Here is a 449250-nt window from a genome sequence, read left to right as displayed (position 1 = left end):
GAGCGCCCGCCCGGAGCCGTCGGCGTGGTTCAGGGTGCGCCAAGTCGCGCTCCGCCACTCGTCCGTGGCGACCAGACCGAGCGCCGCGGTCCAGAACGCCTCCGCGCGGGGCACGTCCGTGACGCCGATGACGGGGACACCGAGTCTCAACATGGTCCGAGCCTACGTACCGCGCGCAGCGTACTGCGCGATCCCGTGGCCGAGCGACCAGTCGGCGGACGTGTTCTCGGTCAGGGTGACGAAGACGTTCCGGGGTTCGGTACCCGCGTAGGTCTCGGCGAGTTCGGCGATCCGGCGGTACAGCGCCTGCTTGCGCTCGCTCGTCCGGCCCGCCCGGAGGGTGATCGCCACGAAGACGATGCCCTCGTCCCGGTGCACCCCGAGATAGTCGTCGTACCGCAGCGCGCCGCGGGCGCCGTCGTGTCCGGTGAGGACCTGGAAGCGGTCGTCGTGCGGGATCCCGAGCGTCTCGACCAGGGCGTCGTGGACGGCACGGCCGAGCGCGTCGAGGCGGTCGGCGTCGGTGCCGTGGGCGTCTATGCGGACGAAGGGCATGCGGGCATCTCCCGTTCGGGCGGGAGGGGTTCGGCGTCTGGAGGTTCGGCGCATGGACGTCAGCGGGCGGCGTGGTGGGCCCGCGACGGCCCCTCGAAGGGCAGGTGGTCGTGCGCGTCGCGTACGCGGACGGCGCTCACCACTGGCGCCCCCGGGGCAGCCGCTCCCGCTCCGGTGCCGAGATGTGCAGCACCTGGAAGACGTCGCCCGCCACCCCGTCCGGCGCCTCGTCGGCGTGCAGCGAGAAGTGGACCAGCTCCCATCGGCCGGTGTCCACGACCGCCGCCGCGAGCAACACGCCGTCCCCGGCCGCCAGTCGCCCGGTCTCCCGCACCGCCTCCGCCGCCCACTCCGACAGGGGCACCCCCTCCGGTACCGGCCGCCGGCGTCGTACGGCCACCCGCGCGGGGGAGTGGGCGGCGCCGCCCTCCTCGTAGGCCAGGCCCGTCCACTGCCGGACCGCGGGCCGGCCGAAGTCGTCGGCGGGCCGCTGGAAGGCGCCCTCCCAGAGGAAGGAGTTCATGCCCTCCACGGTGCGCCACAGGTAGAACGGCGCGTACTGGTTGACCGGCGAGCCGTGCACCCCGCGCTCCCGCATCAGATACGCCTTGGCACCTAGACCGGGCCAGTCGTCGAGGAGGTGCCCGGTGCGGGCGACCCGTTCCCGGACGACGTCCATCGCGTAGTCGGCGGGCAGGGTGAACTCGTACTGCATGGCGTGCATCGGCGGGGCTCCTCACCGGGCGGGGGCGTCGTGCGGGGACAGCAGGGCCAGCAGTCCCCGGACCGCTGCGTCGAACGCGGTGGGGGAGCCGGACGCGCGGGCGAGGACGTAACCGCCCTGGACGGTCGCGACGACGGCCGCCGCGGTCTCCTCGCCGTCCAGTGAGGGCGCGAACTCGCCCTGCGCCCTGCCCTCCTCGACGATCCGGGCGATGCGCTCCCTGAGCCAGTCGAGCGTCTCGTCGACGGGTGCGCGCAGGGCGTCGTCGGCGATCACGTCCGGGTCCATGGTCAGCCGCCCCACCGGGCAGCCGCGCAGCACCTCGCGCTCGCGCCGCAGATAGCCCGCGATCCGCTCGTACGGCGTGCCCGGACCGTCCAGCACCCCCGCGGCGGTGGCCCGCATCTCGTCGGCGGTCCGCCGGATCGCGGCCAGCGCGAGATCGGGCTTGCCCTTGAAGTGGTGGTACATGCTGCCCTGTCCGGCGCCGGCCCGCTCCAGGATCGCCTTGGGGCTGGTCCCCACGTACCCCCGTTCCCACAACAGCTCGCGGGTGGACTCGATCAGCCGCTCCGAGGTGCTCATGCATCCACTGTACATACTAGTAGTTACAGAGATCGAGGCGCAGGACACCCTAAGTTGGCGGGGGAGGAAGCAGGCCCGGACGGCGTACGTACTCCCCGCGGGGTACGCACACTGCCGCTGGCCGTACGACGACCGGGACCCGCCTCGGGGACGACGCTCGAAAGCGACACGAACGACACCGCCACCGAGGAGTTGGACGACATGGAGACCCTGGCACACTTCGGCGACGGCGGGCCCGGCCCCTGGATCCTGCTCTTTCCGCTGATCTGGGCGCTGGTCATCGGCGCCGGCATCACCCTGCTCCGCCGCACCGTGTGGCGCGGGCGCCGCGGACCCGGACGGTCCACCGTCGAGGACAACTCGCCCATCACCGTACTCGGCCACCGCTTCGCCTCCGGCGAGATCGACGAGGACGAGTACTGGCGCCGGCTCTCCGTGCTGGACGAGCAGTTCGGCCGGACCCGCAAGGGTGGTGCGGCATGACCACGACGACCGTCACCGGGGCCGCCGCCCGGGTCGTCGACGCCGTGAAGGTGTACGGCGGTGGCGACACCGCCGTACGCGCCCTGGACGGGGTGAGCGTGCACTTCCCGGCCGGCCGCTTCACGGCGATCACGGTGCCCTCGGGCTCCGGCAAGTCGACCCTGATGCACTGCGCCGCCAGACTGGACACGCTCACCTCGGGCACCGCCCGCATCGGCGACACCGACCTGAGCACCCTCGACGACCGACGCCTCACACTGCTGCCCCGCGACCGGGTCGGCTTCGTGTTCCAGGCCTACAACCCCCGACGCTGACCGTCGCCGAGAACATCACCCTCCCGCTCGACCTGGCGGGCCGCCGCGGCGACACCGAGTGGGTCGACGCGCTGATCGACGTCGTCGGACTGCGCGACCGCCTCCACCACCGGCCGGCCGAACTCTCGGGCGGCCGGCAGCAGCGCGTCGCCGTGGCCCGTGCCTTCGCCGGGCAGCCGGACGTGGTCTTCGCCGACGAACCCACCGGAAACCTCGACTCCCGCTCCGGAGGCGAGTTCGCGGGCGACGTCGCCGTCAGCGCCCCCGTCCTTCGGCGCGAGCGGCAGCGGCCTCAGTCCGCGACTGGCCGACGCCGTCCAGCGGCTGCCGGGGGTGGACACCGCCGTCGGCCTCGGCCGGGGCGTCGCGGAAGTCGAGGGGGAGGGGCGGGCGTTGACCGTCACGGACCCGGTCGCGCTGGAGCGCACCTTCGACCTGGGCACCGTGCACGGGTCACTCGGCTCCCTCGGCACGGACGGCATCGCGATCACGGAGAGCGAGGCGGCGAAGCGAGGGCTGACCACCGGCGACACGGCACGCCTGACCTTCACCGACGGCCGCGCCGAGACCTTCACCGTCCGCGCCCTCTACGGGCAGTCCGAACTCGTCGGCGACCACGTCATCACCCGCGCCGCCTGGGCTCCCCACCGCACGCAGGACTCCGACATGCTGGTGGCCGTCGCCCTCGCGGACGGCGTGTCCACGAACGCCGGCAAGGCGGCCGTGGCACAGGTCGCCGACCGGTACGGCAACCACCGGCCGAGGACTGCGCGTACTCGTCGCGCGTCTGCACCTCGGGGGGTGTAGGTCCCGCGCGCACGCGCGCCTCGGATGTTCCACGCGGGCTACGGCGTGGGGCACCCCGCACGGGCACGCTCCCCGCGGGCACGGGCACGGGCACGGGCACGGGCACGGGCACGGGCATGGGCATGGGCACGAGCACGAGCACGGGGCCGGACACGGGCACCGGCACCCACACCCCCACCCCCACCGAACCCACCGGGTACCGGACCCGCACCGCACGGCCCCCGGCAGCGAAGGGTCACCGCCCGGTCAGCCGGCAACGGCCGACCGGGCGGGAGCGGGTTGGGGGCTGCCCAGATCGACCGCGTGCTCGGTCTCCGCGAACACGGCGGCCGGTACCTCCTCGACCAGGCGGCGCGGCGGGCGCGCGGCGGTGACCGGAGCCAGGCCGCCGCACGTCGGCAGCGTGAACCAGACGACCTTGCCGGACTCGCCGTCCGGCCGGGCGCCCCAGCTCTCGCTCATCGCCGCCACCATGGCGAGCCCGCGCCCGCAGGTGGCGAGGGGCTCGGCGTCGTCCACGACGGGCAGGCGCGGATCGTGGTCGCGCACCGAGACGGTGAGCCGCTCCAGCAGCAGCTCTATCTCCACGGTGCAGGTCTTGTCCGGCCGGGCGTGCAGGTGGACGTTGGTCAGCAGCTCCGTCACGCCGAGCGAGGCCCGGTCGATCAGGGAGTGCATATGCCAGTAGCGCAATTGCGCAGATACGATTCTGCGGACCTGGCCGATCCGCGACGGCAGGGCTTGCAGCTCCACCGTGCAGTGTCTGCTTGGGTGAGTGATCACGGCTGCGACTCCCCGACATAGAGGTCCGGAAGAACACGGAGTTCGGATCCAGCAGGGCGCACGCGGCGCGCCGCCGCCTGCTGTCATGGCCGGCGGGCTGGTTCGCAGCGTTATCGCCGGTAAACCCAGAGTGACGTGAGACCAGCGTGACGCAAGGGGTGAGGCACCGCAACTTACGGACATCTCAACGGTGATGTCCGGCCGCCCTGTGCACGGCCTCGATGAAACGGCGGGCCGCGGGCGGGCCCGGCTCACCCGGCGCGGGGTCCCGCTCGCCGAGCGTCAGCAGGTACCGCTTGCCGTTGAGGTCGGCGAGGGCCCGGTCGTGCGGGCCGAACCAGGGGCGCGAGGCCCGTACCGCCTGCACCGGCGCGCTGTCGATCTCACTGCCGTAGCTGGTGAGCAACTCGACCCTGCCATCGCTGATCCGGACCGTCCCGGCCCGGGTGAGTGAGCGCAGCCGTTTGCCGATCCGCACTCCCGTGGCCCTGAACTCCGGGTCCGCCATGCCGTCGCCCCCTCGCGCGCGCGTCGGTCGTCCCACCCGCTGGCAGTCTGCCCGCACCGCGCGTCGAGCACCAGTACGCACCCTCTCTTTCCGGGGTCGTCCGGAGCACTCGCGCGAATGCGCCCCCACCGCGCGTGCCGACGTGCCCCAGGGGTGCCTTTGAGCCGCCCAAAGGTGTGTTTATGCAGGTGAGAAGCGTGTGGAAGATGTCTATGATCGAGGCGTCGGCCGCCCGGCACGCCGTCGGCGCGCAGCGTAAGGAGCCTCCTCGTGAGCACCACCCCGCAGACCCGCACCGGCGCCACCCTGGACGTCGACCACAGCGACGCCGGCTATCGGGCATGGCTGAAAGAGGCCGTGCGCAAGGTCCAGGCCGATGCGAACCGCTCGGCCGACACCCACCTGCTCCTCTTCCCGCTCCCCGAACGGTGGGGCATCGACCTCTACCTCAAGGACGAGTCGACCCACCCGACCGGCAGCCTCAAGCACCGCCTGGCCCGCTCGCTCTTCCTCTACGGCCTGTGCAACGGCTGGATCCGCCCCGACCGTCCGGTGATCGAGGCGTCCAGCGGCTCCACGGCCGTCTCCGAGGCGTACTTCGCGAAACTGGTCGGCGTGCCCTTCGTCGCCGTGATGCCGCGCACCACGAGCACGGAGAAGATCCGCCTGATCGAGTTCCACGGCGGACGGTGCCACTTCGTGGACGACTCCCGCCGGATGTACGAGGAGTCCGCCCGTCTCGCGGCCGAGACCGGCGGTCACTACATGGACCAGTTCACCTACGCCGAACGTGCCACCGACTGGCGCGGCAACAACAACATCGCCGAGTCGATCTTCAGGCAACTGCGGCTGGAACGGTTCCCCGAACCGGCGTGGATCGTCGCCACGGCCGGCACCGGAGGCACCTCGGCGACGCTCGCGCGCTATGTGCACTACATGCAGTACGACACCCGGGTCTGTGTCGCCGATCCGGAGAACTCCTGTTTCTTCGAGGGCTGGACCACCGGCGATCCGGACGTCGCCTGCGACCGCGGCTCACGGATCGAGGGCATCGGCAGGCCCCGGATGGAACCGAGCTTCGTGCCCGGCGCGATCGACCGCATGATGAAGGTCCCGGACGCGGCGAGCGTCGCGGCCGTCCGCGCCCTGGAGCAGGCCATCGGCCGCAAGGCGGGCGGTTCCACGGGCACCGGGCTGTGGAGCGCGCTGAAGATCGTCGCCGAGATGGTGGCCGCGGGACGCCGGGGCAGCGTCGTGACGCTGCTGTGCGACCCGGGGGACCGGTACCTCGACAAGTACTACTCGGATGCCTGGCTCGCCGAACAGGGCCTCGACATCGGCCCGTACACGACCGCGATCGAGACGCTGCTGCGCACGGGCACCTGGCCCGACTGACTCCCGCCGGACGGGCCCTAGGACCGGGTCAGCCGCCGGTCCAGCGCGGTGACCGCCCCCCGGAAGGACCGCGCCAGCCCGGGGCGTGCCCGGCCCAGCACGAAACGGAACAGGGCCGTACCGTCCGCCGCGAAGGTCCACCGCACGCGCGTGCCCGTCCCGGCCGGCGCCAGCCGCCACTCCTCGGCCATCGCCCGGGCGCCGGGCGCGTTGGTGACGTCCACGCGATAGGCGTACACCTCGGGCAGCTCCGCCGTCAGGACCGTCTCGACGAAGCGCGTCCCGCCCCGGAGCCGGACCTCGCGCCCCGCGTCCTCACCGATGGGCCGGGCGAACGTCACCGCCGAGAACCACGTGGGCCAGCCCGCCACGTCCTCGGCGAGCGCGCGGAAGACCGCGTCGGGAGCGGCGGAGATCTCCCGCGCGAAGACCAGACGCACCGGCGCCGTCTCGACGAAGTCGAGACCCACCGGACGCAGACGGTGAGCCATGGACACAACCCCCTTGTACGCGGCGGCGCATGCGGACGATCGGCCGAGTGGCGCCACCATAGCCGGGGGTGCGTCCGGTGTCAGCGGGGCCTGACGGGAGGGACCCGGCACGCGAGGCGCGGGGCGTCACGGACGCCGGGCCGGGAGCGACGCGCGGAGTCCGCGTGTCCGGATCAGTCGGTCGTCGGCTCCGGCTCGCCCGCCACGACCAGCCCGAGGTGCTCGGCGACCTCCGCGCGGGCGTCCGCCGACAGGCCGCCGTCGGTCACCAGCGTGTCCACCTGCTCCAGCGTCGCGAAGGAACTCAGGCCCACGACACCCCACTTGGTGTGGTCCGCGACCACCACGACCCGCCGCGCCGACTGCACCAGCCGCCGGTTGGTCTCGGCCTCCGCCAGGTTCGGCGTGGACAGGCCGGCCTCGGTCGATATTCCGTGCACACCGAGGAAGAGCACGTCGAAGTGGAGCGTGGCGATCGCCTGGTCGGCCACCGGGCCCACCAGCGAGTCCGAGGGTGTGCGCACACCGCCGGTGAGCACCACCGTGGCCGCGCCCGGCCGGGTCCCCGAGGTGCGCTGCGCCACGTGGAACACGTCGGCCACCCGCACCGAGTTCGTGACCACCGTCAGGTCCGGCACGTCCACCAGCCGGTGCGCGAGCGCGTACGTCGTCGTACCGCCGGACAGGGCGATCGCGGCACCCGGCGCGACCAGCTCGGCCGCGGCCCGGGCGATGTCCTCCTTGGCCGTCGGCTCCAGACCCGACTTGGCCTCGAAGCCCGGCTCGTGCGTGCTCGCCTCCGCCACCGGGACCGCGCCGCCGTGCACCTTCTCCAGCACACCCTGCCGGGCCAGCGCGTCCAGGTCACGACGGACCGTCATGTCCGACACGCCGAGCTTGCGGGTCAGCTCGTTGACCCGGACTCCGCCCCGGCGGCGCACCTCGTCGAGGATCAGGGCGCGCCGCTGCTCCGCGAGGAGGTTCGGATTCTCACTCACGTACGCTTCGGTCCTTTCGCCGCAAACCGTCCGACCCGCCGCCGCACGCGCTCTGATGAGGACTTCTCCCCGCACCCGTGCGCGGACGTCCCATCCTCGCACGCCGCACCGCCGGCCGCGCCACCGCCCGCCCGTCGCGCACATGTCACCCCTGTCTCGTCATGGCATCACTCGTCACACGGTTCGGGGAGATTCCGTGCCGAAGGGTGTGCGGAGCCCGTCGAACGGAGATCCTTGTGCCCGCACGGACAGAGCCGACGGCGCGTCACGGGGGAGTGCGGACAGTGGAACAGGCCGAACAGCGGGACGGGAGATCCGGCACCGCCCTGGAACTCCTGGTGCACGGAGTGGGCGGCACCACGCCCGCCGAGATGCTGGACGACCCGCGGACCGTGCGGATCACCGGCGACCACGTCGCGGCCGTCTTCCGGCGCGCGGAGGACGTCGACGCGGAGTCCCGGCCCGAGGACTACCGCGGCCGGCCGGTGCCCGAGGCCTACGTCTGGTGCAATCTCACCTCCGGCAACGGCACCCGCGCCCTCTGGCTGCTGCTCCTGCCGTTCATGGTGGTCAACCTCGCCCACTGGATGCGGCCCGCCGCGAGCGGCCGGATCCGCACGGTACGGCTGTACGGGCTGCTGGTGCGGCTCGCGGGGCTCACCCTGACGGTGCTGCTGGTCGCCGCCGCCTGCGAGGTCGCGCTCGACCTCGTTGCCTGGCAGTGCGCGGGCACGCGCGTGTGCGCCGAGCGCCACTCCTGGGTGGGCTTCCTGTCTCCGGTGGTCTCCGACGGCGGCTGGTGGAGCGCGCCCGGCCGCAGGCTCGCCCTCGCGGCCGCGGTACCCGCCGCCCTCACCGGTCTGCTGTGGTACCTGTCGCTGCGCACCTGGCGGGCGTACGAGTCCCAGCAGCCGATGGACCGCGAGTCCGACCCCGAGGAGGGCCCCGGCCACACCGCCCTCGGCCGGCCCGGCTTCTGGTACGGCCGCCGCCTGGTGGCCCGGCTGCGCGCCGCGCACACCGCCGCCGGGCTGCTGACCATCGCGGTGGCGGTCGGTGCGCCCGCGGCCCGCTTCGACCGCCGGCCGGGCGGACCCGCGGCACTGGACACGCTGGGATGGCTCCTCCAGGTCGCACTGGCCGCCGGTGCCGTCGCCGTGGTCGTCGTGGTCTGCCGTCGGGGCCGCAGCGAGAACCGCCTCGACCGGCGCCTCGACCGCCACCTCGTACGGCGTCTGCCGCTCGCCGCCCTCGTCCTGTTCGTCCTCACCCTGCTGTACGGCGGCTGGGACCGCCCGGGGTGGGCGTCGGCCGGCCGGCTCTCCGGTGACATGGCCTTCGGCGGCATCGCCCTGACGCAGGGCCTGCTGGTCATCGCCCTCGCCGTGGTCGCGCACCTGCTCCACCGCAGCCTCCCCGACGCCCGCGCGGCGATCCTCGGCCTCGGCGGACCCGCCGTCGTCATGCTGGCCTGCGCTCTGGGCGGCTTCATGTCCGGCGGCGTCGCCCAGCGCGTGTCGGACTGGATGGACGGCACCGGCACCTTCCTGGACGGCCCGCCCGTCCTGCTGACCTGGCAGGCGTCCGTCATCCCGCCGCTCCTCGTCGTAGTGCTGCTGCTGTGCGCCGCGCTGGCCCGGCACACCTGGGGCCTGGCCCGCGCCGAACGGGACGCCGTGGAGGGCGACCTCGCGGGGGAGGCCGGGGATCCCGGACGCACCCGGCGCATCGCGCTGGCCCGCGCGACGGCCACCCTCACCGACCGGGCGCCGCTGCTCGTCGCCATCACCTCCGCCGCCACCCTGCTGCTGGGCGCCGGAGCGCTGGTGGGTGCCCTGACGACCGACCAGGTGCCCGGTGAGGCGGCGCGCGGCACGTACGCCGTCGTGCACGGTGCCGCGCAGACCGCGCAGGCCCTGGGCTCCTGGCTGATCGGCCTCGGCTTCATACTGTTCGTGACGTGGGGCAGGCGCGCCTACAAGGACGCCTCCGCGCGGCGCACCATCGGCATCCTGTGGGACGTCGGCACCTTCTGGCCGCGCGCCGCCCACCCCTTCGCACCGCCCTGCTACGCCGAGCGCGCCGTGCCCGACCTGACCTGGCGGATGGCGACCTGGACCCGCGCCACCGGCGGACGGCTGGTCATCTCCGGGCACTCGCAGGGCAGCGTCCTCGCCGCCGCCGCGTCCTGGCAGCTGGAGCCGGCCGCCCGCAGGCGGGTCGCCCTGCTCACCTACGGCTCACCACTGGAGCGGCTGTACGGCCGCTGGTTCCCGGCCCACTTCGGACCGGAGGCGCTCGCCTCGCTGCACCGGGAGGTCGACTGCTGGCGCAACCTGTACCGCCGCACCGACCCCATCGGCGGACCGGTGCGGTTGCCCGGCGACTCGGGCCCCGCGGTGGACCGCGCGCCCCTCAAGGACCCGCTGACGTACGGACGCACCGAACTCCATCCGCTGCCCGCGCCGGTCCTCGGCCACTCCGACTACCAGGCCGACCCGGTCTTCGCCGAGGAGCGCGGACGGCTGCTGGCCCGTCTCCGACCGGAGGTGCCGGCGCCCCGCCACACCGGGGGCCCCACGTCCGTTCCGGCGGCGGACGACGCCACCGGGGCCTGCTAGGGGCCTGGCCGGCACGCGGGGTCTGGCGCGCCCATCTGCGGCGTTGTCGTCGGTTGCTGATCAGGCGCCGCCACTTTCCTGCGACCTGATCCGCCGGACAGGCCCTGGCGCTCCCTCGGCCGTCCGGGCGCCGGGTCCGTCACGGCAGCTCGGGCAGGTCGTCGGCGAACAGCAGGGTCAGGTCGTCCGTGCTGGGATCGGCCAGCTGGGCCACCCGGCTCGCGTGCCGTTCCACCATGGCCTCGAAGGTCTGGCGGGCGGTGCGGCCGTTGCCGAAGGCAGGGCCCTTGGGGATCGCCGTGAAGTACTTCGTCAGCGCCTCGGCCGTGCCGGTGGCCAGCCGGTACTCGTGCTCGTCGGCCTGCTGCTCGACGATCCGCAGCAACTCGTCGGGGCCGTAGTCGCCGAAGGTGATGGTGCGTGAGAAACGCGAAGCCACCCCCGGGTTGACCGACAGGAAGCGCTCCATCTCGGCCGTGTAGCCCGCGACGATCACCACGACCGAGTCGCGCTGGTCCTCCATGAGCTTGACCAGCGTGTCGATGGCCTCCTTGCCGAAGTCCCGGCCCGCGTCCTCGGGGGAGAGCGCGTACGCCTCGTCGATGAACAGCACCCCGCCGTGCGCCCGCTGGAACGCCTCCTGGGTGCGGATCGCCGTGGAGCCGATGTGCTCGCCGACCAGGTCCACCCGGGAGACCTCGACCAGGTGCCCCTTGTCCAGCACACCGAGGGAGGCGAGGATCTCGCCGTACAGCCGGGCGACCGTCGTCTTGCCGGTGCCCGGGGAGCCGGTGAAGACCAGGTGCCGCTTGACCGACGCGGCCTTCAGGCCCGCCTGCTGCCGGCGTCGGCCCACCTCGATCATGTCGGTCAGGGCCCGCACCTCGCGCTTGACGCTGTCCAGGCCGACCAGGGCGTCCAGTTCGCCGAGCACCGCCTTCGAGGTCCGCGCGGGCTCCTGCGGGGCGACGGCCGCGATCAGGGGCTCCTGCTCGGTGGTGCGCTGCCCGGGGATCGAGCCCAGCAGCCCCGGGGACTGGCTCACCGTCTGCACGACCGGCTCCGCCGGGGCGGTCGCCGCCGCGCCGCCGCTCTCGTCGCTGGTGCAGTCCTCGACGAGCGGACCGGAGTCGTACGCGCTGTCCGGGCCGCCCTCCGCGAACTCGTACCCACCGCGCGCGCACCGCTCCGTGCGGCACTTCTTGAGCGTCGTACGGCAGCCGTCGATCACGTGGAAGCCGTAGCCCGCGCTGCCGGTCACCCGGCAGTTCAGGAAGCTGCCGCGGCCGCCGGCCGACACGTAGACACCGGCCTCCGAAGGGGAGTCGACCGTGCAGCGTTCGATCGTGGGGTCGGCGCCCTTGGTGACTATGACGCCGGTGCGGTTGCCGTCCAGCGTGCAGTTGTTGAGGGTGCCGCCGCTGCCGTGGTCGCGGAACCACGCGCCCGTGGCCGCGTCCCGGATGCGGCAGTCGTCGAGCTGAGCGGTGGCGCCGTCGCTCACCGACACCGCCGTGTTGCGCACCTGGGACAGGTCGCTGTCGACGACGTCCGCGCGGGAGCCGCGGTCCAGGACGAACAGCGCGTCCGGTACGTCGTGCACCCGGCAGGAGTCGAGCACCGCGGTGGCGCCGTCGCTGACCCACACGGCCGGGTAGTCGCCCGTGCTGTCGAAGATCTCGCACTGGTTGGCGTCCACCCGCGTGCCCGGGTCCCACACCGACAGGCCGTTGCGGCCGAACTGCCGCACGGTGGTGCGGGTCAGGGTGAGGACGGAACGGGAGCGCAGATCGACCGCGTTCTCCGGGATGTCGTGGATGCGGCAGTCGGCGAGGGTGAGCACGGCGTCCGTGTCCAGGGTGACGCCGTCGCCGGTGGTGCGGTGCACGTCGCAGTCGGTCAGGTGCGCGGTGGCCCGGCCCGTGACCTGCACTCCGCTGCCCCGGACCTCGTACACCTCGCAGCCCACGGCCTCCAGCGCGGAGCCCTCGCCCGTCGCGGTCAGCCCGGAACCGGCGGCATGGTGCACGCGGCAGCGCTCCAGCCGGGGATGTGCGCCGGAACGCACCGCGACGCCCGCCTGTCCGGCCGAGACGACCTCGCACTCCTCGAACACGCCGCCCCCGCCGTCCAGCACGGCGATGCCGACACCGGCCGGATTGTCGACGACGCAGCGTCGCACCGTGGGCCGCGCGCTGCCGCGCACCTCTATCCCGGAGGCGGAACGCGCGACCACTCTCAGGCCCAGCAGCTCCGGCGTACCGTCCTCGACCAGCACCGCGGGCGCCGCCGCGTCCTGGCCCTCCACGTGCAGGTCCTGGATCACCGCCGAGGCGCGCACGGTCAGCGGGACGCCGTCGACGGGCGCGATGCGCACCGAACCCTGGCCGCCCTCGGGTCCGCGCAGGGTCACCGCCCGCTGGACGACGAGGTTCTCCCGGTAGGTCCCCGGGGCGACGGTGAGGACGTCACCCTCCGCCGCGGCCTCCAGGGCGGCGGCGAGCGATGCGTACTCACCTGTGCGGCGCCGCCACCGCGAGGTGCCGGTGTGCGTCACCTGGACCGTGCCCTGTGCCATGGCGTTGCTGTGCCCCCACCTCGTCGTACGCGGGTTGTCGCCGATTCGCTTCGGCCGGTCCACCGTAGCGTGCGCGCAGGTGGTGAGTTGACCGGAGCCGGAAGCCCGTCAGCTGCCCGTGCCGGTCCTGCCCCAGTCCGGGCCCGCCCGCTCCCACTCCCGCTCCCAACGCGCGTACCGGCCGCGGACCATGCGCCGGACGGCTGTGCGCCGGCCGGCCTCGACCAGGGCCGCCGCCGCCACCGCGGCGCCGATCCCGGCGAGCACGGCGTGCGTGGCCGCCGTCGCGCCGTCCAGCGGGCGGGCCACCGCGCGTCCCCGCTCGTCCGTCCACAGCCCGAAGCGGTCGCCGGGGCCGGGGTCGTCGATGCCGACCGTGACGGAGCCTTCGTGCCGGGATCCGTCCGGACCGGTCCAGTCGGCGAGGACGCGGCTGCGCAGGCTCTCACCGGCGCCCTCCGGGTCGACGGACAGGGTGGAGCGCTCCAGGGGACGCACCACGATGGCCGTCACCCGGTGCCGCGACTCGTGCTGTTCGCGCACCGACCGCTGGAGGGTGTCCTGGGCGGCGCCGCCCGCGAGCACGCCGAGCAACGGCGCCACGGACAGGATGAGCAACAGACCCGCCAGTGCCACCCATGCCTCGGCCAGGTCGGTCGCGCGGCACAGCGGATTGCGCCGCCAGCGCCACAGCCCCCGGATCGCCCGCACGTCCGCCCCCTTTCCTGCTCCCCGCCACCCCCCGGCCGGCCCGTCCCGGCCTCATTCTCATGAACGTCTCACAAAGCCAAACGCCCGGAGCGGGGAACGGGTTCCCGGCTCCGGTCCGGTGTCCTGATCCCGCCGCCGGGGCGTGGCACGTCAGCCGACGATCCGCACCGGGTCGCCGACCCGGACCGTGCCGCGGCCCACCGGGACCAGGTTCTGCCCGAAGACCAGCTTGCCGTCGACACGGCGGTGCCGCCCGAGGGTGTGCAGGGGCTCCGCTCCGCGTCCGGCGGTGGCCTGGTCGGTGGTGGTCACGACGCAGCGCCCGCAGGGTTTGGCGACCCGCAGGACGACCTCGCCGACCGTGACGCGGGACCAGCCGTCCTCCGCCCACGGTTCGGTGCCGGAGACCACCAGGTTCGGCCGGAAGCGGCTCATGGGCAGAGGTCCGTCGGCGGCGTGCGGGCCGCCCGCGATCAGGGAGTTGAGGGCGTCCAGGGAGGCCGTCGTCGTGAGCAGCAGCGGGAAGCCGTCGGCGAAGGTGACGGTCTCGCCCGGCAGCGCGTACCGGGGGTCCACGGGCCGGCGGGTCGCGGGATCGTCCAGGTGCACCAGCCGGACCTCCGCCCCGAGGAAGGCGCTGCACCAGTCGTGCGCGGCCGCGTCGTCCGCGGGCAGCGCCTCGACCTTGTCACGGAAGAGCAGCGCCGGGACGGTGACCGTCCCGCGCGGCACCGGCACCGTGAGCGGCTCCATGCCGGGTGCGGACAGCCGGACGCCGCCGCCGGGCAGAAGCTCGGCGGCGGCCAGGGCGAGGCGCGGCTGCTTGCGTTGCGTGACGACCTTTCCCCCGTCGTCGATCAGCATCCAGCGTCGGTCTCCGGCCGGCCCCCAGGGCTCCATGACGACCTCCCGGAGCGACAGGCTCCGGAACGACTTGACCGGATGGACGTGGATCGACCGCAGTCGCGCGTTCCCCATGACGCCATCGTGCCAGGTGGCACGGACGATCCCGGGGACGGCTCAGTAGCCGCGGTACTGCTGCTGGTTGTACGGGTCCTGGTACGGCGCGGGGGCCGGCCGGGGAGTCGCGGGGCGCATCGCCTCGTAACCCGCGGGGCCGGGCGCCGCAGGGCGGGGCTGCTGCTGGTACTGGGGACCGGGGTACCCGCGCGGTGCGGTCGCCTGCTGGGGGATGTACGCGGCGGGGGCCTGCTGCAGGGGCGCGGGCTGCGGCGCCTGCTGCGGGTAGCCGTAGGAGGACTGGGAGGGACCCGCCGGGAGGGCGGGCAGGGCGGACGGGAGCGCGGGCAGATGACTGCTCGGCACGTCGTACGCCGCGGGGACCCGGATCGGGGCGATCTGCGGGGTGCCCCGTTCGGCCACGAGCGAGTCGTAGATCGGGGTGTCCGGGAAGGAGGCGGAGTAGTAGCCGCCGCCATAAGTGGAGCGGGGGGAGGTCATGGCCATAAGTTAAGCCCACGATGTGCTGGTTGGGGAGACCGATAAGAGGGTTGTTTTCCGTGTCCGCACTGACCCGGTACCCCCAATGCGAGCGAACTCGGCAAAATAGGGCGTCACGCCGCGCGTTTTTGAGGTAAAGGCCGTGTTCCGAGCGGGTTACCGGCGGTTGGCCGAACATCTCGCCGGACCTCTCGTCGCACTCCGCGCGTGGGACGGACGGCCGGGAGAATAGGTTGGGCGCGGAGAACACGACGAAGCGCCGGGAAGCGGCCCGGTGACACCTGATGGGGGCAGACATGTCGATGTCGAAAGGATCGAACACCCCGGTGCCGACGACGGCGCTGCGGGTCGAACTGGGCTGGCGATCCGGCCCCTCAGTCCCCGACGCGGACGCGTCCGCCCTGCTCCTGGTGGGCGGAAAGGTGCGTTCCGACGCGGACTTCGTCTTCTACAACCAGCCCGCGCACTCCTCCGGCGCGGTCCGGCACGAGGGCAAGCGGGACGCCGGTGGGCGGGTGACCGACAGCCTCCACGTCGACCTCGCGCGCGTGGAGCCCGCGATCGAGACCGTCATCCTCGCCGCCTCCTCGGACGGCGGCCCGTTCGGACGGGTCCCGGACCTCTACGTCGAGGTGCGCGACGCGGCGCGGAACACCGTGGTGGCCCGCTTCGACAACCCGGGCGCGACCGTGGAGACGGCCTTCGTGCTGGGCGAGTTCTACCGCCGCCAGGGCGCCTGGAAGTTCCGCGCCGTCGGTCAGGGTTACGACAGCGGGCTCGAGGGTCTGGCCACGGACTACGGCATCTCGGTGGACGAACCCCAGCAGGCACCCGCGCCCGTTCCGCCGGCCCCCGCGGTCACGCCGCCCCCACCGCCCTCCGCGGCACCGCCCGCTCCTCCGGTCACGCCTCCCGCCGTCACCACCCCGCCCCCGCCCCCGACCGCGCCGCCGTCCGCCGCGCCGGTCCGGCTGACCAAGGTCACGCTCACCAAGGCGGCGCCCTCCGTATCGCTGACCAAGCAGGGCGGCACCTCGGGGGCGCTGCGCGTCAACCTCAACTGGCAGGTGCGCAAGCAGTTCTCCGGCTGGGCCCGCAAACTGGGCCGCCCGGTCGCCATGCACGACGACCTCGACCTCGACCTGTGCGCCCTGTACGAACTCAACGACGGCAGCAAGGGCGTGGTCCAGGCACTCGGCAACGCCTTCGGAGCCCTCGACCGGCCGCCGTTCGTCCACCTCGACGGCGACGACCGCACCGGCGCGGTCTCCACCGGCGAGAACCTCACGGTCAGCCTCGACCACCAGCAGTACTTCCGGCGCATCCTCGTCTTCGTGACCATCTACCAGGGGGCCCGCTCCTTCGCCGACCTGCACGCCACGGTCACCCTCCAGCCGCAGTACGGCGCCCCGGTCGACTTCTCGCTCGACGAGTGCACCGTGCCCTCCACGGTGTGCGCCCTCGCGCTGATCACCAACACCGGAGGCGACCTCGTCGTACAGCGCGAGGCCCGGTACCTGGTGCCGGAACGCGGCGTGAGCCCGCAGCGCACCGTCGACCATGCCTACGGATGGGGCATGAACTGGACCCCCGGCCGCAAGTGACGGAGCCCGTCCGGCCCGTCAGCCCTCGTCGGGCACGACGTCCGGACGGGCGTAGGTGCGGCCCTTCCATGCCGCACCCCGCCCCCGGTAGTGCTGCACCGCCGAGTCGACCGTCATCAGGAGATAGAGGAACGCGGTGAACGGCAGCAGGGGAGCGAGCCACAGCGGCTGCCGGTAGTGGCGCACCATCGGCGCGTACGTCCCCGCCATCACCAGCCACGCGGCGCCCCCCAGGACAGCCGCCGCCGTCTCGCCCCGCACCGCGCCGACGACGACCGCGAGCGGCGGCACCAGGTACACGAGGGCCAGCCCGGCCACCGTGCCGGCGAGCACCAGCGGGTTGTGCCGCAGTTGCGCGTACGCGCTGCGCGCGACCATGCGCCACAGGTCGCGCAGCCGCGGGTAGGGACGCACGCTGTCCGCCCGCTCGGCCAGGCCCAGCCAGACGCGCCCGCCGGAGCCCTTGACCGCGCGGGCGAGCGCCACGTCGTCGATGACGGCGTGCCGGATGGCGTCCGGAATCCGCGCCCGTTCGGCCGCCCCGGTCCGCAGCAGCACACAGCCGCCGGCCGCCGCCGCGGTCCTCCCCCGGCGCCCGATCCACCGGAACGGATAGAGCTGCGCGAAGAAGTAGACGAAGGCGGGCACCACGAGCCGCTCCCACCCGCTCGCCACCCGCAGCCGCGCCATCTGGGAGACGACGTCGAAACCGCCGGTGCCGGCCGCCGCCACCAGCGCGCGCAGACTGTCCGGCGCGTGCGCGATGTCGGCGTCGGTCAGCAGCAGGTACTCGGGCTCACGCGCGCGTGCCAGGGTGATGCCGTGCCGCACCGCCCACAGCTTGCCCGTCCAGCCGGCGGGCGGCTCACCGGGCGAGGCCACGGTCAGCGGCAGCCCCTCGTGCCGCCGGGCCAGCTCGCACGCCAGCTCACCCGTGCCGTCGGTGCTCCCGTCGTCGATCAGGAAGACCTCCGCCCGCCCCGGGTAGTCCTGGGCGAGCAGCGACGGCAGGCTCGCGGGCAGAACCACCGCCTCGTCGCGCGCCGGGACGACGACGCACACCGAGGGCCAGACACCGGGTTCCTCCCGGGCCGGCAGTCCGACGTCCGTACGCCAGAAGAAGCCCCGCGCGAACAGCAGCCACAGCCAGGCGGCGAGGGAGAGTGCGGATACGACGGTCACCGGGGTCATCCACGCGTCGGCGCTCACGTGCGCAGTCTGCCCCACGCCACCGGCCCTCGACCGCGCATCGTCTATGGTGGCCGGGTGAAGATCGCGCTCATGGACTCCGGAATCGGTCTGCTGGCGGCAACCGCCGCGGTACGGCGCCTGCGACCGGACGCCGATCTCATCCTCTCCCTCGACCCCGACGGCATGCCCTGGGGTCCGCGCACCCCCGAGGACCTGACCGGCCGGGCCCTCGCGGTGGCCGAGGCCGCCGCCGCGCACCGGCCCGACGCCCTGATCGTCGGCTGCAACACCGCCACCGTGCACGCGCTGCCCACGCTGCGCGCCCGCCTGGAGCCCGCGCTGCCCGTCGTCGGCACCGTACCGGCGATCAAGCCCGCCGCGGCCGGTGGCGGTCCCGTGGCGATCTGGGCGACCCCCGCCACCACCGGCAGCCCCTACCAGCGCGGCCTCATCGCGGACTTCGGCGGCGACGCGACCGTCACCGAAGTGCCGTGCCCGGGGCTCGCGGAAGCCGTCGAGTACGCGGACGAGGCGGCCATCACCGCGGCCGTCGCCGCCGCGGCGGCCCTCACCCCCGACGAGGTAACGACCGTCGTCCTGGGCTGCACCCATTACGAACTGGTCGCCGAGCGCATCCGCGCCGCCGTGCAGCGCCCCGGCGCCCCGCGGCTCGTGCTGCACGGCTCGGCGGGCGCGGTCGCCGCCCAGGCGCTGCGCCGGATCGGCGCCCACCCCGACCCCGGCGCCCCGGCCGAGGGCACCCTCACCGTGCTGCTCAGCGGACGTGAGGGCACGCTGCCCGCGCCCGCGCTGGCCTACGCCGAGGGCAGGCTCCTGCGCGCGGTCACACCGGCCCGCTGACCGGGCCGTCCGCCCGGACGGACCAGTCACCCAGCGCGACGAGGTACCCGCGCAGCGAAACATGAGTAACCTCATAGCCATGAGGCATCGCCACGGCGAGACCATCCCGCAGCCGGACATCTGGACCGGACGTGCCACCAACCGGGTCCAGTGGTTCCTGGCGCTCATCGGCGCGGCCTGCATGGCGCTCGGCATCGCCCTGGCCGTCGACTCCGCCTGGGAGTCCGGCGTCGTCCCGCTCACCATGGCGGTCGTCGGCTGCATCGCGGCGGGACTGCTGGTGCTCTTCGGCACCCTCGCCTTCGTACACGTCGCGCTGCGGGTCGACGAGGACTGCCTCGAAGTGCGCTGCGGCCACATCGGCCTGCCGCGTCGGCGCATCCCCCTGTCCCACGTCGTCGGGGCCGAGTTCGCCCCGCACGTCACCCCGCGCCACTGGGGCGGCTGGGGCTACCGCTGGCGGCCCGAGAAGGGCACCGCCGTGGTGGTGCGGCGCGGCGAGGGCCTGATCCTCAAGCTGGGCGACGGGCACACCTTCACGGTCACCGTGGACGACGCGGAGGCGGCCGTCCAGGTCATCACGGACCGGCTGCGCCCGAAGGCACCCGAGCAGCCCGCGCACTGAGCGCACCCTCATCGGCGAGCGGGCGGGACGTGGCCAGCCCCGCGAGGAGCCCCGCGCCCACCGACACCGCCGTGAAGCTCAGCGCGTTGCCGACGGCGGCGATCGCGGCCAGGGCGGTGAGAGCCACGCCGGCGGTGAGGACGACCGGCGTGGGCCGCGGCGAGCGCCACAGCGCGTACAGCACCCAGCCGAACGCCGCGCCCAGCAGCACCACGCCCACGACGCCCTGTTCGGCGGCCTGCTGCCAGAGCGCCGAGTGCGGCCCGCCGTCCGGCACCGGCATTCCGGCGGCGGTCGGACTCAGCGCGCCGAAGCGCCCCGGGCCCGCGCCGAACACCACGTCCGCGCGCAGCAGCTCCAGCGCGTCGCGCCACAGCTGCACGCGATGGGCGGTCAGCTGCCCCTCCAGGGAGGCGGCGAGACCGTCCGGTACCCATGCGCTGAGGACCATCCACCCCAGGCCCGCCACCACGCCCGTGGCCCCACCCAGCCCGGCGATCCCCGCGCCGCGGGGCGTCCGGCCGGCCGCGAGGGAACACACCAGCACCACGGCACACGCGACGCAGCCCACGGCCGAACCGATCGCCGCCGCGGCCACGGCGATCCCGACGGCCTGGCAGCCGCAGCGCCACCCGCACGACGGCCGCCCGGGCGGCCCATGCCCCGCAACACGCGGCACCCGCCGACAGCGCGAGCAACGCGGCGGTCGCACCCGCGTGCCCGAGCGGTGCGGTGATCCGCGGTCCCGGCGCGAGATGCGGGACCGCCACCGTGAGGGCCAGCCCGGTCAGCGCCGCGGCCGAGGGGGCGGCGACCGGGAGCAGCGCCCCGCAGATCCGCCCCGCGGCGTAACCGGCGGCCACGGCCAGCACGGCGAGCAGCACGCCCTCCGGGCGCCCGTCGCGCGCCGCCGCGGTGATCAGCGACCAGGACGCGCACGCCCCGAGGATCACCACCCCCGCGGTGTCGGCACCGCCGCGTCTGCCGCCGTCGGCGTCAGCCGTCCTCGCGGCGTCCGCGGACGCCGTCCCCCTCGAACCCACCGCGTCCCCCGCCCCCGTCGCCCCCGACCTGACGGGCCCCGCCGCCCGCCCGGCGACCGAGGCTCGGACACACCGTAACGGCTGGTCGGCGAAGTGTGGACGGCTCGGCGCCCGGTTGTGCCGAAACGACACGGCATCGGTCGGCGGCCACCCGTCGGCCATGTGCGGGCCGTCCGCATGCCGCCGCGGACCGTGCTGTCGGGGGTTCGGTCACCCGCCGTACACTCCGGGGGGTGACAGCCACCGCAACCTCCGTCGGCGAGCCGGACCGGACGCAGCCGCAGCCCACGCCCGCCTCCCGGCTCACCGCACGGCTCCTGCGCCTCCTCCCGGCCGCCGCAGCCGCGCTCTCCGGAGTACTGCTCTACGTCAGCTTCCCGCCGCGCACCCTGTGGTGGCTGGCCCTGCCCGCCTTCGCCGTCCTCGGCGGGGTGCTGCGCGGCCGCGGCTGGAAGGCGGGCCTCGGCCTCGGCTACCTCTTCGGCCTCGGCTTCCTGCTGCCGCTGCTGGTGTGGACCGGTGTGGAGGTCGGCCCCGGCCCCTGGCTCGCCCTGGTGGCGATCGAGGCGCTCTTCGTCGCGCTGGTCGGCGCGGGGGTCGCCGCGGTGTCGAAGCTGCCGGGATGGCCCGTGTGGGCGGCGGCGCTGTGGATCGCGGGGGAGGCCGCACGCGCGCGCGTGCCCTTCGAGGGGTTCCCCTGGGGCAAGATCGCGTTCGGCCAGGCGGACGGCGTGTTCCTGCCCCTCGCCGCGCTCGGCGGCACGCCGGTGCTCGGGTTCGCGGTCGTCCTGTGCGGCTTCGGCCTCTGCGAGGCGGTGCGTCTCGCCGTTCGGGCGCGCCGGGCCGGCGAGGTACGGCGTGGCGCGGCGGCGGTGGCCCTCGTCGCGGTGGCCGTCCCGGTCGTGGCCGCCGTCGCCGCCCGCCCGCTGGTCAGCGACGAGGCGGAGGACGGCACCGCGACCGTGGCGGTGATCCAGGGCAACGTGCCGCGCGCGGGCCTCGACTTCAACGCGCAGCGGCGGGCCGTACTCGACTATCACGCGCGGGAAACGGAACGCCTCGCCGCCGAGGTGAGGGCGGGCCGGGTGGACCGCCCCGACTTCGTGCTCTGGCCGGAGAACTCCTCGGACATCGACCCCTTCGCCAACACCGACGCGCGCATGGTCATCGACCGCGCCGTCAAGGCGATCGGCGCGCCCGTCTCGGTCGGCGGCGTCGTCGAACGGGACGGCAAGCTGCTCAACGAGCAGATCCTCTGGGACCCCGACAAGGGCCCCGTCGACACCTACGACAAGCGCCAGATCCAGCCCTTCGGCGAGTACCTCCCGCTGCGCTCGCTCATCGGGGCGATCAACGACGACTGGACCTCCATGGTCAGCCGGGACTTCAGCAGGGGCACCGAGCCCGGCGTCTTCTCCATGGCGGGCACCGAGGTCGGCCTGGTCACCTGCTACGAAGCCGCCTTCGACTGGGCCGTGCGCTCCGAGGTCACCGACGGCGCCCAGATGATCTCCGTACCCAGCAACAACGCGACCTTCGACCGCAGCGAGATGACCTACCAGCAGCTCGCCATGTCCCGCGTCCGCGCGGTCGAGCACAGCCGGACCGTCACGGTCCCGGTGACCAGCGGCGTCAGTGCGATCATCATGCCGGACGGCCGGATCACCCAGAAGACCGGCATGTTCGTCGCGGACTCCCTGGTCCAGGAGGTGCCCCTGCGCTCCTCCGAGACCCCGGCCACCCGGCTGGGCGTACTCCCCGAGATCGCTCTCGTGCTGGTCGCGGCGGGCGCGCTGGGCTGGGCCGTCGGCGCCGGTGTGCGCGGGCGACGCGCCCGTGACGTGTAGCCGTACGCCCGTCGCACGCCCCGTGACACCGCCGGGAGTGGCCGGCGTGGCCCGTTAGGGTCGTTCGCATGGCTACTCCCGACTTCATCCTCGACCTGCGCGCGACGGCCGGACAGCAACTGCTCTGGCTCCCCGGAGTCACCGCCGTCGTCTTCGACGACGAGGGGCGGGTGCTCCTGGGCCGGCGGTCCGACAACGGGCGGTGGTCACTGATCGGAGGCATCCCCGAGCCCGGCGAGCAGCCCGCCGCCTGCGCGATGCGCGAGGTGGAGGAGGAGACCGCCGTCCGGTGCGTCGTCGAGCGGCTGGTCCTCGTCCAGGCGCTGAACCCCGTGACGTACGACAACGGGGACGTCTGCCAGTTCATGGACGTCACCTTCCGCTGCCGGGCCGTGGGGGGTGAGGCCCGGGTCAACGACGACGAGTCGCTGGAGGTGGGCTGGTTCGCCGTGGACGCGCTGCCGGAGCTGGGGGAGTTCGGGCAGGTCAGGATCAAGCAGGCGCTGTCCGACGCACCCACATGGTTCGACCCCACTGCCCCCTACTGAAGTATGGGGCGTGCCCACATGGGGAGCGGGGCGGGCGCTGCCTAGGGTCGGGGACATGACCTCGTCCAGCGTCCTCCCGGCCCCCCACGCCTCCTCGCTCGACCTCGACGGCCGCACCGCCCTCGTCACCGGCGCCGCCGGGGGCATCGGCCGTGCCTGTGCCCTGCGCCTGGCCGCCGCCGGGGCCCGGGTCAGAGCGGTCGACCGGGACGCGGCGGGACTGGACGCGCTCGCCGAGAGCAGCACCGACCTCGCGGGCAGCGTCGTGCCCCAGGTCCTGGACCTGACCGACCTGGACGCCGCCGAACGGGCCGCCGCCGGCACCGACCTCCTGGTCAACAACGCCGGGATCCAGCTGGTGCGGCCCATCGAGGAGTTCCCGCCGGACGTCTTCCACACGGTGCTCACCGTGATGCTGGAGGCGCCCTTCCGCCTGATCCGCGGCGCCCTGCCGCACATGTACGGGCAGGGCTGGGGCCGCATCGTCAACATCTCCTCCGTGCACGGCCTGCGCGCCTCCGCCTACAAGTCGGCCTATGTCGCCGCCAAGCACGGCCTGGAGGGCCTGTCCAAGACCGCGGCCCTCGAAGGCGCCGCCCACGGCGTCACCTCGAACTGCGTGAACCCCTCCTACGTGCGCACCCCGCTCGTCGAGCGGCAGATCGCCGACCAGGCCCGGGCCCACGGCATCCCCGAGGAGCAGGTGCTCACCGACGTGCTGCTCCAGGACAGCGCCGTGCGGCGGCTGATCGAACCGGACGAGGTCGCCGAGGCGGTCGCGTACCTGTGCGGGCCGCAGGCGTCCTTCGTCACCGGCACCTCACTCGTGCTGGACGGCGGCTGGACGGCGCACTGAGCCCGGTCCCGGCCCGCGCACCGGCCGGCCCGGCGGCGGCCCCTGTGGACGGGGTTGTCCACAGGGCTGCCGGGACGACCGGGCGATGGGGAATCCTGTGAGCATGTCCCGCGATCACCTGCAGTCCACCGAGCGCCCGGCCGAGGGCGCCGGAGCGCCGGCCGGCGACGCCGTCGTCCCGGCGTCCGCCGCCGTCGAGACGCCGTTCCTGGAGCTGCTGGCCCGGGGCGCGTCCGCCGACGCCTACGAGCAGCCGGTCCTGCTCGCCCGCGCCGAGGGAGGACCGGCCGACCGGATCGACGCGCTCGACCGGGCCAAGCAGCTCGCGCTGCGCGTGCGCTCCGAGCTGGAGGGCCGGCGCAGGCGGGAGGCGGAGCTGTCCGCGCTGTTCGAGACGGCCCACGACCTCGCCGGACTGCGCGACCTGGACGCGGTGCTGCGGGCGATCGTGCAGCGGGCCCGTTCCCTGCTCGGCACCGACGTGACCTACCTCAGTCTCCACGACGCGGCCCGCGGCGACACCTACATGCGGGTCACCGAGGGCTCGGTCGCCGCCCGCTTCCAGCAGCTGCGGCTCGGCATGGGGGAAGGGCTCGGCGGCCTCGTCGCCCAGACCGCCCGGCCCTACGTCACCGACGACTACTTCAAGGACGCCCGCTTCCAGCACACCCGCACCATCGACGCGGGCGTGAGCGACGAGGGCCTGGTCGCCATCCTCGGCGTCCCTCTCCTGCTCGGCCACCACGTCATCGGCGTGCTCTTCGCCGCGGACCGGCGGGCCCGGGTCTTCGAGCGCGAGCAGATCGCCCTGCTCGGTTCCTTCGCCGCCCTCGCGGCCGCCGCCATCGACACCGCCAACCTGCTCGCCGAGACCCGCTCGGCCCTGGCCGGCCTGGAGCGGGCCAACGAGATCATCGGGGACCGCAGCGCCGTCATCGAGCGCGCCTCCGACGTCCACGACCGGCTCACCGAGCTGGTCCTGCGCGGTGGCGGGGTGCACGACGTGGCCGCCGCCGTCTCCCAGGTCCTGGACGGCACCGTCGAGTTCACCGAGGCGGGATCGGCGCCGGCGAGGGCCCTGGAGGTGTCCCGCGCCGAGGGACACGCGGTGCGGCACGAGGACGACTGGATCGCCGCCGTCGCCGCCGGTGACGAACTGCTCGGCGCCCTGGTCCTGCGCGGCCACCCCGGACTCGACCCCGTCGACCAACTCACCCTGGAGCGGGCCGCGATGGTCACCTCCCTGCTGTTGCTCGCCCGCCGCTCCGCCGCCGAGGCCGAGCAGCGTGTCCGCGGCGAGCTGCTCGACGACCTGCTCGACGCCCGCGACCGCGACCCGCGCCTGCTGGGCGACCGCGCCCGGCGGCTCCGTGCCGACCTGGCCGCCACACACGTCGTGCTCGCCGCCCGGCTCGACACAGCGGCGTCCGACGCCGACCAGGAGGCGGACGCGCGCAGGCGCCTGTGGGCCGCCGCCTCCCACCTCGCCGCGACCCGGCACGGCCTGGCCGCCGCACGGGACGGCGGCACGGTGCTCCTGCTGCCGCTCGACGCCGGTGACGGGGCCACGGACCTGGCCCGCCGCACCGCCCGGCACCTCGGCCGGGCCGTCCACGAGAGCGTCACCGTCGGCGCCTCCGCACCCGTGGAGGACCTCGCCGCCCGCCCCGACGCCGTCGCCGCCGCCTACGCCGAGGCCCGGCGCTGCCTCGACGCCCTGGGCCTGCTGGGCCGCTCCGGGGACGGTGCCGCCGCCGAGGACTTCGGCTTCCTGGGCCTGCTGCTGGCCGGCGAGCAGAACGTCTCGGGTTTCGTCGAGCGCACCATCGGCCAGGTCGTCGCCTACGACGAGCGGCGCGGCACCGAGCTGCTGCACACCCTCGACGCCTACTTCGCGTGCGGCATGAGTCCGGCCCGCACCAAGGACGAACTCCACGTCCACGTGAACACGGTCGCCCAGCGCCTGGAGCGCGTGGGCCGCCTCCTGGGCGACGACTGGCAGAGCCCCGACCGCGCACTGGAGATACAACTGGCCCTCAGACTCCACCGGCTGTCGCTCCCGGCACAGCACTGACCCCGCACGCACGGGCGTACGGGGTCGGTAGCGGGCGGTGGGCCGGGCTCAGACTGAGCGCGCCCCCTGCGCACGGGAGGCCTTGACCGACCCGTCCTCGTCCTCGGGGGCCGACACGGGCTCCGCGAGGTCGCGGTGGCGCGTCTCCTTGGCCACGCCCACCGCGACCAGGGTCAGCAGGACGGAAGCGATCACGTAGAGGGAGATCGGGGTGGAGCTGTCGTACTCGGAGAGCAGCGCGGTGGCGATCAGCGGCGCCGGAGCACCGGCCGCGACGGAGGCGAACTGGGCGCCGATCGACGCCCCTGAGTACCGCATCCGGGTCGCGAACATCTCGGAGAAGAAGGCGGCCTGGGGCGCGTACATGGCGCCGTGCAGCACCAGCCCCACGGTCACCGCGAGCAGCAGACTGCTGAAGTCGCCGTGGTCGATCAGCATGAAGAACGGGAACATCCACAACCCCACGCCGGCCGCGCCCAGCAGATACACGGGCCGTCGGCCGATGCGGTCCGACAGCGCGCCCCAGGCCGGGATGGCCGCGAAGTGCACCGCCGAGGCGATCAGGACCGCGTTGAGCGCGGTCTGCTTGGAGACGTCGGCCGCGGTGGTGGCGTAGACGAGGATGAAGGCGGTGATGACGTAGTAGCTGATGTTCTCCGCCATGCGCGCGCCCATCGCGATCAGTACGTCGCGCCAGTGGTGCCGCAGCACGGCGACGACGGGCATCGGTTCGGCCTTCGCCTTGCGCGACTCGGCCTGCGCCAGCGCCTGCTTGAAGACGGGCGATTCGTCGACGGACAGCCGGATCCACAGACCGACCATGACCAGTACGCCGGAGAGCAGGAACGGTATCCGCCAGCCCCAGCTGTTGAACGCGGAGTCCGACAGCACGGCGGTCAGCAGCGACAGCACACCCGTGGCCAGCAACTGCCCCGCCGGCGCCCCGGTCTGCGGCCAGGACGCCCAGAACCCGCGCCGCCGCGCGTCCCCGTGCTCGGACACCAGCAGCACGGCGCCGCCCCACTCACCACCGAGGGCGAACCCCTGGACGAGCCGCAACACGGTCAGCAGCACGGGAGCGGCCGTGCCGATCGTCGCGTGGGTGGGGAGCAGCCCGATCGCGAAGGTCGCACTGCCCATCATCAACAGGCTCAGGACCAGCAGCTTCTTACGTCCGAGCCGGTCACCGTAATGACCGAAGACCAGGGCACCCAGCGGCCGCGCGGCGAAGCCGACGGCGTACGTCAGGAACGAGAGCAGCGTGCCGACCAGCGGGTCGGAGTCCGGGAAGAACAGCTTGTTGAAGACGAGGGCGGCGGCGGAGCCGTAGAGGAAGAAGTCGTACCACTCGATGGTGGTGCCGATGAGGGATGCGGCGACGATGCGCTTGAGGTTGTTCGGGGCTGGTGGAGCGGCTGCGGGCGACGACATCGGCACCACTTCCTGGGGATCAACGGGGACGTTTGCGTGTCGCCACACCGTAGGAATTCGCAGGTCAGGCGCACATGTGGCGGGGCAACATAGTTCGCGGGTCGGCTATGCGTGCGGCCACCATGCCAGCTCGTGGCAAGACGGTTCAGGGGCATGGCGCGCGCCCGGGCGCGGTGCGCTTCTTCACACCTCGGACGCAGGAGAGCGGCCGGCGCTGTTACTCACTTTCGGGTGAACGCTCTCGAGGTGTCGGGGTGGCGTGCCGTGGCGGTCTCGGCTCTCGGCCCAACGGACACAAGGGGACACGTGCTTCAGTGGCGTCAACACAGTGCATTCGGCACATACATGCCCAATACAGTCGAGGGTCACCGGGATGTCGGTGGTTGGTAACACCGTTCACGTCGTCTCCACGAACCGGTCGACCGGCCCGCAATCTGTGAGGGCACGGCCGACCGGCCGGGCAACGCGCCACGCACCACCACCCCGGGGCCTGGATCCCGGGGCAGGCGGTGCCCGCACAAAGCAGGGGGAACCTGTGTCGAAGTCCATCACCGCCCGCCGCCTGACCGCCGGCGCCCTCGCCGTCGGAGCCCTGACCGCCGCACTCGTGGTGCCGGCGTCAGCCGCCGACCACCAGCGCCAGCGGCCCGGCATCGAGATCACGGACGTCCAGTACAACGCCCCGGGCCGTGACAACCGCTCCAACCGTTCCCTGAACAAGGAATGGGTGGAGATCACCAACAACACCCGCCGCGCGGTCAACCTGAACGGCTGGACCCTCAGGGGTGAGGACGGCCACCGCTACACCTTCCGCCACTACCGCCTCGACGGCCGCGCCACCGTCCGCGTCCACACCGGCGAGGGCCGTGACTCCCGCACCGACGTGTTCCAGGACCGCCACAACCACGTGTGGGGCAACCGCTCCGACACCGCCACGCTCCGCAACGACCACGGGCGCTTCATCGATGACAAGTCCTGGGGTCACCACCGTCACGGCGGCCGCCGCTGACGACCGGACCCACCGCTGACCATCACAGCCGGTAAGGAGCCCGCCATCCTTGAAGGGGTGGCGGGCTTCCGCTCGTTCCACTGGCACGCCACCCGCCGAGGCTCGGGCCGTCGGCCGCACGGATTCACCCATCCTGGTTGGCGGCTTTGGGTCTGACCGCACGGCTCCGCGAGCCTCACAATGGCCAGTACATGACATTGGAGGCCGCTGTGGCTCGCACGCGTTCCGACCGCCCCTCGCACGTCACCGTTACCGCCGCCGTTCTCCTGGCCCTGCTGCTCGGCTGGACCGCCGTCCTCGGCCCGGTGGCGGACGCCGCGCCGCGGGAGAGACCGGCCGCCTTCGCGGTGCGCGGCGGCGACGTCCTCTACAGCGCGGGCGCCCGCTGCACCGTCGGGTTCAACGCCCGTTCCGGATCCGCCGAGTACGCGCTGTTGTCGGGCCGGTGTGCGCAGACGGCCGGCACCTCCTGGTACGCCGACGCCGCCCTCACCGTCCCCGTCGGGGTCACCGCGGGGGTCAGCTTTCCCGGCAACGACTACGCGACCGTCCGGTACACCGGCACGACGGTCGCCCGTCCGGGCGAGGTCTCCCTGGGCGCCGGGGCGGGCACCCGCGACATCACCGCCGCGGCCCACCCCGTCGTCGGCCAGTCGGTCTGCCATGTCGGACGCACTACCGGACACCGTTGCGGGATCGTCCAGGCGGTCAACGTCACGGTCAACTACGGCGGAGGGAGCGTGAGCGGTCTCTTCCGGTCCAACGTCTGCTCCGAACCCGGAGACGTGGGCGGCCCGGCCTTCTCCGGCACCACCGCGCTGGGCATCATCGTCGGCAGCAGCGGCAACTGCGGCTCGGGAGGCTTCACCTACTACCAGCCGGTGGTCGAGTGGCTGTCGGTGTACGGACTGAGCATCTACTGACCGACGCCACCCCGACGCGCACCCACGCATTGCGGCGAGACGTCCCGTCTCGTATAGTGGGGTCATGGCTTTCCTCTTCTTCGTCTGAGTCCGGGCACGGCCCCTGCCGCCGCTTCTGCTGCCCGTAGACCCCTCGATTCAGCAGGGAAAGACCCATGCGCGACCGCGCTCGTACCGTGCTGCCCACTGCCGTCCCCGCGGTGGCGCAGCTGTCCGTCAAGTCCGTCACCAAGTCCTATGGCACCCGGACCGTCCTCGACCAGGTCTCCTTCACTGTCCGGCCCGGCGAGAAGGCCGCCGTCGTCGGTGAGAACGGCTCCGGCAAGTCCACCCTGCTCCGGCTGCTCGCCACGGCCGAGACGCCGGACGCCGGGGAGGTCACCGTCCGTTTCCCCGGCGGGACGGGCCATCTCGCCCAGACCCTCGACCTCGACGCCGACTGCACCGTGCAGGACGCCGTCGACCTCGCCCTGACCGAACTGCGCGACATGGAGCGAAGGCTCCGTACCGCGGAGGAGTACCTCGCCGACGCGACGGACGAGCAGCTGGCCGCATACGGCGAGCTGCTGACCGCCTACGAGGAACGCGGCGGATACGAGGCGGACGCCCGTGTGGACGTCGCCCTGCACGGGCTCGGGCCGGCGGGGATCGCCCGGGAGCGCCCGCTCGGCTCACTGTCCGGCGGCGAGCAGTCGCGCCTCGCCCTCGCCTGCGTCCTGGCCGCCGCTCCCGAACTGCTGCTCCTGGACGAGCCGACGAACCACCTCGACGCGACGGCCGTGCGCTGGCTGGAGGAACACCTGCGCGCACACCGCGGCACCGTCGTCGCGGTCACCCACGACCGCGGCTTCCTGGAGCGCATCGCCACCACGATCCTCGAGGTCGACCGGGACGAGCGCACCGTGCGCCGGTACGGTGACGGCTGGGACGGGTATCGCGCCGCGAAGGCCGCCGCCCGGCGCGGAGCGGAGCAGCGGTACGCGGACTGGGTCGAGGAGATGGCGCACGCGCAGGAGCTGCTGGAGGCCGCGGGCAGGCGGCTGGCCAGCACCGGCCGCGACCCGAAGCAGGGCTTCGGCAAGCACCGCCGTTCCAGCGAGGCGAAGCTCGGCGGCCAGGTGCGCTCGGTGCGGGAGCGCTTGGACCGGCTGCGGCGCAACCCGGTGGCCAAGCCGCCCGTACCGCTCCGGTTCACGACGGCGCCGCCGTCGGCGCTCGGCGGCCCGGTCCAGGGCACCCTCGCCGAACTCGACGACGTACGGGTCGGGGAACGGCTGCGCCTGGACGGGCTCCTGACGATCGAGCCCGGAGGACGCCTCCTCGTCACGGGCGGGAACGGCGCGGGCAAGACGACGCTGCTCCGCGTCCTGGCGGGCGATCTGCGGCAGGACGCCGGTACGGCGCGCCGGCCCGCCCGCATCGGTTACCTCGCCCAGGAACTGCCCACGCGGGCCACGCGGCTGCCACTGCTCGCCGCGTTCGCCGCCGGGCGGCCCGGACCGCCGGAGGAGTACGCCGAACAGCTCCTGTCCCTGGGGCTGTTCCGCGAACAGGACCTGCTCGTGCCTGTCGCCGCCCTGTCGGTGGGGCAGCAGCGGCGCCTGCAGATCGCGACCCTGGTGACCCGGCCCGCGGACCTTCTCGTCCTCGACGAGCCGACCAACCACATCGCACTCGACCTGGCCGAGGACCTGCAAGCGGCGCTCGCGGCGTACCCGGGGGCAGTGGTCGCGGTCTCGCACGATCGCTGCTTCCGGGCGCGTTTCGAAGCCGAGCATCTGGAACTGCACGCCGGCCGCAGACGCTGACCGGTCGTCGCGTACCGGCGCGGGCCGGGCCGCACGGTCAGGTCACGGCGCGGATCGAGCGGCCCGCCCAGGACGGCGCCGGTTCGGTCAGCTCCGAGAAGCGGTGCCGGACCGCGTCCGGGAACTCGGCGGCCCGGCCCGCCCGCTGGTCGACGTGGACCGCGAGCAGTTCGGTCGTCGCCACCGGGGCCGCGTCGGGCATCGGCTCCGACCCCGGTTCGGAGACCACGTGCATCTCGTGCACGAAGCGCGCCTTGCGTTCCGCCGCGCCCAGCACGCGGGTGCGGATGGCCAGGTGGGTGGCCTCGGGCACCTCCTGGAGATAGCGGACGTGGGACTCGACCGTGTAGAGGGAACAGCCGGTGGACTCGCGGTAGCCGGAATCCAGCCCCGTCTCGATCATCAGCGCGTCCGTGGCGTGACCGAAGACGAGGACGTAGAACGCCTCGCTCATGTGGCCGTTGTAATCGACCCACTCCGGGCGGACCGTGCTGTGGAACAACGGGAGCTTCGTCATCGGGGGTTCTCCTCGCGGTCCAGGCGGCCGGTGGCGCGCAGCACTTCGACGACACCCCGGTCGCGTTCGGCCACCAGGTCCGCGATGGAGCGGCCGTCCGCCGCCTCGTCGCAGCCCGCCACCACGGCGTCGTACAACTCCTTGTCCAGCTCCGGCGCTTCGAGGCGCGTCCACGGCGACTTCAGGGACGGGCCGAAGTGGTCCAGCATGTGCGCCATGCCGCCCTCGCCGCCCGCGAGCGCGAACGTCAGCATCGGTCCCATCACCGCCCAGCGCAGCCCGGGGCCCTCGGTGATCGACAGGTCGATGTCCCGGACCGTCGCCTCGCCGCTCGCGACCATGTGCAGCGCCTCGCGCCACAGGGCCTCCTGGAGGCGGTTCGCGATGAAGCCCGGTATCTCGTTGTCCATCGTGATGACGGACTTCCCCGCGACCTCGTAGAAGCGGGAGGCCCAGGCGACGGCCGTCGCGTCGGTGTGCTCGCCGCCGACGACCTCGACCAGCGGGATGAGATAGGGCGGGTTGAAGGGGTGCCCGACGACCAGGCGCGACGGGTCCGCGGCCGTCGTCTGCATGTCGGTCATCGGATAGCCGGAGGTGGAGGAGGCGATGACGACGCCGGACGGTGTCGCCGCGTCCAGGCGGGCCAGCAGATCGCGCTTGAGGTCGAGCTTCTCGGGCGCGCTCTCCTGGACGAACTCGGCCTCGGCCACGGCCTGTTCGAGGGTGTCGGTCACGGTGAGGCGGTCGGTCGACGCGCCCTCGGCGAGGCCGAGCGAGGTGAGCGTCGGCCACGCCGCGTCGACCAGGCGGCGCAGTCGCTGTCCGGCGTCGGGCGCCGGGTCCCAGGCGGTCACGTCGTAGCCGCGGGCCAGGAAGTGGGCGACCCAGCCGCCGCCGATGACTCCGGCGCCGACGCAGGCGACCCGGCGGACGTGCTCCGGCGAGGTGAACTCCGGTGATGAGGTCATGAGAGGGATCCTTCGTCGTGGCGGCGGGCTACTTGCGCGGCTTGAGGCCGAGAGCGGCGCGGGCCTCGTCCGGTGTCGCGACGCGTGCGCCGATCGACTCGGTGATGGTCACGGCACGCTCGACGAGCTGGGCGTTGGTCGCCTTGTTGCCCTTGCCGAGGTAGAGGTTGTCCTCCAGGCCCACGCGGACGTGGCCGCCGAGCAGGATGGACTGCGCGACCCACGGCATCTGCATCCGGCCGAGCGCGAAGCTCGCCCAGCGCGCGCCGTCCGGCAGCATGGTGACCATCGACTGGAGCACTCCGGGGTCCGCGGGGGCGCCCCACGGGATGCCCATGCACAGCTGGAACACGGTCGGGTCGTCGAGCAGCCCCTCCGCGAGCAACTGCTTGGCGAACCAGAGCTGTCCGGTGTCGAAGATCTCCAGTTCGGGCCGCACGCCCAGCTCCTGGATGCGCCGCGCGCCCGCACGCAGCATGTCGGGCGTCGAGACGTAGAGGTTCGAGCCGTCGCCGAAGTTGAGCGAGCCGCAGTCCAGCGTGCAGATGTCGGGAAGCAGGTCCTCGACGTGCGGGAGGCGCTCCAGACCGCTGACGAGGTCGGTGCCGGGGAGGTGGGTGAGCGGGTCGTCCGGGTCGATGACCAGGTCGCCGCCCATGCCGGCGGTGAGGTTGATGACGACGTCGGTGCCGGTCTCCTTGACGCGTTCGACGACCTCCCGGTACAGCTTCGGGTCGCGGGACGGATCGCCGGTCTCCGGGTCGCGTACGTGGATGTGGACGACGGCTGCTCCGGCGGCGGCCGCCTCCACGGCGTTCCTGGCTATCTGCTCCGGGGTGACGGGGACGTGGGGGCTCTTGCGAACGGTGTCGCCGGCGCCGGTGAGCGCGCAGGTGATGATGACGTTCTCGGTCATGGGCATGGGGGCCTCCCGAAATTCTGGCTTCCGTGACTGCTGGAGCTAGTCGGCCAGGATCGTGTGCGTGACGTGTGTGGTCAGTGCCGCGTGCATCGCGTCCGCGGCGCTGTCGGACGACGGTCCGCTCACCGAGAGGACGTGCGTCGCCAGGCCGTCGATCAGCGCGGTCAGCGTCAGTGCCGCGGCCCGCGGATCGACGTCGGCGCGGAACACGCCCTGTCCGACACCTCGGCGTACGACGTCGGCGACGGTCTCCCGCCACTGCCGGTAGTACTCGGAGTGAAGTCGGCCCACTCCCGTGGAGCGCGCGGCCTCGGCCCACAGGTCGAGCCAGACCGCCCACTGGCGGCGCTGCTGCGCGGTGCGGGGGGTCTGCAACGCGATGAGCTGGCGCAGTTCCGCCGCCGCGTCGTCCGCCTCGGCGAGACGGGCGGCACGGCGCGCGGTGTCCTCGTCCATGCACCAGCGCACGGCCGCTTCCAGGAGTTCGGCGCGGCCCGGGAAGTGGTAGTGGATCGCGGCGCTGCTGGTGGCGCAGGCGCGGGCGATGTCCGCGACCCGCACCGCGTGGAATCCGTGCTCGGCGATCAGCCGGACCGTCTCGCGGACGATCTGCAGCGGCCGCCCGCCCTGGACGTCGGCGACCGGCGCGGTCTCCTTCGCGAGGGGCCGGGTGCCGAGCAGCCAGCCCGCGTCGACCCGGCCCTCGTCGGTGATCCGTGCCAGCTCCGCGGCCGTGAAGCGGCGGGTGCCGCTCAGCGAACGCGAGAGCTTGGACGGATCCATGACGACACGGCGCGCGAACTCGCGCTGGCTGACGCCCGCGTCCGCGATGACCTCACGGACGCGGGCGGCGGTGTCGGCGGCAGGCGCGCCTTCGATGACGTCGTCGGTTTCCACGGGTCACGACCCTAGGGGCGTGTTGCGAAAAACTCAACAGCGGCAACGACTCACAGCGTGCTGACGTCGTTGTTGAGGTTCTGATTAATGGGTCAGTCAGTGGAAGGTGACGGTGAGCTGCGCCGCGGAACCGGGCGCGACGAAGACGTACCCGGTGGAGCCGGGGGCCTGCGTGAATCGGAGCCTCAACTGGGTGGTGCCGGTCAGGTCGAGAGCGCTCAGGCCGGGGCCGGAGAACTCCGTGGAGGACGCGGTGCCCGAGGTGAACCGCGGGACGGCGGCGACCCCGGTCGCGGTCGGGGACGCCGACCAGTCCGCGGGTTCGATCGTGCACGCGCCGAGGCAGCCGGTCTGCGCGTCCACCGCCAGGGAGTTGGCGGCGGGGTTTCCCCACGGATCGCCGCTGCCGCCCGCGTGCGTGACGGACAGCCTGGCACTGTCGACGACCGCGTCGTCGGGGAGCGAGGAGGTGTCGAAGGAGAGCACCGCCCGGTTGTGCCTGCCGTCCGCGCCCCGGCCCACGCCCAGCCCGTAGAGGGACTCCAGCGTGCCGACCGCCGGACCGGCGCCGTCGGCGCCCGCCTTGACGTAACCGTCGCGGCTGCCGTCGTTCGCCAGGGTCACCGTCCGCGTACCGGGGTCCGGGTCGGGATCGGTGCCCGCGTCGAGACCCCAGAACCGCGTGATGTGGTGCGCGGCGCAGATGTTCACGTCGAGGACGTAGGCGGCGGCCCGTCCGCACTGGCCGCTTCCGCTGCCCGGGTCGACGGGCTGGCCGTGGCCCATGCCGGTGATCTCGAACGACTCGACGACGGGGCGGCCCGCGGCGTCCTCGTAGACCAGGTGCGGGTAGCCGCCGACGGTGTCCGAGGTCTCGGGGGTGGTGTCGGTGCCGTGGACGTCGGTCCACTGCTCGACGAGTTCGCGCCGGTTCACGGGTGCCACCGTGGTGTCGGTGGTGCCGTGCCAGACGGACAGGGTCGGCCACGGGCCGTCGTGGGACGAGGCACCGCGCACCAGATCGCCCCACTCCGCGGGCGTCCGGTCCGAGCCGGGGCTCATGCAGCCGAAGGCCTGGGTCAGGCTCGTGGCGCACCGCGACGGGATCCCGGCGACGACCGCGCCGCCGTCGAACCGGTCGGGGTACGCGGCCATCATCGCGGACGTCATGGCCCCGCCGGCCGACAGCCCGGTGACGAACGAACGATCCGCCGCCACCGCGTTGTCGGCGCGCATCCGGTCCATCATCTGGACGATGGAGAGAGCCTCTCCGGAGCCGCGCGAGGTGTCGCCGTTCTCGAACCAGTTGAAGCACGAGTTGGCGTTGTTCGAGCTGCGCTGCTGGGGGAGCAGCAGCGCGAACCGCAGACGGTCGGCCATCTCCGTCCAGCCCGTCTCGTCGTCGTAGGCGGCCGCGTTCTGCGTGCATCCGTGCATCGCGACGACGAGTGGACGGCCTGCCGGGAGGCCGTCCGGGACGTACCGGAACATCTGCAGGTTGCCGGGGTTGGAACCGAACCCGGTCACCTCCTGGAGGCCGGCCGCGCGGGCGCTTCCCGAGGGTACGGACAGGAACGCCGCCGCGGCGATCAGCACGGTCAGCAGGGCCGCCCAGGCGCGGACGCCGCCGCGCTCCGCCGGCATGGCTGGGGGATGGGTGTGGGGCATCGCAACACTCCTACGGCACGTGGGGGTTTGTGACGCGGGTCTCAACTGCTGGCTGGACAGTAGGACCGGGCTCCCGCCGCGACGACCGGTGCGGACCACATACGGCGCGCTCGCTCCCTGTGTCAGGTGCACATGCCGTACCCGACCTCACCGTGCTCCGTCGGCCCCCGGGCACCGGCATGGCCTTCGAAACTGTCGGACGCGATCGATAACGAATTGAGTCCGCGCCTGCACGGCCATTGACCAAGATTCCCGTCTGACTTTACTGTCCGACACCATGAGCTTTCGGTGACGGCACCGAAACTTTCGAAAGGCAGACGATGAAGAAACGTGCGCGCTTGCCCGGACTCGTCGCCACCGCCGCGACGCTCGCCCTGGCGCTGAGCCTGTCGGCCTGCGGCGACGGGAACGGCGGGGCGTCGTCCGACGACGGCAAGATTCATGTTCTGGTCTACGGGGACGCGAGCAACAAGGTCGAGCAGCAGATCGTCGACACCTTCAACAAGACGTCCGACGTCAAGGCCGTGCTCGACACCATCCCCGGTGCCGACTACCAGACGAAGCTCCAGACGATCATCAACACCCCGCAGGCCCCGGACGTCTTCTTCAACTGGGGCGGCGGCAGCATCAAGCCGTTCGTCAAGGCGGACCTGCTGCTGCCGCTCGACGACTTCATCAAGAAGGACCCGGACCTGGAGAAGAAGTTCCTCCCGTCCGTCTTCGAGAGCGCCGTCGTCGACGGCAAGCCGTACGGCGTACCGATGCGCGGCACCCAGCCGGTCCTGCTGTTCCACAACAAGAAGGTCCTCGACGACGCGGGCGTCCAGCCGCCCAAGACCTGGGACGAGCTGCTCGCCGCGGTGGACAAGCTCAAGGACGCGGGCGTCACCCCGATCGCGCTCGGCGGCGGCGACGTCTGGCCCACCCAGATGTGGTTCCAGTACCTCTACGACCGCATAGCCGGTCCGGAGCTGTTCGCCAAGGCCGTCGGCGGCGACAAGAGCGCCTGGGAGAGCGCGGACAGCAAGAAGGCCCTGGACATGATCAAGGAGCTGGTCGACACCGGCGCCTTCGGCAAGAACTACGACTCCGTCAAGTACACCAACGGCGGCTCGGTCCAGCTCGTGGCCTCCGGCAAGGCCGGTTTCGAGCTGATGGGCTCCTGGTACTACTCCCAGCAGCTCACGGACCACAAGGAGTTCGCCGAGAAGGACCTCGGCTACACCACCTTCCCGTCCGTCGAGGGCGGCAAGGGCGACCCGGCCTCCGTGGCCGGCAACACCAACAACTACTACTCGGTGATGAAGAAGACCAAGCACCCCGAGGCGGTCGCCGAGTTCCTGAAGCTCATGTACTCCGACGAGTTCGTCAAGGCGCAGCTGGACATCGGCAACCTGCCGACCACGACGAACACCGACAAGTTCATCGACAGTTCGGGCACCCCCGAGTACTCGCGCTTCCAGTACGACCTCGTGTCCAAGGCCCCGTCCTTCCAGCTGTCCTGGGACCAGGCGTATCCGCAGAAGGCCAGCTCGGACCTGCACAAGGCCGTCCAGCAGTTCTTCAACGGACAGCTCGACACGGACGGCTTCATCAAGGCCATGCAGGCCCTCCCGACCGACTGACGAACGGCCCATGACCACACAGACCACGAGCGCCCGGCCCGGCTTCGTCTGGGCGCTGCCCGCCGCAGTGTTCTTCGCCCTCTTCGCGATCGTGCCGCTGATCATGGTGGCGGTGCTGTCCTTCATGAGCTGGGACGGCATCAGCCCGCCTGAGTTCGTCGGCACGGACAACTGGTCGCGCCTCGCCGACGACCCGGTCATGCTGAACAGCGTCTGGCTGACCCTGCTACTGACCGCGCTCGGCGTGGCCCTCCAGACCCCGCTGAGCATCCTGCTCGGCGTCTGGGCCGCCGGGCACCAGCGCAACCGCGCCGTCCTGTCGGTCATCTACTTCATCCCGCTGCTGCTGTCCGCCACGGCCGTGTCCGTGCTGTGGCGGGCGCTGCTCGACCCGAACTTCGGCATCCCGGCCGACGCCACCTGGCTGTTCGGCGACGGCAACCTGTTCGGTGAACAGGCCACCGCCATCGGGGTCCTCGCGTTCGTCAGCACGTGGCAGTTCACCCCGTTCCACACGCTGATCTACCAGGGCGCCGCCCGCGCCGTGCCGCAGGTGCTGTACCAGGCGGCGGAGGTCGACGGGGCGGGCCGCTACCGGCAGTTCTTCCACATCACACTGCCGCAGCTGCGCACCGCCATGATCACCTCGATGATCCTGATGATCGTCGGCGGCCTGACCACGTTCGAGACGGTCCTCATCCTGACCCAGGGCGGCCCCGGCACCGACACCACCATCAGCGCCTACTACATGTACGACAAGGCGTTCAAGAGCTTCGACTACGGCACCGGCTCCGCGATCGCCCTGGCCCTGGTCGTCGCGGCCACGGTCGTCTCGCTGATCGTCGTCCGGGTCTCCGGCTACGACAAGATGCGCAGTTCCATGGAGGGTGTGTCATGAGGCGCCGACCGAACTACCTGGCCGGCGCCGGCTCGTTCGTCTGGCTTCTCCTGGTCGGCCTGCCGCTGTACGTGCTGCTCGCCGCGACCCTGCGCACCCGGCAGGACTACGCCGACAACGGCCCGGTGTCGATACCCGACAGCTTCACCCTGGACAACTACACCGGCGCCTTCGACTCCGGCTTCGGCCGGTACTTCCTCAACACCCTCGTCGTCACGGCCTGTGTGGTCGGCCTCGTCCTGCTGCTGGTCCCGCCCCTCGCCTACGCCATCGTGCGCAGCCGCGGCCGGGTCACCTCGGCGGTCTTCCGGCTCTTCCTGCTCGGCCTCGCCATCCCCGCCCAGGCGGTGATCGTGCCGATGTTCTACCTGATCAGCGAGGCCGGGCTGTACGACAACCTGCTCGGCGTCATCCTGCCCACGACCGCGTTCTGCCTCCCGATGTCGGCGCTGATCCTCAGCGGCGCCATGCGGGACATATCCCCGGAACTGTTCGAGGCCATGACCATGGACGGCGCCACCCCGCGGCGCATGTTCTTCCAGCTCGTGGTGCCGCTGTCGCGCGGCGGACTCTCCACGATCGTCGTGTTCTCCGCCCTCCAGGCGTGGAACGGCTTCCTGTTCCCGCTCGTCCTGACCCAGTCCGACGCCACCAAGGTCGTCACCCTGGGCCTCTACAACTTCCAGACCGAACACGGCATCGACATCCCCGGCCTGCTGGGAGCCGTCGTGCTGTCCATGGTGCCCGTCCTGCTCGTCTACCTGTTCGCCCGTCGCGCCCTGGTCCAGGGCCTGATGGGCGTCGGAGGAAAGTGACCCACAACGTGGCGGTTGAGACCCACCCCGAAATCCCCCTCTGGAACGACCCCGCCCTCTCCGTCACCACCAGGGTGTCCGCGCTCATCGAGGCGATGACCCCCGAGGAGAAGATCGCCCAGCTGTACGGCGTCTGGGTCGGCGCGTCCGACGAGGGCGGAGACGTAGCCCCCCATCAGCACGACATGGAGGAGGCGGTCGACCTCGACGCGCTCCTGCCCACCGGGCTGGGCCAGTTGACCCGGCCCTTCGGCACCGCCCCCGTCGACCCGGCGCTCGGCGCGCTCTCGCTGCTGCGCACCCAGGCCCGCATCGCCTCGGCGAACCGCTTCGGCATCCCCGCCGTCGCGCACGAGGAGTGCCTGGCGGGCTTCGCGGCCTGGGGCGCGACCGCCTACCCCGTCCCGCTGTCCTGGGGCGCCACCTTCGACCCGGACCTGGTGCACCGCATGGCGTCCGCCATCGGCCGCGACATGCGGTCCGTCGGCATCCACCAGGGCCTCGCACCCGTCCTGGACGTGGTGCGCGACGCCCGCTGGGGACGGGTCGAGGAGACCATCGGCGAGGACCCGTACCTCGTCGGCACCATCGGCACCGCCTATGTGCGCGGCCTGGAGGGCGCCGGTGTCGTCGCCACCCTCAAACACTTCGCCGGCTACTCGGCCTCCCGCGCCGGACGCAACCTCGCGCCCTCCCCGATGGGCCCGCGCGAGCGCGCCGACGTCCTGCTGCCGCCCTTCGAGATGGCGATCCGCGAGGGCGGCGCCCGGTCGGTGATGCACGCCTACACCGACACCGACGGCGTCCCCGCGGCCGCCGACGAGGACCTGCTCACCGGGCTGCTGCGCGACACCTGGGGCTTCGACGGCACCGTCGTCGCCGACTACTTCGGCATCGCCTTCCTCAAGACCCTGCACGGCATCGCCGCCGACTGGGCGGAGGCCGCGGGTGCCGCCCTGCGGGCGGGCGTCGACATCGAGCTGCCCACCGTCAAGACGTTCGGCGCGCCCCTGGTGGAGGCGGTCGCCGCCGGCCGGGTCCCCGAGAAGGTGATCGACCGTGCCCTGCGCCGGGTGCTCACCCAGAAGGCGCTGCTCGGGCTCCTAGACCCGGACTGGAACCCGGTGCCCGCCGCACTGGACGGCGCGGACCTGGACGACCCGGAGGCCCTGCGCGGCCGGATCGACCTGGACGGGCCCCGCAATCGCGAACTGGCCCGCACCGTCGCCGAGGAAGCGGTCGTGCTGCTGAGCAACGACGGCACACTGCCCCTCGTCCGGCCGCGCCGCATCGCCCTGGTCGGACCCAACGCCGACGAGCCCACCGCCGTACTCGGCTGCTACTCCTTCCCCCAGCACATCGGCGTCCACCACCCCGCCACCCCGGTCGGCATCGACCTGCCCACCCTGCGCGCCACCCTGGCCGCGGAGTTCCCCGACACCGAGTTCACGCTCGCCCGCGGCACGGGCGTCGACGACGGCGACGTATCCGGCATCCCCGAGGCCGTCCGCGCGGCCGGGGAGGCGGACGTCGTCGTCGCCGTCCTGGGCGACCGCGCCGGACTCTTCGGACGCGGCACCAGCGGTGAGGGCTGCGACGTCGAGTCGCTCACCCTGCCCGGCGCCCAGCAACGGCTCCTCGACGCCCTGCTGGACACCGGCAGGCCGGTCGTCACGGTGCTGCTGGCGGGCCGGCCCTACGCGCTGGGCCGGGCTGTGACGGAGGCCGCCGCGATCGTGCAGTCCTTCTTCCCCGGAGAGGAGGGGACCACCGCTCTCGCGGGCGTGCTCAGCGGGCGTACCGGTCCCTCCGGCCGGCTGCCGGTCAGCGTGCCCCGCGGCGCCGGTGCGCAGCCGACCACCTATCTGGGGGCGCGGCTCGCCCACGCAAGCGAGGTGTCCAGCATCGACCCGACGCCCGCCTTCGGCTTCGGGCACGGCCTCACGTACACCACGTTCGCCTGGAGCGACCTCGCGGTGGACGTGGAACAGGCGCCCGCCGACGGCGAGTTCTCGCTGGCGCTGACCGTCCGCAACACCGGCGAACGGCACGGCACGGAGGTCGTCCAGCTCTACCTGCACGACCCGGTGGCCTCCGTCGTCCAGCCGGTGCAGCGTCTCGTCGGCTACACCCGGGTGCCGCTGGCGCCCGGCGAGGCCCGCAGGGTGCGCGTCGTCGTCCCGGCCGACCTCGCCTCCTTCACGGGGCGCGACGGCCACCGGGTCGTCGAACCCGGCGCGCTGGAGCTGCGGTTCGCCGCGTCCAGCACCGCGCCGCCCCTGACGGCGACGGTCACCGTCACCGGTCCGCCACGGCGGGTCGACCACACGCGGCGGCTGCACGCGGTCTTCGGGCAGGAACCGTCGGCGGGCGGCTGAGGCGCCCGGGTCAGCCGCCCCGCAGCACGTCGAGCGCCTGGAGCGCGACATGGAGTTCGGTGCGCTGCTCGCCGGACTCCAGGTCGCGCCCGAGCAACCGCTCGATCGTCCGCAGCCGTTGGTAGACGGTCTCCCGGGACAGCCCGGCCGACCGGGCGGCGACGGTCTTGTTGCCCGCGGCGTCCAGGTAGCCGCGCAGGGTCGTCACGAGGTCGGTGCCGTGCCGGGCGTCGTGGTCGAGCAGCCGGCCCAACTGCCGTTCCGCGTAGTCCTGGACGCGGGTGTCGTCGCGCAGCGCGAACAGCAGCCGGCCCAGGCCGATGTCCGCCCGTTCGTGGAAGGAACGGTCCGGCGGCGGGGGCCGGCCCGGCTCGGTCGCCTCGGCCACCCGGGCCGCCTCGCCGAAGGAACGCGCGACGCCGTCGAGATCCGGGGCGGGGGAGCCGACGCTCACGACCGCGTCCGGAGCGGCGTCCAGCACGCCTCGGCTCAGCCGCTCGACGGCCTCCCGCCAGGGCGGCGACGGGCGCAGCGCCAGCATGACGCCCAGGCGGGTGGGGGAGAGCAGGCCGACCAGCGCCCGCGACCCCGACGTGCTCAGCTCCTCGGACAGCCGGGACTCGGCCGTCGCCGCGTCCGCCTCTCCCGGGAGGTCCGCGAGTACGGCGACGAAACGGGCGTCCGCCGCGGGCAGCCCGAGGGCCGCGACCCGGGCGCGCGCGTCCGCCGGGGAGCGGTGGCGCCGCTCGGCCAGGTCCCGCAGGGCGGTGCGGTGGGCGGTGCGCTCCCAGGGCGTGGAGTGGGTGAGACGGGCGATGGTGAGGGCCATCGCGGTCCGCTCCAGCACGGTGACGTCCTCGGGTCCGAAGGCCCGGTCCCCGCCGGGCAGCATGGCGACCCGCCCCCAGCCCTCGCCCTGGTACTCCACCGGGGCCACGAGCCATCCCTCGGGACCGGCCAGGCCCGTGCGGTCGGTCGCCGGTGTGGTCCTCGAGCGCCGCTCCCACCCGGTGAGCGCGGCCTGCGCCGTACTGCCCGAGGGCTCGCAGACCAGGGCCCGGTGGACCAGGTTCTCCAGCACGACCGTGCGTCCGCTCATCTCCGCCGCCGCGCGCACCACGTCCTGCGGACCGGCGCCGCGCAGAGTGAGCGCGGTGAACGCCTCGTGGACCCGCTGCGTCCTGCGCATCGCGTCCGCCTGGCCGCCGAGGATCAGCGCGTGGACGACCTGCGTGACCTCCAGGAAGTTGACGTCCCGCGCGAGCGTGACGAGGGGCAGCCCGCGCGCCCGGCACGCCTGGACCAGGGCGTCGGGCGGCCGGTGGTACCGGCGCACCAGCTCGATGACCAGGGCGGCGGCACCGACGTCGGCGAGTTCGTCGACGTAGCGGCGTACCCCCGCCGGGTCCTCGGGCAGGGGCATGCCCGTGGTGAGGACCAGTTCGCCGCCCTTGAGGAACGACGCCGGGTCCGTCAGCTCGGTGACGTGGACCCACCGGACCGGGCGGTCCACGCGGTCGGCGCCGGTGACCACCCGCGGCTCGCCCCCGGCCAGCACCGGCAGGGCCAGCACGTCCGCCACGGTGGGCGGACCGCCCTCCGGGCCCGGGTGCCGGTCCTCGCTCACGGTGCCTCCCTGTGCCCCCTGGTCACTCTGACAAGCCTCCTTGACCTGCGCAAGAGCGCCCGGCGGGTCGCGCGGGCGCGGTCCGGCGGCGCGCAAGGCGCCGGACGGTTGACACATCGTCCGGATACCGGGCTCGCGCCGGACAGATCACGCGTTGGCGGGCCCGCCCCGGCGGGAAGGCTCGGGGCACCGCAGCAGACCGACGATCACGCCGGGAGACGAGCATGACCGCACTGTCGCCGCACCTTCGCCAGGCCACGCCCGTGGTGGCCGTCCGGGGCGAGGGCGTCCACATCCATGGCGAGGACGGCCGCCGCTATCTGGACTTCACCGCCGGTATCGGCGTCACCAGCACCGGACACTGCCACCCCAGGGTGGTGGCCGCCGCCCAGGAGCAGGTGGGCACCCTGGTCCACGGCCAGTACACGACCGTCATGCACCAGCCGCTGCGGCGCCTCGTCGACAAGCTCGGCGAGGTCCTGCCGACCGGTCTGGACAGCCTCTTCTTCACCAACTCCGGCAGCGAGGCGGTGGAGGCGGCGCTGCGCCTGGCCCGCCAGGCCACCGGCCGCCCCAACGTGCTGGTCTGCCACGGCGGTTTCCACGGCCGCACCGTGGCCGCCGCGTCCATGACCACCTCGGGCACCCGCTTCCGGTCCGGCTTCTCGCCGCTGATGAGCGGCGTGGTCGTCACCCCCTTCCCGACCGCATTCCGCTACGGCTGGGACGAGGAGACCGCCACCCGCTTCGCCCTCCAGGAACTGGACTACACCCTCCAGACGATCACCTCGCCCGCCGACACCGCCGCCGTCATCGTCGAGCCGGTCCTGGGCGAGGGCGGCTACGTCCCCGCGACCCGCGCCTTCATGGAGGGCCTGCGCGAGCGCGCCGACCGCCACGGATTCCTGCTGATCCTGGACGAGGTGCAGACCGGCGTGGGCCGCACCGGCCGGTTCTGGGGCCACGAGCACTTCGGTGTCACCCCCGACGTCCTGATCACCGCCAAGGGCCTGGCCAGCGGCTTCCCCCTGTCCGCGATCGCGGCCTCCGAGGAACTGATGGCCAGGGCCTGGGCGGGCTCGCAGGGCGGCACGTACGGCGCCAACGCGGTGGCCTGCGCGGCGGCCTGCGCCACCCTCGACGTCGTCCGCGACGAGAAGCTGGTGGAGAACACGGAGGCGATGGGCGCGCGCCTGCGCCGCGGACTGGAGGAGGTGGCGGCCCGGACGCCCGCCATCGGGGACGTCCGGGGCCTGGGACTGATGCTGGCCAGCGAGTTCGTCACCGAGAACGGGGACCCGGACCCCGGGACGGCCGCCCGGGTCCAGCGGGCCGCGGTCGACGAGGGCCTGCTGTTGCTGCTCTGCGGAGCCTGGAACCAGGTGGTCCGGATGATCCCCGCGCTGGTGATCGACGAGACGGCGGTCGACGAGGGCCTGCGGGCCTGGTCCGCCGCCGTGGAGGCCGGCACGTCGGGGGTGGCGGACCGGTGAGCCGACGACCGCCGTCGTCGTGAGGCGGGCAGGCGCTCCGGTGCGCGCGCCGGCCGGGTCCGGCCGTCGAGGCCGGGCCGCCGGGCGCGGCGGACCGGGTTCGCCTGCCGAGGCCGGCACATCGGAAGCGGCCGACCGGTGACCCGACGGCCGCCCGCCCTCGCGAGGAGGGCGGGCGGACCGAGCACACGCAGACCGAGCCCGGCCTCGGGCCGGGCGACCAGGAGGGACCCCATGACCGACACACCGACCCAGCTGTTCATCGGCGGCGCGTGGACGGACGCGGCGGACGGCGCCGTCCTGCCGGTGGACGACCCCGCGACCGGCGAGACCGTCCGCCACGTCGCCGACGCCGGACCCAAGGACGCCCGGCTCGCCGAGGACGCCGCCGTCCGGGCGCAGGAGGCGTGGGCCCGCACGGCACCGCGGGCGCGCAGCGAGATCCTGCGCCGCGCCCACGAGATCGTCCTGGAGCGCACGGACGAACTCGCCCGTCTGATGACCTCCGAGATGGGCAAGCCGCTGGCCGAGGCCCGGGGCGAGGTCGCCTACGCCGCCGAGTTCTTCCGCTGGTTCTCCGAGGAGGCCGTACGGATCGACGGCGGCCACGGCCTCCTCCCCGACGGGCGCAACCGCATGCTGCTCTCCCGGCGCCCGGTCGGGCCCTGTCTGCTGATCACCCCGTGGAACTTCCCGCTCGCCATGGGCGCCCGCAAGATCGCCCCGGCGATCGCGGCCGGCTGCACGATGGTGCACAAGCCGGCCCCGCAGACCCCGCTCTCCAGCCTGGCCCTGGCCGCCATCCTCAAGGAGGCCGGACTGCCGGACGGCGTGCTGAACGTCGTCCCGACCTCCAGGGCGGGAGAGGTCTGCGAACCGCTGCTGCGCGGCGGCCGGATCCGCAAGCTGTCCTTCACCGGCTCGACCGCCGTCGGACGGCTGCTCCTCGCGCAGTGCGCGGACACGGTCGTCAGGACCTCGATGGAGCTGGGCGGCAACGCGCCGTTCATCGTCTTCGACGACGCGGACCTGGACGCCGCCGTGGACGGCGCGATGATCGCCAAGATGCGCAACATGGGCGAGGCGTGCACCGCCGCGAACCGCTTCTTCGTGCACCGCCCGGTGGCCGAGGAGTTCTCGCGGCGGCTGGCCCGGCGGATGGAGGCGCTGGTGGTGGGCCCCGGCACCCGGGACGGCGTCGACGTGGGCCCCCTCATCGACGCCGCCGGACGCGCCAAGGTCGAGGAACTGGTCGCCGACGCGGTGGAGCGCGGCGCCCGGGTGCTGGTCGGCGGCCGAACACCCGAGGGCCCCGGCTGCTTCTACCCGCCCACCGTGCTCACCGACGTCTCCCCGGACAGCGCGCTCATGGACACGGAGATCTTCGGCCCCGTCGCGGCGATCCTCACCTTCGACGACGAGGACGAGGTGGTACGCCGGGCCAACGACACCCCCTGGGGCCTCGTCGGCTACCTCTACACCGAGGGCCTGGACCGCGGCCTGCGGGTCAGCGAGCGCCTGGAGACCGGCATGGTCGGCCTCAACACCGGCCTGGTCTCCAACCCGGCCGCCCCCTTCGGCGGCGTCAAGCAGTCGGGCCTCGGCCGGGAGGGCGGCAGGGTCGGGATCGACGAGTTCCTGGAGTACCAGTACGTGGCGCTGCCGACCCGGTGAGGAGGAGACTGAGCACCAGGCTTTGCATGGTCATGCGTCATCATGCATACTCTTCCTATGTCCAAGGTCCTCACCTCCCTTCCCACCGGCGAGCGCGTCGGTATCGCCTTCTCGGGCGGCCTCGACACCTCGGTCGCGGTCGCGTGGATGCGTGACAAGGGCGCCGTGCCCTGCACGTACACCGCCGACATCGGCCAGTACGACGAGCCCGACATCGCCTCGGTGCCCGACCGTGCGAAGACCTACGGCGCCGAGATCGCGCGCCTGGTCGACTGCCGTGCGGCGCTGGTGGAGGAGGGCCTGGCCGCGCTCACCTGCGGGGCGTTCCACATCCGCTCCGGCGGGCGCGCCTACTTCAACACCACGCCGCTCGGCCGCGCCGTCACCGGCACGCTCCTGGTGCGGGCGATGCTCGAGGACGACGTCCAGATCTGGGGCGACGGCTCCACGTTCAAGGGCAACGACATCGAGCGGTTCTACCGGTACGGCCTGCTCGCCAACCCGCAGCTGCGGATCTACAAGCCGTGGCTGGACGCGGACTTCGTGACCGAGCTGGGCGGCCGCAAGGAGATGTCGGAGTGGCTCGTCGCCCACGACCTCCCCTACCGGGACTCCACCGAGAAGGCGTACTCCACCGACGCCAACATCTGGGGCGCCACCCACGAGGCCAAGACGCTGGAGCACCTCGACACCGGCGTGGAGACCGTGGAGCCGATCATGGGCGTGCGGTTCTGGGACCCGTCCGTCGAGATCGCGGCCGAGGACGTGACGATCGGCTTCGACCAGGGCCGCCCGGTCACGGTCAACGGCAAGGAGTTCGCCTCCCCGGTCGACCTGGTGATGGAGGCCAACGCCATCGGCGGCCGGCACGGCATGGGCATGTCCGACCAGATCGAGAACCGGATCATCGAGGCCAAGAGCCGCGGCATCTACGAGGCTCCGGGCATGGCACTGCTGCACGCCGCGTACGAGCGTCTGGTCAACGCCATCCACAACGAGGACACCCTCGCCCAGTACCACGCCGAGGGGCGGCGCCTGGGCCGGCTGATGTACGAGGGCCGCTGGCTCGACCCGCAGTCGCTGATGATCCGGGAGTCGCTGCAGCGCTGGGTCGGCTCGGCGGTCACCGGCGAGGTCACGCTGCGGCTGCGGCGCGGTGAGGACTACTCGCTCCTCGACACCACGGGCCCGGCGTTCAGCTACCACCCCGACAAGCTGTCCATGGAGCGCACCGAGGACTCCGCGTTCGGCCCGGTCGACCGGATCGGCCAGCTCACCATGCGCAACCTCGACATCGCCGACTCGCGCGCCAAGCTGGAGCAGTACGCCGGGCTCGGCCTGATCGGCACCGCCAACCCCGCCATCGGTGCCGCCCAGGCCGCCGCGACCGGGCTGATCGGCGCCATGCCGGAGGGCGGCGCCGAGGCCATCGCCTCGCGCGGCCAGGTCTCCGCCGAGGACGAACTGCTCGACCGCGCCGCCATGGAGTCCGGCACGGACTGATCCGTCCCCTCCGGGGGACCCCGCACCGGCAAGGGCCGGCCCGACGCCTCACGGCGTCGGGCCGGCCCTTCTGTTTCTCACCTCCGTGCACGACTTGCGTGCCCGACGAGCTTCGAACCGCCCATCCGCGCCCGTCGGTTCATCCTTGCGCAGCTCAACGCGTCGCAAGTGGGACGCAAGCTGCGCAAATGAATTACGTGCCAACTCCCGCCTCAACCACGACCGTTGACAAACCGGTGACGCGCTAGAAACCTGATGACGCACTTTCCGCAAAGAATCGACTGTCCTGCTCAATTGGCGCGCAGGATCGGTGCTCTCCCTCCCTGCCGGACTGTCGCGCTCCCCGCCTCCCCACGGAACAGAGGACCCCCATGAGATGGAGATCTCTCGGCCGACGGTCGCTGCCCGGCGCCGCCGTAGCCGGGCTGATGACGGTCGGGCTGCTGCCGCTGCCCCTGGCCGCCACGGCGCAGGCCGCCCCCGCCAAGGCCGCCGCCGACGTCAACCTGGCCCTCGGCCGCCCGGCCAAGGCGGGCGGCTCGCACGGCGCCTACCCGGCGGGGAACGCCACCGACGGCACCCAGGCGACCTACTGGGAAGGCCCGGCCGGTTCCTTCCCCCAGTGGCTCCAGGTCGACCTCGGCACCGCCCGCGACGTCGACCGGGTGGTCCTCAAACTGCCCGCCGGCTGGGAGAGCCGCAGCCAGAGCCTCTCCGTACGGGGCAGCACCGACGGCTCCACCTTCCGCACCCTCGCCGCCGCGGACGCGCGGGCGTTCAGCCCCGAACGCGCCAACACCGTCGCCGTCGACCTCGGTACCTCCACCGACGCCCGCTACATCCGCGTCGACATCACCGGCAACACCGGCTGGAACGCCGCGCAACTGTCCGAACTGGAGGTCTACGGCGACGAGACCGACCCGGGCCCGCCGCCCACCGGCACCAACCTCGCCCGCAACAAGCCGGTCGAGGCCACCTCGTCGACGCAGTCCTACGTCGCCGCCAACGCCACCGACGACTCCACCTCGACGTACTGGGAAGCCGCGGGACACCCGGCCGACCTCACGGTCAAGCTGGGCGCCGACGCGGACGTCAGCGGCGTCGTGGTCAAGCTCAACCCCGACCCGGTGTGGGCCGCGCGGAGCCAGAGCATCCAGGTCCTCGGCCGCGCCCAGGGCGCGAGCGGGTTCACCTCGTTGCGCGACCGCGCCGACTACGCCTTCAGCCCCGGCCAGGCCAACACCGTGAGCATCCCGGTCAGCGGCCGGATGGCCGACGTGCGGCTCAGGTTCTTCTCCAACACCGGGGCGCCCGGCGGACAGGTCGCCGAGTTCCAGGTCGTCGGCACCGCCGCGCCCGCGCCCGACCTCACGGTCACCGGCCTCGACTGGTCACCCGCAGCGCCCTCCGAGCGCGACGCGGTCACCGTGAACGCCACGGTCCGCAACGCCGGCACCGCGCGCTCGGCCGCGACGACCACCGAGGTCACCGTGGAGGGCACGGCCGCCGGCAGCGCCTCCGTCCCCGCGCTCGACCCGGGCCAGTCCGCCGAGGTCGCCGTCTCCACCGGCACCCACGCGGCGGGCAGCTACGCGGTCGCCGCGGTCGCCGACCCCCGCGACACCGTCGCCGAACTCGACGACACCAACAACAGCCGCACCGCCGCCGACCGGCTGGACGTCGGCCGGGCGCCCGGACCCGACCTCGAGGTGCGGTCCATCACCACCAACCCGGCCAACCCGGCCGTGGGCGCCGACGTCTCCTTCACCGTCGCCGTGCACAACCGCGGCACCAGCTCCGCCGCGGCCGGCTCGGTGACCCGGATCCAGGCCGGCTCCACCACCCTGAACGGCACCACCGGCCAGGTGGCCGCCGGAGCCACGGTGAACGTGCCCGTCAGCGGCACCTGGAAGGCGACCGGCGGCGGCGTCACGCTCACCGCGTCCGCCGACGCCACGAACGTCGTCGCCGAGACCAACGAGAACAACAACGTGCTCGCCAAGTCCCTCGTCGTCGGACGCGGTGCCGCCGTGCCGTACACCGAGTACGAGGCGGAGGACGGCCGGTACGACGGCACACTGCTCACCTCCGACGCCAAGCGGACCTTCGGACACACCGACTTCGGCACCGAGTCCTCGGGCCGCGAGTCCGTCCGGCTCGACTCCACCGGCGACCACGTCGAGTTCACCTCCACCACGCCCACCAACTCCATCGTGGTGCGCAACTCCGTCCCCGACGCCCCGGGCGGCGGGGGAGCGGACGCCACCATCAGCCTCTACGCGGACGGCCAGTTCGTGCAGAAGCTGAACCTCTCGTCCAAGCACAGCTGGCTGTACGGCAGCACCGACGACCCCGAGGGCCTCACCAACCGGCCCGGAGGCGACGCGCGGCGCCTGTTCGACGAGTCCCACGCCCTGCTGGGCAAGACCTTCCCGCAGGGCACCCAGTTCCGCCTGCAGCGCGACGCGGGCGACACAGCCGCCTTCTACGTCATCGACCTGATCGACCTGGAGCAGGTCGCGCCCCCGGCGGCCAAGCCGGCGAACTGCACCTCCATCACCCAGTACGGAGCCGTTCCCGGCGACGGGATCGACGACACCGACGCCATCCAGCGCGCCGTCACCGCCGACCAGAACGGTCGGATCGAGTGCGTCTGGATCCCGGCCGGACAGTGGCGTCAGGAACAGAAGATCCTCACCGACGACCCGCAGAACCGCGGCCAGTTCAACCAGGTCGGCATCCGCGACGTCACCATCCGCGGCGCCGGGATGTGGCACTCCCAGCTCTACACGCTGACCCCGCCGCACGAGGCCGGCGGCATCAACCACCCGCACGAGGGCAACTTCGGCTTCGACATCGACGACAACACCAAGATCTCGGACATCGCCATCTTCGGCTCGGGCACCATCCGCGGCGGCGACGGCAACCACGAGGGCGGCGTCGGACTCAACGGCCGCTTCGGCAAGGACACCAAGATCACCAACGTGTGGATCGAGCACGCCAACGTCGGCGTCTGGGCCGGCCGCGACTACTCGAACATCCCCGAACTGTGGGGCCCCGGCGACGGCCTGGAGTTCACCGGCGTACGCATCCGCAACACCTACGCCGACGGCGTCAACTTCGCCAACGGCACCCGCAACTCCACCGTCTACAACTCGTCCTTCCGCAACACCGGCGACGACTCGCTCGCCGTGTGGGCCAGCAAGTACGTGAAGGACACCTCCGTGGACGTCGGCCACGACAACCACTTCCGCAACAACACCGTCCAGCTGCCCTGGCGGGCCAACGGCATCGCGGTGTACGGCGGTTACGGCAACACCATCGAGAACAACGTCATCTCCGACACCATGAACTACCCCGGCATCATGCTCGCCACCGACCACGACCCGCTGCCCTTCTCCGGACAGACCCTCATCACGGGCAACGCCCTGCACCGCACGGGCGGCGCGTTCTGGAACGAGGACCAGGAGTTCGGCGCCATCACCCTGTTCGCGCAGGGCCAGGACATCCCGGGCGTGACCATCCGGGACACCGAGATCCTCGACTCGACCTACGACGGCATCCAGTTCAAGACGGGAGGCGGTGCGATGCCGGACGTGAAGATCACCAACGTCCGCATCGACAAGTCCAACAACGGTTCCGGCATCCTCGCGATGGGCGGTGCCCGCGGCAGCGCGACGCTGACCGACGTCACGATCACCAACTCGGCGGAGGAGGACGTCACCATCGAGCCGGGCTCCCAGTTCAGGATCAACAGGTAGCCCTGACACACCCCCCGGCCCGGCGACGCGGAGTACCACCGCGTCGCCGGGCCCCTGCCGTTCACGCCCCCGGCGATCCGTCCCGCACGGGCGTGTTCCGGGCGTCGCGCAGCCGGTCCGGCGACCGTTCGACGGGGGCGCGGGCGTCGTCCTCCAGCCGTTCGGCGTTCAGCTCCTCGACCGCGCCCAGCGCGTCGCCGATCGTCGCGTAGTCCACGGCGATGAAGTTGACGGGTCTGCCGCGCTGCCGCTCGCAGTTGTGCGCCCGCTCCAGCACCCGCTCCCGGGAGTTGACGGTCCCGGCGTCCAGCCGCAGCCCGCCGCCGGCCGTGACGAAGTGGTTGAGCAGGAACAGCCGCTTGTCCGAGCCGCCCCGGTTCGGCACGCAGGACATCTCGTCCGGGCTGCGGAAGGCGAAGGGCGTCTCCATGCCGTACCGGTAGAGGTTTCGGTACCAGGGCGCGGGGCCGTCCGCCTGCTCCGCGAACACGACCAGCCGCCGGCCGCTGTCGATCATGTCCTTGAGCTTCGGCCAGGGGCGGTCCGGGTCCGGGTCCGGCCGGTACAGCAGATCGGCGAGCCCGGCCTGGAGCAGGGCGTTCTGGGTCGTCACCGGGTCCACGCCGTCCTGGAGGATCAGGGTGACCACCTCGGTGGGGTTGTCCCGCAGCCAGTCACCGATCTGGCCCAGCGTGGGCACCAGTTCCAGCGCCCCGGCGCCGCACACCGAGTGGCACAGCCACAGACCCGGGTGCGGCGGGTTCACCCGCTCCAGGAGCCCGGTGAGCCGCCGGCGCAGGTCGGGGGAGAAGTCCGAGGTGCTCAGCCGGTCCGCGACCTCCTCGGGCCGTTCCCACTGGTGGGTGTCGAGCAGCAGGACGCGCACCCCGGCGCCCAGCTGGCCGACGATGTCCGGGTCCTGCAGCGGCCCGATGAACCGGTCCGCCGTCGTGGCCATCGCGTTGTGCGAGGCGAGCTGGGCGATCTCGTCGTAGCGTGCGTCGCACAGCTCGGCGCTGCCCTGGCAGATGCGCGGCGAGGAGCCGGTGATCGCCACCGGCGCCACCATCGTCCCGACGAGCGCGCAGGCGGTCACGGCGAAGGTCAGCGTCGGACCGTGCCGGGGATCGGTGAGGACCGGCACGCTGGGCCGGGTCTCCCAGACCCAGCCCACCAGGATCAGCAGGGCGCCGGCGGCGAGCAGGATGACGGCGACGACGACGGCGGTGGTCAGGAGCCGGTCGAGCGCGGTGGCCTGGACGTCGGCGAGCAGACCCGAGGCAGCCGGGGGCCACGAGGGCGGCCGGCCGAACAGCGCGTCCCCCAGGGTGAGTCGCAGTCCCAGCACCGTCAGCGCCAGCAGCGCCGCGGCGGCCGCGGGTGCCCAGCCCAGCGGCATCAGCCGGCGCCTGGCGGGCCCGGGCGTGGAGAGCCACAGCAGGGTGAGCGCGGCGGCGCCGAGCACGGCCGCCGCCGGTTCCACCACCTCCTGGAAGAGCCGGGTCACCGACCGGGCGCGGTCCACCGGAGCCAGCGCCTCGGCGGCGGGGTCGACGTCGGCCGAGACGACCCAGGTGCCCTGCCGCGCCTCCCTCAGCAGTTCGGCGGCGGCGTCCCGGACCTGGTCCGTCAGGACGACCGGCGCGATCGCGGCCAGCGCCGAGGCGAGGTCCCCGCGGTCCAGGGCCGTCTGCACGCTGGGCCTCAGGTCCGCGCGCTCGGCGCTCGGCAGCAGGGGCATCAGCGCGTCCGTGGCCGCGACCGCCTGGCTGTGCGAGAGCGGCAGCGACGGCAGCCCTTCCAGCGGTGCCTCACCGGCCACCACCCGCGCCGCCAGTTCGGACATGCGCTGCACGAAAGCCTGGAAGTCGGGTTCCGACCGCTCCTGGAGAGCGGCGACGGCATCACCGAAGTAGGCCTGGCTGAGCCGTTCGACGTTCGCGACCACGGGCTCCAGGTCGACCGTGATCCGCAGCCGTTCGCGGTCGCCCTCCAGGTAGTGGACCACCTCGGCGATCTGACGGTCCCCCATGGTCCGCAGGGTCTCCGGCGGGATCACGACCTTGAGGTTCGAGGTGACGGTCGACTGCGGCACCGGCAGCCGGTCCAGCAGCTCGCTGGTGAACGGCGTACTGCCCGGGTCCACCAGTACCTCGTCGTAGAACCGCTGGTAGGCCCGTTCGTCCTCCAGCACCTGCCCGTAGAACCCGGGGTCGAGCACCGTGCTGCGGATGACGGCCGCCGCGGCCAGGACGGTCAGGCTCAGCACCGCCACGCACCAGGTGAGGACCCCGACCCAGGGGGAGCGCCGAACCAGTGCGTCCATGGAGCCATTCTCGTTTCAGCCGGCCGTCGTGCCACGCGGGGCGTCCGGGCGGGAACGCCATCACACGCATGCCCGGGCCGCGGCCGGCTGATACCCGAGGGGGCGGCGGGAACCGTGTCCCACCGCCCCCTCGCGCGTACTCCGGATCAGACGGCCGGGGCCGGGTACGTCGGGTACTCCACCCCGGAGACGTGCTGCACGACGCGGACGACCTGGCAGGAGTAGCCGAACTCGTTGTCGTACCAGAGGTAGAGGATCGCGTTGTCGCCCTCGACCTTCAGCGCTCCGGCGTCGACGATCGAGGCGTGGCGCGAGCCGATGAAGTCGCTGGAGACCGCGTCGGGCGCGCTGATGAAGTCGATCTGGCGTTTGAGCGGCGAGGTCAGCGACACCTCGCGGAGGTGGTCGAGGACCTCCTCGCGGGTGGTCTCGCGGGCGAGCTGGAGGTTCAGGATCGCGATCGACACGTCCGGCACGGGCACGCGGACCGAGCTGCCGGTGATCCGCGCCTTGAGGTCCGGGAGCGCCTTGGCGACGGCGGAGGCGGCACCCGTCTCCGTGATGACCATGTTCAGCGGCGCGCTGCGGCCGCGGCGGTCCGACTTGTGGTAGTTGTCCAGCAGGTTCTGGTCGTTGGTGAACGAGTGGACGGTCTCCACGTGGCCGCGCTGCACTCCGTACTCGTCGGCCATCGCCTTCAGCGGCGGCACGATCGCGTTGGTGGTGCAGGACGCGCAGGACAGGATCCGCTCGTCCGGCTTGATGGTGTCGTGGTTGACACCGTGCACGATGTTGGGGACGTCGCCCTTGCCCGGGGCGGTCAGGACGACCTTGTCGATGCCGGGACGCAGGTGTTTCGACAGGCCCTCGCGGTCACGCCACTTGCCCGTGTTGTCGATGAGGATGGCGTTCCTGATGCCGTACGCCGTGTAGTCGACCTGCGAGGGGTCGTCGGCGTGGATCACCTTGATCGCGTTGCCGTTGGCGAGGATCGTGCTGCTCTCCTCGTCGACGGTGATGGTGCCCTGGAACTGCCCGTGCACGGAGTCGCGGCGCAGCAGCGAGGCGCGCTTGACGAGGTCCTGATCGCCACCCCCGCGGACGACGATGGCGCGCAGCCGCAGGCCGTTGCCCGAGCCGGCCTTCTCGATCAGCAGGCGGGCGACGAGCCGGCCGATGCGGCCGAAGCCGTAGAGGACGACGTCGCGCGGCTCGCGGCGGTCGATCTTGTTGGCGCCGGTGGCCCCGGCGACGGCGTCGGCGGTGAACTCCTCGACGGTGAGTCCGCGGTCGTCGCCCTTGTAGGTGGCGGCGAGCATGCCGATGTCGATCTGCGAGGGACCGAGGTCGAGCGTGGTGAGTGCCCGGAGGAAGGGCATCGTCTCGGTGACCGACAGTTCCGCGCCGGCGATCTGGCGGGCGAAGCGGTGGGTCTTGAGGATGCTGACCACCGACTTGTTCACCAGGGAACGGCTGTGCAGCAGGATCGTGACGTCCTGCTCCCGGTGCAGCTTCCCGATCATCGGGATCATCGATTCCGCGATCTCTTCGCGGTTCTTCCAGTTGGTGAACGAGTCGTCGTTGACAGTCACGTCTCTATCTTTCGAGCTAGGCGGCGCTCATATGCTAACCCGACCACTCCGTTGATCGATCAAGTGGGCCCCCGTGCGATCAGATGAGTGCGCTTTCCGGGGCGCTTGCCCGGGGGGACGGGCGGGGGAAGGGTGGTGCCCATGCACTCGACCCGCGTCTCCCGTCACGTGAACGCCCCGCGCTCCGCCGTGTACCGCGCGCTGCTCGACCCGGCGGCCGTCGCCGCCTGGCGGGTCCCGGACGGCATGACCGCCCGGGTGCACGCGTTCGAGGCCCGTGCGGGCGGCGCCTTCCGCGTGTCGCTCACCTACGGGGCGCCGACGGGCACGGGCAAGTCCGCCGCGCACAGCGACACCTACCACGGGCACTTCGCCCGCCTCGTGCCCGGCGAGCAGGTCGTGGAGGTGCTGGAGTTCGAGTCCGCCGACCCCGCGTTCCAGGGCCGGATGACCATGACCACGACGCTCACCGACGCGGGCGGCGGCACGGAGGTGGTCGTCGCCCACGACGGTCTGCCCGACGCGGTGTCGGCCGAGGACAACGAGACGGGCACGCGGATGGCGCTGGCGAAGCTGGCCGCACTGGTGGAGACGGCCGAGCGGAAGGAGTGAGTCCGGCACCCGCGCCGCACATGATTGCGCCGTGGATGATCGGGTACGCGAGTCTGGACCGCGTCCGTGCCCATCGTCCGCGCGGGCCGTAGACCGCCGCTATCAGGGAATCTGCCATGGAGACACCCGCGAACGACCAGCCCGTGACGCCCGCCCAGCGTGCCCTGGACACGCTGGCCGAGAACACCGAGGACACCGTGGCGCTCGACACGCTCGCGAGCAGCGACGTCCTCGTCCCCGTGCCCGACGACACGAACGACCAGGAGGCCACCGACCCCGGCATGCTGGCGCTGCCGGTGCTGGAACAGCAGGGCGGCCGTCAGGTGGTGCCCGTGTTCACCTCGGAGCTGGAGATGGCCGACCTGCTGCCGTACGTCTCCCGCTACCGGATGGTGCCGCTGGGCGCTCTCGCCGCGCAGTGGCCCGCCGACGACCTGTCGCTGTCCATCGACGCCGGTTCGGAGCACCGGCTCACCCTGACGTCGGACGGCGTACGCAGCCTGCTGGCCCGCCCCTGAGCCGACCCGGCCTCCGCAACGCCATGCGCATCGCGGATGGCCGCCTCGACGACTTCCGGCGCGCCGTCGCGCGAGCGGTGGCGTTTCGCCGACGGACGTCCTGGCGGCCCTGAACAGCCCCGGGGGCGCGTCCTGCCCTCTCGCCGTCCGGCCCCGCCTCGACGCTCGACCCGGCTCCAGTCAGGGACGAGGCTCGTCGTCGTCACCGAGCATGCGGGACAGTACGGCCCGCTGCAGCGGCAGTACCTCGCCGTGCAGCTCGCGGCCCCGGCGGGTCAGGGCGACGTACACACCGCGCCGGTCCTCCGCGCACATCGTGCGCTCGACCAGGCCGTCCTTCTCCAGCCGGGCGATGAGCCGGGACAGCGCGCTCTGGCTCAGGTGGACCCGGCCGACCAGGTTCTGAACCCGGCACTGGGCGCCCTCCTCCGGCCCCTCCGTCACGAGGAGGTCGAGCACCTCGAAGTCGCTCGCCCCCAGACCGTGCGGATGCAGCGCGCGGTCGATCTCGCACATGGTGCGCGCGTGCACGGCGAGGATGTCCCGCCACCGTTCCTCGAGCCGCAGACCGGCCGTCCTGACTGCCATACCTGCACGGTAGCACCGGAAGGCCCGTTCGTTGAGAGTGCAACTAGTGCGCGTGCAAGAAACGCGTGCAAGAAGCCGCCTGGGCATCGACGGGTCGGGTACCGGACAAGGAAGGGGACTCCCGGACAGCGGGACCCCGGCTGCGGGACAGTGGACGGACAGGGGCGGGCGGGCCCGACGGAGGGAGGGCGAGATGCCGAGGACCCCCGGGCACGGTACGCGTCTCGACATCCTGGAATGGCTCAAGGATCCGGTCGCGCACTTCCCGCCCCAGCGCTGCGTGAACGCGGCCACGCACGGCGTCCCGTCCGGCCCGGTCGCCGCGAAGCTCGGCGTGCCCCGCCGGGTGGCCGAGACCCACCTGACCCTGCTCACCCGCCTCGGCCTGCTGCGCACCCGCAGGATCCGCGGGCGGACGTACTACCGGCGCGACGAGGTGCGCATCGCTGAGGTGGCCCGGATGTTCGAGAAGGGCTGGTAGCCGGGCTACCCTGGCCCCGCCGTCGAGCGAGCGGGAGGCGTACGACCATGACGCAGGGGTGGCGTGTCCAGGCACCCGTCGTCGCGGTCGTGGCCCTCGGCGGAGGTGCCGGCGCCGCAGCCCGCTACGCCGCCGCCCTGTGGTGGCCGACGCGGAGCGGCGGTTTCCCCTGGACGACCTTCTGGGTCAACGTGGCCGGCTGTGCCGCCATGGGCCTGCTCATGGTCGCCGTGACCGAGGTGTGGGACGTCCACCGCCTGGTCCGGCCCTTCCTCGGCACCGGGGTGCTCGGCGGTTTCACCACCTTCTCCACCTACGCGGCGGACATGCGCGGGCTGCTCGCGGACGGCCACCCGGGCACCGGTCTGGCCTACCTCGCCGCCACCCCGCTCGCGGCACTCACCGCGGTGTGGCTCGCCTCGTGGGCGGCCCGCCGGACACCGAAGCGGAGGCGGAGCCCCGGATGAGCTGGCTGCTGGTCGTCGTGGGCGGCATGGCCGGAGCACCCCTGCGCCACCTCACCGACCGCGCGGTGCAGTCCCGGCACGGCTCGGCCTTCCCCTGGGGCACCTTCACCGTGAACGTCGTCGGCTCCCTGGTCCTGGGCCTGGTCACGGGTGCCACGCTGGCCGGAGCCGCGGGATCCGACCTGCGCCTGCTGCTCGGGACCGGGCTGTGCGGCGCCCTCACGACGTACTCGACCTTCTCCTACGAGACGCTCCGCCTCACCGAGACGGGCTCCCGCCTCTCGGCCGCGGTCAACGTGCCGGCGAGTGTGGCGGCCGGCCTCGCGGCGGTGTCCGCGGGGGTGACACTCGCCGACGCGCTCCGAGCGTGACGGGGGTGCTCGCCCGCGTGTAGTAGGAAGTGGGTCTCATGAGCGCCATCAGCATCGGTCAGGCCATCGTCCTCGGAGCCGTCGAGGGGGTGACCGAGTTCCTGCCCGTCTCCTCCACCGGCCACCTCAAGATCGCCGAAGGGCTGATGGGCATCCCGGTGGACGACCACTCCGTCATCGGCTTCTCGGCGGTCATCCAGGTCGGCGCGATCGCCGCCGTGCTCGTCTACTTCCACAAGGACATCGCTCGGATCCTCTCCGCGTGGGTGCGCGGGCTGCGGGACCGGGAGGAGCGGTACCACCACGACTACAAGTTCGCCTGGTGGGTCATCTGCGCGACGATCCCGATCGTCCTGGTGGGCCTGGCCGCCAAGCCGCTGATCAAGGGCCCGCTCGCCTCCCTGTGGGTGGTGGCCGGCTCACTGATCGTCGGCAGCGGGGTGATGTGGGCGGCGGACCGCACCGGCCGGCACAAGCGGGGCGAGGACGACACCTCGTTCAAGGACGCCATGCTGGTCGGCGGCTCGCAGATCCTCGCGCTCCTCTTCCCCGGCTTCTCCCGCTCCGGCGCCACCATGTCGACCGCCCTGATGCTCGACCTCGACCGGGTCGCCGCCACCCGGCTCTCCTTCTTCCTCGGCATCCCGGCCCTGACCGGCGCCGGTCTGTACGAACTGAAGGACGCCCTGGGCGCGGGAGCGGGTGCCGCGCCCCTGGTGGTCGGCACCCTCGTCTCCTTCGTGGTGGCCTACGCCTCGATCGCCTGGCTGCTGAAGTTCGTCACCAAGCACTCCTTCAACGCCTTCGTCGTCTACCGGATCGCGGTCGGCGTCCTGCTGTTCGGGCTGCTCGGCGCGGGCGTGCTGCAGAGCTGACCGCCACCGCGCTCAACGGGCGGCGCGCAGCGGTTCCCCGACGCTCCGCATGTGCCGCAGGGCTTCGCGGTGCGAGGCGAGCAGCCCCGTCTGGTGGTACGGGACGCCCAGCTCGGCGCAGTACGCCTCGGTGACGGCCTGGGCCTCGGCCAGCGCGGGGGTCGGCATGCTGGGGAAGAGGTGGTGCTCGATCTGGTAGTTGAGGCCGCCCATGAAGGCGTCGACGAACACACCGCCGCGTACGTTGCGGGAGGTGAGGACCTGGCGGCGCAGGAAGTCCAGCCGCGTGCCCTCCTCGATCATCGGCATGCCCTTGTGGTTGGGTGCGAAGACCGAGCCGAGGTAGATCCCGAACAGGCCCTGGTGCACGGCTATGAAGGCGAGCGCCTTGCCGGGGGACAGCAGCGTGAACAGTCCGCCGAAGTACAGGACGAAGTGCGCGACGAGCAGCGACCCCTCCACCGCCGGCCGTTTCATGGACGGGCTGCGCAGCGCCTTGAAGCTGTTGAAACTCAGGTTGAGACCTTCCAGCGTCAACAGCGGGAAGAACAGGGCCGCCTGGTGCTTCCCGACGAAGCGCGGCAGCCCCTTCGCCCTGCTCGCCTGGCCCCGGGACCAGACGAGGATGTCGGGGGAGACGTCCGGGTCCTTCTCCTCGTGGTTGGGATTGGCGTGGTGGCGGGTGTGCTTGTTCATCCACCAGCCGTAACTCATGCCCAGCAGCAGGTTGGCCACCAGCAGTCCACCGGCCTCGCTGGGGCGCCGGCGGGTGAAGACCTGCCGGTGGGCGAGGTCGTGGGCGGCCAGTCCGAGCTGGCCGAAGACGACGGCCAGCGCCGCCGCGACCACCAGCTGGCTCCAACTGTCCCCCAGGGTGACGAAGGCGGTGACACCGCCCGCGAGCGCGAGGGCGACGGCACCGAAACGCACCGTGTAGTACAGCGGGCGGCGCCGGAGCAGATCCGCGTCGGCCATGCGCCGGGAGAGTTCGGAGAAGTCGCTGCCCTTCTCGCGTCGCTGTTCCCGTCCGCGCGCGGGGGATTTCTCGATGAGCATCGTTGGATTGGCCATGCTGTTCAGTATGTGAACGCGCTACCGGCCGCAGAATGGCGTCCGCCCCCGGAACAGGGGTGAGGCCAGCACCACCCCCGTCCCGGGGGCCCTCCTCCCGCTTCTCGTCAACTCCCGTCGTCACGCACGAGTTTGAGCCGAAGCGCCAGCGCCACGGCGCCCGCGCCGAGCCCGGCGACGCCGAGGATGGCGCCGGTCTCCGGCCAGCCCGGCTCGTGCTCGGCGGCCCGCGTCGACGCGACCGCCACGGGCGCCGCCGCCTCTGAGCCCGGCTGGGGCCGGTCGTCCGGGGGCGTCAGCGAGCCCACCGGCTCGACCAGACCGGACGCCTCGAAGCCCCAGTCGAGCAGCGAGCGGGTCTCCTCGTACACGGCGTGGCCGCCGCCCTCCTGCGGGTTCATCACGGTGACCACCAGAGTGCGCCCGTCGCGGTGGGCCGCCGCGATCAGCGTGTTGCCGGCGTTGCTGGTGTAGCCGTTCTTGACGCCGATGAGCCCCGGGTACGGCTCCACGCCGTCCGCTCCGGTGAGCAGGCGGTTGGTGTTCATGATTCCGTACGCCTCCCCGTCCCGGCCGGGGAAGAGCGCGTCGACCTTGCCGCAGTACCGTGCGAAGTCCGGGTTGTGCAGTCCCGCCCGTCCGAAGACCGCCAGGTCGTACGCCGACGACACCTGGCCCGGCGCGTCGTAGCCGTCGGGTGAGCGCACATGGGTGTCGAGGGCGCCGAGGGCACGGGCCTCGGCCTGCATCCGGGCGGCCGTGGCGCTCCAGCCGCCGGTGAGCGAGGCGAGGACGTGCACGGCGTCGTTGCCGGAGTTGAGGAAGACCCCGTTCCACAGGTCGGAGACGCGGTATGTGCGGCCCTCGGCGACACCGACCAGGCTGCTGCCCGGACCGATGCCGGACAGCTCGTCCGCGCTCACCTCGTGGCGGACGCCGCCCGGCAGGACCGGCAGCACGGCGAGGGCGAACAGCGTCTTGAGGGTGCTGGCAGGAGGCAGCGGACGGTGCGCGTCGTGGGCGGCCAGCACGTCGCCGCTCTGGGCGTCGGCGACCACCCAGGACAGTGCGGAGACACGGGGAACCTCCGGGGCCTCGGGGCCGGGCCGGACCTGCGTTCCGGAGCCGTACAGCGCCGCGGATCGGGCCATCGGGCCGGGCACGCCCGGTGGCCCGGGGTCCGGCTGTCCCGTGCGGGCGGCCGCGGCGGCGGGCATGAGCGTCAGCAGGCCTGCCACGCAGAGCACGCAAGTGGATCGAGCCGCCCGGGATGAGAATCCGATAGTCATACCGCAAACGTAGGAACGAATGCCCGAACCGCCGCGCTGCCCGGGGCGAGTCGCGCGCGCGTGCACCCGTTCGCCGTAGAACGGGGTGTCTCGGCGGGGCGGGGGCCCGGCGGGCCGGGCGGGGTCAGCCGGCCGGCAGGGTGGGCTGGACCTGCCGCAGGAACGCGGCGTTGTCCGGGGTCTGGCGCATCCGCTCCAGCAGCGTCTCCAGGCCCGACTGCCCGTCCCGCGCCGCCAGCGCCCGCCGCAGCCCGCGCGCGGCGGTGGCCTCGGGGGCGGACAGCAGGAGTTCCTCGCGCCGGGTGCCCGAACCGGCCATGTCCACGGCCGGGAACACTCTGCGGGCGGCGAGTTCCCTGCTCAGCCGCAGCTCCATGTTGCCGGTGCTCTTCAGCTCCTCGAAGTAGAAGTCGTCGGCGCGCGAGCCGGTCTCCACCAGGGCGGTGGCGAGGATGGTGAGGGAGCCGCCCTCCTCCGCCTTGCGGGCCGCGCCGAAGAACCGCTTGGGGCCGATGAGCGCCCCGGCGTCGACGCCGCCGCTGAGCGTACGGCCGCCCGAGGGGGAGGCGTTGTTGTGCGCCCTGCACAGCCGCGTGAGGGAGTCGAGCAGGATGACGACGTCCTCACCGGCCTCGACGAGCCGCTTGGCGCGCTCGATGACGAGTTCGGCGAGCGCGATGTGCTGCTTGGCGCTCTGGTCGAAGGTCGAGGCGTACACCTCGCCCCGCACCGACCGGCGCATGTCGGTGACCTCCTCGGGCCGTTCGTCGAGCAGCACCACCATCAGCCGGGACTCGGGGTGGTTGCCGGCCACCGCGGCGGCGAGCTGCTGGAGCAGGACGGTCTTGCCGGTCTTGGGCGGGGCCACGATCAGGCCGCGCTGGCCCTTGCCGACCGGTGCGAGCAGATCGGTGACGCGCCCGGTCAGACCGGCCGCCCGGTGTTCGAGCCGCAGCCGCTCGTGCGGGTGCAGCGGGGTCAGGTCGTGGAAGTGCCGGCGGCCGTCCCGGCCGTCGGGCGTACGGCCGTTGACGCGGACGACGTCGGTCAGGGTGCGCCGGTCGCCGCGCACGCCCTCGACCAGGTCGCCCTTGCGCAGGCCGTGCCGGCGGATCAGGGCGGGGGAGAGGGCGAGGTCGTTCGGCTCGGGCTGGAGGCTCGCGCCCCGCAGGCGGCCCTTCCCGCCCGTCTCGATGTCGAGGACGCCGCTCGCGATCTCGGCCGGGGACTGCTGTACAGGGGGGTGTTCGAGTGTGGTGGTCATGTGGTCGGTCCTTTCGAGGACACCTGGGCATGGGACATGCGGAAGGAAGGGGAGAGCCGTGCGAGGGGTCGGACGACACGCCTCCGGACGGCGGGAACAGCACCTCGGTGACTGCGGGTACGAAGACCCTGCTCACGAGGTTGTGCTGAGAAGCGGACGCGCCGGTCGCATCGCGACGGGCGGGTCGGCGAACCGAAGGAACTGGCACCGGCGCCCCATCGGGGCGTACACAAGTGCTGACCGCACCGTACCACGGGACGTGGTGGGGGGCACGGGAATGGGACGAACCTGCGTCCCACACCCGTCAACGCCGCCGGTGCGGTCCCTGTTCCGGCTTCCGTGATTCCGTGTTCCGCATGTGCCGGGCCGGACTCAGCCGGCCGTACCCGCCTGCGCCTCCTGCGCGATCCGCTCGAACTGCGCGGCCATGGCCGCCTGGAGCGCCTGGGCGCCCGACAGCGGACGCACCATCACCGTCAGCTCGTCGATCCGGCCCGACTCGTCCAGGTGCAGGAAGTCGCAGCCGCCGATCTCCCGGTCGCCCACCCGTGCCGAGAAGACCAGCGCGTGGTCGCGGCCGCCCTCCTCGCCGATGACGCGCTCGTAGCGGAAGTCCTCGAAGACGCGCTCGACCGCGCGCAGGATCGCCGCCGTGATCGCCTTGCCCCGGTAGGGCTTGAACACGACGGGGCTGGTGAAGACCACGTCCTCGGCCAGCAGTGCTTCGACGGCGTCGATGTCGTGCGTCTCGACCGCCGCGCGGAATGCCTGCATCGCAGCCACCTCCTAGTAAAATAATTGAATAGGTGCGGAGTAGATTAGTCCGTTCTTGCTAGCGTGTCGACATGTCTCTCAAGTACGCCGTCCTGGCCGCTCTCCTGGAGGGGGAGGCCTCGGGCTACGAACTGTCCAAGGTGTTCGACGTGTCGCTCGCCAACTTCTGGCCCGCCACGCCGCAGCAGCTCTACCGGGAGCTGGAGCGCCTGGCGGGCGACGGGCTGATCGAGGCACGGACGGTGCAGCAGGAACGCAGGCCCACCAAACGGCTGTTCTCGCTCACCGGGGCCGGGCGGGAGCGGCTGGGTGCCTTCGCCGTCGAGCCGACCCGGCGCCCCACCGCCGTCCGCGACGAGTTCCTGATCAAGATGCAGGCGATGGACGGCGCCGACCCCGACGCCGTCCGCGCGCTGGTCGAGGAGCGCAGGGCGTGGGCCCTGGGCAAGCTCGCCCGCTACGAGCGCGTGCGCGAACGCCTCCTGGACGGGCGCACGGAGGAACGGCACCTCCGCGAGGCCGACCGCGTCGGGCCCTACCTCACGCTGCTCGCCGGAATCACCTTCGAACGGGACAACGCCCGCTGGTGCGAGCGCGTCCTCACCGTGCTCGACGAACGGCGTGCCCCGGCCGGGCCCGCCGGGCGGCCCCAAGGGCCTGTCTGACCATTCCCTCCCCCAGCCTCCGGCCGGGGGGTGCCCCAGCCCCGCGACGCCTGGCACGCCGAGAGCACGCACCTGACGCCGCCGCGAGGCCGCCCTCCGGGCGATGACGGGAATCGTCGGACAGCCCCCTAGGCTGAGCCGATGTTCAGCCCCGAAGGCCCCACCCTGCGCGAACTCGCCGTCCAGGCACTGTCGTCGGTCGAGCGCGGCTACGACCTGCTCGCCCCGAAGTTCGACCACACCCCCTACCGGACGCCGGACCGGGTGCTCGACGCCGTGGCCTCGGCGCTGGCCCCGATGGGACCGTTCGGCGCCGGGCTCGACCTGTGCTGCGGCACCGGCGCGGGCGTGGACGTGCTGGCCCGGGTGTGCCGGGACAGGGTGACGGGGGTCGACTTCAGCGCGGGCATGCTGGAGGTCGCCCGTCGGCGCCCCGCGACTCCGGGCCCCGAGGTCTCCTGGGTGCGCGCGGACGCCCGTGCGCTGCCGTTCGGCGCCGAGTTCGACCTCGTGGTGAGCTTCGGCGCGTTCGGGCACTTCCTGCCCCGGGAACTGCCGGGCCTGTTCGGCCAGGTGCGGTCCGTGCTCCGGCCGGGCGGTCGCTTCGCCTTCCCCGTGGTCGCGCCGCCCCGCCCCGGCTCTCCGGGGTACTGGACGCTGCTCGGCTTCGACGCCGCGATGCGGGTGCGCAACGCGCTGTGGCGGCCGCCCTTCGTCATGTACTACCGGACGTTCCGCCTCGGGGACGTCGGCCGGGAACTCGCCCGCGCGGGCTTCCGGGCGGAACTGCACGCCCTGCCCGAGTTCGGCCGGCGACCCGACGGCAGCCCACGGGTCCGGCTGGTCACGGCCCGGCGTACGGCGTAGTGGGCGGGGCTCATCCCGCGGCCGGCAGCGTGAACTCGTAGACCAGGGCGTCCTGTCGGGCGTCCACCAGGAGCTCCGTGATCTCCAGGGGCCGGTCGTGCTGATCGTGCACCCGGCGCACGACCCGGACCGAGGCCGCGTCCGTGAGCGGGGTGATGGTGTCCCGGTGATGCAGGGTCAGGCCCGCCCTGCGCATCCAGTCGTAGGCCCGCCGCAGCTGGGCCGAGGCGACGCCGTCGGCGCGGTCGCGGTAGCGGGCCAGCTCCTCGACCTCGGCGAGCGCGACGGCCGAGAACGAGGTCACGGCCGTCCGCCGCCCGCTTCCGTCGGCGGTCGCCGACGCGTAACGGTGCACCAGCGTCGGACGGCCCGGTACCAGCCCCAGCGCCGCCGCGTGCTCGGGCGGCGGCGCCTCCCAGGCGACGGTGGCGCGGTCGCCCGTACGGGGCTCGGCCGGTCGGGCGCCCACCGGGAAGGCGAGCGGCGCCGGACTCCCGGCCGGCGGTCCGGGGAGGGCGGCGTGACTGCCCCGGCGGTCGGTGGTCAGCAGACCGTCCCGGCGCAGCACGTCCAGGGCCTGCCGGACGGTCTCCCGGCTCACGCCGAAGTGTTCCGCCAGCCGGCGCTCGCCGGGCAGCCGTTCGCCCGGCGGGACGGTGCCGTCGTGCAGTTCGCCGAGCAGTCGTGCCGCCACCCGCCAGTACAGCGGCCGGTCGTCGGCGAGAGGGTCGTCGTGCGGGGTGGTGCGGTCCATGCCGCGCCTCCTGGAGGTGACGTACGGTAGCCGTGCGGGCTCGGTGCGCCACCAGGAGTACCATTGGTCTAAACCAGCAGGGAAGGCCGGTCCGCCGGTTCGGCCGAAACACCACCCGCGCCTACGGCGGCGTACGGCCTCCGCCGTGACCGCCGTGTCCGAAACCGCGCCGCCTCCACCCGGGACAGCGGCGCTCAGGCGTACGAGCGCAGCCAGCGCACCTTGGCGGCCTGCTGGAACGGTCCGCCGCCCTCGTGGTCGTTGAAGTCGTACACCTCGATCGCCTTGTCCTCGTGCGCCCAGGCGTTGAACGCCGCGAAGACGGTGGACGGCGGGCAGGTCTGGTCCTCCAGGGCCGCCGAGAACAGGGCCGGCGCCCGGCCCCGTGCCGCGAAGTGCACGCCGTCGAAGTAGGACAGCGTGCGCAGCGCGTCCTCGGTCCGGCCGCGGTGCGTCTTCAGGTACAGGCCGACCTCGCGGTAGGGATGCCGGTCGGTGATCGTGGTCGCGCGCGGGAAGTCGCACAGGAACGGCACGTCCGGGGCGACCGCCACCAGGTCCGGCACCAGACCGCCCACCGCGAGCGATATCCCGCCGCCCTGGCTCCCGCCGAGCGCGACCGTGCGTGCCGGGTCGGTCAGCGGGTGGGAGCGGGCCGCCTCGACGGCGCGGACGGCGTCGGTGAAGACCCGGCGGTAGTAGTAGTTCTCGGGGGCGTCCAGGCCGCGGGTCAGGAAGCCCGGGTAGGCGGGCGCGCCGCCCACCGGGTCCGCGGTCCCGCCGCCGCCGCCCCAGCCGCTGCCCTGGCCCCGGGTGTCCATGACGAAGTGGGCCCGGCCCGTGGACGCCCACAGCAGGTGCTCGTGCGGCAGCCCGCGCCCGCCGCCGTACCCGACGAACTCCACGACCAGCGGCAACGGTTCCTCCGCCGCGGCCGGCAGCGTCAGCCAGCCCTTCACCGGGTGGCCGCCGAACCCGGCGAACGTCACGTCGTACACCCGCACCGTGGACAGCCCCGTGTCGACCGGCTCGAATTGCGCGTCCACGTCGTGCTCGCGGGCTTCCTGGAGCGTCTTGGTCCAGAACGCGTCGAAGTCCTCCGGCTCGCCCGACGCGCTCCGGTACGCCCGCAGTTCGTCGAGCGGAAGATCGAACAGGGCCATCGGGAACCGCCTTTGCGGGAGCACGTGCCGGACCGTACGGATGATCACACCGTACGTGAGGGGCCGGGAGGCGGACCAGAGCGCGGGCGGGAAGCCGTCAGGCCCCGCGGTGCGTCCACTGGGGTTCGGTGCGGGCCCAGTCGCGGTCCCACTCGTTCATCCGGCGCCTGAGGGTCACCCCGCGCACCGCGCGGTGCAGCAGGAGCACCGTGAGGCCGGTGCCGATGGCGGAGAAGGAGCCCACGGTGGCGCTGTGCTGCCAGATCTGGGCGCCGTCCGACGGCGGCGGCACGCTCCGCCCCCGCGAGTCCAGCCACACGTCGACCCGGTCACCGCGCCGGGCGTCGGCCGGGACCCGCGCCGTGGTGCTCCGCTCCGTGCCGTCCGGCGTGCTCCAGCGGACGGTCGTGCGGTACGAGTGCTGCCCGTCGAGCTGGGCGGACGGCAGGGTGCCGCCGGTGTCGCCGGCCACCGCGGCGCTCACGCGGTGCCGGTCCGCCCGCTGCTCCGCGACGATCGCCTTCGCCTGGCCGTAACCCCACCAGGCGGTGGCGGCCCCGAGCAGGGGGGCACCCACGAACAGCAGCAGGGCGACGACCAGCAGGGTCCAGGACTCGACGACGTCCGACCGGCGGCGCAGCGGATTGTGCCGCCAGCGCCAGCCACGCACCCGGGTTCGCATGTCGACCTCCCCGCGATCACCGCGACCCGGGAGGCGGACGGACGTCCATGACGGGCGGGGAACCCCCGCGCCTCCGGGTCGCGCCAGTGTGCGAGTGCCCGTACTGGACTGGTACCCAGTCCGGCGGGCCTCGCCCACCCTCACGGCGAAGTTCCGCCGCGGCTCAGCCGAAGCGCTCGATCCGGATGCGCTCCACCGGCTGGCCCCCGGCCACCAGCAGCCGTGACGCGTGCTCGGCGAACGAGTTCGATCCGCACACGTAGGCCTCCCAGCCCCCGGCGGGCGGCTCGGACAGCAGCGCTGCCAGGTGCGCGGCGGTCAGCCGGCCCACGGGCGTCCCGGCCGGGGCGCTCCGGGTGAAGACGGGGGTGGTCTCCGGGCCGAACTCGTCCGCGTAGATCAACTCCTCGGGGCCGCGCGCGGACACCAGCATCCGCAGCGGCACCGTCAGCCCCCGCGCCCGGTGGTGCCGGACCATGGACATCAGCGGGACGACGCCGGAGCCCGCGCCCAGCAGCAGGGCGGGACGGTCGCCCGGCCAGGCGAAGAAGCCGCTCAGCGGGCCGCGCACCTCGATCCGGTCGCCGGGCCGCGCCACCGTGTGGAACCAGCCCGACACCTCCCCGTCCGCCACGTGGTCGAGGGTCAGCTCGATGTGCCCGGAGTCGTCCGGCGCGGACGCCAGCGAATAGTGCCGCTGGGCCGCGTACCCGTCCTCGGCGGTGAGCCGGACCATCAGGTGCTGGCCCGGCAGATGGCCCGCCCAGCCGGGCACGGCGAACCGGAAGGTGGACGCGCGGGGCGTCTCGCGCCGGATCTCCGTGAGCGTGGCCGGCTGCCACGCCCCGGCCACCAGGCCGTTCACCTCGATGCGTCCGGGCACGGCGAACCGCGTGGGGGGCATGCGGGCCCCCGCCGTGTGTGTGGCCGTCTCAGTCACCGGAGTACCGCTGCTCCTCCCAGGGGTTGCCGCGCGCGTGGTAGCCGTTCTGCTCCCAGAAGCCCGGCCGGTCGTGGTCGAGCAGCTCCAGGCCCGCGAGCCACTTCACGCTCTTCCAGAAGTACAGGTGCGGCACCACCAGCCGCACCGGGCCGCCGTGTTCGGGGGCGAGCGGACGCCCCTCGTACTCCCAGGCGATCCAGGCCCGGCCGCCGGTCAGGTCCGCCAGCGGCAGGTTCGCGGTGTAGCCGGTGTGCGCGTAGGCCACGGCGTGCGTGGCGGACGGCAGCGGACGGACCGCCTCCAGGAAGGCGTCCAGGGACACGCCCCCGAACCGCACGCCGAACTTCGACCAGCCGGTCACGCAGTGGATGTCGCCCTCGTACGCCGAGGCGGGCAGCCGGCGCGCCCCGGTCAGGTCCCAGGTGCGCTCCTCGGCCACGAGACCGCCCACCCGGAAGGTCCAGTCGGCGGGGGCGAGGTCGGGCGTGACCTCGGCGGACAGCACGGGCCAGTCGTCGCCCGCGTCGTACTGGCCGGGCGGCAGCCCCGGCCGGTCGACGCGCGGGCGCCCGGCGAAGCCTCGGGTGGTGTTCATGCGGTGGGGCCTTTCGGGCCGCTGCGGGAGGTGCTCGCGGCCTGCGTGATCAGTGCGTACGCCGTCAACGGTACGTGTTGGCCGGCGTTCCCCGGTCCGGGTCCTCGCCCCGCGGACCGCCCCGCCACGCGTTGTACCGCTCCAGATACGCGGCGAAGCGGATCAGGTCCTCGTCGGGCCAGTCGGCGAGCCGCTCGCGGAAGGCCGCCCGGCGGCTCTCGGTGACCTGCGCAAGGATGCGCCGCCCGGCTCGCGTCAGGTGCAGGACCTGCACGCGCTGGTCCTCGGTGTCCGGACGCCGCTCGATCAGCCCGGCCCGCTCCAGCGCGGACACCTGGCGGCTGACCGTGGACTTGTCGAGGGCGTAGTGGGCCGCCAGGTCGGTGGCCCGGCAGCCGTCCCGCTCCTCCAGGTGGCCGAGGAGTGTGTACGACACCAGCGACAGCTCGGGATGCATACGCCCCGCCGAGGCGCGGGCGCGGCGGGCGAAGGCCGTCATCTCGCGCTGGACGGTCTCCACGGCCGCGTCCGCCGCGGCATCGGGCATCTCGGCAGCCGTCACAGGTCCTCCCTCGCATCGCTGGTTGCAGAGTACAACTTGGGGTAGTGTGACCGTCGGCCGCGGACCGTCCCGGCCGCCGGACGTCTGGGAGGTGAGACCCATTACCGCTGTGTCGACCCGGGTGCTCTCACCTCACGGCAGCACGGTCGCCGCGAACGGCTGACCGTCGAGAGCGCCCTTCGGTTCCCGAAAGGCTCTCGGCTCCCATGGCCTCGTCCTCTCCCGCACGCCCCTCGCTCTCCGCCCCCTCGCGTTCCCCCCTGCCCTCCGTGCCCTGCCCGTCGCGTGACGGGGTCGTCGCCGCGCTCCGCACCGCGGGCTGCGTCTTCGCCGAGGACGAGGCGGCGCTCCTGATGGCCGCCGCCCGCGACGCCGGTGAACTCACCGCCCTGATCGACCGCCGGGTCTCCGGGCTGCCCCTCGAACTCGTCCTCGGCTGGGCCGAGTTCCGCGGCCTGCGGGTCGCCGTCGCCCCCGGTGTCTTCGTCCCCCGCCGCCGCACCGAGTTCCTGGTCGACGAGGCCCTCGCCCACGCGCCGCACGCGTCCGTCGTCGTGGACCTGTGCTGCGGCTCCGGCGCCGTCGGCGCGGCCCTGGCCGCCGCGCTGGACCGGCCCGAGGTGCACGCCGCCGACGTCGACCCCGCCGCCGTGCGCTGCGCCCGCGGCAACCTCGCCGACGCGGGCGGCCGGGTGTACGCCGGTGACCTGTTCGACGCGCTGCCCGAGGCCCTGCGCGGCCGCGTGGACATCCTCGCGGCCAATGTGCCCTACGTCCCCACCGCCGAGGTGGCCCTGCTGCCGGCCGAGGCCCGCGACCACGAACCGCTGGTCGCCCTCGACGGGGGCGCCGACGGACTCGACGTGCTGCGCCGCGTCGCGGCCGAGGCGCCCCGCTGGCTGGCGCCCGGCGGCTGCCTGCTGGTCGAGACGAGCGAGGCCCAGGCACCCGCCGCGGTCGCCGCCTTCACCCGCGCCGGAATGACGACCCGCGTCGCGGTCTCGGAGGAGCTGTACGCCCACGTGGTGACAGGCGTACAGGACTAGGGGGATCCGTTTGGATCTTGCCGGGGTCGGAGGGTCTGGCACGCACATCCGCGGCGTTGTCGTCGGTTGCCAGGGCTCCGCCCTGTCGCCCTCCTCCGCCTTGCAGCTGCACGCGCCAGACCCCGCTCGGGCCGGTTGCAGGGCGCCGTTGCCTGGGGCCGGCCAGATCCAAACGGCACCCCTAGGGGTGCGGCACCTCTAGGCGGGCGGCGTGGCGCGGGCGATCAGCAGGGCCACGTCGTCGGAGTTCTCCGGCTCGTGCAGGGTGCGCAGGAGCTGGTCGCAGACCTCCTCCAGGGGGCGGTCCGGGCCGTCCAGCAGCGCCAGGAGGGCGTTCAGCCGCTCGTCCAGGGGGTGCCGGCGGGTCTCGACGAGGCCGTCGGTGTACAGCACCAGCCGGTCGCCCGGCTCCAGGGCGACGGCGGTCGTGGTGAACGGGACGCCGCCCACCCCGAGCGGCACCCCGGTGGGCAGGTCCAGCAGCTCCGGCGGGTGCCCGGCCCGCAGCCGCACCGGCGGCAGGTGCCCCGCGTTGGCGATCAGGCACCGCCTCTCGTGCGGGTCGTGCACGGCGTAGACGCAGGTCGCGATGGCCTGGTCCAGGCCCGCCGTGGTGCGGTCCAGGTGCTCCATGAGCAGCGCCGGATCCAGATCGAGGGCGGCCAGGGTGTTCGTCGCGGTCCGCAGCCGCCCCATCGAGGCCGCCGCCGCGATGCCGCTGCCCATCACGTCGCCCACCACGAGCGCGGTCTTGCACCCCTCCAGCTCGATCACGTCGAACCAGTCGCCGCCGACCTCGCTGGTGGCCCCGGCCGGCTGGTAGCGCGAGGCGACCTCCAGGCCACCGGTCACCGGCGGATGGCTCGGCAGCAGGCTGCGCTGGAGGGTCAGGGCGGTGGTACGGGCGTTCTGGTACCAGCGGGCGTTGTCAATCTGCAGCGCGGCCCGCGCGGCCAGCTCCTTGGCCAGCAGCAGATCGTCCTTGCCGAACGGGAGCGGGTTGGCGGTCCGCTTCAGGTCCAGGGCGCCGAGCACCTCGCCCCGCGCGATCAGCGGGACGGCCAGGTACGAGTGCACGCCCGCCCGGCGCAGCAGCTCCACCGCCTCCGGTGAACGGGCGATGCGCTCCAGGTCCTTCCCGGTCACCCGGGCCACCCACACCGGCCGCCCGCTGCGCACGCACTCGGTGACCAGGCGGTCCGGTCCGTACCGGGCCACCTGGCCGGGCCGGTCGGCCGCCGTGAGCGCGTCGGGGGCGTCGTCCGCGTGCACGGCCAGCGCCCTCATCACGGCAGGTTCGGCCGGGCCCAGGTTGCTGCGCCGGCCCTCCACCACGGCCTGGAGGAGATCCACGGCGGCGACGTCGGCGAGGCCGGGCACGGCCACGTCGGCCAGCTCGTGCGCGGTGCGGTCCAGTTGCAGCGTGGTGCCGATCCGGGCGGAGGCGTCCGCGACCGCGGCCAGCCGGCGCCGCGCGGCCTCGGCGCTCACCCGGTACTGCTCGGTGACGTCCACGACCGAGACGGCCACGCCCAGGACCGTGCCGAGCGCGTCGTCCAGCCGGTACAGCGAGACGGACCACGCGTGGTCCTCGTCCGGGTCGGCGGGCGTCCGTCCGGTGGTGGGCTTGTCGATCACCGGCTGCCCGGTCTCCAGCACCTCCCGTGCCGCGGCCTCCATCTGGGCCGCGTCCACCTGCGGCAGCAGCTCGTGGGTCCTCCGGCCGATGTGGTCCTCGGCGGGGATGCCGTTGATCCGCTCCAGGGCCGGGTTGACCGAGACGTACCGCAGGTCGGTGTCCAGCACCGCCAGTCCGACCGGTGACTGTGTGATCACCCGTGAGGAGAGCGCCAGGTCGCGCTCCAGCCGCCGCACCGTCGACTGGTCGGCCGCGAGCCCCAGCGCGTAGACGTCCCCGCGGTCGTCCAGCAGACGCATGTTGCGGAACTCGACCAGTCGGGTGCCGCCGTCCTTGTGCCGGACCGGGAAGGCCCCGGCCCAGCTGCGGCCGGTCCGCATGACGTCGGTGAACAGCTTGACGACCAGGTCGAGGTGGCGTTCGTGGACCATGATGCGGGCGGCGTACTGCCCCAGCGCCTCCTGTGCGGAGTATCCGAACAGCTCCTCCGCCTGCGGACTCCACAGCACGATCCGGCCCTCGGCGTCCAGCACGACCGAGGCCACGCTCAGCAGGTCGAGCAGTCCGCTGGGCCGCACGGGGCCGCGCGGCGACGCGTCGCCCTCGAACCCGGCAGACCCGGCTGTACTCATCCCACGCCCCGCCTTCACCGTTCCGCGCGGCACGCCTTCCTGATGCCGACTCCCTTGTTCTACCGCGTTCCGTCGCGCACAGGGCCGATTCCGAGCGGCTCCGCGGACTCCTTCCAGCATCTCCCGGCCCGGCGGTGACCGCCGCACGAACCGCGTCCGGAGTTGGTCTGTACATGCCCGGGCCGGCGGTCCAGACTGTGCGCCGAACGCGCTCGCCCCGTCCTTGCCGCCCGCCCCCCACCGAGGAGCCTCCATGCCCCTGCGCGCCCGGCAACGTTGTCACACCGTCCTGACCGGACTCGCCGCCCTCGCCCTCTCCGCCGGCCTCGCGGGCCCTGCGGCCGCCGCCGGCACCTTGGCCGAGTCGTCCGCGGCCGACACCTGGACCGAGGTCGGCTCCGACCGCGCCGACCCGCTCACCGAGAGCCAGGGCCTGGCCTCGGTCGAGGTCCCGGCAGGCAGCCCCAACCGCTACACCGGCATCGGCACCATCCCGCTGAACCTCAGCACGCGGGGCTGGAACCACGTCGGCGACCCCGACGCCTCCTACGACGGCCACTACATCGAGCCGTACCAGCGCGACGACGGCAACACGAAGATGTTCCGCGTACAGGAGCCCGACGGAAGCTGGGCGGAGTACGTGCACACGCTCAGCCCCGGTGAGGCGCGGAACAACTCCTGGTCCGCCGTCTCACCGGACGGCCGGTGGATGCTCTCCGGCGAGTGGGGCACCATGGACCGGCTGCTGGTCTTCCCGACACCCGGCGTCAATCCGGCCACCTCGCCGTCCGCGAACCTCCCCCAGGCGGCCACCGTGCGTCTGGACCACGCCGTGCGCGACGTCCAGGGCTGCGACTTCCTCGACGCGACCACCCTGCTCTGCTCCTCGGACGACCCGGCGGGCACTCTCTTCGGCATCACCAAACCCCTGCTGCGGATCGACCTGTCCGCCGCGCCCAACGGCACCGCGGACGTCTCCGGCCACGTCACCGCCTTGCGGCAGCTGCCCCTGCGCAGCGCCTGTTCCGGCGACTTCGAGACGGAGGGCATCGACTACGACCGCCGCACCGGCACCCTGCGCGTGATCGTCGTCTCGCCGGGCTTCTGCGTGCTGACCGACAGCAAGACCTACCGCTTCACCCGGTAGTGCCCGGCACCAGGTGGTGCTTTTCTGGTGGTATGGCCGCGAGAGGAGCGATCACGATGGACGCTGAGCGACTGCATCCGGAATCCGTCTCCGTGGAGCTGAGCGGGTGCAGCAAGGAGGACGCCCGGACCGTGTTCGACGCGCTGTGCGCGTGCTACGGGTCGGACCGGCACGCGGGCGACGTGACCCGGGAGTACCACGAGGTCCGCCCGACGGTGTGGCTCGGCACCTTCGACGTGGCCGACGCGCACCGGGGCGAGTGCGACCCCGCCCGGCTCCGGGAGTCCGTGGAGGCCGACGTACAGGGCGGCTACTGGGCGATCGAGAGGTTCCGCACCACCCTGGACTCCCTGTTCGCCGTGCGCGACCTGAGCACGGCCTCCGGGGACCAGGAGCGCGAGCTGCACGTACGGCTCGAGAGCCGCTGAGCCGACCGGGACCCGCCGGTGCGGCGGTGTGGTGTGCGCCGCCTCTTTGTGCAACTAGTTGCACAAAGAGGCGGCCGTCCTCTACAACGGAGGCACCACACCCCGCACGGAGGCGCCCCGATGAGCCGCTACCCCCACCTGCTGAGCCCGCTCGACCTGGGCTTCACGACGCTCCCCAACCGGGTCCTGATGGGCTCCATGCACGTCGGCCTGGAGGAGGCGGAGAACGGCTTCGAGCGCATGGCCGCCTTCTACGCGGCCCGGGCCCGCGGGGGAGTGGGCCTGATCGTCACCGGCGGCATCGCCCCCAACGACGAGGGCCGCCCCTACCCGGGCGGTGCCAGGCTCACCACCGAGGACGAGGCCGAGCAGCACCGCGTCGTCACCGACGCGGTGCACCGCGAGGGCGGCCGCATAGCCCTGCAGATCCTCCACTTCGGCCGCTACGCCTACCACGCCGACCTGGTCGCCCCGAGCGCGCTCCAGGCGCCGATCAGCCCGCACGTGCCCCGCGAGCTGACCGACGCCGAGATCGAGCGCACCATCGACGACTACGTCCGCACCGCCCGGCTGGCGCGCGGGGCCGGGTACGACGGCGTCGAGATCATGGGCTCCGAGGGCTACCTGATCAACGAGTTCATCGCCGCGCGGACCAACCACCGCACCGACCGCTGGGGCGGCTCGTACGAGAACCGGACGCGTTTCCCCGTCGAGATCGTCCGCCGGGTGCGCGAGGCGGTCGGCGAGGACTTCATCGTCGTGTACCGCCTGTCCATGCTCGACCTGGTGCCCGGCGGCTCCACCCTCGACGAGGTCGTCACCCTCGCCAAGGCCGTCGAGGCCGCCGGAGCGACCATCATCAACACCGGCATCGGCTGGCACGAGGCCCGCATCCCCACCATCGCCACCTCCGTGCCGCGCGGCGCCTACACCTGGGTGACCAGGCGCCTGATGGGCGAGGTGACGGTGCCGCTCGTCACCACCAACCGCATCAACACCCCCGAGGTCGCCGAGCGGCTGCTCGCCGAGGGCACCGCCGACATGGTCTCGATGGCCCGCCCGATGCTCGCCGACCCCGACTTCGTCGCCAAGGCCGCCGCCGGCCGCCCCGAGGCCATCAACACCTGCATCGGCTGCAACCAGGCCTGCCTCGACCACACCTTCAGCGGCCAGATCACCTCCTGCCTGGTCAACCCCCGCGCCTGCCACGAGACCGAGCTGGTCCTCGCCCCGACCCGGCGGCGCAAGCGCGTCGCGGTCGTCGGCGCCGGACCCGCCGGGCTCGCCTGCGCGGTCAGCGCGGCCGAACGCGGCCACGAGGTCACCCTTTTCGACGCCGCCGGCGAGATCGGCGGCCAGCTCAACGTGGCCCGCAAGGTCCCCGGCAAGCAGGAGTTCGACGAGACGCTGCGCTACTTCCGCACCCAACTGGCCGCGCACGGCGTCGACGTACGCCTCAACACGCGGGTCGCGGCCGACGACCTCACCGGCCACGACGAGGTCGTCGTCGCCACCGGCGTCACGCCCCGCACCCCGGACATCCCCGGCATCGACCACCCGAGCGTCGTCGGCTACCTCGACGTGCTCCGCGACGGCGCCCCCGTCGGCGACCGGGTCGCCGTCCTCGGCGCCGGCGGCATCGGCTTCGACGTGGCCGAATACCTCACCGACGGCGGCGACAAGGCGCACGAGGACCCGTCGACGTACTTCCGCCTCTGGGGCGTCGACATGGACTACGCCACCCCCGGCGGTCTCGCCGCGCCCGAGCGCCCCGCGCCGCCGCGCGCCGTCCACCTGCTCCAGCGCAAGACCTCCAAGGTCGGCGCCGGGCTCGGGAAGACCACCGGCTGGATCCACCGCACCGAGCTGAGGCAGCGCGGCGTCACCATGGTCCCGGGCGTGCGCTACGACCGGATCGACGACGCCGGACTGCACGTCACCGTCGGCGACGAGTCCACCGTCCTGGAGGTCGACACGGTCGTGCTCTGCACCGGACAGGAGCCCAGCCGCGGCCTGTACGACGACCTGATCGCCGCCGGTCGCAGCGCGCACCTCATCGGCGGCGCCGACGTGGCCGCCGAACTGGACGCCAAACGCGCCATCAAGCAGGGCACCGAACTGGCGGCGGCGCTGTAGCGGCCGTCCGGGCGGCCCGCGGCATCCCTAGGATGTGCACATGTCCCTCCCGCACGCGATCCTCACCGCCCTGGTCGAAAAGCCGTCGTCCGGGCTGGAGCTGACCCGCCGGTTCGACCGGTCGATCGGCTACTTCTGGTCGGCGACGCACCAGCAGATCTACCGCGAGCTGGGAAAGCTGGAGGGTGAGGGCCTGATTCGCGAGCTGCCCGGGCGGCAGCCGGCCCGCGGGCAGAAGAAGTCCTACGAGGTGCTGCCCGCGGGCCGCGAGGAGCTGGCCCGTTGGACCGCCGTACCCCAGGACCCCAAGCCCCTGCGGGACACGATGCTGCTGCGCCTGCGGGCCGCCGCCGTGGTCGGCACCGCCGGTGTCGAAGAGGACCTGCGTCGCCATCTGGACCTGCACGAGCGGCAGTTGGCGGAGTACCGGCAGATCGAGGAGCGGGACTTCCCGCCCGGCAGGGACAGCGCCGAGGACCGGCTGCGGCACCTGGTGCTCCGGGCCGGCATCGACCTGGAGACCTTCTGGACGGGATGGCTCAGGCACGCGCTGGCGGAGTTCGCCGAGCTGCCCGCCGAGGGAACCGGGGCTCGGGACCGGTAGGACTCAGAACCGGTAGGGCTTCGCGCGGCGGCGCAGGAACCAGGCCGCGCCGATGACACCGGCCCCCACCAGCGCGCCGCCCGCCACCAGGGTCGCGGTGCCGTAGTCCTGGATCGCCCCGCCCAGGCCGCCCATGACACCGCGCGGCGACGCGGACGGCGACGGAGTGGCCGAGCGGCTCGGGGACGGGGAGGGCGCCCTGGAGACGATGACCGTCTGGGTGCCCGCGGTGCTGTTGTTCGAGCACATGACGATCACCGTGTAGGTGCCCGGCGAGATGCCCGACCAGGCCGCCGACTGCCCGGAGCTGGTGCCGGACAGCGCCACCTGGCGCCCCTGCGCGAAGTCGCGCTGGCTGCTGGTGAGCAGCGAGGCGGTGCCCCAACTGCCGTTGAGCTGGGCGCAAGCCGTGGTGGTGACCGACACCGTGGTCCCGGTGGTGCTCACCGAGATGCCCGGCCCCGCGAGAGCCGGCCCGGCGGCCAGGGCGACGGGCAGCGCGGCGGCGGCTGCCGCGGTCAGGCCGGAGCGGAGAAACGGCGAAGAGATGCGCATGTGGACTGCCCTCCGGCGGCACGGTCGGCGGCACATCCCTTGCGTCGCCGAGATCGGGAACGCCCGTGTCCCCTCAGTGGCAGCCAACAGCGCGGCGGCCGCACCCGCATGCCGAGCGCGACCGCCCAGGTGACGCGCCGCCCGGCCCGGGCCGCACCGAGGTCAGCCGCCCGCGCCCAACGTCACCTTCCGTTCCTCCGAGAAGCCGCCCCAGGTGCCGTCGGCCAGCCTGGCCCGGACCCGCACCCGGTGCGTGACACCGGCCTCCCGTCCCGCGTAGAAGCTGTACTCGGCCAGGTCGCGCGGCGCTTCGGCCCCGTAGACCAGGGAGGTCGCCGGACGGCCGTCCAGGTGGATCTGGTACTCGGTGACCGGGCCGTCCGTCCGCGGCGGGACCCAGGTCAGGTCGAGGTAGTACGCCCCGTCGGCGAGATGGGAGGCCGCGCGCAGACCGGTGGGCGCGGAGGTGCGGCCGTCGTCCGACCCCGGGGTGGCGAGCCGGACGACCGCGCTGGCGGGGGAGAGGTTGTCGGCGGCGTCCCGCGCCCGCACCGTGAAGGTGTAACGGGTGCCCGGCCGCAGCCCCGTGACGACGGCCGCCGTCTGGGCGCCGCCGACGCTGTGCACCTTCGTGCCGCCCTGGTAGACGTCGTACGACACCACCTTGCGGTCGTCCTTCGCGGCCGACCAGGTGAGCTGCACGGCCCGGCCGCCCGCCGCCCGGCCCTCGGCGCCCTCCGGGCGGGTGGGGGCGGAGGCGTCGGTGACGGCGGCCGGCGTGGTGGCCCTCACCTCCCGGCTGCGCGGCCCGAGCCGCCCGTCGGCGTCGCGCGCCCGGACGGTGAAGGCGTACGCCGTCGAGGGGCGCAGCCGGGTGACGTCCACCATGCGGTCGGACGCCGGTACCTCCTTGACCAACCTGCCGCCGCGGTACACCTCGTAGCTCTCGGCCCCGTCCAGCGCGTTCCACATCACGTGCACGGTCGTCGCGCTGCCCGCCTCGGCGGTGACGCCCATGGGCACGCCGGGCAGCCCGCCGCCCTCCCCCTCCCCGCCCGAGCCCGTGCCCGTGCCGCAGGAGGTCAGCAGGACGACCGTGCCGCAGAGCAGGGGCAGGGCGCACCGGCGCAGGAACACGCCGGGGGCGGCGGTGGGAGCGGGGACAGCGGGAACGGGTACGTCTCGCACGGCTCAGCCTCCGGTGGGGCGTCGGTCCGATTCGATGCGACGGCAATGGTCCGGACCAATATGACGCCCGTGACGCGATCACATCAAGAGGGGCGTCGCCGGGTTACGTATGCTGAGTCACCTGAGGGTCGAACTCCGGGGGATTCCGGGCGGGTTCGGGCCGGAGGCACGGACCGCTGTCGTCGCAGATCCCGTGCCGGCACGGGTGGCCGGGCGCGCCGGGAGCCGTAACAGGTCCCGGCCCGCCCGCCCCCGGTCGCACCCCCGAGGCGGGCGCGGAGGACAGGGACGTGCACCGTCTGGCCCTGTGAAAGGTGGTCGCACGGCCGAATCGGGGACACATGGGACCGAGTGCCCGCCCATGTCCCCCAGGAGAGGCCACATCGTGCGTGTCCAGTCGCTGACGCTGGTCGCGGCCAGTGCCGCCCTGATCGCTCCCACGGCGTTCCCCGACGCTCCGCACCCGCTCCGCGCCGACCTCCCGGCGCACCACCTGGCCGACGTCCGGTCCCAGGACGTCCCGGGGCGCGCGAACCGGTCCGGGGTCCGGATCGGGCCGGTCCCGGACCGTCCGAAGGGGCACGGGCGAGAGGCGCCCGTCCGTGCGGCCGACCTGCTGGCCGAGGTACGCGACTGCACACCCGTCTCGCGCGGGCGCTACCGCAAGGACTCCGGGACGCCGGCGGACATCCCGGTCTGCGGCAAGCGCGATGCCGTGTACTGGAAGGCCGACCTGGACGTCGACTGCGACGGGGTGCCCGGCGACCGGTGCAACAGCCGCAGCGACCCGCACTTCAGCCCCGCCACCGCGTTCACCCGGTCGGACGGCCGCCCGCTGGACGCCGAGCACCTGCCCTACGTCGTCGTGCCCGAGCCGAGCGACGTCTGGGACCACCGCGAGGACGACGTGCGCGGCGGATCGCTCGCCGCCCTCGTCCACGGGGACCGGGTGCGGTACGCGGTCGTCGGCGACGTCGGCCCGCGCGACCTCATCGGCGAGGCGTCCTACGCCGCCGCGAAGGCGCTCGGCGTCCCGGCCGACCCGCACGGCGGCGGCGCGGCGTCCGACGTGACGTACATCGTCTTCAAGGGCAGCCAGGTCGAGCCCATCGAGGACCTGGCGGCCGCTGAGAAGGAGGGGGAGCGGCTGGTACGGGAGTTCATGGGCGACGACTGAGACCGGGACGACCGACGGCCGCGCACCGCGCCGCGGCGGCCGGGCTCCCCCGACCGCCCCGGCGCAGGACCTAGGCCTTCCGGTAGGAGTACGCCTCGGCGGCGGCCGCCTCCACGGCCGCGAGGTCGGCGCCCGTCGAGGCCGTCACCACAGCGGCCACCGCGCCCTCGACGAACGGCGCGTCCACCAGACGGGTGTGCGCCGGGAGTTCGTCGCCCTCGGCCAGCAGCGCCTTGACGGTGAGTACCGCGCTGCCGAGGTCGGTGAGGACGGCGACGCCCGCACCCCGGTCCACGGACGCGGCGGCCGCCGCCACCAGCTCGGAGCTGGTGCCGAACTCGCCGGACGCGGTCCCGCCCGCCGGGGCGACGGGGACGGCCGCGCCACCGCCCGACAGCGCCTTGGCCAGCTCCGCCACGGACGCGGCGACCGCGGCGCTGTGCGACACCAGCACGATCCCGACCAGCTTCTCGTCACTCACCGGCCGCCTCCTGCAGTGCCGCGACGAGCAGTGCCGCCGAGGTGGCGCCGGGGTCCTGGTGCCCGATGCTGCGCTCGCCGAGGTAGCTCGCCCTGCCCTTGCGGGCCTGCAACGGCGTGGTCGCCTCGGCCCCCTCCTCGGCCGCCGTGCGCGCCGCGGCGAACGAGTCACCGAGGGCGTCCACGGCCGGCACCAGGGCGTCGATCATCGTCTTGTCGCCCGGCGCGGCACCGCCGAGTGTCATGACGGCGTCCACGCCCGTCCGGAACGCCTCCGCCAACTGCTCCCGGCTGACCTCGGGCGCGTCCCCGAGTGACTTGCCGGTACGGCGCAGCAGCGTCCCGTAGAGCGGCCCCGAGGCACCGCCGACGGTGGAGATGAGCCGGCGCCCGGCGAGGATCAGGACCGCGCCGGGAGTGTCCGGAGCCTCCTTCTCCAGCGCGGCCGCCACGTCCCTGAACCCCCGCTGGAGGTTGCTGCCGTGGTCGGCGTCGCCGATGGGCGAGTCGAGGGCGGTGAGCCGTTCCGCCTCGCGGTCGACGGACGCGGTGGTGACCGTCATCCAGCGGCGGAAGAAGTCGGCGTCGAGCACAGTGTCTCCTTGCCTGGTAGGTACGTTGCGATCCCTTCCCCGTCCACCGTCACATGCCCCACCTCAGTCCGGGGGTGCTCACCGGCGCGTCCCACAGTCCGAGCAGCTCCTCGTCGATCTCGCACAGGGTGACGGAGGCGCCCGCCATGTCGAGCGAGGTGACGTAGTTGCCGACGAGCGTACGGGCGACGGCGACCCCGCGCCCGCGGAGGATGCGCTGCACCTCGGCATTGAAGCCGTACAGCTCAAGGAGCGGCGTCGCGCCCATGCCGTTGACCAGCACGAGGACCGGGTTGCGCGGCGCGAGGTCGGTGAGGACCGCGTCCACGGCGGCCTCGGCGATCTCGCCCGAGGTCATCATGGGACGCCGCTCACGGCCGGGCTCCCCGTGGATGCCGATGCCCAGTTCCAGTTCACCCGCCGGGAGGTCGAAGGTCGGGGTGCCCTTGGCGGGCGTGGTGACGGCGCTGAGCGCGAAGCCGAAGCTGCGGGAGCTGTCGTTGACCCGCCGGGCGAGCGATTCCACCTGCTCCAGCGGCCGTCCCTCCTGTGCGGCGGCCCCGGCGATCTTCTCCACGAACAGCGTCGCCCCCGTGCCGCGCCGCCCGGCCGTGTAGAGGCTGTCCGTCACCGCGACGTCGTCATTGACCAGCACCTTCGCGACCTGGATGCCCTCGTCCTCGGCCAGCTCGGCGGCCATGTCGAAGTTGAGCACGTCACCGGTGTAGTTCTTGACGACGAACAACACCCCGGCCCCGCTGTCCACGGCCGCCGCGGCCCGCACCATCTGGTCCGGCACCGGCGAGGTGAACACCTCACCCGGACAGGCCGCCGCGAGCATCCCCGGGCCCACGAACCCGCCGTGCAGCGGCTCGTGCCCGGACCCGCCCCCCGACACCAATGCGACCTGCCCCGCCACGGGCCCATCCCGCCGCGCGATCACCCGGTTCTCGACATCCACGGCCAGCTCCGGATGGGCGGCCGCCATACCGCGCAACGCGTCCGCGACCACGGTCTCGGGGACGTTGATGAGCATCTTCATGGGTACCTCCTGGGAAGCCTGACAGGCCAGTCGTTGACCTGCGTATGCGGGTTCTGGCAGCGCTGATGCCGACTCAAGGCTGACGTCGGTGCCGGCGTGTCAGGTCGGTCGGACGGTCGGGCGCGGCGTGGTCAGGATGCCGCTGTCGGCAGTATCGGCCTTGCGGCAGCGAAGGTCACGCGCGAGAACGGTATGGGCGCGCCTCGGTCGCCCAGCCGACGTACCCGGTCACCCTGGCGCCTTGCTGCCGATTCCCGGGTACCGACGAGGGTGTCATCGCCTGCTTCGGCGAGAGCGGCGGGGGGACGCCCAGTGGTGTAGGTCAGCCTCGACGCCGAGGCAGGGCCGCTCGCGCTCGGACTGGCGGGGTCGAGGCTGTGTCCGGTGGCTCCGTGGTGGCGGGACGCCCCCGGACGGACCGCCGGAGAACCCCAGGCAGTCGCCGACGAGTACCGGGAGAACGTGCCCGACCTCGATCAGCGACGTGACCGCGCGGCCCGGGCGCTCGGCCTCGACCCGGCCGATCCTCCGTGACCGGTGTCCGGTCGGCCAGTCGTCCCAGGACCCGACCGCATCCAGCCCGCCGGCTGCGACCGGTCAGAGTCCGGTGAGACGGTGCGCTCATGGCTGATCCGGTCGGCCGGGTGGTACACGGACGTGGCCTCACTCGGTGCGCGGGTGATCCGCTCCTTTCAGGAAGACCTACCCGCCCAGGCCGTCAGTGCCCGAGCACGCTCGTCGCCGCGCGCGCCGGCGTCGGTGGTGCGGGTGGCCCACGCGACGTGACCGTCGGGGCGTACGAGAACCTCGTTCACCCCGACGAGGTCCGCGTGCTCGTCGTGCCGGGTGGCGGTGAAGGCCGTGACCCGCGAGCCCCAGCCCGCGTCGACGGCCTCCCGAAGTGCCGGGTCGCCGGTCAGGGACAGCAGAACGAAGCGGCCCTGGGGGAGCAGTTCGTAGACCCGCGTCGCCTGCGAACCGGCGGCGGTCAGCCCGATGTCGGGCATGCGCCGCCCCACCAGCGGATCGGCGCCCGGGGCCGCCGGTGGATATCCGGTGCCGAGCGCGGAGACCTGATCGGCGAGCAGGCGGTTGACCTCCGCCATGCCCAGCAGCTGGTCGAGGAGTTTCCGCAGGGCCGCGGCCGGGCGCTGGTACTGCTCGACGAGTGCCAGCTCCGCCAGCAGGGTCTGGACCTCGGTGTTCTCGGTGACCGACTGCCCGACCGGCCGGCGCTCCGCGTCGTAGCTGTCGAGCAGCCCCGGTGGCGCCCAGCCGTTGACGACGGCCGCCAGCTTCCAGCCGAGGTTCATGGCGTCCTGGAGACCGGTGTTGAGGCCCTGGCCCGCCGCGGGGAAGTGGATGTGGGCGGCGTCTCCCGCCAGCAGGACGCGTCCCGAACGGTAGCTCTCCGCGAGCCGGGTGGCATTGCCGAAGCGCGACAGCCAGCGGGGCTCGGCGACCCCGCAGTCGGATCCGGTGATCCGGGTGAGCGACGCACGGAACTCCTCCAGCGTCACGGGCTCCCCGGCCGGCACCCGCATCCGCTCCGGATCCAGGTAGACGACCCGGGTGAGTCCTCCCTCGAGCGGCGCGACGAGTACGCCACGGGCCCGTGCGACATCGAGGGCGCCGGGCCGTGGGTCGACGACCGCGACGTCCCCGAGCACCCCGGTCAGCGTCTCGTCGGTACCGGGGAAGCCGATCCCCGCGGCCCGCCGTACGACGCTGCGGCCACCGTCGCACCCGACCGCGTACCGGGCGCGCACGGTCTCGGTGCCGCACCCCGGACCGCGCACTTGCATCTCGACCCCGTCGCCGGCCTGGCTCACGCCGAGGGCCTCGTATCCCCGGCTGATCGCCACACCCAGCTCGTGCGCCCGCTCCTCCAGGATCGCCTCGGTGCGCGCCTGGGCCAGGAAGAGGCTGTAGCCGTGCCGGGAGTCGAGAGCGCGGAAGTCCAGTTGTGTCCGCAGCCCGGCGAAGTGCCAGCCCGGCACGGTCCGGCCGAGCGGGAGGAACCGGTCGAGCAGGCCCCGCTGGTCCAGCAGTTCCACACTGCGCGGGTGCAGGCTCAGCGCCCGCGAATCGCGCTGCGGCTCGGTGCGGCGCTCGATGATCCGGATCCGTACGCCCGCCAGTGCCAGCTCGCAGGCGAGCATCAGCCCCGTCGGGCCCGCGCCCACGACGATCACGTCGGTGTTCATCGGAGTTGTCCTCCTCTATTTAATGAACGGTGTTCACGTGAACGCCGTTCACTATAGTGAGGTGCATGAGCTCCCCGTCAAGCCCGACCAGGGGCCGGCCCGCCCGGCTCGACCAGGCCCGCACCGTCCAGACCGCTCTCGACCTGCTGAACGAGTCCGGTCTCGACGCGCTGACCATGCGGCGGCTCGCCGATGCGATGGGCGTCCGGGCCGGTGCGCTGTACCGCTACTTCGCGACCAAACAGGATCTGCTCACCGCGATGGCCGAGCGCATGGTCGACGGCGTCGCCGACGCCGCCGGGCCGACGGGAGACGGCGACTGGAACGAGAGAGCGGCGCGCCTCGCCCGCGCGCTGCGTACGGCCCTGCTCGCCCATCGCGACGGCGCACGCGTCTTCGCCGGTACTCACTCGACCGGCCCCAACACCCTGGGCTTCGCCGACAGCTTCGTCGGCGAGCTGCGCGAGGCGGGCTTCGGCGACGGCGAAGCGGCGCGGGCGCTCTACGCGGTGACCAACTTCACCGTCGGACACACCCTGGAGGAACAGGCCGCCGTCCAGCCCGGGGCCGGAGGGCCCGCCGATGCGGGCGCCCTGCGCGAGGCGGTGGTGACAGGGACGTATCCGCACCTCGCTGCCATCCTGCCGGTGCTCACCAGCACGGACTTCACGGCACACTTCGAGTTCGGCCTGCGGCTGCTCCTGGACGGACTGCGTGCCGTCCGGCGGTGAGCCCCGTGAGGTGACCCCAGACCGTCCGCGCCGGGAGAGAATCACTCAACTCGGCGCCGTGCACCGCCCGTCGTGCCCCCGAGTGAACCCATCCGGTCACCGAAACCTACGACCTGGGCGAGGAGGCCTTCAGCGACCCCAGCAGCGGCACCGTCAGTGAGATACGCGCGGTGGTGCCCCGCCCGAGCACCGTGCGTGGACAGCTGCCACTGGTGGTTCTCTCCCACGGGTCTTGGTACGCGTGCACCGATCCCGACGCCCAACAGTGGCCCCGCGAGAGCGGCAGCAATACCTCGACGACGCCGAGGGACGCTCCTCCGCACCGGCCTACTCCGTCTCGCTGCACGACGGCAACCACGATTTCTTCAACACCCGATGGCCCCCCTGCCCCACTGGGCGAGGACGACAGCACCTGCCCGAAGCGCGGACTCGCCCCTACGACTCACCAGGACGCCTTCACCGCATACGCCACGGCATTCTTCGAGAAGCACCTCAACGACAACCCGAGGGGCGAGCACCTGCTCACGGGCAGGCGGCCTCTCCCCGGCGTGAAGTCGACGACTCGCTTGGTCGAACCGGTCACTCACTGACCCATGGGGGGAAGGTCACTGAGGGGAGGCGAGTGGTGCAGGGACGGCTGTGTCGTTCGTGAACGCGTCCAGGATGCGTTCCGCCGCCAGGGTCGCGGTCAATCCGCCCTCCCTCACCTGCTGTTCGAGCCGCGGAGCCAGAGACCGGACGGCCGGGTCGGCGTGCAGGCGGCCCAGCAGTTCGTCGCGGACCATGCTCCAGACCCAGTCGACCTGCTGGGTGCGGCGCTTGGCGGCGAGGCGGCCGGTGGAGTCCAGCAGGGTGCGGTGCTGCTCCAGGCGCTCCCAGACGGTGTCGAGTGCCGTCGACTCGCGTGCGCTGCAACTGAGCACCGGCGGCGTCCAGAAGGCGTCCTTGCCGTGCATGAGCCGCAGGGCGCCCGCCAGTTCACGTGCCGCCGTGCGGGCGTCGCGCTCGTGTGGCCCGTCCGCCTTGTTGACGGCGATCACGTCCGCGAGTTCCAGCACGCCCTTCTTGATGCCCTGCAACTGGTCGCCGGTGCGGGCCAGGGTGAGCAGCAGGAAGGAGTCGACCATGTCGGCGACGGCCGTCTCGGACTGGCCCACGCCGACGGTCTCCACCAGCACCACGTCGTAGCCGGCGGCCTCCATCACCACGATCGACTCGCGGGTCGCCTTCGCGACCCCGCCGAGCGTCCCCGCGGTGGGGGAGGGGCGGACGAACGCCGCCGGGTCGACGGCCAGGCGTTCCATCCGGGTCTTGTCGCCGAGGATCGATCCGCCGGTCCGGCTCGAGGACGGGTCGACGGCGAGGACGGCGACCCGGTGGCCGAGCCCGGTCAGCATCGTGCCGAAGGCGTCGATGAACGTCGACTTGCCGACACCCGGCACGCCGCTGATCCCGATCCGCCGGGCCGTGCCGCTGTGCGGCAGCAGTTCCGTCAGCAACCGCTGCGCGAGCGTACGGTGTTGGGGACGGGTGGACTCGACGAGGGTGATCGCACGGGCGACGACCGCGCGCTTGCCGTCCAGGACGCCCTTGACGTAGGCGTCGAGTTCGAGGGCCATCACGTCACCGGCTCACAGCTCGCCGTGTCCGAGACCGGCCGCCAGCCGTCCCACCAGGTCACGGGCCGCGTCCGGGATCACCGTGCCGGGCGGGAACACGGCCGCCGCGCCCATCTCCAGCAGGGTCGGCACGTCCTGCGGCGGGATCACCCCGCCGACGACGACCATGATGTCCTCCCGCCCCTCCTCGGCGAGCGCCTCGCGCAACGCCGGGACGAGGGTGAGGTGCCCGGCGGCCAGGGACGACACCCCGACGATGTGCACGTCCGCCTCGACCGCCTGGCGGGCCACCTCGGCCGGGGTCTGGAACAGCGGGCCGACGTCCACGTCGAAGCCGAGGTCGGCGAAGGCGGTGGCGATGACCTTCTGGCCGCGGTCGTGGCCGTCCTGGCCCATCTTGGCGACCAGGATGCGCGGCCGACGGCCCTCGGCCTCGGCGAAGGCGTCCACCACCGCCCGGGTGCGTTCCACGGCCGGCGACTCGCCCGTCTCGTTGCGGTACACACCGGAGATCGTACGGATCTGACCCGCGTGCCGCCCGTACACCTTCTCCAGGGCGTCGCTGATCTCCCCCACGGTCGCCTTCGCACGAGCCGCGCGCACCGCCAGCTCCAGCAGGTTGCCCTCGGCGCCGGCGGCCCGCGTGAGCGCGTCCAGCGCGTCCCGGCACGCGGTCTCGTCCCGCTCCTCGCGCAGCCGCCGCAGCTTGGCGATCTGCCGGTCGCGCACCGAGGAGTTGTCGACCTTGAGCACCTCGATCTGCTCGTCCGAGTCCACCCGGTACTTGTTCACGCCGATCACCGGCTGCCGCCCGGAGTCGATCCGCGCCTGGGTGCGGGCGGCGGCCTCCTCGACCCGCAGCTTGGGGATGCCCGCGTCGATGGCCTGCGCCATGCCGCCCGCCCGCTCGACCTCCTGGATGTGCTGCCAGGCGCGGCGCGCGAGGTCGTACGTCAGCTTCTCCACGTAGGCGCTGCCGCCCCACGGGTCGATCACGCGGGTCGTGCCGGACTCCTGCTGGAGCAGCAGCTGGGTGTTGCGGGCGATGCGCGCGGAGAAGTCGGTGGGCAGCGCGAGCGCCTCGTCGAGGGCGTTGGTGTGCAGGGACTGGGTGTGGCCCTGGGTGGCGGCCATCGCCTCCACGCAGGTGCGGGTGACGTTGTTGAACACGTCCTGGGCGGTCAGCGACCAGCCGGAGGTCTGCGAATGCGTACGCAGAGACAGCGACTTGGCGTTCTGCGGGTCGAACTGCTTCACCAGCTTGGCCCACAGCAGCCGGGCCGCCCGCAACTTGGCGATCTCCATGAAGAAGTTCATGCCGATCGCCCAGAAGAACGACAGCCGGGGCGCGAAGGCGTCGACGTCCAGGCCCGCTTCACGCCCGGCCCGGATGTACTCCACCCCGTCCGCGAGGGTGTACGCCAGCTCCAGGTCGGCCGTCGCGCCCGCCTCCTGGATGTGGTAGCCCGAGATGGAGATGGAGTTGTAGCGGGGCATCCGCTGGGACGTGTACGCGAAGATGTCGGAGATGATCCGCATCGACGGCTTCGGCGGGTAGATGTAGGTGTTGCGGACCATGAACTCCTTGAGGATGTCGTTCTGGATGGTCCCGGCCAACTTCTCGGGCGGCACGCCCTGTTCCTCCGCCGCCACGATGTACAGCGCGAGCACCGGCAGCACGGCGCCGTTCATCGTCATCGACACGGTCATGCGGTCCAGCGGGATGCCGTCGAACAGCTGTCGCATGTCGTAGATCGAGTCGATCGCCACGCCCGCCATGCCGACGTCGCCGGTCACCCGCGGGTGGTCACTGTCGTAGCCGCGGTGGGTGGGCAGGTCGAAGGCGACCGACAGGCCCTTCTGCCCTGCCGCCAGGTTGCGGCGGTAGAACGCGTTGGACTCCTCGGCCGTGGAGAACCCCGCGTACTGACGGATCGTCCACGGCTGGTTGACGTACATCGTCGGATACGGGCCGCGCAGGTACGGGGCGACGCCCGGGAAGGTGTCCAGGAAGTCCAGACCCTCCAGGTCCTGCCCGGTGTACAGCGGCTTGACCGTGATCTGCTCCGGCGTCTCCCAGAGCAGGTCGTCGCCGTCGGCGGCCTTCTTCACGGCCGCACGCCACTCGTCGAGGGCGTCGGCGTCGGAGGTCGGAGCCCCCAGCTCGATCGCGGAGAAGTCGGGGATGGACATCAGGACACTCCCATGCGGTCGAGGGTGGCGGACAGCACGGCGACGGCGTCGCAGCCCGCGAAGACGTAGGTGTCCACGCCCGTGTACGGCCCCGGTCGGCCCGCGAGGAACACGTGCTCGGCGCCCGCCTTGCGCAACGCGGCGGCGGTGGACTCGGCCTGCTCCCCGTACAGCGCGTCGCTGGAGCACAGGCACACCTCCCGCGCCCCGCTCTCACCGAAGTCCCCTTCGGTGACGGTTTCGATGCCGCCGGCCTGGAAGAGGTTGGCGGCGAAGGTGAGCCGGCCGGTGTGGGCGGCGGCCGGGCCGAGCGCGGTCAGGTGGACACGGGGCCGGGCGCCGGTCGCGGCCAGGTGGGCGTCCGAACGGGCGCGCAGCGCCTCGAACGCCTCGTCCCGCCGCACCCGGGGCAGGCCCCCCGACGGAGGTTCGGGCGCGGGCTCGCGCACGACGGGTTTCTCGGCCAGGTGCGGGAACTCGCTGACCCCGGTGACCGGCTCCCGTCGCTTCGCCAGCTTCGCGCTGCGTACGGCCCAGGTCTCCGCCAGCCGTTCGCCGACCGTGCCGGAGCGCAGGGCGGCCGCCTGCCCGCCCGCCCGCTCGATGTCCTGGAAGAACGCCCAGGCGGCGTGGGCCAGTTCGTCGGTCAGCCGTTCCACGTACCAGGAACCGCCCGCCGGGTCGATCACCCGGGTCAGGTGCGACTCCTCGATCAGGATGGTGGAGGTGTTGCGGGCGATACGGCGCGCGAACGCGTCCGGCAGACCGAGCGCGTGGTCGAAGGGCAGCACGGTCACGGCGTCGGCGCCGCCCGTCCCGGCGGCCAGGGCGGCGACCGTGGTGCGCAGCATGTTCACCCACGGGTCGCGGCGCGTCATCATCACCGTCGAGGTCACCGCGTGCTGCACCTGCGCGCCCTCGCGCGGCGCGCCGCAGACCTCCGCCACGCGCGCCCACAGCCGGCGTGCGGCACGCAGCTTGGCGATGGTCAGGAACTGGTCGGCGGTCGCGGCGTACCGGAACTCCAGTTGGGTCAGGGCCTGCGCCGTGTCCAGTCCGGCCGCTGTCAGGTCGCGCAGATAGGCCAGGCCCGTCGCCAGGGAGCAGCCCAGCTCCTGCGCGGCCGAACCACCGGCCTCGTGGTAGGGCAGCGCGTCCACGGTCAGCGCCCGCATTCCGGGGTGGCGCTCGGCGCACAGCCGGGCCAGCTCGGCCACGGGCGCGGTCTCGTACGACCTGCCGGTACGGGCCTCGTGGCCCAGCGGATCGCCGCCGAGGTTGCCCCGCACGGTGTCCGCCGGGACGCCCCTCTCCTCGTGCAGGCGCAGCAGGGCACGCGCGGCCGGCTCGAAGGCGTCGCCCGCCTCCAGGACGACGGGAGCCAGGTCGAGGTGGACGCCGTCGAGGGCGCGGTCGAGCGCGGTGACCGGGATGCCGGCGGACGCGCCGACGACCAGCCACAGGGAGGTGACACCGTTCTCGAGGTCGGTCATGACCGACGCTCCCTCGGCCACGGTGTGCCGCTGGCGCACGTCCCAGCCGCCGATGCGGGCGGCCTGGGCGCGGCCGCCGCGCACGAAGGGCGCGAGGCCCGGCAGACCGGGGTCGGGGGCGGCGTCGCGCGCGGTGTACAGGGGCCGTACCCGCAGGCCGTCCTCGAGCGCGGTGGACAGGGCGTCCTCCGCCTCGTCGTCCGGCACCTCCCTGCCCGACTTGCGCAGCACGCCCGCCACCAGGTGCTGCCACTGCTCGTGTGTCGCGTGAGGGAACTCGGCTGCGAGGTCGAGTCCGTCGTCAGGCAGGAGCGTCATGCTCGGATGTTAGGTCAGGCGGGCAGACGAGCAGCAGAGGGAGCGGTTGTGACCTTGTTCTCTCCGCGTGTGTGACATGAGCCGCTCACGCACCCACTGGCCCGCCCACCCTCACCGGGACACGGCGGGGAGGTCGGTGAGGGCCGGATGACGCGGTGAGAGGAGGGCGACGGCGTGGGTGACGGTCGTCTTCCCTCCGGCGGGGATGGTTGCCCAGAGCGATGTGCCGCGTCAATGGGGCCGCGCCGCCCTCGGAATCGGTGCCTCTTGCGCCGCCGCTGACTGTCAACCGACGGCCCTCCGATTCCCGTTCCTCGCCATCTCCGCCGGGAACGTGCGTGCCCCGGCGTGTTCGACGGCACCGCCTACCGTCCGAGCCGGAACTGTGGCTTCCACCACAGCCAATGTGATCTTGCCCTGATGAGATGGCCGGATGCTCGGTTTCCTCCTCCGGCTCCTGCCCTTCTGGGTCCGTGAGCCGCTGTTCATCGTGGTCGGGGCCGTTTTCGGCGTACGCCTCGTGCATCTCGCCCTCCGCGACGACGAATGGGTGTTGGCCGGGATCGGCGCGGTGTTCCTCGTGTTCACCGCGGTGCGCGTCCACACGGTGGTCCGTGCCCTGCGCGCCCGCCGGAACCCGGGCCCGGCGGTCTCGGCAGACGGGACGGCGACCGCCGCCCCTGTCCAGACGCAGGCGCAGGCGCAGACTCACGCTCCAGCAGTGCAGCGCCCCACCCCGTCCGCGCGGGAGAAGGAACCCAACGCGTGGGCGCAGGCCTTCGCGGCCGTGGCCGTGTTCGCGGCGCTCGGGGCCGCGGTGTGGCTGGGCCCGCGTCTGCAGCCCTCCGAGAACGACAGCACGCCGCAGGCCGCCTCGTGTTCGAGCGGGGAGGGCGAGAAACTGCCGAGCGCCTACGCGAAGCACCCCGAGGCGGTGACCGGCGACGAACTGTGCAAGGCGCTCAACGTCTCCGACCTGGCCCAGCTCCTGGGAACGCCCGCCGAGACCGCCACCGTGGCGTCCGGCACGAGCAACACCGCGCCCCTGACCGACGGGAAGGTCGCCCAGCCGGAGGCCGAGGTCCAGTTCGACACCTACACCGTGAACGTCTCGGCCACGTACAACAAGCTGTCGATCGCCCAGTACGTGAACCTGATGAAGTACGGCGAGGAGACGGACGTGAAGACGCTCGTGGTCCTCGGCCGGCCCGCGGTCCTCGCCTCGGATCACACCATGAAGATCGAGATCAATCTCGGGAGCGGCGGATCCGGCGGACCGGTCGAGCAGGGCCCGCTGGCCAGAACGCTGTCCGTGGCCTTCGACGCGAAGGACCGGGGCGGCTACTTCGACATCACCGTGTGGAGCACGACCGGAGCCCTCCCGGACGACAGCGCCCTCCTCGGTATTGCCAAGAGGATCCTCCCGACGATCCCCGAACGGAGCGTGTGACGGGCGGTCGGGGAGCGCAGCGGTGTGCATCGGTCTCGTCCGCGTCCCGGGCCCCGGAGACCTTGCAGTACGGCGTCCATCGCACGGGCGAAGGGGCCGGGTCGACGCACCGTGGACGATGACGGCCGACCCGGAAGGCAACGAGTTCCGCGGCCTCGGCCGAGGCTGACAGGCACTCCGCCGGCTCGCCACGGTGATGCGGCAGCGCGCGGCGCCCGGGCGCCGCGCGACAGCGACACCGCGGTTCAGGCCGCGAAGTGACCGCCTGGTGGGGAGCCGGCCGGCCTTGACTTGTCTCGTTGCCGGTGGGCGAGCATGGTTCGGCCGGGTCGCGCTGCGCGGCTTCGGCTTCGACGACGGTGTCGCAAACGTCAGTTACTGGGTGCTTCCGGACGCCCGCGGTCGCGGTGTCGCGACCTCGGCGGTGGCAGCAGTTTCAGCCTGGGCGTTGGTCGTGGTCGGTTTCCACCGCCTGTACCTGGAGCATGCGACGCGCAATCACGCCTCCTGCGCGGTCGCCACCAAGTCCGGCTACCCACTCGAAGGAACCCAGCGCCGTGCCGCCGTGCACGACGACGGCCGGCACGACATGCATCTGCACGCCCGAATCCAAGGTGTGAGAACTACCTGGCAGTGTCAAGTAAATCTCGCACTGCCAAAGCCCCTTGCTGCCTGGCTACCTTCAGGGCCACACCCCCGCCACCCGCGCGGGCCCAGGGTTCGCGCCGTCAGAATGCAAGGAGAAAGTGCGTGTTTGAACGCATAGCCGAATTGGCGATCCGCCGGTCCCGGCTGGTACTCGTCATCACCGCCGCGGCCGTGGTGCTCATGGGAGTTCTGGGCGCCGGCGCGTTCGGCAAGCTCCTGCCCGGTGGCTTCGACGACCCGTCCTCCCAGTCCAGCAAGGCCAAGGCGGTCATCAGCGACGAGTTCGGCGGGGAGTCCAACCTGGTCCTGCTGGTCCGGGCCCCCGAGGGCGGCGTCGACGCCGAGGCCGTCAAGCGGCAGGGCGCGAAACTGGCTGCCGACCTGAAGAAGGAGGACACGGTCGCGAACGCCGTCTCGTACTGGGACACGGGCAACCCGGACCTCCGTTCCAAGGACGGCAGCCAGGCCATGGTGCTCGCCCATGTGAAGGGCGGTGACACCGAGGAGCGGGAGAACGCCAAGGAGATCATCGACGAGTACACCGGTGCGAAGGGCGCCGGGCTCACCGTCGAGGCCGGCGGCACCGCTGCCGTGGGCGACGACATGGGGACCTACTCCTCCGAGGACCTCGTCCTCGCCGAGGCGATCGCGCTGCCCCTGACCCTCCTGCTGCTCCTCCTCGTCTTCGGCAGTGTGGTCTCGGCCCTGCTGCCGCTGGTCATCGGGCTCATCGCGATCGTGGGTACGTTCGCGGAACTCTTCCTCCTCGGCAGCGCCACCAGCATCTCCATCACCGCCACCAACCTGACCACCGCCCTGGGGCTCGGCCTCGGCATCGACTACGCGCTGCTGATGGTCAGCCGGTTCCGCGAGCAGCTCGCCAAGGGTGCGAGCGTGGACGACGCCGTCCGGCACACCGTGCACACCGCGGGCCGCACGGTCGCCTTCTCCGCCGCCACGGTAGCGGTCGCGCTCGCCGCGCTGCTGGTGTTCCCGCAGTACTTCCTGCGCTCGTTCGGGTACGCCGGGGTCGGTGTCGTCGCCATCGCCGCCATCAGCACCCTGTTCGTGATGCCGGCCCTGCTCAAGGTCCTGGGGCACCGGGTCAACAAGGGTCAGCTGCCCTGGGCGAAGAACGCGAGGCGGCAGGAGTCCCGGGTCCCCTTCTGGGGTCGGCTGGCCCGTACGGCCATGCGGCGTCCCGCCCTCACCGCGCTGCCGGTGCTCGCGGTGCTGCTGCTGGCGGCGAGCCCGCTGCTGGGCATCACCATCGGCATCGCCGACGAGCGCTCCCTGCCCGAGGACGCCAAGAGCCGCCAGGTCTCGGCCGCACTGGAGAAGAACTTCAACGGCAGCGACGCGGCGGCCATCCACGTGGTCATGGACAAGGCGGTCGACAGGGCACCGCTGGACGCGTACGCGGGCAAGCTCTCGGAGCTCGACGGCGTGGTCCGCGTCGAGGCGTCCACCGGGACCTACACCGGCGGTCGGGCCACGGCGCCCGGTCCGCGCAACACCGCGCTCGGCCGCCCCGAGGCGCAGCGGATCAACGTGGTGAGCGACCTGACACCGATGTCGGACGCCGCCCAGGACCTGGTCAAGGACGTGCGCGCGGTCGATGCGCCCGAGGGGACGGGCGCCTTGGCGGGCGGCAGAGACGCCGCACTGGTCGACTCCAAGGACTCCATCACCAGCCTGATTCCGCTGGCCGGCGGCCTGATCGCCCTCACCACCTTCATCCTGCTGTTCCTGTTCACCGGCAGCGTGGTGCAGCCGCTGCGGGCGCTGGTGCTCAACATCGTCAGCCTGGGAGCGGCCCTCGGCGTCATGACGTGGATGTTCCAGGACGGCCACCTCTCCGACCTGTTCGGCTTCACGCCGCAGCCGATGGAGGTGTCGATGACGCTGCTGATGTTCTGCATCGCCTTCGGCCTCTCGATGGACTACGAGGTGTTCGTCACCAGCCGGATCAAGGAGCTGCACGACGAGGGCGCGGACAACGAGACCGCGGTGGTCAACGGGCTCGGGCACACGGGACGCATCGTCAGCGCGGCGGCCTGTCTGCTGGCGGTGAGCTTCTTCGCCTTCGGGACGGCCGGCATCAGCTACATGCAGATGTTCGGGCTGGGCAGCGGACTGGCCATCCTCATCGACGCCGTCGCCGTCCGCGGCGTGCTCGTGCCCGCCGCGATGCGCGTGCTCGGCCGCTCGGCCTGGTACGCGCCACCGTTCCTGCGCAAGGCGCACGACCGCTTCGGCCTCAGCGAGGGCGGCCACGAGCCGGCGAACCTGGCACGGCGGACGTACGAGAAGGACCCCACGGGAGTCTGATCCCGGCGCCGGTGATCACCCCGGCGGTGCCCGGTCCCGGCAGTGACAGTCGTGTCACTGCCGGGACCTTCGTCCTCCGCGTCCGCGGGGCGTGTGCGGGCAGCGGATGCGTACCCCGGGTGTCTGCAGGAACCTGGAACCATGACAGAACCGCTCGTACCCCCTCAGGAGACCCCTCCCGTCGAAGGCTCCACGGCGGAGGCACACGAGGAGCGCCCAGACGGCGGTATCTGGGAGCACCCCCGGATCTGGACGTGGATCATCCTCATCGGTGCGGCGATCTTCGCCGGCTACTTCGTCGCCCGCGCCGTGTCACTGATGTGACCGGCTCCGTCCGTCAGCCGAAGTCGTCGGGGACGATGCGGAGCTTCTGTGCGATGCGCGCGAGGGCCTTCTGGTCGGTGGTGTTGAGCGAGTCGAGGACGACGCGGCGTACGGAGCGCAGGTGGGTGGGGGCTGCCTGGTCCACGGTGTCGAAGCCGGTGTCGGTGAGTTCGGCGAGCGTGTAGCGGCCGTCCGCCGGGTCCGGGGCCCGTACGATCCAGCCCCGCTGTTCACAGCGTTTGACGACGTTGGACAGGCGGGAGAGGGACCCGCTGGCGAGGAAGGCGAGTTCTCCCATGCGCAGCTTGCGCTGCGGAGCCTCGGAGAGGTGGCTGAGTACGAGGTACTCGAACAGGGTGAGGCCGTGCTCCTGCCGCAGCGGCGACTCCAGCTTGCCGGGCAGCAGCAGGACGAGGGAGATCAGCCCCGTCCACGCCGCCTTCTCCTGTTCGTCGAGCCATCGCAGCTCCTGATCGTCCTCGTGTTCTCCGGTGCCGCCCACGGGCCCTCCCGTCATCACTTTGCGCTTGAAGTCATCGCTTGCTAGTCTCACTTTACGCGTGAAGTCATGCGGTAGGAAACGCGGCCCTGCGGGCAGGAAGAAGGACCACCATGAGCACCGTCACTTTCGGCATCACTCCGGGCTTCGGTGAGAAGCTCCACGAGGCCCTCGGCTACAGCGGAGCCGTCCGCGTCGGCGACCGGGTGGAGATCTCCGGTCAGGCCGGGGTGGACGACGATCTGGTCATCCCCGACTCGCTGGAGGACGAGATCGTCCAGGCCTTCGACAACGTGGAGCGCACGCTCGCCACGGTGGGCGCGACGTGGAAGGACGTCATCCACGTCAACTCGTACCACAAGGTCGCACCGGGCGACGACGTCATCGGCGACGACCACAACAGGGTGATGGCCGAGCAGTTCCGCCGTCGCCTCGGCGGCCGCGCGCCGATCTGGACCGAGACCGGCGTCACCGTCCTCGGCCTCGCCGCCATGCGCGTGGAGATCCGCGTCACCGCCATCGTCGGATCCGGGGACTGAACGGTGAGGCACCGCGCTAAGCATGCTGCTCCGTGTAGTGCCTCCGGAGCAGGTCCGTTCCCCAGTCGTGGCGGACGTGGCGCCAGACCGAGTGGGCGTGGTTGCCGTCGTCCTGGGTGTTGTCGTACTCGATGAGGAAATCCGGGGCGCGGACGCAGTAGTAGTGCCGGTCGCCGGGGACGAGGCCGCCGGCCCAGGCGAAGGAGACCGAACCCAGTCCGCGGGTCACTGCGTCCGACCAGCACTCCTGCGCGTAGGCCGCGGGCGCGCGGTCGAGATAGCGGCGCACCAGCGACTCCAGGAGGCGCTGCTGACCGGGCCTCATGCGGTCGTGGGTCAGGCCGTCCGGCAGGACGGCCGGATCGGCGAAGGGATCGTCCCGGGTCAGGATGTCGTCCGGCGGCGTGGCGGCGAAGACCGCCTCGGCCCGCGCACCGCCGTCCAGGCCCGTGATCAGCTCCCTGGCCAGGTCTTCCTCCGGGCCCAGGAGCCGGCGGCCGGCTTGGGGGCCGCTGCCGACGCGGGCCGGTTCCGAGCCGACGAAGTGCGGCGTCACCCGGATCCCGACCGCCGTGACCAGGACGTGCACCGCGAGGTGGTGGCCGTTCATCCGCCAGCCCCACGGTTCGTCGCCGTCCGGGTCGCCGAGCAGTCGCACCCAGTAGCGGTCCGCGCCGACGGACCCCTGCTGGGCGCGGCGATGCCGTTCCACCTCGATCGCCCCGCGCGCCAGCTCCGCTCCCGGCACGCTGTGCGCCGTGGCCAGGAGCGCGTCGACCGCCTCGCGCTGCCCGGCGTCGAGCCCTTCGGTGGAGAGCCCGGGGCGCGGGCCCGGCAGGTAGGTCCACTCGCGCAGCTCCGGCGCGTCCAACCGGTCGGGCCCTGAGCGCAGTTCACGCACCTGCTCCGGCTCCAGGGCGGCCAGCAGCACATGCGCCGCCTCCCGCATCCCGGAGGCGATGTGCTTCGACGGCATCTCGCCCACGCTTCTCCTCCCGCTGACGGCCACACGGCCGACGACGGGCTTCATTCTGCGCGCAGAATCCCGCACCCGCATGCCTCCGCGGTCAGGAAGCGTTCACCCCGCACGCGCCCGCCGTCGCCCTCGGACGTACCGGACGTGTCACTGGTACCGGCCGGCGCCGCACCCGACAGCCGGCCCGCACACCCGGCCGGCGGCCAGGATGTGGTCGTAGCGGCCCGGGAGATCCGCGCACTGGCCTCGTACGACGGCCCGGGCCGACGCAGGGTGCCGGGCACCCGCCCGGCTCTCTGCCGGAGTGGGTGCACGCTGAGCCGGGCCGGGTGTCAGTGCTCCCCGCCATACTCGTGCCGCGGCGCCACCCGGGCACCGTGACACGAGGGGAGCAACATGGCTGAGGTTCTGGTCTTCCACCACGGACACGGACTGACCGCCGGCGTCCGCGAGTTCGCCGAGCGGTTGCGGCGGGCCGGACACACCGTCCAGGCCCCGGACCTGTACGAGGGGCAGGTGTTCGACACCCTTGAGGAGGGCATCGCCTACGCCCGGAACACCGGCTTCGACACGATCGCCGCGCGCGGAATCGCCGCGGCGGAGCAGCTGCCGCCGGAGCTTGTCCATGTCGGTTTCTCACTCGGCGTCCTGCCGGCGCAGAAGCTGGCGCAGACCCGCCCCGGCGCGAAGGGCGCGCTGCTGCTCGAGTCGTGCGTCCCGGTCGCCGAGTTCGGCGGCGCCTGGCCCCGGGACGTCCCGGTCCAGGTCCACGGCATGGACGCGGATCCCTACTTCGCCGGGGAGGGCGACGTGGACGCCGCCCGCGCGCTCGTGGAGACGGCGACGGACGGCGAGCTGTTCCTCTATCCGGGCGACAGGCACCTGTTCACCGACAGCAGCCTGCCGTCCTATGACGAACGAGCCGCGGAGCAGGTCGCCCGTCGAGTGCTCGGCTTCCTCGACCGCGTCAAGTAGAAGGCACCTCGCGGACCGCCGGTGAGGCGGCGAACAGCGCGTGCACGGCCGCCCGGACCTGAATGGCGACCACCTCGGGGGTGGAGGCGTCGAGCTTGCCGTCGAGATGCAGGAACGCGAGGCCGTGGGAATGGTCGACGTCCCCCGCCGGGGCGCGCGTTCGGCGGCCGAATCGAGGAAGGCCCGCATGTCGGCCAGGTGGAGCGAGGTGTGGAACATCGCCGCGCCGTGGGCGACGAACCGGGACAGCGCGGCGAGCGTGGTCTGCACGGCGACGACGGCGGTGGCGGCGACGGGCAGGGCGACCCGGCCGCCGGCCGCCAGCCAGGCGAGGGTGGCCCAGGGCCCAGCAGGAAGACACCGCCCAGCGCGCTGGTGGAGAGCACGATGCGCAGCGAGCGCGGGGCCGCGGTCAGGGTGCGCCGGTCGATGCGGTCGGACAGCGCGCGGTACCAGTACAGGAGGTAGCCGGTCATGCCGTTGGCGCGGACCTCGTCGCCGTGCCGCGAGTAGGTCGCCCACCAGCGCATCATGGTCCGGACGTTGCGGTCGCCGACGTTGAGGTAGTGGGTCTCGTACGTGACGCGTGCGGACAGCACGGCCCCGGCGCCGGCCGGCAGGAGCAGGGGCAGCATCAGCGGGTGCAGCGCGGTGACGACTCCGCTCGCGGCGGCCATCCGGATCAGGGCGGACATGAACCGCTGGGCGTCCTGGACCGTCAACCGGGTGCGGGTCACGCCGACTTGGCAGCCTCCTGCCGGTCGGCGAACCCGTCCTCGCCGTACGCCGAGGACTCCACCCGCGCCAGTGGGTTCTTGCCGTGCATCCCGCCGAAGGCGATAGCGGCCGGCGGCGGAGGGGGCGGCGTTCCCTCGTTCGCGGTCGAGGCGTGAGTCGCAGTCACCTGCGTCCCTCCTGAAGGTCGGTACCGCGCCCGGACGGCTCGGTGGTGCCCGGCACGACGACGCGGACCCGGAATCGAACGCGCTCGATTCCGGACGCGCTGGACCCCTTGCCGCACAAGGGAGCGAACGGGGCGGCTCATTGCTGGCGCCGGTTCCGCCCGCGCGGACGTGGCCGAATCGCCGATGGTGGCCGGAGCGTCCGTCAGGGGAGGCGGCCGACCGATGAGTTCCGGGCCCTGTCGGGGTCTTGGTTCGCAGGACCGCTGACAGACTGACGCTGTCGCACTCGAAGGAGAGGCATGGCAAAGCTCATCTACTCGATGGTCACCTCGCTCGACGGCTACGCCGAGGCGGCCGACGGCGACCTCGGCACCGGGGCCGAGGACCCGGAGGTGCACAGCTTCATCAACGACCTCTTCCGCCCCGTCGGCACCTACCTCTACGGCCGGCGGATGTACGAGACGATGGTCTATTGGGAGACCGCGCACACCGAGCCCGACCAGCCGCCGCACATCCTGCAGTACGCCCGTGACTGGCAGGCCGCCGAGAAGGTCGTGTACTCCACGACGCTCGAGTCGGTGTCCAGCGCGAAGACCCGGATCGAGCGGACCTTCGACCCGGAGGCGGTGCGCCGGCTCAAGGCCGAGGCCGAGGCCGACCTCACCGTCGACGGCCCCAACCTCGCGGCCCAGGCGATCGCGGCCGGTCTGGTGGACGAGTACCACCTGTTCATCACCACCAGCGTGGTCGGCGGCGGCAAGCGGTTCTTCCCCGACGGCGTACGCCTCGATCTGGAAATGGTCGAGGAGCGTGCCTTCGACAGCGGACTGGTCTACGCGCGCTACCGGACCCGCTGAACCGCACCGGCCGGTCTCACCGGTCGCGGACGCCCGGGCGAAGGTGGCCCGCCTCGCTCCTCTGCGAAGACGCGTCAGCGAGGCGACGCGTGAGCGGGTGCGGGAGGCCGCCCGGCAACTCGGCTACGTGCCGCACGCCGTGGCGCGGGCCCTGCGGGCCGGACGCAGCGGGATCGTGCTGCCGACCGCGCCGGCGGTCGCGGTGGGGCCCCTCTTCGCGCACGTTCGCCGAGTTGCAGCAGGAGCTGTCCGCACTGGGCCACACGGCCGTGCTCTACGGCCCCACCGGCGCCCGGCGCCCGGGGCGCGGCCGCCGGCCGCCGCTGGGCCGAACTGCGGCCCGACCCGTCCCGTCGCTGGACGGGCCCCTGCCGAGAGTTCGGCAGGGGCTCTGAACGGGGACCCTACTTCAGGTGTCGTGTGAAGAACTGGGCCGCGGAGTCACCCGCGAACCGCGGGACGCCGGTGTGCCCGCCCATGTTGGCGTGCAGGGACTTCTCCTTGGAACCGAAGGCGTCGAACAGGTCCAGGGACGCCTGACGGTCGTTGCCCTCGTCGTCCCACTGCAGCAGGACGTGCAGCGGAATAGAGACCTGCCGGGCCTCTTCGAACATGACGCGAGGCACAAGACTCCCTGCGAACAGGCCGGCGGCCCTGATGCGCGGCTCGACCACCGCCAGCCGGACGCCGATGGAGATCACTCCTCCCGAGTACCCGACCGGACCGCCGACCTCGGGGAGCGACAGGAAGGCGTCCAGCGCGGCCTGCCATTCCGGGACCGCCTTGTCGACCAACGGGAGGACGAGGGCGTCGACAGTCTCGTCGGGGACCGGCCGCCCGGCCTGCATGGCCCGGCGCAGGTCGGTGCGGGCCTGGTCGAGGGCGGGCCAACCGGGCCGGTCGCCGCTTCCGGGGAGCTCGATGGTGGCCGTGGCGAAGCCTTCCGCCGCGGAGTGCCGGGCCCGAGCCGCCAGCCGGGGGTACATCCTGCGCAGCCCGAGCGGGGGGTGGCCGAGCAGGATCAGCGGCACCGGTGCGGAAGCGGACGCGGTTTCGGGCGTCCACAGGAAGCCGGGGATCTCACCGAGGGTGAATGCGCGTTCGAGGACGCCGTCGTCGAGGCGTTGCTCGGAAGTGACATGCATGGTCGTGCCTTTCGGGAGTGCACTGGAACGGCGCTCCCGGACGACCTGCCTATCGCCCGGCCGTGACCCCCGAGGGGAGCACCCATGTCGATACAGTGTTCACGGGTACCACCTCCTCGCTCTCTCGCACGGCCTCCGGGAATGTAGCAGTGGCCGACACCCGTCTGCCAACGCTTACTTCGGAGCCTCCCCGAGCGGCGCCACGAGGACTCGGCCACGCCACCCCGGACATGCCTCAGCGCCCCGGTCGTGGCCCCGCTGGATGCTCACCGCGGGCTGGTCCGCCGTCCAGACCGCCGACCTCGACGTTCTGCGCTGCTACGTTCGCTTTTCCGTGCATACGCGCCGGCAGGTGAACCCCTCCTACCGCCAGGCGTGGGCGCCCACGAGTTCCTCGGAGATCTGCCAGACGCGCCGCGCGTCCTCCGTACCGCGCAGGCGGCCGTACAGCTTCTGCTCCGCCGGCGGGCCGCCCAGGTGTCCGGGCCCGCTCGGTCCGTAGAAGCCGCCGCCCGTGGCCCCGGGTTCGGGGGCCGTGGCGGCGTGCAGGGCGGGCAACTGTGCCGTGTGCACCGTTCCGACGACGACGCCGCGCGTGGACAGGGCCCGGATCAGGCGTACGCCCAGCGTGTCCTGGGCGCGGCCGACCTCGGGACGGGCGGCGAGCAGGCTCGTCGGTGCGACTCCCGGGTGGGAGAGGTTGCTGGTGATGCCCCAGCCCGCCGCTTCGCTGCGCCGGTGGAGTTCGAGGCCGAAGAGACCGAAGGCGATCTTCGACTGGCTGTAGGCGCCCATGCCGTCGTAGGAACGCTCCCAGTTCAGGTCGTCCCAGTTGATGGCGTTGCGGTTCGCCGCGACGCTGATCTGGGACGTCACGCGGGCCCGCCCGGCCCGTAGCAGGGGGAGGAGATGGTTGACCAGGGCGAAGTGCCCCAGGTGGTTGGTGCCGAACTGCAGCTCGAAGCCGTCGGCCGTCGTCCGCCGGTCGGGCGGGGTCATGACGCCGGCGTTGTTGACGAGGAGGTGGATGGGGCGGTCCTCGTCCAGCAGCGTCCTGCCCAGCTCCGCGACGGAGGCGAGCGAGGAGAGGTCGAGGGCGCGCAGGGACACGTCCGCGCCGGGGACCCGCTCCCGGATTCCGGCGGCCGCCCGTTCGCCCTTGCGTGGATTGCGGACCGGCATGACGACCTGCGCGCCGGCGGCGGCCAGACGCGTCGCGATGCCGAGTCCGATCCCGTCGCTCGCTCCGGTCACGACGGCGCGCCTCCCGGTCAGGTCGGGAACGGTGATGTCCATGTCCTTGCGTGGCATGTCTGCTCCCCACGATGTCGTTGCCTCCACCGTCACCCAGGCGACCGGACCCATCCAGGGACTCCCGATCCACCGATGCGCGCGGTCGCGCGGCGTCGCCGGAGAGGGGGATCGGCGGACCGTGGATAAGCGCGGACGCGCACGCTAGAAAGGGACCGGTACGAGAGGGAGACAGCGTATGGAGATCGACCGGGCCGGGCTCGCGGCGTTCCTGCGGCGCCGCCGGGAGCTGCTGCAACCCGAGGACGTCGGCCTCCCGCGCGGACCGCGGCGCAGGACCAGCGGGTTGCGCCGCGAGGAGGTCGCCGAGCTGTGTCACATGTCGACCGACTACTACGCCCGGCTTGAGCGCGAGCGCGGCCCGCAGCCGTCCGAGTCGATGATCGCCTCGATCGCGCAGGGGCTGCACCTCTCCCTCGACGAGCGGGACCACCTGTTCCGCCTCGGTGGCCACGCTCCGCCCGCCCGGGGCACGGGCGCCGTCGACGAGCACATCGGCCCCGGCCTGCTGCGCATCCTCGACCGGCTGGACGACACGCCGGCGGAGGTCGTCACCGAGCTGGGGGAGACGCTGCGCCAGACCCCGCTCGGCATCGCCCTCACCGGCGACACGACCCGCTACACCGGCCCCGCGCGCAGCATCGGCTACCGCTGGTTCACCGACCCGGTCACCCGCCGGCTCTACGCGCCGGAGGATCACGCGTTCCTCTCCCGGATGTTCGCGTCCGGGCTGCGCGAGGTCACCGCCCTGCGGGGCCCCGGCTCCCGGGCCGCCCACTACGCCGAGCTGCTCCTCGCCCGGAGTGACGAGTTCCGCGCTCTGTGGGACAAGCAGGAGGTCGGCGTCCGGCCCCACCACGTCAAGCGCTACAGCCATCCGGAGGTCGGCGCCCTCGAACTGAACTGCCAGACGCTCCTCGACCCGGACCAGTCACACCGACTGCTCGTCTACACGGCGGTCCCGGGCAGCGAGAGCCACGACCGGCTGCGCCTCCTCGCGGTCATCGGGCCGCAGGCGCGCGCACTGCGCTGACCAGGGCCCGGCGCCCGTCGACCGCTGTGCCGACGGTCACCGTCACAGGAACCGGCGGATGGGCTGAACGGCCGCCTCGCGGGCGCGCTGGAGCAACGGACGCCGCTTCCAGGCGCCCTTGCGGATCGGTTCGGCTGCCGCCTTGTCGGCGTCGAAGTGGGCGTCCAGGCCGGCGGTGAACTCCGCGTCCAGGACGGCCAGCATGACTTCCTCGTCGTGGTCGAGGGAGCGCCGGTTGAAGTTGGTCGACCCGACGAGGGCGGCCGTACGGTCCACGGTGATGACCTTGGCGTGCATCATGGTCGGCTGGTACTCGTAGACCTTCACCCCGCAGGCGAGGAGATCGTCGTAGTAGTGCTGTCCGGCCAGCCGGCAGACGCGCTTGTCGGTGTGCGGGCCGGGCAGCAGGATCTCCACCTCCACGCCGCGTCGTGCGGCGGCGCACAGGAGTTCGATGAAGTAGCTGTCCGGCGAGAAGTAGGCGGTGGTCAGCCGGAAACGCTCCTCGGCGGACTCGATCATGACCCGGATCAGGGTCTGCATGTCCTGCCAGCCGAAGCTGGCCGAGCCGCGCACCACCTGCACCACCGCGTCGCCGTGGGGCTGGTGGGGGGTGAAGCGGTCGCGGTCGTCGAAGAGTTCGTCGTGGCACTCGGCCCAGTTCTGCGCGAACGCGGCCGCGATGCCGTCCACGGCCGGTCCCCGCACCTGGACGTGGGTGTCCCGCCACTCGCCGGGGTTGCGGGCGTCGCCGCACCACTCCTCGGCGATGCCCACGCCGCCGGTGAAGGCCACCTGCTCGTCCACGACCAGGACCTTGCGGTGGCAGCGGTGGTTCTGCTTGAGCGGCGACAGGTGCGCGGGCTTGCGGAACCAGGCCACCTGGACGCCGACCCGGTCCATCTCGGCGAGCAGGTCGCTGTCGATGAGCCGGCTGCCGAAGCCGTCGAGGAGCAGCCGCACGCGCACGCCGGCCCGGGCCCGCTCCGCGAGGGCGTGCGCGAATTCGCGCGCGATCTCGCCCTTCCAGTACACGAACGTCATCATGTCCACGGTGTGCTCGGCGGAGCGGATGGCGTCGAGCATGGCCGGGAAGATCTCGTCCCCGTTGCGCAGCGGAAGCAGCGCGTTGCCCTCGGTCGCCGCGATGCCGATCAGACGCTCCAGGCGGCGCCGTATCCGCACGGCTCGTTCCGTCACCGCACCGTCGTCCGCCGCACGGACGGAGGCCGACGGGACCTCCTGGACACTGGTCATCCCTGTTTCCTTTCGAAGCGCGCAAGGGGAAGCGACAGTTCCCGGTGAACCCGCCCCTGAGCCGTCGGCCGATGCCGACGACGCTGCGTCTGCCCTGTCCGCCGCCGTGCATGCGCGTCGTCCCGTGAGGCGTGGGCCGGGCCGCCGGAATAACCGGAGGCGTGGTGGCCGCGGCACGGCTAGCATCCGCTGTCGGACTCCCGCCGCCGACCGATCGAGGAAACCGCCCATGTCGCGCCGCCCGACCGTTTCGATCGAGGAGTTCTCCGTCTCCGACCCCGGGGCAGGCCCCTACGGGATCACCGCCGGACCCGACGGCGCGGTGTGGTTCACCATGGTCCACCACGGGCGGATCGGGCGCGTCGCCCCCGACGGTGCCACCGACTCCCACGCCCTGGAACCGGCCTCCGGCGGACCGTCGACCATCACGGCGGGGCCCGACGGCGCACTGTGGTTCACCGAGTTCCGCGGCCACCGGATCGGCCGGATCACCACGGCCGGGGAGGTCGTCTCGTTCCCGCTGCCCACGCCGGACGCCGGGCCGTTCGGGATCGTGGCGGGCCCGGACGACGCGCTGTGGTTCACGGAGGCGAGCGCCGACCGCATCGGCCGGATCACGACCCACGGTCGGGTCACCGATTTCCCCCTCCCCGTCTCGGGTGCCTTCCCCTCGGGCATCGCCGCCGGCCGGGACGACCGGCTGTGGTTCACGATGAACCAGGCGAACGCGATCGGCGCCATCGCTCTCGACGGCGCCGTCGACGTCCATCCGCTGCCGACACCGGACGCCGCCCCCGTGGGCATCGCGGCCGGGGCCGACGGCGCCATGTGGTTCGTCGAGATCGGCGCCGGGCGGATCGGCCGGATCACCCCGGACGGCACGATCGACGAGTTCGCCCTGCCCGACCTCGGGTCCCGCCCGCACGCCATCGCCGCCGGCACCGACGGCAGCTGCTGGTTCACCGAGTGGGGAGCCAACCGGGTCGGGCGGATCACCCCCGACGGGCAGATCGACGAGTACGACCTCCCCACCCCGGCCTCGGAACCCCACGGCATCGTCCAGGGACCGGACGGTGCGATCTGGACCGCCCTGGAGAACGGGACGATCGCCCGCCTGACGGCACGCTGACCCAGGGGCCGGTTCAGCGCTGGGCCAGCAAGCCGTGGACCAGGGCCCGGAGGCCGTCCAGGTAGGTGCCCCCGGCGGTCAGTGACGCCCAGCGGCCGGCGACCTCGGCCAAGCGGGGCAGTCCGTCCGCGTCGAGGCGACGTCCGAGCCGGTGAGCGGCGGGGCCGGCGCCTGGCAGGTCGCCACGTTCCACGTGGAGAGCGATGCCGACGTCCACGCCGACCACTGGGAGATGCATCCGGAGGCCGACGAGGCGGTGTGATGTCCATCACGCTGCGCGCCGGCACCCGCCTGGAGAAGCGCACCGGCCCCGCCGGGGACCCGCCGGCCCACTGACTCCGTGCCACGCGTCGCTTCGCCCGCGCCGATGACTTTCCGTCCCGCCGCCGGTCAGCACTCCTACGTACACGTGCGGCAAGGAGGAGAGACCGATGTCAAGTCTCATGGTGGACTTCATCATCTCGCTCGACGGCTACGGGGCCGCGGACGGATGGCCGGGCTTCTGGGGCATGGAGGGGCCCGAGTACCTCGCCTGGCTGGAGGAGGATTCGCACAAGGAGTACACGACCCTCATGGGCGCCACGACGTACCGGCTCATGTCGGGGTTCGCCGCCCAGATGCCCGACGACCCGGGGATGGCCCTCCTGGCCGCGACGCCCAAGGTGGTGTTCTCCTCGACCCTGGAGGCGCCGCTGTCGTGGTCCAGTACGGAGCTGAACCGCGAGGAGCCCGTGGCGGCCGTACGGGAGATGAAGCGTGACGGGCGCCCGCTGCGCACCCTCGGCAGCCTCACCCTGTGCCGGTCGCTCATCGCGGCGGGCGTGGTCGACCGCTTCCGCGTGGTCGTCTTCCCGGTCATCACCGGCGCCACCGGGAAGGACCGCATCTTCGACGGCTATCCCGACCTCGCCCTCGACATGGTCGAACACCGCACGTTCGACGGCGGGCTCCAGTTGCTGGAGTACGTCCCCAGGGTCCTGGACGGGCCGCCCGGCGCCGGCGACTAGGGCCGGCCCGTGCCGAGCGCGAGCATCGCCTCGGCGACCTCGTCGGCCGACGCGTCGGGGATCGCGGTCGCCGCGTCCTCCAGCACGAGCAGCCGGGCGCCCGGGATCTCGCGGGCGATCGCCTCGGCGTTGCCGACGGGGAAGAACGGGTCGCGGCGGCCGTGGACGACGAGTGCGGGGATCGCGATCCCGGGCAGCCGCTCCCGCCAGCGGGGCGCGCAGTCGAGCGCGGAGAAGACCATGCCGAGCTGGTTGGCCAGCTGCACGGGGGGTTCGGTTCCGGGCGTGCGGTCCCAGACGCGCGCGGCCGTCGTGCCCGCGGCGTCGGGGTCGTCGCCGAGGATCGCCGCACCGGCGGCGGCGAACTCCGCCACCGCCTCCCGGTCGGTCCAGTCCGGCATGGGATGCGCGAACAGGCGGCCCATCGTCGCGGCGTCGTGGTCGGGGAGGTCGTCGTCGGGCGGGCCGGGAGCGACCGCGCGGGTGCCGGCCAGGGTGAGTGCGGAGAACGCCTCCGGATGGTCGAGGGCGGCCACCTGGGCGACCATCCCGCCGACGCCGATCCCCGCGAGATGCGCGGGCCCGCCGCCCAGGGCCTGCGCGAGCGCCGCCGCGTCGGAGGCGAGGTCCCGCAGGGTGTAGGCGGGCGCCTCCGGATCCGCCGTCGTCGACTCGCCGCTGTCGCGCAGGTCGTAGCGCACCACGCGCCGACCGCCGGCGGCCAGTCGCTCGCAGAGCGCGTCGGGCCAGGACAGCATCGTCGTCCCGCCCGCGAGCAGCACGAGGGGCGCGTCGTCGTCACCGAACGACTCGACGCCCAGGGTCACTCCGTTGGCGTTGACGGTACTCATCGGACCACCGTATCCGGCGTTGAGCGGCCCGGCCGGTCCGACGGGCGAGGGCGGGGGAGGGGCCTCCACGCCCACGTCGCCCCGCGCCGGCCGAGGGAGGCAATAATCCGTGCGTGACTCTCACCCCGCGACGCCTCGCCCTGGCCACCCTGGACCGGCAACTCCTGCTCGAACGCGAGCGCCTGGACGTGGCGGAGGCGGTGCGCCGGGTCTGCGCGCTGCAGGCGCAGTCACCGGCGTCGCCTTACCTGGCGCTGTGGAACAGGGTGCGGGACTTCGCGCCGGAGGACCTCGACGCGGCGTTCGCGGAGCGCCGGATCGTCAAGGCGAGCCTGATGCGGATCACCCTGCACGCCGTGCACGCCGAGGACTACGCGCCCTACCGCGCGGCGATGCTGAGCACCCTGCGCGCCTCCCGGCTGTACGACCGCCGCTTCACCTCGACGGCGCTGACCCCCGCCGACGCCGACTCGGTCCTTCCGGAGCTGGCCGGGTTCCTCGGCCGGCCCCGCACCGGCGCCGAGGTGGAGCAGGAGGTCACCGCGCGGTTCGGCGAGGACGCGCACCGCGTGTGGTGGGCGCTGCGCACCTACGCGCCGATACATCACGGGCCGACCGGCGGACCCTGGTCGTTCACCGCGCGCAACGCCTACCTGGCCGCCCCGGCGGACGCCGAGAACGGTCCGGGGGAGGCGGCCGCGGGGGTGCGGCGGCTGCTGCTCTCCTACCTGCGGGCGTTCGGGCCCGCCACGGCCCAGGACTTCGCCCGCTTCACCCTGCTGACGCGCGGCGCCGTCGACGGGGCGCTGCACGAACTCGGCGACCGGGTGGTGCCGGTGGCGGGCCGGGGCCGCGCCGCCCTGTACGACCTGGCGGACGCCACCGTGCCGGCCGAGGACACCGAGGCCCCGCCCCGGCTGCTGCCGATGTGGGACAGCACCCTGCTCGCGCACGTCGTACCGGGACGGTTCCTGCCTCCCGAGTACCGCCCGGCGGTCGTCCGCCGCAACGGTGACGTGCTGCCCTGCCTGCTGGTCGACGGCCGCGTCGCCGGGGTGTGGCGCACGGTCGACGGCGGATTGGAACTGACCGCCTTCCACAAGCTCGGCAAGGCCGCGTGGCGCGGCGTGACCGAGGAGGCGGAGAAACTCTCGGCGCTGCTCGCCGACCGCGATCCGGCCGTGTACCGGCGCTACGGACACTGGTGGGAAAAAGGGCTCCCGGGTGCCGAACACGTGACCGTGAAGGGCTGATCCCGGTCGGGGTCGGATTTTCCGAGAACCAGGTAAAATTACGCCAAAGGCGCCATTGTGGTGCCTTGATCACTACTTGATCAACAGACCGCTCTTTTCGCGTCGTCCGGGAGGGGTCGCCATGGATCCGTGGCTGATCTGGTTGATCGTTTCGGCGGTCCTGATCGTGGCGGAGATATTCACTCTGACCGCCGCGCTCGGAATGCTGGGTGCGGCCGCGCTGATCACGGCGGGATCCGCCGCGGCCGGCCTTTCGCCGCCTTTCCAGTTCCTGCTCTTCACCGTCGTCGCCACGGTCACCCTGCTGTTCGTGCGCCCCGTCGCCGTACGCCATCTCCTGCAGCCCCAGACCGAGCGGTTCGGCGTGGAGGCGCTGGTCGGCAAGGCCGCGTACGTCGTCTCCGAGGTGACGGGCATGGACGGCAGGGTCCGTATCGGCGGTGAGGAGTGGAGCGCCCGTTCCTACGACGAGACGCTGGTGATTCCCCGCGGGGCGAAGGTCGACGTAATGGAGATCAGCGGCACCACCGCATTCGTCTATCCCCGGGAGTGACCATGGAATTCTCGGCGTTCCTGATCGCCGGTGTGATCGTCGCGCTTCTCGCGGTGTTCACCGTGGTGCGGGCGGTTCGCATCGTGCCCCAGGCCCGTGCCCGCAACGTCGAACGGCTCGGCCGCTACCATCGCACGCTGAAACCGGGGCTGAACCTCGTCATCCCCTACATCGACCGGGTCTATCCGGTGATAGACCTGCGCGAACAGGTCGTCTCCTTCAAACCGCAGCCGGTCATCACCGAGGACAACCTGGTCGTCGAGATCGACACCGTGCTGTATTTCCAGGTGACCGATCCACGCGCGGCCTTCTACGAGATAGCGAATTTCCTCCAGGCGGTGGAGCAGCTCACCGTCACCACCCTGCGCAACGTCGTGGGTTCGATGGACCTGGAGAAGACCCTCACCTCGCGCGACACCATCAACAGCCAGCTCCGCGGCGTACTGGACGAGGCCACCGGGAAATGGGGGCTGCGCGTGAACCGGGTGGAGATCAAGGCCATCGACCCGCCGCAGTCCATCAAGGACGCGATGCAGAAGCAGATGCGGGCCGAGCGCGACAAGCGGGCCGCGATCCTCGGCGCGGAGGGCCAGCGCCAGTCGCAGATCCTCACCGCCGAGGGCGACAAGCAGGCCGCCGTGCTGCGCGCGGAGGGCAACCGCACCGCCGAGATCCTCAAGGCCGAGGGGCAGTCCCGGGCCATCGACGAGGTCTTCCAGGCCGTGCACCGCAACGACCCCGACCCCAAGCTCCTGGCCTACCAGTACCTCCAGGTGCTGCCGCAGCTCGCCCAGGGTTCGGGCAGTACGTTCTGGGTCATCCCCAGCGAGGTCACCTCCGCGCTCCAGGGCGTCTCCCGCGCCTTCACCGAAGCGCTGCCCCAGTCACCCGCCACCCGCGAGAGCCGTTCGGACGACGGTGCCGCCCAGGCCGCCAACGACACGGCCCAGGCCGCGGAGGCCGCCGCCGAGGCCCTCGCCGACGCCGCCCGGGCCGACCGGGTGACCCCCGAGGCGATGCGCGCCGCTCCCGTGACCGACGACCGATGAGAACCCCGCCCGTCCATGCGAGGCCCCCATGTTCGATGTGCCCTTCTGGCTCTGGACAGTCTTCGCCGCCACCGTCGTCGTGTCGCTCACCGTCGACCTCCTGGCCCACCGCAGCGCACACGTCATCGGATTCAAGGAGGCGGCCGCCTGGAGCGGCCTGTGGGTGGGCCTGGCGCTCGTCTTCGGGGCGATCGTCTTCCTCGTCCTCGGCCCGACCGCGGGCACGGAGTACACCACCGCGTGGCTGCTGGAGAAGAGTCTCTCGGTCGACAACCTCTTCGTCTTCGCCCTGATCTTCGCCTACTTCAAGGTGCCACGCGCCTACCAGCACCGCGTCCTCTTCTTCGGCGTCATCGGGGCGCTGGTGTTCCGCGGCATCTTCCTCGCCGCCGGTGTGGCCGTGGTCAACCGCTTCACCGCCGTGCTGTTCGCCTTCGCGGCCATCCTGTTCTGGAGCGTCTACAAGATCCTCAAGGGCGAGGAGGAGAGCTTCGACCCCGGCAAGAGCTTCGCCGTCCGGCTGCTGCGCAAGATCATCCCTGTGCGGGACACCTACGCCGGCCCGAAGTTCTTCGTGAAGGAGGCCGGCAAGCACGTGGCGACGCCGCTGCTCGCCGTCGTCGCCGCGATCGAGGCGGCGGACCTGATCTTCGCCGTGGACAGCGTGCCCGCCGTGCTCGCGGTCAGTGACGACACCTTCATCGTCTACACCAGCAACGCCTTCGCCATCCTCGGCCTGCGGGCCTTGTACTTCATGCTCTCCGGGCTGCTCGACCGCTTCCACTACCTGAGCAAGGGACTGGCGATCATCCTGGGGTTCATCGGCCTCAAGCTCATCCTCCAGGCGCTCCACAAGATAGTCAGCCCCTCCGTGCCGGAGATCCCCTCGCCCGTGAGTCTGGCGGTCATCGTCGTGGTCCTGGCGGCGTCGGTGTTCCTGAGCCTGCGGCGTCCACCCGACACGGACGACGGGGACACGGGCGGTCCCGACGCGGAAGTCCCGACCTCACCCGAACATAGGAACGTAAAATAGGGGTAAAGTCTCACAAGAGGTCCCAAATCCGTTCCCAGTGCGGACGTGAGAACCATGAGCAGTCACACACAGCAGACGAAGCAGACCCGCACCGCACCGCGGCAGGCCGACGCGCAGCGCCATGACATCTGCCCCACCTGCGGTCATTCCGTCCCGGCGGAGATCACCCGCCACAAGACCCTCGGGATCTACGTCCCGGTCTGGGGGCCGGGCACCTGCCGGAACCCCGACTGCGGTACCGACGCGGACGGCCCCCGCCACTGACACCGTTCCGCCACCGGCACGCGGTGCCGAGGGGCCCGGCGCCCGCCCGGGCTCAGCCGACGGCGGGCCCCGTGACGGGCCTGCCCTCGGCGTCGTAGGGCCAGACGTTGGTCCGGCAGCCGTGCAGGCCCTTGATCTGCTGCATCATGACCGGTGCCGGCCGCCCCGCCCCGGGGCACCCCTCGTGGCCGTGGCCCAGGAAGTGCCCGACCTCGTGGTTGATGATCAGCGCCCGGTACGACGTCACGTCGTCCGCGTAGTACTGCGTGGCCAGCAGCCACCGCTTGAGGTTGACCATCACGTCCTGACCGACGTTGCAGTTGACCTCGCCGCCGGTGTCCAGGCCGTAACGGCCGCAGATCGTGTCCACCGTCCCCGCTGTGGCGAGCCGTACCCGGAAGTCGGAGGCGCCGCCCGACACCCGCCGGAACCCCACGATTTCGTCCGCCGTCCAGCCCCGCTCGTCGGCGAGGATCCGTTCGACCTCGGCCGCGACGTCCCGGGCCGGGATCCCGATGCCGTCCTCGACCTGCACCACGTAGGTCAGCGTCCGCCCGCTCCCGCCGACCCGTTCCCCGCCGCCGCCCGCGGTGGCGAACGTCCCCGGGCCGGACGACGGGATCGAACCGGGGTCGACCTTCCCCGCCTCTTCCGTCCCGTCGGTCCTCTCCTTCTCCTTCTCCGTCGTCTCGGCCTTCTGTGTCTCGACGGCGCCGCGCGGCCCGGGCCGCGCGGATGCGGCGGACGACGCGGAGGGGCCCGGCGAGCCCGCCGGGCCGGCGGAGCGGTCCGTGGCGGCTTCCCCGCCCTCCCGCAGGGCCAGACCACCGGCGAACACCAGCACCGCCCCGGCCGCGAGCACCGCCCACAGCAGACGCGACCGGACGCCCCGGCGGCGGCGCGCACCGCCGCCACGGCGGCCGCCGGACCGGCGGCGGTGCCGCCGGTCCGGCGCGGAGGAGGACGAGGGAGTCGATCGGCGCTCGTTCATGATCACGAAGCGTGCCGCGACGACGTGATCGCCCGTGGACCGCTGTTGGACCGCTGTGTAACAGCCGTCACCCGCGCGGGGACGCCCGCCCGTTCATACGCATACTGAGACCCATGCCACGGGTCCTGATCATCGAAGACGACCGCGCCGTCCGCGACGGCCTGCGCCTCGCGCTGCGCCGCCAGGGGCACGAGGTCGCCGCCGCCGCGACGGGCGAGGAAGGGCTGGAGCTGCTGCGGTCGTTCCGGCCCGACGCCGTCGTCCTCGACCTGATGCTGCCCGGCATGTCCGGCCTGGAGGTGTGCCGGCGCGCACGCGCCCACGACCAGGTGCCGATCATCATGGCCACCGCCCGCGGCGACGACACGGACATCGTCGTCGGCCTGGAGGCCGGAGCCGACGACTACGTGGTCAAGCCGGTCCGCGCCCGGGTCCTGGACGCACGCATCCGCGCGGTGCTGCGCCGCGCCGGCGGCACCGCGGACGACCAGGGCACCCCGCGCACGGAGCACCACGGCGACCTGGTCATCGACCGCGCCGGACTGACCGTCACCCACCAGGGGCGGCCCGTCGCCCTCGGCCCCTCGGAACTGCGGCTGCTGCTCACGCTGTCCGCGTCGGCGGGCCAGGTGTTCAGCCGCCAGCAGCTCCTGGAAGCGGTGTGGGAGCACAGCTACCACGGGGACGCCCGCCTCGTGGACGCCTGCGTCAAGCGCCTGCGGGCCAAGATCGGCGAGCCCGCGGGGAGCCCCCGCCACGTCCACACCGTGCGCGGCTTCGGCTACCGGTTCGGGGCCCGGTGAGGGTTCCGCGGGCGCTGCGCGCGCTGAACGGGCTGCGGGTGAGGCTGGTGGTGGCCTTCACCCTCGTCGCCGTCGTGGCCACCGTGACCACCGGCGCGCTGACCTTCCGCGAGGCACGCAACGGGGTCCTCCAGCAGAGCCAGGACACCGTGATCGAGGACTTCCGGCACCGGGTCAACACCCTGGTCCCCAACTACCGCTTTCCGCCCGACGCGGCCGATCTCCAGGCGTTCGCCGCCGACGTGGCGCGCAGCGGCCGGTCCCAGACCTGGCGGGTACTCGCCGCCTACCGGGACACCGACGCCACCTCGCGCCCCGGGGACGCCTTCCGCGAACTGTCCCCGGAGATGCGCGAGTCCGTACGCTCCCGCCGGGCCACCGTGTTCCAGCGGGTGTCGCACGACGGCCGGTCCGCACTCGTCGTCGGCATGCCGGTCACCTTCACCGGCCCGTACCCCGTCTCGGAGCGCGCCTCCGGCCTGGAGGTCTACCTGACCGTGCCCCAGCAGGAGGAACAGGGTTACGTCGACGCCCTGGTCACCGCCATCGAACGGGCCACCGTGCCGGCGCTGGCGCTGGCCGTGCTGATCGCGCTGCTGGCCGCGCGCGGGGTGCTGCGACCCGTGCGGGCACTGCGCCGGGCCACCCGCAGCATCGCCGAGGGCCGCCTGGACACCCGGCTCGCGGTGCAGGGCTCCGACGAACTCGCCGACCTGTCCCACACCTTCAACGAGACCGCCGCCGCCCTGGAGGGCTCGGTGGCGGAGCTGCGGCGCATGGAGGCCGGCGCACGCCGTTTCGCCGCGGACGTCTCGCACGAACTGCGCACCCCGCTCGCGGCGATGTCGGCGGTGACGGACGTACTCGACGAGGACGCCGCCGGACTGGACGAGGACACGGCGACGGCGGTGCGCCTCATCAGCGAGGAGACCACCAAGCTGGCCGCCCTGGTGGACGACCTGATGGAGATCTCCCGGTTCGACGCGGGGGCCGCCGCCCTGCACCTGGACGAGATCGACCTGGCGGAGTCCGTGCGGCGCACGCTCGCCTCCCGCGGCTGGCTGGACTCGGTGACGGCCGGCCTGCCCGGACCGGGCGAGCTGCGCGGCCGGGTCGACCCGCGCCGCCTCGACGTCGTCGTCGCGAACCTCGTCGGCAACGCCCTGCGGCACGGCGCACCCCCGGTCCACGTCGGCCTGAGCGCGGGGGACGAAACGCGCACCGGGGAACAGGCGGTCCTCACGGTCCGCGACCGGGGCGACGGCATCCCCGAGAGCGTCCTGCCGCACGTCTTCGACCGCTTCTACAAGTCGGACGTCGCCCGCACCCGCAGCGAGGGCAGCGGCCTCGGGCTGGCCATCACCGCGGAGAACGTACGCCTGCACGGCGGCACCGTCCGGGCGGCCAACGACCCGGACGGCGGCGCGGTCTTCACGGTCGTCCTGCCCCTGCCGCGCGACGGGGCGACGGACGCGGCCAAGGAGGACCGGACATGACACCGCCGATGACACCACGGCCCGCCCGACGCGCCCTCCCGCTCCTGCTCGCGGCGCTGCTCCCGCTGGCCGGCTGCGGCATCCCCGAGACCGGTGTGGTCGAGGCGGGTGAACCCGCGACCGGCGTCGTGGAACCGGGCGCCGCTCCCAGCCCGTCCCAGGCACAGCCCACCCCGGTGCCCGTCGCCGCCGTGCCGCTCTTCTTCGTCGACGACGGCGCCCTGGCGCCGGTGACCCGGACGGTGCCCAGCGCCACCGATCCCGGCACCATCGTCCTCATGCTGTTCAAGGGCCCGGACGACCAGGAGCGGAACAGGGGGCTGACGACCGAACTGCCGCTCACCGCCGCCGCGCCCACCGTCCGCGTCGACGGGGCGTCGGTCACCGTGCTCCTGCCGCGCGGCACCGCCAGCCTCAGCGACACGGCCGTGGACCAGCTGGCCTGCACGGTCGCCGCCGCCCGGCTGCGTCAGGACCCGTCGCTGTACCGGGCGCAGGTGACCGTGGAGCAGCCCGGTGGCCGGCTCGCGGGCCGCTCCAGCGACGACTGCCCGGCGGGCGCGGAACCGGCCCGGGCCGGGACGGGCGGCACCGACACCGCCGTGCCGCGCGCAAGCGGAACCGGTGCCCCCGGCCCATCCGGTGGCACCGGCGGTGTCGGCTGACGAACCCCGCGTCAGCGTCGGCCGCCCGGCCCTCCGCTGCCGAACCCACCGCTGCCGCCCTCGTCCCAGCGGGGCCGCTCCTGTCCGGCGGCGGTGCGGCTGCCCTGATGGCCCAGGTCGTGCGGCAGCGTCCGTTCATCGCTCTGCGGCATCTCGTCGGGCTCCCGACGCTCCCGTACCTCGCGCACCGGCCCGTCGTCGGGCAGGCGGGGCTGCTCCTCCGGAAGCGGCGGCGGAGACTCACGGCGCTTCAGACGGCTGCCGAAGGCGAACGCGCCGATCAGCAGGGCCGCCACCACGACGGCGGCCACGATCAGTCCGATGCCGAGCCCGCCCGCGCCCGCGGCCAGGTCCATTGCTGTGTCGTTCATGGCGGTCGGGTACCCGGAAATCCCGCCAGAACCCTTGGAAACACCCGGGCCCGCCGGTTTGCCGTCGCTCGCGGCGGCAACCCGCCCGGTGTGACATCGACGACGACTTCCCAGCAGGAGCTGTTCCGCTTCCTCGAGGACCGCTTCGCGTGCGCACAGGCGTGCACCGAGTGCGCCAGAGCCTGCGCGCTGCGGGCCAGCCTCGTGGACCCGGACGGAACCGAGAACCAGGAACTCGTACGGCGCCGGGGCATCATGTGCGCGGAGGTCTGCGACGCGACCTGCCGGGTGCTGTCCGAACAGAACCAGGTGGACGAGGACGCCATCCGCGTCCAGCTGGAGTGGTGCCGGCAGGTGTGCCTGGAGAGCGCCCACGTCTTCGACGCGTACCCGGGCGCCGAGGAGAGCGCGCAGGCGTGCCGCGACTGCGCCCGGGCCTGCGGAGAGTTCCTGGACACCCTGCACTGACGCCCGGGAGCGGCGGCCCCTGGGATCCGGCCGCGCGGGGCGTTAGCCTCGCGGCATGGCGGCGACGCGTTCGAACGCCGATCCGGGGCTGTTCGGCCCGGACTCGGTGACCTGGCAGGCGCACGGCGACCCCATGATGTGGATCGCCGGCATCCGCGCCCTCTACCTCCAGGCCCTGCACCCCCGCGCCGTACGGGGTGTCACGCAGAACAGCGACTTCCGGCGCGACGCCTGGGGCCGCCTGATGCGCACCGCCGGATTCGTCGGCACCACGACGTACGGCACCACGGAGGCTGCCGAGCGGGCGGGAGCCCGGGTCCGGAAGATCCACACCCTGCTCGGCGCGACCGACCCCGGCACGGGGGAGCGGTACGGCGTGGACGAACCCGCGCTGCTGATGTGGGTGCACTGCGCCGAGATCGGCTCCTACCTGCACGTCCTGCGCCGCTCCGGCTACCCCCTCACCGACGCCCACGCCGACCGCTACCTCGCCGAGCACCGGCACAGCGCCCGCCTCGTCGGCCTCGACCCCGACGCCGTACCCGCCGACCGGTCCGAGCTGGCCGCCTACTTCGACCGGGTACGGCCCGAGCTGGCCGCCGGCGCCGAGGCCCACGAGGTGGACGACTTCCTGCGCAACCCGCCCGTCCCGCCCCTGCTGGTCCCGGCCCGCGCACTGCTGTGGCGGCGGGTCGCGCATCTGGCGTACGACTCCCTACCGCCGTACGCGCACGAGCTGTACGGCAGACCGGCGCCCCCACCCGCCACCGTCACCCGGCGGCTGCGCGCCACGGGCACCCTGCTGCGCGCGATTCCCGCACGTCTGCGCTGGCAACTGCCGCCCAGACACATCCTGAGCGCGATGGCACGGCTCGGTCCGGCCGCGCGCCCGGCACCGTACAAACTCGGACGATAAGCCGCCGTACTGGACCGGCCAGGGGAGGGCGCGGACTGCTACGGGGGCGGGCAGCGAGACGGGGGACACCACGCTGATCCAGGGCCGGTACCGGCTGCTGGAGCGGATCGGGCGCGGCGGCATGGGCGAGGTCTGGCGGGCGAAGGACGAGTCACTGGGCCGTCGCGTCGCCGTCAAGTGCCTCAAACCGCTGGGCACCCAGCACGACCAGTAGTTCACCCGCGTGCTGCGGGAGCGGTTCCGGCGCGAGGCCCGGGTGGCCGCCGCGCTCCAGCACCGCGGGGTCACCGTCGTCCACGACTTCGGCGAGTGGGACGGCGTGCTCTTCCTGGTCACGAGCTGCTGGAGGGCCGGGACCTGAGCCGGCCCTCCTCAAGGACAACGGCCACGGCCCGCTGCCGGTCCCCGACGTCGTCGACATCGCCGAACAGGTCGCCCAGGCGCTCGCCTACACCCACGAGCAGGGCATCGTGCACCGCGACCTGAAGCCGGCGAACCTCGTCCGGCTCGCCGACGGCACCGTGAAGATCTGCGACTTCGGCATCGCCCGGCTGGGCGCACCGCCCTGCTGGTGCGCACCCACCGGCGGGCCGGACCTCCCGTGGGCACCGCGAGGCGGCCCGGTCACCGGCGGGCTCCTACCGGCCCGCCCGTGAGCCACCCCTGGCCGCCCCGGACCACCCCGTGTTACCAAGAGCCATGACCCCGACCAGCACACCCACCGCCTCCCGCATCTACGACGCCGTGATCGTCGGCGGCGGCCACAACGGCCTGGTCGCCGCCGCCTACCTGGCCCGCGCCGGCCGTTCCGTGCTGGTACTGGAACGGCTGGACCACACGGGCGGCGCGGCCGTCTCCACCCGGCCGTTCGCCGGGGTCGACGCCCGGCTGTCCCGGTACTCCTACCTGGTCAGCCTGTTGCCCGAGAAGATCGTGCGGGACCTGGACCTGGACTTCCGCGTCCGCGGGCGCACGGTCTCCTCGTACACGCCCGTCGAGCGCGACGGCCGCTCCACCGGGCTCCTCGTCGGCGGCGGCGAGCGGCGGACGCGGGAATCCTTCGCCCGTCTCACCGGGTCGGACCGGGAGTACACGGCCTGGCAGCGGTTCTACGCCATGACCGGCCACGTCGCCGAACGCGTCTTCCCGACCCTCACCGAGCCCCTGCCCACCCGCGACGAGCTGCGCCGCCGGATCGACGACGAGGCGGCCTGGCGGGCCCTGTTCGAGGAACCGGTCGGCGTCGCGATCGAGGAGCACTTCGCCGACGACACCGTCCGGGGCGTCGCCCTCACCGACGCCCTGATCGGCACCTTCGCCGACGCCCACGACCCCTCGCTGAGCCAGAACCGGTGCTTCCTCTACCACGTGATCGGCGGCGGCACCGGCGCCTGGGACGTGCCGGTCGGCGGCATGGGCGCCCTCACCGACGCCCTGGCCGGCGCGGCGCGCGCCGCCGGCGCCGAGCTCGCCACCGGCCACGAGGCGGTGCGGATCGACACCGACGGACGCTCGGCCGAGGTCACCCACCGCTCCGCCGCCGGCGAGCACGTCACCGCCGCACGGCACGTCCTGGTGAACGCCTCCCCGCGAGAGATGGCCGCCCTGACCGGCACCCCCGCGCCGCCGCCCGCCGAGGGCGCCCAGCTCAAGGTCAACATGCTGCTCGACCGGCTCCCGGCACTGCGCGACCCCGACGCCGACCCGCGCGAGGCGTTCGCCGGGACCTTCCACATCGCCGAGGGGTACGAGCAGTTGGCCGCCGCCCACGCCCAGGCGTCCGCGGGCTCACTCCCCGCCGCCCCGCCCTCCGAGATCTACTGCCACTCCCTGACCGACCCCAGCATCCTCGGCCCGGATCCGGCGGGCCGGGGCCTGCACACCCTGACGCTCTTCGGCCTGCACACCCCCGCCCGGCTCTTCGCCGGGGACAACGACGCCGTACGCGAGGACCTGCTGAAGTCGACCCTCGCCCAGCTCGACGCCCACCTCGCCGAGCCGATCGCCGACTGTCTGGCGACGGACGCCGACGGGAGGCCCTGCATCGAGGCCAGGACGCCGCTCGACCTGGAGCGCGACCTGCGCCTGCCCGGCGGCAACATCTTCCACCGCGAGCTGTCCTGGCCGCACACCCAGGACGGCACCGGCCGCTGGGGCGTGGAGACCGCTCAGGCCAACGTCCTGCTGTGCGGGGCGGGCGCGGTGCGCGGGGGAGGGGTGAGCGGCGTGCCGGGACACAACGCGGCGATGGCGGTCCTGGAGGCGGACCGGTGACGGGTGCCCGGGCCGGCCGCGCCGGCCGCCCCGCCCGGGGCCTGGACTAGTCGGCCGACGCCGTCCACCCCGCCGTCTCGACGCGCGCCGCGTCCGCCGGGCGCGCGTCGTGGAACAGGACGTCGCCCGCCGCCTCCGCCCGCAGCCCGTCGACGTACGCGCCGCGGCCCACGTACAGCCGGTCGGTGGTGTACCGCCAGCGCAGCGTGAGCGCGCGGGCGGCCGGGAGTCCGGCCGTCAACCGGTGCCAGACACGCCCCGACCAGCCGGTGACCGAGCCGTCCTCGTGCGCCACGGGTCCGTCTCCGCGCCGCGTGGTCGTGAACGGGACGGACCGCCAGGCGGCACCGCCGTCCGTCGAGGCCTCCAGGACGAGGGCGTCCGACCCGGGTTCGGTGTCCCACCACAGGTCACAGCGCAGCCGCGCCCGCCCGGCCGACGTGTCGAGCGCGGGCAGCGTGAGCGTGGCCGTCGCGGAACTCGCCGTCCCGGAGAACCACGCCGTGCGCCCGTGCGCGGGCCGGACCGCCACCGCCCGCGCCAGGTGGGTGCCGGCCGCCACCCGGGGCGCGGACCCCGAGCGCCAACTGCGCACCGGATGCACCGAGTTGCCGAGCACGATCAGGAACGAGTCCGTCGTCGGGTCGAGCACCAGCGACGTGCCCGTGAAGCCGGTGTGCCCGGCCGTGCGCGGCGTCGCCATGGCACCCATGTACCAGTGCTGGTACAGCTCGAAGCCCAGGCCGTGCGCGTCCCTGGGGAAGTCCGTGTTGAAGTCGGTGAACATCATCTCCACCGACTCCGGCCGCAGGACGCGCGCCCGGCCGTAGGAACCGCCGTTGAGCAGGGTCCGGCCGAGCACCGCCAGGTCCCACGCGCAGGAGAACACCCCGGCGTGACCGGCGACGCCGCCGAGGCTGAACGCGTTCTCGTCGTGCACCTCGCCCCACACCAGACCGCGGTCGAGGCCGGACCAGGGCTGCCGGGCGTCCTCCGTGGCTGCGATGCCCGGCCGCCAGGACGCGGGCGGGTTGTAGCGGGTGCGGCGCAGACCCAGCGGGCGGGTGATCTCGTCGCGCAGCAGGACGTCCAGCGCGCGGCCGGTGACCTTCTCCAGCACCAGCTGGAGCGAGATCATGTTCAGGTCCGAGTACAGGTACGCCGTACCGGGCGCGCCGACCGGGGCCTCGTCGTAGATGAGCCGCACCTTCTCCTCGTAGGTGGGCGCGCGGAACAGCGGGATCCACGCCCGGAACCCGGAGGTGTGCGTGAGCAGTTGCCGGACCGTCACGTCCTGCTTCCCGGCCCGCCCGAAGTCCGGCAGGTACGACGCGACCGGCGCCTCCAGCTCCAGCGCACCCCGTTCCAGCTGCTGTACGGCGAGGATCGAGGTGAACAGTTTGGAGATGGACGCGAGATCGAACACGGTGTCGCCGGCCATCGGGATCTGCTCCGCGGCCGGGAACTCGACGCCGGTGTCGGTCGCCTCGTCGTACGCCCGGTAGCGCACGGCCATGCCGATCGGCTCGTGCAGCGCGACCGTGCCGCCCCGGCCGGCCAGCAGCACGGCGCCCGCGTACCACGGGTGCCGGGGAGAGGGCCCGAGGTAGGTCTCCGCGTCGCTGACGAGCCGTCGCAGATGACCCGGGAGCAGCCCCGCGCGCTCGGCGGAGCCGCGCCGGAGGGTGGGCCGGCGGCCCCCGTCCGCGACCGCCTCGGCCGGCCCGGCGGCGGACGGGGCGATGGCCAGGGCACCGCCCAGGGCCAGGGCGCCGGCGCCCAGTTGACGCCGTGTGAATCCGCTGGTCGCCTGTCCGGCCATCGAAGAGTCTCCCGCCACCGAAGCTGAAAGTATCTTTCCCGGATCGCCGTGCGGTGTGAAACTTTCCTGTCATGTCGGGGTCGTGTCAATGGGGCGTGCGCGGTCCGCGGACCGGACGCACGCCGCTTGACCCGCCCCGGCGGGCGGCCGAGGATCAGGTCATGAAGCCCGGACACGGCAGCACGGTCGACGGGGTGCTGCGGCGCAGCGCCCGACGCACTCCGGCACGCGTCGCGGTCGAGTACCGCGACCGCACCTGGACGTACGGGGAACTCGACACCGCGGTCTCCCGCGCGGCCGGCGTCCTGCTGGCCGAGGGACTGTCCCCCGGCGACCGGGTCGGCGCCTACGGGCACAACTCCGACGCCTACCTGATCGCCTTCCTGGCCTGCGCCCGGGCGGGGCTGGTGCACGTTCCGGTCAACCAGAACCTCACCGGCGACGACCTCGCCTACCTCGTCGGCCAGTCCGGCAGCTCCCTGGTCCTCGCCGACCCCGGCCTCGCCGACCGGCTGCCGGACGGCACCCGCGTCCTCGCGCTGCGCGACGCCGACGACTCGCTCCTCACCCGCCTCGCCGCGGCGCCCGCGTACGACGGCCCCGAGCCGGCCGGCGACGACCTGGTGCAGCTCCTCTACACCTCCGGCACCACCGCCCTGCCCAAGGGCGCGATGATGACCCACCGGGCCCTGGTGCACGAGTACCTCAGCGCCATCACCGCCCTAGACCTCAGCGCCGGCGACCGCCCCGTGCACGCCCTGCCGCTCTACCACTCGGCGCAGACCCACGTCTTCCTGCTGCCCTACCTCGCCGTCGGCGCCACGAACATCATCCTCGACGCCCCGGACGGCGACCGGCTCTTCGACCTCGTCGAAGCCGGCCGCGTGGACAGCGTCTTCGCGCCGCCCACCGTGTGGATCGGCCTCGCGAACCGGCCCGACTTCGCCACCCGCGACCTCGGCGGCCTGCGCAAGGCCTACTACGGGGCGTCGATCATGCCCGTGCCCGTCCTGGAGCGGCTGCGCGAGCGCCTGCCCGCACTCGCCTTCTACAACTGCTTCGGCCAGAGCGAGATCGGCCCCCTCGCCACCGTCCTCGGCCCGGACGAGCACGAGGGCCGGATGGACTCCTGCGGGCGGCCCGTCCTGTTCGTGGACGCGCGCGTGGTCGACGAGGACGGCGCGGACGTGCCCGACGGCACCCCCGGAGAGGTCGTCTACCGCTCGCCGCAGCTGTGCGAGGGCTACTGGGACAAGCCCGAGGAGACCGAAGCCGCCTTCCGCGACGGGTGGTTCCACTCCGGCGACCTCGCCGTGCGGGACGCGGACGGCTACTACACGATCGTCGACCGCGTGAAGGACGTGATCAACTCCGGCGGCGTCCTGGTCGCCTCCCGCCAGGTCGAGGACGCCCTGTACACGCACGACGGGGTCGCCGAGGTCGCGGTGATCGGCCTGCCCGACGAACGCTGGATCGAGGCCGTCACGGCCGTCGTCGTGCCGCGCGGCGAGGTCACCGAGGACGCGCTGATCGCCCACGCCCGGGACCGGCTCACGGCGTTCAAGGCGCCCAAGGGGGTGCGGTTCGTGGACGCGCTGCCGCGGAACGCCAGCGGGAAGATCCTCAAGCGCGAACTGCGGGACCGCTTCGCCGGGTCCTGACTCCACAACTCCGTTGCGGCCCCCGCCGCCGGCAGCCGAGGATCGGCGCCATGAGCACCTTCACCGCGTACGACGGAACCGAACTCGCCTATCACGTCCGGGGCCGCGGCGCCCCGCTGGTCGTGCTGCCGGGCGGCCCCATGCGGGCCTCCTCCTACCTCGGCGACCTCGGCGGTCTGAGCGCGCACCGCCGGCTGGTCCTGCTCGACCTGCGCGGCACCGGCGACTCCGGCGTCCCCGCCGACCCGGCGACGTACCGCTGCGACCGGCTCGTCGACGACGTGGAGGCGCTCCGGGTCCACCTCGGCCTCGACCGCATGGACGTCCTCGCGCACTCCGCCGGCGGCAGCCTCGCGATGCTCCACGCCGCCCGCCACCCGACGAGCGTGGGACGCCTCGCCCTGATCACCGCCACGCCCTGGGCGCTGGACATGCCCGCCACGCCGGAGGACCGAAGGGCGGCCGCGCTCCTGCGACGGGACGAACCCTGGTTCGAGGAGGCGTACGGCCCCTTCGAGGCGTGGCTGGCCGGCACCGGCGACTTCGACCCGGTGTTCCTCCCCTTCTTCCACGGCCGCTGGGACGACGCCGCCCGCGCCCACGTAGCCCGCGGCCCCCAGGAGTCCAACTACGAGGCGGGCGACGTCTACCTCTCCCCGGACGCCTTCGACCCGCCCGCCACCCGCGCCGCCCTCGCCCGCAGTACCGCCCGGGTCCTGGTCCTCGCCGGAGAACTCGACGGCGGCCCCCGCCCGGAACTCGCCCGCCGCTGCGCCGCCGTCTTCCCGCACGCCGAGGTCGCCGTCCAGCCGGGTGCCGGGCACTACCCCTGGCTCGACGACCCCGAGTGGTTCGTACGGCGTGTCACCGCGTTCCTCGAAGGGCAGCCCTCGCGTGGCCTGTCGGCGGTCGGAGCCGATCGCTAGGCTGGCCGCGAACGACGAGACCGGGAGGAGCACGGACGTGGCCGAGAGCACCACCCACCAGCGCCCGATCATGGGCTGGGACAAGCCGGAGCTGGACCTCAGCGACGCGCAGTGGCAGTCGAGCAGCCGGGGCCTGGGGGATGTCCAGATCGCCTTCGTCGAGGGGTTCATCGCCATGCGCAACAGCGGCAGCCCGGAAAGCCCCTCCCTGATCTTCACCCCCGCGGAATGGGGCGCGTTCGTGTCGGGGGCGCGGGAAGGGGAGTTCGACCTCACCTGACCCGCCCGGTGCGGTGAGCCGACCGGCCGAACCGGGGTGTCCCGTCCCGCGCCGGGGGGAAGGCCGTACTCCGGAGGTGAGGTCCCATGAGCACTCTGCCGGTCATCGCGGCCGTCGACGGTTCCGACGACAGCCTGCGCGCCCTGGACTGGGCCCTCGACGCGGCGCACCGGCGCGGGGCGTCCCTGCGGGTGGTGCACGTGCGCCAGTACGCCACCTGGGCCCAGACCGACATCCTGGTCGCGGGCGAGCCGGACACCGGCGACGACCCGGTGCTCGACCAGGCCCGCGCCCACCTCCAGGGACGTGCCTACGCCGTGGCGACGGAGTACGTCGGCATGGAGGGCGTGCCCGGCGCCGCGCTGCCCGAGCTGGGCGCCGACTCCCAGCTGCTGGTGCTCGGCTCCCGGGGCCGCGGCGGCTTCGCCAGCCTGCTGCTCGGCTCCAACGGCATGGCCGCCGCCCGCGACGCCGAGTGCCCCGTCGTCGTGGTGCCCCGCCCCGGACGCGAGGTGCACGGCGAGGCGCCGGCCGAGGAGGGGCCCCGGGTGGTCGTCGGACTGCACGTGGACAGTCCCGATGAAGCCACCCTCTCCTTCGCCTTCGCCGAGGCCGAGCTGCGCGGCGCCCGCCTCCAGGTCGTCGCCGCCTACCCGTGGCCGGTGCAGACCTGGGCCGCCGCCGGGCAGATCATGCCCCCGGTGATCGACGAGGTCTCCATCGAGAGCGAGACCCGGGTCCTGGCCGACGGCTTCCTGGCCCCGTACCGCGAACGTCATCCCGACGTCCGGGCCGAGCCGTACGTCGCGCCCGGCGACGCCGCCGGTCACCTCGTCGCCACCTCCCGCGACGCCCAGCTGGTCGTCGTCGGCCGCCACCGCCGCCGCCTGCTGGCCCCCGCCCGCATGATGGGCTCGGTCACCCACGCGGTCCTGCTCCACGCGGCGTCCCCGGTCGCGGTCGTCCCACCGGCCCCACCGGAGGGCTGAGGGGGCGCCCCGTCGCCCGCTCTCCCGTACGGGGCCGCGCTCCTGCGCACCCTGCCCTGCCTATCATCGGCCGCATGCAGGACTCAGTCAGCAGGGACGCCCGGATCGCCCTCGACCTCGCCCTGACCGTCCGGCACGACGGGCACGGCGGGGTCGCCGACGACCTCGCCGACCCCGCCGGGCTCACCGCCTGGGTACGGGCCCACCCCGGCCTCGCGGCGGACGCCGAGACCGCCGACCCGGCCGCCGTCCGGGACGTGCGGGCCGCCGCCCGCGCCCTCTTCGCCCGCGCCGTGCGTCCGGGCGAGCCGAGCCCGGCCGACGCCGCCCGGCTGCTGCCCGTCCCCGAAGCCCTGCGGCGCTTGAACGAGGCCGCCGCCCGGACCCCCACCGTCCCCGTCCTGCACTGGGCCGACGCCGGCGCCCCCGTCGTCCGCGCCGCACCCGCGCCCGGCGCCCGGCCCGACCTCACCGCCGCGCTCGCCCAGGCCGTGATCGGCTTCCTCGCGGGACCCGACCGGCAGCGGCTGCGGGCCTGCCACGCACCGCGCTGCGTGCGGTACTTCCTCAAGGACCATCCGCGCCAGGAGTGGTGCAAACCGTCCTGCGGCAACCGGGCCCGGGTCGCCCGCCACCAGCAGCGCCGGCGGCGGACCGCCGAGCCTCGGCCATAGCCGGAACAGCCGCCCGCCCGCACGCCGTCCGCGGGGTCCGGCCACGTACCATGGCGGCATGTCGTTCCTCCGCCGCCGCAGCGCCACGCCCGCCGGGCCCGACTTCGACGTACTGGCCATGGACCCGGGCGACTGGCCCGGCAATCTGGGCGCCGGCCTGCTGCCCGCGCCCGACGGCAGCTGTCAGGGCGTCTTCCTGCGCTACGACCTGTTCGGCGGCCGCGGCCCCGCGATGATCATCGGCAACCTGCCGGCCGGCTCCCCGGCCCGCGAGGTCCCCGACGGCGACATCCCCTTCGAGGTCGCCCAACTGCTGCTCGCGCTGGAGAACGACGAGGAGGTCACCGTCGTCGGCGCCGAGGACGTGCCGGTGATGCAGGGCGACAACCTGCTCATCGTGCGCCGCCTCAAGCTCTCCGAGGGCCGGATCTCCTGCGTGCAGTTCGACCGCAGCGACGGCGTGCTGGTGACCATCGCCGCCTGGGACCGCCCGATCACCGACGACCTGTACGCCCTGCTGAAGCCGCTCCCGGCGGAGCTTTTCCAGCAGGGCTGACCCGGCGGCTACCGCACGGTCGAGAGCGTGACGTCGGCGGCGCGCACGTAGCCGACCCGGTGGCCGTACTGGATCTCGTAGTACTGGTCCTCGCCCCGCACCACCCGGTGGGAGGCCGAGTCGAACCCGACCGCGTAGTAGTACTCGCCGGGAACCTTCTCCCCGACCACGTACTTCTGCCCCCTGCCCAGCGCGTACGGCAGCGGCGACACGGTCTGGGCGGGCACGTCCGCCGGGTAGGCGGCCTTCTCCGGGTACGCCCTTCCGTACACGGGGACGCTGTCCAGCCCCTTCCTCGGGGTGATCACCCGGCCCGAGGCGGGCACCGCCGCCGGGCTCTTCGCCGGGTCGTGGAACCAGGCCTTCTGGCCCAGGTACCAGATGGCCGTCCAGTCCCGCCACCGGTCGGCCACCGCGTACTGCTGCCCCGTGGAGACCCGGGACGACAGGTCGTTCACGCCCGTCGTCGGGGCCGAGCCGAGGCCGATGTCCTTGATCAGGGGCGCGTTCACGTCATGGTCGGAGTAGAGCCGCACCGCGCTGGAGCCGTGCGTCGCGCAGGGCTCGCCCGCCTTCTCGCAGCCGGTGTACTCCGGGCGGTTGGCGGAGTAGTCGGGGCGGATCGTCACCACGCCGGACTTCCGGCCCGCGGTCGGCTCCAAGGGGCGGCCGAGCAGCCGGAAGTAGTGCCGCCAGTCCCAGTACGGTCCCGGGTCGGTGTGCATGCCCGGGATCGTCGCGGTGGTGGTGCCCGGGACGGTGTCGTGGCCCAGGATGTGCTGCCGGTCCAGCGGGATGTCGTACTTCCTCGCCAGGTACTTCACCAGCCGCGCCGAGGAGCGGTACATGGCCTCCGTGTACCAGGCGTCCGGCTCCGCCAGGAAACCCTCGTGCTCCAGCCCGATCGACTTGGCGTTGACGTACCAGTTGCCCGCGTGCCAGGCCACGTCCTTCGCCTTCACGTGCTGGGCGATGTGCCCGTCGGTGGAGCGGAGCGTGTAGTTCCAGGAGACGTAGGTGGGGTCCTGGACCATGTTCAGGACACCGTCCCAGGCGCCTTCCGTGTCGTGCACGACGATGTACCGGATGCGCTGCGAGGCGGGCCGTTTCCCCAGGTCGTGGTTGCCGTAGTCGCCGTCGCCGAACTCCTCGTACGGCGCCGGGATCCACTCGCAGGACACCGACTTCGGGCACTCGGTGCCGGTGGCCGAGGCGGTGCGCAGGCCCGCGTCGCCCAGCTGCGCCGTGTCCGGGGCCACGCCCGGACGGGCGGCCAGGGTGACGCGCTGCCCGGCGTCCGTGGTCCGTCGCTCACCCGCGCGGATCACCTCGAACACGTCGTTCGCGTACGCGGCCGCCGTCGCCGCGTCCTCCGCGCCCGAGAAGCGTGCCACCGCCCCGTACCAGTCCGCCGGGTCGGCGCTGAGCGGCTCACCCAGGTCCCGCTGGGCGGCGGCCAGCAGCGCGGCGCCGCCGGACACGTTCGCGGCCGGGTCGGTGCGCAGGGCCTCGGGGCTCAGGCCGGTCAGCTCGGCCGCCTTCGGCAGCGTCGTCAGCCGGTCCGGCAGGGCGGCGGCGCGCGTGGCCCTGGCCTTCGGGTGCAGCGGGGCGCGGGCGTCGTCGCCGCGCGGGTCCTCGGTGCCCTCGTCGTGGTGCGAGGTCCCGGCCAGGGCCGTGCGGGCGTCGGTCAGGTGCAGCGGACCGTAGCCGCCGGTCACGCTGGGCGCTCCGCCGTGCGCGTCCCAGCGGGACTGGAGGTAGGAGACGCCGAGCAGGACGCTCTGCGGCACCCGGTACTCGGCCGCCGCGGTGGCGAACGCCCGCTGGAGGCGGTCCGTGGCGGGCGGCGCGTCGGAGGGGCCGGCGGCGGACGGTGCCGCGCCGAGCAGTGGCAGCAGCAGCGCGGCGCCGGCCAGGGCGGGCACCAGGGGGGACCTTCGCAAAGCGGCCTCCTGTGACGGTCGGACGTGCGGGGGACGTGCGGGGCCGGGCGTGGGTCAGTGTTACCCGGCGGTCCGATGATCCGTCAATCATGCCGTCATGGCGGCGATTTCCCACGTCAGCAAGGTGCCCGGCGAGTTTCGTGGCGGCGGGGCACCGGCCTGCGCGGCGTCAGTGGCGTACACCAATGGCCCTTGCACGTACCTGGACGCACAAAGTCCGCGGTGCGCCCCGAGGGGCACACCGCGGACCGTCGTCCTTCGGGTCAGCGCGTGCCGACCGCCGCCCGCACGGCCCGGCGGGCCATCTGGCAGTCGTCGTGCAGCCGGCGCAGCAGCAGCCGCTGCTCCTCGCCGGTCGGCGTGGCACCGGGGTGGGCCGGCGTGGCCGACGGGGCCGGCGCCGAGTCGTGCATCGAACGCTGCACGGCCGTCTCGTAGGTACGGATCTCCCTGGTCAGTACGAGCATCAGGTTCACCAGGAAGGCGTCGCGCGCCGCGGTGCCCGTCGACTGGGCGATCTGGCTGATCTGACGGCGGGCCACCGGGGCGTCGCCGAGAACCGCCCACAGTGTCGCCAGGTCGTAGCCGGGCAGGTACCAGCCGGCGTGCTCCCAGTCCACCAGGACCGGACCGGCCGGCGACATGAGGATGTTGGACAGCAGCGCGTCACCGTGGCAGAACTGCCCCATGCCCTGGCGTCCGCTCGCGTGGGCGATGCCGTGCAGCAGTTTCTGCAGGTCGCCCAGGTCCCGGTCGGTGAGCAGCCCCAGCTCGTGGTACCGGGAGATCCGGGCCGCGTAGTCCAGCGGGGCGTCGAACGCCCCGGCCGGCGGCCGCCAGGCGTTCAGCCGGCAGACCGCGCCCAGCGCCGCCCTGATGTCCGCGCGCGGCGGGGCCTCCACGGGGTGCCGCTGCAGCGCGGCCACCCGTCCCGGCATCCGCTCGATGACCAGCGTGCCGTTGTCCGGATCCGCCGCGATCAGCCTCGGCACCCGCACCGGAGGGCGCTGCCGGACGAACGAGCGGTATGCCCCTATCTCGTGCCTGATCCGCTCCGACCACGCCGGAGAGTGGTCCAGTAAGCACTTGGCGACCGCCGTACTGCGCCCGGTCGTCCCGACCAGGAGCACGGAGCGCCCGCTGCGGCGCAGGACCTGCACGGGTGAGAACTCCGGGCAGATGCGGTGCACGGAGGCGATCGCCGTGCGCAGTTGGGCCCCCTGGGGGCCGGACAGGTCGATTCTTCCGCTGAGCGGCTGCGTGCCGGGCCCCGCGCCGCGCCGCGCCCTGCCTGCCCCGAGCACCGGGGCCGCCGGACGCGCGGGGGCGAGATAGGGGCCGCCGCCCGCCGCCGGGCGGGGGTGCAGCGAGCGCTGCGGGGCGGACACGGAGGACGATGCTGCGTACATGGGCGAGACAGATCCCTTCGTGTGCCTGCTGTGCCTGCCTGAAGACCGGTGCCCGTCCGTGGTGTCCGGAGGAGCGTGTCTTCCGTAAGCCGTCGCGCCGCCCGACCGGCCGCCCGGGGGTCACCCTGGGGAGTAACTCCACGGCAACCGGGTCGGGGTGGCGCATTCCTACCTGACACCCGGCCGCCCCTGGCACACCATCTGGCGCACCCTGGCGAACGGTGGCGAATAGTCGCCCGGCAACCCGCACCGGGCTACTGTCAACTCAGCCGAGAACCTGGGGGCTTGACGTGAGCGGAGAACCCAACACCCGTCTGTCGGACCTGTTCGGCCTGGCCGGCTGGTCCAAGGGCGAGCTCGCGAGGCTGGTGAACCGGCAGGCGGCGGCCATGGGCCACCCCCAGCTGGCGACCGACACCTCGCGGGTGCGGCGGTGGATCGACATGGGAGAGATCCCGCGCGATCCGGTGCCGCGGGTGCTGGCGGTTCTGTTCACCGAGCGACTCGGCCGTGTCGTGACCATCGAGGACCTCGGTCTGGTCCGGCACGGGCGCGCGGGGAAACGGCAGGGCGGCGGGAGCGAGGAACATCCCGACGGAGTGCCGTGGGCGCCCGAGCGGACTGCGGCGGTCCTCACCGAATTCACGGGAATGGACCTCATGCTCAACCGACGCGGCTTGGTGGGCGCGGGCGCCGCGCTCGCCGCGGGCTCCGCACTCAGCAGCGCCATGCACGACTGGCTGCACACCGACCCGGCCCTCGCGGCCGATGCCCCCGACCTCCGCCAACCCCTGCACGCCGACCCCGCCGGGTTCGACCGCTACGAGGCCGCCCCCATCGGGTCGCAGGAAGTGGAGGAACTGGAGCGCTCGGTCGAGGTGTTCCGCGCCTGGGACGCCGCCCGTGGCGGCGGGCTCCAGCGCAAGGCCGTGGTGGGCCAGCTCAACGAGGTGGGCGGCATGCTCGCCTACCACCACCCACCCCATCTCCAGCGGCGCCTGTGGGGCGTCGCCGCCAACCTCGCCGTCCTCGCGGGCTGGATGTCGCACGACGTCGGCCTGGAACCCACGGCCCAGAAGTACTTCGTCATCGCCGCCCACGCCGCACGCGAGGGCGGCGACCGGCCCCGGGCCGGGGAGGCGCTCTCCCGGGCGGCCCGCCAGATGGTGCACCTGGGCCGGCCCGACGACGCGCTCGACCTAATGAAACTCGCCAAGTCCGGCTCCGGCGACCAGGTGCTGCCGCGCACCCAGGCCATGCTCTGCACCATCGAGGCCTGGGCACAGGCATCCATGGGCAAGGGCCAGGCCATGCGCCGCACCCTCGGGCGGGCCGAGGACCTCTTCGTCTCCGACAAGGCCGACGTGCCCCCGCCGGACTGGATGCAGACGTTCAAGGAGGAGGACCTGTACGGCATGCAGGCCCTCGCCTACCGGACGCTCGCCGACTTCGAGCCGGGGGCGGCCGCGCACGCCCAGTACTACGCGGAGAAGGCGCTGGCCCTGCGGATCGACGGCCGGCAGCGGTCGAAGATCTTCGACTATCTGTCCATGGCCTCCGCCTGCTTCATCGCCGACGACCCCGAACAGGCGGACCGGTACGCGCGCCTGGCCCTGGTGTCGATGGGGTCCAACTCGTCCCAGCGGACCTGGGACCGGCTGCGGCAGATGTACCGGCTCACCGCCGAGTACGCCGGATACCCGAAGATCCAGGAACTGCGCGAGGAGATCGAACTGGCGCTGCCCAAGGGCAAGTCGGCCAGGGGAAAGGGGAAGGGCGGCAGCGTCGCACCGGCGTAGGGGGCGACGCGTCGTTCAGGGTGTCACCCGGGCCACCAGCACGCAGGCGTCGTCCATCGGCGCCGGGGACGCGGCGAGTTCACCGGCCGCGATCCTTACCCCGTCCCGCGCGGAGCCCGACCCGGTCAGCCGGGGGGCGAGGGAGAGGAGGTGTGCCACGGCCGCGGGCTCCGTCGCGCCGGTGTGCAGGAGCAGCAGGTCACCCGGTTCGAGGGTCGCCTCGCCCTGTCCGGTCAGCGCACGTCCCGCTCCCGCGCGGAACAGCAGCGGTGGGACCGGGTGCCCGGCCCCGGCCCAGGTCAGGGCGCGGGTGCGGGGCGCGTAGCCGCAGTACACGGCGGAGCGGACGGGCGGCAGGGCGGTGGCTTCGAGTAACCCGGCCAGCCGGTCGGGGAGTCGTTCGGGACGGATCCCCGCCAGCGCCAGGCCCCGCAGGGCGCCGATCAGCATCACCGCGCCCTGCACCCCGCCGGTGTCCACGCCGGGGAGGTCGCCGGCGGCGAAGAGGGTCTCGTCGCCGGTGAGCGGACACGCGTCGTACCAGGCGCTGTGCCGGGGCGCGTGGTCCGACGAGGGCAGGTACCCGGCGGCCAGGTCGAGGCCCGGCCGTCCCTGGTGCGGGAACCGCAGGAGGCCGTGCCAGGGCGCGGACGCTGCCTCCCGCGGTTCTACCGCGGCCCGTGACCCGGTGTCCGCGGGCGGCGGGCGGTGACGGAGCGAGTCACGGGTCTCGCTCACCGCCCGCTGGCTGCGGCGCAGTTCGCTGACGTCCCGCAGCACCGCCCACATGGAGGCGGTGCTGCCGTCGGCGTCGAGCACGGGCTCGCCCATCATGTGCACGGTGCGCACGGTGTCGTCGGGGCGTACGACGCGGAACTCCCCGTCGATGGGCCGGCCGTCGACGAGGCAGTCCGTGACCATCGTGGTCAGCTTCGGGCGGTCCTCGGTGAGGACCAGCGACGGGAGTTCGTCGAGGCTGAGCGGGGTGGAGGCGGGGTCGCGGCCGAGGATCTGGAACAGTTCCCCGGACCAGTCGGCCTCGTCCGTCAGCAGGTTCCACTCCGCGCTGCCGACCCGGCTGAGCAGCGAACCGGGCCGGGGTGCGGGCGCCGGGCCGTCCCGGAGCTGCGCCAAGTGCGCGTCGAGGTCGGTGAGTTGGTGCAGCGCCAGGTCGTACAGCGCGCGTTGCCACCGTCCCCGGGGGTCCGCGGCCTCGCCCTGGCTGTCCCGCCGCACCGCGTCCACGTCGCCCCGCAGCCGCCGCGCCTGCGATATGAGCGACTCGACCGAGCCGCGTCCCGGCGGCTGGGCGGCGGGGTGGTCCGCGGAGAGATGGGGCGACATGACGCACTCCGATGTGCAGACGGTACGACCAGGGTGAACCGGGGCCGGCGGAAGGACCGTTACGACTGTTGCACAGCCCGCGACGGCTCGTAAGGGATTCGGCAACACACGATACGGTGGTGCTTCCGGCATATGCCAGCGTCTTGGCGGAGTGACGTGGGTACGTGGGCGGCGTACGTGCGGCTAAGCTCAAGTCGTAGAGTCTCTACGGGACTTGGCGGGTGCCGCAGCCCGGAGGCGTCGTCGCCCTGGTGTTCGGTGGATCCTTGTTCTATGCCGGGTCGTGGAGGGCCGGCCGCGGTGCCAGTTCGACCGGCGTGCGCTCACCCGTCTCCAGTGCCCGCACCCCGGCCTCGGCGACCGCGGAGGCGGCGTACCCGTCCCAGGCACCGGGACCGGTGACCAGGCCGCGGCGGGTGGCGTCCACCCAGTCCTGGACCTGGCGGTCGTAGGCGTCGGCGAACCGTACGAGGTAGTCCTGCGGCACCTCCTCACGGGCGCCGCCCGCCGCCGTCACCAGCATGCCGTGCGCCTCGCCGATCCGGGCGCTGCCTGCCTCGCAGACGGCCTCGCAGCGCACCTCGTAGCCGAAGCCGCAGTTGACGAAGACCTCCACGTCCACGAGCGCGCCGCCGTCGGTCTCGAACAGCACCAGCTGCGGATCGAGCAGGCCCTCGGGTGCCCCCGCCGACGGCCGCGGCCGGAGCACGGTCACCGCGCTCAGCTCCTGTCCCAGCAGCCAGCGAGCGGCGTCGATCTCGTGCGAGACGGAGCTGTTGACCAGCATCGCCGAGGTGAAGTGCGGCGGCGAGGAGACGTTGCGGTGGACGCAGTGCAGCATCAGGGGCCGGCCCAGCCGCCCGCCGTCCAGCAACGACTTCAGCTGCCGGTACTCGGTGTCGTACCGGCGCATGAACCCGATCTGTGCCAGCCGCCTGCCGAGCCGCGCCTCCGCCTCCACCACGCGCAGCGCGCCCGCGGACTCCGGCACCATCGGCTTCTCGCACAGCACCGGCAGCCCCCGCTCGAACGCGGCCAGCAGGGCCTCCTCGTGCGCCTCGCCGGGCGAGGCGATCAGGACCGCCCGGACGCCCGGTGCGTCGAGCGCGGCGACGGCGTCCGTGTGCACAAAGACGCCGTCGATGCCGCCCACGGCCTCCCTCGCCCGTTCCGCGTCGGGGTCCGCGACCGCGGCGACCCTGGCGCCGCTCACCACCGCGTCGAGGCGCCGTACGTGGTCGGCGCCCATGTGGCCCGCGCCCAGGACCGCCACACCCAGAAGTTCGCTCACGCTCCGCCGGCTCCTTCCCCGTCCGCCGCGCACCCGCGGGCGGCGGGCGCGTGTACGGCGAACAGGGTTTCATGGTCGTCACCGTCGTCAAGAGGGGACGGTCCGCGAGGCGCGAGCGCCGGCGTCAGTAGCGCAGCACCCCCGCGATGCCGTCCGCGTCCGCGAGCGCGCCGTCCGGCACGAAGCGGACGTCGGCACCGGTCTCCAGGCACTGCTCCACGATCTCGTCCACGATGTCCTCGCGGGCATCGAGGTCCCCGTCGAACGCCGGGAGCAGGTGCTCCCCGTCGTCGCGCATCGTGACCTTGAAGTTCTCCTCGACGGCGAGCAGCCGGACCCGGCCGCTGTGGGCGCTCTCCCACAGCTCGTCGACCCCGGCCGCGAAGTCCTTGCGCCCGCGGGCCGCGTCCAGCTCCCTGGCCACCGCGGCCACGGACCCCTTCGCCTCGTCGTCGAGCACCTGCCGCACGGCCTGCCACACGGCCTCGGGCGTGCCGTGCGCGAGGCCGCCGTGCGGGACCAGCACCGCGCCCGCGGCGAGGGTGCCCGCCTCGTCGAACAGGGACAGCGCGGGCTCGGGCCCGGTGACGTACAGCGGCCGGGGATGCGTGCGCAGGATCCTGCCCATCGCGGTGTCGGCGTCCCGCAGGAACCGGCGGGTGCCCTCGTCGCGGAAGGTGCTCGGGGCGTCGCCGATCCGCTCCTGGCGTTCGGGGTCGAAGTCCTCGGCGGGCCGGTCGAAGGGGAATCCGCCGAGGTGTTCCTCGACGACCCGGTCCGCGCCGCCGCTCCACAGCTTGACGCGGTCGGCGGCGACCGACAGCACCCAGAACGGCCGCTCGGCGGCCTGCGCGGCGACGAGGTTGCGGGTCAGGAAGGTGTCCGAGAGGACCACCCGCTCGGGCACGGAACGGGCCAGTGTCCAGACCTGGTGCTCACCCGGAGCGGCGAAGATCGCCAAGCCGTCCTCGGCGTAGGTCAGATCGACCTCGGCGAGGGCCCGGTCGAGCTCCCGGGAGACGTCGGTACGGCGCTCGCGGGTGACCGCGGGATCGTCCTCCAGCTGTTTCTTGGCCGCGGCGACCACGTTGCGCAGCCGGACCCGGTCCTGGGCGTTGTCCGGTTCGCGGCGGTGGGTCGGCGTCAGCACGGACACGGCCGGATACGGCCGGGGGCGCCGCAGCTCGGCGAGGGTGGCGGGACTCAGATCGTGCTCCATGTCAGCACGATAGGACCGTTGGACGGATAGGGCATATCGATCACATCGGACGGTCGGGGCGGCCGGTGCTGTCGGGCGCTCAGCCGGTCTCGCCCTCGCCGTTCTCCGGTCCGCAGGAGCTGCCGTCGGGCGGCAGGGAGCCGTAGAGCAGGAAGTCGTCGACCTTGCGGTGCACGCACTCGGAGGACGCGTACCCGGTGTGTCCCTCGTCCCGGTTGTCGAGGACCACGGCCGAGGACCCCAGCCGCTCGGCGGTCTCCGTGGTCCAGCGGTACGGCGTGGCCGGGTCGCCCCGGGTGCCGACGAGCAGCATCCTGGCGGTGTCGAGGTCCTTCACGTCGTCGCGGATGTAGTCGGTGCCCCGGGGGCGCCCGTAGCACATGAGCACCTGGGTGAGGCGGTACCGGCCGAAGACCGGCGACACCTCCTCGTACCGCGCGCGAAGCCGGTCCAGGGACCCGGTGACCTCGGCGGCCGAGGGGCGGTCGGGGTCGTCGGCGCAGTTGACCGCCATCAGGGCGGCCGGGAGGTTGTCCATGGGTATGTCCTCCTCGTCCGTGAGACCGGCGCCCGCGGGCTCCCGGCCCGCCGCGACCGACCCCGCACGGACCGGGAAGGTGACGCCGCCGGAGGAGAAGCCCTCCAGGCCCCGGGTGTCGCCGTCGTCCAGCAGCTGCGCCAGCGCCCGCTGCAGCGAGGGCCACAGCTCCTGGCTGTACAGCGCCTGGCCTATGGCGCCCACCATGTCCTGACCGGAGAAGGGCTCCCCGAAGGCCGACGGCACCGGATCGGCGTCGAGCGAGGCGACGAGCCGCTCGACCTGCTCCCGGGCGGCCCGGGCGTCCTGGCCGAACGGACAGGCGATGTCCTCCACGCACCAGTCGAGGAAGTTCTCCAGCGCCGTCTGCTGACCCCGCGCACCCGCCAGCCCCTGCTCGGCCAGCGGTTCGGTCAGCGTGTCCACGCCGTCCAGCACCATCCGGCCCACCCTGTCCGGGAACCGGGCGGCGTAGACCGCGCCCAGCCGGGTGCCGTAGGAGAAGCCCAGGTAGTTGAGCCGGCCGTCGCCGAGGGCGCTGCGCATCACGTCCATGTCGCGGGCGGCGTCGACCGTGCCCATGTGGTGCAGCACGGGCCCGGAGTACTTCGCGCACTCGGCCGCCGCGTCCCGCAGTCGTCCGAGCACGTCCTCGGGGTCGGTGACCGACTGGTCCCCGCCCGTCGCCTCGATGATCTTCATGGTGGCCGGGCCGCAGGTCACGGGGGAGGACCGGCCGACGCCGCGGGGGTCGAAGGTGACCACGTCGTAGCCGTTGGTGAGATGCATGAAGTCCTTGCCGCCGAAGGAGAGTTCGCTGACCCCCGAGCCGCCGGGACCGCCGAAGTTCAGCAGCACCGAGCCGCGCGATTCGCCGGTCGCCCGGAACCGGGCCAGCGCCAGGTCGAGGGTCTCGCCCTTCGGCCGGTCGTAGTCGAGGGGGACGGTGACCTTCCCGCACTGGAGATCCTTCGGCATCTCCATGCCCTCGCACGCCGACCAGGTGACCTTCTGGTCGTAGAACCGGGACAGATCCGGTCCGGTGTCCCGTGCGGCCGCCGCGGGCAGCCCCGCGCCCAGCAGGGACAGGCCGAGCGCCCCGCTGACCGCGCAGCGCCGGACCGAGGGCCGAGTCGACGGCTTGGCCTGCATCGATGCCTCCCGGGCGCCCTGTCGCGGACCCGTGGTCGGCGCCACTCGATCACCATAAGCGGGCCTCGCACCCGGCGCCTCCGGGCGCGGACGGCCGGCGGGGGGCATGCGCGGTCGCCCGGCGCACGACAGCGTTTGTTCGATGAACCGTCCACTCGATGGGGTGAAAGACCGATTAGCCATAACTCGGATGGTGCGCCCGCGTTTTAACCGGTGCGGGCGAGTGCCCGCGATGATGTCTGGAAGGCAGGGACCGCATGAGAAGGGTTACCCGAAACGGTGTGCTCGCCGTCGCCGCCTCCGGCGCGCTGGCGGTGACCATGCCGGCGTACGCGGCGTTCGCGTCCGACGGTGCCACCGCCGACGGCGCCTCGGCCGGTTCGCCGGGTCTGATCTCCGGCAACACCGTCCAGCTCCCGGTGGACGTACCGGTCAACGTGTGCGGCAACACCGTGAACGTGGTGGGGCTCCTCAACCCGGTCGCGGGCAACGCCTGCGCCAACACCGGGAAGGGCGGTACGTCCCACGAGTCGGACGCGGCGCACAAGGGGACGGGCGCCGCCGGCACGTCGGGCGGCGCGCACGCCGAGGGGAGCGGAAAGGATTCACCGGGCGTGCTGTCCGGCAACGGCGTCCAGTTGCCGGTGCATCTCCCGGTCAATGTCAGCGGCAACAGCGTCAATGTGGCCGGCATCGGCAACCCGGCCGTCGGCAACGAGTCGACGAACGGCTCCGACGACGACCCCGAGCCCCCGCCGCGGGCCCCCGCCGAGCCCGAGCCGTCCGCGCCCGAGAAGGAGCGCGCCGAGCCGGAGCCGGTCCCGCACGCCGCACCGCCGAGCGAGTCGGCGGTCCTCGCCCACACCGGGGCGGATCAGACCCTGCCCGTGCTCGCGGGCGGCGCGGCGCTCGTCCTCGGCGGCGCCGTCCTCTACCGGCGTTTCCGCCCGGGTGCCGAGAGCTGACCGGGGCCCGGTCGTACATTCCGGGGCGCCCTTCCGTCCGGAGGGGCGCCCCGCCCGTTCGCGCGGCCCGCGCGCTCAGCCGCGCCCTTCGTGAAACCGCCGGTGCAACGCGCGGATCTCCTCGGTGAGTTCCGGTACCGGCCCGTCCACGGCCACGCCGGGCGCCACCTCCCGCACCGCCAACGGCCGCACCGGCGGGGCCGGGACGCCCAGCTCCGCCAGCCAGCCGCCCAACTGCTCGGACGAGGCGACGTACACGATGCGCCCCAGGCCCACCCAGGCGTGCGCGGCGGCGCACATCGGGCAGTGCTCCCCGGACGTGTACACCGTGGCCGCGGCCCGCTCGCCGGGGCTGAGGTGGGCGGCGGACCAGCGGGCCAGCTCGAACTCCGGGTGACGGGTGCGGTCGCCGCCGGCCACCCGGTTGCGGTCCTCGGCCAGTACCGTGCCGTCCGCGTCGGCAAGCACCGAACCGAACGGCTCGTCGCCGGCCTCCAGAGCCCGCGCCGCCAGCTCCACGCACCGGCGCAGATGCGGCAGTTCGACATCCTTCACGACCATGGCGTGCGGCCTTCCTCGTGACGTGGCCCCCGTCCCTCAGCCTATGTCCGCCCGGCTTCCGGCGTGCTTGCTATCACCACTCGTGACAGTTACAGTCTCTAACGGAAGCGAATAGCAATAGCCGTGCAAGGCACGTACTGGAAGAGGAGCGCCCCATGCCCGCCGTCACCCCGCTGTCGCACGCCCCGCACACCGTCCTCGGATCAGGCCCGGCCGGGACCGCGCTCGCCCGTGAACTGGTACGCAGGGGGCACCCCGTCCGCCTGGTGGACCGGCGGGGCGAGGGCCCCGCGGTCGAGGGTGTCGAGCGGTTCGCCGCCGACGTCAGCACGGTCGAAGGCGCCCGGGCCGCCATAGCCGACGCGGACGTGGTGTACCACTGCGTCAACGTCGCCTATCACCTTCAGGTCGAGGTGATGCCCCGCGTCCAGGAGGCCGTTCTGGCCGCGGTCGAGGAGAGCGGCGTCCGCCTCGTCGTGCTCGACACGCTCTACCCGTACGGCGAGACCGGGGGAGCGGTGATGACCGAGGACAGCCCCTGGCGGGCGACGAGCCGCAAGGGCCGGATGCGTGCCGAACTGGACGAGCGGTACCTCGCCGCACACCGGGCCGGCCGGGCCCGGGTGGTCCTGGGCCGCAGCGCCGACTTCGTCGGTCCCGGCGTACTCAACTCGTCCCTCGGGGCGGCCGTCTTCCCCGGCGCGCTCACCGGCAAGGAGGTCGTGGGCTTCGGCGACATCGACCTGCCGCACAGCTACACCGGCATCGCGGACGTGGCGGCCGGTCTCGCGACCCTCGGTGAACGTCCGGAGGGCGACGGCCGGGTCTGGCACCTGCCCACCGCGCCGGCCGTGACCACGCGCGAGATCCACACGATGATCGAGAAGCGGGTGGGCCGGCCGCTCGACGTCGTGCTGCTCGCCCGGCCCCGCGCCTTCGGCCCGTTCGACGAGCAGTTCATGGCCGAGTACGAGGAGATGTTCTACCAGCACACGGAGCCGCAGATCGTGGACTCCGGGGCCTTCGAGCGGTTCTTCGCGGTGGCCCCCACGCCGCTCGCGGACACCCTGGACGCGACCGTCACCTGGTACGAGGCGTGGCTCGCCGACCGGTGACGGTCAACGCCTCAGCGGCCGGGTCGCGACCGGGACCGGTCCAGTGCGGCCACGCCGACCGCGGCCAGCCCGATCTGGATGAGCCACTCGATCCAGTCCACGCCGTCGGTGTCGGCCACGTCGAACGCCGAGGCGACCGCCGACCCGAGCAGCGCGGCCAGGATGCCGACAGCGATCGTCCACAGGACGCCGATGCGCTGGCGCCCCGGGATCACGAGGCGGCCCAGGACGCCGATGACGATACCGATGACGATGGCGCTGATGACGCCGTCGATTTCCATGGCCACCCCACTTCGTCAGGTCCCCCGCTGTAGTGCTTCTGCCCACTGCGGACAGGTGCAGTCCGCCACGCTCCGACCTGCCCCGGGCCGTCGTGGGGGACCTCTCCGGGCGCGCGCGGGCCGGCCCGCGCGTGAGCGGACCGGCCGTGCGGCTCCCTTCCCGGGTGTCTAACTCTTGGGGGCGCTCCGCGCCGCCGTACCGGCGCAGACCATGCCCAGGACCAGGGCCAGCGCGCCGATGATGATGTTGTTCCAGATGACGCCGGCGTCCGGGCCCGAGCCCACGATCCACGGCGAGATGATCATCCAGACGCCCATCGCGCACATGGCCCAGCTCAGGCCGTACATGCGCTCCGGGGCGCGGGTGAATCCGAGGGCCAGCAGACCGATGGCGATGCCCACGATCAGGTTGTGGGCCACGAGCGAGGGCTGGCTGGTGGTGAAGTGGAGTATCCACGGGGACACGGCGCAGTAGAGGCCGAGCAGGAACACCGGCCCGTCCACGAGCGCCACGTCACGGCCACCGAGCATGCGCGCGTAGCGTTCCTGCATTTCCGGGGCGTCGGGGTGGCTGGTGATGTCACTTCTGGAGTGTGAGACGTGGGCCATGAGTCGTCTCCTTCGACTTGCAGGGCCAACCGCTTCGGTTGCGGTGTGCGGTAGCGCCGCATAAGGGTATTCTGCTCTTATTTTTCCCTTATGTGTAGTCGGGAACCCCGTCTGTCACGCCCGTGTGAAATCCGCGTCCGCGGGACGAGACCGGCCCTGGCCTCCTTGACCCTGTTCGACGGCGGCTGCCACGATCGACGGCATGCCAACGCGACCGGATCTCACGCGGCGACGCCACGTCGACCTCGCGCGCGTCTTCAGCGCCTCCTGTCGCACCGCGGCCTGATCGCGCCGATCCGCCGCCCCCTTCTCACCCCGCCGCACCGGCCCGGCACCGCACTGCGAGCGACTCCCCGCACCGCCCGAACCGGTGGCCGCCCAGGCTCCCGTCCGGCCCGGTGCTTCCCATGTCCCGGCCCAGTGGCTCCCGGAGGGGAGGACGGACCGGGAATTCCGCCGCGCGCCCCGGCCGGAAGGCGCGCACCGCCTTCCCGCCTTCCCGAAAAGAGGACCCATGGCCACCGTCCTGTCCGTCTCCGGCAGCCCTTCCGCCTCCTCCCGCACCCACCGGCTGCTGCGCCACCTCGACGAACGGCTGACCGCGCAGGGCCACGACGTGATCCCGCTCGACGTCCGCACCATCCCCGCCGAAGCGCTGCTCGGCGCGGACTTCAAACACCCCGCCATCACCGAGGCCGCCGCGCTGTTCGCCCGTGCCGACGGCGTCGTCGTCGGCACCCCCGTCTACAAGGCGTCCTACTCCGGCGTACTGAAGGCACTGCTCGACCTGCTTCCGCAGTACGCCCTCACCGGCAAGACGGTGCTGCCGCTCGCCACCGGCGGCTCCACCGCCCACGTCCTGGCGATCGACTACGCGCTCCGCCCGGTGCTGAACTCCATGGGCGCCGCACACATCGTGCAGGGCTGGTTCACGCTGGACCGGGACATCACGGCGCACGAGGACGGGTCGGTCGGCGTCGCACCGGGCTCGGCGGAGGCACTCGCCCACGTGGTCGACCAGTTCTCGGCAGCCCTGGGCACTCCGGTGGCGCCGCCCGTGCCGGCCCCGCCCGTGCTGGCCGCGGCCGTCTGACCGGCGCGCCGCGACCGTACGCGGCTCGCCCTTCCGCTTCCCGCCCGGCGCCCGGACGCCGTGGCCGAACGTCCTCGAACGGAGATCCCCTTGTCGTCCCTCACCTTCCACTGGTTCCTGCCCACCAGCGGCGACAGCCGCGACGTCGTCGGCGGCGGCCACGGCGCCCCGGACACCGCCACCGGCCCCGGGCGCCGCCGGCCGCCGACGGTGGCCTATCTCGGGCAGATCGCGCGCGCCGCCGAGAACCTGGGCTTCGCCGGCGCGCTCACGCCCACCGGTGCCTGGTGCGAGGACGCGTGGCTGGCCACCGCGATGGTCTCCCAGGCCACCGAGCGCCTGAAGTTCCTGGTCGCCTTCCGCCCCGGCTTCGTCTCACCCACGCTCGCCGCGCAGATGGCGTCCACCTTCCAGCGGCAGACCGGCGGACGGCTGCTGCTCAACGTCGTCACGGGCGGCGAGAGCCGCGAGCAGCGGGCCTACGGCGACTTCCTGGACAAGGACGCCCGCTACCGGCGCACCGGAGAGTTCCTGCACGTCGTGCGGGAGTTGTGGCAGGGCGGCACCGTGAACCTGCGCGGCGAGCACCTCCAGGTCGAGGACGCGCGGCTCACGAGGGTCCCCGACCCCGTGCCCGAGGTGTACTTCGGCGGCTCCTCGCCCGCCGCGGTCGAGGTCGCCGCCCGGCACGCGGACGTGTACCTGACCTGGGGCGAGCCGCCCGCGCAGGTCGCAGGCAAGATCGCCCGGCTGCGGGAGGCGGCCGCGCGCGAGGGCCGCACCCTGCGCTTCGGCATCCGGCTGCACGTCATCACGCGCGACACCGCGGCGGACGCCTGGGCCGAGGCCCACCGGCTGCTCGACGGCTTCGACCCGGACACCGTGCGGGAGGCGCAGGCCAACCTCGCCCGCAGCGAGTCCGAGGGGCAGCGGCGCATGCTCGCCCTGCACGGCGGCTCCCGCGACGCCCTGGAGATCCATCCCAACCTGTGGGCCGGGATCGGCCTGGTGCGCGGCGGTGCGGGCACCGCCCTGGTCGGCGGCCACGACGAGGTCGCCGAGCGGATCGCCGAGTACCACGCCCTCGGCATCGACGAGTTCGTCCTCTCCGGCTATCCGCACCTGGAGGAGGCGTACTGGTTCGGCGAGGGCGTCCTGCCGCGCCTCGCCGCCCGGGGACTCTGGCGCCACCCCGAGCACGCGGGTGCCGGTGCCGGTGCCGGTGCCGAAGAGAGGGTGCTGCCGGTCGCCGTCTAGCCGTCCCGGGCGTCCCTGGCGGCCAGCCGCCTAGACGGAGGCCAGCGCCGCCAGGTGGGCCTCGCGGACCGTGGCCGTCTGGCCCTGGATCAACAGGAACACCGCCTCCCGCGCGATCCGTTGGGCCGGGCTGTCCACGCTCGTGGCCCGCCCGCCCCCGGCCACGACCGCGGCGGTCGTGGCCGCCCGCAGCAGCTCGTACGCCCGCGTCCGCAGAGCCAGCCGCTCCTCGACGTGCTCGTGCGGGACGGGGTGGTCGGCGAGCGCGTACGCCCGCTCCCGCACCTCGTCCAGCCGCGCGCGCAGGCCGTCGGCCGCGCCGCGCTCGGCGGGCGCGGCGCCGAGCAGGTCCAGCGCGGCGTACCCGAGGCCGAAGACCGCCGGAGACGTGTTGGTGCTGCGGGGTACGTCGACGCGGGCGAACTCCTCGCGGGGCGTGCGCAGTACGACCGACTCCTCCGGTACCCACAGGCCGTCCAGCGTCAGCGACACCGTGCGGGCCGCCGTCAGCGCCACCAGCCGCATCGGTGCCGACGCCCGCAGCTCCGGCTGCTCCCGGGCGTCGGCGAAGGCGAACACCACCTCGTCGGCGTCCGTCACGCCCGCGAGCAGCATCAGGTCGTTCAGGCCCCAGCCCGTGTACCAGGGCACGGCGCCGTCGAAGCGCACCCCGCCGCGCTCGACGGTGGCCCGCACCGGCACCCGGGGGTGGGCCCGGACGTGCGCGTAGGCGATGCCCGCGAGCAGTTCGCCGGTGGCGAGCGGACGCAACAGGCGTTCGCGCACGGCGAGTCCGGGCTCCGCCTTCGCCAGCAGCCGTACCGGCGTGTGGTGCTGGGTCTGCACGAACCACGTGGAGCAGCACGCCCCGGCGAGGATCTCGGCGACCTCCCTGGCGACCCGGTCCGGGGCGCCGGCCCCGCCGGACTCCGTGGGCGCGCTCACCCCGAGCAGCCCGGAGCGCCGGACCGCCTCGATGTGACTCCTGGGCACGACGTCCTGGTCGACGCGCTGGGCGGACGGGGCGAGCAGGTCGTCGGCGAGCCGGTGCGCCTCGGTGACGAGCGGGTGGGTCGTGGTGGTCATACGGCGATTCTCCCGACCGGTTCCGGACGGTGACGAGCGGGCGCGGTACGGCGAGTCCCCGCCAGGCCGGAAACCGGCCCGAGTCCGACTGGTCTACACCCTTGACTGGTACAGACCAACGCGGTTGAGTGTGCGTCACACCCCCCACTACGGCCGCCCCCGACGCCGTGACCGGCCAGGCCGGCGCGTGCGCGCAAGGCATCGCCCCGGCCTGCCTTGCGCGGGAGCGGCCGTGCCCGTCAAAGGAGGCAGTCCTGTGTCGAGGCGTCGAATCTCCGCCCTGGTGGCCGTGCTCGCCCTCGCGGGCGCCGTGCCCGCCCTCCTGCCCGCCACCGAGGCGTCCGCCGCCGCGTGTTCGAGCTACCCGGCCTGGACGGCGGGCAAGAACTACAACGCCGGCGACATCGTCCGCTACACCGACGGCAAGGCGTACATCGCCGAGCACGCCAACCCGGGCTACGACCCGGTGATCAGCACCTGGTACTGGGAGCCGTACGCCTGCGGCGGCGGCCCGGGTACGCCGGTCGGCAACTTCGTGGTGAGCGAGGCCCAGTTCAACCAGATGTTCCCGGGCCGGAACTCCTTCTACACCTACAGCGGCCTCACCGCCGCGCTCAGCGCCTACCCCGGCTTCGCCAACACCGGCGGCGACGCCACCAAGAAGCAGGAGGCCGCGGCCTTCCTCGCCAACGTCAGCCACGAGACCGGCGGACTCGTGCACGTCGTCGAGCAGAACACCGCCAACTACCCGCACTACTGCGACTGGAACCAGCCCTACGGCTGTCCGGCAGGCCAGGCGGCCTACTACGGTCGCGGGCCGATCCAGCTCAGCTGGAACTTCAACTACAAGGCCGCGGGCGACGCGCTCGGCATCAACCTGCTGGGCAACCCCTGGCTGGTGCAGAACGACGCGGCCGTCGCCTGGAAGACCGCCCTGTGGTACTGGAACACCCAGTCCGGACCGGGCAGCATGACCCCGCACAACGCCATGGTCAACGGCGCCGGGTTCGGCCAGACGATCCGCTCCATCAACGGCTCCCTGGAGTGCGACGGAAGGAACCCGGCGCAGGTCCAGAGCCGCGTCACCAAGTACCAGCAGTTCAGCCAGATCCTCGGCGTCTCCCCGGGCGGCAACCTGTACTGCTGAGCCGCCCCGGGTCCACCCGTCGGCCGCGTCCCGCTCCGGCAGGACGCGGCCGACTTGGCGTTCGGGAGTTTTACGTATAACCTCTCCCGTCAATCGTCCGTCCGGAAGGGTCCCGATGACACGTATCGCCCTGGTCACCCTCGTCGTCGACGACTACGACGAGGCGATCCGCTTCTACACCGAGGCCCTCGGTTTCCGCCTGGCCGAGGACGCGCCCCGGCCCGACGGTTCCCGCTGGGTGGTCGTCGAACCCGGCACCCCCGGGCAGGGCGTCGCGCTGCTGCTGGCCCGCGCCAAGGGGGAGGCCCAGCGCTCCCGGATCGGCGACCAGACCGGCGGGCGGGTCGGCTTCTTCCTGCACACCGACGACTTCGCCCGCGACCACGCCCGCATGGCTGCCGCCGGCGTGACCTTCCTGGAGGAGCCCCGGCACGAGCCCTACGGCTCGGTCGCCGTCTTCCAGGACCTCTACGGCAACCGCTGGGACCTGCTCCAGCCCGCCGCCTGAACCCTCCCGATCGTCCGCTCAGACCCCGCCGAGGAACCACCGCACATGTCATCTACGCGCATAGACGCCGAAACCCTCCGCCGCCTCCCCAAGGCCGTGCTGCACGACCACCTCGACGGCGGCCTGCGCCCCGCGACCGTCGTGGAGCTGGCCGCGGCCGTCGGCCACACCCTGCCCACCACCGACCCCGACGAGCTGGCCGCCTGGTACTACGAGGCCGCCAACTCCGGTGACCTGGTGCGCTACATCGCCACCTTCGAGCACACCCTCGCCGTGATGCAGAACCGCGAGGGCCTGCTGCGCACGGCCGAGGAGTACGTCCTCGACCTCGCCGCCGACGGCGTCGTCTACGGCGAGGTCCGGTACGCCCCCGAGCTGATGACCGGCGGCGGTCTGACCCTCGCCGAGGTCGTCGAGACCGTCCAGGAGGGACTGGCCGCCGGGATGGCCAAGGCCGCGGCGGCCGGCACCCCGGTCCGGGTCGGCACCCTGCTGTGCGGCATGCGGATGTTCGACCGCACCCGCGCCACCGCCGACCTCGCGGTGGCCTTCCGGGACGCCGGGGTCGTCGGCTTCGACATCGCCGGCGCCGAGGACGGCTTCCCGCCCGCCGACCACCTCGACGCCTTCGAGTACCTGCGCCGTGAGAACGTGCCCTTCACCATCCACGCCGGCGAGGCGCACGGCCTGCCCAGCATCCACCAGGCCCTCCAGGTGTGCGGCGCCCAGCGCATCGGCCACGGCGTGCGCATCACCGACGACATCCCCGACCTCGCCTCCGGCAAGCTGGGCCGCCTCGCGGGCTGGGTCCGCGACCGGCGGATCGCCCTCGAGATGTGCCCGACCTCCAACCTCCAGACCGGCGCCGCCACCTCGATCGCCGAGCACCCCATCACCGCGCTGAAGGACCTCGGCTTCCGCGTCACCCTGAACACCGACAACCGCCTGGTCTCGGGCACCACGATGACCCGCGAGATGTCCCTGCTCGTCGAGCAGGCCGGCTGGAGTACCGAGGACCTGCGCACGGTGACGGTGAACGCACTCAAGAGCGCCTTCATCCCCTTCGACGAGCGCAACGCCCTGATCGAGGACGTCGTCCTGCCGGCCTACGCGGCGCTCTGAACGAGCCCGCGCACATAGGCGGCCTGTCCGACGTGCTGGAGATCGTCGGACAGGACGCTGACCAGCCGCACGCCCAGGGTGACCGGCGGGTCCCAGTTGTCGTCCACGACCCGCTCCAGGTCCTTGGCGGTCAGGGAGCGCAGGGCCCCGAGCGTCTGCTCGTGCACGGCGTCGTAGTAGCCGGTCAGCAGGTCGCCCGAGTCGACCCGCACCTTCGCGACCTCGGCGGGGCTGTGGCCGTACCCGGTGTCCCGGCGGGGCAGGCCGAGGCCGAAGCGCTTCTCCCACTCGCCGGTCAGCCACACCTGGTCGAGACCGAAGGCGTCCGCGACGTGGTCGTCCTGGACGCGGGTGAGATGCCAGACGAGCCAGGAGACGGAGTTGGCCTCGCCGGCGGGGCGGGTGTTCAGGCCGTCGGGGTCCAGGCCCTCGACGGCGGCGTGGACTTCTTCCTGGATACGGGCGTAGCCCTCGATGAGGATGTCCTTCGCATGCATACGTCCACCATCGCGCAGTCCGCCCTCACCCGCTCCCCGTTTCCAGCAGCCCCATCAGCGCCCGCGCCGCGGGGCTGGTCGCCTGGGCGGGCGGCAGCAGCGCGATGGTCTCGTACTCCGTCCCGCCCGCGTCCTTCAGCGGCAGCGAGGTGAGGGCGGCCCGCTTGTGCCGGAAGTGCCGCGGCACCACCGCGATACCGAGGTTCTCGTCGATCAGGTCGAGCAGCCCGTGCACGTCGTTCACCTCCAGCGGCACGGTCCGCCGTACGCCCGCCGCGGCGAAGACGGCGTCGGTGACGCGGCGCGGACCCCAGTCCGGGTGGAAGTCGACGAAGACCTCGTCGGCGAGATCGTGCGGGGTGAGCACCGCGCCGTCCGCCGCGAGCCGGTGGTCGGGGTGGCACAGCACCGTCATCGGCTCGCCGGACAGCGGGACCGAGCGCAGCTGTTCGGTGTCGGCCTGGGTGCGGTAGGCGAAGGCCAGGTCGAGCCGCCCGGCCGCCACCTCCTCGGCCAGCTCGCCGGAGCCCGCCTGCCGCAGCCGGATCTCCACGTCCGGGTGGAGCCGCCGGAACGCGGCCAGCAGCCCCGCCACCGGCACCCCGGCGATGCACTGCTCGGCGCCCAGCGAGAGCGTGCCGCGCAGCACCCCCTGCACGGCGGCCACCGCCTCGTGCGCCGACCGCACCTGGGCGAGGATCCGCTCCGCCTCGCCCAGCAGCGCCCGCCCGGCCTCCGTCAGCGTCACCCGGCGGGTGGTCCGTACGAACAGCGGCGCCCGCAGTTCCCGCTCCAGCGCCCGGATCGACGCCGACAGGCCCGACTGGGACACCAGCAGCCGCTCCGCCGCACGGGTGAAGTGCTGGTCCTCGGCGACCGCCACGAAATGCTGAAGATGACGCAGTTCCATGATTGAGAAGCGTAACCGCGCAATCCCATCGGATTCTTCTGTTGGACCACTGCACGCAGGTCAGGCCAGAGTGGGGGACGGTTCCAGCCGGATCCACCCCTACCCGTACCCGGGTGCCCAACCCCCTCTGGAGTCGCGTTGTACACCGCACACCCCGATCGCTACGCGGACATGCCCTACCGGCGCTCCGGACGCAGCGGCCTGAAGCTCCCCGCGCTCTCGCTCGGCCTGTGGCACAACTTCGGCCCGGATCGTCCCGCGGAGACCCAGCGCGCCATCCTGCGCCGCGCCTTCGACCTCGGCGTCACCCACTTCGACCTCGCCAACAACTACGGCCCGCCGCCCGGCTCCGCCGAGTCCGCGCTGGGCGAGGCGCTGAAGGCGGACTTCGGGTCGTACCGCGACGAGCTGGTCGTCTCCACCAAGGCCGGCTACCTGATGTGGCCCGGCCCGTACGGCGAGTGGGGCTCGCGCAAGTCCGTCCTGTCCTCCCTCGACCAGAGCCTGACCCGCATGGGCCTGGACTACGTCGACATCTTCTACTCGCACCGCCCCGACCCGGAGACTCCCCTGGAGGAGACGATGGGTGCCCTGCACACGGCGGTGCAGCAGGGCAAGGCGCTCTACGTGGGCGTCTCGAACTACTCCGCCGAGCAGACCCGCGAGGCCGCCCGCATCCTCGGTGAGCTGGGCACCCCGCTGCTGATCCACCAGCCGCGCTACTCCATGCTCGACCGCCGCCCCGAGACCGGCGGCCTGCTGGACGCCCTCGACGAGCTGAAGGTCGGCTCCATCGCCTACTCCCCGCTGGAGCAGGGCCTGCTCACCGGCCGCTACCTCGACGGCATCCCGGAGGGCTCGCGCGCCGCGAGCGACAGCCCGTTCCTCAAGTCCGAGGCGGTCACCGAGGAACTGGTCGGCAGACTGCGCTCCCTGGACGAGATCGCGAAGTCCCGCGGCCAGTCGCTGGCCCAGATGGCTCTCGCGTGGGTGCTGCGCGAAGGCCGCGTGACGTCGGCGCTGGTCGGCGCGAGCAGCCCGCAGCAGCTGGAGGACAGCGTCGCGGCCACCAGGAACCTCGACTTCGGCTCCGACGAACTGGCCCGCATCGACAAGATCGTCAACAAGTAGGGCGCGGCCGCAGGACACCCGGGTCCCGGAGGCGGGTCACCGCCTCCGGGACCCGAGGCGTTCGCCGGGGCGCCCTCACGCCCCGGCGGGCACCCGGTCCAGGAAGCCGAACACGGCGCTGATCCGGTCCTCGTCGTCCAGCCTGACCACGTCGAACCCGGCCACCGGTGCGGAGCCGTCGGCCTCGCTCACCAGCTCCCAGGAGAAGCGCGCCGTGTCGTGGTGCCCGTCCACGGCACCGGACAGCCGGAACACGAAGCCGGGGAACTGCTCGTGCGCCGCCGCGATCACGGCCGCGATCTGCTCGTGGCCGCGGACATCGGCCAGGGGATCGGTGTAGCCGCCGTCATTGGTCCAGGCCGCGGCGACCGCCTCGGCCCGCGCCTCCGGCGCCGCGTTCCACGCCTCGAAGTAGCGGGCGACGGCGTCTTCGTGGCGGCGGGCGGGTGCGGATGCGGACATGGCGATCAGCCTCCATCGAGGTCGTGTGCGCTGGTCAGGGACCGGGTCCCGGTCTCGGCGACCCGGTACCGCAACCATGCCCGCACCCGCGCGCACCGTCGATTACCCCCGGGGTCATGGCGGCGCCCCGCGTGTCCGCCGCCGGACCGCCCACCCGGAATCGGGACGGCCGCCGGCCCGGGTCGGCTTTCGGCCATCAACGGCCGTGAATATGCCAGGAGACTGGCCGGAAATTCATGGTGACAGTGATTCATCGGTGAACATACTCACCTCTAGGGCCTCTCACACCATGCGACAGCGCCCTCACGCACAGCACACGAGCCGCACGGACGCGCTGCCCGACCGGCAGGCGGTGGGTGACGGGGGAGGGTAGCAGTGCACGACGAGTTCCTGTGCCACGTCACCGCCTACGGAGTCTGTGACGGCCGGCGCATCGGTGTCCCACTCGGTACCTACCGGGCTCCCACCCTCGCGCTGGCCCTGTGGTGGCTGCGCGACCGCGCCTCCTGGATGGCCGAGCGGCTGGACCCGCAGCCCGACACCCCCCACTTACCGCGCGCCGCCCTGACCCCCGTCGCCGACGACGCGCCCGACGTGCCGCGCGTGCTGCGCACCTGGTGCGCCGACGACCTCCAGCAGGAACTGGTCGCCGACGAACTGGCCGCGGGCCGCCTGGTGCGGATCGCGACCAGCGACGACACCACCGAGTACGAGCTGATGGCCGAGTCCGTGGACGCACTCCGCATGCAACGGGCCTCCCCGCCCCTCGTCGTCCCGGTGGCCTGACCCTCCCAGGACCTGCGCAACCGCCCCAGGGGCTGTCTGACCAGTACGAGGCTCCACGCCCGGCACGCCGCGAGCACGTACCTGACGCCGCGAGGCCGCCCTCCGGGCGACGACGGGAATCGTCAGGCAGCCGCAGCCCCTACGTGCCCGTCGGAGCCCGCCCCGCCCGCCGCGTCGCCCACCGTGCGAGCAGCGCGCCGAGTGCCCCCGCGACCAGCCCCCACAGCAGGGCGAGCCCCACCGCACTCCACAGTTGCGGCCGCAGGAAGAGCCGGCCGGACAGGCCGCCGCCCAGGTCGCCGATGCCGAGCACGGACAGCCCGTAGTGGGCGAAGACGCGGCCGACGAGGCCGATCATCAGGACCGTCAGCGCCAGGGCCACCGCCAGCTGCACGGCGTGCAGCCAGACCGGCGTCCGGGCCGGTGAGCGGAGCGCCATGACGAACCCGGCCGCCACGACCAGGACCGCCGCGGCGACCAGCAGCCACCACATCCGCCCGTCCTGCTCCGTGAGCGTGCCCAGGTTCACGGTCGAGACGTCCTCCGTGCGCAGCACCTCGTCCACCACCTGCGGCATCGGCAGCCCGAACGGCCCCTCGACCCGGCCGTTCCAGGTCGCGCCCAGGCCGATCGTGAGCGCCGGCCAGGCCAGGTTCGGCAGGCCGAGGAGCAGCACGGCGAAGGTGTCCGCCGGGTGCCCGCGCGTCCCGGCGACGACCAGGCCGACGACGACGCCGATGGCGACGTAGGCGAGCAGCAGCGCGACCATCGCGTACGCCGCCGGCCGCACCGCCGTGTGCAGGCGCAGCAGCCGGCCGGGCAGCGGCGCCCCTCGGGAGACCAGCAGGGCCAGCACCAGGACGCCCGCCAGCCACAGCAGCCCGAAGAGCACCGTCAGCGGCACGTCCGCGGTGAAACCGACGGTCGGCCTGACGCCGAACAGGTCGCCGAGGTCGCTCAGCACACCCTCGCCGAGGGACACCTCGAAGGTCTGGCGCGCGGCGAAGGCCAGCCCGAGGAGGGCGATCAGCCACAGGAACGCGATCCGCCCCGCCCAGCCGGCCAGCTCGGGAGCGCCGGCGACGGCGCGGTGGCGCAGCGGCCGCAGGAAGCCGTAGGCGATCACCAGCGCACCTGTCAGGGTGACGGACAGCGGCATCACGGTCAGTCCCGCGTCGGTGTCGGCGAACTCCCCGGCGTCCCCGGCCAGTTCCAGCGCGCCGCCCAGGGCGGTGACGACGGTCGCCACGACCACCCGGGGAAAGGCGTTGTCGGGCAGGTTCGCGGCCCCGGCCGCCCACAGTCCGAGCGCCGCCACCACGCCCATGGCGACCAGGGCGGCCGACACCGTGCCCAGGGCCTGCGCCCAGCCGTGCCGGGCGACCGCCCGGCCGGAGGGTGCGGTCCGGCCGGGGGTTCCGGAGGGGTTTCGCGCACTCACGCTGCCACGCTAAGCAGGCCGCGGACGGCCCGCCCGCCGGCTGGGCCGTCCGCGCGGTGGCCCGCCGGCCCCGGTCAGGCGGCGCGGACGACCAGGGCGTGGTCGCCGAGCCCCAGCAGGCGGTCGGGCGCCACCTCGCCCCGGGTGGTGAAGACCGCGAGGACACGGCCCGTCGCCGTGTCGAAGGCGGCGTCCAGCACCGTGCCGTGCGCCGTGCCGCCCTCGGTCAGGACCCGGTGACCCAGCAGGTCGTGGTGGGGCACGGCCGGCCCTGGGGAGCCCGTGGACCGCACCCGGACGGCGCTCGGCCCGATCGTGTCCACCGCGTCCCAGGCCAGCACCGTCTCCCGGCGCAGGTGCCCGCCGCGGAACCGGACGTGGCTCACGGTGCCGGAGACGATGTCGACGGTCAGGGACACCACGGTGCCGAGCGGACGCGCCCCGGCGGCCGACGGCACCACCGGCAGCCCCCGCACCTCGGTGAACAGCATCACGGCAGCGAGCCCCGCCACGGGCCGGGCACACCGCCCACCAGAGAGCTGAAGCCCGGCAGGTCGTCGGCGATGTGCCGGACCGCGTCCTCGGGCAGGACGAGAGCGCGACCGGTGACCGAGAGCGTCCCGCCGCGCGGCACGTACACCCGCCGCCGGTGCCGGGCCGGTCCCGGCACGAACCGGCGGCTCGCCGCCACCCGGAAGCCGACGACCCGCCCGGCGGTGCCGCCCTCCACGACGACGTCGAGCACCGTGCCGACCTCGGCGCCCGCCTCGGTCAGCACGCGCGCGCCCAGCAGCCGGGCCCGCAGGGGCTGCTGCCGCGCCGTCATGGCCGCCGCGTTCACCAGTCCCCGCCGGTCGCGGATCATCACCGCGTCGTGGCCCAGCGAGGACACGGCCGCCCACGGCAGACCGTCCTTGAGGGGGCCGGAGAGCAGCCCTCGCCCGGTCAAGGTGAAACCGGTGATCCGCGACGCGGCGGCGTCGCATACGGTGTCCTTGACGTGGGCGACGGCGTCGCCGCCGAGGGTCACCACCGGCCGGGTGGTGATGCTTCGCGCGGCCATCAGCTCGTTCATCGCACCCCTTCCCGCCTTCTCGGGTTCCCCGCTCCACTGTGACGATGCCCGCACTACGAGAAGACGGGGACTGCGTCGCGCGGCTCGGGGTACGAGGACGGGTGCAGCAGCGACCGGCCAGTCCGGCTTCCGAGAGAGACACGCATGACCGAGCACCTGGACGGGGCAGTGATACGTACTGGTTTCGACGTCCCCGTTGAACCGCTGAGGCGGGCGGCACACTACTCCGGTGAGCCGGGATGCATAGCGCAGGCGCGAGGCTTCGCCGCGCTCTTCCTCGACCAGCTGAGGACCGAGTGGTGCGCCGCGATCGGCGCCCGCTCCGACGGCGCGGTCCTGCTGGTGGTGAGTGAACTCGTGACCAACGCCGACCGCCACAGCAAGGGCCCGTACATCCTGGAGCTGGAGGGCACCGGAGCCTCGGTGGCGGTGACCGTGTACGACAGCAGCGGCGCGGTGCCCGAGCGGTTTCCCAAGGACCCCGAACGCGTGGGGCACCACGGCCTGGAGATCGTGCACGCCTTGGCGGAGTCCGTCGTCGTCGAACCCGTCCCGGTCGGCAAGCGGGTACGCGCCGTGGTCCCGCTCACCCAGGCGTGAACGTGGGCGTGGTGCCCCTCACCGAAGCGTGAGGAGCACCACGAGGAACCACGGGCACCGCGGGGTCAGGCGCAGCCGAGTTCGCCCAGCATGCCCTCGCGCAGCCGTGTGATGATCCGCTTGATCAGCCGGGACACGTGCATCTGCGAGCAGCCGAGTTCCGCGCCGATCTCGGCCTGGGTGGCCTCCTCGACGAACCGCATGTGGATGATCCGGCGGTCCCGCTCGCTCAGCTCGGCCATCAGCGGCGCGAGCGAGTGGAAGTCCTCGACGAGCCGCAGCCCGTCCTCCTCCACACCGATGAAGTCGGCCAGCACCGACTCGCCGTTCTCCGGGCCGTCGCCGGTCAGCGCCGCGTCCAGCGAGGACGAGTTGTAACCGTTGGACGCGATCTGGCCCTCGATCACCTCGTTCTCGCCGATGTTCATCAGCGTGGCGAGTTCGGCCACGGTGGGCTCGCGGTCCAGGCGGGAGGAGAGCTCCTCGCGGGCCTTGGCCAGCTCCACCCGCAGCTCCTGGAGCCGGCGCGGCACGTGCACCGCCCACGTGGTGTCCCGGAAGAAGCGCTTGATCTCGCCGACGATGTACGGAAGCGCGAAGGACGTGAACTCGACCTCGCGCGACAGTTCGAACCGGTCGATGGCCTTGATCAGGCCGATCATGCCGGTCTGGACGATGTCCTCCATGTCGTCGCCGCGACCGCGGAAACGGCCGGCGGCGAACCGCACGAGCGACATGTTCATCTCGATCAGGGTGTTGCGCGCGTACTGGTACTCGTGCGTGCCCTCTTCGAGCTCCGTCAGACGCTGGAAGAACTGGCGGGACAACTGCCGCGCGTCACGCGGCGCCACGGTGCGGGGGTCCACGACCCCGGGCGTGGTTGCGTCACCCGTCCCACCCCCGGCGGTCTTCCCGACAACCTGCGCTTTCGGCCGGACCACGGCGGTCTCCATTACCTCTCCCACGAAAGTCACGGTTCAGACGTCTCCCTAGGTCTTCCCGCCTGCGGGTACCCGGGTCACGGCAGCACATGCCCCCCGTTCTCACGGGTGGCGGAAAACGGGTGCCGCCCGTCGTCGCGGGGTGATGCCTCCTGTCTCAGCGTAGTCCCGCGGATGGCCCCCGTCACCCGCGGATTTCCCTCAGGGCGGAACGCCGGGCCCTTCCGTGACGCGGCCGGGCTCCTAGGCTGAGCAGGTGACCAGCCACGTGCCGAACGAAGCCCGCGTCATTCCGCTGCGCCCGCAGGCCACGCGCCCGGCAGCCCGCCCCGCCGTCGCGCCGGTGCCCCCGGAGCGAAGGCCGCCCACCGCCCGCGAGCCCCTCTGGCGCGATCTGGTCGGCGACGTCCTGCGCGGCGAACGGCTCGCCCAGGAGCGGACCCTGAAGGAGGTGTCGGAGGCCGCCCGGATCTCCATGCCGTACCTGTCGGAGGTGGAGCGCGGGCGCAAGGAGGCGTCGTCGGAAGTGCTCGCCGCCGCCGCGGGCGCCCTCGGGCTCTCCCTGGGCGACCTGCTGGCCCGCGCCCACGGGGAGCTGGTCCGCCTCACCTCGCGGCACACCGGCGCGGGCGCCGGCCGGGGCGCCTCCGGCGCGCGGTACGACGGGATGTGCCTGGCCGCCTGAGCGACCGTCCGGGTCGGCGCCCCGTGCGACGCCGGCCCGGTTCCTCACACCCGCGCCAGGCGCCGGGCGAGCACCTCGTCGGCCAGCCCGTACGCCACCGCCTCCTCGGCGGTGAACACCTTGTCGCGGTCCATGTCGGCGCGCAGGGTCGCGACGTCGTGGCTGGTGTGCCGGGCCAGCACCTCCTCGACCTGGGAGCGGATCCGGACCATCTCCTTGGCCTGCAGCGCCAGGTCGGAGACGGTTCCCTGCCGGCCTCCGCTGGCCGGCTGTCCCAGCAGGACCCGCGCGTGCTCCAGCACGAACCGCCGCCCCGGGTCCCCGCCGGCCAGCAGCACGGCCGCCGTGGACGCAGCCTGTCCGACGCAGAACGTCGAGATCGGTGCCTGCACGAACGTCATCGTGTCGTAGATCGCCATCAGCGAGGTGAACGAGCCCCCCGGGGAGTTGATGTAGACGGCGATCTCGGCCTCCGGGGCCGACGACTCCAGGTGCAGGAGCTGCGCGATCACGACGTTGGCCACGCCGTCGTCGATCTCGGTCCCCAGGAAGATGATCCGCTCCGACAGCAGCCGGCTGAACACGTCGTAGGACCGCTCGCCCTGCGGGGTGCGCTCGACGACGTTCGGAATCGTGTAGCTCCCCATGTCACAGTCCCATCCGTCGGGCGGGGGCGGCCGGGCGCACGTCCGCGAAGGACTCGACGACCCGGTCCACCATTCCGTACTCCTTGGCCTCCTCGGCCGTGAACCAGCGGTCGCGGTCGCCGTCCCGGGAGATGGTCTCGGGGGTCTGGCCCGTGTGCTCGGCCGTGATCCGCTCGATGGTCCGCTTGGTGAACTCCAGGTTGTCGGCCTGGATCTCGATGTCGGCGGTGGTGCCGCCGATGCCCGCGGAGGGCTGGTGCATCATGACCCGCGCGTTCGGCAGCGCGTAGCGCTTGCCCGCCGCACCGACGCTCAGCAGGAACTGACCCATGCTGGCGGCGAAGCCCATGGCGAGCGTCGAGACGTCGTTGGGGATCAGCCGCATCGTGTCGTAGACGGCGAGTCCCGCGTGCACGGAGCCGCCGGGGCTGTTGATGAACAGGCTGATGTCGGCGCGCGGGTCCTGCGCGGACAGGATCAGCAGCTGGGCGCAGACCCGGTTCGCGGAGACCTCGTCGACCTGCGTGCCCAGCAGCACGATCCGCTGGTCGAGCAACTGCGCGGCGAGTTGTTCGTCGAACCGGGTCGCGGGGGTGTCGCCCTCCTCCGCGCGGGGCCGTGCGGCCGGGCCGGGGCCGGCGATGAGTGGGAACATCGGCGCTCCTTGTCGAGTCGTGGACGGTCCTGGAGGGTGGGTGGTAAGCGGCTCTCGGCGCCGCGCTCCCTCACTCGTTCACTCTCGGCCCGCCGTGGCCCCGGGCGGCGCGATCTCTGCCCGCGGCAGATTCGCCACGAGCAGAGCGATTAATTTCGCGGTCCGCGCCGGTCGACAGTGGTGACCGAGTTCCACGCCCAGGAGGCAGTCATGAGCACCGACGGATTCACCACGTGTCTCTGGTTCGACGGCACGGCCGAGGAGGCCGCCCACTTCTACGTCTCCCTCTTCAAGAACTCCCGCATCGGCGCCGTCACCCACTACCCCGAGGGGTCGTACCAGCCGGCCGGCACCGTCCTCACTGTCGAGTTCACCGCCAACGGCCAGAAGTTCGTCGCTCTCAACGGCGGCCCGCAGTTCCGGTTCAACGAAGCGGTCTCCTTCCAGATCTCCTGCGAGAACCAGGACGAGGTCGACCACTACTGGGCGAAGCTGACCGAGGGCGGCGGCGAGGAGGGGCCCTGCGGCTGGCTCAAGGACCGGTTCGGCGTGTCCTGGCAGGTCGTCCCGATCCGGCTGGAGGAGATGTTCCGCGACCCGGACCCCGAGAAGGTCGCGCGCGCCAACAAGGCCATGATGGCGATGCACAAGCTCGACATCGCCGCACTGGAGCTCGCGTACGCCGGGAAGTGAGGCGTGCCTCCGGCGCGCGGGGCGGGCCGGGGCTGGCTAGCGTGAGGAAGCGGACGGCCCCTGCCGTCCGGACCATTCGTGCGCACGGGAGGCGGCACCATGGCCGTGCAACCTGAAGGGGCCCCCTGCTGGGCCGACGCGATGTTCGGCGACGTCGAGGCAGCCAAGAGCTTCTACGGCGACGTCCTCGGCTGGACCTTCGGCGAGTCCTCGTCGGAGTACGGCAACTACACCCAGGCGTTTGCGAACGGCAAGGCGGTGGCGGCCGTGGTCCCGCCCATGCCCGGCCAGGAGGGCCCCGCGCAGTGGTGCCTCTACCTCGCGTCCCGGGACGCCGCGGCGACGGCCTCCCGGATCAGGGAGGCCGGCGGCGAGGTGGTGATGGAGCCGATGCAGGTCGGCGACTACGGCACCATGTGCCTGGCCCGCGACCCGAGCGGCGTCGTCTTCGGCGTCTGGCAGGCGGGCGCCCACGAGGGCTTCGGGGCGATGGCCGAGCCCGGCGCGTACTGCTGGGCCGAGGTCTTCACCCGCGAACCCGGGAAGTCGGACGCCTTCTTCCCCCGGGTCTTCCCCTACAAGGCGAAGCAGATGGAGGACGACGGGGTGGACTTCCGCCTCTTCGACCTCGGCGACCGCACCGTCCTGGGCCGCATGGCCATGGGGGACGACTTCCCGCCCGAGGTTCCCCCCTACATCAACGTGTACTTCACCGTCCCCGACTGCGACGCGGCCGTGGCCCGCGCCACCGAACGCGGCGGCGTCCTGCGGTTCGGGCCGATGGACACCCCGTTCGGCAGGTTCGCGGCGCTGAGCGACCCGCAGGGCGCGAGCTTCTCGGTGATCGACATCACCACCACCGAGGGGGAGATGCCGAAGATCACGGACGTCGCCTGAGCCCCGTCCGGGCGCCCCGCCGCGCCATGGCATGATCGGGCGCATGGGTGAACGTGTGGTGGCCGCGTGCGACGGGGCGTCGAAGGGAAACCCGGGTCCGGCCGGCTGGGCCTGGGTGGTGGCCGACGCCTCGGAGAGTCCGGTCCGCTGGGAGGCCGGCCCGCTCGGCAGGGCCACCAACAACATCGCCGAACTCACGGCGCTGGAACGCCTGCTGGCGTCGACCGACCCGGACGTGCCGCTCGAGGTCCGCATGGACTCGCAGTACGCCATGAAGGCCGTCACCACCTGGCTGCCCGGCTGGAAGCGCAACGGCTGGAAGACGGCGGCAGGCAAGCCGGTCGCCAACCAGGAACTGGTCGTACGCATCGACGAGCTGCTCGCCGGCCGCTCGGTCGACTTCCGCTACGTTCCCGCCCACCAGGTCGACGGCGACCGTCTCAACGACTTCGCCGACCGCGCCGCCAGTCAGGCCGCGGTGGCCCAGGAGCCCGCGGGCAGCGGCCTCGGCTCCCCGGAGCCGCCGCCCGCCCCCGACGTCCCCCAGACCGGGAAGTCGCCGCGCCGCAAGCCGGGCACCGCCCGCAAGGGCAACGGTTCCGCGGCGCGCACCATCAAGGCGAAGTTCCCCGGCCGCTGCCTGTGCGGACGCGCGTACGCGGCGGGGGAGTCCATCGCCAAGAACGACCAGGGCTGGGGCCACCCGGAGTGCCGCACGGCGGCCGCCGGCTGATCCGAGCGGACCCCTCGGCCGTGTGACGCCGTTTTCCACTCCACCCTTGCTACTCTGCGTGTCCCCATGACCGCGACGAGTGCATACCAGGGGTGTGTGTGAAGGTCGCCTGCGTCGGCGGCGGGCCCGCCGGACTGTATCTGTCCATCCTGCTGAAGCTGCAGGACCCGTCCCACGACATCACCGTCTACGAACGTGACCCGGAGGGCTCCACCTACGGCTGGGGCGTCACCTACTGGCGCGGACTGCTCGACCGGCTCCGGGAGCACGACCCCGAGTCGGCGCGCGCCGTCGAGGAGCACTCCGTGCGCTGGCGCGACGGCGTCGCCCACGTCGGCGACCTCTCCACCCGGCACCAGGGCGACGAGGGCTTCGGCATCGGCCGCCACCGGCTCCTGGAGATCCTCGCCGCCCGCGCCCGCTCCCTCGGCGTGCGCCTGGAGTTCGACCACGAGATCACCGGCGCGAACCCGCCCGCCGCCGACCTCGTGGTGGCGGCCGACGGCGTGGGCAGCGCGCTGCGCACCCACCACGCCGCGCACTTCGGCAGCGAGATCACCTTCGGCCGCAACCGCTACGTCTGGCTCGGCACCACCAAGGTCTTCGACGCCTTCACCTTTGCCTTCACCGAGACCGACCACGGCTGGATCTGGGCCTACGGGTACGGGTTCGGCCCCGGCGGCAGCACCTGCGTCGTCGAGTGCGCGCCCGAGACCTGGACCGGTCTGGGTCTCGACCGGGCCGACGAGGGCGAGGCACTGGTCCTGCTGGAGAAGCTCTTCGCCGACGTCCTGGACGGACACCCGCTCAGCGCACGTTCCGGCGGCGGTCGCGCCGGCGCCGGCTGGCCCGCCTTCCGCACCCTCACCAACCGCACCTGGTCCCGGGGCAACCTCGTCCTGCTCGGCGACGCCGCCCACACCACGCACTACTCCATCGGCGCCGGCACCACGCTCGCCCTGGAGGACGCCATGGCCCTGGCCGCGGCGCTGCGCGAGCACGCCCGTCTTCCCGACGCGCTCGCCCGGTACGAGCGGGAACGCAGGGCCGCCCTGCTGCCGGTGCAGAGCGCCGCCCGCCACAGCGCCCAGTGGTACGAGAACCTGCCCCGCTACATCCGGCTGCCCCCACAGCAGATGTTCGCCCTGCTCGGACAGCGCCACTCGCCCCTGCTGCCGTACGTCCCGCCCGGCCTCTACTACCGCCTCGACCGGGCGGCGGGGCGACTGGAGGCGCTGCGCCGGTTCAAGCGCTGGCTGGGACCGCGGCTGGCGCGGGCCGCGCAGGCCCGCAGAGCCGGGGGCGCGCGGCGGATGACAGACTGACGCCATGGACGAGCGCACTTTCGGCAGGTCGGATCAGCACGCGTCGGTGGTCGGCCTCGGCACCTGGCAACTCGGCGCCGACTGGGGGGACGTCGACGACAAGAAGGCCCTCACGGTGCTGGAGGCGGCGGCCGAGTCGGGGGTGACCTTCTTCGACACCGCCGACGTCTACGGCGACGGCCGCAGCGAGGAGACCATCGCCACGTTCCTGCGCGGCAGGCCCGACCTGCACGTGCTGGTCGCCACCAAGATGGGCCGCCGGGTCGAGCAGATCCCGCAGAACTACGTCCTCGACAACTTCCGCGAGTGGAACGACCGGTCGCGCCGCAACCTCGGCGTCGACATCGTCGACCTGGTGCAGCTGCACTGCCCGCCCACGCCCGTCTACTCCAGCGACGAGGTCTTCGACGCCCTGGACACGCTGGTCGAGGAGGAGCGAGTCGCCGCGTACGGCGTGAGCGTGGAGACCTGCGAGGAGGCGCTGACCGCGATCGCCCGGCCGAACGTCGCGAGCGTGCAGATCATTCTCAACCCGTTCCGGATGAAGCCCCTGACCGAGGTCCTGCCCGCGGCCCGGGAGGCGGGCGTCGGCATCATCGCCCGGGTGCCGCTCGCCTCCGGACTGCTGTCCGGCAAGTACACCAAGGACACCGTCTTCGCGGCGAACGACCACCGGAACTTCAACCGGCACGGCGAGGCCTTCGACCAGGGCGAGACCTTCTCCGGCGTCGACTTCGCCACCGGCGTGGAGGCCGCCGCGGAGTTCGCCGCGCTCGCCCCCGAGGGATACACCCCGGCCCAGCTGGCCCTGCGCTGGGTCGTCCAGCAGCCCGGTGTGACCACGGTGATCCCGGGAGCCCGTTCGCCCGAACAGGCGCGCGCCAACACCGAAGCCGCCCGGCTCCCGGAACTGTCCGACCGGACCCTCGCGGCGGTCCGCGACCTCTACGACCGGCGGATCAAGGACCAGGTCGAGGCCCGCTGGTAGCCGGTGCGCCGCGGCCTCACGGCACCAGGAGCAACTGCCGCTCGCGTTCCTGGTCGCCGGCGGCCGCTCCCTCGTCGCGCGTGCTGAAGGCGTGCGAGAGCGTCGTGCTCGCCGCCTCGACGGCCTGCGGCGTGCCCTGGACGGTGACCGTCACCGGCGCGGACAGCGCGGCCCGCGCCGCCGCCGGGGCGGCCTCCGGTGAGGGCGGGGAGTCGAAGGTCGCGGTGCGCACCGTCGCCCGCTCGTCGGCCGGACGGCCGTCGGGTGCCCCGAAGACGTCCTCCAGCGCCCGCACGATGGCCCGCGCGTCGTCGAGGCCGCCGCCGCTGAGCGTCACGGTGAGCTGAGTGTCGGACATCCTTCGCACTTCCTCCCTGTGTGCCGGTTGGTCCGGCCCGTGTAACCGCCCGCCGTTCCCTCAAACCGGGGGGCCTCGTCCCGGCCCGGAGCCTGAGTGCGGGGATCGCGGGAACAGAGACGGGGACGGAGAACACACGGGCGAATGCGATCGGGAGGAACCGTGAGTGACTCGGGCACGGCTGACGGCGGGGGGCGGCGCAGAGGCCGCAACGAGACCGAGGAGGAGCGGGCCGACCGGATGTGGTCGGAGCTGATCCAGGAGGTGCGCGTCGCGCAGATGGGCGTGCAGATCCTGTTCGGTTTCCTGCTCACCGTGGTGTTCCAGTCCAAGTACGAGGAACTCTCCGCCACCGACCAGCGGATCTACCTGGTGACGGTGGTGCTCGGCGCCGTGACCACCGGCGCTCTGATCGGTCCGGTGTCCCTGCACCGTCTGGTGTCCGGGCGGCGGGTGAAACCCCAGGCGGTGCGGTGGGCGTCGCGGCTGACCGTGCTCGGCCTGGTGCTGCTGCTCGCCACCATGGCCTGCTCGCTCCTGCTGATCCTGCGGGTAGCGACCCACAACGGGTTCGTGCCCTACGTCCTGACCGGCGTCGTGCTCTGGTACCTGCTCTGCTGGTTCGGGATCCCGATGTGGACCCGGCACCGGCACACCACCGACTGAGGCGGGGTCAGCCCTCGGCAGTCAGTTCCGCGAGGAAGTCGTCGACGCGCACCTGCTCCGTGCCGGGCCGGACCACGGCGTGCGTCTCGCGCAGGAGCGCCTCGACGGCCGCGGCCCAGACGAACACCACGGCGCGGTGGCGGTCCCCGTCGGACCGGTCGTCGCCCAGCAGTTCGATGCGGAGCTCGTCCCACACGCCCCGCGACTGGGGCCGTATCCGTACGTCGCCGACGCCGACCGGCCGCGTCAGTCCCTCGCCCACCATCTGCCGGTCCAGTGTCCAGCGGGCGAGGACGCGGCCGTCGTGGCTGAACACCACGGTGAGCGCGAACGGGTCCAGCGCGTCGTAGGAGAAGTGCGCGAGTACGGGGAAACGGTCGGTGTCGCCCGTCCGGATCTGCACGACGAGGGTCCTGTGCACGGTGGTGTTCACGAGTGACCTCCAGCGGGACGGACGTAGAGCCCTCTCCTACCCCGCGGTCGGTCGGCTATCGCCCAGCGCCTCGCGGAGCGCGGGCAGCAGGGTCTTCTCCGACCAGTCCAGGAAGGCGTGCTGGGACTCGCCGCCGATCTGCACCAGGGCGATCTCGGTGAACCCGGCCTCCACGTACGGGCGCACGGCCGCCACGAAGGCGTCCGGGTCGTCGCCGCAGGGGATGGACCCGGCGACGTCCTCCGGGGTGACGAACTGGGTGGCCGCCGCGAAGGAGTCCGGGTGGGGCAGCTCCGAGTTGACCTTCCAGCCGCTGCCGAACCAGCGGAACTGGGCGTGGGCGCGCTCGACCGCCGCCTCCCGGTCGGGGTCGTAGCACACCGGCAGCTGGCCCACGCGCGGCTTGCCCGCGCCGCCGTGCCGGTCGAAGGCCGCCAGCAGTTCCGCCTTGGGCTCGGTGGCGATCACGAGGTCGGCGAACTCGCCCGCCAGTGCGCAGGAGCGGTCGCCGGAGACGGCGATCCCGATCGGCGGCGCGCTCTCCGGCAGGTCCCACAGCCGCGCCGACTCCACGTCGAAGTGGGTGCCGCGGTGGTTCACGTGGCCGCCGTCGAAGAGCGCCCGGATGATCTCCACGGCCTCCCGCAGCATCTCGTGCCGCACGTCGACGGACGGCCAGCCGCCGCCCACCACGTGCTCGTTGAGGTTCTCGCCCGAGCCGAGACCCAGCCGGAACCGGCCCTCGGACAGCAGTTGCAGCGTCGCCGCCTTCTGCGCCACCACCGCCGGGTGGTAGCGGAAGGTCGGGCACGTCACGTACGTCATCAGCGGGATGCGGGAGGTCGCCTGAGCCGCGGCGCCCAGCACGCTCCAGGCGTACGGCGAGTGGCCCTGCGAGCGCAGCCAGGGGAAGTAGTGGTCCGAGGTCACCGAGAAGTCGAACCCCACCTCCTCCGCCCGCACCACATGGCCGACGAGTTCACGCGGGCCGGCCTGCTCGGTCATCATCGTGTATCCGATGTGTGCCATGGCGTCCGGGTCCCCGCCAGGCCGGAGGGAAAACCGCCGTAAACGGGAGGGAAGAGGTCAGGCCGTGTCCTCCCGGAAGCTGCCGAGCAAGGTGGCGAGCGCCCGTTCGTTCTCGCCGTCGTTCCAGTCGGCGGCCGGGGTCGTCCAGCGCAGCGAGAAGCTGCGCCCGCCGCCGAGCAGGAACCCGCGGCCGAAGGTGCGGAGCCGGTCGCCGTCGTCGTAGGCCACCCACTGCATGTCGGCCGCCTCCCGCCCCCGGTACGTCGTCGCCCGGATCTCGCCGATCCGCCGGTAGCCGCCCGAGCGTTCCAGTCCCGGCTCGACGTCGTCGCGCCACACCGCGACCGGGTCCGCGCCCGCGCGCTCGCTGTAGGTGACCGCGAGGGTGCGCGGGTCGCCGGACGCGCCGAAGACGACCCGGTAGGCCCCGTCCGGCACCCGAGCGGTGTCCAGACGCCGCCAGTGCCCGGGCAGGGCCACGGAGAAGCCCTCCGGCGCGTCGTAACGGCTGAACCCGGCGGGCAGCGTTCCGTCGGCCGGTTTCGACGGTGACGGACGCGCGCTCGGCGGGGGCGCGGGCGAGGCGGGGGCGGAGTCCTCGGGGGAGGGGGCGGCGGGGATCGAGGGGCGTTGCCGGGCGTCCGGGCCGGAACCGTCGTCGGTGCCGGGCAGCCCCTGAGTGACGGCGACGACCGCGACCGTGACCGTGACCAGCGCGAGGGCGGTCCCCACGACCGTGCCGCGCCTGCTCCACGCCCGGCTCGCGCCCCGGGCGGCGGCGTACACACCGCGCAGCCTGGGGCCCGGGACCTCGCGCACGGCCGTGTCGGGATCCTCCGTCAGCACCCGGGTGAGCGCCTCGCGGACCACCGGGCGGGTCAGCCGCTCGCGGGAGTCCTTGCGCAGCAGTCCCAGTACGGCCTGGGTGAGTGGACCGGTGCGCGCCGGGGTGCGCAGCGGCAGCCGGTCCACGCCCTTCAGCGTCGCCTCGGGCCGGCCGCGGTCGCGGAAGGGCGGACGCCCCTCGACCATGGTGTAGAGGATCGCGCCCAGCGTCCACAGGTCCGCCGCGGGGCCGATCCGCTCGTCGCGGGCCTGCTCGGGCGAGGCGTACGAGGGCGCGGTGAGCCGCGGGGCGAGGGTGGCGCCGGCCAGACCGAACCCGGTGACGGCGACCGAGCCGTCCTCGCGCACGAACACCTGGCCCGGGCTCAGCTCGCCGTGGGTGATGCCCTCGCCGTGCGCCGCGTCCAGCACGGCCAGCAGCTCCAGGCCGACGCGTGCGGCGCGCACGTAGTTGAACGTGCCCTGCCGGTCCAGGAGGTCGCCGAGCGGCACCCCGCCGACCCACTCGGTCACCGTCCACAGGGCGCCGTCCGCGACGGTCGCGTCGACCACCGGGACGATCCGCCCCGGGCACAGCCGCTCCACGGTCTCGCAGGTGCGGACCACCCGCCCGGTGGCCCGGCGGGCGGTGTCGCCGGACTGTTCCTCCGGGAGCGCGATCCGCGTGACCAGGCACGGACGCCCCGTCCCGGTGTCCTCCCCGGACCAGCAGACGCGGTTCGTCTCCTCGTGGACGACCTCCAGCAGGCGGTACCGCCCGGCGACCAACTCGTGTGTGGAGACGTGCGCCCAGCCCATGGCCATCCCTCGTTCGCACCGCTGGCTCTCAGCTTGCCCAGGGATACGGTGAGCGGGCCCGGCCGCGTTCAACGAATGCGCGATCCGGGCCCCTTTCTGACCCTTCTTCAAAACGCGCCGAACACCTGCGCGACCATGTAGGCGGGAAAAGCGGCCGACCCGGTATGGACCAGCCCTGAACTGGATGGTCCCGCACGCTCGTCCGTCCCGAATTCCGCCGCCGGACCGCGCGGTACCGGAATTCCGATGCCCACCTGGGGGTAACCGGCGGTAAATACGGATCCGGTGCCGGAAAGCGGTGTCAGCAAACGATGTCAGCGCACCCCGAACCGGTCCGCCCACGACGCCATGTCGGCGGTCGTGGCATTGCCGCCGCACACGACCAGACCGAGCCGGGCGCCGTCCCCCACCCGCTCCACCACCCGCCGGGCGGCCGGCAGCAGACACCCGGCCGCCGGCTCGGTCCACACCTTGGCGTGCTCGGCTAGCGCCAGCGACCCCTCGACGGCCTCCCGGTCCGACACCACCAGCACCTCGGTGACCAGCGCCGACACATGCTCGTACGTCACCTGCGAGACGGCCGGGGCGCTGAGCGTGGTGACGATCGACGACAGGGCCACGGGCAGCGGCCCGCCCGCCGCCAGCGCCCGGGACATCGCCTCGGCGCCCTCGGTCTCCACACCCCACACCCGCAGTTCCGGCCGCCGCGCCCGCAGCGCCGCGGCCACGCCCGCGATCAGACCGCCGCCCCCGATGCTCACCAGCACGTCGGTCAGGTCCCCGGCGTCCTCCGCGAACTCCAGCCCGACGGTGCCCTGACCGGCGATCACCACCGGGTCGTCGAAGGGGTGGACCAGGGTCAGTCCCTCCTCGCGCAGGCGCGTCACGAGCGCGAAGGCGCTGTCCATGCCGTCGGTGAGCCGCACCAGCGCGCCCGCCTCCTCGGCGATCTCGACGGAACGGGCCGGTGCCGTGCGCGGCATGACCACCGTCGCCTTCACGTCCAGGGCCGCGGCCATCACCGCCACGGCGATGCCGTGGTTGCCGCCGCTGACCGCGACGACCCCGGCGGCCCGCTCGGCCTCGGTCAGCGACAGCAGCTTCGCCGTCGCGCCCCGCGCCTTGAACGAGCCGGTGCGCTGGAGCAGCTCCAGCTTCGCGGTGACCGGAACCCCGAGCAGTGCGGACAGCCCGGGGCTGGGCACGGTCGGGGTCCGGACGACATGTCCGGCGATCCGCTGGGCCGCGGCTTCGATCTCCGTGATCCCGATCAATGCGGTCATCAGTGCTGCTGCGCCTTCTGCGGTGTCGCTTCGCTGGGCCGGACGACGACGTAGCCCTCGCCCTGGAGCAGCAGCTGGACCGCCTCCCCGGAGCCGCCGCGCAGCATCGAACCCATGGACTGCGAACGGTGCAGGGAGGTCTCGAGCCCCGCCGACCAGCCGACGATCGCGTCCGTGTCGACGTAGACCGGGTACTGCGGCGAGACCGGGATCACCAACGGGCTGCCCTCGCACACCAGCCCCAGCCTGCCGTGTCCCGTGAAGACACTGTTGAACAGTCCGCCGCCGGCGATGCCCGAGCCCTTCACGGTGGAGATGCGGTACGCCAACGAGGCGTCGAAGCACAGGACGTTGCGCCCGTTCACCGTGAACTCGTCGCCGGGCTCGACCTCGACGATGAAGCAGTTCTGCGCCTCGTGCGCGAACCAGGCCTCGCCCTGTCCGCGCACCGCCATCAGCGGCAGTCCCTCGCCGGTGACCGCGCGCTTGAGCATGCCGCCCACGCCCTGGCCCTTGCGTTCGAACTGGAGTTGGCCGCGGTAGGCGATCATCGCGCCCTGCCGGGCGAGCATCTCACCGTTCACCGCATAGCGGATGCACTTGGAGTTCTCGACGGTCATGCCCGGCGCTGAGGCGGGCTGCACCATGTGCTCACTGGAAAAGAGGTCACCCTTCATACCGGCATCCTGGCCCGGAGAGTGCCGTTCCGCCAAGATCGCGTGCCGATCCGTCCCAGGTGCTCAGCCGCCGAAGAGCTGGGTCCAGTAGGTGCCCGCCCGTCCGCCCCCGGCCAGGCCGACCCCGAGGTGGGTGAAGTCCGCCTTGAGGATGTTGGCGCGGTGCCCGGGGCTGTTCATCCAGCCCTCGACCACGTCGGCCGCGGAGCGCTGCCCGCAGGCGATGTTCTCGCCGACCGTGCGCCGGGTGGCTCCCGCGGCGGCGGCCCGGTCCCAGGGCTTCCCGCCGTCGGGGTCCGTGTGGGCGTAGAAGTCGCGGGCCACCATGTCCGCGCTGTGCGCCTGCGCGGCCCGGCTCAGAGCGGCGTCGACGGCCAGCGGAGGCAGCCCCGCCCCGGCCCGCTCCCGGTTGGTGAGGGCGACGACCTCCGCCGTGGTGCGGTCCAGTCCGGCCGGGGTGAGCGGCACCGCCCACAGCGCCGTCCAGTACACGTCGCCCGAGGGCCCGCCGGTGGCGCGGCCCCAGCCGGCGTGCGTGAAGGCGGTGTCGTGCAGCGTGCGCCGGGTGCGTTCGGCGCCCAGGCAGTACGAGACGAACTCGGCGGGTGTGCGCGGGCCGGAGACGAGGTGCTCGCCGACGGTGAGGTAGGCGAATCCGGCGGCGACGACGCGCTGATGGACGGAGACGCCGTCCCGTGTCTCGACGCTCAGCGTGCCCGCGGCGGCCATCGCGGCGGCGTGCGCCCCGGCCGCGGAGACCAGCCGGGCGTCCGCGGTGAGCGGCGGGGAACCGGCTGCCGTCCGGGCGGAGTTGACCAGGCCGAGGAAGCCGTCGGCGTCGGCGGCCGGCACGGGTGACGGGGCCGGCGTCCCGTGCGGCACGGGGGCGTCGTCGATCACGTCCACCCCGAAGTCGCGGGCGAGTCCGGCGAGTCCGTCGGCGTACCCCTGGCCCAGGGCGCGCAGTTTCCAGCGCTCGCCGCGCCGGTACAGCTCCGCGAGCAGCAGCACGGCCTCCTGCCCGGGGCGCGCGGGGGTGAACCGGGCCAGGGTCCGGCCGGCGGTGTCGGTGACGTGCAGGGCGGGGGAGGGGAGTGCGCTCAGGGCGGTCCCGGGGTCCGACGGGCTGACCACCACCGTCACCCGGCTCGCACCGGGCCGCAGCCGGGCCGGATCGACGGTCAGCGTGCCGCCGAGGAGCCGGGCGCCGGGTGCCTGCGGCTGGTTGTAGAAGACGAAGTCCCCGTCCCCGCCGACCTTTCCGCCGTCGTCCGTGACGAGCGCCGACACGTCGAAGGGGCCGGGCACCCGTACCTGCACGGGGCCGGCGGGCAGAGGGACGTTGCCCCCGGGGACCAACTCGCTCATCGTGCCGCCCTGTTTCGTCGTGCGCGCTCCGGGCGCGGGTAGGGGTACGCGTACGGGTGTCGGTGCCGGGTCAACGTCCGCCGGGCGGCGGGGGTTCCCGGCGCCCGCACAGGCCTGCTCAGTCCGACGACGCCGGCTCCGGGACGATCAGACCCTGCCGGTAGGCGATGGCGACCGCCTCGGTGCGGCCGGCCGCGTGCAGCTTGGCGAGGATGTTGGAGACGTGGACGCTCGCCGTCTTGGCGCTGATGAACAGCTCCTCGCCGATCCGGCGGTTGCTGTGGCCCAGCGCGAGCAGCCGCAGCACGTCCCGCTCCCGGGCGGTGAGCACCGCGGCCCCCGGCCCGCCGGCGGGCGCCGCGTCCGTGAGGCGGCCGCGGCGGGTCAGGTGGTCCAGCCGCTCGCGCAGCACCGTGGCGCCGAGCCGGTCGGCCTCCCGGCGTACCGCTTCGGCCTCGGTGGCCGCCTCCTCGCGGCGGCCGGCCGCCAGCAGGACCTCCGCGAGGCGCAGCCGGCACCGGGCGCGTTCATAGGTGTCGCCGAAGGCGAACGCGGCCACCGTCCTCTCCCAGGACGCCGGGTCCGGCTCGGAACCGGTGGTCCGGATCCACTCCGCCTCGGCCCGCGCCAGCCATGCCTGCCCCTCCGGGCCCTGGGGCGTACCGTGCTCCCCGTACCCGGCGGACGACCGCGCCTGCCCCACCAGCTCGGTCGCGGTCTCCGTCCAGCGGGCGGCGCCGGCCTCGTCCCCGGTCCTGCGCAGCTCCACCACGGTGTCGGCGACCGCGGAGAGGGCGAGGGCGGCGAGCCTGACGGTGGCGAGGGGCGGTGTGCCCGCGTCGTCGCTGAGCGCCTCCACGGTGGACCTCATCGACCGCACGGCGTCGGCCGCGTCCCCGCGCAGGGCGGCGGCGTCGGTCAGCACGATGCCCCCGACGAGCCGGGCCATCCAGTCGAACGGCCCCTTCAGCAGCGCCCGGGCGCGGTCGGCGGCCCCCGCATCGCCGCGCGCCAGAGCCACGTACAGCCCCGGACCGAGGGTGTGACCACCCCAGGCGGGCAGCGTCCCGCTGTGCTCCTCGGAGTCGCGTACGCACTCGTCCCAGTGCCCCAGCGTGTACTGCACCAGCAGCCGCAGATACCGCATCTCCCGCGGATACGGCGACGACAGCAGCCCGGAGCGGCGGGCCCGGTCCAGTCCCTCCGACGCCCGGGTCAGGCACTCCTCCAGGTCGCCGGACTCGAAGCCGCCGATGGCCAGGTTGAACAGGGCGCGCAGCTCCACCGGCGCGTTGCCCGCCCGCCGTGCCAGCTCCCGCGCCTCGAGCAGGCGCTCGCGGCCCTGAGGAGTGCTCCGGTTGCCGCCCTCCAGGCTGGTCAGGGAGATCAGGAGGTCGGCGCGGGCGTCGGTGATGCCCAGCTCCTCCGCCACTGCGAGGGCCCGGCGGGCCACGCTCAGCGCCGTCCCGTTCTCCCCGACCTGGCGGGCCGCCATCACATGGGTCGCCGCGGCCCACAGCCAGGTCGCCGACGGGGGCTCGGCGGGGATCAGGCCGAGCGCCTCGCTGCTGTGGGCGTACGCCGCCGACTGGTTGTCGACGCTGAGCAGGTTCCCGGCGAGCGTGTAGCGCACGCGGGCCGCCAGTTCCAGGTCGGCGTCCTGGCCGAGGCCGGCCAGCGCGGAACGGGTGAGGGAGACCGCCCGGTGCACCTCCCCGGCATGCACCGCGGCCGCCGAGGCGCGCAGCGTCAGCGTCACCGCGTCGGGGCCCGTGGGCCGCGCGGCGGCGTCGACCGCCGACCACAGGTCGAGGGCCGCCTCCACGTGCCGCAGCTCCTCGGCGGGTGCGCCGACGCGCTGCGCGTGGTCGGCGGCCTCCAGGGACGCGGCCAGCGCCTCGGGCAGGTCGTGGCTCTCGCGGTAGTGGTGGGCGCGTTCGGCCGCGCTGTCCGAGCGGCGGTCCGGCCCGGCGAGCAGCCGCGCGAACCCGCCGTGCAGCCGGGCCCGTTCCCCGGGGAGCAGATCGGCGTAGACCGCCTCCCGGGCCAGGGCGTGCCGGAACGAGTACGTGTCCCCGTCGCCGGAGACGAGCAACTGCCGCTCCACGGCCTCGCGCAGCGCCGACTCCAGCTCCTCCTCGGGCAGCCCCACGGCGTCCCGCAGCAGATCGTGCCCCACCCGCCGCCCGGCGACCGCGGCGGTGCGCAGCACCTGCTGCGCGGTCTCCGACAGCTGCTCGAAGCGGATGAGCAGCACGTCGGCAAGGCCGCTGGGCACGCCGACCGCGGGCGTGTCCGTGGCCGCCACCAGCTCCTCGGCGTAGAAGGCGTTGCCCTCGGCGCGTTCGACGATCCGGTGCACGGTGGTGTCCGGCAGCGGCCGGTCCCGCAGCGCGCGGACCAGCCGGGCGACGTCGGCGTCCGGCAGGGGACGCAGCTCAAGACGCTCCACGGCGGGCAGCCGCACCAGCTCGGCCAGCAGGGGCCGGAGTGGATGCCGGCGGTGCAGGTCGTCCGCCCGGTACGAGGCGAGCACCGCGAGGCGGTGGCCCGGAGCCCCGCCGGCCGGCCGCTGCAGCACGCCCCGGCTGAGCAGGAACCTCAGCAGGTCCCGGGAGGACTGGTCGGCCCAGTGCAGGTCCTCCAGGACCAGCAGCAGCGGCGCGACGTCCGCCAGGTCGGTGAGCAGCGCGGCCACGCCCTCGAAGAGGCGCAGCCGCGACCGGTCCGCCATGCCCCCGTCGTCCGGGCCGCCGCCGAGCAGCCGGTCGGCCACCGGGTGGGCGGACAGCACGGCGGCGAACCGCTCGTCGGCGGCCAGCGCGCCGAGGATCTCGGTGAACGGCAGATAGGGCAGACCGACGTCGCCCAGGTCCACGCAGTGCCCGGTGAGCACGGTGGTCCCGGCCGCGGCGGCCCGGCCGGCGACCTCGTCCAGGGTCCGGGTCTTGCCCACCCCGGCGTCCCCGGCGACGAGCACCGCGCGGGCCTCCCCGGCACGGGCGCGCTCCAGGACGCCGGTGAGACGCGCGAGTTCGTCCTCGCGGCCGACGAGTGGGCTGGTGAGTGAGGTCTGCGGCACGCCGCCCATCCTGACACGCGGATCCGACAGCGCCTCCCGTCCCGTGGGGCCGGGATGGCCCGGTCCGGCCGGACCGGTCCGCGGGCGGTCAGCGCCGCAGTGTGGCGGCCCAGTTCGCCGGGACCCGGCCGGCCGGTCCGGGCGCCGGCTGGTCCTCGGGGTGACTGGACGGCGGGGCGAGGCCGGGACCGGACTCGCGCACCTCGCCGGCCGCGTAGTCCCAGTACCACTCCTCGCCCGGCTCGAAGCTCTGCACCAAGGGGTGCCCGGTGGCCGTGTAGTGCCCGGTCGCGTGCTGCCCCGGCGAGCTGTCGCAGCACCCGACGTGGCCGCAGCTCGCGCAGCGCCGCAGGTGGAACCACCAGCCGCCGGCCGCGTCGCACTCGGCGCAGCCGGTACCGCTCGGCGGGACGGTGGGGTCGATTCCGGTGTCGCTGGTCATGCCGTCTCCTCTCGTGCCGTCTCCTCGGTCGGATCCGGCTCGGCGGCGGTGAGCGGCAGGAGCACCTGGAAACGGGTGTCGCCCGGCTCGGACTCCACCTGGAGCGCGCCGTGGTGCTTGTTGACCACGATCCGCCAGGAGATGTCCAGGCCGAGCCCGGTGCCCTCGCCCACCGGCTTGGTGGTGAAGAACGGGTCGAAGATGCGCTCCCGGATCTCCGGTGCGATCCCGGTGCCGGTGTCGCGGAACTCCACGAGCAGCCGGTCGTGGTGGAGGGCGGTCCGCACCGTCAGCGTCCCGGCGCCGCCCGCGCCGTTCACCGCGGCGACCGCGTTGTCGATCAAATTGGTCCACACCTGGTTCAGCTCCGCCGGGTACGCCGGGACCTTCGGCGCCGTGCGGTCGTACTCCTTGACGACCTCGATCCGGGGGCCGATCTTGCCGGACAGCATCAGCAGGGTGCTGTCCAGGAGTTCGTGGACGTCGACGGTGCGGTAGGGCGCCCGGTCGAGCTGCGCGTACTGCTTGGCGGCGTCGACGAGGTGGGAGACGCGGGCCGTGGAGTCCGCGATCTCGTTCATCAGCAGCTCGGTCTCGACGGTGTAGTTGAGCCAGCCGACCGCTCCCGCGAGGATCTCCTCGTCCACCGCCGCCGCGACCTGCTCCAGCCAGTCGGTGTCCAGACCGGCCTGCACGAAGGTCGGGGCGAGCTGCCAGCCGTGGTCGATACCGTGGTCCTCCAGCCAGTCGGTGAGGGCGTCCTCCCGGTCGGCGGCCTCCAGCGGGCTGAGCGACGGCGCCTTGGCGACCCGCTCGGCCGTGCGCTCCTGGATCTCGATGAGCCCCGCCAGCGCGTCCCGGGAGAACGGGCCCTCGGCGATCACGGCCAGCTTGTGCCGCATCTTCGCCACCCGCTCCCGCAGCGTCGACGTGGCCCGCACCGCGGCGGCCGCCGGGTTGTTCAGCTCGTGCGTGAGACCAGCCGACAGCGAGCCCAGGGCCAGCAGCCGCTCGCGCTGCCCGACCGCCCGCTGCGTGCTCTTGGACCCGAAGAAGAGCCCCTCCAGCAGATGCACCGCCATCGGGAACCACTCCCGCATGACGGCCGCGAACGTCGCGGCGGGCAGCACGAAGAACCGCGTCGGCTCGGTGACCCGCATCGAGTTGTTGTAGACCTGCGGCAGCCGGTCACCGACGTACGCCTGCATCGCGCCCGCGTACACACCGCGCTGCGAGGTGCGGTTGGTCTCCACGTCGTCCCCGCCGACCCGCCGGGAGAGCACGACCGACCCCTCGATCATCACGTAGAAGCACGTCGCGTCCTCGCCCTCGGTGTACACCGGGCCGGGCTCGAACAACTCGACCCGCCCCTCCGCGCACAGCCGTCCCAGCTGCTCGGGCGACAGCTTCTCGAACAGGAAGAGCTTCGCGATCTCCTCGGGCGCGCACGGCATCGGCCGCCCGCTCACGACTGCTCCAGGTACCGGTGGACGAGCATCACGGCCATGGCTCCCTCTCCGACGGCGGACGCGACCCGTTTCGCGGACTCGGCGCGGGCGTCGCCCGCCACGAACACGCCCGGGACGCTGGTCTCCAGGTGGTACGGCGGGCGGTCCAGCTCCCACTGCGCCGGCGGCCGCCCGTCCACGGTGAGGTCGGGCCCGGCGAGGATGAACCCGCGCTCGTCCCGCAGCACCGTCCCGTCCAGCCAGTCGGTCAGCGGCGCCGCGCCGATGAACACGAACAGCCACTGCGCGTCGACCTCTTCGGTGCCGCCGGCCTCCGCGTCGCGCAGGGTCAGCCGCTCCAGCCGGCCGTCGCCCCGCGCGCCCTCGACCACGGTGCCGCAGCGCACGTGGATGTTGGGCGTCTCCTCGATCTGCTGGACCAGGTAGTGCGACATCGACGCCGCCAGGGAGCCCCCGCGCACCAGCAGTGTCACCGACTTGGCGCCCCGCGCGAGGTACATCGCCGCCTGCCCGGCCGAGTTGGCGCCGCCGACGATGTACACGTCGTGGCCCTGGCAGGAGGCGGCCTCGGTGAGCGCCGAACCGTAGAACACGCCGCAGCCGGTCAGTTCGTCGGTGCCCGGCGCCGCGAGCTGCCGGTAGGACACGCCGGTCGCCAGGATCACGCTGTGCGCGGCGATCGCCGAGCCGTCCGAGAAGCGCACGACCCGCGCGGCCCCGTTGGCCTCCAGGCCGGTCACCTCCCGCGCGGTGAGGATCTCGGCGCCGAACTTCGCCGCCTGCCGCCGGGCCCGCTCGGTGAGCTGCCCGCCGGAGACACCGTCGGGAAAGCCGAGGTAGTTCTCGATGCGGGAGCTCTGCCCGGCCTGGCCGCCGGTCGCCGACCGCTCCACCAGCACCGTCCGCAGCCCCTCCGAGGCCCCGTACACGGCCGCTCCCAGCCCGGCCGGGCCGCCGCCGATCACCACCAGGTCGTAGAAGTCCGAGGTCGGGGTCGTCGCCAGGCCCACGTGCGCGGCGAGGTCGGGCGCCTCCGGCTCCACCAGCGGCGTCCCGTCCGGTGTGATCACCACCGGCAGCCGCCGCCCGTCCTGCCCGGCCGCCGACAGCAGGCGGCGCCCCTCCGGGGTGTCGGACGCGTACCAGCGGTACGGCACCTGGTTGCGGGCCAGGAACTCGCGGACCTCCGAGGACCGCGCCGACCAGCGGTGCCCGACGACCTTGGTGCTGGGCACCGGCCGGTGGTCGCCGGTGCGCCAGGCCTGGAGCAGGTCGTCCACGACCGGGTACAGCTTCTCCTCGGGCGGGTCCCACGGCTTGAGCAGGTAGTGGTCCAGGTCGACGACGTTGATCGCGTCGATCGCCGCGCCCGTGTCCGCGTACGCCGTCAGCAGCACCCGCCGGGCGCCCGGATAGACGTCCAGGGCCTGCTCCAGGAACTCGATGCCGTTCATCTGCGGCATCCGGTAGTCGGCGAGGAGCACCGCCACCAGGTCGCCGCGCAGCTTCAGTTCCCGCAGCGCCTGGAGGGCCGACTCACCGGACTCCGCGCGCACGACGCGGTACGTGGCGCCGTAACGTCGCCGCAGGTCACGGGCGACGGCACGGGAGACTCCCGGATCGTCGTCCACGGTCATGATGACGGTCCGCGTCGCCCCGTCGTCCTGTGCCATGCGTCCCCCACGTCGAGCGGCCGGATTCACGGCACGGCGTCCCCGTCACCGCACCGGCCTGCAGCCCATCGTATGTTCGATCGCCGCACCTCGCTCAGGCAGCCGGGCTCCCGCCGCGTGGGCCCAGCACACAGAACTCGTTGCCCTCCGGGTCGGCCAGCACCACCCACGGGACCTCCTCGCCCTGGCCCACGTCGGCGTGGCGCGCCCCCAGCTCCAGCAGGCGGGCCACCTCGGCCGCCTGGTCCACGGGCCGGAAGTCGAGGTGCAGCCGGTTCTTCCCCGACTTGCCCTCCGGCACCCGGCCGAACAGCAGTCCCGGCAGCCGGTCCGGCTCCGGACGGATCTCGTACTCGTCGGCGGAGTCGTCCACCACCACCCAGCCCAGTGCCCGGGCCCACCAGCGCCCGAGGGCCTCGGGGTCGGCCGCGTCGACCATCACCTGCTCCCACTCCAATGGCATGCGGACATCGTAGGGAAGACTGGGCCCCATGGACGTCACCGCGACACAGGGAGGGACCCGTATGACGCGCCCGATCACGGCAGGCGTGGACGGTTCGGAGGAGAGTCTTGCCGCACTGGCCTGGGCCGCGAGGGAGGCGGTCCGCCGGGAGGCGGCGCTGCACGTCGTGCACGCCTGGAGGGTCCGGGACGGCGGCGAGGGGGACCGGGACGCGCAGGAGCGGTGGGTGCGGGAGGCGGTCGCCGAGCCGGTCCGGACCATCACCGAGAGGCACCCGGAGCTGACGGTGTCCGCGGAGGTCCGTGAGGCCGACGACCCCGTCGCCGTACTGCTCGCCGCCGCGGCCGACGCCGGAACGCTGGTGCTCGGCTCGCGCGGTCACGGGGCGGTCGTCGGCTTCCTGCTCGGCTCCGTCGGCCGCCAGGTGATCGCCGAGGCGACCCGGCCCGTCGTCCTCGTGCGCGCCGGTGACGAGGCCGCGGGCGAGGCCGCCGGCCGCGAGGTCGTCGTCGGCCAGCAGGGCGAGCCGGAGGACAGCGCCGACGTGATCGGGTACGCCTTCGAGGCGGCCGCCGCGCGCGGCGCCACCGTGCGCGCCGTGCGGGCCTGGGCCCTGCCGACGGTCTTCACCTACAGCCCCGGCTCGATGGCGCTCGCCGACGAGGCCGGCGGGCTGGAGCAGTACGAGCGGAAGGCGCTGGGCGAGGCGCTCGCTCCCTGGCGCGAGCGCTTCCCGGACGTGCCGGTGGTGGAGCACGTGGAGATGGGCAGCGCCGGCCAGGTGCTGCTGTCGGTGGCGGCGAACGCCCAGCTGATGGTCGTGGGCCGCCGCGCCCGCCGTACGGCCGTCGGTGCCCGGATCGGCTCGGTGGCGCACGGTGTGCTGCACCACGCGGACTGCCCGGTGGCGGTGGTCCCGCACACCTGAGACCGCACGGGCGGGCGGCCCGGGTCGTCAGTCCGACGTGGGCTGAAGGGTCTCCCGGGCCTTGGGCAGGATGTTGACGAGGTAGTCCTCGACGACCGTGTCCAGGCCGATGTCGTGCTGGGCCCGCTCGGAGAGGTACCAGCGGTGCTCGAGCAGCTCGTGGTAGATCTCGGCCGGGTCCATCGAGCCCCGCAGGTCCGGCGGCACGGCGCGCACGGTGGGCCGGAAGACCTCGCGCACCCAGCGGTGGGCGAGGACTTCCGGGCGGGCGCCGAGGGGGTCGCCCGGGGCGTAGTCGTCCTGGGTGGCCATCCAGCTCTCCAGGTCGTTCAGCAGCCGCCTGGCCTGGTTCTCCTCGGCGTCCAGGCCGGTCAGCCGCAGCAGCTGGCGCTGGTGGTGGCCGGCGTCGACGACCTTGGGCACGAAGGTGACCGTGTCGCCGTTGGAGGCGTGTTCTATCTGCATCTCGGCCACGTCGAAACCGAGGTCGTTCAGGCGCCGGATCCGGCGTTCGATGTAGTGGTACTTGCCCGCCGGGTACACCGAGGTGCGGGTCAGTTCCTCCCACAGCGTCCGGTAGCGGGCGCAGATCTCGGTGCCGAAGTCGATCGGGTCGACGGACGGGTGCAGCGCCCCGGAGGCCTCCAGGTCGAGCAGCTCGCCGCTGATGTTCACCCGGGCCAGGTCGAGGTCGTAGTCGCGCTGACCGGGGCTGAGCCGCGGGTGCAGGTCGCCGGTCTCGGCGTCGACCAGGTACGCGGCGTAGGCGCCCGCGTCGCGTCGGAAGAGCGTGTTGGACAGCGAGCAGTCGCCCCAGGCGAACCCCGCCAGGTGCAGCCGCACCAGCAGTACGGCCAGGGCGTCCATCAGACGGTGCATGGTCGCCGGGCGCAGCGTGGTCTCGAACATCGACCGGTACGGCAGCGAGCCGCCGAGGTGCCGGGTGACGAGTACCGGCTCCAGCTCCTCGCCGGCGGTGCCGGTGCGGCCGGTCACCACGGCCAGCGCGTCCACCGCGGGGATGGCGAGCCGGTCCAGGTCGCGCAGCAGCTGGTACTCGCGCAGCGCCGGCCGCTCGGCCAGCTCCTTGACGGCGATGACCTCGTCCCCGGCGCGGGCGTAGCGGACGACGTGCCGGGAGATGCCGCGCGGCAGCGGCACGAGGTACTCCTCGGGCCACTGCTCCAGCGGCAGCTGCCACGGCAGTTCGAGCAGGAGCGCGGGGTGCTCCGGATTGGTGGCGCTGATCTGCAAGGCCATGCCAAGACTCTAGGCGGCGCGTTCCCGGGCCAGTAGCGCGGCTTCCTTGACGGAGCCGCGGTGGACGGGCCCGTGCCCGGGGAGCAGGACGTCGCCGTCGAGTCCGGCGAGGATCTCGAGGGAGGCCAGGGTGCCCGCCCGGTCGTGGTGGAACATGTCGGGCAGCAGCTGCGGCCCCCGGGTCCTGGCGGTGGCGTGTCCGCTGACCAGCGCGTCCCCGGAGATCACCACCCCGGCGTCCGGGAGGTGGTAGGCGCAGTGCCCGTCCGTGTGTCCGGGGGTGTGCACCGGTACGGGACGCCCGGGAAGGTCGAGCGCGCCGCCCGGGGGAAAGGGCGCGGGCGCGGTCACCGGATGCTGCTCGGTGCCGCCGGAGCGCAGCACGTGCACCATCCAGGGCAGTACGCCCGGCCGCCAGGCGTTGCGCAGGACCGTGCCGACCGGCACCTGCTGGAGGAAGTCCCGCCGGGCGTGGGGAACTTCGGCCTCGTGCAGCAGGACCGGGGTGCCGTGGGCGGCGCGCAGGTACTCGGCGGAGCGGAGGTGGTCGTTGTGCGCGTGGGTGATCAGTACGGCCGTCACCGCCTCGGGCGAAGCGCCCACCGCGGCCAGGGAGTCGAGCAGCGGCCGCCGGTCGCCGGGGTAGCCGGTGTCGACGAGGGTCACCGCGTCGCCGTCGGTGAGGATCACCCAGTTGGTGTGCGAACCGTGCACCAGGTAGGTGCCGTCGGCCACTTGTCGTACGTCCGCGCCCATGGGGTCTCCCGCGTTCCGTTTCCGCTCTGCTCGGACCAGCCAAGCAGACCCGGCACGGTGACGGCCGTCCGCCCCTCAGCGCACGCCGTGCGGACGGAACTGGACGCTGATGCGCGGGCCCGCGGCACGGGTGCTCTTCGGGACGCAGTGCTCCCAGGTGCGCTGGCAGGAGCCGCCCATCACGATCAGGTCGCCGTGGCCGAGCGGGCGGCGGACGGTCTCGCCGCCACCGCCCGCCGGGCGCAGCAGCAGATCCCGGGGTGCGCCGACCGAGAGGATGGCGACCATCGTGTCCTGGCGCGCGCCGCGTCCGATCCGGTCGCCGTGCCAGGCGACGCTGTCCCGGCCGTCGCGGTAGTGGCACAGCCCGGCGGTGGTGAACGGCTCGCCCAGCTCGTCGGCGTAGCGCGCGGACAGGGCGTCGCGGGCCTCGGTCAGCAGGGGGTGCGGCAGCGGGTCGCCGGCGCCGTAGAAGGCGAGCAGCCGGGGCACGTCGACGACCCGCTCGTACATGGCACGCCGCTCCGCGCGCCACGGGACCTCGGTGGCCAGGTGCTCGAACAGCGTGTCGGCCCCGTGCAGCCAGCCCGGGAGCAGGTCGATCCAGGCACCCGCCCCGAGGTGGGTGCGGCGCAGTCCGTCCAGCGGGCCGAGCCGGACCTCGTCGGTCTGGTCGAAGAGTGAGCCCTGGAGGTGCGTGGTCATGGAACCAGCGTACTCCTTATTCGAATATGCGTTCTAGGCGTGTTCGTGAGCCGACGTCCGGGGGCTGTCGGATACACCGGTGTATCCGATACATTCACGCATCGAACGGCGGAAGGGACCGGGCCGATGGCGGTGAAGGCGACGACCGGGCGGGTGACCAGGCGGCGCGTGCGCACCCGCGCGAACCTCCTGGACGCGGCGTTCGCGGTGTTCGCGGCCAAGGGCTTCGGCCGGGTGTCGATCGAGGAGGTCTGCGAGGCGGCCGGGTACAGCCGGGGTGCCTTCTACTCCAACTTCGACACCCTCGACCAACTGTTCTTCGCCCTCTACCGGGACCGGGCCGACCTGATCGCGGAACAGGTGGCCGGCGCCCTCGCCCAGGACGGACCCGGCCTGGACGTGCCCGCCGCCGTGGACCGCGTCACCGAGGTGCTGCTCCTGGACCGGGACTGGCTCCTGGTGAAGACGGACTTCCTGGTGCACGCCGCCCGCGACCCGGAGGTCGCCGAGGCCCTGCTGGAGCACCGGGCCCGCCTCCGGCGCGCGATCGCCGACCGGCTCGCCCGGGCCCGCGGACACACCGCCCTGCCCGCCGTGCTGGGCGACGCCGAGGGCGCCGCGCACGCGGTCGTCGCCGCGTACGACGGGGTCACCACCCAACTCCTCCTCGACCGGGACGTCGGGCACGCCCGGGCCTGGCTGGGACAACTGCTCACCGCGCTGCTCACCGACGGCAGCGCTCGTCAATGACAGAGCCACTACGGACAAGGAAGGGACGGTCGCCATGGATGCCGACGTCATCGTGGTCGGAGCGGGCCTGGCGGGCCTGGTCGCGGCCCACGAGCTGACCAGCCGGGGCCGGAAGGTCGCCCTGCTCGACCAGGAGAACGCGGCCAACCTCGGCGGCCAGGCCTTCTGGTCCTTCGGCGGCCTCTTCCTCGTCGACTCCCCTGAGCAGCGCCGCCTCGGCGTCAAGGACTCCTTCGACCTGGCCTGGAACGACTGGCAGGGCAGCGCCGGCTTCGACCGGACCGAGGACGAGGACTCCTGGGCGGTGCGCTGGGCCCGGGCCTACGTGGAGTGGGCGGCGGGGGAGAAGCGGTCCTGGCTCGCCGGGCACGGCATCACCTTCCTGCCCACCGTCGGCTGGGCCGAGCGCGGCGACCTGAGGGCCGGCGGACACGGCAACTCGGTGCCCCGCTTCCACATCGCCTGGGGCACCGGCACGGGCGTGGTCGAGCCCTTCGTGCGGTACGCACAGCAGGCCGCGCGCGACGGACTGCTCACCTTCCACCACCGCCACCGCGTCGACCACCTGGTCGTCGAGGACGGCACCGCGCGCGGCGTGCGCGGCACGGTGCTCGCCGAGGACGACTCGCCCCGCGGAGTCGCCTCCAGCCGTGACGCGACGGGCGAGTTCGAACTCACCGCCCAGGCCGTGATCGTCACCTCGGGAGGCATCGGCGGCGACCACGACGTCGTCCGCAGCCACTGGCCCGAGCGTCTCGGCACCCCGCCCGCCGAGATGGTCACCGGCGTCCCCGCCTACGTCGACGGACGGATGCTCGGCATCAGCGCCGACGCGGGCGCCCGCCTGGTCAACCGCGACCGGATGTGGCACTACACCGAGGGCCTGCGGAACTGGGACCCGATCTGGCCCGGCCACGGCATCCGCATCCTGCCCGGACCGTCGTCCCTGTGGTTCGACGCGCTCGGCCGCCGGCTGCCCGAGCCCTGCCTGCCCGGCTACGACACCCTGGGCACCCTGCGGCACCTGCGCACGGCGGACGGCCTCGCCGAACACGACCACTCCTGGTTCATCCTCACCCAGAAGATCATCGAGAAGGAGTTCGCGCTCTCCGGCTCCGAGCAGAACCCCGACATCACCGCCAAGGACCGGGCCGGCTTCCTGCGCGAACGCGTCCTCGGCAAGGGTGCCCCGGCCCCGGTGGACGCCTTCCTGCGCAAGGGCCCCGACTTCGTGACCGCTCCGAACCTGGAGCAACTGGTCGAGAGGATGAACGGGCTGACCGACAAGCCGCTCCTGGACGCGGCCCTGATCCGGCGCCAGATCGAGGCCCGCGACCTCCAGATGGCCAACCCGTACGCCAAGGACGCCCAGGTCCAGGGCATCCGCAACGCCCGCCGGTACATCGGCGACCGGCTCGGCCGGGTGGCCGGGCCGCATCGCATCCTCGACCCCGCGGCGGGCCCGCTGATCGGCGTCAAGCTGCACATCCTCACCCGTAAGACCCTCGGCGGCATCCAGACCGACCTCGACTCCCGCGCCCTGACCGCCGACGGCACGCCCGTCGAGGGGCTGTACGCGGCCGGTGAGGTGGCCGGCTTCGGCGGGGGAGGGGTGCACGGGTACAACGCGCTGGAGGGCACCTTCCTGGGCGGATGCCTGTTCTCCGGACGGGCCGCGGGCCGCGACGCGGCGCGCCGGACGGCCTGACCGACGGGGAGTCCGCCCGTGTGCTGCTCCGCCGCCTCACTTCCCGTCGAGGAGGCGGAGCAGCACGGCGGCGTGGCTCTCCCCGGGCGACTTGGACGCCGTCAGCAGCGTCACGTCGCCCGCGCTCGCCAGTTCCCGCACATGGTCGAGGAGTTCCGTCTCCTGGGGCCCGGCCAGCTCGGCCTCGTACCGCTCGGTGAACTCCGCGAAGGAGCCCTCGCCGGCGTGGTACCAGCGGCGCAGCTCGGTCGACGGGGTGAGGCCCTTGGGCCATTCGGCCACCCGGGCCGCGTCCTTCGACACGCCCCGCGGCCACAGCCGGTCCACCAGGACCCGCACTCCGTCGTCGGGCTCGGGCGGGTCGTAGACGCGGCGCACCCGGACGGTCACGCGCCCGACCTTCTGCGCACGGCCTCGCGCCGCTTGAGCGCACGGCGTTCCAGCTCGCTGGTCCCGCCCCAGACGCCGATGGACTGCCCGGTGTCGAGCGCCCATCGCAGACACTGCTCCTGGACCGGACAGCCGCGGCAGACCGCCTTCGCCTGCTCGGTCTGCAAAGCGGCCGGGCCGGTGGTGCCGATGGGGAAGAACAGGTCGGGATCCTCCGTACGGCACGCGGCGTGCTCTCGCCAGTTGTCCATCAAAGTCACCTGCGATCGGTTTCGTTGGCGCCCTCGTGCATGGCTTACTCCGATGCGGGTGACCTGTCGACAGCGGGCCGAAACCGGCTCGACGCCACGGACACCGCGATGTGTCTAGCGTCGCAGTGCCCGCCGGGCCGCCGCCGTCACCGCGTCGGCCACCATGGCCAGCGCGGGGGAGTCGAGTTTCCACTGCTGCCAGTGGAGCGGAGCGTCCACCGACAGGTCCGGTGCGAAGTCGACGAGCCTCCCGGTACGCAGCAGCGGCTCCGCCTGCGGCTCCGGCACCATGCCCCAGCCGAGGCCGGCGGCGATGGCCTCCACGAAGCCCTCCGAGGTCGGCACGTAGTGACGCGTGGTGCTCGCGCCCTCGTGCCCGAACCGCCGGGCGAAGCCGTCCTGGAAGTCGTCCCGCCGGTCGAAGACCACCACGGGTGCCACGCCCAGCGCTTCCCGCAGCGGCCCGCCCAAATGGCGCTCGGCGAATCCGGGGCCGGCGCAGGGCAGGTAGCGCATCCGCCCCAGGAACCGGACGGCGCAGCCCGGGACGGGTTCGGGCGAGGAGGTCACCGCGGCCATCACCGCGCCCTCCCGCAGCAGGGCCGCCGTGTGGGCCTCGTCCTCGCGCCGGACCTCGAAACAGATCCGGGGCTCCTGCGGCAACTCCGTGAGCGCGCCGAGGAACCAGGTGGCGAGCGAGTCCGCGTTGACGGCGATCGACACCCGGGTGGGCTCGCCGGCCGCCCCGCTCAGCCCCAGCTCGGCGTACGCGTCCCGCTCCAGCCGGGCGACCTGGCGGGCGAGGCGCACCAGCACCGCGCCGGACTCCGTCGGCCGCACCGGCTTGGTGCGCAGCAGCAGGACCCGGCCGGTGCGCTGCTCCAGGGCCTTCACCCGCTGACTGACCGCGGACGGCGTCACGTGCAGCGCGGCGGCGGCCGCGTCGAACGTGCCCTCGTCCACCACGGCCAGCAGGGTGCGCACCTGGTCGAGCGGCAGATCCGCGGTCTCCGGAGTCATCACGAGCGCTAAGGATACGTAAGAATCTTTAGCTGTACCTGTGGTGATCGTCCGCTTAGCGTCGAGAGCATGCACAACGCCCTCACCGCCGCGGCCGCCGGCTTCGGCACCGGTCTCTCGCTCATCGTCGCCATCGGCGCCCAGAACGCCTTCGTCCTGCGGCAGGGGATCCGTCGCGACGCGGTCCTCGCCGTGGTCGGCATCTGCGCCCTGTCCGACGCCCTGCTCATCGCCCTGGGCGTCGGCGGCGTCGGCGCGGTGGTGGTGGCGTGGCCGGACGCGCTGACCGTGGTCGGCTGGATCGGCGGCGCCTTCCTGCTCTGCTACGGCGCCCTCGCCGCCCGGCGCGTGTTCCGCCCGGCCGGCGCGCTGCGGACGGAGGGCGACACCGCGGGCTCCCGCCGCCGGGCGGTGCTCACCTGCCTGGCGCTGACCTGGCTCAACCCGCACGTCTACCTCGACACCGTGTTCCTGCTGGGCTCGGTGGCCGCCGACCGGGGCCCGCTGCGCTGGACCTTCGGTCTGGGCGCCGCCGCGGCCAGCCTGGTCTGGTTCGCGGTCCTCGGCTTCGGCGCCCGCCACCTCGGCCGCTTCCTGGCCCGGCCCGCGGCCTGGCGGGTGCTGGACGGGCTGGTCGCCGTCACCATGATCGTCCTCGGGGTGAGCCTCATCGCCGACGCCTGACCCTCCGCTCGAACGGAGCTGCGACACTGATCTCCGCAGTCGAAAGATGTATCGAGCACGTAGGAAGCGCGTGGACACCAGCGAGAGCAGCGAGAGCGGGACCGAGCAGGGGGCGGCGAAGACCCCCGCCCCGGACGAGGGGGCGCGGCGCGGGTGGCGCCGCTGGGCGATGGACACCCGCCCGCTGCGCCGCCCCGCCTACCGCAGGCTGTGGTCCTCGACCATCGTCACGGCCGTCGGCAGCCAGCTCACCGCGGTCGCGGTGCCCAAGCAGATCTACGACATCACCGGTTCCTCGGCCTGGGTGGGCGCCGCCAGTCTCGCCGGTCTGCTGCCGCTCGTCGTGTTCGCGCTGTGGGGCGGCGCCGTCGCCGACACCATGGACCGCCGCAAGCTGCTGCTGATCACCAACACCGGCATCGCCGTCACCTCGCTGCTGTTCTGGGTGCAGGCGGTCACCGGTCTGGAGTCGGTGGGCGCCCTGATGCTGCTGCTCGCGCTCCAGCAGGCCTTCTGGGGCCTCAACGCCCCGGCCCGCAACGCCTCCGTCGCCCGGCTGGTCCCCGAGGGTGAACTGGCCGCGGCCAACGCGCTCGGCTCGACCGTGATGCAGACCGGGCAGGTGGTCGGTCCGCTGCTCGCCGGTGCGCTCATCCCGGTGATCGGACTGCCCGAGCTGTACCTGATCGACGCGCTGGCCCTGTGCGTCACGGTGTGGGCGGTCTACCGGCTGCCCGCCCTCCCGCCGCTCGCGGGCACGGCGGTGGGGCGCGCGGGCGTGCGCGAGATCGTGGCCGGCTTCCGCTACATCGCCGGGCACAAGGTGCTGCTGCTGTCCTTCCTGGCCGACATCGTCGCCATGGTCCTCGGCATGCCCCGCGCGCTGTTCCCGCAGCTCGCCGCGGAAACCTACGCCCCGTACGGCGAAGGGCTCGCCCTGGGGCTGCTGTTCGCGGCGATCCCGATCGGCGCGGTGGCCGGCGGGCTGTTCTCGGGCACTTTCTCCCGGGCGCGGCGGCACGGCTGGATGGTGATCGGCGCCGTCGTCGTCTGGGGTGCCGCCGTCGCCGGTTTCGGACTGAGCGGGAGTCTGTGGCTCGCGGTGGCGTTCCTGGCGGTGGCGGGAGTCGCCGACATGGTGTCCATGGTGTTCCGTGGGGCGATCCTGCTGTCCGCCGCGACCGACGAGATGCGCGGGCGGATGCAGGGGGTGTTCACCGTCGTCGTGGCGGGCGGTCCGCGGCTGGCCGACGTCCTGCACGGCGGAGCGGGCTCCGCCTTCGGCGCGCGCGAGGCGGTGACGGGCGGCGGGCTGCTCGTCGTGGTCGTGATGCTGGCCCTGGCGGCCGCGGTGCCGGCGCTGCGCCGCTACCGCGTCTGAGTACGCCTACAGGGACCCGCGCCCGTGCAGCGCGTAGTGGTCCATGAGCCGGCCCCTGGTGGTCTCCAGCCGGTGCGCGAGGATCTCGGCGACCGACCGCACCAGCACGATGCCCAGGTGCGGGTCCTCCTCGCACAGGTCGAGCACCGTGGCCGCGTCGAACTCGTAGGCGCGCACCTGGCTGAACGCCTCGGCGCCGAAGTCCCACTCGTAGGGCGGGAACAGCCAGGACCAGCCGAGCAGGTCGCCCACGCCGAGGCTGGCGACGGTGACCTTCTGCATGGACGTCACCTGCTGGGTCAGTGAGACCGCGCCGGAGCGGATGACCCAGAAGCGGTCGGCCCGGTCGCCCGCCTCGAAGATCCGGGCGTCCTCCGGAAAGGAGATCTCCCGCGCGAGCGCCATCAGCCGCTCGCGCTGGGCCGGGGGAAGGGCGGTCAGGAGTTTGATCGCTTTGGTCATGGCACGGGGCTCCTCGCCGGCGATTCGGTTCCGGGGCTTTCCCTATGCCCATTTCAGTCGTTGTCGGCGCGCTGGGCCATTCGGCGGACGGCGGATCCCGTACGGATTCGGTGCGGAATCCGGGGACGGCGGTGCGCGGGCATGAAAAGCCCTGGCCGGACGGGGGAGGCCGGCCAGGGCTGTCAGCGGTGACCGCGGAGGACTTTCGGTCGACTCCGTCGCCACGTATGGATGAACGCTAAACCATCCTGGGGTGTCCGGGGAAACCGGGGTGGGCGTACGTGACCGGACTCACGCACGGACGGACCGTCTCAGGCACCGTTCTCCGCGGCCACCCGGACCGTCCGCAGCGACGGATCGCTGGGGTCCGGAAGGTACATCCCGGCGTCCAGGCCGGTGCGCAGGTACCGCAGGACGGGTTCGGACAGCCGTTCGCCGGGCAGGACGGCCGGGATACCGGGCGGATACGGCGTGATCATCTCCGCCGCGATCCGGCCCGCGGCCCGCTCCAGCGGTACGTCCTCGGTGGGCCCGAAGAACGCGTCCCGGGGCAGCCGCACCTGAGGCATCCGCAGCCCGGCAGGCGACGGCACCTCGACGCGCGAAGCGGGGCCCAGGCGCGGGGCGGCGCTCGCGAGGTCCTTGAGCGCGGCGAGCAGTTCCCCCGCGGTCTCCTGGTCGTCGCCGTGGGTGAGCTGCGCGCCGATGCGGCGGTGGTCGGTCACGTGCGCGACCACGCTCCGGTGCTCGCGCAGCCAGTCCGCGGCCTGGAAGCCCGAGACACCGAGCCCGTCGAGGTCGATGATCACGGGCAGCGGATCGAAGCCGTGGGCCAGCCCGGGTCCGCAGTAGTCGTCCCGGTCGTCGACGTGCATGCCGTCGATCTCCTCGACGGCCGCGCGGACCTCGGCCGCCAGCTCCAGCGCCGACCCCATCAGCTCGCGCCCGCCCAGCGCCATCTGCCGGCGCCAGCCGTCCAGCCCGGCGAAGATCAGTGCCGAGGGGCTGGTGGTGCCGAGCAGGTCGGCCCGCATGCCGAGGAGTTCCGCCGGGACCAGGTCACCCCGCAGGTGGAAGACCGAGCCCTGCTCCAGACCGCTGCCCATCTTGTGGATGCTGGTCACGCAGATGTCGGCGCCCGCGTCCATCGCCCAGGACGGCAGGTCCGGGTGGAAGGGCAGATGCGCGCCCCACGCCTCGTCGACGATCAGCGGCACCGAACGCCGGTGGCAGACCTCGGCCACGGCCCGCAGGTCCGCGCTCGCACCGTACGGCGTGGGGCTGGTGATCAGGGCGCCCTTGGCGTCGGGATGTGCGGCGAACGCCTGCTCGAAATTCTCGGCGGAGGGCGGGTGGGCCAGATGCCGCTCGCCGTCCCAGCGCGGCTCCACCCAGACCGGCTCGATGCCGGACAGGATCAGCCCCGACACCACGGACTTGTGGGCGTCCCGGCCGATCAGCAGCTTCTCGTGCGGTCCCGCGACCGCCAGCATCGCCGCCTTCACCGACAGGGAGCTGCCGCAGGTCGAGAAGAAGGTGTGGTCGGCGTGGACGGCGTCGGCCATCAGCTCCTCGGCGCGCCGCAGCACCCTCCCCCGGGTGAGCCGGTCGTCCAGAGCGCCCGTCACCAGCACGTCACCGTGGAAGACGGCGTCGCCCAGCACCTCGCGGACCGCGGGGTCGGCGCCGCGCGCCTGCTTGTGACCCGGAGGCGTGAAGGACAGCCGTCCCTCGCGGCGGTACGTGTCGAGAGCTTCCAGGACGGGTGCACGGGTGTGGTCGACGGTCATGCCGGGCCGGTTTCCCGCCCGGGACGGCGTCAATCCGCCCCGTCGCTCACTGCGACCCGGGGGGCCTACTGCGGGTGGCGCCCCGGGGTCAGTACCTCGTCCAGCACCCGCAGAACGGCCTCGTACGCCACCGCCCGTACGGCGGCCTCCCGGGATCCCTCCGGATCGGTCGGCCGCAGTTCCGCGCTCCGGTCCCGCCAGTTCCGTGTTTCCTCCAGCGCACGGGTCCTCGCCCGGTGCATCCGGCGGAGCAGTTCGTCCGAGTCCACAACATCCGTCATGTACTCCGCGTACCCGCGCAGGGCGCCCGGATGGCCGTTGGGCCATAAGGAGGGCCCGAGGTTTGCCGGTGCGGCCACAGGTCAGCCGGAAGTGACGGGTCCGTACGGCGCCCACCACGGCGCACGGCCCGGACCGAAGGCTCATGGCACCGATCAGGGAGCGGACGTATGTGCGACAGGCACACGACCGAAGCCGCCGTGGATCAGTACGGCGCGGACCGGTACCGGCCGTGCCGGCCCGCCGACGCCCGCAGAGCCGTCGAACGCGCCGTCACCGGGCGCTGGGGCGTCGACGGTCCCGTCCGGTACGGCGCGCACGCCCTCTCGGACGCCGTACTGGTCGCCTCGGAGCTGACCACCAACGCGATCCTGCACGGCGGCGGCATCACCGACTTCCGGGTCGACGTCGAGGGGCCCGGCGTGCGCCTGTCGGTCAGCGACCGCAGCCACGACCTGCCGGTGGCCGTGCCGGCCACCGACGACCAGGGCCGCCGCCGCGTCGGCGGCCGGGGCTGGCCGATCGTCTGCCGGCTGGCCCACGACGTGCGGGTGGCAGATCTTCCCGCCGGCGGCAAGTGCATCACCGTGCTCGTTCCGCTGTCCTGAGTACTTTTCCGCAAGCGGAGTTTGTTCCACCGGGTGAGGGGCAGTCGCAAGTTCGTGCTTCGGACCGGAGGCGCAGCGGCGGGAGCGGTATGCCGCTCAGCCTCCGGATCGCTCCGGACGGGTGCCCGTTCCCGCGGCAAGTCCCCTGAGACCACCGTTCAGGAGCGAATCCGCATGCTAGTTGAAACGCCCACCACACGTCCCGAAACCCTCGCCGCAGCCAACCGTCGGCGGCACGACGACGCCCCCGACACGATGGAGCGCTTCGGCCGCCTCGCCGCCCTCCCGGACGGCCCCGAGCGGGACGCCCTGCGCGACGAACTCGTCACCGCCTGGCTTCCCATGGCCCACCGGATCGCCGGCCGGTTCCGGGACCGCGGCGAGTCCCTGGAGGACCTGCGCCAGGTGGCGGCGCTCGGCCTGGTGAAGGCCATCGACCGCTTCGACCCGGAGCGGGGAGCCTTCGAGAGCTACGCCGTGCCCACCATCACCGGCGAGGTCAAGCGTCACTTCCGGGACCGGATGTGGGCCCTTCGGGTGCCGCGCCGCGTCCAGGAACTGCGCAACAAGGTGCGGGTGGCGCGCCGCGAACTCACCCAGAGCCCGGGCAGCCCCGAACCCTCGGTGGCCGCGCTCGCCGCCCACACCGGCCTCACCGAGGACGAGGTGAGCGCCGGCATGGAGGCCCTGGAGAGCTTCAGCACCCTGTCGCTGGACGCCGAGCTGTCGGCCGGCGACGACGGCTACAGCCTCGCCGACACCCTCGGCGCGGCCGACGGCTCCTACGACACCGTGATCGACCGCGAATCCGCCAAGACCGGCCTGCGCAGGCTGCCCGAACGCGAGCGCGCCATCCTCTACATGCGCTTCTTCGAGGACATGACGCAGAGCCGTATAGCCGACCAGCTGGGCATCTCGCAGATGCACGTCTCGCGCCTCATCAGCCGCAGCTGCGCCCGCGTGCGCGACGAGGCGATGGGCGAGCGTGCGGGCCGGCCCCCGCAGAACTGACCGAAGCCACGAGGGCGGCGTCGCGGCACGGGCCGCGCGGGCCCGAGGAGGATCCCACACATGCTGATGCCCCACCCCGCGGTGCTGCGCGCCCTCGTCGAGCGGTACGAGGCGGCGACGGCGAGCGAACCCCTCGACTCCACCGGCGGACCGGGCCCCGCGACCCGCGACCTGGAGTACACACTGTGCGTGTCGACCGGCACGCGCGACGTGCGGGCGGCTCTGGAGGCGGCCCGCCGCCTGCTCGCGGCGAGCGCGCCCGCAGCCCCCGTCCCGGCCGCGGTGACCGGCCGGGGGCGGCCCGCCGAACCGGCGGGAGCGGCCTGCTGACCCGGCACGGGACGCCGGGCGGGGCGTGAACCCCGGCCCGCACACCGCTGGGCGGTGTGCGGGCCGGCGCATGTCCGGCGAGCGGTGGCACCGGGACGACACAGACCGGATCTCCTGCGTGCGGGGCCGATGCCGGGGCATGCGGAGTCCGGGAGGGGAGGTCCACATGAACGCACGAGTCATGGCACGCACAGGCCGCGGCACCGCCCGGAGGGCCGCGAACGGATCGGCGGCCGAGGGGGCCGCCAGGGCGGGGCTCACCGCTCGCGGAGTCATCTACCTGCTGGTCGGCATCCTGGCCCTGCAGATCGCCTTCGGCACCGGAAACCGGCAGGCGGACCGGGGCGGCGCCCTGGAGGAGCTGGCGGACAAACCGTTCGGCGCCCTCCTGCTGTGGGCGTTGGGCATCGGGCTCGTCGGCATGGCCCTGTGGCGCCTGTCCGAGGCGGCCTTCGGCGCCACCGGCAAGGACGGCCACAAGGCGAAGAAGCGGGCGCCGGCCGCGGCCCGCTGCGTGTTCTACGCGTTCGTCGCCTATTCCGTGCTGGCCTTCGCGGCCGGTTCGGGTGGCAGCGGCTCCAGCGACAAGCAGTCCCGGGACATCACGGCCAGGGTGATGGAGATGCCGGCCGGACGCTGGCTCGTCGGCCTGGCCGCCGCCGGCATCGCGGTCGCCGGAGTGGTGATCGCCGTCCAGGCCATACGCCGCACCTATCACAAGAAGCTCAAGCTCGGCGCCCTGAGCGCCCGGTCCCGGAAGCTGCTCGACATCACCGGTGTGGGCGGCGGCGTGGCACGCGGGGCCGTGTTCGCCGCGGCGGGCGCCTTCGCCGTGCGGGCCGCCGTCGACTACCAGCCCGACCGGGCCAAGGGGCTGGACGACACCCTGCGCTCCTTCGCCGAGACCCCGCTCGGACCCTGGCTCCTGGCCTGCGTCGCGGCGGGTCTGGTCCTGTTCGGGGTGTTCTCCTTCGCGCTGGCACGCTGGCGCCGCGTCTGAGCCGGGCACCACGGGGAACACGGGGCGAATGAACGAACACGAGATTCCTCCGCCGGACGGACGTCCCGTGGACGTCTACCTCGACCTCCTGCGCGTCCGCATGCCGAACGACGACTACCAGCTGCTGCTCAGCGTGGTGGAACCGGTCCTCCAGGCGATCGACGAGCAGCAGATGCCGAGCATCGACTTCTCCCTGGACGGCGACAACGCCGAGGCACTGCCCCAGGAGATCAGGGACGAGGCCGCCCTGGTCATCGCCACCGCCGTCACCGGGCGGCTGGACAACGAAGTCGTCGAGATCAGCACCGACGAGACCGGCCCGGTCCGGGTCGTCACCGACGCGACCACCGCCGCCGACCCCGAACGCCTCGGCGAGATAGCCGACTACCTCAAGGAACGCCACCGGCAGAACGAGGAACTGCGCGGCATCGCCGAGGCGAGCGGTCTGCCCAGCGACTTCTGACCGCCCGGCGCCGCCAACTCAGCGCCGCGGAGTCTTCACGGCCACACCCAGCGGCCGGGCGAGGCCGACCACCGCCTCGTCCAGTCGCTCCAGGTGCCGCAGCACCCGGCCGGTGATCCTGCCGTACCGGGGCGTCCCGGCGGCGTCCGGCTCCAGCAGCGAGGCGATGCTGGGGCCGGTCTCCACCTCGGTCACGGTGTCCTCGTCCTCGACGTGGGCGGCGATCGCCTCGATGTTGCGCACCGTGCGCCGCACCGCCCCGCGCAGCCTCGGGTCGGCCGCGATCGACGGGTGGGTGGGCAGCAGCTCGGCCGTCGCGGCCAGCGACCGCGCGTGGTAGGCGCAGGTCTCCAGCAGCGCGACCACGTACTGCGCCGTGTTGCGCCGCGAGCGCAGCGGCGTGATCGGGTGGGTGAGCGGCTGCACGGCGGCCCGCAGGTCGCCGAGCGCCTGGTCCAGCTCCCGAGCCGTGTCCAGCAGGTCGGCCGCGGGACCGCCACTGAGCTGGTCGACGGCGCCCTCGGTGACGTCGGTGAGCCGCTTCAGCACCGTGCCGAGCAGTTCGTTCGTCCGCCGGTCCGTCCGTATCGGCAGCACCAGCGCCGCCGCGACGATCCCGCACGCCGCGCCCAGCGCCGTCTCCTCCACCCGCAGCAGCAGCACCGACATGCTGTACGTGTGCAGCAGGGTGTACAGCAGCCCCAGCATCGCCGTGACGAAGAACGACATGAGCGTGTACGACAGCGGCGCCGTGTAGAACATCGCGAAGATCAGCACCAGCACCAGCGCGAACGCGGTCCAGGTGTGGTTGCCGACCAGACCGGCCAGCACGATGCCGGCCACCACCCCCAGCACGGTGCCCAGCAGCCGGCGGTAGCCCTTGACCAGGATCTCGCCGGTGGACGCGGTGTTGATGAAGACGATCCAGCAGGTGAGGACCGCCCAGTACCAGCGCTGCGTCGACAGGAACTCACCGCCCACGATGGCCAGCGACGACCCCACCGCCACCTGCACCGCGGCCCGCGTCGTGGGCCGCCTGAGCCCGGTCGGCTCGTCCTCGGCCGCCGCCTCCTCGCCGGCGTCGATCGCCGCGTCCTCGGCGTCCAGCTCCTCCCGGGAACGGGCCGTCGCCGGTGAGTCGTCCGACTCGTCCTGCGGCCCGTCCAGCGCGATCCGCAGTCCCATGACCGCCCGCGCGCTCTCACCGATCCCGCGGAAGACGTCCTGGACGGCCGGGGTCGCCTCGGGCAGGTTCTCCTCGTCGCGGTAGCCCAGGAGCCGGTTGCGCAGATGGGACAGCGCGGTTCCGCGCGCCTCGGCCGGCGGCTTCAGCACCAGCGTGCGCAGCGCAGCCAGGTCCCGGCGCAGTATGTCCGTCGCCTCACCGGGCGCCGGCGAGTGGCCCACCGTGGGCGCGGGCGCCCCCGGCAGATGCAGCGTCAGGGTGTCCGCCCGCTCGGCGCTGCGCGCGGTCAGCAGCAGCAGGCCCAGCCGTTCGGCGGCGATCTCGGCGTCCGCGATGCGCCGCTGCACCAGCCGAGCGGTGGACTCGTCGGGCGTGCCCTCCTCCAGCCGGGACTGGATCATCAGGGCCGTCTCGTGCAGCCGCGCGGTGCCCTCGCGCAGCCGCTCCAGGGTCTTCTCGATGTCGTCGGGACCGGCGTCCAGCAGCTCGGCCTGTGTGGCGATCAGCTGCGCCAGGCGGGCCCGGAACGCCTGCCGCAGCCGTTGCAGGATCCGCGCCGGCGTCGCCGGTACGATCCCGAAGCGCACCACCGCGCTGGACGCGAACGCCACCGCGATGGCGGTCCACAGGGCCGGCAGCCCGGACACCTTCGCGCCGACGAACAGCGACACGAAGTAGACCTGGAAGCCGATCAGCCCCAGCGCGGTGCCGCGGTCGCCGAACCGGCGGACGAAGACCGCGCAGAAGATCAGGACGACGAAGATCGCGTCGCCGAGGACCACCCGCGAGGTCAGCAGCGCGCTGAGCGACACCGAGGCCAGGGCGACCGGCAGGCCCAGCGCCAGCGTCACGGCCTGCGGGCCCAGCTCCTTCTCCCGGATGGCGAACGTGGCGACCATCGCCGCCATGGCGCCCGCCACCAGATGCTTGACGTCCACGCCGAACACGGCGAGCACCGCCAGCGTCAGCGCGATGGCGCCCACCGTCCGCAGTCCCGCCGTCAGCCGCAACAGCCCGGGGTCGGACGCGGCGACGCTGTCCCGCAGCCGTGTCCGCACCGAGCGCCCCGCTGCCTTCACGCCGCCGTACACTCTCCCGATTCACAGCCGATTCCCGGCCGGTTCACGCCGAGATCCACTTCTCAGCATGTCATGCCGCCGGCCGCTCCCGGCCGCGGGGTCACCGCTCCTTCAGACCCGCCCCCTCGACCTGCTCCCGTACCTGTTCCGGGGTCAGATAGGCGTCGGTGTACTCGAAGTCCTTCAGCTTGGCCGGTTTGCGGGCCTGGAAGCCGGTGCGGACGAAATCGTCGCCGGCCACCGCGTTGATCGCCCAGTTGGCCGCCACCCGGGCCTTGGCCACGCCCGTGCGCAGCGCCGACCAGTGGTAGCCGCGGGCCACGGCCTGCGCCGGCAGGCCCTTCAGCTCGATGCCGAGCGGCTTGGAGACCGCGTCGGTGCCGCCGAGGTCCACGACCAGACCGAGGTCCTTGTGCACGTACGGCCGCATCGGCTGGTTGCGCAGGGTGGCGATGAGGTTCTCGGCGACGTGCCGGCCCTGCCGCATCGCGTGCTGGGCGGTGGGTGGGCACACCGCGCCGTCCTGGCCCTTGGCGAGGTCGGGCACGGCGGCGGAGTCGCCGAGGGCGAACACCCCGTCGTGGTCCGGCAGGCACATCTCGGCGGTGACCGCGAGCCGCCCCTTGACCGTCTCCGCGCCGAGCGTGGCCATCAGCGGGCTCGCCACCACGCCCGCCGTCCAGATCAGCGTGCGGGTCGGCACCACCCGGCCGTCCGTGAAGGTGACCTCCTCGGGCCCGGCCTTCTCGATGGAGACGCCCAGGGAGATCTCGATGCCGCGCCGGGCGAGGACCTCCTGCGCGTCGCGCCCGAGCTTCTCGCCCAGCTCGGGCATCAGCTTCGGGGCGATGTCGATCAGGTGCCACTTGATCAGACTCGGGTCGAGCCGGTTGTATCGCTTGACGGCCGCGTGCGTCAGCCGCTGGAGGCAGGCCGCGGTCTCGGTACCGGCGTAACCGCCGCCCACGACCACGAACTGGAGCCGGGAGGCGCGCTCGACCGGGTCCTGGCTGGCGTCGGCGAGATCCAGCTGGGAGATGACGTGGTCGCGGACGTACGCGGCTTCCGCCAGCGTCTTCATGCCGAAGGCGTTGTCGGTGAGTCCCGGGATGTCGAACGTGCGGGTGATGCTGCCGGGCGCGAGGACGATGTAGTCGTAGGGCTCGTTGACGATCTGGTCGGTGATGGTGCGCACCACGCACACCTTCGCCTTGAGGTCCACCCCGATGGCGCCGCCCGGGATGATCCGGGTCCGGTAGCGGCTGCTGCGGCGCAGGGAGAGCGCGATGGACTGGGGGGTCAGCACCCCGGAGGCGACCTGGGGCAGCAGGGGCAGATAGAGCTGGTAGGAGAACGGTGTCACCAGGGTGACGTCGGCTTCTCGGGGGGCGAGCTTCCGCTCCAGTCGGCGGACGCACTCGACGCCGGCGAAACCTGCGCCGACCACCAGAATCCTGGGTCGTGTCACGGTGTTCATCCCTTTCTGCGGCGTCGGACGTTCCGCCGCGAACGCCCTTCGCCTGCCCCTGGATCGCTGCTTCGCACCTCGACCATCCCATCGCGTCCACGCGGGTGCGGCCAGCCGGGTGCGGCAGGCGGGTGCGATCGTGCAGGCGTGGCCGGGGGAGTGGTGCCGCCGGTCAGGCCGGGCCGCGGAGGTGGCACAGCAGCAGGCACACGTCGTCGTCCCGCTCGGAGTCGCTGAGCAGCGGATCCAGCAGCCCGTCCGCCGCACCCTCCAGGTCCGTCTCCAGCTTCGCCGGCGCGAACGAGCCCAGCACGTCGGCCAGTCGCCCGATACCGGGGTCTATGCCCTGGGCGCGGCGCTCCACCAGACCGTCGGTGTACAGCGCGAGCGTGGAACCGGGCGCCAGCGGCACCGTGTGGTCGGCGATCTCCTGGCGGAGCGGGATGCCGAGCATCGCGCCGGGTTTGTCGTCCAGGATCCGCACCTCACCGTCGGGGGTCCGCAGCACCGGCGGCGGATGGCCGGCGGCGGCCCACGTCAGGGTCGGGTCGTCGGGGTGGAAACGCGCGATGACGGCGGTGGCGAACAGGTCGGGCTGCAGATGGTGCAGGAACGTGTGCAGCCGGGTCAGCAGCCGCCCCGGGCTGCCGCCGTCCACGGCGTACGCCCGCAGCGCGGTACGCAGCTGGCTCATCATCACGGCGGCGCGCAGCCCGTGCCCGGTGACGTCACCGACCACGGTGATGACCCCGCCGTCGGGCTGGCGGAAGGCGTCGTACCAGTCGCCGCCGATGTTCAGCCCGTGGGTGGCCGGCAGATAGCGGGCGGCCAGCCCGAGGCCCGCCGGGGAGGGCAGCTCCGTCAGCAGGGCCCGCTGGAGCGTCTCCGCGATGTCGCGGTTGTGCTGGTAGCGCTGGGCGTGGTCGATCGCGATGCTCGCCCGCCGGGTCAGCTCCACCAGCATGACGGCGTCGTCCGGGTCCCACGGCTCCCCGGGCGGTGACAGGGTCACCACGCCCTGGGGCGCCTGCCGGGTCGGCAGCGGGATGCACAGCGCGGGCCGGTCCGGGTCCAGCGCCGAGGGCGGCTGGTCCTGGACGCCGGGCAGGCCCCCCGGGTGCGTGGCGGCGTACTGCGGCCGCCCGGTGCGGGCCGCGACCACGGCCGCCGCCGGATGCGCCTGCACCGGCCGCCCGTCGTCCTGCTCGAACAGCCAGACGTCGACGCTCGCCGCGTACTCGGGCACCAGCAGCTCCGGCAGCCGCCGCACGATCTCGTGGTGGTCCAGGGACGCCGTCAGCACCGCGCTCGCGTCCGCCAGGAAGGTCAGCCGGCGCCGGGCGTTCTCCGCCGCCGTGCGCGCCTTGCGTTCGGCGGCGAACGCCTCCCGCTGGGCCCGCCCGGCGGCGTCCAGCTCCGCGTGCAGCGCCACGACGCCCTGGTTGGTCTGCTGCAACTCCTCGCGGTGGAAGTCGACCAGGTCCTCCTGCTCGCCGAGCCGCTCCAGCACCAGCGCGGTGTCCTCGTCGGCACCGAGCAGGGCCTCCGCCAGCCCGGCCGCGTCGTCCGGCACGGCGCCGTCCCGGAGATCCGTGGCCGGTTCGGGGCAGACCACCGTGACCTGCCACGGCGGCTCGCCCGCGGCGGCGGCGTCCGGCGAGGTCACCACGGCGTGCAGGGCGCCCTTCCCGGCCTCCGACGCGGCGCGGCCTGCCGGCCGCGTCGTGAGGGTAAGCCGCCAGGTGCCGCCCTTGGTCAGGCACAGCCGCAGCTGCGCGCCGACCGCGGCCGTCAGCCGGGTGCGTTCCAGCGGCGGCACGCCGCAGGCCGCGGCCAGCCGCGCGGTGGCGACGCGCGCCCGGGCCGCGTCGGTGATGTCGCTGATCTGCCAGGTACGGGTCATGGGCGGTCCGCCGGGACGGGGGCCAGCACGGCGACCGCGGTGTCGTCCCGCACGGGGCGGGCCGGGCTGCTCGCGTCGCGGAGGGTGACGGCGGCGGTCACCGCCGGGTCGGTCGTCGTGCTGCAGGTCTCCGACGTCGGCGTCCAGCGGCTCGGCAGACCGTCGCTGTGCAGCACCAGCACCCGGTCGTCCGCCCAGTCCGCCGTCTCCTCACGCAGGGTCGTGGGCCGGTGGGTGCCGATGATGCCGGGCCGGGACACCAGGTGGCGCCAGGCGCCGCCCTCGCACAGCCGCGCCCCGATGTTGCCGACGCCGGCGAACCTGAGCACGCCGGCCCGCGTGTCGACCTGGGCCACCGCGACGGCCGCGCCGCGGGTGCCGGTCAGCGCCCGGTCGAGCCGCCGCAGCGCGTCCGCGGGGGTGACGTGGGCCGCGTCGCGCAGGGCCTCGACGGCGGTGGTCGAGGCACGGGCCGCCTCCGGGCCGTGGCCCAGACCGTCGGCCAGCATCAGCGTGACCAGGTCGCCCGCGCGCACCCAGGCCCAGGCGTCGCCGGAGTACTGCGCCCCGCCGAAGGGGAGGTTGACGCCGCCGGCCCGCACCCGGTCCGCCGGGCCCGGCTCGGCGACCGGGCCGTCGGGTACGGCGCCGATCCGGGCGGCCACCACCGTGCCCCGCCCCGGAACGCTGTGCAGGTCGAAGTGGTCCGAGAGACGCGCGCAGGTGCCCAGACCGGCACCGAGGGAGCGCGCGGTGGTGAAACCGTCCCCCAGGGCGGCGGGCACGTCGGCGATCCCGGGGCCGTGGTCCACCGTGGTGACCTGTACGAGCCGGGCTCCGTCCCGGTCGCCGGCGAGGACCGGCGGAGCGACGACGTCGATGAGGACCCGGCCGCCCCCGGCGTGCTTGAGCAGGTTGGTGGCCAGCTCGGTGGCCACCAGCGCCGCGGTGGCGGTGCGCCCCTCCTCCAGTCCGGCCAGCGCCGCCGCCTGTTCCGCGGCCACCCTGACGTCACGCACCCGGGTCGAGTCGTGCACCGGCACGTCCCACACGCGTGGCATCAGGACTCCTCGCGCGGCCGCGGCGGTCTGCCCACCCAGGACGTCACCCGCACCGTCGTGCCCGTGCCCGGGGCGCTCTCGATCGCGAACTCGTGCACCAGCCGCCGGGACCCTCCCAGCCCCAGGCCCAGCCCCTCGCCGGAGGTGAAGCCGTCGCTGAGCGCCTGCTCCAGATCCGCGATGCCCGGTCCCTCGTCGGCGAAGGTGAGCCGCAGCCCCCGGGCGCCCCCGTCGGTCAGCTGCTCCGTCTCCATCGTTCCGCCACCGCCGTACACGAGCGTGTTGCGTGCCAGTTCGCTGGCCGCCGTGACCAGCTTGGTCTGGTCCACCAGTCCGAAGCCGGTCTGTGCGGCGGCCTGCCGCACATGCTGTCGCACCCACACCAGATCCATGTCCGAACGGATCGGCAGGCGGGCCTGGGAGCCCGCGGCAGTGTGCATCACTGAGTCTCCCGGGGCAGGCCGCGGAAGCGGGACGACAGGGCCTGCCCCGTGAGCAGTTCCAGGGCCACCTCGGTGTTGAGCGCCGTGTGCACGCCCGGCAGCGTCAGCCCGAGCTCCACGAGCGTGATGGCGACCGCCGGGCGCATGCCGACCACCACGGTCCGCGCGGCGAGCAGGTCGGTCTGCCCGGCGATCTCCGCCAGCACCCGGCCCAGGAACGAGTCGACGATCTCCACGCCGGAGATGTCCATGATCACGCCGGTGGCGCCGTTGCGCACGATGGCCTCGGCGAGGTCGTCCTGCAGCTGCTGCGCCGTACTGTCGTGCAGGTCGCCCTGGAGGGTGACCAGCAGCACGTCAGCGAGCCGCAGCACCGGGACGCGGTCCGACACGGGAGCCCCGTGGGGCCCCCCGAACGCCTCGCTCACCTCGCGACCGCACCCTTCGCACCGAGGGTCGTGATGCCGACCCCCAGCTCGTGCAGCACGTACCCGAGGGCGTCGGCGAGGCTCGCGCGGGTGACCACGTTGCCCAGGTCCAGACCGAGGTGGACCATGGTCTGCGCGATCGCCGGACGGATACCGGAGACGATGCACTCGGCGCCCATCAGCCGGGCCGCCGCGACCGTCTTCATCAGGTGCTGGGCCACCAGTGAGTCGACCGTCGGGACTCCGGTGATGTCCAGGATCGCGAAGCGCGCCTGCTGCTCCACGATGGATTCCAGCAGAGTCTCCATCACCACCTGACTACGGGCGCTGTCCAGCGTGCCGATCAACGGCACGGCCACGACCCCGTCCCACAGCTTGATGACCGGGGTGGCGACCTCCAGCAACTGCAGCCGCTGCCGGTCGATGAGTGCCTGGCCCTCGCTGAGCGCCGTCTGCATCACCACGACGCGCAGGGTGCCCATCAGCACACCCAGCGTGGCGAGACAGGAGCGGGTGTGCTCGACGGAGTCGTCGGGCAGATCGGCCAGCAGCAGGTTCTCGACCGGCGAACGCAGCGTGGCCAGTTCGCCCGACACCTGCGCGCTGCTCAGACCCGCCCGGGAGCGGGCCGCGCCCATCCGCGCCAACTGCTCGCGCACCGTCGTGAATCCCGCGGCGTCCGGATCCTCCACCCGCTCCGCGTCCGCGACTTGAGCCAGCGCGTCCACCACGGCCTTGCCCGCCTCGACCGCCTCGTCGCGCGAGACGGTGAACACGGCCCGGAACAAGGGCTCGTCCGCCCAGCGCTGGGCGATCTGCTCCCGGCGGCGCCGCAGGAAGTCCCTGACCTCAAGCGTGGGCGATCCAGCGGTTCCCTCTTCCGGCACCTTTTCCACTCCTCATCCGCTCCTGCCGCCCGCAACGCACGAAGCGGTGCGGGCGGTGCTGTGACTCTGCCGGGCGACAACTGTAACCACCCTCCGACCTCGCACGACACCTGCTCCCGCACGACCGGTCCCCGCCCGGCGGGGCCTGGGCTCAGGCCTCCGGCACGTCGGGACCCTCCGGCTGCGCGTCGACGCGCGAGAGCGCCTCCTCGGTGCTTTCGGAGACCGGCACGGTGATGCTCACCCCGGTCAGGTCCAGGACGCGGCGCACCGCCGGGGCGGGTGCGATGATGTGCACACTGCCCGGCAGCTCCCGGGCCTCCTGGTAGACCCGCAGGATGATGTTCATACCGGAGGAGTCCATGAACGGGACCTCCGACAGGTCCAGCAGGAAGTGCCGTCGGCCGTGGTGGAGCTGGTTGGCCAGGTGATGCTGCAGTTCGGTCGCGGTGTCGACGTCCAGGTAGCCCGCCACCTTCAGCAGCGCGATCTCCTCCCGCGGCAGCGTCACCTCGACGGACAACGGGTTCTGGGCGATGGGCACGTGTACCTCCAACAACGCGGCGTCGCGGCGGACCGTCGTGATCCGCCGCGCCCGGCGATTACCCCCGAATCCCGGTCCCATGCACGGCCGCCGGGACGGTTTCGCGGACTGCTTTCAGCCGACCCGGATGCCGACGAGACACGTGTCGTCGTCGGTGTCCGAGCGGCTGTAGGTGAGCAGCCGGTCGAGATGCTGGTCCAGGGTGGTCGGCGTCGGGCTGACGGTGGTCAGCAACTGGTCCAGCGCCTCCTCCACGGAGCGGTCCCGGCGCTCGATCAGGCCGTCGGTGTACATGAGCAGCGTGTCCTCGCCGGCCAGCTGCACCTCGGCCTCTTCGTACGCCGCCTCCGCGACCGCGCCCAGCAGCATCCCCCGGACCAGCGGCAGCCGCTCCGCCCGTACGCCGCGCACCAGCACCGGCGGCAGATGGCCAGCCCTGGCCCAGCGCAGGGTGCGCCTCGCCGGGTCGTACAGCCCGCACACCGCGGTCGCGGTGACACCGCCCGTCAGGTGGTGCGCGACGATGTTGAGCCAGGACAGCAGCTGGCCCGGACCGGCCCCGGTGACCGCCAGCCCGCGCAGCGCGTTGCGCAGCACCACCATGCTGGTCGCCGCCTCTATGCCGTGTCCGGCCACGTCGCCGACGCACAGCAGCACCAGCCCGTTCGGCAGCATCACGGCGTCGTACCAGTCGCCGCCGACCAGCTGCTCGGTCTCCGCGGGCCGGTAGCGGACGGCCACCTGGAGCTCGGGCATCTTCAGCGGGGTCTGCGCCGGCGGCATGATGGCGTGCTGCAACTGCAGGGTCAGCCGGTTGCGCTCGATGGCCTGCTGCTCGGTGTGGGCCAGCTGGTCGCGCGTCGCGGCGAGCGCCACCTCGGTCCAGTGCTGGGCGGAGATGTCCTGATAGGCCCCCCGTACGACGAGCAGGCGGTCGTCGGTGTCCAGGACCGGCTCGGCCACCACCCGCACGTGCCGGGTCACGCCGTCCGGCCGCTGCAGCCGGAACGCCGCCGACGCCGGCCGCCGGTGGTGCAGCAGCGTGCGCAGGAAGCGTCCGATGGCGACCGCGTCGTCCGGATGGGCGTGGGCGGCCAGCTCCTCCAGCCGCACCGGGGTGCTCGTCCGCGGACGTCCGTAGAGGTCGAAGAGCTGCCCGTTCCAGGTGATCTCGCCGGTCAGCAGGTTCTCCTCGAAACCGCCGATGCGGCCGAGGCGCTGGGCGTGCTGGAGGAGGCTGGCCAGCCGGGCCGTCTCGTCCTCGATCCGCCAGATGAGGAGGACGGCGTTGCCGTGCCGGCTGACGCTTATGTCCGCGACCGCCGACAGCGCCACCTGGTCCACCAGCGCGGTCAGGTTCATGCGCCGGGCCCGGAACGGCTCGCCCGTCGCGTACACCCGCTCGAGGTGCCGGAACAGCTCGCTGTCCCCGGCGGCCAACGGGTACGCCTCCAGCAGCAGGGCGCCGCTCACGACGGCACGCGGCCGTCCGGCGGGGTCCATGAAGCTCTCGTTCACGTGCTGGATGCGGAAGTCCGCCAGGTGGCCTTCGGCGTCCAGGTGCGGCACCAGCACCAGGGCGGGGTCGTACAGTCCGTCGGCCAGGTCCATCAGCTCCACCGCGTCCGGCATGACCCGCGGCTGCTGCCCGGCGCCGTTCGGCGGCGTGTACGACTCCAGGGTGTGCGCGCACAGCTCCGCCAGGGCCTCCACCTGGCGTACCACCTGCGGCGGCTGTGGCACCAGAGGCGCCGGCCAGGCGATCTCCAGCACGCCGTGCAGGCGCCCTCCGGTGCCGGCGGGCACGGCGACCCTGCCGCCGTCCGGATACTGGTGCCGGCCCACGCTGGGCAGCCCCGTCTCCGCCAGGGACGTGATCCACTGCCCGGCCCGCTCGGTCAGTCCGGACCGGGCGACCGTCGCCACGTCCGGCGGCACGTAGCGCCAGCGGGTGGCCTCGGCCGGGGAGAACCCCGCGCTGCCGGCCAGGGTGAGCGACCCGTCGTACCCGGCCGCCCAGATGGCCACCGCGACCGCGCCGAGCGGGCGCAGCGCCTGCTCCAGCAGGGAGTCGGCCACGGCCTGGGTGTCGCCCGCGGCCAGCGCACCGCTCTCGGCGGCCCGCAGGCGTACGGCGGCGGAGCCGGCCCCCGTCTCCGCGGGCTGCCGGTCTCGCCCGGAGCCCCCGCCGTCCCTGTCGGACCCGGGGTCCCGGGCGGACTCGGAGCGCACGGCGGCGGTCGCCGTGAGGAAGGCGTCCGTCACCTCCGACATCCGGTCCCGTGCCGCCTGGTTGATCACGTCGACCGCGAACTCCAGCGGCGTCGCCCGGGACTGCTCGGCCAGCTCGGCGAGCTGTCGGGCCGCCTGGGCCGGACCGCAGCCGAGCCGCGCCACCAGGATGCCCTTGGCCAGCTCGATCAGGGCCCGGCCCTCGGCCTCGGCCTGGGCGGCCCGTACCTCGCTGCTGAGCCGGTCGACGGTGGCCGCCAGCCGCCCCACGGGCGACAGCGGCGTCAGGGTGCGCATGCCGACGGCCGGTCCGTCGAGCGCGCAGGACTGCGGCGGCCCGGGTGCCGGGGACGGTGCGGCGGACGCCTCTCGCGGTGCGGCGGCGGCCGGTTCGCGGGACTGCTCGGACTTGCTCACGACGGGGACACTCCTCGGCCGGTGAGGGCCACGGAGCGCGACGGGCCGCGCCGCGCTCCGTCCGGCCCACCCTGGTACGGGACGGGGGCCGGTGTGGTCATGCGGGCAGCCACCGTCGGACGCAGGCGATGAGGTCCTGGGTGTCGACGGGCTTGGTGACGTAGTCGCTGGCGCCCGAGGCGAGGCTCTTCTCCCGGTCGCCGGGCATCGCCTTGGCGGTGACCGCGATGATCGGCAGCTCGGCGTACTCGGGCATCCGGCGGATCTCCGCCGTCGCCGTGTAGCCGTCCATCTCCGGCATCATGACGTCCATCAGGACCAGCGCGACCTCCGGGTGGTGCGTCAGCTTCTCGATGCCCCGGCGGCCGTTCTCCGCGTGCAGGACGCGGAAACCGTGCAGCTCCAGGATCCCGCTGAGCGCGAAGAGGTTGCGCGCGTCGTCGTCGACGACGAGGACGGTGCGCCCGGTGGGGGAGTCCTCCCCGAGGTGCGCACTCGCGCGCCGGGGCTCCTCCGGCCGGACCAGGGTCAGTACGTCCCCGGGCTCCTCGGCGGCCAGGTGCAGGGCGATGCGCTCGCGCAGCTCGTCGAGGCTGGACAGGAACTCCAGCGCCCCGCCCCCCGCGCCGGAGCGCAGGTTCTCCTCCAGGGCCGCGTCCGCGCGGTGACCGCTGTGCACCAGCACGGGCACGCTCGCCAGCCCGGAGTCGCCCCGCAGCGCGTGCAGGAACCGGGACGCCTCCTCGTCCGGCATGCCCAGCTCCAGGACGACGCAGTGGCACGGCTCGGCGGCCAGCGCGCCCGCCGCCTCCTGCGCCCCCACGGCAGTGATCACGTCGAGCGGGGGCCGGTCGCCCGCCTCGTCCCGCCCGTGCGTCAGGTCGGCGATCACGCTCTCCGCGACGAGGGTGAGCAGACCGCGCGGGCGCTCCTCCACGACCAGCAGCCGCCGCGGACGAGGCCGGTGACCGCCGCTCGTCAGCTCGGGCACCGGTGCCGGCCGGTCGAGCAGGTCGGCGGACGACTCGTCCGGCATCCGCTCCGGGCCCCGTACGAGCAGCTCCTCGAAGTCGGGCCGGGTCACGGGCAGGAACAGGGTGAAGGTGCTGCCCCGGTCGGGTGTGCTGTCCACGGTGACCGCGCCGCCGAGGAGCTGGGCGATCTCCCGTGTGATGGACAGGCCGAGCCCGGTGCCGCCGTACTTGCGGCTCGTCGTGCCGTCCGCCTGCTGGAACGCTCCGAAGATCGACTCCAGGTTCTGCTCGGGGATGCCGATGCCCGTGTCCTTCACCCGGAAGGCCACCACGGCACCGCCCCGGACCACGCCCGCGGGCACCTCGTCGTCCGGTGCCGGTTCGACGGCCAGCTCCACGCCGCCCCGCTCGGTGAACTTCACCGCGTTGGACAGCAGGTTGCGCAGCACCTGACGCAGCCGGGAGTCGTCGGTCAGCAGGTCCGCGGGCGCACCGGCGGCCGTCGCCACCGTGAACTCCAGGCCCTTCTGCGTCGTCATGGGCCGGAAGGTGGCCTCGACGTACTCGATGAGCTGCCGCAGCGTCACCCGCTCCGGGGCGACGTCCATCTTCCCCGCCTCGACCTTCGACAGGTCCAGGATGTCGTTGATCAGCTGGAGCAGGTCCGAGCCCGCGGAGTGGATGATGCCCGCGTACTCGACCTGCTTCGGGGTGAGGTTGCGCGAGGGGTTCTGGGCGAGCAACTGGGCGAGGATCAGCAGGCTGTTGAGCGGGGTGCGCAGTTCGTGGCTCATGTTGGCCAGGAACTCCGACTTGTACTTCGAGGCCAGCGACAGCTGCTGGGCCCGTGCCTCCAGCTCCTGCCGGGCCTGCTCGATCTGGAGGTTCTTCGCCTCGATGTCCCGGTTCTGCGTCGCCAGCAGGGACGCCTTGTCCTCCAGCTCGGCGTTGGAGTGCTGGAGTTCCTCCTGCTGCGCCTGCAGCTCCGCCGAGCGGGCCTGGAGTTCGCCGGTGAGGCGCTGGGACTCGGCCAGGAGTTCGTCCGTACGGGCGTTGGCCACGATCGTGTTGACGTTCACGCCGATGGTCTCCATCAGCAGCTCCAGGAAGTCCCGGTTGATCTGCGTGAACGGGGCGACCGAGGCGAGTTCGATGACGCCGAGGACCTGCCCCTCGACCACGATGGGCAGCAGCACCAGGGCCGTCGGCGCGATCTCGCCGAGCCCCGAGGAGACGGTCAGGTAGCCGGCCGGCAGGTCGTCCACCAGGATGGTGCGCCGGCTGCGCGCCGCCTGGCCGACCAGGGTGCGGCCGAAGGCGAAGCGGGTGGGCCTGGCCGTGGTCTCCGGGTAGCCGTAGGAGCCGACCAGTCGCAGCTCCGGACCCTGGTCCCCGTCCTCGGCCAGGTAGAACGCGCCGTACTGCGCCGAAACCAGCGGCACCAGCTCGTCCATGATCAGCTCGGCGACCACGGGCAGGTCCCGGTGGCCCTGCATCAGGCCGGAGATGCGGGCCAGGTTGGTCTTGAGCCAGTCCTGCTCCTGGTTGGCCCGGGTGGTCTCGCGCAGGGACTCCACCATGGAGTTGATGTTGTCCTTGAGCTCGGCGACCTCGCCGGACGCCTCCACGTTGATGGAGCGGGTCAGATCGCCCTCGGCGACGGCGGAGGTGACCTGGGCGATCGAGCGGACCTGGCGCGTGAGGTTGCCCGCCAGCTCGTTGACGTTCTCCGTGAGGCGCTTCCAGGTGCCGGAGACGCCCTCCACCTCGGCCTGACCGCCGAGCCGGCCCTCGGTACCGACCTCGCGGGCGACGCGGGTGACCTCGTCGGCGAAGGCGGACAGCTGGTCGACCATCGTGTTGATCGTCGTCTTCAGTTCGAGGATCTCGCCGCGGGCGTCGACGTCGATCTTCTTCGACAGGTCGCCCCGGGCCACCGCGGTCGTCACCAGCGCGATGTTGCGCACCTGGCCGGTGAGGTTGTTGGCCATCGAGTTGACGTTGTCGGTGAGGTCCTTCCAGGTGCCGGCGACGTTCGGCACGTTGGCCTGGCCGCCGAGGCGTCCGTCGGTGCCGACCTCGCGGGCGACGCGGGTGACCTCGTCGGCGAAGGCCGACAGGGTGTCGACCATCGTGTTGATGACGTCGGCCAGCGCCGCGACCTCGCCCTTGGCGTCGACGGTGATCCGCTGCGACAGGTCGCCCCGGGCCACGGCGTTGGCGACCTGGGCGATGGAGCGGACCTGACCGGTCAGGTTCGACGCCATCACGTTGACGTTGTCGGTGAGGTCCTTCCAGGTGCCCGACACCCCGCGCACCCGGGCCTGGCCGCCCAGGTTCCCGGCCGTGCCGACCTCGCGGGCGACGCGGGTGACCTCGTCGGCGAAGGCGGAGAGCTGGTCGACCATGGTGTTGATGGTGTTCTTCAGTTCGAGGATCTCGCCGCGGGCGTCCACGGTGATCTTCTGGGAGAGGTCGCCCTTGGCCACGGCGGTGGCCACCTGGGCGACGTTGCGGACCTGGTTGGTCAGGTTGCCCGCCATGAAGTTCACCGAGTCGGTGAGGTCGCGCCAGGTGCCCTTGACGCCCTGGACGTCGGCCTGGCCGCCGAGCCGCCCGTCGGTGCCGACCTCGCGGGCGACGCGGGTGACCTCGTCGGCGAAGGCGGAGAGCTGGTCGACCATGGTGTTGATGGTGTTCTTCAGTTCGAGGATCTCGCCGCGGGCGTCGACGTCGATCTTCTGGGAGAGGTCGCCCTTGGCCACGGCGGTGGCCACCTGGGCGATGTCACGCACCTGCGTGGTCAGGTTGCCCGCCATCGCGTTGACCGAGTCCGTCAGGTCGGCCCAGGTGCCCGAGACCCCCGGCACCTTCGCCTGTCCGCCGAGGGTGCCCTCCGTGCCGACCTCGCGGGACACCCGGGTCACCTCGGACGTGAACACGGACAACTGGTCGACCATGCCGTTGAAGACCTTGGCGATGTCGCCCATCAGGCCGTCCGCGTCGTCCGGCAGACGGGTGCCGAAGTCGCCGTCCCGCACGGCCGTCAGGCCCGCCAGGAGGCGGCGCAACTCCTGATCCGCCGGAACCCCGTCGACGGCCCCGGCGCTGTCGTTGGTCATGCGCACCCTCGTTCCGCTCCCCAGGAGCCCTCGGAGCGAGGACTCGGACCCCCTCCGGACCGATTGGGTGGGTCCGGGCTGTTGCGCGGCATTTCCGCTGTTCACGGATCCGCACGATGAGAAAATACGCCCGAGATTAACCCAGGTGCGGGGTGCGGACAAAGTGGGGCCGCCCCCCTGCGCGGGGGCGTTTCGGCACCCTCGATCGGCCCGCGGGCCCGAATGCGGTGGCTCCGGCCGGGTATCTGCTGCTGTGGGGCCGGACCGGCTCCGCGGAAGTCGCCGAAACGGGAGGGAAGGGACAGCGTGCCGATGGAGAGCATCTGGTCGTACGCGGCGGACAGCGGTCACGTGGAGGGACAGGACCTGACGGGCTGCACCGTCGTCGCCGACGACGGAACCATCGGCCACGTGGACCGGCAGGCCGAGTACTTCGGCATGCAGCACCTGGTCGTCGACACCGGAGTCTGGGTGTTCGGCCGGAGCGTGCTGGTGCCGGTCGGCGTGGTCCGCGGCATCGATCCCGAGTCCCGCACGGTCACGGTGACCTGCACCAGGGCCGAGGTGAAGGCCGCGCCGCGGTTCCGGACCGACAGCGAGACGATGGACCGCGACTACCTGGCGTCCGTCGGCGACTACTACCATCGGCTGCCGCCGCGCGAGACCTCCGCGACCTGACCGGGCGCCGGAAGAGAGCACGCGGAAACACGCTGAAGACGGGGACCCACGACATGGAACCAAGCGAAGGGACCATCACGGCCTCGTCCGGCGCCGCCTGTGCGGGAGTGCCGGCGCCGGCCGTGGTGGACAGCGCGGCGGCGGCACGCGCGTACGCCGAGTCGGTGGCGCGCGCCCAGTGGGGTGGCCCCGGCCGCACGGTCCGCGACGAGGACGTCGTCGACCTGCTGCTCGTGGTCTCGGAGCTGGTCACCAACGCGATCCGGCACGGCGACGGACTCGCCGGCTTCGAGGTGCGGCCGATGCCCGAGGGGCTGTGGATCGCCGTGCACGACCACAGCGCGGTGGTGCCCCGGGCGGTGTACGCCTTCCCCACCACGCACCCCGGAGGCGGCTACGGCTGGCCGCTGGTCGCCCGGCTGGCCCGGGACATCGCCGTGGAGCTGCGGGAGGGCGGCGGCAAGACGATCAGTGTGCTGGTGCCCCTGCGCCCCACGAGCCCCTGACTCGCGCGGTCACCAGGGCAGGAAGACGTGGATGTCCTTGCCCCGCTCACCGGTGACGACGCTCACCTGGTCGGACAGGGTGTGGATCAGATGCCAGCCGATGCCGCCGCCGCCGTTGCTCGGATGGAAGGGACGCGGCGCGGGCTCGGTCGCGCTGGTGTCGTGCATGACCACGTGCACGCCGTCGAAGGTACGGCGCAGCCGCAGCTCGAACGGCCCGGGGGCGTACTGCACGGCGTTGGCCGCCAGTTCGGTGACCACGAGCAGGATGTCGTCCCAGTGCTCGGGCGCCGCGGGAGGCGCCGCACGGGCCAGGTCGTAGAGGAACTCCTCCGCGACCAACCGCGCACCGGTCACGTTGTGCAGTTCCCCAGTGAAGCTTGCCGTGCGGTTCGTGATCTCCTCGGAAGCCAGTGTCCTGTCCCTACGCGACTCGGCTGCCATCTCGCCTTCCCGGCCCGGCACCGGCCGGGCGTCGTCCTTCCTTCGCATTCCCTTCGTTTGTAGTTCCCGAGACGGCCGAGGCTAGTCGCGTCGGTGTGCCTGCCCCCGGAAGGTGCGACCCGGGGTGACGGTCCTGTCACCCCCGGGCGCGGTTCAGCGGAGGAACACGCTGTCCGACTCCTCCCAGCCGGCCGGCTCCTCGGGCGGCGGCTGCGGCCGGCGGCGGTGCGAGCGCGCCTCGTACATCGCGTCGATCTCCAGGGCGTAGGTCCGCACGATCTCGTCCCGCCGCAGCTTCATCGACGGAATGAGCAGCCCGTTGGCCACGTCGAAGGGCTCCGGCAGGACGCGGAAGACCCGGATGGACTCCGAGCGGGACACCGCGCTGTTGGCGGCGGCCACGGCCCGGGCGACCTCCTCCCGCAGCGCGTTCTCCTCGCGCGCCTCACGGGCCGCGGTGTCGCCCTGCGCGGCGAGCGCCGCCCGCCAGTGCGTCAGGAACTCCGGGTCCAGCGTGATCAGGGCACCGACACAGGGCCGGTTGTCGCCGACCACCACCGCCTGGTGCACCAGCGGGTGCATCCGCAGCCGCTGCTCCAGGGCGGCCGGGGCGACACTCTTGCCGCCGCTGGTGATGATGATGTCCTTCTTGCGGCCGGTGATCGCCAGATAGTTCTCGTCGTCCAGGTGCCCGAGGTCCCCGGTGGCCAGCCAGCCCCCGCGCATCACCTGGCGGGTGGCGGCCTCGTCACCGACGTACCCCTGGAACAGCGACGCCCCGCGCACCAGGATCTCCCCGTCGTCGGCCAGCCGGATCTCCACGCCGGGCAACGGCTGCCCGACGGTGCCCGACTTCTCCCGGCCCAGTGGCTGCATCGTCAGTCCGCCGCTGGTCTCCGTCAGACCGTAGCCGTCGTGGACGTAGACCCCGATGCCTTCCCAGAAGAGGGACAGCTCGCGGCTGAGCGGCGAACCGCCGGACGTCGCCCGCAGCACCCGGCCCCCCAGCGCGCTCCGCAGCCGGCGGTACACCGTCCGCTCGTACAGGGCGTGCTGGAGCCGCAGGTCGAAGCCGGGCCCCGGCCCCCTGCCCAGCCGCTGGCGCTCCAGCGCCGCGGCGAAGTCCCGCGCCGTGCCGGCGGCCCGCTCGAACAGGGCCCCGCGCCCCGCCTGCTGGGCCGTGCGCAGGAAATTCTTGTAGACCTTCTCCAGGACCGACGGGACGGCGTACAGATACGTCGGACGGAAGGAACGCAGGGCCGAGGAGAGCGCCTCGCCGGTCATCGCGGGTTCGTGGGCCATCAGGAGCCCGCCCCGCACACACAGGGTCTGGATCATCAGCCCGTACACGTGCGAGAAGGGGAGGTAGGCGAGGACCGCGCCCTGCTCCCCCTCCGGCGCCACCGTGTGGCCCCAGCCCGCGATCAGCGTGTCGCACGGGAGGGCCAGCCCGCGGTGGCTGAGCGCACAGCCCATGGCCCGGCCCGACGTCCCCGAGGTGTAGGCGACGACCGCCGTGGAGTCCGGCAGCACGATCCGGCGCATGGAGTCGACGGTGGCGAACGGGAGGTACTCGCCGCGCGCCACGAGCGCGTCCAGCGCCCCCGCGTCCAGTTGCCAGACGTGCCGCAGGGCCGGCAGCGACGCGCACACCGAGCCGACGGTCATCACGCTCTGCTCGTCCTCGACCAGCACGCCCACACAGCCGGCGTCCCGCAGGATGTACTCGACCTGGTCGCGCGAGGAGGTCGGATAGATCGGCACGACCTCGGCGCCCACCGTCCACAGGGCGTGGCTGAAGACCGTCCACTCGTACCGGGTGGGGGCCAGGATCGCCACCCGGTCGCCCGGCTGGATCCCGCTCGCTATCAGCCCCTTGGCCAGGTCGACCACCTCGTCGCGGACCTCCACCGCCGTCACCTCGTCCCAGACCGCGGAGTCGGGGCCGCGGCGGCGCGCGAGCATCGGCAGGGTCGGCGTGCGGGCGGCCGTGTCGAAGAGGCTGTCGGCGAGCCCGCCGGTCAGCGGCGGGACGGCCCGGGGAGCGGGAGCGAGGCCGCGCATACGCTGGCTCCTGACGTGTACGGACGGTGACACCACCCACGAGTACCGTGGCCGGCGGTGCTCGGAATCTAGCCGAGCCGCAGGCTGCGGGGGGCAGGGACGGCAGAAGTGTGTCCCGCCGGTGATCTCGGTCCGATCGGGGGACCCGGCCCACATGAGGTACACGAACCCCGATCCCGATCCCCGCAACACCACCGGCCTGGAACCCGGCGGCAGTGTGCCGCCCGGTGAGACCCCGCCGGCCGAGAGCAGCATGCCCGAGGCGGGCCCGCAGGAACTGCACAATCCCGCCAAGGGCTGGGCCAAGGGGCCGCTGACCGTCATCCTCGTCGTCGTGGCGCTGATCGCGGCGGGCCTCCTGGGCTACGCCCTGGTCCTGATGCTCTGACGCCCGCGGCTCAGCTCGCCTGGGTCCGGCGCACGCACGCGGTGACGACCTGACGCAGACTGCCCGTGCGCTCGAAGAGCTCGCGCTGCACCCGGGCGCCGTTGCCGTGGCGCAGCAGCGTCTCGACGCCCTCGCGCACCCGGTCGAGGTCGCCGTGGTCGGCGAGCGCCTCCTCGACGTGCCGCACCAGCGCCCGTACGACCACCGAGGCGGGCATCCGCCGCATCGTCGCGGGGTGCAGCAGCTCCTCCGTCAGCCCGGAGCGGGCCGCCCGCCAGGCCGCCAGGCGGAGCAGGCTCACGCTGTGCCCGTCCGGCTCGGTGCCCGCGCGCCACTCCCGGGCGGCCGTCTCGACCAGAGCGCGGGCGAGGGCGGCGAGGACGACCGCGGTCCCCGCGTCCAGGCAGACGTCCGCCACCCGGAACTCGACCGTCGGATAGCGCTGGGAGAGCCGGACGTCGAAGTAGACCATCCCGTCGTCGAGGATCGTGCCCGTGGCGAGCATGTCCGCCACCCGGCGGTGGTAGCGCTCGGCCGAACCGAACAGCTCCGTCGGACCGGCCGACGGCCACCGCTGCCAGACCCGGCTGCGGTAGCTGCTGTACGAGGAGTCCTCCCCCTGCCAGAAGGGGGAGTTCGCGCTCAGCGCGGTCAGCAGCGGCAGCCAGGGCCGCACCCGGTCGATGACCGCGACGCCCTCCTCGTCGGACTCGACCGAGACGTGCACGTGGCAGCCGAGGACCAGCTGCTCCTGGACGACGACGCCGTACTGGTCGGCCATCCACTCGTAGCGGCGGTTCACACCGATGGACGGGGTGACCGGCAGCGGTGAGGTGGCGAGTGCGGCGACGGCGCACCCGATCCCCCCGGCGTGCCGGCCCGCCTCCTCACGGCAGCGGACGATCTCCGTGTGCAGCCGCTCCATGTCCGCCTGCGGATGGGTGGCGAACTCGAGCATCTGCTCGTGCAGTTCCTTCTCGAACACGTCCTGTTCGGCGTCGTGGAGCGACGCCCTGGCCAGCACGGCGGCGGACAGCGCCCGTGGCTCTCCGGTCGTGGGGTCGACCAGGAGGAGTTCCTCCTCCACTCCGACGGTGCGCACGTGATGCCGCCTCTCTGTGTGCTCCCGGGACCAACCGACTGCCCCGGGCAGCCGGTCGGACACCTGGTCGTCTCACAGGGCGTACGGCATCAGCCACACCGTGGCCAGCGGAGGCAGCGTGATCCGGACGGCGCCGTCCTCGGGCTTGACCGGATCGGGGTTGGTCACCCCGCTGCCGCCGTACTCCCCGGCATCGGTGTTGAGCACCTCCTGCCAGGCGACGGCCTCGCCCGGAACGGCCAGGTGGTACTCGTGCCGGACGACGGGGGAGAAGTTCGACACCGCCAGCAGCGGCGCACCGTCCGCGTCGAACCGCAGGAACGCGAAGACGTTGTCCTCGGCCGCGTCCACCGCCACCCACCGGAAACCGGCCGGGTCGGTGTCCCGCTGCCACAGCGCCGGGGTGCGCGCGTAGCGGGTGTTGAGTTCGCGGACCAGGTCCTGGATCCCGCGGTGGTCGGCCGCCGAGTGGTACCCCTCGTCCAGCAGCCACCATTCCGGCCCCTGCTTTTCCGACCATTCGGCGCCCTGCGCGAACTCCTGGCCCATGAACAGCAGCTGCTTGCCGGGGTGGGCCCACATGAAGCCGAGGTAGGCCCGCACGTTGGCCCGCCGCTGCCACCAGTCGCCCGGCATCTTCGACACCAGCGCCTGCTTGCCGTGCACGACCTCGTCGTGGGAGATCGGCAGGACGTAGTTCTCGCTGTACGCGTACACCATCGAGAACGTCATCTCGTGGTGGTGGTACTTGCGGTGCACCGGCTCGTGCGCGGCGTACTCCAGCGAGTCGTGCATCCAGCCCATGTTCCACTTCAGGCCGAAGCCGAGCCCGCCGGTGTCGGTGGGCCGGGTCACCCCGCCCCACGCCGTCGACTCCTCGGCGATGGTCACCACACCGGGGCAGCGCCGGTAGACGGTCGCGTTCATCTCCTGGAGGAACGCCATGGCCGCAAGGTCCTCGCGGCCGCCGTACTGGTTGGGCTCCCACTGCCCGGAGTCGCGCGAGTAGTCCAGGTAGAGCATCGAGGCGACCGCGTCCACCCGCAGCCCGTCGATGTGGAACTCCTCGCACCAGTACACCGCGTTCGCCACGAGGAAGTTGCGCACCTCGGTCCGGGCGAAGTCGAAGGTGTACGTCCCCCAGTCCGGGTGCTCCGCACGCCGGGAGTCCCCGGGCTCGTACAGCGGGTCCCCGTCGAAGCGGCCCAGCGCCCAGTCGTCCTTCGGGAAGTGCGCCGGCACCCAGTCCATGATCACGCCGAGGCCCGCCCGGTGCAGCGCGTCGACCAGGAAGCGGAAGTCGTCGGGGGAGCCGAGGCGCGCGGTCGGCGCGTAGAAGCCGGTGACCTGGTAGCCCCACGACGGGCCGTAGGGGTGCTCGGCGACCGGCATCAGCTCCACATGGGTGAAGCCCAGGTCCTTGACGTACGCGGGCAGCTCCTCGGCCAGCTCGCGGTAGCCGAGCCCCGGCCGCCAGGACGCCAGGTGCACCTCGTAGACGGAGAAGGGCGCCTCGTGCACCGGCGTGGCGGCCCGGGTCCGCATCCACTCCGCGTCGCCCCACTCGTACCGCGAGGCGGTCACCACGGACGCGGTGTTCGGCGGCTCCTCGGCCGCGCGGGCCATCGGGTCGGCCTTGAGGAACCGGTGGCCGTGGCGCGAGTGGATCTCGAACTTGTACTTGGTGCCCTCACCGACGCCCGGCAGGAACAGCTCCCACACCCCGGACGAGCCCAGCGAGCGCATCGGGAACGCGGTGCCGTCCCAGTGCGTGAAGTCGGTGGCGACCCGCACGCCCTGGGCGTTCGGCGCCCACACCGTGAACCGGGTGCCGGTGACGCCCTCGTGGCTCATCGGCTCCGCACCGAGCGCCCGCCACAGCTCCTCGTGCCGGCCCTCGGCGATCAGGTGCAGGTCCAGCTCGCCGAGGGCGGGCAGGAAGCGGTACGGGTCGTGGACCTCGTGCTCGCCCTCCTCGTACGCCACGACGACGGTGTACGCCGGGATCGAGGCCAGCGGCAGCACACCGGAGAAGAGGCCGTCCTCCTCGGAGACGAGGGCGTGCCGTTCGCCGCCCACGACCACGCTCACCTCGCGGGCGAAGGGCCGCAGCACCCGGAAGGCGATCCCGCCGGGAACCGGGTGGGCACCGAGCAGGGCGTGCGGATCGTGGTGGGCGCCCGCCAGCAGGCGCCCCCGGTCGGTGGGGTCCAGCGGCGGGGCGGTACCGCGGGCCCCGGGTGTGGACGGGGCGGGAGCGGACGGCTCGGGGAGTGAGGTGTCGCGGAGTGCCACGGGTCAGTCTCCTCTCACGGCGAGTCGTTCGATCGCCGCCATGGGTACGGGAAGCCAGTCGGGGCGGTGCCGCGCCTCGTACAGCACCTCATACACGGCCCGGTCCGTCTCGTAGGCGCGCAGCAGGCCGTGCTTCTTACGGGGGTCCCAGCCCGCGCGGGCGGCGTAGCCCGCGCAGAACGCCTCCCGGCAGCGGCGCGCCCACTCGGGGCGCCAGGGGCGACGCTGCCGGGCGGCGTAGTCGAAGGAGCGCAGCATGCCCGCGATGTCCCGGACGGGGGAGTGGGCGCTGCGCCGTTCGGCCAGCGGGCGGGACGGTTCGCCCTCGAAGTCGATGACGAACCAGTCCCGGCCGGCCCGCAGCACCTGCCCGAGGTGCAGGTCGCCGTGGATGCGCTGGGCGGGCGGTCCGGAGTCGCAGGTGGACAGCGCGGCGAAGGCGGCCCGCAGCCCCGGGACGAAGGGCTGGAGCGCCGGGACGCAGTGCGCGGCGGCCGTCAGCCGCTCGGTCATCGCCGCCGCGGTCCGGCCGTTCTCCCCGGGGGCCCCGGCCGGGAAGGCGGAGGCCAGCGCCAGGTGCACGTCCCCCATGGCCTGTCCCAGCTCGTGGGCCTGCACGGTGAAGTCGTCCCCGGACGCGAGCGCGTTCAGGGAGAGGGTCCAGCCGTCGGAGGCGTCGTGCAGGAACGGCTGGAGCACGCCCAGGGTCGCCTCGTAGGGATGCGTCGTGCGCATCCACGCCACCGGCGCCGGGACCCGCCCGCAGCCCTGGCGGGCCAGCGCGTCCGGCACCTCGAGGTCGGGGTTGACACCCGGCTGGACGCGCCGGAAGAGCTTGAGGATGAACTCGTCGCCGTAGATCAGCGAGGAGTTGGACTGCTCGGCGTCCAGGAGGCGCGGCGCGAGTCCGCCGGGCACCGGCCGCGCGGGGTCGGACTCGAAGCGCAGCGGTCCCGCCTTGCCGGGGTGCCGCAGCCGTTCCAGGAGGAGCTGTGCGGTGCGCGGATCGTGCAGCGCGTCGTAGACCGTCCGCCCGGCCAGCGGGCCGTCCTGTACCTGACCGATGATCGCCCGGCCCAGACGCGGCGACGGCTGCTCGCGTACGCCGAGCAGCAGTTGGTAGCAGTCTCCGGCCGAGGGGGCGCCGCCCGGGGCGGGCGCGGGGCCCTGTCCGGTGTGCACCAGGAGGTGCAGACAGCCCGGGAACAGCTCGGTCATCGACAGCAGACCCAGCTCCGCGACGGGTCGGTCCTTGCCGGCGAACCAGCGCTGGTGCGGCAGCCACTCCTGCAGCAGCTCGCCGAGCGACGCCATGGGCTCGGCGAGTTGCCTGCGTCTCGGACGCAGGGGTGCGGTCTTCGGCATGGTGACGCGTCCTTTCCTCGGCCCAGGCTCAAGCGCGGCGGCCGATGCGGGATGCGACTCGGGTGAGCCGGAACCAGTAGAAGCCGTGGCCCCCGAGGGTCAGCAGGTACGGCAGCTCGCCGATGGCAGGGAAGCGGACTTCGCCGAACAACTCCACCGGGTGGCGTCCGGCGAACTCGCGCAGGTCGAGTTCGGTGGGCTGCGCGAACCGCGCGAAGTTGTTCACGCACAGCACCAGGTCGTCCTCGTACTCCCGCAGGAAGGCCAGGACGGCCGGGTTGGAGGAGGGCAGTTCCGTGTAGGTGCCCAGGCCGAAGGCCGGGTTCTGCTTGCGGATCTCGATCATGCGCCGGGTCCAGTGCAGCAGGGACGAGGGCGAGGCCATGGACGCCTCGACGTTCGTCACCTGGTAGCCGTAGACCGGGTCCATGATCGTCGGCAGGTAGAGGCGTCCGGGGTCACAGGTCGAGAAGCCCGCGTTGCGGTCCGGGGTCCACTGCATCGGGGTGCGCACCGCGTCGCGGTCGCCGAGCCAGATGTTGTCGCCCATGCCGATCTCGTCGCCGTAGTACAGGATCGGTGAGCCGGGGAGGGCGAGCAGCAGCGCGGTGAACAGCTCGATCTGGTCGCGGTCGTTGTCCAGCAGGGTCGCGAGCCGCCGCCGGATGCCGATGTTGGCGCGCATCCGCGGGTCCTTGGCGTACTCCGCGTACATGTAGTCGCGCTCTTCGTCGGTGACCATCTCCAGGGTCAGCTCGTCGTGGTTGCGCAGGAAGATGCCCCACTGGCAGCCGGACGGGATGGCCGGGGTCTTGGCGAGGATCTCGGAGACCGGGTAGCGCGACTCGCGGCGCACGGCCATGAAGATGCGCGGCATGACCGGGAAGTGGAACGCCATGTGGCACTCGTCGCCGCCCGCGGAGTAGTCGCCGAAGTAGTCGACCACGTCCTCGGGCCACTGGTTGGCCTCGGCCAGCAGCACGGTGTCCGGGTACTGGGCGTCGATCTCGCGGCGGACGCGCTTGAGGAAGGCGTGCGAGGCGGGCAGGTTCTCGCAGTTGGTGCCCTCTTCGGCGTACAGATAGGGAACGGCGTCGAGGCGGTAGCCGTCGACGCCCAGGTCGAGCCAGAACTTCAGCGCGGCCAGCATCTCCTCCTGCACGGCCGGGTTCTCGTAGTTGAGGTCCGGCTGGTGGGAGAAGAACCGGTGCCAGTAGTACTGGCCGCGCACCGGGTCGTAGGTCCAGTTGGACGCCTCGGTGTCGACGAAGATGATGCGGGCGTCGGCGTACTGGGTGTCGTCGTCGGCCCAGACGTAGTAGTCGCCGTAGGGGCCGTCGGGGTTCTTGCGGGACTCCTGGAACCACGGGTGCTGGTCGCTGGTGTGGTTCATGACGAAGTCGATGATCACGCGCATGCCGCGCTGGTGGGCGGCGTCGACGAACTCGACGAAGTCGGCGAGGTCGCCGAACTCGGGGAGCACGGCGGTGTAGTCCGAGACGTCGTAGCCGCCGTCGCGCAGCGGTGACTTGAAGAAGGGCGGGAGCCAGAGGCAGTCCACGCCCAGCCACTGCAGGTAGTCCAGCTTGGCGGTCAGGCCCTTGAGGTCGCCGACACCGTCGCCGTTGCTGTCCTGGAAGGAGCGGACGAGGACCTCGTAGAAGACGGCTCGTTTGAACCAGTCCGGGTCGCGGTCCTTGGCCGGGGTGTCCTCGAAGGTGTCCGGCACGGGCTCGTTGACGGTCATGAGGCTCCTGACCCTCCGTTCTGGGGCGCGGCGGACGGCCGGCGGACGTGGAAGACGTGGGCGGGAGCCCCGCCGGGCTCCAGGCGCACGTAGTTCGTCCGGCCCCAGTGGTAGGTCTGACCCGTGAGTTCGTCGTGGACGGGCACGGTCTCGTGCCAGTCCAGGCCGAGCTGCGGCATGTCGAGGGAGATCGTGGCCTCCTGGGTGCGATGCGGATCGAGGTTGGCGACCACCAGGACGGCGTCGGACCCGAGGCGCTTGCTGTACGCGATCAGCGCGTCGTTGTCGGTCCGGTGGAAGCGGAGGTTGCGCAGCCGGTGCAGCGCGGGATGGTCGCGCCGGATGGTGTTGAGCTTGGTGACGAGGGGGGCGATGGTGCGGCCCTCGCGGGCGGCGGCGGCCCAGTCGCGGGGTTTGAGCTGGTACTTCTCGGAGTCGAGGTATTCCTCGCTGCCCTCGCGCAGGGGGGTGTGTTCACACAGTTCGTAGCCGCTGTAGATGCCCCAGGTGGGGGAGAGGGTGGCGGCGAGGACGGCGCGGACCTCGAAGGCGGGGCGGCCGCCGGTCTGGAGGTAGGCGTGCAGGATGTCGGGGGTGTTGGCGAAGAAGTTGGGCCGCATGTAGGAGGCGGCGTCCCCCGTCAGTTCGGTGAGGTACTCGGTCAGTTCCTGCTTGGTGTTGCGCCAGGTGAAGTAGGTGTAGGACTGCTGGAAGCCGATCTGGGCGAGGGTGTGCATCATCGCGGGGCGGGTGAAGGCCTCGGCCAGGAAGATGACGTCGGGGTCGGCGCGGTTGATCTCGCCGATGACGCGTTCCCAGAACACGACGGGTTTGGTGTGGGGGTTGTCGACGCGGAAGATGCGCACGCCGTGGCTCATCCACAGGCGCAGGACGCGCAGGGTCTCGGTGACGAGGCCGTCGAGGTCGGCGTCGAAGGCGACGGGGTAGATGTCCTGGTACTTCTTGGGCGGGTTCTCGGCGTAGGCGATGGTGCCGTCGGGGCGGTGGTGGAACCAGTCGGGGTGTTTGTGGACCCAGGGGTGGTCGGGGGAGCACTGGAGGGCGAAGTCGAGGGCGACTTCGAGGCCGTGCTGGGTGGCGGTGCGTACGAAGTGGTCGAAGTCGTCGAAGGTGCCCAGGGCGGGGTGGAGGGTGTCGTGGCCGCCTTCGGGGGAGCCGATGGCCCAGGGGACGCCGACGTCGTCGGGGGTGGCGGAGAGGGTGTTGTTGCGGCCTTTGCGGTGGGTGGTGCCGATGGGGTGGACGGGGGGGAGGTAGACGACGTCGAAGCCCATGGCGGCGATGGCGGGCAGGCGGCGGGCGGCGGTGCGGAAGGTGCCGTGGGGCTGTTCGGGGGTGCCCTCGGAGCGGGGGAAGAACTCGTACCAGGCGCCGTACAGGGCGCGTTCGCGTTCGACCAGCAGGGGCAGCGGGTCGGAGGAGGTGACCAGCTCCCGCAGCGGGTGGCGGGCCAGCACCGCGTCCACCTCCGGCGTCAACGCCGCCGCCAGCCGGGTGGCCACGGGCAGCGTGTCGTCGAGCAGGGTTTCCGAGGCGGCCAGCAGCACCGAGCGCCCCGGGGTCCCCGGCACGCCCGCGGCGGCCCGCCGGTACAGCTCGGCCCCCTCCTCGAGAACGAGGCCGGCGTCGATGCCGGCCGGGATCTTGATGCGCGCGTGGTGCCGCCAGGTGGAGACGGGGTCGCTCCACGCCTCCACCCGGTAGGTCCAGTTGCCCGGCGCGCCCGGGGTGACCTCGGCGCCCCAGCGGTCGCTGCCGGGCGCCAGCTCCCGCATCGGCGTCCACGGGCCCGGCCGGCCCTCCGGGTCCTTCAGCACGACGTTGGCGGCGACCGCGTCGTGTCCCTCCCGGAACACGGAGGCGGAGACCTCGAACGTCTCCCCCGTCACCGCCTTCGCCGGCCGCCTGCCGTGCTCCACCACCGGGTGGACGTCCCGTACCGGGATACGTCCGATGCCCACGGTCGTAGTCATCCGTTCTCACCTCCGCCGTGCTCGGGGCCGGGCGGGCGCCCGGCCGATGGGTCAGGCCGCGCCGGAGGGGGTCATCGGCCCCGACGGGGCGAAACGTTCCGGCTGCTCCTGTGCATGGGTGATCAGGTTCGTCCGCAGATACCTCTCGGCGGCGTCGGCGGCCTCGCGCGCGCACCGCTTTCCCATCAGTACGCAGAGGGTGTAGCCGGAGTCCTCGAAGGTGGTGCGGACCGTGACGTCCGTGGGGGACACCAGCATCGAGCGTTCCCAGGCGCGGTAATGCCGCAGCTGCCGGGCGACTTCGCTCTTCGCGGGGAGCAGCATGGCCGGTCACCTTCCGGACGGTCCGGTGGTACGGACGATCGAGTTCTTCACACATGGTGCACGGGTGGTGACGCGCCGTCTTGTTGGATCTTCAACTTTTCCTTCGCTCGTCGGCGCCCCGCTTTCCCCCCGTTTGCCGGGATTCGGCCCTCGTGTTGCACGAATGGACTACCGCTCTCACTCTGGAGTGACTCAGAAGCGATCAGCGCTCACGCTTCGTGATCGGGGAGCCCGTCCCCCAAGGGACGGGAGGAGCGGGAGCCTTCGCGGTGAGGAGCCACGACGATGAAGACCGCAGTGCCCTGCTACTACCACCTCGACGTGGAAGTGAGCCCGGAACGGGTCGGACAGGTCAGGCGCATCCTGGCCGCTCACCTCCGGTTCTGGAACCTGGAGAACCTCGTCGACCCCGTCTGTTCGGGTGCCGAGATGCTGCTTCGGGCGATCGACGAGCACGCGAGCGACAAGAACACGTCGATCGAGATGTGGTGGAACCACCAGCACCTCATCACGGCCGTAGCGGGCAACGACCACGCCCTCCGTCCCGACCAGGACCTGCGCACCTGCCTCCAGCACCTCGCCGCGAACAGCGACGGCTGGGGCTGCTGCGCCACCGACACCGGGGCGAAGGTCATCTGGTTCTCCCGGCGCGCCCGGTCCGCCGAACGCGTCCCGCTGGTGGCCACGTCACCCGAGCCGATCACCCAGGAGGGCCTGGAGGTGCCGCGCGAGGTCATGCCGGTGGCCCGGCTGGCCCGCCCGGCGGCCGGCGTACTGGAGGAGGCCCGGTGACCCGCGAGAGGCCGAACTGGAAGGGATCGCCCGTGTGGAGCGGGCTTCCCTACCCGCTGGGCGCCGTCTTCGACGGACAGGGCACCAACTTCGCGCTGTTCAGCGAGGTCGCCGAACGGGTCGACCTGGTGCTCGTCGACGACGACGGCACCCACAGCACGATCGCACTGCCCGAGGTCGACGGCTTCGTCTGGCACTGCTACCTGCCCGGCGTCGGCCCGGGGCAGCGGTACGGCTACCGGGTCCACGGTCCGTGGGACCCGGCGGTCGGACACCGCTGCAACTCCGCGAAGCTCCTCCTCGACCCCTACACCCGCGCGGTGGACGGGCAGGTGGACAACCACGCCTCCCTCTTCGAGCGGGCGCAGGGCAGGGCCGACCCGGGCGACAGCGCAGGGCACACCATGCTCGGCGTCGTCACCGACCCCTTCTTCGACTGGGGCGACGACCGCCCGCCCAGGCGCCGGTACGCGGAGTCCGTGATCTACGAGGCGCACGTCCGCGGGCTCAGCCGCACCCACCCCGACGTCCCGCCGGAACTGCGCGGCACCTACGCCGGGCTGGCGCACCCGGCGGTCGTGGAGCACCTGACGTCCCTCGGTGTGACCGCCGTGGAGCTGATGCCGGTGCACCAGTTCGTGCACGACGGGGTGCTCCAGGACCGGGGCCTGTCCAACTACTGGGGCTACAACACCATCGGCTTCTTCGCGCCCCACAACGGCTACGCCGCCCACGGCACCCGCGGCCAGCAGGTCACCGAGTTCAAGTCGATGGTCAAGACGCTGCACGAGGCCGGCCTCGAAGTGATCCTCGACGTGGTCTACAACCACACCGCCGAGGGCAACGAGCAGGGCCCCAGCCTCTCCTTCCGGGGCATCGACAACGCCTCGTACTACCGCCTGGTGGACGGCGACTGGCAGCACTACTACGACACCACCGGCACCGGCAACAGCCTGCTGATGCGGCACCCCTACGTCCTCCAGCTCATCATGGACTCGCTGCGCTACTGGGTGACCGAGATGCACGTCGACGGTTTTCGCTTCGACCTCGCGGCCACCCTGGCCCGGCAGTTCCACGAGGTGGACCGGCTGTCGGCGTTCTTCGACCTCATCCAGCAGGACCCGGTGATCAGCCGTGTCAAACTGATCGCCGAGCCCTGGGACGTCGGCGAGGGCGGCTACCAGGTCGGCAACTTCCCGTCGCTGTGGTCGGAGTGGAACGGCAAGTACCGGGACGCCGTACGGGACTTCTGGCGCTCCGAGGAACACACCCTCGGCGAGTTCGCCTCCCGGCTGACCGGGTCGTCCGACCTGTACCAGCACAGCCGGCGCCGCCCTCGCGCCAGCGTCAACTTCGTCACCGCGCACGACGGGTTCACCCTGCGCGACCTCGTCTCCTACAACGACAAGCACAACGAGGCCAACGGCGAGGACAACCAGGACGGCGAGAGCCACAACCGGTCCTGGAACTGCGGCGCCGAGGGCGCGACCAAGGACCCGGCCGTCCGGGAACTCCGCGGCCGTCAGCAGCGCAACTTCCTCGCCACGCTGCTGTTCTCCCAGGGCATTCCGATGCTCTGCCACGGCGACGAGATGGGCCGCACCCAGCGCGGCAACAACAACGCCTACTGCCAGGACAACGAGATCTCCTGGATCGACTGGCGGCTGGACGACGAGCAGCGCGCCCTCCTGGACTTCTCCCGGCGGGTCATCGCGCTGCGCGCCGACCACCCCGTGCTGCGCCGGCGCCGGTTCTTCCTCGGCGACACGGTCACCCGCGCGGACCAGCCGCTGCCCGACCTGGTGTGGCTGCTGCCGGACGCCACGGAGATGACCGACGCCGACTGGCAGCGCTCCGACGCGCACGCCGTCGGGGTCTTCCTCAACGGCGACGCCATCGCCGAACCCGACCCGTGCGGACGGCCGGTTGTCGACGACTCGTTCCTGCTGCTGTTCAACAGCCACTGGGAGGCCGCCGACTTCCGGCTGCCCGGCGCGGCCTACGGAGAGCGCTGGACGGCCCTGGTCGACACCGCCGACCCCGAGGGTGTCCCCGACGAGGCGGAGCACAAGGCGGCCACGGTGGTGACCGTCGAGCAGCGCAGTCTGGTGCTGCTCTCCCGGCCGTCCCGCACCGGCCGGTGAGCCGGTGAGGTCAGCTGTCGAGGCGGCGCGCGGTCACCGTGAACTGCGCGCCGTCGGCGTCCCGGAGCACGCCCTCGTCGCCGCTCAGGGAGAGCACGCTGCCGCCGTGCAGCTCCGCCGCCCGGGCGCACGCCCCGACGTCGTCCACCGCGAAGTGGATCTGCCAGTGCGGCCGCACGGCCGGGTCCGGGGCCGCCTCCAGGGCGCCGGACTCGATCCGGGCCACGACGTCGCCCTGATGGCGCAGGACCACCTCGTCGCCCTCGTAACGGACCTCGCAGCAGCCCTCGCCCGACGCCCAGTCGAAGATCTCGCCGTAGAAGATGGCGGCGTCGAAGGCGTCACGCGTGTGCAGCCGGATGAACGCGGGGCGCGACATGCGCCAGGCGTCCCACTCGGTGAACAGCTCGCCCTCCCAGATCCCGAAGGTCGCGCCGTCCCGGTCGGCGAGCAGCGCCGCCCGCCCGGGCGGCAGGGAGATCGGCCCGACCGCGGCGGTCCCGCCGCGCTCCTGCGCCCGCGACACGGCCTCGTCCGCGCTGCGCACGGCGAAGTACGGCGTCCACGCCACCGCCATCTGCCACATCGCGGCCACCGCGGCGATCCCGGCGACCGGCACCTCGTCGGCCAGCGCGATGCGGAAGGGCTCGCCCAGCTTGCCGGGCCGCCACTGCCAGCCCAGCACGGCGGAGTAGAACTCCTCGGTGGCCTTCAGGTCACGGCTGGTGAGACTCACCCAGCAGGGCGCCCCGTACACGGAGTGCGTGGACATCAGGCTGTCCGCGCCGGCGGGGCAGGTCATGTCATGGTTCATGGCAGTCGCGTCCTGGTCTCGTCCACCGGCAGCCACCGGCTCCACACCAGTGTCCGGCCGGGAGTGCGGCGGGCGCCTGCCGAGTACCCCGGCGGCGACGCCGAAACGGTGGCGCGGGCGCCCCGTACGGCCCAGTGGCGGGACGCCCCGGGGGTCGCGACCATGGAGGCGGCGCAGCGGTCCCGCGCGGCACAGGCGGCGGTGACCCGCCGGATCCGGAGGTGACCATGTCCACGGACACGGGCTCGGACCAGGTCTTCCAGCTGCAGGAGCAGGTCCGGCAGCTGAAGGAGGCGGTCGTCTCGCACGCCGTCGTGGACCAGGCCATCGGGATGATCGTCGTCCTGGGCCGGGTGGCCCCCGACCAGGGGTGGATCATCCTGCGCGAGGTCTCCCAGCACACGAACGTCAAACTCCGCGACGTCGCGGAGACGATCCTCGTCTGGGGGCGCACCGGAGTGATGCCGCCACGGATACGGGCCGCGCTGGAGGACACCCTGGACCGGCAAGGCCCAGCCCGTGTTCCCGGCGCCCCGCCGGAGCGCTGATACCCCTCAGCGGGCCTCCGTCAGGATCTCCTCGCGGATCCGGTCGAAGCAGCCCGTGAGCAGCCGGGAGACGTGCATCTGCGAGATGCCGAGCTGCTGCGCGATGCGGCTCTGCGTCATCCCGCCGAAGAAGCGCAGGTAGAGGATGGTGCGCTCGCGCTCGGGCAGCGCCTCCAGGCACGGCCGGACGGCCACCCGGTCCACCACCGCGTCGAACGCCGGATCGGGACCGCCGAGCGCGTCCCCGAGGGCGTACCCGTCGGTGCCGGGCATCTCCGCCTCCAGCGACAGGGCGGTGAAGCACTCCAGGGCCTCCATGCCGGTGCGGACCTCGACCACGGTCAGCTGCGCGTGCTCGGCGATCTCGTCCACCGTCGGCGCCCGCCCCGGCGTCGTCTGCGCCAGCTCCTTGGCCGAGCGGCGCACCCGGTTGCGCAGGTCCTGGATCCGCCGCGGCACGTGCAGGGTCCACATGTGGTCGCGGAAGTGCCGCTTGATCTCGCCGGTCACGGTCGGCACGGCGTACGCCTCGAAGGCGTGGCCGCGTTCCGGGTCGTAGTGGTCGACGGCCTTGACCAGCCCGAGGGCCGCCACCTGGTAGAGGTCCTCCAGATTCTCGCCGCGGCCCCGGAATCGCACGGCGATCCGCTCCGCCATCGGGAGCCAGCTCCGGATCAGTTCGTCCCGCAGCGCCTGGCGCTCGGGTCCCTCGGGCAGCCCGGCGAGCCGGTCGAACGCCGCGGCGGTGTCGGGGGCGTCGTCGTGCGGGTGGGGCTTGGTACGGCCGGCGACACGCATCACGCGCACCTCCCTCGGCAGGGGTGCTGGCAAGTCCTCGTACATATGGATACTGAGCGCGATTGGGCCGAACGGCCACTCGAACGGCCGCGGGCCGGTGATCGGCACGGCGGACGGGCCGGAAGTGATGTGCGGCACGCTCCCCGTGATCGTCCGGCGCGGGCCCCGGCGGATCCTTCCTGGGCAGCGCTTGATCATCGATCAAAAGGCACGAAATCCCTGGCCACAGCGCATTCCGCTCATTTGACAGTGCACTGAGCGCACAGATAGGAAGCAGCGTCGAGAGGTCGAGAGGGGCACCGTGTACGAGCCGAACGTGGTCGGGGACTGGCAGGAGTACGACGAGCACGCCGGCCTGCGGGTCCGCGTCCACCGTCTTGAGCCGGCCGAGCCGCCGCGTGGGCGCGACGACGCCGCCGAGGGGCTGACGTACTTCTGTGTCCGGGTGACCGTCGAGAACCGGGGCGCCCGGCACCTCGGCATCCACCTGGAGGACGGCCAGATCGACGTGCGGATCGGTCCCGACGGTGAGAGCGCCTTCCTCGACTGGCGCAACTCCCAGTTCATCGAGGGCTTCGACGTCTACCCGCTGCGCCGGGCCACCGCCGTGCTCTACGCGGCCGGCCCGGAGGCGGGTCTCGGGCAGGTGGACGTCCAGGTCCAACTGCGGGTGGACGAGGAGTGGGCCGACCGCCGGCTGTGGAGCGGCGGACTCGGACTGCCCGACGGAGCCGCCGGGGCGGCCCCGGGCGCGGTGCGGGGCGAGGAGCTGGCGCACCAGGTGAGCGCCTTCCTGCGGGGACAGGCGGAGGAGGGCTCCGCCTGATCCGCCGGGCGGGCGCGGCCGGGCCGCGGCGCCTCAGTGCGCGATGCCGTCGATGATCTCGCGGGCGCCCTGACGCAGCAGCGCCACGGCGACCGAGGTGCCCAGGGTGGCCGGGTCGAGCCGGCCGGCCCACTCGTGGGCGTTCAGCCGCGTCTTGCCGTCCGGCGTGAACACGCAGGCCCGCAGCGAGAGTTCCCCGCTCCGGTCCACGCGGGCGTACCCGGCGATCGGGCTGTTGCAGTGCCCCTGGAGAACGTGCAGGAACATGCGCTCCGCCGTCGCCTCCCGGTGCGTCCGCGGATGCCCGAGGCCGCTGACCGCGTCGATCAGCGCGGTGTCGTCCTCGCGGCACTGGAGGGCGAGGATGCCCGCGCCGATCGGCGGCATCATCGTCTCGGGGGAGAGGACCTCGCTGACCACGTCCCGGCGGCCGATGCGCTCCAGGCCGGAGACCGCGAGCAGCAGCGCGTCCGCCTCACCGGCGGCGAGCTTCGCCAGCCGCCGGTTGGCGTTGCCCCGGAACGGCACGCACCGCAGCTGCGGGTGGGTGGCGGCCAGCTGCGCGACGCGGCGCACCGAGGAGGTGCCGACCCGGGTACCGGCCGGCAGCTCGTCCAGGGTGAGCCCCTCCGGGTGGACGAGGGCGTCCCTGATGTCGTCGCGCTCCAGGAAGGCGGCGAACACCGTGCCGGCGGGCAGTGGCCGGTCGGCGGGCACGTCCTTGACGCAGTGCACGGCGAGATCGGCCTCGCCCGACAGCAGGGCGGCGTCCACCTCCTTGGTGAACGCGCCCTTGCCCTCCACCAGCGACAGGTCGCCGAGCCACTTGTCTCCGGTGGTCTTCACCGGGACGACCTCGGTGCGCACGCCGGGGTGGAGGGCCGCCAGCTCCGCCCGGACGCGCTCGACCTGAGCGAGGGCCATGGGGGAGTCGCGCGAGACGATACGGATCAGTTCGGGGTCGGACATGCGGACACGATAGTGCTCACCGGGGTGCCCGGGTCGCGTGGTTCGCCCGACCGGCCGGGTGTCGTCCGTCTCCCCGGGGGTCCCGTCCGGGCGTCCGGCCGTCAGGCGTTCGGGTCGAAGGGGATGCCGGAGGGCTTGGCGGCCGCCAGGTGGGAGGCGAAGCTGCCGTCCTTCAGGCCGAAGTTGGCGCTGCCGAAGTCGTGGGAGGCCAACTTGTCGCGCACGCCCGCCGGATAGCCGTTCCAGCCGACCAGCGCCGGGTACTGCCAGCCGCCCTTGTGGTTCTCCGGCGGCTCGTCGCCCGCGTTCGCCAGGCGGAAGCAGTGGGTGCTGATGCCGTCCTTGTGGTAGACGATCTTCGGGTGGGTGCCGTCGAAGCGGACCGCCGAACGCGCGTGCACGCTGAACGACCCGTGGTTGGAGGTCGAGACGTACTGCACCGCGCCGTCCCGCACCCACACCACCACGTGCTCCCAGTCGTGCCGGTGGCCGCCGAGGCTGCTGCCGGGCAGTGCCTGGTCCTTCTCGAAGTACAGGCCGTACATGTAGGCGCACCACCCGTTGTTGCACTTGGCGCGCGAGTAGCCGTTGGTGTTGTCCAGGTCGGCGGCGTCCCGGCAGTTGCCGCCCAGCGCGCCGGTCGGGTTGAGCCCGCCGTTGACCGTCCCGTCGGCGCCGATGGCCGGCGTGGGGTAGCAGCCGTCGGTGTCGTAGTCGTAGGCCGGCTGGTACGTCTGCTCCAGGCCGTCCGCGTTGGCGGGCAGTCCGGGCGGCGGGGCGGCGAACGCGCTCGTGGGGAAGGCGACGACGAGGGCGAGGGCACCGAGCGGTGCGGTGAGCCATCTCAGGCGACGGGGGGTGGCGGTACGCGAGGGCATCGCGTTCTCCTCTGCGGGCGCAGCCCAACGGCTGTGGGGGGAAGGGGCGTTCAGGGTCCCGTCTTTTCACTCCCGCGCCAAGGGCGCCCGGGCGTCACCGCGGTGAAGCGCTGCCCAATGGATGATGCTCCGTCACGCTTTCATCCCGGGTCGTCCGGAATGTCGGCCGCCGACTCCTCGGGCGCCAGGTCCGGGCGGAGCCTGAGCCAGGACGGCTGGCGCAGCATGCCGTCCCGCGTGCGGGTGCTGTAGCGGACCTCGCCGACCAGCCGGGGGACGACCCAGCGCGCTCCCGGCACCACCGGCACCGGGTCGAAGGGGCAGACGTCCGTGGCCGCCGCCCCGAGCAGGGCCGCCAGTTCGGCACGCTCGGCCGCGCTCCAGCCGGTGCCGACGCCGCCGACGTAGCGCAGCCGGCCCCCGGCGCGCTGGCCGACCAGGAGGGCGCCGGGCAGGCCCGTGAGGCGTCCCCTGCCGGGCAGCCAGCCGCCGACCACGACGTCCTCGCTGCGCATGTTGCGGATCTTGATCCAGGCGCGGGAGCGGACCCCCGGTTCGTACACCGAGTCCAGCCGCTTGCACACCAGCCCCTCCAGGCCGTGCTCGCGGGTGGCGCGCAGGGCCTGTGCGCCGTGGCCGACCAGCGCGGCGGGGGTGGACCAGGCGGGACCGGCGAGGCCGAGGTCCGTCAGCCGCTCGCGGCGGCCGGTGTAGGGCAGGCGCAGCAGGGACTCGCCCGCCAGGTGCAGCGCGTCGAACAGCACCAGGTGGACGGGGACCTTGGCCGCCCGGCGCGCCGCCCGCGCGGGGGCGTGCGCGAGGCCCATCCGGGACTGGAGCAACTGGAAGTCGGCGCGGCCCTGTTCGTCCAGGGCCAGCACCTCGCCGTCCAGGACCGCGGGGGTGGCGCCGAGGGCGGTGGCGAGCGGTGCCAGTTCGGGATAGGCGGCGGTGATGTCGTGGCCGGAGCGGGCGCGCAGCAGCAGGCTGCCGTCGCCGGGCAGGTAGACCACCACCCGCTGGCCGTCCTGCTTCGTCTCGTAGGCCCAGCGCCCGTCCAGCGCGGCGGGCGGCAGGACGCCGGGGGTGGCGAGCATGGGCGGGATCTGCGGCAGCTCCACGGGTCAGTTCTCGACGCGCCGGGCCGCCGTCACGCGCCCCGCCCGCCAGGTTCGCCTGAACGGCGCCGGTCCCAGGGAGGGACCGGCGCCGTCGCCGTCAGTGGGCGGACGCGGCCCGCGCCGCGGCACCGTCGGCCGTTGCCGGGTGTGCCACCCCGGCGGAGGGGCGGTGGCGCGGGATGAACGAGGCGAGCGCGAAGGCGAGCACGGCGGCGCCCGCGCCGATGCCCATGACCACCTTGAACGCGTTCTCGGAGGGCAGGGCGAAGCCGCCGACGGTGACCGTCATCTGGGCCAGGATCACGCCGGCGATGGCGCTGGCCACCGAGGTGCCGATGGACCGCATGAGCGTGTTGAGGCTGTTCGCGGCGGCCGTCTCGCCGGCCGGCACCGCACCCATGATCAGCGCCGGCATGGCGCCGTAGGTGAAGCCGATGCCCGCGCCGATGACGCAGGAGACCAGCACCAGGTGCCAGACCTCGGACATCAGCACGATGTTGAGCCCGTAGCCGCCCGCGACGATCAGGGCGCCGATCATCAGGGTCACCTTGGGGCCCCGGGACTTGGAGACCTTCGCGGAGACCGGGGCGAACGCCATCATCACCAGCCCGGACGGCGCCATCACGAGGCCCGCGGTCAGCAGGGACCGGCCCAGACCGTAACCGGTGGCCTCGGGCAACTGGAGGAGCTGCGGAAGCACCAGGGACATCGCGAACATGGAGAAGCCGACTGCTATCGACGCCAGGTTGGTGAACAGCACCTGGCGTCGGGCGGTGGTGCGCAGGTCGACCAGCGGCCGCGGGGTGCGCAGTTCCCACCGGCCCCACACCAGCAGGATCACCACGGCCGCCGCGAACAGGCCGAGGGTGGTGCCGCTGCTCCAGCCCCAGTCGGCGCCCTTGGAGATCGCCAGCAGCAGGCAGACCAGACCGGCCGCCATGCCGATGGCGCCGGGCACGTCGAAGCGGCCGCCGGTGCGCACCGCCGACTCCGGCACCAGGGCCAGTACCAGCACCAGGGCGACGGCGCCGAGCGCGCCGGAGACCCAGAACAGCATGTGCCAGTCGAGGTTGTCCGCGATCAGCGCGGCGGCGGGCAGGCCGAGCGCGCCGCCCACCCCGAGCGAGGCGCTCATCAGGGCCGTGGCGCCGGCCAGCCGCTCGGCGGGCAGTTCGTCGCGCATGATGCTGATGCCCAGCGGGATCACGGCGGCGGAGAGCCCCTGCATGGCACGCCCGACGACCATCGGGACCAGGGTGTCGCTCAGTCCGCAGATCGCCGACCCGGCGATCAGCAGCACCAGGCTGAGCAGCAGCATGCGCCGCTTGCCCGCCATGTCGCCGAGCCGCCCGACGACCGGGGTGGCCACCGCGGCGGCGAGCAGCGTGGCGGTCACCGCCCAGGCCGCGTCCGAGGCGGGCGCGTCCAGCAGTCCGGGCAGCTCCGGGACGATCGGGATGACCAGCGTCTGCATCAGCGAGACGACGATGCCGGCCAGCGCCAGCACCGCCACCACGGCGTTCGGCCGCGGTGCGGCGGGGGAAGCGGGCATGGACGAGCCTTTCGGGTGATGAGCGCGAGAGTCTGAGTGCGAAGGTTTAAGTCAGTCGCTTGAAGTATCGTACGAGTTGGGGAGAGGGCACGCCCGTCCGGGTCGCGCGACGGCCCGGCGCCGGCGCCCCGTAGGCTTCCGTGAGAAGGCGCCGCATGGCGGCGGACCTGCGACGACTCGAGGGACCGGTCGCCGCCGGCCGTAAGAAGAGTCCCGGCGCGGTGGTGAGCATGGCGGGCAGGACGGTCCGGACGGAACAGGTCAGCGCGACCCGGCAGCTGATCCTGACCACCGCCGAGCGGCTGTTCGCCGAGCACGGCGTCTACGCCGTCTCCAACCGGCAGGTCAGCGAGGCCGCGGGCCAGGGCAACAACGCCGCCGTCGGCTACCACTTCGGCACCAAGTCCGACCTCGTCCGCGCGGTGGCCAAGCGCCACTCGGTCCGCGTCGAGGAGCTGCGGGCCCGCCAGCTCGCCGTCCTCGGCGACTCGACGGACCTGCGCGACTGGGTGGACTGCCTGGTCCGGCCGCAGTTCGACCATCTTGCGGCGCTGGACGGCCCCACCTGGTACGCGCGGTTCTGCGCCCAGGTCATGACCGACCCGGCGCTGCGGGAGATCATGGTCGAGGAGTCCCGAGCGTCCCCCTCGCTGCGCGAGATCGTCGCCGGACGCAACCGCTGCATGCCCGCCCTGCCGGACGAGGTCCGCGCCGAGCGGGGCGACATGGCGCGCCATCTCATCGTGCACGTGGCGGCCGAGCGGGAACGCGCCCTCGCCGAGGGGCGCCCCACGCCGCGGGCCGGCTGGCAGGAGGCCGCCGACGGGCTGGTCGACGCGATCGTCGGCATGTGGCTGGCGCCCGTCACGCCCCGGGGCGGGGCATGACGGGCGCGGCCTCGTTGCCGGTCCTTACCGTCGAGTAATATCGCGCGGCAGGCCCCCAGAGGAGGAACCGTGTCCCGGTCCGAACGCTCGCCCCTGCTGCTCGCCGGCCTGCTGGCCACCGCGGGCGCCGCGCATTTCGCCCAGCCCCGCACGTTCGACGCGATCGTCCCGCGCTCCCTGCCCGGCTCGCCCCGGGCGTGGACGTACGCCAGTGGCGTCGCCGAACTCGCGCTGGCCGCCGGTGTCGCCCTCCCGCGCACCCGAAAGGCGGCCGCGCTGACCGCGGCCGCCTTCTTCGTCGGGGTGTTCCCCGCCAACGCCAAGATGGCCTGGGACTGGCGGCACCGCCCCGCACCCCTGAGGGCCGCCGCCTACGGCCGGCTGCCCGTGCAGGTGCCGCTGGTGCTGTGGGCCCGCAGCGTCGCCAAGGGCAGCGAGGGCCGGTCATGAGCCGTACGCCCGCCGTCGGCGACACCGTCGAGGACTTCACCCTGCCCGACGAGACCGGCACCCCGTGCCGCCTGTCCGAACTGCTCGCCGACGGCCCGGTCGTCCTGTTCTTCTATCCGGCCGCCCTGACCGCCGGCTGCACCGCGGAAGCCTGTCACTTCCGCGATCTCGCCGCCGAGTTCGCGGCCGTCGGCGCCCGCCCCGTCGGCGTCAGCGGCGACACCGTCGAGAAGCAGCAGGAATTCACCGGACGCCACACCCTCGGCATGCCGCTGCTCTCCGACACCGACGGCCGGGTCCGCGAGCAGTTCGGGGTGAAGCGGGGGTTCAGCATGGCCCCGACCAAGCGGGTCACCTTCGTGATCGGCCGGGACCGCACCCTGCTGGAGGTCGTGCGCAGCGAGATCAGGATGAACACGCACGCCGACCGCGCCCTGGCCGCCCTCCGGGCGCACGGGGCCTGACGGGGCCGGGCACATCCCGTTCCGGTTGATACCACTCCGTCCAGGGATGATCCTGGACGGATGGAGGAAGTCTCCGCCGCGATGACCGTCGACGCCCGCGGAAGGGTGACGGGGTGGAGCGACGGCGCGCGGCGGCTCACGGGGTACCGGGCCGACGAGGTCGTGGGACGTGCCGCGCGGGAGCTGCTCGCACGGGGCGCACTCCCCGGCACCCTGTCCGGCACCGCCGAGATCCGGCACCGGGACGGCGGCACGGTGCTCCTGCGGCTGCGCTCCTGCCCGCTGCTGGGCGCCGACGGCGTACCGCTCGGCCACGCCGTGACCGCCGCCCCCGAGGGCCCGGGGTACGGCCTGATCGAGGAGGCCGTCCAGCAGGCGTCCCCGTCGATGGCCGTCCTCGACCGCGAGCTGCGCTTCCTGCACGCCAACGACACCGCGTGCCGCATGATGGGCCGGCCCGCCGAAGAGCTGATCGGCCGCAGCCTCCCCGAGACGCTGGCCCGGACCGGGACCGGCCGGGGGGCCTTCCTGCACCAACTGCGGCTCGCCGCCGAGCGCGGCCGGCCCGTCCAGTACGAGAGCTACTCGCAGGCCCCCGCCGGCTCCCGCCCGCACGCCTGGACCGTCGAGATCTGGCCGGTCCACGACGCGTCCGGCGCGCTCGCCGCCGTCGCCGTGGCCGCGCTGGAGAGCACCGAGCAGCATCGGGCGCGGGAGCGGCTGGCGCTGCTGAACGCCGCCGGCGCGGTCGGCAGCACCCTCGACGTCGTGCGTACCGCCGAGGAACTCGTCGGCCTGCTCGTGCCGCGGTTCGCCGGATTCGCCACCGTCGCCCTGCTCGACTGGACCCTCGGCACCGACGAGCCCGTCGCGGTGGCCACCGAGGACGGTGAACTGCGCCGGGTGGCCCACGCCTCCGCGACCGAGGGCTTCCCCACCCCCGGCGTGCACCTGGGCGGAAACGAGGTCTACCCGCCCTACGCCCCGCCCGCCCGCGCGATGCGGGAGGGCCGCGTCGTCCTCAGCGGGCCCGGCGACCCCGACTTCGACCGCTGGATGCGGATGCGTGCGGCCGAGACCCCGCACAACCGGCCGTTCCGCGAAGCCGTCTGCTCGCTCCTGTCCGTCCCGCTGCGGGCCCGCGGCACCACACTGGGCGTGGCCGTCGCCGCCCGGACCGTGCCCAGGGAGCCGTACGCCGGCGAGGACGCCGTACTGGCCGAGGAACTGGTCGGCCGGGCCGCCGTCTCCGTGGACAACGCCCGCCGCTTCGCCCGCGAACGCGCCACCGCCCTGGCGATCCAGCGCAGCCTGCTGCCCCGGGGCCTGCCCGGCCAGGCGGCGGTCGAGGTGGCCCACCGCTATCTCCCCACCGCGTCGGCAGCCGGCATCGGCGGCGACTGGTTCGACGTGATCCCGCTGTCCGGCACCCGTGTCGGCCTCGTCGTCGGCGACGTCGTGGGCCACGGCATCCCGTCCACGGCGACCATGGGCCGCCTGTGCACGGCCGTCCGCACCCTCGCCGACGTCGACCTGCCGCCCGACGAACTCCTCACCCACCTCGACGACCTCGTGACCCACCTCGCGGCCGTCCGCGAGACGGACGACGGCGGCGAGGTCGCCGAACTGGGCGCCACCTGCCTCTACGCCGTCTACGACCCCGTCTCCCGCCGCCTGGCCCTCGCGGCCGCCGGCCACCCCGCGCCCGCGATCCTGCTGCCCGACGGCACCGTGCGGCTCGTCCCCGTGAGCGCCGGACCGCCGCTCGGCGTCGGCGGGCTGCCCTTCGAGGCGACCGAGCTGGAACTGCCCGAGGGCTCCGTGGTCGCCCTCTACACCGACGGCCTGGTCGAGGACCGGGAACGCGACCGCGACGTCGACCACGCCACGGAAGAACTGTGCCGAGCCCTGGCCGCGCCCGCGCACTCCCTCGACGCCCTGTGCGACGGCGTGCTCAAGGCCGTGCTGCCCGAGGAGCCCGCCGACGACGTCGCGCTGCTGCTGGCGCGCACCCGGGCCCTGGGCGAGGACCGGATCCGCACCTGGGACGTCCACCCCGACCCCGCCCACGTCGCGGCGACCCGGCGGTCCGTCATCGAGCAGTTGACGGAGTGGGGGCTGGACGAGACGGCCTTCGTCACCGAACTCGTCGTCAGCGAACTGGTCACCAACGCCATCCGCTACGGCGAACCGCCCATCCAGCTGCGCCTCATCCGCCACACCGCGCTCATCTGCGAGGTCTCCGACGCCAGTTCCACCTCGCCCCACCTGCGCCGGGCCCACGCCTACGACGAGGGCGGCCGGGGCCTGCTGCTGGTCGCCCAGCTCACCCAGCGCTGGGGCAGCCGGCAGACGGACACCGGCAAGACCATCTGGGCCGAACAGCCCCTGCCCGCGCGGTGACCCGCCCGGCAGCCGCCCCGGCGGCCGGAACCCGCCACCGCCTACCCGGCCTCGGCCGCGACCCGGGCCAGCGTGCGGCCGGTGCGCGCGGACCGGGCCCGCCGGGGATCCGGGGCGCCGCGCCCGCGCCCGCCGCCGGCCGTGCGCACCAGGAGCCACGCCACCTCCCCGTCGCCCGCGCCACCGTCCGGCCCGCCGCGGAACCGGGTCAGCGCGTACTCCCCGCGCAGCTTCGTGCCGTGCAGCCGGAACCTGGCGTGCCCCCGCTCCAGTGACTCGGCGAAGTCGACCGGCCGGCCCCGGCGGTCGTGGCTGAGCGGCTCGTAGTCGCCGCGGTCCCACACGATGACCGTGCCGCCCCCGTACTCGCCCGCCGGGATCACGCCCTCGAACTCCTCGTACTCCAGCGGGTGGTCCTCGGTCGGCACCGCGAGCCGTTTGTCGCTCGGATCCGCCGGCGGGCCCTTCGGTACCGACCAGGACTTGAGTACGTCGCCCACCTGCAGCCGGAAGTCGAAGTGCAGCGTGCTCGCGTCGTGGATCTGCACGACGAAGCGCGGCCGCCCGTCCCCGGCGGCCGCTCCGCGCCCCGCGGGCTCACCGGTCCGGCCGAAGTCCCGTCTGCCGCGGTAGTCCCGCAGCCCGTTCGCGTCGCCCACCTGCCGCTCCTTCCCGGGAGACCGTCGCCGACCGGGACCGGGTACCCCGGTCAGAACTCCTCGTGCACCTCCGGGTCGCCGCCGATCCGCCGGTGCGCCCGGTCGGCCACGGCGCGCATCTGCTCCGCGTCCAGTTCGAAGCCGAAGACGTCCAGGTTGGCCCGCTGCCGCGCCGGGTCGCCCGACTTCGGGATGGGCACCGCGCCCAGCTGGGTGTGCCACCGCAGGACCGCCTGGGCCGGCGTCACCCCGTGCGCGTCGGCGACGGCGGCCACGGCGGGGTCGTCCAGCAGGTCGCTGCCGCGGCCCAGCGGGCTCCAGCTCTCGGTGCGGATGCCCTTGCGCTCGTGGAAGGCGCGCAGGTCGTCCTGCGGGAACAGCGGGTGCAGCTCGATCTGGTTGACGGACGGCAGGACGCCCGTCTCCTTCTCCAGCCGTTCGATGTGCTCCGCGGTGAAGTTGGAGACGCCCACCGAGCGCACCAGGCCGTCCTCGCGCAGCTTGATCATGGCCTTCCAGGAGTCGACGTACTTGTCCACCCGCGGCAGCGGCCAGTGGATCAGGTACAGGTCGACGTACTCGAGCCCCAGCCGCGCCCGGGACTCCTCGAACGAGGCGAGCGTCTCCTCGTAGCCGTGGTGCCGGCCGGGCAGCTTGGTCGTCACGACGATCTCCTCGCGGGGGACGCCGCCGGCGGCCACCCCGCGGCCGACGCCGGTCTCGTTGCGGTAGTTCGTCGCCGTGTCGATCAGCCGGTACCCCGTCTCCAGGGCCGTACGGACCGCCCGCTCGGCCTCGTCGTCCTTCATCGGCCAGGTGCCGAGGCCCAGTGCGGGGAGCGTGGTGCCGTCGTTGAGCGTGTGCGCCGGGATGCTGATCACCATGGGACCTTCCCTCGACTGTGCGCGGCGGTGTGCCGCACGTCCAGCCTCGCCCACCGGGGGACCGGTGATCAACCGGACGGCGCGCGGGCGGGTCTGCCACGATCGGTGCCGGAGCCGGAACGGACGGACCACACCGACCAACGGAGCACGCATGACGACGCACAGGACGACGGCGGACCGCACGGCGGCAGCGGCGGGGGAAGTCGAGGTGAAACCCGTCGCGGGGCACATCGGCGCCGAGATCCGCGGCGTCGACCTGGCGGCCGGCCTCGACGCGGCGCAGGTCGCCGCGGTCCGGGCGGCGGTGCTGCGCTGGAAGGTGGTGTTCTTCCGGGACCAGCGCCTCGACCACGCCGGCCACGTCGCCTTCGCGCGCCTCTTCGGCGAGCCGGTCGTCCTGCCCCGGCGCGGCAAGGCGTCACCGGCCGGGTTCCCGGAGATCGAGACGACCGCCGACCGGCTGGAGCTGGGCGGGCGGTTCGGCATGGAGCACGACGAGTGGCTGCGCCGCCGGCGCCACACCCTGCTGCGCGGCTGGCACTGCGACCACGGCGCCCGTGTCGACCCGCCGGCCGCGACGATCCTGCGGGCCGAGACGGTACCGCCGTACGGCGGCGACACCACCTGGGCGAACCTCGCCGCCGCCTACGCCGGACTGTCCGCCCCGATGCGCGGCTTCGCCGACACCCTGCGCGCCGAACACCGCCTCGGCGTCGGCTACCAGCCCCGGCCCGGCGACGACGCCTACGTCCGGCACCTCCTTGACCACCAGACGGCGACCGTGCACCCGCTGGTCCGCGTCCACCCGGAGACGGGCGAGCGGGTGCTGTTCGTCAACGGCTACTACGTCGAGCAGATCAACGGACTCTCCCGGCCCGAGAGCGCCGCCGTCCTGGAACTGCTCCTCGAACAGGCCACCCGCCCCGAGTACACGGTCCGCTTCCGCTGGGAGCCCGGCAGCGTCGCCTTCTGGGACAACCGGGCCACCATCCACCTGGCCCCGAGCGACAACGCCCACCTCGACCACCCCAGGACCATGCACCGCGTGATGCTCGCCGGAGACGTCCCCGCCGGGGTCGACGGCACCCCGTCCGAGCCGCTCACGGGCAGCGAACCGGGCCGCTGGTGACCCTCGCGTCAGACCAGCGGGATCGTCACCTCGTCCTCCACCGGCGGGTCCAGCTCCTGCGCCCGGTTGCCGGTGGCGGCGTGGCAGCGCAGCCGCACCGCCTCCGGGGAGACGTCCAGGCGCAGGAAGCACTTGAAGAACGGCGGGCTGTAGGTCGCCGAACCCGGTGAGAACACCTGCGTGTAGACCTTGCGCACCGGCAGCCGGAACCGCTTCTTGTGCTCCGGCCGCCGTGCCGTGCCGAGCAGCCCGGCGACCAGCCGGGTGCGCCGGGTGACCCGCGCTCCGTCGCCCGGGGCGCGGCCCGTCCGGATGCCGAGGCGCTCGGCGATCACGGCCGTCGCCTCGGCCTCCGTGAGCGTGAAGAAGCGGCGCATCCGCAGCCGGCGCCCGTAGAGCGCGCTGTAGAAGGCCAGCGAGTCGCCGCGCAGCGGGTAGGAGCGGAAGTCGTCCTCGGTGACGCCGCCCACCGAGACACGCGGGATGGTGTGGGTGGCGTGCATGAACGCGCCGCCGCCGCCCGCGACGACGTACTGGATGGTGCGGCCGTCCACGTCGACGGGGTAGCGCTGGTAGTTGTGGATGTCGCCGCCGATCGCCGCGACGTAGCGGTGGGCCGGGTCGCGGACGATGTCGTCGACCGTGCCGCCGCCCTCGATGGCACAGGGCTGCCGCTCGCCGTCGACGTAGAGCGGTGAGCCGGTCACCAGGATCTTCGGCCGGGGCCCCGCGGACACCTCGCGCAGCCAGGCGCCCTGCGCGGCGTCGACCGTGCCGAGCAGCCCGGTGTCGATGCCGATGATCCGCACCGGTCCGGCGTCGATCGCCCAGTACGGTCCTGGCTGGTCGGCCCGCTGTTCCGGCGCGGACCGCAGCTTGCGCGCCTCGTCCAGGTGCCGTCCGTCGTCCGGGCCGGCACGGTGCCACAGCAGCGACCGCAGCCACGCCGGGGTGAGCGGACGGGGCCCCGGAGCGGGCGGCGGGGGCGACGCGTCGTCGCAGAAGACGCGCATGAAGCCGCCCAGGTCCTCGTACCAGTCGTGGTTGCCCGGTATCGCGTAGATCGGCGCCGGGTAGTCGCGGTACGGGCGGAAGAACTTCGTCCCGTAGTCGTCGGCGCTGCCCACCGGGTAGATCACGTCGCTGGCGAGGACGGCGAAGCGGGTGTCCTGCCCGGCCTTCAGCAGGCCGGGCACGACGGCGTACTGGGGGTCGTCGCCCTCTCCGGTGTCGCCGATGACGAGGAACGAGAACCGGTCCGGGTCCGTCCGCCGGATCACCTTGTCGGCGGGCGCCCCGGCCGCGGTCCGCTGCGCCACCCAGCGATCCCGGGTGCGGCCGGTGGGGTCGCTGAACCAGGAGGCCAGCACGCCGTTGCGGGCGGCCCACAGGGTTCTCGGATTGAGCCAGGACAGCTTCTCGGTGTGCTGCGGCATGAGGTCTCGGTAGGCGCCGGGCTCGGCGGAGCCCCAGCCGGCGCCTTCGGCGGTATCACGTGAGGAGTCAGACACCCGGGCACGGTAACAACGCCCCGACCGGCGGCGCGACGAGGGGAGCCCCGCCCAACTCCGTTGCCGGACGGGACGCTTCGGCGGCCGGCCCGCTCCTACTCGAAGCGGGTGGTGTCTCCGGCGCCGTACCGCACGATCTCCGCCTCGCCCCCGGAGAAGTCGACGACCGTCGTCGGTTCGGTACCGCAGTCACCGGAGTCGATCACCGCGTCGACCACGTGGTCGAGCCGGTCCTTGATCTCCCAGCCCTGCGTCATCGGCTCCTCCTCGCCGGGCAGCAGCAGCGTGCTGGACAGCAGGGGCTCGCCCAGTTCGGTGAGCAGGGCCTGGGTGACGACGTGGTCGGGGATGCGCACGCCCACGGTCTTCTTCTTCGGATGCTGGAGCATGCGCGGCACCTCCCGCGTCGCCGGCAGGATGAAGGTGTAGCTGCCCGGGGTGGACGCCTTGATCGCCCGGAACACGTCGTTGTCGATCTGCACGAACTGGCCGAGCTGCGCGAAGTCCTGGCACACCAGGGTGAAGTGGTGCCGGTTGTCCAGTTGCCGGATCGACCGGATGCGGTCGATGCCGTCGCGGCTGCCCAGTCGGCAGCCCAGCGCGTAGCAGGAGTCCGTCGGATACGCGATCAGCGCGTCGGAGCGGACGCTGTCGGCGACCTGCGCGATGCTGCGCGGCTGGGGGTTCTCGGGGTGCACGTCGAAGTACTTCGCCATTCACCGAGCTTATGCCCGTCCGCGCGCGACGGCCGACAGGCCCGGTCGGCCGCCCCGCCCGAACCTTCCGCGAGGGCGCGCACCGGGCCCGCGTCCGGGGCCATGAGGTAACGTCCCCGGCTTGGGCCGGGGACGAGGCGAGGACGAGGAGAAGGCCGACGTGGCGGGCCGAGCGGACGGGACGGGACAGCAGGCGGCCGGAGCCGCCGAGCACGCGGGATGGGCCGAGGAACTCCTCGATCACCTGCGGCCGGCCGGCCGCGACCCGAACCGGGTCATGACCTGGCTGGCCGGCGCCGCGGACGCCGCCGTCTCGCTCCAGGACGGCACCGGCCGCCTGCTGGCCGGAGCCCGCCTCCCGCTCGACGAGGGCCTGGTCGCGGACATCACCGGCGGCCGGATCGCCTCCGCCGCCTTGGAGGACGCGGGCCGCCAGATGCGGCTCGTCCGCGTCGCCCGCTCCCATCCGGCGCCCGACGCCGTCCTCGCCGTGGCCCGCGAGGCCCCCTTCGACCGGCGGACCTCCGACATCGTCACGCACACCGCCCAGGTACTGGAGCTGCTGCTGGCCGGCCACGAGTCGGCCGCGGCCGGACACCGGCTGCGGCGGGCCACCTCCGACCTGCGCCTGGCCATCCTGCAACTGCTGATGGTGGAGGACACCGTCTCCGCCCGCCGGGTGGCCGCCGGGCTCTGGCCGGGGCTCCTCGACACCGACACGGCCTGCGTGTACGTCGTGGAGAGCAGCCCCGGGGAACGGGACCGCCTGGCCGAGGAGTGCGTGTCGGCGACGGCCGAGGGGGCGCTGGTCGTGCGCTGCCCGGCGATGGACGGACACGTCATCGTCCTCGCCCCCCGGGACGCGGCCGGCCGGGAGCTGCGCACGCTCGTCGGCGGCCTGCCCGGCGTGTTCCTCGGGGGCAGTGCCCGGCAGGGCCTCGCCCGGACCGCCGCCGCGTACGGACAGGCGATGAGCGCCCTGGCCGTCGCCCGGTTCCGGCCGGAGCAGTCGGCCGTGTACGCCGAGCGGACCCGCCCCGAGCTGCTGATGGAGCCCGCCGCCCTGTACGGCTGGACGGCCCGGACACTGAGCCCGCTCGACGACCTGCCGCACCACACCCGAGCCGAACTGCTGGCCACCACCCGGCTCGGTCTGGAGTTCACCGCCGTCAACACGGCGAAGATCCTCGGGGTCAGCCGCAACACGGTCCGGGCCCGCATGGACCGCGTCGAGGGTCTGCTGCGCACCGACTTCACCGACCTGACCGTCCGCGCCGCCGTCCACCTCGCCCTGAACTCGCAGGTCGGCCTCGCCGAGCCGCCGGGTGGGGCCGCCCCCGAACGGGCCGGGGCGGCCGGCCTCACCGACCTGCTGTCCGGGCCCGCGCTGCGTACCTGGGCCGCGGACCTGCTCGGCCGCCTGGCCCCGGACGGCCGGGACCTGCGGCGCACCCTGCGCACCTGGATCGCCGTCGGCGGCAACGCCGAGCGGGCCGCCCAGCGGCTCGGGATGCACCCCCAGACCGTCCGTGAGCACGTCCGCAGCGCGGAGCCGGTCCTCGAACGCCAGCTGCTCGCCGCCGGCAGCGACCTGTACGAGGTCGTACTGGCCCACCTCGCCGAGGGATACCTCGGCGGGCCATCGCTGCCCGGGACGAAACCGGGCCATCCGGACTCACCTGTGCACGGGTGAGTCCTTCCGGCCCGGCAGCGGGCACCGGCGCGATTCACAACGGCCCAGCCGTCCACGTAGGTTCGACCGCACCGGGGGCACGACCGGAACGGGGGACCGGTCGCGCCCCCGACTCCGGCGCGCGGACGGCCGCGATCCGGGGGCCGGTCAGCCGTGCGGCAGGATCACCGCGCGGCCGTTGACCTCGCCCGCGTGCAGCCGCTCGTACGCCAGGGGCGCGTCGTCCAGCGCGTACGTCTCGGTGTGCACCGACACGGCGCCCGAGCGGGCCAGGTCCAGCACCTCGATCAGTTCGCCGCGGCTGCCCCAGTAGGGCGCGGTGACCGACACCTCGAACGGCAGCACGCCGAACCCGACGGGGAGCGAGCCGCCACCGATGCCGACCAGCGTGACATCGCCCTCGACGGCGGCGACGGCGCCCGCGGTCCGCACGGTCGGCGCCACACCGACGAAGTCGAACACGGCCTCGGCGCCCAGGCCTCCGGTCAGTTCGCGCACCGCGTCCGCCGCCTTCGCGTCCGACAGCACCACCTCGTGGGCGCCCACCTCACGGGCGAGGCGCAGCTTGTCCTCGCTGACGTCGAGGGCGACGACCCGGGCGGACGTCAGCGCGCGCAGCAGCTGGATGGCGACGTGACCGAGGCCGCCGGCCCCGATGACCACCGCGGTCGAGCCGGGCACCAGCTTGGGCAGCGACCGCTTGATCGCGTGGTACGGCGTCAGCCCCGCGTCGGTCAGCGGAACGGCCGCGACGGGGTCGAGCCCGTCCAGGGGCACCAGGTGCCGGGGATCGTCGACCAGCAGGTACTCGGCCATCGACCCCGGCCGTCCCAGCCCCGGCGGGCGGATGCCCAGTGCGTCGGCGCGCAGGCAGTAGTTCTCCTTGCCCTCGGCGCACTTGGCGCAGATGCCGCAGCCCCAGGGCCCGTACACGGCCACCGCGTCGCCCTCGCTCAGCCCGGTCACCCCGGCGCCGAGCGCGGCCACCGTGCCGACGCCCTCGTGGCCGAGGGTGAGGGGAAGCTCGTAGGGGAAGGCCTCGGCGGGCCAGCTCATCACCGCGATGTCGGAGTGGCAGACGCCGGCCGCGGTCACCTTCAGCAGCACCTGGCCGGGGCCGGCTTCCGGGTCGGGGACCGTGACGACCTCGGGCGGTGCCCCGATGGTGCGGTACTGCAGTGCCTTCATGGTCGAACTCCTTCTCCCCCCCCCGGGTTGTGTGACGGACGCTCAGACGGCCGTGTAGGCGCCGTCGACCAGGTGGTAGCCGCCCGCCACGAAGGACGCCCGGTCCGACAGCAGGAAGGCGATCAGCTCGGCGACCTCCTCGGAGCGCCCGAGCCGCCCGGCCGGGTGCAGGGCGACCAGGCCCTCGTACGCGGCCTCGTCCATGGACTTCAGCAGCGGCGTGTCGATGAAGCCGGGGCCGACCGCGTTGACCCGGATGCCCTTGGCGGCGTATTCGGCGCCGGCGGTCCTGGTCAGCCCGACGACGCCGTGCTTGGCGGCGACGTAGGCGGGAGAGCCCGCGAAGCCGACGGAACCGAGGATGGAGGCGACGTTGACGATGGCGCCGCCCTTGCCCGCGGCCTCCATGACGGGCAGCTCGTAGCGCATCGAGTAGAAGACGCCGTCCAGGTTGGTGCGGACGACCCGCTGGTAGGCGTCGACGTCGTACGCGCCCGTCGGGGCGCTCGGGCCGCCGATGCCCGCGTTGTTCACGGCCAGGTCCAGGCCGCCGAAGGTGTCGACGGTGAACCGCACGGCGGCCTCGACGGACTCAGGGCTGGTCACGTCCAGCTCGACGGCGGCGGCCTCGATGCCCTCCGCGGTCAGTTCGGCGACGGCCTTGTGGGCGCCCTCGGCGTTGTGATCGGCGACGACGACGCGGGCGCCGGCCGCGCCGAGGCGGCGGGCGGTGGCCAGGCCGATGCCGGAGGCGGCGCCGGTGACGAGGGCGGTGCGGCCGGTGAACTCGGGGATGGAGCCGGTGGGCGTCGTCGCGGGGGTGGTGCCGGTGGTGCTCATGGTGCTTGCTCTCTGTCTTCCTCTGTGCTGGCGGGGGTCGCGGCCGCGGCCTCCGAGATCAGGGCGTCGTAGGCCCGCTCCGCGAGGGCGGCGAGGTCTGCGGCTCCCGAGTCCGGCGCGTCACCGCGCGCCCACAGGCGCAGGGCGGCGATCAGGACTCCGGCGGCGGCGTCGACGAGGGCGGCCGGGCGCACGTCCCGGGCGTCGTCGGTGCCGAGCCTTTCGGCGACGATCCGGATCGACTCCTCCTGGGCGTCGACCCGGATGCGCTGGTAGGCGGCGAACAGGTCGGGCTCCGTGTCGGCCAGGGCCACCAGCCGGCGCATCCGCGGGCGGACGTGCCAGGCCGGGTCCTCCCCGTCGGCCAGCCAGTCGCGCACCGCCCGGCGGTAGGCGAGCAGCGGCGGCTCGTCGGCGGGGCGGGCGCGCAGCAGCTCGTTGATGCGGGCGCCGTCCCGGCGGACGAAGTCGAGGGCCGCGTCCTCCTTGCCGGCGAAGTGCCGGCTGAACGTGCGGCGCGTGACGTCCGCGCGCTCGGCGATGGCCTCCACCGTGGTCGCGGCCGAACCGCGCTCCAGGAGCAGGTCGCAGGCGGCGGTGGCCAGCGCGTCGCGGGTCTGCCGGGCCTTGCGCTGCCGTCGGTCCTCGGTGGCGGGGGAGGGCTTCGTTGCCGTCATGCGTTCGAGCGTACACCCAGTGATGTCCCATTGGGACATATGGCTCAACGGGACACATGACCCGGCGGGACATGGCGGGTCCAGGCGTGCCGGACTCGCCGCCCGGCCCTCACCCCGCCGCGCGTGCCGCCGCGAGGGCCTGTTCGGCGTACCCGCGTCCGAACAGGACGGCGTGCACCAGCAGCGGGAACAACTGGTGCAGGCCGACGCGGCCGGCCCAGCCGTCGGCGAGCGGCGCGCTCTCCTCGTACGCCGCCGTGATTCGCTCCAGGTGCGGGCAGCCGAAGAGGCGCAGCATCGCCAGGTCGGTCTCCCGGTGCCCGCCGTGCGCCGCCGGGTCGATCAGGTGGACGTGCCCGTCCTCGCCCCAGAGCACGTTGCCGTTCCACAGGTCGCCGTGCAGCCGGGCCGGCGGCTCCGCGGGACCCGCGAGGCCGGGCAGCCGCTCGCAGACCCGCTCGACGTCGGCCGCTTCGCCCCCGGTGAGGGTGGCGTCGTCCACCGCACGGCGCAGATACGGCAGGACGCGGTGCTCGGCGTACCAGGACGGCCAGTCGCTCCCGACGGCGTTGCGCATCGGGGCGAGCCCGATGTACGCCTCCTCGGGCCCACCGGGCGGCGCGGCCCCGAACGCGGGCGCACCGGCGGCGTGCAGGGCGGCCAGCTCCCGGCCGAACCGGGCCGCCGCCTCCACGCCCGGCCGGCCCTGCGGCACCCGGTCGATGACCAGCCGTCGATCGTCGTGCCCGTGCACCACCGGGACCCGCACCGCACCGGCCGCGGCCAGCCAGCGCAGCCCGGCGGCCTCGGCCCGCACGGCACCCGGGCCGTCCACCACTTTGACCACGACCGTGCGGCCGTCGTCCAGGACGACCTCACCGAGCGAACCGGACAGCCGGCGCTCCGCGGTCGCCGGCCGGCCGGTGAACCGCGCCGCGACGTCCGAGTACGAGGAGTCGGAGCACACGGCCGCCAGCCTAGGACCGCGCGGGCGCATCCGCCCCCGACTGCCGCCGACCCGGTGAAAAACGCGCGGTACGCCGATCGAAGACGGGCGGGGCGGGGGAGCAGTGGGACTATGACCAGTTCAGCGTTCCAACGCACCATCATCCTGCCCGCCCCGGTGTGCCAACAGGCCGCACAGCACCTCGAACACGCGGTGCAGAAGGCCATCGACGGTGCCGCGACGCCCTGGCGTGCCTTCCGCACCGCCGACGGCGACGACTTCGCGTTCTCGGTGCCGGTCGTCGAGCAGGCCGCGGGCTGTCTGCTGGTGCTGGCCGCCGAGAGCGCCCAGAGCCTGCGCCCCTCCGCGCTGCGTGCCCTGATCACCGTCGCGCTGCACCTGCGGGACGCGGCCGAGGCCGTCCGCCGCCCCGCGCTCCCCACCGGGGCCTGGTGAACGCGGAGCGCACCCGGACAACGAAAAGACCGTGCCGCGCTACTGAACGTGTGTTTGGCTCTGCGGCATGGAGTTCACCCGCTTCCTCGACTGCCTCGCGGCCGACTACGACCGTATGCGGACCGTCGTCGGGACCGACGCCGACGCCGCGGTGCCGACCTGCCCCGGCTGGACGGTCGCCGATCTGACCCGCCACGTCGGCGAGGTCTACCTGCACAAGACCGCCGCCATGCGCGAGGGCGTCGAGCCCGAGCCCTGGCCGCCGAAGGAGTTCGCCGAGGAGGAGCCGGCCGCGCTGCTCGACCGGGGATACACGGCGCTGCGCGCCGAGTTCGCCACCCGCGCCCCCGGGGACGCGGCCGCCGGCTGGTACGGCCCCGACCAGAGCGTCGGCTTCTGGATCCGGCGGATGGCCCAGGAGACCGTCGTGCACCGCATCGACGCCGAACTCGCCACCGGCCGGCCCGTCACCCCCGTACCGGACGACCTCGCCGTCGACGGGATCGACGAACTGCTCAAGGTCTTCGTCTCGTTCGCCGTCGCCGAGTGGGGCGAGTACTTCACCGAGATCCTGGACGGCTCCCCGGGACGCACGTTCCTCGTGCGGGCCGGTGACGCGGTCTGGCGGGTGCGCACCGGACCGGGGGAGTTCGCCGTGACGGACGGCGCCGGTGACGGCACGGCCGACGTGACGCTGAGCGGCGCCCCGGAGGCGGTACTGCGACGGCTCTGGAACCGGACGGGCACCGAGGACGACGACGGCGTGCGCGTCGAGGGCGCTCCCGAGGCCGTCGGGGAACTGCGGCGCTGCATCGTCGTGGCGACCCAGTGAGCCCCGGGGCCGGCGTCAGGTGCCGATGAGGCGCAGCGCCCCCCACAGCGCCACGGTCGACGCCGCGACCGTGGCCGGCACGGTGAGCAGCCCCAGCAGCGTGAACCGGGCGAGGCTCACGTCGATGCCGTGCCGGTGCAGGATCCGCCGCCAGAGCAGGGTCGCGAGCGAGCCCACGTAGGTGAGGTTCGGGCCCAGGTTCACGCCGATCAGCACCGCGAGCACGTGCGCCGGACCGGCGGGCGCGGCCAGCGGGAGCAGGGCGAGGACGGCCGGCAGGTTGTTGACGACGTTGGCCAGCACCGCGGCCACCGCCGCCACCCCGAGCAGCGCCGGCAGCGAGTCCCCGTCCGGCAGCAGCCGCCCCAGCCCGGACGCCGGGCCGCCCGTCACCACCGCCTCCACCACGACACCGAGGGCCAGGACGAACACGCAGAACAGCGGCGACGCGGCGCCCGCCATCTCCCGCGGCGTGACATGCCGCCGGGCCAGCGCCCGCAGACCGAGCACCAGAACGCCGGCCAGTGCCGCCCACGCGGGGTCGAGCCCGAGGGGGGAGGAGAGGGCGAACCCGGCCAGGGTCAGGGCCACGACGACGACGGTGAACCGGGGGACGGTCGGAGTGGCACGGGCGGCCGCTCCCGGCGCGGGCGGGGCGGCCGGCTCGTTCAGGTCCGCGCGGAAGAAGCGCCGGAAGACGGCGTACTCCACGGCGATCGCGGCCAGCCAGGGCAGCGCCATCAGCGCGGCGAACCGGGTGAAGCTCAGGCCGCTGGCCGTGAACGCCAGCAGGTTGGTCAGGTTCGAGACCGGCAGCAGCAGCGAGGCGGAGTTCGACAGGTGCGCCGTGGCGTACACGTGCGGGCGGGCGCGGGCACCCGCACGGGACGCGGTGGCGAGGACCACGGGGGTGAGCAGGACCGCGGTGGCGTCCAGGCTGAGCACGGCCGTGACCGCGCAGGCCACGCCGAACACGCCGGTCAGCAGGCGCCGCGGGCTGCCCCCGCAGCGGCGGGCCACGGCCGCGCCGACGGCCTCGAACAGGCCTTCCTTCGCGCACAGGTACGCCAGCATCAGTACCAGCGCGAGGAAGACGACCACCGGCAGCAGCGTGCGCGTCTCCTCCCACGCCTGCTGCGGGGTCACCGTGCCGAGCGCCACGGCGAGCACGGCGGCGGGTACGGCGGCCACCGCCTCCGGCAGCCCACGCGGGCGCAGCACGGCGAAGGCCAGGACACCCAGCAGCAGGACGAGGGGGACGGCCTCGGAGAGGACGGTGGTACTCAGGACTTCTCTCCTCGGATGCCCGCGACGGCCCGTGCGGCCCGTGCGGCCTGGCTGGAGCTGCCGATTCTGTCAGTGGCCCAGCTTCGCCCGGACGCCGCCCACGGTCGCGGCCGGGCGGGCCGTGGCCCGCACCGAACGCTGGACCAGGTGGGCGTCGTGCCGCACCCCCGTCGCGGCATGCCGACCCCGCCACAGGAGGGACGGCTTGCCCGCGGTGTCGTCGGCCGCGATCAGCAGGCCGCCCATCATGGCCAGGTTCTTGAGGAAGTGGATGCGCTGCTGCGCACGGTCCGCCGGTTCCTCGGCCTCCCAGAAGCGGTGCCCCGCCAGCGTGGTGGGCACCAGCGTCGCGGCCAGGGCCAGCGCGGCCACCCGGGGACAGCGGCCCAGCCCCAGCATGATGCCGCCCACCACGTGCACGGCCCCGTTGAGCCGTACGAGTTGTTCGGTGCGGTCCGGCAGCACCGAGACCCGCTCGGTCACCGGCCGCACGACCGGCTCGGCCGCCGACGCGACGTCCTGGGGCCTGCGCAGGGAGTGCAGGCCGCCCGCGACGAACATCGAGGCGAGCATCGGGCGGCCGGCCGTACGCAGAAGACTCATGACGCGTTCTCGCTCTCTTCGAGGGTGTCGCAAGGTGTCGCTCACTCAGATCATCGAATGCCCGGTTCGGTCGGCGCCATTCGGCCGCTACTTGTGGGAGCGCTCCCAAGGAGGGAGGATGGCGTGGTGATCCGGACTGCCGCCGTACGTCCCTACCGTCCCGCCGACGCCGCCGCGCTCGACGACATCTGCGTCCGCACCGCGCACAACGGCCGCGACAGCCGGCCCGAGTACGCCGACCCCTCCGTACTGCCCGCCGTCTTCGCCGCCCCGTACGTCCATCTGGACCCCGGCCTGGCCTTCGTGCTGGACGACGGGGAGGGACGGGCGGTCGGTTACATCCTCGGTACGGCGGACACACCGCGCTTCGCCGAGGAGTTCCGCTCCACGTGGCTGCCGCGGGTCGCGGACCGCTATCCGGCGCCGCAGGGGCCGCCCGAGGGCCCGGACGCGGTCATGGCCGGGCTGCTGCACGATCCCGAGCGGATGATCGTCCCCGAACTGGCCGCCTACCCGGCCCATCTCCACATCGACCTGCTGCCCGAATGGCAGGGGCGCGGGTACGGCCGGGCGCTGATGCGGGAGTTCTGGCGGGCGCTGCGGGAGCGCGGCGTACCGGCCGTCCACCTGGTCATGGCCGCCGCCAACACCCAGGCCAGGGCCTTCTACGACCGGATGGGCTTCCAGGAGATCGAGGTGGCGGGCATGGATCCCGCGGACGTCACCTGCCTGGGACGGACGACGGAGGACGACGCCTGACCGACGCCCGATCCGGTCGGCGCGTCAGGCCGCGTTCAGCTGGTAGACGTTGAAGGCGCGGCGGATCACCGGCTGGGCGACGTTGCGCACCCGTACCCCGCCCGCCGTCATGCCGTGCTCCGTGCCCAGATGGGCGTGGCCGTGGACGGCGAGGTCCGCGCCGGCCGTGTCGATCGCCTCGGCGAGCAGGTAGCTGCCGAGGAACGGGTAGATCTCCAGCGGTTCACCGGCGAGCGTGTCGGCGACGGGGGAGAAGTGGGTGAGCGCGATCCGCACGGCGCAGTCCCGGCCGGCCAGTTCCTCCAGGGCGGAGCGCAGACTGTCCGCCGAGCGCCGGGTGGTGCGGACGAACTCCTTCATCAGCGGCTCGCCGAACTCACCGGCGCTGCGGCCCACGAAGCCCCCGCAGAACCCCTTGGCCCCGGCGATGCCGACCCGGCTCCCGGCGCACTCCACGACCACGCCCTCACCCTCCAGCACGGTCACGCCGGCGTCCCGCAGGAGCGCGGCGACCTTGTCGGGCCGCTCGTCGTGGTGGTCGTGGTTGCCGAGGACGGCCACCACCGGCACCGGCAGGTCGCGCACCTCCTCGGCGACCACCCGCGCCTCCTCCGGCGTGCCGTGCCGGGTGAGGTCACCGGCGAGCAGCAGCAGGTCGGCGCAGTCGGGCAGGGTCTCGAAGGCGGGCCGCAGCAGTCCCTGGCTGTCGGGCCCCATGTGGATGTCCCCGACGGCGGCGACGCGGATCATCGCAGCTCCTCGGCGTGGTCGGGGCCGGCGGTCTCCACCACCACGACGTCCGCGTGCACGGTGAGCCCGGCCAGTTCCTGGTGGGCGATCCGCAGCAGCGTCTCGCGGCACCGCTCGGACGGCACCGTGCCGGTGATCGCGACGGCGCCGGCCCGGATCTCGGCGCGTACGCCCAGCTCGCCCAGTTCCTCCGCGGCGAGCCGGTCGTGCAGGTGGGCGATGCGGTACTCGATGTTCTCGCCCGCCGGGGATCCGGTGGGCGACGCCGGCCGCCCGTGGGACGTGGGCTCGCTCATGACTGCTCCTCCTGCGCGGGGGCGGGCGGTGCGCCGACCGGGTGGCCGGCCGGGGGGATGATCTCCAGCCGTTCCAGGATGAAGAAGAACGCGGCCGGCATCGGGGCGTCCGCGCAGTCGCGGCGCAGCCCCGCCCAGTCGATCTTCTCGCGCAGTGTGCGGGCGATCGGCAGCACCGCACCGAAGTCGCAGTGGTGCTCCGAGAAGGCCGCCAGCAGGCCGCGCAGCAGGTCGGTGGGGGACAGGACCGGCATCAGCACCGAGTCCACGGAGAGGTCCTGCGCCCGGTCCAGCAGCTCCGTCGTGACCGGCTCGTGCGCCAGCTCGAAGATCAGGTCGACCTGCTGGCCCAGACAGCTCGCCTTCAGCAGCCAGTCCTCGGGCGGCGTGTACACCACCAGGCCGGCCGCCCGCAGCGTCGCGGCGACGGCGTCCGCGTCGTCGGGCCGGATGCAGAAGTCCACGTCGTGCTGGAGGTTCTGGGTGCCGCCGTGCGCGTACACGGCGACACTGCCGGCCAGCGCGAACGGGTGCTCCGCCTTCTTCAGGGTCGAACCCACCTGCTTGGCCGCCTGGAGGATCGCCTGGTTGCGGTCGACCGGCAGATCCTCGTGGCCCGGCTCGCTCGGAGGGACCAGCCCGGGGTCCCCCGTTGCCGGACGGAGCTCGGAAACGCCGGCGCGCTGTTCGAAAGCGTTCTCGTCGGCGGGCTGCCTCATCAGTTGTCCCCTTCCGGGCGGTCACCGTCGTCGGACCGGAACGGACCGGCCCTCCCCTGCAAACGCGGGTACCCGGCGCGCCCCCTGCGACACTGCGGCGCTCCCCGAGGTGGGGTCGGGGGATCGCGGGCACTCGGACGGCATGAACGACAAGCGGATGCGACAGCGGACCGCCTCCGAGGACCGCCGGACCGTGGAACGGCTGGTGGCGGCGTGGCTGGCGGAGACCGAACGGCACGACGCCGGCGCGGCCGACGAGGCCCGCACCGGATGGGAAAGGGGCGTCCTCTCCGAAGCGGCCGCCCAGGACCTGGCCACCTGGGTGACCGCCCGGATCACCGACACCGGATTCACCGAGGACGAGGGCCCCTACGTCGCGGGTCCCGTCCGGATCACGCCGTCGGACAAGGACACCGTGCACGCCTGGCTGCGCGCACGGGGACACCGCGTGTGACGCGACGACCGGCCCGTCCGCGCGTCGTCAGCCGGACGGGGGCCGCCACTCGAACATGAGCAGCGTCGCGTCGTCCCGCAGCCGGTCCTCCTGCATGGCCAGGATCGAGTGGATCAGCCGGCGCAGCGACTCCGGCGCCAGTTCGCCGCCGGCCGTGGCCCGGATGACGTAGTCGGCGAACCGCTCCAGGCCGAGGAGTGTCGCCTCCGGGGTCCGCGCCTCCACGACACCGTCGGTGTACATCAGCACCCGGTCCCCGGGCTCCAGCGAGATCTCGTGGGTCCGGCGCGGCCGTGCGGTGAGCTGCGCCGGGAGGCCCATCGGCGGATCGGCCTCGCGCTCCATGGCGTCGATGACCAACCGCTGGTCGCGGATGAGGATGGGCGCGGGGTGGCCGCAATTGGCCCAGCGCAGCACCCCGGTGTCCAGGTCGAGCTGGCAGACGACCGCCGTGCAGAACTGGTCCGGCAGCCAGGCGGACAGCGCCTCGTCCACGGCCGTCACCAGCTCGGGCAGCTCGGCGCCCGTGCGCCGGGCGTTGCGGCAGGCGGCCAGGGCGACCGCGCTGGTGAGCCCGGAGGCCAGGTCGTGCCCCATGGCGTCCATGACGGCCACGTGCAGGGTCGTCTCGGTGAGCGAGTGGTCGAAGGCGTCGCCGCCGATCTCGTACGCGGGCTCCAGGACGGCCGTCGAGACGACCTGCGCGTTGCCGATGGTGCGCGGCGGCAGGAAGGCGCGGAGCATCTCGGCGGGCAACTGCATCCGCTCGGTGCGGGTGCTGCGGACGTAGGAGTCCTCGTAGGCCCGCTTCGAGGTGATCATCATGGCGGTCAGCGAGGCGAGCGCCCGGCCCCGCGTGAGCGTCGACGAGGTGAGCGCGGTGTCGTTCACGGCCAGCACGCCGAGCCGCTCCGCGCCGTCCAGCAGCGGGAACCAGGCGGTGACGCCGTCCGCCCCCGACTCCTCCACGCGCAGCGCCTGTGTGCGGTACGACCATCCGGCCAGCGACCCGTCGACGGGGAGGGCCGAGGCCATGCCGGTCTGCGGGACGAGGTGCCGCTGCTGGAGGTCGACGAGGTAGACCACGGTGTGCCGCAGTCCGAGGGCGTGGGAGCAGCGGGCCACCGCGGTGGGCAGGTCCAGGGTGAGGTGGGCCGGATCGGCGAGGAACCCCTGGAGCGTGGCGTCGCCCGGCTCCGGCGTGGACACCTCTGCTCCTCTCGTCGGCGGTCCCGCGGCGGCGGGGACGTTGCGCAGCAGTCTGGCACCGCGTGCCCGGCCCCGCCCGTCGGGCGGACGGGGGAACGGGCCGACACGGACGGCCCACTCGTGCAACCCATCGGGGCCGCGCCGAGTCGTACTGGACAAGCGGTACCGAGACCGACACACACGCAGATGATCCGACATGGGGGAAACATGCACGTCCGTGCCCGAGGGACCCGCGCCGTGGCGACCGCGCTGGCGGCCGGCGCCGCATTCGCCGTGACCGCCGTCCCGGCGAACGCCGCACCACCGCGATCCGCCTCGCCCGCCTTCCTGGAGCCGGCCGAACTGCCGCCGCACCCCTCCTCCGACTGGTACGCCGGACCCGTCACCGCCGGGCAGCCCGACCCGCTGCCCATGTGCGTCGGCGACGCGCTGCCGTCCACCGCCTCCCACCGCCGGTACTGGACGGAGTACGACACCGGTGCCCTCCAGGTCACGGTCGTCGAGCGCAGCGCGCGGCACGCCGTGAAGCTCGCCGCGCTGCTGCGCGAGGACCTGGCCGACTGTGCGCGCGAGGTGATGGAGCGGTATCCCGACATCACCGCCACGCAGAAGTACTACGGCCGCCTCGACGTGGAGGAGGGCGCCCACGTCTACGGCGTCCACACGGTCGCCGAGTGGGGCGCCTCCGACATCGGCCTGTTCTCGGTCGGCCGGGACGGCAGGACCGTGACCGTCGTGCAGTGGGGCCAGATGGGTACCTTCGCGCACGCGCAGGTGGCCGACTTCAGGGCCACCACCGTCACGGCCGTCGACAAGCTGAACTGAACGCACGAGGTTGCGGGCCGGTGCTCCGGCCCGCCCCCCCGTGGTGTGCCCCGGCGCCGGTCAGCAGTCCGGAACGCCCGCGATCTTCTCGCCGCCCCTCAGATACAGGTTGTTGACCCAGGCGATGTCGCTGCCCGAGAACTCCTGCACGGCGGTCCACCAGCTGTTGCCGCCCACCGCCGGGTCGTTCACGTACTCGCCCCGCTTCTGGCAGACCGCGTCCAGCCAGTAGGCCGAGCGGACCGCGAGCACGTTGGAGTTCCTGGTGGGGTGCTGGCGCAGGTTGACGCCTGTCGCCCAGATGTAGACGTCGGTGAGGCTCGGGTCACCGCCGCTCGGCGCCGCCGGGGCGGCCTGGGCCGTGCCGGCGAGCCCGCCCACGGCGAACGCGGCCGCCGCCAGCGCCGTGACGGAGTGACGCATCAGTCGCTGCATGTGTGATGTCCCCCTGTGCCGATCTGCGGCCGGGCGGCACCCGGCCCGCACGCGGCACTCTAGGGACGATCGGGGCCCGGGGGTCCCTGACAAGTGTCAGGGCCCGGTGTGCTCCGCCTCCTCGAGCGCGACGAGTTCGGGGTGGTGGAGGTCGAAGGCCGGCGACTCGGAGCGTACGCGCGGCAGCGCGTGAAAGTTGTGGCGGGGCGGGGGACAGGACGTGGCCCACTCCAGGGAACGCCCGTAGCCCCACGGGTCGTCGACCTCGACCGGACGTCCGTACTTCGCGGTCTTCCACACGTTGTACAGGAACGGCAGCGTCGACAGCCCGAGCAGGAAGGCGCCGACGGAGGAGACCGTGTTGAGCGCCGTGAAGCCGTCCGCGGCCAGGTAGTCCGCGTACCGGCGGGGCATGCCCTCCACGCCGAGCCAGTGCTGCACCAGGAACGTGGTGTGGAAACCGGCGAACAGCGTCCAGAAGTGCACCTTCTCCAGGCGGTGGTCGAGCATGCGGCCGGTCATCTTCGGCCACCAGAAGCTGAATCCGCCGAACATCGCGAACACGATCGTGCCGAACAGCACGTAGTGGAAGTGCGCGACGACGAAGTACGAGTCGGTGACGTGCCAGTCCAGCGGCGGCGAGCCGAGGATCACCCCGGTCAGCCCGCCGAAGAGGAACGTCACCAGGAAGCCGGCCGCCCACAGCATCGGCGGCTCGAAGGACAGCGAACCCCGCCACATCGTGCCGATCCAGTTGAAGAACTTCACCCCGGTGGGGACGGCGATGAGATACGTGAGGAACGAGAAGAACGGCAGCAGAACGGCACCGGTGGCGAACATGTGATGCGCCCACACGGTGGCCGAGAGCCCCGCGATGGTGATGGTGGCGCCCACCAGCCCCGTGTAGCCGAAGATCGGCTTACGGGCGAAGACCGGGATGATCTCGGTGACCACTCCGAAGAACGGCAGCGCGAGGATGTACACCTCGGGGTGGCCGAAGAACCAGAACAGGTGCTGCCACAGGAGCGCCCCGCCGTTCTCGGCGTCGAACACATGGGCGCCGAAGTGCCGGTCGGCCTCCAGCACCAGCAGCGCGGCCGCCAGCACGGGGAAGGCCAGCAGCACCAGGACCGAGGTCAGCAGCACGTTCCAGACGAAGATCGGCATGCGGAAGATGGTCAGGCCGGGAGCGCGCATGCAGATGATCGTGGTGATGAAGTTGACCGCGCCCAGAATGGTGCCGAACCCGGACAGGGCCAGCCCCATGATCCACAGGTCGCCGCCGAGGTAGGGGGCGCGCAGCGGGCCGCTGAGCGGCGTGTAGGCGGTCCAGCCGAAGTCCGCCGCGCCCTGCGGCGTGAGGAAACCGCCCAGCACGATCAGACCGCCGAAGAGGAACAGCCAGTACGCCAGCATGTTCAGCCGCGGGAACGCCACGTCCGGCGCGCCGATCTGCAACGGCATGACGGCGTTCGTGAACCCCGCGAAGGTCGGGGTGGCGAACAGCAGCAGCATGATGGTGCCGTGCATCGTGAAGGCCTGGTTGTACTGCTCGTGGGAGAGCACCTGCATGCCCGGCCGGGCCAACTCGGCCCGCAGCAGCATCGCCAGCGCCCCGGCGATCAGGAAGAACGCGAACGACGTGACGAGGTACAGATGACCGATCCGCTTGTGGTCGGTCGTGGTGATCCAGGAGACGAGCACCCGCCCCCTGCCGTGGCGTTCCGCCGCAGGGACCGCGGCGGTCGGTCGGGTCGGTTCGGCGGGTTCGGTCTCTGTCACCATCCGACCAGGGCAACCGAGCCCCGGCCGCCCGCGTCGATGCCACGTCACGCAACCACCGAGGTACGGCCGGTTGGCTGATCGTTTGTAGCCGTCCGGGTGGGCAGGCGCCCCGGGCGGCCGAAGCGGCCGTCACCCGAATGGCCCCCGCACGCTACTGGTCACGGCCGAACCGGTGTCTCCTTGAGGGTGTCAGCGGCGTCCAGGCTGGGAGGCCGAACATGTACGAAATGTGCGTGGGCCCGGAGAAGGCGGGCGGAGCGTTGGTGTGGCACGTGTTGGCCAAACAGGCCGCGGCCACGCTGTGCGGACAGCAGCTCCGCGAACGTATTGAGGCATCCGACGGTGAACGGGCACGTCACTGCCCGGACTGCATGGCTTCCTTCGAGAAGTTGATGGCAACCACACCGTGCTGACGGACCGTCCGCGAGCCGTCCGCCCCGTCGCTCCACGCGGCGGGGCGGACGGCTTTCCCGTGCCCGGAGCCGGAGGGCGACGATCACCCGGTCGGGCCAGTGTGTCGACGGGGTCCGGGGGAATTCGCCGAGCATGCCCCGGGGTGCGACGTCCTCCCGCGTCCGGGGCGGTGGGACGCGCCGCGGCCGGGATCCCCGAGTCGGCCGCGGCGCACCCTCCTCCCACCGCGCGCGGGCGCCCGCCGCATCGGCCGCGGATGGGTGTCGGCCACCGGAACATTTGGGTGTCGTCCCCGATGGCGGCGCCACCCCCCGGCGTGTGACCGTGGACCGACGCCGCGCCCCGGGGGCCTTTTCGGGGGCCGGGGGACGTTGCAGGGAAGCCTCATTCAGCCCGTGCGCGGGCGTTGCCGCGTGGTCCGTTCCGGGTGTGCGTTCGCACCCCGAGTAGCCGGGGCGGCCGGTGCCCCGTTCGGTTCCGGGAGCGGTGTCACGGCACCGGCGCCGGTCGACGGCGTCCGTCCGTCCGCCCGGCGACGTACCACAGACGACGCACCACAGATGAAGGAGAACCCGCATCCATCCCCGTCAAGTGAAGCCCTCCCCACTCTCCGCACGGCGGAAGGCGGTGACCCGTGGGACACGCTGACACCCTGCTCGCCATGGGCGGCGCCTTCCTCGCCGCCGCGTTCCTCGCCCGCCTCGGCGGCAGGATCGGACTTCCGACGATTCCCCTCTTCATGCTCGCCGGCATCCTGCTCGGCCCGCACACCCCCGGCTTCGTCCTGGTCGAGGACGCGCACGACTTCGAGATGCTCTCGGCGCTCGGACTGGTGCTGCTGCTGTTCTACCTGGGCCTGGAGTTCCACCTCGACGACCTCAGGACGGGCGGCAGGCGGCTGCTCGCCGCGGGCGGCATCTACCTGCTCCTCAACGTCGGTGCCGGGCTCGGCTTCGGGTTCGTCCTCGGCTGGGGGCTGCGTGAGGCACTGGTGCTCGCCGGGGTGCTCGGCATCTCCTCCTCCGCGATCGTCACCAAGATCCTCATCGACCTCGGCCGGATCGGCCGCCCCGAGACGCGTCTGATCCTGGGCGTCATCGTGGTGGAGGACATCTTCCTCGCGCTGTACCTGGCCGCCCTGCAACCGATCATCTCGGGAGCCCAGGGCTTCGCGGAGATCGCCCTTCAGGCCGGCAAGGCCTTCGGCTTCCTGCTGGTGCTGGCCGCCGCGGCACGGTACGGCACCCGGCTCGTGGGCCGCCTGATCGAGACGCGGGACAACGAACTCCTCGTCATCAGCTTCCTCGGCGCGGCCGTGCTGGTCGCCGGCGTCTCCGAGGTCCTCGGCGTGGCCGACGCCATCGGCGCCTTCATGGTCGGCCTGATCCTGGCGGGCACCCCTTCCGGCCCCCGGATACGCGAGTTGGTGCACCCGCTCCGTGACGCCTTCGCGGCCATCTTCTTCTTCGCGTTCGGTCTCGCCATCGACCCCGGTGACATCGCCTCCGTCGCCGGTCCGGTCGCCGCGGCCGCCGTCCTGACCGTCGTCATGAACATCGCCGCCGGACTCTGCGTCGCCCGGCTGTACGACTACGGCGCGCAGCCCGCCGCGGAGATCGCCACCACCCTGGTCGCCCGCGGGGAGTTCGCGCTGATCCTCGCCGCGATGGCCGCGGGCGCCGGACTCGACGAGCGGCTCGCCCCCTTCATCGCCGGGTACGTCCTCGTGCTCGCCGTCCTCGGTCCCATCGTGGCGGCGCGGGCGCACCTGCTCGCCGGTGCCCTGCGGACGGCCGCCGGGCTGCTGCCCGGGACCAGGTCACCGGCCGTGGTGCCGGGCGAGGGGAAGGGCGGGGACGGGCCGTCGGAGTCCGTGGCGCTGTCCGCGGGGGCCTCGTCGTCGTCCTCGTCCGCCTCGGAGCGCGCGGAGGCCGAACGCTAGGCCGGGCCCGGGGCCGAGAGGAGACACGCGGGATCCGGCCCACGGGGCGGGAGATGCAGGGCGATCCGGCCGCCGCCGCGCACACCGGTTGCCCACCCGCCCGGCACCCTTCGCTGCGGTGGGACAATCTGCCCACAGGGCCGGTGTCCGACGCCGTGGTCGGAGCCGTCCGGGACCGGAAGGAGCCGTCAGCATGATCGAGTGGGTGCCCCTGGCCAGCGGTGCGAGACCCGTTCCCCGGCCGGTCGCCGCTCCCCTGGTGTGGGCGGGAGCCTTCGGCGGCGCCCTCACCCTGGTGGCACTCCTCAACGGCACGGTGGGTTCGGGCCGTCCCGGACTCGCCCTCCTCGTGCTCTCCCTGCTGGCGGCGCTGCTCGGGCTCTGCGCCCGCTTCACCGCCGCTCCCGGGACGGCCGTGCTGTGCTGGCTCTCCCTCAACGGTTTCGCGATCCCGCCGGCCGGCGTCCTGACGTGGACCGGCCGGCGGGACGCGCTGTGGCTCGCCTGCCTGCTCGGCGCCGCCCTCGTCGGCACGGCGCTGGCCCGCGTGGCGCACGCGCGGGCCGCCTACCGACGGCTCGGCGCGGCGACGGGGCCCGAGTCGCCGGAGCCGGGCCCCGGCGGCTTCTGACCCTTCCGACCGCCGCCCCGCGCCGGGACGGTGGTCCGGGAAGGACCGCGCCGGACACCCGGCGCGGCCCTCCCCACCTGTTACGGGGTCAGGCCGTGTGCAGCGTCAGCCCGTAGCGGTTCAGGATCTCGTTGACGGGCTGGAACCAGGTCTCGCCGCCGCTGGAGCAGTTGCCCCAGCCGCCCGAGGTGACGCCCTGCGCCTGGTCGCCGCTGATGAAGGAACCGCCGGAGTCGCCGCCCTCGGCGCACACGCTGGTCTTGGTCATCTGGTGCACCGCGCCCTGGCTGTAGTTGACCGTCTCGTTCTTGGCGAGCACGGTGCCGCAGTGCCAGTGGGTGGTGGAGCCGGAGCGGCAGATCGAGGCGCCCACGGGTGCCTCGTTGGAGCCGCGCACCAGCTGGTCGGAGACGGTGCCCCAGCCGAGCACGACCGGCACGGTCCACCAGCCGCTGCCCACGCTGACCCAGGCGTAGTCGTTGCCGGGGAACGACGAGCCCTGGAACGTGCCGATGTACGACCGGTCCCAGCCGCTCACCCCCGCGCCCGTCCCGCCGCAGTGCCCGGCGGTGACGAACCCGCCGTGCACGGAGAAGCCGATGGAGCAGCGGACGTTGCCCGTGTAGTACGGGTCGCCGCCGACGGTGCCCGCCGCGAAGGTCTGCGGGGCCGAGGCCACCGTCCGCACCGTGACCGGGCCGGCCTCGCGGGCCTGCTTCACGAAGCGCTGGACATCGTTGTCGGCCTGCTCGGTCCGGACCACGTCGACGACCACGGTGTTCGCCGCCGTGTCGACACGCCAACTGCTCACTCCGGCGGGCGCGTCGAGGCGGTCGACACGTGCCTTGGTCGCGTCGAGCGCCTTGGCACTGTGCTCGACGGTGCGCACCTGCGCGCCGGTGGCGCGGACCGCCGCCGCCGTGGACGGCGCCGCGTCCGAGGTGACGGCGACGGTCAGCCGTCCGGAGGCGGCGTCGAACCACGAGCCGCCGAAGGCCTTTCCGGCGGCCCGGCGTGCCTCGGGCGCGAGGTCGCCGGCCCGGCGTTCGGCCGCGAGCCGGTCCTCGGCCTCGGCCCGGGTGAGACCGAAGTCCCGCTGCATGGCGTCCAGGAGACCGGCGGAGGCCGGCTGCTCGGTGGAGGGGGAGGGGGCGTCGGCCGCCGAGGCCGGCAGGGTGCCGACCGCGGTGAGGCTGCCGAGTACGAGGAGGCCGGCCAGGCCGAGGTGCCTGAGTCTGCTGCGTCTCACGGGAGTTGCCCTTCGTCGTTCCAGCAAGGTGGGGGTGGAACAACCACGTACTGAGAGCGCTCTCATCGGGTTGCTCCGAGCTTAGCCAGCCAGCCTTATCAGGTCCATGCCAATGCAGGGCCTTTCCGTGGGACCGGCGCCGGACGGCGCCGCGCCGGCCACCCCGGGCGGGGTGGCCGGCACGGTGCGGGCGGCGTGTCGGTCAGTACCAGGCGGTCTGCGCCCAGACGTGGCCGTCGCAGGTCAGCAGGGCGCGGGAGACGCGGCCGTTCAGGTTGTTGCCGATCTTCGAGTAGGCGTAGTCGATGCCCGGATCGACGGTCTCCGAGACCCAGCCGTCGGCACGCCCGGCGCCCGAGTTGGAGCGTTCCAGCACGGCGGCGCAGTTGGCCCGGGAGTTCTCGATCCGGGCGAACGAACCGCAGCGGGAGGAGTAGAAGTACTTCAGCGCCATGCCCTCCGCGTACCGGGTGGCGCCGACCTGCCGGAACGTCCCCGCGCAGCTGGACACGGTCGGATACTGCCCCTCCATGCCGTAGGCGCCGTAGTTCCCGCCCGAGTACGGTGCGGCCTGGGCCGGTACGGCGGACAGCGCCAGCGCGACGGCGGCGCCCCCCGCGGCCAGCAGAGTGGTGAGCGATGATCGGCGGCTCATGAGCCCTCGTTTCCTGTGTCGGCGATGACTGTGTCGGCGGTGAGCCGGACCGGCGACCACCCCCGTCAGCGACGTTAGGCGGGCCTCGCGGTGCCCGGTACCTGAGAGATGTCAGGGCGGTGGGGATCCTTCCGCCCTGGTTGGCCGCGCGCGGACGGGGCACTCAGTGCTGCGTCGTGCGGTGACGGCGACCGGAACCAGGAGGCACGCGTGGCGGTTCGGCATCGGTTGGTCCAGGCGACCCCGCAGGTGGTGTGGGACGTCCTGGCCGACGGCGACCTGTACGTGCAATGGGTGGTCGGGCCCTCCGACTCCACCCCCGAGGCGGGACACTGGCCGCAGGTCGGGGCGACCATCGCCTACGAGGTGCGGTTGGGACCGCTGCGGCTGAACAACGAGTCCGTCGTCCGGCACAAGGTCGACGGGTCCCTGCTGGAGATCGAGGCCAAGGCCGGCCGGCTCGGCACCGCCCGGATCTCCGTCGAGCTGCGGGCCTGGGGTGAGGAGTGCCTGGTGATCGTGGACGAGCACCCGTTGCGCGGTCCCGGAGGGCTGCTGCACAACGCGGCCGTCGAGGCGCTGATCCAGGTGCGGCACCGCGCGATGCTGGCCCGGCTGGCCGGGCTGTGCGAGTCCCGGGCCGGGGAGCGGCGCCGCCCCGATCCGCCGGACACGGCCGGGTCCGTGGAGTACCGACCGGGAGACGGCCGTGCCTGACGCCGTCGTGATCGGTGCCGGCCCCAACGGACTCGTCGCGGCCAACCTGCTGGCGGACGCCGGCTGGAGCGTACGGGTCCTGGAGGAGCAGCCAGAGCCGGGCGGCGCGGTGCGTCACGACTCCGGGGTCGCCCCGGGCTTCGTCAGCGACCTGTTCAGCTCCTTCTACCCGCTCGCCGCAGCCTCCCCGGTGCTCGCCGCGATGCGGCTGGAGGACCACGGACTGCGCTGGGCCCACGCCCCCCACGTACTGGCCCACCCGCTGAGCGACGGCACGTGCGCCGTCCTCGACCGTGACGTCGCCGTCACCGCCGGCTCCCTCGACACCTTCGCGGCCGGAGACGGTGCCGCCTGGGAGCGTCTGTACGGCGTGTGGGACCGCTACCGGGCCGACATCCTGGACGCCCTGTTCACCCCCTTCCCGCCGGTCCGCGCCGCCGCCCGGCTGGCCCTGCGGCTGCGGGGCGCGGGCGGGCTCAGGCTGGCCCGCATCCTGGTGCTGCCGGTGCGCCGCATGGGCGCGGAGGAGTTCCGGGGCGAGGGCGGCAGACTGCTCCTGGCCGGCAACGCCCTGCACGCCGACCTCGCGCCCGAGGCCGCAGGCAGCGGCGGCTTCGGCTGGCTGATGTCGATGCTCGGGCAGACCTACGGGTTCCCCGTGCCGGTCGGCGGCGCCGGAGCGCTCACCGCGGCCCTGGTCCACCGGCTGCGCTCCCGCGGCGCCACGGTGAGCTGCGGGCACCGGGTCGAGCACGTCGTGGTCCGCGACCGGCGCGCGGTCGGCGTCCGCACGGCTGGCGGGGAGCTGATCCCCGCGCGCCGCGCCGTCCTGGCGGACGTCTCCGTGTCCGCCCTGTACGGCGGTCTGGTCGCCCCCGAGGACCTCCCCGAACAGGTCCTCGCCGACCTGCGGCGCTTCGAGTGGGACTTCGCCACCTTCAAGGTGGACTGGGCGCTGGACGGGCCGGTGCCCTGGCGGTGCGCGCAGGCGGCGGGGGCCGGGACCGTGCACCTGGCCGACGGTCTCGACGAACTGACCCGGTTCGCCGCCCAGATCGCCATGGGCCGCGTCCCCGACCGCCCCTTCTCCCTGTTCGGCCAGATGACGACGTCCGACCCGACCCGCTCACCCCGCGGCACCGAGTCCGCCTGGGCCTACACCCACGTCCCCCACGAGGTCCGGGGCGACGCGGGCGACGCGGGTATCACCGGGAGCTGGGACGCCGGAGAGCGGGAGCTGATGGCCGACCGGGTCGAGCGCCAGGTGGAACGCTTCGCACCCGGGTTCCGTGCCCTGATCCGGGCCCGTCGCGTGCTGGCCCCGCCGACGCTCCAGGCCCTGGACGCCAACCTGACGGGCGGCGCCATCAACGGCGGCACCGCCGCCATGCACCAGCAACTGGTCTTCCGGCCCGTGCCCGGCACCGGGCGGCCGGAGACCCCCGTGGCCGGGCTCTACCTCGCCTCCGCCGCCGCCCATCCCGGCGGCGGAGTGCACGGCGCACCCGGTGCCAACGCCGCCCGCGCCGCACTGCGCCGGCACCGTTTCGCGGGCCTCACCCGGGCGCAACGGGCCCTGGCCCGCCGCGACCGGGCCGGCGACAGACGGTGACCGTCCGCGCAGCCCCCGAGGAAAGGCCCGACCGGTGACAGACAGCCCCCTGCAGAACCGCACCGTCGTGGTGACGGGCGCCGCCCGAGGACTCGGCGCCGCCCTGGCCCGCGCCTGCGCCCGGCGCGGCGCCCGGCTCGCCCTGCTCGGCCGGGAGAAGTCCCGCCTGCAAGCCCTCGCGGCCGACCTGCCCACCCCGGCGCTCGCCGTCGAGGCCGACGTCACCGACCCCGCCGCACTGGCGGAGGCGGCCGCTGCGGTACGCCGGGGCCTGGGACCGCCCTCGGTCGTGGTGGCCAACGCGGGCATCGCGGAGGGCGGGCCGTTCGTCACGTCGGACCCGGCGCTGTGGCGCCGCGTCGTCGACGTCAACCTCACCGGCAGCGCCCACACGGCCCGGGCCTTCCTGCCGGACCTGCTGCGCACCGCCGGCTACCACCTCCAGATCGCCTCGCTGGCCTCGCTCGGCGCCGCCCCCATGATGAGCGCCTACTGCGCCTCCAAGGCGGGCGTCGAGGCCTTCAACCACTCGCTGCGCGCCGAGGTGGCCCACCACGGCGTCGCCGTGGGCATCGCCTACCTCAACTGGATCGACACCGACATGATCCGCGACGCCGACCGGTACCCGGTCCTGCGCGAGCTGCGCGGGCACATGCCGCCGCCGGCCCGCCGCACCTTCCCGGCGGACGACGTCGCCGCCCGGCTGGTCCGCGCCATGGAGCGCCGCCGTACCGCCGTCTACGTCCCCGGCTGGCTGCGCCTGGCCCAACTGGGACGCATCACGCTGCCGCCCGTGGTCCTGCGGCTCTCCCGCCACGAGCTGCCGCGGCTGGAGGCCGACGGATCGATGCGCGCCACCGGCCCGCTCGGCGCGGGCGGACTGGCCGACCGGGACGGGCCCGAGCCGGGTGCGTAGGCCACCGGGCCCGGGCACCGGTTCCGCTGCTGAGAGGACGGCATGCAGACGTTTCTCCCCCTCCCCGGGTTCCGGGAGTCGGCGCTCACGCTGGACCGCCGCCGGCTGGGCAAGCAGCGGGTCGAGGCGCTCCAGGTGCTGCGCGGCCTGACCGTGCCCGGCTACGGCTGGCGCCGGCACCCGGCGGTGCGCATGTGGGCCGGCTACGAGGAGGCACTGGTGCGGTACGGCCTCGAGGTCTGCCGGGTCTGGCGCGACCAGGGCCACCAGGACAGCTGCGCCGCCTCGCTCGTCGCCGGCCTGGCCGCCCGCCGCCGTCACGAGCCCGTACGGGACCAGACCGCCCTGGGCCGCGCGGGGGAGCTGCCGCCGTGGCTCGGTGACGAGGCCTTCCACCGCAGCCACAGGTCCGCGCTGCTGCGCAAGGACCCCGAAGCCTACGGCGGGCTGTTTCCCGGCGTACCGGACGACCTTCCCTATGTGTGGCCGGCCTCGGACCGGTCGGGAGAGGAGCCGGCGAGCGGCACGTAGAAGGTCATGGGCGGCGTCAGGAGCTCCGCGCGCCGAGCCCCTTCAGGTCCACCGTCTCGCCGGCCGGCGGCTGTTCGGGGTCCACCGGCTCGCCGTAGTCGCTGAAGGTGACGCTGCCCGGGTTCTCGCCGCCCTCCGTGGTGGTCCTGAGGATGTAGGGCTCGCCCTCCGTGGCCACGTACATCGCGAGCGTCTCGCCGCCGTCGCCCTCCTTGGTGAGCTTGAGCGCCTCCTTGCCGTCCACCTCGGAGGTCTCCCCGCGCTTCATGCCCTGGCGCTGGGACTTGTCCTGGTCCATCGCCGCGACGAAGCCCTGCTTGTCGCAGACCCCGGCGGTCGTGGCGTCGTTGCCCGGCATCCGCACCCACTTGTCCGACAGCCTGGGCACCATCTCCCGCGCCTCGTCGGGCTGTTGCTTCAGGGCGTTCTCCCAGTACCGGCGGTCGCCGCGCAGGTACAGGGTCGAGCCGGTGTAGCGGACCTCGGCCTCGGTGTCGCCGGCGCCGATGGTGCCCTGGCAGTTCTTCGCCCGGTCGACCGAGACGTCGATGGTGACCGTGGAGCCGCCCTCCTGGCGGGTGTCCCCCTTCACGTGCATGGACTTCGCCTCCCGGGTGGCCTCGACGGCCTTCGCCGCGACCGAGTCGGCGCTCTGCCCGTCGAAGGGCTTGCTCCCCCCGTCACCGGAGCCGCCGCAACCGGCCAGGAGTGCGAGGGAGGCGCTCGCGGTCGCCACGGCGGTTGTCACATTGCGGGTGCGCACTGGCAGTTCCTTCCCGTGTCTGTTCGAAACCGTCAAGTCACGTGCCCTACCGGCCTGTTGGTGCCGGACGTTCCGAATACCCCGATTCCCGCGCCCCGCACCCGGTGAGGGACCGGTGACACCCGTGTGACCGCCACGGTCGCCGATTGGTCCCCCATACGGCCCCGGAAGTGGACCCCGTGCGAGACCGGCCGGCTTCCTAACGTCGGTGCCATGAACGCCACCACCGCACGCGGCTCCCTGCTCGCCGCCCTCGCCTGCGTCCTCGTCGGAGGATCCTTCACCGCCAACAGCCTCCTCGGCGACTACCCCTACGCCGGGGGACAGTTCCTGCGCTACGGGCTGGCCTTCCTGCTGCTCGTCCCCCTCGCCGGGCCCGGCGCCACGGCCCGGCTGCGCGCGCTGGGCCCCGGCCCGTGGCTGCGCCTGGCCCTGCTGGCCGCCGTCGGCATGGTCGGCTTCAACCTGGCCGTCCTCGCGGCGGAACGCACCGCGGAACCGGCCGTCCCCGGGGTCTTCGTGGGCTGCGCGCCGGTCGTGGTCGCCGTCCTCGTGCCCCTCCTCGACGGGCGCCGGCCGCAACGGGTCGTGCTCTACGGGGCGTCGCTGGTGGCCGCGGGCGCCTTCACGGTCCAGGGCTGGGGGCGCACCGACGGCGCGGGCATCGCGTTCTCCGTGTGCGCGCTGCTGGGCGAGGTCGGCTTCGCGGTCCTGGCCGTGCCCGTCCTGCGGCCGCTGGGCCCGCGGCTGCTGTCCACCACGGTGTGCGGCATCGCGGCGCTGCAGTCGGCGGTGGCGGGCGTCCTGGCCGACGGCGCCGGCTGGTTGCGGCCGCCGGACGCGGTGGAGGCGGGCGCGCTGCTGTGGCAGGCGGCGGTGGTCACCGTCGTCGGCTTCGTCTGCTGGTACATGGGCATGCAGCGGATCGGGGCGGAGCGCGCCACCCTGTTCTCCGGCCTGATCCCGGTCGCCGCGGCCTGCACCGCGCCCCTGGTCGGCACCGGTTCCTACGGCGCCGCGCAGGCCGTGGGCAGCGCCCTGGTCTGCGCGGGGGTCGCCGTGGGATCGGGCGTGTCGCTCTCCTTCGCCCGCCGGGGCGGTCCCTCGTCCGCCCGCCCGGGTGAGGCCCGGACGGCGCGGCAGAGGTCCTTCGAGTCCCGCTTGGCGGAGAAGCTGTAGAAGCCCTCGGCGCCGGAGAGGCTGCCCGCCCGCGGGTGGGCCCGGTGGCTCAGGGCTGCAGGGGCATGCTGCCGCAGTTGGAGCGCGCCGGCTCCCCGGAGAGCCGGTCGGTCAGCCAGGAGATGGCGCTGCCCTGGTCGGTGAGGAGCGGGGCGAAGTGGTTGAGCAGGCCGCTTCCGACGCCCGGCAGCAGGACGGGGGCGTAGGTGACCGTGGCGCCCTTGCGGCACCAGTCGACGGCGAGTTGACGGGACTGGCCGTGCGGGACCAGGTCGTCGCTGACGCCGGTCGCCACGCGGACCGGGCTGCCGGGCTTGAGCGAGCCTATGCGCTGCTCGGCGAGGAAGTCCCGCAGTACGGGCTCGGCGCGGATGACGTCGCTGATGGACTGACCGGTCGTCGTCCAGTCCTCGCTGCTCGCGCCGCCGTACTTGAAGAGGGCGTCGCCGACGCACATGGTCGACAGGTCCTTGAGCGCCTCCCGGCCCTCGGCGTTGATGTACCGGTCGGCGATGGGACGCAGGGCGGGCTCCGTCTGCAGGAAGCCGTTGAGCGACCAGCCCAGCGCGCCGGCCAGGTCGCCGCCGTCGATCGCCTCGGTCACCTCGGTCAGGTCCGCGGGCGGCGCGCCCGCGTAGGTGCCCGCCAGCGGCACGTCCGGGGCGTAGCCCGGCTGGAGTTCGGCCGCGGCCGCCGTGGCGCCGCCGCCCTGGCTGTACCCGAACAGGCCGACCCGGGAGTCGGCGGTGACCGAGGCCGAGTCGAGCGAGCGCGCGGCGCGTACGGCGTCCAGTACGGCGTGGGCTCCGTCGACGCGGTTGACGTAGGTGTGCAGCCGGTCGGTGGTGCCCAGGCCGACGTAGTCGGTGACGACGACGGCGACGCCGCGCAGCAGCAGCCGGTAGACCGACAGGTTCTCGTATCCCACGGAGACCGTTCCGTCGCCGAGGCGCAGCGGGTTCTCCAGGGCCATGGAGGCGGCGCACTGGTCGCCCTGTCCCATGGTGCCGGGGGCGACGGCGACCAGGGGCCGCGGTCCGTCGCCGCGCCACTTCGCGGCGGGTTCGATGTAGGCGCCGGTGACGGCGACCGCCTCGCCGTTCGCGTCGGTGGACTTGTACATCAGGCGGGTCGCCCGCCCCGGGAGGGGGCCGTCGAGGCCGGGCAGGCTCAGGGCGAGCGGCAGGTGCTCACTGCGGATCAGGGTGCCGTCGGCGGCCGGGAGTCCGGCCGGCGGCGTGTAGAAGGGGGGTATCTCCACGCCCCGGGACACTTCCGAGGCGGGTCCGGTGGCCGTGTCGCCGGCGGTGCCTGCCGCGGCGGCGGGCACCGCCTGGGCGCCGAGGGCGAGCGCGGCGGTGATCGCCGCGGCGAGCATGCGGGGACGTGCGGGCATGGCGAACCTCCTGGGGAAGGGCCGGAACCGGTCGTCCGCGGTCCGTTGGGGGAGGACCGTGGCCGCGCTGCTCCTGTGGGGTGACGGGACCGTACCCGGACAGGAGTTACCGGCGGTAGCACCATGCTCATTACGGTTCAGTAACTTGACGCCGCGTCTAACAAGCCGCGCCCGGCAAGGTGCCGGTCCGGCGGGATCCGTGCCCCGCCGGACCAGGCCGCCCGCTACCGGCGGCCGCGCACCAGCAGGTACAGGAAGTACGGCGTCCCGATCACGGCCGTCATGAGTCCCGCGCCGAGCTGGGCCGGGGCGATCACCGTGCGGCCGATCAGGTCGGCCGCGCAGACCAGGACGGCGCCCAGGAGGATCGAGACCGGCACGACCCGGACGTGCCGCCGGCCCACCAGGGCCCGTGCCGCGTGCGGGGCGACCAGCCCGACGAACCCGATGGTGCCCGCACAGGCCACGGCGCTCGAACTGAGTACGACGCTCACCACCAGGAACCCGAGCCGCCCCGGCGCCAGCCGCAGGCCCAGCAGTCGCGGCGTGTCCTCGTCCAGCGAGATCAGGTCGAGCTCGGTGCGCCGCGCGACCGCCACGCCGATGCCGACGGCCAGCGCCAGCGCGACCGGCACGACGTCCGGCATGGTCCGCCCGTAGGTCGAACCCGACAGCCAGGTCAGGGCCTTGTTCGCGTTGAACGGGTCGGTGAGCACGATCAGCAGGCTGATCAGGGCCGCCGTCCCGGAGGCCACGCCGATGCCGACGAGGACCAGCCGGTTCTGCCGGTAGCCGCCCCGGGCGGCCAGCCCGAAGACGAGGACCGCGGTGACGGCGGACCCGGCGAACGCGGCGGCGGCGACGCCCCACGTCCCGGCGGCCGGCACGGTGGTCACCAGGATCACCGCGCCCAGCGCGCCACCGCCGGTGACACCGAGGACGTTCGGCTCCGCGAGCGGGTTGCGCGTCACGGCCTGCACGAGCGTGCCGGCCAGGGCGAGCGCCGCACCCGCGCCGAGCGCCGCGAGCACCCGGGGCACCCGGGTGTCCAGCACGAAGGAGACGGTCCGGCCGGCCCTGCCCTGCGCCCAGTTGACGACGTCACCGAGGAGCAGCTTGCTGTCGCCGATCAGTACCGAGGCGATGACGAGGCCCACCGACACGGCCACCAGGACGGCGACCGTGGCCAGGAACACCGCCCGGCTCGGGATGCGCAGCCGGTCCGGGGCGCCGGCCCCGGCGGTGTCCCGCAGCCGCATCGCCATGACGACGAGGAACACGGCCCCGACGAGGCTGGTGACCACGCCCGTGGGCACGCCCACCGCGCGGTTCTCCGGCACCAGGGTGCGCAGCAGCACGTCCGAACCGAGCACCAGGGCCGCGCCGGTGAGCCCGGCCGCCGGCATCGACGTACGGGAGCGGGCGAAGCCGCGGAAGCGGCGGGCCAGCGGGCGGACCAGGGCGGGTGCGCACAGGCCGACGAAGCCGATCGGCCCGGCGAGCGTGACGGCCGCCGCGGACAGCAGCGCCGCCAGTACGACGACGGTGGCCCGGGTCGCCCGGACCGGCACGCCGACCCCGCGTGCCGCGTCGTCGCCGAGCGCCAGCGCGTCCACCCGACGGGCCGTCAGCATCAGGCCCACCAGCCCGGCCAGCGCGATCGGCAGCATCTGGAGGACGCCGTCGAAGCCGTTCTGGGAGATGCTGCCCTGGTTCCACGCGTAGAGGCCCTCGGTCTGCTCGGGGAAGAGCAGGAGCAGTCCCTCGGTCATGGAGTGCAGGCCCAGCATGAGCGCGGTACCGGCCAGCACCAGACGGACGGTGCCGGTGCCGAGGCCGGAGAGTCCGAGCACGACGGCCGCCGCCGCCAGCCCGCCCACGAAGGCGACGCCGGAGGAGGCGATCATCGGCAGCGAGACGCCGGTGGCGCCGGCCACCCCGAGGGCCAGGTACGCGCCCGCGTTCACGGCCAGGGTGTCGGGGGAGGCCAGCACGTTGCGGCTGACCGACTGGAGCACGGCGCCGGCCATCCCGAGGACGACGCCGACCAGCAGGCCGGCGGCCATCCGGGGCAGCCGCGAGGCGACGACGACCGACGCGTCGTCCGGGTCGGCCTGTCCGGTGAGGGCCTTGAAGACCTCGGACGGTCCGACGGCGGCGGTGCCCTGGGTGATGTCGACGACGGCGAGGACGGCGACCAGCAGGACGATCCCGGCCGTCACCGCGGCCGCGCCCGACCGGTACGTGGGGACCGTCGACGCACGGGTCGCGGGTTCGGTTGCGGTGACGGCCATGGCCTCGCTACTTCGTCAGCGCGCCGACGACGGCGTCGACGTACGCCTCCATCGACCCGGGACCACCGAACATCCAGATGCCGTCGTCCAGCCGGTGCACGTCGCCGGACTTCACGAACGGCAGGGACTTCCACACCGAGTTCTTGGCCAGCTCACCGGTGAACGGGGTGGCGGACGGGTCGTCCTCGTTGCCGATGTAGGCGAACTGCGTGTCCTCGGGCAGCTTGGTGAGGCCCTCGACGTCGGTGGCGCCGAGACCGTAGGCGGGGTCGCCCTTCACCGTCCAGGCGTTCTTCAGACCGATCGCCTCGTTGACCTCACCGATGAGGGAGGTCGCGGTGTAGGGGCGGATCGAGACCTGGTTGGAGGCGACGTAGCCGTCCGCGAAGGCGTAGTCCTTGCCGGCGAACCCTGCGTCGGCCAGGGCCTTCTTGCCCTCGGCGACCTTGGCCTCGAAGCCGGTGCGCAGCGTCTTCGCCTGCTCCGTCCTGCCGGTGGCCTTCGCGATGAGGTCGACGTTCTCCAGCATCTGGTCGATCTGGCCGGTGCCGTCGGCGGAGGTGACCTCGATGACCGGGGCGACCTCGCGCAGCTGCTTCACGGCGGCCGGGGTGAGGTCCGTGGTGGCCACGATGAGGTCGGGGGCGAGGGAGGCGACGGTGTCCATGCTCGGCTCGCCGCGGGTGCCGATGTCCTTGGGCTCGTTCTTCAGCGGCACGGCGCTGTCCCAGGTCTTGTAGCCCTTGACGTCCGCGACGCCGACCGGGTCCACGCCCAGGGAGACCAGGCTCTCGACGACGTTCCACTCGGTGGCGACGACCTTGGTGGCCGGGCCGTCGAGCTTCACCTCGGTGCCCTTGCCGTCCTTGAGCGTGATGGCCTCGGAGGCCTTCTTCTCGGACGTGTCGGCGGCGGGTTCGGTGGTGCCGCAGGCGGCGAGGGTGAGCGCCGCGGCGGTGGTGGCGGCCGCGGTGAGCAGGAGGCGTCTCATGAGGTGGTGCCGAGCCTTTCGGTTCGTATGTGGTGGCGGCCGATCGGGCGGGTGCGCAGCCGGCCGGTGAGGGGGTCGGTGTCGACGTCGATCCGGATGCCGTAGACGGCACTCAGCCGTTCCGGCGTCAGTACGTCCTCGGGCGGGCCGTCGGCGACGATCCGGCCCGCTTCGAGGAGCGTGATCCGGTCGGCGACGGCCGCCGCCTGGTCGAGGTCGTGCAGCACGACGCCGACGGCGATCCCGTGGACGTCGGCCAGATCGCGGATGAGGTCGAGTAGTTCGACCTGGTAGCGGAGGTCGAGATAGGTGGTGGGTTCGTCCAGCAGCAGCACGCCGGTCTCCTGTGCCAGGCAGCTCGCGAGCCACACCCGCTGCAACTGGCCGCCGGAGAGGTGGTCGGCGCCGCGGTCGGCGAAGCCGTCGACGCCGGTGAGCGCGAGCGCCCGGTCGATGGCGGCCGGGCCGTCCGGGTCGGGCCGCCCCCAGCGGCCCCGGTACGGATAGCGGCCGAACTCGACGACGTCCCGCACGGTCAGCCCGCCCGGTGTCGGACGGCCCTGCGTCAGCAGGGCGACGTAGCGCGAGAACTCCCGGGGCGTCAGCGCCAGGCCGTCGGTGTCGCCGTCGATGCCGATCGTCGCGCTCCGGGCCCGCTGCAGGCGGGCGACGGTGCGCAGCAGCGTCGACTTCCCGCTGCCGTTCGGGCCCACCAGAACGGTCACTTCGCCGGGCCGGAGGGTGACCTCCGCGTCGTGCACGACATCGACGCCGTCGTACGCGACGGTCACATTCGTCGCCGACAGCCGATGACCGCGCAGGCGCGGGGTGCCGGCCGTGTCTTCACCAGATCTCACGTGGCGAAGGTTAGCCTAACCTAATATCTGCTGGTAGAGGCGGGGCTCACACCGGCCGTCCCGGCTCCGGCCCCGTCCTGTGTCCCCGGTCGGGCGGCGCGCTCAACTCCCCTTCGGGGAAGGGGAGTTCCATAGTCCCGCCCGATTCAGGGACTGCGGGCAGTGCAGGTAGATCTCGTCGATCTCCAGGACCAGGGCGAGGTCCGGACGCCTGCCGTCGCGGGCCATCGCGTCGAAGAAGGGCGCGTCGGTGAGGAGGCGGGCCCGGCCGTTGATCCGCAGCACCTGCTTGCCGCCGGGGATCAGATAGAGCAGGCCGGCGTGCGGATTGCCGAGGATGTTGTGGAAGCTGTCCCCCCGCCGGTTGCCCGGCCGGTCCGGCAGGGCGATGGTGCCGGCGTCCAGGACCCGGGTGAAGCCCGGCGCGTCACCGCGCGGCGACACGTCGCAGTTGCCCCGCGGGTCGGAGGTGGCCAGCAGGCAGAACGGGGAGCGGGCCAGAATGTCCACGTCGTCGTCGGTGAGCCGCTCGTGCACCTTGTCGATGACGACGGGCCAGGGCTCGCCCAGCAGCTCGCGCAGCTCGGCGGGCGAGTCCAGTGCGACCCAGCCGTCCTCCTTGGCGGTGTCCGTCCGGTCTCCGGTCGCGTCGATCGTGTGTGGCAAGGCCGGCTCCCCCGGTGCGTGCTGACCGGAGGCGGGAGCTTCCGGCTGGGTGGTTGCACGTAGAACATTATCTGACGTTAGGTTCCCCTTACCCAACGCGGTCAGAAGGCGTACCGCACGCGCAGCCACGGTGCGTGGGCGGCGACCAGAGCGCGCAGCCGGGCGACCGCGTCGGCCTTGACCCCGGCGCGGTAGCGCACGTTGAGCGCGCCGTTCTCGGAGCGTTTCGCCTCCTGCAGCTCCGGCCGCCACAGCACCTCTTCGGCGCGCGGATGCCAGCCCTGGTTGACCCCGTGCAGCTCCCGGTTGTGCGTCAGCATGATCACCTCGGCGGCGGCCTGCCGCCTGACCCGCTCCGGCAGGACGTCGTCGAGGTGGCGCAGCAGCTCCGCCCAGGCCTCCTCCCAGCCCGGCCGCACCACCACGGGGGAGAGGTTGAAGTGCACCTCGTACCCGGCGTCCAGGAAGTCGGCCGCCGCGGCGATCCGCTCGGCGACCGGCGAGGTGCGCACGTCCAGCAGCCGTGAGTCGTCCGGCGGCATCAGGGAGAAGCGGATCCGGGTGCGGCCGCGCGGGTCGAGGGCGAGCAGGTCGGGGTTGACGAACTTGGTGGCGAAGGACGCCTTGGCCGTCGGCCACTGCCGGAACGCGTGCACCAGGTCCGCGGTGTTGTCGCAGATCAGGGCGTCCACCGAGCAGTCGCCGTTCTCGCCCACGTCGTACACCCACGCCTCGGCGTCGCACTGGTTCGGCTCCGGCTTCGGCCCCTGCCGGGCGATGTGCCGGCCGAGGTGGGCGATGATCCCGTCGATGTTGGTGAAGACGGTGACGGGGTTGGCGTACCCCTTGCGCCGGGGCACGTAGCAGTAGGCGCAGGCCATGGCGCAGCCGTTGGAGGCGCCGGGCGCGATCCAGTCCGCGGAGCGGCCGTTGGGGCGGGTGGCCAGGGTCTTGCGCTCACCCAGGACGAGGGTCTCGCCCTTGATCCGCACCCAGCGTTCGACGTTGCCCTCGTTGCCGTGCAGGCCCGGGATGCGCCAGTGGGAGTCCACCTCCACCACGCGCGCCTCGGGGAACCGGGCGAGCACCTGCCGGCCGCGCGGGGAGGCGGCCGCCGCCGGCTCGGCGTGGATCTCCCGGACCGGCAGCAGACGGCGGGCGGCGGCGGAGTCCCGGAAGCGCGGCCCGGTGGGCTCGGCGGCCGGCCCGCCCGGCGTCAGGGCGTCGAGCCCGAACAGGGTGCCGGAGCCGTCGTCCGGCGCGGGGGACGGATCGTGCATGGCGTGCTCCGGTGCGGGGTGCGGGACGGGCCGGACCGGTCCCCGGCACACCCGGGACCGTCCACGTCCGTCCACTGTACGAAGCACGCGGAGGCCCGTGCCGGGCAAGGGGAGCACCGCGCCGTGTCACACCCTCCGTCGGGGGCATACGCGTGACACGGCACCGGTCGGGTGCCACCTACCCGAAGGGATGTACACCGTGCTCGCCATCATCGCCGCGGTTCTGTTCCTCATCGCCTGGCTGATCAACGCGGCGGAGGTGTCGACCAACGACGTCTTCACCTCCACCAACGTGATGCTCATAGGCCTCGCCCTGGTCGCCCTGCACGTCGCCGGTGTCGGCAGCGGCTGGGCGGCCCGCGGGCGTCGCCGCTGAGCCGTGCGCGCGTCCCCGTCAGGGGATGCGCGCCACGGCCGCGTAGATGCCGCTGTCCTCCGGCGCCGGCGGCTCCTGGCCCTCGCCGTACCACTCGGTGGCCGTGACCAGGCCCGGCTGGACCAGTTCCAGCCCGTCGAAGAAGCGGGTCACCTCCGCCCGGGTGCGGAAGCCGAGGCGGATGCCGCCCTTGGCGTACTGGGCGATCACCTGCTCCGACAGCTCGGGGAAGAGGTCGATCGAGGCGTGCGAGAGGACCAGGTGGCTGCCGGAGGGCAGGGTCTCGACCAGCCCGCGGACTATCCCGTGGGCGTTCTGGTCGTCCGTGATGAAGTGCATCAGGGCGATCAGCGACAGGGCGATCGGCCGGTCGAAGTCGAGGATCTCGCGGGCGTGGCGCACGATCTGCTCCGGCTCGCGGACATCGGCCTGGATGTAGTCCGTGGCCCCCTCCGGGCTGCTGACCAGCAGGGCCTCCGCGTGCCGCAGCACGATCGGGTCGTTGTCGGCGTAGACGACCCTGGCCGCCGGGACCGTCCGCTGCACGATCTGGTGCAGGTTGGGCTCGGTCGGGATGCCCGTGCCGATGTCCAGGAACTGGTCGACGCCCTGCGCGGCGAGGTGGGCCGCCGCGCGGTTCATGAACGCGCGGTTCTGCCGCGCCGCGTCCCGTGCCTCGGGCGGCAGGGTCTCGCCCACCGCCTCGTCGACGGGGTAGTTGTCCTTGCCGCCCAGCAGCCAGTCGTAGACCCGCGCGGGGTGGGCCCGGCCGGTGTCGATGTGGGGAGGCTGGGAATGGTCCGTCGTCATGGCAGGCTCCGTGGTCCGGGAGGTGACGCTCCGCCGTAAATTTCGATCATCGTACTGCCCCGCGCCCCGTGCCATGTCCCGGGCGCACGGCGGAAGTTGCCGATCAGACCGTGCCCAGGGTGCGGGGCGGAGCGTAGGTCCACTCCCGGTCCGCGTCGGTGATCGCGCGCAGCACGCGGGCCGGGGTCCCGGCGACGACGGTCATCGCCGGGACGTGCGCCGTCACGACGCTGCCCGCGCCGACCACCGAGCCGCGCCCGATGGTGACCCCCGGCATGATCAGCGCGCCGGCCCCGATCCACACGTCGTCCTCGACGGTCACCGGCGCCGAGAACTGCGTGCCGTCCCGGCGCAGCCTCGGGTGGACGGGGTGTCCGGTGGTGCTGATGGTGACGTGCGGCGCGAACATCACCCGGTCCCCGACGAAGACCTCGACGTCGTCGACGAGGGTGAGGCCGAAGTTGGCGTACACGTCGTCACCCAGGTGCACGCGGTTGCCGTAGGCCACGTGCAGCTCAGGCTCGATCCACACGCCGGTGCCCACGGCCGCGAACATCTCCTTCAGGATCGCCCGGCGCCCCTCCTCGTCCCGCGCCCCGGTCCGGTTGTAGGCATCCGCCAGTTCCTTGCCGCGCAGCCGCTCCTCCGCCAGCCCCTCCAGTCCCGGGGCGCCGTCGGAGTACAGCTCACGGGCCGCCATCCTGCGGCGCACCTCGCGCTCGCGGGGGTCGATGGTCATGCCGTCTCCTTCGGTCTCTCGGGGGAGGAGGGAGGGGATTCAGCCGGTGGACGTGTCCGTCAGCGTCCAGCGCTGGTTGGCGCCGGAGTTGGGCGGCCACGTGGTGACGGCCGCACCCGCGTGCGTCGCCTGACCGCCTACTTCGAGCAGGCGCCCGGTGGCGGCGTTGACCAGCGTCCAGGTGCCGTCGCCGGTGGTGGAGGCGAGCCACTCGGCGGCCCTGCCGGGTCGGCCGGTGTCGGGCTCGGCCACCGGGACGTCGTCGCGCACCGCCAGCCGGGTGCCGTGCCCGGGGGCGGTGAGGACGTAGCGGTCGCGGACGCCGCCGTCGTGACGGACCGCGCCCAGCCGCCAGTTCGTTCCGCCGCCCAGGACCAGGCCGGTGCCGTCGTCCCCGACGGTGACGGCCCGCCCGCTCTGCACGCCGGTGAGGGTGTAGTAGTCGTGGCCCCGGCGCAGCGGGGCGGCGTCCCTCGCGACGCCGGAGACGCCCTTGATCTCGAAGGAGGTGACGGACTGCGCGGGCACGGTGAAGGCGGCCGTGCGGTCCTTCACCCGGATCGGGGCCTTGCGTTCGAGTCGGCCGCCGGCGTCGGTGACCACCGGGGTGACGGTGGCGCGGCGGCTCACCTCCCCGAACTTCGACAGGTCGAGGGTGACGGTGCGGGCCTCGCTGGTGCGGTTGACGTGGACGAGCGAGGCGCTCTTGCCGTCACGGCCGACGGCGGCGGCGCTGGAGGTGTCGTCCGTGCCGATCAGCCGGTCGCCGGGCTTGATGAAGTGGGTGAAGTTGCGGGCCGTGTCGAACTTGGTGTTGGTCCGGATCGGGCAGGTCTCCAGGGTGTCCTCGGCGGTGCAGCCGAACGGGAGTTGGATACTGCCCCAGTTGCCGCCCCTGGCCGACTCGCCGCCGGGCTTCATGTTGTCGTAGTCCTCGACGGGCTGCCAGAACACCCAGGCGCGGGGCTCCAGTTCACGCAGGTCGTCGACGATCTGCTGGGCGAGACCGAGACCGGGCCGCATGTCCTCGAAGTCCTGGCCGTCGCCCCAGTCGCCGCCCACCTCGCTCATCCACAGCGGCTTGCCGGCCGCCTTGGCGAGGTCGCGCACGGTGGTGCGCTGCCCGGTGCCGTAGGTGTGGACGTTCATCCGCCCGACCAGGTCGCGGTCGGCCGCGGAGTAGGCGTCCCAGTTCCGGGCGAAGATGCCGGGGTTGGTCTCGTCCATCGCGGAGATGTCCGCGCCGACCCCGGCCTTCCTCAGCGCCGGGGCGAGGGCCCGGAGGACCTCGGTCTGAAGCTCGGGTCCCATGTGGGCGCCCTCCTGCCGGCCGCCGACGGGTTCGCCGTCGGCGCCCAGCCGGGTCCCCCAGTAGGGGGTGTGGGGCTCGTTGAACGGGTCCACCGTGTCGACCCGGATGCCCTCGGCCCGCTCCAGCCGCCGGGTCGCCCCGGCCACGTAGGCCGCGAAGTCGTCGACCGAATCGGCCTTGAGCTGGTCGGCGGAGGAGTCGAAGCCGCCGGAGACGTAGCCGCTGACGGTCATGAACCAGGGCGGCGAGTTGCTGAACGTCTCCCAGTGGTCGACGTCGTGCTTGACGCGCTCGACCCACCAGCGCTGGGTGGCGTCGGCGTCCTCGTTCCAGTCGGCGGGGTCGTCGGCGCTCCACCAGTCGGTGTCCTCGCGGGTGGTGCCCGCGGGCGCCTTCCACCAGCCCTCGACCGCGCCGCCGGCCCGCAGGTAGTCCCGCACGTCCGGCGCGTTGCCGCCGCCGATGTTGTAGCGGGCGATGTTCAGCCCGAGGCCGTCGTCGTCGAACAGGAGCCGGGCCAGCTTCTCGCGGATCTCCGGCGGGTAGTCGCCGGTCGCGTTGGCGAACCAGACCAGGCTGGTGCCCCAGCCCTCGAACCTCTCCTGCCGGTACGACGGGTCGGGCCGCACGGTCACGGAGGCGGCGGGCGCGGCCGGTTCCGCCTGGGCGGGAACGCCCAGCAGGGCGGCCCCCGTGGCCAGGGCGGTCAGGACGGCGGTCCCGAGGAGGCGTCTGTTGCGGGTACGGCGTGCCATCTGTGCTCCCCACTGGAAGGTGTGGTCGCTGCGGCTCAGTCGGTGGACGTGCGCACTACGGCGACGGCCCTGGGTGCGAGGACGAGGGTGCCGTCGGTGCCCAAGTCGCCGACCAGGGCCTCTCCGGCGAGTCCGGGAACGGTCACCGCCGCGTCGGTCCGGTTGACCAGGAACAGGAACCGGCCGCCGGGGCCGCGCCGCACGGTGGCCTCGACCGCCCCGCGCACCTCGGCGGGCAGGTCGCTCGCGACACCGGCCGGATCCAGCAGCCGCGGCAGCAGTGAGGCGAGCCCGGCCGCACCGAGCCGGGTGGACACGTAGGCGGCCGAACCGCTCCCGGTGGGGCGCCGGGTGACGGCCGGGCGGCCCGCGTGCGTGCCGGTGCGGTAGCGGACCAGGACCTCGGTCTCCGGCGCGGTCACGGTGATCTGGTCGGTCCACAGGTCGCCGGTGCCGGCGTCGTCCAGCTCCACGCGCTCCCCGGCGGGCAGCGGCCCGAACTCCTCGACGCGGATGCCGAGCAGGTCCCGCAGGGCGCCCGGGTAGCCGCCGAGCCAGACGTGGTCGTTCTCGTCGACGACTCCGGAGAAGTACGTGGTGACCAGGTGCCCGCCCTGCTCGGCGTACCGGGTAAGGTCCTTGGCCGTCCCGGCCGGGACCATGTGCAGCACCGGTGCGATCAGCACCCGGTGGCGGCTCAGGTCGGCGCCGGTGGTGACGACGTCGGCGCGGACGCCGAGGGAGAGCAGCGCCGAGTACCAGTCGAGCGCCTCCCGGTGGTAGTCGAGCAGGGAGGTCGGGTGCGAGTCCTGCTCGCTCGCCCACCAGGACTCCCAGTCGAAGAGGATGCCGACCTCCGCGGGCTCCCGCTCGCTGCCGGCGACCGGGGCCAGCGCCGCCAGCGTGCCGCCCAGCGCCGTGACCGCGCGGAACACGTCACTGTCGGGGCCGGCGTGCGGGACCATCGCCGAGTGGTACTTCTCGGCGCCCGCCGCAGACTGCCGCCACTGGAAGAAGCAGACCGCGTCGGCGCCGTGCGCCACGTGCGTCAGCGAGTCCCGGGCCAGCTCGCCCGGCCGCTTGGCCAGGTTGACGGGCTGCCAGTTCACCGCGCTGGTGGAGTGCTCCATCAGGAACCACGGCCGGCCGCCCGCGATGCCGCTGGTGAGGTTCGCCGAGAACGACAGCTCGTCCCGCTCGCGCCCGCTCGGCACCACGTAGTGGTCGTTGGCGACGAAGTCGACCTCGGCGGCCCAGTCCGCGTAGTTCATGCCCTTGGTGCCGGGCATCACCATGAAGTTGGTGGTCACGGGGATGCCGGGGGTCAGTTCCCGCAGGAGGTCGCGCTCGGCCAGCAGGTGCTCCTTGAGCGCGTCCGAGGAAAACCGCTTGAAGTCCAGCTGCTGGGTCGGGTTGGGGTGCGAGGCGGCCAGTCGCGGCGGCAGGATCTGCTCCCAGTCGCTGTAGCGCTGCGACCAGAACGCCGTGCCCCAGGCGTGGTTGAGCGCGTCGAGCGTGCCGTACCGGGCGCGCAGCCAGTCCCGGAAGGCACGGGTCGCGTCGTCCGAGTAGTCGTACACGTTGTGGCAGCCCAGCTCGTTGTTGACGTGCCAGGCGACCAGCGCCGGGTGTCCGGCGTACCGGGTCGCCATCTCCCGGACCAGGCGCAGGGCGTGCTCGCGGAAGACGGGCGAGGTCGGCCGCCAGTGCTGGCGCGCGCCCGGCGACAGCGTCTCGCCCCGGTCCGTCACCGGGAGGATCTCCGGGTGCGCGGTGGTCAGCCAGGGCGGCGGGGAGGCGGTGGCGGTGGCCAGGTCGACGCCGACGCCGTGCTCGTGCAGCAGGTCCATCACGTCGTCGAGCCAGCCGAAGTCCCAGGTGCCGGGGCCGGGCTGGACACGGGCCCAGGAGAAGATGCCGAGCGACACGATGGTGACGCCGGCCTCGCGCATCAGCCGGACGTCCTCCTCCCACACCTCCCTCGGCCACTGCTCGGGGTTGTAGTCGGCGCCGAAGGCGAGCCGGGGGGTGGGGGCACCGTCCGGCCCGCGGTGGAGGCGGGACGCGAAGGTGGAGATCATGGCGGTCCTTCCGGTGAGGTGCGTGCGGTTCCGGGGGCTACTTCTCGACGGTGAAGCCCTGCTCCTCGCCGTACTTGACGGAGGCCTCCTGCCACGACCTCAGTCCCTCGGCGAGCGGGGTGCCGGAGACGTAGGCCTTGCCCGCGGTGTCGTTGAAGACCGAGTTCGCGTACACCTGGTAGGGCAGGTACGACCAGTCGTCGGCGACGTTCGCGGCCGACTCGGCGAAGATCTTGTTGGCCTTCTGGCCGCCGAAGTAGGGGAACGCGGTGTCCTGGAACGCCGTGGACTGCAGCTCCGCGGTGGTCGCCGGGAAGGCGCCGCCCTCCAGGCGGGTCCCCACGCCGTCGCCCGCGTTCGCGTACTCGACGAAGGCGTACGCCAGCGCCTCGTTCTTGCCGAGTTCCGGCAGCGCGAGGGCGCTGCCGCCGTTCTCCGCGCTCGCCTTGCCGCCCGCGGTCCACTGCGGCAGCGGCGCGGCGCGCCAGTCGCCGGCCGCCTCCTTCACGCCGGAGGCGAGGTTCGCGGGCATCCATGCGCCCGTGGCGAGGGTCGCGATGGTGCCGTCGCCGAGGCCCTTGTACCACTCGTCGGTCCAGGGGTTGACCGAGGTGAGGAGCTTCTCGTCGATCAGCTTCTGCCAGGTGTCGGTGTACGTCTTGGCGCCCCGGTCGGAGAAGTCGATCTTCACCTTGGTGCCGTTCACCGTGTAGGGCCGCGAACCGGCCTGCCAGAGCATGCTGGTGGTGAGCCCGGCGTCGCCGGTGTCGGCGGTGATGTACGCCTTCGGGTCGGCCTTGTGCAGTTCGCGCGCGGCGTCCAGGTACTCGGCCCAGGTGGCGGGCACCTCGATGTCGTACTTGTCGAAGACCTTCTTGTTGTAGAAGAGCGCCATCGGGCCCGAGTCCATGGGCAGCGCCCAGATGCCGTCCGAGCCGGCCTTGACCCCGTTCCACGGTCCGGGGGAGAACTTGGCGGAGAGCTTGTCCGCGCCGAACGCCGTGAGGTCGGTGAGCTGCTTGGTGAGGGCGTACTGGCCCATCGCGTAGTACTCGATCTGGGCGACGTCCGGGACGCCCTTCTTCGCCGACACGGCGTTCTGGAGGGCGGTGTACTGGTCGTTGTTGGTGCCGGCGTTGACGAGGTTCACCTTGACGCCCGGGTACTTCTTCTCGAAGTCCGTGGCCACCTTCTCGAGCGTGGGCTCCCACGCCCAGACCGTGATCGTGCCGCCCTTCTTGAGGGCGGCTCGGACGTCGTCCTGGGAGACCGGCTTCTGGCTCGATCCCCCGTCGTCGGAGTCGCCGCAGGCGGTCGCCGTCAGGGCGAGGGCGCAGACGAGACCTATACCGCTCAGCAGGCGGCGCGAGTGCTTGGACATGGGTGTGCTTCCACTTCTTCGTGGCCGTGACCGGCACCGTCGAGGGTTGGAGGGGAGGAGGGACGCGTGAGGGTCATTCCTTGACGCTTCCGGCGGCCAGGCCGGACTGCCAGTAGCGCTGGAGCAGCAGGAACGCCGCGATCAGCGGGAGGATCGTGATGAGCGAGCCGGTGACGACCAGGTTGAAGACGGCCTCGCCACCGGCGGTCGCGGCCTGGGCGTTCCAGCTGTTCAGGCCCAGGGTCAGCGGATACCAGTCGGGGTCCTTGAGCATGACCAGCGGCAGGAAGTAGTTGTTCCAGGTCGCCACCATGGTGAAGAGCAGGACGGTGACGATGCCCGGCGCCAGCAGCGGCAGCGCGACCCGGAAGAAGGTGCGCACCTCGCCGGCGCCGTCGATCCGGGCGGCCTCCATCAGTTCGGTGGGGATCGCCTCGGTCGCGAAGACCCACATCAGATAGAGGCCGAACGGTGAGATCAGGGACGGGATGATCACCGCCCAGGGGGTGTTGGTGAGCCCCATCTCGCTGAACATCAGGAAGGTCGGCACCGCCAGGGCGGTCCCCGGCACGGCCACCGCGCCGATGACGACGGCGAAGACCGCGCGCCGGCCGGGGAAGCGGAACTTGGCGAGCGCGTAGCCGCCGAGCACGGCGAGGAGGGTGGCGCCGCCCGCGCCCAGCCCCACGTACAGCAGGGTGTTGAGCAGCCAGCGGGTGAAGACACCGTCGTCGTAGGTGAACGTCTCGCCGATGTTGTCCCAGAGCGCGAAGTCGCCGTCGAACCAGAGGCCGAACGAACGCGACAGCCCCTCCTGGGTCTTGGTGGCGCTGACGGCCAGCCAGATCAGCGGTACCAGGCTGTACAGCAGCACGAGACCGGTGAGCACGGTCAGCAGGACGCTGCGCCGGGGCTGGTCCGAGGAGTGCCGGCGCCGGGACGTGCGCAGCCGGGGCGCGGAGCCGGACGGGCCGGACGGCGCGGGCGCGGAACGGTCGACGGCGGTGGCGGCAGGACTGGTCATCGCCGGATCACACTCCCTTGCGCATGCCGCGCAGCTGGACGACGTACGCGATGGCCATGGTGATCAGCCCCATCACGATGGCGACCGTCGCGGAGTAGTTGTGCTGCTGTCCGTTGAAGGAGAGCGCGTAGGTGTAGGAGTTCGGCGTGTAGTCGGTGGTGATGGCGTTGGGCGCCAGCGGCTGGAGGATGCTGGGCTCGTTGAAGAGCTGGAAGCTGCCGATGATGGAGAAGATCGTGGCGATCACCAGGGCGCCGCGGATCGCCGGCAGCTTGATGGCGGTGATCACGCGGATCTGCCCCGCACCGTCGATCTGTGCGGCCTCGTACAGCGAGTGCGGGACGACCCGCAGGGCCGCGTAGAAGATCAGCATGTTGTAGCCGACGAACTCCCAGGTCACGATATTGCCGATGGAGGCGAGCACCAGGTCGGGGGAGAGCGGGTCGGGCAGCGAGACGCCCAGCGCCCCGTTGATGTCGCCGACCAGGCCGAAGCGGGTGCCGTACATGAAGCCCCACATCAGGGTGGCCACCACGGCGGGCACGGCGTACGGCAGGAAGATCGAGACGCGGAAGAAGTCCCGGCCGTAGAGGCGCCCGCTGTCCAGCGCCAGCGCCACCAGCAGCGCGATGCCCAGCATGATCGGCACCTGTACGGCGAGGAAGAGCGAGACCCGGCCGAGCGAGGCCCAGAACCGGTCGTCCGTCAGGGCCTGACCGTAGTTGTCCAGACCGACGAAGGTGGTCCCGCCGATGAGCTGCTCGCGGAAGAGGCTGAGGTAGACCGAGTAGGCGATCGGCGCGAGGAACACCAGGGCGAACACGGCCACGAAGGGGCCGAGGAACCCCCACCCCGTCCAGGAGCGGCGGTCGCGCCGCGCCGGGGGCGGGGCGGGCCGCGGCTCGGCGATGGCCGGCGGTTGCAGCGTCGTCATGTCGGTCCTCGCTCGTCCACGTCCGGGAGTCCTAGCGTGTTTGCGTAAACATCGAGCGGCGCGGAAAGCGGCCCGGCCGGAGGATTGCTGTTATGTTTACGTAAACATTTGATGGCGGCATGTCTACACTGCCCCGAGGACGACGGTCAAGGGTCCTTCGGGGCCGGGGACCGGAACAGTGCGAGAGGTGGCGGAACGCAGTGGACACCGCTGAGGGAGCCGCGGACGCGAGAGACGCCGCGAACACGGTTCCGCGGCGCCGGCGCGGCGGCCGGGTGCCGACGGCGTCCATGGCGGACGTGGCCCGGCTGGCGGGGGTCTCCTCGCAGACCGTCTCCCGCGTCTCCAACGGCTACGCCGGAGTGACCGAGGAGACCCGGCGGCAGGTGCTGGCGGCCATGAAGGAGCTGGGGTACCGGCCCAACAGCGCGGCCCGGGCCCTCAAGCGCGGCGAGTTCCGCACCATCGGCGTCATCACCTTCACGCTGGCCACCACGGGCAACGTGCGCACGCTGGAGGCCATCGCCACCTCCGCGGCGAGCGAGGGGTACGCGGTGACGCTGCTGCCGGTCGCCGTGCCGACCCAGGACGAGGTGCGGGGCGCGTTCTCCCGGCTGGAGGAACTGGCCGTCGACGCCGTGATCGTCATCATGGAGGTGCACCTCCTGGACGCGGCGAGCCTCACCCTGCCGCCCCACGTCCAGGTCGTCGTCGTCGACTCCGACGCGGGCGACCACTACACGGTCGTCGACACGGACCAGGCCGGCGGCTCCCGCACCGCCGTGCGCCACCTGCTCGACCTCGGGCACGACACGGTGTGGCACCTGGGCGGCCCCGAGGGCTCCTTCGCCGCGCAGCGCCGCACCGACGCCTGGCGGCACACGCTCACCGAGGCCGGCCGCGCCGTGCCGCCGCTCGTCCGCGGCGACTGGTCGGCGGAGTCCGGGTACCGGGCCGGCCTGGAGCTGGCCGCCCGCCCCGAGTGCACGGCCGTCTTCGCGGCCAACGACCAGATGGCCCTCGGCCTGATGCGGGCCCTGCACGAAAACGGCCGCAGCGTTCCGCGGGACGTCAGTGTCATCGGCTTCGACGACATCGCCGAGGCCGGCTCCTTCCTGCCCCCGCTGACCACCGTCCACCAGGACTTCGCCGAGGTGGGGCGGCTCTGCGTGCGGGCCGTCCTGCGCAAGATGCGCGAGGCCGCCCCGGAGCGGGGCACGACGCTCGTGCCGACCCGGCTGGTGACCCGCGCGAGCACGGCGCCACCGCCGGGGTAGTCGCGCCCGCCCACCGGCGCGGGGTCAGTCCGGGAGACGGTCGATGTTCCGGGTCCACCAGTGGTGCTCGCAGAACCAGTGCCCGACCATCGCGCCCCCGAAGACGACGAACCCCACCCCGATCAGCCAGGACTCCACCACCAGCACGATGCCGACGGTGCCGTAACCGCTCGCGTTGTCGAGGATGAGCGGCGTGAAGACCAGGTACGAGAACCCCCGCAGGCCGATCAGGCCCACCATGGTCGCCAGCGCCCCCGGCAGCAGGTCCCGCCAGCGCACCTGGCCGCCCAGCAGGAAGTGCTGGCCCCACCAGAAGAACAGCATGCCGACGGCGGTGGACAGCGCGATCCGGGCCGTCCCGTGCAGGGCGGTCCGCGTCTGCACCTCCTGGTAGAGGTACGCGGTCAGCGCGACCACCCAGGTCGCCTGGCGCCAGACGCGGTGCCACGGGCCGGAGGGCAGCTCCCAGATGCGTTCGTAGCCGTTCTGGACGCTCGCCGCGAAGGACACGCCGAAGACGGCGAGCAGGATGCCGCCCCACACGCTGGTCGTGCCGACGACCTTGGTGGGGGGACTGATGATGTCGGTCAGCGCCTTGGCGGACCGTCCCGACAGCCCCATCCCGTCCGCCAGCCAGGAGGCGAAACCGCCGCGTCCCAGCGGATCGGCGGCGGCCACGACGATCAGCAGGGGCGCCAGCGTGACCAGGGCGAGCGTGGCGAAGCCCATCGCCCTGTGCATCAGTTCCAGGTCCCGGCCGCGCCGGACGAGGGACGACGCGGCCAGCCGGTCCCACACACGGTGGAACGGCCGCCACAACCGGTTCACGGGTGCTCCTCGGGCGTCCTTTCGATGGCTCGCCGACGGGGAACTGAGTGACCCCGGGGACGTCCGGGCAAACGTCGCGCCACCCGGACGGCCCCGGTCACCTGGAGCGCCGCGCGAATCAGGGGTCCGTGCGCTGCTGTTCACGCAGCCAGTCGTTGTGCCAGGCGATGGCGGCGCGTATCTGCGGCTCCTGGAGACCGGTCCGGGAGCCGAGCTGGTCCATGGAGAGGGCCGACGGACCCTGGGTCAGGGCGCGGGTGAGCTTGGCGGCCCACAGCTCCTCCTCGACGAAGGGCCGGTGCGAGTAGCCCTCCTTGATCACGTCGAAGTGGTCGTCCGAGCACGCGGTGATGAGCCGAAGCCCGTCGAACCGTTCATGGGCGGCCTGCACCGCGGAGGAGTCCGGCACGTAGCCGGTCACGGACTCGTCCTGGGGGAAGACCCTGGCGCACAGGTCGCACAGCTCCATCGGGACCGGCCGCGGGGTCCGGTCCTTCCTGCCCTTGCGCTTCCACATGGCGACTCCCGGGGGTGCCACACAGCAGTGTCGACGCCGGTTGCCGGAACGGGGTCGACGTCCGGAATGTCGGAGTTGCCCGCGGGGCGGGAAGCAAACGCCCCGCGGGTGGACGACCGGGCGAAGGCCGGGCCGCGCCTGTGCGTGGCCCGGGTACGTCAAGCCAGCTTGACCGGCAGCTCGAACAGGTCGTTCTGCGTGACCACCGGCTTGTTGCGCAGCTCCGCGGCGGGCACCGCGAGGTCCAGATCCGGGAAGCGGGCGTAGAGGGCGGGGAGCGCCACGCCCGCCTCCAGCCGGGACAGGGCGGCGCCGGGGCACACGTGCGGGCCGTGCCCGAACGAGATGTGCCGGTTCTCCGACGTGCGGGTGATGTCGAACGCCCCGGCCGTCGGCCCGTGCGCCCGCTCGTCCCGGCCCAGCGCGCCGTACGACACGATCAGCGCGTCCCCGGCGGGGATCACCCGGTCGCCGACCGGCACGTCCTCGGTCGCGAAGCGGATCAGGACGTGCGAGGTCGGGGTGGACCAGCGCAGCGTCTCCTCGATCACCGCCGACCAGTCCGCCTTCCCGGAGAGCACCAGGTCCCGCTGCTCGGGATGGGTGGACAGGTTGACCACCGAGTTCACGATCAGCGAGATGGTGGTCTCGTGTCCGGCGGCCACCATCAGCTGGAGCGTGGAGACGATCTCCTCGTCGGTGAGGTGGTCGCCGTTCTCGGACGCCTGGATCAGCGCGCTGGTCAGGTCGTCGCCGGGCGCGGCCCGTTTCGCGGCGACCGTCTCCGCCATGATCGAGGCCAGCTCGGTGAGGGTCGCGAGGACCTCCTCGGGCGGTGTCTGCGTGGAGAAGAACTTCTCGAACAGCACCTTCAGGCGCGGCAGGCGCGCCTCCTCGATGCCCATCAGGTCGGCGACGACGTACATGGGCAGCGGGTAGGCGAAGACCGACTTGAGGTCGACCACGCCGCCGTCCGCGGGCAGATCGTCGAGCAGCCGGCCGGTCAGCTCGGTGATCCGCTCCCGCATGTGCTCCACCCGGCGCACCGTGAGCGCCTGCGCCACCAGCATCCGCAGCCGCCGGTGCTCGGCGCCGTCCACCGTGAGCATCGAGCGGCCGGGGTTGGCCAGCCCGATCAGCGGCCAGTCCGCGGGGATCTCCCCGCGCTGCCAGGCGCCCCACACGTTGATGTCCTTGACCAGCCGGGGGTCCGTCAGCAGGGACTTGGCCTCCGCGTGGTGCGTGACCGCCCAGACGGGGACCCCGCCCGGCAGCTCCACGGCGGCGAGCGGTCCGGCGGCGCGCAGCCGCGCGCCCTCGCCGTCCAGGTCGGTGACGAACGGATCCAGGGGTATCCGGGCTTCTTCGGTACCGGTCGTCATGCTGGCGTGCCTCCCAGGGCAGTGGTCGGGGTGAACCGCACGGGCAACTCGGTCAGCCCCCGCAGCCAGGGCGAGGGGCGACGGGTGAGGGACGCGGCGGGCACCGCCAGGTCGATGTCCGGCAGCCGGTCGAGGACGACCTCGATGCCCGTGCGCGCGATGACCTCGGCGACCTCCTGCGCGGGGAAGGGGCAGCGGTGCTCGCCGTGGCCGAAGGAGAAGTGCGCGTTGTTGCCGCCGGTGAGGGCGGAACCGTCGGTGCGTACCTGCGGGTCGGAGTTGGCGCCCTGGAGGCCGAGCAGCACCAGGTCGCCGGCGCGGATCCGGCGGTCGCCGAGCCGGGTGTCGCGCGAGGCCCAGCGGCCGGCCACGTTCTGCGTGGGGGTGTCCTCCCACAGCACCTCGTTCATGGCCTCGGCGACGCTGTTGCGGCCGCCGAACAGCGACGCCGCGAACCGCTCGTCGGTGAGCATCAGGCGCAGCGAGTTGCCGATCCAGTCCGCCGTCGGCTGGTGGCCCGCGGCCAGCATCACCATCAGGTCCTGGGCGACCTCCTCCTCGGTGAAGCCGCTCTCGTCGGCCAGCATCCGGGAGGCGACGTCGTCGGCGGGCGCCGCCTTCCGGTCGGCGAGGAGCCGCGCCATCGACGTACCGAGGTGCGTCTGGCCCGCGATGGCCCGCTCCCTGCCGTCGATCATGTCGTTGAGGGCGGTGACCAGTGCCGGTCCCTGCTCGTCGGAGAACCCGTACAGCCGGGCCAGGACTCGCACCGGCAGCAGCATGGCGTAGTCGGCGACCAGGTCCGCCTCGCCCCTGGCGCAGAGCCGGTCGACGAGTTCGTCGGCGAACCGCTCGGCGTGGCCGCGCAGGACGTGCGGGTCGACGGCCTCCAGCGCGTCGCTGATCATGGCCGCGCGCTCCCGGTGCCGCTCGCCGACCGTGTAGAGGATCGACGGCTGCCTGCGCCCGATCATCGGGAGCAGCGGCCAGTCCTCCGGGATGTTCTCCCACTGGTTCCACAGCTCCGAGTCCCGGCTGAACAGCACCGGATCGCCGGTCACCTGGTGCAGCTCGCGGTAGCCGACCACCAGCCAGGCCGGGACGTCCCCGTCCAGCAGCACCGGTGTGACGGCACCGTGGTCGCGCCGCATCTGCCGGTACAGCAGCGCGGGCTCGGTCTGGAAGCGGGGGCCGCTGAGCGGTACGGCGTCGGTGGCGTCGGTGCTCACACGAACTCCTGTCGGGGCGGGGCGGCATGGCCGGCGTAACGGGTCCTCAGGTGCTCGACCAGCGCGATCAGTACCTGCTTGCTGGACTCGCGGGACCGTGCGTCGCAGAACACCAGCGGCACCCCCGGGTCCAGGTCCAGTGCCTCGCGGAGCGCCTGGGGCTGGTGCCGCGGGCCGCCGAAGTCGTTGCAGGCGACGATGAACGGCGTGCCGTGGTGCTCCAGCCGGTCGATGGCGTACCAGGAGTCGTCGATGCGCCGGGTGTCGACGAGGACCACCGCGCCGAGCGTGCCGGAGAACAGCCGGTCCCACAGGAACCAGAACCGCTCCTGGCCGGGCGCGCCGAACAGGTACAGCACGTTGCGCGCGTCGAGGCTGATCCGGCCGAAGTCGAAGGCGACGGTCGTCGCGGTCTTGCCGCGCACCTCGCTGATGTCGTCGACCGTCTCGCCGGCCTGCGTCATCGTCTCCTCGGTGTTGAGGGGACGTATCTCGCTGACCGAGCGGACCAGGGTCGTCTTGCCGACGCCGAACCCGCCCACGACCACGATCTTGAGGCCGTTGTCGGCGGACGCACCCAGTGGGGTGCGGGCGTCAGAGATTGCGGAGTCCAACGAGCACCTGCTCCAGGATGTCGGGATCGGGGACGGCTGCCGTGTACGGATGGCGGGCGCTCACCCGGCCCGCGGCGTGCAGGTCGGAGAGCAGGATCTTGGTGATGCTCACGGGCAGCCGCAGTTCGGCGGCGATCTCCACGACGGCCGTGGGCGCCTGGGCCAGCCGCAGGATCGCCGAGTGCTCCGACTGCATGCCGCGCGTCGGCTCGCACTCCGCGACCACCAGGGTGACCAGGTCGAAGGGGTTGTCGGAGTCGGACCGGCTGCGCCCCTGGGTGACGGTGTACAGCCGGTCGGGGGAGTCGTCCCTGCCGGGGCGGCTCATGACGTGCGGGGCTGCGCGGTGAGGTGCTCGCCGAGCTGCTCGATCAGCTCGCTCATGTTGTGTCCGACCAGCCCCGCGTCCGCGTCCTCCGCGGTGATCACGGCGAGGTGCGCGCCCTCTCCGGCCTCGACGATGAACAGGATTCCGCCGTAGAACTCGGTCATGGCCGAGCGCACCCCGCCGCTGCCGTCGCCGAACTCCACGGAGGCGCCCTGGGACAGCGACTGGATGCCGGCGGCGATCGCGGCCAGCTGATCGGCCTGGTCGACGGAGAGTTCCGGGGTGCGGCACAGCTTGAGGCCGTCGCGGGAGAGCACGAGCGCGTGCCGAGCCCCCGGCGTGCGCTCCAGCAGGCCCTCGATGAGCCAGGTGAGCTTCTCGTCGGCGGTGGTCGAGCCGGTCATGAAGTGGTGTCGCCTTCCGGGTGCGCGTGCGAGTGGGCGGGGTGGTCGGGGGTGGTCTCGTCCGGTGCGGGTGGGGCGGCCGCGCCCCGCGTGGAGCTGGTGCCGTCCGGCATCGGGTTGGTGCCGGTCCGCGAGGCGCCGGTGTCGGCGGAGCGCACGGCCTGGCGGAAGCTGCTGAACCGGGCCGCGCGCACCTTCGCGTCGTCGGCCGCCGGCGCGGGGCGCGGTTCGGCGGCACGGGCGGTGGCCCGGGCGCGTTCGGCCGCGGCGAGGGTCCTGCCCCGGCGGCGCTTGGGCAGCCCGGCGACCCCGTCGTCCTCCTCCCGGTCCGCCAGGTCGTGCATGGGCGGCGGTTCGGAAGGGGCGGGGCCGGATCCGGCGTCCGAGTCGGACACGACCGGCGCGGTCCCCGCATCCGGTTCACGCTCGGCAGGGGCGGTCTCGGTCGCCCGGGCGGACACGACCGGGGCGGATCCGGTCTCCCGTCCGGGCGCGGCCTCCGCGGCTCCGGTCTCCGGGAGGGGCGTGGCGTCGGCCGAGGCCGCCCCGGGACCCGGTTCGAGCGCGGGAGCGTTGGCGGTCGCGGCCGGCGCGGAGCCCCGCAGCCGCTCGGTGGGGGGCGCCACGGGCGGGGCCGCCGGACCGTCGGAAGCGCCGGGGCCGCTCAGAATGTCCTGGGGGATGAGCATCAGCACGCCCGTGCCACCGCGCGCCGACGGCCGGAAGGACACCTTCAGGCCGTACTTGGCCGACAGCCGGCCCACGACCGCGAGGCCGAGCCGGGTGCCGGTCAGACCACCGAGCCCGGCGGCCTCGCCGGCCACCGCCTGCTGGGCCCGGCGCAATTGCACGTCGCCCATCACGAGACCGCTGTCCTCCACGGAGACGATCGCCCCGGCCGGCACCGCCTCCACGTAGACGTGGACCTCGGCGGTGGGCGGCGAGAAGTTCGCCGCGTTGTCGAGGAGTTCGGCCAGGGCGTGCATGACGCCCTCGGCGGCGTGCCCGGCGACCGCGGCGTCGCTGGCGGAGTGCACCCGCACCCGCTGGTACCCGGCGATACGTCCCATGGCCCCGCGGAGAATGGACTCCATACCGATGGGTCGCGCCCAACGCCGTCCGGAGCGGGCCCCCGTGAGGACGGCGACGGAGTCCGCGAGCCGGCCCGCCTGCGCGGTGCGGTGGTCGAGGTGGAGCAGGTCGGCGAGGACGTCCTCGTCACCGTGCCGCTCCTCCATGGCGCGCAGGTCCGCGAGCATCCCGGTGGCCAGCGCCTGCATCCGGCCGGCCGCGTTGGCGGTCGCGGAGACGGCGGCGGCACGTTCGCCGCGCGCCCGGTCCAGCCGCGACCGCAGCCGGCCGGCCTCCTCGGCGAGCCGCGCGACCTCCTGCGCGTGCTGCTCGGCCAGCCGGATCCGCTCCTGCTCGAAACCGGCGGCGAGTCGTTCCCGCTCGCGGTCGAACCCGTCCAGCAGGCCGCTGCGTTCACGGTCGGCCTGGGCGACGAGGTCGGCCTGCTCGCGGTCGGCCTCCGCCCGCAGTCGCTCCCGCTCCTGCCGGGCGCGCTCGGACAGCTGCCCGCGCTCCTGGGCGAGGGCTCCCGCCTCCGCGCGGGCGGCGTCCAGCAGCCGGCGCGTGGCCCGTTCCCGACGGACGGCGTGCACGGCCACCGTCACGGCGACACAGAGCAGGATCGCCGCCGCGCTCGCGCCCAGGCCGAGTGGAAGGCGTACCGAGGAGGGCGCCGCGGCGACGGCGCCGGCGACGGCGAGCGCCGACACCACGGCGCAGGGCAGGGCGACAGCCACCAGGGTGCGGGGAGCGGATCGGTCGCCGGGGCGGGCGGGCGCGGTCATCAATCGGGTCCTCGCCAGGCCGCCGGAGCGGCCCTCGTGTCGTCCAACGGGGCGCGTGCGAGCAGGGGATAGTCACACACCACTCAACGGACGATCACTATACGAGAGTTCGTGATCGAAACGAGAAGAAGTCGGTCAATCTTTGCTCATGCGTGCGCACGGCGCTCAGGGCAGGGTCCCCAACTCACAGACACGGGCCGCGAGATCGCGCAGTTTGACGTTGTTGTCCTGCGAGTACCGGCGCAGTGCGGCGAAGGCCTGCTCCTCGGTGAGGTGGTGGCTGCCCATGAGGATGCCCATGGCCTCGCCGATGGTGTGCCGGGTGCCGATGGCCTCCTGCAACTGGGCATGCGTACGGGCGGTGGAGAAGGCGACCGCCGCGTGCGAGGCCAGCAGCCAGCCCGCCGTCTCGTCGGCCTCGGTGAAGGCGCCGGGCCGGTAGGAGTAGAGGTTCAGCGCCCCGAGCTCCTCGTCCCTGGTGAACAGCAGGAAACCCATCATGCTGCCGAGGTTCAGCCTGCGCGCCTGGGGGACGTACTTGGGCCAGCGTCGCGCCTCGTCGCGGAAGTCGGCGATCCGGTACTGCCGCTGCCCGTCCGCCGTGCGGGCCGCGTCGAAGCACGGCCCCTCACCGACCCGCTCCTGGAGCGCGTCGCTCTCCTCGACGACCTGGTCGGTGGGGGCGAGCGACCGCACCTGGCGCCCACGCAGGATGAGGATGCCCGCGGCGTCGCAGCCGTCCACCAGTTCCGTGGCCGAGCCGGTGATCCGCTCCAGGGTGTCGTTCACCGATTCCTGGGCCAGCAGATCGCGGGCCAAGGACGCCATCTGTTGCGCGAACCCGCGCCAGTCCATGCCGTCACCTCCCTCGCTTCCTCGCTTCCGGAGCGAGTGCCCGCAGAGGGAGGGAAGCAACAGCGGAAGTCACCCCCCACGCATCTTGATTCGTGCTACATCTAAATGCATCAGGCGCCGATGGACGCTACAGCAGGGCCATGATGCCCATGGTGAGCAGGCCGCGGTGGCGCAGCGCGCGCGGCGGCGCCATGGGTGCCCCAGCCGCGGGCGCCGTTCCGGGCGAGGAAGGTGACCCGCGGGGCCGACTCGCCCCGTAGGGTCGCCGTCGGCCGTTCACCGCGCGACCCGCTGGAGCAGTTCGCCGACGGCAGTTTCGCCGGCGCCCTCACCCACGCCGCCACCTGCACCGTCGGCCTCGTCGACCCGGACGACGCCCCGCACCCCCTGACCGCGCGGTCCCTGACGGAGCTGAGCGCCGAGGGCTGAGCCGTGCGGCCGGCCCGGTGTCAGTCTCCGCCGGGCCGGAGCCGGTCGGCGGCGCTCGGCGGCTGCACGCGCATGCCGGGACGCCGTCGGTGCACGGTCAGGTACGTCACCCCGTCCGGGCCGGCGACGACCCCCCGGGCCGAACCGTGGGGCAGCCAGGTCAGGACGCCCCTGTGCAGGGGGCGGTCGCCGTCGGCGCCGACCAGGGAGGCCGCGCCGTCGAGGACGAGCAGCAGGACGTCGAGGTCCGGTTCGGTGTGCGTGCCGACCCGCCCCGCCGCGGGGAGGCGGACGACGTTGGCGTCGAGCTGCCGCCCGGGCTCCGCCAGTCGCCACAGGGCGCCGGTGGCCGCCTCGTCGCCGGGCGCCAGCAGTCGCGCGGTGTCGCACAGGACCCGGGGGAGGGGAGGCCCGGGTGCCGGTGCGGGGGAGCCGTCTTCGTGCCCTGCCATCAGCGGTCACCGCGCCTTCCGCGCCCGGTGACGCGTGCCACAGGGTCATAGCCGTCAATAAACACGAATCCATTATGCGTATTTGATAGCGTCACGGCTGTGCGGCTGACGAAGTTCACCGACCTGGCGCTGCGTTCCGTCATGCGCCTGGCGGTCGTGAGAGACGGTGACGACCCGCTGACCACCCGCGAGGTGGCCGACGCGATGGGCGTGCCGTACACGCACGCGGCGAAGGCCGTCACCCGGCTCCAGCATCTCGGAGTGGTCGAGGCGCGGCGCGGTCGCGGCGGCGGGCTGGCGCTGACCGGCGCGGGGCGCGACGCCTCGGTCGGCCGGCTGGTGCGAGAGCTCGAAGGGGACGGTGAAGTCGTCGCCTGCGAAGGCGATCCGCCGTGCCCGCTGCGGACGGCCTGCCGGCTGCGGGCCGCGTTGCGCGACGCCCAGGAGGCGTTCTACGCCGCGCTCGACCCGCTGACCGTCGCCGACCTGGTGGCCTCGCCCACCGGCCCGCTGCTCGTCGGCCTCTCGGACCGCCCCTCCGGCTGACGGGCGCGCGCCCGTGGCGGCGCGCACCCGTGGCCTAAAACACGAATATCATCTACCAATTAAGGAGCCGCCGTGCTCTCCGAACAGTCCGTCCCCGTGGTCCGCGCGACCCTGCCCGCCGTCGGAGCGGCCATCGGCGACATCACCGAGCTGTTCTACCGGAAGCTGTTCGACGCCCACCCCGAGCTGCTCCGGGACCTGTTCAACCGCGGCAACCAGGTCAGCGGGGAGCAGCAGCGGGCCCTGGCCGGCTCCATCGCCGCGTTCGCCGGCCTGCTGCTGGAGAGCCCCGACGCCCGGCCCGACGCCATGCTGTCCCGGATCGCGCACAAGCACGCCTCCCTGGGCATCACCTCCGACCAGTACAAGACCGTCCATCGCCATCTGTTCGCCGCGATCGGCGACGTACTCGGCGACGCCGTGACCCCCGAGGTCGCCGCCGCCTGGGACGAGGTCTACTGGCTGATGGCCAACGCGCTGGTGGCCGTCGAGGCCCGTCTCTACGCGGAGGCGGGCGTGGCCGAGGGTGACGTGTGGCGCCGGATGGAGATCGTCGAACGGCGCGAGGAGGGCCCCGACGCGCTCAGCCTCGTCCTGCGGCCCGCCGACGGCCGCCCCGTGGCTCCCTTCCGCCCGGGCCAGTACGTCAGCGTCCGCTCCGAACTGCCCGACGGCTCCCATCAGATCCGCCAGTACAGCCTCTCCGCCGCCCCGGGCCGCACCGGCCTGCGCATCACCGTCAAGCGCGTGCACGGCGACGGGCGGCCCGACGGCGAGGTCTCCTCCTGGCTGCACGCGCACGCCCGCGAGGGCGACGTACTCGCCGTCTCCGCCCCCTTCGGCGACCTCGCCCTCGCGGAGGACGACGGACCGCTGCTGCTGGCCTCCGCCGGCATCGGCGTCACCCCCGTGCTGGCCATGCTCGACCACCTGGCCGCGGCCGGCGCCACCCGGCCGGTCACCGTCGTGCACGCCGACCGCACCCCCGCCCACCACGCCCACCGGCGGGAACAGCGCGACCTGGTCCGTGCGCTGCCCGACGCCCGGCTGCACCTGTTCTACGAGGAGCCCGGTGAGGCGGCACCGGAGGCGACGGCCGGTCTCGTCGACCTCGCCGGAGTCGAACTGCCCCCGGGGCTCACGGCCTACCTGTGCGGCCCGGTGCCGTTCATGCGCGCCGTCCGCGGCGACCTGCTGCGCCGGGGTGTGCCCGCCGAGGCCGTCCACTACGAGGTCTTCGGGCCCGACCTCTGGCTCGGACGCTCGTAACGGGCGCCGGCCAACGCGCACCGGCATGGCGGAATCGCGCGCGGACGTTAGGCCGCAGCGGTGAACGCGGTCGTGATGGCGGTGTCGACGCGGGCGTGCACCACCAGTCGGGTACCGGAGGTGTCCGCGTTGTCCTCCAGCAGCCGCCGGACCGGCGCGCTGTGGGTGACCACGGACATCAGGACACCGAGCCGCCCGCACCACTGATGGGCCCGGAGTACGGCACTGACCGCCGCGTGGCCGTCGGCCCCGTCGGTCAGCACGATGACGACGGGGGTCGGCTGATGGGCGTCGACCAGGTTGGTGATGTGCGTGGTCAGCGTGGCCCGCCCGTCGATTCCCGGGTCCTGGTCCACCGTGATGACCAGGACCCCATGCTCCAGGGTGTGGGACAGCATCGCGGCCTCCGATCCGTCGCCTGGTGGCGAAGTTGTGTTCAGTGAAGGTCCCCCGCACCGGGTCCGCAACGCACCCCGGACCACGACGCACCCGGCACCGCTCCGGGCGCACCGCCGCTGAGTACGATCGTCCGGTCCGCCCGGACCCCCGCCCGGCCACCCCGAGGAGCCCCGACCCGTGCCCGCCCTGCTGCCCCCGCCCCGCACCGGGCACCGCCTGCCGGCCCCGGAGCACCTGACGCGGCTGGAGGACGGCGAACGGCTGCACGCCCTGCTCTGGCGTCCGGGCCCCGGCTGGCGGATGGCCAGCAGCGCCGTGCTGGGCGGCGGGATCGCCGAGCGCGCGTGGGTGCTCAACGCCCAGGTCGCCCACGGGTACCGGCGCACCGACCCCGCCCGCCACCTGACGGGCCTCGCCCACGCCGCCGGCGCCCGGGGGCCCGGTGTGGGTCTGATGACGGCCGCCGACGTGTCCGCCTTCGCCCGCGCGCGCGACGGCGGGGCCGAAGCCGTCGTGACCGCCGGTATCTCGGTACGCGGCTGGGCGGCCTCGCCCGAGGAGGGCGCCCCCGCCGCCGCCCCGCCCGGGACGATCAACATCGTCGCCGCGGTGCCGGTCGCGCTGAGCGACGCCGCACTGGTGAACGCCGTGATGACGGCGACCGAGGCCAAGGTGCAGGCGCTGCTGGACGCGGGACTCGACTGCTCGGGAACCCCCACGGACGCCGTGTGCGTCGCCGCCCGCGCGCCGCACGGCGCCGAGGTCACGCACTCCTTCGCCGGCCCCCGTTCCGAATGGGGTGCCCGGCTGGCCCGCGCCGTCCACCGGGCCGTGGGGGCGGCACTGCCCACCCCCGGGTGAGTACACGCCCCGCTACAACGACGTCCTGCGCCGCATGGCCATCGTGCGCAGGACCAGCGCCGTGGCCAGCAGCACCCAGGCCACGGCGCTGTACGCCCAGGCGGTCGCGCCCCGGGCGAGATCGACGACGGTCCACACCGCCCACAGGGCGAGCACGACGCACAGCGCGGTCCAGGCGATGTCGGACAGGCGGGTGCGCAACTGGGCGCGCTGGCGTGTGCCCGGTTCCAGGTCGCCGAGATCGCTGTCGGCGGGCGTCTGCCGCTCGTCCATGTCGGACTCCTCACGGGGGTCGTAGAGATGTGAACTCCGGTTACCCGCGATGGGTTTGGGCAAGCGGGCCGATATACGCGCACGCGGGGGCGGCCCCGGCCGGGCCGCCCCCGCGTGTGTCATCGGGCCGTCAGCGCGCGGAGGTCTTCTCCAGCGCCTTGTCGAGGGCCGCCTTGAAGCCGTTGACCCACAGCTGGTTCACCCGGCTGCGCTCGGCGGAGTTCGGGTAGGCGTTGGTGCACGACGGGCCGGGGCCGCCGCCGGACATCAGCTCGCTGCACGGTCCCGAGTAGTGGTCGGGCAGGCCGAGCACGTGCCCCGTCTCGTGCGCGGTCACCCGCGTCGAGTCGTACTGCTGGTTCTGCCGGTAGTCGAGGAAGATGTACCCGTTGCCGTGCCCGTCCGTCGAGGCGTACGAGCCGCGCGAGTCGTTGCCCTCGTAGTACGCGAAGTCGGCGCCGGAACTTCTCTCCGCGAGCCGCACGTTGGACACCGAGCCGTTCCAGATCTGGGTGGAGCGGGATATCTGCGAGCGGAAGCTCGGCGCGTTGGTGGCGCTGTAGTAGACGGTGACGGCCGCCGCTGACGACGGACTGGCGGCGCGCTTCTCGGCCACGGACTTGATGACCGCTTCGAAGAACGCCCGGTTCGCCGCCGCGTCCTCGCCCGAGCCGGCCGAGGGCTCGAAGCCCAGGTGGGCGGCGTGCGACGGCTCCTGGGGAGTGGCGGCCGTCGCGGCGGGAGCGGTACCGAGCAGGGCCGCGGTCAGGCCGAGACCGGCCGCGGTGGACAGGAGGGGCATGCTGATGCGCATCGATGACTCCTAGAGTGGGGGAGTGGGGAGAAGTCGTCACCGGTGAGTGTGGAGCGTCCATGACCCCGCTGTGATGATGGCAACCGGTGATAGGCCCGGGCTATCACCGTTCACCGCGACTCGGGTGCGGCTTGGACGGGAGTGCAGAACTCGCCCTGATCCGCCGCGTTTTGTTCACCTGGCGCAACCAACTGTTCCGCCCTACGCTCCCTGCATGGAGCTCGAGGTGAGGCACCTACGCGCGCTGTGCGCCATCGCCGACGCCGGCAGCCTGCACCGGGCGGCGCGCCAACTCGGTGTCAGCCAACCCACGTTGAGCACCCAGCTGAGCCGCATCGAACAGGCCCTGGGCGGCCCCCTGTTCGTCCGCGAACGCACCGGCTGCCGCCCGACCCCGCTCGGCCGCTCCGTCCTCGGCCGGGCCCGTCCGCTGCTGACCGACATGAACACCCTGGTCCGGGAGGCCCGCGCCGCCGCGGCCGGCGGCGACAGCAGGCTGCGGGTCGGCTCCACCGCCAGCCGCGCCCTGGCCGGCTGGCTGCGCCGGCTCAGACGCCCGGGCCTGGAGCCCACCCTCCAGATGGACGTCTCCGCCAACGCGCTGCTGCGCCGGGTGACCGAGGGACAGCTCGACGTCGCCTTCGTGCACGAGGTCGAGGGCAGCGCCCTGCACGTCCCCGAGGGGCTGCGCCTGCGCGTCCTCGTCGAGCGCGAACCCCAGTTCGTCATGTTGCCCGCCGACCACCCCGCGGCCACCCGCCCGGTCGTCCGCCTCGCCGACCTGGCCGACGACCGCTGGATGGTCGACCCCACCGTCGACGGCGAGTGGGACGGCGTGCACCGCATGCTGCGCGCCGTCGGCCTCAACCCGCGTGTCCTGCACGGCGATTACCACACCGCCGCGTCCCTCGTCGCCACCGGCGAGGTCGTGACCGTCTGCCAGCCCAGCTCCCAGTCCCGTCCCGACATGGCGGTGCGGCGCCTGTACGGCGACCCCATAGGCGTACGCCTCCTGCTGGCCGCGCGCACCCGGGCCGAGCTGGACGCCGTCTTCCCGGCGCTGGAGGAGGCGTACTGGGAGGTGGCCCGCCAGTCCACCGCGTACCGGGAGTGGCTGGAGGGCGCGGGGATCCGGATGCTGCCCCGGCGCCCGCTGACCGGGGGCGGCACCGACCGGGTCGAGTTCGTCCGGGCCCGCTGAGTCCGCAATCCGGCCGATGGAGTGACTTTCCCACGGGCCCGGTGTGTCCGAGTGACGGAAGGGTTACGGAGAGCATCATGAGCTCTGCACGACGACTTCCGCCGCTGCGTTCGCTGGCCGTGATGGGTGCCCTGGGCACCTCCGTTCTGCTGCTGACCGCCTGCACGAACGCCGACACGACACGTTCGAGCGTCGCGGAGGCGGCCCAGACCGGGTCTCCGACCGCGACCAATTCCTCCACCGCGTCCCCCACCGGGTCTCCCTCGCTGAACGAGAACCAGACCGAGCGGAAGGACCTCGTCTCGGCGACCAAGGTCACCTGGGACAAGGCCGCCGACACCGCTGTCAAGGAGGTTCCCGAGAGCAAGCTCGTGGACCTCGAACTCAAGCGCACCGAGGCCGACGCCACCGCGTCGCCGACCGGATCCCCGAGCCCCAGCATGCCGAACCCGGCGCCAAGTCAGGGCGCGCCGGAATGGGAGGCCAAGGTCGCCGAGACCGACGGCACCGTGCACCGCGTCGACATCGACGCGGTCAGCGGGAAGGTCTTCCGCATTCAGGCCGACGCGGACCAGGACGCCGACGACAAGCAGCAGACGGCCGACTGGCTGGGCAAGGCCAAGCAGTCGCCGCAGCAGGCGGTCAAGGCGGCCACCGGCGCGGCCAAGGGCACCGTCACCCACGTCGAACTGGGCGACAACGACAACCAGCAGGTCATCTGGGCCGTCGACGTGGTGTCCACCGACAACTGGAACAAGACCACCGTCGGTGTCGACGCGGCGAACGGCAAGGTTCTGACCGAGGACGTCGACAACGACTGAGTCACCGAACCCCCGGACGCCGGCGGGAGCAGCGGGTCACCGGACCCACTGCTCCCGTTCCGCGTGCCGTGCGCCATCACCCCGCGGGCGCGGCGGCCTCCGCAGGGTCGTTCCCCCGGACGCGGGGCAGCGTCATGACGGCCAGGAAGCCGAGGACCGCGACCGCGGCGAAGAAGTAGAAGCCCCACGGGTGACCCACCCCCGAGGCGACCAGCGCGCCGGTGATCGACGGGCCGACGATCGAGCCGATCCGGCCGATCCCGGACGCGGAACCGAGCGCGGTGCTCCGCACGGACGCCGGGTAGAAGCTCGTCACGTAGGCGTAGACGAGCACCATGGCCGAGAAGACGAACACGCCGGTGAGGAAGACGACGACGTTGAGCATCAGATCGCTCTCCATGCGGATGCTCAGACACCCCAGCATCACCACCGAGACCGCGAACCAGACCATGGTGGTGCCCTTGATGCCTCGCCGGTCGGCGACGAACCCACCGAGGACCAGACCGACGACGCCGCCGACATTGAGCACGAGGAGCTGGGTGACGGCGGTCGGCACGGGGTAGCCGGCGTCGTTCATGAGCTTCGGCAGCCAGGTGTTGAGGCCGTAGACCAGGAGCAGGCCCATGAACGACGCGACCCAGATGCCGACGCCGGCCCGCAGGTAGGCCGGTTTGAGCAGCTCGGTGAACGGCAGCCGCCGGGCCCCGTCCCGCTTGGCCCGGACGAACGCCTCCGACTCCGGCAGCTTGAACCACTGGACGACGGCGATCACGAGGCCGACGACGCCGAGCAGGTAGAAGAGGATCTCCCAGTCGTCGGCCACCTGGAGGGCCAGCAGCGAGGTGATCACCGCACCGGTGTGGTAGCCGGTCATCGTCAGGGTGCTGGCCCGCGCCCGGCGGGCGGCGGGCATGTGCTCGGCCATCATCGTCAGCGAGACCGGCATGCAGGCGCCCAGGCCCAGACCGGCGAGGAGGCGCAGCGCGGCGAACATCGCGACGGAGTCCGCCAGCGGCACCACGACGGTGAGGACCGAGAAGAGTACGACCGAGCCGATGAGCAGCCGGCGGCGGCCCAGCCGGTCGGCCAGCGGACCGACGCAGACCGCGCCGATGGCGACGCCGACGAGCGACAGCGTCGCGATGGTGGTCGCGTCACCCGCGGTCATGCCGAGGTGATGGGTCTTGAGCAGGGTGGGGATGATGGCGCCGAGGACGACGAGGTCGTAACCCTCCAGCAGGACGGTGATCCAGCAAAGGACCACCGTCCAGGAGCTGTTGCCGGCGCGGCCGGCCTGTGCGGGCGCGTCGGACGTGGTGGCGGAAGCCATGATGACTCTCCCCCCGGGGGACGGGTGTGAGTGAGCGGAGCCGGAACGGCCGGGGCGGCCGGAGGGATCAGAACGGGTAGTCGGCGATGTCCGGGCGGACCGTCACCCACTGGGTCTCGGTGAACGCCTCGACGTTGGCCGCGGCGCCGCCGAAACGGGAGCCGGTGCCCGAGGACTTGACCCCGCCGAAGGGGGCGTTGGGCTCGTCGCTCACGGTCTGCTCGTTGATGTGCACCTTGCCGGAGTCGATCCGGTCGGCCAGCTTCATCGCCGTACCGACATCGCCGAGGATGCCGACCGACAGCCCGAACTCGCAGTCGTTGACGATGCGCGCGGCCTCCTCCAGCGTGGAGAAGGCGATGACCGGCGCGACGGGGCCGAAGATCTCCTCGCGCCACGCGGGCATGTCGGTCGTCAGACCCGTGAGGACGGTGGCGCGGTATCCGGCGCCGTCGGTCTCGCCGCCCGCGGCGACCTTCGCGCCGGCCGCGACGCTGTCGGTGACGATGCCGTGCACCCGCTCCAGCTGACGGCGGTCGATCAGCGGGCCGAGCGCCACGTCCTCGCGGGCCGGGTCGCCGACCTGCAGGGCGTCGGCCTTCGCGGCGAGCGCGGCCGTGTACTCCTCCACCAGCGACTCGTGCACGATGTGCCGGCCGGTCGTCATGCAGATCTGCCCCTGGTGCAGGTAGGAGCCGAACGCGCCCGCCGAGGCCGCCTTCGGCACGTCCGCGCCGTCCAGCACGACCAGCGCGTTGTTCCCGCCGAGTTCCAGATGGGCCCGCTTCAGCAGCCGCCCGGCCCGCTCGCCGATCGCCCGCCCGACCGGCGTGGAGCCGGTGAAGGAGACGACCCGCACCTCCGGCGCCTCGACGACCGCCTGGCCGACCGCGCCGTCGCCCGGCAGCAGGTGCAGGACACCGGCGGGCAGTCCGGCCTCCTCGAAGATCCGGGCGATGACCACACCGCCGCCGACCGCGGTCCGCGGGTCGGGCTTGAGCAGCACGGCGTTGCCCAGGGCCAGCGCCGGCGCCACGGAGCGCAGACCCAGGATGAGCGGGAAGTTGAAGGGCGCGATCACGCTCACGACACCGGCCGGGCGGCGGCGGGCGAGCGACCAGCGGGCCTCCTCGGAGGTGAGCACCTCGCCCTGCGGGTACGTCGGCAGACCCGCGCATTCGAAGCACTCGCCGACCGCGAGCCCCACCTCGAAAGCGGCCTTGGACCGTACCGAGCCGCCCTCGCGCACCAGCCAGTCCTCGATCTCGGCGGCGTGCTCGGTGAACAGCTCACCCGCGCGCCGCAGTACCGCGGCCCGCTCCTGCGGCCCGGTCGCCGCCCAGGAGCGCTGGGCCTCGGCGGCCCGGGCGGCGGCGCGGCCCACGTCCTCGGCCGTGGCCAGCCCGACCGCGCCGAGCCGGTCGCCGGTGGCCGGCTCGGTCACCGGATGCTCGACCGGGGAGTCCTGCCAGCCGTCGCTGTAGAACTTCCGGCCCCAGACGTCGCTGTCCAGGAGTGTCATCGTGTCCCTTTCCTCGTGCTCTTCGTGCGCGTTCTCGGGATGCTCGGAGCCTCGGTGCGGTCAGGAGGGCGTGGTGAGCGCCGTGTCCACCTGGATCAGCCGGGGCCCGGCCGCCGGTTCGGCGAGGACGGCGCGCAGCTCCTCGGCGCCCTCGACGTGCCGGGCGGCGACGCCGTAGCCCTCGGCGATACGGGTGAAGTCCAGCCCCGGGATGTCGAGGCCGGGGGCGTCCGGCACGCCGAGCAGCCCGCCGAACCAGCGCAGCGCCCCGTACGTGCCGTTGCGCAGCAGTACGACGGTCAGCGGAACCCGGTGCTGCGCCGCCGTCCACAGTGCGGTGATGCCGTAGTTGGCCGAGCCGTCGCCGACCACCGCCACGACCGGGCGGCCGGGCCGGGCCATCGCGACACCCACCGCGCCGGGCAGGCCGAAACCGAGCCCGCCGGCCGCCGGGAAGTAGTAGGAGCCGGGGCGGCGCAGATCCATCTGGCGCCACCAGGCCGCGTTGGTCGACGTCGACTCGACGACGTACGCCGTGTCCTCGGGCAGTTCGTCGCGCAGGGCGGCGAAGACCTGCTCGGGGTGGAGACCGGGACCCTCGGCGGTGAGCGGTGCGGGCACCGGCCGGTAGGGCGCCGCGGGCCTCGCGGGCGCGTCCAGCGACTTCAGGAGCAGGTCGACGACGGCCGAGGGGTCGGCGACCAGGGCCTCGCCCATCGGCGCCCGCGCGGCGGCCGAGGCGTCCCCGGTCACCTGGACCAGCCGGGTGCCCTCGGGAAGATAGGCGCCGGGGAGGTGCTCGTGGTAACGGAAGACCGGCGCGCCCAGCACGAGCACGAGGTCGTGGCCCTCGAACGCCGCCGAGACCGGTGCGATTCCGGCGGGCAGCACCCCCTGGAACTGCGGGTGCCGGTTGGGGAAGGGCAGCCGGAACAGCGAGGGGGCCGCCCACACCGGAGCGCCCAGCCGCTCGGCCAGCCGGACCGCGTCGTCGAAGAGGCCGTCGGAGTCGATGTCGCCGCCCAGCACGAGGGCGGGGCGCCGGGCGGCGGCGACCCGCTCGACGAGCCGGTGACTCTGCCCGGCGCCGGGCACGGCGGCCAGCTCGACCCGCCGGTCCAGTACCGCCGCCGCGTTGTCGCCGGCCTCGGCCGACCAGTCGTCGTACGGCACCGAGAGGTACGTCGGCCGCCGCTGGAGCCGCGCCTCGAAGACGGCCTGGGCGAGGGCGCGCGGCACGTCCTCGGCGCACGCCGGTTCCGCCGCCCAGCCCACCAGCGGCTTCATCAGGGCGGGCGCGTCGACGCTGGCCAGGTTGGCCTCCGGGCCGATGGCGGGCCTGACCTGCTGGCCGGCCAGCACCACCAGCGGGGTGCGCGCGGCCACCGCGTTCGTCAGCGCGCCCATCGCGTTGCCGGAACCGGAGGCGGCGTGCAGGTTGACCAGGACCGGGCGCCCGGTCGCCTGGGCGTACCCGTCGGCCATCCCGACGACGGCGCCCTCGTGCAGGCCGAGGACGTAGCGGAAACCGTCGGGCAGTCCGGCGAGGAAAGGCAGCTCGTTGGAGCCCGGGTTACCGAAGACGGTGGTGAGTCCCTGGCGCTCCAGGAACTCGTGGGAGACACGACGCACGGATGACACGGACGTTCCTTTCGAAGTGACGTCCGACACGCTAGGCACCCCGCGACATGGGCACCAATAGATGTTTCGTTGCCCCGATATAGACTCCGTCGATATGGGCAGCTTCGATCTCAACCTCGCCCGGGTCTTCGTGCTCCTGTACGAGACCGGCAGCGTCACGGCCACCGCCGAGACGCTGCACGTCACGCAGCCCACCGTCAGCTATAGCCTGGGCAAGCTCCGGCGCCACTTCGACGACGAGCTGTTCCGCCGCAACGGGCGCGGACTGACGCCCACGGCCGGCGCCCGGCGGCTGTACGAGCCGCTCCAGCGCGCCCTGGCGGAGATCGACGGGACGGTCCGGCAGGGCGACGTGTTCGACCCCGCCACCATGTCCGGGCGCTTCACCATCGCGCTGTCCGACCTCGGCGAGGCGACGCTGCTGCCGAGGCTCCTCGCCGCCGCGCGCGAGCGGGCGCCGGGCGTGTCGTTCACCGTCCGGCCCTTCGACGTGGAGGACGCCGAGAGCCAGCTGCGCCGCGGCGACCTCGACGTGTTCGTGGCCACCCCGGTGATCACCTCGCACCTGACCGTGCGGGTCCCGCTCTTCCGGGAGCGCTACGTCCTGATGGTCGCCGCGGACCATCCGCGCATCCGGGGCGACGCGGCCACACTGGCGGACCTCGCCGCCGAGCACCACGCGACGGTGTTCGGGCCGAGCGGACACGTCGCGCCCCGGGCGGTGCTGGCCGCGCACGGACTCCTGGAACGGGTCGCCGTGGACGCCACCCGCTTCTCGATGCTGCCCTACCTGCTGGAGCAGACCGATCTCGTCGCCATCGTCCCCGAGTTCGTCGGAGAGGTCTTCACCGCCTCGCACCGGGTGCGCCTGGTGCGCCTGCCGTTCGAGACCGAGCCGATCGAGATCGCCCTGTACGCGCGGCACGAGTCCTCGCGCGCTCCGGCGCAGCGCTGGCTCGTCCAGTTCATGGCGGAGGTACTGGGCGAACAGGTGAGTCCGGCCCAACTGCCGCCCACCGCCGCCCGCTGAGGCCGGAGGCCGCGCGAACTGCGGGTGTTTGCGGTCGCGGTGAGGGGCAAGGCGGTGTCCATGAGCGATCCGAACAAGGACACGAACAAGAAGCCCACCACTACGCGGACCGCCGAGGCCAAGGCCGAGAGCGCCGCAAGGAAGGCGACCGCCCCGGCCTCCCGGGCGACACACGCCGCCGCCGACAAGGCGGGTGACGCCGCGTCGGCCGCCAAGGCCGGTGCCCAGCGCTCCGCCCAGGTCGCAGGCGGTGCCGTCCAGACGGCCGCCAAGGGTGTCGAGGCGGGCCGTCAGGCCGTCATCACCACCACGGGCCAGGTCGCGGCCGGAGCGAAGACCGCCTGGACGGTCATCGCCCACCGCAAGCTCGTCGCCGCGGGCGTCGGCGCCGGCATCACCGCCCTGAGCGCGGCCTCGTACGCGGTGGGCCGGCGGTCGGGCCGCCACACCCAGGGCCCCCTCACCCGTCTCACCGGAGGCCGGATCTGACGCCCTTACCGGACGGCCCCGGCCGGAACGCAGAGCGCCGCTCCCCGGACAGGGGAAGATGGGACCGCGAGCGAAGTCCCTACCGATGCGGAGGAGTGGGCGCATGCAGCACGACCGAGCCGGGAAGCCGGCCGGCCCCGAGGACCTGATCGACGTCGCCAGGCTGGTGACGGCGTACTACACCCTGCACCCGGACCCGGCGGAGCCCGCCCAGCGCGTGGCCTTCGGCACGTCCGGGCACCGGGGTTCGTCCCTCGCGACGGCGTTCAACGAGGACCACATCGCCGCCACCAGCCAGGCCATCTGCGAGTACCGCTCCGCACAGGGCACCGACGGCCCGCTCTTCCTGGGCGCCGACACGCACGCCCTGTCCGAGCCCGCGAGGGTCACCGCGCTCGAGGTGTTCGCCGCCAACGACGTGACGGTCCTCGTGGACACCGGGGACGGCTACACCCCCACCCCCGCGGTGTCGCACGCCATCCTCACCCACAACCGGGGCCGCGACTCGGGCCTCGCGGACGGCGTGGTCGTCACCCCCTCGCACAACCCGCCCGCCGACGGCGGCTTCAAGTACAACCCGCCCAACGGCGGACCGGCCGGTTCGGACGCCACCTCCTGGATCCAGGACCGGGCCAACGAGATCATCGCGGCCGGCCTGAAGGACGTACGGCGCATCCCCTACGCCCGGGCGCTCGCCGCCCCCGGCACCGGACGCTACGACTTCCTCGACCGCTACGTCTCCGACCTGCCGGCCGTCGTCGACCTCGACGCGATCCGCTCGGCCGGCGTACGGATCGGCGCCGACCCGCTGGGCGGCGCCTCCGTCGCGTACTGGGGCCGGATCGCCGAGCACCACCGCCTCGACCTGACCGTGGTCAATCCGCTCACCGACCCGACCTGGCGTTTCATGACGCTGGACTGGGACGGCAAGATCCGCATGGACTGCTCCTCGCCCCACGCGATGGCCTCGCTCATCGAGAAGCGCGACCGCTTCGCCGTCGCCACCGGCAACGACGCCGACGCCGACCGGCACGGCATCGTCACCCCCGACGGCGGCCTGATGAACCCCAACCACTACCTCGCCACCGCCATCGCCTACCTCTACGCCCACCGCACCGAGTGGCCCGCCGACGCCGGCGTGGGCAAGACGCTGGTCTCCTCCGGCATGATCGACCGGGTCGCCGGCGATCTCGGCCGGCGGCTGGTCGAGGTCCCGGTGGGCTTCAAGTGGTTCGTCGGCGGTCTCCTCGACGGCTCCCTCGGCTTCGGCGGCGAGGAGTCCGCGGGGGCGTCCTTCCTGCGCCGGGACGGCTCGGTGTGGACCACCGACAAGGACGGCATCATCCTCGCCCTGCTCGCCTCCGAGATCACCGCCGTCACCGGCCGGAGCCCCTCCGAGCACTACGCCGCGCTCACCGCCCGCTTCGGCGAACCCGCCTACGCCCGCATCGACGCCCCCGCCACCCGCGAGGAGAAGGCCCGGCTGGCCCGGCTGTCCCCGGCCGAGGTCACCGCCGACACCCTCGCCGGCGAGCCGGTGACCGCCGTCCTCACCGAGGCACCGGGCAACGGCGCTCCCATCGGCGGCATCAAGGTGACCACCGAGAACGCGTGGTTCGCGGCCCGCCCCTCCGGCACCGAGGACGTCTACAAGATCTACGGGGAGTCGTTCCTCGGCGCCGACCACCTCCGGCAGGTGCAGGACGAGGCCAAACTCGTCGTCCTCGGCGCCCTGGGCGGCTGAGACCTCACCTCCGGCCGGCCGGGCCCTGCGCCCCGCGGCGCAGGGCCCAGGCCGGTGACCAGACCTCCGTGCCGAGCCGGACGGACGGGCGCGAGACGAGGTACGCGTGCAGCGCGGCCAGCCCCGGATGCGCGTTGTCGGTGTGCCGGAGCAGGGAGTGCGGATAGACCGGCGCCGGATCACGCACCGGGATGCGCCGCAGGTCGTGGCCGGCCGGCCAGACCAGGGGCGTGTGCTCGCTGAGGAAGGTCGACACCGTCGACGACTCGGAGATGGTGTCCAGGAGGGCCTCGACGCCGAAGTTCGGGCCGATCGCGTCCACGGTGAACCCGTACTCGGCCGCGAACGCGTCGTAGTAGGCCGACCACTCGGTGCCCGGGACGTTCCCGGGCATCCAGACGCGCTGCCCGGCGAGCTGCCCCGGGGTCACCGTCCGTGCCTTCGCGAACGGGTGGGCGGGCCCGGTGAACAACTGCAGCGGCTCGTCGAAGACCGGCGTGGCCTCGATGCCGTCGGGCAGCCGCTGCCCCGGCATGGTGACGCAGCGGAACGACGCGTCGATGGCCCCGGAACCGATGGCGGCGACGGCGGTGTGCGCGTCGGGGAGGGTGACCACGTCGAGGTCGACGTCGGGACGGGCGCGGTGGAAGTCACGCAGCAGACCGGCCGTCGCGGCCCGTCTGCCGATCACGTCCACCCGCAGCGGACGGCGCCCCGGCCGAACCGAGGCGACGGCCCGCTCCTCGGCGTCCAGCAGCGCACGGGCGTGCGGCAGGAACGCCTGCCCGTCGATCGTGAGCCGGGCTCCTCGCGCGGTCCGGGTGAACAACGTCACCCCCAGCTCCTTCTCCAGCGCGGCGACCCGCTTGGAGACGCCCTGCTGGGTGACGGTCAGCCGGGCGGCGGCGACCTGGAACTGCCCCGCCTCGGCGACGGCGACGAAGGTGCGTACGGCGCTGAGATCCACGACGGTCATCGTACGAGCGTGGCGCCGCCGCCACCCTGTGGTCGCTGCGGCCGGTGATGTTTCGCGGTTTCCTGGGTAGACGGGCTGGCGTAACGGTCAAGGCTCAGGAAGAGGGCGGATCGGATGGACGGGGCTGCCCGGCAGGAGGACCGGCGAAGTGAGCCGGTCAAGGTTTCGGCGGAGTACGAGGGCATTCCCGGCGACATCGCCCGGGGCCGCGAGCTGGCCCGGAGATTTCTCGCCCGGGTGCGGGCCGTGCAGGACCGCACGGTGTCCGACCGCGCGGCGGACCTGCTGCAGCTCGTGGTCAGCGAGCTGCTGACGAACGCCTGCAAGTACGCGCCCGGCCCCTCGCTGGTCGACCTGGAGCTGGCCGACGACCTGGTCGAGGTCACCGTGTGGGACAGCGAACCCGTACTGCCCGTCGCCGAGGCCACCGACCCCGGGCGCATCGGCCGGCACGGGCTCGAGATCGTCATGGCCGTGTGCCACAGCTTCGAGGTGCACCGGGAACCCGTCGGCAAGCGCATGCGGGCCGCCCTGATGCTCACCGACGACCTGAGCGGCACCGCCCTCGGACACACCTCCTGAGCCGTCGCCCGGTGAGCGTGTCGGCGGGGCGGAGTAGCCCTCGCGGGTGACGCCATGTCAACGGGACCGGAAGGTACATCAACTGCCGTGCGTCCGGGGCGCTTTGTGTGTTCCGGCAGGTCCTCGCGAGAAGTCGGCGTTCACCCGGCTGAGCGCCTTGAGTGGTGCGAGTCGGACGACTGGCTGACGGTAATTCACGTCGGGGCCGGGTCATCTCAGCTGACGAAGCACCAGCTGCCCGGCCGTGACGGAAGGAACCACAGATGCGTTCTGCTCGCACGCTCCTGACCACGGCGGCCGCGTCGGCCGTCATCGTCCTCGGTGCCCCCGGCGCCTACGCGGCCTCCGCGGGCGACTGGGACCACGACGACTCTTCCTACAGCAAGGAGCACGACAACGGAAGCAAGCACGAGAAGCCGCACGGCGGTATGCACACGGGCGGCGGAGCGCTGACCGCGGTGAACGAGGGCGGCTGGGACGGCGGCGAGTCCAAGAAGGACGAGGGCTCCGAGTACAAGCAGGACGAGGGCGAGAAGTCCTGGGAGGGCGGCAAGCAGGAGAAGCCGCACGGCGGTATGCACACGGGCGGCGGAGCGCTGACCGCGGTGAACGAGGGCGGCTGGGACGGCGGCGAGTCCAAGAAGGACGAGGGCGGCTGGGACGGCGGCGAGTCCAAGAAGGACGAGGGCTCCGAGTACAAGCAGGACGAGGGCGAGAAGTCCTGGGAGGGCGGCAAGCACGAGAAGCCGCACGGCGGTATGCACACCGGCGGCGGTGGCCTCGACACGCCGACCACCACCGCGGGCGGCCTCGCCGTCCTGGGCGTGGCCGGCGCCGGCCTGTACGCCGTCCGACGCAAGAAGTCGGTCAACGGAATGGCCTGAGCCGTGCCGGGCGCGATAGCGGCCGGGCCGCCACCAGGAACTCCGTGGCGGCCCGGCTCGCTGTCCCCCTCCGTGTCCGCCCTGCCGCCGTGCCCTACCGAGGTGGTCCTCGATGACAGTCCCCCCTTCGACCCCCGTCGCCGACGAGAAGCCGCCGACCGGGCAGGGATTCCGCCCCGGCCTGATGGTGCTGTGCGGCGTGGCCCTGCTGATCCTGGCGGTCAGCCTGTTCGGCGGCAACGACACGTCGACCGACTCGTCCCGCCCCCCACTGCCCGCACAGCCCGCGACGTCGGCCTCGCCCAAGGCCGGCCCGTCCGCGACCGGCACGTCCCGCACCCGCCCGCCCGGACCGGTGCTGCCCCGCTCGAAGCCGGTGCGGCTGCTGATCCCGGAGATCGCCGTCGACGCCCCCTTCACCGACCTCGCCATCGGCGCCAACGGACAGCTCCAGCCTCCGCCGGCCGCCGACACCAACCTCGTCGGCTGGTACGCCAAGGGCGTCTCCCCCGGGGAGCGGGGCACCTCGATCATCGCCGGGCACGTGGACACCAAGACGTCCGCCGCGGTCTTCGCCCGCCTGGGCCAACTGGACGAGGGAGACGTCTTCCACGTCCGGCGGGCCGACGGACGCAAGGCGTCCTTCGAGGTCGACGGCGTGGAGACCTTCGCCAAGGACGAGTTCCCCAGCCGGCGCGTGTACGGGGACACCGACCGGCCCGAGGTACGGCTCATCACCTGCGCGGGCGACTACGACCGCCAGGCCAAGGACTACACGGACAACCTGGTCGTCTTCGCGCACCTCACCTGAGCCCGCGCGGGTCACCCGCGCAGTGCACACGAGTCGCGCGCCGTCGGGGCCGGGCAGAAGATCGTCGGACACGTCGGCGTCGCAGCATCACGGGTGACGCTCAGTTCCGCCTCCGCGAAGGAGAGTGCGCAGGATGACCATCACGACCACTTCTGTATCCGACCCGTCGGCACGTCAGGTGTCGCACCAGGTCTCCCAGTCCGTGTTCGACGGCTCCCGCCTCCGGGTGGTCCTGCTGGTGGAGGTCTACGACGGTGCCCAGCAGCAGTTCCTGGAGACGTACGAGAACCTGCGCAGCCACGTCGAGTCCGTCCCCGGGCACATCGGCGAGCAGTTGTGCCAGTCCATCGAGAACCCGTCGCAGTGGCTGATCACCAGCGAGTGGGAGAGCGCCCCGCCGTTCCTGAACTGGGTGAGCAGTGAGGAACACGTGCGGATGGTCAAGCCGCTGCACAAGTGTGTCCGGCACACCCGGTCGCTCCGTTTCCACGTGGTCCGCGAGACCGGCCGGCCGGCGGCGGGCGCCGAACCCGGCCGGGGCGGGCTCCAGTCGGCCCCCCGGATCGGTGACGGCGTGATCCGGCACGCCCTCACCTTCACGGTGAAGCCCGGCAGCGAGGAGACGGTCGCCAGGATCCTCGCCGACTACGCCTCGCCCGAGCCGCGCGTCGACGACACCACGCGCCTGTGCCGTACGTCCCTGTTCCTGCACGGCAACCGGGTGGTGCGGGCCATCGAGGTGCGCGGCGACCTGCTCGCGGCCCTGCGGCACGTGGCCGCGCAGCCCGAGGTGCGGGCCGTCGAGGAGGCCCTCAACCCCTATCTGGAGCAGGACCGGGATCTCGGCGATCCGGAGTCCGCGCGGGTGTTCTACACCCGGGCGGCGCTGCCCGCCGTACACCACGTGACGGCGGCGGAGCGGGACCCGGCGGCACAGCGTCACGCGCTGTCGTACCCGGCCCGGCCGGGGGAGGGCATGCGGCTGGCGCGACTCCTCGCCGAGCGCGACGAGGCGGCGGCCGACGACCCGCGCAGCCCGGTGCTGAGCAGCACCATCTTCCAGCGCGACGAGATCGTGGTGCGGCTGGTCGATGTGCGCGGCGACCTCCGGGCCGGCGACCCCGCGGTCACTCTCGGGCTCCCCGACCCCGCCACGGTCACCGAACTGACCACCCTGCTGGACGGTCAGGACCGGCCGGGCGACGCACTCGTCCGGGCCCTGGAGGGCGCCCGGATGGAACCGGTCACCGACCGGCGCGCGCCCGACGCCTGAACCGGCGCCGGACGCCGCGGACACGCGAGGGCCGCCGGACCGCGCTGTGCGGTCCGGCGGCCCTCGCCGCCCGTCCGGGCGTCGGTTCACTCGGGGACGGTGCAGTCGAAGGCGTGCAGGTAGGGGTTGACCGGGCGGATGTCGTCGATGACGAGGCCGGCCTCGGTCAGCCGGCCGACCATGCTGTCGGTGGTGTGCTTCGCCCCGCCGACGTTGAGGAGCAGCAGCAGGTCCATCGCGGTGCTGAACCGCATCGAGGGGGTGTCGTCGACGAGGTTCTCGATGACCACGACCCGGGCCCCGGGCCCGCCCGCCCGCATGACGCCCCGCAGGGCGCGGGCGGTGCTGTCGTCGTCCCACTCCAGGATGTTCTTGATGACGTACACGTCGGCCCGGACGGGGATGTCCTCGCGGCAGTCCCCGGGCACGATCCGCACGCGGTCCGCGAGCGAGCCGCCCTCGCGCAGCCGCGGGTCGGCGTTCTCCACGACCCTGGGCAGGTCGAGCAGGGTGCCGTGCATGGACGGGTACTTCTCCAGCAGGCTCGCCACCACGTGCCCCTGGCCGCCGCCGATGTCGGCGACCGAGGAACTGCCCGACAGGTCGAGGAGGGCCGCGACGTCCTCCGCCGACTGCCGGCTGGAGGTCGTCATGGCACGGTTGAAGACCTCGGCCGACTGGGGAGCGTCCTCGTTGAGGTAGGTGAAGAACTCCTTGCCGTACAGGCCCTCGACGACGTTGCGGCCGCTGCGCACCGCCTCGTCGAGCAGGGGCCACGCGTCCCAGGTCCACGGTTCCGTGCACCACAGGGTGATGTAGCGCAGGCTGTGCGGGTCGTCCTCGCGCAGCAGCCGGGACATGTCGGTGTGCGCGAACGTCCCGTTCTTCTGCTCGGCGAAGACGCCGTAACAGGTCAGGGCCCGCAGCAGCCGGCGCAGCGGCTTGGGCTCGGCCTTCACCGCGGTCGCGAGGTCGTCCACGGTCATGGGGGTGTCCCCGAGGGCGTCGGCGACTCCGAGCCGGGCGGCCGTGCGAAGGGCGGCGGCACATGCCGCGCCGAACACGAGCTCCCTCAGCCGCATGGGCGGGGGTGGGGCGGTCTGTGCGGTCGTCATGTGCCGCTTCCCTTCCTTCTTCGGTACACGAGCTGTGGCCGGCCGGTCAGCACAGTCCCGCGGGCTTGGAAGCGCCGCAGGTGTTGCCCTCGAAGGTGTTGTTCTTCCCGGTGGCCGCCGTCTCGGTGTTGACCAGGTCGGCGGGGGAGTTGTCGCGCAGCGAGTTGCCCTTGACCTCGTTCTTCTCGCTGGTGACACCCACGAAGCTCTTGAACAGGACGATGCCGCCCGACAGCGGGGACTTGCCCGAGTTCTCCCGCACCTTGTTGTCCGCGACCAGTACCTTCTCGGTGCCGGTCAGGACGATGCCGGAGCCCTGGAGTGCGTCGAGGCGCTCGGTCTTCGGGCAGGACTTGTTGTTGCCCACGACGTGGTTGTCGCGCACGACCAGGTCACCGGCCTTGGGCTTGTTCTCGTCGCCGACGACGAACACGCCGGCGCAGTTGCCGGTGATGTTGTTGGCCGCGACGGCGAGGTTGCGCAGCCGCCGGACCGTGACGCCGATCCGGTTGCCCTTGAGGAGGTTGCGCGCGACGACCGTTCCCTCGGTGTCGGCCGCGCCCTTCTCGGCCGTGATGGTGTTGGCGAGGAAGATGCCCGCGTCGCCGTTGTCGAGGGCGGCGTTGCCGCGGAAGATGCCATGGACCGACTGCTCCTGGGCGATGCCCCAGACGCCGTTCTTGACGGCCGTCACGTTCCGCACCGTCAGGCCGTCGGTGGCCGTCGAGTACAGACCGGCGCGGGTGAAGCCGGTCACCGTCAGGTCGGCGACGGTGACACCCTTGACGTTCTTGCCCTTCGTGCCGGTCACACAGATCCCGTTGCCGCCCTCGGCGCAGGTGTTGGCGGCCGCCTTCTCCGTGCCGGGCTCGAGGATCGTCTCGCGGCCCATGCCGCGCAGGGTGAGTCCGGGGGTGCTCACCTTGACGCTCTCGTGGTAGGTGCCGGGAGTGACGAGGACCGTGTCCCCCGATTCGGCGGCGTCCACCGCCTTCTGGATCGACTCTCCGGGCTTGACCACGTGGGTCATGGGGGCGGAGGACGCCGGAGCCGCTCCGAGCCCCGTACCGATCATCGCTGCGGTGCACACCAGGTACACGACATGGCATTTCTTCATATTCGTAAAGATATGCCGGACATATTCATACGCGGCCGGGATGAGCCATCCGACGGCGTGTCAGGATGGCAACCTGAGTGGCATGGGCAAGACCGCACTGATCGTCATCGACATGATCAACACCTACGACCATCAGGACGCCGAAGCGCTGATCCCGGCCGCGGAGTCGGTACTGCCGCAGCTGACCGGCCTGCTGGAGCGGGCGCGACGCCACCACGTCCCCGTGATCTACGTCAACGACAACTTCGGGGAGTGGCGCTCGCACCACGGCGAGATCCTCGACCAGGCCCTCTCGGGGCCGCACGCGGGACTCGTCGAGCCGCTGCGGCCCGACGAGTCGTCCCTCTTCGTGGTCAAGGCACGCCACTCGATCTTCTTCGAGACCCCGCTGACCTATCTCCTCCACCAGCAGGGGATCGACCGGCTCGTGCTGTGCGGGCAGGTGACCGAGCAGTGTGTGCTCTATTCGGCGCTCGACGCCCACATCCGCCATCTCCAGGTCATCGTCCCGCGCGACGCGGTCGCCCACATCCACGCCGACCTCGCGGATGCCGCCCTGCGCATGATGGAGCGCAACATGGGTGCCCGGATCTGCGACAGCGACGAGTTGTGGACGTGAGGCGATCCGCGGCGCGGCGGGCCGGAAGAGCCGGCCGGTGTCAGGTCCGCAGGCTGCGCACGGGGAGGACGAGCTGCGCCGCCGTCCGCAGGGTGTCCTCGTGGTTGGCGAAGGCGGCGACCGCCCCGGCCTCGCCGGGCTCGCCGCCGGACCACGGGCGGGTGGCGAAGACGAGGCAGGCGTACCCGCGCTTGTCCACCGCCTCGCGCCATTGTGGCGTGGGCACGAACTGGGCGTTGACGCCCGGCATGGTGAGCGCCGCCGCACCGGGCACGACGAGCAGGCCGACCGGCAGGCCGGGCAGGCCGGTGGCGTCGAGCACGCCGTCGCCCACGGCGATCCCGGAGCGGCTCAGCAGCCCCTCGACGGCGGCCGGGGTCGCCTCCGGGCCGCCCTCGCCGTCGCCGAGGGAGCAGGCGAGGAGAAAGGGGACGTCTCCGTCGGGTGTCTCACGGCTCCAGGACATGATGACGAGCGTGCCGAGGTCGGCGGTTCGCAGGGGACGCGGGGCGGTGGAGATGGAGGTCATCGCGAAACCGTAAGTGCGCGCCGGGGCGCCCCCGGACAGCCGTCACCCGACCGGAGGACGTCCTCGCCCTTCTTCACACGAACGAGGAGCCCGACGAGCGAGGGGTCCGCCGAACGAGGGGTCCGCCGAACGAGGGGTCCGCTCACCGCCGCGACAGTCGGCTGCGGATGTCGTCGAAGTGCCGGTGCACCGCCCGCTCCGCGGCCTCCGCGTCACCCCCGCGCACGGCGTCGACGATCCTGGCGTGCATCCGGGCCAGTTCCTCGCCGTCGGCCGCCGCGCCCAGTCCCTGGGCCTGGGTGCGCACCCGGTGGAAGGCGCTCCAGAAGGCGTCGAGGAGTTCGCTGAGCAGTTCGTTGTCCAGGGAGCGGTGCAGCGCCCGGTGGAAGGCGCGGTCGGTGCGGGCCGCGATCTCGCCGGTCTCCCGCACCTCGGTGTGCATCGTCTCCACCAGCGCGTCCAGCTCCGCCAGGTCGGCGTCGGGCAGCCGGCCCGCCAGCCGGTGCATGAGCCCCGCCTCCAGCGCCTCGCGCAGTTGCAGCAGTTCGAGCAGGCTGCCCTGGCCCCGTCGGTGTCCGACCACGGTGCGGAACGCCATGGCCTCGGTCATCGGCTCCAGCGACATGGTGCCGACGTAGGTGCCGAAGCCGCGCCGGATCTCGACGATGTGCATGGCCTGCAGGGACTTGAGCGCCTCGCGCAGCGAGTTGCGGCTGACGCCGAACCGCTCCATCAGCTCCGTCTCGGTGGGCAGCGGGTCGCCGGGGCCGAGGCCCTCCTCGACGATCAGCTCCTTGATCCGCTCCTCGGCGTCGGCGGCGACCGAGCGCATGTGGCGTCCCCTCTCGACCCTTGACATCCCCTGCTCCGTCATGTGTCACTCTAACAGGACGTAGGACATCCTACGTCCTCGGTTCCGGGAGCCCGGGCGCGTCGCCGCCCCCTGCCCCCGGGACGGAAACACGGCACGACCTGGAGTCACCGCATGCCCATCCCCACGCCGCTGCGCGGCGTCATCCCCCCGGTCATCACCCCGCTCACCCCGGCAGGGGAGGTCGACACCGGGTCGGTGCGCCGACTGACCGAGCACCTCATCACGGCCGGTGTGCACGGGCTGTTCCTGCTGGGGTCCAGCGGCGAGACCGCCTACCTCACGGACGCCCAGCGGCTGACCGCGCTCGAAGCCGCCGTGGACGCCGCCGCCGGCCGGGTCCCCGTGCTCGCCGGGGTCATCGAGACCACCACGGCCCGGGTCCTGGACCGGGCGGCCGACGCGGTCCGGGCCGGCGCCGACGCGCTCGTGGCCACGGCGCCCTTCTACACCCGCACCCACCCGGTGGAGATCGCCGGCCACTTCCGGCGGATCCGCGAGGGCGCGGGCCTGCCGCTGTTCGCCTACGACATCCCGGTCGCCGTGCACACCAAGCTGCCCCGCGACGTGGTCCTCGGCCTGGCCGCCGACGGCACGCTCGCCGGGCTGAAGGACTCCAGCGGCGACGAGGGCTCCCTGCGCCGGCTGCTGGTCGAACTGCGCCCGCGCACCCCGGACTTCTCGGTGCTCACCGGCTCCGAACTCACCGTGGACGGCGCGCTCCTCGCCGGTGCGGACGGAGTCGTGCCCGGCCTCGGCAACGTCGACGCGCACGGCTATGTACGCCTCTACGCGGCCGCCCGGGCGGGTGACTGGGCCGCCGCCAGGGCGGAGCAGGACCGCCTCGCGGCCCTGTTCGCCCTCACCGACGCGGGCGACCCCGCCCTGATGGGTCCCAGTTCCAGCGCGCTCGGCGCCTTCAAGGCGGCCGCCCGGCTGCTGGGCCTCATCGACTGCGCGGCCACCGCGGCACCGCAGGTGCCGCTCGACGAGGCGGCCGTGGCCCGCGTCCGCACCCGGCTCACCCAGGCCGGACTCCTGTGACCCCGGGACCGGGGCCGCCGGCCCGGCCCCGGTCCCCCCCCCGCAAACCGTCCCGTCCCGCTGTCCGTCCCCCCCCACGCGCGTCTTCCCACCCGCATTGGATCCGTCATGTCAGCTGCGCGCCCCACCCCGACCGCCCCGCCCTGGTACCACGAGATCACCCGGGAGAAGTGGAAGTCCTTCTTCGCCGCCTGGATCGGCTACCTCCTCGACGGCTTCGACTTCGTGCTCATCACCCTCGTGCTGACCGAGATCGCCGACGACTTCGGGCTGTCCACCGTCGAGTCCGCGAGCCTGGTCTCCGGGGCCTTCATCACCCGCTGGCTCGGCGGCGCCGTGCTCGGCGCGCTCGGCGACCGCTTCGGCCGCAAGAGCGCCATGGTGGCCAGCATCCTGCTGTACTCGGTCGGCACCTTCGCCTGCGGCTTCGCCTGGGACTACACCAGCCTGTTCACCGCCCGCCTGCTGATCGGCATGGGCATGGCCGGTGAGTACAGCGCCAGCGCCACCTACGTACTGGAGAGCTGGCCCGCCCGGCTGCGCAACCGCGCCTCCGGATTCCTCATCTCCGGCTTCTCCCTGGGCGGCGTCCTGGCGGCCGAGGTCTACGAGCACGTGGTGCCGGGGCACGGCTGGCGCTGGCTGTTCTACATCGGACTGTTCCCGGTCGTCGTCGCGCTGTGGGTGCGGCGGGCGCTGCCCGAGGCCGACGACTGGGAGGCCCGGGTGGGCGCCACCGGCGAGCGGCCCAACCCCTTCCGGCCGCTGTTCGCGGACCGGCGCCGGGCGACGGTCAACACGGTGCTCGCGGTCGTCGCCACGGGCGCGCTGTTCGCGGTCTTCACCCCGCTCGGCGCGGGAGCGGTGCCCGTCCTCTCCGTCGTGGCCACGGCCTGTCTCCTCGCCTTCGCCGTGCAGCTGGGCGGGCGCAAGCGCTGGCTGCTCTTCGTCGCGCTCTGCGTCACCGTCTTCTGCGCCTTCCTCTACAGCTGGCCGGTGCAGGCCCTGCTGCCCACCTACCTCAAGAGCGAACTCGGCTTCACCCCCGCGCAGGTCAGCGACGCGCTCTACTACGCCGGGTTCGGCACGATGGCCGGCTGCATCGTCACCGGCTTCCTCGGGGACCGGTTCGGCACCCGCAGGGCGTACGCCTGCACACTGGCCGTCGGCATCGCCTTCGTCTTCCCCGTCTTCGCGATCCGCGACAGCCAACTCGGCCTGGGCATCCTGCTGTTCCTCATGCTCGCCTGCATGCAGGGCATCTCCGGACTGCTGCCGAAGTACATCGCCGGACACTTCCCGACCGAGACCCGCGCGGCGTCCCTCGGCTTCACCTACAACGTCGGCGCGCTGGGCGGCGCCGTCGCCCCCGTGCTCGGTGCCCGGCTGGCGTCGAGCATGTCGCTGGGACAGTCGCTCGCGGTGCTCACCTTCTCGCTGACCCTGGTGGTCATCCTGCTGATCGGCTTCGACGTCCCGAGCCGCCTCAACCGTCTCGTCGACCCCGAGGCCGTGCCGGACTACCTGGCCACCGAGGCGGCGGTGGAGAGCCCGCCGTCCGTACCGACGGCGAAGTGAGGCGGACGCCGGCCGGAGGGTGGTTCGCCTGCTCCGACCGGCGTAACGAGGGGCGGAAGGTGCGTCGCCATGCCATCACATGCGGTAACAGTCCCAGTATGATCTGTAGACGAAATGCTCATCGGAGTGACGTGTGCGGCGCGCACCGCCGTGGGGTCCGGATCGCCGTGGCGGCGCTGCTCGCCACGACCGCACTGGGCGCCACCACCGCAGCGGCCGCCTCACCGTCCGTCCCCCTGCGCACCGACTGGGACGCCATCGCCGCCTGCGAGTCGGGCGGCAACTGGAAGGCCAACACCGGCAACGGCTACTACGGCGGTCTGCAGTTCAGGCTGTCGAGCTGGATCGCGGCCGGCGGCCTCAAGTACGCCCCGCGCGCGGACCTCGCCAGCCGCGCCGAGCAGATCGCCGTCGCCAAGAGCCTGGCCCGGATCCAGGGAATGAACGCCTGGGGCTGCGCCTGATGTTCCCGCCCGGCGGTCCTGGGCAGACGTAGGGGTGTGAGCCGCCCGGCCGCAGGAGGGCGAAGGAGGGCTCGGCAGACATGCCACGTCTCCCCGGTGACCGCATCCCCGACCCGCGCGCACGGCTGGGAGAGATGATCTTCTCCCGCGTGGCGGGGCCGGAGGGCCCGGGCAACCGTGCCCGCATCCACGACACACCGGGCCCGCGCTGGTTCGGCCCGGAACGGCCGATCCGGCGGGTGCACGGGGACGCCTCCATGTTCATCGGCGGCCTCTCCGCCCTGCTGCTCCAGTCGCTCCACCCCCTGGCCATGGCCGCGGTCGCCGCGCACTCCGGTTTCCGCGGCGACCCCTGGGGCCGGCTCCAGCGCACCAGCACCTTCCTCGCGGTCACCACCTACGGGACGGCGGACAGCGCGCAGGAGGCCTGCGAGCGGGTACGGGCCGTGCACGAGAGGGTGCGGGGCGTCACGGCCGAGGGCGAGGAGTACGCCGCCGCCGACCCGCACCTGCTGTGCTGGGTGCATGTGGCGGAGGCCGACAGCTTCCTGCGCGCCCACCAGCGGTACGGCGCACACCCTCTGGACGATGACGAGTGCGACGGCTACGTGGCCGACATGGCGCGCATCGCCACCGCGCTCGGCGTCCCCGACCCGCCCGTCGACCGCGCCGGACTCACCGAACGCATCGCCGCCTACCGCGGCGAACTGCGCGCGACCGCCGAGGCGCGCAGCACCACCCGCTTCCTGCTGCTCAGGCCGCCCATCCCGCTGCTCGCGCGTCTGCCCTACGGGCTGCTCGCCGCCAACGCGGTGTCCCTGCTGCCGGTCTGGGCCTCACGCGCCCTGGGCCTGCCGCGCGTTCCCCCGGCCGAGGGCGTGTGCGTGCGCCCGCTCGGGTCGGCCGTGACCGCGGGCATCCGCTGGGCGATGACGCCGCCCCGGGACGCGGCGTAGCGGCGGGCCGCCCGCCGTACGGTACGCCGTGTTGACCGGGGTGATCCGTGGGCGTGCACTTGTGCCCGGTCGTGGCCGCCCGGCGTTTTTCCCGGACGGGGGACGGGCAGTCCCCGGCGGGGAGCAGAGGGGCGGCCCCGGACGTCCGGTACGCGGACCCGCCCGGGGCCGACCTCTGGCCCTCGTGCCTCAGTGCGGGACCGACGCGGCGGGCCGCGGCAGTCCGTAGTGCCCGCGCAGCGTCGCCGCGTCGTACGCGGTGCGGAACAGGCCGCGCGCCCGCAGGATCGGGACCACCTGGTCGGCGAAGAGGCCGAAGCCGCCCGGCAGCCACGGCGGCATGACGTTGAAGCCGTCGGCGGCTCCCTGCTCGAACCACTCCTGGATCTGGTCGGCCACCTGCTCGGGGGTGCCGGCCACCACGCGGTGGCCGCGCGCGCCCGCGAGGCGGTGCATGAGCCCGCGCACCGTGGGCTGTTCGCGGTCGATGATGTCCAGGACGAGCTGGAAGCGGCTGCCGTTGCCGCGTTCGCCCCGGGTCTCGATGAGCCGGCGGGGCACCGGCCCGTCCAGCTGGTCCGCGGTGAGGTCGAGACCCAGCAGACGCCGGAGCAGCTGGAGCGAGTACTCGGGCTGGGTGAGTTCGTCGAACTCCGCGTGCAGTGCCCGTGCCTCGGCCTCGGTCGCACCGATGAAGGGGCTGATGCCCGGCAGGACGAGCAGCAGGCCGGGGTCACGGCCGAGGGCCGCGGCCCGCGCCTTGAGGTCGGCGTAGAACTCCTGCCCGCTCCGCAGCGTCTGGTGCGCGGTGAAAACCGCCTCCGCGTAGGCCGCGGCGAAGGAGCGGCCGTCCTCGGAGGACCCGGCCTGGACGTACACCGGGCGGCCCTGCGGGGAGCGGGGGAGATTCAGCGGGCCGCGCACCTTGAGATGGCGGCCCGAGTGACCGATCTCGTGGATGCGGTCGGTGTCGGCGAACACACCGGTCTTCTGGTCGACGACCAGCGCCTCGTCCTCCCAGCTGTCCCAGAGATTCGTCACCACGTCGACGAACTCCCGCGCACGGTCGTACCGTTCGGCGTGCACCGGATGTCCGTCGAGGCCGAAGTTCTCCGCGGCCTGGGGGGCGCCGGTGGTGACGATGTTCCAGCCGGCCCGGCCCTTGCTGAGGTGGTCCAGTGAGGCGAACAGGCGCGCCAGGTTGTACGGCTCGGTGTACGTGGTCGAGGCCGTCGCGATCAGGCCGATGCGTTCGGTGGCCGCGGCGATCGCCGACAACCAGGTGAACGGTTCGAGCCGGAAGCGGCTCGCGTAGCGGACGTTGTCGGCCAGCGACGGACCGTCGGCGAAGAACACGGCGTCGAACGCGGCCGCCTCGGCCCGGCGGGCCAGCTCCTGGTAGAAGCCGATGTCGAGGATGCGGCCGGGGTCGGTGCCGTGGTGCCGCCAGGCGGCCTCGTGATGGCCGCCCGGATAGACGAACAGGTTCAGGTGCAGGCTGCGGGCGCTCATGCCGCGTTCTCCTCCTCGATCGGCCCGGCGCTGCCGGAGTTCCGCACGCCCAGCCGGGCCAGCAGCCGGCCGCGCAGGGCGGTGTACTCGGCGCCCGCGTGGTCCCGCGGTGCGGCGAGCCGCACGGGAAGGTCGGCCGCGATCCGGCCCCGGTCCAGCACCACCACCCGGTCCGCGAGCGCGATGGCCTCGTCGACGTCGTGCGTCACCAGGAGCACGGCCGGCCGGTGCCGCTCGCACAGCCGCCGCAGCAGGGCGTGCATCCTGATCCGGGTCAGCGCGTCCAGCGCGCCGAACGGCTCGTCCGCCAGCAGCAGCCGGGGTTCGCGTACCAGGGACCTCGCCAGCGAGACACGCTGCTGTTCGCCGCCCGACAGTTCCACCGGCCAGGCCCGTTCGCGTCCTGCGAGGCCGACCTCGGCGAGGGCGGCCCGGCCCCGGTCCTCGGCGAAGGGCCCGGTCAGGCCCAGCACGACGTTGTCGAGCAGCCGCTTCCAGGGCAGCAGCCGCGCGTCCTGGAAGACGACGGACACATGGTCGGGTGCGGTCAGTCCACCGCTGCCCGCCACCTCGTGGTCGAGGCCGGCCAGGGCGCGCAGCAGCGTGCTCTTGCCGGAGCCGCTGCGTCCCAGCAGTGCCACGAACTCCCCGGGCGCGATGGACAGGTCGAGCCCGTCCAGCACCCTGCGCTCGCCGAAGGAGCGCACCAGGTTCTCGATGCGGACCGTCACGCGGTCCGCCGTGTTCAGCCCGCCAGCGTCCGCCGCCATGACAGGGCCCTCCTCTCCACCAGACGTACGAGGGCGTCGGAGACCAGACCGAGCAGGCCGTACACCACGAGACCGACGATGATGACGTCGGTCTGCCCGTACGTCCGGGCCAGTTCCATCATGTAGCCGATGCCGCTGGTGGCGTTGACCTGCTCCACCACGACGAGTGCCAGCCAGGCGCCGGTCACCGCGAAGCGCATGCCGAGCAGGAAGCCGGGCAGGGCGCCGGGCAGCACGACGTGCCGGACGAAGCCGAGCCTGCCCAGGCGCACGGTCTCCGCCAGCTCGGCGTAGCGGTTGTCGATGGCGCGCAGTCCGTTGTGCGTGTGGATGTAGACCGGCACGAAGACGCCGAGCGCGATCGTGATCACCTTCATCGTCTCGCCGATGCCGAACCAGAGGATCAGCAACGGGATCAACGCCAGCGAGGGGATCGACCGTTTGATCTGCACCGGGCCGTCGATCACGGCCTCGCCGAGGCGGCTGAGTCCGGAGACGAGGGCGAGGACCAGCCCGGTCGCGACCCCGAACAGCAGCCCCAGCAGGGCACGTTGGGCGGAGGTGGCGAGGTGGGACTGGAGCTTGCCGTTGTCGACGAGGCCGCCCGCGGTGCCGGCGATGGTCCAGGGCGCGGGGAGGCTGCGGACGTCGAAGACGCCCAGTCCCGAACCCGCCGCCCAGAACGCGAGCAGCAGGACCGGGCCGATCGCCCACCCGTACCGCACGGGCTTGCCGGGGCCCGGGCGGTGTCGTCGTGGCCCGGGCGTACGCACCTGGTCCGGCCGGGCCTCGGTGGCCGGGAGCGCCTGCTTGTCGAAGATCGTGGTGCTCATGGCGACGTCCCTTCACCGGCAACGGCCTCGGCGGCCACCGGCTCGTAGCGGCGGTCGAAGAGGAGATCCGCGTCGAACGGCTCGCGGTCCTGCTCCTTCGCCAGCAGGTCGATGGTCTGCTGCTGCCGGTGGACGGCGTCGGTCCAGTCCGCCGGAAGGTCGGGGTGGCCGATGCGCCGGACCAGGTATTCGCCGTCCTCCTTGCTGAGTCCCTGGTCCTCGACGTAGTAGCCCGCCACCCATTCCGAGGGATGCCTGTCGATCCATATCTGCGCCCTGGCCCAGAACTTCACGAGTTCCCGGAGGGCGGCCGACTTCTGCGCGTCGGCGACGGATTCGGTCAGCGCCCACAGGTGTGCCGGGTCGTCCCGGAGCCCGTGCCTGACGGTCGCGCCGCCCTCCTTGCCGTAGTTGGCCAGGTAGCGCCTGATGTTGACGTCCGCGATGGGCGCGGCGTCCACCTGGTGGTTTCCGAGCGCGGTGGGATAGACGTCGCCGGTGCTCGCGAGTTCGACGAGTTCGACGTCCTGCTGGGTGAGACCGGCCTTCTTGAGAATGCGCAGGACGAGTGCTCCCTGGGCCTGCCCCGGGCTGTAGGCGATCTTCTTGCCCCGCAGGTCGGCGAGGGTCCTGATGCCGGAGCCCGGGGCGGTGCCCAGTTCGTAGACGGGGTTCTCGTACGGGTCCGCGCGGAACCTGACCGCCACGAGCTTCGTGTCGAGACCCGTCCAGTGGGCGTTGATCGACGGGATGTCCGCGGCCGAGCAGACGTCGAGTGCGTCGGCCCGGAAGGCCTCCGAGCACTGGGGGCCGCCGCTGATGTTGGCCCACTTCACCTTGAAGGGCAGTTCGTCGATCTGCCCGGACAGCTCCAGGGCGACCTTGAGGTCGGGCGCTCCGACGGTGAGCGTGGTGTCCCGTGCGACCGCGGCCGGGATCCTCTCTTTTGAGACGTCCTCGCTGCCCGCGGTCTGCGCCGGGGCCACACAGCCGGTGACGGTGAGGGAAAGGGCCAGTGCGGTCAGGGCGGGAAAGCCCCGGAATCCGGGCAGGGGTGTGCGAGAGGTCATCACGGCCTTCACGGGGAGCGGGAGAAAGGGGGCAGCGGGCGGTGTGGTTCAGCTACACACCGCGGTGGCGACGCGCATCAGATCGATGGCCCGTCGCTTCGTGAACTGCCGGGATTTCCGCATGCCGTGGACGCTAGCCAGGGGGTTGAAACCGGGTCAAGGGCTACCGGTCGGCTCCGCCGGTACTGCAACGACGCCTTCGTGGGCGCGTCATGTTCCGGAAACGCGGCGGCCCGAATAGGCGGACCAGCGCCCCTCGCGCCTGGCCACCGTGATGTCGCGGCCGAAGCACGCGGTCAGCCGCGAGTCGGTCAGGACACCCTCGACGGGACCACCGGCGAGGATCCTGCCCTCGCGCAGCAGCAGGGCGTGGCTGACGGCCGGGAACAGCTCCTCCAGATGGTGGGTGACCGTCACGGTGGCCAGGTGCGGACGCCTCTCGGCCAGTTGGTGCATGGCCTCGACGAGGTCCTCGCGGGAGGGCAGGTCGAGGGCGTTGAACGGCTCGTCGAGGAGCAGCAGCGCCGGATCGGCCATCAGCGCCCGGGCGATGAGGATCCGCGCCCGCTGCCCGCCCGAGCAGACCCCGTACGGCCGGTCGGCCAGCTCCTTGACGCCCAGCTCGGTCAGGAGGTCGCGGGCCCGGCCCCGGACCTCGTCGTCGTACGTCCGCCACAGGGGCTGCACGGTGCCGCTGTGGCCGGTGACCACGACCGCGTGGGCGGTGAGATCCTGCGGCACCCGCTGGGCGGCGTTGACATGGCCGATGCGCGCCCGCAGCTCGCGCACGTCGACCCGGCCGAGCCGGCTGCCGAGGACCTCGACCGTGCCGGCGGTGGGATGCATCAGCGCGCCGAGCAGCCGCAGCAGGGTGGTCTTCCCGGCGCCGTTGGCACCCAGCAGGGCCCAGTGCTCACCCGGCCGGACGGTCCAGTCGATGCCGTCGAGGATCAGCTGGTCGGTGGTGAGGCGCCGGACGTGCACGTCCCGGAGCCGGAGCACCGCCGCCTCCCGCTCGTTCTCCTGCGAGCCGGTCGTGCGCCCGGTCATGCCGTGCCTCCTTCGCGCGGGACGTGTGCCGTACCCCCGGCACAGTAGATGTACTGGCCATGCGCCTGCTGGACCGTCCGGTTCCTGGACGGGTCGCGACGGAACGCGGCGGCACTCGGACCGCGGACGAGTCCGCGTACTCCTTCGCGGCACGCGTGTCGGCCGGGGACCCGAAGGGCGTCCTGCGCCTGCCCCCGCTGTGACGGGGGCAGGCCGGAACCGGTCGGGTTCCCCGGGCGGGAGGGGAAGGGTCAGACGCCCGCCACCGACTGGATCCACGACCGGTAGGCGGTCACGTTCGTGTACGCCGTGGTGGACTGCCGGTCGCTGGTCGAGGCCACGCCGACCTGGACGCCACCGGCCATCATCGGGCCGCCCGAGTCGCCGCCCGCGGTGATGCCGTCGCCGGGGCGGGCGCATATCGCCCGGCCGTTGTAGGCGTCGTAACACCCGCTGGTGACGCTCAGGTTGGCGACCTTGAGGTACTGGGACTGGCAGTTGATCTCCGAGCCGCACCGTGAGGTGGCGCCCCAGCCGTAGACCTGAACGGTCTGGCCCACGCGCACCGTGCCCGGCTGTCCGAGCGGCGCGTAGGAGGCGGAGACGGAGCGGTCGAGCCGGACCAGCGCGAGGTCCGCGGAGGGATGGGTGGTGGTCTGCGCCCCGTTCGCCACCGTGCCGCCCGAGCCCTGGTCGAGGCTGCCGATACGGAAGGACAGGCCGCCGCCTCCGACGCAGTGCTTGGCCGTGAGGACCCAGGTGGGCGAGATGATGGTCGAGCTGCACGTCTGGGCGCCGTTGGAGAACAGCCGGGCCGCCCAGGGGGCGTTCTGCGCGTAGCCGCCGCCGATGATCGGCTGGGGGCCGCCGTCACCGGGGCGGGGCTCCGCCGCCGAGGACTGCGGAGCGAGCGCGAGGGCGGACAGCAGCGTGGCCGTGAGAGCGGCCGTCAGGGTGGGGGCGAGTCTGGAGGTTCGCAAGGCTCCTCGATTCCGACGGACACGCGTCGGGGCGCGTGTTCGGCCTGTGGGGGCGCCCAGCATCCCCGGCCCTGCCGCGGCATCGGCACTCCCGACTTCCCATAACGCGGCGTTATGCCGCGGGACGGCCCGTCCGGCGGTGCGCGCCGCCCACGTCCGCGGCAGTGCGGACGCAGACGGTCACGAGGTGTGGTCTCGGGCGGCCCGGGCGGGCGGCGTCCCCGAGCCGGACCGTCGGCGACAAGGCCCGGATCCCGTGGGTCAGCGCAGCAGCAGTTGCACGAGGGCGACGGTGCCGACCGTCACCACCAGCGTCCGCAGGACGACGGGCTTGAAGTGGCGGCCCACCTTGGCCCCGCCGTACCCGCCGAGGGCCGAGCCGACCGCCAGCAGGCCGACGGCGGTCCAGTCGAAGTCCGCGGCGAAGAGGAAGAAGAGCGCGGCGACGGTGTTGACGACGGCGGCGAGGACGTTCTTGACGGCGTTGAGGCGTTGCAGCGGCTCGTCGAGGAGCGTGCCCATGAGGGACAGGTAGATGATCCCCTGGGCGGCCGTGAAGTAGCCGCCGTAGACGCTGGCCAGGGTCAGGCCGGTGAACAGCAGCGGACCGCCGTCCCGGCGAGGGGAGGCGCCGGTGCGCGCACGGCGGCGCTGCACCCACTTGCCGATCTGGGGCTGCAGCGCCACCAGCACCAGGGCGAGGCCCACCAGGACCGGCACGATCGTCTCGAAGGCGTCCTCCGGGAGCGCGAGCAGCAGTGTGGCGCCCGCGAGACCGCCCATCAGGGCGCCGACGCTCAGCTTGAGGACCCGCCGCCGCTGGCCGCGCAGTTCCTCGCGGTAGCCGATGGCGCCGCTGATGGAGCCGGGGATGAGGCCGAGGGCGTTGGAGACGGTGGCGGTGACCGGCGACAGGCCCGTGGCCAGCAGCACGGGAAAGGTGATCAGGGTGCCGGAGCCGACCACGCTGTTGATGGCGCCCGCCCCGACGCCGGCCGCGAACACCGCGGCCATGGCCTCGGGCGTCACCCCGGGCCGTCCGAGGCCGCGCAGTGGGCCGGCCGGAAGGTGTCTGGTGCATCTTTCACGGGGCCGACTGTACCCACCGGCAGAGGTGGTACGTCCGGCGGTCTCCAACCGGTCCTGGATGGACGCTTCTTGACGTAAATTCACCTGATCATGCGGTGATACGATCACCGCGTTTGCGGAGCGGGCGGATGGGTGAAAGACGGCATCCCCGACTTCAGGGACAGCCCGGACAGCTACCCCGGTGCGGGCGGTCCACCGCCGTCCGCGTAGACGGGAATTCAGCAAGCCGGCCGTCAGTCGCCTGAAGAGAGTCTTATGACGGAATACACAGGGAACCCCTTGCTCTGGGTGGCCCTCGTCGCCCTCGTGGCCGCCGCCGTGCTCATCAGCCGCCAGCGCGGGGCGGCACGGGCGTTGCGGCAGCAGGTGCAGGGGCTCAGGGACCACTACACCCAGCTGGAGAACGATTACGGAAAATCCGTACAGGCGGCCCAGGAGCGGGCCGAGGACGAGACCAAGACGGTCCTGAAGTCCGCCATGCGGACCCTTCAGGGCCTCGCCGCGGAACAGCAGCTGGTCCTCTCCCGCCTGCAGACCAAGTACGGCGACTCGGCCCTCCTCCAGGACCTGCTGGAGATCGATCACACCAACTCGCAGTTCGGCCGGCGCGCCCAGTCCATCGCCGTGCTCTGCGACGGCTGGCTCGGCGGGCGGCGCGACACCGCCTCGGTGTACGACGTGGTGCGCAGCGCGCAGGGCCGCATCCGGCACTTCCGCAGGGTGGACATCCTCTCCCAGGTCGACTTCGGCATCACCAGCCGGGCCGTGGAGCCCGTCGCCCTCGCCCTGGCCGAACTGCTCGACAACGCCACCAGCTACTCCAGCCCCGACACCGTCGTGGAGATCAACCTCCGGACCGTGCCCAAGGGCATCTGCGTGGTCGTCGACGACGCCGGTGTGGGCATGAGCGACGAGGAGCGCGCCCGCGCCGACCGGCTGCTCGCCACCGAGCGCGCCTCGGGTGTGGCCGGGCTCGGCAATCCGCCGCAGTTCGGCTTCGCGGTCATCGGCCTGCTGTGCGAACGATTCGGCTTCGAGGTGTCGGTGGACTCCTCGTCCCCCTACGGAGGTGTACGGGCGGTGGTCCTGCTGCCGCACGAACTGCTCACCGGCGTGCCGGAGAAGAAGACTCCCGCCCCCGCTGCCCACGCCACCGCCCGGCCGGTCCGGGACGGCGGCGCCGAGGCCGCGCCCGTCTCGTCCCGGACCGACGACGGTCTGCCCCGGCGGCGCCGCAAGCGGCCGATGGCCATCGTGCCCGGCAACGAGCCCACCCCCCGCCCGGCGGGCCGCTCCGACTCCGAGCAGGCACAGGTCATGGGTGCCTTCCAGCGGGGAACGCGGTCCGGCCGGGTCACCGACCCCGAGGGCACCGACCGGACGCGCAGAACGCCTGGTGCCAGCAGCGAAGGACATGAGGTCTCGTGAACGACGATCTGTCATGGATGCTCGACAGCGCCCTGGAGATTCCGGGAGCCCTGCACGCCGTCCTGATATCCGCCGACGGTCTGCTGATGGCCCGGACGCAGGACTTCGACAAGGACGACGCCGACCGGGTCGCCGCCGCGATGAGCGGGGTGCAGTCGCTCAGCCGCACCCTCGCCTTCTTCTGTGAGGACCCCAGCCAGTCCTGGCGCCAGACCCTGGTCGAGTTCGACGGCGGCTGGGTGTTCCTGATCTCCGCCGGCGAAGGCGCCTACCTCGGTGTCTCCGCCTCCCCCGAGGTGGACATGGCCGACATCACCTTCCGGATGCAGCAGCTCGTCGCCCAGCTCGGCAAACGGCTGACGACACCGCCGCGCGAGAACCTCGGCGCCCGCTCATGACCGGCCACGACGGCTGGGAGCCCGAGGTGCCGGAGTTAGTACGGCCGTACGTCATCACCAAGGGCCGCGGCCTGCCCGACGAGGACCACCTCTCCCTCATCACCCTCGTCACCGCCTCCGCCGAGGACACCCGGCGCCCGGCCCGGCTGTCACCCGAGGAGCAGAGCCTGCTGGACCTCTGCTCGGCCGGCTACCTCTCGGTCGCCGAGATCGCCGGACACACCCACTTCCCGCTCGGCGTGGTGCGGATCCTGCTGGCCTCCCTGATGGAGGGCGGCCACCTCATGACCCGCCCGCCGGTGGCCCGCGCCCGGCTCGCGGACAAGGAGATCCTGGAGGAGGTGCTCAATGGGCTCCGCGCCAAGTTTGGATGAGCGGGACTACGTACGCGGCGGGGCGACCCAGACCGCGGTCAAGATCCTCGTCGTCGGACACTTCGCGGTGGGCAAGACCACCCTCATCGGCTCCATCTCGGAGATCGAGCCGCTGTCCACCGAGGAGACGATGACGCAGGCCGCCGAGTCGGTCGACGACCTGGGCGGCGTCCAGGGCAAGACCACCACCACGGTCGCCATGGACTTCGGCCGCCTCACGATCAGCGACCGCGTCGTCCTCTACCTCTTCGGCACCCCCGGCCAGCAGCGCTTCGTCCAGATGTGGGAGGACATGGCACGCGGCGCGCTCGGCGCCCTGGTGCTGGTCGACCCCGAGCGGCTGGCGGACTCCTTCCCCGTGATCGACCTCATCGAGCACTACGGGCTCGACTACGCCATCGCCGTCAACCACTTCGACGGCACCCCGCTGCGTGACGAACACGCGCTGCGCGAGGCGCTCGACCTGCTCGACGACACCCCCGTCGTCACCTGCGACGCCCGCGACGAGAAGTCCTCGGCGGCCGCACTGACCACCCTCGTCCGCTACTTGCTGGACCGCACCCGCTAGGAGCTGGGAGCAGACATGAACGCTCACGACACGGCCCCGGTGCCGCCGCCCGGGTGCCCGGCCCACGGCTCCGGCGCCAGAGTGCCCCTGCACGGACCGGAGTTCGCCGCCGACCCGCAGGCGTACTACGAGTACCTGCGCCACTACGGGGCCGCGGCGCCCGTCGAACTGGCCCCGGGCGTCGAGGCGACCCTGGTCACGGACTACGCCGCCGCCCTCCAGCTGCTCCAGGACTCCGGGTCCTTCCGGAAGGACGCCCGGCGCTGGCGGGCCTTCAACGAGGGCAAGGTCGGCCCGGACAGCCCGGTCGCGCCCCTGCTCGCCTACCGGCCCAACTGCATGTTCGCCGACGGCGCCGACCACCTCAGGCTCCGCCAGGCCGTCACCGACAGCATGGCGCGGGTGGACACCCGGCGGCTGAGCCGGAGCACGGAGCAGATCTCCGGCTACCTCATCTCCCAGTTCGCCGCCCGCGGATCCGCCGACCTTCTCGGCGACTACGCCAAGCAGCTGCCGCTGTTCGTGTTCAACGAACTCTTCGGCTGCCCCGCCGACATCGGCGACCGGGTGCTGTTCGGCATCTCCGGCATGTTCGACGGCGTCAACGCCGAGAAGGCCGTCGAGGTGCTCTTCCAGGCGGTGGGGGAACTCGTCGCGCTCAAGCGGAGCAAGCCCGGCGACGACGTCACCTCCTGGCTGATGCGCCACGAGGCGGGCCTCAGCGACGAGGAGATGGTCCACCAGCTCGCCCTGCTCCTCGGCGCGGGCGCCGAGCCGCTGCGCAACCTCATCGGCAACACGCTGCACCGCCTGCTCACCCATGAGCGGTACGCGCGCGAGGGCGGCCTGATCGACGAGGCGCTGGACGACACGCTGTGGGAGAACCCGCCCATGTCGAACTACGCGCCGCACTACCCGGCCGCCGACACGGAACTCGCCGGACAGCACCTCCAGGCGGGCGATCTCGTGCTGGTCAGCTTCGCCGCGGCCAACACCGGACCGGCCCTCAGGGCCTCCCGCCAGGCCGGCAGCAACCGCGCGCACCTCGCCTGGAGCGCCGGACCGCACGCCTGCCCGTCCAAGGAACCGGCCCGGCACATCACGGTCACCGCCATCGAGCACCTCTTCAACGAGCTGCCCGACGTCGAACTCGCCGTCCCGGAGGACAGCCTGACCTGGCGTCCGGGCCCCTTCAACCGGGCCCTGGCCACCCTGCCGGCCCGCTTCACCCCGGCCCGCACCGGACGCGGTGCCGAGCCGCGGCCGACCCCGGGTGCGGCGGAGTCCGAGGCCGCCACCCCGGCCCGGCCGGCCGAACGCAGCGGCATGTGGAGCCAGTTCCTCAACTGGCTCACACGGTGATCTGTACAACACCCTCCCAACCCGCCCCTTTCGCATGAAGGTTGAACGGCACGGGTAGTGAGCAACGCGGCATTCAAGTTGCTTACGAGTAAAAGGAGGTGTCGTGGACCACATATCCACGAACGCCGCTTTCCCGCCGCCGAAACCCCCGATACCCGCCTCTCCCGGCGGGTATCGCTCTGTGCGGCTCCGGCCGGGGACGGGCCGGTGACCGCCGCGCCGACGGGTACGGACCCGCGGGGCGTGCCGACACTCGGCGCCCTCACGGGCGGCCAGCTGCGAAGACTCGGCGCGGTCGCCGGCCTCGCCGGAGCGGACATCGAGACCTACGCCCGGGTCCTGACGGACTCCCTGGGGCCGGTGGCCGGACGGCCGCTCCACCTGCCGCCGCCCTACCGCACCTTCCTCTCCGACGATCACACCCCCGTCGAGTTCTCCCTCTCCTTCCGGCCGGACGCGGCCCCCGTCCTGCGGGTGCTCATCGAACCGGGCTGCGGCGCAGACAGCCTGGCTCACAACGGCCGGGCCGGACTGGAGACGGTCCGGGAGATGGCGCGCCGGTGGCGTTTCGGAACCGGCCCCCTCGACGAGGTGACGGACCTCTTCCTGCCGCCCGCTCCGCACGGCCCCCTGGCCCTGTGGTGCGCGCTGGAACTGACACCCGGCGGTGTGCCCAAGGTCAAGGTCTACCTGAACCCCGCCGCCAACGGGGAGGAACGTTCCGCCGCGACGGTGCGCGAGGCGCTGCGCCGACTGGGGCTCGGGCGGGCCTACGCCAACCTGCCCCCGGGCAGCGGTCATCCGTTCCTCGCCCTGGACCTGGGGGACTGGGAGGAACCCCGGGTGAAGGTCTACGTGCGCCACGACAGCCTGACCTCCGCCCGTGCCGGGAGGCTGTCCCGCATGATCCCGGAGCCGGTTCCGGCCATGGTCGAAGGCTTCTTCCGCACGGTCGCGGGCGCCGGGCCCGGGGCGACGGGACTCGACGGGCTGCCCGGCCTGTCCTGCCACTCCTTCACCGGCCCGGCGGACCCCCGGCCCAGCGGGTTCACCCTGCACATCCCGGTCAGGGACTACGCCCCGCACGACGGGGAGGCCCTGGCCCGGGCGTCGCGGCTGCTGCAACGGCACGGCATGGACGCCTCGATGCTGGTCCGGGCGCTGGCCGCCGTCACCGACCGGCGGCCGGAGGACGGGGTCGGGCTCATCGCCTACCTGGCGCTGGCCCTCCAGCGGGGCCGGCCGCCGCGGGTGACGGCGTACCTCTCCTCGGAGGCGTACGCGGTCCGGCCGCCCGCCGCGATGCCGGCCCGGCATCCGGTCGCGGTGCACTGAGCCGGCCGCCCGGCACACCACAGGGGCTCCCGGCCGACGTCACCGGGAGCCCCTGGGCACGACGCCGTGCGGGACGGTCACACGGGCAGCGACTCCCGGAACTCCGCCAGGTACGGGCCCACGTCGACCTGGATCGAGGCGCCCTCGGTCCGGCCGTAGCGCTGGGCCACGGAGGTGAGGTAGGTGCCGATCTCCTCGCGCATCGCCTCCGCCGCGGGCAGTTCGGCCTCGCCGTCGATGATCCGCGCCACCCACTCCGCCTGCGCCTCCACCAGCCGGGTGATCGCGCCCACGGGCCGGACCAGCCCGACGAAGTAGAGACCCGGCCGGCCGGCCGGGACGACCCGTCGGTACAGCTCGACCGAACCGTCCGCCGCCACCGGGCAGCCGGCCGGCAGGAAGGGGAAGGTCATGTGGAAGCCCGTGCAGTACACGACGGCGTCCGCGGTCGTGGAGGTGCCGTCGGTGAAGACGACCCGGTCGCCGTCGAAGGAGGCGATCGCGGGCTTCGGGGTCACGGCGCCGTGCCGGATCCGGCTGAGGATCTCGTCCGAGAGAGTCACGGCGGAGGAGAAGACCGGGTGGTCGGGCTCGGGCAGGCCGTAGTCCGCCAGTCTGCCGCGTGCGACGAGCAGCGACCGCTCCACCCAACTGCGCTGCTCGGCGAAGGACATCTCGGTCCACCAGGGCGCCTCGGCGATCTCGTCGACCGACATCCCGAAGAGCTGCTTGGGCACGATGTGCAGCCCCCGCCGCACCGACAGCACGGTCTCTTCGGCGTGCCGAGAGAGGTCGGCCGCGATGTCCACGGCGGACGCCCCGAGCCCGACGACGACGACCCGGCGTCCGTCGAAGTCGGCGCCGTCACGGTAGTCCAGGGAGTGCAGAATCGTTCCATCGAAGGAGTCGGCGCCGGGCGGGAGCGGGTCGGGCAGGGCCGGGTCGGTGTGATGTCCGGAGGCGACGATCACCTGCTCGAAGCGGCGGGCCGACTCCGTGCCGCCCGCGTCGCGGCTGACCACCGTCCACGCGCCGTCCGCGCCCTGGCGTACCGCCACCACCTCGGTCCGCAGCTCGATGTGGTCGAGCAGGCCCGCCCACTCGGCGAAGGAGCGCAAGTACGCGGCGACCTGGCTGTGCCGGGGGTAGAGCGGATACGAGGACGGCATGGGGAAACCGGCGTAACCGGTCAGCTGCTTCGCGGTGTTCAGGTGCAGCGACAGGTAGCCCGGCCCCCGCTCGCCGGCCTCCGGCTGCCGCCAGATCCCGCCGACGTCGGGCGCCCTCTCCAGGCAGACGAATCCGATGTCACGCTCCTTGAGCGAGTGCGCCACCGCCAATCCCGACAGACCTGCACCGATCACACACACGCGCACGGGATTTCCCCCCAGGACGGACCAGACCTCCCCCGATCATGCATTGACTGCCCATCCGCATCCCGCGGCACACCAGCACGAGGGACGAACAGACGTGTTCGTCCTCACGTTTCACGCGCCGCGCAGATCCCGGACCCGGCGGAGCTTGCCGAGGGAGCGCTCCAGGGTCTCCGGCGCGACGACCTCCACCTCCACCGTGACGCCCACGCCGTCCTTGACGCCCTGGACGATCGCCCGGGCGGCGGCCTCGCGCTGCTCGGGACCGGCGTCGGGACGGGCCTCGACCCGCACGGTCATGTGGTCCATCCGGCCGCGCTCGGAGAGCTGGATCTGGAAGTGCGGGGCGACGCCCGGTGTGCGCAGCACGATCTCCTCGATCTGGGTGGGGAAGACGTTCACCCCACGCAGGATGATCATGTCGTCGCAGCGGCCGGTGACCTTCTGCATCCGGCGGAAGGCGGGGCGGGCGGTGCCCGGCAGCAGCCGCGACAGGTCGCGCGTGCGGTAGCGGACGACCGGCAGCGCCTCCTTGGTGAGGGAGGTGAAGACGATCTCGCCCTCCTCGCCCTCGGGCAGGACGGCGTCCGTGAGCGGGTCCACCACCTCCGGATAGAAGTGGTCCTCCCACACGTGCAGCCCGTCCTTGGTCTCGACGCACTCCTGCGCCACACCCGGGCCGATCACCTCGGACAGGCCGTATATGTCCACGGCGTGGATGTCCATCCGCTCCTCGATCTCGCGGCGCATCTCCTCGGTCCACGGCTCGGCGCCGAAGATGCCGACCTTCAGCGAGCTGGAGCGCGGGTCGACGCCCTGCCGCTCGAACTCGTCGAGCAGGGTGAGCATGTAGGAGGGGGTGACCATGATGATCTCGGGCCGGAAGTCCTGGATGATCTGCACCTGGCGCGCGGTCATGCCGCCGGAGGCCGGGATCACCGTGCACCCGGCGCGTTCGGCGCCGTAGTGCGCGCCGAGACCGCCGGTGAACAGGCCGTAGCCGTAGGAGATGTGCACCTTGTGGCCGGGACGCCCGCCCGCGGCCCGGATCGAACGGGCGACGACGTCGGCCCACGTGGACAGGTCGTTGTCCGTGTACCCGACGACGGTGGCGCGGCCGGTGGTGCCGCTGGAGGCGTGCACCCGCCGCACGTCCTCCATCGGGACGGCGAACATCCCGAAGGGGTAGGTGTCCCGCAGGTCCGCCTTGGTGGTGAAGGGGAAGCGGGAGAGGTCCGCCAGGCTGCGGCAGTCGTCCGGGGCGACCCCGGCGGCGTCGAACTTCTTGCGGTACAGCTCCACGTTCTCGTAGGCGTGCCGCAGGGTCGCGCGCAGCCTGCCCAGCTGGAGCTCCGCGAGCTGCTCCCGGGACAGGCGCTCGGCGTCGTCCAGCAGGTCGTGGGGGAGCGGTTCACCCGGGCGGGGTGCCGGGGCCGCCCCGGTCGTCGGCTCGCTGCTCATCGCGGCTCCTTCGTCGTCGTGCCCGGCGTCCGGTCCCCGGTGGTGTCCCGCATGCTGCGGCTGCGTCCGCGGAACTCCGCGATCACCTCGTCGCCGCGCCGCACGCTCACGTCGTACACGCCGCTGCGGCCGAACCGGGCCCGTTCCTCGGCGCGGGCCACGAGGACGTCGCCCTGGCGGGCCGGGGCGACGAAGACGATGTCGGCGCCGGCCGCGACGGTCACCGGACCGTGGCTGTTGCAGGCGCAGGCGAAGGCGGTGTCGGCGAGCAGGAACAGATAGCCGCCGTGGGCGATCCGGTGTCCGTTCACCATCGCCGGGGTCACGGTCATCCGGAGTACGGCGGTCCCCTCGCCGTGCTCGACCAGCTCGATGCCCAGCCCCCGGGAGGCCTCGTCCGCGGAGAACATCGTCTCCGTGGGTGTCGGCCCAGTGGCCTGCGACATCCTTCCCACCACCTTCTGTCCCAACCGACCATTCGGTCAGCGCGCGGCACGGCCCAGTAATCCAGCCGCGCGGGCGCCCTGTCAAGAGTGCGAGCGGCGGGGTCCCGGGTCTTGCCCGGTGCCCGGAAACCCGTCACACTGGCACCGAACGAATGGTCGGTTGGGAAGCTGGTGACGATGACCACGACACACGCCGCCGAGGCGCCGCCCCCGGACGGTCTCCAGGAGCACTTCGACGCGACGATCGCGCACGACCAGCGCATCGAGCCGCGCGACTGGATGCCCGAGGGCTACCGGAAGACGCTGATCCGGCAGATCGCCCAGCACGCCCACTCGGAGATCATCGGCATGCAGCCGGAGGGCGAGTGGATCACCCGGGCGCCGTCGCTGCGCCGCAAGGCGATCCTGTTCGCCAAGGTCCAGGACGAGGCCGGCCACGGCCTGTACCTGTACTCGGCGGCCGAGACCCTCGGCGCCGACCGCGACGACCTCACCGAGCGCCTGATCGAGGGCCGGCAGAAGTACTCGTCGATCTTCAACTACCCGACCCTCAGCTTCGCCGACGTCGGCGTGATCGGCTGGTTCGTGGACGGCGCGGCCATCTGCAACCAGGTACCGCTGTGCCGCAGCTCGTACGGCCCGTACGCGCGCGCGATGGTGCGCATCTGCAAGGAGGAGTCGTTCCACCAGCGGCAGGGCTACGAGCTGCTGATGACGATGATGCGCGGCACCACGGCCCAGCGCGAGATGGTCCAGGACGCGGTGGACCGCTGGTGGTGGCCGTCCCTGATGATGTTCGGCCCGCCCGACGACGCCTCGCCCAACTCGGCGCAGTCGATGGCCTGGAAGATCAAGCGGCACAGCAACGACGAGCTGCGCCGCCGCTTCGTCGACATGACCGTCCCGCAGGCCGAGAAGCTGGGCGTCACCCTGCCCGACCCGGAGCTGCGGTGGAACGAGGAGGCGGGGCACCACGACTTCGGCACCCCGGACTGGGACGAGCTGATGCGGGTCATCAAGGGCGACGGCCCGTGCAACGCACAGCGGAGCGAGCGGCGGCGGACCGCCCACGAAGAGGGCGCCTGGGTGCGCGAGGCGGCCACCGCCCACGCCGCCAAGCAGGCCGCCCGCGCGGCGAAGGGAGCGGTGGCATGACCCCCGAGAAGCAGGGCTGGCCTCTGTACGAGGTCTTCGTGCGCGGCAAGCGCGGCCTCAACCACGTGCACGTCGGCTCGCTGCACGCCGCCGACGACGCCATGGCCCTCACCCACGCCCGCGACCTCTACACCCGGCGCAACGAGGGCGTGAGCATCTGGGTGGTCCGCTCCGAGCACATCGCCGCCTCCACCCGGGACGAGAAGGACCCCTTCTTCGCCCCCAGCGCGGACAAGGTCTACCGCCACCCGACCTTCTACGACATCCCCGACGACGTCCCCCACATCTAGGAGCAGGGCATGAGCGACGACCACGTCTACCTCACCCTGGCCGAGGGACACGAGGACGACACCCGCTGGGCCTACGGCACCGGCTTCGAGGACCCGCTGCACGGCGTCGACACCACCGTGCCCGAGGGTGTCGACGCCGCCGGACTGGCCGCGGACTGCGTGGCGCTGGCCGACGACGCCCTGGTCAGCGCCCAGCGGCTCGCCGAGTGGGTCACCCGCGCCCCGGAGCTGGAGGAGGAGGTGGCGCTGGCCAACATCGGCCTCGACCTCCTCGGCCAGGCCCGCCTGCTGTACGCGCGCGCCGGGCAGGCCGACGGCACCGGCCGCGACGAGGACGCCTTCGCCTACTTCCGCGACGCCGGCGACTTCCGCAACGTGACCCTGGCCGAACTCCCGCGCGGCGACTTCGCGTTCGCCGTGGTGCGGCTGCTGGTGCTCTCCAGTTGGCGGCTGGCCCACTTCCAGCGGCTGGTGGACCACCCCGACCCGGTCCTCGCGGCGGTCGCGGCCAAGGGCGTCAAGGAACTGGCCTACCACCGGCAGTACGCCGCCGAGTGGGCCGTCCGCCTGGGCGACGGTACCGACGAGTCGCGACGCAGGATGCGCGCGGCGCTGGACGCGGTCGCCCCGTACCTCGGCGAGCTGCACACGGCGTACGACGTACGGGACGAGGTCGCCGACGTGCTGCGCCAGGTCACCGAGGCGGCCGGCCTGCCCCTGCCGGTGTACCGCCCGCTGCCCGGCTCCGGCCGCGCCGGCGAGCACACCGAACATCTGGCGCCGCTGCTCACCGAGTTGCAGGGCGTCGCCCGCGCCCACCCGGAGGCGACATGGTGACCGTGCTGGAGGACACCGCCCGCGCCCGCCGCGTCGCCGAGCGGGTGCCGGACCCCGAGCTGCCCATGCTGACCCTCGCCGACCTCGGGGTCCTGCGCGGCGTCGAGGTCGGCGCGGACGGCACCGTGGTGGCGAGCCTGACCCCCACCTACTCGGGCTGCCCGGCCATGGCCGAGATGCGCGCGGACGTCGCCGCCCGGCTGCGGGACGCCGGATACGAGCGCGTGGAGATCCGCACGGTCCTCGACCCGCCCTGGACCAGCGACTGGATCACCGAGTCCGGCCGACGCAAGCTCGCCGAGCACGGCATCGCCCCGCCCGGTCCCGCACCCCGTGGCGGCCCGGTTCCTCTCGTGCTGTCACCCACCCGGGCGGCGGTGCCGTGTCCCCGCTGCGGCTCGGCGGACACCGAGGAGACCTCACGCTTCGCCGCCACGTCCTGCAAGGCCCTGTGGCGCTGCCGGGCCTGCCGCGAGCCGTTCGAGTACGTCAAGGAGATCTGATGGCCCCGACCGCCCCCGTCCCGGCAGCGCCGGTGCGTGCCCGCCGCCGGCCCGCCTTCCACCGTCTGCGCGTGGCCGCCGTCGAGCGGCTGTGCGCGGACGCGGTGGCCGTGAGCTTCGAGATCCCGGACGAGCTGGCCGGGGAGTTCGCCTTCGCGCCCGGCCAGTCGCTCACCCTGCGGCGCGAGGTGGACGGCCGGGACGAGCGCCGCTCGTACTCGATCTGCGCACCGGCCGGTTCGGTGCCGCGCATCGGGGTCCGGGTGGTGCCCGGCGGCGTGTTCTCCTCGTGGCTGGTCGAGGAGGTGCGGCCCGGCGACACCGTCGAGGTCATGGCGCCCACCGGACTGTTCACCCCCGACCTGACCGTCCCCGGCCACCACGTGCTGATCGCGGCCGGGTCGGGCATCACGCCCATGGTGTCCATCGCCGAGTCGGTGCTGGGCGCCGACGACCGGTCGTCCGTCACCCTGTTCTACGGCAACCGCCGCACGGACACGGTCATGTTCGCCGACGAGCTGGCCGACCTGAAGGATCTCCACCCGGCCCGCTTCCACCTGGCCCACGTGCTCTCCCGCGAACCCCGCGAGGCCGAGGTGCTCTCCGGCCGGCTGGACGCCGGACGGCTCTCGGCGCTCATCGGCTCGCTGGTGGACGTGGAGGCCGCCGACCACTGGTGGCTGTGCGGCCCGCAGGGCATGGTCGCCGACGCCCAGCAGGTCCTGGCCGGCCTCGGCGTCCCGGCGGACCGCGTCCACCGGGAGCTCTTCTTCGCCGGCGACGAGCCCGTGCGGGAGGTCCGCCACGAGGAGACCGGCCCGCAGGGACCCGTCAGCGAGGTCACCATCACCCTGGACGGCCGCTCCACCACCTCCTCCCTGCCCCGCGGGCGGACCGTCCTCGACGGAGCCCAGCAGACCCGGCCCGACCTGCCCTTCGCCTGCAAGGGCGGGGTCTGCGGCACCTGCCGCGCCCTGGTCACCGACGGCGAGGCGGACATGCGCCGCAACTACGCCCTCGAGGACGCCGAGGTCGACGCCGGGTACGTGCTGACCTGCCAGACGTACCCGGTCTCCGAGAAGCTGACCGTGGACTACGACAGCTGAGCCGCCATCACCCGGCGCCGTGTCACGCCGGGTTGTCGCCGTGGGTGAGCGTCTCCCAGGCGACGAACAGGTTGTTCGATCCGGACGGGCGGGTGCGCTCGGTCAGGGCCTGGGTGTTGTCCATGGCATGGCCCAGGCGGTTGTGCAGGGCGTTGTAGCCGACCTCGGTGACCGGGCCGAGCCCCAGGTGCAGCGAGCCCCCGCACAGCGAGCCCGGGACCGCGGCGCCCTGCTCGTACTTGGCCTGGAAGCCGAGCGCGTGCCGCAGCCGCTCGCCCACGTCGGTGCCGTACAGGTCCTGCCCCTGGATCCGGCTGGTCTCGGCGACGTGCGCGATGGACGAGATGCCGTACCCGGTGTGGGTGAAGTCCCGGCAGGTCTCCTGGGTGAGGCCGGTGACGAAGGTGGACTGGCCCTGCCAGTACTTGACGATCTTGTCCCGGGTGTTGAGGTTCTGGCTCGGCACGGTCCTTGGCAGGTCCCCGTCGGAGGCCAGGTACACATACGCGGCCGTGCGGGTGCGGAACTTGCCCATGGCCTTGTCGTAGGACGCCTTGTCCTCCAGGAAGACGGAGATGCCGACGGCCGCCTCCATCATCGTCAGCTCCCAGTTGCCGTTGGAGTTGGAGCCGTTGATGATCTCGGGCAGGTAGACGTTGCGGAGCATGGTGGCGAAGCGGCCGGAGTTGGCCCACGAGCCGGTGTACGTGTACTTGATGATCTCCGCGGCCTTGGGCCAGGACGCGCCGGCCCAGCCGGTCTGGAGCGGGGCGTTGCTGTTGGTGTGGTCCCGGATCACCGCGGACCAGGCGTCCATCAGCTCGATCGCCTTGCGCGCGTACCGCTCGTCGCGGGTCAGGTACCAGGCCAGCGCGTTGGTGTAGGCCGCGATCGCGTCCTCGCGCTCGTCGGTGCAGCCGATGTTGGGGTTCGAGTAGGAACCGCACTCGACCACCGCGCGGGGCTTGGGGACGCGGTTCAGGTTGGCGTACCTGCTCCTCATCATCTGGTCGAAGGCGCCCTTCCAGGGCTGCGCCCCGGCCTGCACCTTGGCACGGGCGAAGTCGAGCTGGCCCTCGGAGACGGTGACTCCGGGGTGGGTGAACGCGGCCGGTGCGGCCTGCGCGCGAGGAGCGGCCGGGCCGGGTCCTGCCAGGAGGGTGCCGGCGAGCGCGGCGGTGAGGGTCGCGAGGAGGACGGCTCGGGATCTGCGGCGGCGAGGTGTGGAAGCAGAGGACATGTGGGGGGTCCATCCGTTCGTCTATGTGAACGCTGAGTGTTGTTCTGAACGTTCGACTGCGCGGTGACGATAGGTAGAGACCAATGGGCAGTCAAGGGGCCGCGCAGGGAGTCCTGGAGGACGCCGATCCGGGGGCGTGGGGCGAACACTATGAACGCAATGATCGAAGGGGTGGTCCCGGCCGCGGCGGATTCCTAGCATCCCGGCTCGCAGCGCAACTTCGCGCCGGCACGCAGCACGTACAGGAGCCGCACCTTGACCAGACCCGACGCTCCCGCGCCCGTCACCCGGACCACGCACCGCCGAAGCCGTCCGGCGGTGGTGGCGGCCGCCCTCGCGGCCGTCCTCCTCGGCACCCTGGGCAACGTGTCGGCCGCCCCCGCGCGGGCGGCCGACCGTCCCACGGCCGCCGCCTGCCCGCCCGCCCTGGCCGGAAAGGCCTCGTGCTACACCGGCCGGGACGCCAACGGGGCGTACTACACGATGGCCGTGCCGAAGGACTGGAACGGCTCCCTCGTCGTGCACGCGCACGGCGGCCCCGACCTCGGCGACGCCTCCGACCCGGCCCGCAGCACCGAGGACCTGGAGCGCTGGGCCGTGATGGTCGACGAAGGCTACGCGTGGGCCGCGTCCGCATACCGGCGCGGCGGCTACGGAGCCCGGATGGCCGCCGCGGACACCGAGAACGTACGGCGCCTGTTCACCGAGGAGTTCGGCCGTCCGGAACGGACCTACCTGCACGGTCAGTCCTGGGGCGGCAACGTCGCCGCCAAGGTCGCGGAGACCTACGGCCGACGCCACGGCGCGTACGACGGGGTGCTGCTCACCAACGGCGTCCTCGGCGGCGGTTCGCGCGGCTACGACTACCGCGTGGACCTGCGGGTCGTCTACCAGTACTACTGCCACAACCACCCGCGCCCGACCGAGCCGCAGTACCCGCTGTGGCAGGGCCTGCGCCCCGGCTCCACGATGACGAGCGCCGGGCTCGCCGCCCGTCTCCAGGAGTGCACCGGCCACGAGTCCGCCCCGGCCGACCGGACCGCCCTCCAGCAGCGCAACCTCGACGACATCCTCGCCGTCACCCGCATCCCCGAGCGCACCCTGGAGTCGCATCTGAAGTTCGCCACGTTCACGTTCCGGGACATCGTGTCGAACCGGCTCGGCGGGCGGAACCCGTGGAGCAACCGCGGTGTGCGGTACTCCGGTTCGCACGACGACAAGGCACTCAACGCGGGTGTGGAACGCTTCTCGGCCGACCCCACCGCACGCCGCGACCTCTCCTACGACAGCGACCTCACCGGCCGCGTCGACCTGCCCGTCCTCACCCTGCACGCCATCGACGACCCGACGGCATTCGTGGAGCACGAGGCGGCCTACCTGGCCACTCTCCGGGGCGCCGGCCGGGGCGGGAACCTCGTCCAGACCTTCACGAAGGAGTCCGAGCACAGTTCGCTGAGCGACTCCGAGTACGCCGGCTCCATCGCAGCGCTGGACGCCTGGGCCCGCACGGGCCGCAAACCCGGAGCGCGCTCGATCGCGGCCTCCTGCGCCACCCTCGACGCGACCTACGGCGAGGGCTGCTTCTACGATCCCGGCTTCCGCCCGTCGCCGTACGCCTCCCGGGTGCGCCCCCGGCCCGGCGGACTCCACTGGCCCGCCATGACCGCCGCCCAGGAGCGGGCGTGGAGCAGGATCGACGGTGTGGGGATCGCGCCCTAAGCAGCGCCCCGGCGCCCCTGCTCCCGCTCCGTCAGCACCGCGCGGATCACGTGGCGGGCGTTGCCCGCCATCGCCGGGTTGGTCTTCCGGTAGTACGGCAGCGCGATCAGCGCCTGGGAAAGGGCCCGCCCCCGGCCGCGCCGCCAGGTCGCGTCGTCGACGCCGAGCGTCTCCCGGAAGACTTCCCGGGCGCCCGCGGGCAGCAGGTTCCACGCCGGGAAGAGGTCGCAGGCCGGGTCGCCCACTCCCGCGCACCCGAAGTCGATGACCGCGGTGAGCCTGCTGCCCTCGACCAGCAGGTTGCCGGGCATCAGGTCGGCGTGCAGCCAGACGGGCGGCCCGTCCCAGACCGGGGCCCGCAGCGCGTCGTGCCACACGGCGGCCAGCGCGTCGCAGTCGACGTCCTCCTCGGGCAGGCCCCGCAGTTCCTCGAGGGCGGCCCGCGTCGCCGCGTCCAGCGTGGCGAGCGGGCCGCCGCGGTGCGCGGCGGGAGCGTCGGGCAGGGAGACGGTGCGCATCGCCGAGACGAACCCGGCCAGATCACCCGCCAGCGCCACGGGATCGGTCAGTGCCCCTGCCTCGGGGATCTCCCCGGTCAGCCACCGGTACACCGACCAGGGCCATGGGTAACCCCCGGCGGGTTGGCCGGCCCCGAGCACCTCGGGCACGGTGGCGGGGAGCAGGGGGGACAGCCGGGGCAGCCAGTGCCGTTCGGCCGTCACGTCCGCCACGCCGCCCTTGACGAGCGGCAGTCGGACGACCATGTCGTCACCCAGCCGGTACATCGCGTTGATCGTGCCACCGGACGGAAAGCGCTCGACGGGCAGCCCCGCCCAGCGCGGGAACTGCCCGTCGACCAGCCGCCGCACCAGACGCTCGTCGAGGGGGTACGCGTCCGTGTGCATCCACCCTGAACTCATGGGCCTCATCCGACCCTTCGGCACGGACGGCCGTCAAACGCTTTCCGGGCGGGCGGTCAGCTCACCGAGATGCTGGAGTTGCCGCTGCTCCGGTAGCCCTCGGTGGCCATGATCATGTAGTAGCCGAAGCCGCCGAGCGGCATCCCGGCGCGCGCCCACGCGTAGAAGGGGTTGCCCGTCGTGACGGTCCCTCCGGTCCGCTGCGACTGCAGCGCCGCCCCGACGGCCGAGCCCACCGTGGTCGCCGAAGTGCTGCGCGCGGCCGCCGTCCTGCTGCGGGAGGTCTTCGCGGCGGACTCCGTCGACACCGCGGCACACGTCCTCAACCGTCTCCTGGAAGCGCACACCTGGCGGCTGCGCCTGACGTCCCACGGGGGCGGCACCCCTTGGCATCCGCACCTCGACCGGGACGACGACGCGCCCTGGCCCGAGTTGTCCCCGGCCTCGGCCTGCATGGCGTTGGCCGTCCTGCTCCGGGACCACCAACGCCCGCCCGGCAGGGACCGCGCGTCCGGCGGCTGCCGGAACGTCTTCGTCACCCAGGGCGGCGGGCCGGAGCGCCGCTACTGCTCACGCCGCTGTGCGACACGGGAGCGAGTCGCGGCGCACCAGCGCCGGTCCGACGGGTGATCAGACACCGAACTCCGTCGGCGAGATGCCCAGCGCGGTGCACGCCTCGCGGATCGCCTGCTGCTCGGACGGCTCGAAGACGCCGTCGGCCCCGGCCACGACCATGCCGGTCTGGACGACCGCACGCGCCTCCTGCGGCTTCTTGGCGGCCTTGGCGATCACCTGGAGCGCCTCGGTCTTGCCCAGCTGGAAGTTGGCCAGAAGCTTGTCCACGTGCTGGTTGAACCGCTGGCGGAGCTGGTCCGCCGGGAAGTTCTGCAGCACCTCGTTGGAGACGATCAGCTCCTCCACGCGCTGCCGCTCCGCCGGCTCCACCTGGCCGTCGGCCGCGGCGACCAGCGCGCACATGGCCATGCTCGCGTCCCGGTAGGAACCGCTCTTGAGCTCGGTCTTGACCGAGGCGAGCTGGGACTTGAACATCCCCATCAGCTGGGCCTTGGAGCCGCCGGAGGACGACCCCGTCCCGCCGGGCTGCTGGTGCCCCTGCGCCCCGTGCCCCGATCCGGTCGCTCCCCGAGTGCCCTGGGACTGCTGGAAGGTCTTGGCCTGGTCCTTGATCTTGTCCCACATCGCCACTCGTGCCACCTCGGCTTCTGTTGCTGCTTGTCGGTCATGGTTCCCGGCCGCGATCTCTCGCGGTCATCAGGATCAACGCCTTCCAGAACCACAGGGTTCCCGGAAGGCAAAGCCAGAGCAAAGAGCCTACCGGTGCCGTAGTAGGCTGCGCGACCAGGAGTTGCCGTTTCGGTCGGCCGGGTGGAGGCGTCGGTGTGGCTCGGCTGAAGGGGTCGTCGGTCGCCGAGGCCGCCGGACCGCCCCGTGTTCCCACCGCCCGGCGGAGGGCGTGGTCGCGCGAGGTCGGCTGGTTCGTCGCGATCGGCGTCGTGTCGACCGCCGGACAGGCGGCGTTGTACTGGGCGCTGCGCCTGTGGTGGCCCCCGGCCGCCGCCAACCTGGTCTCCCTGCTGGTCCTCACCGTGCTCAACACCGAGGCCAACCGGCGTCTGACGTTCCGGCACGCCGACGCGGGGCCGGCCCGTGCCCATCTGGGGGCCGGCGGGCTCTTCCTGCTCGGCTACCTGGTCACGTCCGGCGCCGTGCTGTGGTTCCGGCACGAGCAGCCCGCCGCCTCGCCCGCCGCGGAGACCGCGGTCCTTGCCGCCACGTCCGTCGCCGTCACCGTCGTGCGCTTCCTGGTGCTGCGGCTCGCCGTCTTCCGAGGCCGCGCCCGCCGCTGACCTGCTGGGTCACCCACAGGTTCCCCGGTCACCAAAAAGTGCGTTCTTCCATGTCACCGGCCACTCTCCTACGGTTCCCGAGTAACCACTGGAGAGCACGGGCAAGGAGAGAGCAGCCATGGCCATCACGCTGGTGAACCCCGCGGACCTGCCGGAGATCGACGTCTACCGGCAGGTGTCGGTCGCCTCCGGCACGAGGCTGGTGTTCGTCGCCGGGCAGGTCGCCTGGGACGCCGACGGTGTCACCGTCGGCGAAGGCGACCTCGCCGCGCAGGTCGAGCAGAGCTACGTCAACGTCGGCACCGCCCTAGCCGCGGCCGGCGCCACCTTCGCCGACGTGGCGAAACTGAACGTCCACGTCGTCGACTGGACCCCCGACAAGATGCCCCTGCTCCTCGAGGGCATCGCCCGCGCCGCCGCCAGACTGGGCGAGACCCCGGCCGCACCGGCCACCCTGCTGGGCGTCGCGGCGCTGGACGTGCCCGAGCACCTGGTCGAGGTGGAGGCCACGGCGGTCGTCGACTGAAGCGGACCGGGCCGGGGGACGCGACCGATCAGTCGTACGTGACCCGGTCCAGCAGCCCCTGCAAGTACAGCCCGCGCCGGGCGTCCACCGGGGGCGGTGTGCCGGTGCGGACCGCGGTGGCGAAGTCGTGGCGCAGGATCGGCCAGCACTCCTCGTGGTCGATGCCCGCCGTGTCGTAGACCAGCGGCTGGGCCGGCCCGAACAGCTCGACGCGGGTGAGCGCGTGGGGGACGGCCACCGAGCCGGACAGGGAGGCCTGGCTGACGGCGCCGTTCTCGTGCGTGCAGGTCAATTCGGTCCAGCGGCGAGGGTCGCCGGTGGCGCGGATGGAGGTGATGGGGCCGACCGAGGCGTCCAGCAGGTCGAGGAGGTGTGGGCCGAGGTCGAGCAGGGCGCCGTGTTCCAGCCGCCAGCCGGTGGCGAACTCACCGCCCAGGAAGGCGCTGTGGAGGTAACAGGAGCGTGCGCCGGTCGCCTCGATGGAACGCGCGGCTTCGAGGAAGGCGCGGGTGGCAGGGTGGTAGCGCTTGGTCAGCACCAGCTGGGAGACGACACCGGCCTCGGCGACGGCGTCGGCGACGCGGCGGGCCGCGGACAGGTCGGGGCCGAGCGGCTTCTCCAGCAGCAGCGCCTTGCCCCGCTTCGCCGCCAGTGGCGCCAGCTCGGCCTGGACGGCGGGCGGCACGGCGAACGCCACGGCCTCGCAGTGGTCCAGCAACTCCTCGAAACCGGCGGCGACATGGGCGGCGTAGGGCGCGGCGGCCTCACGGGCCGCCTCGGTGCGGCGGGCCCAGACCGCGGCGAGCCGGGTCTCCGGCCCGCCGGCCAGTACCCGGGCGTGCATGGCGCGGGCCCAGGGGCCGGCGCCCACGAGCCCGACCTCGACGGGCCGGTCGGTCCAGGGGGCGGGGACAGCGTTCACGGTGTTCCTGTCTTCGAGGGGTACGGCACACGGTGGCACGGCGGTGTGCTCACGGTGCGAGGCGGTCGAGCCGGGCGTCGGCGCCGGCGGGGGAGTAGAGGTGCTCCACGACCATGGCGGCGGCCCCGACGAGCCCCGCGTGGTCGCCGAGCCGCGAGGTGACGACCTGGAGGCCGGCCGTGGCGCGGGGCATGGCCCGCTGGTAGACCAGCTCCCGCACCCCGGTCAGGAAGGGCACCCCGGACAGCTCACCGGCGATCATGAGCACTCCGGGGTTGAGCAGGGTCACGACGGTCACCAGGACCTCGCCCACCCGCCGTCCCGCCTCCCGGGCCAGCCGGACCGCGTCCGGGTGCCCCTCGTTGAGCAGCCGCCGCACGTCCCGGCCCGACGTGGTGTCGAGGCCGAGGGCGGACAGCTCCTTGGCGATGGCGCGGCCACTGGCGACGGCCGCGAGGCAGCCGTGGGAGCCGCACATGCACAGCGCGTCGGACCGGTCGTGCAGCCGGATGTGCCCGATGTCGCCGGCGCCGCCGTCGATACCCCGGTAGAGGCTGTCCCCGATGACGACCCCCGCGCCGATGCCGGTGGACACCTTCAGCAGGACGAACGAGGCGCAGTCCCGGTGGTTGGCCTGGTACTCGGCCAGCGCCATCAGGTTGGCGTCGTTGTCCACGAGCACCGGCACCGCGTGCGCCGCCGGGTCCAGGCCCGTCTTCGCGGCGTACGCCTGCTGGAGCCGTTCCCTGATGGGGTACCGGTCCCAGCCCGGCATGATCGGCGGCTCGATCACCTGCCCGGACTCCCAGTCGACCGGACCCGGCACGGACAGTCCGATGCCCGCCACGTGGGAGGCCGGGATCCCGGCCGCGGCGATGAGGTCCGGGAACCACTCGGCCAGCCGGTCCAGGACGGGTTCGGGTCCTTCGGCGACGTCCAGCGGAGCGGTGTGCTCGGCCAGGATGGTGCCCGCCAGGTCGAGTACGGCGGCCCGGGCGTGCCGGGTCTCCAGGTCGAAGGCGATCACCGAGGCGTGGCCCGGTTCGAACACGATCCGGTGGGAGGGGCGGCCACCGGTGGAACTGCCCGTCGCGTGGCGCAGCCACCCCGCGCGGTTGAGGAGGTCGAGGCGCTGTCCGACCGTGGAGCGGGACAGCCCGGTCGCCTGCTGGAGGTCGGCGCGGGTGTTGGCGCGCCCGCTGCGGATCAGCTGCAGCAGCGCACCCGCGCTGGCCTGACTTGACGTCATCATGGAGTCCCCCACGGCTCAGCTCTTGTCGGCGCCGCTGGTCAGCCCCTCGGTGAGCAGGCGTTCGGCGGCGAAGAACAGAAGTACCACGGGGATCGTCAGCACCACGGAACCGGCCATCAGGACGGTCTTGGGCACCTCGATGCCGTTGGACAGCTGGGCCAGGCCCAGGGAGACGGTCCACTGGCCGGGGTCGGCGGCCAGGAACAGCAGTGCGAACAGGAACTCGTTCCAGGCGATCATGAAGACGTAGAGGCCGGTCGCCATCAGCGAGGGCAGGGCGAGCGGCAGGATCACCTTGCGGACGGTCTGCAGCCGGGAGCACCCGTCGAGCGCCGCCGCCTCCTCGATCGAGGCCGGGATGGTGACGAGGTAGTTCTTCAGCATGTAGATCGACACCGGCACCGTCTGGGCGACGTAGACGACGGCGAGGCCGACCAGGCTGGAGGAGAGCCCGATCCGGGCGAAGATGACGAACAGCGGGACGGCCAGCAGCGTCGCCGGGAACAGGTAGACGGCCAGGAAGAGCGCGCTGACCTGCCGGTGGCCGAAGAACTTCAGGCGGCTGATCGCGTAGGCGCCGGGCACCGCCGCCACCAGGGTGAGCACCACCGTGCCGAGGGAGACCAGGGCGGAGTTGCGCAGGAACTTCAGGAAGCCCTGGCCGCCGTCGGAGGTGGAGCGCAGCACGTCCTGGTAGGTGGAGAGGGTGAAGTCCTTCGCCGAGATCCACAGGGATCCGGGGTCGAGCAGGAGCGCGTCGATGGGCTTCAGCGACAGCAGCACCATGTAGTAGAACGGCAGCAGGGTGATCACCGCGAGGAACGCGATGACGAACCAGCGCAGTACGCCGAAGAACCGCTCCTCGAACTGGGCCCGGGACAGGGCCGCCTTGCGCGTCACGCTTCCTCCTGGACCTTGTTGCCGAAGAACTTGAAGTAGAAGCCCAGCAGGATCATCAGCGAGACGGCCAGGACGAGCGCCTGGGCGGCCGCGGCTCCCACGTCGTAGCGGGCGGTGAGGAAGTCGTAGACGCGCACGGCGGCCACGTCGGTGCCGGCGCCGCCGCCGGTGAGCAGGTACACGTCGTCGAACTTGTTGAACGTCATGATGAACCGCAGGACGCACAGCAGTGCGATGACCGGCATCAGCTGGGGCAGCAGCACGTGCCGGAACCGCTGGGTCGGGGTGGCCCCGTCGACCAGCGCCGCCTCCTCCAGCGTGTCGGGCACCGCCTGCAGCCGCGCCAGGATGAACAGGAACGCGAACGGGAAGTAGCGCCAGCACTCGAAGACGATGACGGTCAGCAGCGCCAGCGGGATGTCGAAATGCAGTCCCAGCAGGTGGACTTCGTACTCCCGGGTGGACAGGAAGGCGATCGGGTCGTCCCAGCCGAACAGCCGCTTGCCCCAGTCGTTGACCACGCCGTACTGCGGGCTGAGCGCGACCTCCCAGACGAAGGCCACGGCGACGACGGGCGCGACGTACGGCAGCAGCATCGCCGCGCGCAGCAGCCCGCGTCCCTTGAACGGCTTGCGCAGCGCGAGCGCGGCGATCAGGCCGAGGACGACGGAGCCGAAGGTGGAGCCGGCGGTGTACAGCAGGGTGGTGCCCAGGCTGGACCAGAAGCCGGCCGAGTCGAAGACCTGCGCGAAGTTGTCCAGGGTCCAGTTGCCGAACAGGCTCATGCCCTGGATGTCGACGAGCCGGGCCTTCTGGAAGGCGAGCAGCACGGTCCAGGCGATGGGCAGCACGACCACCACGAGGACGACGAGGAAGGTGGGGGAGACGAACGCGAGTCCCGCCCGGTTGGCCCGCCGGCTGGCGGTCATCGGCCGACGGCCCGAGGGGGCGGAGCGGTCGGTGGACCGGGGGCTGGAGTCCCGGCGCTGCGGTGCGCCGGCTGGAGCTGTAGTCATGAGGGACCTTCGTGAGGTGCAGGCGGGCGGCTACTGCAAGGACTTCTTCAGGGCGGCGACCTCTTCGTCGGCGTCGCGTGCCGCCTCGGACGGTGAGCGCTGGCCGCTGGTCATGGCGCCGACCGCCTTCGGTACGGGCAGTTCGCCGTTGGTGGCCCCGACCAGGGCTCCCTCGCCCTGGGAGATGCCCCAGCGGCGCATGTTGCTGACGCCGTCGGCGAGCTGGTCCAGCAGGCTGTCGGGGAAGACCTCGTCCAGCGGTTTGCGGGTGTCGACGCCGATCTCGCTGTGGCGCCAGGACTCGAGGTAGCGCTCGGGAGCGTCGGCGGTGCCCTTGCGGACCGGGATCTTGCCCTCGGGCGCCATGCCGAACCAGGACTCGTAGCCGGTGCCCATCATGTACTCGATGAACTCACGGGACGCCGCGGTCTCGGCGGTCTTGGTGGTCACCCAGGACGTGATCTCGCCGAACTGGGCCGCCTCCTCGGCGTCGGGGCCCTTCATCGCGGTGACGATGCCGCTGTTGTCCGACAGGTACTGGGGGTCCTTCGCGCACTGGGGGCAGCTGGGCAGGGCGTCCTTGCGCAGGCCGGCGAGTTCGTCGAGCAGGAACGAGGACCAGACGACCATCGAGGAGCGGCCGGCGAAGTAGGTGGCCCGGGTGGAGTCCACGGTCTGGGTGCCGGGCGCCCCGTAGGTGCGGGCCAGTCGGTCGTAGGTGCGGAAGGCGGTCTCGCACTGCGGGGAGTCGAGGGCGACCTCGTGCCGGTCGTCGACCAGTTGGCAGTCGTTGGCGAGGGCGACGCTCTCGAAGCTCTGCGAGGTGAAGACGTCGCTGGGGTCGGTGGCGGCCGAGATGCCGTCGTGACCCTTGGTGGTCAGCGCCTTGGCGGCGGCCAGCGTCTTCGCGTACGTGTCGGGCGCCGGCAGGCCCTTCTGCGCCAACTGGTCCTTGCGGTAGACCAGCAACTGGAGCCAGGCGTCGGAGGGCACACCGAGGCTGGTGGCGCCGTCCGAGGTCAGCTCCAGCGCGTTGGTGTTGAACGTGTCCCGGCCCAGTTCGCCGACGATCCGCTTCGGGATGTCGGTGTTCAGCAGGCCGTTGGTGTACATCTGCCAGACCTGGCCCATGGGGGCGGCGCCGATGACGTCGGGCAGCGTGCCCGAGGCCGCCGCCGACATGATCAGCTGCGGCATCTGGGCCTCGTCGACCCCGACGAGTCTGACCTTGATCCCGGTCTTCTTCTCGAACCCGTCGACGACCTTCCGCGTCGCCGCGACACGGTCGGGGAGGTTCTCCTGGGACCAGACCGTGATCTCACGGTCCGGCCTGCCGGGCCCGGTGCTGCCCGCGCAGCCCGAGAGCAGCCCTACTCCCAGGGCCGCCGTGACGCCGACCGCGGTCGTCCTCGACCGCAGGGTCCTGATGCGCATTGAGTGTCCTCGTTCCGGCTTACGTCTGCTCGCCACGCATCACAGCATCACTTTTGCTTGTTGACAAGACATAAGTTGCGGATATTGTCGACGCAACCGCATCAGCAACCCTTCCGGAGCCCTCCGTGTCATCCGTGTCGCCGAAGTCAGCAGCGTCGCCCGTGCCGTCCGTGGAGCGGGTCGTCCAGTTCACCGGCCCCCGCCAGGTCGAGGTCGCCGAGCACGTCAGGGCCGAACTGCCGCCCGGCCACCTGCGGGTCCGCACCCGGTACTCGGGCATCTCGGCGGGCACCGAACTCACCGCCTACCGCGGCACGAACCCGTATCTGACCCGGACCTGGGACCCCGAGGCGCGGCTCTTCCGCGACGGCGCGCCCGGCATCGAGTACCCGGTGGCCGGCTGGGGCTACTCCGAGGTCGGCGAGGTCGTCGAGGTCTCCCCGGAGCTGGCCGGCACCCCCGGCCTGCCGGTCGCCGGCGACCTGGTGTGGGGCATCTGGGGCCACCGCAGCGAGGGCATCGTGCCCGCCGAGCGCATGATCGGCCACAGCCTCCCGGCCGGCCTCGAACCGCTGGCCGGCGCCTTCGCCCGGGTCGGCGCCATCGCCTACAACGCCGTCCTGGCCGGCGACATCCACCTCGGCGAGGACGTCGCGGTGTTCGGGCAGGGCGTCATCGGCCTGCTCACCACCCGGCTCGCCCGGCTCAGCGGCGCCCGCGTCACCGCCGTGGACGCCCTCGACGGCCGCTTGGAGACGGCGAAGCGGTACGGCGCCCAGCACACCCTCAACGCCCGCACCGACGCCGTCGCCGAACGCGTCCGCGAGGCCACCGGCGGCCTCGGCGCCGACCTCGCCATCGAGATCAGCGGCGCCTACCCGGCCCTGCACGAGGCGCTGCGCTCGGTCGCCGCCGGCGGGCGCGTGGTGGCCTCCGGCTTCTACCAGGGCGACGGCATCGGCCTGCGGCTCGGCGACGAGTTCCACCACAACCGGGTCCAGCTGATCTGCTCCCAGATCGGCGGCGTCCCGCCGCAGCTGTCGAACCGCTGGACCGTCGACCGCCTCCAGCAGACCTTCCTGCGCCTGGTCGCCGAGGGCCAGGTCGACGTCGACGCCCTGGTGAGCCACGTCGTCCCCGTCGCCGACGCGGCCGACGCCTACGTACTGCTGGACGAGCGGCCCGCCGAGGCGCTGCAGGTCGTCCTGGAATTCTGAGACCCGCTCCGTTGCGACCGGTATTTTCCGAAAGGCCCCCCATGCTCAAGACCGCCGTCCAGGAACAGCTGCTGCCCGGGGACACCCTCCAGGCCAAGTGGGACTTCGCCCGGCAGGCCGGGTACGACGCGATCGAACTGCGCGGCAAGGGCGACTTCCACTTCGCCTCCCGCCTCGGTGAACTGAAGCAGGCCCGCGAGGACGGCGTCGTCATGCCGACCGTCTGCGTCGACATGCTGCACTTCCTCGGCGCCTTCGACGAGGACGTCCGCCGCGACGCCCTCGCCCAGATGAAGTCCCAGCTCACCGTCATCGCCGAGATCGGCGGCGTGGGCGCTCAGACACCCGCCTCGTACGGCATGTTCTCGCGCCGGCTGCCGCCCTTCGAGCCGCCGCGCACCGAGGAGGAGGACCGCGAGGTGCTCCTCGCCGGTCTCACCGAACTCGGCGAGCACGCCCGCAAGGAGGGCGTCACGCTCTTCCTGGAGCCGCTCAACCGCTACGAGGACCACATGGTCAACCGGCTGGACCAGGCCGCCGACCTGATCCGCGCCGTCGGCCTCGACTCGGTCCGGATCGGCATCGACAGCTACCACATGAACATCGAGGAGACCGACCCCGCCGCCGCGATCGTCGCCCACGCCGACGTCATCGGCCACGCCCAGGTCTCCGACTCCAACCGCTTCCAGCCCGGCGCCGGACACCTCGACTGGCCCGCCTGGCTCGGTGCCCTGCACACCATCGGCTACGACGGCCACCTCGCCCTCGAATGCCGGCTGACCGGCGACCCCCTGGACGCCGTGCGCTCCGTCCCCGGCTTCCTCGCGAGGTCCGGCGCGTGAACTCTCCCGACCTCCTGGACCGGCCCGCGCCCGCCGCGCCCGCAGACCTGACCCTGCGGCGCGGTGCGGCGCGGGTCCTCCTCGACAACTGGACCGGCGCCTCCACCGTCCCCTCCCGCACCCTCTACCCGCACCAGTGGAGTTGGGACTCCGCCTTCGTCGCCATCGGGCTGCGCCACCTGTCGGTGCGCCGCGCCCAGCGCGAACTGGAGTCCCTGCTGGCCGCGCAGTGGGCGGACGGCCGCGTCCCGCACATCGTCTTCAACCCGGCCCTGCCGCACGACGCCTACTTCCCGAGCCCCGACTTCTGGCAGTCCTCCCGGGCCGGCCGCGCCGCGGGCGCGCCGTCGGCCGCCGAGACCTCGGGCATCGTCCAGCCGCCCGTGCACGCCCTGGCGGCCTGGCTGGTGCACCGCGCCGACCCGGACGAGTCCCGCCGCCGCGGCTTCCTCGCCCGCGTCCACCCGTGCCTCGCCGCCTGGCACGACTACCTCCTCGACCGCCGCGACCTCGGCGGCGGCGGCCTCGCGGCCGTCGTGCACCCGTGGGAACCCGGCATGGACAACAGCCCCTGCTGGGACCGGGCGCTCCAGCGGATCGAGCCCAGCCCGCCCGGCACCTTCCGGCGCGCCGACCTCGACCACGGCCACCCCGCCGACCGGCCCACCGACCTCGACTACGGCCGCTACGTGCGGCTGGCCACCGAGTACCGGGAGGCCGGCTACGACGACCGGACGGCACCCCACCGGTTCGCCGTGGAGGACCCGTCCTTCAACGCGCTGCTGGCCGTGAGTGAACTGGCGCTCGCCGCCATGGCACGCGAACTGGGCCTGCCGGGGGAGCGGCACACGGAGCGGGCCGCCGCACTGACCCGGGCGCTGGTGGACCGGCTGTGGGACGCGGAGGCCGGACTGTTCCGCGTCCGCGACCTGCACACCGGCACGCACGTCGACGAGCGGAGCGTCAGCGGCCTGGTCCCGCTGCTCGTCCCGCACCTGCCCGAGGACGTCGTCCGGAGCCTGCACGCCACGCTGACCGGGCCGCACTTCAGCGCCCCGGCCACCCGGCTGGTCCCGAGCTACGACCTGACCGGCCCCGCCTTCGACCCCACCCGGTACTGGCGCGGCCCCGCCTGGTTCAACACGGCCTGGCTGATCGAGCGGGGACTGCGCACCCACGGCCTGCGGCAGGAGGCCGACGTGCTGCGCGCCGACTTCCTCGCCCGGGCCGGACACTCGGGGTTCGCCGAGTACGTCGACCCCGACACCGGCGCGGCCCGCGGCACCCGGCACTTCTCCTGGACCGCCGCCCTCACCCTCGACCTGCTGAGCCCCGGCCCGGCGGCGGACCACCCGACCGGGTACGACCCGACGGGCTACGACCTGACGGAGGCCCGGTCATGACCACGGCCGAAGCCCGCGTCCAACTCGTGCGCGACGCCACCTTCGTACGGCTCGGCACCGACGGCGAGATCACCGGCACCCGCGGCACGGCGCCGGACGGCCTGTTCTTGCAGGACGCCCGGCACCTGAGTCGCTGGCGGCTCACCGTCGACGGCACCGCGCCCGTCGTCCTGGTACCCGCCACGGCGGACGGCGACGACACGGCCGCCTGCGTCCTGACCCCCGAGGGCACCCGGGACCACCCGCCCGCCTACACCGTCTTCCGGCGGCAGAGCGTCACCGCGGGCGCGTTCACCGAGCACCTGACCCTGGTCAGCAACCGCCCCGACCCCGTGACCGCCCACGTCGAGCTGACCGTCGGCGCCGACTTCGCCGACCTCTTCGAACTCCGCGCCGACGACCGCCACTACGCCAAGCCCGGCGCCGAGTACGAAACCCACGACCGCGCCGACGGGCCGGTCTTCACCTACCGGCGGGCCGCATGGCACGCCCGTACGGAACTCACCTGCCGCCCCGCCCCGGACACGGCCGGAGCCGCGGAGCCGGAAGGGGACGCCACCGTCCGGACCCTGTCCTGGCGGCTGCCGCTCGACGCGCACGGACGGGCGGAAGTGCGGCTGACCGCCCGCGCCCACCCGCACGGACACACCGCGCCCACCCCTTCCACCCCCGCCACCGGCCGACGGCACCCGCACGGCCAGGCGTCCGCGCCGGACGACCTCACCCGCACCTGTGAACGCGGACTGGCCGACCTCGACCTGCTGACCATCCCGGTCACCGGCGTCGACGGCGAGCACCTGCGCGTCCCCGCCGCGGGAATCCCGTGGTTCATGACCCTGTTCGGGCGCGACTCGCTGCTGACCTCGTACTTCCTGCTGCCGTACCGGCCCGCGACGGCGGCCGCCGTGCTGAGCGCGCTCGCCGCCGTCCAGGGCGAGCGCCACGACCCCTTCAGCGGAGAGCAGCCCGGACGCATCGTCCACGAGACCCGCCACGGCGAACTCGCCCACTTCCGGCAGGTCCCGTACGGCCGTTACTACGGCGCCGTCGACGCCACCCCGCTCTTCCTCGTGCTGCTCCACGCCCACCACGAGACGACCGGCGACCGCACCCTCGCCGTCCGCCTGGAGCTGCACGCCCGGCGGGCCGTCGACTGGATGCTCACCGACGGCGGCCTCGAGCGGCACGGCTACCTCGTGTACACCCCCGACCCGAACGGTCTGGTCAACCAGAACTGGAAGGATTCCGAGGGCGCCGTCTGCTTCGCCGACGGAACCCAGGCCGAGGGGCCGATCGCGGTCTCGGAGGCACAGGGCTACGCCTACGACGCGCTCCTGCGCACCGCCGAACTCGCCGCCGGCGTCTGGGGCGACGAACCCTACGCGCGCCGTCTGCGGGAGACCGCCGCAGGGCTGCGCGACCGCTTCACGTCGGACTTCTGGATGCCCGGGGCCGACTTCCCGGCCCTCGCCCTGGACGGCGACGGCCGCCAGGTCGACGCGCTGGCCTCGGATGCCGGGCACCTGCTGTGGTCCGGCATCCTCGACGAGGAGCGCGCCCGCCGGGTGGGAAGGCGGCTGCTGGAGCCGGACTTCTTCTCCGGCTGGGCCATCCGCACCCTGGCCGCCGGGCAGCGCCCGTACCACCCGCTCTCCTACCACCGGGGCAGCGCCTGGCCGCACGACAACGCGGTCGTCGCGCTGGGTCTGGCCCGCCAGGGACTCGCGGACGAGGTGCGCACCGTCGCCGACGGCCTGATCGCGGCGGCGTCCCACCACGGCCACCGGCTGCCCGAGGTCCTGGCCGGCTACGACCGCTCCGCGACCCCCGCACCGGTCCCGTACCCCCACTCCTGCTCCCCGCAGGCCTGGGCGGCGGCCACCCCGCTGGCCCTGCGGACGGCGCTGGGGGAGGGGCCGCTCAGTCCCTGACGGGCGCCGCCGTGCTCGCTCGGACGACGAGGCGCGGTTCCACCGACGCCGGTTCGGGCACCGTCTCGGGGGCGGCGATGTAGCGCAGCAGGTGGGCGACGGCGAGTTCGCCCATCTGCGCGAAGGGCTGGGCGACGGTGGTCAGGGGCGGTGAGCAGTACTCCGCCAGCTCGATGTCGTCGACGCCCACCACGGAGACGTCCTCCGGGACGCGCCGTCCCAGTTCGCGCAGGGCCCGGACGACGCCGAACGCCATCTCGTCGCTCGCCACGAACACCGCCGTCGCGTCCGGGATCCGGCCCAGGACCAGCCCGCCCCGGTAGCCTGAGGCGGGCGACCAGTCGCCCTCCAGGGGCGGCGGCACCGCGCGCCCTGCGGCCTCCAGCGTGGTCCGCCAGCCCTCCCTTCTGCTGGCGGCCTCCAGCCACTGCTCCGGGCCCGCGAGGTGCCAGACCGTCTCGTGGCCGAGGTCCAGCAGATGCCGGGTGGCCAGCCGGGCCGCCAGGGACTGGTCCACGGCGACGACCTCGGTGGCGTCGGTGCGCGAACCGTCGATGGTGAGCGTGGGCGTGGCACGGGTCAGCTCTTCGAGCCGCGGGCTCGTGTGGATCAGCGGCACCGAAAGGATGATGCCCTCGACCCCCTGGTCGGTGAGCCGGGACAGCGCGTCCTCGATGGCGGAGGTGTCCAGCGAGGCGGTGGTCGCGGTGCTCACCGTGTATCCGGCGGCCTGCGCGGCGCCCTCGATGCCCGAGGTGACCAGGGCGCGTGAGTAGAAGGTGGTGCGGAGGGTCACCACGCCGATCGTGCGGCTGCGCCCGGAGGAGAGCATGCGGGCCGCGTTGTTGCGCCGGTAGCCGAGCCTGGCCACCGCGGCCATGACGTCGGCCCGCGTCTTCTCCCGCACGTGCGGATGGCCCGAGAGCACCCGTGACACCGTCTGCGCGGACACCCCGGCGGCACGGGCCACGTCGGTCATCCCCGGCGGCCGTCGCCCGCCGTCGCCCTGTTGCTTCGTCATGCGGTCCTTCCTCGGGTGCCTCCTGGTCGATGATATCGCTGACATGAGCTGTCACCTTGTGTTTCCCGGGCCCAGGGCCGTGCTCGTCGAGCCCGTTGGCATCGATAACATTCTCTGTCATAGTCAAGCGGGACAGCACCCGCCTTCGCCCAGGGATCGATAACAACCGGGGCGGGGCCGGCACGACCACCGGAGCCGTCGAGTGACCCTCCCCCGCACGCCCGCACTCACCCACGCCGACGGCACCTTCCTGCGCGCCGGCCGCCCGCACCGCGTCCTGTCCGGCTCGCTGCACTACTTCCGCGTCCACCCGGAGCAGTGGGCCGACCGCCTGGACCGGCTGGCGGCCCTCGGGCTCAACACCGTGGACACCTACGTCCCGTGGAACTTCCACGAACGCCGCCCCGGCGAGGCCGACTTCGACGGGTGGCGGGACATCGCGCGCTTCGCCCGGCTGGCCCAGCGGACCGGCCTCGACGTGATGGTGCGGCCCGGTCCCTACATCTGCGCCGAGTGGGACAACGGCGGGCTGCCGGCCTGGCTCACCGGCACCCCCGGCATGCGGCTGCGCACCAGCCACGGCCCCTACCTGGAAGCGGTCGGCCGCTGGTTCGACGCGCTCGTCCCGCGCCTGGCCGAACTCCAGGCCGTACACGGCGGACCGGTCGTCGCCGTCCAGATCGAGAACGAGTACGGCAGCTACGGCGACGACCACGACTACGTCCGCTGGGTGCGGGACGCCCTGACCGACCGCGGCATCACCGAACTGCTCTACACCGCCGACGGTCCCACCCCGCTCATGCTCGACGGCGGGAGCGTCCCCGGCGAACTGGCGGCCGCCACCTTCGGTTCCCGACCCGAGGAGGCGGCGGCACTCCTGCGCGCACGCCGGCCCGGTGAACCCTTCTTCTGCGCCGAGTTCTGGAACGGCTGGTTCGACCACTGGGGTGAGAAGCACCACGTGCGGACCTCGGACAGCGCCGCCCGGGACGTCGGGGACATCCTCGACGCGGGCGGCTCGGTCAGCCTCTACATGGCGCACGGCGGCACCAACTTCGGCCTGTGGGCGGGCGCCAACCACGACGGGGAGTCCCTGCAACCCACGGTCACCAGCTACGACTCGGACGCCCCGGTGGCCGAACACGGCGCGCTCACCCCCAAGTTCCACGCACTGCGGGAGAGGTTCGCCACCGTGCCCGGCGTCCGGGCGCGCCCGCGGCCCCTGCCCGCCGACCCGCCCCTGCTGCCGCCCGCGACGCTGCCCGTGACCCGGCGGGCCGCCCTGCTGGACGGAGTGCGCGCCGCCGCCGAGCCCGTGCACGCGCCCGTGCCGCTCGGCTTCGACGAACTCGGCCAGTCCGCCGGCCTCGTGCTCTACACGGCCCACCCACTGCTGCCCGCCGGCCGCCACGAGGTGACCGTGACCGGCCTGCACGACCGGGCCCAGGTGTTCGCCGACGGCGTGCCCGTCGCCGTACTCGACCGCGAGACCGCCTCCTTCCCCCTGACCGGCACCGGTGCGCGCGTCCGGCTGGAGCTGCTGGTGGAGAACCAGGGGCGGATCAACTACGGGCCGCTCCTCGGCCAGGGCAAGGGCATCCTCGGCGGCGTACGGGTGGAGCGCCGGCTCGTGCACGGCTGGACCATGCACCCGCTCCCGCTGGACGAGTGGTCGCCGCACGACATCGCCCGCGCCACGTCGGCCGCCGGGCCCGGCGGCACGGCCGGGTTCGCCACCGCCGTGCTGGACGTCCCCGAACCCGCCGACACCTTCCTCACCCTGCCCGGATTCGCCAAGGGCTTCGTCTGGGTCGGCGACATGCTGCTCGGGCGCTACTGGGAGGCGGGCCCCCAGACCACGCTGTACCTGCCCCGCCCCCTCCTCCGCCCGGGCCCCAACACTCTCACCGTCCTGGAGCTGGAACGCCTCGGCGACCACGTCGCCCTCGTGGACCGCCCCGACCTCGGACCGGCCGAGGAATACGTCGAGACGTTCGACTGACCGCGCCCGCCTCCGATCACCGGCCCGCACACCGCACTCAGTTCACCAACCCCCACTGGTAGCAACACGAGTTGAGGAGTACCCGTGTCACGGTTGACCGCTCCCCGGAACAGACTCGCCCTCGCGGCCGTCGCCACCGCGCTCGCCCTCGCCGGCGGCGCGTCCCTCGGCTCCCCGCCCGCGTCGGCGTCCGACCCCGGCACCACCTACACCGTCACCGTCGGGGACAAGGGCTCCTGGACCCGGCCCGACGACACCCCGGCCGCCACCTACATCGACAAGGACGGCACCTTCTACTACCAGCAGGCCCACGCGCTGTACGGCGCCGACGACAGCCGTGCCTGGAGCTTCTACACCGGCACGGACCTCGACACCGCCGAACGGTCCGACGCGATCAGCGACGCCGTCGACCCCGACGAGCCCAGGGACCGCAACGACGACACCACCTGGCGGTGCAACAACAGCCCGACCGGAAAGGAGTCCACCTTCCCGCCCGCCGGCTCGCACTACGCGCAGAAGAACTACTGCGACCTGGCCGGTGTGTGGGTGGACCCGGACACCGGCGACTGGTACGGCCTGGTGCACAACGAGTTCACCCCCCAGCCCTTCGCCGACGGCCTTCACTACGACGGCATCGACCTGGCGGTCTCCCGCGACAAGGGCCGGACCTGGTCCATCGAGGACCACGTCATCACCTCGCCGTACAGCACGAAGCGCGGTGACACCGAGGCGTTCCCGCAGCAGACCTACCACTACGGCGACGGTGACCCCCGCCTGTTCGCCGACACCGCCTCCGGGTACTTCTACGTCTACTACGGCTCGCGGATCGTGGACAAGGGCGGCAGCTGGAAGGCGTTCCACGCCCACGTGGCCCGCGCGCCGATGTCCGGCAAGATGGCGCCCGGCACCTGGCAGAAGTGGTACGACGGCGCCTGGTCCGAGCCCGGCGTCGGGGGCCGCGAGAGCAACATGGTGCCCGTCGGCGGCTCCGGGGACACCGGCTACACGCCCGCGGCGGACGAGTACGACCCGGCCACTCCCGGCAAGGTCGACGAGCAGGTGGCCGCGGGCCGGATGCCCCCGACCTCGCCCCTGTTCGTCATGGACATCACCTACAACGCCCACCTGGGCCTGTACATCGGTGAACCCCAGGCGGTCGACCAGAGCGGCGACGCCCCGCAGCAGTTCTACGCCACCGACGACCTCGCCACGCAGAAGTGGTTCCCGGTCGGCGACACCGGCGACCACACCAACGCGTCCTGGTACCGCTGGTTCCTCGACGGTGTGAACAGGACCGGCTCCGGCATCGTCGGCAAGTCGTTCCGCTCGTACTGCTCCTTCGGCTGCTCGGACGGCAAGGTCTCCGAGTACGTCGACATCACCATCGGCACCTCCGACCCGGCGGCACCGGTCGACGTGGACAAGACGTACCGGATCACCGGGGCGGACGGCTGGGCCCTCGCCCAGAGGAGCGCGCACGGCTCCGCCACCACGTCGGTGCGCGGGCCGAAGCCGTCCGGGCCGGCGGAGTGGGTCTTCACCGGCAACGGCGACGGCTCCTACCGCATCGCCAACGCCGCGACCGGCAGGCTGCTCGGCGTCGACTCCACCACCACGGCCGGCCGGGCCTGGGGCACCAAGCCCACCGTCACCCGCCCCGGCAGCGGCGGACCCTCCGTCGGACAGCAGTGGTTCGTCATCCCCGGCACCTCCGCCGACGGCACCGCCGACGGCACGTACCGGCTGGTCAACCGCTACAGCGGCCTGGTGATCGGCGTCTCCGGCAACCCCCACCGGCGCGCCGAGACCACGCCCGTCCGCTCCTGGACCGACAGCACCGGCGACCGGGTCGGCGGTCGGCGCGGCCCCGGAGAGCAGACGCTGACCCTCACCCCGACGGGGCGGGCCGGCTGACGTGACGGTGTGGCGCGGGGCCGGGACACGCGCTCGTGTCCCGGCCCCGCCGTCACGCTCCGGTCAGGAGGCGGACAGCTCACCGCGGACCGCGTGGGCGGCGGCGACCAGGTTCGCCAGCGAGGAACGGATCTCGGGCCAGCCGCGGGTCTTCAGACCGCAGTCCGGGTTGACCCACAGGCGTTCCGCCGGGATCGCCGCGAGCCCGGTGCGCAGCAGTCCCGCCGCCTCCTCGGCGCTCGGCACACGGGGCGAGTGGATGTCGTACACACCGGGCCCGGCCTCCCGCGGGTAGCCGTGGGAGGCCAGTTCGCGGGCGACCTGCATGTGGGAACGGGCGGCCTCCAGGCTGATCACGTCGGCGTCGAGGTCGTCGATGGCCCCCACGACGTCACCGAACTCGGCGTAGCACATGTGGGTGTGGATCTGAGTGTCGGGACGCACCCCGCCGGTGCTGAGCCGGAAGGCCGCGGTGGCCCACTCCAGATAGGCGGGCCGGCCGGCCGACCGCAGCGGCAGGGTCTCGCGCAGCGCGGGTTCGTCGACCTGGATCACGGAGGTCCCCGCGGCCTCCAGGTCGGCCACCTCGTCGCGCAGGGCGAGGGCGACCTGGCGGGCGGTGTCCGCGAGGGGCTGGTCGTCGCGGACGAAGGACCAGGCCAGCATGGTGACCGGACCCGTGAGCATGCCCTTGACCGGGCGGCCGGTGAGGGACTGGGCGTACGTCGTCCAGCGCACGGTCATCGGCTCCGGGCGCGAGACGTCACCGGCCAGCACGGGCGGACGGACGTAGCGGGTGCCGTAGGACTGCACCCAGCCGTGCCGGGTGGCCAGATACCCCGTCAGCCGCTCGGCGAAGTACTGGACCATGTCGTTGCGCTCGGGCTCGCCGTGCACCAGCACGTCCAGGCCGGTCTTCTCCTGGAAGTCGACGACCTCCCGGATCTCCGCCCGGATGCGCTCCTCGTAGCCCTCCGTGTCGATCCGCCCGGCCCTCAGGTCGGCGCGGGCCGTGCGCAGCTCGCCGGTCTGCGGGAAGGAGCCGATGGTGGTCGTCGGCAGCGGCGGCAGCCGCAGGTGCGCCCGCTGGGCGGCGGCGCGTTCGGGGTACGGCTGGGAGCGGCGCGCGTCGGCCTCGGTGACCGCGCCGGTGCGGGCGCGGACGGCGGGGTCCCGGGTGATGGGGGAGCCCGCGCGGGAGGCCAGGTCGGCGCGGTTCGCGGCGAGTTCGGCGGCGATCGCGCCCGTGCCTCGGGCCAGGCCCTTGGCGAGGGTGACGGTCTCCGCCGTCTTCTGCCGGGCGAAGGCGAGCCAGCGCAGGATCTGCGGCTCGATGTCCCGCTCCGCCGCCGTGTCCAGCGGCACGTGCAGCAGGGAGCAGGAGGCCGACACGTCCACGCGGTCGGCCAGACCGAGCAGGGTGCCGAGCGTGGCCAGGGAGCGGGACAGGTCGTTCACCCAGATGTTGCGGCCGTTGACGATACCCGCGACCAGGCGCTTGCCGGGCAGACCGCCCACGCCGGCCAGGTCCTCCAGGTTGGCCGCGGCGGCCTCGGTGAAGTCCAGCGCCAGTCCCTCGACCGGCGCCTTGGCCAGGACCGGCAGGGCGTCGCCCAGGCGGTCGAAGTACGAGGCGACCAGCAGCCGGGGCCGGTCGGTGAGGGCGCCCAGATCACGGTAGGCGCGGGCGGCGGCGTTGAGTTCGGCCGGCGTGCGGTCCTGGACCAGGGCCGGCTCGTCGAGCTGCACCCACTCCGCGCCGGCCGTGCGCAGGTCGGCGAGGACCCCCGCGTACACCGGCAGCAGTCGGTCGAGGAGGGTGAGGGGCTCGAAGTCGGCGGGGGCGCCGGGCGCCGGCTTGGCGAGGAGCAGGTAGGTGACCGGGCCGACGAGCACCGGGCGGGCCGCCAGACCCAGCGCGAGTGCCTCCCGCAGCTCCGAGACCTGCTTGCCCGAGTCGGCGGTGAACACCGTGTCCGGACCCAACTCCGGCACGAGGTAGTGGTAGTTGGTGTCGAACCACTTGGTCATCTCCAGCGGCGCCACGTCCTGGGTGCCGCGCGCCATGGCGAAGTACCCGTCGAGCGCGTCGGCGGCCACGGCGTCCCGGTGCCGCGCGGGGACGGCGCCGACCATGACGGAGGTGTCCAGCACGTGGTCGTAGTACGAGAAGTCGCCGGTGGGCACCTCGTCGACACCGGCCTCGACGAGCTGACGCCAGTTGCCGGCGCGCAGCCCGGCGGCGGTGGCGTGGAGGGCGTCGGCGGTGACGCGGCCCTTCCAGTAGCCCTCGACGGCCTTCTTCAGTTCCCGGTCGGGGCCCTGGCGCGGATAGCCGTACACGGTGGCGTGCACGGGGGCGGACGTACGGTTCACGGAGATCTCCTTCGCGAGACGAATCCCTGAGATCCCGGCGACGGGACGAGAGCGCGAAGGGTGACGGGAACCCGGCGGCACGAACCGCGCGGGGCGCCGTCGTCCGCCAGGTGTGTACGCCGACCCGCCCACGAGGTCACCGGGATGTCCGCGCACGAGTCGTCCGTACGCGGGCAGTTGGCAGGTCTTCGGACTCGCGGGCACGTCCTCCGGAAGGACACCTACTGGCCGTCGCTTCCCAGGTCCCTCTCACCGGACCCAGTGCGTATGACGGCGGTCGTTCCCACTCACCGCTGCGGGGCAGTCCCGGATTCCCACCGGGTTCCCTCTTGCGACGCATCCCGCCTGGCGGACGGGGCGAACCAGCTGCACCGTTCACCCTACCGGGGCCGGCCCCGGGACCGGCCGGTCCCGTCCGGCATGCGGACGGTGCGACGGGACACGCCGCCGGCGGACTACTGCTGGGCCCAGGTGTTCCGGTCCCGCTCCGGCGTGTCGGCGCGCCGCGGGCAGGCCGTGTCGTGCGCCGAGCCCAGCGAGGTCCACCACACCTCGCAGCAGTCGGCGCCCAGGGCGACGCGGGCGGCGGCGGGTCGGGTGCACTCCGGGCCGTGCACGGCGCCGTCGGAGTGCCGCCAGAAGGCGCAGCAGGGGGCGAGGGGGACCGGCTGCCGGTGAGGCGGGCGGGCCAGGATCTCGGCCCGGCGCGCCAGGACGGTCCGGCGCCGGTGCTCGGCTCCCTCCCGGGCCGCGCACCAGGCCATGACCCCCGCGGCGTACAGACCGGGCAGGGCGAGCCAGGGGTGGTGGCTGCCCCCGTACCAGGCGGCGGCGAGCAGGAGAACGGCGGCGGCACGGCACCCGCGTGCGGTGCGCAGGCTCGGTGTCACAGGAGACTCCCGTGGTCGGCGACGGAGAAGGTCCTCAGGACACCCGTATGCCCGCGGTTCGCGGACCTACGTCCACCAATCGCGCCGGTCCGCGTCCGGGGCGGGCCCTCGGCGGTGTGGAGGGGCGGAAATTCCGTTGCGGGTACCCGCCGACGCCCCCGATTCTGCTCTCATGTCCACCGCCGACCTGCGGCCGGCCACCCTTGCCGACGCGCCCGCCATCACCCAGCTCCTCAACGAGATCGACCGGATCGAGATCGGCCGCCCCGAGACCGACCAGCACACCGTCGAGGCCGACCTGAAGCATCCCGGGACGGATCTGACCCGGGACTCGTGGCTCGCCTTCGACGGCGGCCTGCTCGTGGCGTACGGGCTGCTGTGGGACGAGTCCGGCGGCGAGCGCGTGGACATCGACCACTACGTGCTCCCCGGCCACCAGGGCACCGGCCTGCGGCTGCTGGCCGCCATGGAGGACCGCGCCCTCGCCAAGGCACGGGCCAACGGGGCCGCTCGGGCCGTCGTCCACCTGCACCTCAACGCCCGGCCCACGACCGACACCGCGCTCCTCGCGGAACGGGGATGGCGGGTCGTCCGGTCCCACCACGTCCTGCGCCGGGCGGTGGACCCGGCGGCCGACCTGCCGCCGCGGGCACCGGCCGGGGTGAGCGTGCGCGCCTGCGCGACGGAGGCGGACCGTGTCCGGGTGCACGAGCTGTACCAGCGGGCGTTCGCCGGGCACTTCGACTTCCAGCCGCGCACCTACCGGCTCTGGCTCGGCGACATCGACGCCGAGGGGCTCGACTGGTCCCTGGTGTGGATCGCCGCCACCGAAGACCTGGGGGACGCCGGTTTCCTGCTGGCCCGGGACGACCGCGAGGCCATGGGCTGGATCCGCGCCCTCGGCGTGCTGGACGAGGCACGGGGGAGGGGCCTGGGCGGATTCCTCCTGCGGCACGCCTTCGCGCACTTCGCCGCGCGGGGCCGGGACACGGTGGGCCTCGGGGTCGACACGGCCAACGCCACCGGCGCACCGCGCCTCTACGGCCGCAACGGCATGACCGTCCACTTCGCGGTCGACACCTGGGAGTCCGTCATCGGCTGACGCCCGGTGCGACAGCGGGGGGCGGTCCGTGCCGTCGGCCGAGCGTGTCAGAGCACCATCGCGACCGTCACCGCACCGAGCAGCGCCACGTACGTCCACGCGTGGACGCGGTCCGGGATGCGGGGCGGGCGGCGCCGCAGCACCGCGATCACCGGCAGGGCGCCCAGGAGCAGTCCGGCGGCGGCACGGAGGTCCACGAGACCCACCAAGTGGGCGTGGGCGCCGGCCAGGCCCTGGGCACCGGCCAGGAAGACCACGGCGGCCGGCAGCGCGATGGCGAGCGTCAGCGGGTTGGCCAGCGCGGTCGCCACCCGCATGGTGTGCCCGGCCCGCCGCATCGCCGGGACGGTCAGCACGCTGCCGCCCACCCCGAGGAAGGCCGCCACCGCGCCGACCGGAACGCCGACGACGACGGGCAGCGGACGGGGTGCGCCGTCGGCCGCCACCCCGGCCGGGGCGCGCGGGCGCAGGAAACCGGGGCGCAGCAGCAGGTCCACGACGGTGAGGGCGACGTAGGCGACGAACGCCCAGCGGATCAGGGCGGCCGGTGCCACCCGCGCGGCGAGCGCGCCGGCCGAGGATCCTGCCGCGAGCACCGGGAGCAGCGGGCCGCTGCCGCGCAGCGCGGCCAGCACCCGGCGCGGCGTGACGGCCGTGGCGAACCCGGCGTTCACCACCATGACGACGGCCGAGGTGGCCGTGGCCACCCGGATCGCGTCCGCGCCCAGGGCGGAGTCCGCCCACACCACGACCGGCACGGCGACGAACCCACCGCCGAACCCGAACAGCACGGTCGTCACACCGGTGAGAAGCCCGATACCGAGCAGCGCCAAGAGATCCACGACGACCACCCCACCAGCCGCCGACGGCCGCCCGCATGCGATGCCCGGCACGATTCCTTCGCGTCCCGGCCCGTAGAGTGACGGCGTGAAGAACGTCCCCCTGGCCGACGTCGACCACGTGGACCGGGCGGTGCTGCCGATCGGCACCGACTACCCGCCCGGCCACGTCCTGGACTGGCACCGGCACCGGCGGGCGCAGTTCCTGTACGGCGCCACCGGAGTCATGGTCGTGGACACCGCCGACGGCACCTGGACCGTTCCGCCCGAGCGCGCCGTACTGATCCCGGCCGCCACCCGGCACCGGGTGCGCATGCTGGGCGTGAGCACGCGCAGCCTGTACATCGAGCCGGACGCGGTGCCCTGGTGGCCGGACACCTGCACGGTCGTGGACGTGCCACCCCTGCTGCGTGAACTGCTGCTCGCGGCGGTCGAGTTCGAGGCCGATTACACCCTCTCCGGACGGGAGGGCGGTATCGCATCCCTGCTGCTGCACGAGATCGCGGCGCGGACCCCACTGCCGTTCCACGTCGGGATCCCCGCCTCCGCCGATCTCGCGGCGCTCTGCCGGTCCTATCTGGCCGGCCCGGACGCCGGCGCGACCAACGCCGAGTGGGCGGCGCGGACGGCCATGAGCGAACGGGCCTTCACCCGGCGCTTCCGCTCCGAGACGGGCGACAGCCCCGCCGCCTGGCGGGCCCGAGCCCGCCTGCTCGCGGCCGTCCCACTGCTGCGCACGGCGTCGGTGACCGAGGTCTCCGGCCGTCTCGGCTACGCCTCACCCGCGGCGTTCACCGCCGCCTTCACCCGCACCTTCGGCCTCCCGCCGTCCCGCTTCACGGCGAGTCACCGGGCACGCCGTCAGGTCGTGTCCGCGGAGTCGGGGCGGTCGGAGCCGTAGACGAGTAGCCCTTGTCCGCGAGGACCCGATCGGGTCGGGTCCCGGGGCGGCCGGGCCCGGAACGGTTGACGCCGAGGCGTGTCATGACGTGCTCGAACCGGGTGCCGTCATCGACGCCGCATCCCCCGCGCCGGCGAAGCACATGGCTCGCGTTCGGAGCTGTCTGCCGCCGCCGAAGGACAGCGCCCTGCGCACGAGGGCGCCGACGGCATGGAAACGGGCCGGCGGAGCACATCTCCTGCATGGGAACCGTGGTGCACGTACCGCAGACAAGGGACATGATCGGTGACGAGCTGTCCGGAGACGAAGCGTGGACCGCGCTGCGCACCTACGGGGGCCGCCGGCTGGTGACCGACGCGTTCCTGCGCTTCCGGTACGCCGACGGATTCAGTTTCGCGCGGGCCCTCGCCTTCCAGTTGGTCATCGGGATGGTCCCGCTCGCCATCGCCCTGGTCGGGGTCTCCGCGGCCACCCACACAGAGAGCGTCGGACGGCTGATCGAACTGACCTTGAGCGAGATCGTTCCGCCGGCCAGCGCCGATCTCGTGCGCGAGGGACTGCTGGCGACCCGCACGCATGCCGGTGCCGACACGGCGGGCACCGTGGCCATGTGGCTGGGCCTCGGTTTCGCCGTACTGAACCTCGCGTCGGCCATGGGCCAGATCGAGCGGGGGTGCAACCGCATCTACGGCATCGAACGCGACCGGCCGTTCTGGGAGAAGTACGCCCGCAGCCTGCTGCTGGCGGTCGGTGCGGGCGGGCCGCTGGTGCTCGGCTTCCTCGTGACGGTGGCCGGGGGAGCGGTGGGCAGGGCGGTGACGGAGGTGTTCGACTGTCCGGGGGAGTGGCTGAGCTGGTGGAACTGGGCAAAGGTCCCGGTGGGCGTGGCGCTCGCCTGCATGGCATCGGCCGTCGTCCTGCGGTGGGCACCCCGGCGTGACCAACCGGGTTACACCTGGCTCGTGTTCGGGTCCGCGGTACAGCTCGTCCTGTGGATCACGGCGACCTGGCTGCTGGCCCTCTACGTGGGGTACAGCGTGTCCTTCGGGTCGCTGTACGGGCCGCTGACCGCCCTGATGGCCCTGTTCCTCTGGGCCAACCTGGCGGGCGTCGCGCTCTTCCTGGGCGTGGCCTTCGCGGCCCAACTGGAGGCCGCCCGAGCCGGCGTCACCGGGCCCGTGCATCCGGATCCGGGTTCCGGGCCCTGGCCCACCGGCCCACCGCCTCGGCGGCGCATGGACGGGGATCAGCCGACGATGTCGGCGGGGAGGCCGCGCCGCGGTTCGTAGTGCGGTCGTCGTGCCCCTCAAGCGAGCGCTTCCATCGACCTATTGCCGGGTGGTCGATGCAGCCCGGTGGGCTCGTGTCGTCACCCCGGCCTTCCACGAACGGCACCTCGGCCGATCGTTCGCTCGTCCCGTTCAGCTCGGCGCGACACGGATGATCGTGCGGCCGGGGAAGAAGACGGCTCGCCCGTCGTCGGGGCGCACGGCAGGCGGGTGGGTGATCCGGCCACGGCGCGTCATCGCGGCCACGGCGCGTTCCTGACGCGCTCGACCATGGAAGGCCGCTGGAATCCGGGGACGAAGTGTTCCAGGACATCCGCGTTGATGGTCCCGTAGGTGGTGTCGGGGCGGTCCTTGAGGCCCTCGACGAATGCCTCCAGGAATTCCTTCTTGAGATCCCCGCGGGGATGAGCGGTGACGATCTCCTCCAGCCGGTCGCCCTCGATCTCGTCCAGTCCCCAGCCGATCGCGTCGGTCAGGACGCCGTAGTTCGTGGCGGCGATCTCGGGGCCCATCCGGCCGGGTACCCCCGGCGTCGTGTGCAGGGCGACGGCCAGCCAGACGGCCTCGGCGGCGCCGGGGGAGAACCCGCGCTCCAGCAGGAAGGCCCGCACCGGCACTTCATCGACTTCGACGCCTTCCTCACCGACCTCGTGCTCGACCGGGCCGCGCAGCTCGAGACGCAGGCGAGTGCGCTGCGCGAGTCCAGTGGCACCGGAACGGTGGCCAAGAACCTCACCGACGCGCTGATCACCCTGTTCGGCCCCGTTCCGATGGCAATCATTCCGCTCATCACCTTCCGGGACGAGCTGCGCGCACGGCTTCGGCAGGCCAGGCCCGGCGGCGGAACCGCCATCCTTGGTCAGGCCACGATCGCGATCTCCGCCTATCTGGCCGACGAGCGTGCATTGGGCCGCATCGCGGCTGACGCCGACATCGACTCACTCACCCTCTCCCTGGTCGGTGGCGGGCATCTCGTGTTCACCGACCGGGGCCCCGGCCCGCCGGCCACGGAAGCCGTCGACAAGCTCGTGACAGCGGTCATCGCCGATGCCGTGCAACGACGACCGGCCTAGCCGCTCGGAGCGCTGTACGGCTGATGACGTCACCTCACGACGACATACGTCTACGGTGGTCGCGGACCGAAGGGGGCGGCACATGGCCAACGTCGTGGATCTGATCTGCTATCCCGTCAAGGGGTGTGCAGGCACCTCGATGAACGATGCGCTCCTGACGCCGGCGGGCCTCGCCCACGACCGCAGCTTCATGGTCATCGGCGAGGACGGAATCTTCCGCACGCAACGGCGGCAGCCCCGGCTGGCCCTGATCCGGCCCGCCGTCAGCACCGACGGCTCTCGGCTCACGCTTGACGCGGCCGACGGCACCGGCCGCTTCGGCACGCTGTGCCTCGACGTGACGACATCCGCGCCGCGACGCGACGTCGACCTGTTCGGCACCCCCTTCCAGGGGATCGACCAGGGTGACGAAGCCGCCACCTGGCTGTCGGAGTTCCTCGGTACCCCCAGCCGTCTGGTCCGCGTGCCGCCGGAGCACGACCGAATCGCCGACGGCCTGACCCCCGGCCCGTCCGGCTATGCCGACAGCAGTGCGGTGCACCTGCTGTCCCGCGCCTCCCTCGCCCTCCTCAACCAGCGGATGGCCGAGCGCGGTGCCCCGATCTTGCCGATGAACCGATTCCGCCCGAACATCGTCGTCGACAGCCACGACGGTCACGGTCATGACGGCGTCGACTGGGCCGCCCCACCGCACGGCGAGGATCGCGCCCGCCGCATCACCGTCGGCGATGCCGAGTTGGGCTTCGCCAAGCTCGCGGTGCGCTGTGCCGTCACTCTGGTCGAGCAGGAGGCCGGAGCACGGCGAGGGCCGGAGCCACTGCGCACACTCGCGAGCTACCGACGGGCTGCGGGCGGCGGCGTGGTGTTCGGCGCGAAGTTCTCCGTGATCACGCCGGGGAAGCTGTCGGTGGGCGACGAGGTGGTCGTCCAGGAGTGGGGCGACGCCGATCTGTAGGAACTCCTGACGAAGCGATCTTCGAGCCGGCGCCGGAAGGGTGTTCACTCCCCTGGGAAGGCAGCTCGATCGTGGACCGGCATTCCTAGGTCTGCTGCCGCTCTTCGCGCCGCGCCTGCTCCCGGGCGTGGTGGCCCAGGGCCGCGCTGCGGCTCGTCGACAGATGGTGCAGGACCAGTTCCTGGACGCGCTCCACGTCGCGTTCCGCGATGGCCTGGTAGAGGGCCTCGTGTTCCAGGGCGACGGCCATCAGGTCGTCGTGCTGGCCCATGAGCCAGCGCAGGCGGCTGCGCAGGACCCGTTCGAGTTCGTTGAGCAACTCGTTGGCGGCCAGCGAGATCACCGTCTGGTGGAAGTCGGCGGCCGCGCGGCGGGCTCCCACCGCGTCGTCGGCGCGGGCGGCGTCGAGTTCGGCGTCCACCGTCGCACGGAGCCGTTCGAGACCGTCGCGGGTGTGCCGCCCGGCGGCGAGCCGGAAGGCCAGGGTCTCCAGACCCGAGCGGACCTCGTCGAGGTCGGCGATGTCGCTCGTGGTGAACTCCCGCACCACCGCCCAGGACCGTGGCCGCGGCGTCACCAGCCCCTCCGACACCAGCGTCCTCAGGGCCTCCCTGACGGGCAGCCGGCTCACGCCCAGCGCCTCGGCCAGCTCCCGCTCGACCAGGCGGCTCCCCGGTCGCCGCACGCCGTCCACGATCTCGTCGCGCAGCCGTCGCGTGACCCGCTCGGACTCGGGCATGAAGCCCTCTGACGCAGCCATCGTCGTCCTTCGTCCCTCTTCCCGTTCCGAGCCGCACGACCGCGCCGTGCGGAGCGGCGGTCGGGCGGCCCGTCAGAATACCCCGGAGCCGGCCGCCGACCGGGGCGCGGGAGGACTTGGTGAGGGGTCAGCCCACCCGCGGGGGCCAGTTGACGATCCGCTTGGCACGCGGGGGCGCGTAGGTGCGCACCTTGGACGTGGACAGGCCGAGCCGGACCAGGGACTCGGCGACCGTCACGGCGGCCGTGACGCCGTCGACCACGGGGACACCGGTCCGCTCCACCACGCGTTCGGCGAGCCCGGCCATGCCTCCGCAGCCCAGGCAGATCACCTCGGCCCGGTCGTCCTCGACCGCGCGGGCGGCCTGTTCGGTGATGGCGTCCACGGCGGCCTGTTCGTCCCGCTCCAGTTCGAGCACCGGGAGCCCGCTGGCGCGCACCGAGGCGCACCTCGCGCTCAGGCCCGCCACCTCCAGCCGCTCCTCGATCAGCGGGACCGTACGGTCCAGGGTGGTGACGACGGAGTAGCGGCGGCCCAGGAACTGGGCGGTGCTCGCGGCGGCCTCGGTGATGTCGACGACGGGTACGTCGAGCAGTTCCTGGAGCCCTTCGCGGCCGTGCTCCCCGTAGCCGGCCTGGATCACCGCGTCGAACGGCTCCGGGTGGGCCCGGACGGTCTCCATGACGGCGACGGCGGCGAGGTAGCTCTCGTAGTTGCCCTCGACGGACTCCGCGCCGAAGGCCGGGGTCAGCGGCACGATCTCGGTGCCCTCGGCGGCCGCGGCGGCGGCCTGCTTGCCGATCGCGTCGGTGATGGACTGCGTGGTGTTGACGTTGACCACGAGGATGCGCATGGGTGGGCCTTCTGCTCGGGCGGGAGGTTCCGCGGGTCGTCGTCGCGGCGGCGGGGCCGGTTCGCGGCGACGGTGGGGCCGTGTCGCCACGGCGGCGTTGCTTCGCGGCGACGGTGGGCTTGCGGCGGGTGTTCCGTGGCGGCGACGGGTCGCTGCCGTGCGGCGGCATCGGTTCGCGGTGGCGGCGGGTCGCTGCCGTGCGGCGGCATCGGTTTGCGGCGACGGTGGGCCGACGGCCCCACGGCGGGCCTGCTCCGCGGCGACCGCGGACCCGAGGCGCCACGGTGGGCCCGCCCCGCCACCACCGCGCCGCGGTTACTCCGCCGCCACGGCGATGGCCTCGCCGTCCACGTCGCGGATCGGTGAGGCGCGGTCCGCGATGACCGCGTACAGCGCGGCGGCGACGATCGCTCCGACGAACCAGGAGAACCCGGCCGCGGCGTGGAAGTAGGGGACCAGGGCGACCACGACGGCGACGGAGGCACTGGGGACGAACGCGGCGACGGCGCGCGGGTTGTAGCCGCGGCGGTAGTGGTACTCGGCGCCGGCGTCCTCCGTGTAGAGGGCCGGCACGTTCACCCGGGACTTCCGCAGCAGCCAGTAGTCCGCCATGATCACGCCGAACAGCGGGCCGAGCAGCGCGCCGAGCCCGCCGAGGAAGTAGTTGACGACGACCGGGCTGTTGTAGAGGTTCCAGGGCGTGATCACCAGGCCCAGCACCGCGCTGACCAGACCGGCGCGGCGGAAGTCGAGCCGGTGCGGGAAGAGGTTGACCAGTGCGTAGATCGGCGCGACGAAGTTGGCGAGCAGGTTCACCGCCACCGTGAGGGCGATCAGGCAGAGCGAGGCGACGGCCAGCAGGAACATGTTGGGGATGGTCCGCACGATGTCCGTCGGGCTGGTGATGACGTGCCCGTCGAGGCTGAACTGGGCGCCGCTGAGCACCGCCACGATCACGGCGAAGAAGAGCATGTTCACCGGGATGCCGATCACGTTCCCGCGGACGATCGAGCCCCGGCTGCGCGCGGAGCGGGTGAAGTCGCAGAAGTTCAGCACGAACGTCCCGTAGATCACCACCCACAGCGCGGCGGCCTGCAGCACCTGGAGCCACATCGCGCCGCCGGTGAGCGGATCGTCGACGGACAGGGAGACCGAGCCGTCCGCCCGGACGAACATCCACACCGCGAGGGCGCACATGGTGAGCAGTGTGGTGGGCGCCGCGAAGGCCATGTACCGGCGGATCATCTGCATGCCGTAGCTCACGATGAGCACCTGGAGGGCCCACAGGACCAGGAAAGTGATCCAGCCGAGCGTCGACTGCCCGAGCAGGGAGTTCGTGTCCAGGCGGGCCAGCCCGGGGAACATGGCCACCAGGAGCGCGCTCAGCACCGCGGCCGCGAGATAGGTCTGGATACCAAACCAGGCGATCGCCACGACGCCCCGGACGACCGCCGGAATCTTCGCCCCCTTGATGCCGAACGCGATCCGGCTCATCACCGGGAACGGTACGCCCGTCTTGTGACCCATGAATCCGGACAGGGTGAGCAGGAGGAAGAGCAGGACCGAGGCGAGCGCGAAGGCGGCGAGGATGCCCCACACGTTGAGCCCGAGGGCGAACAGTCCGATCGCGAAGGCGTAATTGCCCAGGCTGTGCACGTCGTTGGCCCAGAGGGTGAAGACGTTGTACGCGCCCCAGCGGCGCCCTTCACGCTTGGTCGGGGCCAGGTCGTACGTGTAGAGGCCGGAGCTGGTGGCGGTGTCACTGGACTCCGCGGACGAGCGGCGGTCTTCCAGGGCAGTCATACGGGACTCCTGGGATCAGGATGCGGGGAGTTGGAGAGTTCCACAAAGCGGAAGCGGCTTTCCGATGACAGAACGTAGTTTTCGCCAAAGCGCACCGTCAAGAGGTCTACGGCAAATGGAATACCATTTCTCGCCCTGTTGACAGCCATACGGCGCCTCCCTAACCTGGCGCCCCGCCATTACATCGATGTAAAGCTGCGGAAAGGGACCCCACCGTGCCCCCCAGCCCCTCACGCCATCCCCGCACGCACGCCGGCCTGCTCGTCGCGGCCCTCCTCGGGCTGCTCGTCGGCCTGCTCCCCGGGCTCACCGCCCAGGCCGGCGCCGCGCCGTCCGCACCCGAACCCCGTGCCGACGCCGCCGCCGCGGCCGGCGCCTTCCGTAACCCGCTCAACAGCGGGCCCGACCCCTTCATGACCAACTGGAAGGGCAACTACTACCTGACCACCACCCAGGGCGGCAGCATCAAGATGTGGCGCTCGCCGTCCCTGGGCACCCTGGCCGCGGCCGACCCGGTCACCGTCTGGACGGACACCGACCCCTCGCGCAACCGCAACATCTGGGCCCCGGAGTTCTACCGCTTCGGAGACCGCTGGTACCTGTACTACACCGCCGACGACGGCGTCGACGAGCACCACCGGCTGTACGTCCTGGAGTCGGAGCGCGACGACCCGACCGGCCCGTACCACTTCAAGGCCAAGCTCGCCCCGCCCAACCACGCGAACGACTTCGCCATCGACGCCGGCATCCTCCAGCTCGGCGGGCGCCTCTACCTCGCCTACAGCGGCATCAATCAGTACCAGCACAACGGGCTGAACATCGCGCCGATGTCCAACCCGTACACCGTCTCCGGCGACGCCGTCGCGATCAACGCGGCCGGCGGCTGCCCCGAGGTGCGGGAGGGGCCGGAGTTCCTCTACCGCAACGGGCGGGTGTGGATGACGTACTCGGCCTGTGACACGGGCAAGCCGGACTACCAGGTCTGGATGATGTCGATGCCGCTGACCTCCGACCCGCTGGTGCCGGGCAACTGGCGGCAGCACCAGGGCGCGGTCTTCTCCCGGGCCGACGACCGGGGCGTGTTCGGGCCGGGCCACCACGCCTTCTTCCAGTCCCCGGACGGGACCGAGGACTGGATCGTCTACCACGCCAAGACGACGTCGGTGAACACCTACAGCAACCGCACCACCCGGGCCCAGAAGTTCACCTGGCGGGCCGACGGCAGCCCCGACTTCGGCCGTCCGCTCGCCATGGGCGCCACCCAGAACCTGCCCTCCGGCGACCCCGGCTCGGGCAACTACTGGATCAACGACGACGGCCGCTCCAGCGGCGCCGGGAGCGTCACCTACACCGGCGCCTGGAACTCCGGTTCGGGCTGCGCCACGCAGTGCTTCTGGAGCGACGACCACTGGAGCGACCGGGCCGGCGCCACGGCCACCTTCTCCTTCACCGGCACCCGCATCGCCCTGCTCTCGGTCAAGGACACCGGCAACGGCTACGCGGCCGTCAGCATCGACGGCGGTCCCGAACAGCGGGTGGACTTCCACAACTCGATCCGTGTCGGTGAGGCGGTGCAGTACACCAGTCCACGGCTCGCGAACGGCAGGCACACCTTGCGCGTCCGGGTCACGGGGGAGCACAACTCCCAGTCCGGGGCGTCCTTCGTGAGCGTCGACCGCGCCGAGGTCTACACGAACTGACCCGCCGGGGCGGACCGCCCGTCAGCTCCGATCGTGGCCCTCCGTGCTCTCCCTCAGGACGAGCCGGTGGGCCACGATGCGGTCCTGGGGCGACTGCACCCCTGACTCCGCGTCGGCCCGCACGCCGTCCGGTCCGGTCGCGTCCTCGATGCGGCGTTGCAGCAGCTCCACGGCGACCTTCGCCACCGCCGCCTTGTCCGGGGCCACCGTGCTCAGCGTCGGCACGCTGAACCGCCCGCCCTCCACGTCGTCGAAACCGATCACGGCGACCTCCCCGGGCACGTCCACCCCGTGCTCGTGCAGCGCCCGCAACGCGCCCAGCGCCAACTGGTCGTTGAGGCAGAGCAGCGCGTCGGGCCGAACCCCGTCGTGCAGCAGCCGCGCGACGGCCCGCGCTCCGGCGGGCATCCGGAAGGAGTCGACCGGGATCACCAGGGACGGGTCGTAGGCGATGCCCGCTTCCGCCAGGGCGGCGCGGTACCCGCGGGTGCGGGCCTCCGCCGTTCCCAGGCCCGGGGCGTCGACCCCGCCGACGGCCAGGACGGTGCGGCGGCCCAGGCGGATCAGATGGCGGGTCGCCTCGCGCGCGGCACTCTCGTTGTCGATGGCCACGTGGTCGGCGCCCTCCTCCAGCAGTTCCCCGAGCAGGACGGTCGGCGGGAAGCCCGAGCGGTCGCGCAGGTCGTCGGCGGTCAGGGCGAGCGGGCTGAGGATGATCCCGTCCACGAAGGTGGAGCCGAACCCGGCCAGCGCCGCCAGCTCGTGGGCGCGGTCCGCCCCGGACTGGTGGATCAGGACGGTCAGGGAGCGCTCCTCGGCCTCGCGGATCACATGCCGGGCCAGTTCGGCGAAGTACGGTATGTCGAGTTCCGGGACGACGAGCGCGATGATGCCGGTTCGGCCCTTGCGCAAGTGGCGGCCCGCCAGGTTCACCCGGTATCCGAGCTGTTCGATGGAGTCCCGCACGACCCGCCTCGTCCGGTCCGAGACGTGGGCGTAGTCGTTGATGACGTTGGACACCGTCTTCTCCGAAACGCCCGCGTGACGTGCGACGTCCTTGATCCTGGGCCGTGCCACCGAGACCTCCCTGCCTCTCGTGCGGTGCATGAGTCTATGTCCCGGCGGCCCGGACGGGTTCCGTGCGGGCCGCCGGGACGCCGATCTCACGGTCACGGTCGCCGCTCCCCGGCCTCAGCTCTTTACAGCCAATGTACATCGATGTAAAAACTAGCCACCGCATGAGCTCCGGCCGTCGAAAGGTCCGCGATGAGTTCTCGTTCGCCCCTCCAGGGGGTGCCGGCCGTGTCCGACCCGCTACGCCGCCTCAGCCGCCGACGGCTGTTGCGCCACGCCATGGCCGGGACGGGAGCCCTGCTCGCCGCCGGGCCGCTGTCCGGCTGCGCCTCACCGGCCTCGGCCTCCGGGGCGTCCGCGCTGAGCGTCTGGGACCTGTTCCAGGGCGGCGACGGCATGCTCATGGACGAGATGATCGACGCCGTGTCCAAGGGCGACGACGGCTTCGACGTGGACCGCACCATCCTGGACTGGGGCCCGTCGTACTACACCAAGCTGGCCATGTCCGCCGCCGGCGGCCGGGCCTCCGACGTGGCCGCCATGCACCTGTCCCGGCTGGCGGGCTACGCGCCCGGCGGCCTGGTCGACCCCGTCGACCTGGACCTGCTCGCCGAGTTCGGCGTCACCGAGAAGGACTTCACACCGGCGGTGTGGTCGCGGACGCGGCACGAGGGCACCGTCTACGCGGTCCCGCTGGACGTCCACCCCTTCATCGTCTTCTACGACAAGAAGGCCGCGGAGAAGGCCGGGCTCCTGGACTCCTCCGGCGCCCTGGCCCCCATGGGCTCGCCGGAGGCACTGCTGGAGGCCGGCAAGGCACTCGCCGAGGCCACCGGGCAGTCCGGCATCCTCTTCGGGCACGTCACCGACACCGCGCAGAACTGGCGCCTGTTCGCCGGGCTGTACGCGCAGACCGGAGCCGATTTCGATCTGCCGGACGGCGGGCCCGCCCGGATCGACGTCGACGCCGCCGTCCGCGTCGTGACCCTCATGACGCGGCTCTTCGACGGGAAGACCAACCCCAACAACCTGGACTACAACGGCGCGCTGGCCGCCTTCACCGGTGGTCGCGGCGGCATGGCCATGCTCGGCGAGTGGGAGCTGCCGACGCTGAAGGAGTCCGGCATCGACCTGGGTGCCGCGCCCTTCCCGCAGGTCTTCGACAAGCCGGCCGTCTACACCGACAGCCACAGCTTCGTCCTGCCGCACCAGGAGGACCCCGACCCGGCCCGGCGCCGCGAGGCCCACCGTTACATCGCGGCGGTCCTCAAGCAGAGCCTCACCTGGGCGAGCGCCGGTCACATCCCCGCGTACCAGCCCGTCCTCGCGGAGCCCGAGTACGCGGCCCTCGAACCGCAGTCGTCCTACGCCGACGCCGCGAAGGTGGCGGTGCTCGACCCGCCCAACTGGTTCGTCGGAGCCGGTTCGAACTTCCAGAACCGGATGTGCCAGCCGCTCCAGTCGGCGCTGCTGGGCAACACCTCCCCCGAGAAGGCGGTGCGGCAGATGGTCCGCGAGGCGGACGCGCTGCTGCAGCAGCCCAACCCGGTGGCCTGACCCAGCAGAAGGAGTGACCGACGTGACCACCACCGCACCGCTCGGCGCCGAGGAGCGGACCGACCCCGCCACCGGCCCCGCGGACGGCCGCCGTGCCGTCCTGCGCCGGATACGCCCCGGCAACGGATTCGTCTTCGTCCTGCCCTTCCTGCTCGTCTTCGGCCTCTTCATGGTCTGGCCGATCGTGCAGGGGCTCTGGATGAGCTTCACCGACAGCTCGCTCGCCCTGCGCGACACCGGCTTCGTCGGCTTCGACAACTACACCGAGGCCTTCGGCGATCCGGACGTCTGGAGCAGCCTCGGCAACACCCTCTTCTTCACCGCCATCTCCAGCGTCCCGCTCGTGCTGGTCGCCCTGGCCATGGCGCTGCTCGTGCACAGCGGGCTCGCCGGACAGTGGGCGTGGCGGCTGGCGTTCTTCGCCCCCTACCTGCTGCCGGTCACCGTGGTGACCCTCATCTGGACCTGGCTCTACCAACCGGAGCTGGGTCTGGGCAACCAACTCCTCGACAGCTTCGGCATGGCGCCCGTCGGCTGGCTGTCCGACGAGTCCGTCGCCATGTGGTCCATCGCCGCCCTCACCGTCTGGTGGACGGTCGGCTTCAACTTCCTGCTCTACCTCGCCGCGCTCCAGTCCCTGCCCACGACCTTCGACGAGGCGGCGGCCCTCGACGGCGCCGGCGCGTGGCGGCGCCTGTGGTCCATCACCCTGCCGCAGCTGCGCAGGACCACCGGGCTGGTGGCCATGCTCCAGATCCTGGCCTCCCTCAAGGTGTTCGACCAGATCTACATCCTCACCAAGGGCGGCCCCAACGGCTCCACCCGCCCCGTCCTGGAGTACGTCTACGACGTCGGCTTCACCGGCTACCGCCTCGGTTACGCCTCCGCCGTCTCGTACCTCTTCTTCGCCCTGATCATCGTCGTCTCGCTCGTGCAGTTCCGTCTCTTCCGCCGGGAGGACTGACCGTGTCCGCAACCGCCACCCCCGTCCGCGCACGGCGGCGTCCACCCCGTGAAGCGTCCGGCTCCCCTCTGCTCCTCGGCCACGGCCGGCTGCCCCGGGTCCTGGCCGGCACGGCACTCGTCGTCCTCGCCGTCGTCTGGCTGGTGCCCTTCCTGTGGGCGATCGCCACCTCCGTGCAGAGCGAGAAGGACGTCGCCACCACCGGGCTGTCCCCGTTCAAGGGCGCCTTCACCCTCGACTCCTACCAGGAGATCCTGGAACGCGGGAACGTCTCCGTGTGGGCCTTCAACAGCTTCCTGATCGCCGGGCTGGTCACCCTGCTCACCGTGGTGGTCTCCACGCTGGCGGCGTACGGCTTCTCGCGCGGCACGTTCCGCGGCCGGCGGGCGCTGCTCGCCGTCACCGTCGCCGCCATCATGATCCCGCCGCAGCTGCTCGTCGTGCCGCTGTTCGACCAGATGCTGCTCTTCAACATGGTCGACACCTACGCGGCGGTCATCCTGCCCCAGGTCGTCGCGCCGATGATGGTGTTCATCCTCAAGCGGTTCTTTGACGGCATCCCCAAGGAGCTGGAGGAGGCGGCCCGGATCGACGGCGCCTCCGAGTTCCGGGTCTTCCGGTCGATCGTGCTGCCGCTGTCGCGGCCGATCGTGGCGGCGGTCGCGATCTTCGTCTTCATCGGGGCCTGGAACAACTTCATGTGGCCGTTCATCGTCACCAACGACCCCGACCTGATGACCCTCCCGGTCGGGCTGGCCACCGTGAAGGACGCCTACGGCATCCAGTACGCGCAGTCCATGGCGTCCGCCCTGCTGGCGGCGCTGCCGCTGATCGTCGTCTTCCTCCTCTTCCAGCGCCGCATCGTCAACTCCGTGGCCACCACCGGCCTCGGCGGTTCCTGACCCCTCCTCTCTCATCCCCTCACAGCTGTACACCCGGGTCCGGCGTCCGAGCGCCGCCCCACCGATCGACTGGAGCATGTGTGTCCACTCACTCCGTACCGCGCCCGGAGTACCCGCGACCGCAGTTCGTGCGCCGCGACTGGCTCAACCTGAACGGCGCCTGGCAGTTCGAGACCGACCGGGGGGACAGCGGCCTCGACCGCGGGCTCCTCGACCGCGAGCTGCGCGACGAGATCCTCGTCCCCTTCCCGCCCGAGTCCGAGCTGTCCGGCATCGGCGACACCGACTTCCTGGAGGCCGTCTGGTACCGGAGGGCCCTCACCCTCCCCGCGGCCTGGGCGGGGCGCCGGGTGCTGCTGCACTTCGGCGCCGTCGACCACGACACCACCGTGTGGGCCGACGGCGAGGAGGTCGTCCGGCACCGCGGAGGGTTCACCCCCTTCACCGCCGACCTCGGCGACATCGCCGGAGCGGGCGAGGAGGTCGTGATCACCGTGCGGGCCCGCGACCCCAAGTCCGGTCCCCAGGCCCGGGGCAAGCAGGCCGTCAAGTACGCCAACCACGACTGCAACTACACCCGGGTGACCGGCATCTGGCAGACCGTCTGGCTGGAGCCCGTCCCCGACGTCCACCTGCGCCGCCCCCGGATCACCCCCGACCTGGCCGGCTCCGCGTTCCACCTCGAACTGCCCCTGTCCGGGAACCGGCCCGGCCACAAGGTACGCGCCGTGCTCAGCGACGCCGCCGGCGAGGTGAGCCGCGCCGAGGCACGCGCCGACCTGGACCTCGCCCCGCGCCTGCACCTGCCGGTGCCGGACGACCGGCGCCGCGAATGGGGCCCCGAGGACCCGCACCTGTACGACCTGCGTCTCGAACTCCTCGACGCGGCGGGCGAGGTGGTCGACAGCGCCGAGAGCTACGCCGGTCTGCGCGCCGTCGGTCTGCGCGGCAAGGCCGTCCTCATCAACGGGCGTCCGCTCTTCCAGCGTCTCGTCCTCGACCAGGGCTGGTACCCGGACGGACTGATGACCGCCCCGACCGACGAGGCACTGGTCAAGGACATCGAGCTGGGCCTGGCGGCCGGGTTCAACGGAGCCCGGCTGCACCAGAAGGTGTTCGAGGAGCGCTTCCTCTACCACGCCGACCGCCTCGGTTACCTGGTCTGGGGCGAGTTCGGCGACTGGGGCTGCGAGACGGGCGGTTCCTCGGGCGACAACCAGAAGCCCGACGCCTCCTACGTCGCCCAGTGGCTGGAGGCGCTGGAGCGCGACTACTCGCACCCCTCGATCATCGGCTGGTGCCCGCTCAACGAGACCTACCAGAAGCTGCACGACCGGATGACCCAGCTCGACGACGTGACCCGGGCGATGTTCCTGGCGACCAAGGCCATGGACACCACCCGGCCGGTCGTGGACGCGTCCGGCTACGCCCACCGGGTCGCCGAGACCGACATCTACGACTCCCACAACTACGAGCAGGACCCGGCCGCCTTCCGGGAGCTGATGTCCGGCCTCGCCAAGGACGCGCCCTTCGTCAACGCCCACGAGAACCGCGCGCCCTACTCCCAGCCCTACCGGGGACAGCCGTACTTCGTCAGCGAGTTCGGCGGCATCTGGTGGGACCCCGAGGCCGCCGCCGACCTCTCCGGCGAGGACCGTACGGTCTCCTGGGGCTACGGGGAACGCGTCCGCAACGAGGACGAGTTCCACGAGCGGTTCAGCGGGCTCACCGGGGTGCTGCTGGAGGACCGGGACATGTTCGGCTACTGCTACACGCAGTTGACCGACGTCTTCCAGGAGCAGAACGGCATCTACCGGTTCGACCGCGGGGAGAAGCTCGACGTCGCCCGCGTGCGGGCCGCGCAGCTCCGCCCGGCCGCGATCGAGGAGCAGGACCAGGCGTAACGCGACCCGAAGGGGGTCGGGAGCGGACACCGCTCCCGACCCCCTTCCCCTCTTTTCAGAAGGGGCGGTCACCCGCGATGGCGACGCGTTCGGCGACCCGGCGCTCGGATCCGTAGTCGCCCACCGCGTAGTGCTGGGTGGCCCGGTTGTCCCAGAAGGCGACGTCGCCGGCCTGCCAGCGGAAGCGCACCTGGTACTCGGGCACGTGCGCCTGCTGGAAGAGGAGACGCAGCAGCCGGTCGCTCTCGGCCCGGTCCATGCCGGTGATGCGGGTGGTGAACGACGTGTTCACGAAGAGCATGCGCCGCCCCGTCTCGGGGTGGGTGCGCACCACGGGGTGCTCCACGGGCGGGAAGAGGTCCTGGTGCGGGGCCAGCCGCTCGGGCCCGTAGAACCTGGCGAACCCGGGGATGAAGTCGTGCACGGCGCGGGCGCCGTCGATGCGCTCCTTCACCTCCGGCGGCAGGTTGTCGTAGGCCGCCGCCATGTCCGCCCACATCGTGTCCCCGCCGAACGGCGGGACCTCGCGCAACTGGAGCACGGCGCCGAGCGCGGGCCGCTCCCGGAAGGTGACGTCGGTGTGCCACACGTTCTCGTACGTCGGCGCACCCCCGGCGCCCTTGTCGAACCGGACGACGTCCGCACTGGCACCGGCGCTGAGCAGGGGATTGGTCTCCAGCTCGCCCCAGTGTCCCGCGAAGTCCCGCTGCTGGCCGGAGGTGAGGTGCTGGGCGCGGAAGAAGAGCACCTTCCACTCCAGCAGGGCGCGGTTCAACTCCTCGCGCAGGGTGGCGCCGAGCGGGCGGGAGAGGTCGACGCCCCGGATCTCGGCGCCGATGGTGCGCGCCTGCGGAACGACCTCGAAGTGCTCGTAGGGCCGCTCCCGCCATCCCTCGGGCAGCCGGCGCAGGACGCGCCGGCCCTCGTACATCCCGTCCTCCGGGATGCGCGCTTCGCGCAGGACGGTGCTCGGGTCTGCGGCCGTGACGGTCATGGGAGTCCTCCCCTGGTGCGGTGGTCTGGGCGGTACCGGGCCATGGCGGTACGACGTCGTCGCCCGATGGCCGGGAAAATGTGAGGGTTCCGGAGCGATTCAGCGTTTCGCCGGAGAACGCTTCGCCGGAAGAAGAACCGACAGGGCCCTGACGCGTCGCGCGTCGAGCCCGCGGTACGGGGGACGGCCGTTATCGGCCGGAGCGCTCACAACCGGTTCGCTCGGGCACGCGGGGACATTCCGCGATGGTGCCGAACCGGTATGTGGTCATGGCCCCGATTGTGTGATCTCTGCTCGTCCCTGTCAACGGCGCCGGACCGGCCGGGGGACGAACGGGAGCATGTCGTCGCCCTCGGGCTGCACCACGCCGTAGCTCCCCTCGGGCACCTTGTTCCAGACGCCGGGCAGGTCGCCCAGGGGCTCCGAGACGATCAGGCGGGTCTCGTCGGACGCCTCCCGCAGGAACGGCAGGTCGGGATGGAGGGCGCGCACGCTCTCCACCCGCGAGCTGTAGTAGAGCGACCGGGAGGTGGCCTGGGTGGAGTAGCGGAACGCCCACAGGCGCCGCCCCTCGGTCACCGCGACGGTCATCTGCATCGGGTACTCCACCCCGTGCTCGTGACCGACCTCCTCCACCAGCCCCGCCATCCGCGCCACGGCCCCCGGCGGGTCCTCCTCCAGGCCGAAGGTGAGGGCCAGGAAGAACATCATCTCCGAGTCCGTCGACCCCTCGATGTCCGGGTAGAGACGCGGGTCGACGGCCAGCGCCAGGTCCCGGCGGAGCTTGTGGAAGTCGTCGATCGCGCCGTTGTGCATCCACATCCAGCGTCCGTGGCGGAACGGATGGCAGTTGGTCTGCTGCACCGCGCTGCCCGTCGACGCCCGGATGTGCGCGAAGAACAGCGGCGAGCGGACATGCCCGGCGATCTCCCGCAGGTTGCGGTTGCTCCAGGCGGGCCCGATCTCCCGGACGATCGCGGGCGTCCGCATCTCGGGGCCGAACCAGCCGACGCCGAACCCGTCCCCGTTCGTCGTCTCCACCCCCATCCGGGAGTGCAGGCTCTGGTCGATCAGCGAGTGCTGCGGTTCGTAGAGGATCGTCTCCAGCAGCACGGGGGTCCCCGAGTAGGCGAGCCATCGGCACATCGTCCGCCGCCTCCCTGGCGTCGTCAGTCGACCGGCCAGGTGTGGACCGGGGCGTTGAGATGCATGTAGTCCATGTACTGCTGCGTCATGCGGCGCAGCGCCTCGTGGCGGCTCGGCCGGGCGGTGGCGTCGATGTGGTGGAACATCTCCTTCTGCCACACCGCGCCGTTGCGGCCGGTGACGCAGCGCTGCTCGATGATGCCGAGCAGCGGCTCCCGCCAGGCCGAGTCCATGCCGGACAGCTCCAGTCCCCGGTGCGCCAGCGGCAGCAGCCGCCGCAGCACCAGCTCGGGCACGGTGACCTCGCCCATGCCGGGCCAGTAGAGGTGGGCCTCGATGCCCTGCCTGGCGGCGGTGTGCAGGTTGTCCTCGGCGACCGAGAAGGACATCCGTGACCACACCGGCCGTTCCTCCTCCACCAGGGCACGGGTCAGGCCGTAGTAGAAGGCCCCGTTGGCGAGGGTGTCGGCCACGGTGGGACCGGCGGGCAGGACGCGGTTCTCCACCCGGACGTGCGGTTTGTCGTGGGCGACGGCGTAGACGGGCCGGTTCCAGCGGTAGATGGTGCCGTTGTGCAGGGTCAGCTCGCCCAGGTCGGGGACGTCGCCGCGGTCCAGCGTGTCGGCGGGGTTCTGCTCGTCGCAGAGCGGCAGCAGGGCCGGGAAGTAGCGGAGGTTCTCCTCGAAGAGGTCGAAGACGCTGTTGATCCACCGCTCCCCGAACCACACCCGGGGCCGCACCCCCTGCGCCTTGATCTCCTGCGGCCGGGTGTCGGTGGCCTGCTCGAACAGGGGGATACGGCTCTCGTGCCAGAGTTCCTTGCCGAGCAGGAAGGGCGAGTTCGCCGCGAGGGCGACCTGGACCCCGGCGATCGCCTGGGCGGCGTTCCAGTAGTCGGCGAAATCCTCGGGCGCCACCTGGAGGTGGAACTGCGTGCTGGTGCAGGCGGCCTCGGGCGTGATGGTGTCCGCGTAGGTGCGCAGGCGGTCCACGCCGTCCACCTCGATGTGCAGGTCCTCGCCCCGGGCGGCGAACACCTGGTCGTTGAGCAGCCGGTAGCGCGGGTTCTCCGACAGGGCCGCCTCGCCCACGTCCGACTGGCGCAGCGTGGGCAGGATGCCGATCATGATCAGGTGGGCGCCGACCGACGCGGCGCGGTCCTCGGCGTGGTTCAGGGCGGCCCGGATCTCGGTCTCCCAGGCGTCGGGACCGCCCGCCGTCAGCCGACGGGGCGGGATGTTGATCTCCAGGTTGAAGCGGCCCAGCTCGGTGGCCCAGGCGGGGTCGGCGATCGCCTCGAGCGCGTCGCTGTTGCGCATCGCCGGCTCGCCCCGGTCGTCGACCAGGTTCAGCTCGATCTCCAGGCCCACCTGGGGACGCTCGGTCTCGAACCGGGACTCGCGCAGCATCTGCGCGAAGGCCTCCAGGCACTCCTGCATCTTGATCCGGTACCGGCGGCGGTCCTCGCGGGTGAAGACCACCGCCGGGACGTCCCGTCCCATCGGCCCTCCCGGGGTTGCCGTCCTCGGACACCTCTCCACCCCAGCGTCGCACCACCCGGCCCACCCCACCAGACGGGGACGGGGCCCACCGCGACGTACGCGGTGGGCCCCGTCCCTGCGGGTCTGCTGCGGACGATCAGCCCTTGAAGAGGCCGGACTCCCGCACGGTGATCTTCGCGGAGGTGCGGCCCGACGGCGAAGAGCCGTAGGTCTCGATCCGGTCGACCAGGTCCGTGCCGTCCACGACCTTGCCGAAGACGACGTGCTTGCCGTCCAGCCAGGGGGTGGGAACGGTGGTGACGAAGAACTGCGAGCCGTTGGTGTTCGGACCCGCGTTCGCCATGGAGAGCAGGTACGGGCCGGTGTGCTTCAGCTGGAAGTTCTCGTCCGCGAACTTCTCGCCGTAGATGCTCTTGCCGCCGGTGCCGTCGCCGCGGGTGAAGTCACCGCCCTGGAGCATGAACTGCGGGATCACGCGGTGGAACGGGGAGCCCGCGTAGCCGAAGCCGTGCTCGCCGGTGGCCAGCTCGATGAAGTTCTTGGCGGTCTTGGGGGTGACGTCCTCGAAGAGTTCGAAGACGATGCGGCCCGCATCCTGGCCGTCGATGTCGATGTCGAAGTAAACCTTGGAATTGCTCATCGGACCATTGTGACGTGCGACCCCCCGTGATGCCGAACCGGCTACCCGTTCAGCGTGTGGCGAGCAGTTCCAGCGTGTCGATCACGCGGTTCGAGAAGCCCCACTCGTTGTCGTACCAGGCGACGACCTTGACGTGCCGGCCGTCGACGCGGGTCAGCGCCGAGTCGAAGATCGAGGATGCCGGGTTGCCGGTGATGTCGGAGGAGACCAGGGCGTCCTCGGAGTACTCAAGAACGCCCGCGAGCGGGCCCTCGGCGGCGGTGCGGTAGGCCGCCAGCACGTCCTCGCGGGTCACGTCGCGGGCGACGGTCGTGTTCAGCTCGACGATCGAACCCACCGGGACCGGCACGCGGATCGAGTCGCCGGACAGCCTGCCGTCCAGGTTCGGCAGCACCAGGCCGATCGCCTTGGCGGCGCCGGTGGTGGTCGGCACGATGTTGACCCCGGCGGCGCGGGCGCGGCGCGGGTCGCGGTGCGGGCCGTCCTGGAGGTTCTGCTCCTGCGTGTAGGCGTGCACCGTCGTCATGAAGCCGTGCTCGATGCCGGCCAGCTCGTCGAGCACCGCGGCCAGCGGCGCGAGGGCGTTGGTGGTGCAGGACGCGTTCGAGACGATCGTGTGGGCGGCCGGGTCGTACGCGTCGGTGTTCACGCCGTACGCGAGCGTCACGTCGGCGCCGTCCGACGGCGCGCTGACCAGGACCTTCCTCGCGCCCGCGGTGAGATGGCCGCCCGCGGCGGCGGCCGAGGTGAAGCGTCCGGTGGCCTCCAGCACGATGTCCACGTCCAGTTCGGCCCACGGCAGCCGGGCGGGCTCGCGCTCGGCCAGCACCTTGATGCGGCGGCCGTCGACGACGAGGGTGTCCCCGTCCACGCTCACGGGGCGCCCGAGCCGGCCGGACGTCGAGTCGAACGCGAGCAGCCGGGCCAGGGCGGCCGGCTCCGTGAGGTCGTTGACGGCGACGACCTCGATCTTGGAGTCGCGTTCGAGCAGTGCGCGCAGCACGTTCCGTCCGATGCGGCCGAATCCGTTGATGCCGATGCGCGTCATGAGCGCTGTCCCTTCGTTGCGCGGCCAGGTCCTTCGCCACCAGGCTCGCGCGCCGCGTCCGCCGACGGCAGCGGCGTGAGTGCCACGGTTCGAAAGGATCGCGCCAGGAGCCGGGGGCGGGGGTGGTCAGTCGCCCCGGGCGAAGGTGCGGCGGTACTCGCTGGGGGTGGTGCCGAGGATCTGCTGGAAGTGCAGGCGCAGGTTGGCGCCGGTGCCCAGGCCGACGTCGGCGGCGATCTGCTCGACGCCGCGTTCCGAGCGTTCGAGCAGCTCCCGGGCCCTGTCGATGCGGGCCCGCATGATCCACTGCATCGGTGTGCAGCCGGTGTCCTCGACGAAGCGCCGGGACAGGGTGCGCGCCGACACCGTCGCGTGCCGGGCCAGGGCCTCCAGGGTGAGCGGCTCGTCGAGGCGGCGCAGCGCCCACTCGCGGGTCGCCGCGAACCGCTCGCCCAGCGGCTCGGGCACGCTGCGCGGCACGTACTGCGCCTGGCCGCCGCTGCGGTAGGGGGCCGCGACGAGGCGTCGGGCGGCGTGGTTCGACGCGGCCACCCCGAGGTCGCCGCGCAGGACGTGCAGGCACAGGTCGATGCCGGAGGCGGCGCCGGCGGAGGTGAGCACGCTGCCCTCGTCCACGAAGAGCACGTTCTCGTCGACCCGCACCCGGGGATGCTTGCGGGCGAGTGCCCGTGTGTAGTGCCAGTGCGTCGTGGCACGCCGGCCGTCGAGCAGTCCGGTGGCGGCCAGCGCGAAGGCGCCGGTGGAGATGGCGGCCAGCCGCGCGCCCCCGCCGTGGGCCTGGGCCAGCGCCTCGACGACGGCCGGCGGCGGGTCGTCGCGGTCGGGGGACCGGTAGCCGGGGATGAAGACCACGTCGGCCCACGCCAGCGCGTCCAGGCCGTGGGCCACGTGGTAGGACAGGCCGTCACCGCCGGTGACGAGGCCGGGCGCCGCGCCGCACACCCGGACCTCGTACGGCATGCTCGCGCGCGTCGTGAACACCTGCGCCGGGATGCCGACGTCGAGCGGCTTCGCGCCTTCGAGCACGAGGACGGCGACGCGGCGCAGGCGGGAGGACGTCACGCGCCCAGCGTACGCGGGGCGTGGGTGGAATCAGCCCAGGCCGAGGGCGTCCATGGTGTGCTCGGCCATCCGCCGCTCACCGAGCGCGTTGGGGTGCACGGGGACGAGGCTGTGGCCGAAGAGGAGCGGCTCGATCCACCGGGTGCCGGGTGCCTCGCAGGCGTCGTGGCCCTCGGAGACCCGGGCGAAGTCCACGAAGGTCGCGCCGGTCTCCTCGGCGGCGCGCTCGACCACGTCGTTGAGGTGGGCCTGGATGCCCCGCAGGTAGGGCACGTCGCCGGCGGCGATCGGCAGCTTCACGAAGCAGGACGGGTCGGCGGCGGCCGGTGTGATCCAGGGGTAACCCAGGGCGGCGACCCGGGCGTTGGGCGCCGCCTCCACGACGTCACGCAGGGCGGCCTTGAGCGCGGGGTAGGTGTTGTTCTCGATCTGGTCGTCGAAGGACGTGCCGTGCTTGTCCTTGCAGGGGCTGCCCTTGCCGCCGCTGAGGACGCCCGCGGAGCCGCAGGCCGTGATGGCGTTGATGAACGTGCTGTTGTCGTTGCCGCCGATGGTCAGGGTGACCAGGTCCGTGCCGGCGCTCAGCGCGTTCACCTGGGGGGCGACACCGGGGTACTGGGCCTGGGTGAAGTGGGAGGTCTGGGCGGCGCCGCAGGTGACGTCCTTGAGGCGGGCGCCGGTCGCGTCGGCGATGACGTGGGGGTAGTTCGCCGTCGAGCGCAGACAGAGCAGGTTGGTGGGGTCGACGGGCAGGACCCCGGAGCCGGCGCTGTAACTGTCGCCGAGGGCCACGTAGTCGAGGGTGGGGGTGGCGGCGTGCGCGGTGGCGTCGGCGAGGCCGAGGGCCAGCACACCGACCGCAGCGGTTGTCGCGGTCATGACACGGCGCAGAGCATGCTTCGGCATGTGCTCCCTCTTCTGGAGTGCGGGGTGCGGCCGGTGGTTACTGGTCGGTTCTACTTTTAAGTAATGTGCAGTGCCGTTGACTCCAAGTCAACGTTGTTGACGGAACTTCTTGCAGTGGAACCGACGTTCGGCGAGGTCGGACAGCTCGTCGTCATACCCACGACCGCCTCCGACGAGGTCGACCGCTTCCCGCCCTACGCCCCGTTCGCCGCGCCCTACGTGGCGGTGGCGGTCGTCGGCGTCGTCTGCGTCCAGATCGCGCTGGGCGCGGTGTGGATGCTGCTCGGCATGGTCGAGCGCGACGCCATCTTCACCCTACGGGCGTTCCGTTGGGTCGACACCGTCATCGGCGCCGCGGCCGTCGCCACGCTGCTGGCGGTCGGGGTCGCCGTCCACCTGGCCGTGGCCGAGATCCCCTCGCCCGACGACGGCATGGAGTTGATCGGCGCGCTGGGCGCCGCCGTCGTGGGCGTGGGGGTCGCTGCCGCCTTCGCGATGCTCGTCGTCGTCATGCGGGGCCTCCTGCGCAAGGCCACGCAGCTGCAGAGCGAGATCGCCGCCGTCGTCCGACGCCGCCTCAGCCGGGCACGGCGTCCCGCTTCCGGTCCGGCGCCGTGAGCCGGGCCCGCCGTGTCCGCGGTCCGAAGACGCTCAGCGCCACGGCGCCGACCAGCCAGGTGCCGGCGATGAAGTAGAAGACGCTCCGGTAGCCGTGGGCGTTGTAGAGGGCCGCCACGATCAGCGGCCCCGCCGCGTTCGACAGCCGGCCCAGGCCGTAGGAGACGCTCGTCCCCAGCGACCGGCCGCGCGTGTCGAACAGCTCGGGCGAGTAGGCGTACCCGAGGGCGGTGTAACCGCGTTCGAAGAGGTTCACCAGGAAGCCGAACACGATGATGAGCACCGGGTTGAACGTCAGGCCGTACAGCAGCCCGCACAGCGCGATCAGCGTGCCGAAGGCGGCCAGGCACCACTTGCGCTCGAACCGGTCGGTCACCAGCGCCGCCAGATAGGAGCCGAGCGGGGCACCGACGGTGGTCAGCGCCACGTAGAAGACGGACTTCTCGACGCTGAAGCCCTCCTTGGCCAGCAGGGTCGGCGCCCAGCTCGAATAGCCGAAGAAGCCGATGGTCTGGGTGACCCACAGGACCGTGAGCAGCAGCGTCGGGTACAGGTACCTGCGCTGGAGCAGCAGCCGCAGCGGTGCCCTGGTCACCGGCTGCTCCTCGACCGGGGGCTCGGGCTCGGGCAGCGGACCGTGCTCGGCGGCGACCCGGGACTCGATGTCGCGCAGCACCGCCTCCGCGCTCTCGTGGTCGCCCCGGCTCTCGAGCCAGCGGGGCGACTCGGCCAGATGCCGGGTGAACAGGACGAGCAGGATGCCGAGGGAACCCCACAGGTAGACCAGGCGCCAGGTCCAGTCGCCGAGCGGCACCACCGCGCTGGCGACGAGATTGGTGACCGGGGTGCCGCAGATGCCGATGACGATGGCGTACGCCTGGTACTTGCCGCGGACGGCCGACGGGTACATCTCGTTGACGTAGATGACCGCGACCACGGTCATCGCCGCCAGACCGGCCGAGGTCAGCACCCGGAAGACGGTCAGCGACACCAGGTCCCAGGCGAACGCCGAGGCGAAGGAGAAGACGCCGAAGAACAGCGTCGTCAGCAGCAGGGTCCGTTTCCGGCCCAGGCGGTCGGCGACGGCCCCGGCGACGATCGAGCCGAGGAACATGCCGACGAACGACAGGGAGGTGACGTAGGCGATCTGGTCGACCGTGATGCCCCACAGGTCGACGAGTTTCGGGGCGGTGGTGGCGAAGGTGTTGATGTCCGCGAACTCGAAGAAGTACGCGAACGACACGGCGAGCAGGGTGACTTTGTGGAACCGGGAGACCGGCAGCCGGTCCAGGCGGTTCAGGGCGTTGGCGTGCCGCATGGCGGGGTCCTTGTCGAGGAGGTCGGGGAGGGCACCGGGCGGTTCACCGCTCGCCGGGCCAGTACAGGCGGGTCGGGTTGTCGACCAGCAGCCGGTGCAGCTGCTCCTCGGTGACGGCCACCCGCCGCACGTGGTCGACGAGGAGCCCGTCGTCGGGCATGTGGCCGGTGAGGTTCGGGTGCGGCCAGTCGGTGCCCCACAGCACGCGATCGCCGAACTCCTCGACGACGCGCCGGGCGTGGGGCACGACGTCGGCGTACGGCTCCCCCTCACCGTCGAGGGCGGGAGGCCCGGTCACGCTCAGCCGCTCCGGGCAGGACACCTTGACCCACACGTCGTTGCGCTCGGTGAACCGCAGGAAGCGCGCGAACCCGGGCCCGTCCACCGGCCGCGTCACGTCCGGGCGGCCCATGTGGTCCACCACGAGCGGCGTGGGCAGCGACGCGAAGAAGCCCTCCAGCTCGGGCAGGTCGGCGGCCTCGAAGTAGAGGACGACGTGCCAGCCCAGCAGGGCGATCCGCCGTGCGATCGCGCGCAGTTCGTCCTTCGGCGAGGTGTCGACCAGGCGGCGCACGAAGTTGAACCGCACCCCGCGCACGCCCGCCGCGTGCAGCGCCCGCAACTCGGCGTCCCCGACGTCCGGCCGGACGGTCGCGACCCCGCGGGCCCGTCCGCCGCCCGCCCGCACGGCGTCCAGCATGGCGCTGTTGTCGGCGCCGTGGCAGGTGGCCTGCACGATCACCGTACGGTCGATGCCCAGATGGTCGCGGAGCGCGAAGAGCCGGTCCTTGCCCGCGTCGCAGGGGGTGTACTTGCGGCCCGGGGCGAAGGGGAACTCGGCCTGCGGGCCGAAGACATGGCAGTGCGCGTCGACCGTGCCGGGCGGCAGCCGGAAGGTGGGCGCGGACGGGTTGGGGTGCCAGTCCAGCCAGCCCGGGGTCTTCGGGGCGAGATCGGCCATGTCAGCGCCCCTGCCGCTTCAGCAGCGCGTCGAGGCGCGGGTAGACGGAACGCGCGTTGTGCTCCTGGACGGCGGCGACCTGCTCCGCGGGCAGCGCGGACGCCTCGACGTAGCGGCGGGTGTCGTCGAAGTGGTGGCCGGTGCGCGGGTCGACGTCCCGCACCGCGCCGATCATCTCCGAGGCGAACAGCACGTTGCGGGCGGGGACCACGTCCAGCAGCAGGTCGATGCCCGCCTGGTGGTAGACGCAGGTGTCGAAGAAGACGTTGCCGAGGACGTGCTCCTCCAGGGGCGGCTTCCCGAGCGCCATGGCCAGACCCCGGAACCGGCCCCAGTGGTAGGGCACGGACCCGCCGCCGTGCGGGATCACCAGCTTCAGGGTCGGGAAGTCCGCGAACAGGTCACCCTGCACCAGCTGCATGAACGCCGTGGTGTCCGCGTTGAGATAGTGCGCGCCGGTGGTGTGGAACGCCGGGTTCACGCTGGTGCTGACGTGGATCATCGCCGGTACGTCGTACTCGGCCAGCTTCTCGTAGAGCGGGTACCAGGAGCGGTCGGTGAGCGGGGGAGCGGACCAGTGGCCGCCGGACGGGTCGGGGTTGATGTTCACCGCGACCGCGCCGTACTCCTCCACGCAGCGCGTCAGCTCGGGGACGCACGTGGCCGGGTCGACGCCGGGCGACTGCGGCAGCATGGCGGCGGGCGCGAAGCGGCCGGGGTAGAGCCCGGCGACGCGGTGGCACAACTCGTTGCAGAGCGCCGCCCACGCGGCGGACGTGCGGAAGTCACCCACGTGGTGTGCCATGAACGACGCCCTGGGCGAGAAGACGGTCACGTCGATGCCGCGCTCGTCCATCGTCCGCAACTGGTTCGGCTCGACGCTCTCGCGCAGGTCGTCGTCGCCGATCCGCGGGTCCGGCGGCGAGGGCGCCGCCGGGTCGGCGAGACCGGCGATCTGCCGCTCCCGCCACGCGGCCAGCGCCGGTGGAGCCGTGGTGTAGTGACCGTGACAGTCGATGATCATGGGCTGGGTCCTCCGGGGTCGGGTCGTCGTCGACCGCGGCAGCCTCTCCCCGGCCGTGCGAGGGCCGGGAGACGGCCGGACACAGAACTAACCTCGCCTTAACAAAGCGGGACGCCACCGCCGTCCACCCTGCGGACCAGGCGAAACGCGCCGCCGGGCGTGGTCTACATTCGGACCGGGATATTCCGACACCAGTTCCCGGACGCGGGCGGCATCGGCGCCGACGCCGCCGGAGGGAGACGGCAGGATGCACATACTGCTGGCCGAGGACGACGACGGGGTCGCGGGCGCGCTCGTGGAGGTCCTGTACGACCACGGCCACATCACCCGGCGGGTCACCCGCGGCCAGGACGTGCTGACCTACCACCGCAGCTCCGACCTGCTCCTCCTCGACCTCGGCCTGCCCGACGTCGACGGCCTGGAGGTGCTGCGCAGGCTGCGGGCGGTCAGCGACCTGTCCGTGGTGGTGCTGACCGCGCGCGGCGACGAGCGCTCGGTGGTGCGCGGGCTGCGGCTCGGCGCCGACGACTACCTCGTCAAGCCGGTGCGCCTCACCGAGCTGCTCGCCCGTATCGAGGCCGTCACGCGGCGTGCCGCCGCACAGGCGCCGCCCGCCGCCAGGACCGTGCGCGTCGGGGACCTGGAGGTCGCTCTCGACGCCCGGCAGGTCCGGGTCGGCGGCGAGGAGGTCGAGCTGACCGCCAAGGAGTTCGACATCCTCGCCGTACTGGCCCGCCGGGCCGGGACCGCGGTCAGCCGCGAGCAGGTCCTGGACGAGGTGTGGGGCGACGCCTACCACGCCGTCTCCCGTTCCCTGGACGTCCACCTCACCCAGCTGCGCGCCAAGCTCGGCCGCCCGCGGCTGCTCAGCACGATCCGGGGCTTCGGCTTCCGGCTCGGCGACTGACGGGGCCGGCCCGTGCGGACCCGCGTGCAGACGGTGCTGCTGCTGTTCGGCGTGCTCGCGGTGGCCGCGTTCGCCGTGCCGCTGCTGCTGTTCACCGCCTCCGACCGCACCCAGCAACTGGTCCTCGCCCGCAGCTCCGACCTGGACCGCTTCGCCTCGCTCATGGACCGGGCGGCGGGCACCGGCGACACCTCGGCCGTCACCGCCGAGGCCGTGCGCTACACCCGGCTGTACGGCGAGCCCCTCGTCGTCACCGACACCCGCGGGCACCCCGTCGTGCAGACCGGCGGCATGCGCGCCGCCGATCCCACCGTGGCCCGGCTGATCGACGCCGCCCTGCGCAACCAGACCGCCCACCCGGGCAACGCCCTGCGCCCCTGGTCCCGGGGGCCCCGGATGTTCGCGGAACCGGCGGGGACCGGGACCCAGGTCTCCGGCGCCGTGGTGCTGCGCGCCGACGTCACCACGGCCGCGGAGGACGTCACCCGGCGCTGGGCCGCCGTGCTGGCCGGTACGGCGCTGGTCGCCCTCGGCTGCACGGTCCTGGCCCGCGCCGCGACCCGGTGGGTGGTCAGTCCGCTGCGCCGCCTCGACCGCGCCGTCGGCGAGCTGGCCGCCGGACTCCCGCCCGAGCACACCCCGCCCGTCGCCCCGCCGGGCCGGCGCGGCTCCGCCTCCGTCGGCGGACCGCCCGAGCTGCGCCAGCTGGCGACCGGTTTCAACCGCATGGCCCGCACCGTCACCGCGGCCCTCGAACAGCAACGGCGGCTCGTCGCCGACACCTCGCACCAGATGCGCAACCCCATGGCCGCGCTCCGGCTGCGGGTCGACGCCCTCCACACCCACCTGCGACCCTCGGGCGAGCGCACCTACACCGGCGTCAACACCGAACTGGACCGGCTGCAGACCCTCCTCGACGACATGCTGGCCCTCGCCACCGCCGAGCACCGGGCCGGGGAACTCACCGTGACCGACGGCTCGAGCGCCCGGTGCGACGCGGCCGAGGTCACGCTGACCCAGTACCGGCTGTGGGAGCCGGTCGCACGGCGGGCCGGCATCCGGCTGACCGCCGAGGCCCCCGAACCCGTGCCGGTGGCCTGCACGGACCGGGAGCTGGCCCAGGTGACGGACATCCTGCTGGACAACGCGATCAAGTACGCGGGCGACGGTGCCCGGGTCCGGCTGCGCTGCGCCGCGCAGGGCCCGTACGCGGCCGTCACCGTCACGGACGACGGCCCCGGCCTGCGGGCCGAGGAGATCGCCCGCGCCACCACCCGCTTCTGGCGCTCGGCGCGGCAGACCGGGACATCCGGCACGGGCCTCGGACTCCCCATCGCCGAACAGCTCCTCACGGGCCGCACCGGCCGCCTGGAACTGACCCCGGTCCAGCCCCGTGGCCTGCGGGCACGTGCGGTCGTACCCCGGGCAGACACCGAGGGAGGCCCGCGGTGAACCGGGATCCGCTGGTGGACAGCCGCCCGGGGCCGGCGGTCGTACGGCCCCGCAGCCTGCGGGCGCGGGCCGTCGTGACGCGCGCTCGGTCCGAAGGAGACCCCCGATGAACCGGCGTGCCGTCCTGCGTGCCGCCCTCGGTGCGGCCGCCGGCGGGGCGCTCGGTGGGCTGGTCGCGGGGGACGGAGCGGCCGGCGGGTCCGGTCCGAGGGGGGTGCTGCGGCTGGCCACGGGTGAGCCGACGGCCTTCTACGCCGCCTTCGGCCGCCTCCTCGCCGCCCAGGTGGAAGCGGCCGGCTCCGGTCTGCGCTGCCGCGTCCGCACCACCGCCGGGAGCATCACCAACATCGAACTGCTGCGGGACGGCCACGCCGACCTCGGCCTCGTCCTGACCGACACCGCGCGGGCAGCCCAGGGCACCGGTCTCTTCCCACGCCCCGTGCCCCTGAGGGCGATCGGCCGGGTCTACGAGACCTACCTCCAGCTGGCCGTGCGCGCCGACGCCCCGGTGCGCGGGGTGGCCGACCTCGCCGGGCACCCGGTCTCGCTGGGCGCCGTCGGCTCCGGCGCGGCCCTGCTCGGCGACCGTCTGCTGCGCGCCGCCGGTCTGTCGCCCGGCACCGACGTCCCGGTACGCCACCTGCGGCTGGCCGACGCGGCCGAGGCGCTGCGGACCGGCTCCGTCGTCGGCCTGCTCGTGGCCGGTGGCGTGCCGCTGCCCACCCTCTCCGACCTCGACCGGGACCCCGGCCTGCGCTTCCTCCCGCTCGCCGGCCTCCTGCCCGGCCTCGGCGGCCGGGACGGCAGGGCCGCCTCGGGGCTGGAGGAGGTGACCCTGCCGCAGAGCGCATACCGTTCCTCGGCCGGCGTCGCCACCGTCGGCGTCTCCAACCTGCTGGTGTGCCGCCCCGACCTGGACCCCGACGTGGCCGGCGCCCTCACCCGCCTCCTGGTCCGGCGCGCCCCCGAGTTCGTGCCCGACCACGCAGTCGGCGCGCAGTTCCTTGACGTGCGCAGCCTGATCGGCACGGGGGGTGTGCCGCTGCACGAAGGGGCGGTGGAGGCGTACCGGTCGTTGCACGGCTGACGGCGCGGGTCCGTTGTCGGTGCCGGTCGTTACGCTCCCCGGAGCCACGACCGCACCGCCGCCCACACCCTTCGCACCCTCCGCACCGGGAGCCGCCCCCATGCCGCCCACCGAGGCCGAACTCGCCGACGCCGTCCACCGCGCGGCCCGCGCCGCCCTCCTCGACCTCTTCCGGGAACACCCCGGCGACCGGTTCTACTACTGCACCCTGGTGACCTCCGGCGAGGCCTACGGCCCGGCGCTGTCCGCATGGTCCGTGGAGGCCCTGGCGGCGGAGGCGGCACGGCAGGGCTGCGCGCCGCTCGACCTCAAGTGGTCCTACGCCGACTCCCCGTTCTGCTGCTACGGCGAACGGTACCTGCAGCCCGTACGCCCCCTCTTCGAGGCCCGTGGCGAGCTCTTCGACCTGCCCGACGACGAGGCGGACGCGGAATTCGACCTGCGGCTGCGGGCGATGGAGACGGCCGTGGCCCGGCTGGACGCCGAAGGGCTCTTCGGCACCGGCCCCGACCGTCACTCCGTCGTCGTCACCGTCGAGGTGCCTTCCGAAGCGGGCAACGACGAGCGGGTGCTGCGGCTGAACCCGCCCCAGGCCCTGACGGACTGGCGCGAGGAGGCCGCCGTACCGGAGGACGTGTGACCGCCCCGGACACGACCCCCGCGCTGTTCTAGAGTGACTTCCGCCAGTGGCACGACGGACCTGTGAGGTACTCACCAGCCATGACGACCGAAACGTTTGAGTTCCAGGTAGAGGCACGTCAGCTCCTCCAGCTGATGATTCACTCCGTCTACTCGAACAAGGATGTCTTCCTGCGCGAGCTCGTCTCCAACGCCTCGGACGCGCTGGACAAGCTGCGCCTCGCCGTGCTGCGCGACGACGCCCCCGGCGCCGACGTGAGCGACCTGCACGTCGAGTTGGAGATCGACAAGGACGCCCGCACGCTGACCGTGCGGGACAACGGCATCGGCATGTCGTACGACGAGGTCACCCAGCTGATCGGCACCATCGCCAACTCGGGCACCGCCAAGTTCCTCCAGGAGCTGCGCGACGCCCAGGACGCCGCCGGGGCCGACGGGCTGATCGGCCAGTTCGGCGTCGGCTTCTACTCGGGCTTCATGGTCGCGGACGAGGTCACCCTGGTCACCCGGCACGCCGGCGAGACCCAGGGTACCCGGTGGACCTCGCGCGGCGAGGGCACGTACACCCTGGAGCGGCTCGACGAGGCCCCGCAGGGGACCGCCGTCACCCTGCACCTCAAGCCGGCCGACTCCGACGACCAGCTCCACGACTACACCTCCGCCTGGAAGATCAGGGAGATCGTCAAGCGGTACTCGGACTTCATCACCTGGCCGGTCCGCCTGCTGCCGGAGCCGGGCGAGGACGCCGCCGAGGACCGCGAGCCCGAGACGCTCAACTCGATGAAGGCCTTGTGGGCGCGCCCGCGCGACGAGGTCTCCGACGAGGAGTACCACGAGCTGTACAAGCACATCGGCCACGACTGGCGGGACCCGCTGGAGACGATCCGGCTCCAGGCGGAGGGCACCTTCGAGTACCAGGCACTCCTCTTCATCCCCTCGCACGCTCCGCACGACCTGTCCACCCGGGGCTACCAGCGCGGCGTCCAGCTCTATGTGAAGCGCGTCTTCATCATGGAGGACTGCGAGGAACTGCTGCCGCCCTACCTCCGCTTCGTCAAGGGCGTCGTCGACGCCCAGGACCTCTCGCTCAACGTCTCGCGCGAGATCCTCCAGCAGGACCGCCACATCCGCATGATCCAGCGGCGGCTGACCAAGAAGGTCCTCGCCACCGTCAAGGACCTCGGGACCTCCGCGCCGGAGCGCTACGCCACGTTCTGGCGGGAGTTCGGCGCGGTGCTGAAGGAGGGGCTGGTCACCGACTCCGAGAACCGGGACGCGATCCTCGCCGCCTGCTCGTTCGCGACCACGCACGACGCCGACGCGCCGACCACGCTGAAGAGCTACGTGGAGCGGATGAAGGACGGCCAGGACGACATCTACTTCATGACGGGCGAGTCCCGGCGGGCCATCGAGAACTCCCCGCACATGGAGGCGTTCCGGGCCAAGGACGTCGAGGTCCTGCTGCTCACCGACCCCGTCGACGAGGTCTGGGTCGACGCGGTGGGGGAGTACGAGGGCAAGGCGCTGCGCTCGGTCGCCAAGGGCGACATCGACCTGTCCGGCACCGAGGAGGAGAAGAGCGGGGACGAGAAGGAGAAGCAGGGCGAGGAGTACGCCGGGCTGCTCGGCTGGATGACGGAGCACCTGGGCGAGGAGGTCAAGGAGGTCCGCCTGTCCTCCCGGCTGACGGTGTCGCCGGCCTGCGTCGTCTCCGACTCGGGCGAACTCACGCCCGCCCTGGAGAACATGTACCGGGCGATGGGCCAGGAGGTCCCCGAGGCCAAGCGGATCCTGGAGCTCAACCCCGAGCACCAGCTGGTGAAGACCCTCAACCGGGCCTACGCCGACCGGCAGGACCGTACGGAACTCACCGAGACCGCGGAACTGCTGCACACCCTCGCGGTGCTGGCCGAGGGCGGCCGGCCGAAGGAACCCGCACGCTTCGTGCAGCTGATGGCGGACCGCCTGGAGCGCACCGTCTAGCGGCGCACGCGGCCCGGGGCGCTTCGGCACGCCTGCCGCCCGCCATCCGCATGGCGAGACGGCATGGCATCCGGAGCGCCCCGGTCCGTATATTCGCACGCATGTCTGCCTCGGCTCCGCTGCTGTGCCTCGCGCTCTTCGCGTGCTCGGCGTGGTGCGTCGACGACGGCCTCTGTCGCCGCTGAGACCGGAGCGGCCGGACGATCCGCGCCGCCTCCGCCAGCCCGCCCGCCGTCCCCGTGCACCACCCCGGAGATCTTCCGTGACCACCGCACCTCCTGCCGGGTCGCCCCCGGCCGCGCCGCCGCGCGCGTCCACCTCCCTCTTCGCCCCCGCTCCCACCTCCTCCGCCCGGCCCGAGGCGCCGCCCCTGCCGCCGGTGCGGCGAACGCCCCTCGTGGTGTCCGGGCTGCTCGCCGCCGCCCTGACGGCCTACGTGTGGTCCGCGCACGGCGCCAAGCCCGGCGTGCTGCTCCTGCTGGGCCTCGGTCTGGGTGTGGCCCTCTTCCACTCCCGGTTCGGCTTCACGTCGGCCTGGCGGCAGCTGATCGCCGTCGGCAACGGCGCCGGGCTGCGCGCCCACGCCCTGCTGCTCGGCACCACGGCCACCCTGTTCGCCCTGCTCATCGGCACCGGGACCGGACTGTTCGGCTCCCAGCCGGCCCCGTCCGCCGGACCGATCGGCGTCGGTCTGTTCGCCGGCTCGGCGCTCTTCGCGATCGGCATGCAGCTCGGCGGCGCCTGCGCCTCGGGCACCCTCTTCGCCGTCGGCTCGGGACAGACGTCGATCGTGCTGACCCTGGGCGGCTTCGTCGCGGGCGCCACGCTGGCGGCCTGGCAGTTCGACCTGTGGAAGGACCTCCCGGCCTGGGAACCCGTCGTGCTCTCCGACCACATCGGCTGGCTCGGCTCCTGGGCCGTCACCATCGGGGCGCTGCTCCTCGTGGTCCTGGTCACCCGGCGCATACAGGCCCGCCGCAATCCGCCGCCGCTCGGCACCGTGCCCTCGGCGCGCGGCGCCGCCCTGCGGGCCGTCCGGGGCTCCTGGCCACTGGCAGCCGGTGCCCTCGTCCTGGCGGTGCTCGGCGCGGGTGTCCTGCTGGTCTCCGGCGGCGCCTGGGGCGTCACCAGCGCCTTCAGCCTGTGGGGCTCGGAACTGGTGGGCGCGCTCGGCGGGCACCCGGAGAACTGGACCTGGTGGCGGCAGCCCGGCAACGCCGAGATGCTCGCGGGCCCGGTCCTCGCCGACAAGACCAGCCTCACCGACATCGGCATCATGATCGGCGCGGCCGTCGCCGCCGCGGTCGGCGGCACCTGGGCGCTGCACCGGGGCATCCCCTGGCGCACGGCGGTCGCCGCGGTCCTCGGCGGCCTGCTGATGGGCATCGGCGCCCGGCTGGCCGGCGGCTGCAACATCGGCGCCTACCTGGCGGGCATCGCCTCGGGCAGCCTCAGCGGCTGGCTCTGGGGCGCCTTCGCCCTGGCGGGCACCTGGGTGGGTCTGAAGCTGCGTCCCTTGTTCGGCCTGGGCAACCCCAAGCCGGGCGACGGCGTCTGCTGAACGGGAATGGCCCGTGCGGCACAGGGGTCAGGCCCGTGCCGCACGGGCGGCTACGGGGTGCGCCGGTCCGTGGTGGTGACGCGGGCGACGGCCTCCAGGGTGAGGTCGCGGCCGTGCGGCTCGCGGGCCAGGGCGCGGTGCAGTGTCAGGCCCTCGATCAGCGCGTCGAGCTGGCGGGCCGTGTCCGGGTCGAAGTGCTTCTCCAGGTGCACCCGGCTGCGCCGCATCCACTCGTGGGTCAGCTCGCGGTAGGCGGGCTGCCGCGCGGCGAGCGTGTACAGCTCCTGGGTGAGGATCAGGTCCCGCTGGCTGCCCTCCGACAGCTCGTGCACCAGGTCGGCCACCGCCGCGCGGGCCTCGTCGCGGTCGGCCGCGACGCCGAGATACGCGTCGAAGACGGCGACGATGTGGTCCGTGAAACGGCCGAACGCCTCCCGCAGCAGCTCCTCGATGCCGCTGAAGTGGTAGGTCATCGAGCCCAGGGGGACCCCCGCGCGCGTCGCGATCTTCCGGTGGGAGACGCGTGCGATGCCTTCCTCGGCGATCAGGTCGAGGGTGGCGGCGATGATGCGCTCGCGGCGCTGCGGGTCCGTGTGTCCGGTTGCCATGGGAGCAGGCTTACACGTTCCGCACCGGCCGGGCAGGGTTGCCGACGGCGACGACGTTCGCGGGCACGTCCTTGGTGACGACCGCGCCCGCGCCGATGACGGAGTTGTCCCCGATGGTCACGCCGGGCAGCACGATGGCACCCCCGCCCAGCCAGACGTTGTCGCCGATGGTGATGGGCAGCGCCGCCTCCAGCTTGTCCCGCCGGGGGCCCGGCTCCAGCGGGTGGGTCGGGGTCAGCAACTGCACGTTCGGGCCGATCTGGCAGTCCTCCCCGATGGTGATCGCCGCGACGTCCAGCGCGGTGAGGTGGTAGTTGACGAAGGTGCGCGCGCCGATCGTGATGTTGCTGCCGAAGTCGACGTACAGCGGGGGCCGTACGTGCGCCTCGGCGCCCAGCGAGCCGAGCAGCTCGGCGAGGACCGGCCGCGCGGCCGTGGCGTCCTGCGCGTACGCCGCCTGGTAGCGGGCGGCCAGCCGTACGGCTTCCTGCTGCCTGCGGGCGATCTCCGGGTCGTCGGCGATGTAGAGGTCGCCCGCCTGCATGCGTTCGAGGTTCGTGCGGGAGTCGCCCGCGAAGTGGTCCGTCGGCATGCGCCCGATCGTACCCCTGAAGCGTACGAACGTACACTCCCGCGCCTACGGCACCCGAGACCGACCCGTACGGCGGCGCCGCTCAGCGGCGCCGGGGCTGGAGCACTCCGGCGAGCAGCAGCACCAGGAGACCGGCGAGCGGCACGACCAGCAGCCCCACCCGCAGACTCGTCGCGTCGGCGACCAGGCCCACGACCGGCGGGGAGAGCAGGAAGCCCAGGCGCATCAGCCAGGAGACGATCGTCAGCCCCGAACCGGGCTTCAGGCCCGGCAGTTCGTCGGCCTCGTGCATCGCCGCCGGGACCAGGGTCGCCACCCCGAAACCGGCCGCGGCGAACCCGAGCACCGTCCCGGGCACCGTGGGCACGGCCAGCGCCAGACCCATGCCGACCGCGGCGATCAGCGCGCCGGAGCGGGCCACGGCGCGCTGGCCGAACCGGTCCACGAGCCGGTCCCCGATGAGCCGGCCGACGAACTGCGCCCCGACCAGGGCGACATAGCCGGAGGCGGCCAGCGCCACCGACGCGTGCAGCGAGTCGGACAGGTAGAGGGTGGCCCACGAACTGCCCGCGTCCTCGACCAGGGTGCCGGCCGTGGCGATGAGGACGAGCGCCGCCAGCACGTAGCGGATCCGCGCGCCCGTGGCCGGGGCCGCCGCCGTCCGCTGCGCGTCCTCCCCGCCGCCCTCCTCCTCGGCCGCCTCGGTCTCCGGGCCCGGCAGGCAGAACCGCAGCGCCACACAGGCCGCCACCGCGAACACCACGCCGGAGAAGAGCAGATGCTGGCCCCGGGGCACGCCGAGCGCGATCGCGCCGGCGGCCATGGAGCCGCCGGTGACGGCGCCGATGGACCAGATGGCGTGGAAGGAGTTGATGATGGAGCGTCCGTAGCGCCGCTGTACCCGCAGTCCGTGCGCGTTCTGCGCGACGTCGGTGAACGCGTCCATCGCGCCCGCCAGAAACAGCGCCCCGGCGAACACCACGACGGAATCCGCCAGTCCGGCGGCCAGGATCCCCACGCCGGTCAGCAGCGTGCCGCCGACCGCCACCCGCGCCGAGCCGAACCGGCGGACGAGTATCCCGGCCGCGAGTCCGGCCGCGATCGCGCCCGCCGGGAACGCGGCCACGGCCAGCCCGTAGGCGGCGTTGCCGATCCCGAGGTCCGCCTTGATCTGCGGATAACGCGGCAACAGGTTGGCGAACAGCGCCCCGTTGGTGAAGAAGAGCACGGCGACGGCCACCCGGGCCCGCCGGTCGGCCGGCGCGGCCCGGCGCAGTACGTCGACAGTCATGCGCGGAGCCTACAGGCGCAAGCGTACGAACGTACACTCCGCTCTCGGTCCCTGCCGAAAACCGATGTCGTGCCGACGCCGTCGCGGCGATCATGGGACCGATCCGTGCCGCCCCGACCGTGAGGAACCCACCGCCATGCCCGTGCCCGCAGACCCGACGGTGCTCCACCCGATGCCCGAGCACCCGCGGGTGGTGCTCCTCAGACCGCTGGTGAAGTCCCCGCTCATCGAGGTGGGGGAGTACTCCTACTACGACGACCCCGACGACGCGACGGCCTTCGAGACCCGCAACGTGCTCTATCACTACGGCCCGGAGAAGCTCGTGATCGGCCGGTTCTGCGCGCTGGGCACCGGCACCCGGTTCCTCATGAACGGCGCCAACCACCGGATGGACGGCCCCTCGACCTTCCCCTTCCCCAGCATGGGCGGCTCCTGGTCCGAGCACTTCGACCTGCTCACCGGCCTGCCCGGCCGGGGGGACACCGTCGTCGGCAACGACGTCTGGTTCGGCCACGGTGCCACCGTCATGCCCGGGGTCCGCATCGGCCACGGCGCGATCGTCGGCGCGGGCTCCGTGGTCACCCGGGACGTGCCCGACTACGGCATCGTCGGCGGCAACCCGGCCCGGCTGGTGCGCACCCGCTTCAGCGACGAGGACGTGGCCCGGCTGCTCGCGGTGGCCTGGTGGGACTGGCCCGCCTCACTCATCACCGAGCACGTCCGGACGATCATGTCCGGCACCATCGAGGACCTGGAGGCGGCGGCTCCGCGCGACCGGCGTGGATGACCGCGCGCCCGGCCTGCGCGAATAGGTCGGCCACCGAGCGGGCAGCCCCTCCGGCGCCGCCGCTCCGTTTGCGGAGCCACCGGCATCGGGTTTCGGTGGAGTGGTCGCGCCACCGCCCCGGGAGCTGTCATGTCGATGTCGTCGTTCGGTTTCGGCTCGTCCGATCCGTTCAGTGAACTGCTGAACCGCTTCTTCGGTATGTCCCCAGCCTCGTCGCCACCGGCGGTCCAGCGCGTGCCGATCGGCCGGCTGCTGACCGAGTCCTCACGGGAACTGCTCAACCTGGCCGGACGGCGGGCCCTGGAGGACGGGACGTCCGACCTGGACACCGAGCACCTGCTGTGGGCGGCCACGCAGGTCGAGCCCGCCCGCGGCCTGCTCGCCCGGGCCGGCGCCGACCCCGACGCCCTCGGGTCCCAGATCGCCGAGGTGCTGCCCCGTGAGGCGGTCGAGCCGTCCGCGGAACCGGGCCTCACCCCGGCCGCCAAACGCACCCTCGCCACCGCCTACGCCCGCTCCCAGGCGGCCGGCGTCTCCTACATCGGCCCGGAGCACATCCTCGGCGCGCTGCTCGACGGCGGCGACAGCGGCGCGGCCCGGCTGCTGAGCGCGGAGGGCCAGGACGTCACGAAGCTGGCGGGGCTGACGGAGCAGGCCGGCCGCGCGGAGGCCGCCCCCGGTGAGAACGGCACCCGGCAGCCGGCCACGACGCTCGACGAGTTCGGGCGGGACCTGACGGAGGAGGCGAAGGCCGGGAAGCTCGACCCGGTCGTCGGACGGGCCGAGGAGATCGAGGAGACCGTCGAGATCCTGTCCCGCCGCTCCAAGAACAACCCCGTGCTGATCGGCGAACCGGGCGTCGGCAAGACCGCGATCGTCGAGGGCCTCGCCCAGCGCATCGTCGCCGGGGAGGTCCCGGACACCCTCAAGGACAAGCGGGTCGTCGCGCTCGACCTGTCCGCCATGGTGGCGGGCGCCCAGTACCGCGGACAGTTCGAGGAGCGGCTGAAGAAGGTCATCGAGGACGTCCAGCAGGCCCGCGGCGAGATCATCCTGTTCATCGACGAACTCCACACCGTGGTCGGGGCCGGCGCGACCGGCGAGGGCTCGATGGACGCCGGCAACATGCTCAAGCCCGCCCTCGCGCGCGGCGAGCTGCACGTGGTGGGCGCGACCACCATCGACGAGTACCGCAAGTACGTCGAGAAGGACGCGGCCCTCGAACGGCGCTTCCAGCCCGTGATGGTGCCGGAGCCCAGCGTCGAGGAGACGGTGCAGATCCTGGAAGGTCTGCGGGACGCGTACGAGGCGCACCACCAGGTCCGCTTCGCCGACGGCGCCCTGGCGGCCGCGGCGGAACTCTCCGACCGCTACGTCAGCGACCGCTTCCTGCCCGACAAGGCCATCGACGTCATGGACCAGGCGGGCGCCCGGGTGCGGCTGCGCAGCGCCGCCCGCTCCACGGAGGTCGTCGGCCGCGAGGACCGCATCGCCGAGCTGCGCCGCGAACAGGAGCAGGCCGTCGCCGCCGAGGACTACGACCGGGCGGGCGCCCTCAAGCGCCAGATCGCCGAGGCGGAGGGCGAACTCGCCGGCATCGAGGAGCGGCGCGAGGGCGTCGTCTCGGTCACCGCCGACGACATCGCGGACGTGATCTCCCGGCGCACCGGCATCCCCGTCTCCCAGCTGACGGCCGGCGAGAAGGAGCGGCTGCTCAGGCTGGAGGAGGAGATGCACGCCCGCATCGTCGGTCAGGACGAGGCCGTCGGCGCCGTCTCCCGGGCCGTGCGCCGCAACCGGGCCGGCATGGGCGACCCGAACCGCCCCGTGGGCTCCTTCCTCTTCCTCGGTCCCACCGGCGTGGGCAAGACGGAGCTGGCCAAGACCCTCGCCGAGCTGCTGTTCGGCGAGGAGAGCCGCATGGTCCGCTTCGACATGAGCGAGTTCCAGGAGAAGCACACCGTCGCCCGCCTCGTCGGCGCGCCCCCGGGATACGTCGGCTACGAGGAGGCGGGCCAGCTCACCGAGAAGGTCCGCCGGCAGCCCTACAGCGTGGTCCTGTTCGACGAGGTGGAGAAGGCCCATCCCGACGTCTTCAACACGCTGCTCCAGATCCTCGACGACGGGCGCCTCACCGACGCCCAGGGCCGCACCGTCGACTTCCGGCACTGCGTCGTCATCATGACCTCCAACATCGGCGCCCACCGCATCCTCGACCACAAGGGCGACGTCTCCGACCTCAAGGACGAGCTGATGGAGGAGCTGCGGACCAGGTTCCTGCCGGAGTTCCTCAACCGCATCGACGACATCATCGTCTTCCACGGCCTCACCGAGCAGGATCTCTCCCGGATCGTCGACCACCTGCTCGCCCAGAGCGAGCGGCGGGTGCACGCGCAGGGCATGACCCTGAAGGTCACGGAGGCCGCCAAGAAGCTGCTGATCGCCCACGGCCACCAGCCGGAGTTCGGCGCCCGCCCGCTGCGCCGCACCATCCAGGCCGAACTCGACAACCGCATCGCCGACCTGCTGCTGGGCGGCGAGGCCGATCCCGGCGACACCATCGTCGCCGACGTGGTCCAGGACTCCCTCCACTGCACGGTCACCAAGGGCGACGCCGCCGGGGCCGGGAAGGCGGACGAGGCATGACCGCCGTCGAGGAGACGATCGAGGTGGCGGTACCGGTGCGGGCCGCCTACGACCAGTGGACCCAGTTCAAGAGCTTCCCGAGGTTCACCGCCACCGTGCTCCGGGTCGAGCAGGTCAGGCCCGCCCTGACCCTGTGGGTGGTCGGCCGCGGGCCGGTGCGCCGCGAGTTCGCCATCGAGATCGTCGAGCAGGTGCCCGACTCGCACCTCGTCTGGCGCGGCCTCGGCCGCCGGCCCCGCCACCGGGGCGAGGTGCGGTTCCGGGCCGCCGGTGACGGGCGTACGGCCATCACGGTGCGCCTGTGGGTCGAGCCGCGCGGCCCCCTCGGCCTGCTCGCCGCCGTGCCCGGGGCGACGCGCCGGGTGGTGCGCCGGGAGCTGGCGAACTTCGGGACGTTCATCGAGGGCCACGGACAGGCAGGCGGGGGCTGGCGGGGAACCATCCGGGGCGGCCAGGTCCGGCCGCAGGAGCCGGAACCGCCGAGGAGCCGGGTCGCGGGCTGGCCGGTGGGCTGAATGCCGTAGGGCACAGGACGAACAGGGAACGAGAGGCGATCCTCGGATGAAGAAGCCCCCCAGGGAAGACCCCAGGGACGACTTGAAGGTCACGCCCCCCAAGACGTGGGCCGCGGGTGTCCCCGCCGTGGTGCACGCGCTGGAGTACTCCCTGGAGCAGGCCGGCCCGCAGGAGACCGCGGTGGACCTGCTGACGATGAACCAGGTCGGCGGCATCGACTGTCCGGGCTGCGCCTGGGCGGATCCCGCCCCGGGCCACCGGCACCGCAACGAGTACTGCGAGAACGGCGCCAAGCACATCAACGACGAGGCGACGACCCGGCGGATCACCGCCGAGTTCTTCCGCGCGCACCCGGTCTCCGACCTGGCCGACCGCTCCGACCTGTGGCTGAACCAGCAGGGACGGCTCACCGCGCCGATGGTCAAGCGGCCCGGCTCCGACCACTACGAGCCCATCAGCTGGTTCGACGCCCTCGGCCTGCTGGCCGACGAGCTGAAGACGCTCGGCACCCCCGACGAGGCGGTCTTCTACACCTCGGGCCGGGTCAGCAACGAAGCCGCCTTCGTCCTCCAGCTGTTCGCCCGCGCCTTCGGCACCAACAACCTGCCCGACTGCTCCAACATGTGCCACGAGTCCAGCGGCTTCGCCCTGCACGAGACCCTCGGCACCGGCAAGGGCACGGTCAGCCTCCAGGACCTCCACCACGCCGATCTGATCTTCCTGGTGGGGCAGAACCCCGGAACCAACCACCCACGGCAGTTGTCCGCGCTGGAGGAGGCGAAGCGCAACGGCGCCCGCGTCGTCGCCGTGAACCCGCTGCCCGAGGCCGGACTGATGCGGTTCAAGAACCCGCAGAAGGCCAGCGGCGTGATCGGACGCGGCGTACAGATCGCCGACCGCTTCCTCCACATCCGCGCCGGCGGCGACCTGGCCCTCTTCCAGGCGCTGAACCGGCTGCTCCTGGAGGCCGAGGACGCCCGCCCGGGCGAAGTCCTCGACCACGACTTCATCCGCGACAGCACCAGCGGCTTCGAGGAGTTCGCCGAGCACGCGCGCGGCGTCTCCTGGGCGGACGTGCTCACCGCGACCGGGCTGACCCGCGGCGAGATCGAGGACGTCCGCGACGACGTCCTGCGCAGCGAACGGGTCGTCGTCTGCTGGGCGATGGGCGTCACCCAGCACAAGCACGGCGTTCCCACCATCCGGGAGATCGTCAATTTCCTGCTGCTGCGCGGCAACCTCGGCCGGGCCGGAGCCGGCGCCTGCCCGGTGCGCGGTCACAGCAACGTCCAGGGCGACCGCACCATGGGCATCTGGGAGCAGATGCCCGACTCCTTCCTCGACGCCCTGCGCGACGAGTTCGGCTTCGATCCGCCGCGCGCCCACGGCCTGGACTCGGTGAACACCATCAGGGCGATGCGCGAGGGCCGCGTCAAGGTCTTCCTGGGCGTCGCCGGCAACTTCGTCCGCGCCGCCCCGGACAGCGCGGTCACCGAGGACGCGATGCGGCGCTGCCGCCTGACCGCCCACATCTCCACCAAGCTCAACCGGTCCCACGCGGTCTGCGGCGACACCGCGCTCATCCTGCCGACCCTCGGCCGCACCGAACGCGACCACCAGGCCGGCGGCGAGCAGTTCGTCACCGTGGAGAACTCGATGAGCGAGGTGCACACCTCCCGGGGACGGCTGAAGCCCGCGTCCCCGCTGCTGCTCAGCGAGGTCGCCATCCTGTGCCGGCTCGCCCGCCGCACCCTCGAGGACGGCCGCGCCGGCCTGCCGTGGGAGGAGTTCGAGGCCGACTACGGCGCCGTCCGCGACCGGATCTCCCGGATCGTGCCGGGCCTGCACGACTTCAACCGGCGCGTGGCGCGCCCCGGCGGCATCAGGCTGCCGAACCCGGTCAACGAGGGCGTGTTCCGTACCGGCACCGGCAAGGCACGCTTCACCGTCAACGCCTGCCAGATGCCGTACGTCCCCGAGGGCCACCTGCTGCTGCAGACCCTGCGCTCCCACGACCAGTGGAACACCGTCCCCTACACGCCCAACGACCGCTACCGGGGCATTCACGGCAGCCGCCGCGTGGTGCTCGTCAACCCGGCGGACCTGACCGCCCTCGGTCTGGCCGAGAAGGACCGGGTCGACCTGGTGAGCGTCTGGCACGACGACGCCGAGCGCCGCGCCGAGGGGTTCGAGGTGGTCCCGTACCCGACGGCACGCGGCTCCGCCGCCGCGTACTACCCGGAGACCCAGGTCCTCGTCCCACTGGACAGCGTGGCCGACATCAGCAACCAGCCCACCTCCAAGGCCGTCCTCGTCAGACTGGAACGGGCGGCGCCCACGGGGACCTGACCGCCGCATGCTGAGACGGCCGCCCGTGCGGGAATGACATGATCCACCGCTTCGTTGGCACCTGTCATGCCCGTATCTTCCGCACGGACCGCGGCCGCCCGCATGCCGCTCGCCGTCTACATCCTCGGCCTCTCCGTCTTCGCGCTCGGCACCAGCGAGTTCATGCTCTCCGGGCTGCTGCCGCCCATCGCCGAGGACATGGACGTGTCGATCCCGCAGGCCGGTCTGCTGATATCGGCGTTCGCGATCGGCATGGTGGTCGGCGCGCCCCTGCTCGCGGTCGCGACCCTGCGGCTGCCCCGGAAGACCACGCTGATCGCGCTGATCTCGGTGTTCGGCGTCGGCCAGGTCGCGGGCGCGCTCGCGACGTCGTACGAGATCCTGTTCGTCTCCCGGGTGGTCAGCGCGCTGGCCTGCGCCGGTTTCTGGGCCGTGGGCGCCGCCGTCGCCATCGCGATGGTGCCGGTCACCAGCCGGGCCCGTGCGATGGCCGTGATGATCGGCGGACTGTCGATCGCCAACGTGCTCGGCGTCCCCGCGGGCGCCTTCCTCGGCGAACACCTCGGATGGCGGTCCGCGTTCTGGGCGGTCGGCGCCGCCTCCGCCGTCGCCCTCGTCGGTGTGGTGACCCTCATCCCGCGCATCCCGCTGCCCGAGCGCCGCCCCCGGCTCAGGGGCGAGCTGGCGATCTACCGAGACCGTCAGGTCTGGCTGTCGATCGTGGTGACCGCGCTCGCCGCCGGCGGCGTGTTCTGCGCCTTCTCCTACCTGTCGCCGCTGCTCACCGACGTGGCCGGGCTCGCGGAGGGGTGGGTGCCCACCGTGCTGGCGCTGTTCGGGGTCGGCGCGCTGATCGGCACCACGATCGGCGGCCGGGTCGCCGACGCGCACCTGTTCGGCGTCCTGCTCTCCGGCATCACCGCCTCGACCGTACTGCTGGCCGCGCTGGCCCTGTTCGCGTCCAGCCCGGCCGCCGTGATCGTCCTTTCGCTGCTGCTCGGCGTCTCCGCGTTCTACACGGCGCCGGCCCTCAACGCGCGCATGTTCAACGTCGCCGGCGCCGCGCCCACCCTCGCGGGCGCGACCACCACCGCCGCGTTCAACCTCGGCAACACCGGCGGCCCCTGGCTCGGCGGCACCGTGATCGACGCCGACTTCGGATACGCCGCCACCGCCTGGGCGGGCGCGGCCATGACCGTCGTCGCGATCGGCTTCGTCGCCGTCTCGCTGCGCCTGCACAGCAGGTCGCGCATCGTGGCGGGCTCCCCGGCCGCCGAGCTTGCGGGCGCGGAGCGGAGCCGGCAGCGGGCGTGACCGGCCGCGGGGATCCGGCCCGGTGGCGGACCGCTCGACGGCGGTGACGTGGAAGGCGTCGATCCGGTGCCGGAGCCGCGCGGGCATGACCTGGCGCAGGGTGGTCAGGGCGCGTGCCGCACCGTCCTCGATGCCGGCCCCCGTGACGGCGGCGGTGCGCAGGGCGAGGGCGAGCGCGACCGCCTGTTCGTCGTCGAACAGCAGTGGAGGCAGATGTGTGCCGGCGTCCAGCCGGTAGCCGCCGTCGGGGCCCTTGACCGCCCTGACGGGGTAGCCCAGCTCGCGGAGCCGGTCCACGTCGCGGCGCAGGGTGCGCGGGCTGATGCCCAGCCGCTCCGCCAGCAGCGCGCCGGGCCAGTCCCGGCGCGCCTGGAGCAGCGAGAGCAGCGAGAGCAGCCGGGCGGAGGTTTTCTGCATGCCCGCCATGCTGCCCCGGATAGCGGCCACAACCTGACCGCTACCTGTTCCAGAGTGGGAACCACGGGATCCGAACGGGTCCCCGGGGCGGGCCCACCGACGTGGGGCGTCCGACCGTGTTGGCGACAGGCGAGGAGCCCATCGTGTCCGTCAGAGCAGTGACCCACCTGAATTTCCGGGGAGACGCCCGCGCGGCCCTCACCTTCTACGCGTCCGCGTTCGGCGGTGACGTGGCCGTGGTGACGTACAAGGACGCCGGAAGCGTCCAGGACCCCGCCGAGGCGGACCAGGTGATGTGGGGCCAGGTGTCCACCGCCGACGGCCCGTGCGTGATGGCCTACGACGTGCCCTCCGGCCTGCCGTGGAACCAGGGCGAGAACGCCTTCTTCGTCTCGCTCCGGGGCGACGGTGCCGACGAGATCGGCGCGTACTGGGAGAGGCTGGCCGAGGGGGCGACCGTGCTGCGGCCCCTGGCACCCGCCGAGTGGGCGCCGCTCTACGGCATGCTGCGCGACCGCTTCGGCGTCACCTGGGTCCTGGACGTCGTGAGCGGGTACCAGGCGTGAGGGTGCTCGACGCCCGGGCACTGGGCCGCGCGACCCTCGCCAGGCAACTGCTGCTCGACCGTGCGGACGCCCCGGTCCTGGACACCGTCGCGCACCTGGGCGGCCTCCAGGCGCAGGAGCCGCAGGAACCGTTCGTGGGGCTCTGGTCGCGGCTGCGGGGCTTCCGGCCCGCGGTGCTCTCCGACCTGCTGACCGGGCGTCGGGTGGTGCGCACCCACCTCATGCGGCGCACGGTCCATCTCGTCACCGCCGAGGACGCCCTCGCCTGGCGGCCCCGCCACGACGCCATGCTGCGCGGCCGCGTCCTCGGCACCTACCGCCGCGAACTCGACGGGGTCGACCTGGCCGAGCTGGCGGCGGCGGGGCGGGCCGTGATGTCCGACGGCGAGCCCCGCTCGATGGGTGACCTGGCGCGGGCGCTCGCCGACCGCTGGCCGGAACCGGGACCCCGGGCCCTGGGGGAGATGCTGGTCGCCGCGCTGATCCCGATGGTGCAGCTGCCCCCGCGGGGACTGTGGCGCACCCGGGCGGGCGTGCGCAACGCCCCGTTCACCGCCTGGCTGGGCCGCGACGCCGACCCACCGGCCCCGCCGGGCACCGACCCGGTCGGGGAGACGCTCGTACGGCGCTACCTCGCCGCGTTCGGCCCCGCCGCCTCGGCGGACCTGCGCGCCTGGTGCGGCCTCGCCGGACTGCCGGCCGCGGTCGCCGCCGTACGCGGGGAACTGGTCGCCTTCCGCGACGAACGGGGCCGGGAACTGCTGGACCTCCCCGAGGCCCCGCGCCCCGATCCCGGCACCCCCGCCCCGGTGCGGTTCCTGCCGGCGTTCGACAACGTGATCCTCGGCTACCAGGACCGGAGCCGGATCATCGACGACGAGCACCGGGGCCTGTCCGTCGCCGGAGCCCGCGTCGTCCTGGTCGACGGCCGGGTCTCCGCGACCTGGGCCGTCGAGGACGGCACGGTGAGCGTCACCCCGCTGCGCCGCCTCTCCCGGACGGACCGCGCGGAGGTCGCCGAGGAGGGGCGGGCCCTGGCGGCCTTCCTCTCCGACGGGGACGGCGACCGGGTCCGGGTCGGCGCGGCACCGCCCTGAGCGGCCGGCGGCCGGTGCCGCGCCCCGTCGTCAGGCCGCCACGACGTGGGCCACCACGCAGCTGACGTCGTCGGGACCACGGCGCCGTTGGCGAGCGTGACGAGTTCACGCACGGCCCGGCCGGGCTCCTCCGCCGGGTCCCGGCCGGCAGGGCAGAGCAGATGACTCTCCCCGGGCCGGACGTCGTGCAGCCGCATCCCGACGGTGGCGTCGGCGCCCCGGCCCGGGGCGCGTCGGAGGCAGCAGGCCCAATCGGTCATAGGGACGCAGTGCCTTCGGCGACAGCCGGGTCGCCCTCGCGAACGCCCCGAGGGTCAGCAGACCCATGCCCGTGCTCCCCGTACCGGGCCCGCCGCCCGGCTCCACCGATGCGTGGCCTCCCCCGAGGTGAAGGTCAACTGCCGCCGCCACCTCGATGGTCACGGATGTCGGCTGCCCGCGGCAACGGAATGCGGCGTACACGGATCTTCGTGATCTACACCCGGGGGAGAGGGGAACGGGGGAGCACTACACCCCTCGCAGTACGCCGGTCCAGCCCCAGGGTCGGATCAATTCGGAAAATCCCCGGGCGAGCATGGATGAGTACCCCGGTCAGCGCCTCGGCCTTCCCCCCATGTGCCGGGTCTTCGTCCTGCTCGTAACCCGACGGATTGGTCTCAGGTGGCTACGTTTCTCTATCGACTCGGCCGAAGGGCGTTCCGGCGCCGCGGCCTCGTCGCCCTCCTGTGGGTGGCCATACTCGTGGGCGCCGGTGTCGCGGCGTCCACCGCGCCCGCCCCGCCCGAAGACTCCTTCTCCATGCCCGGCACCGAGTCGCAGAAGGCGTTCGACCTGCTCGACGAGCAGTTCCCGGCCGCCAGTGCCGAGGGCGCCACCGCGCGGGTCGTGATCCGCGCCCCCGACGGCGAGAAGATATCCGGCCCGGCCGGCAAGGCCCAGGTCGAGGAACTGGTCACCGCTCTCGGGGACGGCCCGCAGGTCGCCTCGGTCGACGACCCGTTCAAGGCGAACGCCGTCAGCGAGGACGGCACCACGGCGTACGCCTCCGTGACCTACAAGGTCAACGCCATGGAACTGACCGACGAGGCCCGGGACGCGCTCACCAACGCCACCGACGACGCGCGCGAGGGCGGGTTCACCGTCGAGACCGGCGGCGACGCGGTCATGGCCGAGCAGGAGATGGGCGGCACCGCCGAACTGATCGGCATCGGCGTCGCCGCGATCGTGCTCCTGCTGACCTTCGGCTCACTGGTCGCGGCCGGCATGCCGCTGCTCTCGGCGATCATCGGGGTCGGGATCGGCATCTCCGCGATCGGGGCGCTCGGCAGCACGCTGGAGCTGTCCGCCACCACCTCCACCCTGGCCATGATGATCGGCCTCGCGGTCGCCATCGACTACGCCCTGTTCATCGTCTCCCGCTACCGCGCGGAGATCGCCGAGGGCCGCACCCCCGAGGACGCCGCGGGACGCGCCGTCGGCACCGCGGGTTCCGCCGTGGTCTTCGCCGGACTCACCGTCGTCGTGGCCCTGGCCGGCCTCGCGATCGTCAACATCCCGATCCTCACCAAGATGGGCCTGGCCGCCGCCGGCACCGTCGGCATCGCCGTACTGATCGCGCTCACCCTCACCCCGGCGCTGCTCGGCTTCGCCGGCCGCAAGGCGCTCAGCCGCAAGGACCGCAAGGCGGCCGCCACGGAGCGGACCGTCCCCGCCAAGCCCAAGCTCGGCACCCGCTGGGCCCGGTTCGTCCTGCGGCGTCCGGTGACCGTGCTGCTGACCGCGGTCCTCGGCCTCGGCGTGATCGCCGTGCCGGCCGCCGGCATGGAGCTGGGCCTGCCCGACGAGGGCAGCTCGGCACCGGACACCACGCAGCGCAAGGCCTACGACATGCTGTCCGACTCCTTCGGCGCCGGGTTCAACGGCCCGTTGATGGTGACCTACGACGGCAGGGAAGCTGACGACCCGCAGGCCGCCGTCGACAGCGTCCGCGAACGGATCACCGGCCTCGGCGAGGCAGCTGCCGTCACTCCGGCCAGGTTCAACGAACAGGGCGACACCGCCGTCCTCACCGTGGTGCCCAAGACCGGTCCGAGCGACGCCGCCACCGAATCGCTGGTCCGTGACATCCGCTCACTGTCCGGCGACATCGAGGCCGACACTGGCGGCACCATGCTCGTCACCGGAGCGACCGCGATGACGATCGACTTCTCGCAGACCCTGGACGACGCGCTCATCCCGTACCTGGCACTGGTCGTCGGACTCGCCTTCCTGCTGCTCATGCTGGTGTTCCGCTCGATCCTCGTCCCGCTCAAGGCCGCCCTGGGCTTCCTGCTGTCGGTCGCCGCGGCGCTCGGCGCGGTGGTCGCGGTCTTCCAGTGGGGCTGGCTCGCGGACGTCTTCGGGGTGGACCAGCCGGGCCCGATCATGTCGATGATGCCCATCTTCATGATCGGCGTGGTCTTCGGCCTCGCGATGGACTACGAGGTCTTCCTCGTGACCCGCATGCGGGAGGCGTACGTCCACGGATCGTCCGCCGCCGACTCCGTCACCACCGGCTTCACCCACGGCGGCCGGGTGGTCGCGGCGGCCGCGATCATCATGATCAGCGTCTTCTCCGGCTTCATCATGGAGAACGACGACATGATCAAGATGATGGGCTTCGGCCTCGCCATCGCCGTGCTCTTCGACGCCTTCGTGGTCCGCATGGCCATCGTGCCCGCGGTGCTCGCCCTGCTCGGCACCAAGGCGTGGTGGCTGCCCAAGTGGCTGGACCGCCTCCTGCCGAACGTCGACGTGGAGGGCGAGAAGCTGCACAAGGAGCTGGGCGACACACCGCCGCCCGCGGAGCCCGCGCGCGAGCCGGAGACGGCCGGGGTCTGACCCCGCGCGTCCCGCGCGTCACGCGTGCGGCCCCGGTGCCCGGACGTCCGGGCACCGGGGCCGCACGCGTCGCCTCAGAGGTCCCGGGCGGCGTCGGTGAGCGCCTCGTCGAGGACGGCCACGCCGCGGGCGATCTCCTCGTCGCTCGCCGTCAGCGGCGGCGCGATACGGAAGATGCCGCCCATTCCCGGGAGCTGGACGATGTTCATGTGCAGCCCCAGCTCGTAGCAGCGCCGGGTGACGGCGGCGCCCAGCCGGTCGGCTCCGCCGTCACCGAGCACGTCGTCCCCGACCAGTTCCATGCCGAGCAGCAGCCCCCGGCCGCGGACGTCGCCGACCACCTCGTGCCGCTCGGCGAGCCGGTCGAGGCCGTCCCGCAGCATGCCGCCGAGCCGCCGCGCACGCTCGTCGAGCCGGTCGCGCACCAGGATGTCGAGGACGGTGTTGCCGACGGCGGCCGGCAGCGGGTCGTTGACGTGGGTGGTGAAGAACAGGAATCCGCGTTCGTGCGCCCGCCGCTCGATCTCCGCGCCGGTCAGCACGGCGGCCAGCGGCAGCCCCGCGCCGAGCGTCTTGGACAGCGTCAGGATGTCCGGCACCACGCCGTCGTGCTGGAAGGCATACCAGTCGCCGGTGCGGCACAGCCCGGTCTGTGCCTCGTCCAGGATCAGCAGCATGCCCCGCTCCCGGCACTTGTCCGCCAGCGCGGCGAGATAGCCCGGCGGGAGTTCGACGACGCCGCCCGAGGAGAGGATCGGCTCGACCAGGCACGCCGCGAGACTGCCCACCGACTGGGCGTCGATCATCTCGAAGCCCAGGTCGAGCTGGCGGCGCCAGTCCAGCTCGCCGTCCGCGCCGACTACGGAGGGGCGGTGGCGGTCCGGCACCGGCAGCGCGAAGTTGCCGGGTGCCGCCGGGCCGTAGCCCTTGCGGCCGGCGCTGTAGGTGGCGTTCGCGGCGGCCTGGGTCATGCCGTGCCAGGACCGGGCGAAGGAGACGATCTCGTGCCGCCCGGTGACGAGCTTCGCCATCCGCACGGCGGCCTCGTTCGCCTCCGCCCCGGTGGTCAGGAGCAGCGCCTTGTCCAACGGCTCGGGCAGCGTCCCCGCCAGCCGCCGGGCCAGCTCGACGACCGGCCGGCTGAGCATGCCGCTGTGCAGGTGGTCGAGGTGGGCGACCTGCTCGCGCACGGTCGAGACGATCGCCGGGTGGGAGTGGCCGAGGATGGCACTCATCTGACCCGAGGTGAAGTCCAGCAGTTCACGACCGCTCTCGGTGAAGACGGAGGTGCCCGCGGCCCGGACGACGACCTCCGGCGAGAACGGTGCGTGGCCGGAGTAGCGGATGAGGTGGCGCCCCGGATCGGTGCCGGGAGTCTCGGAAGGCATGCGACCGACGGTAGGGACGCACCGCTGCGCGTGTCCATCGCACAGTTTCGACGCTGCTGTACGTCATCACCATACAATCGCGGCGTGCTCAACTCGGGACGGCTGCACCTCCTCGGCCTGCTGGACACGCTCGGTACCGTCCGCGCGGTCGCCGACACACTGCATCTGAGCGCGTCGACGGTCTCCCAGCAGCTGGCGGTGCTGGAGACGGAGACCCGGTGCCGGCTGATCGAGCGGACCGGTCGGCGGGTGCGGCTCACACCGGCCGGGCTCCTGCTGGCCCGACGGGGCCGGGAGATCCTCGACCGGATGGCCGAGGCCGAGGCGGAACTGCGGGCCCTGAACGACGAGCCGATCGGCACCGTCCGGCTCGGCGTGTTCCAGAGCGCGATCTACAGCCTCGCGGTCCCGGCGGCGACCCGCCTGGCCACCACCCACCCGCACCTGCACGTCGAACTCGTCGAGATGGAGCCGCACGAGAGCGGACCCGCCCTGCGCTCGGGCGAGGCCGACGTCATCGTCACGACCACCGACTACACCGGCCTCTCCTGGGGCGCGGACCTCGACATCGTCTCGCTGGGCAGCGACTCGGTCGTGCTGGTCCTGCCCGTGGGCCACCCGCTGGCCTCCCGCGCGGCGGTGAACCTCGCGGCCTGTGAGGAGGAGACCTGGGCGTGCGACCGGCCCCAGTCGTACATGGCGGACCTGACCCTGCGGCTGTGCCGCGAGGCGGGGTTCGAACCCCGGGTGGCCTGCCGCTTCAGCAACTACCTGATGCTGCTGCGGCACGTCGAGACGACGGGATCGATCGCCCTGCTGCCCGCCCTGGCCGTCACACCGGAACACGCCGTCCTCACCCGGCGGCTCAGCCCGGCGGTGCACCGCAACGTCGTCGTCGTGGTACGCCGGGGCACCCCCCGGCGCGCAGCGGTCGGCGCGGTCATCGCCGCGCTCCGCGACCACCCCGAGATTCCGGCCCTCGCCGCCCCGCGACCCGTCCCCGAGCGACGCGGCGACCGCCCGTGAAGGCCGCGAGCCCGCGTGGTCACGCGGCGGGTATCCGCCGGTGGATGTCCTCGATCATCATCCGCACCGAGGATTCGAAGACCTCGGCCTGATGCTCGCCGAGGAAGCCGGTGTGCCCGAACACCTCCAGGACGACCAGGCCGTGCAGGTGGCCCCACGCGCTCAGGAAGAGCGACGTCGCGGCGGGCGGCAGGCTCCCCTGGGCGTTCGCGGGGAGGAGGGCCAGCCGCTCCTGGAACGGGGACGAGAGGGGCGGGACCTCGGCCGCGGCCAGCTGCGCCGTGGTGAAGCCGTCGAACAGCTCGCGCTGGAAGATCGCGCCCATGCGGCGGACGGCCTGGGTGGTCGGTCCTTCGGCCGGTGCTGCGTAGTACCTGAGCGGCGTCCCGTAGAGGAGCTGGAATCGCTCGGGATGGGCGACGCCCCAGTCGCGGTACGTCCGCGTCACCAGCAGCAGGCGCGGGGTGGACGCGTCCTCGGCCTCGCTGCCGGCGGCTGTCTGCAACGCGTCGGCCAGATCGTCGTAGGCCTTGGCGACGAGGGCCGTCACGAGGGCGTCCCGGTTCGGGAAGTAGTGGTAGAGCGCCTGCACCGTCATCCCGAGGCTGCGGGCGACCGCCCGCAGGGACAGGGCCGCGGGTCCGTGCAGGCCGATGTGTTCCTCGGCGGCGTCCAGGATCTCCCGGGCCGCCGCGGCCCGGCGCCGCTCGCGCAGTGAGGGGGAGGGCGGTGTGGGTCGCTCGGTGGGCATGGGGCGACCCTACGGCGCCGGTGCCTGATGGCACATCAAGAATCCGAACACTGTCAGGGAGATCTCAAGCTGCCAGGTCCCGGACGTCCGCTAGGAGCCCGCGGAGGCGGCCCCCTCGGCACCGGCCTCCCCGGCCGGCCGGAACTCCACGGCCACGACGCCGTCGACGCTCCTGCAGTGCTCCAACAGCGCCGGCGCGGACACATGGCCCGGCAGCCGCCCGCTGAGCACGACGTGCCCGTGGGCCACGTCCACCTGCACCGACGACGGGGCCAGTCCGAGCGCCTTGACCAGGGCCTCCTCGATGATCTCGGTGCGGATGGCCCGGTCCGCGCGCAGGAAGACCCGCAGCAGGTCACTCCTGCTGACCACTCCGATCAGCCGCCCGTCGGCGTCGACGACCAGCAGCCGCTTGATGCCGTGCCGCGCCATCAGCCGGGCGGCGTCGACGACGCTCCAGTCCTCCTGCGCGCACAGCGGGGGAGAGGTCATCAGCCCTGCCGCGTCGGTGGCGGACGCCTTGCGCCCCGCCGACCGGGACCACTCCTCGTACCCGGCGGAACCGTCGGGTTCCGCGCCCCACATCTTCTGGAGGAGGTCCGCCTCCGACACCACCCCCACGGGGCGGTTCTCCTCGTCGACCACCGGGACGGCCGTGATGTCGTACTCCAGCAGCAGGTGGGCGATCTCCTTGAACGGTGTGCCGTGCTGGACGCGGATCACGGCGTCGCTCATCAGGTCGCGCACCTTCTGGTGTTTCATGAAGGGTCTTCTCCTCCGCTGCCGGCCCGAGTCGGCCGGCGTCCGTCCTTCTTACCTGTGCGAACGTGCCGCCCGCCCCCCGAGTGCCCTCCTCTCAGGCACGGGGACTGATCAGGAGCAGCGCGATGTCGTCTTCGGGGGCCGGCGCGTGCCGTATGAGGGTGTCGGCCATCTCGTCGAGGTCGGCCGGATCACCGGCCTCGAGGAGCCCGGCGAGGGCTGCTATCGCGTCGTCGAGGTCGACCCCGGGAGCCTCGACGAGCCCGTCCGTGTAGAGCGCGAGCACGCTGCCCGGCGGGAGCGGGAACTCCAGCGGCGAGTAGAGGGTGTCCGGCTCGATGCCGAGCAGCAGGCCGGGAGGCGCCCGCAGGGGTTCCATGCGCCCGTCGGCGTGGCGTATCAGGGGCGGCGGATGACCGGCCAGGGCCACGCAGGCGCGGTGCGTGGCGAGGTCGAGGTGGACGTAGGCGCAGCTGGTGAACAGGCCGGGGTCCAGGTCGGTGAGCAGCCGGTTGGTGCGGGCCAGTACGTCGTCGGGGGGCGCCCCGGCGGTGGCGTGGGCGTGCACGGCCGTGCGGACCTGGCCCATGAGCGCGGCGGCGTCCACGTTGTGGCCCTGCACGTCGCCGATGGTGGCGCCCGCCGTGTGCTCGTCGAGGCGGATGAGGTCGTAGAAGTCGCCGCCGACACCCAGGCCACTGGCGGCCGGAAGGTAGCGGGCGGCGACGTTCAGCCGGGGCACGCGGGGCAGGGTGTGCGGCAGCAGGGCGGACTGGAGGCGGTGGGCGAGGTGGTGCTTGGCGTCGTAGAGACGGGCGCGCTCCAGGGCCTGTCCGACCAGCCCCGCGAGTGAGGTGAGCGCGGCCCGCTCACCGGGCGGGAAGACGTGCGGCCGCGCGTAGGCGAGGAGCAGGGACCCGATGGGGCGGCCGGACGCGATCAGCGGGAGTACCGCCCACGCGGCCATGCCGTCCGCGTGCACGGTGGCCGGGTAGGCCTCGCGGAGTTCGTCGAAGGTCGTCCAGAACCCCGGGACACCGGTGGCCATGACGTCCACGCCGGGAATGGCCGAGTCGAGAGGGAGGGCGTCGTACTTCTCCAGGAGTTCGGCGCGGAATCCGCGCTGGCCGACGATCTTCAGCCGGCCGTCCTCCGGGGTCATCACCACCATGGCCTGGGCGCCGAGCGCCGGAAGCAACTGGTCCGCGGTCTGCTCGACCACGTCCTGCACGGCCACGGCCTCGGTCAGGGTGGAGGCCAGGTGCATCAGGTGGTAGAGCACGGTGGCGCGGCTGGGGCCCGCGGTCGGCACCGACCGGGCCTCGGGGCCCTCCTCACCCGAGCCGCCGCGGGCGACGCGGACGCTGAGGCCGGTGGCGTCCGGGTACAGCTCGAAGGCCAGCCAGGTGTCCGGCGGCCGCAGCACGGTGAAGGCCTGCGGAAGGCGGCTGACCAGCGCGGCCCGGTAGCGGTCCTCGACGTGCGGGACGTCCATCCAGGGCAGCGCCTCCCACGGCAGGGCACCCACCAGGTCGGCCCGGTCGGCGCCGAGCAGCGCGGCCGCGCCCGGGGTGACGAAGGTGACGCGCCCCTCCAGGTCCAGCGCACAGGACCCGCCCGGCAGGCGGTCCACGAACGCGGACCGCGCCGCCGCCTCGAACGGGGCCGGGGTGCGGGGGGTGGGCGGCCGGAGCACCCGGGGCCGGTCCGCGATCACCAGCGGCCCCTCACGGTCCACCTCCTCCTGGACGATGCCGCCCAGACGGCGGCAGCCCTCCTCGATGACCTCGCGTTCGTCCGCGGTCAGCCGCGCCCCGTGGTCCCCGGACCACAGCAGCACCAGCCCGCCCCGGACGGCGGTGTCCGAGACGAGCGGGGCCGCCGCGAGCGCGAAGTCGTAGGGCAGCACGAGCGCGGCCCGTGGATACAGGCGGGCCATCTCCTCCCGGCCGCTGCCCCACACCAGTCGCCGCTCGCGTACGGCGTCCGCCACGGGCACGGGATCGGCCAGTCCGACCCGACGCCACGGAGCGGCCACCTCCTGGGGGACCCCCGCGACCAGAACCTGCCACAGGGCGTCGTCGCCCGGCGGCAGTACGTACAGCAGTCCCCCATAGGCGCCGCTGTCCCGCACCACGGCGGCCATCGCGGAATCCATCAGCCGACCGCCCGGCCCCACCACCGCGGGACCGCCCGACGCCGGCCGGACCGCACATCACGCATATGAGGACACTACGCCCGTACCGCCGCGACGGCATGCGAGAGGTTCAGTGGCCGTGCCCGTGCCCCCGGGACCGGCGCTTCACGTACAGGCGGCCGTCCCTCGGCCCGGTCCACTCCAGGCGCACCACCCCGGGCACGGCGGCGTCGTCGACGCGCGACGGGTCGGCCCAGTACCCGAAGTTGGGGTTGCGGAAGAACGTCGCCCACAGGTCTCCGCGGCGGTCGGTGAAGAAGTTGTTGTGCCCCGCGCCCACCCCCGCGGTCCACCGCTCGGAGTACGGCCCCTCGAAGCGGTCCGAGACGGCGACGACCGCGTCGTACTGGTACTGCGTGCGGCCCGTGCCGGGCGGGTCGTAGGCGTACCGCGTGCTGCCGTCGGCGTTGCGTGACGTACGGTCCCACGCGGCGTGGACCAGGTAGTACCTGCCCCTGTACTTGAACACGTACGCGCCCTCGAGGTACGGCTCGGGGGAGTAGGGCGTCTGCCGGAACCGCGGCAGGTCCGTGGCCGGGACGATGTCCTCCATGTCGTCCCGGAACCTGGCGTACAGGTCGTTGTGGAGGACGAGCCACGCGTCGTCGCCCTCGGAGTAGAGACTGCCGTCGATGTGGTGGTAGGCGCCGGGCTCGATGAACGAGGGGCCGCCGATGAACGAGTCGCCGAAGGGCTTCTCCCGATTGCCCTCGACCAGCCGGTACGGGCCCTCCACGCCGCCCTCGCTGACCAGCATGAACGAGCCGACCTTGCGGGAGTGGTCGCCCATGCAGGCGACGATGTACCAGGTGCCGCGGAAGTGGTGCAGCTCCGGGGCCCAGGCCTGGCCGCGCTTGCCGAACCGGTCGTCGTACCAGTACTCCTGCCACGGGGCCACGACGGTGCGCCCGGGCCGGTTCTCGCCGGCGAACTCGGGCGACCACACCTTGCCCTTCTCGGCGCCCGGCCGGATGCCGGTCGTGTCGGCGAGGCGCCACGGGCCCCTGAGGGACGGCGCCAGCCACACGAAGATCCCGTCGTTCCACGGGGCGGCGGCCTCCAGCCAGGGCACCCGGGTGGTGCCGGTGGCCACGTAGACCGTACGGCCGCCGACGTCGAAGCAGTTGACGTACGTGTCCCGCATCCAGACCGTGCCGCGCTCCTCGTCGCGGGGCCGCAGCTCCAGCGGGAGGACGAACGAGTTGTCCTCCCGCGGCCACAGGTCCTCCCTGGTGTCCGCGAGGCCGTACGGCGCGGGGTCGGGCCAGTTCGGCGGATATCTCCGCGCCGCGCCGTGCGCCGGGTCCGGGGCCGCCTGTGCGGCGCCGGCGGGGAGGGCGAACGCCGCCCCGAGACCGGCGGCGCCGGCCAGCAGGGAACGTCGGTTCGGGCCGTTCTCGGCAGGGGTCATCAGTGGCGCTCTCCTTCGTCGTGTCCGTCCGAGGGGTGCGGCACAGCATGCGAACGCCCGCACATTTACGTCAACAGGGCGGACGAATAAAGGAGAAACTGGAGCCCATTCAGGACTTGCCCCACCAGGCATTGTGAACGCTCCATTGCATCTTTCTGTCGGAGTGTTGACGGAATAATCGGGCCTCCCTACCTTGACCGGCATGCAGATGCCCAGCGGAGTGCACGCACTGGTCAGGCGGACCCACGAAGAGCGCGTGATGCGTGCGCTGCAGGAGAACGGCGCCATGAGCCGCGGCGAGATCGCCCGGGTCGTGGGCCTCTCCCGCACCACCCTGTCCGAGATCACCGGCCACCTCCTGCAACGGGGGGCGATCGTCGTCGTGGACACCGACGCCTCCCGGCGCGAGGGCAGCGGCCGGCCGGCCGAGCGTCTCGCCCTCGATCCGGCGTCGGCCCAGTTCATGGGGGTCGACTTCGGGCACCGGCGGGTGCACGTCGTCGTCGCCGACGCCTCGCACGAGATCATGGTCTCGGGCTCCGTCCGGTACGAGGACACCGCGGCCTGGCGGACCCGGACCGAGCTGGCCCTCGGGCTGGTCGACCGGCTGAGCAGCGAGGCCGGGGTGCACTACGGCGCGTTGCAGGGCATCGGCATCGGCGTGCCGGGCCCCTACCCGGCGCCCGACGGGGCCGCCTGGCCGCGCGCCACCGCCGGCACCACGGTGCTCCGGCCCGCCCCGGAGGGCGTCGACGTGGCCTTCGCCGAACGCTTCGACGCACCGGTGATCGTCGACAACAACACCCGGCTGGCCGCCCTCGCCGAGGCGATCAGTGGCGCCGACAGCGTCGCCGACCTGGTGTACGTCCGTCTGTCGGACGGCGTCGGCGGCGGACTGGTCGTCGGCGGCCAGCTGGTGACCGGCTCCTCGGGGCTGGCCGGCGAGCTGGGACACGTGACCGTGGAACCGGCCGGCCGGCCCTGCCGGTGCGGCAAGCGCGGCTGTCTGGAGACGGTGGCCTCGGTGCCCGGGATCCTCGCCGCCTGCTGGGAGTTCGGCCTGCGGCTGGAGGACCTCGACGATCTGGCGGCCGCCGTGAGCCGCGCCCACCCGGTCGTGGACCGGGTGCTGCGGGAGGCCGCCGGCGCGCTGGGCCGGGTCGTCGGCGCGGCCACCATGATGCTCAACCCGGCGAAGGTCGTCATCGGCGGCGAGATCACCCGGCTGGCGCCCGTGATCGTCGAACAGGTCGCCGCCACCCTCGCCGCCGAGATCTTCCCGACCGCCTCGGCCGGTCCCGTCGTCGCCGCGGCGCGGCTGTCGGACGACGACGGCGCCCTGGGCGCGCTGGCGGCGGTCTTCCACAGCTCCCCCCTCCTGGCGAGGTATCCCGAAACCGCCGACGTGAAGGGCCGTGCCGATGCACCCGACTCCGCCACCGAAGGAGCCGCCCATGTCCGTCCTTGACAAGCGGGGCGCCGACCCGGGGCACCCCCTGCCCGGGCAGCGGCCCGGAGCCCCGCCCGGCGCCGGCGGGGAGGTCACCGGAGCCGCGCCCGGACGTGCGCGGACCGGCGGGCGCGGACAGACCCTCGTCCTGAACGCCGTGTCCGTCGCGGCCGGCATCGCCCTCTGGTGGGCCGCCGCGTCGGCCGGCTTCAAACTGCCCACGCCACCGGAGGTCGTCTCCCGGGCCGGAACGCTGATCGGCGACGGAACCCTGGCCGACGACGCCCTGGCCAGCCTCACCCGGGTCCTGACCGGTTTCGCCCTCGGCACGGCCGTGGCCGTCCCCGTGGGCTTCCTGATGGGCTGGTACGGGATCGTGCGGGGTCTGGTCGAACCCTGGATCCAGTTCTTCCGCACCATCCCGCCCCTGGCCATCATCCCGCTGGCCGTGGTCGCCATGGGCATCGACGAGACCCCGAAGATCTTCGTCATCTTCCTCGCCGCGTTCCTGGCCTGTGTGATCTCGACCTTCCAGGGCGTGGTGAACGTCGACCGCACGCTGATCGACGCCGCCCGGGTGCTGGGCGCCAAGGACGCCACGATCTTCGCCCGCGTCGTCGTGCCCGCCTCGACGCCCTTCATCCTCGTCGGCATGCGGGTCGGACTGGGCTCGGCCTGGGCCACCCTGGTCGCCGCGGAACTCATCGCCGCCCAGCAGGGCCTCGGCTACCGCATGCAGAACGCCCAGCTCTACTACGACCTGCCGACCATCTTCGTCGGACTCATCTCGATCGGGATCCTCGGTCTCCTCATGGACCGCGTCCTCCTCCTCGCCGAACGCAGGCTCACCCGATGGCAGGAACGCCGATGACCAGCAAACCGGCCAAGATATCCGTCCAGGGCGTCACCAAGACCTTCGCGCTGGGCCGGGAGACCTTCACCGCCCTCGACGACGTCTCGATCGACATCGCCGACCACGAGTTCGTCACCGTCGTCGGCCCCTCGGGCTGCGGCAAGAGCACCCTGATGAACATCCTCGCCGGTCTGGAGACCCCCACGGCGGGCCGCGCGCTGGTCGACGGGGTGCCCGTCTCCGGGCCCGGCCCCGAACGCGGGGTCATCTTCCAGCAGTACGCCCTCTTCCCCTGGCTGACCGTGCGGCAGAACGTCGAGTTCGGCCTCCGGACCACCGGCGTCCCCAAACGCGAACGGCGCGCCCGTGCCGAGCACTTCATCGAACTGGTCGGCCTGGAACGCTTCGCCGACGCCCTGCCCAAGACGCTGTCCGGCGGCATGCGCCAGCGCTGCGCCATCGCCCGCGCCTACGCCGTCGACCCCTCGATCCTGCTGATGGACGAACCCTTCGGCGCCCTCGACGCGCTCACCCGGGTCACCCTCCAGGAGCAGCTGCTGCGGACCTGGAGCCAGGACAGGCGCACGGTGCTGTTCATCACCCACGACGTCGACGAGGCCGTGTTCCTGGCCAACCGCGTGATCGTCATGGCGGCCCGTCCCGGGCGGGTCTACGACGTCATCGAGGTCGACCCCGCCCTCGTGCGCGACGAGGCGTTCCGGCTCAGCCCCGAGTTCGCCGCACTGCGCAACCGGGTGTGGCACTCCGTCTACCACCAGGAAGGCCGCACCGCCGCCCTTCCCGGTGCCCACTCCCCGACGTCATGACCCGGAAGGGACGCACCTCCATGCCCACCACGCCCACCCGCAGGCGCCTCACCGCCGCCCTGGCCGGCGCGGCAGCGCTGGCGCTGCTCGCCGCGTGCGGCGACGGATCGTCCTCCGGCGCCTCCGGCGACAAGGTCCGCTTCGGCTACATCAACGACTTCAACGGCGCCAGTCTGATCGCCATCGCCGAGGCCAAGGGCCTGTGGAAGAAGCACGGCCTCTCCGCGGAGAGCAAGGTCTTCACCAACGGGCCCCTCCAGATCCAGGCCCTCGGCACGAACAACCTCGACTTCGGCTACATAGGCCCCGGCGCCATGTGGCTGCCCGCCTCCGGCCAGGCCAAGGTCGTCGCCATCAACACGCTCGGCAACTCCGACCGGGTCCTCGCCCAGCCGGGCATCACCTCGATGCGACAGCTCGAGGGCAAGACCGTCGCCGTGCCCGAGGGCACCTCCGGCGACATGATCCTCTCCCTCGCCCTGGAGAAGGCCGGGATGACCAAGAAGGACCTGAAGGTCGTCCCGATGGACCCGTCCACCATCGTCTCCGCCTTCTCCTCCAAGCAGGTCGACGCGGCGGGCTTCTGGTACCCCGCCGCGGCGACCATCAAGAAGCAGGTGCCCGACCTGGTCGAACTCGCCAAGAACGCCGACTTCGAGCAGGACATCTCCTTCCCCACCGCGTTCGTGGCGAACAACAAGCTGGTCGCAGAGGAGCCGGACAGGACCAAGAAGGTCCTCGCGGTGCTGCGCGAGGCCATGGCCTTCCGCGCCGACCACACCGACGAGGCGATCCGGCTCACCGCGGACAAACTGAAGATCCCCGCCGACCAGGTCGAGGCCGACGCCGCGAACAACAAGGTGCTCGGCGTCGCGGAACTCGACAGGCTGACCCGCGACGGCACCGTCGACACCTGGCTGGAGGGCATGAACGACTACTTCGTCGACACCGGCAAGCTGAAGAAGCCCGTCGACCCGAAGACCTACTACACCGGTGACCTCTTCACGGGAGCGGGCCAGTGACCCGGGCGGGCACGTCCCGGAAGAACATCCTCTTCCTCATGACCGACCAGCACCGGACGGACACGCTCGGCGCCTACGGCAACGCTCTGGCCCACACCCCGGTACTGGACGAACTGGCCGCCACGGGAACCCGGTTCGACCGCTGGTACACACCCACCGCGATCTGCACCCCGGCCCGGGCCAGTCTGCTGACCGGCCAGGCCCCCTTCCGCCACAAGCTCCTCGCCAACCACGAACGCAACGTCGGCTACCTGGAGGACCTGGCCGAGGAGCAGTTCACCTTCTCCGGGGCGCTGCGCGAGCGGGGCTACAACTGCGGCCTCATCGGCAAGTGGCACGCCGGCAGCCGGCGCACCGCCGCCGACTACGGCTTCGACGGTCCCGAACTCCCCGGCTGGCACAACCCCGTCGACCACCCCGACTACCTCGCGTACCTCGCCGAACGCGGACTGCCGCCGTACGAGATCGGCGACCGGATCCGCGGCACCCTGCCCAACGGCGGCCCCGGCAACCTGCTGGCGGCACGGCTCCACCAGCCGGTCGAGGCCACCTTCGAGCACTACCTGGCCACCCGGGCCATCGAGACGCTGGAACGGTACGCGGCGGACACCCGCGCACACGACCGGCCGTTCTTCCTCGCCCTGCACTTCTTCGGCCCCCACCTGCCGTACATCCTCCCGGACGAGTACTTCGACCTGGTCGACCCCGCCGACGTGGAGCTGCCGCGGTCCGTGGCCGAGACGTTCGAGGGCAAACCCCCGGTCCAGCGCAACTACAGCGCGCACTGGACCTTCGACACGATGCCGATCGAGACCACCCGCAAACTCATCGCGGTCTACTGGGGTTACGTGGCGCTCATCGACATGGAGATCGGCCGGGTCATGGCGGCCATGGAACGGCTCGGGCTGGTGGACGACACCGCGGTGTTCTTCACCTGCGACCACGGGGAATTCACCGGCGCCCACCGGCTGCACGACAAGGGCCCGGCGATGTACGAGGACATCTACCGCACGCCCGGCCTGGTCCGGGTGCCGGGCGCGCCCGGCGGCCAGGTCCGCGACGAGTTCGTCAGCCTCCTCGACTGCACCGCGACCATCCTCGAACTGGCGGGCGCCGACCCGAAACCCGCCGTCGACTCCCGCAGTCTGCTGCCCCTGGTACGGGGCGAGGCGGCGGACTGGGGCGAGGACATCGTCTGCGAGTTCCACGGCCACCACTTCCCGTATCCGCAGCGCATGCTGCGCGAGGACCGGTACAAGCTCGTCGTCAACCCCGACTCCGTCAACGAGCTGTACGACCTGCGCACCGACCCGGACGAACTCCAGAACGTCTACGCCCATCCCGAGCAGGCGGAGGTCCGCACCCGCATGATGCGCCGGCTGTACGGCGTCCTGCGCGAGCGCGGTGACAACTTCCACCACTGGATGACGTCGATGTACGACGTCGGCGAGGTCGCGTACGACCCCACCCTGAGCGGGCTCGACGAGTCCACCTACCGGTCGTAGCAGGCCCGCGACCCCTGGGAGGAACATGACCAGCGATCACCGCCCGTGCTGCGCCCCCGCCGCGGCACCCGCCGCCCCGGTCGCCCCGCCCCTGTCCGGGCCGGCCGGCCGGGCGCGCTCGACGCGGGGGCAGGTGCTGCTGCCGGGCGGTGTGTTCGCGATGGGGGACGCCTTCGGCGAGGGGTATCCGGCCGACGGCGAGACACCGGTGCACACGGTGCGTCTGCCGCCCTTCCGCATCGACGAGACCGCCGTCACCAACGCCCGCTTCGCCGCCTTCGTCAAGGCGACCGGGTATGTGACCGACGCGGAACACCACGGTTCCTCCGCGGTCTTCCACCTCGTGGTCGCCGCCGCGTCCGCTGACGTGCTCGGCAACGCCGTGGGAGCCCCCTGGTGGATCAACGTGCGGGGCGCGCACTGGCGCCGCCCCGAGGGTGCCCGCTCCGACATCACCACCCGGCGGAACCATCCCGTGGTCCACATCTCCTGGAACGACGCCACCGCCTACGCCCGGTGGGCCGGCAAGCGCCTGCCCACCGAGGCCGAGTGGGAGTACGCCGCGCGCGGCGGGCAGGCCGGCCGGCGCTATCCCTGGGGCGACGACCTGACCCCCGGCGGCCACTGGCGCTGCAACATCTGGCAGGGCCGGTTCCCGCACGTCAACACCGAGGAGGACGGCCACCTGACCACGGCCCCGGTCAGGTCCTACCGGGCCAACGGCTTCGGGCTGTGGAACACCGCGGGCAACGTGTGGGAGTGGTGCGCCGACTGGTTCTCGCCGACCTACTACTCCCGGTCGCCCGCGTCGGACCCGCACGGCCCGGAGACCGGGACCGCGCGGGTGCTGCGCGGCGGCTCCTACCTGTGCCACGACTCCTACTGCAACCGCTACCGGGTCGCCGCACGGTCCTCCAACACCCCCGAGTCCTCGTCCGGCAACCTCGGCTTCCGCTGCGCCAACGACGGTGCCCCGCCATCCTCCTAGGCGATGGCGGCCCGTGCCCCGGCGACGAGAGCCGCCAGCTCCTCGGTCTCGTCGGCGGTGAGCGGGGTCAGCGGCGGGCGGACCGGACCGGCCTTGAGCCCGGACAGCGTCACCCCGGCCTTCACCAGCGACACCGCGTACCCCGGAACACGCCGCCGCAGCCGTACCAGGGGATGGAAGAACGTCCGCTGCAGGGTGTCGACCGTCGCGGTGTCGCCCTCCTCGACCGCGCGGTGGAAGGCGAGGGAGAGGTCCGGCGCGAACGCGAACGCGGCCGACGAGTACAGCTCGACGCCCAGCGCGCGGTAGGCCAGTTGGCTGGCCTCGGCGGTGGGCATGCCGTTGAAGAACTGGAAGTCCTTGCCCGACCCGGCGAGCGCCGCGCGCACGGCGGGGACGACGCGCGCGACCAGGTCGAGGTCGCCCGTGCCGTCCTTGAGGCCCGTCACGGTCGGCAACTGCGCGACCTCGGCCGCCGAATGCTCGTCGAAGCGGGCGTTGGCCCGGCTGTAGACGATCAGCGGGAGGTCCGTCTCCCCGCCGACGGCACGGGTGTAGGCGACGAGTCCGGCGGCGGGCGACTCGACGAGGTAGGGGGGCATGAGCAGCAGTCCGTCCACGCCGGCCTCGGCCGCGTCGCGCGCGAACTGCCGGGCGAGACCCAGCGCGCCGCCCACACCGGCGTACACCGGGACGCGTCCCGCGGCCGCCTCGACGGCGGTACGGGTGACGGCCGCGTACTCCTCGCGGTCCAGCGCGTGGAACTCGCCGGTCCCGCACGCGACGAACACCCCGCCGGGCCCGGCGGCCACACCGGCGGCCACGTGCTGGTGCAGGACAGCGAGGTCGACCTCGCCGGTGGCGGTGAAGGGGGTGACGGGGAAGAAGAGAACGCCTTCGAGCACGAGTGGTTTCCTAACGGGTCGGAGAGTCGGTGGAGCGGTCTGCCGGGCGGCCGGGGACGAGGGCCGCGTCGGCACCCCGGTGCACGACGCCGGTGAGGGGTTCCCCGCGGCGAAGCCGGCCGATGTTGTCGGCGATCTCCGCCGCACGCGCGGCGAAGGTGTCGGCGGTGTGCCCCGAGTGGTGCGGGGTCATGAGCACGTTGGGCAGTTCGTGGAAGGGCAGCCGGCTCGGCGCCTCGGGCGGGCCGGACCACCACACGTCCAGCGCCGCGCCGCCGATGGTGCCGCCGCGCAGCGCCTCGTAGAGCGCCTCTTCCCGCGCGACGGGCCCTCGCGCCACGTTGACCAGCAGCGATCCGGGTCCCATGGCGGCCAGTTCGGCCGCGCCGATCAGACCGCGGGTGGCGGGGCCGAGCGGCACCGTGACCACCACGACGTCGGACTCGGCGAGCAGCTCGGGCAGCCGCTCGTTGCCGCCGACCCAGTCCGGCCGCAGGTCGTCGGGGAACGGGGCCGACGGATCGCGCCGCACGGCGCGCACGCGCAGGCCCACCGCCTGGCACAGCCGGGCGACCTCGGTGCCCGTCTCGCCGAACCCGACGATGCCGACCCGGCGGCCCCGCAGCGTGGTCCCGAACGGCAGCCCCGGGTCCACGGCCACGTTGCGCCACCGCCCGGCGCGCAGGGCGCGGTCGGCGCCGAGCACGTCGCGGGAGAGCATCAGGACGGACATCAGCACGTGCTCCGCGATGGAACGGCCGTGGTGGTGGGTGGTGGCGACGGTGACGCCGGGGCCCAGCGCGTCCAGCGCGATGCCGTCGTAGCCGGCGCCGACCACGTGGACCAGGCGCAGCCGGGCGGCCCGGCGGGCGTCCTCGGCCCGCAGCCCGGAGCCGACGAACACCTCCACCTCCGGCATGGCCCCGGAGACCCGCGCCGCGTCCCAGTCGCAGGCGTCGAGCCACTCGTGGCCGCCCTCGGTCCGGGCTTTGAGGGGTTCGTGGAAGCGGCTCAGGATGCGGTGGGCGAGCATGATGCGCACGAGGAGGTCACCACCTGGGAGTCTTGGTCGAGAAGGACGGATCGACGCGGCGCATGCAGCCGGTGTCGTCCCGGTCGCGCAGTCCGCAGTCGAGGTACTGGCGGTGCAGCCGGGCGAGCGCGTCCCGGTCCAGCTCCACGCCCAGGCCCGGACCCGTGGGTACCGCGAGTGAGCCCTCGCCGAACCGCAGCGGCGTCGGGTCGACCACGTCCTCGTCGGGGCGTTTCCACGGCCAGTGGGTGTCGCACGCGTAGGTGAGCCGCGGTGTGGCCGCCGCGAGGTGGGTCATCGCGGCGAGGCTGATGCCGAGGTGCGAGTTGGAGTGCATGGACAGGCCGAGCCCGAAGGCGTCGCAGATCGCGGAGAGCCGGCCGCAGCGCCGCAGGCCGCCCCAGAAGTGGTGGTCGGAGAGCACGATGCCCACCGCGTCCCGGGCCACGGCCGGCGCCAGGTCGTCGAAGGAGACCACACACATGTTGGTCGCCAGCGGCGTGTCCGTGCGTGCCGCCACCGACGCCATGCCGTCGATCCCGGCCGTCGGGTCCTCCAGGTACTGCAGTACGCCGTCCAGTTCGCGGGCGACGCGCAGTGAGGTCTCCGGGCTCCACACGGCGTTGGGGTCCAGACGCAGCGGATGGTCCGGGAAGGCCGCGCGCAGCGCCCTGATCGCCGCGATCTCCTCGTCCGGCGGGAAGACTCCGCCCTTGAGCTTGATGGAGGAGAAGCCGTACGTGTCGATCATCCGGTGGGCCTGCTCGACCAGGCCCGCCGGATCGAGCGCCGCGCCCCAGTCGTCGTCCTCCTGGCCGGGGTGTCCGGCCCACTTGTAGAAGAGGTACGCGCTGTAGGGGACCGCCGGGCGTACGGCACCGCCCAGCAGGTCGCTGACCGGCCGGCCCACGAGCTTGCCCTGGATGTCCAGGCACGCGACGTCGAAGGGCGACATGACCCGGTCCACGGTGCTGCTGCCGGTGACCATCCCGGCCATGCCGTCGCCGCCCGCGGTGTCGGTGCCCAGCGCCCGGGTGGTGCGGGCGATCAGGTCGTTGAGGCTCCAGACCTCCATGCCGGCCAGTTCACCGGCGGTGCGGCGGAGCCGTTCCAGGTGCAGGGTGCCGCCGTAGGTCTCCCCGATGCCGCTGACGCCGCTCTCCGTGGTGATCTCCACGACGGTGCGCAGGGCGTAGGGCTCGTGCACACCCACCGAGTTGAGCAGGGGAGGGTCGCGGAAGGCCACGGGGGTCACCGTGACGTCGACGATGCGTTCGGAGGTGCCTGCCCGCATACCCATCCTCATATGTAGTCAGCGTTCGCATGTGTGGACAACCAGTTGTAGGCACGGCCCCACGGCCGTGTCAATGGGCCGGCCGGTCCGGGACCGGTGTGAGGAGGGTGCCCTCGGTCATGAACCGCTGGAGGTTGCGCAGCGCCAGGTCGCCCATGGCCGCCCGGGTCTCGTGGGTGGCGCTGGCGATGTGGGGGAGCAGCACCACCCGGTCCGACGCCAGCAGCGCCGGCGGCACGTCGGGCTCGTCGGCGAAGACGTCCAGCGCCGCCCCCGCGATCCGGCCCTCCGTCACCGCCGCCACGAGCGCCGGTTCGTCGACCACGCTGCCCCGGGCGACGTTGACCAGGTACCCCCCGGGCCCGAGCGCGTCCAGGACCTTCGCCGAGACCAGACCCCGGGTGCCCCGGCCCCCGGCGACGGTGACGACGAGCGCGTCGCACGCCTCGGCCAGCGCCTCGGCACTCGGCAGATGACGGTGGGTGACGCCGGGCACCGGCGTGCGCGTGCAGTACGCGAGGTCCGCGCCGAAGCCCTCGAGCCGGCGGGCGACGGCCCGGCCGATCCGGCCGAGACCCAGGATGCCGACCCGCCTGCCGCTCACCCGGTCCGTCAGCGGGAAGGGTGCTGCCGTCCAGGCCCCCGCGCGGACGTACCGGTCGGCCGCCGACAGGCGCCGCACGACGTCGATCAGCGCACCGACGGCGAGGTCCGCCACGCAGTCGGTGAGCACGTCCGGGGTGTTGCTCACGTCGATGCCCCGGGCGCGGGCGCGCACCACGTCGGTGGTCTCGTGGCCGACGCCGAAGTGGACGATGGCCCCGAGGCGCGGCAACGCGTCCATCAGCGCGTCGCTCACCCCGGTCCGCGCGCTCGTCACCGCGGCCGCCACCTCGCCGCCGTGCGCGCGCAGGTACGCGTCGGGGTCCGGGAGTTCGAAGAGGCGGACCGTGCGGAACCGCTCGCCGAGCGCACTCTCCAGGGCGGGGAGCAGCGGGGACACCTGGAGGACGGTGTCCGGGGCGCTGGGGTGGGTGGGGGAATTCGGCAAGGGGCACTCCCGTCGGGTGGGGTGCCGGGGCGCGGACCGCTCGGAGAACGTCCGATCGTCCGCATGTCTTGACGCTGCCTCGGCACCGGTTTAGCTTCGCGTTCACAGATGCAGACCGAGTACGCAAGTGTAGACAGTCGTGGAGGTCCGCCCCACACCCCCGAGTTCGGAACGTGACACATCAGCACTTCCCCGGAGACACGCGACGATGAAGTCCTCCGTTTCATCCACCCGGCGCCCCGCACCGAGGCGGCCCCGCACGAAGAGCGCGATGCTGCTGGCGGGCGTCGTACTCCTGTCCAGCGGGTGTGCCGTGGCAGGCAGCGCGGGCGGCGACACCGGCCGCGCCGACGGCCGCACCCTGCGGGTGGTGCTCACCCAGGAACCGCCGACCCTGGAACCCTGCGAGGCATCACTGACCGGCACCGGCGTGGTGGTCCGGTCCAACATCACCGAACCGCTGGTGGAACGAGATCCCACCTCCGGTGAGCTGAACCCCCTGCTGGCGACCGGCTGGAAGCAGACCGCCCCCCGCACCTGGACCTTCGACATCCGCTCCGGCGTGACCTTCCAGAACGGCGCGCCCTTCACCGCCGAGGACGCCGCCTTCTCCATCGACCGGGCGGTCAACTCCGACCTCGCCTGCAACGTCGAGGGCTACGTCTTCGGCGACGACGACCTCGAAGTGGACGCGGTGAACGACAGCAGACTGACCGTCACCACCGAACAGCCGGACCCCATCCTGCCGCTGCGCCTGAGCTTCGTGGAGGTGGTGCCCCGCACGACGGACCCGAAGGCCAAGGTCCGCGTCCCGGTCGGTACCGGCCCCTACGCGGTGACGTCCTGGAAGCCGGGGGCGGCCATCTCCCTCAACCGCAACGACCGCTACTGGGGCGAGGCTCCCGCCTTCGCACGGGCCCGCTACGTCTGGCGCAGCGACGCCAGTGTCCGCGCCGCCATGATCGACAAGGACGAGGCGGAGATCGCCGTCGCCCTCGACCCGATGGAGGCGGAGAAGGACACGACGGCCGCCTACCCCAACAACGAGACGACCGCGCTGCGGCTGGACGGCCGCGAGGCCCCGCTCGACGACATCAGGGTGCGCCGGGCGATCGACCTGGCCGTGGACCGCGAGGGCATCGTCGACGCGCTCCTCGGCGGACTCGCCGAACCGGCCGGCCAACTCGTGCCGCCCGGCGTGGTGGGTCACAACGACGCGATCGAACCGACCCGGCAGAACGTCACCGAGGCCCGCGCCCTGGTGCGCGAGGCGGCGGCCGACGGAGTGCCCACCGGCCGCCGGATCACCCTGGTCGCCCGCAACGGCATGTTCTCAGGGGTGTCGGAGACCGCCGAGGCGCTCCAGTACCAGATGCAGCAGATCGGTCTGAACGTGAAGGTACGCATGGCCGACACCGCCACCCACCTCCAGTACCAGCTCCGCCCGCTGCCCGAGGACGTCGGCCCGGTCGCCCTGCTGATCATGCACGGCAACCAGGCCGGTGACGCGGGCTTCACCACCAGCCAGTACCTGCTCGCCGACGGCCCCCAGTCCACGTTCGGCACCGAGGCGCTGGACGAACGCGTCGCCGACGCGGGCGCCCTGTCCGGCGGCGCACGGCAGAAGGCCTTCGCCGACCTGCTCGCCGAGCAGAACGAGAGCGTCGTCCAGTACGCCCATCTCGCCCACATGAGCGGCCTGCTCGGCCTGTCCCGGTCGATCCGCTACCGACCCGACTCCGCCACCGGAGACGAACTCCGGCTGGCCGATGTCCACCCGGCCGAGGGGGCGAAGCACTGACATGATCCCGTTCCTGCGCAAACGCGTCCTCTCCAGCGCCGTCCCCCTGGTCTGCGTCGTCCTCGGCGTGTTCTTCCTGGCCCGGATGACCGGCAACCCCGTCGACCTCTACCTCCCCCTGAGCGCCACCCCCGAGCAGCGCGCGGAGTTCTCCGCCGCGCAGGGCTTCGACCTGTCCATCCCCACGCAACTGTGGAACTACCTCGTCGACGCCGCCCACTTCGACTTCGGCACCTCCCTGCGGACGGGGCAGCCCGCCGGCTCGATGGTGCTCGACGCCTTCCCCGTCACCCTGCAACTCGCCGGCGTCACCATGCTGCTGGCCCTCACCGGAGCCGTCCTGGTCGGCAGCCTCGCGGCCTACCGCCCCAACTCCCTGATCGACAGGATCGCCAGCCTGCTGTCCATGACGGCCGCCAGCATCCCCGACTTCTGGTTCGCCATCATGGGCGTCCTGGTCTTCGGCGTGAGCCTCGGCCTGCTCCCGACCTCAGGCACGCTCGGCGGCCCGGAGATCTGGGTGCTGCCCATCGCGACCCTGCTCATCCGCCCCTTCGGCGTCCTGGTGCAGGTGGTCCGCGGCAGCATGGTCACCGCACTGTCCGCGCCCTACGTCAAGATCGCCCGGGGCAAGGGCGCCACCCCCCGGCGCGTCGTCTTCGGCCACGCCCTGCGCAACGCCGTGACGCCGGTACTGACCGTGGCCGGCGACCTGGCGGTGGGGCTGGTCAACGGCGCGGTCGTCGTCGAGACGATCTTCGGCTGGCCCGGTATCGGCAAGCTCATGATCGACTCCATCCTCCAGCGCGACTTCGCGGTCCTCCAGGCGGCCGTGCTGATGACCGCCGTGACGATCTTCGCGCTGAACATCCTCGTCGACGTCTGCCACGCGCTGACCGACCCCCGAGTGCGTCAGGCGGTGCCGGCGTGAGCGAAGGAAGCACCATGACCCAGGCAGAGACCGACGCCGCCGGCGTCACGGACGAGACGCCCTCGGCCCGCGACCACCGGCCCAGCCGCTGGCGGATGCTGGGCCGGGACCGGGCCGCGGCCGTCGGCGCCGTCGTCCTCACCCTGGTCGCCCTCGTGGCCCTCTTCGGCCGGCTGTTCATCGGCGACCGTGCCCAGCGCCAGGACCTCGACGCCTCACTGCGGCCACCGTCCCTGAGCGACGGCGTGTACGGGCTGCTGGGCACCGACGTCCTCGGCCGCAGCATGGTGGCCCGGCTGATCGAGGCCGCGGCGACCACCCTGTCCGTCGCCGTACCCGCCGTTTTGTGCTCCCTCGCGATCGGCTCCGCCCTCGGACTGTGGGCCGGCTACCACGGCGGCCGCCGCGAGAGCGTCGCCATGCGGGTCGCCGACGTGATCCTCAGCTTCCCCTCCCTGCTGATCGCGGTGGTGGTGCTGTACGTCTTCTCGCCCAGCGCGCTCAACCTCGTGCTGATCCTGGCCGTGACCCGCATCCCGGTGTACCTGCGCACCGCGCGGGCGGAGGCGGCGGAACTGCGCAGCAGACTGTTCGTCGACGCCGCCCGCACCTTCGGCACCCCCAGCCACCTGATCATCTACCGGCACGTCCTGCCGATCGCCCTGCCCACGCTGCTGACCGTGGCCACCCTCGACTTCTGCTTCGTGATGCTCACCGAGTCGTCGCTGAGTTTCCTCGGCATCGGAATCCAGCCCCCGGACGTCAGTTGGGGCCTCATGGTGGCCCAGGGCCGGCAGTACCTCCAGACCGCCTGGTGGATCACCGTGCTGCCCGGCCTCGCCATCGTCCTGACGACCGTGTCCGCGACGGTGCTCGCCGCCTGGGCCCGCATCGCCACCGACCCGGCCCAGCGCTGGCGGCTGACGCTGCCCAGGAAGCGCCGCCCCGTCCAGGCCCCCGTACCGCCGGAGATGATCCCGTGACGACCACCACCAGTGCCGCACCGTCCGGCACCCACACCCCCGCCCTCGACGTCGACGGCCTGTGCGTGGACCTGACCACGCCCACGGGGACCGTACGGGCCGTCGACGGCGTCAGCTTCAGCGTCCACCGCGGCCGCACCCTGGCCCTGCTGGGCGAGTCCGGCTGCGGCAAGTCCATGACCGCCCTCTCCGTCGTCGGACTGCTGGACCCGGCGGCGGAGGTGACCGGCGGCGCCGTACGCGTCCGGGGCGACGACACGCTCCAAATGAGCCCCGCGGAACGCCGCAGGCTGGCCGGCCCCGTCCTCTCCATCGTCTTCCAGGACGCCCTCACCGCCCTCAACCCGGTGCAGCCCGTGGGCCGTCAGATCGGCGAACCCTTCCGCATCCACCAGAAACTCTCCCGCCGCCAGGCGCGGGAGAAGGCGATCGAGCTGATGACCCGGGTGGGCATCCCCGAACCGAGGGAGCGGGCCCGGTCCTACCCCCACCAGTTCTCCGGCGGCATGCGGCAGCGGCTGCTCATCGCGATGGCCGTCGCCCTCGCGCCCGACGTGCTCATCGCCGACGAACCCACCACGGCCCTCGACGTGACCGTGCAGGCCCAGATCATGCGGCTGCTGCGCGACCTCCAGGACGAACGGGACATGGCCGTCGTCCTGATCACCCACGACCTCGCCGTGGTCGCCCAGCGAGCCGACGACGTGGTCGTGATGTACGCCGGCACGGTCGTGGAGAACGGACCCGTGCGCGACGTCTTCTCCGCACCCCGCCACCCCTACACGCGGGGCCTGCTCGACTCGGTTCCCGAGGACAGCGTGCGCGGACGGCCGCTGCCCGCCGTCCCCGGCAGCCCGCCCGAGCTGAGCGCGGTGCCCTCCGGCTGCGTCTTCCAGGCCCGCTGCCCGCTGGTACGGGAGCGCTGCGTCCGGGAACGGCCGTCCCTGCGCCCGTCCGGCGACGGCCGTGCGGCCGCCTGTCACTTCTCCGAGGAGCTCGACCGTGCCTGACACCCGCGCCACCACCGCCACCCCCGGGCCCGGCCCGCAGGAGGACGCGCCGCTGCTGGAGGTACGAGGGGTCACCAAGACCTTCGGCAGCGGACGGCGCCGGCTGACCGCACTGGACGGGGTGGACGTACGGGTCGGCCGGGGCCAGACCCTCGGACTCGTCGGCGAGTCGGGGTGCGGCAAGTCCACCCTGGCCAGGGTGCTGCTCGGCCTGGAGCGCCCGGACGCGGGCACCGTACGGTTCGACGGAACCGACCCCTTCGCCCTGCGCGGCAGGGAACTGCTGGCCTGGCGGCGCCGGGTGCAGATGGTCTTCCAGGACCCGTTCGCCTCCCTCAACGCGCGCATGTCGGCGGCCGACCTGATCGGCGAACCCTGGCGCACCCACCGGGACGTCGTCCCGGACGCCAAGGCCCGCGAGCGGCGGACCCGCGAACTGCTCTCCCTGGTCGGACTGCGGGCGAGTGACGCCCACCGCTACCCGGGCGAGTTCTCCGGGGGACAGCGCCAGCGCATCGGCATCGCACGCGCGCTGGCCCTGGACCCCGACCTCATCGTGTGCGACGAACCCGTCTCCGCGCTCGACCTGTCGGTGCAGGCGCAGGTGCTGAACGTACTCTCCGACCTGCGGACCCGCCTCGGCGTCACCTACGTGTTCATCTCCCACGACCTCTCCGTGGTGCGCTACATCTCCGACCGGGTGTCGGTGATGTACCTGGGCAAGGTCGTCGAACACGGGGACACGGACGACGTCTTCGAGAACCCCCAGCACCCCTACACGGCCGCGCTGACGTCGGCGGCACCCGTCCTCGACCCCGGCCGCGACGCCCGCCGCCAGGAGATCCAGCTCCAGGGCGAGATCCCCTCGCCCTTCGACATCCCCTCCGGCTGCCGCTTCCGCACCCGGTGCGGGCGGGCCGAGGACCGGTGCGCGACCGAGGCCCCACCCGTCGTGACCCGGGACACGGCCGACGGGGCCGAACCCCACACGGCCCTGTGCCACTTCCCCCTGGAGGCGGCGGCGACGTGGGCCTGACCGGCCCGGAGGTCGTCCTGCTCTCGGTCACGGTGGGGCTCGGCGCCCTGCTCCAGGTCTCGGTCGGCTTCGGCCTCGGCATGATCGCCGCACCGGTCTTCGCCCTCGTGGACCCGGCGCTCGCCCCCACGGCGGTCCTGCTGCTCGCCACCGGCGTCACCGCCGCGGTGCTCGTGCGCGAGCGCGGCCGGGCCGACCTGCGCGGCTGCGGCTGGGCGCTGGCCGGCCGGCTGCCCGGCGTCCTGGCCGGCGCCCTGCTCGTGGTGGCCCTCCCCGCCCGCCACCTCGCCCTGCTCGTCGCCGCGGTGGTCCTCGCCGGCGCCACGGTGAGCGTGGCGGGCTACGTGCCGCGGCAACGGCGCTCCTCGGTGGTCCTCGCCGGGATGGCCTCGGGCCTGATGGGCACGGCGACCTCCATCGGCGGGCCGCCCATGGCGATGGTGTGGCAGCGGCTCGGCGGACCGGAACTGCGCGCCACGATGAGCGCGTTCTTCCTCGCCGGTTCCCTGATGAGCCTCGCCGCGCTGACGGCGGCCGGCACGGTCGGCGCGCACGCGCTGCGCGGCGCCGCCCTGCTCACCCCCGCCGCCGTGGCCGGGGTACTGCTCGCGGGGCCGCTGACCCGGCGGCTGAACGTCCGGCGCACCCGCGCGGCGGCCACGGCACTCGCGGTCGCGGGCGCCGTGGTCCTCGTCCTCCAGCAGTTCGTCTGACCGCCGTGCCGTCCCGCTACGTGCGCAGCAGTCGCTGGGTGATCTCCCGGTACTGCCTCAGCGCGACCCGGAGTTCCTCCGAACCCGTCCCGGGGTCCCGGTCCTGCCAGCTCTCGTGCAGGACCCGGCGTCGCTCCGCCAGCGCCTCCACGAGGTGGGCGACGGCGTCGTCGTAGGCACCCTCCGCCTCTTCCAGCGCTTCGTGCGGAGTGTCGGCGAACCTGTTGATCGCCATGCGGAGGCGGGCCAGGACCGCGTCCCGCTCGTCCGACGGCACAAGCGCGTCCGGTGCCGTGGAGTGGTGCTCGGGACGACGCGGGGGCTGGTCCGAGGGCTGCTGTGCGCGCGTCTGGTCGTACATCATCGTGTGCCGCTTTCCTGAGTTGCTTGGGTCACCGGATTCCCCGGAGCGGCATGGCTCTGCGCCGTGCGGACAGTCAACGCCCGATGCCGGTGCGTGTCAAAGCGCCGGCTTCCGGACACCCCTCCGCTCAGCGCTGGGTGAGGGTCTGGGGGTAGTCGGTGATGATGCCGTCGACGCCGAGGCCGGTCATTTTGCGGATGGCGCCGGGTTCGTCGACGGTCCAGACGTTGATGTCCATGCCGAGTTCGTGGATGCGGTCGACGAGGGTCTGGTCGGTGACGGTGTGCTGGGGGTTGATCTGGTCGGCCCACCCGCTGAGTTGCTGGAGTTCGGTGTCGGTGGGGCGGTCGGCGTCGAGGATGCCGATGGGTATGTCGGGCATGCGGGTGTGGAATTGCCGGGCGTCGTCGGTCTGGAAGGACTGGACGGCGAGTTGGTGGCGGGCGAGGGCGCGGCGGACGTAGGCGGGTTTGGTGTGGAGGTGGTCGGCGAGGTCGGTGGCGATGTCGGTGTAGTGGCCGCAGGGGCTGATTTCGGCGAGGAGTCCGGTGCGGGTGTGGTCGATGTGGCGGATGACGTCGTCGACGGTGATGAGGGGTTCGCCGGTGTATTTGGTGTGGAACCAGGAGCCTGCGTCGAGGCGGCGGAGTTCGTTCCAGGTGAAGTCGGAGACGCGGTAGCGGGGGCGGTCGGGGTAGAGGTCTTCGATGTTGGTGGTGCGTTCCATGGTGCAGTCGTGGAAGTTGACGAGTTTGCCGTCCTTGGTTTGCTGGACGTCGATTTCGACGTGGTCGGCGCGTTGGGTGACGGCCAGGTCGATGGCGGCGGCGGTGTTCTCGGGTGCCATGCCGGAGGAGCCGCGGTGGGCGATGGCGTCCGGGTCGCCGGGCGCGGCGTGCGCGGTGGTCGTCGTCAGGGCCAGGGCCAGACCGCTCAGCACGGCCACGACGGCACCGGCGTGCCTCTTGCTCGCATGCTTCACTGCAACCTCCCGCGTTGGATGACTCCCTGGAGGCTGGCGGAGCACGGTTACGGGAACCCTGCCGACGTCTGGCGCCGCCGGGATCGGCCGGTGGAGCGGGACGCCGAAACGCTCAATCGCGGCGGAAGGGCGGCGAACGCGTGCATTCGCCGCCCTTCCGGCCGGCGACGTCAACCGCCGAGGATGCCCGCGGGCAGCAGCGACCGCGGTGAGGTGGCCGGGTGTCCCACCTCCAGCGTTCCGAGGAGACCGCTCAGGAGCGGAGCACCGGGCACCCCGGTGGACGGGTCCGGCGCGGGGGCGGCCACGGCGGCGGGGGCCGACACCAGGACAGCGGCGGCCAGGACGGAGACACAGACGAGTTTCTTGATCATGTTCGCCCCAACGAACGGCGGCCCAGGGGGAAACGTCCCCCGTAGGCCGACTGGCCCAGTGCCGTTACCCGAGAGGTAATCGACCGCTCCCGTTCCGCCCGGCAGGATCGGACACGTCGGCGGGAATCCCCGCCGGACCGGATCACCGCCGCGAGGAGAACACGATGTCCGTCGAGCACACCGCAGGCACGGGGGAGCAGGTCACCGAGGCCACCCGGAGCGTCGTGAGTGAGTTCCTGGCCGCGCGCGTCGCGGGGGACACCGGGCGGCTGGTCGAGCTGTTCGCCGACGAGGTCGACTGGCGGCTCGCCGAGAACCCCGCCGTCCCCTGGATCCGGCCCCGCTCCACAGGTACGGAATGCGCGGCGCAGTTCACCGAGTTGATGGAACACACCGTGCCCGAGGACGCGCGGGCCTCGGTCGACACCTTCCTCGTCGACGGCGCGGACGCCGTGCTGATGGGCCACGTGTCGGGGACGGTACGCGCGACGGGACGGAGCTTCGAGGGCCCGTTCGCCCTGCGCCTGACCGTCGAGGACGGCCGGATCACCCGGCACCACCTCTACGAGAACAGCCTGTCGATCGCCGAGGCGTGCACCCCGGCCGGCTGACGGTCCGGGCCCTTGGCGACGAACGGACGGCGGGAGCGCCAGGGCCACGGCCGGCCGTGGTCACGTCGCGTCGCGCGGCCAGACGAACACCTCGGTACCCGGCTGACGCTCGGAGAACCGGCCCGAGGGCGAGGCATCCCGCAGCAGTCCGCGCAGCTCCGCCTCGAACGCGTCCAGGCGATCGCCGAACAGGTGCGGCGCCGAGAACGACATGGCGAACACCCCGGCGACGACGTCGTCCCACGTACGCACCAACTCCTGCCCGCCGGGCACCACATGACGGTACGGGCCGCCGAACCCCGCCCCGGTCAGCACCGCCGCCTCGCCGGACGGCGTTCCTTCGGGCAGCACGCCGCGCCCGGCCCGGCGGACCGGCCCCAGCCAGTACCGGACCAGCTCCCCGATCGCCGCGTACGGAACCGCCGGGTACGGCAGCCCCGCAACGCTCGTCGTCCCGCCCTTGAGATCCGAGACGTGCACCAGGGCGCCGCCCGGCCGGAGCATGCCCCTGACGCTCGCGGCCACCAGCTCACGGTCCATCCAGTGGAACGACTGCGCGAGGGTCGCGACCGTGAAGTCACCCAGTCCCGGGGGCAGTTCCTCGGCACGGGCCCGGACCCACCGCGCCCTGCCGCTCACGCCCCGCTCCGCGGCCTCCCGCTCGGCCTCGGCGATCATCCCGGGGTCCGGGTCCACCCCGACGACCTCGGAGAACAGCCGCACCAGGCTCAGGGCCACCGTCCCCGGTCCGCACCCCAGATCGATCAGCCGCCCCCGCCCGTCGAGGCACAGCACCTCGGCGAGCAGGTCCACCAGCCCGGGGGCGTAGGGAAGCCGTCCGCGCCGGTAGTGGGCGGCGGTACCCGCGAACAGGGTGTCGTCCCACTCCCAACCGACTGCCATGACCACCACCGCTCGTCGATGCCCGATGCCGCTCGGTCGCCGCTGGTGGATGCTCCCCAACGGCTCGCGCGCCGCCGACGCTACCCGGCGCGCGGCGCCGTGGCGGTCCGCCTCGATAGTCTGCGCGGCGTGATCGACTCATGCGAAGCATCCGACGATGCCGCCGTCGCGACAGCGGGGGCGCAGGCCGGCGCGGACGTGGTCCGCAACCTGTACGGCCGACGGCTCCACCGCATCGACAAGGGCGCCGGGGACTTCGCCACCGACGCCGACGTGGAGGCCGAGAAGACCATCCTCGGCGTGATCCGTGCCCGACGGCCCGACGACGCGGTGCTCGGAGAGGAAGGCGGGCTGCGGGGCGGTGCCGACGCGGTGCGCCAGTGGCTGGTGGATCCCCTGTGCGGCACGCTGAACTACGCCGTCGGCAACATGCTGGTCGCCGTCAACGTGGCCTTGCGGGACGGGGCGGCAGCGGTGGCCGACCCGTTCAGCGGCGAGGTCTTCTTCACCGACGGGGAGACCGCCTGGGTACGACGTGACGGGGCCGACGACGCACCGCTGACGCCCACGTCCGCCAGTGGACTGGTCGACGTCAACCTGGATCCGCCGTTTCCGAGTGCGCCGGGATTCCGGGCCGTGGATCTGCTGGCCCACCCCGAGTTCGTCGGCCGCTTCCGGCCGCGCGTAGTCTCCACGACCCTGGCACTGGCCTGGGTCGCGGCAGGCAGACGCGCCGCCTACGTCACCGATGGCGGCGACCTCTCCCGGAGCGTGCACTTCGCGGCGGGCATCGCCCTGTGCCGGGCCGCCGGCTGCACCGTCACCGGGATCGACGGCGCCCCGATCGGTGAAGCGGGCCGCGGTCTCGTGGCCGCCGCCGACGCCGGGACCCACGAACTGCTGATGTCGATGACGCGCAGCCGAGGTTAGGAGGCGGCGCGCACCACGGTCGGAACGACTCGCGCACCACGGTCAGGACGACTCGCGCACCACCAGCTCCGTCGGAAGCGTCAACTGCTGCCGTGGCGCGCCGTGCCGGGTGATGCCGGTGAGGATGCGGGCCATGGTCCGTCCCAGCTCCTCCACCGGCTGACGCACCGTCGTGAGCGGTGGGTCCGTGTGCCGGGCGAGGACGGAGTCCTCGAATCCGACCACGGCGACGTCGCCGGGCACCCGCCGCCCGTGCCGGCGGAGTTCGGCCAGGGCGCCGACCGCCATGAGGTCCGAGGCCGCGAAGACGGCGTCCAGGTCGGGGGCACGTTCAAGAAGCAAACGCATCGCGCGCGCCCCGCCCTCCTCGGTGAAGTCGCCCGCCTCCACCAGGACTTCCGCGGCGGGCGCCCCCGCCTCCAGGTGCGCGTCCCGCCAGCCCGCGAGCCGGCTGCGGCCGACGTCCATGTCCAGCGGCCCGGTGATGGTCGCGATCCGCTCCCGTCCGCCGCTCAGCAGGTGCCGCACCGCCGCGGCGGCCCCGCCGGCGTTGTCCGCGTTGACGTAGCTCAGCCGCTCGCCCGCGTCGCGGCGACCGGCCAGGACGGTGGGCAGGCCCATCTCCTCCAGCATGCCGGGCAGCCGGTCCTCGGAGTGCACCGAGACCAGGAGGACGCCGTCGACCCGGCGGGCCGCGACCGAATCGGTCAGCTGGTCCCGCTCCGCCTGGTCGCGTACGAGCATCAGCTGGAGCTGGGTCCGGCTCTCGGCGAGTGCACCGCTGACGCCGCGGATCAGCGCGGCGAAGAACGGTTCCGAGCCGAGCCTGCTCTCGGACTCCGGGATCACCAGGGCCACGGCGTCGGTGCGGTTGGTGACGAGCCCGCGGGCCACCGAGTTGGGAACGTAGTTCAGTTCCTTGATCGCCGCGAGGACCCTGGCGCGGGCGTCGGCACTGACCAGCTCCGAGCCGTTGACGACGCGGGAGACGGTGGTGCGGCCCACGCCGGCTCGGGCGGCGACCGTTTTGATCGTGGGACGGCGGTTGCCGGTCATGCACTCCCCCCTCGGCGGCCGCGGCGGACGTGCCGGCCGCGGAGGTGACCTGCGGCAATTCTTGCAGACGCGGTCGCCGCCGGCGCACCCCCCGGCGGTCGGGAGGCCGTTTTCCGGACCGGGCGAGGAAACAAGTTGTTTTCAAGTTATTGACAGATGGGCTCGCTCCCACGAGTCTTCGATGCGCCGGTGGGAACGTGCCCACCAAAATTGGGCACGTTCCCACCTTGTCTGAGCCGTCGCTAGGAGGAGATCCATGGGCACTCTCGGTTCGTTGCGCGGGAAGGCGGTGGCGACGGTCGCGGCCGTCGGCGCGCTGGCGCTCGTCGTCGGATGCAGCAGCGGCGACGACTCGGTCACGGGTGGTGGCAAGAAGGACGGCAAGACCGTCATCACCATGGGCCTGTACGGGGTGATGGGCATCAAGGAGACGGGCCTCCTGGAGCAGTACGAGAAGGAGAACCCGGACGTCGACATCAAGGCGGAGATCGCCGGCGACGAGCAGACGTACTACACCGCCCTCCAGACCAGACTCGCCGCCGGCAAGGGGCTGAAGGACATCCAGGGCATCGAGATCGGCCGGGCCAAGGAGATCACCGAGACCCAGTCGGACAAGTTCGCGGACTTCTCCGAGGCTGCCGGCACCGACCACTTCCTGCCGTGGAAGGAGTCCCAGATCAGCACCGGGGACGGCAAGGTGCTGGGCCTGGGCACGGACATCGGCCCGATGGCCGTCTGCTACCGCAAGGACTACTTCGAACAGGCGGGCCTGCCCACCGACCGCGAGGAGGTCGCCAAGCTGTGGGACGGCGACTGGAAGAAGTACGTCGAGGTCGGCCGCACCTTCAAGAAGGGCTTCAAGGGTGACGACGTCGCTTACATGGACGCGGCCAGCGGCCTGTTCAACGCCATGGTCTACGGCTATCCCGAGCAGTACTACGACGAGCA

At 72.8% G+C, this 449250-nt stretch carries 424 protein-coding genes, 12 pseudogenes and 1 riboswitch (2 of these 437 cut by a window edge); of the genes and pseudogenes, 205 read left to right on the top strand and 231 right to left on the bottom strand.

Annotated elements, in window-relative coordinates; translation table 11 throughout:
• The 4 genes from OIE75_RS04275 to OIE75_RS04260 form a co-directional block, all read right to left on the bottom strand.
• Positions 1 to 153 carry the beginning of a VOC family protein gene (locus OIE75_RS04275; protein WP_329469599.1) on the bottom strand. The gene continues 246 nt to the left of window position 1, outside the view, so 153 of the gene's 399 nt are visible here — the first part of the coding sequence; it begins with the start codon at positions 151 to 153; its stop codon lies off the left edge, out of view.
• A 9-nt stretch (positions 154 to 162) separates the two neighbouring features.
• On the bottom strand, positions 163 to 555 hold the full coding sequence (locus tag OIE75_RS04270) for a tautomerase family protein (protein WP_307009785.1): 393 nt from the start codon (positions 553 to 555) through the stop codon (positions 163 to 165).
• Positions 556 to 691: 136 nt separating this feature from the next.
• Positions 692 to 1279, bottom strand: coding sequence for a DUF4865 family protein (locus OIE75_RS04265; protein ID WP_329469596.1), 588 nt, complete (start codon positions 1277 to 1279; stop codon positions 692 to 694).
• 12 nt (positions 1280 to 1291) lie between these two features.
• A complete protein-coding gene (locus tag OIE75_RS04260) occupies positions 1292 to 1864 on the bottom strand; it encodes a TetR/AcrR family transcriptional regulator (RefSeq protein WP_307009781.1) in 573 nt (190 codons plus the stop codon).
• 201 nt (positions 1865 to 2065) lie between these two features.
• On the opposite strand from OIE75_RS04260, the gene OIE75_RS04255 reads away from it, so the two are divergent.
• The 3 genes and pseudogenes from OIE75_RS04255 (at position 2066) to OIE75_RS04245 (ending at position 3468) form a co-directional block, all read left to right on the top strand.
• On the top strand, positions 2066 to 2347 hold the full coding sequence (locus OIE75_RS04255; protein ID WP_329469595.1) for an SHOCT domain-containing protein: 282 nt from the start codon (positions 2066 to 2068) through the stop codon (positions 2345 to 2347).
• Positions 2344 to 2906: pseudogene (locus OIE75_RS04250) on the top strand (ABC transporter ATP-binding protein); the annotation flags it as partial. The gene OIE75_RS04255 and the pseudogene OIE75_RS04250, both read left to right, overlap by 4 nt.
• A gap of 88 nt (positions 2907 to 2994) precedes the next feature.
• Positions 2995 to 3468: a hypothetical protein gene (locus OIE75_RS04245; protein WP_443078479.1), complete on the top strand. Its 474-nt coding sequence runs from the start codon at positions 2995 to 2997 to the stop codon at positions 3466 to 3468.
• Positions 3469 to 3714: 246 nt separating this feature from the next.
• On the opposite strand, the gene OIE75_RS04240 is transcribed toward OIE75_RS04245, so the two are convergent.
• Both OIE75_RS04240 and OIE75_RS04235 read right to left on the bottom strand, forming a co-directional pair.
• Entirely contained in the window at positions 3715 to 4251 is a 537-nt protein-coding gene (locus tag OIE75_RS04240) for an ATP-binding protein (RefSeq protein WP_307009777.1), read from the bottom strand.
• Positions 4252 to 4435: 184 nt separating this feature from the next.
• A complete protein-coding gene (locus OIE75_RS04235; RefSeq protein ID WP_125494911.1) occupies positions 4436 to 4759 on the bottom strand; it encodes a hypothetical protein in 324 nt (107 codons plus the stop codon).
• Positions 4760 to 5029: 270 nt separating this feature from the next.
• Here OIE75_RS04235 and OIE75_RS04230 point away from each other — a divergent pair, with 270 nt between their 5' ends.
• Entirely contained in the window at positions 5030 to 6154 is a 1125-nt protein-coding gene (locus OIE75_RS04230; protein WP_329469591.1) for a PLP-dependent cysteine synthase family protein, read from the top strand.
• Positions 6155 to 6171: 17 nt separating this feature from the next.
• Here the strand turns inward: OIE75_RS04230 and OIE75_RS04225 are convergent, their stop codons facing one another.
• Together OIE75_RS04225 and OIE75_RS04220 are read right to left on the bottom strand one after the other, a co-directional pair.
• Positions 6172 to 6645: an SRPBCC family protein gene (locus OIE75_RS04225; protein ID WP_307009772.1), complete on the bottom strand. Its 474-nt coding sequence runs from the start codon at positions 6643 to 6645 to the stop codon at positions 6172 to 6174.
• A gap of 173 nt (positions 6646 to 6818) precedes the next feature.
• Positions 6819 to 7643 carry a DeoR/GlpR family DNA-binding transcription regulator gene (locus OIE75_RS04220; RefSeq protein ID WP_329469590.1) on the bottom strand — a complete coding sequence of 275 codons (825 nt, stop codon included), beginning with the start codon at positions 7641 to 7643 and terminating at the stop codon, positions 6819 to 6821.
• A gap of 371 nt (positions 7644 to 8014) precedes the next feature.
• Between OIE75_RS04220 and OIE75_RS04215 the strand changes: the two genes are divergently transcribed.
• Entirely contained in the window at positions 8015 to 10264 is a 2250-nt protein-coding gene (locus OIE75_RS04215; RefSeq protein WP_443078440.1) for a hypothetical protein, read from the top strand.
• Positions 10265 to 10403: 139 nt separating this feature from the next.
• Here OIE75_RS04215 and OIE75_RS04210 read toward each other — a convergent pair whose 3' ends face one another.
• From OIE75_RS04210 to OIE75_RS04195, 4 genes are all read right to left on the bottom strand, one after another.
• Complete coding sequence (locus tag OIE75_RS04210) at positions 10404 to 12842, bottom strand: right-handed parallel beta-helix repeat-containing protein (RefSeq protein ID WP_307009765.1); 2439 nt, start codon at positions 12840 to 12842, stop codon at positions 10404 to 10406.
• A 108-nt stretch (positions 12843 to 12950) separates the two neighbouring features.
• A complete protein-coding gene (locus tag OIE75_RS04205; protein WP_329469587.1) occupies positions 12951 to 13553 on the bottom strand; it encodes an Rv1733c family protein in 603 nt (200 codons plus the stop codon).
• 150 nt (positions 13554 to 13703) lie between these two features.
• Entirely contained in the window at positions 13704 to 14531 is an 828-nt protein-coding gene (locus tag OIE75_RS04200; RefSeq protein ID WP_329469585.1) for an MOSC domain-containing protein, read from the bottom strand.
• Positions 14532 to 14573: 42 nt separating this feature from the next.
• Entirely contained in the window at positions 14574 to 15014 is a 441-nt protein-coding gene (locus OIE75_RS04195; RefSeq protein ID WP_161328455.1) for a DUF6643 family protein, read from the bottom strand.
• 302 nt (positions 15015 to 15316) lie between these two features.
• Between OIE75_RS04195 and OIE75_RS04190 the strand changes: the two genes are divergently transcribed.
• Entirely contained in the window at positions 15317 to 16618 is a 1302-nt protein-coding gene (locus OIE75_RS04190) for a TerD family protein (RefSeq protein ID WP_307017736.1), read from the top strand.
• Positions 16619 to 16636: 18 nt separating this feature from the next.
• On the opposite strand, the gene OIE75_RS04185 is transcribed toward OIE75_RS04190, so the two are convergent.
• Complete coding sequence (locus tag OIE75_RS04185) at positions 16637 to 17809, bottom strand: glycosyltransferase (protein WP_329473928.1); 1173 nt, start codon at positions 17807 to 17809, stop codon at positions 16637 to 16639.
• A gap of 75 nt (positions 17810 to 17884) precedes the next feature.
• Between OIE75_RS04185 and OIE75_RS04180 the strand changes: the two genes are divergently transcribed.
• Positions 17885 to 18670 carry a glutamate racemase gene (locus OIE75_RS04180; RefSeq protein WP_329469580.1) on the top strand — a complete coding sequence of 262 codons (786 nt, stop codon included), beginning with the start codon at positions 17885 to 17887 and terminating at the stop codon, positions 18668 to 18670.
• Between the two features lie 79 nt (positions 18671 to 18749).
• A complete protein-coding gene (locus OIE75_RS04175; protein WP_307009756.1) occupies positions 18750 to 19295 on the top strand; it encodes a hypothetical protein in 546 nt (181 codons plus the stop codon).
• On the opposite strand, the pseudogene OIE75_RS04170 reads toward OIE75_RS04175, so the two are convergent.
• Positions 19249 to 20251: pseudogene (locus tag OIE75_RS04170) on the bottom strand (O-antigen ligase family protein). The gene OIE75_RS04175 and the pseudogene OIE75_RS04170 overlap by 47 nt on opposite strands.
• 320 nt (positions 20252 to 20571) lie before the next feature.
• Between OIE75_RS04170 and lnt the strand changes: the two are divergent.
• From lnt to OIE75_RS04150, 4 genes are all read left to right on the top strand, one after another.
• Entirely contained in the window at positions 20572 to 22185 is a 1614-nt protein-coding gene (gene lnt / locus OIE75_RS04165) for an apolipoprotein N-acyltransferase (RefSeq protein WP_329469578.1), read from the top strand.
• A gap of 68 nt (positions 22186 to 22253) precedes the next feature.
• Positions 22254 to 22733 carry an NUDIX hydrolase gene (locus OIE75_RS04160; protein WP_307009752.1) on the top strand — a complete coding sequence of 160 codons (480 nt, stop codon included), beginning with the start codon at positions 22254 to 22256 and terminating at the stop codon, positions 22731 to 22733.
• A gap of 55 nt (positions 22734 to 22788) precedes the next feature.
• A complete protein-coding gene (locus tag OIE75_RS04155) occupies positions 22789 to 23589 on the top strand; it encodes a 3-hydroxybutyrate dehydrogenase (RefSeq protein WP_329469577.1) in 801 nt (266 codons plus the stop codon).
• Positions 23590 to 23692: 103 nt separating this feature from the next.
• Entirely contained in the window at positions 23693 to 25663 is a 1971-nt protein-coding gene (locus tag OIE75_RS04150; RefSeq protein ID WP_329469576.1) for a helix-turn-helix domain-containing protein, read from the top strand.
• Between the two features lie 48 nt (positions 25664 to 25711).
• Here the strand turns inward: OIE75_RS04150 and OIE75_RS04145 are convergent, their stop codons facing one another.
• A complete protein-coding gene (locus OIE75_RS04145; RefSeq protein WP_329469575.1) occupies positions 25712 to 27094 on the bottom strand; it encodes an MFS transporter in 1383 nt (460 codons plus the stop codon).
• Positions 27095 to 27629: 535 nt separating this feature from the next.
• On the opposite strand from OIE75_RS04145, the gene OIE75_RS04140 reads away from it, so the two are divergent.
• From OIE75_RS04140 to abc-f, 3 genes are all read left to right on the top strand, one after another.
• Entirely contained in the window at positions 27630 to 28103 is a 474-nt protein-coding gene (locus tag OIE75_RS04140; RefSeq protein ID WP_307009747.1) for a lamin tail domain-containing protein, read from the top strand.
• Between the two features lie 209 nt (positions 28104 to 28312).
• Positions 28313 to 29026 (top strand): S1 family peptidase, encoded by a 714-nt coding sequence (locus OIE75_RS04135; RefSeq protein ID WP_329469573.1) that lies wholly within the window; start codon positions 28313 to 28315, stop codon positions 29024 to 29026.
• A 155-nt stretch (positions 29027 to 29181) separates the two neighbouring features.
• Positions 29182 to 30834 carry a ribosomal protection-like ABC-F family protein gene (gene abc-f, locus OIE75_RS04130; RefSeq protein WP_329469571.1) on the top strand — a complete coding sequence of 551 codons (1653 nt, stop codon included), beginning with the start codon at positions 29182 to 29184 and terminating at the stop codon, positions 30832 to 30834.
• Positions 30835 to 30871: 37 nt separating this feature from the next.
• Here abc-f and OIE75_RS04125 read toward each other — a convergent pair whose 3' ends face one another.
• The 5 genes from OIE75_RS04125 to OIE75_RS04105 form a co-directional block, all read right to left on the bottom strand.
• The gene (locus OIE75_RS04125; RefSeq protein ID WP_307009742.1) at positions 30872 to 31351 is read right to left on the bottom strand and encodes a thioesterase family protein; all 480 of its coding nucleotides are present in this window, start codon (positions 31349 to 31351) and stop codon (positions 30872 to 30874) included.
• The gene (locus OIE75_RS04120) at positions 31348 to 32322 is read right to left on the bottom strand and encodes a 3-hydroxyacyl-CoA dehydrogenase NAD-binding domain-containing protein (RefSeq protein WP_329469570.1); all 975 of its coding nucleotides are present in this window, start codon (positions 32320 to 32322) and stop codon (positions 31348 to 31350) included. The genes OIE75_RS04125 and OIE75_RS04120 overlap by 4 nt, the downstream gene beginning before the upstream one ends.
• Before the next feature lie 28 nt (positions 32323 to 32350).
• The gene (locus OIE75_RS04115) at positions 32351 to 33244 is read right to left on the bottom strand and encodes a 3-keto-5-aminohexanoate cleavage protein (RefSeq protein ID WP_329469568.1); all 894 of its coding nucleotides are present in this window, start codon (positions 33242 to 33244) and stop codon (positions 32351 to 32353) included.
• A gap of 39 nt (positions 33245 to 33283) precedes the next feature.
• Positions 33284 to 34141 carry a TetR/AcrR family transcriptional regulator gene (locus tag OIE75_RS04110; protein WP_329469567.1) on the bottom strand — a complete coding sequence of 286 codons (858 nt, stop codon included), beginning with the start codon at positions 34139 to 34141 and terminating at the stop codon, positions 33284 to 33286.
• 96 nt (positions 34142 to 34237) lie between these two features.
• Complete coding sequence (locus OIE75_RS04105; protein WP_329469566.1) at positions 34238 to 35809, bottom strand: extracellular catalytic domain type 1 short-chain-length polyhydroxyalkanoate depolymerase; 1572 nt, start codon at positions 35807 to 35809, stop codon at positions 34238 to 34240.
• A gap of 320 nt (positions 35810 to 36129) precedes the next feature.
• On the opposite strand from OIE75_RS04105, the gene OIE75_RS04100 reads away from it, so the two are divergent.
• Genes OIE75_RS04100 through OIE75_RS04085 form a run of 4 tightly spaced genes read left to right on the top strand, consistent with a single transcriptional unit; the run spans position 36130 to position 41525 of the window.
• Entirely contained in the window at positions 36130 to 37434 is a 1305-nt protein-coding gene (locus tag OIE75_RS04100) for an ABC transporter substrate-binding protein (RefSeq protein WP_329469564.1), read from the top strand.
• A 10-nt stretch (positions 37435 to 37444) separates the two neighbouring features.
• Entirely contained in the window at positions 37445 to 38332 is an 888-nt protein-coding gene (locus OIE75_RS04095; RefSeq protein ID WP_307009731.1) for a carbohydrate ABC transporter permease, read from the top strand.
• Positions 38329 to 39147, top strand: coding sequence for a carbohydrate ABC transporter permease (locus tag OIE75_RS04090; RefSeq protein WP_307009729.1), 819 nt, complete (start codon positions 38329 to 38331; stop codon positions 39145 to 39147). The genes OIE75_RS04095 and OIE75_RS04090 overlap by 4 nt, the downstream gene beginning before the upstream one ends.
• Positions 39144 to 41525 (top strand): glycoside hydrolase family 3 N-terminal domain-containing protein, encoded by a 2382-nt coding sequence (locus tag OIE75_RS04085; protein ID WP_307009727.1) that lies wholly within the window; start codon positions 39144 to 39146, stop codon positions 41523 to 41525. Before OIE75_RS04090 ends, OIE75_RS04085 begins: the two co-directional genes overlap by 4 nt.
• Positions 41526 to 41535: 10 nt before the next feature.
• Here OIE75_RS04085 and OIE75_RS04080 read toward each other — a convergent pair whose 3' ends face one another.
• Positions 41536 to 43152 carry a PucR family transcriptional regulator gene (locus tag OIE75_RS04080; RefSeq protein ID WP_307009725.1) on the bottom strand — a complete coding sequence of 539 codons (1617 nt, stop codon included), beginning with the start codon at positions 43150 to 43152 and terminating at the stop codon, positions 41536 to 41538.
• Between the two features lie 224 nt (positions 43153 to 43376).
• Between OIE75_RS04080 and OIE75_RS04075 the strand changes: the two genes are divergently transcribed.
• From OIE75_RS04075 to OIE75_RS04060, 4 genes are all read left to right on the top strand, one after another.
• The gene (locus OIE75_RS04075) at positions 43377 to 44645 is read left to right on the top strand and encodes an aspartate aminotransferase family protein (RefSeq protein WP_329469561.1); all 1269 of its coding nucleotides are present in this window, start codon (positions 43377 to 43379) and stop codon (positions 44643 to 44645) included.
• Positions 44646 to 44879: 234 nt separating this feature from the next.
• Positions 44880 to 46319 (top strand): NAD-dependent succinate-semialdehyde dehydrogenase, encoded by a 1440-nt coding sequence (locus tag OIE75_RS04070; protein ID WP_329469558.1) that lies wholly within the window; start codon positions 44880 to 44882, stop codon positions 46317 to 46319.
• A gap of 57 nt (positions 46320 to 46376) precedes the next feature.
• Positions 46377 to 47822, top strand: a complete 1446-nt coding sequence (gene argG / locus OIE75_RS04065; protein WP_307009720.1) for an argininosuccinate synthase — start codon at positions 46377 to 46379, stop codon at positions 47820 to 47822.
• Positions 47823 to 48193: 371 nt separating this feature from the next.
• On the top strand, positions 48194 to 51583 hold the full coding sequence (locus tag OIE75_RS04060) for a CARDB domain-containing protein (protein WP_329469556.1): 3390 nt from the start codon (positions 48194 to 48196) through the stop codon (positions 51581 to 51583).
• A gap of 61 nt (positions 51584 to 51644) precedes the next feature.
• Here OIE75_RS04060 and OIE75_RS04055 read toward each other — a convergent pair whose 3' ends face one another.
• Together OIE75_RS04055 and OIE75_RS04050 are read right to left on the bottom strand one after the other, a co-directional pair.
• Positions 51645 to 53909 carry a hypothetical protein gene (locus OIE75_RS04055; RefSeq protein ID WP_307009716.1) on the bottom strand — a complete coding sequence of 755 codons (2265 nt, stop codon included), beginning with the start codon at positions 53907 to 53909 and terminating at the stop codon, positions 51645 to 51647.
• Between the two features lie 146 nt (positions 53910 to 54055).
• A complete protein-coding gene (locus tag OIE75_RS04050; protein ID WP_329469555.1) occupies positions 54056 to 55501 on the bottom strand; it encodes a glyceraldehyde-3-phosphate dehydrogenase in 1446 nt (481 codons plus the stop codon).
• Positions 55502 to 55642: 141 nt separating this feature from the next.
• On the opposite strand from OIE75_RS04050, the gene OIE75_RS04045 reads away from it, so the two are divergent.
• Positions 55643 to 56113 carry an SRPBCC family protein gene (locus tag OIE75_RS04045; RefSeq protein WP_329469553.1) on the top strand — a complete coding sequence of 157 codons (471 nt, stop codon included), beginning with the start codon at positions 55643 to 55645 and terminating at the stop codon, positions 56111 to 56113.
• A gap of 116 nt (positions 56114 to 56229) precedes the next feature.
• Positions 56230 to 56631 (top strand): SseB family protein, encoded by a 402-nt coding sequence (locus OIE75_RS04040; protein WP_307009713.1) that lies wholly within the window; start codon positions 56230 to 56232, stop codon positions 56629 to 56631.
• Between the two features lie 180 nt (positions 56632 to 56811).
• On the opposite strand, the gene OIE75_RS04035 is transcribed toward OIE75_RS04040, so the two are convergent.
• Positions 56812 to 57219, bottom strand: coding sequence for a MarR family winged helix-turn-helix transcriptional regulator (locus OIE75_RS04035; protein WP_307009711.1), 408 nt, complete (start codon positions 57217 to 57219; stop codon positions 56812 to 56814).
• A 193-nt stretch (positions 57220 to 57412) separates the two neighbouring features.
• Here OIE75_RS04035 and OIE75_RS04030 point away from each other — a divergent pair, with 193 nt between their 5' ends.
• Genes OIE75_RS04030 through OIE75_RS04015 form a run of 4 tightly spaced genes read left to right on the top strand, consistent with a single transcriptional unit; the run spans position 57413 to position 59413 of the window.
• Positions 57413 to 57700: a helix-turn-helix domain-containing protein gene (locus tag OIE75_RS04030; RefSeq protein WP_307009709.1), complete on the top strand. Its 288-nt coding sequence runs from the start codon at positions 57413 to 57415 to the stop codon at positions 57698 to 57700.
• Positions 57701 to 57747: 47 nt separating this feature from the next.
• Positions 57748 to 58167, top strand: coding sequence for a FluC/FEX family fluoride channel (locus OIE75_RS04025; RefSeq protein ID WP_329469550.1), 420 nt, complete (start codon positions 57748 to 57750; stop codon positions 58165 to 58167).
• Positions 58164 to 58538 carry a fluoride efflux transporter CrcB gene (gene crcB / locus OIE75_RS04020; protein ID WP_329469548.1) on the top strand — a complete coding sequence of 125 codons (375 nt, stop codon included), beginning with the start codon at positions 58164 to 58166 and terminating at the stop codon, positions 58536 to 58538. Before OIE75_RS04025 ends, crcB begins: the two co-directional genes overlap by 4 nt.
• Before the next feature lie 38 nt (positions 58539 to 58576).
• The gene (locus OIE75_RS04015) at positions 58577 to 59413 is read left to right on the top strand and encodes an undecaprenyl-diphosphate phosphatase (protein WP_307009705.1); all 837 of its coding nucleotides are present in this window, start codon (positions 58577 to 58579) and stop codon (positions 59411 to 59413) included.
• Between the two features lie 12 nt (positions 59414 to 59425).
• Here OIE75_RS04015 and OIE75_RS04010 read toward each other — a convergent pair whose 3' ends face one another.
• The 4 genes from OIE75_RS04010 to OIE75_RS03995 form a co-directional block, all read right to left on the bottom strand.
• Positions 59426 to 60484, bottom strand: a complete 1059-nt coding sequence (locus OIE75_RS04010) for a fatty acid desaturase family protein (RefSeq protein ID WP_393568230.1) — start codon at positions 60482 to 60484, stop codon at positions 59426 to 59428.
• Between the two features lie 107 nt (positions 60485 to 60591).
• Entirely contained in the window at positions 60592 to 61773 is a 1182-nt protein-coding gene (locus tag OIE75_RS04005) for a D-alanyl-D-alanine carboxypeptidase family protein (protein ID WP_329469546.1), read from the bottom strand.
• A 124-nt stretch (positions 61774 to 61897) separates the two neighbouring features.
• Entirely contained in the window at positions 61898 to 63037 is a 1140-nt protein-coding gene (rho, locus tag OIE75_RS04000; protein ID WP_329469544.1) for a transcription termination factor Rho, read from the bottom strand.
• Positions 63038 to 63409: 372 nt separating this feature from the next.
• The gene (locus OIE75_RS03995; protein WP_329469541.1) at positions 63410 to 63811 is read right to left on the bottom strand and encodes a nuclear transport factor 2 family protein; all 402 of its coding nucleotides are present in this window, start codon (positions 63809 to 63811) and stop codon (positions 63410 to 63412) included.
• A gap of 71 nt (positions 63812 to 63882) precedes the next feature.
• On the opposite strand from OIE75_RS03995, the gene OIE75_RS03990 reads away from it, so the two are divergent.
• Positions 63883 to 64476 carry a PadR family transcriptional regulator gene (locus tag OIE75_RS03990; RefSeq protein WP_329469539.1) on the top strand — a complete coding sequence of 198 codons (594 nt, stop codon included), beginning with the start codon at positions 63883 to 63885 and terminating at the stop codon, positions 64474 to 64476.
• Positions 64477 to 64617: 141 nt separating this feature from the next.
• Positions 64618 to 65343 (top strand): class I SAM-dependent methyltransferase, encoded by a 726-nt coding sequence (locus OIE75_RS03985; RefSeq protein WP_329469538.1) that lies wholly within the window; start codon positions 64618 to 64620, stop codon positions 65341 to 65343.
• A gap of 10 nt (positions 65344 to 65353) precedes the next feature.
• Here OIE75_RS03985 and OIE75_RS03980 read toward each other — a convergent pair whose 3' ends face one another.
• The 6 genes from OIE75_RS03980 to OIE75_RS03955 form a co-directional block, all read right to left on the bottom strand.
• Positions 65354 to 66097 (bottom strand): GntR family transcriptional regulator, encoded by a 744-nt coding sequence (locus tag OIE75_RS03980; RefSeq protein WP_307009694.1) that lies wholly within the window; start codon positions 66095 to 66097, stop codon positions 65354 to 65356.
• A 194-nt stretch (positions 66098 to 66291) separates the two neighbouring features.
• The gene (locus OIE75_RS03975) at positions 66292 to 67260 is read right to left on the bottom strand and encodes an acetylxylan esterase (protein ID WP_329469536.1); all 969 of its coding nucleotides are present in this window, start codon (positions 67258 to 67260) and stop codon (positions 66292 to 66294) included.
• Positions 67261 to 67357: 97 nt separating this feature from the next.
• Positions 67358 to 67942, bottom strand: coding sequence for an Rv1733c family protein (locus tag OIE75_RS03970; protein WP_329469534.1), 585 nt, complete (start codon positions 67940 to 67942; stop codon positions 67358 to 67360).
• Between the two features lie 163 nt (positions 67943 to 68105).
• Positions 68106 to 68882 (bottom strand): ferredoxin reductase, encoded by a 777-nt coding sequence (locus OIE75_RS03965; RefSeq protein WP_443078283.1) that lies wholly within the window; start codon positions 68880 to 68882, stop codon positions 68106 to 68108.
• A complete protein-coding gene (locus OIE75_RS03960; protein ID WP_329469532.1) occupies positions 68875 to 69480 on the bottom strand; it encodes a sulfite oxidase-like oxidoreductase in 606 nt (201 codons plus the stop codon). Before OIE75_RS03960 ends, OIE75_RS03965 begins: the two co-directional genes overlap by 8 nt.
• A gap of 64 nt (positions 69481 to 69544) precedes the next feature.
• The gene (locus tag OIE75_RS03955; RefSeq protein WP_307017726.1) at positions 69545 to 70027 is read right to left on the bottom strand and encodes a MarR family winged helix-turn-helix transcriptional regulator; all 483 of its coding nucleotides are present in this window, start codon (positions 70025 to 70027) and stop codon (positions 69545 to 69547) included.
• Positions 70028 to 70248: 221 nt separating this feature from the next.
• Here OIE75_RS03955 and OIE75_RS03950 point away from each other — a divergent pair, with 221 nt between their 5' ends.
• The gene (locus tag OIE75_RS03950) at positions 70249 to 71088 is read left to right on the top strand and encodes a putative protein N(5)-glutamine methyltransferase (RefSeq protein ID WP_329469530.1); all 840 of its coding nucleotides are present in this window, start codon (positions 70249 to 70251) and stop codon (positions 71086 to 71088) included.
• A 198-nt stretch (positions 71089 to 71286) separates the two neighbouring features.
• Here OIE75_RS03950 and OIE75_RS03945 read toward each other — a convergent pair whose 3' ends face one another.
• Positions 71287 to 73359, bottom strand: a complete 2073-nt coding sequence (locus tag OIE75_RS03945; protein WP_329469528.1) for a SpoIIE family protein phosphatase — start codon at positions 73357 to 73359, stop codon at positions 71287 to 71289.
• A 253-nt stretch (positions 73360 to 73612) separates the two neighbouring features.
• On the opposite strand from OIE75_RS03945, the gene OIE75_RS03940 reads away from it, so the two are divergent.
• The 4 genes from OIE75_RS03940 to OIE75_RS03925 all read left to right on the top strand — a co-directional run bounded on the left by OIE75_RS03940 (position 73613) and on the right by OIE75_RS03925 (position 77674).
• Positions 73613 to 74506, top strand: a complete 894-nt coding sequence (locus OIE75_RS03940) for a hypothetical protein (protein WP_329469527.1) — start codon at positions 73613 to 73615, stop codon at positions 74504 to 74506.
• Between the two features lie 56 nt (positions 74507 to 74562).
• Entirely contained in the window at positions 74563 to 74934 is a 372-nt protein-coding gene (locus OIE75_RS03935) for a hypothetical protein (RefSeq protein ID WP_307009683.1), read from the top strand.
• A gap of 120 nt (positions 74935 to 75054) precedes the next feature.
• Entirely contained in the window at positions 75055 to 77070 is a 2016-nt protein-coding gene (locus OIE75_RS03930) for an NADPH-dependent 2,4-dienoyl-CoA reductase (protein WP_329469526.1), read from the top strand.
• Positions 77071 to 77110: 40 nt separating this feature from the next.
• Complete coding sequence (locus OIE75_RS03925; protein ID WP_307009681.1) at positions 77111 to 77674, top strand: PadR family transcriptional regulator; 564 nt, start codon at positions 77111 to 77113, stop codon at positions 77672 to 77674.
• 3 nt (positions 77675 to 77677) lie between these two features.
• Here OIE75_RS03925 and OIE75_RS03920 read toward each other — a convergent pair whose 3' ends face one another.
• The gene (locus OIE75_RS03920; RefSeq protein ID WP_185832183.1) at positions 77678 to 78229 is read right to left on the bottom strand and encodes a hypothetical protein; all 552 of its coding nucleotides are present in this window, start codon (positions 78227 to 78229) and stop codon (positions 77678 to 77680) included.
• Positions 78230 to 78391: 162 nt separating this feature from the next.
• The gene (locus tag OIE75_RS03915; RefSeq protein ID WP_329469524.1) at positions 78392 to 79417 is read right to left on the bottom strand and encodes a fibronectin type III domain-containing protein; all 1026 of its coding nucleotides are present in this window, start codon (positions 79415 to 79417) and stop codon (positions 78392 to 78394) included.
• A gap of 385 nt (positions 79418 to 79802) precedes the next feature.
• On the opposite strand from OIE75_RS03915, the gene OIE75_RS03910 reads away from it, so the two are divergent.
• The gene (locus OIE75_RS03910) at positions 79803 to 80594 is read left to right on the top strand and encodes a glycoside hydrolase family 75 protein (protein WP_329469522.1); all 792 of its coding nucleotides are present in this window, start codon (positions 79803 to 79805) and stop codon (positions 80592 to 80594) included.
• Between the two features lie 70 nt (positions 80595 to 80664).
• Here OIE75_RS03910 and OIE75_RS03905 read toward each other — a convergent pair whose 3' ends face one another.
• The 3 genes from OIE75_RS03905 to dhaK are packed head-to-tail and all read right to left on the bottom strand — an operon-like array spanning position 80665 to position 82709.
• On the bottom strand, positions 80665 to 81075 hold the full coding sequence (locus OIE75_RS03905; RefSeq protein WP_329469520.1) for a PTS-dependent dihydroxyacetone kinase phosphotransferase subunit DhaM: 411 nt from the start codon (positions 81073 to 81075) through the stop codon (positions 80665 to 80667).
• Positions 81068 to 81667: a dihydroxyacetone kinase subunit DhaL gene (dhaL, locus tag OIE75_RS03900; RefSeq protein ID WP_122614602.1), complete on the bottom strand. Its 600-nt coding sequence runs from the start codon at positions 81665 to 81667 to the stop codon at positions 81068 to 81070. The genes OIE75_RS03905 and dhaL overlap by 8 nt, the downstream gene beginning before the upstream one ends.
• Positions 81668 to 81716: 49 nt before the next feature.
• Positions 81717 to 82709, bottom strand: a complete 993-nt coding sequence (gene dhaK / locus OIE75_RS03895; protein ID WP_307009677.1) for a dihydroxyacetone kinase subunit DhaK — start codon at positions 82707 to 82709, stop codon at positions 81717 to 81719.
• 384 nt (positions 82710 to 83093) lie between these two features.
• Here dhaK and OIE75_RS03890 point away from each other — a divergent pair, with 384 nt between their 5' ends.
• On the top strand, positions 83094 to 83243 hold the full coding sequence (locus tag OIE75_RS03890) for a hypothetical protein (protein WP_307009676.1): 150 nt from the start codon (positions 83094 to 83096) through the stop codon (positions 83241 to 83243).
• Between the two features lie 158 nt (positions 83244 to 83401).
• Here OIE75_RS03890 and OIE75_RS03885 read toward each other — a convergent pair whose 3' ends face one another.
• On the bottom strand, positions 83402 to 84916 hold the full coding sequence (locus tag OIE75_RS03885) for a monooxygenase (RefSeq protein ID WP_329469516.1): 1515 nt from the start codon (positions 84914 to 84916) through the stop codon (positions 83402 to 83404).
• Positions 84917 to 84981: 65 nt separating this feature from the next.
• On the opposite strand from OIE75_RS03885, the gene OIE75_RS03880 reads away from it, so the two are divergent.
• Positions 84982 to 85647: a TetR/AcrR family transcriptional regulator gene (locus OIE75_RS03880; RefSeq protein ID WP_329469514.1), complete on the top strand. Its 666-nt coding sequence runs from the start codon at positions 84982 to 84984 to the stop codon at positions 85645 to 85647.
• Positions 85648 to 86252: 605 nt separating this feature from the next.
• Here the strand turns inward: OIE75_RS03880 and meaB are convergent.
• Genes meaB through OIE75_RS03865 form a run of 3 tightly spaced genes read right to left on the bottom strand, consistent with a single transcriptional unit; the run spans position 86253 to position 91270 of the window.
• Entirely contained in the window at positions 86253 to 87266 is a 1014-nt protein-coding gene (gene meaB, locus OIE75_RS03875) for a methylmalonyl Co-A mutase-associated GTPase MeaB (RefSeq protein WP_307009672.1), read from the bottom strand.
• Between the two features lie 12 nt (positions 87267 to 87278).
• On the bottom strand, positions 87279 to 89459 hold the full coding sequence (gene scpA, locus OIE75_RS03870; RefSeq protein ID WP_307009670.1) for a methylmalonyl-CoA mutase: 2181 nt from the start codon (positions 89457 to 89459) through the stop codon (positions 87279 to 87281).
• On the bottom strand, positions 89459 to 91270 hold the full coding sequence (locus OIE75_RS03865; RefSeq protein WP_329469512.1) for a methylmalonyl-CoA mutase family protein: 1812 nt from the start codon (positions 91268 to 91270) through the stop codon (positions 89459 to 89461). Before OIE75_RS03865 ends, scpA begins: the two co-directional genes overlap by 1 nt.
• A 433-nt stretch (positions 91271 to 91703) precedes the next feature.
• Between OIE75_RS03865 and OIE75_RS03860 the strand changes: the two genes are divergently transcribed.
• From OIE75_RS03860 to OIE75_RS03845, 4 genes and pseudogenes are all read left to right on the top strand, one after another.
• The gene (locus tag OIE75_RS03860; protein WP_329469511.1) at positions 91704 to 92720 is read left to right on the top strand and encodes a DUF6215 domain-containing protein; all 1017 of its coding nucleotides are present in this window, start codon (positions 91704 to 91706) and stop codon (positions 92718 to 92720) included.
• 322 nt (positions 92721 to 93042) lie between these two features.
• Positions 93043 to 93336: pseudogene (locus OIE75_RS03855) on the top strand (GNAT family N-acetyltransferase); the annotation flags it as partial.
• A gap of 134 nt (positions 93337 to 93470) precedes the next feature.
• Positions 93471 to 95699: an MMPL family transporter gene (locus OIE75_RS03850; RefSeq protein ID WP_329469510.1), complete on the top strand. Its 2229-nt coding sequence runs from the start codon at positions 93471 to 93473 to the stop codon at positions 95697 to 95699.
• A 141-nt stretch (positions 95700 to 95840) separates the two neighbouring features.
• The gene (locus OIE75_RS03845; RefSeq protein WP_307009660.1) at positions 95841 to 96023 is read left to right on the top strand and encodes a DUF6480 family protein; all 183 of its coding nucleotides are present in this window, start codon (positions 95841 to 95843) and stop codon (positions 96021 to 96023) included.
• 13 nt (positions 96024 to 96036) lie between these two features.
• Here OIE75_RS03845 and OIE75_RS03840 read toward each other — a convergent pair whose 3' ends face one another.
• Positions 96037 to 96540 carry a MarR family winged helix-turn-helix transcriptional regulator gene (locus OIE75_RS03840; RefSeq protein WP_329469508.1) on the bottom strand — a complete coding sequence of 168 codons (504 nt, stop codon included), beginning with the start codon at positions 96538 to 96540 and terminating at the stop codon, positions 96037 to 96039.
• A gap of 95 nt (positions 96541 to 96635) precedes the next feature.
• On the opposite strand from OIE75_RS03840, the gene OIE75_RS03835 reads away from it, so the two are divergent.
• Complete coding sequence (locus tag OIE75_RS03835; protein WP_307009656.1) at positions 96636 to 97061, top strand: Rid family hydrolase; 426 nt, start codon at positions 96636 to 96638, stop codon at positions 97059 to 97061.
• Between the two features lie 16 nt (positions 97062 to 97077).
• Here OIE75_RS03835 and OIE75_RS03830 read toward each other — a convergent pair whose 3' ends face one another.
• A complete protein-coding gene (locus OIE75_RS03830; RefSeq protein ID WP_329473926.1) occupies positions 97078 to 98037 on the bottom strand; it encodes a DUF3500 domain-containing protein in 960 nt (319 codons plus the stop codon).
• Positions 98038 to 98433: 396 nt separating this feature from the next.
• Between OIE75_RS03830 and OIE75_RS03825 the strand changes: the two genes are divergently transcribed.
• Complete coding sequence (locus OIE75_RS03825) at positions 98434 to 99012, top strand: dienelactone hydrolase family protein (protein WP_329469506.1); 579 nt, start codon at positions 98434 to 98436, stop codon at positions 99010 to 99012.
• On the opposite strand, the pseudogene OIE75_RS03820 reads toward OIE75_RS03825, so the two are convergent.
• Both OIE75_RS03820 and OIE75_RS03815 read right to left on the bottom strand, forming a co-directional pair.
• A pseudogene (locus tag OIE75_RS03820) lies at positions 99005 to 99139 on the bottom strand (TetR family transcriptional regulator); the annotation flags it as partial. The gene OIE75_RS03825 and the pseudogene OIE75_RS03820 overlap by 8 nt on opposite strands.
• A gap of 14 nt (positions 99140 to 99153) precedes the next feature.
• Positions 99154 to 99820 (bottom strand): annotated as a pseudogene (locus tag OIE75_RS03815) (ABC transporter ATP-binding protein); the annotation flags it as partial.
• A 396-nt stretch (positions 99821 to 100216) separates the two neighbouring features.
• Here OIE75_RS03815 and OIE75_RS03810 point away from each other — a divergent pair.
• Positions 100217 to 100774, top strand: coding sequence for a dihydrofolate reductase family protein (locus tag OIE75_RS03810; RefSeq protein ID WP_329469504.1), 558 nt, complete (start codon positions 100217 to 100219; stop codon positions 100772 to 100774).
• 404 nt (positions 100775 to 101178) lie between these two features.
• Here OIE75_RS03810 and OIE75_RS03800 read toward each other — a convergent pair whose 3' ends face one another.
• Together OIE75_RS03800 and OIE75_RS03795 are read right to left on the bottom strand one after the other, a co-directional pair.
• Positions 101179 to 101919, bottom strand: a complete 741-nt coding sequence (locus OIE75_RS03800) for a dienelactone hydrolase family protein (protein WP_329469503.1) — start codon at positions 101917 to 101919, stop codon at positions 101179 to 101181.
• 363 nt (positions 101920 to 102282) lie between these two features.
• A complete protein-coding gene (locus OIE75_RS03795; protein ID WP_329469502.1) occupies positions 102283 to 103230 on the bottom strand; it encodes an SDR family oxidoreductase in 948 nt (315 codons plus the stop codon).
• Positions 103231 to 103408: 178 nt separating this feature from the next.
• Between OIE75_RS03795 and OIE75_RS03790 the strand changes: the two genes are divergently transcribed.
• Positions 103409 to 104263, top strand: a complete 855-nt coding sequence (locus tag OIE75_RS03790) for a helix-turn-helix transcriptional regulator (protein ID WP_329469501.1) — start codon at positions 103409 to 103411, stop codon at positions 104261 to 104263.
• A 42-nt stretch (positions 104264 to 104305) separates the two neighbouring features.
• On the opposite strand, the gene OIE75_RS03785 is transcribed toward OIE75_RS03790, so the two are convergent.
• A complete protein-coding gene (locus OIE75_RS03785) occupies positions 104306 to 105520 on the bottom strand; it encodes a phospholipase D-like domain-containing protein (protein WP_307009646.1) in 1215 nt (404 codons plus the stop codon).
• A gap of 229 nt (positions 105521 to 105749) precedes the next feature.
• Between OIE75_RS03785 and OIE75_RS03780 the strand changes: the two genes are divergently transcribed.
• Positions 105750 to 106649, top strand: a complete 900-nt coding sequence (locus OIE75_RS03780) for a Vgb family protein (protein WP_307009644.1) — start codon at positions 105750 to 105752, stop codon at positions 106647 to 106649.
• A gap of 13 nt (positions 106650 to 106662) precedes the next feature.
• On the opposite strand, the pseudogene OIE75_RS03775 reads toward OIE75_RS03780, so the two are convergent.
• Positions 106663 to 106785, bottom strand: a pseudogene (locus OIE75_RS03775) (TetR/AcrR family transcriptional regulator); the annotation flags it as partial.
• 24 nt (positions 106786 to 106809) lie between these two features.
• Between OIE75_RS03775 and OIE75_RS03770 the strand changes: the two are divergent.
• Both OIE75_RS03770 and OIE75_RS03765 read left to right on the top strand, forming a co-directional pair.
• Positions 106810 to 106908: pseudogene (locus OIE75_RS03770) on the top strand (cupin); the annotation flags it as partial.
• A gap of 172 nt (positions 106909 to 107080) precedes the next feature.
• Complete coding sequence (locus OIE75_RS03765) at positions 107081 to 107656, top strand: dihydrofolate reductase family protein (RefSeq protein WP_307009642.1); 576 nt, start codon at positions 107081 to 107083, stop codon at positions 107654 to 107656.
• On the opposite strand, the gene OIE75_RS03760 is transcribed toward OIE75_RS03765, so the two are convergent.
• A complete protein-coding gene (locus OIE75_RS03760) occupies positions 107653 to 108507 on the bottom strand; it encodes an alpha/beta fold hydrolase (protein ID WP_329469500.1) in 855 nt (284 codons plus the stop codon). The genes OIE75_RS03765 and OIE75_RS03760 overlap by 4 nt on opposite strands.
• Positions 108508 to 108620: 113 nt before the next feature.
• On the opposite strand from OIE75_RS03760, the gene OIE75_RS03755 reads away from it, so the two are divergent.
• The 5 genes from OIE75_RS03755 (at position 108621) to OIE75_RS03735 (ending at position 112659) form a co-directional block, all read left to right on the top strand.
• Positions 108621 to 109760, top strand: coding sequence for a winged helix DNA-binding domain-containing protein (locus tag OIE75_RS03755; RefSeq protein ID WP_329469498.1), 1140 nt, complete (start codon positions 108621 to 108623; stop codon positions 109758 to 109760).
• A gap of 121 nt (positions 109761 to 109881) precedes the next feature.
• A complete protein-coding gene (locus OIE75_RS03750; RefSeq protein WP_307009638.1) occupies positions 109882 to 110313 on the top strand; it encodes an NfeD family protein in 432 nt (143 codons plus the stop codon).
• Between the two features lie 2 nt (positions 110314 to 110315).
• Positions 110316 to 111362: an SPFH domain-containing protein gene (locus OIE75_RS03745; protein WP_329469497.1), complete on the top strand. Its 1047-nt coding sequence runs from the start codon at positions 110316 to 110318 to the stop codon at positions 111360 to 111362.
• Between the two features lie 28 nt (positions 111363 to 111390).
• Positions 111391 to 112395, top strand: a complete 1005-nt coding sequence (locus OIE75_RS03740) for a TerC family protein (RefSeq protein WP_329469495.1) — start codon at positions 111391 to 111393, stop codon at positions 112393 to 112395.
• A 54-nt stretch (positions 112396 to 112449) separates the two neighbouring features.
• Entirely contained in the window at positions 112450 to 112659 is a 210-nt protein-coding gene (locus tag OIE75_RS03735) for a hypothetical protein (RefSeq protein WP_329469494.1), read from the top strand.
• A gap of 52 nt (positions 112660 to 112711) precedes the next feature.
• On the opposite strand, the gene OIE75_RS03730 is transcribed toward OIE75_RS03735, so the two are convergent.
• Positions 112712 to 113650: a DUF3152 domain-containing protein gene (locus OIE75_RS03730; RefSeq protein WP_329469493.1), complete on the bottom strand. Its 939-nt coding sequence runs from the start codon at positions 113648 to 113650 to the stop codon at positions 112712 to 112714.
• A 113-nt stretch (positions 113651 to 113763) separates the two neighbouring features.
• On the opposite strand from OIE75_RS03730, the gene OIE75_RS03725 reads away from it, so the two are divergent.
• The 3 genes from OIE75_RS03725 to OIE75_RS03715 are packed head-to-tail and all read left to right on the top strand — an operon-like array spanning position 113764 to position 116614.
• Positions 113764 to 114453, top strand: a complete 690-nt coding sequence (locus tag OIE75_RS03725) for a response regulator transcription factor (protein WP_307009627.1) — start codon at positions 113764 to 113766, stop codon at positions 114451 to 114453.
• Positions 114450 to 115949, top strand: a complete 1500-nt coding sequence (locus OIE75_RS03720) for a HAMP domain-containing sensor histidine kinase (protein WP_329469492.1) — start codon at positions 114450 to 114452, stop codon at positions 115947 to 115949. The genes OIE75_RS03725 and OIE75_RS03720 overlap by 4 nt, the downstream gene beginning before the upstream one ends.
• Positions 115946 to 116614: a hypothetical protein gene (locus tag OIE75_RS03715; RefSeq protein WP_329469491.1), complete on the top strand. Its 669-nt coding sequence runs from the start codon at positions 115946 to 115948 to the stop codon at positions 116612 to 116614. Before OIE75_RS03720 ends, OIE75_RS03715 begins: the two co-directional genes overlap by 4 nt.
• An 11-nt stretch (positions 116615 to 116625) precedes the next feature.
• On the opposite strand, the gene OIE75_RS03710 is transcribed toward OIE75_RS03715, so the two are convergent.
• Entirely contained in the window at positions 116626 to 116985 is a 360-nt protein-coding gene (locus tag OIE75_RS03710) for a DUF6479 family protein (RefSeq protein WP_307009621.1), read from the bottom strand.
• 90 nt (positions 116986 to 117075) lie between these two features.
• On the opposite strand from OIE75_RS03710, the gene OIE75_RS03705 reads away from it, so the two are divergent.
• The 4 genes and pseudogenes from OIE75_RS03705 to OIE75_RS03690 all read left to right on the top strand — a co-directional run bounded on the left by OIE75_RS03705 (position 117076) and on the right by OIE75_RS03690 (position 120643).
• Positions 117076 to 117453 (top strand): four-helix bundle copper-binding protein, encoded by a 378-nt coding sequence (locus tag OIE75_RS03705; RefSeq protein ID WP_329469489.1) that lies wholly within the window; start codon positions 117076 to 117078, stop codon positions 117451 to 117453.
• Positions 117454 to 117508: 55 nt separating this feature from the next.
• Entirely contained in the window at positions 117509 to 118369 is an 861-nt protein-coding gene (locus OIE75_RS03700) for an oxygenase MpaB family protein (RefSeq protein WP_329469487.1), read from the top strand.
• Positions 118370 to 118442: 73 nt separating this feature from the next.
• Positions 118443 to 118926, top strand: a pseudogene (locus OIE75_RS03695) (serine/threonine-protein kinase); the annotation flags it as partial.
• 142 nt (positions 118927 to 119068) lie between these two features.
• A complete protein-coding gene (locus tag OIE75_RS03690) occupies positions 119069 to 120643 on the top strand; it encodes a phytoene desaturase family protein (protein ID WP_329469486.1) in 1575 nt (524 codons plus the stop codon).
• A gap of 46 nt (positions 120644 to 120689) precedes the next feature.
• On the opposite strand, the gene OIE75_RS03685 is transcribed toward OIE75_RS03690, so the two are convergent.
• Positions 120690 to 122465, bottom strand: a complete 1776-nt coding sequence (locus OIE75_RS03685; protein ID WP_329469484.1) for a serine hydrolase — start codon at positions 122463 to 122465, stop codon at positions 120690 to 120692.
• Between the two features lie 161 nt (positions 122466 to 122626).
• Here OIE75_RS03685 and OIE75_RS03680 point away from each other — a divergent pair, with 161 nt between their 5' ends.
• The 6 genes from OIE75_RS03680 to OIE75_RS03655 all read left to right on the top strand — a co-directional run bounded on the left by OIE75_RS03680 (position 122627) and on the right by OIE75_RS03655 (position 127551).
• Complete coding sequence (locus OIE75_RS03680; RefSeq protein ID WP_307009612.1) at positions 122627 to 124126, top strand: acyl-CoA synthetase; 1500 nt, start codon at positions 122627 to 122629, stop codon at positions 124124 to 124126.
• A gap of 50 nt (positions 124127 to 124176) precedes the next feature.
• The gene (locus tag OIE75_RS03675; protein ID WP_307009611.1) at positions 124177 to 125052 is read left to right on the top strand and encodes an alpha/beta fold hydrolase; all 876 of its coding nucleotides are present in this window, start codon (positions 124177 to 124179) and stop codon (positions 125050 to 125052) included.
• Between the two features lie 37 nt (positions 125053 to 125089).
• A complete protein-coding gene (locus OIE75_RS03670; protein WP_122618732.1) occupies positions 125090 to 125332 on the top strand; it encodes a DUF397 domain-containing protein in 243 nt (80 codons plus the stop codon).
• 86 nt (positions 125333 to 125418) lie between these two features.
• Positions 125419 to 126321: a universal stress protein gene (locus OIE75_RS03665; protein ID WP_307009608.1), complete on the top strand. Its 903-nt coding sequence runs from the start codon at positions 125419 to 125421 to the stop codon at positions 126319 to 126321.
• A gap of 74 nt (positions 126322 to 126395) precedes the next feature.
• Positions 126396 to 126995, top strand: coding sequence for a CGNR zinc finger domain-containing protein (locus OIE75_RS03660; RefSeq protein ID WP_329469481.1), 600 nt, complete (start codon positions 126396 to 126398; stop codon positions 126993 to 126995).
• Positions 126996 to 127053: 58 nt separating this feature from the next.
• Positions 127054 to 127551: a hypothetical protein gene (locus OIE75_RS03655; RefSeq protein WP_307009604.1), complete on the top strand. Its 498-nt coding sequence runs from the start codon at positions 127054 to 127056 to the stop codon at positions 127549 to 127551.
• An 8-nt stretch (positions 127552 to 127559) separates the two neighbouring features.
• Here the strand turns inward: OIE75_RS03655 and OIE75_RS03650 are convergent, their stop codons facing one another.
• Together OIE75_RS03650 and OIE75_RS03645 are read right to left on the bottom strand one after the other, a co-directional pair.
• Positions 127560 to 129494, bottom strand: a complete 1935-nt coding sequence (locus OIE75_RS03650; protein WP_329469480.1) for an N-acetylmuramoyl-L-alanine amidase — start codon at positions 129492 to 129494, stop codon at positions 127560 to 127562.
• A gap of 263 nt (positions 129495 to 129757) precedes the next feature.
• Complete coding sequence (locus OIE75_RS03645; protein ID WP_329469479.1) at positions 129758 to 130903, bottom strand: aminoglycoside phosphotransferase family protein; 1146 nt, start codon at positions 130901 to 130903, stop codon at positions 129758 to 129760.
• 290 nt (positions 130904 to 131193) lie between these two features.
• Between OIE75_RS03645 and OIE75_RS03640 the strand changes: the two genes are divergently transcribed.
• Entirely contained in the window at positions 131194 to 132702 is a 1509-nt protein-coding gene (locus OIE75_RS03640) for a DNA-binding protein NsdB (RefSeq protein WP_307009600.1), read from the top strand.
• Positions 132703 to 132717: 15 nt separating this feature from the next.
• Here OIE75_RS03640 and OIE75_RS03635 read toward each other — a convergent pair whose 3' ends face one another.
• The 4 genes from OIE75_RS03635 to OIE75_RS03620 all read right to left on the bottom strand — a co-directional run bounded on the left by OIE75_RS03635 (position 132718) and on the right by OIE75_RS03620 (position 138246).
• Entirely contained in the window at positions 132718 to 134046 is a 1329-nt protein-coding gene (locus OIE75_RS03635; protein WP_329469476.1) for a PP2C family protein-serine/threonine phosphatase, read from the bottom strand.
• Positions 134047 to 134317: 271 nt separating this feature from the next.
• On the bottom strand, positions 134318 to 135337 hold the full coding sequence (locus OIE75_RS03630) for a Gfo/Idh/MocA family protein (RefSeq protein ID WP_329469475.1): 1020 nt from the start codon (positions 135335 to 135337) through the stop codon (positions 134318 to 134320).
• A 124-nt stretch (positions 135338 to 135461) separates the two neighbouring features.
• On the bottom strand, positions 135462 to 136556 hold the full coding sequence (locus OIE75_RS03625) for a baeRF3 domain-containing protein (protein ID WP_125490376.1): 1095 nt from the start codon (positions 136554 to 136556) through the stop codon (positions 135462 to 135464).
• Between the two features lie 79 nt (positions 136557 to 136635).
• Positions 136636 to 138246, bottom strand: coding sequence for an alpha/beta hydrolase (locus tag OIE75_RS03620; RefSeq protein WP_307017720.1), 1611 nt, complete (start codon positions 138244 to 138246; stop codon positions 136636 to 136638).
• Positions 138247 to 138503: 257 nt separating this feature from the next.
• Between OIE75_RS03620 and OIE75_RS03615 the strand changes: the two genes are divergently transcribed.
• Entirely contained in the window at positions 138504 to 139211 is a 708-nt protein-coding gene (locus tag OIE75_RS03615; RefSeq protein WP_329469474.1) for a chaplin, read from the top strand.
• 75 nt (positions 139212 to 139286) lie between these two features.
• Here OIE75_RS03615 and OIE75_RS03610 read toward each other — a convergent pair whose 3' ends face one another.
• Entirely contained in the window at positions 139287 to 139772 is a 486-nt protein-coding gene (locus tag OIE75_RS03610; RefSeq protein WP_307009587.1) for a nucleoside deaminase, read from the bottom strand.
• A gap of 155 nt (positions 139773 to 139927) precedes the next feature.
• Between OIE75_RS03610 and OIE75_RS03605 the strand changes: the two genes are divergently transcribed.
• Positions 139928 to 140887 carry an SDR family oxidoreductase gene (locus OIE75_RS03605; RefSeq protein ID WP_307009585.1) on the top strand — a complete coding sequence of 320 codons (960 nt, stop codon included), beginning with the start codon at positions 139928 to 139930 and terminating at the stop codon, positions 140885 to 140887.
• Between the two features lie 11 nt (positions 140888 to 140898).
• On the opposite strand, the gene OIE75_RS03600 is transcribed toward OIE75_RS03605, so the two are convergent.
• Positions 140899 to 141168: a GlsB/YeaQ/YmgE family stress response membrane protein gene (locus OIE75_RS03600; RefSeq protein WP_329469471.1), complete on the bottom strand. Its 270-nt coding sequence runs from the start codon at positions 141166 to 141168 to the stop codon at positions 140899 to 140901.
• A gap of 168 nt (positions 141169 to 141336) precedes the next feature.
• Complete coding sequence (locus tag OIE75_RS03595) at positions 141337 to 141777, bottom strand: SPW repeat protein (RefSeq protein WP_307009580.1); 441 nt, start codon at positions 141775 to 141777, stop codon at positions 141337 to 141339.
• A gap of 514 nt (positions 141778 to 142291) precedes the next feature.
• On the opposite strand from OIE75_RS03595, the gene ssuE reads away from it, so the two are divergent.
• Both ssuE and OIE75_RS03585 read left to right on the top strand, forming a co-directional pair.
• Entirely contained in the window at positions 142292 to 142870 is a 579-nt protein-coding gene (gene ssuE, locus OIE75_RS03590) for an NADPH-dependent FMN reductase (RefSeq protein ID WP_329469470.1), read from the top strand.
• A 90-nt stretch (positions 142871 to 142960) separates the two neighbouring features.
• Entirely contained in the window at positions 142961 to 144127 is a 1167-nt protein-coding gene (locus OIE75_RS03585) for an LLM class flavin-dependent oxidoreductase (RefSeq protein ID WP_329469469.1), read from the top strand.
• Between the two features lie 30 nt (positions 144128 to 144157).
• Here OIE75_RS03585 and OIE75_RS03580 read toward each other — a convergent pair whose 3' ends face one another.
• Complete coding sequence (locus OIE75_RS03580) at positions 144158 to 145213, bottom strand: acyl-CoA dehydrogenase family protein (RefSeq protein WP_329469468.1); 1056 nt, start codon at positions 145211 to 145213, stop codon at positions 144158 to 144160.
• A 256-nt stretch (positions 145214 to 145469) separates the two neighbouring features.
• Here OIE75_RS03580 and OIE75_RS03575 point away from each other — a divergent pair, with 256 nt between their 5' ends.
• From OIE75_RS03575 to OIE75_RS03565, 3 genes are all read left to right on the top strand, one after another.
• On the top strand, positions 145470 to 146360 hold the full coding sequence (locus OIE75_RS03575; protein WP_307009572.1) for a glycoside hydrolase family 19 protein: 891 nt from the start codon (positions 145470 to 145472) through the stop codon (positions 146358 to 146360).
• A gap of 115 nt (positions 146361 to 146475) precedes the next feature.
• The gene (locus OIE75_RS03570; RefSeq protein ID WP_307009570.1) at positions 146476 to 146868 is read left to right on the top strand and encodes a VOC family protein; all 393 of its coding nucleotides are present in this window, start codon (positions 146476 to 146478) and stop codon (positions 146866 to 146868) included.
• A gap of 45 nt (positions 146869 to 146913) precedes the next feature.
• Positions 146914 to 147990: an adenosine deaminase gene (locus tag OIE75_RS03565; protein WP_329469467.1), complete on the top strand. Its 1077-nt coding sequence runs from the start codon at positions 146914 to 146916 to the stop codon at positions 147988 to 147990.
• Here the strand turns inward: OIE75_RS03565 and OIE75_RS03560 are convergent.
• Positions 147975 to 148487, bottom strand: a complete 513-nt coding sequence (locus OIE75_RS03560; protein ID WP_307009567.1) for a mycothiol transferase — start codon at positions 148485 to 148487, stop codon at positions 147975 to 147977. The two genes, OIE75_RS03565 and OIE75_RS03560, sit on opposite strands and share 16 nt — an antisense overlap.
• Positions 148488 to 148512: 25 nt before the next feature.
• Positions 148513 to 149397 (bottom strand): LysR family transcriptional regulator, encoded by an 885-nt coding sequence (locus OIE75_RS03555; RefSeq protein WP_329469464.1) that lies wholly within the window; start codon positions 149395 to 149397, stop codon positions 148513 to 148515.
• Between the two features lie 138 nt (positions 149398 to 149535).
• On the opposite strand from OIE75_RS03555, the gene mgrA reads away from it, so the two are divergent.
• Positions 149536 to 150528 carry an L-glyceraldehyde 3-phosphate reductase gene (gene mgrA / locus OIE75_RS03550; RefSeq protein ID WP_329469462.1) on the top strand — a complete coding sequence of 331 codons (993 nt, stop codon included), beginning with the start codon at positions 149536 to 149538 and terminating at the stop codon, positions 150526 to 150528.
• A 75-nt stretch (positions 150529 to 150603) separates the two neighbouring features.
• Here mgrA and OIE75_RS03545 read toward each other — a convergent pair whose 3' ends face one another.
• The gene (locus OIE75_RS03545; RefSeq protein ID WP_307009562.1) at positions 150604 to 150990 is read right to left on the bottom strand and encodes a nuclear transport factor 2 family protein; all 387 of its coding nucleotides are present in this window, start codon (positions 150988 to 150990) and stop codon (positions 150604 to 150606) included.
• A gap of 375 nt (positions 150991 to 151365) precedes the next feature.
• On the opposite strand from OIE75_RS03545, the gene OIE75_RS03540 reads away from it, so the two are divergent.
• Positions 151366 to 151776 carry a hypothetical protein gene (locus OIE75_RS03540; protein WP_122618674.1) on the top strand — a complete coding sequence of 137 codons (411 nt, stop codon included), beginning with the start codon at positions 151366 to 151368 and terminating at the stop codon, positions 151774 to 151776.
• 139 nt (positions 151777 to 151915) lie between these two features.
• Here OIE75_RS03540 and OIE75_RS03535 read toward each other — a convergent pair whose 3' ends face one another.
• From OIE75_RS03535 to OIE75_RS03525, 3 genes are all read right to left on the bottom strand, one after another.
• Positions 151916 to 153217, bottom strand: coding sequence for a streptophobe family protein (locus tag OIE75_RS03535; protein WP_307009559.1), 1302 nt, complete (start codon positions 153215 to 153217; stop codon positions 151916 to 151918).
• Between the two features lie 74 nt (positions 153218 to 153291).
• A complete protein-coding gene (locus OIE75_RS03530) occupies positions 153292 to 153711 on the bottom strand; it encodes a PRC-barrel domain-containing protein (RefSeq protein WP_307017718.1) in 420 nt (139 codons plus the stop codon).
• The gene (locus OIE75_RS03525; RefSeq protein WP_307009557.1) at positions 153708 to 154292 is read right to left on the bottom strand and encodes a PRC-barrel domain-containing protein; all 585 of its coding nucleotides are present in this window, start codon (positions 154290 to 154292) and stop codon (positions 153708 to 153710) included. Before OIE75_RS03525 ends, OIE75_RS03530 begins: the two co-directional genes overlap by 4 nt.
• 144 nt (positions 154293 to 154436) lie before the next feature.
• On the opposite strand from OIE75_RS03525, the gene OIE75_RS03520 reads away from it, so the two are divergent.
• Positions 154437 to 154892: an ATP-binding protein gene (locus tag OIE75_RS03520; RefSeq protein ID WP_307009555.1), complete on the top strand. Its 456-nt coding sequence runs from the start codon at positions 154437 to 154439 to the stop codon at positions 154890 to 154892.
• A 65-nt stretch (positions 154893 to 154957) separates the two neighbouring features.
• Here the strand turns inward: OIE75_RS03520 and OIE75_RS03515 are convergent, their stop codons facing one another.
• Positions 154958 to 155845 carry an RNA polymerase sigma factor SigF gene (locus OIE75_RS03515; protein ID WP_307017716.1) on the bottom strand — a complete coding sequence of 296 codons (888 nt, stop codon included), beginning with the start codon at positions 155843 to 155845 and terminating at the stop codon, positions 154958 to 154960.
• 244 nt (positions 155846 to 156089) lie between these two features.
• Between OIE75_RS03515 and OIE75_RS03510 the strand changes: the two genes are divergently transcribed.
• Positions 156090 to 156518 (top strand): helix-turn-helix domain-containing protein, encoded by a 429-nt coding sequence (locus OIE75_RS03510; protein ID WP_307009553.1) that lies wholly within the window; start codon positions 156090 to 156092, stop codon positions 156516 to 156518.
• 44 nt (positions 156519 to 156562) lie between these two features.
• On the opposite strand, the gene OIE75_RS03505 is transcribed toward OIE75_RS03510, so the two are convergent.
• Complete coding sequence (locus OIE75_RS03505) at positions 156563 to 157165, bottom strand: ClpP family protease (RefSeq protein ID WP_307009551.1); 603 nt, start codon at positions 157163 to 157165, stop codon at positions 156563 to 156565.
• A gap of 1 nt (position 157166) precedes the next feature.
• Entirely contained in the window at positions 157167 to 157820 is a 654-nt protein-coding gene (locus OIE75_RS03500; protein ID WP_307009549.1) for an ATP-dependent Clp protease proteolytic subunit, read from the bottom strand.
• A 210-nt stretch (positions 157821 to 158030) separates the two neighbouring features.
• Here OIE75_RS03500 and OIE75_RS03495 point away from each other — a divergent pair, with 210 nt between their 5' ends.
• The 5 genes from OIE75_RS03495 to OIE75_RS03475 all read left to right on the top strand — a co-directional run bounded on the left by OIE75_RS03495 (position 158031) and on the right by OIE75_RS03475 (position 162456).
• Positions 158031 to 158513: a VOC family protein gene (locus OIE75_RS03495; protein WP_307009546.1), complete on the top strand. Its 483-nt coding sequence runs from the start codon at positions 158031 to 158033 to the stop codon at positions 158511 to 158513.
• 99 nt (positions 158514 to 158612) lie between these two features.
• Positions 158613 to 159410 (top strand): VOC family protein, encoded by a 798-nt coding sequence (locus OIE75_RS03490; RefSeq protein ID WP_329469461.1) that lies wholly within the window; start codon positions 158613 to 158615, stop codon positions 159408 to 159410.
• A gap of 31 nt (positions 159411 to 159441) precedes the next feature.
• Positions 159442 to 160143 carry a ribonuclease H family protein gene (locus tag OIE75_RS03485; protein WP_307009543.1) on the top strand — a complete coding sequence of 234 codons (702 nt, stop codon included), beginning with the start codon at positions 159442 to 159444 and terminating at the stop codon, positions 160141 to 160143.
• Between the two features lie 92 nt (positions 160144 to 160235).
• Positions 160236 to 161468, top strand: coding sequence for an FAD-dependent monooxygenase (locus OIE75_RS03480; RefSeq protein ID WP_329469459.1), 1233 nt, complete (start codon positions 160236 to 160238; stop codon positions 161466 to 161468).
• Positions 161469 to 161472: 4 nt separating this feature from the next.
• Positions 161473 to 162456: an aldo/keto reductase gene (locus OIE75_RS03475; protein ID WP_307009538.1), complete on the top strand. Its 984-nt coding sequence runs from the start codon at positions 161473 to 161475 to the stop codon at positions 162454 to 162456.
• Positions 162457 to 162472: 16 nt separating this feature from the next.
• Here the strand turns inward: OIE75_RS03475 and OIE75_RS03470 are convergent, their stop codons facing one another.
• A complete protein-coding gene (locus tag OIE75_RS03470; protein WP_329469456.1) occupies positions 162473 to 162814 on the bottom strand; it encodes a hypothetical protein in 342 nt (113 codons plus the stop codon).
• Positions 162815 to 162976: 162 nt separating this feature from the next.
• On the opposite strand from OIE75_RS03470, the gene OIE75_RS03465 reads away from it, so the two are divergent.
• The gene (locus OIE75_RS03465; RefSeq protein WP_329469454.1) at positions 162977 to 163480 is read left to right on the top strand and encodes a DUF6328 family protein; all 504 of its coding nucleotides are present in this window, start codon (positions 162977 to 162979) and stop codon (positions 163478 to 163480) included.
• Between the two features lie 7 nt (positions 163481 to 163487).
• Here OIE75_RS03465 and OIE75_RS03460 read toward each other — a convergent pair whose 3' ends face one another.
• From OIE75_RS03460 to OIE75_RS03410, 11 genes are all read right to left on the bottom strand, one after another.
• A complete protein-coding gene (locus OIE75_RS03460) occupies positions 163488 to 163913 on the bottom strand; it encodes an SsgA family sporulation/cell division regulator (protein WP_307009531.1) in 426 nt (141 codons plus the stop codon).
• A 36-nt stretch (positions 163914 to 163949) separates the two neighbouring features.
• Complete coding sequence (locus OIE75_RS03455) at positions 163950 to 164942, bottom strand: LLM class F420-dependent oxidoreductase (protein WP_307009529.1); 993 nt, start codon at positions 164940 to 164942, stop codon at positions 163950 to 163952.
• A gap of 57 nt (positions 164943 to 164999) precedes the next feature.
• Entirely contained in the window at positions 165000 to 166592 is a 1593-nt protein-coding gene (locus OIE75_RS03450) for a serine/threonine protein kinase (RefSeq protein WP_443078279.1), read from the bottom strand.
• Between the two features lie 308 nt (positions 166593 to 166900).
• Positions 166901 to 167860 (bottom strand): threonine/serine dehydratase, encoded by a 960-nt coding sequence (locus tag OIE75_RS03445; RefSeq protein ID WP_307017714.1) that lies wholly within the window; start codon positions 167858 to 167860, stop codon positions 166901 to 166903.
• A gap of 8 nt (positions 167861 to 167868) precedes the next feature.
• Positions 167869 to 168546: an AIM24 family protein gene (locus OIE75_RS03440; protein ID WP_307009526.1), complete on the bottom strand. Its 678-nt coding sequence runs from the start codon at positions 168544 to 168546 to the stop codon at positions 167869 to 167871.
• A gap of 63 nt (positions 168547 to 168609) precedes the next feature.
• Positions 168610 to 169914, bottom strand: coding sequence for a CAP domain-containing protein (locus OIE75_RS03435; protein ID WP_329469450.1), 1305 nt, complete (start codon positions 169912 to 169914; stop codon positions 168610 to 168612).
• Between the two features lie 118 nt (positions 169915 to 170032).
• Positions 170033 to 173005: a helix-turn-helix transcriptional regulator gene (locus tag OIE75_RS03430; protein WP_329469449.1), complete on the bottom strand. Its 2973-nt coding sequence runs from the start codon at positions 173003 to 173005 to the stop codon at positions 170033 to 170035.
• Positions 173006 to 173084: 79 nt separating this feature from the next.
• Positions 173085 to 173438: a UBP-type zinc finger domain-containing protein gene (locus OIE75_RS03425; RefSeq protein WP_307009521.1), complete on the bottom strand. Its 354-nt coding sequence runs from the start codon at positions 173436 to 173438 to the stop codon at positions 173085 to 173087.
• Positions 173435 to 174892, bottom strand: coding sequence for an ATP-binding protein (locus OIE75_RS03420; protein WP_443078439.1), 1458 nt, complete (start codon positions 174890 to 174892; stop codon positions 173435 to 173437). Before OIE75_RS03420 ends, OIE75_RS03425 begins: the two co-directional genes overlap by 4 nt.
• Positions 174893 to 174903: 11 nt before the next feature.
• Positions 174904 to 176580 (bottom strand): FAD-dependent oxidoreductase, encoded by a 1677-nt coding sequence (locus tag OIE75_RS03415; protein WP_329469446.1) that lies wholly within the window; start codon positions 176578 to 176580, stop codon positions 174904 to 174906.
• A 94-nt stretch (positions 176581 to 176674) separates the two neighbouring features.
• Positions 176675 to 177043: a VOC family protein gene (locus OIE75_RS03410; protein ID WP_329469445.1), complete on the bottom strand. Its 369-nt coding sequence runs from the start codon at positions 177041 to 177043 to the stop codon at positions 176675 to 176677.
• A 61-nt stretch (positions 177044 to 177104) separates the two neighbouring features.
• Between OIE75_RS03410 and OIE75_RS03405 the strand changes: the two genes are divergently transcribed.
• Positions 177105 to 177971: a universal stress protein gene (locus OIE75_RS03405; protein ID WP_329469443.1), complete on the top strand. Its 867-nt coding sequence runs from the start codon at positions 177105 to 177107 to the stop codon at positions 177969 to 177971.
• A gap of 27 nt (positions 177972 to 177998) precedes the next feature.
• On the opposite strand, the gene OIE75_RS03400 is transcribed toward OIE75_RS03405, so the two are convergent.
• The 3 genes from OIE75_RS03400 to OIE75_RS03390 form a co-directional block, all read right to left on the bottom strand.
• Positions 177999 to 179231 carry a DUF4032 domain-containing protein gene (locus tag OIE75_RS03400; protein ID WP_122618698.1) on the bottom strand — a complete coding sequence of 411 codons (1233 nt, stop codon included), beginning with the start codon at positions 179229 to 179231 and terminating at the stop codon, positions 177999 to 178001.
• A 9-nt stretch (positions 179232 to 179240) separates the two neighbouring features.
• A complete protein-coding gene (locus tag OIE75_RS03395) occupies positions 179241 to 179987 on the bottom strand; it encodes an MBL fold metallo-hydrolase (RefSeq protein ID WP_329469440.1) in 747 nt (248 codons plus the stop codon).
• Between the two features lie 75 nt (positions 179988 to 180062).
• Positions 180063 to 180692, bottom strand: a complete 630-nt coding sequence (locus OIE75_RS03390; RefSeq protein WP_307009510.1) for an alpha-ketoglutarate-dependent dioxygenase AlkB — start codon at positions 180690 to 180692, stop codon at positions 180063 to 180065.
• A gap of 126 nt (positions 180693 to 180818) precedes the next feature.
• Here OIE75_RS03390 and OIE75_RS03385 point away from each other — a divergent pair, with 126 nt between their 5' ends.
• Positions 180819 to 181442, top strand: coding sequence for a TetR/AcrR family transcriptional regulator (locus OIE75_RS03385; protein WP_307009508.1), 624 nt, complete (start codon positions 180819 to 180821; stop codon positions 181440 to 181442).
• 34 nt (positions 181443 to 181476) lie between these two features.
• A complete protein-coding gene (locus OIE75_RS03380; RefSeq protein WP_329469438.1) occupies positions 181477 to 183150 on the top strand; it encodes an FAD-binding dehydrogenase in 1674 nt (557 codons plus the stop codon).
• A gap of 36 nt (positions 183151 to 183186) precedes the next feature.
• On the opposite strand, the gene OIE75_RS03375 is transcribed toward OIE75_RS03380, so the two are convergent.
• The 3 genes from OIE75_RS03375 to OIE75_RS03365 form a co-directional block, all read right to left on the bottom strand.
• Entirely contained in the window at positions 183187 to 183540 is a 354-nt protein-coding gene (locus tag OIE75_RS03375; protein ID WP_329469437.1) for a DUF488 domain-containing protein, read from the bottom strand.
• Positions 183537 to 183791, bottom strand: coding sequence for a WhiB family transcriptional regulator (locus tag OIE75_RS03370; protein ID WP_122618739.1), 255 nt, complete (start codon positions 183789 to 183791; stop codon positions 183537 to 183539). Before OIE75_RS03370 ends, OIE75_RS03375 begins: the two co-directional genes overlap by 4 nt.
• A 114-nt stretch (positions 183792 to 183905) precedes the next feature.
• On the bottom strand, positions 183906 to 184811 hold the full coding sequence (locus tag OIE75_RS03365; protein ID WP_329473925.1) for a LysR family transcriptional regulator ArgP: 906 nt from the start codon (positions 184809 to 184811) through the stop codon (positions 183906 to 183908).
• 69 nt (positions 184812 to 184880) lie between these two features.
• Between OIE75_RS03365 and OIE75_RS03360 the strand changes: the two genes are divergently transcribed.
• Both OIE75_RS03360 and OIE75_RS03355 read left to right on the top strand, forming a co-directional pair.
• The gene (locus tag OIE75_RS03360) at positions 184881 to 185495 is read left to right on the top strand and encodes a LysE/ArgO family amino acid transporter (RefSeq protein WP_329469434.1); all 615 of its coding nucleotides are present in this window, start codon (positions 184881 to 184883) and stop codon (positions 185493 to 185495) included.
• Between the two features lie 70 nt (positions 185496 to 185565).
• Positions 185566 to 186876, top strand: a complete 1311-nt coding sequence (locus tag OIE75_RS03355) for an MFS transporter (RefSeq protein WP_443078277.1) — start codon at positions 185566 to 185568, stop codon at positions 186874 to 186876.
• Positions 186877 to 186882: 6 nt separating this feature from the next.
• Here the strand turns inward: OIE75_RS03355 and OIE75_RS03350 are convergent, their stop codons facing one another.
• The 3 genes from OIE75_RS03350 to OIE75_RS03340 all read right to left on the bottom strand — a co-directional run bounded on the left by OIE75_RS03350 (position 186883) and on the right by OIE75_RS03340 (position 189409).
• Positions 186883 to 187338, bottom strand: coding sequence for a cyclic nucleotide-binding domain-containing protein (locus tag OIE75_RS03350; RefSeq protein ID WP_125489499.1), 456 nt, complete (start codon positions 187336 to 187338; stop codon positions 186883 to 186885).
• Positions 187339 to 187649: 311 nt separating this feature from the next.
• Positions 187650 to 189128 carry an aminotransferase class I/II-fold pyridoxal phosphate-dependent enzyme gene (locus OIE75_RS03345; RefSeq protein WP_329469431.1) on the bottom strand — a complete coding sequence of 493 codons (1479 nt, stop codon included), beginning with the start codon at positions 189126 to 189128 and terminating at the stop codon, positions 187650 to 187652.
• A gap of 65 nt (positions 189129 to 189193) precedes the next feature.
• Complete coding sequence (locus OIE75_RS03340; RefSeq protein WP_329469430.1) at positions 189194 to 189409, bottom strand: hypothetical protein; 216 nt, start codon at positions 189407 to 189409, stop codon at positions 189194 to 189196.
• A 168-nt stretch (positions 189410 to 189577) separates the two neighbouring features.
• On the opposite strand from OIE75_RS03340, the gene OIE75_RS03335 reads away from it, so the two are divergent.
• From OIE75_RS03335 to OIE75_RS03315, 5 genes are all read left to right on the top strand, one after another.
• Positions 189578 to 190015, top strand: a complete 438-nt coding sequence (locus OIE75_RS03335) for an ATP-binding protein (protein WP_307009494.1) — start codon at positions 189578 to 189580, stop codon at positions 190013 to 190015.
• A gap of 174 nt (positions 190016 to 190189) precedes the next feature.
• Positions 190190 to 191026, top strand: coding sequence for a SigB/SigF/SigG family RNA polymerase sigma factor (locus tag OIE75_RS03330; RefSeq protein ID WP_307009492.1), 837 nt, complete (start codon positions 190190 to 190192; stop codon positions 191024 to 191026).
• 60 nt (positions 191027 to 191086) lie between these two features.
• A complete protein-coding gene (locus tag OIE75_RS03325; protein ID WP_307009490.1) occupies positions 191087 to 191356 on the top strand; it encodes a DUF5133 domain-containing protein in 270 nt (89 codons plus the stop codon).
• A 166-nt stretch (positions 191357 to 191522) separates the two neighbouring features.
• Positions 191523 to 192356 carry a DUF1206 domain-containing protein gene (locus OIE75_RS03320; RefSeq protein ID WP_307009488.1) on the top strand — a complete coding sequence of 278 codons (834 nt, stop codon included), beginning with the start codon at positions 191523 to 191525 and terminating at the stop codon, positions 192354 to 192356.
• 28 nt (positions 192357 to 192384) lie between these two features.
• Positions 192385 to 192819 carry a hypothetical protein gene (locus tag OIE75_RS03315; protein ID WP_125489495.1) on the top strand — a complete coding sequence of 145 codons (435 nt, stop codon included), beginning with the start codon at positions 192385 to 192387 and terminating at the stop codon, positions 192817 to 192819.
• 18 nt (positions 192820 to 192837) lie between these two features.
• Here OIE75_RS03315 and OIE75_RS03310 read toward each other — a convergent pair whose 3' ends face one another.
• The 10 genes from OIE75_RS03310 to OIE75_RS03265 all read right to left on the bottom strand — a co-directional run bounded on the left by OIE75_RS03310 (position 192838) and on the right by OIE75_RS03265 (position 208563).
• Positions 192838 to 195084: an FUSC family protein gene (locus tag OIE75_RS03310; RefSeq protein ID WP_329469425.1), complete on the bottom strand. Its 2247-nt coding sequence runs from the start codon at positions 195082 to 195084 to the stop codon at positions 192838 to 192840.
• 100 nt (positions 195085 to 195184) lie between these two features.
• Positions 195185 to 196561 carry an NAD(P)/FAD-dependent oxidoreductase gene (locus tag OIE75_RS03305; RefSeq protein ID WP_307009483.1) on the bottom strand — a complete coding sequence of 459 codons (1377 nt, stop codon included), beginning with the start codon at positions 196559 to 196561 and terminating at the stop codon, positions 195185 to 195187.
• A 163-nt stretch (positions 196562 to 196724) separates the two neighbouring features.
• Positions 196725 to 198455: a PP2C family protein-serine/threonine phosphatase gene (locus OIE75_RS03300; protein ID WP_329469424.1), complete on the bottom strand. Its 1731-nt coding sequence runs from the start codon at positions 198453 to 198455 to the stop codon at positions 196725 to 196727.
• Positions 198452 to 199516: an ATP-binding SpoIIE family protein phosphatase gene (locus OIE75_RS03295; protein WP_329469423.1), complete on the bottom strand. Its 1065-nt coding sequence runs from the start codon at positions 199514 to 199516 to the stop codon at positions 198452 to 198454. The genes OIE75_RS03300 and OIE75_RS03295 overlap by 4 nt, the downstream gene beginning before the upstream one ends.
• On the bottom strand, positions 199516 to 199956 hold the full coding sequence (locus OIE75_RS03290) for an anti-sigma regulatory factor (RefSeq protein ID WP_307009477.1): 441 nt from the start codon (positions 199954 to 199956) through the stop codon (positions 199516 to 199518). Before OIE75_RS03290 ends, OIE75_RS03295 begins: the two co-directional genes overlap by 1 nt.
• Positions 199956 to 200387 (bottom strand): STAS domain-containing protein, encoded by a 432-nt coding sequence (locus OIE75_RS03285; RefSeq protein WP_329469422.1) that lies wholly within the window; start codon positions 200385 to 200387, stop codon positions 199956 to 199958. The genes OIE75_RS03290 and OIE75_RS03285 overlap by 1 nt, the downstream gene beginning before the upstream one ends.
• The gene (locus OIE75_RS03280; RefSeq protein ID WP_307009473.1) at positions 200384 to 201274 is read right to left on the bottom strand and encodes an STAS domain-containing protein; all 891 of its coding nucleotides are present in this window, start codon (positions 201272 to 201274) and stop codon (positions 200384 to 200386) included. The genes OIE75_RS03285 and OIE75_RS03280 overlap by 4 nt, the downstream gene beginning before the upstream one ends.
• A gap of 151 nt (positions 201275 to 201425) precedes the next feature.
• Positions 201426 to 201818, bottom strand: coding sequence for an STAS domain-containing protein (locus tag OIE75_RS03275; RefSeq protein WP_307009471.1), 393 nt, complete (start codon positions 201816 to 201818; stop codon positions 201426 to 201428).
• 114 nt (positions 201819 to 201932) lie between these two features.
• A complete protein-coding gene (locus tag OIE75_RS03270; RefSeq protein WP_373463058.1) occupies positions 201933 to 204347 on the bottom strand; it encodes a SpoIIE family protein phosphatase in 2415 nt (804 codons plus the stop codon).
• A 217-nt stretch (positions 204348 to 204564) separates the two neighbouring features.
• Positions 204565 to 208563: a HAMP domain-containing protein gene (locus tag OIE75_RS03265; protein WP_307009467.1), complete on the bottom strand. Its 3999-nt coding sequence runs from the start codon at positions 208561 to 208563 to the stop codon at positions 204565 to 204567.
• 312 nt (positions 208564 to 208875) lie between these two features.
• On the opposite strand from OIE75_RS03265, the gene OIE75_RS03260 reads away from it, so the two are divergent.
• Together OIE75_RS03260 and OIE75_RS03255 are read left to right on the top strand one after the other, a co-directional pair.
• The gene (locus OIE75_RS03260) at positions 208876 to 209241 is read left to right on the top strand and encodes a PRC-barrel domain containing protein (protein ID WP_307017710.1); all 366 of its coding nucleotides are present in this window, start codon (positions 208876 to 208878) and stop codon (positions 209239 to 209241) included.
• Between the two features lie 53 nt (positions 209242 to 209294).
• Complete coding sequence (locus OIE75_RS03255; RefSeq protein WP_307009465.1) at positions 209295 to 209747, top strand: ATP-binding protein; 453 nt, start codon at positions 209295 to 209297, stop codon at positions 209745 to 209747.
• A 9-nt stretch (positions 209748 to 209756) separates the two neighbouring features.
• Here the strand turns inward: OIE75_RS03255 and OIE75_RS03250 are convergent, their stop codons facing one another.
• On the bottom strand, positions 209757 to 210191 hold the full coding sequence (locus OIE75_RS03250) for an ATP-binding protein (protein WP_307017708.1): 435 nt from the start codon (positions 210189 to 210191) through the stop codon (positions 209757 to 209759).
• 153 nt (positions 210192 to 210344) lie between these two features.
• Entirely contained in the window at positions 210345 to 212255 is a 1911-nt protein-coding gene (locus OIE75_RS03245) for an AMP-dependent synthetase/ligase (RefSeq protein WP_329469420.1), read from the bottom strand.
• Positions 212256 to 212409: 154 nt separating this feature from the next.
• On the opposite strand from OIE75_RS03245, the gene OIE75_RS03240 reads away from it, so the two are divergent.
• A complete protein-coding gene (locus OIE75_RS03240) occupies positions 212410 to 212643 on the top strand; it encodes a DUF6480 family protein (RefSeq protein WP_329469419.1) in 234 nt (77 codons plus the stop codon).
• 10 nt (positions 212644 to 212653) lie between these two features.
• On the opposite strand, the gene OIE75_RS03235 is transcribed toward OIE75_RS03240, so the two are convergent.
• The 6 genes from OIE75_RS03235 to OIE75_RS03210 form a co-directional block, all read right to left on the bottom strand.
• Entirely contained in the window at positions 212654 to 213745 is a 1092-nt protein-coding gene (locus tag OIE75_RS03235; RefSeq protein ID WP_307009458.1) for a glutamate--cysteine ligase, read from the bottom strand.
• 72 nt (positions 213746 to 213817) lie between these two features.
• Positions 213818 to 216040 (bottom strand): 1,4-alpha-glucan branching protein GlgB, encoded by a 2223-nt coding sequence (gene glgB / locus OIE75_RS03230; protein WP_307009455.1) that lies wholly within the window; start codon positions 216038 to 216040, stop codon positions 213818 to 213820.
• A gap of 3 nt (positions 216041 to 216043) precedes the next feature.
• Entirely contained in the window at positions 216044 to 217405 is a 1362-nt protein-coding gene (locus tag OIE75_RS03225; RefSeq protein WP_307009454.1) for a maltokinase N-terminal cap-like domain-containing protein, read from the bottom strand.
• Between the two features lie 28 nt (positions 217406 to 217433).
• Complete coding sequence (gene treS / locus OIE75_RS03220) at positions 217434 to 219152, bottom strand: maltose alpha-D-glucosyltransferase (RefSeq protein WP_307009452.1); 1719 nt, start codon at positions 219150 to 219152, stop codon at positions 217434 to 217436.
• Positions 219149 to 221146: an alpha-1,4-glucan--maltose-1-phosphate maltosyltransferase gene (locus OIE75_RS03215; RefSeq protein WP_329469418.1), complete on the bottom strand. Its 1998-nt coding sequence runs from the start codon at positions 221144 to 221146 to the stop codon at positions 219149 to 219151. The genes treS and OIE75_RS03215 overlap by 4 nt, the downstream gene beginning before the upstream one ends.
• A 51-nt stretch (positions 221147 to 221197) precedes the next feature.
• A complete protein-coding gene (locus OIE75_RS03210) occupies positions 221198 to 221470 on the bottom strand; it encodes a DUF5133 domain-containing protein (RefSeq protein WP_329469416.1) in 273 nt (90 codons plus the stop codon).
• Between the two features lie 285 nt (positions 221471 to 221755).
• Here OIE75_RS03210 and OIE75_RS03205 point away from each other — a divergent pair, with 285 nt between their 5' ends.
• Positions 221756 to 222262, top strand: coding sequence for a pep a2 (locus OIE75_RS03205; protein ID WP_307009447.1), 507 nt, complete (start codon positions 221756 to 221758; stop codon positions 222260 to 222262).
• Positions 222259 to 224406 (top strand): glycogen debranching protein GlgX, encoded by a 2148-nt coding sequence (gene glgX, locus OIE75_RS03200; protein ID WP_329469414.1) that lies wholly within the window; start codon positions 222259 to 222261, stop codon positions 224404 to 224406. The genes OIE75_RS03205 and glgX overlap by 4 nt, the downstream gene beginning before the upstream one ends.
• A gap of 10 nt (positions 224407 to 224416) precedes the next feature.
• Here the strand turns inward: glgX and OIE75_RS03195 are convergent, their stop codons facing one another.
• The gene (locus OIE75_RS03195) at positions 224417 to 225220 is read right to left on the bottom strand and encodes a VOC family protein (protein ID WP_307009443.1); all 804 of its coding nucleotides are present in this window, start codon (positions 225218 to 225220) and stop codon (positions 224417 to 224419) included.
• Here OIE75_RS03195 and OIE75_RS03190 point away from each other — a divergent pair.
• Together OIE75_RS03190 and OIE75_RS03185 are read left to right on the top strand one after the other, a co-directional pair.
• Positions 225212 to 225445, top strand: coding sequence for a hypothetical protein (locus OIE75_RS03190; RefSeq protein ID WP_307009441.1), 234 nt, complete (start codon positions 225212 to 225214; stop codon positions 225443 to 225445). The genes OIE75_RS03195 and OIE75_RS03190 overlap by 9 nt on opposite strands.
• A gap of 2 nt (positions 225446 to 225447) precedes the next feature.
• The gene (locus OIE75_RS03185; RefSeq protein WP_307009440.1) at positions 225448 to 225768 is read left to right on the top strand and encodes an ANTAR domain-containing protein; all 321 of its coding nucleotides are present in this window, start codon (positions 225448 to 225450) and stop codon (positions 225766 to 225768) included.
• A 6-nt stretch (positions 225769 to 225774) separates the two neighbouring features.
• Here OIE75_RS03185 and OIE75_RS03180 read toward each other — a convergent pair whose 3' ends face one another.
• Complete coding sequence (locus OIE75_RS03180; RefSeq protein WP_064726236.1) at positions 225775 to 226566, bottom strand: SigB/SigF/SigG family RNA polymerase sigma factor; 792 nt, start codon at positions 226564 to 226566, stop codon at positions 225775 to 225777.
• A gap of 301 nt (positions 226567 to 226867) precedes the next feature.
• On the opposite strand from OIE75_RS03180, the gene OIE75_RS03175 reads away from it, so the two are divergent.
• Entirely contained in the window at positions 226868 to 227392 is a 525-nt protein-coding gene (locus OIE75_RS03175; RefSeq protein WP_329469413.1) for a hypothetical protein, read from the top strand.
• Positions 227393 to 227425: 33 nt separating this feature from the next.
• Here the strand turns inward: OIE75_RS03175 and hemC are convergent, their stop codons facing one another.
• The 4 genes from hemC to OIE75_RS03155 form a co-directional block, all read right to left on the bottom strand.
• Positions 227426 to 228361: a hydroxymethylbilane synthase gene (gene hemC, locus OIE75_RS03170; RefSeq protein WP_329469412.1), complete on the bottom strand. Its 936-nt coding sequence runs from the start codon at positions 228359 to 228361 to the stop codon at positions 227426 to 227428.
• A 101-nt stretch (positions 228362 to 228462) separates the two neighbouring features.
• Positions 228463 to 229239, bottom strand: a complete 777-nt coding sequence (locus tag OIE75_RS03165; RefSeq protein WP_329469410.1) for an NPP1 family protein — start codon at positions 229237 to 229239, stop codon at positions 228463 to 228465.
• A gap of 140 nt (positions 229240 to 229379) precedes the next feature.
• The gene (locus OIE75_RS03160) at positions 229380 to 230360 is read right to left on the bottom strand and encodes an ATP-dependent DNA ligase (RefSeq protein WP_329469408.1); all 981 of its coding nucleotides are present in this window, start codon (positions 230358 to 230360) and stop codon (positions 229380 to 229382) included.
• Positions 230361 to 230457: 97 nt separating this feature from the next.
• Complete coding sequence (locus OIE75_RS03155; protein ID WP_329469406.1) at positions 230458 to 231912, bottom strand: MFS transporter; 1455 nt, start codon at positions 231910 to 231912, stop codon at positions 230458 to 230460.
• A gap of 230 nt (positions 231913 to 232142) precedes the next feature.
• On the opposite strand from OIE75_RS03155, the gene OIE75_RS03150 reads away from it, so the two are divergent.
• From OIE75_RS03150 to OIE75_RS03135, 4 genes are all read left to right on the top strand, one after another.
• Positions 232143 to 232799 carry a TetR/AcrR family transcriptional regulator gene (locus OIE75_RS03150; RefSeq protein ID WP_307017704.1) on the top strand — a complete coding sequence of 219 codons (657 nt, stop codon included), beginning with the start codon at positions 232143 to 232145 and terminating at the stop codon, positions 232797 to 232799.
• Between the two features lie 69 nt (positions 232800 to 232868).
• Positions 232869 to 233249, top strand: coding sequence for a DoxX family protein (locus OIE75_RS03145; RefSeq protein WP_307009429.1), 381 nt, complete (start codon positions 232869 to 232871; stop codon positions 233247 to 233249).
• A complete protein-coding gene (locus tag OIE75_RS03140; RefSeq protein ID WP_329469405.1) occupies positions 233246 to 233713 on the top strand; it encodes a peroxiredoxin in 468 nt (155 codons plus the stop codon). Before OIE75_RS03145 ends, OIE75_RS03140 begins: the two co-directional genes overlap by 4 nt.
• 60 nt (positions 233714 to 233773) lie before the next feature.
• Complete coding sequence (locus tag OIE75_RS03135; protein WP_329469403.1) at positions 233774 to 236116, top strand: ATP-binding SpoIIE family protein phosphatase; 2343 nt, start codon at positions 233774 to 233776, stop codon at positions 236114 to 236116.
• A gap of 41 nt (positions 236117 to 236157) precedes the next feature.
• Here OIE75_RS03135 and OIE75_RS03130 read toward each other — a convergent pair whose 3' ends face one another.
• Positions 236158 to 236775 carry a DNA polymerase ligase N-terminal domain-containing protein gene (locus OIE75_RS03130; protein ID WP_329469402.1) on the bottom strand — a complete coding sequence of 206 codons (618 nt, stop codon included), beginning with the start codon at positions 236773 to 236775 and terminating at the stop codon, positions 236158 to 236160.
• 50 nt (positions 236776 to 236825) lie between these two features.
• On the bottom strand, positions 236826 to 237656 hold the full coding sequence (locus OIE75_RS03125; protein WP_307017702.1) for an aldo/keto reductase: 831 nt from the start codon (positions 237654 to 237656) through the stop codon (positions 236826 to 236828).
• 154 nt (positions 237657 to 237810) lie between these two features.
• On the opposite strand from OIE75_RS03125, the gene OIE75_RS03120 reads away from it, so the two are divergent.
• Positions 237811 to 238788 (top strand): TauD/TfdA dioxygenase family protein, encoded by a 978-nt coding sequence (locus OIE75_RS03120; RefSeq protein ID WP_329469401.1) that lies wholly within the window; start codon positions 237811 to 237813, stop codon positions 238786 to 238788.
• Between the two features lie 8 nt (positions 238789 to 238796).
• Here OIE75_RS03120 and OIE75_RS03115 read toward each other — a convergent pair whose 3' ends face one another.
• Together OIE75_RS03115 and OIE75_RS03110 are read right to left on the bottom strand one after the other, a co-directional pair.
• Complete coding sequence (locus OIE75_RS03115; protein ID WP_329469399.1) at positions 238797 to 240299, bottom strand: metallophosphoesterase family protein; 1503 nt, start codon at positions 240297 to 240299, stop codon at positions 238797 to 238799.
• A 95-nt stretch (positions 240300 to 240394) separates the two neighbouring features.
• Positions 240395 to 241015, bottom strand: a complete 621-nt coding sequence (locus OIE75_RS03110) for an L-threonylcarbamoyladenylate synthase (protein WP_307009420.1) — start codon at positions 241013 to 241015, stop codon at positions 240395 to 240397.
• Positions 241016 to 241175: 160 nt separating this feature from the next.
• Here OIE75_RS03110 and OIE75_RS03105 point away from each other — a divergent pair, with 160 nt between their 5' ends.
• A complete protein-coding gene (locus tag OIE75_RS03105) occupies positions 241176 to 242708 on the top strand; it encodes a helix-turn-helix domain-containing protein (RefSeq protein WP_329473924.1) in 1533 nt (510 codons plus the stop codon).
• Positions 242709 to 242855: 147 nt separating this feature from the next.
• Here OIE75_RS03105 and OIE75_RS03100 read toward each other — a convergent pair whose 3' ends face one another.
• The 4 genes from OIE75_RS03100 to OIE75_RS03085 form a co-directional block, all read right to left on the bottom strand.
• Positions 242856 to 243896, bottom strand: coding sequence for an NAD(P)-dependent alcohol dehydrogenase (locus OIE75_RS03100; protein WP_307009419.1), 1041 nt, complete (start codon positions 243894 to 243896; stop codon positions 242856 to 242858).
• A 42-nt stretch (positions 243897 to 243938) separates the two neighbouring features.
• Positions 243939 to 244736 carry an SDR family NAD(P)-dependent oxidoreductase gene (locus OIE75_RS03095; RefSeq protein ID WP_329469398.1) on the bottom strand — a complete coding sequence of 266 codons (798 nt, stop codon included), beginning with the start codon at positions 244734 to 244736 and terminating at the stop codon, positions 243939 to 243941.
• Positions 244733 to 245413: a TetR/AcrR family transcriptional regulator gene (locus tag OIE75_RS03090; RefSeq protein ID WP_307009416.1), complete on the bottom strand. Its 681-nt coding sequence runs from the start codon at positions 245411 to 245413 to the stop codon at positions 244733 to 244735. Before OIE75_RS03090 ends, OIE75_RS03095 begins: the two co-directional genes overlap by 4 nt.
• A gap of 109 nt (positions 245414 to 245522) precedes the next feature.
• On the bottom strand, positions 245523 to 246380 hold the full coding sequence (locus OIE75_RS03085; protein ID WP_307009414.1) for a fructosamine kinase family protein: 858 nt from the start codon (positions 246378 to 246380) through the stop codon (positions 245523 to 245525).
• Positions 246381 to 246491: 111 nt separating this feature from the next.
• On the opposite strand from OIE75_RS03085, the gene OIE75_RS03080 reads away from it, so the two are divergent.
• Both OIE75_RS03080 and OIE75_RS03075 read left to right on the top strand, forming a co-directional pair.
• A complete protein-coding gene (locus tag OIE75_RS03080) occupies positions 246492 to 246815 on the top strand; it encodes a hypothetical protein (protein ID WP_122618148.1) in 324 nt (107 codons plus the stop codon).
• A 67-nt stretch (positions 246816 to 246882) separates the two neighbouring features.
• A complete protein-coding gene (locus tag OIE75_RS03075) occupies positions 246883 to 247647 on the top strand; it encodes a maleylpyruvate isomerase family mycothiol-dependent enzyme (RefSeq protein ID WP_329469397.1) in 765 nt (254 codons plus the stop codon).
• 15 nt (positions 247648 to 247662) lie between these two features.
• Here the strand turns inward: OIE75_RS03075 and OIE75_RS03070 are convergent, their stop codons facing one another.
• Together OIE75_RS03070 and OIE75_RS03065 are read right to left on the bottom strand one after the other, a co-directional pair.
• On the bottom strand, positions 247663 to 248934 hold the full coding sequence (locus OIE75_RS03070; RefSeq protein ID WP_329473923.1) for an SLC13 family permease: 1272 nt from the start codon (positions 248932 to 248934) through the stop codon (positions 247663 to 247665).
• Positions 248935 to 249003: 69 nt separating this feature from the next.
• Entirely contained in the window at positions 249004 to 249537 is a 534-nt protein-coding gene (locus OIE75_RS03065; RefSeq protein ID WP_329469395.1) for a DoxX family protein, read from the bottom strand.
• 126 nt (positions 249538 to 249663) lie between these two features.
• On the opposite strand from OIE75_RS03065, the gene OIE75_RS03060 reads away from it, so the two are divergent.
• Positions 249664 to 250296: a GNAT family N-acetyltransferase gene (locus OIE75_RS03060; protein WP_329473922.1), complete on the top strand. Its 633-nt coding sequence runs from the start codon at positions 249664 to 249666 to the stop codon at positions 250294 to 250296.
• Positions 250297 to 250320: 24 nt separating this feature from the next.
• Here OIE75_RS03060 and OIE75_RS03055 read toward each other — a convergent pair whose 3' ends face one another.
• Genes OIE75_RS03055 through OIE75_RS03045 form a run of 3 tightly spaced genes read right to left on the bottom strand, consistent with a single transcriptional unit; the run spans position 250321 to position 252061 of the window.
• Positions 250321 to 251046: a metallophosphoesterase family protein gene (locus tag OIE75_RS03055; RefSeq protein WP_329469394.1), complete on the bottom strand. Its 726-nt coding sequence runs from the start codon at positions 251044 to 251046 to the stop codon at positions 250321 to 250323.
• Positions 251043 to 251342 (bottom strand): BON domain-containing protein, encoded by a 300-nt coding sequence (locus OIE75_RS03050; protein WP_307009407.1) that lies wholly within the window; start codon positions 251340 to 251342, stop codon positions 251043 to 251045. Before OIE75_RS03050 ends, OIE75_RS03055 begins: the two co-directional genes overlap by 4 nt.
• A complete protein-coding gene (locus OIE75_RS03045) occupies positions 251339 to 252061 on the bottom strand; it encodes a nucleotidyltransferase family protein (RefSeq protein WP_307009405.1) in 723 nt (240 codons plus the stop codon). The genes OIE75_RS03050 and OIE75_RS03045 overlap by 4 nt, the downstream gene beginning before the upstream one ends.
• A gap of 142 nt (positions 252062 to 252203) precedes the next feature.
• On the opposite strand from OIE75_RS03045, the gene OIE75_RS03040 reads away from it, so the two are divergent.
• Positions 252204 to 252515, top strand: coding sequence for a hypothetical protein (locus OIE75_RS03040; RefSeq protein WP_307009403.1), 312 nt, complete (start codon positions 252204 to 252206; stop codon positions 252513 to 252515).
• A gap of 27 nt (positions 252516 to 252542) precedes the next feature.
• Here OIE75_RS03040 and OIE75_RS03035 read toward each other — a convergent pair whose 3' ends face one another.
• Positions 252543 to 253724, bottom strand: coding sequence for a PP2C family protein-serine/threonine phosphatase (locus OIE75_RS03035; protein WP_329469392.1), 1182 nt, complete (start codon positions 253722 to 253724; stop codon positions 252543 to 252545).
• Between the two features lie 207 nt (positions 253725 to 253931).
• Here OIE75_RS03035 and OIE75_RS03030 point away from each other — a divergent pair, with 207 nt between their 5' ends.
• The gene (locus tag OIE75_RS03030) at positions 253932 to 254549 is read left to right on the top strand and encodes a hypothetical protein (RefSeq protein WP_307009401.1); all 618 of its coding nucleotides are present in this window, start codon (positions 253932 to 253934) and stop codon (positions 254547 to 254549) included.
• Between the two features lie 60 nt (positions 254550 to 254609).
• Here OIE75_RS03030 and OIE75_RS03025 read toward each other — a convergent pair whose 3' ends face one another.
• Together OIE75_RS03025 and ctaD are read right to left on the bottom strand one after the other, a co-directional pair.
• Complete coding sequence (locus OIE75_RS03025) at positions 254610 to 254972, bottom strand: peptidase M23 (protein WP_329469390.1); 363 nt, start codon at positions 254970 to 254972, stop codon at positions 254610 to 254612.
• Between the two features lie 108 nt (positions 254973 to 255080).
• Positions 255081 to 256769, bottom strand: coding sequence for an aa3-type cytochrome oxidase subunit I (gene ctaD / locus OIE75_RS03020; protein WP_329469388.1), 1689 nt, complete (start codon positions 256767 to 256769; stop codon positions 255081 to 255083).
• 1048 nt (positions 256770 to 257817) lie between these two features.
• Between ctaD and OIE75_RS03015 the strand changes: the two genes are divergently transcribed.
• On the top strand, positions 257818 to 259125 hold the full coding sequence (locus OIE75_RS03015) for a cation:proton antiporter (protein WP_329469386.1): 1308 nt from the start codon (positions 257818 to 257820) through the stop codon (positions 259123 to 259125).
• A 193-nt stretch (positions 259126 to 259318) separates the two neighbouring features.
• Positions 259319 to 259756 carry a hypothetical protein gene (locus OIE75_RS03010; protein WP_307009394.1) on the top strand — a complete coding sequence of 146 codons (438 nt, stop codon included), beginning with the start codon at positions 259319 to 259321 and terminating at the stop codon, positions 259754 to 259756.
• Between the two features lie 88 nt (positions 259757 to 259844).
• Here OIE75_RS03010 and OIE75_RS03005 read toward each other — a convergent pair whose 3' ends face one another.
• Positions 259845 to 261005 carry a S1 family peptidase gene (locus OIE75_RS03005; protein ID WP_329469385.1) on the bottom strand — a complete coding sequence of 387 codons (1161 nt, stop codon included), beginning with the start codon at positions 261003 to 261005 and terminating at the stop codon, positions 259845 to 259847.
• A gap of 202 nt (positions 261006 to 261207) precedes the next feature.
• Positions 261208 to 261660: a hypothetical protein gene (locus OIE75_RS03000; RefSeq protein ID WP_125491595.1), complete on the bottom strand. Its 453-nt coding sequence runs from the start codon at positions 261658 to 261660 to the stop codon at positions 261208 to 261210.
• Positions 261661 to 261870: 210 nt separating this feature from the next.
• Here OIE75_RS03000 and OIE75_RS02995 point away from each other — a divergent pair, with 210 nt between their 5' ends.
• Genes OIE75_RS02995 through OIE75_RS02980 form a run of 4 tightly spaced genes read left to right on the top strand, consistent with a single transcriptional unit; the run spans position 261871 to position 265436 of the window.
• Positions 261871 to 262377: an SRPBCC family protein gene (locus OIE75_RS02995; protein ID WP_307009391.1), complete on the top strand. Its 507-nt coding sequence runs from the start codon at positions 261871 to 261873 to the stop codon at positions 262375 to 262377.
• Complete coding sequence (locus OIE75_RS02990) at positions 262370 to 263989, top strand: phytoene desaturase family protein (RefSeq protein ID WP_329469382.1); 1620 nt, start codon at positions 262370 to 262372, stop codon at positions 263987 to 263989. The genes OIE75_RS02995 and OIE75_RS02990 overlap by 8 nt, the downstream gene beginning before the upstream one ends.
• A 34-nt stretch (positions 263990 to 264023) precedes the next feature.
• Entirely contained in the window at positions 264024 to 264905 is an 882-nt protein-coding gene (locus tag OIE75_RS02985) for an SDR family oxidoreductase (protein ID WP_329469381.1), read from the top strand.
• Between the two features lie 42 nt (positions 264906 to 264947).
• A complete protein-coding gene (locus OIE75_RS02980) occupies positions 264948 to 265436 on the top strand; it encodes an MSMEG_6728 family protein (RefSeq protein WP_329469380.1) in 489 nt (162 codons plus the stop codon).
• 16 nt (positions 265437 to 265452) lie between these two features.
• On the opposite strand, the gene OIE75_RS02975 is transcribed toward OIE75_RS02980, so the two are convergent.
• On the bottom strand, positions 265453 to 266199 hold the full coding sequence (locus tag OIE75_RS02975) for a hypothetical protein (RefSeq protein ID WP_329469378.1): 747 nt from the start codon (positions 266197 to 266199) through the stop codon (positions 265453 to 265455).
• A gap of 213 nt (positions 266200 to 266412) precedes the next feature.
• Between OIE75_RS02975 and OIE75_RS02970 the strand changes: the two genes are divergently transcribed.
• Positions 266413 to 267378 carry a DMT family transporter gene (locus tag OIE75_RS02970; protein ID WP_329469377.1) on the top strand — a complete coding sequence of 322 codons (966 nt, stop codon included), beginning with the start codon at positions 266413 to 266415 and terminating at the stop codon, positions 267376 to 267378.
• Between the two features lie 49 nt (positions 267379 to 267427).
• Here OIE75_RS02970 and OIE75_RS02965 read toward each other — a convergent pair whose 3' ends face one another.
• From OIE75_RS02965 to OIE75_RS02940, 6 genes are all read right to left on the bottom strand, one after another.
• Positions 267428 to 268774: a lipase family protein gene (locus OIE75_RS02965; protein WP_329469374.1), complete on the bottom strand. Its 1347-nt coding sequence runs from the start codon at positions 268772 to 268774 to the stop codon at positions 267428 to 267430.
• Positions 268775 to 268998: 224 nt separating this feature from the next.
• The gene (locus tag OIE75_RS02960; protein ID WP_307009380.1) at positions 268999 to 271068 is read right to left on the bottom strand and encodes an iron ABC transporter permease; all 2070 of its coding nucleotides are present in this window, start codon (positions 271066 to 271068) and stop codon (positions 268999 to 269001) included.
• Between the two features lie 7 nt (positions 271069 to 271075).
• Positions 271076 to 272059 (bottom strand): iron-siderophore ABC transporter substrate-binding protein, encoded by a 984-nt coding sequence (locus OIE75_RS02955; RefSeq protein WP_329469372.1) that lies wholly within the window; start codon positions 272057 to 272059, stop codon positions 271076 to 271078.
• Positions 272056 to 272916 (bottom strand): ABC transporter ATP-binding protein, encoded by an 861-nt coding sequence (locus OIE75_RS02950; RefSeq protein WP_329469371.1) that lies wholly within the window; start codon positions 272914 to 272916, stop codon positions 272056 to 272058. Before OIE75_RS02950 ends, OIE75_RS02955 begins: the two co-directional genes overlap by 4 nt.
• A 102-nt stretch (positions 272917 to 273018) precedes the next feature.
• On the bottom strand, positions 273019 to 273582 hold the full coding sequence (locus OIE75_RS02945) for an MSMEG_1061 family FMN-dependent PPOX-type flavoprotein (protein WP_373462925.1): 564 nt from the start codon (positions 273580 to 273582) through the stop codon (positions 273019 to 273021).
• 101 nt (positions 273583 to 273683) lie between these two features.
• Entirely contained in the window at positions 273684 to 274862 is a 1179-nt protein-coding gene (locus OIE75_RS02940; RefSeq protein WP_329469369.1) for a spore photoproduct lyase family protein, read from the bottom strand.
• A 190-nt stretch (positions 274863 to 275052) separates the two neighbouring features.
• On the opposite strand from OIE75_RS02940, the gene OIE75_RS02935 reads away from it, so the two are divergent.
• Entirely contained in the window at positions 275053 to 275238 is a 186-nt protein-coding gene (locus OIE75_RS02935; RefSeq protein ID WP_307009372.1) for a hypothetical protein, read from the top strand.
• Between the two features lie 18 nt (positions 275239 to 275256).
• Here the strand turns inward: OIE75_RS02935 and OIE75_RS02930 are convergent, their stop codons facing one another.
• The 7 genes from OIE75_RS02930 to OIE75_RS02900 form a co-directional block, all read right to left on the bottom strand.
• Positions 275257 to 276048, bottom strand: coding sequence for an SAM-dependent methyltransferase (locus OIE75_RS02930; protein ID WP_329469368.1), 792 nt, complete (start codon positions 276046 to 276048; stop codon positions 275257 to 275259).
• Positions 276049 to 276151: 103 nt separating this feature from the next.
• Positions 276152 to 276787, bottom strand: a complete 636-nt coding sequence (locus OIE75_RS02925; RefSeq protein WP_329469367.1) for a sugar O-acetyltransferase — start codon at positions 276785 to 276787, stop codon at positions 276152 to 276154.
• Between the two features lie 39 nt (positions 276788 to 276826).
• Positions 276827 to 278854 carry a glycoside hydrolase gene (locus OIE75_RS02920; RefSeq protein WP_329469366.1) on the bottom strand — a complete coding sequence of 676 codons (2028 nt, stop codon included), beginning with the start codon at positions 278852 to 278854 and terminating at the stop codon, positions 276827 to 276829.
• 35 nt (positions 278855 to 278889) lie between these two features.
• Positions 278890 to 280935, bottom strand: a complete 2046-nt coding sequence (locus OIE75_RS02915) for a beta-galactosidase (RefSeq protein ID WP_329469365.1) — start codon at positions 280933 to 280935, stop codon at positions 278890 to 278892.
• A gap of 37 nt (positions 280936 to 280972) precedes the next feature.
• On the bottom strand, positions 280973 to 282316 hold the full coding sequence (locus OIE75_RS02910) for an ABC transporter substrate-binding protein (protein ID WP_307009363.1): 1344 nt from the start codon (positions 282314 to 282316) through the stop codon (positions 280973 to 280975).
• A 73-nt stretch (positions 282317 to 282389) separates the two neighbouring features.
• Positions 282390 to 283340 carry a carbohydrate ABC transporter permease gene (locus tag OIE75_RS02905; protein ID WP_329469364.1) on the bottom strand — a complete coding sequence of 317 codons (951 nt, stop codon included), beginning with the start codon at positions 283338 to 283340 and terminating at the stop codon, positions 282390 to 282392.
• Between the two features lie 7 nt (positions 283341 to 283347).
• Positions 283348 to 284274, bottom strand: a complete 927-nt coding sequence (locus tag OIE75_RS02900; RefSeq protein WP_307009360.1) for a carbohydrate ABC transporter permease — start codon at positions 284272 to 284274, stop codon at positions 283348 to 283350.
• A 290-nt stretch (positions 284275 to 284564) separates the two neighbouring features.
• On the opposite strand from OIE75_RS02900, the gene OIE75_RS02895 reads away from it, so the two are divergent.
• Complete coding sequence (locus OIE75_RS02895; RefSeq protein ID WP_307017693.1) at positions 284565 to 285551, top strand: LacI family DNA-binding transcriptional regulator; 987 nt, start codon at positions 284565 to 284567, stop codon at positions 285549 to 285551.
• Positions 285552 to 285575: 24 nt separating this feature from the next.
• Here OIE75_RS02895 and OIE75_RS02890 read toward each other — a convergent pair whose 3' ends face one another.
• The 9 genes from OIE75_RS02890 to OIE75_RS02850 all read right to left on the bottom strand — a co-directional run bounded on the left by OIE75_RS02890 (position 285576) and on the right by OIE75_RS02850 (position 293564).
• Positions 285576 to 286379 (bottom strand): ribonuclease BN, encoded by an 804-nt coding sequence (locus tag OIE75_RS02890; RefSeq protein WP_307009358.1) that lies wholly within the window; start codon positions 286377 to 286379, stop codon positions 285576 to 285578.
• A 118-nt stretch (positions 286380 to 286497) separates the two neighbouring features.
• Positions 286498 to 286896: a hypothetical protein gene (locus OIE75_RS02885; RefSeq protein ID WP_125491615.1), complete on the bottom strand. Its 399-nt coding sequence runs from the start codon at positions 286894 to 286896 to the stop codon at positions 286498 to 286500.
• Between the two features lie 158 nt (positions 286897 to 287054).
• Positions 287055 to 288278, bottom strand: a complete 1224-nt coding sequence (locus OIE75_RS02880) for a cytochrome P450 family protein (RefSeq protein WP_307009356.1) — start codon at positions 288276 to 288278, stop codon at positions 287055 to 287057.
• The gene (locus OIE75_RS02875) at positions 288275 to 289507 is read right to left on the bottom strand and encodes a cytochrome P450 (RefSeq protein ID WP_307009354.1); all 1233 of its coding nucleotides are present in this window, start codon (positions 289505 to 289507) and stop codon (positions 288275 to 288277) included. The genes OIE75_RS02880 and OIE75_RS02875 overlap by 4 nt, the downstream gene beginning before the upstream one ends.
• Positions 289504 to 290121: a GTP-binding protein gene (locus OIE75_RS02870; RefSeq protein WP_307009353.1), complete on the bottom strand. Its 618-nt coding sequence runs from the start codon at positions 290119 to 290121 to the stop codon at positions 289504 to 289506. Before OIE75_RS02870 ends, OIE75_RS02875 begins: the two co-directional genes overlap by 4 nt.
• Entirely contained in the window at positions 290102 to 290449 is a 348-nt protein-coding gene (locus OIE75_RS02865; RefSeq protein WP_307009351.1) for a DUF742 domain-containing protein, read from the bottom strand. Before OIE75_RS02865 ends, OIE75_RS02870 begins: the two co-directional genes overlap by 20 nt.
• The gene (locus tag OIE75_RS02860; RefSeq protein WP_122617730.1) at positions 290446 to 290853 is read right to left on the bottom strand and encodes a roadblock/LC7 domain-containing protein; all 408 of its coding nucleotides are present in this window, start codon (positions 290851 to 290853) and stop codon (positions 290446 to 290448) included. The genes OIE75_RS02865 and OIE75_RS02860 overlap by 4 nt, the downstream gene beginning before the upstream one ends.
• On the bottom strand, positions 290850 to 292709 hold the full coding sequence (locus OIE75_RS02855) for a sensor histidine kinase (protein ID WP_329469363.1): 1860 nt from the start codon (positions 292707 to 292709) through the stop codon (positions 290850 to 290852). Before OIE75_RS02855 ends, OIE75_RS02860 begins: the two co-directional genes overlap by 4 nt.
• A 165-nt stretch (positions 292710 to 292874) precedes the next feature.
• Positions 292875 to 293564, bottom strand: coding sequence for a GAF and ANTAR domain-containing protein (locus OIE75_RS02850; protein ID WP_307009347.1), 690 nt, complete (start codon positions 293562 to 293564; stop codon positions 292875 to 292877).
• A 231-nt stretch (positions 293565 to 293795) separates the two neighbouring features.
• Here OIE75_RS02850 and OIE75_RS02845 point away from each other — a divergent pair, with 231 nt between their 5' ends.
• Positions 293796 to 293993 (top strand): hypothetical protein, encoded by a 198-nt coding sequence (locus tag OIE75_RS02845; protein ID WP_329474168.1) that lies wholly within the window; start codon positions 293796 to 293798, stop codon positions 293991 to 293993.
• A 20-nt stretch (positions 293994 to 294013) separates the two neighbouring features.
• On the opposite strand, the gene OIE75_RS02840 is transcribed toward OIE75_RS02845, so the two are convergent.
• Positions 294014 to 294445: a hypothetical protein gene (locus tag OIE75_RS02840; RefSeq protein ID WP_329469362.1), complete on the bottom strand. Its 432-nt coding sequence runs from the start codon at positions 294443 to 294445 to the stop codon at positions 294014 to 294016.
• Between the two features lie 99 nt (positions 294446 to 294544).
• Between OIE75_RS02840 and nsrR the strand changes: the two genes are divergently transcribed.
• A complete protein-coding gene (nsrR, locus tag OIE75_RS02835) occupies positions 294545 to 294991 on the top strand; it encodes a nitric oxide-sensing transcriptional repressor NsrR (RefSeq protein WP_307009343.1) in 447 nt (148 codons plus the stop codon).
• Positions 294992 to 295063: 72 nt separating this feature from the next.
• A complete protein-coding gene (locus OIE75_RS02830) occupies positions 295064 to 296260 on the top strand; it encodes a globin domain-containing protein (RefSeq protein ID WP_329469361.1) in 1197 nt (398 codons plus the stop codon).
• A 47-nt stretch (positions 296261 to 296307) separates the two neighbouring features.
• On the opposite strand, the gene OIE75_RS02825 is transcribed toward OIE75_RS02830, so the two are convergent.
• Complete coding sequence (locus OIE75_RS02825; RefSeq protein ID WP_307009340.1) at positions 296308 to 296658, bottom strand: hypothetical protein; 351 nt, start codon at positions 296656 to 296658, stop codon at positions 296308 to 296310.
• Positions 296659 to 296836: 178 nt separating this feature from the next.
• Here OIE75_RS02825 and OIE75_RS02820 point away from each other — a divergent pair, with 178 nt between their 5' ends.
• A complete protein-coding gene (locus OIE75_RS02820; RefSeq protein ID WP_307009339.1) occupies positions 296837 to 297520 on the top strand; it encodes an adenosylcobinamide amidohydrolase in 684 nt (227 codons plus the stop codon).
• A 12-nt stretch (positions 297521 to 297532) separates the two neighbouring features.
• Here OIE75_RS02820 and OIE75_RS02815 read toward each other — a convergent pair whose 3' ends face one another.
• Both OIE75_RS02815 and snpA read right to left on the bottom strand, forming a co-directional pair.
• Complete coding sequence (locus OIE75_RS02815) at positions 297533 to 297793, bottom strand: hypothetical protein (RefSeq protein WP_307009337.1); 261 nt, start codon at positions 297791 to 297793, stop codon at positions 297533 to 297535.
• A gap of 130 nt (positions 297794 to 297923) precedes the next feature.
• Entirely contained in the window at positions 297924 to 298607 is a 684-nt protein-coding gene (gene snpA / locus OIE75_RS02810; RefSeq protein WP_307009335.1) for a snapalysin, read from the bottom strand.
• A 214-nt stretch (positions 298608 to 298821) separates the two neighbouring features.
• On the opposite strand from snpA, the gene OIE75_RS02805 reads away from it, so the two are divergent.
• Complete coding sequence (locus OIE75_RS02805; protein WP_307009333.1) at positions 298822 to 299808, top strand: LysR family transcriptional regulator; 987 nt, start codon at positions 298822 to 298824, stop codon at positions 299806 to 299808.
• Positions 299809 to 299885: 77 nt separating this feature from the next.
• Complete coding sequence (locus OIE75_RS02800) at positions 299886 to 300629, top strand: PepSY domain-containing protein (RefSeq protein ID WP_329469359.1); 744 nt, start codon at positions 299886 to 299888, stop codon at positions 300627 to 300629.
• 76 nt (positions 300630 to 300705) lie between these two features.
• On the opposite strand, the gene OIE75_RS02795 is transcribed toward OIE75_RS02800, so the two are convergent.
• The 3 genes from OIE75_RS02795 to mdlC form a co-directional block, all read right to left on the bottom strand.
• Positions 300706 to 301959 (bottom strand): MFS transporter, encoded by a 1254-nt coding sequence (locus OIE75_RS02795; RefSeq protein WP_329469358.1) that lies wholly within the window; start codon positions 301957 to 301959, stop codon positions 300706 to 300708.
• Positions 301960 to 302026: 67 nt separating this feature from the next.
• Positions 302027 to 303481, bottom strand: a complete 1455-nt coding sequence (locus OIE75_RS02790) for a benzaldehyde dehydrogenase (RefSeq protein ID WP_329469357.1) — start codon at positions 303479 to 303481, stop codon at positions 302027 to 302029.
• A gap of 60 nt (positions 303482 to 303541) precedes the next feature.
• Entirely contained in the window at positions 303542 to 305122 is a 1581-nt protein-coding gene (gene mdlC / locus OIE75_RS02785) for a benzoylformate decarboxylase (protein WP_329469356.1), read from the bottom strand.
• Positions 305123 to 305216: 94 nt separating this feature from the next.
• On the opposite strand from mdlC, the gene OIE75_RS02780 reads away from it, so the two are divergent.
• From OIE75_RS02780 to pgm, 3 genes are all read left to right on the top strand, one after another.
• Entirely contained in the window at positions 305217 to 306152 is a 936-nt protein-coding gene (locus OIE75_RS02780; protein WP_307009325.1) for a LysR family transcriptional regulator, read from the top strand.
• 60 nt (positions 306153 to 306212) lie between these two features.
• Positions 306213 to 306641, top strand: a complete 429-nt coding sequence (locus tag OIE75_RS02775; protein WP_307009324.1) for a hypothetical protein — start codon at positions 306213 to 306215, stop codon at positions 306639 to 306641.
• A gap of 103 nt (positions 306642 to 306744) precedes the next feature.
• The gene (gene pgm / locus OIE75_RS02770) at positions 306745 to 308385 is read left to right on the top strand and encodes a phosphoglucomutase (alpha-D-glucose-1,6-bisphosphate-dependent) (RefSeq protein ID WP_307009323.1); all 1641 of its coding nucleotides are present in this window, start codon (positions 306745 to 306747) and stop codon (positions 308383 to 308385) included.
• A gap of 4 nt (positions 308386 to 308389) precedes the next feature.
• Here pgm and OIE75_RS02765 read toward each other — a convergent pair whose 3' ends face one another.
• On the bottom strand, positions 308390 to 309361 hold the full coding sequence (locus OIE75_RS02765; RefSeq protein WP_329469354.1) for a LysR family transcriptional regulator: 972 nt from the start codon (positions 309359 to 309361) through the stop codon (positions 308390 to 308392).
• A gap of 114 nt (positions 309362 to 309475) precedes the next feature.
• Here OIE75_RS02765 and OIE75_RS02760 point away from each other — a divergent pair, with 114 nt between their 5' ends.
• The 4 genes from OIE75_RS02760 (at position 309476) to OIE75_RS02745 (ending at position 312911) form a co-directional block, all read left to right on the top strand.
• Positions 309476 to 309943: an ATP-binding protein gene (locus OIE75_RS02760; RefSeq protein ID WP_329469353.1), complete on the top strand. Its 468-nt coding sequence runs from the start codon at positions 309476 to 309478 to the stop codon at positions 309941 to 309943.
• 263 nt (positions 309944 to 310206) lie between these two features.
• Positions 310207 to 310827, top strand: coding sequence for a hypothetical protein (locus OIE75_RS02755; protein WP_307009317.1), 621 nt, complete (start codon positions 310207 to 310209; stop codon positions 310825 to 310827).
• Positions 310828 to 310939: 112 nt separating this feature from the next.
• A complete protein-coding gene (locus OIE75_RS02750) occupies positions 310940 to 311638 on the top strand; it encodes a class F sortase (protein ID WP_307009316.1) in 699 nt (232 codons plus the stop codon).
• A 133-nt stretch (positions 311639 to 311771) separates the two neighbouring features.
• Positions 311772 to 312911, top strand: a complete 1140-nt coding sequence (locus OIE75_RS02745; protein ID WP_329469352.1) for a SchA/CurD-like domain-containing protein — start codon at positions 311772 to 311774, stop codon at positions 312909 to 312911.
• Between the two features lie 86 nt (positions 312912 to 312997).
• On the opposite strand, the gene OIE75_RS02740 is transcribed toward OIE75_RS02745, so the two are convergent.
• Together OIE75_RS02740 and OIE75_RS02735 are read right to left on the bottom strand one after the other, a co-directional pair.
• Positions 312998 to 314026 (bottom strand): methyltransferase, encoded by a 1029-nt coding sequence (locus tag OIE75_RS02740; RefSeq protein ID WP_329469350.1) that lies wholly within the window; start codon positions 314024 to 314026, stop codon positions 312998 to 313000.
• A gap of 46 nt (positions 314027 to 314072) precedes the next feature.
• Entirely contained in the window at positions 314073 to 315143 is a 1071-nt protein-coding gene (locus tag OIE75_RS02735) for a right-handed parallel beta-helix repeat-containing protein (protein WP_329469348.1), read from the bottom strand.
• Positions 315144 to 315225: 82 nt separating this feature from the next.
• On the opposite strand from OIE75_RS02735, the gene OIE75_RS02730 reads away from it, so the two are divergent.
• Positions 315226 to 315762: an isochorismatase family cysteine hydrolase gene (locus OIE75_RS02730; protein WP_329469347.1), complete on the top strand. Its 537-nt coding sequence runs from the start codon at positions 315226 to 315228 to the stop codon at positions 315760 to 315762.
• 40 nt (positions 315763 to 315802) lie between these two features.
• Here the strand turns inward: OIE75_RS02730 and OIE75_RS02725 are convergent, their stop codons facing one another.
• Both OIE75_RS02725 and OIE75_RS02720 read right to left on the bottom strand, forming a co-directional pair.
• Positions 315803 to 316291 (bottom strand): DUF5949 family protein, encoded by a 489-nt coding sequence (locus OIE75_RS02725; protein ID WP_122617756.1) that lies wholly within the window; start codon positions 316289 to 316291, stop codon positions 315803 to 315805.
• Positions 316292 to 316433: 142 nt separating this feature from the next.
• Positions 316434 to 317150 (bottom strand): FadR/GntR family transcriptional regulator, encoded by a 717-nt coding sequence (locus OIE75_RS02720; RefSeq protein WP_329469346.1) that lies wholly within the window; start codon positions 317148 to 317150, stop codon positions 316434 to 316436.
• Positions 317151 to 317276: 126 nt separating this feature from the next.
• On the opposite strand from OIE75_RS02720, the gene OIE75_RS02715 reads away from it, so the two are divergent.
• From OIE75_RS02715 to OIE75_RS02700, 4 genes are all read left to right on the top strand, one after another.
• A complete protein-coding gene (locus OIE75_RS02715; RefSeq protein WP_307009305.1) occupies positions 317277 to 318206 on the top strand; it encodes a dihydrodipicolinate synthase family protein in 930 nt (309 codons plus the stop codon).
• 108 nt (positions 318207 to 318314) lie between these two features.
• Positions 318315 to 319784: a sialate:H+ symport family MFS transporter gene (locus OIE75_RS02710; RefSeq protein ID WP_329469345.1), complete on the top strand. Its 1470-nt coding sequence runs from the start codon at positions 318315 to 318317 to the stop codon at positions 319782 to 319784.
• 98 nt (positions 319785 to 319882) lie between these two features.
• Positions 319883 to 320248, top strand: a complete 366-nt coding sequence (locus OIE75_RS02705) for a transglycosylase family protein (RefSeq protein ID WP_329469344.1) — start codon at positions 319883 to 319885, stop codon at positions 320246 to 320248.
• A gap of 80 nt (positions 320249 to 320328) precedes the next feature.
• Positions 320329 to 321204 (top strand): oxygenase MpaB family protein, encoded by an 876-nt coding sequence (locus tag OIE75_RS02700; RefSeq protein ID WP_329469343.1) that lies wholly within the window; start codon positions 320329 to 320331, stop codon positions 321202 to 321204.
• A 189-nt stretch (positions 321205 to 321393) separates the two neighbouring features.
• On the opposite strand, the gene OIE75_RS02695 is transcribed toward OIE75_RS02700, so the two are convergent.
• From OIE75_RS02695 to OIE75_RS02675, 6 genes are all read right to left on the bottom strand, one after another.
• The gene (locus OIE75_RS02695; RefSeq protein ID WP_307009300.1) at positions 321394 to 322716 is read right to left on the bottom strand and encodes an LLM class flavin-dependent oxidoreductase; all 1323 of its coding nucleotides are present in this window, start codon (positions 322714 to 322716) and stop codon (positions 321394 to 321396) included.
• Positions 322713 to 323486, bottom strand: a complete 774-nt coding sequence (locus OIE75_RS02690; protein WP_307009299.1) for an ABC transporter ATP-binding protein — start codon at positions 323484 to 323486, stop codon at positions 322713 to 322715. The genes OIE75_RS02695 and OIE75_RS02690 overlap by 4 nt, the downstream gene beginning before the upstream one ends.
• The gene (locus OIE75_RS02685; protein WP_307009297.1) at positions 323462 to 324319 is read right to left on the bottom strand and encodes an ABC transporter permease; all 858 of its coding nucleotides are present in this window, start codon (positions 324317 to 324319) and stop codon (positions 323462 to 323464) included. Before OIE75_RS02685 ends, OIE75_RS02690 begins: the two co-directional genes overlap by 25 nt.
• Positions 324316 to 325389 carry an ABC transporter substrate-binding protein gene (locus OIE75_RS02680; RefSeq protein ID WP_329469341.1) on the bottom strand — a complete coding sequence of 358 codons (1074 nt, stop codon included), beginning with the start codon at positions 325387 to 325389 and terminating at the stop codon, positions 324316 to 324318. The genes OIE75_RS02685 and OIE75_RS02680 overlap by 4 nt, the downstream gene beginning before the upstream one ends.
• A gap of 48 nt (positions 325390 to 325437) precedes the next feature.
• The gene (locus OIE75_RS41400; RefSeq protein WP_352157278.1) at positions 325438 to 325512 is read right to left on the bottom strand and encodes a putative leader peptide; all 75 of its coding nucleotides are present in this window, start codon (positions 325510 to 325512) and stop codon (positions 325438 to 325440) included.
• A gap of 87 nt (positions 325513 to 325599) precedes the next feature.
• Positions 325600 to 326439: an ABC transporter ATP-binding protein gene (locus OIE75_RS02675; RefSeq protein WP_329469340.1), complete on the bottom strand. Its 840-nt coding sequence runs from the start codon at positions 326437 to 326439 to the stop codon at positions 325600 to 325602.
• A gap of 59 nt (positions 326440 to 326498) precedes the next feature.
• Here OIE75_RS02675 and OIE75_RS02670 point away from each other — a divergent pair, with 59 nt between their 5' ends.
• Complete coding sequence (locus tag OIE75_RS02670; RefSeq protein WP_329469339.1) at positions 326499 to 326642, top strand: hypothetical protein; 144 nt, start codon at positions 326499 to 326501, stop codon at positions 326640 to 326642.
• A 48-nt stretch (positions 326643 to 326690) separates the two neighbouring features.
• Here OIE75_RS02670 and OIE75_RS02665 read toward each other — a convergent pair whose 3' ends face one another.
• Positions 326691 to 327419: a S1 family peptidase gene (locus OIE75_RS02665; protein WP_307009291.1), complete on the bottom strand. Its 729-nt coding sequence runs from the start codon at positions 327417 to 327419 to the stop codon at positions 326691 to 326693.
• 261 nt (positions 327420 to 327680) lie between these two features.
• The gene (locus OIE75_RS02660; protein ID WP_329469336.1) at positions 327681 to 328433 is read right to left on the bottom strand and encodes a sulfite exporter TauE/SafE family protein; all 753 of its coding nucleotides are present in this window, start codon (positions 328431 to 328433) and stop codon (positions 327681 to 327683) included.
• A 330-nt stretch (positions 328434 to 328763) separates the two neighbouring features.
• Here OIE75_RS02660 and OIE75_RS02655 point away from each other — a divergent pair, with 330 nt between their 5' ends.
• The 6 genes from OIE75_RS02655 to OIE75_RS02630 all read left to right on the top strand — a co-directional run bounded on the left by OIE75_RS02655 (position 328764) and on the right by OIE75_RS02630 (position 333973).
• Entirely contained in the window at positions 328764 to 329936 is a 1173-nt protein-coding gene (locus OIE75_RS02655) for an ATP-binding protein (protein WP_329469334.1), read from the top strand.
• Entirely contained in the window at positions 329933 to 330334 is a 402-nt protein-coding gene (locus tag OIE75_RS02650; RefSeq protein WP_109032225.1) for a roadblock/LC7 domain-containing protein, read from the top strand. The genes OIE75_RS02655 and OIE75_RS02650 overlap by 4 nt, the downstream gene beginning before the upstream one ends.
• Complete coding sequence (locus tag OIE75_RS02645) at positions 330331 to 330708, top strand: DUF742 domain-containing protein (RefSeq protein WP_307009284.1); 378 nt, start codon at positions 330331 to 330333, stop codon at positions 330706 to 330708. Before OIE75_RS02650 ends, OIE75_RS02645 begins: the two co-directional genes overlap by 4 nt.
• Positions 330683 to 331276: a GTP-binding protein gene (locus tag OIE75_RS02640; protein ID WP_122617770.1), complete on the top strand. Its 594-nt coding sequence runs from the start codon at positions 330683 to 330685 to the stop codon at positions 331274 to 331276. The genes OIE75_RS02645 and OIE75_RS02640 overlap by 26 nt, the downstream gene beginning before the upstream one ends.
• Positions 331277 to 331291: 15 nt before the next feature.
• Positions 331292 to 332638: a cytochrome P450 gene (locus OIE75_RS02635; RefSeq protein ID WP_329469332.1), complete on the top strand. Its 1347-nt coding sequence runs from the start codon at positions 331292 to 331294 to the stop codon at positions 332636 to 332638.
• 207 nt (positions 332639 to 332845) lie between these two features.
• Positions 332846 to 333973 carry a tryptophan dimethylallyltransferase family protein gene (locus tag OIE75_RS02630; RefSeq protein ID WP_329469330.1) on the top strand — a complete coding sequence of 376 codons (1128 nt, stop codon included), beginning with the start codon at positions 332846 to 332848 and terminating at the stop codon, positions 333971 to 333973.
• A gap of 77 nt (positions 333974 to 334050) precedes the next feature.
• On the opposite strand, the gene OIE75_RS02625 is transcribed toward OIE75_RS02630, so the two are convergent.
• The 3 genes from OIE75_RS02625 to paaI all read right to left on the bottom strand — a co-directional run bounded on the left by OIE75_RS02625 (position 334051) and on the right by paaI (position 337253).
• Positions 334051 to 335349, bottom strand: coding sequence for a flavin-containing monooxygenase (locus OIE75_RS02625; protein ID WP_329469328.1), 1299 nt, complete (start codon positions 335347 to 335349; stop codon positions 334051 to 334053).
• 111 nt (positions 335350 to 335460) lie between these two features.
• The gene (gene paaK / locus OIE75_RS02620) at positions 335461 to 336807 is read right to left on the bottom strand and encodes a phenylacetate--CoA ligase PaaK (RefSeq protein WP_329469327.1); all 1347 of its coding nucleotides are present in this window, start codon (positions 336805 to 336807) and stop codon (positions 335461 to 335463) included.
• On the bottom strand, positions 336804 to 337253 hold the full coding sequence (paaI, locus tag OIE75_RS02615) for a hydroxyphenylacetyl-CoA thioesterase PaaI (protein ID WP_329469326.1): 450 nt from the start codon (positions 337251 to 337253) through the stop codon (positions 336804 to 336806). Before paaI ends, paaK begins: the two co-directional genes overlap by 4 nt.
• Positions 337254 to 337430: 177 nt before the next feature.
• Between paaI and paaA the strand changes: the two genes are divergently transcribed.
• Genes paaA through paaE form a run of 5 tightly spaced genes read left to right on the top strand, consistent with a single transcriptional unit; the run spans position 337431 to position 341144 of the window.
• A complete protein-coding gene (gene paaA, locus OIE75_RS02610; RefSeq protein ID WP_329469325.1) occupies positions 337431 to 338408 on the top strand; it encodes a 1,2-phenylacetyl-CoA epoxidase subunit PaaA in 978 nt (325 codons plus the stop codon).
• A complete protein-coding gene (gene paaB / locus OIE75_RS02605) occupies positions 338405 to 338698 on the top strand; it encodes a 1,2-phenylacetyl-CoA epoxidase subunit PaaB (protein ID WP_122617775.1) in 294 nt (97 codons plus the stop codon). Before paaA ends, paaB begins: the two co-directional genes overlap by 4 nt.
• Positions 338699 to 338707: 9 nt before the next feature.
• Complete coding sequence (paaC, locus tag OIE75_RS02600; protein WP_307009273.1) at positions 338708 to 339535, top strand: 1,2-phenylacetyl-CoA epoxidase subunit PaaC; 828 nt, start codon at positions 338708 to 338710, stop codon at positions 339533 to 339535.
• Positions 339529 to 340038: a 1,2-phenylacetyl-CoA epoxidase subunit PaaD gene (gene paaD / locus OIE75_RS02595; RefSeq protein ID WP_307009271.1), complete on the top strand. Its 510-nt coding sequence runs from the start codon at positions 339529 to 339531 to the stop codon at positions 340036 to 340038. Before paaC ends, paaD begins: the two co-directional genes overlap by 7 nt.
• Positions 340038 to 341144, top strand: a complete 1107-nt coding sequence (gene paaE / locus OIE75_RS02590) for a 1,2-phenylacetyl-CoA epoxidase subunit PaaE (protein WP_329469324.1) — start codon at positions 340038 to 340040, stop codon at positions 341142 to 341144. The genes paaD and paaE overlap by 1 nt, the downstream gene beginning before the upstream one ends.
• Before the next feature lie 22 nt (positions 341145 to 341166).
• Here the strand turns inward: paaE and OIE75_RS02585 are convergent, their stop codons facing one another.
• The gene (locus OIE75_RS02585; RefSeq protein WP_329469323.1) at positions 341167 to 342384 is read right to left on the bottom strand and encodes an alginate lyase family protein; all 1218 of its coding nucleotides are present in this window, start codon (positions 342382 to 342384) and stop codon (positions 341167 to 341169) included.
• Positions 342385 to 342639: 255 nt separating this feature from the next.
• On the opposite strand from OIE75_RS02585, the gene OIE75_RS02580 reads away from it, so the two are divergent.
• Entirely contained in the window at positions 342640 to 344103 is a 1464-nt protein-coding gene (locus OIE75_RS02580) for an alpha/beta hydrolase family protein (RefSeq protein ID WP_329469322.1), read from the top strand.
• Here OIE75_RS02580 and OIE75_RS02575 read toward each other — a convergent pair.
• Positions 344100 to 345023 (bottom strand): aminoglycoside phosphotransferase family protein, encoded by a 924-nt coding sequence (locus tag OIE75_RS02575; RefSeq protein ID WP_329469321.1) that lies wholly within the window; start codon positions 345021 to 345023, stop codon positions 344100 to 344102. The genes OIE75_RS02580 and OIE75_RS02575 overlap by 4 nt on opposite strands.
• A gap of 56 nt (positions 345024 to 345079) precedes the next feature.
• Positions 345080 to 345232, bottom strand: a pseudogene (locus tag OIE75_RS02570) (glycoside hydrolase family 11 protein); the annotation flags it as partial.
• Positions 345233 to 345269: 37 nt separating this feature from the next.
• Between OIE75_RS02570 and OIE75_RS02565 the strand changes: the two are divergent.
• Positions 345270 to 345653 (top strand): annotated as a pseudogene (locus OIE75_RS02565) (CGNR zinc finger domain-containing protein); the annotation flags it as partial.
• On the opposite strand, the gene OIE75_RS02560 reads toward OIE75_RS02565, so the two are convergent.
• Entirely contained in the window at positions 345654 to 346229 is a 576-nt protein-coding gene (locus tag OIE75_RS02560) for a tellurite resistance TerB family protein (RefSeq protein ID WP_307009266.1), read from the bottom strand. It abuts the pseudogene before it with no gap.
• 194 nt (positions 346230 to 346423) lie between these two features.
• Here OIE75_RS02560 and OIE75_RS02555 point away from each other — a divergent pair, with 194 nt between their 5' ends.
• Positions 346424 to 346891 (top strand): GtrA family protein, encoded by a 468-nt coding sequence (locus OIE75_RS02555; protein ID WP_329469320.1) that lies wholly within the window; start codon positions 346424 to 346426, stop codon positions 346889 to 346891.
• A gap of 118 nt (positions 346892 to 347009) precedes the next feature.
• Positions 347010 to 347417, top strand: a complete 408-nt coding sequence (locus OIE75_RS02550; RefSeq protein WP_329469318.1) for a RidA family protein — start codon at positions 347010 to 347012, stop codon at positions 347415 to 347417.
• A 28-nt stretch (positions 347418 to 347445) separates the two neighbouring features.
• Here OIE75_RS02550 and OIE75_RS02545 read toward each other — a convergent pair whose 3' ends face one another.
• The 5 genes from OIE75_RS02545 to OIE75_RS02525 are packed head-to-tail and all read right to left on the bottom strand — an operon-like array spanning position 347446 to position 352941.
• Entirely contained in the window at positions 347446 to 348339 is an 894-nt protein-coding gene (locus OIE75_RS02545; RefSeq protein WP_329469316.1) for a Gfo/Idh/MocA family protein, read from the bottom strand.
• Between the two features lie 49 nt (positions 348340 to 348388).
• On the bottom strand, positions 348389 to 349588 hold the full coding sequence (locus OIE75_RS02540) for an ROK family transcriptional regulator (protein WP_329473921.1): 1200 nt from the start codon (positions 349586 to 349588) through the stop codon (positions 348389 to 348391).
• A gap of 18 nt (positions 349589 to 349606) precedes the next feature.
• A complete protein-coding gene (locus OIE75_RS02535) occupies positions 349607 to 350491 on the bottom strand; it encodes a carbohydrate ABC transporter permease (RefSeq protein ID WP_307009257.1) in 885 nt (294 codons plus the stop codon).
• Entirely contained in the window at positions 350488 to 351507 is a 1020-nt protein-coding gene (locus tag OIE75_RS02530; RefSeq protein WP_307009256.1) for a carbohydrate ABC transporter permease, read from the bottom strand. The genes OIE75_RS02535 and OIE75_RS02530 overlap by 4 nt, the downstream gene beginning before the upstream one ends.
• Positions 351508 to 351537: 30 nt before the next feature.
• The gene (locus tag OIE75_RS02525; protein WP_307009255.1) at positions 351538 to 352941 is read right to left on the bottom strand and encodes an ABC transporter substrate-binding protein; all 1404 of its coding nucleotides are present in this window, start codon (positions 352939 to 352941) and stop codon (positions 351538 to 351540) included.
• A gap of 170 nt (positions 352942 to 353111) precedes the next feature.
• Here OIE75_RS02525 and OIE75_RS02520 point away from each other — a divergent pair, with 170 nt between their 5' ends.
• Genes OIE75_RS02520 through OIE75_RS02505 form a run of 4 tightly spaced genes read left to right on the top strand, consistent with a single transcriptional unit; the run spans position 353112 to position 358334 of the window.
• The gene (locus OIE75_RS02520; protein WP_307017689.1) at positions 353112 to 354158 is read left to right on the top strand and encodes a zinc-dependent alcohol dehydrogenase; all 1047 of its coding nucleotides are present in this window, start codon (positions 353112 to 353114) and stop codon (positions 354156 to 354158) included.
• Positions 354159 to 354199: 41 nt separating this feature from the next.
• A complete protein-coding gene (locus OIE75_RS02515; protein WP_307009253.1) occupies positions 354200 to 355000 on the top strand; it encodes a sugar phosphate isomerase/epimerase family protein in 801 nt (266 codons plus the stop codon).
• Positions 354997 to 356403, top strand: coding sequence for an MGH1-like glycoside hydrolase domain-containing protein (locus OIE75_RS02510; RefSeq protein ID WP_329469314.1), 1407 nt, complete (start codon positions 354997 to 354999; stop codon positions 356401 to 356403). The genes OIE75_RS02515 and OIE75_RS02510 overlap by 4 nt, the downstream gene beginning before the upstream one ends.
• The gene (locus OIE75_RS02505; protein WP_329469312.1) at positions 356400 to 358334 is read left to right on the top strand and encodes an amylo-alpha-1,6-glucosidase; all 1935 of its coding nucleotides are present in this window, start codon (positions 356400 to 356402) and stop codon (positions 358332 to 358334) included. Before OIE75_RS02510 ends, OIE75_RS02505 begins: the two co-directional genes overlap by 4 nt.
• On the opposite strand, the gene OIE75_RS02500 is transcribed toward OIE75_RS02505, so the two are convergent.
• Positions 358324 to 359355: a LacI family DNA-binding transcriptional regulator gene (locus tag OIE75_RS02500; protein WP_329469311.1), complete on the bottom strand. Its 1032-nt coding sequence runs from the start codon at positions 359353 to 359355 to the stop codon at positions 358324 to 358326. The genes OIE75_RS02505 and OIE75_RS02500 overlap by 11 nt on opposite strands.
• A gap of 202 nt (positions 359356 to 359557) precedes the next feature.
• Between OIE75_RS02500 and OIE75_RS02495 the strand changes: the two genes are divergently transcribed.
• Both OIE75_RS02495 and OIE75_RS02490 read left to right on the top strand, forming a co-directional pair.
• Positions 359558 to 361357, top strand: coding sequence for a glycoside hydrolase family 35 protein (locus OIE75_RS02495; protein WP_329469309.1), 1800 nt, complete (start codon positions 359558 to 359560; stop codon positions 361355 to 361357).
• Between the two features lie 93 nt (positions 361358 to 361450).
• Positions 361451 to 363271 carry an RICIN domain-containing protein gene (locus OIE75_RS02490; protein WP_443078438.1) on the top strand — a complete coding sequence of 607 codons (1821 nt, stop codon included), beginning with the start codon at positions 361451 to 361453 and terminating at the stop codon, positions 363269 to 363271.
• Between the two features lie 63 nt (positions 363272 to 363334).
• Here OIE75_RS02490 and metE read toward each other — a convergent pair whose 3' ends face one another.
• Entirely contained in the window at positions 363335 to 365647 is a 2313-nt protein-coding gene (gene metE, locus OIE75_RS02485) for a 5-methyltetrahydropteroyltriglutamate--homocysteine S-methyltransferase (protein ID WP_329469305.1), read from the bottom strand.
• Between the two features lie 162 nt (positions 365648 to 365809).
• Positions 365810 to 366029: riboswitch (cobalamin riboswitch) on the bottom strand.
• A gap of 73 nt (positions 366030 to 366102) precedes the next feature.
• A complete protein-coding gene (locus OIE75_RS02480; RefSeq protein ID WP_307009244.1) occupies positions 366103 to 366537 on the bottom strand; it encodes a hypothetical protein in 435 nt (144 codons plus the stop codon).
• 172 nt (positions 366538 to 366709) lie between these two features.
• On the opposite strand from OIE75_RS02480, the gene OIE75_RS02475 reads away from it, so the two are divergent.
• Positions 366710 to 367639: a GNAT family N-acetyltransferase gene (locus OIE75_RS02475; RefSeq protein WP_329469304.1), complete on the top strand. Its 930-nt coding sequence runs from the start codon at positions 366710 to 366712 to the stop codon at positions 367637 to 367639.
• A 47-nt stretch (positions 367640 to 367686) separates the two neighbouring features.
• Here the strand turns inward: OIE75_RS02475 and OIE75_RS02470 are convergent, their stop codons facing one another.
• On the bottom strand, positions 367687 to 368481 hold the full coding sequence (locus OIE75_RS02470) for a sulfite exporter TauE/SafE family protein (RefSeq protein WP_329473920.1): 795 nt from the start codon (positions 368479 to 368481) through the stop codon (positions 367687 to 367689).
• An 85-nt stretch (positions 368482 to 368566) separates the two neighbouring features.
• Here OIE75_RS02470 and OIE75_RS02465 point away from each other — a divergent pair, with 85 nt between their 5' ends.
• A complete protein-coding gene (locus tag OIE75_RS02465; protein ID WP_329469303.1) occupies positions 368567 to 369379 on the top strand; it encodes an AraC family transcriptional regulator in 813 nt (270 codons plus the stop codon).
• Between the two features lie 242 nt (positions 369380 to 369621).
• The gene (locus tag OIE75_RS02455; RefSeq protein WP_329469302.1) at positions 369622 to 370668 is read left to right on the top strand and encodes a YihY/virulence factor BrkB family protein; all 1047 of its coding nucleotides are present in this window, start codon (positions 369622 to 369624) and stop codon (positions 370666 to 370668) included.
• A gap of 233 nt (positions 370669 to 370901) precedes the next feature.
• Here the strand turns inward: OIE75_RS02455 and OIE75_RS02450 are convergent, their stop codons facing one another.
• Positions 370902 to 371180 (bottom strand): hypothetical protein, encoded by a 279-nt coding sequence (locus tag OIE75_RS02450; protein ID WP_329469299.1) that lies wholly within the window; start codon positions 371178 to 371180, stop codon positions 370902 to 370904.
• A 24-nt stretch (positions 371181 to 371204) separates the two neighbouring features.
• Between OIE75_RS02450 and OIE75_RS02445 the strand changes: the two genes are divergently transcribed.
• Both OIE75_RS02445 and OIE75_RS02440 read left to right on the top strand, forming a co-directional pair.
• Complete coding sequence (locus OIE75_RS02445) at positions 371205 to 371741, top strand: TetR/AcrR family transcriptional regulator (RefSeq protein ID WP_329469298.1); 537 nt, start codon at positions 371205 to 371207, stop codon at positions 371739 to 371741.
• Between the two features lie 82 nt (positions 371742 to 371823).
• Positions 371824 to 372696, top strand: coding sequence for an MOSC domain-containing protein (locus OIE75_RS02440; protein WP_307009235.1), 873 nt, complete (start codon positions 371824 to 371826; stop codon positions 372694 to 372696).
• An 85-nt stretch (positions 372697 to 372781) separates the two neighbouring features.
• Here OIE75_RS02440 and OIE75_RS02435 read toward each other — a convergent pair whose 3' ends face one another.
• From OIE75_RS02435 to OIE75_RS02425, 3 genes are all read right to left on the bottom strand, one after another.
• Positions 372782 to 373456, bottom strand: coding sequence for a GntR family transcriptional regulator (locus tag OIE75_RS02435; RefSeq protein WP_307009234.1), 675 nt, complete (start codon positions 373454 to 373456; stop codon positions 372782 to 372784).
• 127 nt (positions 373457 to 373583) lie between these two features.
• Positions 373584 to 374309 carry an aspartate/glutamate racemase family protein gene (locus OIE75_RS02430; RefSeq protein ID WP_161332077.1) on the bottom strand — a complete coding sequence of 242 codons (726 nt, stop codon included), beginning with the start codon at positions 374307 to 374309 and terminating at the stop codon, positions 373584 to 373586.
• Positions 374310 to 374624: 315 nt separating this feature from the next.
• Complete coding sequence (locus OIE75_RS02425) at positions 374625 to 376112, bottom strand: NCS1 family nucleobase:cation symporter-1 (protein ID WP_329469297.1); 1488 nt, start codon at positions 376110 to 376112, stop codon at positions 374625 to 374627.
• A gap of 215 nt (positions 376113 to 376327) precedes the next feature.
• Here OIE75_RS02425 and OIE75_RS02420 point away from each other — a divergent pair, with 215 nt between their 5' ends.
• Complete coding sequence (locus OIE75_RS02420; RefSeq protein ID WP_329469296.1) at positions 376328 to 377812, top strand: family 43 glycosylhydrolase; 1485 nt, start codon at positions 376328 to 376330, stop codon at positions 377810 to 377812.
• A 21-nt stretch (positions 377813 to 377833) separates the two neighbouring features.
• Here OIE75_RS02420 and OIE75_RS02415 read toward each other — a convergent pair whose 3' ends face one another.
• Positions 377834 to 378889 carry a LacI family DNA-binding transcriptional regulator gene (locus tag OIE75_RS02415; protein WP_307009229.1) on the bottom strand — a complete coding sequence of 352 codons (1056 nt, stop codon included), beginning with the start codon at positions 378887 to 378889 and terminating at the stop codon, positions 377834 to 377836.
• A gap of 189 nt (positions 378890 to 379078) precedes the next feature.
• Here OIE75_RS02415 and OIE75_RS02410 point away from each other — a divergent pair, with 189 nt between their 5' ends.
• The 4 genes from OIE75_RS02410 (at position 379079) to OIE75_RS02395 (ending at position 384213) form a co-directional block, all read left to right on the top strand.
• Positions 379079 to 380443 (top strand): extracellular solute-binding protein, encoded by a 1365-nt coding sequence (locus tag OIE75_RS02410; protein ID WP_329469295.1) that lies wholly within the window; start codon positions 379079 to 379081, stop codon positions 380441 to 380443.
• Positions 380444 to 380465: 22 nt separating this feature from the next.
• Positions 380466 to 381407 carry a carbohydrate ABC transporter permease gene (locus OIE75_RS02405; protein WP_307009226.1) on the top strand — a complete coding sequence of 314 codons (942 nt, stop codon included), beginning with the start codon at positions 380466 to 380468 and terminating at the stop codon, positions 381405 to 381407.
• Between the two features lie 2 nt (positions 381408 to 381409).
• A complete protein-coding gene (locus OIE75_RS02400; protein ID WP_307009225.1) occupies positions 381410 to 382309 on the top strand; it encodes a carbohydrate ABC transporter permease in 900 nt (299 codons plus the stop codon).
• An 80-nt stretch (positions 382310 to 382389) separates the two neighbouring features.
• On the top strand, positions 382390 to 384213 hold the full coding sequence (locus OIE75_RS02395) for a glycoside hydrolase family 2 protein (RefSeq protein WP_329469293.1): 1824 nt from the start codon (positions 382390 to 382392) through the stop codon (positions 384211 to 384213).
• A 55-nt stretch (positions 384214 to 384268) separates the two neighbouring features.
• Here the strand turns inward: OIE75_RS02395 and OIE75_RS02390 are convergent, their stop codons facing one another.
• From OIE75_RS02390 to OIE75_RS02360, 7 genes are all read right to left on the bottom strand, one after another.
• The gene (locus tag OIE75_RS02390) at positions 384269 to 385207 is read right to left on the bottom strand and encodes a TauD/TfdA dioxygenase family protein (RefSeq protein ID WP_307009221.1); all 939 of its coding nucleotides are present in this window, start codon (positions 385205 to 385207) and stop codon (positions 384269 to 384271) included.
• 303 nt (positions 385208 to 385510) lie between these two features.
• Positions 385511 to 386353 carry a class II glutamine amidotransferase gene (locus OIE75_RS02385; protein WP_329469291.1) on the bottom strand — a complete coding sequence of 281 codons (843 nt, stop codon included), beginning with the start codon at positions 386351 to 386353 and terminating at the stop codon, positions 385511 to 385513.
• 23 nt (positions 386354 to 386376) lie between these two features.
• Positions 386377 to 387855 carry a glutamate-cysteine ligase family protein gene (locus OIE75_RS02380; protein ID WP_307009218.1) on the bottom strand — a complete coding sequence of 493 codons (1479 nt, stop codon included), beginning with the start codon at positions 387853 to 387855 and terminating at the stop codon, positions 386377 to 386379.
• Between the two features lie 136 nt (positions 387856 to 387991).
• Entirely contained in the window at positions 387992 to 388495 is a 504-nt protein-coding gene (locus OIE75_RS02375) for a peptidylprolyl isomerase (protein ID WP_329469289.1), read from the bottom strand.
• Positions 388496 to 388544: 49 nt separating this feature from the next.
• Positions 388545 to 389543: a type I glyceraldehyde-3-phosphate dehydrogenase gene (gap, locus tag OIE75_RS02370; protein ID WP_122617810.1), complete on the bottom strand. Its 999-nt coding sequence runs from the start codon at positions 389541 to 389543 to the stop codon at positions 388545 to 388547.
• Between the two features lie 126 nt (positions 389544 to 389669).
• The gene (locus OIE75_RS02365) at positions 389670 to 390626 is read right to left on the bottom strand and encodes a GlxA family transcriptional regulator (RefSeq protein WP_307009214.1); all 957 of its coding nucleotides are present in this window, start codon (positions 390624 to 390626) and stop codon (positions 389670 to 389672) included.
• 30 nt (positions 390627 to 390656) lie between these two features.
• Positions 390657 to 391532, bottom strand: a complete 876-nt coding sequence (locus OIE75_RS02360; RefSeq protein WP_329469286.1) for an SGNH/GDSL hydrolase family protein — start codon at positions 391530 to 391532, stop codon at positions 390657 to 390659.
• Positions 391533 to 391595: 63 nt separating this feature from the next.
• On the opposite strand from OIE75_RS02360, the gene OIE75_RS02355 reads away from it, so the two are divergent.
• Entirely contained in the window at positions 391596 to 392150 is a 555-nt protein-coding gene (locus OIE75_RS02355; RefSeq protein WP_443078272.1) for a DUF2975 domain-containing protein, read from the top strand.
• Here the strand turns inward: OIE75_RS02355 and OIE75_RS02350 are convergent.
• The 3 genes from OIE75_RS02350 to OIE75_RS02340 are packed head-to-tail and all read right to left on the bottom strand — an operon-like array spanning position 392110 to position 395453.
• Positions 392110 to 393468: an MFS transporter gene (locus OIE75_RS02350; RefSeq protein ID WP_307009209.1), complete on the bottom strand. Its 1359-nt coding sequence runs from the start codon at positions 393466 to 393468 to the stop codon at positions 392110 to 392112. The two genes, OIE75_RS02355 and OIE75_RS02350, sit on opposite strands and share 41 nt — an antisense overlap.
• Positions 393469 to 393511: 43 nt before the next feature.
• Entirely contained in the window at positions 393512 to 394429 is a 918-nt protein-coding gene (locus OIE75_RS02345) for an amidohydrolase family protein (protein ID WP_329469283.1), read from the bottom strand.
• 1 nt (position 394430) lies between these two features.
• On the bottom strand, positions 394431 to 395453 hold the full coding sequence (locus OIE75_RS02340; protein ID WP_307009205.1) for an amidohydrolase family protein: 1023 nt from the start codon (positions 395451 to 395453) through the stop codon (positions 394431 to 394433).
• Positions 395454 to 395700: 247 nt separating this feature from the next.
• On the opposite strand from OIE75_RS02340, the gene OIE75_RS02335 reads away from it, so the two are divergent.
• The 6 genes from OIE75_RS02335 to OIE75_RS02310 all read left to right on the top strand — a co-directional run bounded on the left by OIE75_RS02335 (position 395701) and on the right by OIE75_RS02310 (position 403082).
• The gene (locus tag OIE75_RS02335; protein ID WP_122617815.1) at positions 395701 to 396360 is read left to right on the top strand and encodes a response regulator transcription factor; all 660 of its coding nucleotides are present in this window, start codon (positions 395701 to 395703) and stop codon (positions 396358 to 396360) included.
• 12 nt (positions 396361 to 396372) lie between these two features.
• Positions 396373 to 397812 (top strand): sensor histidine kinase, encoded by a 1440-nt coding sequence (locus OIE75_RS02330; RefSeq protein ID WP_329469279.1) that lies wholly within the window; start codon positions 396373 to 396375, stop codon positions 397810 to 397812.
• Between the two features lie 106 nt (positions 397813 to 397918).
• Positions 397919 to 398899: a TAXI family TRAP transporter solute-binding subunit gene (locus OIE75_RS02325; protein ID WP_307009200.1), complete on the top strand. Its 981-nt coding sequence runs from the start codon at positions 397919 to 397921 to the stop codon at positions 398897 to 398899.
• 100 nt (positions 398900 to 398999) lie between these two features.
• Positions 399000 to 399539, top strand: coding sequence for a DUF4303 domain-containing protein (locus OIE75_RS02320; RefSeq protein ID WP_329469278.1), 540 nt, complete (start codon positions 399000 to 399002; stop codon positions 399537 to 399539).
• Positions 399540 to 399619: 80 nt separating this feature from the next.
• Positions 399620 to 401521 carry a molecular chaperone HtpG gene (gene htpG, locus OIE75_RS02315; RefSeq protein ID WP_307009197.1) on the top strand — a complete coding sequence of 634 codons (1902 nt, stop codon included), beginning with the start codon at positions 399620 to 399622 and terminating at the stop codon, positions 401519 to 401521.
• A 262-nt stretch (positions 401522 to 401783) separates the two neighbouring features.
• Positions 401784 to 403082, top strand: coding sequence for a YeeE/YedE family protein (locus OIE75_RS02310; protein WP_329469277.1), 1299 nt, complete (start codon positions 401784 to 401786; stop codon positions 403080 to 403082).
• Positions 403083 to 403132: 50 nt separating this feature from the next.
• Here the strand turns inward: OIE75_RS02310 and OIE75_RS02305 are convergent, their stop codons facing one another.
• The 3 genes from OIE75_RS02305 to OIE75_RS02295 all read right to left on the bottom strand — a co-directional run bounded on the left by OIE75_RS02305 (position 403133) and on the right by OIE75_RS02295 (position 405573).
• Complete coding sequence (locus tag OIE75_RS02305; RefSeq protein ID WP_329469276.1) at positions 403133 to 403690, bottom strand: TetR/AcrR family transcriptional regulator; 558 nt, start codon at positions 403688 to 403690, stop codon at positions 403133 to 403135.
• Positions 403691 to 403700: 10 nt separating this feature from the next.
• Positions 403701 to 404282, bottom strand: coding sequence for a sugar O-acetyltransferase (locus OIE75_RS02300; RefSeq protein ID WP_329469275.1), 582 nt, complete (start codon positions 404280 to 404282; stop codon positions 403701 to 403703).
• 82 nt (positions 404283 to 404364) lie between these two features.
• Entirely contained in the window at positions 404365 to 405573 is a 1209-nt protein-coding gene (locus OIE75_RS02295; protein WP_307009191.1) for an MFS transporter, read from the bottom strand.
• 136 nt (positions 405574 to 405709) lie between these two features.
• Between OIE75_RS02295 and OIE75_RS02290 the strand changes: the two genes are divergently transcribed.
• The 5 genes from OIE75_RS02290 (at position 405710) to OIE75_RS02270 (ending at position 413185) form a co-directional block, all read left to right on the top strand.
• Positions 405710 to 406360 (top strand): CatB-related O-acetyltransferase, encoded by a 651-nt coding sequence (locus tag OIE75_RS02290; protein WP_307009189.1) that lies wholly within the window; start codon positions 405710 to 405712, stop codon positions 406358 to 406360.
• Between the two features lie 129 nt (positions 406361 to 406489).
• The gene (locus OIE75_RS02285) at positions 406490 to 409006 is read left to right on the top strand and encodes an ATP-dependent Clp protease ATP-binding subunit (protein ID WP_329469272.1); all 2517 of its coding nucleotides are present in this window, start codon (positions 406490 to 406492) and stop codon (positions 409004 to 409006) included.
• Positions 409003 to 409521: an SRPBCC family protein gene (locus tag OIE75_RS02280; RefSeq protein WP_329469270.1), complete on the top strand. Its 519-nt coding sequence runs from the start codon at positions 409003 to 409005 to the stop codon at positions 409519 to 409521. Before OIE75_RS02285 ends, OIE75_RS02280 begins: the two co-directional genes overlap by 4 nt.
• A 46-nt stretch (positions 409522 to 409567) precedes the next feature.
• On the top strand, positions 409568 to 411871 hold the full coding sequence (locus tag OIE75_RS02275) for an FdhF/YdeP family oxidoreductase (RefSeq protein ID WP_329469267.1): 2304 nt from the start codon (positions 409568 to 409570) through the stop codon (positions 411869 to 411871).
• A 102-nt stretch (positions 411872 to 411973) separates the two neighbouring features.
• Entirely contained in the window at positions 411974 to 413185 is a 1212-nt protein-coding gene (locus tag OIE75_RS02270; RefSeq protein WP_307017685.1) for a Cmx/CmrA family chloramphenicol efflux MFS transporter, read from the top strand.
• A 6-nt stretch (positions 413186 to 413191) separates the two neighbouring features.
• On the opposite strand, the pseudogene OIE75_RS02265 reads toward OIE75_RS02270, so the two are convergent.
• Positions 413192 to 413602, bottom strand: a pseudogene (locus OIE75_RS02265) (helix-turn-helix transcriptional regulator); the annotation flags it as partial.
• Positions 413603 to 413745: 143 nt separating this feature from the next.
• Between OIE75_RS02265 and OIE75_RS02260 the strand changes: the two are divergent.
• Positions 413746 to 414168, top strand: a complete 423-nt coding sequence (locus tag OIE75_RS02260) for a VOC family protein (protein WP_329469265.1) — start codon at positions 413746 to 413748, stop codon at positions 414166 to 414168.
• Entirely contained in the window at positions 414165 to 415265 is a 1101-nt protein-coding gene (locus OIE75_RS02255; protein ID WP_329469263.1) for a winged helix DNA-binding domain-containing protein, read from the top strand. The genes OIE75_RS02260 and OIE75_RS02255 overlap by 4 nt, the downstream gene beginning before the upstream one ends.
• 219 nt (positions 415266 to 415484) lie before the next feature.
• Here OIE75_RS02255 and OIE75_RS02250 read toward each other — a convergent pair.
• Positions 415485 to 415592 (bottom strand): annotated as a pseudogene (locus OIE75_RS02250) (MerR family DNA-binding transcriptional regulator); the annotation flags it as partial.
• 333 nt (positions 415593 to 415925) lie between these two features.
• Here OIE75_RS02250 and OIE75_RS02245 point away from each other — a divergent pair.
• Positions 415926 to 418145: an MMPL family transporter gene (locus OIE75_RS02245; protein WP_307009177.1), complete on the top strand. Its 2220-nt coding sequence runs from the start codon at positions 415926 to 415928 to the stop codon at positions 418143 to 418145.
• A 74-nt stretch (positions 418146 to 418219) separates the two neighbouring features.
• Here OIE75_RS02245 and OIE75_RS02240 read toward each other — a convergent pair whose 3' ends face one another.
• Positions 418220 to 419533 (bottom strand): aspartate aminotransferase family protein, encoded by a 1314-nt coding sequence (locus OIE75_RS02240; RefSeq protein ID WP_307009175.1) that lies wholly within the window; start codon positions 419531 to 419533, stop codon positions 418220 to 418222.
• A gap of 84 nt (positions 419534 to 419617) precedes the next feature.
• Here OIE75_RS02240 and OIE75_RS02235 point away from each other — a divergent pair, with 84 nt between their 5' ends.
• Positions 419618 to 420559, top strand: a complete 942-nt coding sequence (locus OIE75_RS02235; protein ID WP_329469260.1) for a LysR substrate-binding domain-containing protein — start codon at positions 419618 to 419620, stop codon at positions 420557 to 420559.
• A 19-nt stretch (positions 420560 to 420578) separates the two neighbouring features.
• Here the strand turns inward: OIE75_RS02235 and OIE75_RS02230 are convergent, their stop codons facing one another.
• From OIE75_RS02230 to OIE75_RS02215, 4 genes are all read right to left on the bottom strand, one after another.
• A complete protein-coding gene (locus tag OIE75_RS02230) occupies positions 420579 to 421310 on the bottom strand; it encodes a TetR/AcrR family transcriptional regulator (protein ID WP_329469259.1) in 732 nt (243 codons plus the stop codon).
• Between the two features lie 90 nt (positions 421311 to 421400).
• A complete protein-coding gene (locus OIE75_RS02225; RefSeq protein WP_329469256.1) occupies positions 421401 to 422072 on the bottom strand; it encodes a CBS domain-containing protein in 672 nt (223 codons plus the stop codon).
• 94 nt (positions 422073 to 422166) lie between these two features.
• Entirely contained in the window at positions 422167 to 424218 is a 2052-nt protein-coding gene (locus OIE75_RS02220; RefSeq protein WP_329469254.1) for a SpoIIE family protein phosphatase, read from the bottom strand.
• 121 nt (positions 424219 to 424339) lie between these two features.
• Positions 424340 to 425680 carry a family 43 glycosylhydrolase gene (locus tag OIE75_RS02215; RefSeq protein WP_329469252.1) on the bottom strand — a complete coding sequence of 447 codons (1341 nt, stop codon included), beginning with the start codon at positions 425678 to 425680 and terminating at the stop codon, positions 424340 to 424342.
• 202 nt (positions 425681 to 425882) lie between these two features.
• On the opposite strand from OIE75_RS02215, the gene OIE75_RS02210 reads away from it, so the two are divergent.
• The 6 genes from OIE75_RS02210 to OIE75_RS02185 are packed head-to-tail and all read left to right on the top strand — an operon-like array spanning position 425883 to position 432325.
• Entirely contained in the window at positions 425883 to 427148 is a 1266-nt protein-coding gene (locus OIE75_RS02210; protein ID WP_307009167.1) for an ROK family transcriptional regulator, read from the top strand.
• The gene (locus tag OIE75_RS02205; protein WP_307009164.1) at positions 427135 to 428001 is read left to right on the top strand and encodes an ABC transporter permease; all 867 of its coding nucleotides are present in this window, start codon (positions 427135 to 427137) and stop codon (positions 427999 to 428001) included. Before OIE75_RS02210 ends, OIE75_RS02205 begins: the two co-directional genes overlap by 14 nt.
• Positions 427998 to 428810 (top strand): ABC transporter ATP-binding protein, encoded by an 813-nt coding sequence (locus OIE75_RS02200; RefSeq protein WP_307009163.1) that lies wholly within the window; start codon positions 427998 to 428000, stop codon positions 428808 to 428810. Before OIE75_RS02205 ends, OIE75_RS02200 begins: the two co-directional genes overlap by 4 nt.
• A 20-nt stretch (positions 428811 to 428830) precedes the next feature.
• On the top strand, positions 428831 to 429832 hold the full coding sequence (locus OIE75_RS02195; protein WP_329469247.1) for an aliphatic sulfonate ABC transporter substrate-binding protein: 1002 nt from the start codon (positions 428831 to 428833) through the stop codon (positions 429830 to 429832).
• The gene (locus tag OIE75_RS02190) at positions 429829 to 431337 is read left to right on the top strand and encodes a sulfatase-like hydrolase/transferase (RefSeq protein WP_307009160.1); all 1509 of its coding nucleotides are present in this window, start codon (positions 429829 to 429831) and stop codon (positions 431335 to 431337) included. Before OIE75_RS02195 ends, OIE75_RS02190 begins: the two co-directional genes overlap by 4 nt.
• 25 nt (positions 431338 to 431362) lie before the next feature.
• Complete coding sequence (locus OIE75_RS02185; RefSeq protein WP_329469244.1) at positions 431363 to 432325, top strand: formylglycine-generating enzyme family protein; 963 nt, start codon at positions 431363 to 431365, stop codon at positions 432323 to 432325.
• Here OIE75_RS02185 and OIE75_RS02180 read toward each other — a convergent pair.
• From OIE75_RS02180 to OIE75_RS02165, 4 genes are all read right to left on the bottom strand, one after another.
• Positions 432322 to 433230: a 5-dehydro-4-deoxyglucarate dehydratase gene (locus OIE75_RS02180; RefSeq protein WP_329469243.1), complete on the bottom strand. Its 909-nt coding sequence runs from the start codon at positions 433228 to 433230 to the stop codon at positions 432322 to 432324. The genes OIE75_RS02185 and OIE75_RS02180 overlap by 4 nt on opposite strands.
• Positions 433231 to 433240: 10 nt before the next feature.
• On the bottom strand, positions 433241 to 434263 hold the full coding sequence (locus OIE75_RS02175; protein ID WP_329473919.1) for a 2-hydroxyacid dehydrogenase: 1023 nt from the start codon (positions 434261 to 434263) through the stop codon (positions 433241 to 433243).
• A 16-nt stretch (positions 434264 to 434279) separates the two neighbouring features.
• Positions 434280 to 435563 carry a glucarate dehydratase family protein gene (locus tag OIE75_RS02170; RefSeq protein ID WP_443078271.1) on the bottom strand — a complete coding sequence of 428 codons (1284 nt, stop codon included), beginning with the start codon at positions 435561 to 435563 and terminating at the stop codon, positions 434280 to 434282.
• 64 nt (positions 435564 to 435627) lie between these two features.
• Entirely contained in the window at positions 435628 to 436608 is a 981-nt protein-coding gene (locus tag OIE75_RS02165; protein WP_329469239.1) for a 2-hydroxyacid dehydrogenase, read from the bottom strand.
• Between the two features lie 271 nt (positions 436609 to 436879).
• Between OIE75_RS02165 and OIE75_RS02160 the strand changes: the two genes are divergently transcribed.
• The 6 genes from OIE75_RS02160 to OIE75_RS02135 are packed head-to-tail and all read left to right on the top strand — an operon-like array spanning position 436880 to position 443082.
• Positions 436880 to 438409, top strand: coding sequence for an ABC transporter substrate-binding protein (locus OIE75_RS02160; protein WP_329469238.1), 1530 nt, complete (start codon positions 436880 to 436882; stop codon positions 438407 to 438409).
• 1 nt (position 438410) lies between these two features.
• Complete coding sequence (locus OIE75_RS02155; RefSeq protein ID WP_307009148.1) at positions 438411 to 439340, top strand: ABC transporter permease; 930 nt, start codon at positions 438411 to 438413, stop codon at positions 439338 to 439340.
• Positions 439341 to 439354: 14 nt separating this feature from the next.
• Complete coding sequence (locus OIE75_RS02150; RefSeq protein ID WP_329469236.1) at positions 439355 to 440323, top strand: ABC transporter permease; 969 nt, start codon at positions 439355 to 439357, stop codon at positions 440321 to 440323.
• Positions 440320 to 441333 (top strand): ABC transporter ATP-binding protein, encoded by a 1014-nt coding sequence (locus OIE75_RS02145; RefSeq protein ID WP_329469234.1) that lies wholly within the window; start codon positions 440320 to 440322, stop codon positions 441331 to 441333. The genes OIE75_RS02150 and OIE75_RS02145 overlap by 4 nt, the downstream gene beginning before the upstream one ends.
• Complete coding sequence (locus OIE75_RS02140) at positions 441326 to 442369, top strand: ABC transporter ATP-binding protein (protein ID WP_329469233.1); 1044 nt, start codon at positions 441326 to 441328, stop codon at positions 442367 to 442369. Before OIE75_RS02145 ends, OIE75_RS02140 begins: the two co-directional genes overlap by 8 nt.
• A complete protein-coding gene (locus OIE75_RS02135) occupies positions 442360 to 443082 on the top strand; it encodes a sulfite exporter TauE/SafE family protein (protein ID WP_307009143.1) in 723 nt (240 codons plus the stop codon). The genes OIE75_RS02140 and OIE75_RS02135 overlap by 10 nt, the downstream gene beginning before the upstream one ends.
• A 16-nt stretch (positions 443083 to 443098) precedes the next feature.
• Here OIE75_RS02135 and OIE75_RS02130 read toward each other — a convergent pair whose 3' ends face one another.
• From OIE75_RS02130 to OIE75_RS02120, 3 genes are all read right to left on the bottom strand, one after another.
• Positions 443099 to 443443 (bottom strand): hypothetical protein, encoded by a 345-nt coding sequence (locus tag OIE75_RS02130; protein ID WP_307017682.1) that lies wholly within the window; start codon positions 443441 to 443443, stop codon positions 443099 to 443101.
• A gap of 130 nt (positions 443444 to 443573) precedes the next feature.
• On the bottom strand, positions 443574 to 444428 hold the full coding sequence (locus tag OIE75_RS02125; RefSeq protein ID WP_329469231.1) for a glycerophosphodiester phosphodiesterase: 855 nt from the start codon (positions 444426 to 444428) through the stop codon (positions 443574 to 443576).
• A 170-nt stretch (positions 444429 to 444598) separates the two neighbouring features.
• Positions 444599 to 444802: a hypothetical protein gene (locus OIE75_RS02120; protein WP_329469230.1), complete on the bottom strand. Its 204-nt coding sequence runs from the start codon at positions 444800 to 444802 to the stop codon at positions 444599 to 444601.
• A gap of 164 nt (positions 444803 to 444966) precedes the next feature.
• On the opposite strand from OIE75_RS02120, the gene OIE75_RS02115 reads away from it, so the two are divergent.
• Positions 444967 to 445413, top strand: a complete 447-nt coding sequence (locus tag OIE75_RS02115; RefSeq protein WP_329469229.1) for a nuclear transport factor 2 family protein — start codon at positions 444967 to 444969, stop codon at positions 445411 to 445413.
• A 60-nt stretch (positions 445414 to 445473) separates the two neighbouring features.
• Here OIE75_RS02115 and OIE75_RS02110 read toward each other — a convergent pair whose 3' ends face one another.
• Positions 445474 to 446316 (bottom strand): class I SAM-dependent methyltransferase, encoded by an 843-nt coding sequence (locus OIE75_RS02110; protein WP_307009136.1) that lies wholly within the window; start codon positions 446314 to 446316, stop codon positions 445474 to 445476.
• Between the two features lie 120 nt (positions 446317 to 446436).
• Here OIE75_RS02110 and OIE75_RS02105 point away from each other — a divergent pair, with 120 nt between their 5' ends.
• The gene (locus OIE75_RS02105) at positions 446437 to 447246 is read left to right on the top strand and encodes an inositol monophosphatase family protein (RefSeq protein WP_443078437.1); all 810 of its coding nucleotides are present in this window, start codon (positions 446437 to 446439) and stop codon (positions 447244 to 447246) included.
• 42 nt (positions 447247 to 447288) lie between these two features.
• Here the strand turns inward: OIE75_RS02105 and OIE75_RS02100 are convergent, their stop codons facing one another.
• Positions 447289 to 448302, bottom strand: coding sequence for a LacI family DNA-binding transcriptional regulator (locus OIE75_RS02100; protein ID WP_307009135.1), 1014 nt, complete (start codon positions 448300 to 448302; stop codon positions 447289 to 447291).
• 256 nt (positions 448303 to 448558) lie between these two features.
• Here OIE75_RS02100 and OIE75_RS02095 point away from each other — a divergent pair, with 256 nt between their 5' ends.
• Positions 448559 to 449250 carry the 5' portion of an ABC transporter substrate-binding protein gene (locus OIE75_RS02095; protein WP_307009133.1) on the top strand. Its footprint extends 619 nt past the window's final position, so 692 of the gene's 1311 nt are visible here — the first part of the coding sequence; its start codon is at positions 448559 to 448561; the stop codon falls past the right edge of the window.

Origin of the sequence: Streptomyces sp. NBC_01723, from assembly GCF_036246005.1 — a bacterium.
Lineage (GTDB): Bacteria > Actinomycetota > Actinomycetes > Streptomycetales > Streptomycetaceae > Streptomyces.
Note: the sequence above shows the minus strand (reverse complement) of the source record. Positions and strands in the feature narration are given on the sequence as shown.

Excerpts from the sequence above, each read along its gene's own strand:
- OIE75_RS04270 (WP_307009785.1), bottom strand. The coding sequence starts at position 555 with ATGCCCTTCGTCCGCATAGACGCCCACGGCACCGACGCCGACCGCCTC.
- OIE75_RS04265 (WP_329469596.1), bottom strand. The coding sequence starts at position 1,279 with ATGCACGCCATGCAGTACGAGTTCACCCTGCCCGCCGACTACGCGATG.
- OIE75_RS04260 (WP_307009781.1), bottom strand. The coding sequence starts at position 1,864 with ATGAGCACCTCGGAGCGGCTGATCGAGTCCACCCGCGAGCTGTTGTGG.
- OIE75_RS04255 (WP_329469595.1), top strand. The coding sequence starts at position 2,066 with ATGGAGACCCTGGCACACTTCGGCGACGGCGGGCCCGGCCCCTGGATC.
- OIE75_RS04235 (WP_125494911.1), bottom strand. The coding sequence starts at position 4,759 with ATGGCGGACCCGGAGTTCAGGGCCACGGGAGTGCGGATCGGCAAACGG.
- OIE75_RS04225 (WP_307009772.1), bottom strand. The coding sequence starts at position 6,645 with ATGGCTCACCGTCTGCGTCCGGTGGGTCTCGACTTCGTCGAGACGGCG.
- OIE75_RS04215 (WP_443078440.1), top strand. The coding sequence starts at position 8,015 with ATGCTGGACGACCCGCGGACCGTGCGGATCACCGGCGACCACGTCGCG.
- OIE75_RS04210 (WP_307009765.1), bottom strand. The coding sequence starts at position 12,842 with ATGGCACAGGGCACGGTCCAGGTGACGCACACCGGCACCTCGCGGTGG.
- OIE75_RS04200 (WP_329469585.1), bottom strand. The coding sequence starts at position 14,531 with ATGGGGAACGCGCGACTGCGGTCGATCCACGTCCATCCGGTCAAGTCG.
- OIE75_RS04195 (WP_161328455.1), bottom strand. The coding sequence starts at position 15,014 with ATGACCTCCCCCCGCTCCACTTATGGCGGCGGCTACTACTCCGCCTCC.
- OIE75_RS04190 (WP_307017736.1), top strand. The coding sequence starts at position 15,317 with ATGTCGAAAGGATCGAACACCCCGGTGCCGACGACGGCGCTGCGGGTC.
- OIE75_RS04185 (WP_329473928.1), bottom strand. The coding sequence starts at position 17,809 with ATGACCCCGGTGACCGTCGTATCCGCACTCTCCCTCGCCGCCTGGCTG.
- OIE75_RS04175 (WP_307009756.1), top strand. The coding sequence starts at position 18,750 with ATGAGGCATCGCCACGGCGAGACCATCCCGCAGCCGGACATCTGGACC.
- OIE75_RS04160 (WP_307009752.1), top strand. The coding sequence starts at position 22,254 with ATGGCTACTCCCGACTTCATCCTCGACCTGCGCGCGACGGCCGGACAG.
- OIE75_RS04155 (WP_329469577.1), top strand. The coding sequence starts at position 22,789 with ATGACCTCGTCCAGCGTCCTCCCGGCCCCCCACGCCTCCTCGCTCGAC.
- OIE75_RS04150 (WP_329469576.1), top strand. The coding sequence starts at position 23,693 with ATGTCCCGCGATCACCTGCAGTCCACCGAGCGCCCGGCCGAGGGCGCC.
- OIE75_RS04145 (WP_329469575.1), bottom strand. The coding sequence starts at position 27,094 with ATGTCGTCGCCCGCAGCCGCTCCACCAGCCCCGAACAACCTCAAGCGC.
- abc-f (WP_329469571.1), top strand. The coding sequence starts at position 29,182 with ATGCGCGACCGCGCTCGTACCGTGCTGCCCACTGCCGTCCCCGCGGTG.
- OIE75_RS04125 (WP_307009742.1), bottom strand. The coding sequence starts at position 31,351 with ATGACGAAGCTCCCGTTGTTCCACAGCACGGTCCGCCCGGAGTGGGTC.
- OIE75_RS04120 (WP_329469570.1), bottom strand. The coding sequence starts at position 32,322 with ATGACCTCATCACCGGAGTTCACCTCGCCGGAGCACGTCCGCCGGGTC.
- OIE75_RS04115 (WP_329469568.1), bottom strand. The coding sequence starts at position 33,244 with ATGCCCATGACCGAGAACGTCATCATCACCTGCGCGCTCACCGGCGCC.
- OIE75_RS04105 (WP_329469566.1), bottom strand. The coding sequence starts at position 35,809 with ATGCCCCACACCCATCCCCCAGCCATGCCGGCGGAGCGCGGCGGCGTC.
- OIE75_RS04100 (WP_329469564.1), top strand. The coding sequence starts at position 36,130 with ATGAAGAAACGTGCGCGCTTGCCCGGACTCGTCGCCACCGCCGCGACG.
- OIE75_RS04095 (WP_307009731.1), top strand. The coding sequence starts at position 37,445 with ATGACCACACAGACCACGAGCGCCCGGCCCGGCTTCGTCTGGGCGCTG.
- OIE75_RS04090 (WP_307009729.1), top strand. The coding sequence starts at position 38,329 with ATGAGGCGCCGACCGAACTACCTGGCCGGCGCCGGCTCGTTCGTCTGG.
- OIE75_RS04075 (WP_329469561.1), top strand. The coding sequence starts at position 43,377 with ATGACCGCACTGTCGCCGCACCTTCGCCAGGCCACGCCCGTGGTGGCC.
- OIE75_RS04070 (WP_329469558.1), top strand. The coding sequence starts at position 44,880 with ATGACCGACACACCGACCCAGCTGTTCATCGGCGGCGCGTGGACGGAC.
- argG (WP_307009720.1), top strand. The coding sequence starts at position 46,377 with ATGTCCAAGGTCCTCACCTCCCTTCCCACCGGCGAGCGCGTCGGTATC.
- OIE75_RS04060 (WP_329469556.1), top strand. The coding sequence starts at position 48,194 with ATGAGATGGAGATCTCTCGGCCGACGGTCGCTGCCCGGCGCCGCCGTA.
- OIE75_RS04055 (WP_307009716.1), bottom strand. The coding sequence starts at position 53,909 with ATGGACGCACTGGTTCGGCGCTCCCCCTGGGTCGGGGTCCTCACCTGG.
- OIE75_RS04045 (WP_329469553.1), top strand. The coding sequence starts at position 55,643 with ATGCACTCGACCCGCGTCTCCCGTCACGTGAACGCCCCGCGCTCCGCC.
- OIE75_RS04040 (WP_307009713.1), top strand. The coding sequence starts at position 56,230 with ATGGAGACACCCGCGAACGACCAGCCCGTGACGCCCGCCCAGCGTGCC.
- OIE75_RS04035 (WP_307009711.1), bottom strand. The coding sequence starts at position 57,219 with ATGGCAGTCAGGACGGCCGGTCTGCGGCTCGAGGAACGGTGGCGGGAC.
- OIE75_RS04030 (WP_307009709.1), top strand. The coding sequence starts at position 57,413 with ATGCCGAGGACCCCCGGGCACGGTACGCGTCTCGACATCCTGGAATGG.
- OIE75_RS04025 (WP_329469550.1), top strand. The coding sequence starts at position 57,748 with ATGACGCAGGGGTGGCGTGTCCAGGCACCCGTCGTCGCGGTCGTGGCC.
- crcB (WP_329469548.1), top strand. The coding sequence starts at position 58,164 with ATGAGCTGGCTGCTGGTCGTCGTGGGCGGCATGGCCGGAGCACCCCTG.
- OIE75_RS04015 (WP_307009705.1), top strand. The coding sequence starts at position 58,577 with ATGAGCGCCATCAGCATCGGTCAGGCCATCGTCCTCGGAGCCGTCGAG.
- OIE75_RS04010 (WP_393568230.1), bottom strand. The coding sequence starts at position 60,484 with ATGGCCAATCCAACGATGCTCATCGAGAAATCCCCCGCGCGCGGACGG.
- OIE75_RS04005 (WP_329469546.1), bottom strand. The coding sequence starts at position 61,773 with ATGACTATCGGATTCTCATCCCGGGCGGCTCGATCCACTTGCGTGCTC.
- rho (WP_329469544.1), bottom strand. The coding sequence starts at position 63,037 with ATGACCACCACACTCGAACACCCCCCTGTACAGCAGTCCCCGGCCGAG.
- OIE75_RS03995 (WP_329469541.1), bottom strand. The coding sequence starts at position 63,811 with ATGCAGGCATTCCGCGCGGCGGTCGAGACGCACGACATCGACGCCGTC.
- OIE75_RS03990 (WP_329469539.1), top strand. The coding sequence starts at position 63,883 with ATGTCTCTCAAGTACGCCGTCCTGGCCGCTCTCCTGGAGGGGGAGGCC.
- OIE75_RS03985 (WP_329469538.1), top strand. The coding sequence starts at position 64,618 with ATGTTCAGCCCCGAAGGCCCCACCCTGCGCGAACTCGCCGTCCAGGCA.
- OIE75_RS03980 (WP_307009694.1), bottom strand. The coding sequence starts at position 66,097 with ATGGACCGCACCACCCCGCACGACGACCCTCTCGCCGACGACCGGCCG.
- OIE75_RS03975 (WP_329469536.1), bottom strand. The coding sequence starts at position 67,260 with ATGGCCCTGTTCGATCTTCCGCTCGACGAACTGCGGGCGTACCGGAGC.
- OIE75_RS03970 (WP_329469534.1), bottom strand. The coding sequence starts at position 67,942 with ATGCGAACCCGGGTGCGTGGCTGGCGCTGGCGGCACAATCCGCTGCGC.
- OIE75_RS03960 (WP_329469532.1), bottom strand. The coding sequence starts at position 69,480 with ATGAACACCACCCGAGGCTTCGCCGGGCGCCCGCGCGTCGACCGGCCG.
- OIE75_RS03955 (WP_307017726.1), bottom strand. The coding sequence starts at position 70,027 with ATGCCCGATGCCGCGGCGGACGCGGCCGTGGAGACCGTCCAGCGCGAG.
- OIE75_RS03950 (WP_329469530.1), top strand. The coding sequence starts at position 70,249 with ATGGCCTCGTCCTCTCCCGCACGCCCCTCGCTCTCCGCCCCCTCGCGT.
- OIE75_RS03945 (WP_329469528.1), bottom strand. The coding sequence starts at position 73,359 with ATGAGTACAGCCGGGTCTGCCGGGTTCGAGGGCGACGCGTCGCCGCGC.
- OIE75_RS03940 (WP_329469527.1), top strand. The coding sequence starts at position 73,613 with ATGCCCCTGCGCGCCCGGCAACGTTGTCACACCGTCCTGACCGGACTC.
- OIE75_RS03935 (WP_307009683.1), top strand. The coding sequence starts at position 74,563 with ATGGACGCTGAGCGACTGCATCCGGAATCCGTCTCCGTGGAGCTGAGC.
- OIE75_RS03930 (WP_329469526.1), top strand. The coding sequence starts at position 75,055 with ATGAGCCGCTACCCCCACCTGCTGAGCCCGCTCGACCTGGGCTTCACG.
- OIE75_RS03925 (WP_307009681.1), top strand. The coding sequence starts at position 77,111 with ATGTCCCTCCCGCACGCGATCCTCACCGCCCTGGTCGAAAAGCCGTCG.
- OIE75_RS03920 (WP_185832183.1), bottom strand. The coding sequence starts at position 78,229 with ATGCGCATCTCTTCGCCGTTTCTCCGCTCCGGCCTGACCGCGGCAGCC.
- dhaK (WP_307009677.1), bottom strand. The coding sequence starts at position 82,709 with ATGAAGATGCTCATCAACGTCCCCGAGACCGTGGTCGCGGACGCGTTG.
- OIE75_RS03885 (WP_329469516.1), bottom strand. The coding sequence starts at position 84,916 with ATGAACACCGACGTGATCGTCGTGGGCGCGGGCCCGACGGGGCTGATG.
- OIE75_RS03880 (WP_329469514.1), top strand. The coding sequence starts at position 84,982 with ATGAGCTCCCCGTCAAGCCCGACCAGGGGCCGGCCCGCCCGGCTCGAC.
- meaB (WP_307009672.1), bottom strand. The coding sequence starts at position 87,266 with ATGGCCCTCGAACTCGACGCCTACGTCAAGGGCGTCCTGGACGGCAAG.
- scpA (WP_307009670.1), bottom strand. The coding sequence starts at position 89,459 with ATGTCCATCCCCGACTTCTCCGCGATCGAGCTGGGGGCTCCGACCTCC.
- OIE75_RS03865 (WP_329469512.1), bottom strand. The coding sequence starts at position 91,270 with ATGACGCTCCTGCCTGACGACGGACTCGACCTCGCAGCCGAGTTCCCT.
- OIE75_RS03860 (WP_329469511.1), top strand. The coding sequence starts at position 91,704 with ATGCTCGGTTTCCTCCTCCGGCTCCTGCCCTTCTGGGTCCGTGAGCCG.
- OIE75_RS03845 (WP_307009660.1), top strand. The coding sequence starts at position 95,841 with ATGACAGAACCGCTCGTACCCCCTCAGGAGACCCCTCCCGTCGAAGGC.
- OIE75_RS03840 (WP_329469508.1), bottom strand. The coding sequence starts at position 96,540 with ATGACGGGAGGGCCCGTGGGCGGCACCGGAGAACACGAGGACGATCAG.
- OIE75_RS03835 (WP_307009656.1), top strand. The coding sequence starts at position 96,636 with ATGAGCACCGTCACTTTCGGCATCACTCCGGGCTTCGGTGAGAAGCTC.
- OIE75_RS03830 (WP_329473926.1), bottom strand. The coding sequence starts at position 98,037 with ATGCCGTCGAAGCACATCGCCTCCGGGATGCGGGAGGCGGCGCATGTG.
- OIE75_RS03825 (WP_329469506.1), top strand. The coding sequence starts at position 98,434 with ATGGCTGAGGTTCTGGTCTTCCACCACGGACACGGACTGACCGCCGGC.
- OIE75_RS03810 (WP_329469504.1), top strand. The coding sequence starts at position 100,217 with ATGGCAAAGCTCATCTACTCGATGGTCACCTCGCTCGACGGCTACGCC.
- OIE75_RS03800 (WP_329469503.1), bottom strand. The coding sequence starts at position 101,919 with ATGCATGTCACTTCCGAGCAACGCCTCGACGACGGCGTCCTCGAACGC.
- OIE75_RS03795 (WP_329469502.1), bottom strand. The coding sequence starts at position 103,230 with ATGCCACGCAAGGACATGGACATCACCGTTCCCGACCTGACCGGGAGG.
- OIE75_RS03790 (WP_329469501.1), top strand. The coding sequence starts at position 103,409 with ATGGAGATCGACCGGGCCGGGCTCGCGGCGTTCCTGCGGCGCCGCCGG.
- OIE75_RS03785 (WP_307009646.1), bottom strand. The coding sequence starts at position 105,520 with ATGACCAGTGTCCAGGAGGTCCCGTCGGCCTCCGTCCGTGCGGCGGAC.
- OIE75_RS03780 (WP_307009644.1), top strand. The coding sequence starts at position 105,750 with ATGTCGCGCCGCCCGACCGTTTCGATCGAGGAGTTCTCCGTCTCCGAC.
- OIE75_RS03765 (WP_307009642.1), top strand. The coding sequence starts at position 107,081 with ATGTCAAGTCTCATGGTGGACTTCATCATCTCGCTCGACGGCTACGGG.
- OIE75_RS03760 (WP_329469500.1), bottom strand. The coding sequence starts at position 108,507 with ATGAGTACCGTCAACGCCAACGGAGTGACCCTGGGCGTCGAGTCGTTC.
- OIE75_RS03750 (WP_307009638.1), top strand. The coding sequence starts at position 109,882 with ATGGATCCGTGGCTGATCTGGTTGATCGTTTCGGCGGTCCTGATCGTG.
- OIE75_RS03745 (WP_329469497.1), top strand. The coding sequence starts at position 110,316 with ATGGAATTCTCGGCGTTCCTGATCGCCGGTGTGATCGTCGCGCTTCTC.
- OIE75_RS03740 (WP_329469495.1), top strand. The coding sequence starts at position 111,391 with ATGTTCGATGTGCCCTTCTGGCTCTGGACAGTCTTCGCCGCCACCGTC.
- OIE75_RS03735 (WP_329469494.1), top strand. The coding sequence starts at position 112,450 with ATGAGCAGTCACACACAGCAGACGAAGCAGACCCGCACCGCACCGCGG.
- OIE75_RS03730 (WP_329469493.1), bottom strand. The coding sequence starts at position 113,650 with ATGAACGAGCGCCGATCGACTCCCTCGTCCTCCTCCGCGCCGGACCGG.
- OIE75_RS03725 (WP_307009627.1), top strand. The coding sequence starts at position 113,764 with ATGCCACGGGTCCTGATCATCGAAGACGACCGCGCCGTCCGCGACGGC.
- OIE75_RS03715 (WP_329469491.1), top strand. The coding sequence starts at position 115,946 with ATGACACCGCCGATGACACCACGGCCCGCCCGACGCGCCCTCCCGCTC.
- OIE75_RS03710 (WP_307009621.1), bottom strand. The coding sequence starts at position 116,985 with ATGAACGACACAGCAATGGACCTGGCCGCGGGCGCGGGCGGGCTCGGC.
- OIE75_RS03700 (WP_329469487.1), top strand. The coding sequence starts at position 117,509 with ATGGCGGCGACGCGTTCGAACGCCGATCCGGGGCTGTTCGGCCCGGAC.
- OIE75_RS03690 (WP_329469486.1), top strand. The coding sequence starts at position 119,069 with ATGACCCCGACCAGCACACCCACCGCCTCCCGCATCTACGACGCCGTG.
- OIE75_RS03685 (WP_329469484.1), bottom strand. The coding sequence starts at position 122,465 with ATGGCCGGACAGGCGACCAGCGGATTCACACGGCGTCAACTGGGCGCC.
- OIE75_RS03680 (WP_307009612.1), top strand. The coding sequence starts at position 122,627 with ATGAAGCCCGGACACGGCAGCACGGTCGACGGGGTGCTGCGGCGCAGC.
- OIE75_RS03675 (WP_307009611.1), top strand. The coding sequence starts at position 124,177 with ATGAGCACCTTCACCGCGTACGACGGAACCGAACTCGCCTATCACGTC.
- OIE75_RS03665 (WP_307009608.1), top strand. The coding sequence starts at position 125,419 with ATGAGCACTCTGCCGGTCATCGCGGCCGTCGACGGTTCCGACGACAGC.
- OIE75_RS03660 (WP_329469481.1), top strand. The coding sequence starts at position 126,396 with ATGCAGGACTCAGTCAGCAGGGACGCCCGGATCGCCCTCGACCTCGCC.
- OIE75_RS03655 (WP_307009604.1), top strand. The coding sequence starts at position 127,054 with ATGTCGTTCCTCCGCCGCCGCAGCGCCACGCCCGCCGGGCCCGACTTC.
- OIE75_RS03645 (WP_329469479.1), bottom strand. The coding sequence starts at position 130,903 with ATGTACGCAGCATCGTCCTCCGTGTCCGCCCCGCAGCGCTCGCTGCAC.
- OIE75_RS03635 (WP_329469476.1), bottom strand. The coding sequence starts at position 134,046 with ATGTCGCCCCATCTCTCCGCGGACCACCCCGCCGCCCAGCCGCCGGGA.
- OIE75_RS03625 (WP_125490376.1), bottom strand. The coding sequence starts at position 136,556 with ATGGAGCACGATCTGAGTCCCGCCACCCTCGCCGAGCTGCGGCGCCCC.
- OIE75_RS03620 (WP_307017720.1), bottom strand. The coding sequence starts at position 138,246 with ATGCAGGCCAAGCCGTCGACTCGGCCCTCGGTCCGGCGCTGCGCGGTC.
- OIE75_RS03615 (WP_329469474.1), top strand. The coding sequence starts at position 138,504 with ATGAGAAGGGTTACCCGAAACGGTGTGCTCGCCGTCGCCGCCTCCGGC.
- OIE75_RS03610 (WP_307009587.1), bottom strand. The coding sequence starts at position 139,772 with ATGGTCGTGAAGGATGTCGAACTGCCGCATCTGCGCCGGTGCGTGGAG.
- OIE75_RS03605 (WP_307009585.1), top strand. The coding sequence starts at position 139,928 with ATGCCCGCCGTCACCCCGCTGTCGCACGCCCCGCACACCGTCCTCGGA.
- OIE75_RS03600 (WP_329469471.1), bottom strand. The coding sequence starts at position 141,168 with ATGGAAATCGACGGCGTCATCAGCGCCATCGTCATCGGTATCGTCATC.
- OIE75_RS03595 (WP_307009580.1), bottom strand. The coding sequence starts at position 141,777 with ATGGCCCACGTCTCACACTCCAGAAGTGACATCACCAGCCACCCCGAC.
- ssuE (WP_329469470.1), top strand. The coding sequence starts at position 142,292 with ATGGCCACCGTCCTGTCCGTCTCCGGCAGCCCTTCCGCCTCCTCCCGC.
- OIE75_RS03580 (WP_329469468.1), bottom strand. The coding sequence starts at position 145,213 with ATGACCACCACGACCCACCCGCTCGTCACCGAGGCGCACCGGCTCGCC.
- OIE75_RS03570 (WP_307009570.1), top strand. The coding sequence starts at position 146,476 with ATGACACGTATCGCCCTGGTCACCCTCGTCGTCGACGACTACGACGAG.
- OIE75_RS03565 (WP_329469467.1), top strand. The coding sequence starts at position 146,914 with ATGTCATCTACGCGCATAGACGCCGAAACCCTCCGCCGCCTCCCCAAG.
- OIE75_RS03560 (WP_307009567.1), bottom strand. The coding sequence starts at position 148,487 with ATGCATGCGAAGGACATCCTCATCGAGGGCTACGCCCGTATCCAGGAA.
- OIE75_RS03555 (WP_329469464.1), bottom strand. The coding sequence starts at position 149,397 with ATGGAACTGCGTCATCTTCAGCATTTCGTGGCGGTCGCCGAGGACCAG.
- OIE75_RS03545 (WP_307009562.1), bottom strand. The coding sequence starts at position 150,990 with ATGTCCGCATCCGCACCCGCCCGCCGCCACGAAGACGCCGTCGCCCGC.
- OIE75_RS03525 (WP_307009557.1), bottom strand. The coding sequence starts at position 154,292 with ATGAACGAGCTGATGGCCGCGCGAAGCATCACCACCCGGCCGGTGGTG.
- OIE75_RS03520 (WP_307009555.1), top strand. The coding sequence starts at position 154,437 with ATGACCGAGCACCTGGACGGGGCAGTGATACGTACTGGTTTCGACGTC.
- OIE75_RS03515 (WP_307017716.1), bottom strand. The coding sequence starts at position 155,845 with ATGGAGACCGCCGTGGTCCGGCCGAAAGCGCAGGTTGTCGGGAAGACC.
- OIE75_RS03505 (WP_307009551.1), bottom strand. The coding sequence starts at position 157,165 with ATGGGGAGCTACACGATTCCGAACGTCGTCGAGCGCACCCCGCAGGGC.
- OIE75_RS03500 (WP_307009549.1), bottom strand. The coding sequence starts at position 157,820 with ATGTTCCCACTCATCGCCGGCCCCGGCCCGGCCGCACGGCCCCGCGCG.
- OIE75_RS03495 (WP_307009546.1), top strand. The coding sequence starts at position 158,031 with ATGAGCACCGACGGATTCACCACGTGTCTCTGGTTCGACGGCACGGCC.
- OIE75_RS03490 (WP_329469461.1), top strand. The coding sequence starts at position 158,613 with ATGGCCGTGCAACCTGAAGGGGCCCCCTGCTGGGCCGACGCGATGTTC.
- OIE75_RS03485 (WP_307009543.1), top strand. The coding sequence starts at position 159,442 with ATGATCGGGCGCATGGGTGAACGTGTGGTGGCCGCGTGCGACGGGGCG.
- OIE75_RS03475 (WP_307009538.1), top strand. The coding sequence starts at position 161,473 with ATGGACGAGCGCACTTTCGGCAGGTCGGATCAGCACGCGTCGGTGGTC.
- OIE75_RS03470 (WP_329469456.1), bottom strand. The coding sequence starts at position 162,814 with ATGTCCGACACTCAGCTCACCGTGACGCTCAGCGGCGGCGGCCTCGAC.
- OIE75_RS03455 (WP_307009529.1), bottom strand. The coding sequence starts at position 164,942 with ATGGCACACATCGGATACACGATGATGACCGAGCAGGCCGGCCCGCGT.
- OIE75_RS03450 (WP_443078279.1), bottom strand. The coding sequence starts at position 166,592 with ATGGCCATGGGCTGGGCGCACGTCTCCACACACGAGTTGGTCGCCGGG.
- OIE75_RS03440 (WP_307009526.1), bottom strand. The coding sequence starts at position 168,546 with ATGAAGGGTGACCTCTTTTCCAGTGAGCACATGGTGCAGCCCGCCTCA.
- OIE75_RS03435 (WP_329469450.1), bottom strand. The coding sequence starts at position 169,914 with ATGAGCGAGTTGGTCCCCGGGGGCAACGTCCCTCTGCCCGCCGGCCCC.
- OIE75_RS03430 (WP_329469449.1), bottom strand. The coding sequence starts at position 173,005 with ATGGGCGGCGTGCCGCAGACCTCACTCACCAGCCCACTCGTCGGCCGC.
- OIE75_RS03425 (WP_307009521.1), bottom strand. The coding sequence starts at position 173,438 with ATGACCAGCGACACCGGAATCGACCCCACCGTCCCGCCGAGCGGTACC.
- OIE75_RS03420 (WP_443078439.1), bottom strand. The coding sequence starts at position 174,892 with ATGCCGTGCGCGCCCGAGGAGATCGCGAAGCTCTTCCTGTTCGAGAAG.
- OIE75_RS03415 (WP_329469446.1), bottom strand. The coding sequence starts at position 176,580 with ATGGCACAGGACGACGGGGCGACGCGGACCGTCATCATGACCGTGGAC.
- OIE75_RS03410 (WP_329469445.1), bottom strand. The coding sequence starts at position 177,043 with ATGCCATTGGAGTGGGAGCAGGTGATGGTCGACGCGGCCGACCCCGAG.
- OIE75_RS03405 (WP_329469443.1), top strand. The coding sequence starts at position 177,105 with ATGACGCGCCCGATCACGGCAGGCGTGGACGGTTCGGAGGAGAGTCTT.
- OIE75_RS03400 (WP_122618698.1), bottom strand. The coding sequence starts at position 179,231 with ATGGCCTTGCAGATCAGCGCCACCAATCCGGAGCACCCCGCGCTCCTG.
- OIE75_RS03395 (WP_329469440.1), bottom strand. The coding sequence starts at position 179,987 with ATGGGCGCGGACGTACGACAAGTGGCCGACGGCACCTACCTGGTGCAC.
- OIE75_RS03390 (WP_307009510.1), bottom strand. The coding sequence starts at position 180,692 with ATGACCACGCACCTCCAGGGCTCACTCTTCGACCAGACCGACGAGGTC.
- OIE75_RS03385 (WP_307009508.1), top strand. The coding sequence starts at position 180,819 with ATGGCGGTGAAGGCGACGACCGGGCGGGTGACCAGGCGGCGCGTGCGC.
- OIE75_RS03380 (WP_329469438.1), top strand. The coding sequence starts at position 181,477 with ATGGATGCCGACGTCATCGTGGTCGGAGCGGGCCTGGCGGGCCTGGTC.
- OIE75_RS03370 (WP_122618739.1), bottom strand. The coding sequence starts at position 183,791 with ATGGACAACTGGCGAGAGCACGCCGCGTGCCGTACGGAGGATCCCGAC.
- OIE75_RS03365 (WP_329473925.1), bottom strand. The coding sequence starts at position 184,811 with ATGACTCCGGAGACCGCGGATCTGCCGCTCGACCAGGTGCGCACCCTG.
- OIE75_RS03360 (WP_329469434.1), top strand. The coding sequence starts at position 184,881 with ATGCACAACGCCCTCACCGCCGCGGCCGCCGGCTTCGGCACCGGTCTC.
- OIE75_RS03350 (WP_125489499.1), bottom strand. The coding sequence starts at position 187,338 with ATGACCAAAGCGATCAAACTCCTGACCGCCCTTCCCCCGGCCCAGCGC.
- OIE75_RS03345 (WP_329469431.1), bottom strand. The coding sequence starts at position 189,128 with ATGACCGTCGACCACACCCGTGCACCCGTCCTGGAAGCTCTCGACACG.
- OIE75_RS03340 (WP_329469430.1), bottom strand. The coding sequence starts at position 189,409 with ATGACGGATGTTGTGGACTCGGACGAACTGCTCCGCCGGATGCACCGG.
- OIE75_RS03335 (WP_307009494.1), top strand. The coding sequence starts at position 189,578 with ATGTGCGACAGGCACACGACCGAAGCCGCCGTGGATCAGTACGGCGCG.
- OIE75_RS03330 (WP_307009492.1), top strand. The coding sequence starts at position 190,190 with ATGCTAGTTGAAACGCCCACCACACGTCCCGAAACCCTCGCCGCAGCC.
- OIE75_RS03325 (WP_307009490.1), top strand. The coding sequence starts at position 191,087 with ATGCTGATGCCCCACCCCGCGGTGCTGCGCGCCCTCGTCGAGCGGTAC.
- OIE75_RS03320 (WP_307009488.1), top strand. The coding sequence starts at position 191,523 with ATGAACGCACGAGTCATGGCACGCACAGGCCGCGGCACCGCCCGGAGG.
- OIE75_RS03315 (WP_125489495.1), top strand. The coding sequence starts at position 192,385 with ATGAACGAACACGAGATTCCTCCGCCGGACGGACGTCCCGTGGACGTC.
- OIE75_RS03305 (WP_307009483.1), bottom strand. The coding sequence starts at position 196,561 with ATGAACACCGTGACACGACCCAGGATTCTGGTGGTCGGCGCAGGTTTC.
- OIE75_RS03300 (WP_329469424.1), bottom strand. The coding sequence starts at position 198,455 with ATGACCCGTACCTGGCAGATCAGCGACATCACCGACGCGGCCCGGGCG.
- OIE75_RS03295 (WP_329469423.1), bottom strand. The coding sequence starts at position 199,516 with ATGCCACGCGTGTGGGACGTGCCGGTGCACGACTCGACCCGGGTGCGT.
- OIE75_RS03290 (WP_307009477.1), bottom strand. The coding sequence starts at position 199,956 with ATGCACACTGCCGCGGGCTCCCAGGCCCGCCTGCCGATCCGTTCGGAC.
- OIE75_RS03270 (WP_373463058.1), bottom strand. The coding sequence starts at position 204,347 with ATGCGCACCCTGACGCCGCTGTCGCCCGTGGGGCGGCTGGCGGCCACC.
- OIE75_RS03265 (WP_307009467.1), bottom strand. The coding sequence starts at position 208,563 with ATGACCAACGACAGCGCCGGGGCCGTCGACGGGGTTCCGGCGGATCAG.
- OIE75_RS03260 (WP_307017710.1), top strand. The coding sequence starts at position 208,876 with ATGGAGAGCATCTGGTCGTACGCGGCGGACAGCGGTCACGTGGAGGGA.
- OIE75_RS03255 (WP_307009465.1), top strand. The coding sequence starts at position 209,295 with ATGGAACCAAGCGAAGGGACCATCACGGCCTCGTCCGGCGCCGCCTGT.
- OIE75_RS03250 (WP_307017708.1), bottom strand. The coding sequence starts at position 210,191 with ATGGCAGCCGAGTCGCGTAGGGACAGGACACTGGCTTCCGAGGAGATC.
- OIE75_RS03245 (WP_329469420.1), bottom strand. The coding sequence starts at position 212,255 with ATGCGCGGCCTCGCTCCCGCTCCCCGGGCCGTCCCGCCGCTGACCGGC.
- OIE75_RS03240 (WP_329469419.1), top strand. The coding sequence starts at position 212,410 with ATGAGGTACACGAACCCCGATCCCGATCCCCGCAACACCACCGGCCTG.
- OIE75_RS03225 (WP_307009454.1), bottom strand. The coding sequence starts at position 217,405 with ATGCCGAAGACCGCACCCCTGCGTCCGAGACGCAGGCAACTCGCCGAG.
- treS (WP_307009452.1), bottom strand. The coding sequence starts at position 219,152 with ATGACCGTCAACGAGCCCGTGCCGGACACCTTCGAGGACACCCCGGCC.
- OIE75_RS03215 (WP_329469418.1), bottom strand. The coding sequence starts at position 221,146 with ATGACTACGACCGTGGGCATCGGACGTATCCCGGTACGGGACGTCCAC.
- OIE75_RS03210 (WP_329469416.1), bottom strand. The coding sequence starts at position 221,470 with ATGCTGCTCCCCGCGAAGAGCGAAGTCGCCCGGCAGCTGCGGCATTAC.
- OIE75_RS03205 (WP_307009447.1), top strand. The coding sequence starts at position 221,756 with ATGAAGACCGCAGTGCCCTGCTACTACCACCTCGACGTGGAAGTGAGC.
- OIE75_RS03190 (WP_307009441.1), top strand. The coding sequence starts at position 225,212 with ATGGTTCATGGCAGTCGCGTCCTGGTCTCGTCCACCGGCAGCCACCGG.
- OIE75_RS03195 (WP_307009443.1), bottom strand. The coding sequence starts at position 225,220 with ATGAACCATGACATGACCTGCCCCGCCGGCGCGGACAGCCTGATGTCC.
- OIE75_RS03185 (WP_307009440.1), top strand. The coding sequence starts at position 225,448 with ATGTCCACGGACACGGGCTCGGACCAGGTCTTCCAGCTGCAGGAGCAG.
- OIE75_RS03180 (WP_064726236.1), bottom strand. The coding sequence starts at position 226,566 with ATGCGTGTCGCCGGCCGTACCAAGCCCCACCCGCACGACGACGCCCCC.
- hemC (WP_329469412.1), bottom strand. The coding sequence starts at position 228,361 with ATGTCCGACCCCGAACTGATCCGTATCGTCTCGCGCGACTCCCCCATG.
- OIE75_RS03165 (WP_329469410.1), bottom strand. The coding sequence starts at position 229,239 with ATGCCCTCGCGTACCGCCACCCCCCGTCGCCTGAGATGGCTCACCGCA.
- OIE75_RS03155 (WP_329469406.1), bottom strand. The coding sequence starts at position 231,912 with ATGCCCGCTTCCCCCGCCGCACCGCGGCCGAACGCCGTGGTGGCGGTG.
- OIE75_RS03150 (WP_307017704.1), top strand. The coding sequence starts at position 232,143 with ATGGCGGGCAGGACGGTCCGGACGGAACAGGTCAGCGCGACCCGGCAG.
- OIE75_RS03140 (WP_329469405.1), top strand. The coding sequence starts at position 233,246 with ATGAGCCGTACGCCCGCCGTCGGCGACACCGTCGAGGACTTCACCCTG.
- OIE75_RS03135 (WP_329469403.1), top strand. The coding sequence starts at position 233,774 with ATGGAGGAAGTCTCCGCCGCGATGACCGTCGACGCCCGCGGAAGGGTG.
- OIE75_RS03120 (WP_329469401.1), top strand. The coding sequence starts at position 237,811 with ATGACGACGCACAGGACGACGGCGGACCGCACGGCGGCAGCGGCGGGG.
- OIE75_RS03110 (WP_307009420.1), bottom strand. The coding sequence starts at position 241,015 with ATGGCGAAGTACTTCGACGTGCACCCCGAGAACCCCCAGCCGCGCAGC.
- OIE75_RS03100 (WP_307009419.1), bottom strand. The coding sequence starts at position 243,896 with ATGAAGGCACTGCAGTACCGCACCATCGGGGCACCGCCCGAGGTCGTC.
- OIE75_RS03095 (WP_329469398.1), bottom strand. The coding sequence starts at position 244,736 with ATGAGCACCACCGGCACCACCCCCGCGACGACGCCCACCGGCTCCATC.
- OIE75_RS03090 (WP_307009416.1), bottom strand. The coding sequence starts at position 245,413 with ATGACGGCAACGAAGCCCTCCCCCGCCACCGAGGACCGACGGCAGCGC.
- OIE75_RS03080 (WP_122618148.1), top strand. The coding sequence starts at position 246,492 with ATGACCAGTTCAGCGTTCCAACGCACCATCATCCTGCCCGCCCCGGTG.
- OIE75_RS03075 (WP_329469397.1), top strand. The coding sequence starts at position 246,883 with ATGGAGTTCACCCGCTTCCTCGACTGCCTCGCGGCCGACTACGACCGT.
- OIE75_RS03065 (WP_329469395.1), bottom strand. The coding sequence starts at position 249,537 with ATGAGTCTTCTGCGTACGGCCGGCCGCCCGATGCTCGCCTCGATGTTC.
- OIE75_RS03055 (WP_329469394.1), bottom strand. The coding sequence starts at position 251,046 with ATGATCCGCGTCGCCGCCGTCGGGGACATCCACATGGGGCCCGACAGC.
- OIE75_RS03050 (WP_307009407.1), bottom strand. The coding sequence starts at position 251,342 with ATGAGCGAGCCCACGTCCCACGGGCGGCCGGCGTCGCCCACCGGATCC.
- OIE75_RS03045 (WP_307009405.1), bottom strand. The coding sequence starts at position 252,061 with ATGAGGCAGCCCGCCGACGAGAACGCTTTCGAACAGCGCGCCGGCGTT.
- OIE75_RS03040 (WP_307009403.1), top strand. The coding sequence starts at position 252,204 with ATGAACGACAAGCGGATGCGACAGCGGACCGCCTCCGAGGACCGCCGG.
- OIE75_RS03030 (WP_307009401.1), top strand. The coding sequence starts at position 253,932 with ATGCACGTCCGTGCCCGAGGGACCCGCGCCGTGGCGACCGCGCTGGCG.
- OIE75_RS03025 (WP_329469390.1), bottom strand. The coding sequence starts at position 254,972 with ATGCGTCACTCCGTCACGGCGCTGGCGGCGGCCGCGTTCGCCGTGGGC.
- ctaD (WP_329469388.1), bottom strand. The coding sequence starts at position 256,769 with ATGGTGACAGAGACCGAACCCGCCGAACCGACCCGACCGACCGCCGCG.
- OIE75_RS03010 (WP_307009394.1), top strand. The coding sequence starts at position 259,319 with ATGATCGAGTGGGTGCCCCTGGCCAGCGGTGCGAGACCCGTTCCCCGG.
- OIE75_RS03000 (WP_125491595.1), bottom strand. The coding sequence starts at position 261,660 with ATGAGCCGCCGATCATCGCTCACCACTCTGCTGGCCGCGGGGGGCGCC.
- OIE75_RS02980 (WP_329469380.1), top strand. The coding sequence starts at position 264,948 with ATGCAGACGTTTCTCCCCCTCCCCGGGTTCCGGGAGTCGGCGCTCACG.
- OIE75_RS02970 (WP_329469377.1), top strand. The coding sequence starts at position 266,413 with ATGAACGCCACCACCGCACGCGGCTCCCTGCTCGCCGCCCTCGCCTGC.
- OIE75_RS02965 (WP_329469374.1), bottom strand. The coding sequence starts at position 268,774 with ATGCCCGCACGTCCCCGCATGCTCGCCGCGGCGATCACCGCCGCGCTC.
- OIE75_RS02960 (WP_307009380.1), bottom strand. The coding sequence starts at position 271,068 with ATGGCCGTCACCGCAACCGAACCCGCGACCCGTGCGTCGACGGTCCCC.
- OIE75_RS02955 (WP_329469372.1), bottom strand. The coding sequence starts at position 272,059 with ATGAGACGCCTCCTGCTCACCGCGGCCGCCACCACCGCCGCGGCGCTC.
- OIE75_RS02940 (WP_329469369.1), bottom strand. The coding sequence starts at position 274,862 with ATGCACGATCCGTCCCCCGCGCCGGACGACGGCTCCGGCACCCTGTTC.
- OIE75_RS02935 (WP_307009372.1), top strand. The coding sequence starts at position 275,053 with ATGTACACCGTGCTCGCCATCATCGCCGCGGTTCTGTTCCTCATCGCC.
- OIE75_RS02930 (WP_329469368.1), bottom strand. The coding sequence starts at position 276,048 with ATGACGACGGACCATTCCCAGCCTCCCCACATCGACACCGGCCGGGCC.
- OIE75_RS02925 (WP_329469367.1), bottom strand. The coding sequence starts at position 276,787 with ATGACCATCGACCCCCGCGAGCGCGAGGTGCGCCGCAGGATGGCGGCC.
- OIE75_RS02920 (WP_329469366.1), bottom strand. The coding sequence starts at position 278,854 with ATGGCACGCCGTACCCGCAACAGACGCCTCCTCGGGACCGCCGTCCTG.
- OIE75_RS02915 (WP_329469365.1), bottom strand. The coding sequence starts at position 280,935 with ATGATCTCCACCTTCGCGTCCCGCCTCCACCGCGGGCCGGACGGTGCC.
- OIE75_RS02910 (WP_307009363.1), bottom strand. The coding sequence starts at position 282,316 with ATGTCCAAGCACTCGCGCCGCCTGCTGAGCGGTATAGGTCTCGTCTGC.
- OIE75_RS02905 (WP_329469364.1), bottom strand. The coding sequence starts at position 283,340 with ATGACCAGTCCTGCCGCCACCGCCGTCGACCGTTCCGCGCCCGCGCCG.
- OIE75_RS02900 (WP_307009360.1), bottom strand. The coding sequence starts at position 284,274 with ATGACGACGCTGCAACCGCCGGCCATCGCCGAGCCGCGGCCCGCCCCG.
- OIE75_RS02895 (WP_307017693.1), top strand. The coding sequence starts at position 284,565 with ATGGCGGACGTGGCCCGGCTGGCGGGGGTCTCCTCGCAGACCGTCTCC.
- OIE75_RS02885 (WP_125491615.1), bottom strand. The coding sequence starts at position 286,896 with ATGTGGAAGCGCAAGGGCAGGAAGGACCGGACCCCGCGGCCGGTCCCG.
- OIE75_RS02880 (WP_307009356.1), bottom strand. The coding sequence starts at position 288,278 with ATGACGACCGGTACCGAAGAAGCCCGGATACCCCTGGATCCGTTCGTC.
- OIE75_RS02865 (WP_307009351.1), bottom strand. The coding sequence starts at position 290,449 with ATGAGCCGCCCCGGCAGGGACGACTCCCCCGACCGGCTGTACACCGTC.
- OIE75_RS02860 (WP_122617730.1), bottom strand. The coding sequence starts at position 290,853 with ATGACCGGCTCGACCACCGCCGACGAGAAGCTCACCTGGCTCATCGAG.
- OIE75_RS02855 (WP_329469363.1), bottom strand. The coding sequence starts at position 292,709 with ATGACCGCGCCCGCCCGCCCCGGCGACCGATCCGCTCCCCGCACCCTG.
- OIE75_RS02850 (WP_307009347.1), bottom strand. The coding sequence starts at position 293,564 with ATGGACTGGCGCGGGTTCGCGCAACAGATGGCGTCCTTGGCCCGCGAT.
- OIE75_RS02840 (WP_329469362.1), bottom strand. The coding sequence starts at position 294,445 with ATGGCAGGGCACGAAGACGGCTCCCCCGCACCGGCACCCGGGCCTCCC.
- OIE75_RS02825 (WP_307009340.1), bottom strand. The coding sequence starts at position 296,658 with ATGCTGTCCCACACCCTGGAGCATGGGGTCCTGGTCATCACGGTGGAC.
- OIE75_RS02815 (WP_307009337.1), bottom strand. The coding sequence starts at position 297,793 with ATGGACGAGCGGCAGACGCCCGCCGACAGCGATCTCGGCGACCTGGAA.
- snpA (WP_307009335.1), bottom strand. The coding sequence starts at position 298,607 with ATGCGCATCAGCATGCCCCTCCTGTCCACCGCGGCCGGTCTCGGCCTG.
- OIE75_RS02805 (WP_307009333.1), top strand. The coding sequence starts at position 298,822 with ATGGAGCTCGAGGTGAGGCACCTACGCGCGCTGTGCGCCATCGCCGAC.
- OIE75_RS02800 (WP_329469359.1), top strand. The coding sequence starts at position 299,886 with ATGAGCTCTGCACGACGACTTCCGCCGCTGCGTTCGCTGGCCGTGATG.
- OIE75_RS02795 (WP_329469358.1), bottom strand. The coding sequence starts at position 301,959 with ATGGCTTCCGCCACCACGTCCGACGCGCCCGCACAGGCCGGCCGCGCC.
- OIE75_RS02790 (WP_329469357.1), bottom strand. The coding sequence starts at position 303,481 with ATGACACTCCTGGACAGCGACGTCTGGGGCCGGAAGTTCTACAGCGAC.
- OIE75_RS02780 (WP_307009325.1), top strand. The coding sequence starts at position 305,217 with ATGGGCAGCTTCGATCTCAACCTCGCCCGGGTCTTCGTGCTCCTGTAC.
- OIE75_RS02775 (WP_307009324.1), top strand. The coding sequence starts at position 306,213 with ATGAGCGATCCGAACAAGGACACGAACAAGAAGCCCACCACTACGCGG.
- pgm (WP_307009323.1), top strand. The coding sequence starts at position 306,745 with ATGCAGCACGACCGAGCCGGGAAGCCGGCCGGCCCCGAGGACCTGATC.
- OIE75_RS02765 (WP_329469354.1), bottom strand. The coding sequence starts at position 309,361 with ATGACCGTCGTGGATCTCAGCGCCGTACGCACCTTCGTCGCCGTCGCC.
- OIE75_RS02760 (WP_329469353.1), top strand. The coding sequence starts at position 309,476 with ATGGACGGGGCTGCCCGGCAGGAGGACCGGCGAAGTGAGCCGGTCAAG.
- OIE75_RS02755 (WP_307009317.1), top strand. The coding sequence starts at position 310,207 with ATGCGTTCTGCTCGCACGCTCCTGACCACGGCGGCCGCGTCGGCCGTC.
- OIE75_RS02750 (WP_307009316.1), top strand. The coding sequence starts at position 310,940 with ATGACAGTCCCCCCTTCGACCCCCGTCGCCGACGAGAAGCCGCCGACC.
- OIE75_RS02745 (WP_329469352.1), top strand. The coding sequence starts at position 311,772 with ATGACCATCACGACCACTTCTGTATCCGACCCGTCGGCACGTCAGGTG.
- OIE75_RS02740 (WP_329469350.1), bottom strand. The coding sequence starts at position 314,026 with ATGACGACCGCACAGACCGCCCCACCCCCGCCCATGCGGCTGAGGGAG.
- OIE75_RS02735 (WP_329469348.1), bottom strand. The coding sequence starts at position 315,143 with ATGAAGAAATGCCATGTCGTGTACCTGGTGTGCACCGCAGCGATGATC.
- OIE75_RS02730 (WP_329469347.1), top strand. The coding sequence starts at position 315,226 with ATGGGCAAGACCGCACTGATCGTCATCGACATGATCAACACCTACGAC.
- OIE75_RS02725 (WP_122617756.1), bottom strand. The coding sequence starts at position 316,291 with ATGACCTCCATCTCCACCGCCCCGCGTCCCCTGCGAACCGCCGACCTC.
- OIE75_RS02720 (WP_329469346.1), bottom strand. The coding sequence starts at position 317,150 with ATGTCAAGGGTCGAGAGGGGACGCCACATGCGCTCGGTCGCCGCCGAC.
- OIE75_RS02715 (WP_307009305.1), top strand. The coding sequence starts at position 317,277 with ATGCCCATCCCCACGCCGCTGCGCGGCGTCATCCCCCCGGTCATCACC.
- OIE75_RS02710 (WP_329469345.1), top strand. The coding sequence starts at position 318,315 with ATGTCAGCTGCGCGCCCCACCCCGACCGCCCCGCCCTGGTACCACGAG.
- OIE75_RS02705 (WP_329469344.1), top strand. The coding sequence starts at position 319,883 with ATGATCTGTAGACGAAATGCTCATCGGAGTGACGTGTGCGGCGCGCAC.
- OIE75_RS02700 (WP_329469343.1), top strand. The coding sequence starts at position 320,329 with ATGCCACGTCTCCCCGGTGACCGCATCCCCGACCCGCGCGCACGGCTG.
- OIE75_RS02695 (WP_307009300.1), bottom strand. The coding sequence starts at position 322,716 with ATGAGCGCCCGCAGCCTGCACCTGAACCTGTTCGTCTATCCGGGCGGC.
- OIE75_RS02690 (WP_307009299.1), bottom strand. The coding sequence starts at position 323,486 with ATGGCGGCGGACGCTGGCGGGCTGAACACGGCGGACCGCGTGACGGTC.
- OIE75_RS02685 (WP_307009297.1), bottom strand. The coding sequence starts at position 324,319 with ATGAGCACCACGATCTTCGACAAGCAGGCGCTCCCGGCCACCGAGGCC.
- OIE75_RS02680 (WP_329469341.1), bottom strand. The coding sequence starts at position 325,389 with ATGACCTCTCGCACACCCCTGCCCGGATTCCGGGGCTTTCCCGCCCTG.
- OIE75_RS02675 (WP_329469340.1), bottom strand. The coding sequence starts at position 326,439 with ATGACCGGGCGCACGACCGGCTCGCAGGAGAACGAGCGGGAGGCGGCG.
- OIE75_RS02670 (WP_329469339.1), top strand. The coding sequence starts at position 326,499 with ATGCGCCTGCTGGACCGTCCGGTTCCTGGACGGGTCGCGACGGAACGC.
- OIE75_RS02660 (WP_329469336.1), bottom strand. The coding sequence starts at position 328,433 with ATGGCCGCGGTGTTCGCGGCCGGCGTCGGGGCGGGCGCCATCAACAGC.
- OIE75_RS02655 (WP_329469334.1), top strand. The coding sequence starts at position 328,764 with ATGACGGAATACACAGGGAACCCCTTGCTCTGGGTGGCCCTCGTCGCC.
- OIE75_RS02645 (WP_307009284.1), top strand. The coding sequence starts at position 330,331 with ATGACCGGCCACGACGGCTGGGAGCCCGAGGTGCCGGAGTTAGTACGG.
- OIE75_RS02640 (WP_122617770.1), top strand. The coding sequence starts at position 330,683 with ATGGGCTCCGCGCCAAGTTTGGATGAGCGGGACTACGTACGCGGCGGG.
- OIE75_RS02635 (WP_329469332.1), top strand. The coding sequence starts at position 331,292 with ATGAACGCTCACGACACGGCCCCGGTGCCGCCGCCCGGGTGCCCGGCC.
- paaK (WP_329469327.1), bottom strand. The coding sequence starts at position 336,807 with ATGAGCAGCGAGCCGACGACCGGGGCGGCCCCGGCACCCCGCCCGGGT.
- paaI (WP_329469326.1), bottom strand. The coding sequence starts at position 337,253 with ATGTCGCAGGCCACTGGGCCGACACCCACGGAGACGATGTTCTCCGCG.
- paaA (WP_329469325.1), top strand. The coding sequence starts at position 337,431 with ATGACCACGACACACGCCGCCGAGGCGCCGCCCCCGGACGGTCTCCAG.
- paaB (WP_122617775.1), top strand. The coding sequence starts at position 338,405 with ATGACCCCCGAGAAGCAGGGCTGGCCTCTGTACGAGGTCTTCGTGCGC.
- paaC (WP_307009273.1), top strand. The coding sequence starts at position 338,708 with ATGAGCGACGACCACGTCTACCTCACCCTGGCCGAGGGACACGAGGAC.
- paaD (WP_307009271.1), top strand. The coding sequence starts at position 339,529 with ATGGTGACCGTGCTGGAGGACACCGCCCGCGCCCGCCGCGTCGCCGAG.
- paaE (WP_329469324.1), top strand. The coding sequence starts at position 340,038 with ATGGCCCCGACCGCCCCCGTCCCGGCAGCGCCGGTGCGTGCCCGCCGC.
- OIE75_RS02585 (WP_329469323.1), bottom strand. The coding sequence starts at position 342,384 with ATGTCCTCTGCTTCCACACCTCGCCGCCGCAGATCCCGAGCCGTCCTC.
- OIE75_RS02575 (WP_329469321.1), bottom strand. The coding sequence starts at position 345,023 with ATGAGTTCAGGGTGGATGCACACGGACGCGTACCCCCTCGACGAGCGT.
- OIE75_RS02550 (WP_329469318.1), top strand. The coding sequence starts at position 347,010 with ATGGCCATCACGCTGGTGAACCCCGCGGACCTGCCGGAGATCGACGTC.
- OIE75_RS02540 (WP_329473921.1), bottom strand. The coding sequence starts at position 349,588 with ATGACGTCAAGTCAGGCCAGCGCGGGTGCGCTGCTGCAGCTGATCCGC.
- OIE75_RS02530 (WP_307009256.1), bottom strand. The coding sequence starts at position 351,507 with ATGACTACAGCTCCAGCCGGCGCACCGCAGCGCCGGGACTCCAGCCCC.
- OIE75_RS02525 (WP_307009255.1), bottom strand. The coding sequence starts at position 352,941 with ATGCGCATCAGGACCCTGCGGTCGAGGACGACCGCGGTCGGCGTCACG.
- OIE75_RS02515 (WP_307009253.1), top strand. The coding sequence starts at position 354,200 with ATGCTCAAGACCGCCGTCCAGGAACAGCTGCTGCCCGGGGACACCCTC.
- OIE75_RS02505 (WP_329469312.1), top strand. The coding sequence starts at position 356,400 with ATGACCACGGCCGAAGCCCGCGTCCAACTCGTGCGCGACGCCACCTTC.
- OIE75_RS02500 (WP_329469311.1), bottom strand. The coding sequence starts at position 359,355 with ATGACGAAGCAACAGGGCGACGGCGGGCGACGGCCGCCGGGGATGACC.
- OIE75_RS02475 (WP_329469304.1), top strand. The coding sequence starts at position 366,710 with ATGTCCACCGCCGACCTGCGGCCGGCCACCCTTGCCGACGCGCCCGCC.
- OIE75_RS02455 (WP_329469302.1), top strand. The coding sequence starts at position 369,622 with ATGGGAACCGTGGTGCACGTACCGCAGACAAGGGACATGATCGGTGAC.
- OIE75_RS02450 (WP_329469299.1), bottom strand. The coding sequence starts at position 371,180 with ATGGGCCCCGAGATCGCCGCCACGAACTACGGCGTCCTGACCGACGCG.
- OIE75_RS02440 (WP_307009235.1), top strand. The coding sequence starts at position 371,824 with ATGGCCAACGTCGTGGATCTGATCTGCTATCCCGTCAAGGGGTGTGCA.
- OIE75_RS02435 (WP_307009234.1), bottom strand. The coding sequence starts at position 373,456 with ATGGCTGCGTCAGAGGGCTTCATGCCCGAGTCCGAGCGGGTCACGCGA.
- OIE75_RS02430 (WP_161332077.1), bottom strand. The coding sequence starts at position 374,309 with ATGCGCATCCTCGTGGTCAACGTCAACACCACGCAGTCCATCACCGAC.
- OIE75_RS02425 (WP_329469297.1), bottom strand. The coding sequence starts at position 376,112 with ATGACTGCCCTGGAAGACCGCCGCTCGTCCGCGGAGTCCAGTGACACC.
- OIE75_RS02410 (WP_329469295.1), top strand. The coding sequence starts at position 379,079 with ATGAGTTCTCGTTCGCCCCTCCAGGGGGTGCCGGCCGTGTCCGACCCG.
- OIE75_RS02390 (WP_307009221.1), bottom strand. The coding sequence starts at position 385,207 with ATGACCGTCACGGCCGCAGACCCGAGCACCGTCCTGCGCGAAGCGCGC.
- OIE75_RS02385 (WP_329469291.1), bottom strand. The coding sequence starts at position 386,353 with ATGTGCCGATGGCTCGCCTACTCGGGGACCCCCGTGCTGCTGGAGACG.
- OIE75_RS02380 (WP_307009218.1), bottom strand. The coding sequence starts at position 387,855 with ATGGGACGGGACGTCCCGGCGGTGGTCTTCACCCGCGAGGACCGCCGC.
- OIE75_RS02375 (WP_329469289.1), bottom strand. The coding sequence starts at position 388,495 with ATGAGCAATTCCAAGGTTTACTTCGACATCGACATCGACGGCCAGGAT.
- gap (WP_122617810.1), bottom strand. The coding sequence starts at position 389,543 with ATGACGCGCATCGGCATCAACGGATTCGGCCGCATCGGACGGAACGTG.
- OIE75_RS02360 (WP_329469286.1), bottom strand. The coding sequence starts at position 391,532 with ATGCCGAAGCATGCTCTGCGCCGTGTCATGACCGCGACAACCGCTGCG.
- OIE75_RS02355 (WP_443078272.1), top strand. The coding sequence starts at position 391,596 with ATGTGCAGTGCCGTTGACTCCAAGTCAACGTTGTTGACGGAACTTCTT.
- OIE75_RS02350 (WP_307009209.1), bottom strand. The coding sequence starts at position 393,468 with ATGCGGCACGCCAACGCCCTGAACCGCCTGGACCGGCTGCCGGTCTCC.
- OIE75_RS02345 (WP_329469283.1), bottom strand. The coding sequence starts at position 394,429 with ATGGCCGATCTCGCCCCGAAGACCCCGGGCTGGCTGGACTGGCACCCC.
- OIE75_RS02340 (WP_307009205.1), bottom strand. The coding sequence starts at position 395,453 with ATGATCATCGACTGTCACGGTCACTACACCACGGCTCCACCGGCGCTG.
- OIE75_RS02335 (WP_122617815.1), top strand. The coding sequence starts at position 395,701 with ATGCACATACTGCTGGCCGAGGACGACGACGGGGTCGCGGGCGCGCTC.
- OIE75_RS02325 (WP_307009200.1), top strand. The coding sequence starts at position 397,919 with ATGAACCGGCGTGCCGTCCTGCGTGCCGCCCTCGGTGCGGCCGCCGGC.
- OIE75_RS02320 (WP_329469278.1), top strand. The coding sequence starts at position 399,000 with ATGCCGCCCACCGAGGCCGAACTCGCCGACGCCGTCCACCGCGCGGCC.
- htpG (WP_307009197.1), top strand. The coding sequence starts at position 399,620 with ATGACGACCGAAACGTTTGAGTTCCAGGTAGAGGCACGTCAGCTCCTC.
- OIE75_RS02305 (WP_329469276.1), bottom strand. The coding sequence starts at position 403,690 with ATGGCAACCGGACACACGGACCCGCAGCGCCGCGAGCGCATCATCGCC.
- OIE75_RS02300 (WP_329469275.1), bottom strand. The coding sequence starts at position 404,282 with ATGCCGACGGACCACTTCGCGGGCGACTCCCGCACGAACCTCGAACGC.
- OIE75_RS02295 (WP_307009191.1), bottom strand. The coding sequence starts at position 405,573 with ATGACTGTCGACGTACTGCGCCGGGCCGCGCCGGCCGACCGGCGGGCC.
- OIE75_RS02290 (WP_307009189.1), top strand. The coding sequence starts at position 405,710 with ATGCCCGTGCCCGCAGACCCGACGGTGCTCCACCCGATGCCCGAGCAC.
- OIE75_RS02285 (WP_329469272.1), top strand. The coding sequence starts at position 406,490 with ATGTCGATGTCGTCGTTCGGTTTCGGCTCGTCCGATCCGTTCAGTGAA.
- OIE75_RS02280 (WP_329469270.1), top strand. The coding sequence starts at position 409,003 with ATGACCGCCGTCGAGGAGACGATCGAGGTGGCGGTACCGGTGCGGGCC.
- OIE75_RS02275 (WP_329469267.1), top strand. The coding sequence starts at position 409,568 with ATGAAGAAGCCCCCCAGGGAAGACCCCAGGGACGACTTGAAGGTCACG.
- OIE75_RS02270 (WP_307017685.1), top strand. The coding sequence starts at position 411,974 with ATGCCGCTCGCCGTCTACATCCTCGGCCTCTCCGTCTTCGCGCTCGGC.
- OIE75_RS02240 (WP_307009175.1), bottom strand. The coding sequence starts at position 419,533 with ATGCCTTCCGAGACTCCCGGCACCGATCCGGGGCGCCACCTCATCCGC.
- OIE75_RS02230 (WP_329469259.1), bottom strand. The coding sequence starts at position 421,310 with ATGCCCACCGAGCGACCCACACCGCCCTCCCCCTCACTGCGCGAGCGG.
- OIE75_RS02225 (WP_329469256.1), bottom strand. The coding sequence starts at position 422,072 with ATGAAACACCAGAAGGTGCGCGACCTGATGAGCGACGCCGTGATCCGC.
- OIE75_RS02220 (WP_329469254.1), bottom strand. The coding sequence starts at position 424,218 with ATGGCCGCCGTGGTGCGGGACAGCGGCGCCTATGGGGGACTGCTGTAC.
- OIE75_RS02215 (WP_329469252.1), bottom strand. The coding sequence starts at position 425,680 with ATGACCCCTGCCGAGAACGGCCCGAACCGACGTTCCCTGCTGGCCGGC.
- OIE75_RS02210 (WP_307009167.1), top strand. The coding sequence starts at position 425,883 with ATGCAGATGCCCAGCGGAGTGCACGCACTGGTCAGGCGGACCCACGAA.
- OIE75_RS02205 (WP_307009164.1), top strand. The coding sequence starts at position 427,135 with ATGTCCGTCCTTGACAAGCGGGGCGCCGACCCGGGGCACCCCCTGCCC.
- OIE75_RS02200 (WP_307009163.1), top strand. The coding sequence starts at position 427,998 with ATGACCAGCAAACCGGCCAAGATATCCGTCCAGGGCGTCACCAAGACC.
- OIE75_RS02195 (WP_329469247.1), top strand. The coding sequence starts at position 428,831 with ATGCCCACCACGCCCACCCGCAGGCGCCTCACCGCCGCCCTGGCCGGC.
- OIE75_RS02185 (WP_329469244.1), top strand. The coding sequence starts at position 431,363 with ATGACCAGCGATCACCGCCCGTGCTGCGCCCCCGCCGCGGCACCCGCC.
- OIE75_RS02175 (WP_329473919.1), bottom strand. The coding sequence starts at position 434,263 with ATGCTCGCCCACCGCATCCTGAGCCGCTTCCACGAACCCCTCAAAGCC.
- OIE75_RS02170 (WP_443078271.1), bottom strand. The coding sequence starts at position 435,563 with ATGGGTATGCGGGCAGGCACCTCCGAACGCATCGTCGACGTCACGGTG.
- OIE75_RS02160 (WP_329469238.1), top strand. The coding sequence starts at position 436,880 with ATGCTGCTGGCGGGCGTCGTACTCCTGTCCAGCGGGTGTGCCGTGGCA.
- OIE75_RS02155 (WP_307009148.1), top strand. The coding sequence starts at position 438,411 with ATGATCCCGTTCCTGCGCAAACGCGTCCTCTCCAGCGCCGTCCCCCTG.
- OIE75_RS02150 (WP_329469236.1), top strand. The coding sequence starts at position 439,355 with ATGACCCAGGCAGAGACCGACGCCGCCGGCGTCACGGACGAGACGCCC.
- OIE75_RS02130 (WP_307017682.1), bottom strand. The coding sequence starts at position 443,443 with ATGTACGACCAGACGCGCGCACAGCAGCCCTCGGACCAGCCCCCGCGT.
- OIE75_RS02120 (WP_329469230.1), bottom strand. The coding sequence starts at position 444,802 with ATGATCAAGAAACTCGTCTGTGTCTCCGTCCTGGCCGCCGCTGTCCTG.
- OIE75_RS02115 (WP_329469229.1), top strand. The coding sequence starts at position 444,967 with ATGTCCGTCGAGCACACCGCAGGCACGGGGGAGCAGGTCACCGAGGCC.
- OIE75_RS02110 (WP_307009136.1), bottom strand. The coding sequence starts at position 446,316 with ATGGCAGTCGGTTGGGAGTGGGACGACACCCTGTTCGCGGGTACCGCC.
- OIE75_RS02100 (WP_307009135.1), bottom strand. The coding sequence starts at position 448,302 with ATGACCGGCAACCGCCGTCCCACGATCAAAACGGTCGCCGCCCGAGCC.